We start from the raw sequence: 461,373 nt of genomic DNA, 5'->3' as shown, positions 1-461,373 counted from the left end.
CACCATCGCTGGGTTCACGCCCGCCAGCCCCGCCGGGAGACCACCTTGCAGCGCGGGCAGGACGGCCGCCAGCTGTGGCACACCACCGGCCGCCAGGGCCAGCATGTCGGTCGGCGACACACCGGGAAGACCCGGCAGACCGGTTGCGGCCAGCGACGCCAAGCTCGCCGGCGACACTCCCGGCAGCCCCGGAAGGCTCAGACCCGGGACCCCGCCCGCCGACGCCAGACCGATCAGACCGGCCGGCGAGATGCCCGGGATGCTCGGCAGGCCGGGCAGGCTCAGGGCGGGCAGTCCAGCCGCGGGCAGGCCCAGACCGGGCAGCAGCATGTTGCCGATCGTGCTGGCTGTCCCGTTGGCGGCCGGCAGGATTCCCGATTGCTGCAAAGCGTTGTAGGCCAGGACGACATAGGTGACGGCCAGCGCACTGGTGCTCGCGACGCCGGCGACCGTATTGCCGATGCCCAGAACTCCGTTGACGACCGAGTACGCCGTGTTCACCGCGTTCGCGCCGCTGGCCAGGCTGCCGAGGTCAGGCAGGCCGAGGCCGGGGACGCCCAGACCCGGAACTCCGACGCCGGGGATACCGAGACCGGGGATGCCGACGTCCGGTACACCGGGCGCCGGCGCCAACGCCGCGCTGGGCGGACCGGCCGAACCGGCATTGGGCAGCGCGGCGATTCCGGGGCTGGCCGGCCTGGCGGACCCGGTCGCCGGTGGCAGGACGGCCGCGGCCGGCGCCGCGGGCGGCGGCGCGGGATTGGGCTGCGCGGCAGCCCGAGAGATCTGGTCCGGTCCGATCGCCGGGGCTGTGGAGGCGGGCTTGCCCGCTTGCGTCGGGTTCGGCATCAGAACCGAGGAGAGACGATCGCATTGCTGACCTGCGTTGCAGGTCCCGCCGGCGATCCGGGTAGGGGTAGACACCGTCAACGGCGCAACTGCGAGCGCTCCACCCAATACGGCCGCGGCCGCAGCGCCGGCAACAGCGATTCTCATGACGGATCCCCTTGTATCGATTTGACCCACGAACGACATGGATCGATGGCTGGAGTCTAGGCGTCGCCGACTCGTTATGTCGGCGTTATCGGAAACTCCGCCGACCGCTGCGCTGCGGTCAGTTTGCTGACTAACCCACTCGGGTGGCGGCCGCGGGAACCGGCAATCCGACGATTGGGGCGGCCTTGTGCAGGCATTCTGCCCATTCGGCGGCGGGGTCGGAATCGGCGGTGATGCCGCCACCGACACCCAGCACGGCGTTGCCGGCCGCATCGAATTCGACGCTGCGAATAGCCACATTGAGCTCACAACCGGCGATCGGAGACACCAAACCCACTGTGCCGCAGTATATTCCGCGTCGGTGATGTTCCCATTGCGAAATCAGTTGGCGGGCTCGCAGTTTGGGTGTTCCGGTCACCGATGCCGGGGGAAACGCGGCGTCCAGCAACGCCGACGTCGGTGTTTCGACCGGCACCTGCGCGCACACCGTCGACACCAGATGCCACACGCCCGGAGCGCGCCGCACCACCAGCAGCTCGGGCACCGTCACCGACCCGGTGATCGCCACTCGCCCCAGGTCATTGCGGACCAGGTCGACGATCATGATGTTCTCGGCCACCTCCTTGGGGGAGGCCCGCAGCGCCGACGGCCACGCGTCCAGCGGCAGCGTGCCCTTGATCGGGCTGGAGGTGACCTCGGTCCCGCGGCGGCGCAGGAAAAGCTCCGGGGACAGCGAGGCCACGGCGCCCCACTGCCCGGCGACATAGGCGGCCCGGGCCGGCGCGGTGCGGGCGACGCCTTCGACGAAGAAGTCCAGCGGGGAGCCGGTGAGCGTCCCGGTGAACTGGGTGCACACGCACGCCTGGTACACCTCGCCGGCGCGGATGGCTTCCAGGCAGGCCAGCACCCCGGCGCGGTGGGTCTCCTGGTCGGCGGGGGCCCAGTCGATGTGGCAGGTCGGCGCGGACCGGGTCGCAGGGACCGCGGACACGGCGTCGGCCAGCCAGTCCGTCATGGGCGCATCGGTCAGGCTCTCGTACCACCACTGGCCGTTGCGGTCGCGGCGCAGCACGCAATCGGTCCACCCGCCGGCGGCTTCGGGGATGCGATGGGGCCGCCCGTCGGCGCCGGCGTCGGGGTAGGAGAGGTAACCGACCCAGCCGCCGCCCACCGCGCCGGTGTGGGTCTGGTCGGGGCCGCCCGGCCCGACGGCGAAGGCTGCGTCCGGGTGCACCGGCCGCACGGACACGCTGGGGGCGATCACCGCCAGCGACCCGAACCATTCGCCGGTCAGCGCCGCGGGCGGGGGCAGGCGCAGCCGGCGGGCGGCGCGACCGACGGCGCGCAGCACCTGCGGGGCCGCGCCGAGATCGCCGAGCCGGTCGATTCGCACCGCCCTAGCTTGACAGAACCGCGGGCTTTCGCAGCATGAGCCGGCTCAGCCGCGGCTGATCACCCGCGCGTTGGCCAGCGCCGTCAGCTTGTCCGGGTTGCGCGTGACGTAGAAGTTGGTGATCTTGTCGTCGGCGATCTCGAGGGTGATCACACCCTCGAGGTGCTCGCCGAGGTAGAACAACACCGCCGGGGCGCTGTTGCAGGTCACCATCTGCACGCGCAGGCGCCCTTCGGCTTTGCGCATCAGTCCGGCGATGGCCCGAGCCACCCGCAGCGCACCGACCACGGGCTTACGCGCCGCGCTCGCCTTGCCGCCGCTGTCGGCGGTCCAGGTGGCGTCCGGTGCGAGCATCTCCATCAGCGCGTCCACGTCGCCGCTGGCGGCGGTGGCCAGAAACTGCGCGGTGATCTGCGCGTTGCGTTGCGGATCGACGTCGCCGAACCTCTTGCGCCGCGCCTGGACGTGTTCGCGGGCGCGGTGGGCCACCTGTCGCACCGTCGGCACCGGTTTGCCCACCGCCTCGGCGATCTCGCCGTAGTCGAAGCCGAACACCTCGCGCAGCACGAACACCGCCCGCTCGTCCGGGGTCAGCGTTTCCAGCAGTACCAGCATCGCCATCGACACCGATTCGGCCAGAACAACGTCGGCCGAGGCGTCCTGCTCGTCGAGCAGCAACGGCTCGGGCAGCCACGGTCCGACGTACTCCTCGCGGCGGCGGGCGTCGGCCCGCAGCGCGTTGAGCGCCTGTCGAGTGACCAGCTGCGCGAGATAGGACTTGGTATCGCGCACGCCGGCCAGGTCGACGGCCGCCCACCGCAAGTAGCTGTCTTGCAGCACGTCGTCGGCTTCGGTTGTGGAGCCGAGTATTTCGTAGGCGATGGTGAACAACAGCGGGCGCAGCAGGGTGAAACGCTGCGCGTGTTCCTCGGCGACCGAGGTCATCGCACCGCGACCTGTTCGTCGGCCGCCAGCCGCGCGGACCGGTTGCCGCCCTTGAGCCAGAAGTACGACCCGGGCTTGGCCGCCTCCCGGCGGATCGACCACACGGTGCCCTTGCAGATGGCCTCCTTGAGGTTGGAAATGCTGCGTCCGCCCAGTGCCAGATTGATCGGGCTGTCGTCGGTGTGCGAGAGCTGCAGGGTGGCGCGGGTGCGGCCCAGGCTGATGCACTGCCCGACGAAGGCCTGGCTGAGCACCGCGGGCGCCTCTCCGGCGACGCGGCTGAGCACGGTGTTGGCGGCTTGGGCGCCCAGCGGCCCGGCCGCCTGGCAGCTCATGCGCAGCGGCTGGCCCGACGGCGCGGCCGCGTCACCGGCGGCGACGATCCGGTCGTCACTGAGGCTGGTCAGCGTTTCGTCCGTGAGCAGCCGGCCCAGGGCGTCGGTGCGAAGACCGCTGCGCACCGCCAGGTCCGGCACGCCGAAACCGGCCGTCCATACCGTGGCAGCGCTGGGCAGCACGGTGCCGTCGCTGAGCACCACCGAGTCCCAGCGCACCTCGCGCACCGCCAGGGATTCCAGCACCTGCACGCCCAGCTTGCGCAGCGCCTTGGCCACCGAGCGGCGGCCCCGCTGGCTCAACGACGGACCCAGGACGTCGCCGCAGACCAGGGTGACCCGGCGGCCTTGCTCGGCCAGTTCGGATGCCGCCTCGATGCCGGTGAGGCCGCCGCCGACCACGGTGACCGGCGCGTCGGGGCGTTGATCGGCCAGCAGGTAACGCAGCCGTTTGGTGCTCTCCAGGTCCGCCACGGAGTGGGCGTATTCGGCCGCCCCGGGCACCGAGGGCGCGCCTGCGGTGCTGCCGACCGCGTAGATGAGGTAGTCGTAGGTCAGCTGGGTGCCCGAACTGAGCACCACTTTGCGATCAGCGGCGTCGATGCGCTCGACGGTGTCGACGACCAGTTGCACACCCGCGCCGAGCAGCGTGTCGTAGTCGACGGTGGCGGTACCGGTGCCTGCGGCCAACTGGTGCAGGCGGATGCGTTCCACGAAGACCGGGCGGGAGTTGACCAGGGTGATGTCCACGTCGTCGCGCATCCGCAGGTGATTGGCGGCGACGGTGCCGGCGTACCCACCGCCGACCACGACGACGTGGGGCCGGGAGGTGGCCAGCTCGGAAAGGTCAGACATCGGTGTCTCCTGTTCTTGCGGTTGCCAGTTATGCCCTTCAGACACCGCTGAACTGCCAGGCGTGACAATACGGGTGGCGATTGTGAGCTGTCTCACGCTCAATTGCGCCGCGACCGGTCAAGCGCGGTTCGGCAGGAAGACGAAGTTGTTGACGTACACCCCGCGCGCAGCCCAGTCGTCTTGCGCCCCGGCGATGTTCGCCGGGTCCTGGTGGCGGGCGGCGTCGAACTCCTCGACCGGCCGGCGCTCGTCGCCGATGTCGAAGTAGCCGGCGTAACCCAGGTCGCCCAGCAGTGCGGTGATGTCGGCCACGGCGTTGCGATGGTGGCGCTCTTCGGCTTCCACCACGATGGCAGGCCGGTTACGGGTGAGCGTTTCGGTGGCGCCGCGCAGGACGGCGAGCTCGTGACCTTCCACGTCGATCTTGATCAGCCCCACGCCGTCCAGGCGCAGATCGTCCAGACGCCGCACCGCCACCTCGATGGTGGCGACCGATCCGCCGCCGGCATCGCTGAGCACGTTGTCGTTGTCGATCGTGCTGCGGCCCGGGTCGGATTCGTACACCCGCATCGTCGTCACGCCGGGCTGGTCGGACAGCGCCACCGATTCCACGCGCACCGGCGCGCCGACCGCGGTGAACATTGCCGCCAGGTCCCGGGCCTGGGCGGGGCGCGGCTCGAACGCCACCACCGAACGCGAGGCGGACAGCATCGCGATGGAGAATTCGCCCACGTCGGCGCCGATGTCCACCGAGACCCGGTTGGGATCGCACAGCGATCGCACCAATTGCACGTCCGGGCGTGCCTCGCCCAGACGTTGCAGGATGCGGTATTTGCGCCGCCAGAAGAGCTTTGGCGCGACGGCTCTGGCCGCGGGGGCGAGCATTCGTTTGGCCGAGCGGGCGACTGGCATTTGCTGCGCCTCCTATGCGGTTCTGCGGTGCAATTGCGTGTCGCACCGCCTTGCGGCCCCGGCTGCGCGCACGGGCGCATGTTAGTCTCGTCTAACTATCAGTGCGTGACCTGCGCCGGAGAGAGCGGCTTTTAAGTCTGTTCGCTGACTCGGCCAGGAACCATAATTGGGCCGTTGCCCGCTTTGGACACGTGTACACACCGGAGGTCTCCGTTGCCGCGCAGCCTAGACCTCGTCGTGACCTCGGTAGCCACCCAGCTCATGGAGGCCACGGCGTCTACGGCGACCCAGGTCAGCCAACGGGTTCTCGCGCAACTGGTCGAGCAGTTCGACTTGGACGCCAGCTTCTTGCGACATCACGACCACGACATCCGCGCCTCGGTGCTGGTCGCCGAATGGCCGCCGCGGACCGACGTCCCCGATCCGGACCCCCAGGCCGTTGTCCACTTCACCAGCGCTGACCCGGTTCTCGCGCAGTGCGAACACGGCAGGAAGCCGGTCGTGATCCGGCCCGACCAAGGTGGCGCCCGCGCCCTGCAACGGCTGATCGGCGGCACCAAGCAGGCGGCGTCGCCGTCGGTGGCCGCCGCGCCGCTGGTGTCCGGGGAGATGACCACCGGCGTGCTGGGGTTCGTGAAGTTCGGCGCGCGAAAGTGGAAGCAAGAGCAGATCAATACCCTCGAGGCCGTCGCGGCGCTGTTCGCCCAACTGCAAGCGCGTATCGCCGCCGAGGAGAAACTGCGCTACCTCGCCGAGCACGACGACCTGACGGGGTTGTACAACCGCCGGGCGTTGGTCGCGCACCTGTCCGACCGGCTGTCGGCCGGCAACCCCGGGCCCGTCGCGGTGCTCTACATGGACCTCGACCGGCTCAAGTCCATCAACGACTACATGGGCCACACCGCCGGCGACTGGTTCATCCGCGTGTTCGCTCAGCGGCTGCGGGTGTGTGCGGGCAGCCAGAGCATGATCGCCCGCCTCGGCGGTGACGAGTTCGTCGTGATTCCCGAGCAGACCATGTCGGCCGCTGCCGCAGAAGCTTTCGCGCGTCGGCTCGGCGCCATGCTGCGGGAGCGACTGGCCATCGGCGGTCACCAGATCACTCGCACGGTCAGCATCGGCCTGGCCGTGGGCATGCCGGGGCGCGACAACAGCACCGACCTGCTGCGCCGCGCCGACGAGGCGGTGCTCACCGCCAAGCGGGCCGGCGGCAATCAGGTCGCGCTGTCCACCGACGACATGTCGTTGAAGAGCGCCTTCCGCAACGACATCGAACTGCACCTGCAGGGCGACATCGACAGCGAAGCGCTGTTGCTGCACTACCTGCCCGAGGTCGACTTGTGGACCGGGGCGATCGTGGCGGCCGAGGCGCTAGTCCGGTGGCGCCACCCGATCTGGGGGCTGTTGCTGCCGGACTCCTTCATCGGGGTGGCGGAATCGACGAACCTGGCCGGGGAACTCGGCCGGTGGGTGATGCGCGCGGCCTGTTCGGAGTTCAGCCGTTGGCGCGCCAACGGCGTCGGTCAGAGCGCGATCCTGCGCATCAATGTGTCACCGGTGCAACTGATTACGCGTGGGTTCGTCCGCAGTGTCGCCGACACCATCGAGGAGTTCGGCATCGACGGCGGATCGGTGTGTCTGGAGGTCACCGAGCGCGCAGTGGTGCACGACATCGAGACCACCCGAAAGACGCTGGCCGAGCTGAAGGAGGTGGGGGTTCAGATCGCGATCGACGACTTCGGCACCGGCTACGCCGTGCTGTCGCATCTGAAGTCCCTTCCCGTCGACATGCTCAAGATCGACACCGGATTCGTGCGCGACCTGGGCACCAACGCCGGCGACCTGGCGATCGTGCGGGCCATCATCGGTCTGGCCGAGGCGTTCGGACTGCAACTGGTCGCCGAAGGTGTCGAAACGCCTACCGCCGCACTGACCTTGATGCAACACGGATGTCATCGGGCGCAGGGATTCCTGTTGTCCCGGCCGGTTCCCGGCAACGCCATGGAGGCGCTGCTGTCCGCTCGCTGGATGCCGATGCCGTTCCTCGCCGACCGCGAGGCGCTGACGCTCGGCGCTATCTGACATTTGAGAATGGTTCGAACGATTAAGAAGAAGGCGCTGGTCCTTGTCGCGTGCGTCGCGTGCATCGTGCTGGTGCTCGCCGCATGCCACAGCAGCCACGACACCGCCGGTCCGCTGACCGCGATGGCCAGTCCGGCGATACCGGCGGCGGCGCAGGAAATCGCCAATCCGCTACGCGGCCAATACGAAGACCTGTTGCAGCCGCTGTTCCCACAGGGTCAGCCGGCTCAGCAACGCTATCCGGCCTGGCCCGCCTCCTACGACGCCAGCGTGCGGGTCTCCTGGCGGCAGTTGCAGCCGACCGATCCGGCCACCTTGCCGCCCGACGCGCCCGACGACCGCAAATACGACTTCAGCGCCATCGACGACACACTGGCCAAGTTGGCCGAACGCGGAATGCGCTTGACGTTGCGGATTTACGCCTTCAACTCCTGCTGCAACGCCTCCTATCCCAACAACACCAACATGGCGATCCCGGACTGGGAGCGGGCGCGTCCGGGCACCAGCACCAGCTATCCGGGGCCGGCGAACGGTCCGTCGGCCGGGGTGACCCAAGTGGTGCCGAATTTCAACGACCCGACTTACCTCGACGACTTCTCGCAGCTGCTGGCCGCGTTGGGTCGCCGCTATGACGGCGACGAACGGCTCAGCGTGTTCGAGTTCTCCGGGTACGGCGACTTCAGCGAAAATCACGTCGCCTATCTGCGCGACGCGCTGGGCGCACCGGGCCCCGGTCCCGACGAAAGCACCGCGGCCCTGGGGTATTACAGCCAGTTCCGCGATCAGAACATCACCACCGCCTCCATTCGGCGCTTGGTCGCCGCCAACGTCGACGCGTTCCCGCACACGCAGCTGGTGGTGACGCCCAACAACCCGGAGATCATGCGCGAACTGCTTGCCGACGACGTGACGAAGAAGTCGGTCGCACCGGTCGGCGTCCGCTCGGATTGTCTGGGCGTTTACTCGCCGCTGCCGACCTGGGCCGAGATCAACACGTCTCACTATGTGCAGACCAGGGATCCGCTGATCGCCGCGCTCCGCCAGCGCCTGGCGGTGGCGCCGGTGATCACCGAGTGGTGCGACTTGCCCAGTGGCACAAGCCCGCAGGACTATTACGAAAAGGGACTTCACGACGTCATCCGGTATCACGTGTCGATGACGTCGAGCGTCAACTTTCCGGACGAGTCGGCGACCTCACCGATGGACCCCAAACTGTACGTGCTGTGGGCGCAGGCCAATGCCACTGCCGGATACCGGTATTCGGTCGAGGCGCGGCCGGGCTCGCAAGCGCTGCAAGACCAAGTGGCGACGATTGCTGTCACCTGGACCAACTACGGCTCGGCCGCCGCGACGGAGAAATGGGCGCCGGGCTACCGACTGGTCAATTTCAGCGGACGAATGGTTCGCACCCTGCCTGCCTCGGTGAACCTCAAGACTCTGGTCGCCGACACCAACGGCGACCGCAGCAGTGAGCAGCCGACACCCGCCTCGGCCACCGAAACGGTTCGAGTGGACCTCAAGGGCTTGCCGCCGGGCCATTACACGTTGCGGGCCGGGGTCGACTGGCAACAGCACAAGCCCAACGGCTCACACCCGGTGAACTACCCGCCCATGCAGCTGGCCCGGGACGGCCGCGATGAATCGGGGTTCTATCCGGTTGCCACGCTTGATGTTCCGCGTGACGCGCAGACGGTCGTCAACAACCGCTGACGTCGTCCGGCGCGCTCACCACCGGGTGCGGTCCAAACCCGCGCCAGCCGCTCATACCAACAGGCCAGCCCGAAGTCCGCGGCGCGCGTGCGCGCGGCGGCGCCCAGGCGGGCCCGCAACGGTCCGTCGTCGACCAGTTCGGTGAGCGCCGCGGCTATTCGGTCGGGGCGACCGGGTGGGACCACCAGGCCGGTCACTCGGTCCGTGATCGCCTCGCCGATGCTGCCCACCAGCGTCGTCACCGGCGCCAGGCCGTGGGCCATCGCCTCCAACAGCGCCAGGGGTAGGCCCTCGTCTCGGCTCGGCAGCAGGAAAACGTGTGCGGCGCAGAGCAGTTCGTCCCGAGCCGCCGGGTCCAACCAGCCGGCCACGTGAATGGTCTCCGACAGCCCGGTGGCGGCCACCGCCGCGCGTACCTCGCTGACCTCCCCGTCACCGGCGAGCGTCACCCGCAGCCGGGCCCGAACGCCGGCGTCGAGGGCGGCGACGGCGCTGATCACGTCGTAGCTGCCCTTGCGTGCGCCGAGCCTGCCCAGGGACACGGCATGAACCCGCTGCGCCGGACGCTGCGCCACCGCGGTGTCCGGGATCGCGACGGCGTTGTGCAGCACGTCGACGCTGTTGGCGGGCAACCGCAGTCGGCTCGCATACTCGGTGACGTGACGCTCGCCCAGCACCAACCACTGATCGGCAAGCAACAGCCGTCGGACCACCCGCTGCGCCAGCGGCCGCAGCCGGTCGAACCAGCCGCCGAAGTCATAACTGTGCGCGTGCACCACGGTGTATACCCCGGCCATCCGTGCGGCCGCCATGGGCAGTGCTTTGCGAATCACACTGCCGCCGTGCGCAAGATGGATGTGCAGCACGTCGGTGTGACCGCGCAGCACCAGCCAGGTGGCGCGCAGCATGCCGGTGACGCCGACGGTGAGCCGATACCACAGCGGGCCCTCGATGTAGGTGGGCACCATGGTGAGGCGAAATCGCCGGTCGGGGTGGGCGGCCATCAACGCGATCACCGTCGCCATGCCACCGCGGCTGGCTGCTGCGGCCGGCGCCGGGCCGACCACGGTCACCCGCAACGGATTTCGCTGTCCGGTCACTGGACCGCCCCGACAGGTGACTCCTCGGGGATCGCCTCATGCTCGTCGCGGTCGACGCGCGACAGCTTGGCGAACGCCAGAGCGGCCCCCAGCGCCATGCCCAGTGTCATGGCGTTGGCCGGGTCTTCGGGCAACGGGTCGATGATGCACATGACCAGTAGCCCGGTGCTGACCGCCGCGGCCGTCTTGGCCGGCTTCGACGCGCTGCGCAGCGCCCGCACCAACGGCGTCAGCGCAAATACCGCAAACGCCGCCATGCCGACGGCGCCGGACTTGGCCAGCCACCACAGATAGAAGTTGTGCGCGTAGGTGGTGCCCAGGGTTTCGGTGAACTCGTCGGGATCGTCTCCGAACGGCAGTTGATAGGCGTAGCCAAGTCCGTGGCCGAACACCGGTGCCTGCGCGATGGCGCTGTTGAGGTGGCCGTCTTCGGCCAGGCGGGCCTGCGTCGACGCGTCCGCGGCCAGTGCGCTGCTCGAAACACCGCCCAGGACACGGTGACTGAACCCGGACACCTGACCCGCCAGCCAGTCACCCGCCGACGAGTCGTGCAACAGGAACAGCGCGCCGGGCACCGTCACCGCCAAGATGCCCGCTCCGGTGATCGCCAAGCGGGCGGCCCGGCGCACGGCGGACCACCCCATGCTGGCGAAGAAGGCGACCACGGCCGCAACGCCGACCGAAATGAGCGTGTTCCGGGAGAACGCCAGCACCGAGATGATCAAGGCGGGCAAGCCCAACCACAGGTACGCAGCGGGCGGGACTCGGCCGACTATCTGGGCGGCCACCAACGCGGTCAGCACCGCGATGGCCGGTATCAGGGCTGAGGTGATCACCCGGTTGGCCGAATCGCCGGTATCCGCTTGCAGGCTTTCCAGCCGACCGGCCAACCGGACGCCGCCCGACGAGCTGAGAACCGCCATACCCGCCGAAAACCACAGCGTCACAGCGATCGCGTGGATGGACAGCTTCACGTAGCTGCCGTAGACGATCGTCAGCGCCAGAACGAACCCGGCGACCATCTCCAGCAGAAACGTCGCCTCGCGCAGCGCGGCCGAGACGGCGTGTCCGGCCGAAATGCCCTGGGCGGCAAAGTAAAGCGTGGTGAAGACGAACATGCCCGGCAACAGATAGTCGGCCATGCGCAGCCGAACGGTGGGCAGGACGAAACAGATCGCCAGAATCAGCACCACGTGTGAGGCGTAGATGGACACCGGCCCGACCACCTTGCCGATGTGCAGACCCTGCGGCAACGCCGCGAACCCGACGAACAGCGCCAACCCGATCATCAGCTCCGGCTTGGCCCAGTACATGATCAAGCAGAACGTCGCGCCGATCAGGGCGATGCCCTGGGTGGTGTTGCGCACCGACAGCACACCGAAGATGAAGCAGGCGAACAGAAACGCAGCCAAAACGGCCGCGCCCAGCACGAGGCGGTGGCGGGTGCGCAGGTATCGAGTCACGCCGGTTTGCTGACCTTCGACCGGTAGGTGCGGGTCGCGGCCTTGGCGTGACGGGCGATTCGCGCGTCGGTCAGCACCGTGCCCACCACGTTCGCGCCGGCGGCGCGCAACGCGGTCAACGCGTCGTTGAGTTCGTCTTCGGTGGTGCGGCCTGCGCGCAGGACCAGCACGGTGGCCGGTACCGCCCCGCCCAGCAGGCCGGAGTCGGCCGTGGCGAGCACCGGCGGACCGTCGACGACCGTTCGGTCGAAGGCGTCCGCCAAATCCTGCAACACCTTGTCCAGCACCTCGGGCAGATAGGCGCTGCACGGCAGGGTCTCCCGACGGGCGGCGCGTGCGGCCAGGATGAACAGCTTGGAAATCGGCGTCGGCTTGACCGCTTCGGTGGCGATGTCGGGGTTGGCCAGCGCGTTGGCCAACCCTTCACCAGAGTCGACCTTCAACAAGCCGGCGATCACCGGTCTGCGGGTGTCGCCCTCGACCAGCAGGACATCTTCGCCGAGTTCGGCGAACGCCCGGGACAGATTCAGCGCGGTGGTGGTGGTGCCCTCACCGCCGAACGGCGCCGTCAGCAGGACTCGGCCGCCACCGGGCCCCATGGCGCGCAACAGCCGGGCGCGCAGTCCGCGGACCGCGTCGTCGAAGGAGATGTCGGTTCCGAACCGCGGTGCGTTGCCGCGCTTTCCGGGCAGCTCCGCCAAGGTGGGCAAGCCCGACAAATGCTCGAGCTTCGCGCGATCGCGCACCGTGCGGTCGGCCGCCTCCCGGGTCAACGCCACACCGGTGCCCAGCAGCAGACCCGCGACCAGGCCCATCGCCATGTTGCGCACCGGCACCGGCTTGACCGGGTGGTCGGGCACACCGGGTTGCTCCACGACTGTCGCGCGCGCCACCGGGGTGGCCGGCGAGGACACCGGCGTGACCGGTTGCGGCGCCTCAGCCGGTGCGTTGGTCGCGTCACCGGCCACCGGTTGGGTGGTCGGTTGGTCCCCGTCTTGAGCCGCGGACGGCACGGAGGAGGGGGCCGGGGTCTGCGGCGCCGGTGCGACCGGCGGCTTAGGCGTGACGCCGAGCGTGCCGACCATCACGGTGAACTCGTCGGCGACCGCTTTGGCCAGCGTCGCAGCGCGATTGGGATCGGTGTCGGTGACGGTGATGGTGAACAGGGTCGATTTCGGCGTGAACTGCACCCGGGTCTGATTGGCCAGCGCGTCCGGGCTGACCGGCAAGTGGTACTGGGCGACCGCGCGTTCGGCTACGGCATGACCACCGGCGATCGCGGCGTAGGAAGACAGCCGCTCCTGCGCGGCCTGTGTGCCCTGATACACCTGGGCCAGGTCGGTCTCCCCGGAGAACGAAATCAGCACGGTGGCCGCAGATTCGTAGCTCTTGGTCTGAAACGCGGTCAGCGCTGCCGCCCCGGCCAGACAGGCCAGCAGCGCACCGACAAAAAGCTTCCAGTGGTGCAGGAGCGTCCGGACAAAGGTGCGGAAATCCATCGGAATGTACCTCTCTAGGCGCCGGGCGGGCGCGTTGTGGTGTGGGCGCGGCCTACGCCGCCCAGCATGGAAGGCGTTCGGACCGCGCAGAAGTCGTGCACGTAGCCCGTCGGCATGGCGAAGGGATGGAATTGGCCCGAGGTCACCATGGACATCTGGTCGCGCTCCACGTCGAACTCCGCTATCGGGCGCAACGCCGTCTCGGTGACGTAGAACAGGTGGTAGCCCAGGTCCTGGATCGAATCAAACACCTCTTGGATGGGCCCGTCGAGGTGACGTTGCTCGATTTCGATCAGCATTGCGGGCCGGCAGCGGCGCAATAGTGAAGCGCCGCCGCGCAGGACGGACAACTCGTGACCCTCGACATCGATCTTGACGAAGTCGACGTTGATGTCGGGCCCTAATTCGTCGTCGAGGCGCACGGTGGGAACTTTCACCTGCCGCACGTCAACCCCTTGCCCGTCGAATCCGTGCGCAAGGCTGGCCTGCGCGGTCACCTGCCGGTTGTGGTGTTGCGGTACGGACAGTTCCGCGTATCCGGCGGCGTCGGAGACGGCCGCCTGCCGGAAGCGGACGCCGGCCCGGGCCGCGGCGAGCCGGCGCAGCATCACCGCGTTGTCCGGGTGCGGCTCGAAACTGTAGACGCGGCCCGGCTTTCCGACGCGGCGTGCCAGGTGATAGGTGAACAGGCCCCAGCTCGCGCCGATGTCGACGGCGGTTGCGCCGGTGGGGGTGAAGTGATCGGCCACCGTAAGGGCGAGATCATGGGGGCGTCGGCGCTGCCACAGCAGTTCGGTGGCCGCGGTCATCGCGGGGCGGCCGAAGTAGCGACCGACGTTTCGCACGGTGACGTATCGTGCCGCCCAGTTGGCCGCATCGCTGTGCAGCAGGCGCTGTTTGGTCGACATGGCTCACCTGACTCTCTGCGCGACGGGCTGGGGTGCGAGCGTTCGGTCGATCACGTCCAGGAGTTGGTTCGCGGTACGGTCGACGCCGTAGCGCCGCTCGTAGTGCCGCGCCGCGGCGCTGCCGTGCCGCGCGGCGGTGGCCGGGTCGGCGAGCACGTCGAAAGCTCGCGCCAGCCCGGCGCTGTTGTCGACATCGACCGGCGGAAACTCCGGGGGCTGGTATTCGGGCAGTCCGCCTTCGGCCGACACGATCGGCATCACGCCCAGTTGCATGGACAGCACCTGCACACCGCTTTGTGATGCGCGGCGGTAATGGGCCACCGATCCCTTTGCCGACCAGATGGTTTCGACGACGTCGGCGTAGCGATAGCTGCCGCTGCGCCACTGCACGTGTTTGGGCAGCTCGCGTTCGCCGATCGGGCCGTCGCCGACGAGTATCAGGTCGTCGCCGCGCCAGCCGCTGCCCGCGACATGCACTTGCCAGGCCCGCAGTACGACGTCGATGTTCTTGTAAGGGTTGAGCCGGCCGATCATCACGAAGTCACGGCGATGGTGCGACGCGGCCGGGGCCGCAACCAGACTCGCGTCCAGGTCGCTGGTCAGCGGCACCACGTGCACCGTCGTCCCGGCCACGTCGCGGCGGGCGGCGACGGCGTTCGCGACGTATCGACTGTAGGTCACGGTGGCTCGCGAGCGGGCTCCCCAGCGGTCGAACACAGCGTGCTCGTAGGCCTGGTGCCGTTCGGCGATGTCGTGGGGCCGGTCATCGTGGATCAGCTGTATCCGGGGCGCGGTGCCGGCCAGGGCGATCCAGCGGGGATCCCGGACCAGTTCGGTGATCACCAGGTGCGGTGAGAAGTTGCGCACCCGGCGCCAGACCTCGAAGGTGGGTGGCCAGGTCGCGGCCGTCCGGAACCGCGGATCGAGCACCAGTTCGAAATCGCGCGCGGGCCCGGACTCGGGGTGCTGATCGGAGGTCACCAACAGCACCTCGACGCCGCGGCGGCGCAACGCCTCCACCTGTACCCGCGCCAGGGGCCGCAACCACGGCGAAAGCCACAGGATGCGAAGCGGATTCATAGTCGCGGTCCGTTCGATCCGGGATCGACCCACCAGCGTCCATCCAGCTGCGGGTACTGCCGCAACACCTCGTCGTAGAGGTCGGGAAGGGTCAGCAGTACCCGATCGGGATCGGCGGCCAGCAGTTCTTCCGGGGAGATGATGCCGACGTCGGTGCCAGGGATCCTGCGTCCCTGCTTGGCCGGTGATGCGTCGGCGACGGCTGTCACCAGGTTCGCGTCCACGCCCGCGATGTTGAACAGCGCGGGCACCCGCGAGCCCGCGCCGTACCCGTACACCCGGCGCCCGTTGTCCGCCTGCGTCACAAGCCACTTGCGCAAGTCGTTGACGTGGGCCTCGACCGAGAGCTGCAGGCGGGCCAGGACAGCGGGATCGGTCACACCGAAGTCCGCTTCGCGTTGCAAGATGTCCTTGGCCTGCTCGTCGGGTTCGACGCTGCCGTGCACCGCGGCCACCAAAAAGGTGCCACCGTACAGATCGAACTCCCACGCCGTGGCCACGCTCATGCCGACCGTGTCGAGCAGGGCGGTCAGCGCGGTCAGCGAATAGTAGGCAAAGTGCCCGTGCCGCAACGCGTTCCACTGGCCTTGGCTGACCATCGTCAGCAGCGACGGAAACTGGATCAGCAACACACCATCGGGGTCGGTCACTTTGGCCCGCAGCTGGAAGCCGCCGCGTTGGTCCGGCTCGTGCATGACGCCGAACGAGTCGAGCACGACATCGGCCACTTCGGCTTCGGAGTATCCGCGTTCGGCCAGCAGCGGCAACCAGGTGCCGCCGTGCGGACTGCCGAATTCGCGGACCGTGTCTCCGCGTAACCAGCCCGCGGCGCAAACACGCCGAACGGCGTCGGCGGCCTGGTCCCGCAAGGCCTGCGGTTCGATACCGCGCGGTTCGGCGGTGTGGGTGTCGTCGCTGGCGAGCTGGGCCAGCCCGCAACGCGTGCACAGGTCCATGGCCAGTGCATGCGCTGATTCGTCCGGGCTCACCGGTTGGGTCAGCAACGGGAAGTTGTCGGCCGCAGGCACGGTGCCCAGGTCGAGTACCCGGTGCAAGTCCGTGCTGTCACACCCTCGGCAGGTACTCATGTCATCACCGCAGCGCCGCACTGCGCGAGTGCAGGCCGGTCGCCATGTGCAGGGTCGGGAGTGGGAAGACCAGCTGGGCGCCCCATTCGGCGACATAGCTGAGTTGTTCGGTCAGTTCGGTTTCCAGGTTCCAGGGCAGCACGAGGATCACGTCGGGACGGTCCTTGGCGATGAGGCCCGGGTCATGGATGGGAATCCGGGCACCCGGCGTGAAGTGGCCGTGCTTGTAGGGATTGCGGTCCACGGTGTACTCGAGTAGGTCGGTGCGGATGCCGCAGTAGTTGAGCAGCGTGTTGCCCTTACCGGGTGCGCCGTAACCGACCACCCGCTTGCCCTCGGCGCGGCACTGCAACAGAAATCGCAGCAGGTCATGTCGGATCGCTTCGGTGCGACTGCGCAATTGTAGATATCCCTCGGGGCGGTGTAGGCCCGCGGCTTCTTCGATGGCGAGCACTTTCGCGACCCGCTCGGTCGGCGCTTGGGCGGACTGCACGGGCCGAGCCCAGATGCGTAGGGACCCGCCATGGGTCGGCAGGAGTTCCACATCGACGACCGCCAGGCCCGCTTGGGCGAGGGCATAGGTCGCGGAGAACAGCGTGTAGTACTGGAAGTGCTCGTGGTAGATGGTGTCGAACTGGCCCAGGCACACCAGGTTCAGCGCATGGTGCACCTCGATGCTCAGCCAGCCGTCGTCGGCCAGCAGGTCACGCAACGAGGACGTGAAGCCCCGCAGGTCGGGGATGTGTGCGTAGACGTTGTTGGCGACCACCAGGTTCGCCGGGCGGTGCTCGCTGCGGATGCGGCGTGCCACGTCGCGGTCCAGGAACTCTGAGACCGTCGGTACACCGCGATCGCGGGCCGCGGCGCCGACGTTCAATGACGGCTCGATGCCCAGGCAGGGGATGCCCTTGGTGACCGCATGCTGCAGCAGATACCCGTCGTTGCTGGCAACTTCGACCATGAACGAATCAGGTCCGAGCCGAAGGCGCGCGGCGGCTTTATCCACGAAGTCCTGCGCGTGCTGCACCCACGTGTCCGAATACGAAGAGTAGTAGGCGTATTCGGTGAACGTGTCCTCGGGCGTGATCAGCGCCGGTATCTGCAGCAGCAGGCAGTCCTGGCACAGCCGCAGGTGCAGCGGGAAGGTCTGTTCGGGCAGGTCGAGTTCGTCAGCGGAAAGGATCTTCTCGCACGGGGGGGTGGCGCCCAGATCCAGGACGCTGAGCATGCGTTCCGAGTCGCACAAGCGGCATTTCATCTGACTCTCGATTCTGTTGTGTTCGAACGGATCCCCGACACCGCACCGATCGCGTCGAGGTAGGCGTCGGCCATCGCCTCCACCGTGTAGTGCGTGCACAGCCGCCGGAAGCCCAGCTGCCCGACAGCGGGCAGCGCCGAGGGCTGGGCCAAGATCTTGGCCAGTCGATCGCGCCAGCCGGACACCGACACCGAATCGACCAGGTACCCGGCGGCACCGAAGTCCAGCATCTCCGGCACGGCGCACACCGCCGAGGCGGCAACGGGAACCGCCCGTGCCATCGCTTCGAGGATCACCAGCGGGAACGCTTCGGAGCGGCTGGGTACGCACAGCAGATCGGCGTCGGCCAGCGCGGGCCCCGGGCCGGCTGACCAGCCGCGCCACTGCACTCGGTCCCTCAGCTCCGGCGGGGTGAGCGCCTCCAGCCGTTGCCGATCCGGCCCGTCACCGAAGACCGAGAGCCGCCAGGGCATTTCGGTGAGCCCGGCCAGGGCTTCGATCAGCAGGTGCGGGTTCTTGTGTTCGACGATCCGGGACAGCATCACCAGGTGCGGCGGCTCGCCCGGCGTCCGGGTCCGCTGCGGCGGCGCACCGTTGACGAGAACACCGTTGGGTGCGGTGAACGGCCGTCCGGCCAGCCGATGCTGGGAAGTCAGCATGTCCCAATGACGCTGTGCCAGCACGATGAAGCCGTCTGCGCGGCGCATGGCCGCCGTCAGCGGACGCGAGTAGATCGGGCGATCCGGCTCCGGCGGCACATGCGCAGCGACCAACCAGCGCCGGTCGCGGGCGCCGGCCCGCCACAAGGTGGCGAACCCGGTCTCGGTGTTGGTGTCGCCGCTGATCAGTACCGCAGGGCCGGCGGGCAGGTCCAGCGCGGGCGCCCACCACGGTTGGCGGACCACCCGCACCCGGTGCGGGATCTCCCTGATCAAGGGGCCGAACCGTTGCATGCAGACCAGGGTCACCGAATAGCCCCGGCGGTCCAATTCGGCGGCCAGCAACGCTTTTTGACGTTCCGCACCGCCGTAGACCAGGCGGTTCGTGGTGATCACGATGGACGGCTTGTCGGTGCGGCGGTCGGCGATGGCGCGCTTGCGTGCCTCCCGCTTGGATCGCTGCACCCGCTCCAACAGCGTGGTGCCGGCCAGGTATACGTCGGCGTGGTGGACGCTGTCCCGGCGTTCCAGCAGCAACGCGATGTTGGCCCGCAACAGGTCACGGTTGCGGCGGCGTTCGGGCGAGGAAACCTCGGCACCGTGGGTGGCGCCCGGTTCCGCGGTGGCTTTGGCTGCCGTCGGGTTACCGTGTTCCACTTCGAGTTCGTCGGCCAGCAGCACCCGCCAGCCCGCCGCACTGGCCCGCTCTTGCCAGTCGGTTTCCTCGCCGTAGAGGAAGAACTCTTCGTCGAAGCCGCCGATCTGATTCCACGCCGCACGGTTGATGGCCAGGCAGATCCCGGCCAGATAGCCTTCGATCGGCTGGGATTCGGCCGGCTGGCTGGCGTACAGGTGCGAAACCGGGGTGCCGCGCAGGGCGTCGGAGTAGCCGGCCGCGGCTACCAGCGCCCGGGTCAGCGTCCGGCGGCGCGTGGCGATGTCCCACCGCTGGGGGCCCGGCGCCCCGTCGTCGCGCACCAGCGGGGACACCGCGGCCACATCGGCTTCGCGCAGCAGCTCCCGGGTACGGGTCAACGGCCCCTGCAGCCGTGCGTCGGCGTTCAGCAGCAGCAAGTCCGTGTCGGCGGGGGTGTGCTCCACCAAGGCGTTGAAGGCAGCGCCGAAGCCGAGATTCACCGAACCCAGCACCCAATGCACATACGGGTAGCGGGCGGCCAGCTTCTCGCGGCCGGGATACTCGTCACCACTGTTCTCGTAGACGTACACCGGCAACTCGGGTGCGTGCTCGGCAAGGCTGGCCAGACACTTTTCCACCAGCTCGTGGCTTTTGTAGGTGACGATGAGTGCGGACAGCGGCCGCTCGGACCGCAGCGGCACCGGGCCGCTGGGTCGCTTCAGATAGGCCCGGTCGAGTTCGGATGTCATGCCGTCACCTGCCTGCCGAAAAGAGACGTCAACGTCGACCACTTGACCGGCCCCACCGCCAGATTGGTGATCAGGTAGGCGCAAGCGGCGGCGCCCAAGGTCAAGACCACCTGGTGACCAGGCAGCAGGAGGGTCACCGCGACACTGACTGCCGTGGGCACCAGCGTCCGCACCACGAACTTCACCGGTGTCCGGTAGTCACATTGCTGCCGCAGCCGCCAGCTGGCGAACACCATGCCCAGCAGTTCGGTGCCCACCAAGGTGATACCGGCTCCGACAGCACCGAACTTGCTGTCCAGCAACAGGTTCAGCGCGACGTTGACCCCCAGTGTCACCACGAACAGCTGGAAGAAGAACCGCTGCTGACCACACGCGAACAAGCCCTGCCCCAGGGTTGCGGTGACGAAGCGCAGTGCCGCGGCGACGAACAGCAGACCCAATGTGGGCGCGCCGCGACCGACGAAATCCTGGTCACCGAACAATTCGATCAGCGGGCCGGCCAGCAGTACCCCGATGACGGCGATGGGAACAGCGAGGAAATACATCAGTTCGACGCAGCGGCGCAGGAACGCGACGAAAGCCGTTGTGTCCCGGGAGAACAACGTGGTCGCCGTGGACAAGGTGGACCGGAGGAAGAACACCGACAGCGCCTCGGTGTTGAACGCGATGGTGTAGGCCAAACCGTAGACGCCGACCTCGGAATGGGTGCTCAGCAGGGACAGGATCACTTCGTCTGCCCGCCAGTACAGGATCCCGACCACCGCCGCGCCCGCCAGCGGCAGGCTTTCCCGGAGCAGATCAAGCGCTTCGCGCGGCGCGAATACCGGCCGCAGCGAGATGTGTCGCGCCGCAGCGGTGCCTTGAATCACCAGTTGCAGGGCCGGTGGAATAAGTTGTGCCACCGCGAACCAGATGACGTCGGCTTCCGTTGCTACCAGCCAGCTGATCATGGCCAGCGACCCGACGCGGCCGGCGACGTCGGACACGGCTACCGCGGTGAATCGGACGGTGGACAAGAACACCGGCTCAAACCGCGTCGCCATGGTCAGCATGAGCAGTTGACCCGACAAAACCACCAACATCACCCGAATGTCGGCGTCCCGGTAGACGAGCAGCCCGGAAACCGCGGCGGCGGTCACCAGCGGAACGCAGTACATCAGGGACAGGCCGCTATTGACGCGGACCAGGCGCTCGATCTGCCCCGTCCCGGACGTGACCCGGCGCACGATCACCGAACTCAAACCCAGGTCGGAGAGGCTGGCCCACATTCCGATGAAGGCGGCCGCGATGGACAACTGGCCGTAGCGTCCCGGGCCCAGATAGCGGGCCGTCATCGCGACCGCGACCACCGAGGCGAGCATTCCCACTGCCCGGCAGAGCAATTGCACCGAGAACGCGTGCGCGATGCGGGACTGCGGCACCGACGGCGAGTCGACCGGGCCCGTCGCGGCCGTGGGTTCGGTGATCCCGGTCATCTAATATGCCCCGTCGCTGGCCAAAACCGCCTTCAGCGTGCGGGCGATGATCACCAAATCCCCTGCCATCGACCAGTTGTCGACGTAGGACAGATCGAGCCGCACCGAGTCCTCCCAGGACAGGTCCGAGCGCCCGCTGACTTGCCACAACCCGGTGATGCCCGGCTTCACCAACAACCGCCGCTTCACCTCACCGTCGTAGTTCTCCACTTCCCGCCGCAACGGCGGCCGGGGCCCGACGACGCTCATGTCCCGCTTCAAGACGTTGATGAATTGCGGCAACTCGTCGACGCTGAACCGGCGCAGTATTCTGCCGACGGGTGTCACCCGCGGATCCCGGTGAATCTTGAACAGCATGCCGCCGGCGCCCTGATTGAGCGGCAGCAGCCGGTCGACCTGCTGATCTGCGCCGACCACCATGGTCCGGAACTTGAGCATGGTGAAGGGCTCGCCGTCCAGGCCGATGCGTTCGGCGCGGTAGAACACCGGGCCTTTGCTGGTCAGCTTGATCCACAGGGCGGCGGCCAGCAGCAGCGGGGACGTCAGGACGAGCGCGGCCAGCGCAAAACAGAAGTCGAAGGCCCGCTTCTGAAAGCGTTGCGCCCCTTCGTATTGCGGTTTTTCGACATGCAACAGCGGAAATCCGGCGATGGGGCGCACGGTCAGCCGGGCGCCGGCGACATCCATGACGCCGGGGGACACCACCAGATCGACATCCATCGTCTCGAGCTGCCACATCAGCCCTCGGATGTCCTGCACCCCGAAGTGCTCGCTGCGGGTGACCGCCACGGTGTCGGCGCCACACGCTGCAATCGCGGCTACCGCCGCGTTCTCGTCACCCAGGATGGGGATGTCTTGTCCTGCCACGGTAAGTATTTCGCCGCGAGGCGGGCCGTACCCGGGAATGCAGACGGCGACGACGACGTAGCCGTCCTTCGGGTTGCGGATGAGTTCCTGGGCGAGATTGGAGACTCCGCGCCGGTCACCGACCGCCAACACCATGGTCTGGTATTGGCCGCGAGCACGCATCCGCCACACCTGCTTGCGCCACAAGTGGCGGCTGACCAGCAAACCGCAGGTGCCGACGGGCAGTGCCACCGCCAGATAGCCGCGGGCCAAGTCGATCTTGGCGAGCAGGGTGACCATCGCGATGACCCCGAAGGTGGAAAAGGAGGCGCTGGCGATGCGCCGGTACTCGTCGATGCCGGTGCCGATGATGCGCGTCGATCGGGTGTGGAAAATCGAGATCGACGAAAGCCACAGCAGCGCAAACAGACACGAGAACAGCGTCATGACCGGACCCGGGTATCCCGACGTGGTCGGCTCGTCACCGAATCGGACGTATTGCGCCAGCGTCACCGCAGCACACACGATCACCGAATCGGTGAGCAGTAAGCGCCGCGAGTACCGTTGCTGCCAACGGGAATTGACGTTGAGCTGCGGTATCCCCGGCGGATGCGGGGTAAGCACCATCGGCCCACTCTGCGGGCCCTGCGGTGTACCGTCTTCGGCGCGAAGTGTGGTCGTCATGCCGGCCGCCCCGCAGCACCGGAAGTTTCGAGGTGACCCCGCGCGGTGCCGGCGTAGTAGACGCCCGGATAACAGATCAGTTGGGCGCGACCGGCACGCAAGAATGCCACCGGACCCTGCACCAGGTACCGGCGGGCCAGGCGCCGCGGCTCGTGCGTCAGGCGGTAGAGCCATTCCAGCCCAACGCGCTGCATCCACTGAGGCGCGCGGCGCGTCTTGCCCGCCAGGAAGTCGATCGCGCCGCCACAGGGCAGGAACACCTGCGCGCCCGTCGCGTATCCGTGCTGGTCGACCCACTGCTCCTGGCGTGGCTTGCCGAGACTGACGATGAGGACGTCGGTGTGCGCGGCGCGGATCGCCGAGACGAGGGTATCAGCACGCGATTCCAGGTCCGATGGACTCGGCGCCCACATCCCGGAGACCACCAGCGCGGGAAAGCGGTGTGGCAGTTCGGTACTGAGCAACGCGTGAGTCTCGACGCTGCCGCCCAGGAAACCGACCCGATAACCGCGCTGTTCGGCCAGCGCCAAGACGGCCGGCAGCAGGTCGGCACCGGTGACCCGGGGCCAGGGCTTGGCCGTCAACAGCTGGCCCCGCCAGGCGATGGGCATGCCGTCGGCCAGCAACAGCCACTCCAACTGGCCGTTCGGCGCCGCGCTCACCGACCGGAAATGATGCAGGTGGTCGAGGTTCACCGAACCGACGGCCAATCCGTGCGAAGACTGTGTCGCCAGCCGGGATTCGATGATCGACAGCACTTCGTCGGTTTCGCAGCGTTCGACGATGCTCCCACTGACGACCATGCGCACCGCGCTGGTGGGTACCGTGTGCTGGGTCATTTCGACCTACCCCGTGCGCTTCTCGCGCGGGCGGCTCATGGCTGGGCGCTTTCGGCTGCGGTCAAGCCCGAATCCAACAGCGGCCAGCTGGCGTCCTTCTCCGAGATGACCGTGACCGGTAGCGGCCAGGCGATGCCGAATTCCGGTTCGTTCCAACGGAAGTTCTGCTCACTGTCCGGAACGTAGGGACCGCTGATCTGATACAGCACCTCGGTGTCGTCGGTCAGGGTCTGAAACCCGTGCGCGATGTAGGGAGGGATGAACAATCCGCGGTGGTTCTCCGCACTCAGTTCCACCATCACATGCTTGCCGTAGGTGGGTGACTCCGGGCGGACATCGACGGCGACGTCGGCGATCGCGCCGCGGATGCAGCGCACCAACTTGGCCTCCGCATGCGGCGGAAGTTGCCGGTGTAGACCGCGCACCGTGCCCCGCGTGTGGTTCATGCAGATACTGGTCTGCGACACATCAGAGATCAGTCCGCGCTCGCTGAATTCGTCGGCGCAGAAGATGCGGGAGAAGAAGCCGCGGTGGTCCCGGTGCGGTTCGATGTCGATGATCGTCACGCCGGCGATGTTGGTGGGTGTGTACTTCATACCGATCCTCTCCAGCGGCCCCGCGCGGAGAAGGGGTCAAGCACTGCTTTCTCCAAAACAAATGCCTCGGCGTAGTGGGCGCGGCTTTGCACCCCTCGCACCCGCATCAGGCCGAGGAAAGATTCCTCGTCGAACCAGTCCCGTCCCGCCTGGGAGGGATAGCACTGGCCCAGCAGTCTGGCCTTGCGGTATGCCGCTTCCTTCGAAACCGGCACGTAGACAGAAGTATTGGGTAGGTCGGACTCCCACTTGAGGATTTCGTAACCCAGGACGAGGTGCGCACGGAACTCGGTCGGAATGAGCTCGGCGATCAGGCGGTGATCCTGGTGGTAGTCGTTGCGCTGGGGACCGAGCACCAAACCCGGCTCGCACTCGCGACGGAACGCGGCGAGTCGTTGCTTCACCGCTCCCCAGTGCTCGGGCAGGCGGCTATCAGGCAGGTCGGCGACCGTGAGCCGAACGTCGGTGCGGGGCAGGAACGTGGCGAACGCGTTCTTCTCCTCGGGTTCCCGCTCGCTGCCGGCGCCGGTCAAGACCAGCGCGTGCACAACAAGATTCGGATTGCTCCGGGCCATCTCCATCAACATGGCGCCGGCACCGATGAGGATGTCGTCACAATGGGCACCGATGGCCGCAACCGAATCGATGCGGGACGCGAACTCCATCATGCCGACCGACCCGTGGCTTGAGCCGTCTCCCAGACCGCCCAGGGACGGATGCCCCGGTTGTAGTCGGCGTCGAGTTCGGCGCGTTCCTTGAAGGTGTCGGCCGGTTTCCAGAAGCCGTCGTGTTCGTAGCCCAGCAGGCGCCCGGTTCCGGCCAGCGTCATGCAGGCATCGCCCACCAGGTCACCGTTTTCGGGAATCAGGTCGATGACTTCCTGGCTGAGCACGAAGTAGCCACCGTTCACCCAGATCGGGAACTTGGCGATCGGCGCGATCTCCTTGATGTCACCGCCGGTGCTGACATCGACGCAGTGAAATGACGACTGCGGTGGCACGACGAGCATGGACGCCGCGGCGCCCTGAGCGTGGAACCGCTCGATCATCGTGTCCAGGGGCGCGTCGGTCAGCACGTCGGCATAGTTGGCCAGGAAGTACGGGTCGTCGCCCAGGTGGTTGCGCACCCGCCGCAGCCGTTCGCCGATCGGTGACTCCAAGCCGGTGTCGACGAAAGTGATGGTCCACTCCGACATGTCCGAGTCGAGTAACTCGACGTGACCGCCGCGCATGACGAAGTTGTTCGACTCCGTCTCCCGATAGTTGAGGAAGAAGTCCTTGATCATCCCCTGGCCATAACCCAGGCACAGGATGAACTCGGTGTGCCCGTAGTGGGCGTAGTACCGCATGACGTGCCACAGCAGCGGCCGGGGCCCGACCATTTGCAGCGGCTTGGGCACCAGGTCCCCATCCGCGCTGCGCATTCGCATGCCGTAGCCGCCGCAGAAGAGTACGACCTTCATGACCGGGCACCCCTCGAAGCCCGGGCTGAGCCTGTCGTGCGCAACCCCTCCATAATCGGTTCCCCTTCTATCGGCAATAAAGCGTACTTACTGAATGAATCAAACGTTCTGCTATAACGATTGGTATGTTGCGTCATGCCACGGATCCCCCTTCGTCGCTTCCGGTAGGCGCTTAGAAGTCCCCGTAGCCGGCCGACGGCGGCTGAGCCATCACCGTCGGCACCAGGCCGTACCGCGGACCGGGCGCAGGTCCGGACGCTGCGGCCGTGCGCGGCAGCCCGCCCAGCAGACTTGGCGGCACGGTTCCCACGCCGCCGTTGAGACTGCCGCCGGGCAGCGCCGAGCTGAGGGCGCCGAAGTGCGAGGTCGGGATCACGCTGGTCCAGGTAGCAGGCACGGACAGTGAGCCGAGCCGGGCGGCTTGTCCCAGGCTGCTCAACACCCCGCCGCCGAGTCCTTCGGTCGCGGCTTCGGCGGCTCCGGCCGCGTCTGCGGCCACACCGGCCACGTCTGCCGTCACCTGCTGGGCTGCGGTGCTGGCCATACCCTGCAGGCTCTGGGCGATGCTGAGCAATCCGGACAGCCCATAGATCGGCGTGGTGCTCAACATGATCAGGTTCGCCATGTCGGTGGTGGAGCCGGTGGGCAGCGTGCCCAGCCCGGAGGGCAGCGGGCTGGCGCTGGCGGCCGTCGGCGTAGCCATGTTCTGCAGGGCCGTGGGCACCGAGTTGACCAGCGATGCCAGCGTGGTTTGCGTCGCCCCCGATTCACCCGTCGCTTCGGAGACCGCGGTGGCTTGAGCGGCCACCGCCGCCGGTTCGGTGACCTGCGGCGGAGCCTCGAACGGCGTCAGCGTCGACGCCGCCGAAGAGCTGCCGGCGTAGCCGAACATGGCGGCGGCGTCCTGGGCCCACATCTCGCTGTAATGGGCTTCGGTGGCGGCGATGGCCGGGGAGTTCTGACCGAAGAAGTTGGTTGCGACCAGCAATGACAGCAAGGTCCGGTTGGCCGTGACGACCAGCGGTGGCACGGTCGCGGCGTAGGCGGTCTCGTATGCCGCCACCGCGGCCTTGGCCTGGGCGGCGGCCTGCTCGGCCTGTTCGGCCGTCGCCCTCATCCACGCGGCATACGGCGTGGCCGCCGCCGCTGCGGAGATCGCGGCCGACCCGAGCCAGGGCCCGCTGGTCAAGCTGGCGATCGCCGACGAATACGCCGAGGCCGCTGCGTGCAATTCGGTGGCCAACTCATCCCAGGCCGCCGACGCGGTCAGCAACGGTTCTGCGCCCGCGCCGGTGTACATCCGCGCCGAGTTGATCTCCGGTGGTAACGCCCCAAAATCCATGGTTCCAGCCCCCCGTCGCCTCGGTCGCCGTTACATCGCCCCTGCGGCGTTGGCCGCTTCGGTGGCGGCGTAGGACCCGGCGCTGACCCGCATGACGTCGACGAACATCTGGTGAATCGCCGCTGCTTGGGCGCTCACCGCCGCATACATCTGGCCGTGGGCAGCGAACTGCATGGCGGTCAGTGCGGACACTTCGTCCGCTGCGGCGGGCGCCAGGGCGGTGGTGGGAACTGCCGCGGCGGCGTTTCCCGCCTCGACGTTGCAGCCGATGCCCTGCAAGGTGTTGGCCGAGGCGGCGAGCACCTCCGGTTGTGCAGTCACGAACGACATGTGCTTCCCCCTAGACCCGACAGACGACGATCACGTACAAACTGCCAATCACACGAAGAGGAGTATTACATACTTTTGGCATGTGCACCATGCTGGAAGCTAAACGAGAGTATCGTCACATCCCACTCTTGAGCTTGAGCGTGGAAGTGCTGCACATCGTCTACGGACTGATAACCTCAGAAACGGCGCAAATGCCACCTGAGAAGCGCCGGTGAGGGCTCATGATGTAACGAATTGGCCGCCCTGCTCGAGGAAGGCATCGCGAACGTGACAGCGATCAGCCCGACAAGTCGAAGTGTCGATCTTCGGTTGCGGCAGCCATGAGTCCTTCGGATCCGACCAGCACCGACTCGGCCGACGGCCGAGCCGATACCACCCGGCGGCACATTCTCCGTGCTGCGGCGCACCAGTTCGCCCGCCACGCCTACCACGACGTCGGCCTGGACGACATCTTGGCGGAAGCCCAACTGACCAAGGGCGCGATGTACTTCCACTTCCGTTCCAAGCATGCGTTGGCGGTGGCGATCATCGAGCAACACACCGCCGATGCGGGCGTGGCGGTCAAGGAGCTGCTGGCCAGGCAGCTTTCCGGGCTGGAAACCTTGATCGACTTCTGTTACCTGATCGCCCTGCGGGAAGCGACGCACGACGTGGCCCGGGCCGCGATGCATCTGCTCGGGACGGTCGGCCGCACCGAAGGGCTGCAGCGGACCCTGCTGGACGGGTGGGTCGAGGGGCTGGCGTATGTCGCCCGACGGGCTATCGACGAAGGCGACATCGCCGAACGCTGTGACCCCGAGGACGTCGGGCGCTTGATCGTGTCGATGTACATGGGTCTGCGGCAAACCAGCGAACTGGACAAACCCGAGCAGTTCCTGCTCGATCTGGAGAAGAACTGGGTGCTGGTGCTGGCCGGGATCTTGCAACCCGACCGCATCGATTACTTCCAGCAGTTCATCAGGCGGCGCACGGCACTGGCCATCCGCACCACGTCGACAGCCATCCCGGACTGACCGGGCCCGGCGGGCGACGGTCGCGGGCGTTCCTCCTGCGGCTGTTAGGCTTTACCGGCTGACCAGGAATTATGAGCGCGGGCTGGTCACCTGCGCGGCTCGGAAGCAGTGCGGAGGAACGTAAGCGATGGCGCGCCAGGTCCGATCTGAGGCAACCCGGCGGAAGATCCTGGACGCGGCGGTCGACGTATTCAGCGAAGTCGGCTACGCCGCCGCGGCGTGGGGCACCATCATCGAGCGCACGGGTATGACCAAGGGCGCGCTCTACCATCACTTTGATTCCAAGGAAGCGCTGGCCTCCGACATCATCAACGAAGGCGCCGACGTCATGCTGCGAGCGTTTCGCAACGTGTGTGTGTCGGCCTCGCCCGCGCTCGAGAACATGATTCACGGCACCTTCGCCTTCGCCAGCGTGCTCAACTCGGACAAGACCGTGCGGGCGGCCGAGCAACTGGCCGCTGCGCTGAGCGGCTTCAACGAAGCGGCCGCGCGATCCAGTGTCAGCTGCGTGGGGGAGATGGCAGCCGAGGCCCGCCGGGCGATCGCCGAGGGAGATCTGCGCGACGATGTCGATCCCGAAGTGCTCAGCGAGTCGATCATCGGCGCGTTGTTCGGCACGCGGTTACTGCTGACGGCGATGTCCGGGGCGCCGGGCAGCGAGATCCAGAATCAGGACCTCAGCGGCCGATTACTGCAGTTGTGGACGCTGCTGCTACCCGGCATCGTGACCGAGGCGTCCTTGCCGTACTTCCGGCAATTTCTGGCCCGGGAAGCGATGCGCCACGCCCGGCCGGCCGCGCCGACCGGCTAGGCCTGGGCGATCGCGGCGCTCGGCCGACTGTCCCTGACGATCCGGGCCGGAATGCCCGCGACCTCGACATCGTCGGGAACCGACTTGACCACGATGGCGCCCGCGCGGATCCCGACTCGGCTGCCGACGTCGGCACCGAGCACCATGGCGCCCGGGTAGATATAGACGTCGTCGCCGATGCTCGGATATTGACCGGGGCGTCCTTCCCCGATCGACACATGCTGGTGGATGCGGCAATTGGCGCCGATGCGGGCGCGGTAGTGCACGTGGACGGGGCCGACGTGGGCGATCGACAGCCCCGGTCCGAAGACGTTGCGCGGAATGACATAGCCGAGTCGCTCGCCCAGAAACTTGGTCCGCAGCTGCAGATAACCAGCAACCAGGCGCCCGGCCGGGGTGCGGGCCGCATTCGTCCAATACTCCGACTTGCGCAACAGGCGCTGGAAATACATGGGCCGCTGGGTGACTCGGTAGCGGTGGCGCCAGCGATCCAGCCCCTGGGCTCGCAGGTCCGCCGCCAGATATGCCGCCAGGTCTTCGCGAGTCTTGATCACCAAGCGATCGTACTATTTGTGCGTTATGTGCGCTGAATCGATACTAAAAGTCTGAACTGCTTGAAAGCGCGGATCAGCGTTCGTCTTCCCACAACTGTTCGGTCAGGTCTTGGAAGGCCGCCAGGGCGAAGTTGTCGTCGGCGCGCATTACGGCCGATCTGCTCATCAGCGCCCGCACCACCGAGCCGTCTTTGTGGGACAGCTCCACGACCATGTTCGCCAGCGCATGGACGAAGGACAGCAGCGACGATTCCGAGTCCGGTGTCTGGTGGAAGATTTCCTCGAACCGCAGCGACAACACTTCTTCCGGCTCGCACCCGACCATCTGGGCAAAAGCGGTGTTGGTGAACAAGATGCTGCCGTCGTGCCCGATGGCCAGCACAGGGACCGGGATGCGTTCCAGCACAACCAGTGCCGGCAACTGCTTGAGGGTGGTCATCGGCGATTGGGTCAGTTGCCGGTTCCGTCGTCGGTCCACCAGCCGATTATGTCCTATGGCAGAAGATATGCCAGCTTTGCTGGTCGTTAGCGCCGCTGCGGGGGTGCGCAGCGCGCCGTCGCTGACCTGCGCGGCTGCGGCGGCGCCGGGCGAAGGCGCTTCGAATTCCATTGCCAATTCAGACGATTGAGCTTACTCAGGTACCTGGTACCGCGGGAAAACCCCGGTGGGCGGCGGCAGCGCGGTTCCCGGGGTGAGTCGATGGCCGACCGCCGTAAATGACCGCTGGTCATTTGCTTGGCCGAGCAGGTCGAGCAGCTTGCCTGCCGACTCCGGCATCACCGGTTGCACCAGCAGCGCCGCGATGCGGACCACCTCGCAGGTGACGTACAGCGTGGTGCGGAATCGGACCTGATCGGCTTCGGACTCACTCTTGCGCAGCACCCAGGGCTGCTGAGCGGAGAAGTATTTGTTGGCGTCCCCGAGCATCAACCAGATGGACTCGAGCGCCAGATGCATGGCCTGGGCGTCGAACTGCGCACGCACCCGCTCCAGCAGCCCGTCGGCCGTGGTGAGTAATTCGGTGTCGGCTGCGGTGAAGTCACCGGGCCGCGGCACCACCCCGTCGAGGTTCTTGGCGATCATCGACAACGAGCGCTGGGCCAGGTTGCCCAGTTCGTTGGCCAGGTCGGTATTGATCCGGGTGATGATGCCCTCTTCGCTGTAACTGCCGTCCTGGCCGAACGGGATCTCGCGCAACAGGAAGTAGCGGATCTGGTCGACCCCGAAGGTCTCGACCAGCGCCATTGGGTCGACGGTGTTGCCCACCGACTTGCTCATCTTCTCGCCGCGGTTATGCAGAAAGCCGTGCGCGAACACCCGGCGGGGCAGCTCGACTCCGGCCGACATCAGGAACGCCGGCCAGTACACGGCGTGGAACCGGATGATGTCCTTGCCGATCATGTGCAGGTCGGCCGGCCAGTAGCGGCGGAACAACGCCGAGTCGGTGTCGGGATAGCCGGCCCCGGTCAGATAGTTGGTCAGCGCGTCCACCCAGACATACATGATGTGCTCGGGGTGCCCGGGGACCTGCACGCCCCAGTCGAACGACGTGCGGGAGATGGACAGGTCGTCCAGGCCCCCGGAGACGAAGCTGACGACTTCGTTGCGCCGGGTGTCGGGCGCGATGAAGCCGGGGTTGGCCTGGTAGTGGGCGAGCAGCTTGTCGGCATACGCCGAAAGCCGGAAGAAATACGTCTGCTCTTCGGTCCAGGTCACCGGTGTCTGCGTTTCCACCGCGATCCGGGTGCCGTCCTCGAGCAGCTGGGTCTCCGATTCGACGAAGAACCGTTCGTCGCGCACCGAGTACCAGCCCGCGTAGTTGGCGAGATAAATGTCACCCGCGGCTTCCATGCGGCGCCACAGTTCCTTCGACGCCTCGTGGTGGTCGGAATCGGTGGTGCGGATGAACCGGTCGAAGGAGCTGTTGAGCCGCTCCTGCAGGCGCTGGAAGACATCGGAGTTGCGCCGGGCCAGGTCGGCGGTCGGCACCCCGGCCGCGGTCGCGGCCTGAGCGACCTTCAGCCCGTGCTCATCGGTGCCGGTCAAGAAGCGGACGTCGAAACCGTCGAGTCGCTTGAACCGCGCGATCGCGTCGGTGGCGACGTACTCGTAGGCGTGACCCATGTGCGGCGCGCCGTTGGGATACGCGATCGCCGTGGTGACGTAGTAGGACTGCTGTGGCGTCATCGAGAGACCACCCTAATTGCGGTGCACCTATTGTGTGCGCGTGAGCTCCAGCCGCCCCGGAAAGCGAGAAGCGCCGCCTGCGCCGGAGCCGTTGGCGCCGTTGATCGATGCGCACACGCACTTGGACGCCTGCGGCGCGACCGATGCGGCCGACGTCACTGCCATCGCCGACCGGGCCGCGGCCGTCGGGGTGAGCGCGCTGGTCACCATCGCCGACGACCTGGAGTCGGCGCGCTGGGTGACCAGGGCGGCCGAGTGGGATCCGCGCGTGTACGCCGCGGTGGCGTTGCATCCCACCCGCGCCGACGCGCTGACCGGTGCCGCGCGCGCCGAGATCGAGCAGCTGGCGGCCCACCCGCGCGTGGTGGCGGTCGGGGAAACCGGCATGGACATGTATTGGCCGGGGCGGCTCGAGGGCTGCGCGGCACCGCAGGCCCAGCGTGAGGCTTTCGCCTGGCACATTGACCTGGCCAAGCGCATCGGCAAGCCGCTGATGATTCACAACCGGCAGGCCGATCGGGAGGTGCTCGATGTGCTGCGCGCCGAGGGCCCGCCCGAGACGGTGATCTTTCACTGCTTCTCATCCGACAGCGCGATGGCGCGCAAGTGTGTGGCGGCCGGCTGGATGTTGAGCCTGTCCGGGACGGTGAGCTTCCGTAACGCTCGAGACCTACGCGAAGCCGCCCCGCTGATCCCGATGGAGCAGCTTCTGGTGGAAACCGACGCACCTTTTCTGACCCCGCACCCCTACCGCGGCGCAGCGAACGAACCCTATTGCCTGCCCTACACCGTGCGGGCGCTGGCTAATCTGGTCAATCGCCCGGCCGAGGAATTGGCCGAGGCCACCACGAGCAACGCTCAACGGGTGTACCGGCTGGGGTGATCCGGGGCCGTCTGGTACCCAACGGCGACTAGCAGCGTGACGCCGGAGTTGCTCAGCATTGACCGGTTCGTTACCGTCTTGTGATCGAACGGGTGGGCCTGCGGGCCCAATTCGTCATTCGCAGCTGAGAAGGTCGTTGGGTTTGAGTTGTTGCTTACGTTGGGGATAAACGGACATTGAATCTAGTAGCCAAACTTCATCGAACTGAATCACCGATATTGCGCCTGATTGTTGGCGCCCTGCTCACCGTGCTGGCTTTTGCCGGCAGCTACGCGGTGTCCGCGGTCAAGACCGTGACGCTGGCCATCGACGGCACCGAACTGCGCGTGACGACCATGAAGTCGCGGGTCATCGACATCGTGCAGGAGAACGGCTTCTCCGTCGACGAGCGCGACGACCTGTACCCGGCCGGTGACGTGGTGGTGCACGACGCCGCCAAGATCGTGTTGCGCCGCAGTCGGCCGCTGCAGATTTCGCTCGACGGCCAAAGCGCCAAGCAGGTCTGGACGACGGCTTCCACCGTCGACGAGGCGCTGGCCCAGCTGTCCATGACCGACACCGCCCCCGCGGCGGCCTCGCGCGGCAGCCGGGTGCCCCTGGCCGGGATGGCGCTGCCGGTGGTGAGCGCCAAGACGGTGCAGATCAACGACGGCGGTGTGGTCCGCACGGTGCACCTGGCCGCGCCGAACGTCGCCGGGCTGCTGGTCGCCGCCGGTGCGCCGCTGATGGGCGGTGACCACGTCAATCCCAACGCGACGGCCCCGATCGTCGACGGCATGCAGATCGAGGTCACCCGCAACCGGATTCAGACGGTGACCGAGCGCATGCCGCTGCCGCCGTCCGCGCGCCGCATCGAGGACCCGGACATGAACATGAGCCGCGAGATCGTCGAAGACCCGGGAGCGCCGGGCACCCAGGACGTCACCTTCGCCGTCGCGGAGACCAACGGTGTCGAGACCGGCCGCCTGCCGATCGCCAACGTCGTGGTCGCCCCGGCCCGCGAAGCGGTGGTGCGGGTGGGCACCAAACCCGGCACCGAAGTGCCGCCGGTGAGCGACGGCGCCATCTGGGACGCCATCGCGGGCTGTGAAGCCGGCGGGAACTGGGCGATCAACACCGGAAACGGGTACTACGGCGGTGTGCAATTCGACCAGGGCACCTGGGAGGCCAACGGTGGCCTGCGCTACGCGCCGCGCGCCGACATGGCCACCCGTGAAGAGCAGATCGCGGTTGCCGAAGTGACCCGGTCCCGTCAAGGGTGGGGTGCCTGGCCGGTGTGCAGCGGCCGGGCGGGTGCGAACTGACCATTCGACTGCTCGGACGCACCGAGATCAGGCGACTGGCCAAAGAACTCGATCTCCGGCCACGGAAATCGTTGGGACAGAACTTCGTACACGACGCCAACACCGTCCGCCGAATCGTCACGCTGGCCGGCGTCGGCCGGTCCGATGAGGTCTTGGAGGTCGGACCGGGCCTGGGATCGCTGACCCTGGCGTTGCTGGACCGCGGCGCTGCGGTCAGCGCCGTCGAAATCGACCCGGTGCTGGCCGCGCGGTTGCCCCAGACCGTGGCCGAACACTCGCACAGCGAAGCCCAGCGGCTCACCGTGGTCAACCACGACATCCTGACGCTGCGCCGCAGCGATCTGGCCGCCGAACCGACCGCGGTGGTGGCCAACCTGCCTTACAACGTCGCGGTGCCCGCCCTGCTGCATCTGCTGGCCGAATTCCCGTCCATCCGCGCCGTGACCGTGATGGTGCAGGCCGAGGTCGCCGAACGCCTGGCCGCCGAACCGGGCGGCAAGGAATACGGCGTGCCCAGCGTCAAGGTGCGCTTCTTCGGCCGGGTGCACCGGTGCGGCACGGTGCCGCCGACGGTGTTCTGGCCGATTCCGCGGGTCTACTCCGGGCTGGTGCGCATCGACCGCTATCAGAGTTCGCCGTGGCCCACCGATGATGCGTTCCGCAAGCAGGTGTTCGAGTTGGTGGACATCGCGTTCGCGCAGCGGCGCAAGACCTCGCGCAACGCCTTCGCGGAGTGGGCCGGCTCGGGGAACGCGTCGGCCAATCGCTTGCTCGCGGCCAGCATCGACCCGGCACGTCGCGGCGAGACGCTGTCCATCGAGGACTTCGTCCGGTTGCTGCAGCGGTCCGACGCCGACCTGCCGCCCATGTCAGGACACGCGTCCGCGAGCTGACGATGCTGGGTCCCCGTCGTCGGCAGAGATAGTCTGCTGGGCGTGTCCGCGTCTGAAGGCAACACCGCCGAACTGTGGGTGCCCACCGGTTCGGTGACGGTGCGCGTGCCGGGCAAGGTGAACCTCTACCTGGGCGTGGGGGACCGCCGCGAGGACGGCTACCACGAGCTGACGACGGTGTTCCAGGCTGTGTCACTGGTCGACGAGGTGACCGTGCGCAATGCCGATGTGCTGTCGCTGCAGATCGTCGGGGAGGGCGCCGACGAGCTGCCCACCGACGAACGCAACCTGGCTTGGCGGGCCGCTGAGTTGTTGGCCGACCACGTCGGTCGGGCACCGGATGTGTCGATCCTGATCGACAAGACCATCCCGGTCGCGGGCGGTATGGCGGGCGGCAGCGCCGACGCGGCGGCCGTGCTGGTGGCGATGAACTCGTTGTGGGAACTGAGCCTGCCCCGCCGCGATCTGCGTCTGATGGCCGCGCAGCTGGGCAGCGATGTGCCGTTTGCGCTGCACGGCGGAACCGCGCTGGGCACCGGCCGTGGCGAGGAATTGGCTACGGTCTTGTCCCGCAACACCTTTCATTGGGTGCTGGCCTTCGCCGAGGGTGGGCTGTCGACGCCGGCGGTGTTCAGCGAGTTGGATCGGCTGCGCGACACCGGCGATCCGCCCCGGTTGGCCGAGCCCGGGCCGGTGCTGGCCGCCTTGGCCGCCGGTGACCCGCATCAGCTGGCGCCGCTGCTGGGCAACGAGTTGCAGGCGGCCGCGGTCAGCCTGGACCCATCGCTGCGGCGGGCGCTGCGCGCCGGGGTGGAGGCTGGTGCGCTGGCCGGCATCGTGTCGGGATCGGGACCGACGTGCGCGTTCCTGTGCACTTCGGGGGCGCAGGCGGTCGACGTCGGCACCCAACTGTCCGGGGCGGGCGTGTGCCGCACCGTGCGGGTCGCCAGTGGACCGGTGCCGGGTGCACGGGTGGTACCGGCTCCGATGACGGAAGCATGACGGCTTTGTGAAATTTCCCTCAAATGGCGTGAGCGTTTTGCACTTCTTTAAGAGTTGCTTAAGATAATCCGCGGTGACGAGTAGCGGTGTGCAAGTAGGCGCGGAATTCTCGCCCGGCGCGACGCAGCGTCGGGCCGTTGCCTCATCACCGAAACGAGACCTAATTGCTCCCCAAATGTATGCGCGCGCCTGCTCCACAGTGGCATTCAGCAGGCGGAACATGAAAGTTCGGCCCTTGGGGCCGACATCGAGGAGGTTGCTTTGAGCAGGTTTACCGAGAAGATGTTCCGCAACGCTCGCGAGTCCACCAAGGGCATGGTGACCGGCGAACCGGAGACTCCCGTCCGGCACACCTGGGGTGAGGTGCACGAGCGCGCGCGTCAAATCGCCGGTGGGTTGGCGGCCATCGATGTCGGCCACGGCGACGCGGTCGGCGTGCTGGCCGGCGCGCCGGTCGAAATCGCTCCGACCGCTCAGGGCCTGTGGATGCGCGGCGCCAGCCTGACCATGCTGCACCAGCCCACCCCCCGCACCGACTTGGCCGTGTGGGCCGAAGACACCACCACCGTCATCGACATGATCGAAGCCAAGGCGGTCGTCATCTCTGAGCCGTTCATGGCCGCCGCCCCCGTCCTCGAGGAGCGCGGCGTCAAGGTCGTGACCGTCGAGCAACTGCTGGCTTCGGACCCGATCGACCCCATCGAGGCAGGCGAAGACGACCTGGCCCTGATGCAGTTGACCAGCGGGTCGACCGGCTCCCCGAAGGCCGTCCAGATCACGCACCGCAACCTGTTCGCCAACCTCGAGGCGATGTACATCAGCGCGGAGTACAACGAAGAGACCGACGTCATGGTCAGCTGGCTGCCGCTGTTCCACGACATGGGCATGATCGGCTTCATGACCGTGCCGATGTACTTCGGCGGTGAGCTGGTCAAAGTCACGCCGATGGACTTCATGCGCGACACGCTGTTGTGGGCCAAGCTGATCGACAAGTACCAGGGCACCATGACGGCGGCCCCCAACTTCGCCTACTCGCTGTTCGCCAAGCGGCTGCGCAAGCAAGCCAAGCCGGGCCAATTCGACCTGTCCACGCTGCGCTTCGCGCTGTCGGGCGCCGAGCCCGTCGAGCCGTCCGACGTCGAGGACCTCTGCGACGCGGGCGCGCCGTTCGGATTGAAGCCCGAGGCGATTCTGCCGGCGTACGGGATGGCCGAGATCACGCTCGCCGTGGCCTTCTCCGAATGCGGCGCCGGTCTGGTGGTCGACGAGGTCGACGCCGACTTGATGGCGGCGCTGCGGCGCGCGGTGCCGGCCACCAAGGGCAACACCCGCCGGCTGGCCTCGCTGGGGCCGCTGCTGCAGGGCATCGAAGCACGCATTGTCGACGAGGACGGCAACGTGCTGCCCAAGCGCGGGGTCGGCGTCATCGAGCTGCGCGGTGAATCGGTGAGCCCCGGTTACCTGACCATGGGCGGGTTCATCTCGGCGCAGGACCGGCACGGCTGGTACGACACCGGCGACCTGGGCTACCAGATGGACAACGGCCACATCGTCGTGTGCGGGCGGGTCAAGGACGTCATCATCATGGCCGGACGCAACATCTACCCGACCGACATCGAGCGCGCTGCGGGCCGGGTGAGCGGTGTGCGTCCGGGATGCGCGGTGGCAGTGCGCCTGGATGCCGGGCACACCCGCGAGACCTTCGCCGTCGCGGTGGAGTCCAACGCGCACGAGGACCCGGCCGAGGTGCGTCGCATCGAGCACCAGGTGGCCCACGAGGTGCTCAAGGAGGTCGACGTTCGGCCCCGCAATGTCGTCGTCCTGGGCCCGGGAACCATTCCGAAGACGCCGTCGGGCAAGCTGCGCCGGTCGACGTCGGTCACGCTGGTTACGTAGTCCGGTCTCGCGGCCCGGGTCTGCGCTACCAGGCGTGGACGCGGTTCTGCGCCGCCTCCAACCCGAGCTGGATGAGTAGCTCGGTGGCGTCGGCGGCCTGTTCGCAGATGGTCGGCACCTCGGGACGCTCGGCCGCGGCAAAGTTCTCCAAGACGAACGTCGCGGGGTCCTTGCGGCCCGGTGGCCGGCCGATGCCGATGCGTACCCGCTGAAAGTCCTTGGTGCCCAACGCGGCGGCCACCGAGCGCACGCCGTTGTGGCCGCCTTCGCCGCCGCCGAGCTTGAGCCGGATCCGCCCGAACTCCAGGTCGAGTTCGTCATGGATGACGATGACGTCGCCCGGTGACACCGAGTAGAACTTGGCCAGTGGTCCGACTTGGCGGCCCGACTCGTTCATGTAGCAGCGCGGCTTGGCCAACACCACTGAGTGCCCGGCCAGCCGCCCGGTGACGACTTCGGCGCCGGATCGCTTGTGCGCCTTGAACTTTGCGCCCAGCCGGCCCGCCAGCAGGTCGGCGACCAGGAAGCCGAGGTTGTGCCGGGTGCGGGCGTAGTTCTCCCCGGGGTTGCCCAGGCCGACCACCAGCAGCGGTTCGGCCACGTCGCGATCCGCCTACTCGGTCTCTTCGGGCGCGCCGGCCTCTTCGGCCTCTTCGGTCTCGGCTTCTTCCGCTGCGGCCTCGCCCTCGAGGTCCTCGGCGGTGGGCGCGGTCACCACGTTGACCACCAGCGTCTCCGGGTCGGAGATCAGGGTGACCCCGCGCGGCAGTTCGATCTGGCCGGCGGTGAACTGGGTGCCTTCCTCGGCGCCCTCGATCGATATCGTCAACTGCTCGGGGATCGACAGCGCCTCGGCTTCGATCTCGATGGCGTTCGTCTCCTGGGTGACCAGGGTGCCCGATTGCGGTTCACCCTCGACGACCACGGTCACCTCGACGGTGACCTTCTCGCCCCGGCGCACCACCAACAGGTCGGCGTGCTGGATGGTGCGGCGAATCGGGTGAATCTCCAGCGACTTGGTCAGCGCCAGTTGCTCTTTGCCGGCGATGTTCAGCGTCAGCACCGCGTTGGTGCCCGAGTGGCGCAGCACCGCTGCGAAGTCGTGGGCCGGAAGTTCCAGGTGTTGCGGGTCTGCACCGTGGCCGTAGAGAACGGCGGGGATCTTGCCCTCGCGCCGGGCTCGGCGGGACGCGCCCTTGCCGGTCTCGCTGCGTACCGAGACGCTGAGCTGGTTGCCTGCTTCGGATTTAGCCATTTGTCGCTCCTGTGTGTAGGGCACGGCCAGGATCGCGACAGTGATGCCGGTCTCCGTCGATAACGGTGTCGGCCTGATCAGCCGGCTACCCTCGCCGTGACGCCCGGCCAGGCTAACGCATCTGGGCCGTCGAGGCGAAATCCGGTCGCCGCAGTGGGCACATGCGCCCCAGCGACGGGCTGCCGACTGCCGAGTGTGCAGTCACGGTTTCCACTGAGCGTTCCGGGCGCACTTTCGGCGGAATTGCCGCCCTGCGCGCACAGCCGAAGCCCTACGCGCACAGTCGGCCTCATCGACTACAGCGGGAACTTGGTGCCGGTGAGCTGCTCGGACAGCTCCCACAGCACGGCAGCCGTCTTCTCATCTTTGGCCCGCGGGCTGCGGGCAATCGGCTGCGTGCGGCCCAGGTACCCGAAGCGCGGGCCGACGAACGTGTCGCCCGGCAAATCCTGCGCGACCGCGTACAACGTCTGCCGCGCGCCGTAGTCGGCGTTGGTGGCCACCACCCGGGTGGCCGTCGAGATGACCGCGTCGCTGAACTTGCGGCCCGAGGCGCCCTGCAGGTTGGTGTGGGAGTAGCCCGGGTGTGCCGCCAGGGCGCGCAGCCGCGAACCGGCGGCGTCCAGTCGGCGCTGCAACTCGCTGGTGAACAGCAGGTTGGCCAGTTTCGATTGGCTGTAGGCAAGCCAAGCCGAATAGCGCCGGTGCTGCCAGTTGAGGTCAGCCAGGTCGATGCGGCCGGGCCAGTGCGCCATCGACGAGACGGTGACGACCCGGTCGGTCAGCTTGGGCAGCACCAGGTTGGTCAGCGCGAAATGGCCGAGATGGTTGGTGCCGATCTGGCTTTCGAAGCCGTCGGCGGTCACGGCATATGGGGCGGCCATGATGCCGGCGTTGTTGATCAGAATGTCGGCGTGTTCGACGCCGTCGGCGAACTCCCGCACCGACGAAAGGTCTTGCAGGTCGAGCCGACGCACCTCGACCTCGCCGGGCAGCTCGCGCGCGACCGCCTCGCCCTTGTCCGGATTGCGGACGGCCATCACGATGCGCGCGCCCCTGCCGGCCAGCTCGCGGGCCGTCACCGCGCCGAGGCCGCTGTTGGCTCCGGTGATGATGACGGTGCGCCCGGCGAACGACGGGAGATCTGCGGCGGTCCAGCCAGTCATGGCTTCTAGTTAACGATGTCGAACTCCAGGGGCACGCTGAGGGGTCCGGTTATGCCCGCCATGCTCGGCCATGGACCGGGCCCGACCTGGCGGGCGTTGGGCAGGCGCGCGGTGATGACCCGCAGGGCTTCGATCAGTTCCACCCGGGCCAGATGCGCACCGAGGCAGTAGTGCACGCCGCCGCCGAAGCTGAGGATGGCCGGCGGACCGAGCCGGCCGATGTCGAGCCGATCGGGTTCGTCGTAGACCTCGGGGTCACGGTTGGCCGCGGCGGTGTTGGCCAACACCAGGGTGCCGGCCGGGATGCGCACACCGGCTAGTTCGACATCTTCGGCGGCCTGGCGCGGGACACCGAAAGTGATTGGGTGATAACGCATCAGCTCGTGCACCGCGTCGGCCGCCAACTCAGGATGCTGGGCCAGCGCCGTCCACTGGCAGGGGTGTGCGGCCAACGCCTGCACCGCCGCGGCGAGCTGGTTTCGGGTGGTGTCGGTCCCGGCCCCGAGCAGGGTTGCGGACAGCATCAGCAGTTCGTCATGGGTGAGACGGTCGCCGTCATCTTCGGCGCGGATGAGGTCGGAGATCAAATCGTCGGTGAGACAGGCCCGCCGGCGGGCGATCAGCTCCTCGAGGTAGGCGTCGAGTTCGGCCCACGCCGCCAGTATCAGCGGGGCATCCTCGGCGGCATTGGGCTCGAAGACCTTCTTGATGTCGTCGCTCCACTGGGAGAACAACTTCCAATCCTGCGCAGGTGCGCCCAGGAGCGCGCAAATGATCGGGGTGGGGTAGGAGCGGGCGATATCGGTGACGACGTCGCAGCGCCCAGCGGTGGTGAGCGGTTCGACCAGATCGGTGATGACGTCGACGATCAGGGAGCGCAGTCGTTCGGCGGCGCGGGGCGAGAAGGCCTTCGACACCAGCCGGCGCAGTCGATGGTGGGTGGCGCCGTCCAGACCCAGGATGTTGTTGGCGCCCCGGTCCCACAGCGGACCCGAGGTGACGCCTCTGGCGGCGAGCCCCAGAGCCGGCGCGGTGACGAACCGCGGGTCCCGCAAGACGCAGCGGGCCAGGTCATAAGTCAGCACCTGTGGCCCGTACGGCCCCATGGCGATGGGCGCCTGGGCGCGCGCATCGGCGATGAGCCGGTGCGCTTCGGCGGGATCGGTGAGGTGGTCGTAGTCGATACACGGCAAATCGGCGAGCGTGGTCATGGCGTCGACTATCCGGCGGCCGACCGGCAAGACCATCCGCCGCAACGCGTAGATCTGCGCCATGTGGCGCGTAACTTTCCCGGCCCCCTCGCGGCGATCTGCGCGTCACGGCGGATGTTTTGCTCGATGCGAGCCGCAATGCTGCATAACATGAGCCAACACGCGGAGATCACGGCGCTGACCTGGAGCGAGTTGGGCATGAGTGAGTTGCTGCCAACCGGAACAGTGACGCTGCTATTGGCAGATGTGGAAGGTTCCACGGGGCTGTGGGAAACCGAACCGGACCAGATGAGTACCGCGCTGGCCCAGCTGAACCGGATCGTTAACGACAGCGTCGGCGCCCACGACGGGGTGCGACCGCTCGAGCAGGGCGAGGGCGACAGCTTCGTGGCCGCCTTTGCCCGAGCGAGCGACGCGGTGGCATGCGCGCTGGCTTTGCAGCAGGCCCCGCTCGAGCCGATTCGGTTGCGCATCGGGGTGCATACCGGTGAGATACAGCTGCGCGACGACGCCAATTACGCCGGTCCCACCATCAACCGCACCGCGCGACTGCGAGATCTCGCCCACGGCGGCCAAACCGTGCTGTCGGGCGTGACCGAATCGCTGGTCGCCGACCGGCTCCCCGACGGTGTGTGGTTGATCGAGCTGGGCAGCTATCCGTTACGCGGGGTGGCTCGTCCGGAGCGGGTGGTGCAGCTGTGCCATCCCGGCCTGCGCAACGAGTTCCCGCCGCTGCGGGTCCGCGGTGCCGCCGTCTCGCACAACCTTCCGGTGCAGCTGACGAGTTTTATTGGGCGACAACGCGAGATGGCCGAGCTTTGGGAAGTCATCGCGCCGCACAGGTTGGTGACCCTCACCGGCGCCGGCGGGGCGGGCAAGACGCGGCTCGCCGTCGAGGTTGCCTCCGAACGGTCGGCTGAGTTCGCCGATGGGGTGTGGTGCGTCGACTTGGCGCCAATCACCATTCCCGAGGTGGTACCGGTGACCGTCGCGCGCACGCTGGGCCTGCCCGACCAGCCAGGTCGGTCCACGATGGAACTGCTGACGCGGTTCTTCGGTCAAAAGAAAGCCCTACTGCTGCTGGACAATTGTGAGCACCTGCTCGATGCCTGCGTGTTGCTGGTTGAGGAGCTGCTTCGGCGCTGCCCGCACCTGACGATCATCGCCACGAGCCGAGAGCCGCTGGGGGTGACCGGTGAATTGAGTTGGCGCGTGCCGTCCTTGTCGGTTGCCGATGAGGCAGTCGAGCTGTTCACTGACCGCGCCCGGCGAATCCGTCCGGATTTCGTTGTCACCGAAAGTAATCGGCCGGTGGTCGAAGAGATCTGTAGGCGTCTGGATGGGATGCCGTTGGCGATCGAGCTTGCCGCGGCACGCGTTCGGGCGTTGTCGCTGCACCAGATACTGGAGAGCCTGCACGACCGGTTCCGGTTGCTCACCGGCGGCGCGCGTACCTCGGTGCGCCGGCAACAGACACTGCGAGCCTCGGTGGATTGGTCGCACGCGCTGCTCACCGATCCCGAGCGGGTCTTGTTCCGCCGGTTGGCAGTTTTCGCCGGCGGGTTCGACCTTGCCGCGGCCCAAGCCGTCGGCGCGGGCAGCGAACTCGAAAGTTATCAGCTGCTGGACCAATTGAGCCTGTTGGTCGACAAGTCTCTGGTGGTCGCTTCGGAAACGAGCACCGACACCGGGATGCGATATGGGATGTTGGAGACGGTGCGGCAGTACGCCCAGGAAAAGCTGGGCGAATCCGGCGAAGCCGACGAGGTACGCACCCGCCATCGCGACTACTACGCGGACACGGCCGCCGCGTTGGAAGCTTCGGGACACGCCGCCGACGACGTGCTGTTGCGTTGGGCGCAACGTGAAATGGACAATCTACGGGCGGCATTCGCGTGGAGTAGGGAGAGCGCAGACCTCGAGACAGCCTTGCGGCTCATTTTGTCGTTGCGTCCGTTGTGGATTCGAGGCGGGCGCATCATGGAAGCCTTGGCCGGTCTGGACGCCGTTCTGGCCGACGGAAGCAACTCACAAATCGCGCCGGAGGTATGGGTGGGCGCGGTGGCCTATCGCGGCATCCTTGCCGCATTCGGAACAATCCCCTCAGACATGGGCCGGCAGGAACAGGCGCTGGCCGTCGCTCGTCGGCTCGGTAACACGGACCTCGTCGCACGGGCCCTCATAGCGTGTGGGATGAGCGCGATATACAGCGCCGACTTGGCTGAACCCTATTTCGCGGAGGCCATCGGGTTGGTGCGCGCCAGCGGCGACCAGTGGAGCGAGTGCCAGATCGTCAGCCACCAGGCGACCGCGTATACCTTTGCGGCTGAACCGTTGCCAGCTCGTGCCACTGCCGAACGAGCCCGTGACCTGGCAGATGCCCTCGGCGACCGGTTCTTCTCGCGCAACGCCCGGGCGTGGCTGGGCCTGGCCGTGATGATGCAGGGCCACCTAACAGAAGCTGGTGAGATTGCTTGCGCCGTGGCCCGAGAAGCTGAGGCGGCAAAGGACTTGATGATGATCGTCTACGGCCATGTGGTCCACGGCATCGTTCTCGCTTATCAAGGGAAGGCCTCTGACGCTTATGCGGCAGTCGACTCGGCATTGCGGGCCGTGGACGCGCTTGGTGGGGTCGCCGAGGACACCGCGTTGGCGGTCTTGGCCACCGCGTGCTTGGCCGATGGTGACGGCGGCGCGGGGCTGCGCTTCTGCGAAGCCGCCTGGAAATGCACGAATCCGCTGCGGGAGATGCTGACCCGAAGCGTCAGCCCAATTGCCGAGGCCGCGTTGGCTTGTGGCGATTTGACCACCGCGCGCCGCTGGGCTGACGAGAACGTCGCGATGGTTCCGGGTTGGCAACAGTTGGTTGCGCTCACGGTGCGCGCACACATCGCGATGGCACAAGGTGATCCGGAGCAGGCCGAGCGCGATGCGCATGACGCTCTCGCCGTCGCAGCGAGGACTCAAGGCTATCTACGGGTGCCCGACACGCTGGAATGCTTGGCTCGCCTAGCGGCCCACGCGGGCAATACTTCATACGCGGCCCGACTGTGTGGCGCGGCGGACGCAATGCGTCAACGCACTGGGCAAGTCCGCTTTCCGATGTACCAGCCTGGCTATGACAGCGCTCTTGCGCATATTCGTGACACCGTGGGGCAGGACGCTTTCGAAGCTGCCTGGGCCGAGGGCGCCGCCCTGTCGACCGAAGAAGCGATCGCCTATGCCCAACGTGGCCGCGGCGAGCGCAAGCGGCCTACCACCGGCTGGGCGTCGCTGACACCCATGGAGCGCGACGTGGTTCGTCTGGTCATCGAAGGGTTGAGCAACAAGGAAATCGGCGCACGGCTGTTCATTTCACCGCGTACCGTCCAGAGCCATCTCACCCACGTCTACGCCAAACTCGGTATCGCCTCACGCGTGCAGCTGGTTCAGCAAGCGTCTCGGCTCAGCTGAACGAGTCGTCACTTCTTGGCGACAACGAATCCGCGGATGATCGCTTCCACGTCATCGCTCTGCTTGACGGCTTCGTTGGCCATGCTGGTGATGGTCAACTGCACCATGTAGCGCTGGCTGGTGGGCGGTGAGCCGGTCGCCAGCACGATGCGATTCCAGCTGTGCATACGCCCGGTGCGGGCGTCGTAGCTGCCCTGGATCATCGACGAGGGAAAGCCGTTGAAGTCTGCGTTCGAGGCGTCGAGTTGGTGAAAGCCTTCGGGCAGGTCGGCGTTGGCGTGCTTGATCGCTTCGGCCGGATCGAAGGTCCCGCGCAATTTGAACACCACCAGCATGGCCGCCGGAAGGTTGTCGCCCTTGGCCAGCATCACCGCGTTCGGATGGGCCTTCGGATCGCCATGCGGCGCCCAGCCCGGCGGTGTCGGGATGGACACCGTGAGGTCGGGTAGTCCGGTCGGTGGCACCGGATCACCGGCGACGCCAACGCTTTCCAGATACTGCGACAACGGAACGGCTTTGCCCGTCGTCGTCGCCGCGGCGCTGGTGGTGGTCGTCGTCGGCGCCAGCACCGACGAATAGTCCGTCGTCTTGGGCCCGCACGCCGCCGTCAGGGCGGCCAGCGCAACGGCGGCCGCACAAATCCGGAAAGCCAGCGGCCTCACAAGATCTCACGCACGGAGTCGATGGGCCGAGCCAGCCGGGTGCCCTTCGACGTGACGACGAACGGCCGCTCGATCAGGATCGGATGCTCGGCCATCGCGTCGAGCAATTGGTCGTCGGTGGCGTCGGCGAGGTTGAGTTCGGCGTAGAGCGGTTCGCGTTTACGGACCGCGGTGCGCACGTCGATTCCCGCCTCGCGAATCATGCGCACCAGGTCGTCGCGCGAGGGTGGGGTCTTCAGATACTGCACGATCGTCGGCTCTAACCCGTTGTCGCGCAACAGGTCCAGCGTCTTACGAGAGGTGCTGCACTTGGGGTTGTGGTAGATGACGGCGTCGCCGGTGCCAGAAACCATCTAGGCGTCTCCGTCGAATAGTCCTGTCACGGAACCGTTTTCGAAGACGGCGCGGATGGTGCTGGCTAACAGCGGTGCAATCGACAACACCGTCAGTTGCGGGAAGCGCTTCTCCTCGCCGATCGGCAGAGTGTTGGTGACGATCACCTCGCGCGCGCCGCAGGCGGCCAGTCGTTGGGCGGCCGGGTCGGACAGCACACCGTGAGTGGCCGCGATGATGACGTCCTTGGCGCCGTCGTGATGCAACAACTGCACCGCACCGGCAATGGTGCCGCCGGTGTCGATCATGTCGTCGATCAGGACGCAGGTGCGGCCCTGCACCTCACCGACCACGCGGTTGGAGACCACCTGGTTGGGCACCCGCGGGTCGCGGGTCTTGTGGATGAACGCCAGCGGGACGCCGCCCAGCGAATCGGCCCACTTCTCGGCGATGCGCACCCGCCCGGAGTCGGGGGAGACCACCACCATGTTGCTGTCGGGGTAGTTGTCCCGAATGTAGCCGGTCAGCAGGTTCTGGCCGCGCATGTGGTCCACGGGTCCGTCGAAGAAGCCCTGAATCTGGTCGGTGTGCAGGTCGACGGTGACGATGCGGTCGGCCCCTGCCGTCTTCAGCAGGTCGGCGACCAGCCGGGCCGAGATCGGCTCGCGGCCGCGGTGCTTCTTGTCCTGTCGCGCATAGGGGTAGAACGGCATGACCGCGGTGATCCGCTTGGCGCTGCCGCGCTTGAGCGCATCGATCATGATCAGCTGTTCCATCAGCCAGCGGTTGACCGGTGCGGGCGCGGACTGCAGGACGAAGGCGTCGCAGCCGCGCACCGATTCGTCGAAGCGCACGAAGATCTCGCCGTTGGCGAACTCCCGCGCGGTCTGCGCGGTGACGTGCACGTCGAGTTCTTTGGCTACCTGCTCGGCCAGCTCCGGGTGGGCGCGGCCGCTGAAGAGCATCAGGTTCTTGCGGTTATCGGTCCAGTCGTGGCTCAACGCGCTGCCCTCGCCGTTTCGGGATGGGAATTGGAACGCCCCATGGTAAGCGAAGAGCCTTGCTGTGCTGCCGGGTAGCCGGAAATCGACGTCACGGTTGCTGTTCGGTTTCGCGGGTGCGAGCCTGTTCAGCGGCTTGAGCGGCCGCGGTGCCCGGCCGTTTGCGCTGCACCCATCCTTCGATGTTGCGTTGCGGGCCTGCCGATACGGCCAGCGCTCCGGGTGGGACGTCCTCACGCACCACCGTGCCGGCGCCGGTGTAGGCGCCGTCGCCGACGGTGACCGGGGCGACGAACATGGTGTCCGAGCCGGTGCGCACGTGGGATCCGATGGTGGTGCGGCTTTTGGTCGTGCCGTCGTAGTTGACGAACACGCTGGATGCGCCGATATTGCTGTGCTCGCCGATGTCGGCGTCCCCGACGTAGGTCAGGTGCGGGACCTTGGTGCCGGTGCCGATGACGGCGTTCTTGGTCTCGACGAATGCGCCCAGCTTCCCCTCGACGCCCAGCTCCGTTCCGGGTCGCAGGTAGGTGAACGGGCCGACTGTGGCGCCGGCGCCGATGGACGACGACGCGCCGTGGGTGCGGCAGACCGTGGCGCTGTCGCCGACGGTGACGTCGTTCAGCGTGGTGTCGGGCCCGATGGAGCAGCGCCCGCCGATCTGGGTGCGGCCCAGCAACTGGGTTCCGGGGTGGATGACGGTGTCGCGCCCGATCGTCACGTCGACGTCTATCCAGGTGGAGGCGGGATCGATGACGGTGACCCCGGCCATCTGGTGGGCGGCGACGATGCGGCGGTTGAGCTCGGCACCCAGTTCGGCCAGCTGTACGCGGTTGTTGACGCCGGCGACCAGGGCGCTGTCGTCGATGTGGCGGGCGCTCACGGTCATTCCGTCGCGGCGCAGGATGGCGATGACGTCGGTGAGGTAGAGCTCCTGCTGGGCGTTGTTGGAGCTCAGGCGGCTCAGCGCCGAACGCAGAGCGGCGATGTCGAAGGCGTAGACACCGGTGTTGACTTCCCGGATCTCGCGCTGGGAGGCGGTGGCGTCGGTCTGCTCGACGATCGCCATCACTTCGTTGTCCTGGGTGCGCAGGATGCGGCCGTAGCCGTGCGGGTCGTTCAGCGTGGTGGTCAGCACGGTGACCGCGGCCTTGCCGGTGGGGTGGGTCGCGTTGTGGGTGGCGATCAGGTCGGCCAGCGTGTCGGCATCCAGCAGCGGAGTGTCTCCCGCGGCGACGACCACGATGCCGGCGTAGTCCTCGGGTAGCGCCCGCAGGCCGCACAACACCGCGTCCCCGGTGCCGCGCGGTTGATCTTGCAGCGCGACGTCGATGGTGCGTCCCAAATGGTTGGCCAGTTCGCCGACCAGCGGTTCGATGCGCTGGTGGTCGTGGCCCAGCACGACGACGAGGTGTTGCGGTGCGAGCTTGGTCATCGAGTGCAGCGAGTGCGAGAGCATGCTGCGTCCGCCCAGGGTGTGCAGCACCTTCGGGGTGTCAGACCGCATCCGGGTGCCGGGACCTGCCGCTAAGACCAGGACCGCGGTGTCACCACGAAACGTCATACCTCTCCTCACGGTCTCGTCGGCGAACGTTGTGTCTGCTCGCCGGAGCCGGTGCAATTAGGGCTCCGTCGCCAGGACTCGAACCTGAACTGTCTGAACCAAAATCAGAAGTGCTGCCGATTACACCACGACGGATTGCGTACCAAGGGCGCTGTCGCGCCACCATGTGACTTTAGTCGGCCGACGATGCCGCCCGCTTGCGGGCGGAGGAGGAGGCCGCGCGTGGGGTTGAGTCGGCCGACGATGCCGGCCGCTTGCGGGCGGAGGAGGAGGCCGCGCGTGGGGTTGAGTCGGCCGACGATGCCGGCCGTTGTCGGATGCCAGCTTCGCTGTCACATCCACCACATTGGCCCCTAACCCCAAGGGTGTTCGATTTGCCCGCCTCACAGCGACAACGCGCGGCGCGGCGCTGCCGCCTTCGAGGTTGTCGCTCGATTGTCGCTGTGAGGTGGGCAAAAAGTGTCTCGCCCGGCCGAGAGGCTGATGTGACGGCTGGGGCAGGAGCGGCCCTGGGAGCACGCGCGCTTCACCGAGCGTGAACCTGCGCATCCGAATGTGCGGGGCAGGGCGGAAAACCCGCGATTCTGGCGCCACCACCGCACAGTCGACGCCGTCCACTCCCAGTGGGCCCGACCGGCCGATACCCTTACTGACGTGGCCATACCGGACAAGGAGCCAGAGAAAGAAGTGCGCGCGCCCCGCGCCCGAATGACCGGCAGCGAGCGGCGCCACCAACTGATCGGCATCGCGCGCACCTTGTTCGCCGAACGTGGCTACGACGGAACCTCGATCGAAGAGATCGCCCAACGCGCCAACGTGTCCAAGCCGGTCGTCTACGAGCATTTCGGCGGCAAGGAAGGCCTGTACGCCGTTGTCGTCGACCGGGAAATGTCGGCGCTGCTGGACGGCATCACCTCGTCGCTGACGAACAACCGATCGCGGGTGCGCGTCGAGCGGGTCGCGTTGGCGCTGCTCACCTATGTCGAAGAGCGCACCGACGGCTTCCGCATCATGATCCGCGACTCGCCGGCCTCGATCAGTTCGGGCACCTACTCCAGCCTGCTCAACGACGCCGTCAGTCAGGTGAGCTCCATTCTCGCCGGCGACTTCGCCCGCCGCGGCCTGGACCCCGACCTGGCTCCGCTGTACGCCCAAGCGCTGGTCGGTTCGGTGTCCATGACCGCGCAGTGGTGGCTGAACACCCGCGAACCCAAGAAAGAAGTAGTCGCCGCGCACCTGGTCAACCTGATGTGGAACGGACTGACCCATCTGGAAGCCGATCCACAACTGCAAGACGAATAACCGAATATTGGGATCGGTAGCAACGCGCGCTCGGTCCACTTGTTGACGACCGCCACAACCGTGGCAGCCAGTAACGAAGGAGCGGCCATGAAAGCAGTTATCGCTGGTCTAGCGTCAACTTTGTCGGTGCTGGGAGGCCTGTGGCTTGCCGCACCCGCTCAGGCCGAGCAGGGAAACTGCCCGCGCCTGCAAGCGTGCACCACGTGGTGCCCCGGCGACCCCAATCCGGCGGGCCGGCCGGTCCCGTGGGACGGCGGCGTCTGCCACGACTACTACTGGGACTCCTACGGCGTGCACGACGTCGGCGACGGCGCCTTCTATTCCTGGGCCACCATGCCCTGGTGAGGCCCGCAGTCGCGCGCCAATAGGTCGGCGATGGTCTCCCGCCGCACCAACTGGCGGATCCGGCCGTCTTTGACCGCCACCAGCGGGGGCCGGCCGACCATGTTGTAGTTCGACGCCATGCTGTGGTGGTAGGCGCCGGTGCCCGCCACCGCGAGCAGGTCGCCGGGATGCACGTCGGCCGGCAGTTCGATATCGCGGGCGATCTCATCGCCGGCCTCGCAGTGCCGACCGGCCACCGTCACCCGCTGTCTGGGCCCGGCAGAATGCCGGTTGGCCAGCGCCACCGTGTACCGCGCGCCGTACAGCGACACCCGCGGGTTGTCGCTCATTCCGCCGTCGACCGCGACGAACGTCCGCCCGCCCGGCTGCGACTTGACCGAACACACCCGGTAGAGCGTGACGCCGGCGCGGGCGCTGATGGCCCGGCCGGGTTCTACGACGAGCGCGGGCCGCGGGAAATGCTCGGCCGCGCAGGCCTCGTCGAGTGCGTCTTCGACGGCGGCGGCCAGCGCCGCGACGTCCAGCGAGGCATCGCCCTGGGCGTACGGGACGGCGTGACCGCCGCCGATGTTCAGCTCGGTCAGGATCACGCCGTGGTGGGCGCGGATGTCGGCCATGGCCGCGATCAGCCGGTGAATCGCCTCGGCGTACAGACCCGGGTCGCTGACCTGCGAGCCGATGTGGCAGTGCAGGCCGATCAGGTCGAGGATCGGGTGGGCGAGCACCCGCTTGACCGCATCGGCGGCCTGGTCGTGGGCCAGGGTGAGACCGAACTTCTGGTCGCTGATGCCGGTGGTGACCGCCCGGTGCCCGTGCACATCGATATCCGGGGTGACCCGGACCAGCACCCGTTGGCGCCGGCGCGCCAGGCCGGCCAGGTAGGCGATCTCCATGCAGGAGTCGACGACGATCCGCCCGACACCGACAGTCACCGCAGCGCGCAATTCCTCCGGTGTCTTGGCGTTGCCGTGCAGGATGATGCGGCTGGGGTCCACCCCGCCGGCCAGCGCGGTGGCCAGCTCACCGGGCGAGCACACGTCCACGCCCAGCCCTTCTTCGCGCGCCCAGCGGGCCACCGCGGTGGTCAACAGCGACTTCCCGGCATAGACCACCTCCGCGTCGCGCAGCGGCTTGCGGTACCCCCGGGCGCGACGACGAAAGTCGGTCTCGTCGATCACGTAGGTCGGGGTATGGAACTCGTCGGCGAGGTCAGCCAGCGCCACGCCGCCGACGCACAACCGGCCCTCCTCGTCGGTGCGGGTGGTCATCGGCCAGATCGCCGGGTCGAACCGTCGCGGCGCGACATGGCGGATCGAAGGCAGCATTTCCAGCAGTGTCATGCTTCCAAGCTGCGCCCCGCCGCAACCCTGCGCTGCCTGCCTTAACGAGTCCGTGACGCCGCCGGGCCCATTCTTGACGAACTTCTGCGCCCTAGAATGGCGGCATCATGACCGCACCGGGGACTGCGTGCCCAGATACCCCGATCGCGGGGCTCGTCGAATTGGCGCTGACTGCGCCAACCTTCCAACAGCTCATCGAGCGTGCCTCCGATCGGCCCGAGAACCTGACGCTGGTGGGACCCGCCAGCGCGCGCCTGTTCGTCGCCAGCGCGCTGGCGCAGCAGGGTCCGCTGCTGGTGGTCACCGCCACCGGCCGTGAGGCCGACGACCTGACCGCTGAGCTGCGCGGCGTCTTCGGCGACGCCGTGGCGGCTTTCCCGTCCTGGGAGACGCTGCCGCACGAGCGGCTCTCGCCCGGCGTCGACACCGTCGGCGCCCGCCTGATGGTGCTGCGCCGGCTCGCCCACCCGGACGACGCCCGGCTGGGTGCGCCGTTGCGTGTGGTGGTCACCGCGGTGCGTTCCCTGCTGCAGCCCATGACGCCACGACTGGGCGACGAAGAACCGCTGACGCTGACCATCGGTGACGAGGTGCCGTTCGAAGACGTGGTCACCCGGTTGGTGGAGCTGGCCTACACGCGGGTGGACATGGTCGGCCGGCGCGGCGAATTCGCGGTTCGCGGCGGCATTCTGGACATCTTCCCGCCCACCGCCGAGCACCCGGTGCGGGTGGAGTTCTGGGGGGATGAAGTCAGCGAGATGCGGATGTTCGCGGTCGCCGACCAGCGCTCCATCCCCGAGCTGGACGTCGACGCCCTGGTCGCCGTGGCCTGCCGTGAACTGCTGCTCACCGAGGACGTTCGGGCGCGGGCGGCGCAGTTGGCCGCGCAGCATCCCACCACCGAGAACACGGTCACCGGCACCGTCAGCGACATGCTGGCCAAGCTGGCCGAGGGCATCCCGGTCGACGGCATGGAGGCGTTGTTGCCGGTGCTGCGGCCTGACGATCACGCGCTGCTCACCGATCAGCTGGCCGACGGCACCCCGGTGCTGTTGTGTGACCCGGAGAAGGTCCGCAGACGCGCGGCCGACCTGATCAAGACCGGCCGGGAGTTCCTCGAAGCGTCGTGGTCGGTGGCCGCCCTGGGCACCGACGCGCCCATCGACGTCAATCAGCTCGGGGGCGCCGGGTTCGCCGAACTCGACGACGTGCAGGAGGCGGCCGCGGGTTCGGGTCACCCCTGGTGGACGCTGAGCCAGCTGTCCGACGAGTCGGCGATCGAGCTCGAGGTGCGGGCCGCCCCGTCGGCGCGCGGTCATCAGCACGACATCGACGGCATCTTCGCGATGCTGCGCGCCCACGTCGCGACGGGCGGGTACGCCGCGGTCGTCGCGCCGGGCACCGGGACCGCGCATCGCGTGGTCGAGCGGCTGGCCGAATGCGAAACGCCCGCCGCCATGCTGGAGCCGCCCGACCTCGCCCTCAAGCCGGGCATCGTCGGCGTGCTCAAAGGCCCGCTGCACGACGGTGTCGTCATCCCGGGCGCCAACCTCGTCGTCATCACCGAAACCGACCTGACCGGCAGCCGGGCCACGGCCGTCGAGGGCAAGCGGCTGGCGGCCAAGCGGCGCAACACCGTCGACCCGCTCGCGCTCACCGCCGGTGACCTGGTCGTGCACGACCAGCACGGCATCGGCCGGTTCGTCGAGATGGTGGAACGCACCGTCGGCGGCGCCCGCCGCGAATACCTGGTGCTGGAATACGCGTCCAGCAAGCGCGGACAACAGGCCGACAAGCTGTACGTCCCGATGGATTCACTGGATCAGCTGTCGCGGTATGTCGGCGGGCAGGCGCCCGCGTTGAGCAAATTGGGCGGGAGCGACTGGGCCAACACCAAGACCAAAGCGCGCCGCGCGGTGCGCGAGATCGCCGGTGAGCTGGTGGCGCTCTACGCCAAGCGGCAGGCCAGCCCCGGCCACGCGTTCAGCCCGGACACCCCGTGGCAGGCCGAGATGGAAGACGCGTTCGGGTTCACCGAAACCGTCGACCAGCTGACCGCGATCACCGAGGTCAAGGCCGACATGGAAAAGCCGATCCCGATGGACCGGGTGATCTGCGGCGACGTCGGCTACGGCAAGACCGAGATCGCGGTGCGGGCGGCGTTCAAGGCCGTCCAAGACGGCAAACAGGTTGCGGTGCTGGTGCCCACGACCCTGCTGGCCGACCAGCATCTGCAGACGTTCACCGACCGGATGGCCGGTTTCCCGGTGACCGTCAAGGGTCTGTCCCGCTTCACCGACCCCGCCGAATCCCGCAAGGTCGTCGACGGCATGGCCGACGGATCGGTGGACATCGTCATCGGCACCCATCGGCTGCTGCAGACCGGCGTGCGGTGGAAGGATCTGGGCCTGGTCGTCGTCGACGAGGAGCAGCGCTTCGGCGTCGAGCACAAAGAGCACATCAAGTCGCTGCGCACCCACGTCGACGTGCTGACCATGAGCGCCACCCCGATTCCGCGCACCCTGGAGATGAGCCTGGCCGGCATCCGGGAGATGTCGACCATCCTGACTCCGCCCGAAGAGCGCTACCCGGTGCTGACCTACGTCGGACCATACGAGGACAAGCAGATCGCCGCCGCCCTGCGGCGGGAGTTGCTGCGCGACGGGCAGGCCTTCTACGTGCACAACCGGGTCAGCTCCATCGACCGGGCCGCCGCCCACGTCCGTGAGCTGGTGCCCGAAGCCCGCGTCGTGGTCGCGCACGGGCAGATGCCCGAGGAGCGGCTGGAACGCACCGTTCAGGGGTTCTGGAACCGCGAATACGACATCCTGGTGTGCACCACGATCGTGGAAACCGGCCTGGACATCTCCAACGCCAACACCCTGATCGTCGAGCGTGCCGACACCTTCGGCTTGTCCCAGCTGCACCAGCTGCGCGGCCGGGTCGGCCGCAGCCGGGAACGCGGCTACGCCTACTTCTTGTATCCGCAGAACGCGCCGCTGACCGAGACGGCTTATGACCGGCTCGCGACGATCGCCCAGAACAACGAGCTCGGCGCGGGCATGGCGGTCGCGCTCAAAGACCTAGAGATCCGGGGCGCCGGCAATGTGCTGGGCGTCGAGCAGTCCGGGCATGTCGCCGGGGTCGGATTCGACCTGTATGTGCGGCTGGTGGGTGAGGCGGTCGAGGCGTACCGGGCAGCCGCCGACGGCCAGACCGTGACCACCGCCGAAGAACCCAAGGACGTGCGCATCGATCTGCCGGTCGACGCGCACCTGCCGCCCGACTACATCGCCAGTGACCGGCTGCGGCTGGAGGCATACCGGCGGCTGGCGGCGGCTCCGGACGACGCGGCCGTCGGCTCCGTCGTCGAAGAGCTGATCGACCGCTACGGGCCGCTGCCCGAACCTGCCCTGCGGCTGGTGGCGGTCGCTCGGATGCGGCTGTTGTGCCGGGAGTCGGGCATCACCGAGGTGACGGCCTCATCGGCGGCGACGGTCCGGTTGTCGCCGTTGACGCTGCCCGATTCGGCTCAGGTGCGGCTCAAGCGGATGTATCCCGGTGCCAGTTATCGCGCCACGACGGCCACCGTGCAGGTGCCCATTCCGCGCACCGGCGGGATCGGCGCCTCGCGCATCCGCGACGTCGAGTTGGTGCAGATGGTGGCCGACTTGGTGACCGCACTCGCGGGCAAGCCGCAGCAAGATATTGGTATGACAAGCCCCGACCCGGCCGCGGCCAGCCAGGAGCGGCGCTGATGATTGTCGTCCTGGTCGACCCCCGGCGTCCTTCCCTGGTCCCGGTCGAGGCCATCGAATTGCTCACCGGTGAGGTGCAGTACACCGAGGAGATGCCGGTCGCGGTGCCCTGGTCGCTGCCCGCAGCCCACCCGGTGCACAGCGGTGACGACGCGCCGGTGCTGTTGTCCTCCGACCCCAAGCACCCCGCGGTCACCGCGCGACTGGCCGCCGGAGCGCGGCTGATCTCGGCGCCGGAGCGCCCGCGCGGGGAGCGACTGGTCGACGCGGTGGCGATGATGGACAAATTGCGCACCGCCGGGCCGTGGGAGAGCGAGCAAACCCACGACTCGCTACGCAGGTATTTGCTGGAGGAAACCTACGAACTGCTGGACGCGGTGCACAGCGGCAACGTCGAGCAGGTGCGCGAAGAATTGGGTGACCTGTTGCTGCAGGTGCTCTTTCACGCCCGCATCGCCGAAGACGCGTCGCAGCTTCCGTTCACCATCGACGACGTCGCCGATACGCTGATCCGCAAGCTGGGCAACCGGGTGCCGGGAGTGCTTGCCGGAGAACAGATTTCGTTGGAGGACCAGCTGGCGCAGTGGGAAGAACGCAAAGCGGCCGAAAAGCCCCGCAACTCCGTGCTCGACGACGTGCACACCGGTCAACCCGCATTAGCCTTGGCGCAGAAGGTGATTCAGCGGGTGGAAAAAGCCGGGTTGCCCGCCGAATTGATTCCCGACGACATCACCACCATCACGCTGTCTGCCGAGGTTGACGCCGAAAATTCGCTGCGTGCAGCGGTCTTGGATTTCGTGGACACCGTGCGCGGTGTCGAGAAGGCGATCGCCGCCGCCCGCCGCGGCGCCAGCGTGGCCGACGAGCTCGACGTCGCCCCGCTGGGCACTGTCACCGCAGAGGAATGGCGCGCGCACTGGCCGGCCGGGGAAGTCGACTCGGCGGCCGAACACCCGTTGCTGTAACCGCGATCGAGATTTGCGACGACTCATAGGGCCTACTTGTGGAGAAATCTCCCCCGAGTTTGCACGCCATGCAGTTTGCCTGGCTAGACAGCCAGAACCCCGGTAGCCAACACCAGTGACGGCTAATGGTCACCCGCGGCGACCGGCGACATTTTTGTGTGCTGAGCGCCGGTGCGACAGGGTGGGGCGCACAACACATGGGACGATGGCCTGATTGCGTGGGTACTCCGCACCCGCAAAGAGGGGTACGTACAGGGGAGAGTTGTGACGCCAAGACGCTGGTTGCGCGCGTTCGCCGTGATAGGGGCGACCGCGATGCTGTTGGCGTCCAGCTGCACCTGGCAGCTCAGCCTGTTCATCCCCGAGGGCGTACCGCCGCCGCCCGGCGATCGCGTCCCACCGGTCGACACCTACGCCACCGGACGTCCCGCCGACCAGCTGCGGCAATGGGCCGAGCAGCGCGCGGCGGCGCTGGAGATCCCGGTGATCGCGCTGGAGGCCTACGCCTACGCCGCGCGCGTCGCCGAAGTCGAGAACCCCAAATGTCACATCGCCTGGACCACCCTGGCCGGCATCGGTCAGGTGGAAAGCCACCACGGCACCTACCGCGGCGCCACGATCGCGCCCAACGGCGACGTGACGCCGCCGATCAGGGGTGTCCGGCTCGACGGCACCGGCGGCACGCTGCGCATTGTGGACAACGATTCGGGCAACATGGACGGCGACGGCGGCGTGGAACGGGCGATGGGGCCCATGCAGTTCATCTCCGAGACCTGGCGGTTGTACGGGGTGGACGCCGACAACGACGGCAAAGTCAGCCCGGACAACATCGACGATGCCGCACTGTCGGCGGCGGGCTACTTGTGTTGGCGCGGAAAAGATCTTGCGACGCCCCGCGGCTGGATCACCGCGCTGCGCGCCTACAACAACTCCGGTGTTTACCTGCGTGCCGTGCGCGACTGGGCCACCGCCTACGCGGCGGGTCATCCGCTGTAGAAGGATGGAGCGCTGACCCAGGCTTTACGCTGAAGGCTGCCCGGGGACCTGACAAGTGCGCAAAGGAGAACTCAGTGCCGATTATCGAGCAGGTTGCGGCTCGCGAGATTCTCGACTCCCGCGGCAACCCGACCGTCGAGGTCGAGGTGGCTCTGAGCGACGGGACCTATGCCCGCGCCGCGGTGCCGTCGGGCGCCTCGACCGGTGAGCACGAGGCCGTCGAGCTTCGCGACGGCGGCGAGCGGTACGGCGGCAAGGGCGTCAAGAAGGCGGTACAGGCCGTTCTCGACGAGATCGGGCCGGCCGTCATCGGCATCAACGCCGACGACCAGCGACTGGTCGACCAGGCGCTGGTCGACCTCGACGGCACCCCGGACAAGTCGCGGCTGGGCGGCAACGCCATCCTGGGCGTCTCGTTGGCGGTGGCCAAGGCGGCCGCGGACTCCGCGGAGTTGCCGCTGTTCCGTTATGTCGGCGGGCCCAACGCGCACATCCTGCCGGTGCCGATGATGAACATCCTCAACGGCGGAGCGCACGCCGACACCGCCGTCGACATCCAAGAGTTCATGGTGGCCCCGATCGGCGCTCCCAGCTTCGCCGAAGCGCTGCGCTGGGGGGCGGAGGTCTACCACGCGCTCAAGGCGGTGCTGAAGAAGGAGGGCCTGTCGACCGGGCTCGGTGACGAGGGCGGCTTCGCCCCGGACGTTCCCGGCACCACCGCGGCGCTGGATCTGATCACTCGGGCCATCGAATCGGCCGGCTTCAAGCCCGGGGCCGACGTCGCGCTGGCGCTGGACGCGGCAGCCACCGAGTTCTACACCGACGGCACCGGTTACCGGTTCGAGGGCACCACCCGTACCGCCGAGCAGATGTCGGAGTTCTACGCCGGCCTGCTGGGGGCCTATCCGCTGGTGTCCATCGAAGACCCGCTGTCGGAAGACGATTGGGACGGTTGGGCGGCGCTGACGTCTTCGATCGGAGATCGGGTGCAGATCGTGGGCGACGACGTGTTCGTCACCAACCCCGAGCGCCTCGAAGAGGGCATCGTGCGCGGTGTGGCGAATGCGTTGCTGGTCAAGGTGAATCAGATCGGGACGCTGACCGAGACGCTCGACGCGGTCGCCCTGGCCCACCACAGCGGGTATCGCACCATGATGAGTCACCGCAGCGGCGAGACGGAGGACACCACGATCGCCGATCTGGCGGTGGCGGTGGGCAGCGGACAGATCAAGACGGGCGCGCCGGCTCGCAGCGAACGCGTCGCCAAATACAACCAGCTGCTGCGCATCGAGGACGCCTTGGGCGACGCCGCCCGCTACGCCGGTGACCTGGCCTTCCCGCGCTACACACCGGAGCCGAAATAGGTTGTGCGCCAGGGCCGATCCCAAGCGCCGCTCTCCGGCCTCGCGGCCGGGGAAGGCCGGTGATTCGGCTCGGGGCCGCCGGGCCGCCAAGGCTTCCCGGCCCACCAGTTCGGCCAAGGCCGCACCGACGGCCGCGCAGACCAGAGGCGAGAGCACCCGCTCGCTGCAAGAGCATGTCGTCGAACCGATCCGGCGGTCGTTCGCCGAGTCGGTGGAGCAGCGATCTGACCAGCGGCTGGGTTTCACCGCCCGCCGGGCCGCGGTGCTGGCCGCGGTCATCTGCGTGCTGACGTTGACCATCGCCGGGCCGGTGCGGACCTACTTCGCCCAGCGCACCGAGATGGAACAGCTCACCGCGACCGAGTCCGCGCTGCGCAAGCAGATCGCCGACCTGGAGCAGCGCAAGGGTCAGCTGGGGGACCCGGCTTACATCGCGGCGCAGGCCCGGGAACGCCTGGGCTTCGTCAAGCCCGGCGACATCCCGTTTCAGGTGCAGCTGCCGCCCTCGGCGGCAACGCCGACCCAACCGGGCACTGAGTCGGCGGCGCCGGCGAAGAACGAACCGTGGTACACCTCGCTGTGGCACACCATCGCCGACAATCCACATCTGCCGCCCGCCGCGCCGGCACCCGCGGAGCTCGCACCGCCGGCCACGCCGAACCCGACCACGCCCGGTGGTTGACCCGGCCGACGTCCAAGCCGTGGCACGCCAGCTCGGCCGTGAGCCGCGCGGTGTGCTGGCCATCGCTTACCGTTGTCCCAACGGCGAACCCGGAGTGGTGAAGACGGCACCGAAACTGCCTGACGGAACGCCGTTTCCGACGTTGTACTACCTGACACATCCGCTGCTCACCGCGGCCGCCAGCAGACTGGAGACCACCGGACTCATGCGCGAGATGACCGAGCGGCTGCACCAGGATCCCGAACTGGCCGCCGCGTACCGGCGGGCTCACGAGTCGTATCTGGCCGAGCGCGATGCCATCGAGCCACTGGGCACCACGTTCTCCGGCGGCGGCATGCCGGATCGGGTGAAATGCCTGCACGTGCTGATCGCCCACTCGCTGGCCAAAGGACGCGGGGTGAACCCGTTGGGGGATGAGGCATTGGGACTGCTGGCGGACGAGCCGGCCATGGCGCCGGTATTGGTGGTCGAGCAATGGCGATGAGGGTCGGCGCCATTGATTGCGGTACCAACTCGATTCGGTTGCTCATCGCCGACCCGGCCGGTGCAGAACTGCGCGACGTGCACCGCGAGACGCGGATCGTGCGGTTGGGTCAGGGTGTCGACGCAACGGGCGAATTCGCGCCGGAGGCGATCGCGCGCACGCGCGCGGCGTTGGTCGACTATGCCGATCTGCTGCGCGCACACCAGGTTTCCCGGGTGCGGATGGTGGCGACCTCGGCCGCGCGTGATGTCGCCAACCGCGACGACTTCTTCGCGATGACCGCCGAGGTGCTGGGTGCGGTGATCCCGGGCGCGGTCGCCGAGGTGATCAGCGGCGCGCAGGAGGCTGAGTTGTCATTTCGGGGCGCAGTGTCGGAATTGGACAGTGCCGGCGCCCCTTTCGTCGTTGTCGATTTGGGCGGCGGCTCCACCGAGATAGTGCTCGGCGGGTCGGCCGGGGTGGTGGCCAGTTATTCGGCCGACATCGGCTGTGTCCGCTTGACCGAACGCTGTTTGCACTCCGACCCGCCCACGGCCGAGGAGGTGGCCGACGCCCGCCGGGTGGTACGGGAGCGGTTGGCGCCCGCGCTGCGGGCGGTGCCGGTCGAGCAGGCGCGTACCTGGGTGGGACTGGCCGGGACCATGACCACACTGTCGGCGCTTGCTCACCGAATGACCGCCTATGACGCTGCGGCGATTCACCTTTCGCGGGTGCCGCGCGCTCGGCTGCTGACGGTCTGTGAGGAATTGATCGCAATGCCGCGCCGGCAGCGCGCCGCGTTGCCGCCAATGCACGAAGGCCGCGTCGACGTGATCGGCGGCGGCGCGATCGTGGTCGAGGAACTGGCCCGCGAACTGCACGAGCGCGCCGGCATCGACGAGCTGACCGTCAGCGAACACGACATTCTCGACGGCATCGTGTGGTCGATCGCTGACTGAGTCACATCTGCCACATGCGCCTCTGACCCGGGTGGTGCTCTTTTTGCCCGCCTCACAGCGACTGTGAAGATGGTGGTGGCTGTCTGGCGGGTTGACCCTCACTAGCGACTGACCCCGGTTTTGGGTGTCCTGAAATTGATTTGTCGCCTGTCGGGCACGCCACGCCCTTGGTGCTGGCCGGGCGGGCGGTGACCTCATAGGAGCCTGACCTGAACTCAGGTCCCATCACAGTCTTGTCCGGCCCGACGGTCAAGTCCAGGGACGTGGTGTACGACGTCGTCGTGTGATTCTTCGAGGTAATAGTTCAGGCGGTCAGTGCCGCCGGGCTGCCCTCCTGTTCTGCTGATGGCGTGTGGTCGGCGCGGGATTTGCTGAGGAGCTCTAGGCCGAGGTAGCGGCGCGATTCGGCCCATTCGTCGTGTTGTTCGGCCAGGACAGCACCGACCAGGCGGATGAGGGCGTTGCGGTCGGGAAAGATGCCGACGACGTCGGTGCGGCGGCGGATCTCTTTGTTGAGTCGTTCCTTTATCCGGCCCTCGGGGGCGGGTCAACCCGTCGGGGTGGGATGTTCATCGATCGAGGCGCTGGAGGTGGTCGGTAAGGGCGTGGGCGACGCGGTCGTGGCGGGCGGCTTCGTCGGTCCAGCCGCGGCACTCGGCGTCGGTTCTGAGGGCCTGGACGTCGGCGAGTTGGTCGGTGAGCGTGTCGCGGAATTCGGGGGCGGTGACGTAGTTGTCGCAGGTTTCGCAGATGTTGGCATAAGGGCACGCGCCCGCGGATTCGTGGCGAGCGCAGTATCCGTGTGCAACGCGGGTTTTCAGCATTTCACTGTGCAGCCAGCCGACCTTGTCGGGCAGGATCGGTTTGCCGACCGGGGTGAGGGTGAACTGGCGGCGCATCTTGCCCATCGCTTCGTCGTAGGCCGCGCGCAGGGTGGGCGAGGCCAGGGTGGCGTAGCGGATCGTCATTTGTGGAGTGACGTGCCCGAGTAAGGACATCAAGGCCTGCAGACTCATCCCGGCGTTGGCGAGTTCGGTGGCCCAGGTGTGGCGCAACTGATGTGGAGTGACCATCAGGACGCCGCCGTCGGGACGGTGCAACCCGGCGGATTCAGCGGCGGTGAGCAGCCCGTTGCGCAGCCGGGTGTAGCCCAGGCGGCGTCCGTGCCGGGTGAACAGAAAGTCGGTGAGCACGCCGGTGCGTGGGTGCGGCAGCGGCCGGTGCGTGCCGCGGAGGGCGACCCACTCGTCGAGCGCGGCGAGGGTCGCGGCGGAGAGCGGGACCATGCGTTCGGTGGCGAGCTTGCCCAGTGGCACCTTCAGCCAGGTTCCGGCCGGTCCGTAGTCGATGATGCTGCCCAGTTCGAGGTCGAGCAGTTCCCCCGCCCGCAGGCCGGCACCACGCAGCACGGTCAGGCCGATGCGGGCGAACGGATCCTGCAGGTGGGCAACGGCGTTCATCACTGCCGCGTCCACATCGGGTGCTAGCGCGCGTGGCAACGGCTGGTCGAGTTTGGGGACGTCGGCGGCGAATACCAACCGCCGTGGTGGGGCCTGCGCCCAGCCCCAGGCGGTGATGTCGTCGAGCAGGTTGCGCAGACTGAGCACTGCCGACTGGGCCACCGCGGCCGAGACGGTGCGCCCGGCGCCCGCGGCGGCGCGCTGACCACGCCAGCCCCGGGTGCGATTCCATTTCAGGTAGCCCTCGATGCAGCTCCGGTCGAGTTCACGCAGGCTGATGACGTCGGGATGGTGAGCGGTGAGGTATTCGGCGAAGGGCAGCAGGTCGTTGATCAGCGACTCGACCGATTTGGGCCGCAGCACCGCCGCGCGCACGCCGATGTAGCGCAGCAACGTCTGACGGATCGGGTCGGGCATCTCCACCTCGGTGAAGCGCTGCTCGAGGCTACGGGCCCACCGCCGGCGTTTCGGCGCGGTGTCGATGACCGCGGTCTCGAACAACAGCTGCCGCAGGCTGGCCAGCCGCCCCCTGTATGCCCGCCGCGACGATGGCGGCACCACGGTACGTGACAGCGCGGCGTCGAAGTCGTCGAGCGCGTCGCCGGTCAGGTCGGCGACCATTCCGCCGTGGTGTGCCAGCACTACCGCCAGACATTCGCCGAGGACCGTCTCGACCCAGGAACTCCTCCAGCCCAACCGAATTCCCGCATTCCGCAACGCGGCGAATCCGCTCGGATCCCGGTCCTCCACTGCGCGGCCCAGCCCGGTCAACTGTTTGACCGCGGCCAGCTCGACGTCCAGCCGTAACCGGCCGGTGCCGATCGTGTGACAGATCAGCGGCCACGCCCCGGTGTCCCGTATCTCGGCGATCCGCTCGGCTGCCGGCAGCGTCATCCAGGCGTGCAGGTCGCGGTGGCGTGCGGTGAAGTCGCGAGCGATCCGAATCCGGTCGCGTACCGCCCGCCCGCTCAAACCCAGGGTGGCGACGTGGTCGAGATAATCCGCCACCACCTCGTCGGCGCCTACGGGTTGGCCGACCAACACCGTGGTCACTGCCGGGCTCCGGCCAACGTCGCACGAGCAGCACCGTATTCGGCGGCGAGCTGCTCGATCGACAAATGCACGTAGCGGGCCGTGGTCTCCGGCGAGACATGCCCCATCAACGCCCGCAACGCCAGCAGATCGATTCCGGCCGCCGACAATTCGGTGCCGTAGGTATGCCGTAAACGGTGCGGGCGGACTCTTGTGGCGCCAGAGGTCTCCCGGTGCCGACGGAACAGGCTGCGCAGCCCGGCCTCGCTGACCGGTGCACCGGTCGTCGGGCCGCGCAGCACTACGAAGCACTGCGGCGTCGCCAACCCCGGCGGCCGCTCCCATCGCAGGTAGGCGGCGAGCTCGGTGAAGAACGCCGCATCGACCGGGACATGACGTTCCTTGCCGCCCTTGCCGATCACCCGAAGCCGGCGCCGGCCCATATCGACGTCGGCGAGCAGCAGGCCACGCGCCTCGGCCGAACGCAGCCCTCCGAGTAGCATCACCAGCACCATCGCCCGGTCCCGGTGCGTTGCCAGTGTCGCCAGGAACGCGTCGACATCGTTGGTGGACAACGATTCCGGAAGACGCTGCGGCTGACGCACCAACCTACCGCCACTGCGTGCACGCCCGGGACCCAGATGACCGAGCAACCCCCGCTGCGACTGGCGCAGCCCCTGTCCCCGCCGCGGCGACGGCACCGGATTGTCGGTGCAGACACCGGTCATCACCAGATACTCGAATAACGCGCGCACTGCCGCGACCCGGCGGTTCACCGTCGAAGCTGCCGGCGGGGTCGACGAGCGGTGACCGCCGGTGGGCTGGTCCGTTCGGCGGACGCCTTGCCAGTCGATCCAGTCGAACACCAACGGCGCATCGACCGCGGCGAGCCCGACCGCTTGCTGGACGAGGAACCGGCTCAAATTGGCGACGTCGAATGCGTAGGCCCGCACCGTGGCCGCGCTGAACCCCCGTCCCGCCAAATGGTTGAGAAACGCGTTCACCGCGTCCTGCCCGTCCCAGTCGCCCTCCAGGACATATCCGCTGTCGCTCTTGAGTACCCGCATCGCCGCTCCGCCTTCCCCCACCGAGATGCAGACAGCATCCATCCGTGCTCAGCGCTTGTGCGTGAACCTCACGCTGCAGCCCGAACCGTGTCCCCGGAGAGCCGGTTAACGGATAGGGGATTGTTCGACCAGATCTGGCGCCAGATCTGTTTGGGGAAGGCGGTGAACGCCAACAGGTCCGCGCGGGCGTCCTCCAAGTGCGCGGCAACCTTGGGCATCTTGTCGGCCAGTGCGTCAATAACCCGATCATATTGCGCGGCAACGGAATCAGCGTCAGGCTGATCGAACACCGAGTGCACCAGGGTGCGCACCCACGGCCAGGAGCTCTTCGGGGTGACGGCCATCAGATTGGTCGTGTAATGGGTGCGACACCGCTGCCACGACGCTCCTGGCAAAGTGGCGCCGATCGCATTGACGAGCCCGGCATGAGCATCCGAGGTGACCAGTGCGACCCCGCACAGACCGCGGGCGGTCAGCGAGCGCAGGAACGTCAACCAGCCGGCCCCGTCCTCAGCGGTGGTGACGTCTATACCCAGGATTTCGCGGTAGCCCTCGGCGTTGACCCCGGTAGCGATCAGCGCGTGCACGTTGACCACCCGGCCAGCCTCGCGCACTTTAAGGACCAGGGCGTCAGCAGCCATGAACGTGTACGGGCCGGCGTCCAGCGGTCGGGTCCGGAAGGCTTCCACCGCGGCGTCGAGTTCTTTGGCCATCACCGACACCTGAGACTTCGACAGCGACGTAATACCGAGGGTCTCGACGAGTTTGTCCATCCGTCGCGTCGACACGCCCAATAGATAGCAAGTGGCCACCACCGTGGTCAGTGCCCTCTCGGCGCGTTTGCGGCGTTCCAGCAGCCAGTCCGGGAAGTACGAGCCCTGACGCAGCTTGGGGATCGCCAGATCCAATGTGCCTGCCCGGGTGTCGAACTGGCGCTGCCGATAGCCGTTTCGCTGATTGGACCGCTCGGCGCTGCGCTCCCGGTATCCGGCACCGCACAGAGCATCGGCTTCAGCACCCATCAGGGTATGGATGAATGTGGCCAATAACTCGCGCAGCACGTCGGGGTGGCAGGTGGTGAGTCGTTCGGCCAACACGGTCGGTAGGTCGATATCGTGGGCAGTGGTCATCGCGTTGATTCCTTTGCTCGAGTGACTCTGGACGGTCTCTCGAAGAATCACGCGATGACCTTCATTCACTCGGCTACGACACGCCGGTACCGCTGATCAGCTCCGACTCGTACACCACTCTGCTGGACGCAACCGACCCGACCGGCCAGCGTCGCAACCCTCGCTGAAAGGTCGCAATGACAAGCATGCCAACGATGCCACCGCCGAGTCGAGTCGTGGTCGGTGTCGACACCCATAAAGACGTTCTATGCCGCTGCGGTAGTAGATGTGGGTGGTGCGCTGTTGGCAACGGCCAGCTTTGGCGCCGATCGTGAGGGATACCGGGCGTTAATCGAGTGGGCCGCTCAGTTCGGCACAGTGCTGCGCTTTGGCATCGAGGGCACCGGTTCCTATGGCCGTGGGCTGGCCTCTGCGGTGCGTCGTCATGGCCACGAGGTAATCGAAGTGGCGCGGCCCAACCGCCAAGACCGCCACCGGCGGGGCAAGTCGGACCTATTTGACGCCGAAAACGCCGCCCGCGCGGTGCTGGCCGGCCACGCCGAGGCGATCCCCAAAACCGCCGACGGCGCCGTGGAAATGATTCGGCACCTCAAAGTCGCCAAAGACGCTGCGGTCAAAGCGCGTACCGCGGCGATGCAGTCACTCAAAGCCGTCCTGATCACCGCACCGGCCGAGTTGCGCGAAACGCTGCAGCCCTTGCCCGACACGGCACTGCTACGCCGGTGCGCGGCCCTGCGTCCTGGCCAGCTGACCTCGGTCACCGCGGCCGCCAAATACAGCCTGCGGGCCATCGCCCAACGTTGGCACAACCTGCACGCCGAGATCACCGCACACGAACAACTCCTGGGCCGCCTCGTCGATCAACTTGCCCCCCGGCTGACGGCCACCATCGGCATCGGCCCAGACAATGCCTCCCAACTACTCCTGGCACTCGGCGACAACCCCGCACGACTGCACAGTGAAGCGGCCTTCGCCAAACTCTGTGGCGTCTGCCCCATCCCAGCATCCAGCGGAAAGACCGTGCGCTACCGGCTCAACCGGGCCGGACACCGCCAAGCCAACGCCGCCTTGCACCGCATCGTCATCGTCCGGATGAAATACCACCACCCCACCCGCGCCTACGTCGCCCGACGCACCACCGAAGGCAAAACCAAACCCGAAATCATGCGCTGCCTTAAACGCCACATCGCCCGCGAAGTCTGGACCCACACCAAACACCTACGCCAACAACCCCACGCCCACCCACCAACCACTTGCCATCTATAGGAGCATCAACTTCGCGGCGGCGCGCAGAGCCAACACCCGTTGGTGGATCCGGTATTCGGTGGAACGCGGCATATCCGCCGGCCCGTACCGCCCTCGCCTCAGGCGCCGCACCCGGCCGCGCCCTATCTCCCACCGCAACGCGTCGGACACCGCCTTGGACGGCCTGCCCTCGACACCGAAGCCGTGCCAGGTCAGGACGTCGATCAGTTCGGCGATGCTCGCCGGCCCGTGCACGGCCAGGTGCATTGTGAGCACGTAACGAAGCTCAGTCCCATGCAATTTCTTGGTCATCGCCGAACTGTGGCACGCGGGTCCGACAAGCAGCAGTTGTCGCTGTGAGGCGGGTAAAAAGAACACTGCCCGGAACGCCGAACGCGTGTGACGGCTGTGACTCACGCCTCGAACCGGTAACCCATCCCCGATTCGGTCAGCAGATGTTTCGGATGGGACGGGTCTGCCTCGAGCTTGCGCCGCAGCTGCGCCAAATACACACGTAGGTAATGGGTTTCGGTCGCATAGCTGGGCCCCCACACCTCCTTGAGCAACTCCTCGCGCCCAACCAGCTTGCCGCGGTTGCGCACCAGCACCTCGAGCATGCCCCATTCCGTCGGAGTCAGATGCACTTCCTCGCCGTCCTTGGTGACCTTCTTGGCGGCCAAATCCACGGTGAACGCCTCGGTTTCGATCACCGGCTGATCGACTTCGGAGGCCGCGGCCGTCCGGCGCACCGCCGCACGCAACCGCGCCAGAAATTCGTCCATGCCAAACGGTTTCGTCACGTAGTCGTCGGCACCGGCGTCCAAGGCCTGCACCTTGTCCGAGGAATCCGTGCGTGCCGACAACACGATCACCGGCGCGGACAGCCAGCCGCGCAGACCACCCAGCACGTCGATGCCGGACATGTCTGGCAACCCCAGGTCCAGGATCACCACGTCCGGCGGATGTTCGGCGGCCGCGCGCAACGCACCCGCGCCGCTGGACGCGGTGATCACCTCATAACCGCGCACGGTCAGGTTGATCTTCAACGCGCGCAGGATGTGCGGCTCGTCATCGATCACCAGGACCCGAGTCATGGCGCCGGGAAATCCACTACGACGGTCAGGCCGCCGCCGGGAGTGTCCCCGGCGCTGATGGTCCCGCCCATCGCCTCGACGAAACCGCGCGCCACCGACATCCCGAGGCCCACGCCGGTGGTGTTGTCGTGGTCGCCCAGGCGTTGGAAAGATTCGAAAAGCTGGTCCTCGGTGCCGTGTGGAATCCCGGGGCCCTCGTCGATGACATTGATCAACACCCGGCTACCCACGCGGCCGGCGTTGACCCGCACCACGCAGTCGGGCGCGTAGCGCAGCGCGTTGTCGATCAGGTTGGCCAGCACCCGCTCCAGCAGGCCCGCGTCGGCCAGCACGACGGCATCGCCGACGTCGACCTTGACCCGGTCGATGGCGGATCGGTAGAACCCGGTGGCCCCTTTGCCGATACTGATCAACGCCCGCTGCACCACCTCTTCCAGGTACACCCGGTTCAGTTCGGGGCGGACCACGCCGGCGGCCAGGCGGGAGGAGTCCAGCAGGTTACCCACCAGCGCGGTCAGCTGGTCGATGGATTCTTCGATGGTGGCCAACAATTCGGCGGTGTCTTCGGGGGAGAAGGCGACGTCTGCGGCGCGCAAGCTGGACACCGCGACCTTTGCCGCGGCCAGCGGAGTGCGCAGGTCGTGGCTGACCGCCGACAGCAGCGAGCGCCGCAGTTCGTCGGCGCGCCCGATCGCCTCCGCCCGGCTGGCCTCTTCGGCCAGCTCGCGCTGGCGGATCAAACCGGCCGCCTGCTTGGCCACCGCACCGAGCACCCGCCGGTCGCGCGCCGACAACTGCCGGCCGGCCATCAGCATCCAGAATTCGTCGTCGCCGACTTCGATTGCGGTGTCGGCGGAATCGACGCTGGTGCAGGGCTGTGCGCCCACCGCGGCAACCAGCTCACTGCGCCGGCGGTCGTCGTCGGCGCGTTCGCGCAGCATGCTGACCGTGCGCTGGGCGTAGGTTTCGCGCACCCGCTCCAGCAGCGTCTCGAGATCGGCGCCGCGCAGCACCGAACCGGCGAACAGCGTCAGCAGTTCGGCTTCCTGCGAGGCGAGCCGGGCCTCGCGAGCGCGGTTGGCCGCGCCGTCGACCAGCACCGCGACCGCGACCGCGATCAGCAGCATCACCACCTCGGTGACGGCGGCGTCGGGTTCGGCGATGGTGAACGTGTGGCGCGGCGCGGTCAAGAAGTAATTCAAGAGCAGGCTCGACAGCACGGCCGAAAGTATCGCCGGCGCAACGCCTCCCAGCAGCCCGACGACCAGCACCCCGACGAAGAACAACGCGCTTTCGCCGCCGTTGTCCAGATACCGGTCCAGCACCCCGACCGTGACGGCGCAGATCAGCGACGGGACGATGACGGCGGCCAGCCAGGAAGCGACGCGCCGCTCCCGCGGTGAGACCGCCGCGCCCCGAATGCCGCCCTTGGCTTCCTCGTGCGTCACCATGTGCACGTCGATCTTGCCGGACCGCTCGACAATGGCCGGGCCGATGCCTTCTTCGAAGATGCGCGCCCAGCGGGGCCGGCGTGAGGTGCCGATCACCAGTTGAGTGGCGTTGATCTCCCGGGCGAAATCCAGCAGCGCCCGCGGTACGTCGTCGCCGAGCACGGTGTGCAGCGACGCGTCGAGACTGTTGGCCAATTCGCGCAGCTTGCTCATCCGGTCCTCGGACAGCCCGGCCAGCCCATCCCCGCGTAGCACATGCACGACCATCAACTCGGCGCTGGACTTCGACGCGATGCGTGAAGCCCGTCGCACCAAGGTTTCCGATTCGGGCCCACCGGTGACGGCCACGACGACTCGCTCGCGCGCCTCCCACATATCGGTGATCTTGTTCTCCGCCCGGTATTTGGCCAGCGCGGTATCGACCTGATCGGCCAACCACAGCAACGCCAATTCCCTTAACGCCGTGAGGTTTCCGCGGCGAAAGTAGTTGGACAGCGCGGCGTCGATCTTGTCGGGTGGATAGACGTTGCCATGAGACAGTCTGCGGCGCAACGCCTCCGGGGTGATATCGATGAGCTCGACCTGCGCGGCCTGGCGCACGATGGAGTCGGGAATCGTCTCTTTCTGCTCGATGCCGGTGATCTGGGCGACGACGTCGTTGAGGCTTTCCAGGTGCTGGATGTTGACGGTGGAGATGACGGTGATCCCGGCGTCGAGCAATTCCTCGACGTCCTGCCACCGCTTCGGATTCTTGCTGCCCGGTGTATTGGTGTGCGCCAGTTCGTCGACCAGCACCACCTGCGGATGACGCTGCAGCACCGCCGGCACGTCGAGTTCGGGGAAGCTGCCGCCGCGGTAGTCGACGTAGCGGGGCGCAACCACTTCGATGCCGTCAAGCAATTCAGCGGTTTTCGCTCGGCCGTGGGTTTCGACGACGGCGGCCAAAACGTCGGTGCCGCGGTCTATGCGCCGGTGCGCTTCTCCGAGCATCGCGTAGGTCTTGCCGACGCCTGGTGCCGCACCCAGGTAGATGCGCAGTTCGCCCCGTTTGGGGTTCTGGTCGCCAAGGCTCACGTCAACAATCATCCACCGCTAGGCGGTGGCCGGGTACCTGCGGTCAAGTGCCAGGTTGAGTTGCACGACGTTGACCGTCGGCTCACCGAAGATCCCTAGCGCGCGCCCGGCGCGGTATTGGCGCACCACGTCTTGTATCTGCCCGGGCGTCACGTGCCGCGCCGCGGCCACTCGAGCTACCTGGAGGTCGGCATAGGCGGCAGAAATGTCGGGGTCCAAGCCGCTGCCGCTGGCCGTGACCGCGTCGGCCGGCACCCGCGGATCGGCCGGGGCGGCCCCGCGAACGGGCACGATCAGACCGTTGGAGTAGTCCTCGCCGAACACCGCGCATTCGACGCGAACGCCTTGGTAGAAGTCCAGAAACGGCTGCTTGATGCTCTGACACGGCTCGTTGACGCTGACCACCCGGCTGGGTCGCACGACGGTGCCGCGCGCATCGCGCGGGCCGATCACCGAAAGCACCGCGCCGACGCCACCGCCGGTGCAGAACGGCCGCGACCCGTCACCCAAGCCCTCGAATCGCGCGACCGCCGCACTGCGCGAGCACACCAAAGTCAGCAGGCTGGGCTTGAACCCGGCGTCGGTGGCGCTGGCGCCGGCGGCCAGTTTGGCCGGATCGGCGGGAGTGTCGACGACGCTTTCCGGCCCCAAGTTGCTGCCGCCGCTCGACAACGGGTCATAGCCGGCGCCCGCCGCCGACGGTCGGGGCTGGAAATACCGCGGCAACGGGTCACCCGCGGCATCGCTGAACAGTTGGCCGATCAGCTTGCTGCCGACCGGCTTACCACCCGCGGTGAGGATCGAGCCTTCCGCCTTGTCGTGTAGCCCGGGAATCCAGGCCACCAGCCAAATCAGCAGGGGATAGCCCAGACCCAGCAGCACGGTGAAGACCAGCAACGCGCGCAGCGCTGCCCAATGCTGACGCAGGGTGTTCGCAATGTTCATCTCAGGCCATCCCGGGAAGTAGTTGCACCAGCAGGTCGATGAGCTTGATGCCGACGAAGGGCGCGACGATCCCGCCCAATCCGTACCGATATAGGTTGCGGCTCAACAACTTCGAGGCTCGGTTGGGGGTGTATCGAACACCGCGCAGCGCCAACGGAATCAGCGCGACGATGACTACGGCGTTGAAGATGACCGCTGACAGGATCGCCGATTGCGGGCTGTGCAGCCGCATGACGTTGAGCAGGTCCAGCCCAGGGAACAGCGTCACGAACATCGCCGGGATGATCGCGAAGTACTTGGCGATGTCATTGGCAATCGAGAAGGTCGTCAACGCTCCGCGGGTGATCAGCAACTGCTTGCCGATCTCGACGATCTCGATGAGTTTGGTGGGGTCGGAGTCTAGATCCACCATGTTGCCGGCCTCTTTGGCTGCGGCGGTGCCCGTGTTCATCGCCACGCCGACGTCGGCCTGGGCCAGCGCGGGCGCGTCATTGGTGCCGTCGCCGGTCATCGCGACCAGCCGCCCGCCCTGCTGTTCGCGCTTGATCAGCATCAGCTTGTCTTCGGGTGTGGCTTCGGCGAGAAAGTCGTCGACTCCGGCTTCTTCGGCAATGGCCTTGGCGGTCAACGGATTATCGCCGGTGATCATCACGGTGCGGATGCCCATCACGCGCATGGCGTCGAATCGGTCCCGCATGCCCTGTTTGACCACGTCTTTGAGGTGGATGACACCCAACACTTGGGAGTCGCCGGCGCCGGCGATCTGCCCGACGACCAGCGGTGTACCGCCGGCGGCCGAGATGCCGTCGACGATCTGGCCCAGTTCGGCCGGGACGTCGCCGCCGTGACTGCGGACCCACTCGGCCACCGAACTGGCCGCGCCCTTGCGCAGCTGCCGATCCTCGACGTCAACGCCGGACATCCGCGTCGTCGCACTGAATTCCACCCAGGAGGCGTTGGCCAGTTCACCAGGGGTTCGCCCGCGCAGTCCGAACGCGTCCTTGGCGTAGACGACGACGGACCGGCCTTCGGGGGTTTCGTCGGCCAGGCTGGACAGCTGGGCGGCGTCGGCGAGGTCTTCGATGGTGGTGCCGCGGACCGGAATGAACTCGGAGGCTTGACGATTGCCCAGTGTGATGGTCCCGGTCTTGTCCAACAGCAACGTGTTGACGTCACCGGCGGCCTCGACCGCGCGCCCGGACATGGCCAGCACGTTGCGTTGCACCAGCCGGTCCATGCCGGCGATGCCGATCGCCGAGAGTAACGCGCCGATCGTGGTGGGAATCAAACAGACCAGCAGCGCGACCAAGACGATGCCGCTGATGCCGTCGCCGTTCAGGGCCGGGGTGTCCGGCACCCCGGGATTGTCGGCCTTGGCATAGATGGCCAGCGGCTGCAAGGTGGCGACCGCGAAGACGAAGATAATGGTCAGCGCGGCGAGCAGGATGTTGAGCGCGATCTCGTTGGGCGTCTTTTGCCGGTTGGCGCCCTCGACCAACGCGATCATCCGGTCCACGAAGCTCTCACCGGGTTTCTGGGTGATCTTGACGACGATGCGATCCGACAGCACGGTGGTGCCGCCGGTCACCGACGAACGGTCGCCGCCGGATTCGCGGATCACCGGGGCAGATTCGCCCGTGATGGCCGACTCGTCAACCGAGGCAATGCCTTCCACCACGTCACCGTCACCGGGAATGACTTCACCGGCGCTGACCACCACGATGTCACCCTGTTGCAATAGCGGCGCCGCGACGTCTTCGGCATCATCGGAGCTACCGGGCGCCCAGTTTCTCAGCCGGTGGGCGACGGTGTCGGCCTTCGACTTGCGCAGCGTATCGGCCTGCGCCTTACCGCGGCCTTCGGCGACCGCTTCGGCCAGGTTGGCGAAAAGCACTGTCAGCCAAAGCCAGAACACCGTCAGCCAGCTGAACCAGGTGTGGTCGCCGACGGCCAGCACCGTCGACCACACGGCGCCGACTTCGACGATGAACATCACCGGGTTGCGCCACAAGGTGCGCGGGTCGAGTTTGCGCAGCGCGTCGGGCAATGACTTGACCAGCATCGTGGGATCCAGCAGGCCGGCCCGCAACGGCTCGTGCGGCCGGCGGCTGGTGTGCTGCGCGGCGGCGGGTTCGGTTGTCGTCAACACTGTTCAGTGGATCCCTTCCGCGAGCGGCCCGAGCGCCAGCGCGGGCAAAAAGGTGAGGGCGACGAGAATCACCGTGACCCCGACGACCAGGCCGACGAACTGCGGCCGGTGGGTGGGCAGGGTGCCGCTGGACTCGGGCGTGGCGCCCTGGCGCGCCAGGCAACCGGCCAGCGCGAGCACCAGAATCATCGGCAGGAAGCGGCCGAACAACATCGCCAAGCCCAGCGCGGTGTTATACCAAACGGTGTTGGCCGACAAGCCGGCGAACGCCGATCCGTTGTTGTTGGCCGCGGAGGTGAAGGCGTAGAGCACCTCCGACAGGCCGTGCGGCCCGGTGTTCGCCATGCCGGCCCGCTCGCCCTGCAGCGCGATGGCCGAAGCGGTGCCCACCAACACGATGAGCGGTGTCACCAGGAAATAGCTTGCGGCAAGCTTCATTTCACGCGGGGTGATCTTCTTGCCCAGGTACTCCGGAGTCCGCCCGACCATCAACCCGGCGACGAACACCGTAATGACCGCCAGGATCAAAATCCCGTACAGCCCCGAACCCGTACCACCCGGCGCGATTTCACCGAGCTGCATGTTGAACATCGTCACCAGGCCCCCGAGGCTGGTGTAGGAGTCGTGCGTGGAATCGACCGCGCCCGTCGACGTCAGGGTCGTCGCGTCGGCGAAGACGGCCGACTCACCCACGCCGAAGCGCTGCTCGACGCCTTCGGCGGCGCTGCCCACCGCGGTCGGGACGGTGCCGTGGTGCTGTAACTGGACCAGCATCATCACCGCGAGGCTGGCGGCGGCCAGGATGCTGACGACCGCGGCGATCGCGTAGCCCTGCTTGCGGCTACCCACCATGCGGCCGAACGTGCGCGGCAGGGAGAACCCGATCATCAGGATGAGAAAGATCTCGACCCAGTTGGTCCACGCCGTCGGGTTCTCGAACGGGTGCGCGGAGTTGGCGTTGTAGAAGCCGCCGCCGTTGGTGCCCAACAGTTTGATCGCCTCCTGGCTGGCGACCGGACCACCGGGGATGGTCTGCGGTGTACCGGCCAGCGTGGTCACGACCTGGTCGTTGAGGTGGAAGTTCTGGATGACGCCGCCGGCGAGCAGCACGATCGCGGCGAGCACCGAGATGGGCAGCAGGATCCGCAGCGTGCCGCGGGTCAGATCCACCCAGAAATTGCCGAGCTCTCCGGTGCGGTGGCGGGCGAACCCGCGCACCAGCGCGACGGCCACGGCCATGCCCACCGCGGCGGAGACGAAGTTCTGCACCGCCAGCCCGGCCATCTGCACCAAATGGCCCTGAGCCGATTCACCGGAATAGGCCTGCCAGTTGGTGTTGGTGACGAAGCTGACGGCGGTGTTCCACGCCAGGGCGGGGGTCATAGGCGTTGCCGGCTCGGCCAGGTGCAGCGGTAGCTTGCCCTGCACCAGCTGCAAGCCGAACAACGCGAGCACGCTGACCATGGAGAACGCCAGCACACTGCGCGCATACGCTGCCCAGGTCTGCTCGGCGCCGGGGTCGGCGCCGATCAGCCGGTAAATGAAACGCTCTGAGCGGCTATGCTTTTCGGCGCTGTACACGCGATACATGTAGTCGCCCAGCGGTACGTGTACCGCCGCCAGTGCGGCGACGAGCAGCCCCACGAACAGCAAGGTCGCCGTCGTCGAGCTCATCAGAACTTCTCCGGACGGAGCAGGGCGGCCGCCAGCAACAAAGCGATGAGGACGGCCAGGCCCAGCCCGACACTGTTGGCCGCGCTCACAATTCCCACTTCAGCAAGGCGCCCAGCGCGGCGAAGCTCGCCACGGTCAGCGCCAGATAGGCCACCACGGACATCCCTGAACTCCGTTCCCGCGCAACGTCACGTCTGGCCCGTGTGGAGGGCCAGAGCGAGCTAAGCGCGGTCAAAGCAGCAGGGCCAGGAGCCTTTACGCTTTCTTTACGGCTGCTGTCGCGATCTTTGCGGTGCGGAAAACCGGTGCTAGGCGACCGGCTGGGCGATCATCGGCAGCCGCACCCGAAACACCGTGCGGCCGTCGGCCGATTCGGCGGTGACCGTACCGTGGTGCGCTTTGACGATCGAGCTGACGATGGCCAGGCCCAGCCCGTGACCGGACCCGTTGGACGGCGCCTTGCTGGCCCGGACGAACCGCTCGAACAGGTGGGGCAGCACGTCGGGGTCGATGTCGGGCCCGTCGTCGGCCACCGTCAATTCGACATAGGGCTCCTCGCCGTCGCGGTGGTGGCAGGTGATGCCGGTGGTCACCGTGACGCCGGGCGGGGTGTGCACGCAGGCGTTGGTCAGCAGGTTGCTCAGCAGTTGATGCAGGCGCGCGTGGTCGCCGTTGACCCACACCGGACCTTCGGGTAGTTCCTTGACCCATTGGTGGGTGGGCGCCGCGACGGCGGCGTCGTTGACCGCGTTGATGACCAGGTCGGTCAGGTCGAGATCCTCGGTTTGCAGGTCCTCGCCCTCGCCCAGGCGGGACAGCAGCAGGAGTTCGTCGACCAGCGACGCCATCCGGCGGGTTTCGGACTCGATGCGGGCCAGCGCGTACTCGGTGGTGGGGGGAAGGTCAGAACTGTCTTGTCGGGTCAGTTCGGCGTAGCCCTGAATCGCCGCCAACGGTGTGCGCAACTCGTGGCTGGCGTCGGTGATGAATTGCCGCATCCGCATGTCGGATTCGACGCGGTGTGCCAGCGCGCTGTCGACGTTGTCCAGCAACCGGTTCAGGGTGTGCCCGACGATCCCGACTTCGTTGTCCGGGTCGGTGTCTTCGGGCCGCACACGCACACTGATCTGGTGGTCGTCGCCGGTAAGTGGCATCGCGGCGACTTCGGCGGCGGTGGCGGCCACCCGGCGCAGCGGACGAAGCGCGAGCCCGACCACCCAGATGGTGAGTGCTCGGTAATCACCAGTGCGGTGGCCACCAGCGCTGTGGTGGTGATTTGTTTGCGGGCGATGATCTGATCGGCCAGCGTGAGCGAAACGCCGACGATCAGCCGGTCGGATCCGGCGGCGCGGCTGTCCACCTGGTGCGGTCCCAGGCTGCCCAGCGTCTCGATGCGCGAGGGCCCGTCGGTCCACGACTGGGCCTCGATCGCGCGGATGACGTCGGGTGGCGCGGGCTGCGGTTCGTCCTCGGAGAAGACGGCCGAGCCGATCACCACGCCGTCGCGCAGCACCGCGATCAGGTTGCCCGGCGTCTGGCCGGTGAACTCCAGCAAGGCTTGAGCCACCGGGGGATCGCCCGGATGCAGCGACGTGTGCTCGCCGTTGCGGTATCTGGCATAGGCATGGCTGAACGCATGCATGGATTCGGCGACCTCGGCGTCATTCATCGCCGTCACGTAACCGCGCAGACTGAGCACGGAGACCGCACCCACGGCTACCAGTACGACGGTGACCACGGCTAACACGCCGATGAGCAACTGCTGGCGTAGCGAGCGGGGCAGCCACCTCGGGGTGTTTCGGTCCCCTGTCACGCCAAGCTCATTCCGGTGGTCGAAGCATGTACCCAATCCCGCGAACCGTGTGGATCATCGGCTCCCGGTCGGCGTCGATTTTCTTCCTCAAGTAAGAAATGTACAAGTCAACGATGCTGGTGCGGCCGGCGAAGTCGTAGTTCCAGACGCGGTCGAGGATCTCGGTGCGGCTCAGCGCGCGCCGCGGGTTGCGCATCAGGAAGCGCAGCAGTTCGAACTCCGTCGACGACAGCGAGATGGGTGTGCCGCCGCGGGTGACTTCCCGGCTGGCGGCGTCGAGCTTGAGATCTCCGACTTTCAGCGATTCGTCGGCGGGTGGGGCCAGGTGGCTGGAGCGGCGCAGCAGCCCGCGCAGCCGGGCCACCAGTTCCTCGAGGCTGAACGGCTTGGTCATGTAGTCGTCGGCGCCCGCGGTCAGACCGGTCACCCGGTCCATCACGGAGTCGCGGGCGGTCAGGAACAGCGTGGGCGTGTAGGCGTCGGCCTCCCGGACCCGCTGCAGAATCTGTAACCCGTCGACGTCGGGCAGCATGATGTCGAGTACCAGCACGTCGGGGTTGATCCGGTCGAACTTGGCGATGGCCTCGCGGCCGTTGTGGGCGATCTCGACGTCCCAGCCTTCGTAGTGCAGCGCCATCTTGACCAGATTGGTCAGTGCAGGCTCGTCATCGACTAGCAATACCCGGATTGGCGACCCGTCAGCGCGGTTGATGCGGGGCAGCTGCCCCAAAATGGCCTGGCGGGGACGTTGGCTGCGCGCATATCCCGACAATGCAGTCATGGTCACTGATTCTTTCAACCGCATATGCGGTCGTCACGTACCTCATAGGAATCTCAAATGCCAGTCGGCTCCACGACTGGCGACGAACGGCGTGCGCTATGGACTTCATATGCATTCTATCGGCGCGGCGTGTCAATCGAGCAAAGCCGATCCACGCGAGGTCGGGTGGGCCGCACCAGCAAACCGACGCCGGCAACGACCGGTGTCCGCGGCAAACAAAAGGGCCGCACACCGGTCGGTGTGCGGCCCCTCTGCGTTTTAAGTGTCAGGCCCAGCTGGAGCCGACGGCGCTGTCGGTCTGCGCCATGTTGCTGCCGGCGGACTGAACCTTCTGGCCGTGGGAGTTGGCCTGCTCGTAGATCACCTGGAAGTTGCGACCCAACTGGGTGATGAACTCCTGGCAAGCCACCGAACCGGCGCCGCCCCAGAAGTCACCGGCAGCCAGCACATCGCGAACGATGGCCTGGTGCTCGGCCTCCAGGTTGGCGGCCTGCGCGCGAATGAGAGCACCGTGGGCGTCCACATCGCCGAACTGGTAGTTGATTGTCATTGTCTTGTCCTCCTGAATAGGTAGCTGTTAGGCAGCTGCGGTTGTCGGGGCTAGCTGCTGAGGATTTGCTGGGAGGCCTGCTCTTGCTGCTCGTAGTTGTTGGCGTCCCGGATCAGTCCGTCGCGCACTCCGTGCAGCATGTTGACAATGTTGCGGAAGGCCTGGTTCATCTGGCCCATGGTGTCCAGCGAGGTCGCCTCGGCCTGGCCGCTCCAGCCTGCGCCGGAGATGTTCTGCGAGGACGCCCACATGCGGCGGGCCTCGTCCTCGACGGTCTGGGCGTGCGTCTCAAAACGGCCCGCCATGTCCCGCATCGCGTACGGGTCGGTCATAAAGCGTCCGGCCATGCTTCCTATCTCCTTATCTTGGGTCTGCTGTTGTAAATGTTCTAGCAGTTGATTCACTACGGTGGTAGCCGTATCGCGGATACATTACGGCGCGGTGGTTAATTGCTGGCCTCAAACGAGTGACATGTCCCCCCTTTTTTCTTCCGCTGCCGGGGTCACACGACGACCTGTTTGGGCATGACGGTCGGCTTGAAGCCGTAGCGGGGTCCGGCGGACGCGCCGGCGCCCTTGGCGGCGGCGGCCATGCCAGGCATGCCACCCATGACTCCCGACGACGCCGCTTCCTCCGGGACGGTCCAGCCGCTGCCGGCAAGTGCCGTGCCGACGTTTGCTGCTGCGGGCGCAGCCGCAGACCAGCTGGCAGGGACCGATAAGCTGCCCACCAGGGACGCTTCGCCCAGGCTGGCGGCGGTACCCGCGGCCCCGACCTGGCTGGCGAGGCCGGCGGCTGCGCCTTCGGCCGCCACTGCCGCGGGAGCCGCTGCCCCTGCCGCCTCCGCCGCCGCCGCGATGTTGGCGTCGATGGTGTGGGCGGCGAAGATCCCGTTGGGGATGGCGGCGAACATGAACCACGACGCCGTCACACCCACCTGCTGAATGCCGTTAAAAATCAGCGGTGTTCCAAGGAAGCCGTCGATGCCGGTCAGCAGGTCCTGCACGGGCACCGGCAGCGAGTTGAACAGCCCGGTACCGATGGACGATGTCCCGAGCCCCAGGTTGCTCAGCTCGCTTTGCAAGCCCGAGATGATGTCGCCCAACCCGGCCGCGGGCTGGACCGCCGCGGCCGCGCTCACCGCGGCGGCTTGAGCACCGGCACCGCCGGGGTTGGTGGTCGGCGCGGCGGGGGTCAACGGTTCGAGCACCGCGGCGACCGCCGAAGAAGCTTGGTAATTAGTCATCGCGATGACGTCTTGGACCCACATTTCGGCGTACTGGGCCTCGGTGGCCATGATCGCCGGAGTGTTGATACCGAGGAAGTTGGTCGCGACGAGCGCCGCCAGCAAAGACCGGTTAGCGGCGATCACCGCGGGCGGGACGGTGGCGGTGAAGGCCGCCTCGTACGCGGCCGCCGATGCCGTGGCCTGGGCCGCTGCCTGCTCGGCAGCCGCCGCGGTATTGCTCAGCCACGCCACGTAGGGCTGCGCCGCGGACGCGGCTGCGGTCGAGCCGGCGCCGGTCCACTGTTCGGTGGTCAGCGAGGTGATGATCGACTCGTATTGCGCGGCGGTCGTGCTCAACTCGGAGGCCAGATTGCTCCATGCCGTCGCCGCGGCCATGAGCGGTCCCGCGCCCGCACCGGCGTACATGAGCGCGGAGTTGATTTCGGGAGGGAATCCTGCGAAAGACATTTCTATCCCTTTTCTGTTGGCTTTGTTTTGTTATTTGCTGTCAAAGTGCGGGGGTTAGACGCTCACCGGCTTCGGCATGACGATGGGCTTGACGCCGTAGCGCGGCGCACCGAAACCGGCGCTGTTGCGCGCGGCCGAGGCCATGCCCGGCATGCCGGGGTAGAACGCTCCGGGCGCGGCCGTCGGCGCTGCGGCGGTCCAACCGGCCCCGGACAGCGCGCTGGGTGTGGTGGCCGACACCAGCGTGGCCGGGGTGGCCCAGCTGGGCGGCACGGCCAGCCCGCCGACCAGCGTCGCCTCGCCGACGCCGGCCGCAACCGGTGCAGCGGCCCCACCGACGCCGGCAACCGCACCGGCCTCCGTCGCTGCGCCGCCTCCGGCGGCAGCCGCCGCTTCGGCCAGGTCTTCGGGCACGCCGAAACCATCGGGGAACAGGCCACCGCTGGTCAGACCCAGCAGGTTCGAGGAGGCGGAAGCGAAGTTACCGATCTCGTAGTTCGCGATGTTGGCCATGTTGCCGGACAGGCTGAACGGTTGGCCGCCGATGCTGGTCACCGGACCGCCGAGCAATGTGCTGATCTGGTTCATGAAGTCTTCGACCGGGTTGGCGGCGGCGGTGGCGGCCGCGGACGTCGCGTTCGACGTCAACGTGGTGGCAGCCGCGTTGGCCGCCTCGCTGGACTCATAGGTCCCGCTGCTCATACCCAGGGTTTGCACGAACTGCTCTTGAATCGCCTGAGCTTCGGCCGCGATCTGCTGATAGAGAGCGCCGTATGCGGTGAAGATGCCGGACTGGATGATCGAGACCTGGTCGGCGGCTGCGGGGGCGATAGCGGTAGTCGGGGCGGCGGCGCCTGCGTTCTGCGCTGCCAGTGCACTCCCGATCGCTCCGAGTTGCGCTGCCGCGGCGGCCAACTCTGCCGGCACTGCTGTCAGGAATGACATTCATTGCTCCTTGTGTGTGGAAACATGTCGACCAGTCCCCGGGTCGACTCTGAGTGTTTGCATAACGGCCCCTGTGCGTTGGCGTAACGCTAACTACCCATGGCTCCACAGTCCTGGCGGAAAGCAGTAGGGTGACGGACGTTTACGGTCTCTTAACGGAGGCGACCGTTCTTTTAACAAGCCTCTGGCGGGCGATATAGATGTGTCATATGTCCGACGGCGGGGCTGCACAGTATTCACCCGCGCGGCGCGCGATCCTACTCAATGACCGGCCGTCGCGCACCTTAGTGTTTTCGCGGGACACCGCGTCATCGGCCCGGCAATCGCACGCTAGATTCGCCGCCGAGCCCCCATAGCCCAATTGGCAGAGGCAGCGGACTTAAAATCCGTCAAGTGTCGGTTCGAGTCCGACTGGGGGCACCAAGAATCTACTGGTGAAGCCATAAAACGCATACGACTATCGGACGACACGCGAAGTCTAGTCCGCAGTCAGTCCGCACGAGTATCGTCAATGCGATGAAGCGTGGAATACGCGGAGGAGTAGAGGATCGGTGGCATCGCTCCGCACGACGCGGTGAGCAGGTGCCTTGGCCCGCTGACACACCGGGTGCGAGTTCTTGGTGTACAGATCCCAGGCATGGGGAAGTTGGCACTTTGGTCGCGACCGAGCGGCACGGGCAGGGCAAGCGGTGGATGGCGCGATGGGTCGGCGGGGACTGTCATGAACGCGCGAAGTCGTTCGATCGTAAGGCGCAAGCTCAGGCGCACATCAGTCAGGTGTCCGCCGACATCAACAGGGGGACGTATGCCGATCCAACGCGCACCGCGATCACCTTCGGCGTAGTGGCGGAGGAGTGGTTCCGGAACCGATCGGGTGCAAACAAGCTCAAGCCGAAGACAATCGCGGGCTACCGAAGTCTGCTGGATGTAATCGTCCTGCCGAGGTGGGCGGAGACGAAGCTGCGTGACCTTCAGCACGCAGATATCCAAGCTTGGGTGACTTGGCTAGCCACGGATCCGGCTGCTCGCCACCGTGCCGTAGGTAGTGCCGGAGAGGGCGGTCTGTCGCCCGGGCGAGTCATTCAGGCGTTTCAGGTGGTTGACCAGGTGCTGGGGTATGCCGTGCGTGCTCGATACATGGCAGTTAACCCTGCCGATGGTATCGAGTTACCACGGAAGCGGACACGAGAGGACATAGCACTTAGCCACGAAGAGGTCTCTCGGCTTGCAGAGGCAGTTCCGGAGATCCGTCCGGCAATCCTGCTACTTGCATACGGCGGCATGCGGTTTGGCGAGATGGCGGCTCTGCGCGTCCGTGATGTTGATCTGACACGCCGGCGTATTCGCGTCGCACGCTCCGTCACTCGGGTGGCTCGGATGGGTCATGTTGAGGGCGACACGAAGACACATCAAGTGCGGATAGTGCCAATCCTGACCCAGACTCTGGCCGACGCTCTCATCGAGGTGGTCGGGAACCGCGAGGGCTCCGAGTATCTGTTTCCTGGCCGCGATGGCGGGCCATTGACCCTCGGTTGGTTCCGGTGGCGATTCGATCAGGCGGCAGTTGCGGCGGGACTGACAGGAATTACCCCAAAGACGTTGCGGTACACAGCGGGATCGTTGGCGCTGGCATCGGGAGCTTCCATAGTCACGGTGTCAAAGCTACTGGGGCACAGAAACGTTACGACCACCATGAACGTCTACTCGCACATGCTGCCAGATGACTTCGACAACTTGGCCACTGCGATGGACACCGCAGCCCGTGCCGCAGCAGTGATTTGAGCGCATAGTCGCAGGTCAGGCGTAGAAATGATCGGGGTTACACTAGAGTTCCGTACATTTACGGGACCTAATGACGCCCCCTAAAACCCTTTATGGGCACCGGGAAGACTCGGTTGTCAGCGAATTTCTATCGGCTCACAGACGAAGATTTGAGGCGTAGACACATGAGTCATACTGAACTACTTGGCATCCCCGAAGCTTCGGAGCTGCTCGGCCTTCCGAAGGGCACACTTCGGTGGTATCGGGCGTCTGGCATCGGTCCTAAGAGCTTCAAAGTTGGTCGCCGCGTGCGGTATCGGCGTACGGATTGCCTCGATTGGCTGGCGACGCAAGAGTCCAAGACAGCTGTGGGCGGTGTCCAGTGAGCGCCGAGTACCGGAGCCTTGAGGAATCGTTCGCGCAATCTAAGGCCGTTTTCGTCTATTTTGGCGGGCACTTCGACATCGACGGCGGGCATGGCTACGTCGCCGTAGATCTGGCAGGCAACGTCAACTTCATTCATAACGACGACTGGGCGGCGCTCAGCCCGACCGAGGCAATCGCCCTGGGACAAAGCATCATCGACGCCGCCGAATACGCCGCGACAACCAGCGGGTTCTGAAGCTATGGGCGTTATATCGGAAGCCTTCAGGATGAGAGGTCGAGGCCCTGATGCTGAACGGACGAAGAAAAGGGACTTGCTCGCAGTGCGGACTCAAACGGTCCGGAACCGGCGCCGGGGGGAATTTCTCGGCGGTGGCTTCCATGTTTTCGACGACCTTGACGACCTACAGAACAGGGTCGCCGAACGGAAGGCCAAGACGGCACGCGGTGGTATCGCATGAGCCTCTCCGGATTAGTAACAGGCGACCAACTCGATGCCGAAACACTCTCGCCGTTGGAGTGGTCCGTTCCTGGCATCTTGCCTGAAGGATTGGGAATTCTTGCGGCGCCGCCGAAAGCGGGTAAGAGCTGGCTTGTCCTCGCTATTGGCTTGGCCGTCGCCGATGGCGGGGAAGTGCTAGGCGTACCAGTCAACCAGCGACCTGTGCTGTATCTCGCGTTGGAAGACGGTTGGCGGCGTCTGCAGAGTCGGTGCCGGCAGTTACTGGGTGACTAACCGATACCTGGCGGGATCACCTTCTGGATTGAGCCTGATTGCGCGCTGCAGCAGGCCGAACAATTCGTTGACGCTCACGTCGGCGCGAATCCACTTGTAATACTGGACGCGCTTGTGACCGTCAAGCCACAACGCAGAGCAAGAGACGAAGCGTACACAGCCGATTACAGTTTTACGCGCAAGTTGAAATCTCTTGCAGCGCCGGGAAGTACGGTACTTGCGGTACACCGCACCCGTAAAGCAGAAGCAGTTGACTTCCTCGACGCTATCTCTGGTACGCAAGGAATTGCCGGTGCCGCAGACTTCGTGATGGTTCTCGACCGACAGCGTGGAGGTCGCACAGCCACACTTCAAGTTACAGGCCGAGAAGTACCCGAAGCTCGTTACGCGTTGCTGTTCGATGACGGCAAGTGGAGCGCAGACGGCAACGGCCTAGAGGCCGCACAACGAGCGAACGAGAGCCAGCATGGGCCCACCAAGCGTCTTGTGCTGCGTTTCGTCAACTCGCGTCCGCTGACTAGAACGGCGGATGTTGTTGAGAAGCTGAACATTAAGCCAGATGCAGCACGCCAAACGCTGTGCCGACTAGCTCAGGAGGGTCTAATCGAACGACTGTCTCCTGGTGTGTTTGTCCCTGTCACGCAGTCACAGTCCTATGAAACGGCCACTTCAGGCCTGTTAACGAGGCGTGTGTCGGCTCCGGTCGAAAAGTGAGCAGGTAGTTCCGGTCGAAAAGTGAGCACCCTTCTGATTGGAGAGTGATCACTGTGGAGGATTGGGCGGAGATTCGCCGGCTGTATCGGTCGGAGAAGCTGTCGCAGGCTGCGATCGCGCGGCGGCTGGGTCTGTCGCGGAACACCGTGGCCAAGGCGCTGCGCTCGGAGGCGCCACCGCGCTATGAACGCAAGCCGGCGGTGATGTCGGGGTGGGCCCAGGTCGAGATGGCGGTGCGGGTGCTGTTGGGGCAGTTTCCGACGATGCCGACGACGGTGATCGCGCAGCGGGTGGGTTGGACTGGCGGGCACTCGTGGTTCGCCGAGAACGTTGCGCGGATCCGCCCGGAGTACACCCCGGTCGATCCGTGCGATCGGCTGGTGCATCTGCCCGGTGAGCAGGTGCAGTGCGATCTGTGGTTTCCTGGCCAGCTGGTTCCCGATCACGCTGGGGTATTGCGGTCGTTTCCGGTGCTGGTGATGGTCGCTGCGTACTCGCGGTTCATCGCCGCGATGATGATCCCGTCACGGGTGACCGGGGATCTGTTGGCCGGGATGTGGCAGTTGATCGCCGGGAACATCGGTGGTGTGCCACGGACTCTGTTGTGGGACAACGAGGCCGGTATCGGTCGGCGCGGCCGTTTGGCTGAGGGGGTGGCCGGGTTCTGTGGTGTGCTGGGCACCCGCTTGATTCAGGCCCGGCCCTATGATCCGGAGACCAAGGGTCTGGTCGAGCGGGTCAACGGTTACCTTGAGACGTCGTTTCTGCCGGGCAGGATGTTCACCTGCGCAGCCGATTTCAACGCCCAATTGTGGGACTGGTTGATCTCGATCGCCAACCGCCGCGTGCACGCCAGCACCCGGCTGGTCCCTGCCGAGGCCTTGGCGGCGGACCGGGCGGCGATGGCCATACTTCCGCCGGTGGCTCCGGCGGTCGGGACGACGATCACGACGCGGTTGGGTCGCGACTACTACGTCGGCGTCGGCGGCAACGCCTACTCGGTGAACCCGGAGGTGATCGGGCGGATGATCACGGTGGCCGCCGGCCTGGATCGGATCACCGTCCGCTGTGGTGACCGGCTGGTCGCTGATCATGAACGGCTCTGGGGCACAGCCGGATTGGTCACCGATCCGCAGCATCTGGCGGCTGCGGCGGTGCTGCGCGAGCAGTTCCGGACCCGGCCAGCCAAGGGAGCTCACCTGCAGGTAGATGTCGAGATCGCCGACCTGAGTGCTTATGACGCACACTTCGGGACCGGGGAGGTCGCCTGATGGCCACCACGAAACGCAGCCCCTCGGCGCCGGGTGAGGCCGACAAGCTGATCGCCCACCAAGCTCGTCTGCTCAAGGCGCCGCGGATCGCCGCGCACTACCACCGGCTAGCTGAACAAGGCCGTGAAGCGAACTGGTCGCTGGAGGACTACCTCGGCGCCGTCTTGGCAGTGGAGTCCAATGCCCGTGCTGAATCCGGTGCCCGTCAACGCATCCGGTATGCCGGATTCCCAGCGATCAAGACGATCACCGACTTCGACTTCACCGCCCAACCCGGCATCGACCGCGCCCAGATCGCCCGCCTGGAAGCCGGCGGCTGGCTGGCCGAAGCCCGCAACATCGTGCTGCTCGGCCCGCCGGGCACCGGTAAAACGCATCTGGCCACGGCCCTGGCAATCGCGGCCGCCCACACCGGGCACCGGGTTGCGTTCGCCCCGGCCACCGGCTGGATCACCCGCCTGGCCGAAGCGCACCGCACCAACCGCCTCGACGCCGAGTTGCGCAAAATCTCCCGCTACGGGCTCATCGTCATCGACGAGGTCGGCTACATCCCCTTCGACACCGAAGCGGCCAACCTGTTCTTCCAACTGGTCTCCACCCGATACGAGAAATCGTCGATCATCCTGACCTCCAACCTGCCGTTCTCCCGATGGGGACAGGTCTTCGGCGAAGCCACCATCGCCTCAGCCATGATCGATCGGATCGTGCACCACGCCGACGTCATCGCCCTCAAAGGCGCCAGCTACCGCATCAAACACACCGCGATCGAATCCCTACCCTCCGTGGAAGCCGATCGTCAGGCAGACTCAACCCCGTAAACCTGCTCACTTTTCAACCGGAGCAGGCTGCTCAGAATTCAACCGGAGCCGACAGGCGTGACAACTCGCAATTCGACTGTCATACCGTCACAGCACCGGAAGACAATGTGACAATGCAATCCGAACTATCACAACGTATGTCACAGTCTGAATCACCTCGTCGCCAGGGCGAACACGGCGACCGTGACACTGTGATAAGGAATATAGAACCCGTGCAGAATCGGCACTCAACTTCACAGCCGGGAACTAAGTTCGGTGACATCCCCGATGTACGACAGGATGTCCCTTCCTCCCCTCTAGGCCCGCCGAAGGCGGAACATAGATCGACCGGCGCACTCGAGGCGAGGTATTGCGAGGTATCGGGCTGCGACCAAAAAGCCTATGGCTTTTGGTATTACGGTGACATCCATCGCTGTGCTGAGCACGCCCTAGAGTGGATCGCGGAACAGAAAAAGCTATGAACGGAAACTACTGTGCGGACAGTGCGTCACGATCCCCGTTCCTGAGCCCTCGAATCGCTCTATGGACACGGGTTACTGAACTACGCCACCCGTCCCGAGCTGCTTCTGAGGTGACTCCCCGGTCCTCCGCCATGGTCGACGTAAACACAGCTCGTGGCTGAGGGTTGTCATGGCCACACGAGCTGCTTGGCGGAACAGGCGCTGCACAGAGGCCCATGTCACCCCTAATGATGCAGTCAGGCTTTGCCTGGGGGAGTACCCCTGAGGTTGTGACTCGGACACTCAGGCAACAGCGCCGCATCCCCCTAGCAAGAATAATCAGTCCGGTGGATGCGTTTTGCGCTATGAGCTGGGAAATGCCGATCGCGGCTACTCTATGCATACTGCACGGGCTCGATCACAGCTGTCGACAGCCGATGCAAGCCTCAGAATCTTGGACGATGTTCGGGTTCTTGCTGTGTGGGTGACATGCGGCGGCCGAAGCGATCGACTACGGGCTGCACCCCGCGTCTTGAATGATATTCTCGCTGGTCAAGGGCATGACATGGGGTTTCGGCCGGGTGCCAGTGCTTATCTTGATTACAGTCCAAAATTGGCAAGCATGGTGAAGATCGAATGCGCACACTGCGACAAGGTTCATACGACAACGCAGTACATCGGTATTGGCATGCGGGGCGTCCTATCTCTCTGTAAGCCCAAAGACCCTGCGGCGTTTTATCGCTGATCAACAGCTCGTCGCCTATCGAGTGGGCCGCCAGTGGCGAGTCCCGATCGTCGACCTTGATCAGGTTGCGAAGGGCACCGACAGGTATTGGTGAACGAAATGCAGCGACAAGAAAGCTTCCAGCTATTAGCAGTTCGTGCCGCCAGGGGTCAACATGCGGCGCCGCACGTTAATCAGCGATGAACCTCGCGTTAGAAGAAGTGCTGTAGTCGTTCGAGTTCGACGCCTACCTGATCTGCGATCTCTGTCACCGTCGGAGGCGGAGTCTTCAGTGGAAACGATTGACCCCGAACGGGTTCATCATTGAGCTGCGAAGAGGGAGAGCTTGAGGCGAACGACAATCGAAAGACCTTCCAGCATCGGTTTTCGGCGAGAGCGAATGTCTGCCCGTCGCGGAGAACCGCGCACTTCCCTCGATCTGTCTCAACGAAGATTGCGCACCTTGTTGAAAACTCGCCGAGGACCGTCGCAATCCTGCCAGCCACGACTCGCGGAGCAGCTCGTCGCGCTGATACCCGCCAACAGCCGTCGTCGAGGTGTGCCTGCCAACCCTTTTCGGCTGCGAAGTCGCCGACCGCTCCTCGGACTCCTGTGGTTGGATCCTCAACATCGTCGCGTGCCCGGGTAATCATCACCTCGACACCGGCAAGGCCCGCCACTCGGCTGTAACCCTGCGCAGGCTGATAGAGGTACTGCTCGCTTAGGTCAGGTTCGGCCAGTGCCGCATGCAAAGAAATGGCGTCCCATGCACGGCGAAAGGTCATATCGTGCTCACGGCCCCCGTAAAAAGATGCATCCTGGCCCAACAAAGCAAGCCCGACCGCCGCGAGAGAGCCCATAAAGTCAAGAGCGCGGCCGGGTACCGCCTCATCGTTGCTTGGCGGAAGCGCGGCGAGAGCGTCAGCCAAGGGCGTCCTCCACGTTTCGTCACCGGGTCCCCATACGCCCGCGGCAAGTAGGTCCAAGATGAGTTGAACGACAAGCATCCGGAGTTCGAGACTGGGACGCGGCTGCTCCCGCGACTTCTTCGCAAGCTTGATCGCAAAGCTGCGCATCTTTGAGTGCATTGAAGGAGGAACGACCGGAGCCGGGCGCCCCGCTAGGCCATCTCCGTCGGCTTCTGGCTCGAACTCTTCCGGGTCCTCGTCTTCGGGAATGTCTTCAGTTGCGCCACCCAAGTCGACGTCCCATTGTTGCAGTCGTGCAGGCGCAGGAGACTTCGTTAGGGATGTGAAGGGAAACAGTGAGGCCGTGAAGTTCGGGCCAATAGTTGCTTCTGCGCCCTGTAACCACAAGGTCCATCGGTCGCTTCCGGAAGTGGGCACTGGCTGCCGACGCGCGGCGGGAGATGATGGCGCCTTGGTGCGGTGGGCCGCGTTTTCGGCGAGAAGCCGGAGAAGATCTGTTTCAAAGCGCTTTTGCAGCTTCTCGTCACTAAAGACGTCGCCGAACTGCTGGCGAAGCCGTGGTGCGGACGAATCAACCTGTCGTGGAAGACATCGCGTCGTGTCCGTAAGGAACACCGCCGGGGTGATGAATCGCCCCGAGTCGTCATCGACGGCCGCACGCACGGCAGCGCCCATCTGCTCGGGCACCTGAAATTGAGCAGTTAGAACTTCGTGTGGATCATGCGTGCTCGGTCGGAAGACGTGACATTGTTGCCACGTCCCCGGACCTCCGTTCGGAGATGTTTCGATCACGATGGCGGCGACCGAACCCGCGAGCAGCTCGACAGTGATGCCGAGCGCTTCGCGTCGGGCACCCAGCAGGGTTACTGGCGGCGTCGCACGGGATTGCGGCTCCGTCGGTATGGTCGAGCGCGAACGAAGGGCTTCTAGCGCAACATTTGTGCCCTCAGGCAAGAGCGATTGGTCGACGGGGAAGACGGCTGCGAGTTCGCAGTTACCACCTCGGGCGGTAGCGGCCAGCAGCGCCGCATAGCTCAGGTTGGGACTTCCCACCATCGCTGTCGCCTTTCCGTCGACAGTCCACTCCACTAACTTGCCGTGGCTCAAACGGCTGTCGGTCTCTGGCAGGTCGCGGAACTCGGTGCGCGCCACCCGCGCTGTAGCCTCGGCCAAGCTAGGTCCCGAATAGCTGCTCAAGGTGGGCTGGAGGCCGACGATCAATTCATCGGGATCGAACCGAGCGACGAGTTCGCCGACTGCGGCCGAGGCTCGGTCGAAGAACGGCGCAGTCAACGTAAGCGAGTTCACCCGCCCGGACGGCACCTGGTCGATGAGGGGGCGATCGAGGTTGCCAATTATTCGCAACGCGGGCAGAGAATCGTCAGTGACTTCCGGTGCAATCATATCCGCAACTTCTGAGACTGTTGACGCGATCCAAGATGGCATCGCGACGTAGAGATGCAGAGCGCGAAGCCACTCAGCCAGCTCATTCAGTGCGGCAGGTCCGCTGTGACGACTCGATCGCAGCACTAACCAAAGCTCGTCATTGTGGCCCCAGCCGGAGGTAGTCGGATTCCCCGATCCAATCGCAATCCATACGTCGTCCTCGCCAACCAGGACAGCAAGTTTCGGATGGAATGCGCTACGGCAGCTGACATTTGCGTGCTGGTAAGAAGTACCGGCGAGACGGACGTCGGCGGGGTCATGAATTGCCTCGTGGGCATCAGCCAAGACCGTGATGCGCGCGCCGAGTCCGCGCGCCATTGATACGCAGCGCTTCTCGAAGAAAACAAGGTCCAGCGTGTACCCGGTGATAAGGACTTCGAGTAGCCTGGCGCCATCGGCACGCTGCTGCCATTGACGGATCAATGCTAGGGGTGATTGAAAGTCGAAGCGGACGTGCGTCATTTGGGCAGCCCTAAGAATTTTCGGCCGGCGGCACTCACTGAGGGATGGCCATCCGACTCAGCGAACATGCCGAGTTGTTCGCAGATTTGACCCACTTGATCCGCTCGCACGCCGATGTTCCCCGCGCCTTCTGCGCCTTCGGCGAACCAGCGACCCTCTCGCTCGTGAAGTTTTGTCGGCAGTATCATTTGGCCGTTGCTTTCAATCCGCATCTTGCGTAGCGCCACTCGATGCGACTGAGCGAGCATGTCGTCAACAAGCGCGCACGCGAAGTCGCCGAGTGAGCGAGACCGGTACTCAGTGTATTGCCCGTAGACCCAGTGGGGATCTAGATAGACCCGACGATGCGCAGAGCCGCCTAGAAACGCGGATAAGACTTCGCCGTCGAGGTACTCGAGGCGCAACGCCCCAAGGAGGAGCACACCGATCCAGGCCTCGACACCGGTGTAGGCCGCGCTGACCTGGTCCTCGGCGGGAGTCGGATGACCAGCGGCTTGGACCGGGGGCAGTCCATCGACGAAATCCGAAAGGCTGCTAGAGCCGACCTGATCCCGTACCCAGTCGTGAAGCTCATCGCGACTCACGGGCTCGGCTGCCCGCAGCACTTCTGCGACTAGCGCAGACCAGAAGCGACGCCAAGCTCCAACGGAATGACGCCGAAGTAGCATCCCTCGCCATGCTTCCGCTTGTCGTCGCTCTTGCACGAACACTGAGTCGTTATATAGGCGATGCCATCCGCCAGCGTGAATTGCCATCCCCTCGGATTGGGGCTGACCTGAGCCGATCGCGCGAGGATCCGCAGGGTAGACCTGCGCATGACATCCGACGGCAGCCAGTGATTGGGGTCGTGAACGCCATGGACCGTCGCACTCAGCAATTCGCGAAGCGGCTCGACGTCGGGAGATGCTTCGCTCATGTCTGTGAGAGCTATGTAGTTGGCGATGTCGTGGGCGTCTGGAGGTCGCTGGGCACATTGGTGTAGTAGCTGCTCGTACATCTGCTTGATTGCCGATGGGCACGCGCGCGCACCGGGTCTAATCGCATTGCCCTCGGTCGCGGCGATCTTGAGCACCACGCTGGATCCGCCATACTGTGACCAAAATCCCCACGCCCGATCCGAGTAGGAGCCGGCTCCGACTTTGGCGAGGTGTTCGGCACGGCCCTGTTTAAGGAGGCGAATGACGGCGTCAGCGCCGTGCATCCTTGCAGCTCCGGTCAGATTGCCCGAGTCAGGATCCAACGCGGATGCCCAGGCCAGCGCAACTTCAGCATTTCTCACGAGCTCGCGGCACGCTGATGGATCTAATTCGCGCGGCCCTGCAAACTCAGCTAACGCCCAATAGAACGAGTAGTAGCGCGCGATGGTGGTCACAGACGTCACCCCTGGCACTAGCAAGCTGACTCTGTTGAGCACCGGCTGCTCTACAGCCAACGGGTACACACCGCGGCGCGTAGCTAACCCAGGCGCGCACCACGCCGGCCCCTCCACAATTACGCGCTGCACTTCGACTCCCTCTATCCGGAGGTCACTTCTTGTCGGCTGTTGCGATGCCCAGTAAGTCCTCACCGGAGGCGACGAGCGCCCGCAATTCGGCTACCAGCCTTTCGAGCCCCTCCCTCAGCGCGATGCGTTCGGCGGTGGCCTCAATGATCGCCTGCCGCGCCGCATCCGCGATGGGCGTGAACTCCTGTAAAGCGATACTTGCAGTGTGTTCTCCCACGCGGTCGAGCTCAGCTGCAAGGCTGCGTCGCTGTCGATCGGCATCCTGGGCGTTGGCTCTGTCCCTGTAGAAGCGTTCAGCGATCGAGGCGAGCTCAGTGACGACCGGCATGACGGCCGTCGCGACCGCGACTTTCCGACTGGCGCCTAATGCCGAAACCGCTGGGGATCCGGACGGCTTCTTGAGCGCTGCGAACTTTTCGTATTCCCTGAGGGCTGTCAGCGAAGCCTCAGACACGCGCTTGACCGACGGTGTGATGACCTCGGGCCGCTCGGTTTGCGACGGCTTCTGGGTGGTCTCGCCCCTGATCGACTCGGCAAGTTCTTCCAGCTTCTGCCATGACGGGCGCTGGCGCTCCAGAGCGATGGTGTCGTCGACACTTCGCAGCAACTTCTCGACAGCGCGCTCTTGCAGTCCGTACCAGACGTCGACGGTGCTCTTCAATGCCCGTTGGAAGGAGGCGGCGTCGCGCTCGTCATCGACTGCTTGCCCGACTGTCTCTGAGATCCGTCCCCGCAAGTAGGCCTCGGCCGATTGCTCCAGCGCATCGAGTTGTGCCAACCATGACTCGCGCAACCGACGACCCTCATCCGAGAAGTGCTCGTGGTCCAGGTATTTCACGACTTCTGCCCGCAGAGCCTCAACAGCGTGTGTGACTTCCTGCCGCCAAAAACGCTGTGCGGCAGCATCACGAAGCGACGACGCATTCCCCCATCCGACCGCGTCAAGCGCTGCGCTTAACTCGCTGATCCCGTCCCATTCTCTGGACTCGTCCCATAGCGCCGGGTCAGGGTTACGTTCCGAGCCCGCCATCTGCGCGAAATCTTGGGACACGACGAAGACGGGAACAGTGTGGTCCAATCCGAGCGCGCGCCGCAGCTCGTGGGTCTTTCGTTCTGCGAGCTCGCGATAACCGTCGGGGTCGGATTCGGGGTCGACGCCGGCTTCGTCGAATCGGGAGATGACAAACCACAGTGAGCCTGGAGCCCAGCCGCGGCACACGAGCTCTTGCAGAGCGGGGAACTCCGCCGTCGCCAATTGTGGGGTGACGGCGATGATGGCCACGTCGGTCAAATCGACAGCAGCATTAGCCAATTGCGTGTTCATGTCACCGCGAGCATCGCTTGCTCCGGTAACGAACCCGGGGGTATCGCGGAGCAGACATCCCGCTGCTTGTACTTCGTTGACTTCAAATGTCTCGTGACGAGCGCTGATGGTCAGCCATTCGGGCACGACAGCCCCCGAGTCGACAATCAATCGGCGCAACAGCGAGCTCTTGCCGGTGTCGTAGGATCCGTACACCGTGACGACGGGTACCCCAATGCTCACGAACCGCTGCCATTGACGGTCGGCCTCGGCGCCGAGTTGACTGCCTGGGATTGCATCGAGCCAGGACCTGGCCGCTGCTGCGTCGATCGAGCTCACAATCACAGGTCGTCCTTTCGTAGGTCGTCAAACGCATTCACTAGCAACATGATGGAGTCGAGTCGTTGCGCCGCGCGCACTACTTTCTCCTCGGCCTGCTTCTGTTCCGCGATGTGGTCGTCACGGAGCGCCCCGAGCTCCTGGCGCCGACCAAAGAGATAACCAACAGGACCGTCGTCGCCATAGAGCCACTCCTCGGCCTGCTTCGCACCGGCTTCTTCCACTTGCTTGACGGCGGAATCCAGGGTGTCGTCCCACGACGATCGCTTCTGCTCGGTTCGTATCCAACTGGCGGCGTCCCACGCGACCGCCGCGAATTGGAGTACAACTCCTGCCCGGCCTACCGCTTTTCCCGCCTTGACGGCGCCCCACGGTTTGAACTTGTGGCCGAAGGTCTTTCCGACTTTGTAAGCGACATCGCGGGTGCCTGCCGCGGCGACGAGCTTCTGTGCACCGTCGGTAATGGCGCCGCCTGTCCTCGTCATAGTCGCAATGGTGTCCTGAGGCGCGTCGCCGTCGGGCATCGGCATGTCCAGGTGTCCATCGAAGTTCATAGCGGCCAGTTCCCGGTTGATTGCCGATTTGTGAGTCGCTGTCCATTCGTCGATGTCGTCGGCGGCGGCTGAGATGAACTGTTCCACGTCGGCCTGGAGCTCCTCGCTCTTCCACGATTCGATCGCCTTGCTCAGGCCGACCTCGTCTTCTCGGTGGACTTGTCGAATACGTGCGGCGGCCTTGGCGGTGTGCCGGGACACCTTCTCAGTCAGGGTGTGTTCGAGCGTGTGCGAGAGGTACTTGGCGTCGTCGAGGCACTCGTTGAGTGCTCTTATCAGAAGTGACTGTCGGTCGGCGTCGGCGCGGTGTCCTTCCGACTCGATGCTGGTATCCGAGCGCAGGCGCAGAAGCTGGGCGACCGCGTTGTCGAGCGTCGCCAGGGTATTGGCGTGCGCGAGGTCGTCCGGTGACAACGAACGCAGTGCCTCGACAAGTACGTCGATTCCGTCCCAGGCGCGGTTGTCGTCGTAGTTGGCCCGAGTTGTCGGCAAGTGATCTCCGACCGTGCCAAACGGGTCCGCCGCCACACCGTGGATGTGATGTGTGTCGATGTCAATTCCTCGCGCCTGCAGCGCCGCGCAGAGCTCGCTCGCCTTGCGATCCCGCCTGTTGAAGAACTCGTCGATCGAGTGCAGTGGGTCGACGCCGAGTTCGTCGCATCGGTTGATGAGGAATAACATGCGTGGCCACTTGCCCGGCGCCGAATCGGTGCCTTTCACGATGCCTTCGAGCCGTGCTGTGTCGCCGATCAACAGGTTCACGTGGAGGAGCACGATCACAAGCGCGGCCCGGGTCGTGGCCGAGATGGCTTTGTCGTCGTGTCCGGTTCGACCGCTTTGGAAGCCGGGGGTGTCGATGAGGTCGACATGACCAAGCGCATAACGATGGGTGTCGTTGGTCGTGGGGTCGGCGCGGATGTGAAGCGCTTCGGGTACATTGCCACCGAACTCGACGAGCAAGCGCTTGATGAAGGACGACTTTCCCGAGCTGAAGTCGCCGGCGACCGCTATGGCGGCCCCGGTCTGGGGGTCGGCGGAGGCAGCCAACACTGCGGACTTCAGGGATTCGTCGTTGTCGGCAAAGTCAGTAAGTTGCTGCTTCCAGCTGGCGATACGTGATGTATCCGAAATTGCCAGTGCGCCGGTGAGCGCACCGCGTAATCGGACGACGTCGGCGTCGTGCCGCGCATGGCATGTGGAGGCAAAAGCACTCGATCGGTGCTGCGGATGTCATCAGGTGCCGTCGCGGCCTCAAACCAGTCCTCGCCCAACAGGAGTCGCTCGGCATCACGCTTGTCGCCACGGTTGGCCCCTTGGGAAATCAGCAGCGCTCGCTCCGCGGCGTCGAGGAGATCGACCGCTGGTGATACCGAAATGCTCTCGGCCTTGGCGTCTAGCTGGGTAACGATTGTCGCGGCTTGTTGCCGAAGCCGCGAGATTACGGTCACTTCACGCAACAGCGCCTTGACGTTGGGGGCTGCCGCACGCCAAGCCACGGCGCGGGTTTGCCGCGCGAACTCCTTCTCGATGGCATCGAATGTGTTCTGGATCGCGGTCTTCCCGGCATAGCCAGCCTTCGAACGCGCTTCTGCGCGCTGCTTTTCGGCAGTCTCGCCGTGATGGCCACCGATCATTCCCAGCAACGATCCCGCGACTCCGACACCAGCGACTACGATCCCAGTCGCCCACCCAATGGGGTTCCACGCATTTGCCAGGGCGACCGTTCCACCGATGGCAATGATGCCGGACAGCAACCCGCCAGCGCGAAAAGCGGTCTCGAAGTGACTCGCTGCGGACCCTGCGCTCCCAGTCAGATCGGCTAGTTCGCGCTCGCTCGCAATCTGGTGATGGTGCAATTCTGATGCAGCCATGGATAATTCGCGCTCTAGGAAGCTCGCCGAGGCGGTCCAAACGCTTTCAACGGCCAAATCGATCTCAGCCTCATCGAATACCTCAGCGGCAAAGGTCTCCTAATCGATGTCCTTGCGCTCATTGAAGGAATTGTGCTCCAGGTCCTTGAACCGTCGGATCGCGGTGCTGCGAGGAACGGACAACTGCGGCTTTAGCAGCGATCGGACGTACCGGCTGAAAGCTCCATCCGCCGGAGATCGGTACGGCGCACGTCGGGCAGTCTCGGCCATGCTGAGCAGATCGCCGGACCATTGGTCATCCTGGAGGTAGGTGCCGCGTTCGTCGGGCTCAAGGTAGCCGAGTACGTCGAGGTGCCGGGACACAGCCCTATCGACTTCGGCGAACCGCTCATCGAGTCGCGCCACGAGAGCCTCGAGCGACCTGGCTTCGTCGTGGAGGATTGCGCGCATGCCCTCTCGCAGCAACGTGAGGCGCAGCTGAGCTCCTCCTGCGGCGATTCCGGCGGTGAGGAGTGCCTCGAGGATGCCGAAGTTGGACCAGTGCGCGAGGTAATCGACACCGTACTGCTCGCGCTCGTGGTCGAAATCCCGTTCGGCGGGACCGTGATACGGAGTACTCGCCCTGGCGAAAAGGGCTCGCCTGCTGTGAATTGCCACGACTGGGGTATCCGGTAGGCCGATCCCAGCCAGTTCGGTGCGGATATTGTCGGCGTGCTGTCTGACAGGGACCGAGATGTTCTGGCGGGCCGTTCGATTCGCCACTCTTGCTGGATGCCGCCAACGAAGGTTCCGAATGTTGAGCACTGCGATGGTCGGTTTTCCAAAGTGACGGACCCAGTCGGCGACCTTGGAGAACTCGCTGGCTTGCTGGCTTTGGCTGTCAAAGCACAGCAGCACGACGTCGGAGATCTCGACGGCACGGCGCGCAGTGGCTTCGAGCTCACTTCTGCTCTTGCGGCCACCCCAACCATTGATGCCTGGTGTGTCGTATAGGCGGCATCCCCGCCACGAGATCGACTGCACTTCGGTTGTCCAGTCGCTATCGCCTGGCGAGACACCACTTCCGTCCAGCTGGCCGAAGGCCGACAGTAGCGTGCTCTTTCCGGCGCCAGTGCGCCCGAAGAATGCCACGTTGAAAGTCGATAGCACTTCGCGCTGTTCCGCGAGATGAGCACGAATCCTTTTGGCGAAGCCGTCCGTCGCCCTCGATATCTCTTGCTGCACCTGACCCACGCCGTCGGCCATCAGAGGCGTGATGGTGTACGAGCTGATCGCTTCCTCACCCAGCTCGTCGAGCCGCCTCAACTCGTCGCGGCCCGACGCCAGTGCATCCGCAATCGCTCGATCGAAATCGGTGTGCTCAGGACACGTTGACAACGCACACCCTCCTGTCCAAGCGACCTTCCAGCGGTGCTGCAAGGTCGGACGTGAACGGATGTCTCTGACAGACGAATAGCCGTGACCGCATCAGAAAGGGGGCTCGTCCTCCCACGTGAAATCTGTGTCGGACTCCCAACCGTCGTCATCTTTGTCGGGCGGAGGCAACGGCTTCAACCACTCGGTTGTAACCGACATGGTCCGACTGTTCGGCTCAAACGCCGCCGGAAGCTCCGCGACCTTTACTACGACGGGAACCTGCGCTGACACCCCGGAGAGCACGCATACCCCGGTCGGCAGGATTGGAAGCGATTCGAACGAAACCCGATCGAGGAAGGCAACAGCTTTCTTGATCGCGTCGATGTCGAGGTCATTGACCAGACGATGCAGGAAGTAGTTGTGAAGCTGGGAGATAATCGTCGGCGAGATGTCGTGCGGCCGCTGGCTTGCCAGAGTCAAGAAGACCCCGAACTTTCGACCTTCCTTGACGATCTCCTCGAACGTTTCGAGCCTGTAGTCCCTCCAGGCCTCGCTCTCGCGTGAGGACTCCAAGGACAGGATGTTGTGAGCCTCGTCGATGATCAGATTGAGATACTGCTGGTTCCTCGGATCCGTTTCCTTCTTGCGGTCGTAGAGGTGCTTGCAAAGCAGCATCGGGATGATTTTGCGCATTGCCAGGTTCACGTCACGCAGGGACACGACGATCAGCGGCTCGTCGAACGGCTCATCGTCGGTAGCGATGATGAGTTTCTTGATGTCGGGCACGCGAGTCTCAAGCCGCTTGATCAGCGGAGCAAGGTGCTCGCGGTTCGAGAAGCCGCTGATGATGTCGCTGTAATACTGGAGGACGATCTTGAATCGGATCAGGTCGATTCCCGGCTCGATCGTTGCGAAGTCGATCGGAAGGGCAATGACTTTTCCCTTAGTGAGCGACTCCCACGTCGGGTGATCAGGATCGATGTAATTGGTCCACTCGCCCCAGTAGAACTTTCGCATCGTCGCGTTGTAGTGCAGGTTCTGCTGGAAGTCGTCAATCAGGTCTGTCAACTCCTGGGCAGATGCCGCACCCAGGCACGTTTGTATCTCTGTGAGTAGATTGAGAACCGTCTGCCGATCCAGCGAGGTATCATTGCTTTTGGTGGCGCGCAACACCATTTCGCCGATCGCACCGAGCAAGTCGTCTGGCTCAGCCAGCGTCCGTTCCCAGTAATCGCTCGTCAAAACACGCGCCAGGAAAGGCGCCTGGGTCTTCTCGGTTGCATTAAGAAGCACCGTCCAGAAGCTGATGTCCTCCACAGCAACGGAAGGAAGCGGTAGCCGCGCGCCCGTGGAAATTCGAGTGCTCAGGGCGTATTCCCGCTTGTTGAGTGATCCAGTCACGACGGAAGATGAGCGAGAATCACCGCCGTCCTCATTGCGGTCGAGATACTCGCCGTTGAAGTCGATGAGGACGAACTTGGACCGCTGTCTGAAAGTTTCGTATTGGGAATACGTTTCGAAGAGTTCGTGGTACAGCTTCGCCAGCGTGTACGACTTTCCGCTGCCGGTGTTTCCAAAGATCCCGATGTGGCTCGCGAAGATGGCATTCACTCCGACGGATACGGATTGAGTGGGCTCCATCGCAAGGATCCCGATCTCGATTGGTGTGTCAGCGTCGCCCACGAAGGTGTGGATCCGGCCGAATTCCTTCTCCGTGAGGATGAAGCACTCGTTGTCGAGAAGCGGCATCTCGCGGACACCGCGCGTGAACCGTCGGCCTTCGATGTAGCCGATGAGACTCACGTCGAGCTGACGTGACATAGGTTCCACGCCCCGTCGGTAGACCGTCGATGCGGCTCGGTCCTCGCTAATGACCTCGCCGTCGACCTTGGCGATCAGCTCGGAGAAGCCTTTGACAATTTTGAGGTAACTGCCGACACCGACGTTCCGGACGATGCCACCCTGGAATAGCAGGTGGGAGCTGTTCTTGAGCTTGTCGACGGCTACACGAACCCGCCGCCCTTCGACCGACACGACTCTGCCCACACGGAAGACCGTGTCTTGCTCCAGTAGCTCACGCTCAAACACCGTTCCACTCTTCGTTGGGGAGGCGGATGTCGAGTTCGATTCGCTGATCGGGCTCGGGGAACTTGTCGGCGACGATGGGTGCGAAGTAGTCGTCGGTGACCACATCCAAAGAAGCCTTGCGCTCGTCCCCATCCGCCGGCTCTGAAGGTGCCACGAACTGTATGTTGCCGTTCTTGATGTCATGCTCGGGAATGAGCTCCTGGTAGTCTTCTAGGCCGTTGCGTGAGTAGCAGAAGACGATCACAAGAAGCGTCGGGTTTGCCCGGGCTGCCCTGACTACCACGTCCCGAAGATGCTCGTCACGAAACGAGAATCCATGGACGAAGAGGACACTATTCTCCTTCTCCAATTCATTCGCAAAACGGCGGATTAGTTCGTAGTAGGTCTCGTTGAGCACAGTCGTGGCGAACTTTTGCTTGTCTGGATTGACGATGCCAAGCCTGTCGTACGCCGCCCTGAAAGCCGTGATGGAGTTGGGCGCTGCACCGTCAGGGACTCTCGCGAGCAGTGCGGGCGCGTCGACTGAATCGGCTCTAGCGATCGGAATCAGGTCGTCCCTCGCGGCGACAAGCGCGGTCTGAACCTCAGACACGAGACTCAGGCCGTGATCGAACAGGATTTCCACCTTTGTCGGTGACCGTTGCTCCTGCAGCCAGCCCGCCGAGCCATGGAGCTTCACAAGGTTGAAGACCGGAACTTCGGACCGCTGCTCGAACCGGCTGGCCATCCGGAACCGCAAAGTGCTGAAGTCTCCTAGATCGAAGCGGGGGCGTATCTTCCCGCTGAAACCGTCGCTGAAGTCAATCCCCAGCTGCTCGAAGGCGACCTCGAACAGCATGTCGACGTTCGTGGTGAAGATGTTGGCCTGCTTGGCAAGGACCGAGCTGTGGCGCTTGAGAAGAATCCGGTTGATGGTCCTCAGGAAGCGTGCGTATGAAGTCAGGACCGTCTCGGTTTCAGCTGTGCGCTCAATTACCTTGAGGTTCGGGGCCAAGACCTCCTCGAAGAAGTAGGCCTGGATCGACGCGCGAACGACCTCCTTGGCTTCAGCACTGGCATCGGCGTCTACAAGGTCAGTGAGTGCCTCTTCGATGTTGCCAAGGAGCCCGAAAAAGGGGCAGGGGGTACCAGCGCCGATCAGGAAGTTGAGGTGTGAGTCCTGGACGATTGTGCGCAGCCGGTCTGTCGTGGGGCCGTCCGCCTGACTGCCGAGCACTGGCCTGTGGCGAACGCCGTTGACGCGTAGGTCCGTCATGACAAAACCAGTGAGGCGTCGCGGATGTAGGTGACCCCGAAAGCGACGACCTGCCTGAACTCCTGCCGGCGGGCGCCGATGTCGAACTGGCTACCGGATCCCTTTTGGAAGATGTCCAGGCCTCGTCCCAGCAGGATCTTCCAACCGGTGTCAGTGCGGATAGAACGGTCGTGAATGCTGCTGTCCCACTGGACGCTGAACTTAATCCCAACCGATGCCGCGCCGTCTTGAATGGCCTTGAGCATCAACAGTTGCTGTTGTTCGTACTCGGGTTTGTCTTCCTTGGTTATCAACGTCACCGAGATCTCTTCGGCGGGGTCTTTCGCTGAGGCCAGCAGCGCGAGCAGGTCGACGAGGTTGCGCCCCTGGTGCGGGGCGCGGATGTAGGGGTCGACGATGGTGATCTCGCTTGCACCACGGAGGTACGGGAGCAGCAGCGCCTCGTAGGAAACGCCGCGCTGATTCTCCTGGAACTCACGATGCCCTTCATAGAGCGGAGCTGGCCCTGAAGGCGCCGTGGCCGTGGAGATCTCGGGCTTGGTCGTTTCATCTGCCGAGGAATCGTCGGTAGTCGTGTCCTCAGACTGGTGAGGGTGGTAATAAGCGGGGTACTCGTCCTCTTCGAGCGTGGTAACTGCATGCCATTCGCCGCCTTCGTCGAGGTAGCCGAACTTCACGTCCGCCATCGTGGTGTCGATGCGCAAGATCTGGTCCTTAACGCGCTTGCGGCCCTCGATCGCGAACCGGAGGATCTCCTCGATCTCCTCTTTCGTCGCTTCCCCTGCTGGGTAGAGAATCTTCATCAGGCCGGAGAACGTCTTGTGGATGCCGTCGCGGTCACGGGTGGAGATGTCGGAACCAAGAGTGAAGTGCTGCTGATAGCGGTCGGAGTAGTCCGTGTTGCGCATGGACTTGAGGACTTCGGCGATGTAGTCCACTACGAATCCGTAACCGTTGGAGAACATCTCGCCGCGGATGGTGTCGACTTCCCATCCGGGGATGTAGAAGTGCAGTCTATCGAGGTAGGCCGAGTCGTGGTAGCTCTCGGGCAGCTCGTCGAAAAGGTCGGAGTGCTTGAGCATGAACGGGACGTTGTGAGAAGTGTTGCCGACGAACACCATTGATGCTTCGGCGCCGAGAGTCTCAACACCGCGGGAGAACGTCTTGTTCGCCATGTAGTTCTTCATGATGTCCACGAGCGCCTTGTCGGCGCGCTTCTTTTTGCCCGCGAACTCGTCGAAGGCAACAACGTCCCAGTAGCCGACTAGTCCGATGCGGCCGTTGGAGTTGTTGACGAAAAGCTTGGGAACAGTGACTTCTCCGCCGGAGATGAGCATGCCGTGAGGCGAGAACTCCGAGAAGATGTGAGACTTGCCGGTGCCCTTCGGCCCGAGCTCGACGAGGTTGTAGTTGCGCTCGACGAAAGGAATGAGGCGAACAAGCTGGATAAGCTTCGCGCGACGGCCGAACAACTCTGGGTTGAACCCGATCGACTGGATCAGCAGATCGATCCATTCGTCAGTCGAAAACTCTTTGCGCGCAGCGACGTAGCCTGCGAAGTCGAAGTTGGACAGCTGAATTGGCTTGATCGAACCGAGGATCCACGGCACGGTGCGTGGGTTGTCGGTGTGGAAGTACTCGATATCGCAGATGCACCACACGCCGCCGACGAGGAGCTTCGGGTGGGCCGTGATCGTGGCTGGATCGACGACAACCTGTTTGATGCCGAGGTTGGCAAACGTGGCCTCATAAACGTCGTCCTTGTCATTGAGGGTGACGGTGACCTTGTCGATGATCTTGTGGCGGCCCCGCTCGCGGATCGTTGATTTCACCAGCTCGGACTGATTCCGATGAACGTAGTGATCAGCCAGGATTTGGCGGACTGCGTCGATGCCCGCCTGGATGGTGGCTTCGTCGTCGGAGGCGGCGTACTGACCAAGCAGGTACTCCAACACGTACGTGGGCACGATAGCGTTACCCTTGACCGCCTTGACTAAGTCTTTGCGGACGACCACGCCTGCGAAGTGCTGGTTGATCTTATGGTCGAGTGCCGTCGGAGTCGGCGGCATATCGCGACCCGCTTCATCGGTCACCACTTCGCTGATCTCACTGACTTCGCCCATTACTGCACTCCTTTAGAAGTCGAAGTCCGTGGCGAAGGAACGCTTGAGCGTGTACATCGCCTTGGCGTAGATGCGCCACTGGTTGGTGTTGGGGATGCGCTCTTCCAGCCGGAACTCGACCGCGCGGTTGTTGTAGTCGTTGGCGTCCTGGCTCAGCAGCATGTGAGCGCTCTGGTAGCGATCACGCTTGTCGGACGACATCTGGTCGAAGGTCATCTCGATCTGGTTGGAGATCAATGCCTCGCCAGCGTAGAGGCCCGCACGAACCCTACGCGGCTGTACCTTCTCACTCACCGGCTCGGACTGGAACAAGCGAACAACAACCTGCCCTGTGGTGATCTTGTCGGACTCCGGCCACACCTCGACGTTGACGAGACGAGTGTCGCTCCTGCGCTTCTTGTTGACAGCGAGAACCGGCACGACGATTTCCTGAAGTGTGGCGCCACCGTGGACGAATCGCGAGCCACCGCCGGCGAGGCGGAGACGATGGATTGACTTAGGGATCTGTACCTCCAGATCACTGTCGAGCCCAAGCTGCACGGAGTTGAACGTAGTGAAGGCAGTATCGACCTTCAGGCCGTGCCCGAGCACGAAGCGACGGTTGATGGCCTTGATGTCATCGCCGTGGGGCTGTGTCGAGAGAAAGAACGAGTCAGCGAGGGCTTCGTCTTGGAACAGGAATCCATGGTCGGCCGTGATGAAGATGTTTGTGGCGTTGGCGCTGGCGAGCTTTTTCACGAGGTCGACAATGTCGCGCAGCGTGTCCTCGACCGACTCAAAGACCTGACGCTCCGTGCCCGGCTTGTCTCCGGTGGCGTCGATGCGGTTGTGGTAGACGTATAGGACCCGATTGGCCTTGTAAAGTTCCCGGCGCTCGTCTGCGCTCAGGGCCTTGAAGTCCTCGGCCTGGATCGCTGAACCGCCCACGCTTTCAAGGATTTTGCGGCGGAAGGCGGTTCCATTCGTGGGCTGGTCATCCACCAGGACCGCCTTCGCATCTGGTGCGTGCTTCAACGTCGAATGCGGAAGCAGCGCTGCCATTCCGAGTTGCGTGTAGCTCGGCAGCACGCCCAAGACCGCGTCAAGTGAGGCGTCGAAACGATCCTCCTTACGGATGCGTGAGCGGAGTTCCTCGGCCGCTTCGTACCGAAGCGCATCGGAGACGATGACAACGGCCTTCTTGTCGCCATCGCGCACCAATGGCTCGATGTAGTCGGCATAGAAGGAGGTCTGCGGACGCAGTACGGCTGAGGTCCACTTGTCCGCTGCGTCAACCTGCTGTTGCCAGGCGTTGCCGAGTTCGTAGACGAACTTGTTGGTGTATCTCTTCTCGACCTGCTCGCGCAATGGTCCAAGCGGGTGAGGGCCTTCATAATTTCGGTAGGCGAACGTGAACTGGCGGTAGAGTTGGTCGATGCGGAACCACTCCCGTCGGTAGCGTTCAAGCGCATCGTCGAACGACGGCGCCGTGAGGTCGAGAGACGCCAGGTCGGTCAGCAACTCTGATGCACTCGCGATCGCGATATACAGCTGGCGATAGCCGTCGATCCATACGCTGCTCTGCCGTGCCCGTACAACTTCCGCGACATCGCGCGCCGAAATGGTCTGCTCGGCCACCGCGCGAGCCAGATCACTGATGATCTTCTGATCGGTCTCCTCGAAGATGTCGATAGATACGAGGTCGCGGAAGCTGACATCTTCAATAGACGAGGCATAGTCGAGGTCTCGGGCCGCACGTTTGGCTAGGGTGACGAAAGCTTCCTGGCTGCGCCTGTTGTTCCGGAGGCTGTCAAAGTCAAGCTGAATGTTTTGGAGGCCGCCGGGTCGATCCGATTTGAATCCCTCAGCCGCCTTACGGAAGATCCACAGCACAAAGTCATCGACACTTGGTGACGAAGACTGGTAACCGTAGATGGAAGCAACACCACGCCAGTAGAATTCGTCCAACCCGTAGTCGACGAGTGCGTCGTACTTGGTTCGCTGCCCCTTGGCGTTCTCAATCAGCAATGCGCGAGTGATCTCTAGAAGACTGTGCTCACGCTGCCCGAGCACCACGGCGGTGATCTTCGCTCGAAGCTTGTCCGCATCGTCCTCGGGGGTCAGGAGCGCCTTTAAACTCTGGACTCGCTTGGTGGCGTTGAAGAACTTGTCGTGGGATCGGACGACCTCGTCGATGCCCTCGGCGGTGAGCCCGAGATCTTGAGCGACCAACGACGTGCGGTCTGCTGTGAAGACTCCGTAAGCCAATTCCAGATCCAACAACCAGTTCCCTACGCCGGCAGGAATCAGTCCCGAGCGATAGACGAGGAACTTGCTCGTGGGCTCATCGTGCAGTAAGCGGTTCTTGACGCCGTATTCATTGTTGGCAACTCGGATCGTCTGCACGCCCGACAGCTCAAGATTGTCTAGGTCCCCTGCGTATTGACCCTTGGGGTCGTGCCAGAACACGACGCGGTAGTCCTCGAAGCGGCGCTCCAGATGCGGTCGGACTGTACCGATTTCGCTCATTCGCTTGCTTCCAGGCCGGGAATCTTCTTCAGAGCAGCGCCGAACTTCGGATAGTTCACCTTCACACCGTCGTCCAGATCGATCGAAATCTGCTGCGACGCCAACGGGTAAAGAACGTCGTGCTCGTACTCATCAAGCTCCAGCAGTACCTTGCGCAGCCGATCCGCTTCCTTCTGCGCCGCCGCCTGTTGACGAGAAGTGCCACCGCCCGCAGCAAGGCGCTCCTGATGCTGGAGGCTGGATTCCAGCTTGGCGTTGAACTCGCGCAGGTACTCGTTTAGAACCGTCGAGACCGTCGATGGCGTGTAGCGGTGCATGTAGATGAGCGCGTTGAAAGAACCCTTGGGGCTTGAGAAGAGCCAGTAGATGGGGCGCTTCTTGTAGCGCTGGACGTGGTCCTTGTAAAAGGACTTGAGGAAGTAGTCGCGTATGTCCTTCACCCCGAGCGAGTCGGCGACGAACCGAAGATTTTCCTCGAAGTGCTGCTCCCCGAAAGCAACTCGGAGGAAGCGGCGGAATCCCGCGACGATGTCGTCCTCAAACCAGTCGCCGTCCACGACGGGTAAGACGTTGTCCGCGTCCGGTGTGAAGGTAGGCGCCGGCACCTTAGTGAGGTAGTCCTGCAACGTCGTGCTCCGGTCAGCGAGGATCAGCCCGGGCTCGTCGAGGCTGTAGCGGCCGAACATGCAACCCACGGCGTAGGAGATCAGTTCCTTGATCAGTTCACACGTTGACCGTTTTGAACACTCTCCTTCGGATAGCCCGGGGCCGTATATGAACGCGGCGTTTCGTCCAAGCGAGACTCGATCCAACGTCACTTCTGTATCAATCTCACCCATCACTCCATAGAGAGCAGCGACTAGCTCGTTGCTCTTACTTTCAAGCGCTTGCTGCTTACGAGAGAATTGCTCCCACCTACGCAGATGCTCAGCTACCAACGCGCTAAGCGCCGCCTCGCGCACACCGCACACAAGCGGGAATGCTTTAAAGTTCCAGGAAGTTTCGAAGGAGTCCCAGTCGGAGCGAGACACTTCAACGAGGGTATTAGTCAAGTCAGTAAAGGTATCCGCCTGTCGCGCGGGCAGGATGGCTACATCGCCAACTTGCGTGCTCATCGTGGGAGCTATCGCCGATAGCAGTTCGGCCGCGAGGGGTGAGTTTAGATAAGCCAACAGCGACGCAGTAATCCGAGCATCTGCCGAAAAGACCGACGGCCCCTTATTGTCATGAATAAAGCCTTGTGGGTATGAACGGAAGGCCAGTCCTCCAACGTCAGACCAAGAGATGGAAGGGGAGAAATAGTAGGATGGGTTGCGAATCGCTGAGCGAGGCGTGCCGCCGGCTTCTGTCCCAAATTCCCTAATTTCCAAACCATTGTGCGCCCAGTTCACAACGAACAAGTGATTTCCATACCACTTTCTAGAATCTCCACCCTTGTTATACGGGAACCATTTAGCCCCACTTTCTTCCGCAGATTTGAGATCAGTTCGATCGTAGCTCGAGTGCTGAGATCCAACTTCCCACCAATAGCGAATAAAGCGGTCGTTGTTACCAGTATCGAGCCCTTTACGCGGGTCCGCGATTTCCCGAAGTGCCTTGCATTTGACAAATAAGTCTCTCAAGGACTTGGGGAGCCAGTAAGCGATGATGCTTCCCGGGAAGTGGTCGAAATCGATGCCGGACAAGTAATGCACCCGCGGGCTCGCCGATCTGAGGCCAATCGCATGCTTCGCTCCGTCACTCTTAGTCAACTGTGAGCTCAGGTCCACTAGCCGAACAAAAACTCCACGATTATGATTCGGGCCCTTGCTTATTGTGAACGTGGTGGTGGAAACAACCTCGCCACCGATAGTTTGAAATGCCCTCGCGCCTAAGTGAAGCATCGAAGAGATGCGTCCGCTAGACAGTATATGTCGTCGGAGATTCTCATAACTCTTTAGGAACATCCATGATTGCATCGTGATCATGGCCAGAACGCCGCCCGAGTCGAGTAAGTCCAGACCGCGAAAAATAAACGCGGCGTAGAGATCGGACTTCCCGTCAGGATACGCCTTTTCAAGCTCGAGCTTTAATGAAGCCTGCATGTTCCGAGATCCCATGTAGGGAGGATTCGCAACCATTACAGAATAGCGCCGCGTAAGGTACTCAGCCTGGGCGAGGACCCGCTTGGCCCGCTCGATCACGTCTGCCTTGAGCAGGTCTCCGCCGTCGTGGAGCGTCTCCAGGTGGCGCGCGAGGCGCGCGGTCACGGCGTCATTGGGGCGAATAAGCGAGCCGAGCGTCTCAGCCTTCGTGAACTGATTCCAGAAGACGACTTCAGCAAGGCCGTCGCCGCCGGGTGTCACCAAGAAATCAAGCTCATCGGGACGGAACGAAATCGGCTCGATTGCGCAGATGTTGGGTTCGACCCGCTTGCTGAAGAACGTCCGCTGCTTTGCACGGGCCTTCATGGTCACGGCGAAGGCGGCCAGCGCGCCGGCTCGCGGGTCGATCTCGGTGCCGTAGAGGTTATTGGTCAGAATCAGTCCGGGGATCTCCGACGGCGAGTAGCCCTCTTCCTCATACATCGCGTAGAGCAGATCGAAGGCATATGTAAGCATGTGCCCGGATCCACAAGCCGGGTCGATGACCGTGAGTTCCTCGGGGCTGGTGATTCTGAGGAAGTCGGTCTCCTCATCGACGGGTTCGATGTAGTACTCCATCTGGTCGACAAGCCGAGACGTAGGGCGGTTGAGCATCCATAGCCGCCCGAGTGAGTTCTCCACCAGGTAGCGCACTATCCAGTGTGGCGTAAAAAGTTCTGTGGCAGCGGGAATTCCGGATGCGTCGACCTTCCTCCCCTTCTTGATGCCAGCGAAGACTTCGGCTTTTCGCTCCGAGATGTAGAACTGGTAAAGCCAGCCAATCACCTCGACGTCCTGGCACACGTCCTTTGTCAGAACGTGCACCGCTCGGTTCAGCACTGAGTCGTCTGCGAGCAGGTTGGCCGGGATGAGCAACTCGGTGAAGTCGCCCTCGCGCTCGAACATGAAAGGCATAGCGCGGTTCCAGCGGCGGCAGTACTCGGTGAGCAACAGCGCGTAGGCCTCGCCCTGTGGGTCGTCGCTGCGGCGGGTTCCGTTGAGCAGCCCCGTGATTGCGTCGCGCGTCTTCTGACTGACCACCTCAGAATCAATGTTGCCGCGCTTGGCCTCGGCTAGGATCTCCGGCTGGCCAGCGCCAACCCCCACTGGGGGTGAGACGACTCCAATTCCGGTGCACCCGTTGGAATCCATGAACCGCAGAGCGATGATCCGGTTAAACCAGGTGTAGGCGACCCGATCTGCCACCGCCGAACGGCCCTTGTCGCCACCGCCGGCCGTGTTGACCGCCTGCTCCAGGGCTGCAACAGCTTTGGGCTGCTCGACTCTCTCCGGTGACGCCGGTCCGAGCACTACGGCGATGCGCGCGGTGACTTCGCGAATAAGAGCGGTGCGCGCCCATGTGGCGAAGGACTTTAGCGGTGCGGTTTCCATTAGAGCGAAATCCTGTTGTCCTTCAGGATCTGGAGCAACGTAGCGCGAAGGGCCTTGAGGTAGTTCTCCACGTCAGTGGGCGTTTCGAGAACTCCAGGAGCTCCAGACACAGTCACGGTTCTTATAGAAATTGTTTGCTTTCGCGGCGTATCACCACCGCCCTGCTGGGAGTCAGCAAGCTGGTCGAGTAGCGACGGGTAGACCTTGTCTTCAAACTCCGCGCCGATCTGCAGGATGAGGGCCACCTGGCCCTCTTCGCCGACTCGGGATAGCACTTGGTCGATCTTCTGGACAACGCCATGTTGAGTTTCTGCCGTGGCCTTCTCGTAGAAGGCGCTGGCGATAAGTTCAGTCTTGCGGTCCTCGATTGCGGTGATGACAGTCGCCCTGTTGGCTTTGACGATTTCGTCGATCTGGCGGCGCAGTTGATCGGTGGCCTGCTTGAGCTGTGCCATCCTGTTGCCCCGGAAGGCATTCGGGTCGGCGAGTGCGTTCTGAACGGCCTCGTCACTGCGGTTCGGCAGGTAGCCCAGGTTGCTGCCGTGCATGGCGAGTAGTGCCACGGCCTCGTCGTAGATCGTTCGTTGCGCGCCGTTGAGGAACGACTGGATAGGGTCGATGACGCTTTCCTTGGCGTCGAGTAGGTCGTCGCCAATGTTGAAGTCGGTGAGATACCAGTCGTCGGTCTTGCCCTCCGTCTGTTCGAGCAGACTGATGGGGCCGTTGAGCTGCTCAACAAACGGGTACTTCGAGCCAGCGACGGTGGCCTTGAGTTCATCAAGCTTGCCCTTGAGCTTGTCGGCGCCGTGGCGGGCGAGCTCCAGCGGATCTTTGGGTGCGGTGGCTTCATCGAAGAAGTCGGTGCAGAACTTCCGGAATGCTGTGACTTTGCGGTCGTCGAATGTTTTTTGCGGAGCGACGACAGCGTGCGAGTGCTTTTGTGTATTACGCAGCGCGCCAGCGACCTCGCTTCGTTTGAGGATGTTGCCGTCCACTGTCAGCGTCACCTTTGAGGCGCCGATCAGGTAGGCCACGAACACTTCGATGGAGGCAAGGTCCCAGCCGTAGGGCTTTGTCTGGAAGTTGTCGACAATCGTCTTGACGGTGACCTGTTCGCCCAGTGTTTGCTTGCGCAGAATGAACGACAGCACTTCATCGCCCGGGGTGGAGAGCTTCGTCCATCCCTCGGCGGCGAAGAGACCACTGTCGGGGGTGGCAGCCCCGGCCACCTGCTGCTCGCTGTAGGTGACATCGCCGAGCAGCTTGAGCTGGGTGTAGGTGCGGCTGACCAAATCCTGGAAACCATCAGACACTCGGGCGAGCGCGTCCTGCGAGCTCGAAGACACGTCCGTGGCGTTGATGACCAGTGCAGCCTTGCCTACGGCGCGGCCGACGCGCTCGATAAGTTCTTTCTCGCGGGCGACGTTTTGTGCGGCCTTCGACCGAAGGATCTGATCCTCGATCGCCGTGAGCGATGTGGTCTGTTTGCGCTTCGTGTACTTCTCGGTCTTGATGAGCAGGCGCAGATCCGACAGCACGCGCTCGTCTGGTTCGAGGATGACGCGCAGCTCGTCCTTCCCGGCGCTGTGCATGCGGATTTCGTCCGGCGTATATGGGTACTCCGGGGTGATGAAGTGAATCGAGAGTTCGCGTTGGGCTCCGTGGACCTGGTCGTCGAGCTTGAAGCCGAATGGGAAGTCTTGGCCGTTCTTGGCGTAGCGGAATCTGTTGGTTTTGATGACGTCGGCGGACAGGATCTTGAACAGTCGTGCGCTCACTTCGGAGGCGTCGATGTCGACGTTCTTGATCTCTTCTTCTATGACTTGCTCTTCGTTGGTCAGGTACTCGTAGATGTTGCCGTTGCGCTGGATGTAGGTCTGCGTCTCCAGCAGGATCAGCGCTTCCTTGACAGCCACGGACAACGCCGGCAGGTCAAGGCCGAAGCGGTCGTACACAAGCACAGTGAGGTTGCGCGGCGTGGCCTTGAAGCTCTCGACGTACTTGACGAGAAAAAGCGCCTTGAGCAACCGGATGGCCAATGGGTTGTCGAGGTTGCGCTCGGCGACGTCGATGGAGCGCTGGGCGGCGGACTTCAGCGATGCCCGGATGCCGGCAAACATGTGGTCGAAGGTCGCCAGGCGTCCGACCTCTACGTCACCGATGTCCTTGGCGACCTGCTGTACCACGCCGAGCATCGACCGCTCGCCGACCGAGCGGTTGCGGCCCTCAAAGACGTTGTGGTCGGAGATGCCTTCAATTGCTGCTTGGAATAGCGGAAACTGGTAGCTGACAAAGGGATAGGTGCCGACGAAGTGAGCTTCGTCGGTGTAGTTGCGGTAAGTCTTGGCGCCGTCGACGAAGTCGAACAGCGTCTTGAAGTTCGCCGACTCCTCGGCGAAGATCGCACTGAGGGCAGCAGCCCCGGTCTCGTTCTTCTCCAGCAGACGCTTCCGGATGACTTCCTCGACGTCTGCGCTAGTCAGCTTCACGCGGGTCGCGAAGCGGGCCTGGATCTTAGAGAAATCGTTGCCTTGCTGCCTGGTGCGGTCTCCGACGACCTTGTCCATGTCCTCCTGCGAGGTCACGAACACCCACGAGCGGCCCTGGCACTTGCTGTTGAGGCTCTCGGCGATCGTCTGGAGGTTGAGCATCAAGTGCGTGTTCGAGCCGATGAACTGGCCGACCTCGTCGACGAAGAAGTTGAGCCGAAAATCCTTGGGCTGCTTGTCCAGCCAAGCCTTGACCTCGTCGGCGAAGTCCTCGATGGAGACGGAATATTCGTTGCGGTACTTGGTGAGGATGTTGGTAGGCGAGCCTTGCGTTTGACCGGTGATATCGGCGTAGGCCTTGGCCACGTTGGGTTCTTCGAGCACGCCCTCCTCGCGGCCTTGGGTCCAGTCGCGGCCCGAGATCTGTTTGTATGTCTGCTTGAACGCTTCGTACTGGCCGCGGTTGTCGAGGTCACGCTCGAAGCGCGCGATGTGGCCTTGGTTGCCGTAGTAGCCACGGCTCTCGTCGAAGACCTTGACGAACACTTTCAGCAAGGCGTCGGTCTGGTCTTTGGTGATCAGCGTCGCCTTCTGGTCGATGTTGAACAGCAGGCTCTTGGCTGGGATGCGTTCGGCTTTCGTCAGCAGGGCGGGCAGGAAGGCGCCAGTTGCCTTGGCGCGGAAGCTTTCCGCGACCTCTGCACGGTCGAACTCCTGGCCTTCGACGTCGCCGAGGAGATGGGCGAGCATCTTCAACAGGTGCGACTTACCGGATCCGAAGAATCCGGAGATCCACACACCGTTGGCGTTGGTGTAGTTCGTGTAAGCCTCAAGAAGCAGTTCAAGGCCTTTGGCCGCCTCATTGGTCAGGACGTACTCGGCCACCTCGGTGCCCAGGTGCGCGGCGTCGTCGGCCTTGATGACGCCCTCGATGGGGCGTTGCACGTCCTTCGCGAAGATCTCGTTGAGCAGCATCGGATTCACGCTTCCTGTTCCAAAATGTTCTTGGCTCGGTAGTACTGGTCGTCCTTGAGCCGCCCGAACAGAACGAGTGAGGATCCGAGGGTGTCGGACTGCTCGTAGCGGCCAGGGAAGAACATGAGCATGGGCTTGCCGGTCACGACGCTCTGCAGGTTGTTCAACACGTTGTGTGACCGGATGTATGGGAATACCTCGCCGATCCCGGTGAGGAAGAAGATGTCGAACTCACCGTCGGCGATCTTGGAGCGGATCGCCGACGCGATGTGAAGCTGCGGATCCAGCATGCCCTGGAGGAGCTCGCGGAAGTCTTCCTTATCCTGGTCGGGCTCCGCGGCCAGGACGCGCTCCCAAACGCCGCGCTCCATGAGGATCTCGACAGATAGGTCGTAGAGGTTGACCTCGCGAACGCTGATTCCCTTCTGACTCAGCCTGTTCCTGATCCGCTTCTTGGCCTGCGCGACCGCGAGGGCGTCCTCCGGCGCGTACGGGTAGATAAAGAACGGAACCTCGTTGCTGAGGCCCTCCATCTGCAGGAACCGCTTCCCGCTGAGCACCGCGAATAGGTGCTCTTCTTGCTTGGTCAGGTCGTTACGGTTCACAGCATCCCACCTCCCGTCGGGAAGAAGCGGATGTCGCTCGGCGTGCAGGCGGATAACGCGTCGGCGACACGGGTCGACAGCACTGCCTGCAGGATGCGGCCGTCTTCGGTCAGCAGGCCCGCCTCGACGAGCATGCGAAAGACGTTGGAGCGCAGCTTGCGCCGGGTGGAGCCCTTCAGACCGGCGACTTCCTCGTGCCAGAGCGTCTTGCTCCGGATGAAGCTGTCGAAGTCGTCGTGATCGAGCGTGGGAGTCAGCAGGAGGAAGCGCTCGCGAAGCACCTCCTCGGCGAACTCGCCGATCAGGTCATAGCGCCGGCAAGCGGCGGCCCACAATAAGTGACCGCGCTCCGATGTCGTCGAGTCGACAAGCAGCTCAAGTTCGCTCTCGGTCAGGACGGCGAGGCGCTGGGCCACCTCGCGTGCGCGTCTGTGCCCGGTAGACACTGTGCGGGCCTGAAGGAGGTTGTCCTCTTCGATGAGCTGGCGGACCTTGGCCCAGTCGTGCTCGCGGAGGTAGATCGGGGCGGCGATGAGAGCTTCTCGCATGAGGAGGGCACCGCTGGTGAACGACAGCGCGTAGCGCGATGCGGCGGGCGTATCCGCCATCGTGTGCACCTCCTTCAGTTCGTGAATAAAGTCGATCAGGGTATCGCCAGCGTCTGACATTCCGTTTACCCGCGATCAGCAGCCCGTCTTACTCGGTCGGGAGCGGCTCGTCAGATATGGCTGCTCCGCCGTTGCGGACCCACCCGTCGACCTCGCTCGCCTGGAACTTCCAGAGACGCCCAACCTTGTGGGCGGGCATCGCCTTGTCGGAGATCCATGAATAGACCGTGTCCTTCGTGACGCCCAGGTGGGTGGCGATGTCGTCGGCAGATAACCATGGCTCAGGCATACGGCAACTCTGATCCTCCGCTCTAGCGGAACCCGATATAACTGGAATTGACCGAGCCTATAGGAGGATGATGCCGGTTTTGTTGTTTCCTCAACCTAGTATCGTGAACTTCCCAGCAACTGTGCGGTGACTAGGCAGGCGAGAACGGGGAACGCATCGAGGACCTGAGGGCCGAGCTCCGCTGCAGGGTGGCGCGACCGGCGCTTGAAGAGCCCTTTTGGCAGCAACAGCTGGGACATCATCGGCAGTGATTCGGTCCGGGTGATCGTCGACGGGGCCTCTTTGCGCAGGAGCGACGGAAACCGCGCGACACCCGGACGTGGCTGTTCGACAGAAGCGAGTTTCTCCGAGTCAGGATGTTGACCCTCCCGTAGCTCATCGCCGAAACTTCACGACGGCATGGCGGTGCCGTTGCTGATTACGAATCAGACAAGCAGCGCTCTTCGGCTGAACGAATTCAGCAGCGCCAGCGTCGAGCGAGATGGAGGGGAGCCAACCAATTGACTGTGGACTTTCGTTGCCTTAGGAGACCGTAGCGGTGAGCGTGCACGTCGGTGAAGCGGGCGCAGCCAACGCCGGAACGTATATGACGCAAGCTCAGGCCGTGCTCGCGAATTATCCGCAGCTTGACGCGTTCGCTCTGCAGCTCGAAGAGGCTCTGCCGAGCACCAACGTCGACGCCGAAAAGGTGCTGTGCTTCGACGACACGCAGGCAATCCTGGATAGACGTGCACTCTTCATCGCTCAAGCCGGTGGTGACACGGCGGCGGGACTCGCAGCGTTCGAGGCTCAGCCCTGGTCGCCTCGCCGGCAGGCCTTCGAGGATCTCTGGCAGGACGGTCGACGGTTTGTGTACTGCGCGCCCAACCCCGGGACATTGGGCGCTGAAAGATACGGCGACTACTGCTTGATCGTCGACGCTGCGACGCTAGCGCAGGACGACACCGCTGTGTTTCCATCCGACACGGCGCAGACTTATACCGACGACATGGCGATCGTCGACGCGACTCGGGCTTATCAGGAGGTCGGCGGGTGGCCAGCCCGGTCTGAGGTGGCGTTAGCCCATCATGGTGACCGCGCCCTGGGCCTCTCGCAAGAGGAACGAGCAGAACTGGTCTGCGGCGCTCTCACCTATATGGAGGTCGTCACGGTTGGCCCCCTCGCGCTCAACCAGCTCGCGATGCTTCGCGTCAGTAAGGACTTATGGGAGGAGCACGACGAACTGTGGTGGCAGTGGAAGGACGATCTGCTGACCGATCCCACTGACCTAGCCAAAGCGAAGGCCTATGACGCCTTGCTGGCGTGGGAGGACCGTGGCATGGACATAATTGAATACGATGGACCATAACGGCGATGTCTACACTCTGCTGGCGATGACGCCGGCAGGGGAATCTGTGCTTGTTGAAGACCATGACCGCATCTCGCTCATCAGGTTTACGACGCGAGGCCGTCAACGCGAAGACGCAACCCCCGACGACGTGGATGTAGCGGTCCGCCGCCATGGCTGGTATCCAGTCGACCGCCGATTTGCGGACTGGGATGCATTGGATCGCTATAGGGTGCAAGCTGCCGAGCAGACCTTGCGGAGGTTTCCCGACACCGACGTCGCCAATTACGACAGACGCGCCGTTGAGGTGATCTTGAAGCAGGTAGCGAGGGCTGGCCCCGCCCGGCGTTTGGTCGCAGAAAAGTTGCTGACCGATCTGTTGGTGCGTTGCCGGCTCGTCAACCAGGACGACGAGCTTCGCGCGAGGATCGGGGACCAACTCGAAAGTCTGCGCGCTAGCTCGCCGGCTCCCGATTCCTCCGTCATACCCCCTGATAAGGAGCGCGCGCAGCTTGCTCGCCTCGACCTGAGCTTCGGCCTCGACGCGGCGTAGATGACACGCACCGTCAGCTTTTACTCATACAAGGGAGGAACTGGCCGCACCCTGCTAGTCGCAAATGTCGGCGTTCTGTTGGCGCGACTAGGTCTACGAGTTGTGCTGGTCGACCTCGATCTGGAGGCGCCCGGACTGCCCTATAAGTTTCCGTCGGAAACTCTCAGCGGTCCAGGGGTAATCGAGTGGATGACTTCGCCGCAGCGACCGGCAATTGACTCCCTAATGCAGCCAATCACGCTCGACTCCCCATTCGTGCCCGGGGGATCGCTCGACCTCATTGCCGCGAGTGAGAAGCCGTCCCGCCGGTATCTGCAAGCGATGCGCCAAATTCAGGAGGGCCCGTTGAGTGGAAAAGCTAACGGGGCGGCGGCGGCGCTACTGGAGTTGAAAGAAGCGATCTCCGAGAGCGTCGCGCCTGACCTCCTCTTGATTGATTCGCGAACCGGTATTACGACAACAAACGCCATAACGACCAGGGTTCTAGCTGAGGACATAGTCGTCTTGACACTAAAGACTGATGAACAACTTGATGGCACACGAGAGGTGCTGCGGTCGCTGGCACCGCTGAATCGGCCTCTCGATGAGCAGACGCCGTTGGGTCTATACGTTCTCATCAGCCGAGTGAGCAGGTCAGCCGACGCGGCGGAGCACATCTACACCGAAGCAGAGAAACATACTGTGCGCACTGTGGAACGATTCCTAACCGAGCCGGCCGTCCCCTTAAGGACAACCGTCAAGAATCCGCGAATCTCGCTGCTGCACAATGACGCCGAGATCGCGGAGCGCGAGGAACTACTGATGTCGCGTGACGATGCGTTGAGCTCCAGACAATTGCACCTCGACTATCTTGCATTCTGCCGCCAGTTAGTCGGAAGCACTGTGGACGAGCGCATCGACACCGCGCTCAGTGCCGCCACCTCCGATAACCAATATGCAGAATGGATGCGCTTTTTTGGACGTGCTGAGCCCGTCGGCGAATGGGGCGCGCCGATTCTGGTGCCCGAAACCTTGTTCGCGGAGCATGAACCTGTGCGGCCCATTGCGGTCACGGTAGCCGAATTGCGGCGCACCCCCGCGCAATCTTCAGGACAGCAAATTTCTTTGGCCCGGGCGCTGCACGAGTACGGCAAGGCGCTCCTTGAGGCTGGCAAGCTCGAAGAGGCAAGAGCTGAGCTCCTTGAGGCCGCAGATCTCTACCGCGCGGCACTAGTCGACCAGCGTGCGCTGCCTGCCGGGTCGTCGATTCGAGAAGCAGCTGTGATTGGCCATGCGCTTGCTCTCGTGACTTTGTCCGACGTCGAGAAGTCCCGGCAGGACCCGCGCGGCGCGAGAGCCGCGCTACGGGAAGCCCTGAAGGTATTGACCGCCGTATCGAATCCTTCGGCGAGCGTGCGAGAGCTCGAGGCCCAAATCTCTTCTATGCAGGCGATTCTTCTGACGCAAGCCGGCGATCTCAAAGCTGCTGCGCTGGAAGTAGAGCATAGTTTGTCTACATTGATGCCGCGCTGGCGTCCCCACCTACGACTTGACGTGTGGTACCAGCCGGAGCGCGATCCGCACCGCCGAGGCGGTCAGGGTGTGGCGACGATGCTTGATTTGCTAGCGCATATCTATATGCAGTCTGGTGACGTGACCCGCGCGGTTCGAGCAGCGCAGGACTCGACTACGGTCTGGCGTTCCTATGTCAAAAACGATGCGAATCGCCGCAACAATGTGGGACTGGCGAAGTCGTTAAACAATCTGGGAAATCACCTCCGCGTTGCACATCGGCAGGACGACGCCGAGACGTTGCTCAAAGAAGCGGTGGACATTCTGCGGCCGCATGCCGCCGATGATCCGGCAGATTTGCCCGCCCTTGCCACAGCTCTTGAAAGCTTGGCCGCGGTGTACGGGGAGCTCGGACGATCAAACATCGCCCTCTCGACCGCCGAAGATGCTCTGCATTATAGGCGTGACGTCGTTGATCTTGACGGTGAGCCGGGCTCCCAATTGGCACTCGCCTCAGCACTTAACAACGCCAGCGCCCAGTACGGTGCCCTTGAGATGCACGAACAAGCAGCACAGCGTGCAGGCGAGGCGGCCGACTTGCTTAGCGACCTTCCTGAATCACCAAAACAAGCGGAGCTACTCGCCGCGGCGTTGAATAACCTGGCGCTCAGTAGCTTTCGGGCGGGTGAAATTGACACCGCTCTACAGTCAGCACAGGCTGCCGTCGCAGCTCACGTTCGTCTTGAGGGAGGCTCACCCGAGTGGCGGCGCTCTCATTCTGCGCGAGCCCTGCTAAATCTTAGCCTGATACTTAGAGGGGCCGAGCGTCATCCGGAGTCGGCTGAGGCAGCACAGAAAGCGGTTGATATTGCACGCCTCGTCTCATCAACAGACCCCGACTTATACGCAAATTGCCTGGGCGTCCTCAGTTCTCGACTCGTGGCGATTGGAGAGTTCGGACGAGCTGTGGATTCCGCGCGTCTAGCGGTGAGCGAATATCGCAAACTTGTGGCGAAAGACGATCAATACGTGACCACTCTTGCGGCGACCCTGGACGTGCTTGCATCAGCGTTGAGAGAGATGGGCGATGACAGCGCTGCCGCTGAAGCCTCAGCAGAAGCGCACCGCATTTTCAGGACAGCGTTGCGCGAGTTCCCCCCCGACCATTAAGAGCTCAAAACAAGCGGTTGTAATCTCTCATGCGAGAGGCCAAACGAGGGGAGACCGGCAAACTGATTGGGTGAGGTAGCGCAGTGCCGGAACCGGTCGTGCGGCTTTTCTCGGGTCAGGCGGGCAGCTTGAGTTCTGCGATTCCACGGTTGAGAATTAACCGCCCATTACCTCAGGGCCGAAGACTAGCCACACGCTAAGTACTCGAATTTCGGAGTTTCCGGAGTCGCCAAGCGGCCGAGGTTCTACGAATAAGGCATCGCTGAACAAGCCTCTCTGCGCCCAGGTACGCAAGCATTCCAGTCCGCAGACAGTCCGCAGACCACTCGACGGCAGCCAACAACAACCAATCTCAATCGTCACTCTCTGCGCAGCTCGAGGCGCATTTTTCAAGCAAAGCCATCGCCGACCGCTAACTACAAATCACCAGGTAGAGCACTAAATCCGTCAAGTGTCGGTTCGAGTCCGACTGGGGGCACAGACGCTCGGCGCGGCTACAGTTCGGCGATGATCTGCTGACGCTTGCTTTCGTACTCAGCCTGGGTGACCAGCCCGCCGGCGCGAAGTGTCTCAAGCTCCTGTAACCGTTGAGCGGCAGAAGATGTGGCCGCAGGCGACGCGGCCAAGTCCTGGATCCGCTGGCCGCCAATTCTCACGTTTGCGCCAGGGGCGATTCGAATCTTGGCGTTGTTGCCGATAGTGACTTTCGGGTGATCCTGTGACGACCCGATCACCGTCGCCCCGAGTGCATCAACGACGCGCCGGCTAGGTCCGTCTTTCGCTAGGACGAAGCTGTGTGGCACGCCAGGAGCCCGCTGACCCGCCGCGGCCCGTTGCTGGGCGACCCGGCTGCGCAATCTCGCTGCTGGCTGCGTCTATGGGCAACCAGAGCATGAGTAACTGCCGGTCGCCGGGCGGCCCAGCGCCCATGCCGGCATTGCCCAGTTGAGCGCGAAAGCCATTGCGCTCCCAACTTTTCAGCACAGCACCACCGACCAGCTCACCACGACGCTGCTTGTCTTCCAGCGCGTGAACATGATCCCGGGTCACAGCGAGGATGAAGCGCTTCGGCAAACCGGTCCCATTCGACACACGTCGGGAGTACACCTCGCCGCCGCCAGAGGGATACATCTGGATCGATGTCGTCGACTGCTGCTCGCAGCGTGCGGCCGCCTCGACCGGAAGGTTGAGCACACTGGCGGCCACCGCCCCAGCTTGCTCGTTCAATCGCAGGTCTTGGGCGGTCAAGGGCTTGAATTTCATCACCACTCCTTAACGACAACGCACATGGACGAGAACGCACCCCGCCACCAGGTCGCGGGCGCAGCTCGTCCCAATTCACGATCATCACACACGTGCCCGAACCGGCCCGCTAAGATTTGTGGCGGCTGGCTGCGCTTCGAGCACGTCGGCCGGCGTCAGCGTCGGTTCACCGGCGCCTTCCCGCACCAGCGGTCGAGCGCCGGCCAGACGTCGTTCGCCGCACCGGCCCACGCGACGTAGCCGTCCGGCCTGACCAGCACCGCTGGGGGAAGTGTTGGGTCGGCATGCACCGCCACCGTGACGCCGTCGCGGCCCGGATCGAGGTGTCGGTCGGTCGTCGCCAAGACGAAGCCGCCGCCGCGCATCAACTCGTAGAGCCGACCACTTGAACACGGCACGTCGGGCATCCGCTGACCCGTCAGCGGATGGGCGCCGCGCGGGCGCCGGTAACCGATGCCGATACCGCTTATCCGGCCCAGCACGAACCGGCGGGAAACCGCGAATTTCAGCAGCAGCGTGATGGCGACGCGCCGAATTCCCCGGCGCAACGGGCTGCGGCCCAGCACCAGCTGGTTGAAAGCGTCGGTCAGCTTCAGCACGTGCGCGCCGACGCGATGCCGCTCGCTTTGGTAGCTGTCGAGCAGCCAGTCCGGGGCCGTTCCGTTGATCGCCGCCGCAAGCTTCCAGCCCAGATTCATCGCATCCTGGATGCCGGTGTTCATGCCCTGCGCGCCCAGCGGCGAATGCACGTGTGCCGCGTCCCCCGCGATGAACACCCGTCCCACGCGGTAGCGCCTGGCCTGCCGCCGCTCGGAGAGAAAGCGCGAACTCCATCGCAGCTCGGTCATGCCGAAATCGGTTTTCGCGATCCGCAGGAACGCGCCCTTGATCTCGGCGAGGGTGACGGGCTCGGAGAGCGGCACGTGTTCGCGCGTCCGGTCCCATGCGATCGCACGGAACCAGCCGTCGCCGAACGGCACCATGAGCACCACGCCGTCGGCGCTGTTTTCCGCGGAGAGCCCGCCGGCCGGGGGCTGCGCCAGCCGTACGTCGGCCAGCAAGATGTGGGTCTCGTACTGTTTGCCGGTGAAGTCGATCCCGGTTAGTTCGCGCACGGCGCTGTGTGCGCCGTCGCAGCCGACGACGTAGCGCGCGCGGCGTTGGGTGCCGTCGGCTAATTGGACCGCGACGCCGTCGTCGTCCTGCTCTAATCCGACAACCTTTGCGCCATAGTTGATTTGGACGCCGAGTTCTGCCGCGCGAGCGCTCAACACCTGTTCGGTGAGGCTCTGCGGTGCCATCAGCACCATCCGATAGCGAGTCGGGAGCTCGCGGAGATCGAGCACCGCGCCGGGGGCAGGTGCCACCTGGTCCACCGGAAGGCCACGGGCCAGTAGCGCATCGGCCAGCCCTCGTGCGTCGAGCAGTTCCAGCGTGCGGGCATGCACGCCGAACGCTCGCGTGATGTTCGGTATCCCGCTGCGCTCGTCGAGCAGTTGCACGTCGATACCGCGCATCGCGAGTTCGCACGCCAGCATGAAACCGGTCGGTCCGGCACCCACCACGATTACGTCTGCGGTAAACATCCGAGCCCGCCTCCCATAAATCATCGCTTGCTGAATTACTGCCAGCGTAGCAGGAAATCATCGTCTGATGAATAAGTTCGCCAGATGTCGCACGGCTTTGGGCGCGGCCGCTCGACATCGAAGGTGCGGTGGTGGCGTCGAGTGTGTACGTAGGGCGGCATTTCCGGTGATCGGCCGCCGTGGGTGCACGCCGGAAGCCCTGGACGCACGCTCGACCGCCGACCGCTCCATGAGCGCACACTCGGCGTCGAGGGTGCGGTGGTGGCGTCGAGTGTGTACGTAGGGCGCGTATCCCGGTGATCAGCCGCCGTGGCCGCACACTCGACGCCCTGGACGCACGCCCGACCGCCGACCGCTCCATGAGCGCACACTCGGCGTCGAGCGTGTGGTGGTGGCGTCGAGTGTGCACACAGAGCGCGTACCCCGGTGACCAGCCGCCCTGGACGCACACTCGGTGCAGCACCGGGCGGCCCAACCCCCCCAACCGTTACACATACATCCGCTGACGTAACGCCACCCGCCCGGTCATAGACTGACCCCTCGTGGGCATGCTCTTTGGTTTCGCGCCGTGGATCGTCTATTGGATATTGGTCGGAAACGTCCCGTTCGCCACCGCCGTGGGGATTGCGCTGCTGATCTCCCTGGCGGCGTTCGCGGTCGGGCGCGCCACCGGCAAGCCGGGCAGAACGCTCGAAATCGGCGGCGTCGCAACGTTTGTGGTGCTGACGGTGCTGACCTTCGCGCTCAGCGAATCGTTCATGGAACGCTGGATACAGCCGCTGAGCAACCTGGGGATCTTCCTGGTCGCCTTCGTCGGCGTCTTGATCGACAAGCCATTCGTGCGCGAGTTCGCCGCCGCCGAGCATCCACCCGACATCGTCAAGACGGCGCTCTTCCAGCGCGTGACCAAGACCTTGACCTGGGTCTGGGTCGCTGCGTTCGCCGGCATGACGGTGTCATCGGCGATCCCGCCGCTCGTTCAGGGCGACGCCACGATCCTGGACACCAAGACCCCACTGTCGTTCGTCTGCTACTGGGTCATCCCGTTCACGCTGCTGGGCCTGGCTGCCCTGGCGTCGCGGTACCTGCCCGACCGGATGCTGGTGGGCATCGACGACCTGGAACGGGAGACCTCCTTCGTCGCCTACGACGAGGCCACCATCGACGAGCTGTACTACCTCGCCCAGGAGCACGCCAACCGCGAAGTCGGCCCAGGCAAGGAGGCCTACAATGTCAAAGTCGGGGGGATGGGGACTCCCCTGACCGGCGACGAATCGCGGAAATCCTGGCCCTCGACGTACAAGGTGCGCGATAAGCGCCGATAAACGTTGCGAGCACGGGTTTTTCGCTGGCTGCCGTACACCAGCGTGACAACTTCGCTTGCTAAACGATGCGTATGACACACAGATGGTGGGTCGCGGCCGTCGCGGCTCTGGTGGTTTCGGGCTGCTCGTCGAGCAGCACGTCCGGACCTCAGGCCGCATATTCGGGCACCCTGGCGCTGCGGACGGCGTCCGGGGCGGCGCTGACGGTCGGGCCGGCGCAGTTGCTGGCCGCGACGGGCGGTGTAACACCGGTTGCCTTCGGTAAACCTGCGCACGGCCGCATCACGTACGGACCCAACGGTGCGGTGGTCTACACCCCCGACGCCGGGTTCACCGGAACCGATCAACTTCCGGTCACCCTCAGCCGGGCCGTCAAGCTCTACGCCGAAAACCAACTGCCCCTGACCACCATCGGCAGCGTCGCCGTCAAGGCCGCCGCGCACGGTTCGGGGATCGCCGCGGTGCCCGGCAGCAGCGACGAGATCTACGGCTTGACCGATCGGGGACCCAACGTCGACGGGCGCACCCCCAACGAAAAGGTGTTGCCGGTACCGGACTTTCATCCGCAGATCGCCAAACTCAAGCTCTCCGACGGCGTCGCGACGGTGGAACGGACCATCACGCTGCACGGCCCCGACGGTTCACCGTTGGTGGGGCTGGTCGAAGGGCGCGGCACCACCGGCGAGGCGCTCGTCGACCTCACCGGGGCGCCGCTGCCGTCCTCGGACTACGGCGTAGACCCCGAAGGCCTGGTCGCCAGGCCCGACGGCACCTTCTGGGTCGCCGACGAATACGGTCCCTACATCATTCACTTCGACGCCAACGGTCAAGAGCTGGAACGACTTTCGCCGTTCGACGGGACGCTGCCGCGCGAGCTGTCGCTGCGCATCCCCAACCGCGGTCTGGAGGGGCTGACGGTCACCCCGGATGGCACCACGCTGGTGGGCATCATGCAGTCGGCGCTGCAAACCCCGGGACTCAATGGCCCGGCGACGAACGTCCCCGTCGTGCGCATCGTGACCGTCAGCCTGGTCAACCGGGACAACGTGCACGAATACCTGTATCCGCTGGCCAATCCGCAGGAATCCAACGTGTCGGTATCGGACATCACCGCGTTGAACGCCACCACGTTTCTGGTCGACGAGCGCGACAACAAGTTTGCACCGGGCGGCAACAAGAAGGTCTACCTCGCCGACGTCAGCTCGGCCACCGACATCGGTCCCCGCGCGACCGTGCCGAACGCGTCCTACCAGGCCGAAGGCGGCGGGCTGCTCATCAACGGCGCCCCGATCGAAACATTGGTCGGCGGCAGCACCGATGCCGACGCCGTCGTCAAACTGAAGATCATCGGGGTCACCGCGGCCGCCAAGACGCTCAAATTGGACGTCGGCGCTCTGCTGCGTTCGCTGTCGGGCGACGGTGACTTCTTCGGGCACGACAAGATCGAAGGCATGATCACCCCCGACGGCGGTGACACGTTAATCCTCGCCAACGACAGCGATTTCGGGCTCGCGGGACTGGCATCGGACACCCCGCCGTTTTCCCTCAAGCCCAAAGTGCTGCCCAACGGCAGCCAGGACAATGGCGAGTTCCTGGTCATCGACACCACCAAGCTGCCGGCCAAGACGGAATCGGCGACCATCCCGATCAAAGTCGGCTAGGCACGCGGTTTCGCCGAGGTGGGGCGCAGCAGAAAGACCCTGATCTCCCGGGGCGCGCAGCTGGCGCGGTAGCGCTCATAGCCGGCGTAGTAGTCGACGGCGGTGTCCCACGCGGCGGCGCGCCGCTGGCCGGTGAGCAGCTCGGCCCGGTACCGCTGCGGCGGACCCTTGAACTCCACGGTGCAGTCGGGGTGGGCAAGCAGGTTGGCGCTCCACGCCGGATGTTGAGGCCGCCCATAGTTGGATCCGATCGCCAGCAGGCCCTCGGGCACCTCGATCAATGCCAGCGGTTGACTGCGCGGCTGGCCCGATTTGGCCCCGGTCGAGGTAACTAGGCCGACTTTGTCGAGACCGGCGCAGCTCAGCCGCCCCCTGGTCCGAGGGATCACTGCTTTGTCGATGCGCGGCGCAAGGTGCAGCAGGAATTGATACCCGACCGGGGTCATCAGGCCACGCTCGAGGAGCGCTTCATCCAGCCGTAGTTTGCGACCGCGGATAGGGCTGTCCCGTCGAAGCGCCACGGGTCGAAGGCTACTCGGTTTGCTGGCCCACCACAGCACCCTGTTTCGGATACTTTGGTTCCCGATGGGTCGGCCCGAACCAGCCCTCGGGCGCCCGCGAAACGAGGAGCATCGCGATGACCGCAATCAGCCCAGACGCCATTCGCGCAGAAACCATCACCATCACCGGCCATGGCAGCGACGAGATCGAGGCCTACCGAGCCATCCCGCTGGCGGAGGGGTCTCGCGGCGGGATCGTCTGGATCCACCACATGCCCGGATATGACCGGGAGACAAAGGAATTCGTCCGGCGCCTGGCCGACAGCGGCTATCACGTGCTGGCCCCCAACCTCTACTCCCGGGAGGCCCCGGGCGCTGATCCCGACGACGCGGCGGCCGCGGCGCGGGCGGCCGGTGGAGTACCCGACGAACGACTGGTCGGCGACGTCGCCGGCGCGGTGGAACACCTGCGATCGTTGCCCGGCGCAACTGGGAAATTCGGCGTCATCGGGCACTGTTCGGGCGGGCGACACGCCTTCCTGGCCGCCTGCTCGTTGCCATTCGATGCCGCGGTGGACTGCTACGGCGGCTTCGTCGTCGAGGACCCACCCGAACGAGTGCCCCGCGCCATCAAACCGATCCTGCATCTGGCGCCCGATTTGAGCTGCCCGCTGCTCGGGCTCTTCGGTGTCGACGACCCGTTCCCCGCGCCGCCCGCGGTGGCCACCTTGGCCGAGGAATTGACCAGGCTGGGTAAGGCGCACGAATTCAAGTCTTACGAGGGCGCCGGCCATGCCTTCTTCTCCGTCGACCGTCCGGCGTACCGCCCCGAGGCGGCGGTGGACGGCTGGCGCCGCATCGACGAATTCTTCGCGACCCATCTGAAAGGCTAGGAACTCCCAACCCATGTGCACTCATCTGTCCGAACACCTCTCGATCGACGGCAGCGGCAAAGGCGCCACCGGATGGTTCGACGCCAACCGCGCGACCGTGTACGTCGACCATGCGGTCCACGCCCCGTACACCCACACCGTCAACATCGACGTCATCAACCCCGAGCTGGGCCCGTCCGCGCGCGTCGCGCTGGAATTGACCGAGGAGAGCGCCCTGGCGCTGGCCGACGCGATCCGCAAAGCGATCTCACACGCGCCCGCCGGTCTGGCCTCGAAGAACCAGTAGTCCGACCATGACAACGGACTACCCGCAGGCCGCCGCCACTCGCGGCCGCATCGAGCCCGCGCCCCGCCGGGTGCGTGGTTACCTGGACACGACCTGGTATTCGACACCACCGGGGCCCGATATGTATGGGAAATCCCTTACTATCCAGCCTATTACGTACCGCTGGCCGATGTACGCACGGAATTCCTGCACGACGAGAACCACTTCCAGCGAGTGCAGTTCGGCCCGTCCCGGCTGTATTCCCTGGTCGGCCCCCGACAGACACACCCATCGGCGGCAAGGGTTTTCGACGCCGACAGTGACAGCCCCCTGGCCGCAACGGTGCGATTCGACTGGAACCCGTTGCGGTGGTTCGAAGAAGACGAACAGATCTACGGTCATCCCCGCAACCCGTACTCGCGGGTCGACGCGCTGCGCTCGCATCGGCACGTGCGAGTGGAACTCGATGGTGTCGTGCTCGCCGACACCCATTCGCCGGTTCTGCTGTTCGAAACCGGTCTTCCGACAAGGTATTACATCGATCCAGCGGACGTCGCCTTCGAACACCTGGAAGCGAGCTCGACGCAAACGCTGTGCCCGTACAAAGGTGTGACGTCGAGCTACTGGTCAGTGCGGGCAGGAACGACGCTGCATGCGGACCTGGCCTGGAGCTACCACTACCCGCTGCCCGCGGTCGCCCCCATCGCCGGGCTGGTGGCCTTCTACAACGAGAAGCTGGACATCATGGTCGACGGCGCCGCGCTGCCGCGGCCGCACACCCAGTTCAGCTGATCAGCGCAGCGGGATGTCGTGGTCCGGGCCGCGCTCGGTGTCGGGACGCGGGCCGAAATACCGGCGCTCGGATTCGTCGATGCGGACGTCGTTGATGCTGGCCTCCCGCCGCCGCATCAATCCGTTGTCGTCGAACTCCCACAACTCGTTGCCGTAACTGCGCCAGCACTGGCCGGTGGCGTCGTGGCACTCGTATTGGAACCGCACGGCGATGCGGTTGCCATGGAAGTCCCACAAGCTCTTGCGCAGCGCATAGTCGAGTTCTCGTTCCCATTTGGCAGTGAGGAATTCGACGATCCGCTCGCGACCGGTGACGAAGGTGTCACGATTGCGCCACACGCTGTCGCTGGTGTAGGCGAGGCTGACCTTGTGCGGGTCCCTGGTGTTCCACGCGTCTTCGGCCGCCTGCACCTTCTGCAGGGCGGTCTGCAGGTCATACGGGGGGAACGGCGGGCGCGGGTCGTCCATGTGGGTCCTTCCGGTGGGGGATTCCCCTGGCGGGCTTGGTGAATATGTCATCGTTGCCGGTGCGGCGCAGCCGCCGACACGCCTTCCAGGTCGAATGTGACAATCTTCTCTTTCGGCAGAACTTTATAAGAGACTCTTATTTTAATTCTGCCTCGGCCGGCCCGCCGAAGAATCCGGACGAACGAGGAATGCGCTGCTCAGCGCACCTGCTGCTGTTGCCGCGGCGAGGTTGAGACGGGGACTTCAAAGTTCTGACCTGAGCATTGGTTAAGGGGCGCAAGTGACCTACGCAACAACCAGAAAATTGGCGTCATTTGCTGCCGAATTCGGCCACTAAACTCGCCTAAACGCGCGTCCAAGACGCTAATTCGACCGAAATCCGGTCCCGATAAACAGCAGAGGCGGTGCCAACATGAGCGATGTGAACGGCCACAATGTCCAGGTCGTGGGCTTCGACGACGCACCCGACCTGCCGATCGCCGTGCAGATCTCGGTGGGCCGCGGTCCGATCAGCGGTATTGCGCTCAGTGCCGATGGCCGCCGAGTGCTCGTCACCAACTACCGCGACGACACCATCTCGATCATCGACTCCGACACCGGCCGCGTGGTCGACACCGTCGGGGCGGTCACCGAACCGCGGGCGCTCGCGCTGGCGGCCGCAGCGGCCGACCGCGCCTTCGTGAGTTGCGCGTCGCCGGCATACGACTCCATTCAGGTCGTCGACCTGATGACCAACACCGTCACCAAGACGCATCCGCTGGCGCTCAACGTCCGCGACTTTGCCGTGAGTCCCGACGGCAACCACGTCTACGTCACGCGCAATGGTGCTCGCGGCGCGGATGTCGCCGTCGTGAACACCATGACCGGCGCCGTCCAGAGCCTCGACCTGGCCTCGGCGCCCGACGTCACCGCGGAGTGCGTGCGCGTCAGCCCCGACGGTGCGCGCCTCTATGTCGGTGCCAACGGGCCCTTCGGTGGGCGGATCATCGTCATCAACACCGGCGTCGCAGACGGGCATTCGCGTTGGCGCCGGCGGCGCCAGGCGCCCCCGGCCTTGCGCGTGCTCGCCACCATCGACATCGGTCTGCTGGTGCGCGACATTGCGATCAGCCCCAACGGCGGGACCGCCTATGTGGCCAGCTGCGGACCCGACTTCGGCGCAGTCCTCGACGTCGTCGACACCCGCACCAACAAGGTCCTCAACACCTGCAAATACTCCGAGATCGGGGGGGTGCTCACCGGCCTGAGCCTCAGCCAGGACGGGACCCGTGCCTACCTGATCACCGACGACAGCCTGACCATGCTGTCCACCCTGACCCAGGACATCATCGGCGCCGTTACGGTGGCCGCGCAGCCGTCCTGCGTGGCGGAAAGCCCGGACGGCCGGTACTTGTACGTCGCCGACTACACCGGAACCGTCACCATCGCGCCGGTGGCCGACATCGCTGGCGCTGCCCAGCCGGCGCTACCGGCCGGCAGATCGGCCGACCTCTTCTCGCCTGAGCTGGTGCAACACCAGCCCGCCTTCGCCTGAGAAGAAGCGGACATAGACTGGCGTGGGCCCGGTTCGGTCCGGGTTCCCACGACTTGGCGCGGCGAAAGCATTCGCCCCACTCCCAGGGTGAGGTGGTGCTGCGCGGTGAACCCACAAAGGCGGTACGTCGATGTACAGCACGATGCAGGACTACCCGTTGACGGTGGCGGCGATCATGCGGCATGGCTGTGGTGTGCACGGGGCTCGCACGGTCACCACGGCCACCGGTGACGGTTACCGGCACAGCACCTACCGCGAGATCGGCGCACAGGCCGCTCAGCTGGCAAATGGGTTGCGGCGTCTGGGGATAACCGGTGACGAGCGCGTAGCCACCTTCATGTGGAACAACGCCGAGCACCTGACGGCCTACCTCGCCGCGCCGTCGATGGGTGCGGTGCTGCACACCCTCAACATCCGGTTGTTTCCCGAACAGATCGCCTATGTCGCCGGCGAGGCCGAGGACCGCGTTCTGCTCGTCGATGTTTCGCTGGCGCAACTGCTTGCGCCGGTGCTGGGCAAGCTGGACACCGTCCATACCGTGATCGCGGTGGGGGAGGGCGACACCGCGGCGCTGGAGGAATCGGGTAAGACCGTGCTGCGCTACGCCGAGGTGCTCGACGGTGAGCCGACCGAATTCGACTGGCCGGTGATCGACGAGAAGTCCGCGGCCGCCATGTGTTACACCAGCGGCACCACCGGCAACCCCAAAGGGGTTGTCTACAGCCACCGTTCGAGCTTCCTGCACACGATGGCGGCTTGCACCACCAACGGCATCGGCATCGGTGCCAGCGATCGGGTGCTGCCCATCGTGCCGATGTTCCACGCCAACGCCTGGGGCCTGCCGTACGCGGCGCTGATGGCGGGAGCGGATCTGGTACTGCCCGACCGCCACCTGGACGCCCGGTCGCTGATCGACATGGTGGAATCCCTGCGCCCGACGGTGGCCGGTGCGGTGCCCACCATCTGGAACGACGTCCTGCACCACCTGGACAAGGACCCCGACCACGACATGTCCTCACTGCGCCTGGTCGCCTGCGGTGGATCGGCCGTGCCGGTGTCCTTGATGCGCGCCTTCGAAGACAACCACGGCGTTCAGATCCGACAGCTGTGGGGCATGACCGAGACATCGCCGTTGGCGACCATGGCCTGGCCGCCGCTGGGCAGCCCGGAAGACAAACACTGGGCCTTCCGCGGCACCCAGGGCCAACCGGTGTGCGGCGTGGAGATGCGCATCGTCGACGACCAGGGTCAGGTGCTGCCCAACGACGGCGAGGCGGTCGGCGAGGTGGAGGTCCGCGGCCCATGGATCGCCGCCTCGTACTACCGCGGGCATGACGAATCCAAATTCGACGCCGGATGGTTGCGCACCGGCGATGTCGGACGCATCGACGAACACGGCTTCGTCACGCTGACCGACCGCGCCAAAGACGTCATCAAATCCGGCGGCGAATGGATCTCGTCGGTGGAGTTGGAGAACAGCCTCATCGCGCATCCGGACGTGGTCGAAGCCGCAGTCGTAGGGGTGCCCGACGAACGCTGGCAGGAGCGCCCACTGGCCGTCGTCGTGCTCGCCGAGAACGCGTCGATCAGTGCCAGCGACCTGCGGAAGTTTCTGTCGGACAAGGTGGTTCGCTGGTGGCTACCGGAACGGTGGGCGTTCACCGACGAGATCCCGCGCACCAGCGTCGGCAAGTACGACAAGAAGACGATCCGCGCCCGCTACGCCGACGACGTGTACGAAGTGATCGAGGTCCGCGACTAGAGCTAACGTCGAGCCCATGTGTCGACTCTTTGGCCTGCACGCCGGCGCCGACGTCATCACCGCGACCTTCTGGCTGCTTGACGCTCCCGACAGCCTGGCCCAACAAAGCCGGCGCAACCCCGACGGCACGGGACTGGGGGTGTTCGACGAACACGGCAAACCCCAGCTGCACAAGGAACCGATAGCGGCCTGGCGCGACGCGGACTTCGCCACCGAGGCCCACCAGCTCACCGGCACCACGTTCATCGCCCATGTGCGTTACGCGACGACGGGTGCCCTCGACGTCCACAACACCCACCCATTCCTGCAGGACGCCCGGATCTTCGCGCACAACGGTGTCGTCGAGGGACTGGACGTGCTCGATGCCCGGTTGCGTGAGCTCGGCACCGATGATCTGGTGTTGGGCCAAACCGATTCCGAGCGGGTCTTCGCTTTGATCACCGGTTCGATCCGGGCACGTGACGGTGACCAGACCGCCGGCTTCGTCGATGCGGCCAAATGGCTCGCCGACAACGTTGCGGTGTACGCGGTCAACATCCTGCTCAGCACGGCCACCGACATGTGGGCGCTGCGCTATCCCGAGGCCAACAAGCTCTACCTCCTGGATCAACGCGAGCAAACGGCACCCGAGTTTCATCTGCGCACCAAGCGGATTCGTGCGCAGTCACAGCACCTGTGCGCGCGGCCCTCGGTCGTGTTCGCTACCGAACCGATGAACGACGACCCGCGCTGGACGTTGCTCGAGCCCGGTGAGCTCGTCCACGTCGACGCCCAGCTGCACCTCACCCGCGACCTGGTACTGCCTGACCCGCCGCGCCATCAGCTCCGCCGAGCCGATCTGAGCACTCCGGTGCACGAGGCGCAGCACCCGGCGGCGACCGCCTGACACCGGCTGGCAGAGTAAGAGACCGTGGCAACCAGACGTGCGCTTGTGCTGGCCGGCGGCGGAATCGCCGGAATAGCCTGGGAGACAGGGGTTCTGCGCGGCATCGCCGACGAATCACCAGCGGCGGCGAGGTTGCTGCTGGAATCCGAGGTGCTGGTGGGAACGTCGGCCGGTTCGGCGGTGGCGGCGCAGATCAGCAGCGGCTGTTCGCTCGGCGAGCTTTTCGACCGGCAACTGGCCGAGACGTCGGCCGAAATCGACCCCGGGGTCGACATAGACGCCATCACCGACCTGTTCCTGACGGCGTTGCACACCGCGCCGGGTGAGACGCGGGACAAGGCCACGCAACTGCAACGCATCGGGGCGGTGGCACTGGCGACCGAGACAGTTTCCGAGGCCCTGCGCCGCGACGTGATCGCCCAGCGCCTGCCGTCGCACGACTGGCCGCAGCGGGTCCTGCGCATCACCGCGATCGACACCGCCACCGGGGAATTCGTTGTGTTCGACCGGGATTCGGGTGTTCCTCTGGTCGATGCGGTCGCGGCCAGCTGCGCGGTCCCCGGGGCCTGGCCGCCGGTGACCATCGCCCACCGCCGCTACATGGACGGCGGTGTCAACAGCTCGGTCAACCTCGGTGTTGCCGACGACTGCGACCAGGCGGTGCTGCTGGTGCCCGGCGCAGCCGATGCGCCATCGCCGTTCGGCCCCGGGCCCGCAGGCGAGATCGCCGCGTTCGGCGGCGCCACCTTCGCCGTCTTCGCCGACGAGGACTCGTTGGCCGCATTCGGCTCCAACCCCCTGGACCCCCGCTGCCGCATCGGTTCGGCAACGGCGGGCCGCGCGCAAGGCCGGCGCGAAGCAGCCGCCCTGGCAACGTTTTTGGGCGTCTGAGTCAGGCGCCTTCGATCGCCGTCTGGCCGGGCTCGTCGGGCGCGCCGCTCTCGAACGCGTCCAACGCCCGGGCGGCCAGTTCACGGCCTGCTTCGATGACCTCCACGGCCCGGTGGAATTCCAGGCTGCGGCAAGTGGTGCGCGGCACCTCGATCAGCAGGTCGGGCGGATAGGTCGCCAGCGTGTGGCGCGCCAGCGCCGACTGGGCGATGTCGATCGTGCGATTCATGACGTCGAAGCTGCCCAGCTTGGGCAGTTCGGGAGCCTCCTCCTCGGAGACGACCGCGTCCTGGGAGTCCTCGATGTCTGCCGAATCGTCCTCTGACTCGTCCTCCGGCACGGTCGCGCCGAACCGGCTCAGCAACGCCCGTGCCGTCGGCCGGTCCAGCAGTGCCTTGGCGGCGTTGGTGTCGAACAACGCTGTGGTGCTGCGCATCATGCGGCTGAGCCACTCGGCGGTCACACCGGCTTCCGCGTCGCGGGTGGCCCCGGCTTCGCTGCCGTTCAGGCTCACCGCGATGGTCAGGTCGGCGTTGGCCGCCGCGATCGGTGCCATCGGTAGCGGATCCAGAATGCCGCCGTCGGCCAGCAGCCGTCCGTCCACCTCGGTGGGCGCGATGACGCCGGGTATGGCGATGGACGCGCGGATCGCCACGTCGAGGGGACCGCGCTGAAACCACACCGATTTACCGGCCAGCAGGTCGGTGGCCACTGCCGTGTATGGGATCGGCAATTCCTCGATGGTGACCGGCCCCAGAATGTCGCGCACGGCGTCCAGAATCTTCTCGGCCCGCAACACTCCCGCCGCCGTCAACGAGGGATCCAGCAGCCGCAAGATGGTCCGCTGCGTCAGCGACGTCGCCCACTCGGCGAGCTCCACGAGCCGACCGGCGGCTTGCACCCCGCCGACCAGCGCTCCCATCGACGACCCGGCGATCCCGACGATGTCGTAGCCGCGCTCCTGCAGCGTTTGGATGACGCCGATGTGGGCGTACCCGCGGGCCCCGCCGCTGCCGAGCGCCAGTGCCACCCGAGTCCCCGACGCCCCTCGCGGGCGCAGGGGTACCGCTACCGACATCTCCTCATTGTGCTTGCCCGCAGCACCGCCCACCGCACTGGTCGACACTTTTGTGCAGCCCTGATCGCAATTGCTGGCGCCCTACCCGCATTCGCCGTTGGCCGCCGCCGACGCCGCCACAATGACCGCGGACTGCCGGGCCGGGCTCAAATCCGACCACCGGACGTTCCAGGTGCCGGCAACGCCGGACGGGGACGCCTGCACCATCCCCAGGTAGGGCTCGATCACCCCTTGGCCGGAGCCCGGCTGGCCGTCCATCCACACCTTGGCGGCATGGCAGGCCTGGAAATACTCTTCTTCGGTCGAGTCGGCGGGAACGTCCACTTTCGTCGTCACACCGGTGGGGGAGACGCCGATCGCACCGGGCGGCAGCGAACCCGCCGCTCCTGCCGATCGGCTCGGCGACGCCGACGAGGAGTTCGGCTTGCCGCCTCCGCCGCCGTGACCGCACGCGGACAAACAAGCAACGACCAACAACAAGCCCCACCACACGGGGCGACGACGACACCGGCGCACCCCTCCCAATCTATGCAAGACTGGCGAGCGTGATGGAGCGCTTCGGATTTTGCGAGTGTTGTCGGCCCTGACGCGCCGCCGCTTGCCCCATCCGTTTCCACACCTTGGAGTTCTTCCATGGCCATGCCCATCTCCGTGGCGCCACGATCGGTCGCGCTGCGCCCACTGAGCCCACTGAGCAGTCCCTCCTCCGGACCCACTCGCCTGCGCGTGCCCGATCTGCTGCACGCCACCGACCAGGCCGCCGACGACGTGCTCAGCGGGCGGTGCGACCACCTGTTGCCCCCGGGCGGTGTCCCCGAGACGCAGCGCTGGTTCACCCGCATCCACGGTGACGACGAGCTGGACATCTGGCTGATCAGCTGGGTGCCGGGCCACTCCACCGAGTTGCACGACCATGGCGGCTCGATCGGCGCGCTGACCGTGTTGTCCGGGTCGCTCAACGAATACCGTTGGGACGGTAGGCGGTTGCGGCGCCGCAGGCTCGACGCCGGCGACCAGGCCGGGTTCCCGCTCGGGTGGGTGCACGACGTGGTGTGGGCCCCCCGGCCGATCGAGGAACCGGCCACGGCGGCCGCGCCGGTGGTGGAGCCGACGCTGAGCGTGCACGCCTATTCCCCGCCGCTGACCGCGATGTCGTACTACGAGGTCACCGCGCGCGCCACGTTGCGCCGACAGCGCACCGAACTGACCAACCAACCCGAAGGGCCGTGATGAGCCGCATTGACCGGGTGCTCGACGCCGCCCGCAGCCGCTATCGCCGCCTGCCCGCCGCAGACCTGCCCGAAGCGCTGCGCCGCGGCGCGCTGTTGGTCGACATCCGGCCGCAAGCCCAGCGCGCCCGCGAGGGAGAGGTGCCCGGCGCCCTGGTCATCGAACGCAACGTCTTGGAGTGGCGCTGCGACCCGACCAGTGACGCCCGCCTGCCACAGGCCGTCGGGGACGACGTCGAGTGGGTGATCCTGTGTTCGGAGGGCTACACCTCCAGCCTCGCGGCGGCCGCGTTGCTCGATCTGGGCCTACACCGCGCCACCGACGTGATCGGCGGCTATCACGCGCTGGTCGCCACCGGCGTGCTGGCTGAACTGAGCCTCAGCTCAGCCGCTGTCACCCGGTGAGCCGAGCGGCTTCTCGTCGGAATGCAGCAGCGGCCGCAACCGCTCGGTCTTTTCGTGTGTCCACCCCTGCGGGGACAACACCGCGGCCCAGCCGTCGGCCACATCCGCGACGTAGTGGTGCCCGTGTCCGGCGGGCACGTCCACGGCCACGGCCATGTCGGCCGAAACCTGTAGGAACGTCACCACCGGGATCCAATGTGTCTGCGGCAGAACGTCATAACCCCGCTTCTCGCGCAGCCAATCCGGTTCGCTGAACAACAGGTCCGGGGTCCACCAGGCGATCGGGTCCGAGGCGTGTTGCAGATACACCACCCGCGGCGCGCTCCATGCTGGGCCGCCCCGGTCCAAATCCTCAGGGCGCGCGGCGAACCGGACGTTGCGGCCGTCCTGATAGATCGGCAGCCACTGCGGTGAACCGGCATCGCGGGTGGAGGTCAGGTCGGTCCAGATGGTGTTGTTGAACGTCGGCCCGCTGAACAACGCGCCGTCGGTGCGGGCTAGGACATTGTTCAGGCTCATGAACGGCGCCTCACCGCCGAAGGAGCCCAAGCTTTCCCCGAACACCACCAGCTTGGGCCGCTTGAACTCCGGCATCTGGCGGATCAGCGCGTCGACCGCTTCGAAGAGGGCCTGACCGGCGTGCCGCGCGTTCTCCTTGTCCACCAGAAACGACAACCAGCTCGGCAGGAACGAGTACTGCATGCTCACGATCGCGGTGTCGCCGTTGTACATGTACTCCAGTGCCGAGGCTTCGGCCTCGTTGATCCAGCCGGTGCCGGTGGTCGTCGCCACCGCCACGACCGCACGGTTGAGCCCGCCGGTGCGCTGAAGTTCGCGCGCGGCCAGTTCGGCGGTGGCGGTGATGCTGGTCGCCGAGTCCAGGCCGGCGTAGGCGCGGATGGGTTGGGTGGCCGGGCTTCCGTTGAACTTGGTGAGTTGAGCGACGCTGGGGCCGCTTTCGACGAAGATGCGGCCCTGATGCCCCAGTGACTCCCAGGACACCAGCGACTGCGGGCCACCGGAGCGCAGCGGGGTTTTGGGTGGTGCGCTGTCGGGATCCATCTCTTCGTTGACCGACGCGAAGGTGCTGTTCATCGAGTGCATCGCGAACTTGAGCACCACCCCGTTGAGCAGCGTGATCGTCAGCGTCACCAGCAGGATGAAGACGATCGCCGCGGAGACGCGAAAGGGCGCGACTCGGTCCACCTGGCGCACCAGGAATCCGAACAGCCACCGAATGGCCTGGCCGATTTCCACCAGCGTGAACAGGATGAGGAACGACACGATGGCGGCCAACGGGTAGTCGTACCAGTGCAGGTGCTCGACGCCCATCAGGTCGCGCACCTGGTCTTGCCAGAGGTGGAACCAGATCGCCATCAGCACCTGGCCGATGACGCCGACCACGATCAGCGGCACCCATACCCAGCGCGGCGGCGGGGGACTGCAATTCTGCGAGCGCATGTAGCGCACCAGCCACACGCTGAACACACCCAGGCCGTAGCCGATGGCGCCGGAGCAGCCGCTGACCAGTCCCTGGTACAGCGGGCCGCGCGGCAGCAGCGACGGGGTCAGCGACAGCCACACGAAGACCAGCGCGGTCGCGGTGCCGAAGAAGGTGTAGTGACGCACCCACCAGGGGCTGCGCGCCCGCCGCTGTTCGATCGACAAGCCGGCGGTGCCTTCCGGTGCCGCCGCAGCGGATCCGCGGTCGGTCTGCAGGGCGGTCGCCGAAGCGGAATCGCTCATCGGTGGGTGAAGTTGGGCGGGCGTTTCTCGACGAACGCCGCCATCCCTTCGGATTGGTCGTCGGTCGCGAATGTCGATTGGAACAGCCGTCGTTCGTAGAGCAGGCCTTCGGCCAGGGTCGATTCGAAAGCCCGATTGACGGCTTCTTTGGCCATCCGGGCCGCCGAACGCGACATCTGCGAAATGGTGGTGGCGACGGCTTTTGCCTCGCTGAGCAGGTCCTCGGCCGGCACCACGCGGGAGACCAGACCGCTTCGTTCGGCCTCGGCGGCATCGATGGTGCGCCCGGTCAGGATCAGGTCCATGGCCTTGGCCTTGCCGATCGCCCGCGTCAGGCGCTGCGAGCCGCCCATGCCCGGCAGCACGCCCAGTTTGATCTCGGGCTGCCCGAACTTCGCGGTGTCGGCGGCGATGATCAGGTCGCACATCATGGCCACCTCGCAGCCGCCGCCCAGCGCGTACCCGGCCACCGCGGCGATGGTCGGGGTGCGCACCGCGGCCAGCTTGCCCCAGGTGGCGAAGAAGTCGGCGCCGTACGCGTCGGCGAACGTCAGCGCGGACATCTCCTTGATGTCGGCTCCGGCGGCGAACGCCTTCTCCGATCCGGTCAGCACGATCGCGCCGATGCCCGCGTCCTCGTCCAATTCCGTTGCCGCGCTTGTTACTTCGACCATCACCTGACTGTTGAGCGCGTTCAGTGCCTTGGGCCGGTTCAAGGTGATGATGCCGACCCGCTCGTCGCGCTCGACCAGAATGGTCTCGTAGCTCATGGCCTACCTTCCTAGAACGTCAGGTCGTCGTCGACCGGCGCGAAGTACTCCGCGACGTCGGCCACGGTGACCTGGGTGAGCGCCGCCGGTTTCCACTTGGGTTTGCGGTCTTTGTCGATGAGCTGCGCGCGGATGCCCTCGACCAGGTCGTGGGAGCGCAGTGACGCCGACGACACCCGGTAGTCCTGCACCAGAACGTCTTCCAGCGTTTGCAAGTCGGCTGCGCGTCGTAGCGCCTCGAACGTCACCGACACGGCGATGGGGGAGCGGGTGGCAATCAGGTTCGCCGCGTCGTTGGCCTCTTGCGAGTCGTGTCCGCGCAGCGCGGCGACGACGTCGATCACGGTCTCACCCGAGTAACACTCGTCGATCCATTCCCGTTGCGTCGCAAGCTCACTGGGCGGCGGTTCGACGGCGTGGTGAGCCAACGCGCCTTCCACGCCGTCGGAAGCGATCGCCGCGGCGAAGGCATCGAGGTCGCTGTGCGGCACGTAGTGGTCGGCGAATCCCAGCGCGATCGCGTCGGCGCCGGAGAACGGGGCACCGGTCAGCGCGGCGTGCAGGCCGAGCTTGCCCGGCGCCCGCGACAGCAGGTAGACGCCACCCACATCGGGGATGAACCCGATGCCGACCTCGGGCATGGCGATCTTGGAGGTGTCGGTGACCACTCGGGTGTTCGCGTGCGCGCTGACACCCACTCCGCCGCCCATCACGATGCCGTCCATCAACGCCACATACGGCTTGGTGAACCGGCCGATGAGCCCGTTGAGCAGATACTCGTCCCGCCAGAACCGACGCGCCTCGACCCCGTCTTTGCGCGCGCTGTGGTAGACCGCCACCACGTCTCCGCCCGCGCACAGTCCGCGTTCCCCAGCGCCGGAGAGCACCACCGCGCGTACGGCGTCGTCGCGCTCCCACCGGATCAGCACGGTGCTCAACGTGTCGACCATGGTCTGGTTCAGCGAGTTGATCGCCTTGGGGCGGTTGAGCGTCACGTAGCCGACGTCTCCGTCGACGCGGGTCAGGACCTCGTCGGATTCCCCAGTCACCGCTTCAGTCACGCGCTAGCTCCCCTCGCCGGAATCCGTCGTCAAGCCGGGTCATGAGTTTGACCTGCAATCTAGATCGTTACTCGCTCAGCGGTGCCCGCGGGGCTAAGGTTTATCGTGATCCAGACGACGGTATAAGACTCCTGAGAAGCCCGAAGACACCAGCTCGGCTGGGAACCATAGGCGGGCGGCTGATCGTTAAGTAATTAGTTCGCACACCTCGAACCACATTCCCCAGAGAGGATCCGACGGTGCGGGAGACAAGCAACCCGGTATTTCGGTCACTGCCTAAGCAGCAGGGCGGATATGCCCAATTCGGCGCGGGACCGGCCCAGATGCAGGGCTACAACCCCTATGCGCCCTATCAGGAGGCCAAGGCCTCGCGGCCTCTGACCATCGACGACGTGGTCACCAAGACCGGCGTGACGCTGGCCGCGTTGACGGCGACCGCGATCGTGTCGTACTTCCTGGTCGCCCAAAACATCGGCCTGGCCATGCCGCTGACCCTGGTCGGCGCGCTGGGCGGGCTGGTTCTGGTGCTGATCGCCACGTTCGGTCGCAAGCAGGACAACCCGGTGATCGTGCTGAGCTACGCCGGCCTGGAAGGCCTGTTCCTCGGCGCGGTGTCCTTCGTCCTGGCCAACTTCACGGTCGGCTCGGCCAATGCCGGCGCCCTGATCGGCGAGGCCGTCCTGGGCACGCTGGGCGTCTTCTTCGGCATGCTCGTCGTCTACAAGACCGGAGCCATCCGGGTCACCCCGCGGTTCACCCGCATGCTGGTGGCGGCCATGTTCGGCGTGCTGGTGCTGATGCTCGGCAACTTCGTGCTTGCCATGTTCCACGTCGGCGGCGGTGAAGGCCTCGGCCTGCGCAGCCCCGGCCCGCTGGGCATCATCTTCTCGCTGGTCTGCATCGGCATCGCCGCGTTCAGCTTCCTGATCGACTTCGACGCGGCCGACCAGATGATCCGCGCGGGCGCGCCGGAGAAGGCCGCTTGGGGTATCGCGCTGGGCCTGACCGTGACCCTGGTCTGGCTCTACCTCGAGATCCTGCGGCTGCTCAGCTACCTACAGAACGACTAGCGCGACTCCTAACGGGCAAAGCCGGCACGCTGATCAGCGTGCCGGCTTTCTCTATGCCTGCTGCCCGTGCGTCGAGTGTGCGCTGGCGGCGGCCCTGCTCGGCGGGTCGCCGTCCTGGGCGCTCACTGAGCGCCCAGGACGCACACTGAGCGCCCCGGTTAGCTGAGCCGCTCGATGATCATCGCCATGCCCTGGCCGCCGCCGACACACATGGTCTCCAGACCGAACGTCTTGTCGTGGGTCTGCAGGTTGTTCAGCAGCGTGGTCAGGATGCGGGCACCGGTCATCCCGAACGGGTGGCCCAGCGCAATCGCGCCGCCGGACACGTTCAGCTTGTCCTCGTCAATGCCCAGCTCGCGCGCCGAGCCCAGCACCTGCACCGCGAACGCCTCGTTGATCTCGAACAGGTCGATGTCACCGACCGACATGCCGGCTCGTTCCAGCGCCTTCTTGGACGCCTCGATCGGGCCCAACCCCATGATCTCCGGCGACAAGCCGCTGACCCCGGTGGACACGATGCGCGCCAGCGGGGTCAGGCCCAGCTCCTTGGCCTTGGTGTCGCTGGTGATGACCACCGCGGCGGCACCGTCGTTGAGCGGACAGGCGTTGCCCGCGGTGACCGTCCCGTTGGGCCGGAACACCGGCTTGAGGTCGGCGATCTTCTCGTAAGTGGTGCCCGCGCGCGGGCCGTCGTCGGTGCTGACGGTGTTGCCGTCGGGCAGCGTGACCGGGGTGATCTCGCGCTCGAAGAAGCCGTTCTTGATCGCCTCTTCGGCCCGGTTCTGGCTGCGCACGCCCCAGTGGTCCTGGTCTTCGCGGCTGATGCCGGTCAGCAGGGCGACGTTCTCGGCGGTCTGGCCCATCGCGATGTACACGTCGGGGAGGTTGCCGTCGGCGCGCGGGTCGTGCCATTCGTCGGCGCCGGCCGACGCGGAGGTCGAGCGTTCCTGCGCCTCGTCGAACAGCTGGTTCTTGGTGTCCGGCCAGGAGTCGGCGGTGCCCTTACCGAACCGCGACACCGTTTCCACCCCCGCGGAGATGAACGCGTCGCCTTCGCCGGCCTTGATCGCGTGGAACGCCATGCGCGTGGTCTGCAGCGACGACGAGCAGTACCGGTTGACGGTGGTGCCGGGCAGGAAGTCGTAACCGAGTTCGACGGCGACCACGCGGGCCAGGTTGAAACCGGACTCACCACCCGGTTGGCCGCAGCCCAGAATGAGGTCGTCGATCTGATGCGGGTTCAGCGCGGGCACCTTGTCCAGGGCGGCGCGCACCATCTGGGTGGCCAGGTCGTCCGGGCGCATGTTGACCAGCGACCCCTTCATGGCGCGGCCGATCGGTGAGCGGGCAGTCGAGACGATGACGGCTTCGGGCATGAGGGGCTCCTAGGTTGCGATGCGGGCTCGCCTCAGAACTGGATCACCGGGGCCCGGCTTGGACTAGACGCTGATAAATCTAGTCTTCACCCAACCGCTGGTGCCGCGACGGGTGCGGGCATCGGGTGCGCGGGGCGCCGCCACAGCCGCGGAACCGCAATGCGCCAAGTGTGCCCGCCGTCGAGCGCAGCCGCGCTAGGCCGAATGATGTTCTCCTGCATAGAGATTCCGAGCTTCTCACGCAGCGCGTCGCGCAGCGCGGGCAGCAGCTCCTCGGCCGCCAAAGCGTAGGCCGCAGCCGAGGGGTGGTACTGGTCGGCGGAGAACATCACCTCGGGCATGGCCCGGAACTTGGGCGCCAGCAGATGTCCCAGCGGTACCGGTACCCCGCCGGCGGCCCGGACGGCGGCCGTCTGGGCCCGGGCCAGCTGTGCGCCCCGGGTGTGCGCGAGCGACCGCAGCGGCTGGGGAATCACCGGGATCACGCCCAGATCTGGGCAGGTGCCGACCACGACCACCGCGCCGTGCGTGCGCAGCCTGCGCACCACCGAGCCCAGCCGCTGCGCCGAGGGGCCGATACCGTTGAGCGCGGTGATGTCGTTGGCGCCGATCATGATCACCGCCGCGTCCGGCGGCGGCCCGGCCACGAACATCGCATCGACTTGCCCGACAACGCCTTTGGATGTGGCACCCACGATGGCTTTGGTGCTCAGCCGGACCCGGATGCCGGCTTGCTCGGCGAGCGCGCGGGCGAGCAACACCCCGGGCACTTCCTCGGCACTCATGCATCCGTATCCGGTGGCCGTCGAGTCGCCGAAGACCATCAGGTGCAAGTCGAACGGCAGTCCCCGCAGCCACCGCTGAACTGGGCCGCCGCCGGGGCAGTACACGCCGTCGGCGCGGGGCGGAACATCCCAGGCCTTCGGGATGACGGTGCGCGTGTGCGTCGCCTGACCCACCAGCAGGTTGCGTGCGCCCAGATAGGCCGTCCCCGTCGAGGCGAGCGCACCCGCGGTGGCCAGGGCGATCGTCGAACGCCGTGGCACGCGCATGCTCACAGAAAACAGTTTAGGACGGTTGTTCCCATTTCGTGGGTAGCTGAGAAACAAAGGAGTTACGGTGTGGATCAAATGTGGTATCGAAACGGATTCTGCGAACGTTGAAACGCAATAGGACTGTCAAGCTAAGTTCGCGAGGCGGCTGAACACTTCGGTGTGACGGGTGAACTGAACGCTCAGCCACTTCGTCACATGCTGTATCGGACTACAAAGGCGTAGGAAGTGTTGAGCATGACTGCACCCAGTAAGGTATCCGGCTCGCCCAGAGTTGCCATTCGTCCGCGCGATGCGCTCAAGGCTCGTAGACTTGAGTCACGCAGATTCGCCATCAGTGACGGCGCCCCAGTCGAGGTCGTCGAGTCTGGGCCCAGCGTTGCTGCGCGGTTAGCTACGCTGGCTTCGCGATTCACCATACGACCGGTTCTTTCGGTCGGCAGCTACGTCCCGCACCTGCCCTATCCGTGGGGTCTGATCGATCACGCCGCCAAAGTCCTGCTGCCCGCCACCACCGGCGTGCGAGCCACCGTCAAGCTGCCGCACGCAGCGGCGCAGTTGGTGCGCGCGGCTGGTGTACTGCCCGCGGACGGCACCCGGCGAGTGGTTCTCTACCTGCACGGCGGTGCGTTCCTGACCTGTGGAGCAAACTCGCACGGTCGACTGGTCGAGTTGCTCTCGAAGTTTGCTGACGCGCCGGTATTGGTAGTCAACTACCGGTTGATGCCCAAGCATTCGATCGGCATGGCTTTGGACGACTGCCACGACGGCTACCGCTGGCTGCGGGAGCTGGGTTATGACCCAGAGCAAATTGTGTTGGCGGGTGACTCCGCCGGCGGATATCTCGCATTGGCGCTGGCGCAGCGGTTACAGGACCAAGGTGAAGAGCCGGCCGCATTGGTGGCAATCTCGCCCTTGCTGCAACTGGCAAAGGAAGACAAGCAAGCCCATCCCAACATAAAAAGCGACGCGATGTTTTCTGCCCGGGCGTTCGACGCTCTGGGTGAGTTGGTTGCTAGCGCCGCCGCAAAAAATAAGGTGAACGGCGAACCGGAAAAGATTTACGAGCCGTTGGAGCACATCCGGCCGGGGCTGCCGCGGACGCTGATCCACGTGTCGGGTTCGGAGGTCCTGTTGCACGACGCGCAGTTGGCCGCTCGCCGACTGGCCGCAGCCGGGGTACCGGCCGAGGTGCGCGTCTGGCCCGGACAGGTGCACGACTTCCAGGTCGCCGCGCCGATGCTGCCCGAGGCCATCCGTTCGCTGCGTCAGATCGGTGAGTACATCCGCGAGGCCACCGGTTAGTCCTGAGCGGGGTGTGCGCGGCTTGGTAGCGCCTGAGACGATGAATGCATGCGGATCGCCCAGCACATCAGTGACCTCATCGGCGGCACGCCCCTGGTTCGGCTGACCTCCGTCGTCCCCGAGGGGGCGGGCATCGTCGCCGCGAAAGTCGAGTACCTCAACCCGGGTGGCAGCTCCAAGGACCGCATCGCCGAGCGGATGATCGAAGCCGCCGAGGCCAGCGGCCAATTGCGCCCCGGTGGCACCATCGTCGAGCCCACCTCCGGCAACACCGGCGTCGGCTTGGCGCTGGTCGCCCAGCGCCGCGGCTACAAGTGCGTGTTCGTCTGCCCGGACAAGGTCAGCGAGGACAAACGAAATGTGTTGCGCGCCTATGGCGCGGAGGTAGTGGTGTGCCCGACGGCGGTACCGCCCAGCGATCCGGACAGTTACTACAGCGTGTCCGACCGGCTGGTCACCGAGATCGACGGGGCTTGGAAGCCTGACCAGTACGCCAACCCGCAGGGCCCGGCCAGCCACTACGCCAGCACCGGCCCGGAGATCTGGGCCGACACCGACGGCAAGATCACCCACTTCGTCGCCGGCATCGGCACCGGCGGCACCATCACCGGCGCGGGCCGCTACCTCAAAGAGGTTTCCGGCGGAGCCGTACGCATCATCGGCGCCGACCCGGAAGGTTCGGTGTACTCGGGCGGCACCGGCCGCCCCTATCTGGTGGAAGGGGTCGGTGAAGACTTCTGGCCGGCGGCCTACGACCCGTCGGTACCCGACGAGATCATCGCGGTGTCCGATTCCGACTCGTTCGAGATGACCCGACGACTGGCCCGCGAGGAAGCCATGCTGGTCGGCGGGTCGTGCGGAATGGCCGTGGTCGCCGCGATCAAGGTGGCCGAGGAAGCCGGGCCTGACGCGGTGGTCGTCGTACTGCTACCCGACGGCGGGCGCGGCTACATGTCCAAGATCTTCAACGACGCCTGGATGTCGTCCTACGGATTCTTGCGCACCCGACTCGACGGCTCCACCGAGGAATCCAGCGTCGGAGATGTGTTGCGGCGCAAGTCCGGAGCTCTGCCGGATCTGGTGCACACCCATCCCGCGGAGACCGTGCGCGACGCCATCGGCATCCTGCGCGAATACGGGGTGTCGCAGATGCCGGTGGTCGGCGCGGAGCCGCCGGTAATGGCCGGTGAGGTCGCCGGCAGCGTGTCGGAACGCGAGTTGCTCTCCGCGGTCTTCGAAGGTCGCGCCAAATTGGCCGACGCCGTATCACAACACATGAGCCCGCCGCTGCCGATGATCGGCGCCGGAGAACTGGTCAGCGCGGCCGGAAAGGCGCTGCGCGACTGGGACGCGTTGATGGTCGTCGAAGAGGGCAAACCGGTCGGCGTCATCACCCGCTACGACCTGTTGGGATTCCTGTCCGAGGCGCCGCGACGACGGTAATCGGGACACGTGACGCGCTCGGCAGGCCTTCGGTACTGTAATGCGGCCTAGTTCAGCTAACCCTGATTGAAAGGTTGTCGATGACCGATCAGCCGCCGCCCGGCGGGTCCTACCCCCCGCCGCCCCAGCCGCCGTCCGGTGCAAGCGGATCCCCCTCCTTTCCGCCCAGCGGCGGTGCGGTCCCGCCGCCGCCTCCGCCGCCCGGCGGCTCCTACCCGCCGCCCCCGCCGTCCTCGGGCGGATACGCGCCCCCACCGCCCGGACCGGCGATCCGCAGCCTGCCGACGGAGTCCTACACGCCGTGGCTCACCCGGGTGCTGGCGGCCCTGATCGACTGGGCCCCGTATGCCGCCCTGATCGGCATCGGCTACGGGATCATGCTGGCCACACAGGTTTCGAACTGCGTGACCTCCGTCGGCCCGTACGAAGTCAGCCAGTACTGCAGCCCTCAACCGTCGGTGATCGGGCAGCTGGCGCAGTGGCTGCTGACCCTGCTCGGCATCGCCTATCTGGTCTGGAACTTCGGCTACCGGCAGGGCACCACCGGGTCGAGCATCGGCAAGTCGGTGCTGAAGTTCAAAGTGGTCAGCGAAACCACCGGCGAGCCGCTGGGATTCGGCATGTCCGTCGTGCGCCAGCTGGCCCACGTCGTCGACGCGATCATCTGCTACATCGGATTCCTGTTTCCGCTCTGGGACGCCAAACGGCAAACCTTGGCGGACAAGATCATGACGACGGTCTGCTTGCCGCTCTGACTCAGCAAAGCGCCGCCCCGGCCGTGCACTCGGCCGGGGCGGCGTTCGCTATTAGGCTGGCTGTCGATGAGCGCGTCAGACCCCACCGAGCAATTCACCGGACTCGCCACCCGAGCCATCCACGCCGGTTTTCGCCCCGACCCGGCCACCGGCGCGGTCAACGCGCCGATCTATGCCAGCAGCACCTTCGCCCAAGACGGCGTCGGAGGGTTGCGCGGCGGCTACGAATACGCGCGCACCGGCAACCCCACCCGTGCCGCCTTGGAGACCGCGCTGGCCGCGGTCGAGGAGGGCAGGTACGGACGCGCCTTCAGTTCCGGCATGGGCGCCACCGACTGTGCGTTGCGGGCCATCTTGCGGCCCGGCGATCACGTGGTCATTCCCGACGACGCCTACGGCGGCACCTTCCGGTTGATCGACAAGGTCTTCACCGGGTGGGGTGTGGACTACACCGCGGTGTCGCTCGCCGACCTGGATGCGGTGCGGGCCGCCATCACGCCGAGCACCCGGCTGATCTGGGTCGAAACCCCGACCAACCCGCTGCTGTCCATCGCCGACATCGCGGGTATCGCGCAGCTGGGCGCCGATACCTCGGCAAAGGTGTTGGTGGACAACACGTTTGCATCCCCTGCGGCGCAGCAGCCGCTGACCTTGGGCGCCGACATCGTGCTGCACTCCACCACCAAGTACATCGGCGGTCACTCCGACGTGGTGGGCGGTGCGCTGATCACCAACGACGAAGAGTTGGACCAGGCGTTCGCGTTCCTGCAGAACGGGGCTGGCGCGGTGCCCGGGCCGTTCGACGCATACCTGACGCTGCGCGGCCTGAAGACGCTGGTGCTGCGGATGCAGCGGCACAGCGAAAACGCCGCTGCGGTAGCCGAATTCCTGGACGGACACGCGGCGGTGAGCACGGTGCTGTATCCGGGTCTGCCCGCGCACCCCGGCCATGACGTCGCCGCGCGGCAGATGAGCAGCTTCGGCGGCATGGTCTCGGTGCGGATGCGCGGCGGCCGCAGCGCCGCCGAAAAGCTTTGCGCCAGAACGCAACTGTTCATCCTGGCCGAATCGCTGGGTGGGGTGGAATCGCTGATCGAGCATCCCAGCGCCATGACGCACTTGTCGACCGCCGGTTCCCAGCTCGAGGTGCCCGAGGACCTGGTGCGGCTGTCGGTCGGCATCGAGGATGTCGCCGACCTGCTCGCCGACCTGGAACAGGCGCTGGCTTAGCCGCGCCCTCCCCGACCGTGCATCAGCCGACGGGACACGCCGTCGTCAGCTTCCCAGTCGCGGCCCGGGAGGATTACGGGTGATACGGCTCGGCGCTGACCAGGGTCACCGAAACGGTGTTGCCGCTGGGCACCGTGTAGCTGCGCGTCTCGCCCACCTTGGCGTCGATCAAAGCGCCGCCCAGCGGTGAGTTGGGGGAGTAGACCTCGAGCTTGCCGTCGTTCACGCCCTCTTGGCGGGTCGCGATCAGGAACGTCTCGGTGTCGGACTCGTCGCCGTTGTAGTAGACCTTCACCACCGAACCGGGCAGCGCGACCCCGGACTGCTTGGGCGCCTCGCCGACCTTGGCGTTGTTGAGCAGATCCTGCAGCTGGCGGATCCGGGCTTCCTGCTGGCCTTGCTCCTCGCGGGCGGCGTGGTAGCCACCGTTTTCCCGCAGGTCGCCTTCTTCGCGGCGGTCGTTGATTTCGGCGGCGATGACCGGACGATTGGCGATCAGCTGGTCGAGCTCGGCCTTGAGCCGGTCATGTGACTCCTGTGTCAACCAGGTCACCTGAGTATCCGTCATCTCGTCGTGCTCCTTGTTCTGTTGGTGTCGCGGATTCGCGCAAGTATGTGATCCCGTTGTCGGGAATATGTGGGCCCCCACCCTCAGGTGCTGCCACTTCGTCCTGCTCACGGCCTCTAATGCAGCAATACACGGTCCCGATCAGGACCGTGCATTCATCTATGTTACCACCGCGCAAACTCGGGATGACAGCATATCCCCTGCTCGGCGTTTGTTAGCGGGCTCAGGGGGAGCGCAGGTAGCCAGGAACGTCCGTGCCGCAGCCATAGATGTCCGCCACCGCAGGCGGCTTGCTGGATTTCACCGTCGTCGTCACCTGAACGGTGCGCTGACTCGCCGGCGCCACCAGCACCTCCCGGCGACCGGTCTCGCTGCCGTCTTTGGACCGCACCCGCACGATGCAGGCCACCGGGCGCGACGGATCCGAGCGGGTCACCGTGATGGTCACCGACGCCGTCTCGTCGTCGATCAGCTGGTAACCGGCCAGCGTGCCCGAGACCGGCTCGGTGGCGGTCCGCTGATAGCCGACGACGGCCACCAGAAGAGCGCCGCCGACGATCAGTACCCCGAGCACGATGAGGACGCCGCGCCGCGAAGCAGCCGACATCCGCGTGCGCCCGTAGCGGGCCTCGGGCCGCTCGAGGGGACTGTGCGTCATGTCTTCTGTCATGCCTGGGTAATTGCGGGGTATCTGAGAACTGGAATTATAGGGGCGACCCATAGGCTCGGGGACGGCAGCAAAACAGACAAAGGGAGCACGTGAGCAAACTGCGGTTGATGGCGGTGCATGCCCACCCCGATGACGAGTCCAGCAAGGGGGCTGCGACCCTGGCGCGGTACGCCGACGAGGGTCATCGCGTCATGGTGGTGACGCTGACCGGCGGCGAACGCGGGGACATCCTCAACCCGGCGATGGACCTGCCCGACGTCTTGGAGCACATGGCGGAGATCCGCCGCGACGAGATGGCCAAGGCGGCCGAGATCCTCGGCGTCGAGCACACCTGGCTGGGATTCGTCGACTCCGGATTGCCCAAGGGCGACCCGCCACCGCCCCTCCCGGAAGGGTGTTTCGCGCTGGTGCCGCTGGAAGAGTCCAGCGAGGCGCTGGTGCGCGTGGTCCGCGAGTTTCAGCCGCACGTGATGATCACTTACGACGAGAACGGCGGGTATCCACACCCCGACCACATCCGCTGCCACGAGGTTTCGGTCGCCGCCTACGAAGCGGCCGGCGACTACCGCCGCTTCCCGGACGCCGGTGCCCCGTGGACCGTGTCCAAGCTCTACTACGTCCACGGCTTCCTGCGGGCACGGATGCAGTTGCTGCAGGACGAATTCGCCAAGCACGGCCAGGAGGGCCCGTTCGGCAAGTGGCTCGAGCGCTGGCCTCCCGACCACGACTTCTTCGAGCGGCGCGTCACCACGCGCGTCGAGTGCTCGGCGTACTTCAGCCAACGCGACGACGCGCTGCGCGCGCACGCCACCCAGATCGACCCGAACGCCGAATTCTTCGCCGCACCGCTGTCCTGGCAGGAGCGGCTGTGGCCCACCGAGGAATTCGAGCTGGCTCGTTCCCGCGTGCCGATCCAACTGCCCGAAACCGACCTGTTCGCCGGGATCGAGCCCGGCCAATGAACCACCTTCTGCTCAGCGTGATTGCTGACGAACCGCGTAACACCGGCCCGGATTTCGGCAAGGCCAGTCCGCTGGGGCTGCTGGTAGTCATCGTGTTGGTGATCGCGACGCTGCTTCTGCTGCGCTCGATGAACCGCCAACTCAAGAAGGTGCCGGAATCGTTCGATCGCCAGCACCCCGAACCCGACCAGGCCGCCGACGAAGGCACCGACGTCGTCGACCCCGAAGATGAGGGTCCCGGCTCCGGCCGCAGCGGACCGGCTCGACCCCCCGGACGCGCCGATGAGCCCGGCTGACGCCGCCGGCAGCAACACCCTCGGACTGGCCACCAGCCCGTATCTTCGCCAGCACGCCGACAACCCGGTGCATTGGCAGCAGTGGACACCCCAGGCGTTGGCCGACGCGGCCGCGCGGGATCTGCCGATCCTGCTGTCCATCGGGTACGCGGCATGCCACTGGTGTCACGTCATGGCCCACGAATCGTTCGCCGACGACGAGGTCGCCGCGGCCATGAACGCGGGGTTCGTCTGCATCAAGGTGGACCGCGAGGAGAGGCCGGACATCGATTCGGTGTACATGAACGCCACCGTCGCGCTCACCGGGCACGGCGGTTGGCCGATGACATGCTTCCTCACCCCCGACGGCCGCCCCTTCTACTGCGGCACCTACTACCCCAAAGAGCAATTCTTGCAACTACTCTCGGCGGTCTCCGACACCTGGCTGCAGCGCCGCGAGGAAGTTGAGGAAGCCTCGGACCACATCGCCGGCGAATTGCGCTCGATGGCCGCCGGACTGCCCGGCGGCGGCCCCGAGGTGGCGGCAGAACTATGCGACCACGCCGTCGCCGCCGTGCTGCGCGACCAAGACACCGCCCGCGGCGGATTCGGCACGGCGCCCAAGTTTCCCCCGTCGGCGTTGCTCGAGGCGCTGTTGCGCCACTACGAGCGCACCGGTTCGCCAGCGGCGCTCGACGCGGTCACCCGCACCGGCGCCGCCATGGCCCGCGGCGGCATCTACGACCAACTCGCCGGCGGCTTCGCCCGCTACAGCGTCGACAATGCTTGGGTGGTACCGCATTTCGAGAAGATGCTGTACGACAACGCCCTGCTGCTGCGCGCCTACGCGCATTGGGCCCGGCGCACCACAGATGCGCTGGCGCGGCGGGTCACCGCACAGACCGCCCAATTCCTGCTCGACGAACTGGCCGACGGCGACCTGTTCACCTCATCGCTGGACGCCGATGCCGCCGGTCGCGAGGGCTCGACATATGTGTGGACGCCGGCGCAATTGAGCGAAGTGCTCGGTGTCGATGACGGACGTTGGGCGGCAACGGTTTTCAACGTCACCCGGACCGGCACCTTCGAACACGGGACGTCGGTGCTGCAGTTGCTCACCGAGCCCGACGACCCGGCTCGCCTGGAGCGCGTCCGCGCGCAGCTGCTGGCCGCCCGGCGCACCCGCGTTCAGCCCGGACGCGACGACAAGGTCGTCACGGCGTGGAACGGGTTGGCGATCACCGCGCTCGCCGAGGCCGGCGTGGCCCTGGGTGAGCCGGGGCTGGCTGTGGCCGCGCAGCGGTGTGCCGGCGCGCTGCTGGACGCGCATGTCGTCGACGGCCGGCTGCGGCGGGCCAGCCTGGGCGGAGTGGTCGGGGACAGCGCCGCCATCCTCGAGGACCACGCGATGCTGGCCACCGGGCTGTTGACGCTCTATCAGCTCACCGCCGACGCGGGCTGGCTCGATGCGGCAACCGGGTTGCTGGACACCGCGGTGCAGCATTTCGGCGACGCCGACAACCCGGGCCGCTGGTTCGACACCGCCGACGACGCCGAGCAGTTGGTGCTGCGGCCCGCCGATCCGATGGACGGGGCGACGCCGTCGGGTGCCTCGTCGATCGCCGAAGCCTTGCTGACGGCCGCCCACCTGGTCGACGAGGACCGCGCCGAGCGCTATCTGCGGCTGGCCGGGGAGACGTTGCACGCGCATTCGGTGCTGCTGGCCCGCGCGCCGCGCTCGGCCGGACACTGGCTGGCCGTCGCCGAAGCCGCGGTGCGTGGACCGCTGCAGATCGCGGTGGCCGGTGACGCGTCGCAGTCGCCGTTGTTGGCCGCCGCGCGCCGGCTGGCGCCGGGTGGGGCGATCGTGGTGGGCGGCGAGCTCGACTCGTCGACGCTGCTGGCCGGGAGGGACCGGGTGGCCGGGGCCGATGCCGCCTACGTCTGCCGGGGCAGGGTCTGCGACCTGCCGGTGACCACCGCGGAGCAACTCGCGACCGCCCTGGACGTGCCCGCGTAGTAGCGTGCGTCACATGCCGAATGCCGCCGCGAGGACCCAAGCGATCACCGACACGGTTCACCGCTACATCGACGCGGTGACCAACGGCAGCCCGGACGAATTGGCCGCCTTCTACGCCGAGGACGCCACGCTGGAGGATCCCGTCGGGGGAGAGGTGCACATCGGCAGCCGCGCCATCGCCGGCTTCTACTCCGCGGTCACCGGCGTCGAGCGCAAGTGCGAGTTGGTGACGCTGCGGGTCTCCGGCAACGAGGCGGCTTTTCACTTCCGGCTGACGATCACCGCCGGCGATCACAAGATGCGGATCGAACCCATCGAGACCATGGTCTTCGACGACCAGGGCAAGGTCACCGCGATGAAGGCCTATTGGTCACAGACCGACGTCACGCAACTGTAGGGGGCTCTTCCGTCACATCCGTCACAGCGGTCCCTGGAGATGACGGTGCTTTGTGTGCCCGCCTATCAGCGACAAGGTCGGTTGTCGCTCAGAGGTGGGCACTTCAGAAGCCTCCCGGCGGAGAGGCTGATGGGGCCGGTGTGACGAGCCGTCAGAACACCACGAACCACATGGCGATGTAGTGGCAGATCGCCGCTACCGCCGTGCAGGCGTGGAAGAACTCGTGGTAACCGAAGGTCGTCGGCCACGGGTCGGGCCAGCGCAAGGCATAGAGGATGCCGCCGATGCTGTAGAGCGCGCCGCCGACGAACAGCAGCACCATCGCGGTCACCCCGGCGTTGTGCAGGATCGTGCTGGTGTACCACACCGCCACCCAACCCAGCAGGATGTAGAGCGGCACCCCGACCCAGCGCGGCGCCGACGGCCACAGCATCTTGAGCAGGATGCCTGCCGCCGCCCCGCCCCAGACGACCGACAACACCACGTGCCCGTCGTGGCCGGGCAGCGCCAGCAACGCGAACGGCGTGTAGCTGCCGGCGATGAACACGAAGATCATCGAGTGATCCGCCCGCTTCATCCACTTGCGCGCGGTCTCGGACTTCCAATTGACCCGGTGGTAGGTCGCGCTGACCGTGAACATGATGATCGTGGCGAAGGTGTACAGCAGCGTCCCGAGTCCGGCCTTGGTGGAGTCCAGGGCCCAGGACACCGCGACCAGCGAGGCACCTGCGGCCACCGCGGCGGCGGCGGAGTAGACGTGAATCCACCCGCGGAACCGCGGCTTCGTCAGGACGCGGGCGACGCCCTCGGCGATCTGATGGGCAGCGTTCGACGGTGCGGATCCGTCCGACTCGGCCGGTGCGCTGCTAAGCGTGCTGGTCTGGCTGCTCATTAACTGGTGCCTCCGGATGCAACGGGTTGGGTTGCGGGCTGATTTCTAGTGCCCAAGATTAGCGGGAATGGCTGTGTGCAAGCTGATGGACATGGCGTGATATTGCCCAAATTTCGGCCGGGAAACCGGGCGTGGATCACAGTAGGGTGAATGGTCGTGGAGATAATCCCGCCGCGGCTCAAAGAACCGTTGTATCGGCTTTACGAGCTGCGGCTGCGGCAGGGGTTAGCCGCCTCCAAGTCCGAACTTCCCCGCCACATTGCGGTGTTGTGCGACGGCAACCGGCGCTGGGCGCGCAGCGCGGGATACGACGACGTCAGCTACGGCTACCGCATGGGGGCGGCCAAGATCGCCGAAATGCTGCGCTGGTGCCAGGAAGCCGGCATCGAAATGACAACCGTCTACCTGCTTTCCACCGAGAACCTGCAACGCGATCCCGACGAGTTGTCCGCGCTGATCGAGATCATCACCGACGTCGTCGAGGAAATCTGCGCCCCCGCCAACCGGTGGAGCGTGCGCACCGTAGGAGACCTGGAACTGCTCGGCGACGAACCGGCCCGCCGGTTGCGCGGCGCCGTCGACTCCACCCCGCAGAACGCGTCATTCCACGTCAACGTCGCGGTCGGCTACGGCGGCCGCCAAGAGATCGTCGGCGCGGTGCGCGCGCTACTGGGCAAGGCGCTGGCCGACGGCGCCACGGCCGAGGAACTCATCGACGCGGTCACCGTCGAAGGCATTTCGGAGAACCTGTACACCTCCGGACAACCCGACCCCGACCTGGTGATCCGCACGTCGGGCGAGCAACGCCTGTCGGGCTTCCTGTTGTGGCAGAGCGCGTACTCGGAGATGTGGTTCACCGAGGCGCACTGGCCGGCCTTCCGGCATGTCGACTTCCTGCGGGCGCTGCGCGACTACAGCATGCGCCATCGCCGATACGGCAAGTAAGCTCCGTCGGCCAAGTGACACACTGGAACCATGGCTGCGCTGTCGGCGGTGGTGTTCACGCTCAGCGGTTGGCTCGGGCTGTATCTGCTGGCCCGCGACCCGCGTAAGCCGGTGCTGGTCTTGGCGGCGATCGGGCTGTCCGGCTTCGCCCTGGTGGTCGCGCTGGACGCCGTGCGGACCACCAGCGCGGCGCATGCCCAGTTACTCAGCCAGGTCGAGATCTACCTGGTCACCATCCCCAGCGTTGCCTGGTTCGCCGTGCTCGTCGAGCTGTCCCGCCCCTGCGACAGCGCCCGGGCGCGCACCCACCAGCTGGTGTTCGTGGCGGGCGTCGCGGCGTTGACCGTGTTCGGTGCGCACCTGGCAGGCAGTGTCGACGGGCCGTTGCGCGCCGGCCACCTGCTGATGTTCGCGGTCATCTCGGTCTCCACGCTCGCCGCGATGGTCGCGGCGTTGTTGCGGCCCGCGCAGCCCAGGCCCGTCATCGGCGTCGTCGTGGTGGCCACGCTGTTCTTCGCGTTGGGCAACGCCATCCTGATCATTCCGCTGGGGCTGGTGCCCAGCTGGCTCGCCCTGGCCTCGACGGGAGTCGACGTGCTGCTGCTGGGCGTGGCGGTGGCGTTGTGGGATGCGTTCGACGAGGGTCAGGCGTTGCGGGCCGACATGCTGCGCTCCTTCGCCGGGTCGGCCGCGGTCGCGCTGCTGTTCGGTGGTCAGGCGCTGGTCGGTCTGGCGGTCACCCGCGACGAGCCGTCCGCGCAGACGGCGCTGACCGTACTGCTGTTCACCAGCCTGGCCGTCGCGATCGCGGTGCAGGTGCTGGCCGACCCGCTGGCCGGGATCCTGGACCGGTTGGCGTTCTCGCGCTCACCTGCGCTGCGCGCCGACCGGGCGGCCCTGCGCAATACCGGGGCCGCCCTGCCGCTGCGGTCGGTCAACCCGCTCGAAGACGTCGACGACGAGGATTTCGTCCGGCTCACGCGCCGGGCGCTGGGCCACTACGGCGACTTGACCAAGCTGGTCGCCAGCCCGCTGACCGCGCTGCCCGTCATCGACGAGCGGCTGGCGGCGCGGGGCGCGCCCGATCACCCGCTGGAGCGGGCCAACGAACTCAAGGCCGTCCTCGCCGACGGCATCGCCCGCCTCAAGCCTCGCGACTGCGGTGACTTCGGCACCACCGAACAGTGGCGCTACTACAACTCCTTGTACTTCCCCTACGTGGTCGGTGTACGCGCCTACGCCCAGAACGCCACCGCGGCCGGTCTGGACCCGACAGCGCGGCAGGCCTGGCAGTGGTTGGTCACCGAGGTGCCGCAGCGTTCGCTGCACAACTGGCAGAATGCCGCCGCCCGGTTGATCGCCGCCGATCTGCGCGGCCGGGTGCGGGTCCCCAGCGAATAGTTGCAGACGCTGCGCGCGGAATCGGCGCAACGAGGAGCCGGGCCGTCGGGCCATCCGACTAAGCTCACCACCCTATGGCTGCCAAGGTTCCGCCCGCCAAAGTTGTGCGGGCACTAGAGATTGCCCGACACCACCTCGCCCGCCTCCATCGCCGCACGGTGCCGCCTCCGCTTGCCGTGATGGAGATGATGATCGAATCCTGGGCCGCCCAGGCGATCGCCGTGGCGACCGAACTCGGCATCGCCGATGCCCTGGCCAACGGGCCGTTGTCCGCCGACGAGCTGGCCGCCGCCGTCAACGCCGACGCCGGTGCGTTGCGGCGGCTACTTCGGGCGTTGATCAGCCGGGGCTTCTTCCGTCAACGCCGCGATGGCCGCTACGACCTCACACCACTCGCGGACACGCTGCGCCGCGACGCGGAGGTATCGGTTGCCGGGTGGGCCCGCTGGCTGGGTTCGCCGCAGCACCGCGAGCACTGGAGCCACCTGGCCGACGCGATCCGTTCCGGCCGGCCCGTCATTCCAGAACTGCGGGGACAGCCGCTCTTCGATTACCTGGCGTCCGAGCGCGAACTCGGCGAGATATTCAACGAGGCGATGACGAGCGGATCCGAAATTTCGATCGGACCGGTCGTCGCCGCCTACGACTTCAGCCCCTACTCGAAAATCGTCGATGTCGGCGGCGGGCACGGTCGGCTGCTCAGCGCCATCCTGGCCGCGACCCCGGGGGCGCGCGGCATCTTGTTCGACCAACCCCAGGTGGTGGCCGGGGCGCCAGCCGTCCTTGCCGAGCAGGGGGTGCAGGACCGAACCGAAATCGCCGAGGGTTCCTTCTTCGAATCGGTTCCTGCGGGTGGGGACGCGTACGTGCTCAAGCACGTGATTCACGACTGGGCCGACGACGACGCCATGCGGATCTTGAACAACGTCCGTCGCGCGGCCACGGTGGGCAGCCACGTGCTGCTCGTCGAATTCGTGGTGCCCAAACACAACCGGGATTACGTCGGCAACTGGCTCGATCTGGAGATGCTGCTCGCTCTGGACGCACGTGAGCGCACCGCCGCCGAGTACGGGCAACTGCTGTCCCGCGCCGGATTCCGCATGACGCGGGTGGTCCCGACGGCATGTCCGCTCAGCATTGTCGAGGCCGTCGCGGTCTAGTCCAGCGCTCGCGCTTGGGAATAGCGGGCTGAACCCGCTGGTCTTAGCTCTCGTGGCAGTAACTGGCAGTGCCACGCGTCGATCTGGCAGTGCTTTGACGGCACGCTCAAAGCTGATCGACAACCGCCACCGTGAGGAGCATGACATGACCGCTATCCCAGGCTCAGCTACCCGGCCGCTCTACGACTCGACGGATTCGCTGTTGCGTCTGGCCATGCGGGCCGACGCGACTTTGACGGGCCTGATGGGCCTGCTCGTCGCCGTCGCCGCCGACCCGATTTCGTCGCTGACCGGTTTGACGTCCGGTCAGGAGTACAGCATGGGCGCCTTCTTCGTCCTTTACGGCTTGGTGGTGTTCGGGTTGGCCGCGTTGCCGAACCTGCGCCGCGCCGGGATCGGCGTCGTGGTGGCCAACATCGTCTACACGCTGGCCGCCATCGTCGCCGCCGAGGTGGTGCCCATGACCGCGACCGGGGTGGCGGCCACCCTGGCCACCGGCGTCTACACAGCGGTGTTCGCCGGCCTGCAATACCTGGGAGTGCGCCGCCTGGCGGCGTGACTCCTTTCCCGCCGGTGCGGGGCGCCACCGCTTTACCTAGCGGTGTGCTGCCCCGCATTGGCCTGTTGCGGCCAGTTACAACTTGCGCAGGCGTAACCGGTTGATGGAGTGGTCGGCGTCCTTGCGTAACACCAGGGTGGCCCGGGGCCGGGTGGGCAGGATGTTCTCGACCAGGTTCGGCCGGTTGATGGACCGCCAGATCTCTCGCGCCGCGGCGACGGCTTTGGTGTCGTTGAGGGCCGAGTAGTGGTGGAAGTGCGATTCCGGATCGGCGAAGGCGGTCGAACGCATGGCCAGAAACCTCGACACGTACCACTGCTCGATGTCCTCGATGCGCGCGTCGACGTAGAGCGAGAAGTCGAACAGGTCCGACACCATCAAGGTGGGACCGGTCTGCAGGACGTTGAGCCCCTCCAAGATGAGGATGTCGGGGTGACGGACCACATGCTTGGCGCCGGGAATGATGTCGTAGTGCAGGTGCGAGTACACCGGCGCGCAGGCGTACTCGGACCCGGATTTCACCGAGGTGACGAACCGCAGTAGCGCCCTGCGGTTGTAGCTTTCGGGGAAACCCTTGCGGTGCATCAGGTTTCGCTGTTCCAGGTCGGCGTTGGGATACAGGAACCCGTCGGTGGTGACCAAGTCGACTCGGGGGTGGTGATCCCAGCGGGCCAACAGCGCTTGCAGCACCCGGGCGGTGGTCGATTTGCCGACCGCGACGCTGCCGGCCACGCCGATGATGAACGGCACCGGCCGGTCCGGGTTTTGTTGCGGCTCCCCGAGGAATTCTGCGGTGGCGGCGAACAGCCCCTGACGGGCGGCGACCTGCAAGTGAATGAGCCGGGCCAGCGGCAAGTAGACCTCTTCGACCTCCAGCAGGTCGATCTGCTCGCCCAGACCACGCAGCCCGACCAGTTCCTCCTCGGTGAGGGCCAGTGGGGTGGACATGCGCAGCGCGCGCCACTGCTTTCGGTCGAACTCGACATACGGGCTCGGCTCGCTAAGCCGGGGCATGGTGCCCAGTCTTACAGCAATACCTGCCGGCGTGGCGGTGGGGCCGACGAAATGGCGCCGCCGAACGCGGCCCGGCCGGGAAAGTGCCCCTGTTGATGTGCCAGGTGACGCGGTTTGCGCGCCTTGTCGCTGGTTGTCGCGCCGAGGTGGGCGAAATCACAGATGCCCCGAGAGGGGGCCGCTGTGACCGCTGAGGCACCAGAGGCGCGCCGGCTTGTTTCTGCTACGCAGCGGCGGCAATCCGCTGCCGCACGGCCGATAAACTGGCCTTCGTGACTGCCGCACCTGACGCCCGCACTTCTGCCACCGCAACGGCTTCCGTGATGTCCGCCCCGCTCGCCGAGGTCGACCCCGACATCGCCGAACTGCTGGGCAAGGAGCTCGGCCGCCAACGCGACACCCTCGAGATGATCGCTTCGGAGAACTTCGTCCCCCGCTCGGTGCTGCAGGCCCAGGGCAGCGTGCTGACCAACAAGTACGCCGAGGGGCTACCCGGGCGGCGCTATTACGGCGGCTGCGAATACGTCGACGTGGTGGAGAACATCGCCCGGGACCGGGCCAAGGCGTTGTTCGGCGCGGACTTCGCCAACGTGCAGCCGCATTCGGGCGCCCAGGCCAACGCGGCGGTGCTGCACGCGCTGATGTCGCCGGGCGAGCGGCTGCTGGGCCTGGACCTGGCCAACGGCGGTCACCTGACCCACGGCATGCGGCTGAACTTCTCCGGCAAGCTGTACGAGACCGGCTTCTACGGCGTCGACCCGACGACGCATCTGGTCGACATGGATGCAGTGCGGGCCCAAGCACTCGAATTCCGTCCCAAGGTGCTCATCGCCGGCTGGTCGGCTTATCCGCGCATCCTGGACTTCGCCGCGTTCCGGTCCATCGCCGACGAGGTGAACGCCAAATTGTGGGTGGACATGGCCCATTTCGCCGGCTTGGTCGCCGCCGGTTTGCACCCGTCGCCGGTGCCCCACGCCGATGTCGTGTCCACCACGATCCACAAAACGCTCGGCGGCGGTCGTTCCGGAATGATCCTGGGTAAGCAGGAGTACGCCAAGGCGATCAACTCGGCGGTGTTCCCCGGTCAGCAGGGCGGGCCGCTGATGCACATCATCGCCGGCAAGGCCGTCGCGCTGAAGATCGCCGGCACACCGGAATTTGCCGATCGACAGCAACGCACCCTGTCCGGTGCACGCATCATCGCCGACCGCCTGCTGGCCGACGACGTCGCGAAGGCCGGGGTGTCAGTGGTCAGCGGTGGCACCGACGTGCACCTGGTGCTGGTCGACCTGCGCAACTCCCCGCTGGACGGCCAGGCCGCCGAGGATCTGCTGCACGAGGTCGGCATCACGGTCAACCGCAACGCGGTCCCCAACGACCCGCGACCGCCGATGGTCACCTCTGGCCTGCGGATCGGGACACCTGCCCTGGCCACCCGCGGCTTCAGTGACGCGGAATTCAGCGAGGTCGCCGACGTCATCGCCACCGCGCTGGCCGCCGGACAGTCCGCGGACATCGCCGGTCTGCGGGAGCGGGTCACCCGGCTGGCGAGGGAGTTTCCGCTCTATGAGGGCCTCGAGGACTGGAGCCTCGTCGGCCGCTGATTTAGTCGCGACACGGACCGCGTGCCGATTTCATTTAACCTGTGTACGCGGGTTACAGTTACTTCATGGCACAGAAACCTGTACCTAACGCGCTGATCCTCGAACTCGAACCCGTGGTGGAGGAGAACTGGCACCGCCACCTCGGCACCGAAGACCTCTGGTTCGCCCATGACTACGTCCCGTTCGACCGCGGTGAGAACTTCGCGTTCCTCGGCGGACGCGACTGGGACCCGTCCCAGGCCACACTGCCCAGGGTCATCACCGACGCCTGCGAAATCCTGCTGATCCTCAAGGACAACCTCGCCGGACGTCACCGGGAACTGGTCGAGCACTTCATCCTCGAGGAGTACTGGGGCCGCTGGCTGGGCCGGTGGACCGCCGAGGAGCACCTGCACGCCATCGCGCTGCGCGAGTACCTGGTGGTGACCCGCGAGGTCGACCCGGTGGCCAATGAAGACGTCCGCGTGCAGCACGTGATCAAGGGCTACCGCGCCGACACCTACTCTCAGGTCGAGACGCTGGTGTACATGGCGCTCTACGAGCGCTCCATGGCCGTGTTCTGCCAGAACCTCGCCGCGCAGATCGAAGAGCCGATTCTGGCCGGATTGATCGACCGGATCGCCCGGGACGAGGCGCGCCATGAGTTGTTCTTCGCCAACCTCGTCGCGTACTGCCTGCGCTACACCCGCGACGAGACGATCGCGGCGATCGCCGCCCGCGCGGCCGATCTCGAGGTGGTGGGCGCCGACATCGACGCCTACGCCGACAAGGTGGAAAACGTGGCAGCGGCTGGGATTTTCGGCCCGGAGCACCTGCAACAGGTGATCACCGACCGGATCGCCGGGTGGGGCCTGACCGACGAACCGCAACTCAAGCAGTTCCTGGCGACCTAGCTGCCGAAGTCCACGGCGCGCCTGCGCTGCGGGGGTGTTGTCACCGGAGTAGCGTCGCATTCGATGGCCAGCGACAAGCTCAGCCAGGGCGGCACCTTCCGTCATACCAACGGCAGGACCGGCCCCGGTCCTGGTGCTGCATCTCCCGCCGACATGCTCGTGTGGGTCCGCCCGAGCGCCGTGAGCTCGAGGAGCGCCCCTTGACCGATATCCGGACGTATGTGCTCGACACCTCCGTACTGCTGTCCGACCCTTGGGCCTGCAGCCGGTTCGCTGAGCACGAGGTGGTGGTTCCGCTGGTGGTGATCAGCGAACTCGAAGCCAAGCGCCACCACCACGAGTTGGGCTGGTTCGCCCGTCAGGCGTTGCGGTTGTTCGACGACCTCCGGCTGGAGCACGGACGGTTGGATCAACCCATTCCGGTTGGCACCCAGGGTGGTTCGATGCACGTCGAGCTCAACCACACCGACCCGTCGGTCCTGCCTGCCGGCTTCCGCACCGACAGCAACGACTCGCGGATTCTCAGCTGCGCGGCCAACCTGGCCGCCGAGGGCAAACGAGTCACGTTGGTCAGCAAGGACATTCCGCTGCGGGTCAAGGCGGCGGCCGTCGGCCTGGCCGCCGATGAGTACCACGCCCAGGACGTCGTCGCCTCGGGCTGGTCGGGCATGCAGGAGATCGAGACGGCCGCCGAGGACATCGACGCGCTGTTCGCCGACGGGGAGATCGACCTGGCCGAAGCCCGGGATCTGCCCTGCCACACCGGGATTCGCTTACTCGGCGGCAGCTCGCACGCGCTGGGCCGGGTGACTCCGCACAAGCGGGTGCAGCTGGTGCGCGGGGACCGTGAGGTGTTCGGGCTGCGGGGCCGGTCGGCCGAACAGCGGGTCGCCCTGGAACTGCTGCTCGACGAATCGGTGGGCATCGTGTCGCTGGGCGGCAAAGCCGGCACCGGCAAGTCGGCGTTGGCCCTGTGCGCCGGACTGGAAGCGGTGCTGGAACGCCGCACCCAGCGCAAGGTTGTGGTCTTCCGCCCCCTGTACGCCGTCGGCGGCCAGGAACTCGGCTACCTGCCCGGCAGCGAGAGCGACAAGATGGGCCCGTGGGCCCAGGCGGTGTTCGACACGCTCGAGGGTCTGGCCAGCCCGGCCGTGCTCGACGAGGTGCTGTCGCGGGGGATGCTCGAGGTGCTGCCGTTGACCCACATCCGGGGCCGCTCGCTGCACGACTCATTCGTGATCGTCGACGAGGCGCAATCGCTGGAGCGCAACGTGCTGCTCACCGTGCTGTCGCGGCTGGGCACCGGGTCGCGGGTGGTGCTGACCCACGACATCGCCCAGCGCGACAACCTGCGCGTCGGCCGGCACGACGGGGTGGCCGCGGTGATCGAAAAGCTCAAGGGCCACCCGCTGTTCGCCCACATCACCTTGTTGCGCAGCGAACGTTCACCCATCGCGGCGCTGGTCACCGAGATGCTGGAAGAGATCACCGGGCCGCACTGAGCGGCCCCGCTTGAGCGTCCCGCGCCGAGCGTGCGTCGGCGGCGTCGAGTGGGTGTCGTGGGCGGAAATATCGACCGATCCCCGCCGTGACCGCACACTCGAGTGCCTGAGCGCGCACTGGCCGCCGGGTAAGCTTCGGTGGTGCCGAAACACCCCGACAACCAAGCCTGGCGCTACTGGCGCACGGTCTTCGGTGTCGTGGCAGCCGGCGCGGTGCTGGTGATCGGCGGCTTGACCGGGCACGTCACCCGCGCCGACAACCTCGACTGTTCGATGGTCAAGTGCGTTGCGCTGACCTTCGACGACGGGCCTGGTCCCTTCACCGACCGGCTACTGCAAATACTCAAGGACAACGACGCCAAGGCGACGTTCTTCCTCATCGGCAACAAGGTGGCGGCGAACCCCGCGGGCGCCAAGCGCATCGCCGAGGCGGGCATGGAAATCGGCAGCCATACCTGGGAACACCCGAACATGACCACGATCCCTGCCCAAGACATCGCCGGTCAGTTCTCCCGGGCCAACGACGCGATCACCGCGGCCACCGGCCAGACACCCAAGCTGTACCGCCCGGCCGGCGGTCTGTCCAACGACGCCGTGCACCAGACCGCCGCGAAGTTCGGCCAAGCCGAAATACTCTGGGACGTCATCCCTTTCGACTGGGCCAACGACTCCAACACCGCGGCCACCCGGCAGGTGCTGATGGCCCAGATCAAACCGGGCTCGGTGGTGTTGTTCCACGACACCTACAGCAGCACCGTCGACCTGGTCTACCAGTTCATCCCGGTGCTCAAAGCCAACGGCTACCGCCTGGTGACGGTGACCGAACTGCTCGGCCAACGCGCACCCGGCAGCAGCTACGGCAGCCGGGAGAACGGTCCACCGGTCAACCAACTGCACGACATCGCACCCAGCGACATCCCGCGGCTGCCCAACACGCCCTCGCCCAAGCCGATGCCCAATTTCCCCATCACCGACATTCCCGGGCAAAACTCGGGTGGACCGAATAACGGCGCCTGACACAGCAGTTACCTTGTTAGCGTGAGCAAGGCAGGCCTGTCTCGTAACGAGCAGCCTAAGTCGGCCGTGAAATTGTCGATTCAGTACGGTGTCGACCTGGCCGTGGGTTATCTGCTCGCTGTCATCGAGGCCTCCGCCATCCTCATTCCGCTGCGCGGTCAGACGTCCGCGGCCGCCAATGTCGACTTCGCCGAAGAGAACACCACCTTGTTGGTGGTACTGGTGCTGGCGGGAACATTGTTCGTGGCGGTGGCCGGAGTGCTGAGCCTGGCGCCGACGCTGCGTTGGTACGTGGCCGGAGAAGAGCCGAGCGTCGAACAACGCGACGCGGCAATCAAATTGGCCGGTCGCCAATCGATCATCCTGTCCGGGGCGTGGGCGATCTGCGGGGCCATCCTGCTGCTGACCAGTCTCTACCGCGGCGCCGCGCTGCTGATCCCCGTCCTGTTGGGTGTGGTGCTCGGCGGTGCCGCCGCCGCCGGAACGGGCTTGCTGCTCGCCCAGCGCACCCTGCGGCCGATCATGACCGTCGCCACCCGTGGGTGCGAGCCGCGCCTGGCGGTGCCGGGTGTGTTCGCGCGGCTCGTGCTGATGTGGTTTCTGTGCAGCGCGCTGCCCATCGGTGTGATCGTCATCTTCGTCGTGCTGCGTTCTTACGGTTGGATTTTCGACAAGTCGACATCGCTGGATGTACCGGTTCTGGTGGTGTCCATGGCAGCGCTGGTACTGGGCCTACCGATGATGATCTTGACGTCGCGCTCCATTTCCGACCCGGTCGGTGACGTGGCGGACGCGATGGCCGAGGTGGAGCACGGGCACATCGGCACCTATGTCGGGGTCTACGAGCGGTCCCAAATCGGCCGCCTGCAAACGGGATTCAACCGCATGGTCGCCGGGCTTGCCGAGCGCGACCGGCTGCGCGACCTGTTCGGTCGCCACGTCGGTGCCGATGTGGCTCGCCGCGCCGTGGAAGAGGGTGCCACGCTGTCCGGCGACGTGGTGGAGGCGGCGGTCCTGTTCATAGATCTGGTCGGCTCCACCCAACTGGCGGAAAGCCGCCCGCCTCAAGAGGTTGCCGACGTGCTCAACGACTTCTTCTGCATCGTGGTGGAGACCGTTGACGAATACCAGGGCCTGATCAACAAATTCGAAGGTGACGCCGCGTTGGTCGTCTTCGGCGCGCCGCTGCGCGCTGACCAACCGGCGTCGGCGGCGCTGGCAACCGCACGGGCGCTGCGGATGAAGCTGAGCCGGCTTCCCGTCGTCGACTTCGGCATCGGCGTCTCGGCGGGACGCGTCTTCGCCGGCAACATCGGAGCCGAAAACCGTTACGAGTACACGGTGATCGGCAACGCGGTCAACGAGGCCGCCCGCCTGGCCGACCTCGCCAAGACCTCCGACCAACGCATCCTGTGCGCGGCCGCTGCCATCGACTGCGCCGACGACGCCGAACGTGAGCGTTGGGCCGAGTGCTATTCCACGGTGCTGCGCGGGCGTTCGGAGCCTACGCACGTCCTGACGCCGGCCGGCGTCGACTGAGCACCTACTTGGCTACCTTCAGCCCCGCGATCACCTGGTTGACAATGCCCTGCGAGGCGGCGTCGCCGATGGGCGTCGCGCCCAAGAACACCGTCACCGGCTTGGTGGCCACCGCGATGATGGTCACCGAGTCACCGCGGACCCCGCGTGCGGTGTCCCCGATCGCGATGTCGGCGTCCACCCGGGCGGCCTTGACGCCGTCGACGGTCAGCGACGACGTCTTGGCGGGGCCCAAGCTGGGCTGTGACTGCGAGTAACCGGGTCCGTTGGCCACGCACTGGATCAACTTGGACGCTTGGGCGCCGATGTCCATGCTGGTGACGAAATTCGTCACCGCGACCTCGACCTGCATCATCCACTGGTTGGCGCCGGGCACCTCGGCGCCCACGCCCACGGCCCCGATCAGGTTGGGGTTCTGGTCGTCGGAGAACGGCGCCCAACCGGGTGCCGCGCTGGCCGGAAACGACAGCTTGCCGGCGGTGATCGTGGCGCCGGTCGGCTTGTCACCGCCGGACACGTTGGGCGTGCAGTCGGTGGCGGTCTGCTGGGTGCCACCGGGCTCGGATGTCGGCGCGCTGGTCGTCTCCGAGGTAGTGGCGTTGTTGGAGTTGTTGTCGCCACTCAACGCGATCGCCAGCACCACCACCAGCGCGATCACGCCGACGATCGCGATACCGGCGACGATCAGCCACGGCGTCTTGTTGCTCGGCGGCTTCGGGGGCTGCCCGGGTCCGTACGGGCCGCCCGGCCAGCCCGGGGGAGGCTGCTGTCCGGGTGGGCCGTACTGCTGGGGTGGGTAACCGCCCGTCGCGTAGGGATCCATGCCGCCCTGCGGGTTCGGGTACGGGCCACTTTGCGGGTACTGGGGGTAGGGGCCGCTTGGCGGTTGACCACCCCAATAAGGTTGCTGCCCATACGGATTGGCTCCGTAGGGATCCTGGCCGTACGGGCCGCCGGGGGGAACCGTCATTGCTGAACTAACCTCGCTTCTGGCTTAATCCTGGGCCACTCGTGCCATGGCCAGCACGTCGAGGCGTTTGTCCAACTCCTCGATCGACAGCTTGTCGCCGATCAATCCGCGATCGATCACGGCTTGGCGGATGGTCTTTCGTTCCTTGAGCGCCTGTTTGGCCACCGCGGCGGCCTCTTCGTAACCGATCGCCGAGTTCAGCGGCGTCACGATGGACGGCGACGATTCGGCCAGCTCGCGCAGCCGGTCCACATTGGCCACCAACCCGACGATGCAGCGTTCGGCGAAGAGCCGGGACACGTTGGTCAGCAGCTTGAACGACTCCAAGATGTTGCGCGCCATCATCGGGATGTAGACATTGAGCTCGAACGCGCCGCTGGCGCCGCCCCACGCGACCGCCGCATCGTTACCGATCACCTGGGCTGCTACCTGGGTAACCGCTTCGGGCAGAACGGGGTTCACCTTGCCCGGCATGATCGAGCTGCCCGGTTGCAGGTCCGGCAGCTGGATCTCGGCCAGGCCGGTGAGCGGTCCGGATCCCATCCAGCGGACGTCGTTGGCGATCTTGGTCAGCGACACCGCGATGGTGCGCAACGCACCGGATGCCTCGACCAATCCGTCGCGCGCCGCCTGGGCTTCGAAAGAGTTTGCCGCCGTGCGCAATTCCGACAGGCCGGTCCGGTCGACCAGCACCGAGACCACCTTGACGCCGAAGTTCTCCGGGGCGTTGAGTCCGGTGCCCACCGCGGTGCCGCCGATGGCCAGCTCGCCCAGCCGGGGCAGGCAACCGCGCACGCGCTCGATGCCGGCCTCCACCTGGCGGGCATAGCCGCTGAATTCCTGACCGAGGGTCACCGGTACGGCATCCATCAGGTGGGTGCGGCCCGACTTCACCACCGTCTGCCACTCCAGCGCCTTGTCCGACAACGCTTCGTGCAGCTGCTCGAGAGCCGGAATCAGGTGCACCACCGCGGCTTCGGTGGCCGCGATGTGGGTGGCGGTGGGAAAGGTGTCGTTGGACGACTGCGACATGTTGACGTCGTCGTTGGGGTGCACCTTGACCCCGTTGCGGGCGGCGATGGACGCGATCACCTCGTTGGTGTTCATGTTGGAACTGGTGCCCGAGCCGGTCTGAAACACGTCGATGGGGAATTGGTCGTCGTGTTGCCCGTCGGCGATTTCAGCCGCTGCGGCCATGATCGCGTCGGCCTTCTCCGCGTCCAGCAACCCGAGGTCCTTGTTGACTTGTGCGCAAGCACCTTTGAGCAGTCCCAGCGCACGGATCTGAGTGCGCTCCAAGCCGCGGCCGGAAATCGGGAAGTTCTCCACCGCACGCTGAGTCTGGGCGCGCCACAAGGCTTTTGCCGGCACCCGGACCTCGCCCATGGTGTCGTGCTCGATGCGGTATTCGGTGTCGTTCTCGCCGGCGTCAGCGGCCATCGGTGAGTTCCTTGCTATGTGGTGTTGTCAGGGCAGGGGATAGGCGGCAGTGCTGTCGCCGGTGAAGTCGATGGCGGAGTACTCGGTGAGCTTCGAAAGCCGGTGGTAGGCCTCGATCATCCGGACGGTGCCCGACTTGGAACGCATGACGATCGATTGGGTGGTGCAGCCGCCGGGTTGGTAACGAACGCCTTTGAGCAAGTCGCCGTCGGTGACTCCGGTGGCGCAGAAGAAGACGTTCTCGCCGGACACCAGGTCCTCGGTGGTCAGCACCCGGTCGACGTCGTGGCCGGCGTCGAGGGCCTTGCGGCGTTCGGCCTCGTCCTTGGGTGCGAGCTGGGCCTGGATGGCGCCACCCATGCAGCGGATCGCCGCCGCGGTGATGATGCCTTCCGGGGTGCCGCCGATACCGGCCAGCATGTCGGTGCCCGAGCCCGGCCGGCAGGCCGAGATGGCACCGGCGACGTCACCGTCGGTGATCAGCCGGATGCGGGCGCCGGTGGCCCGGACGTCCTCGATGAGCTGGGCGTGCCGCGGCCGGTCCAGGATGCACACCGTCATGTCCCGCACCGACAACTCCTTGACGCGGGCGACCGCCCGCACGTTTTCGGCGATCGGGGCGGTGATGTCCAGGACGTGCGCGGCGTCGGGTCCGACGACGATCTTGTTCATGTAGAACACCGCCGACGGGTCGAACATCGAGCCGCGATCGGCCACCGCCAGCACCGAGATGGCGTTGGGCATGCCCTTGCTCATCAGCGTGGTGCCGTCGATCGGGTCGACGGCGAAGTCGCATTCCGGGCCGTCGCCGTTGCCGACTTCTTCGCCGTTGTACAGCATCGGCGCGTCGTCTTTCTCGCCCTCGCCGATCACCACCACGCCTCGCATCGACACCGAATTGACCAGCTCACGGATGGCGTCGACCGCCGCGCCGTCACCGCCCTCCTTGTCGCCGCGGCCGACCCAGCGGCCCGCGGCCATGGCACCGGCCTCGGTGACCCGCACCAGCTCCAAGGCCAGGTTGCGGTCAGGCGCTTCCTTTCGGGGTGGCCGACCCTCAGCAGTCATGGTGGGGATTCTCCCAGAAGCGAAACCCTCGACTGGAGCTGGGATACTTGGGGAGTGACCGCAGAGCCGCAGCCGACGCCCAAGCCGGCCAAACCACGGTTGCTGCAGGACGGTCGGGACATGTTCTGGTCGCTGGGACCGCTGGTGATCGGGTGCATCCTGCTGGCGGGCCTGGTGGGAATGTGTTCCTTGCAGCCGGGTGGCACCAACCGAGGCACCATCCCGTCCTACGACGCGGCGACGGCGTTGCGGGCCGATGCGGCCTCACTCGGGTTCCCGATCCGGTTACCCAAACTTCCCGCCGGCTGGCAGCCCAACTCCGGCAGTCGCGGCAACATCGAAAACGGTCGCACCGACAGCGCGGCCGGTCAGCGGCTCAACGCCGTCACCTCGGTGGTGGGCTACATCAGCCCCACGGGCATGTATCTGAGCCTGACCCAGAGCAACGCCGACGAGGACAAGTTGGTCGGTTCGATCCATCCCGGCATGTTCCCCAGCGGCACCGTGGACGTGTCCGGCACCAACTGGGTGGTCTATGAAGGCTCCGACGACAAGGGCGCGGTCGAACCGGTGTGGACCACGAGGCTGGCCAGCCCGGCCGGGCCCACTCAGATCGCGATCACCGGCGCCGGCAGCACCGATCAGTTTCGTACGCTGGCGGCGGCGACCCAATCCCAGCCGCCGCTACCTAGCCGATAGAAGGAACGCAAGCGTGAGCGGACCCGAAGCAGATCTGACCGGTTGGACCGCAACACCCTTCACCGCGGCCGGATACACCCACGACGTTTACCGCAACGGTTCGGGCCCCGGGGTGGTGCTCATCCCGGAACTGCCCGGCATCCACCCGGGTGTGCTCGGTCTGGGTAATCACCTCGTCGACAACGGGTTCACCGTGGCCATTCCGTCGCTGTTCGGCGAGCCGGGCCGGCCCGTGTCCGTCGGCTACACCGTGGCCGAGATCACCCGCGTGTGTGTGGCACGAGAATTCGCCGCACTGGCCACCGACAAGCAGCGGCCTGTCGCGGCTTACCTGCGCGCGTTGGCCCGCGACCTCAACGCCTCCACTCCGGGCAAGGGCGTCGGCGTCATCGGCCAGTGCTTCACCGGCGGGTTCGCACTGGCCGCCGCGGTCGACGACAGCGTGCTGGCGCCGGTGCTCAGCCAACCGTCGGTTCCGTTCCCTTTCACCCCGGCGCAGCGCCGCGACCCGGGCATGAGCGAAGTGGAGCTCAACGTCGTCGTCGACCGGTGCGCCAACGATGGCTTGTGCGCGTTGGGATTACGGTTCAGCGCGGACAAGTTGGCGCCGGCCGAACGGTTCGCCACGCTCAAGCGCCGCCTCGGAGATGCGTTCGAAGTCATCGAGATCGACTCCAACCCGGGCAACGAGCACGGGTTCGGCCGGATGGCCCACTCGGTGCTCACCGACGAAGTGCGAGAGGTCGACGGCCAGCCCGCCTACGAAGCCCGCAAGCGGGTCGTCGAGTTCCTCACTGAGCGGTTGGCTGACTCTCCTTAGCTTGAGTCTTTTTGCGCGAGAACCAGTTTCGACGCACCGGCACGTCCTCTATGGGTTTGAGCTCGACGCCCTTGTACACCGCCAGGTAGACGTCCAGGGTGGTGACGATCAGGATCATCAACACCGGACCGATGATGATGCCCCACGGGCCGAACATGGCGATGCCGGCGAACACCGAGAGCAACATCAGCGCCGAGTTCAACCTGGCGTCGCGCGCCACCAGGATGGGGCGCAGGAAGTTGTCGATGTTGGTGACCACCACCAGATGCCAGGCCACGACGAAGATGCCGCCGGCGATGTTGCCGAAGAAGATCATCCCGATGCCGAACGGGATGGTCACGATCCCGCCGCCCAACGGAATGATCGACAACGCGGTCAGCACGATGGCGAAGATGAAGAAGCCGTGGTGAAAGCCCGCGATATAGATCGACGCGGCGCCGGCGACACCTTGGCAGAACGCGATGACGAACTGGCCGTTCACCGTGCCGCGCACCATCGAACCCATCTTGCGCAGGTACAGGTCGGTGACTTCCTCACCGAGCGGGTTCAGTTGGCCGAGCAGGGTGCGCAACTTCTCCCGGTTGGTCAGCAGCGCGACGAAGACGTACAGGAAGATGATCGCCGAGGTGATGACGCCCGCCAGGCTTCCCGCGGTGTGCTGCAGCACACCCAGTAACCAGTGACCGGCCGTCTGCGCAGCGGTGACCATCGCCTTGCGCAGCGTGTCGGCGGTCACCGTGACATGCACGAACGGCACCCGGGCCAGCAGGTCGTTGACGAGTTGCAGAGCCTTGTCGCCGATGCCGTTGGGACCGGTGGATTTGACCCATCCAGCGACGGAGTCGACCATCCGGGCGATCTGGAATATCGCCAACGTGATGACCAGTGCGACCGGGATGGCGACGATCGTCAGCGCCGACACCACCGTGCAGGCCGCCGACCAGCCGGTATTGAGGCGCTTGTGGAACCAGTCGAACAGCGGCGTGAACAGATACGCCCCGACCGCGGCCACCACGATGAGAACGAAGTAGTCGCGCAGGAAGTAGGCGCCGAACGCCACCGCGAAGAGCGTGGCGATCGCCAGCGCGCGTTTCTGGGTGAGCGTGAATTCGGTGTTCATGCCGGAACCGAGACCGTCCTCCGCGTCGGTGTGAAGCGCGCTCCGTAACCTTAGCTGTTAACAGGTGCCCTTGGGTTCATGCGCGAGCGGGGAGTGCCACCGCTTCGCAGGAGGAAAAGTATGACTGTGGTCGAAACGACCTACGGACCCGTCCGCGGTTGCCAGGACGGCTCTGTGAAGGTCTGGAAAGGCATTCGGTTCGCGGCCGCACCCGTCGGCGACCTGCGGTTTCGGGCGCCGGAGCCACCGGAGCGGTCGGCTGAGGTCGTCGACGCCACCGAGTTCGGGCCGGCCTGCCCCCAGGCAGTGGTGCCCAGGATGCCGCTCGAACTGGGGGCCCCGCTGGGCGAGGACTGTTTGCGGCTGAACGTCTGGGCGCCGGCCGGCGTCGAGCCCGGTGCGGGCAAGCCGGTGATGGTCTGGCTGCACGGGGGCGCCTACGTGCTGGGGTCGGCCAGTCAACCGCTCTACGACGCCCGCGCGTTGGTGAGCAACGGAGACGTCATCGTCGTCACGCTCAACTACCGCATCGGCGCGCTGGGTTTTCTGGACCTGTCGTCGTTCAGCACCTGGCAGCGGCCGTTCGACTCCAACATCGGGCTGCGCGACGTGTTGGCGGGGTTGGCGTGGGTCCGCGACAACATCGCGGCATTCGGCGGTAATCCGGCCAATGTCACCGTATTCGGGGAATCCGCCGGTGCCGGGCTGGTCACCACGCTGCTCGCCTGCCCTGCGGCCGAAGGACTGTTCGTGCGCGCGATCGCCCAAAGCTCACCGGCCACGTCGGTGTACGACCGGGACCGGGGGCGCCGGGTCACCTTGGCCGTGCTGGACAAGTTGGGAATCGGTGCCGCCGAGGCGCGGAAAGTGGCGGAGGTGCCGACGGCGGCGCTCGTCGCCGCGACCAACGAGGTCTTCAACGAGGTGCCCGTCAGCAACCCGGGCACTTTGGCTTTCGTCCCCATCGTCGACGGAGACCTGCTGCACGGCCAGCCCGTCAAGCTGGCGCAGGAAGGCCGGCTCCTGCCGATCCCGCTGATCATCGGCACCAACAAGCACGAGGCGGCGCTCTTCCGGTTGATGCGATCACCGCTGATGCCGATCACCCCAAACGCCATCACGTCGATGTTCGACCAGATCGGCGCCGAACAACCGGATCTGCAGTTGCCCAGCGTGCAGGAGATCGGGTCGGCATATTCGGGCCGGCAGAAGTCGCGCACAGTCAGCATGGCCACCGACATCGGTTTCCGGTTGCCCTCGGTGTGGCTGGCCGACGGTCACAGCGCGGTGGCGCCGGTGTACATGTACCGGTTCGACTATGCGACGCCGTTGTTCAAACTGCTGCTGGTCGGGGCCGCACATGCCACCGAATTGCCTTATGTGTGGGGCAATCTCGGTGGGCCCCACGATGTGACGTTGAAGCTGGGTGGTGCCAAGACCGCGATGGCGGTGTCCGCGCGGATGCAAACGCGGTGGATCAACTTCGCGGTACACGGTGAGCCCGAGGGCCCACCCGGTGAACCGCGCTGGCCGCGATACGCCGCAGCCGACCGTGCCTGCCTGGTCATCGACAAACGCGACACCATCAAGCACGACGTCGACGCCCGCATCCGCGGCGCCTGGGGCGATGAGATGGTGAGTTTCCGCTGAGGGCTTGCTATTTCGTGCCGCTGGCGGCCTTGCCAGTGTCAGTGGCGCGCTTGCCCGCCCGCTTGGCCGCCTGCGCTTCGTTCTTCATCCGGTGGAACAGGTCGACGTAGTAGGGCAGACATTCCTTCATCGCCTGCTCGGTGGTGAACAACGGTTCGTAACCGAGATCCCGGCGCGCCTTATCCACCGAGAAGTAGTTGTCCAGATACAAGCGCTCGACAGCCAGCGGTTCCAGCAGCGGCGCCGGGAACCCGAACCGAAAGTGCAGCCGCTGCCAGCCCGTCATCACCCAGTGCACCGCCGGTCCGGAAACCCTTATCCGCGGCCATTTTTCGCCGCAAGCCTCTACCACGGGGCGGGCGAACTCGAACATGTTGATCGGGTCGGCGTCGTTGATGAAGTAGGCCTCACCGGGTGCGGTTCCCCCGGGGACCAGGTGTTGGCCGGCCAGGATGAAACCGTGAATGAGGTTGTGCACGTAAGAGTTGTCCAGTTTGGCGGACTTGGGGCCGACCAGCACCTTGACGTGGCCCTTGATCACGCTTTCGAACAGCTTGCGGAACATGGTCTGGTCGCCGGTGCCCCAGATGCCGCTGGGCCGGATGGCGCAGGTGAGCATGCCGTCAACCCCGTTCTGCGACAGCACGAATCGCTCGGCGGTGACCTTGGTCTCGGTGTAGAGGTCGTTGAAGCGGTCGGTATAGGGCAATGTCTCATCGCCGCCGAAAATGTTCTTCCCGCCCATCACCACGCTGTTGGACGAGGTGTAGACGAACCTCTTGACGCCGGCCTGCCGGCCCGCGTGCACCAAGTTCTCGGTCCCGCCGACGTTGACGGCGAAGCTGCGCTGCCGGTACTCCTGGGTCACCGCCGCGCCGCCCATCAATTCGATGATGGCGGCGGTGTGGATGATCGTGTCGATGCCGTCCACGGCGGCGGCGCATACACCCTTGTCGGTGATGTCGCCCTCGAGCACTTGCAACCTCGGATGCTGGGGCAGGGGAGACGGGGCTCGGTCGAAGGACCGGACCTGGTGTCCGCGGTCGAGCAAGGTGGTCACCAGGTTCGCGCCGACGAAGCCTGAGCCGCCGGTGACCAGGACGTTGCCAAGGTCGGTTGTCAGTGCTGCATCACCCATGCCGGGGAGCATAACTGAAACGTGTTCCAGTTTGGAATACAAGTCACCGTCTGGAATCGGTCAAGAACGGGGTGCGTCAGTCCGGCGCGGCCTCTCCGGCGGCCAACGCGTCGGTCACTCGCTGCCGGGCCCCAGCTAAGTGTTGTTCGCACCTTTTGGCGAGTTGCTCGCCTCTTTCCCATAACTTCAGCGACGCATCGAGGTCCAATCCGCCCTGTTCCAGCAGCCGCACGACTTCGATCAGTTCGTCTCGGCATTGTTCGTAGCCGAGCTGACTAATAGGTGTAGTCGAACCACTCTTGTCGTTGTCGCTGCGGTCATCTCGAGCCATCGGTACGTCCTTCGCTGAGTGCTGCCACGGCACCGTCGGCGACCCGCACCCGCAACCGGGTGCCGGCCGGCGCATCCTGGATCGATCGCAACACCTGCGCTTGGCCGTCCTCGGAGACCGTTTGCACGACGGCATACCCGCGGGCCAGGGTGGCCGCCGGGCCCAGGGTCGCCAGCCGCGCGGCCAGGTGGCCGACGCGATCGGTCTCCACGGTGATCAGCCGGGTGATGTCGCGGCGCAGGGCCAGGCGGGCCCGTCCGACCTCTTCTGCGCGTGTGCTCACCATTGTCATCGGATCGGCCAACACCGGGCGGCTGCGCAGCGCCGTCAGTGCCCGTTCTTCGCGGGCGACCCAGTGCCGCAGCGCCTGGGCGCTGCGTCGCCGCAAGTCGTCGATCAGCCGCTGCTCGGCGGCGGTGTCGGGGACCAGCTTCTTGGCCGCGTCGGTGGGGGTGGCCGCTCGCAGGTCGGCCACCAGATCACACAGTGGGTTGTCCGGTTCGTGGCCGACCGCGCTGATCACCGGTGTGCGGCAGGCCGAGATGGCCCGGCACAGCGTCTCGTCGGAGAACGGCAGCAGGTCCTCGACGCTGCCGCCGCCGCGGGCGATGACGATCACGTCGACCTCGGGGTCGCGGTCGAGTTCACGCAGGGCCTCGACGATTTGGGGGACCGCGTTGGGTCCCTGCACGGCGGTGTTGCGCAGGGCGAACCGCGCGGCGGGCCAGCGGGCCGCGACCACCGTCGTCACGTCTCGCTCGGCGGCACTGGCTCGTCCGGTGATCAAGCCAATGGTGTTGGGCAGGAAAGGGATTGGGCGCTTGAGGCGTGCGTCGAACAGGCCCTCGGCGTCGAGTAACCGGCGCAACCGGTCGATCCTGGCCAGCAGCTCACCGACACCCACGGCGCGGATCTGGCTGAGCCGCAACGAAAATGTGCCGCGCCCGGTGTAGAAGGACGGTTTGCCGCAGACCACTACCTGCACGCCCTCGGCCAATTTGACCGGCGCAGCCAACAGCAGATCCCGCGAACACGTCACGGTCAGCGACATGTCGGCGGCGGGGTCGCGCAGCACCATGAACACCGTCTTGGCGTCCGGGCGGGTGGAAATCTGGGCCAATTGCCCTTCTACCCAGACCGTGCCCAGCTTCTCGATCCAGCCCGCGACGCGGATGGCGACCGCGCGGACCGGGAAGGGATTCTCGGCCGAATTCGGTTCAGAACCTCGGGTCACTTCGCGGTCGCGCGGGTGATCCTGTTGGCGATCAGCGTCTGGAACGGGGCGCGCGCCTTGGTGGCCTGCTCGTAGGCCAGCAGGGCTTCGAGTTCGGCGACATCCAGCGACTGCAACCGGGCGCGCAGCTGGGCCAGGGTCAACGTCCCGTAATCCAATTCGCTCACCACGGCCGGCGCCGGCACCGTCGACTGGTCCTCGCCCGATGACGGCGTGGTGGACCGATCGGCCGGATCGAAGCCGGCCGGGTCGGCGACCGAGTACAACGCGAAGCGTCCCTCGGTGCGGCGCTCGCTATCCGGGCTGTCGCCGGGGACGTCGCCGGGGCCGGTCGCAACGCCTTCGATGTCCTCGTCGAAGGTTGCCCACTCGGGCTGCTCGTCCTTGGGCGGGAACAGCGACTCGAGCGTGCTGTCGCCCTTGATCACCAGCTCGGCAAGGTTCTGCTGGAACCGCATCACAATGTGCGCTGCCGTACTGGCCACGGTCATCGGATACATCAGGATGGAACGCGGTAGCTTCATCGTCTCCTCGACGGCGACTGTCGCCGCGCCGACCAGCAGCCGAACCCCATACGGTGCAGTAGCCATGCGACCAAGACTGCCTCAACCGGCGGCTAACTCCAAGCTGACCATCCCGGAATGGCGCCCGGACAGCCGCGAAATGGCAGACCGGCGTCGGCAGAACGTACCCTGAATGCCATGGGGCCGACTATCGACATGGGGATTCCGGGTGCGTCCAGCTCGGTTGCCGATCTCCCCGCCGGCAAACGAGTGCTGCTGGCCGAGCCGCGCGGCTACTGCGCGGGCGTGGACCGGGCCGTCGAGACCGTCGAGCGCGCTCTGGAAAAGCACGGCGCCCCGGTTTACGTGCGTCACGAGATCGTGCACAACCGCCACGTGGTGGACACCCTGGCGCAGGCCGGTGCGGTGTTCGTCGAGGAGACCGATGAGGTGCCCGAGGGAGCCATCGTGGTGTTCTCCGCGCATGGCGTCGCGCCGACCGTGCACGCCGCGGCCGCCGCGCGCAACCTCAAGACCATCGACGCCACCTGCCCGCTGGTCACCAAGGTGCACAACGAGGCACGTCGCTTCGCCCGGGCCGATTACGACATCTTGCTGATCGGTCATGAGGGCCATGAGGAAGTGGTGGGCACGGCCGGAGAGGCTCCCGAGCACGTGCAGTTGGTCGACGGTGTTGCAGCCGTCGACCAGGTGACGGTCCGGGATGAGAACAAGGTGATCTGGCTGTCGCAGACCACGCTGTCCGTCGACGAGACCATGGAAATCGTCGAGCGGCTGCGCCAACGCTTCCCGAAGCTCAAAGATCCGCCCAGCGACGACATCTGCTACGCGACGCAGAACCGGCAGGTCGCCGTCAAGGCGATGGCGCCGGAGTGTGAGCTGGTGATCGTGGTCGGATCCCGCAACTCGTCGAACTCGGTGCGGCTGGTCGAGGTGGCGCTGGGCGCCGGATCGCGTGCCGCGCACCTGGTCGACTGGGCCGACGACATCGACCCGGCGTGGCTCGAGGGGGTCACCACGGTGGGCGTCACTTCGGGCGCATCGGTGCCGGAGGTGCTGGTCCGTGGCGTGCTGGAGCGCCTGGCCGACTATGGCTACGACGTGGTGCAACCGGTGACGACGGCGAACGAGACGCTGGTCTTCGCGCTGCCTCGCGAAATTCGGCGCTGAACGTCCTAGATGTCGTACTCCCAGGACTCGGCCTGGGGTCTGCGGGGTGCTCGCGACCGACTCCGCCGCTCAGCGCGCGGCTCGTCGCGCGGTTCGCCTCGCGTTTCGCTTCGCGGCTCGGTGCGGCCTGCGCCGGCACGGTAACGGACCTGCGAAATCGGATGATGCGTCGAGCCGTTGGTGCCCGAGCCATTCGTGCTTGAGCCATTCGTGCCCGAGCCGTTGGGTGTGGGACGCCGGCGCCGGGGCGGGTAGGCCTCGTGCGGCTCATAGGGCTCGTAACCGCCGCGTCGGCGCTCGTAGCGGTTGTAAGACTCCGAGCGGCCCGCCGGCTCCGGCGCATCGTAGGAGTCGTACGGGTCGAAGCGGCTGCTGCGCGGAGCGGGCCGTTCGTAGGCGCCGCGGCGCGCGTAGGGGTCGCGGCGCGTCTCTCGCGGCGGCTGGGCGCGCAGGTCCGGTTCCCCCTGCGGGCGGGGCCGGCGCCGCGGCCGCGCCGCGCGTTGCGGTGCGTCATTGGGGTCGAATTCGGGCCGGTCGAAGTCGCCGGCCGCCGTCCTGCGGCTGGTGCGCCGCGGCCGCTCGGGCGACGGTTCGCGCTCGTCGTCCAGCGGCGGGCGGCCGTGCCGGGACCGGGTGCGGCTGGAGCGTTGTGTAGAGCGATTGCTGCGCGCCGTCCGACTGGTGCGCGCCGAGCGGTTGCGCGAGTGGGCGGGTTGGGTGCCGCTGCCGGGGTCGGCTTCCTCCCCGTCGACCTCGGTGGCCAGCACCGAGCGGATTTTGGCGATCAGTCCGGTCAGGAACGGCGTGCGCTCGGCGCGGCCGGTCCGGGCGTCCTTGGCGGTCTCCTCCTCGGCCGCTGGGGACCGCCGGTGCGACATACCGAAGTACCACCGGACCAGGCCGATCAGCAGAACGACGCCTGCGGTACCCAGCATCAGCGGGAACCGTTCGATCAGTGGATAGCCGCAGTTGATCAGCAGGTCTTTGAATTTGTCGACCTTGCCGCCGTGGAACAGCCAATAAGCGCCGGGCACCGTGCAGAACAGGATCAGCGGCGGCTGGATGACGGCGGTGAAGACGCCGGCCTGCCGTACCGCCAGCACCGCGGCCACACAGCCGGCGATGTAGCAGCCGGCGAAGACGTGGGTCAATTCCTTGTGACCGGCGTCGATTCCATAGCCGATGGCCGTCCCGGTGACGGCAATCAGGACAGCCGTCCACCACGGCACACCTGCGATATTCGGGATGATCGAGCGGTGGCTTGGTTCCACCGCTGAGCCCGCCCGCTGCGCTGACACATGTTGACCGTACCGGCTGTCGGCCTAAAGGCCCGTATATAGCTGGACATCCTCGGTGGGCGCGCCTGAAATAAACTTGATTCCTCGTGAGCCTGAGCCTGGGAATCGTCGGTCTGCCCAACGTCGGTAAGTCGACTCTGTTCAACGCGCTGACCCGGAACAATGTGGTGGCGGCCAACTATCCGTTCGCGACGATCGAGCCGAACGAGGGTGTGGTCTCGTTGCCCGATCCGCGGCTGGACAAGCTGGCCGAGATGTTCTCCTCGGCACGAGTCGTCCCGGCCCCGGTGACGTTCGTCGACATCGCGGGCCTCGTGCAGGGCGCCTCCGAAGGGGCCGGGCTGGGCAACAAGTTCCTGGCCCACATCCGGGAGTGCGACGCGATCTGCCAGGTGGTGCGGGTCTTCGCCGACGACGACGTCACGCATGTGGCCGGACGGGTCGACCCCGGCTCCGACATCGAGGTCGTCGAAACGGAGTTGATCCTGGCCGACCTGCAGACGCTGGAGCGGGCCATTCCCCGGCTGGAGAAAGAAGCGCGCAACAACAAGGAACGGAGGCCGCTGTACGACGCGGCCGTGGCTGCCCAGGACGTGCTCGACAGCGGCAAGACGCTGTTCGGGGCGGGGGTGGACGCCGCACTGCTCCGGGAATTGAATCTGCTGACCACCAAACCCTTCCTGTACGTGTTCAACGCCGACGAGTCGGTGCTCACCGACCCCACCCGCATCACCGAGTTGCGTGCGCTGGTCGCGCCGGCCGACGCGGTGTTCCTGGACGCCGCGATCGAGTCGGAACTGATCGAACTCGACGACGAATCGGCCGCCGAGCTACTGGAGTCGATCGGGCAGACCGAGCGCGGACTCGACGCGCTGGCCCGGGCCGGCTTCCACACCCTCAAACTGCAGACGTTCCTCACCGCGGGCCCCAAGGAGGCGCGGGCCTGGACCATTCACCAGGGTGACACCGCCCCCAAGGCCGCCGGGGTGATCCATACCGACTTCGAAAAGGGCTTCATCAAGGCCGAGATCGTGTCGTATGACGACCTGATCGCCGCCGGATCCATGGCGGCGGCCAAGGCGGCCGGCAAGGTGCGGATGGAGGGCAAGGACTACGTGATGGCCGACGGGGACGTGGTCGAGTTCCGCTTCAACGTCTGAGGCAACCGAAGAAGGGAGGTCGTGACCAGCCGATGCGCGCCCATCAGCATGCCGGAGAGAGCGCGGCGGCGTAGGGTTCTAGCAGGGCGAGGCAAGTCAGCCGTTTCTAAAGCCGTCCGGAGAGAGCCTGTCATGGCATCGGACGCCGGGTATGAATCTTCTATTCGAACGGCCATGGCCGAGTTGGCGCGCAACATCATCGCCGACACCGAGATCGACAGCACTCTTGCCAGGGTTACTGCCTCGGCCGTTGCGCTCATCCGCGGTGTTGACTACGCCGATGTGATGTTGGTGGACGGCAAGGGTTTTCGTTCGGTGGCTCCCACCGATGGCGTGGTCACGAAACTCGACGCGACGCAGATGCGACTGGGCGAAGGACCCTGCTTGATCGCGGCTGTCCAAGACTCCGTCGTTCGATGCGCGGACCTCCGCACCGAAGAGCGGTGGCCTGCGTTCGCGGCCGCCTCGATTGAGGCAGGCGTTCTGGGCGTCATGTCATTCCAGCTCTTCAGTCACAGAGGTGGCGCTGGGGCGCTCAACCTGTGCAGTCGCGTGGCGAATGCCGTCGATCCCGAGGGTCAAGCGCTCGGAGCGATCCTGGCCACCCACGCCGCAACCGCCTTGGCGGCGGCCAGCAGGACGAACGAGTTTCGATCTGCGCTCGCCAGCCGCGACCTCATCGGTCAGGCCAAGGGCATCATCATGAATCAGTTCTCGTTGAACGCGGTGCGCGCTTTCGAGCTGATGGTCAGGCAGTCCCAGGACAGCAATACGCCGGTCAGAGTCGTGGCTCAGCAGATAATCGACTCCTACACAGGCGCGAGCACGGCTGACTGACGGGGACGTGGTGGAGTTCCGGTTCAACGTGTACGCGGGGGTAGTCGCGACCGAGAGTCGCACTTACATTGGCACTGTGAGCGAGGATTGGCGCCTTCATCGAGTCGATGAGATCCGGTCGTTGATCAAGCAAGCCGAACCCGACGTCGTCGAGGAGATCAAGTGGCGCACGCCGTCCAACCCTGATGGCGTGCCGGCGTTCTCACTGGACGGCCTAATTTGCACGCTGGAGATGTACAAGGGCAAGGTCAAGGTCAACTTCGCGAAGGGCGCGCGGGTAGACGACCCGGACGGTCTGTTCAATGCCAGCCTCGAGGCGCCAGTCGGACGTTCCATTGATCTGCGCGAGGATGACGAGTTGGATGCGGACGCGTTCAAGGCGTTGATCCGAGAGGCCGTCCGGGTCAACCGCAGTTGACGCACGTGGTGGAGTTTCGGTTCCACGTCTAGGAAAAGCCGTCGGGCACTGACTGGCTGAAGCTTTCGCCTGATTCACCAGTTGTGAAACGCCGCGACCGCCCAGCAGCCTGGCTCTAAAATCAGCCGATGGAGCGGCGGGACACAATCCAAGGAATCAAGCGGGTTGATCTGCAGAGTCGTGGGCAGTGGCGACGACGAATGTGGTGGTGGCTAGGTGGTCCCATCGTCCTGAGCAAGGCTGCGATGACTCACGTCTGGCCGAAGATCAACCGCTTCGAGGCGCCGTTGATCGAAGCCACTAGGGGGCGGTTGAAGTTGAGCGCTAATTTGCCGATGGTGGTGTTGACGTCGGTGGGTGCTCGTAGCGGGGAACATCGAGAAGTTCCACTTGCCTACTTCACCGACGGTGATGACGTGATACTCATTGCGTCGAACTACGGAGGTACCCGCCATCCCGCGTGGTATCACAACCTGCGCGCTCACCCCGAGTGTCAGTTGCACATCGGACCTCGGGGCGGTTCGTTCCTCGCAAGAGAAGCCGTCGGCGCCGACCGAGACCGCCTGTACGAGCTCGCCACTGATCGGCTCAGCAACGTTTTCGCGTTGCACGACAGGCGAAGTGGTGAGGCGCGGACGATCCCCGTAATGCGATTGACGCCTCTAGACGAAGCACGGTAGCGCTCGCGGTCGGATCCGGACTGGGGTGACGGCGACGTGGTGGAGTTCCGCTTCAACGTCTAGCCAACCGGCACGGTCGTTCTCGTCGCTGCGGTGTTGTCGGAGGGGATGCCTAGCATCGCCTGACTATGAAATTCGTATCCACCCGGATCATCACCGCAGATGTCCATCGGCTCGTCGCCTTCTACGAGATGGTCACCGAAATCTCGGCACTATGGGGCAACGAACTGTTCGCCGAGATCCCCACGCCGGTGGGAACACTGGCCATCGGCAGCGACAAGACCGTGCCGCTGTTCGGAGCGGGATCCGCCCAGCCGGCCGCCAACCGGAGCGCCATCGTGGAGTTCATCGTCGCGGACGTGGACGCCGAATACCAGCGGCTCCGCGGACGCCTGGCCGAGGTCGTGACCGAGCCGACGACGATGCCGTGGGGTAACCGTGCCCTGCTGTTTCGCGACCCGGATGGAAACCTGGTCAACCTCTTCACGCCGATGACTGCGGAGGCACGCGCCAAATTCGGTGCGTGAGCCGCTGAGTTGGCGACATCGACCGGCTCAGCGCTGCTGGTAAGCCGCTGACTGCACCGATGGTGTCGTCGGTGGTGCCGGGACGCTGGGTGACGTCGGGGCACCAGGACCTCTGCTGGGCAACGAGGGCGGCGTGAGCGAGCCGTACTGCGGGCAGTAGGCCTGGATGGCGGCGCCGGTGAAGTAGGCGGCATTCTTCGGCGGCCAGCTGGTGGCGTCGGTGACCTTGGTGATCAGGTCCGCGTTGCTGGTGTTGGGGTTGGTGCTGAGCGTGCCGCAGACCACCGTTTTCGCGACCTGAATCGCCTTGTCGGGTGCGCCGTAATTCATGCCCGAGGTGTTGAGGTTGGTGATGAAGGCGTCGTCGGTGGAGTCGGCAGAGGCCGGCGCGGCCAACCCGATGAGAAGGGCCAGCAACGCTATGGCTTTCACCACCATGACATCCCCCTGCACGTCGCGACGAGACTCCTCGGATTCTAACTAGCACTCGACGCGCATGGTCGGGTTCGGCCGCACAGCCTGGCACCCCGAGCGCTCGTGTACTACTTTCCGTAGTAGGAATCGCGAGGAGGCAAAGATGCGCTGGCGCGGAGTGAGTCACGTCGAGTTCGCGGTCATGGACTACGACGAGTCCATCGCGTTCTACGACGCGTTGTTCGGCTGGCTGGGCTACAGCAGCTTCTCGTCGCTGAACATGGAGTACCAGTCGATCTACTACATGACGCGAAATGTCAATCCGCACAGTTACATTGGCATCCAACCAGCCCGCGCCGGTGGGAAGCTGACACACCGCGACCAGGCGGTCGGCATCAATCACATTGCGCTTTGGGCCCGCAGTCGCACCGAAGTCGACCGCTTTCATCGCGATTTCCTGATCCGGTGTGGTGTCCCCGTCACCGATGAACCGGCGGACTATCCGCAGTACTGGCCCGGCTACTACGCGGTGTTCTTCGACGATCCCGTCAACGGGATTCACTGGGAGTTGGCATGGGTGCCCAAAGTCCCGACCCCACGCCAGGTTTGGTCGTTCATTCGGGCGATCCGCCGCTTCGCCAGAAGTCGTCCGGATCTGGCGAACACCGTCCCCGGCGTCTTGTGGCAGGCGCGACGCACCCTGCCCGCTGGCTGAATCAGCCGTTTGCTGATGGATAGGTGCCGAATTCGTATTCGAGCAGATGCCGTCGCGTTATTAGACTGACGTACTAAGACGTCAGCCATTTGCTGTGCGAAGCGTGAGAAACGCCACAAATTTTGATTCGCTACATATGTTCTGGGTAGCGTCCGTGCCCATGATCGTTCTTGCAACACTGTTAACGCTGGTTAATCAAGTCTCCGGAACGCCGTATATTCCGGGTGGCAATTCTCCCGCTGGTACGGATTGCTCGGGACTGGTTTCCTGGGTCGCGAATGCGGCAAGTGACCGTCCCGTCTTTGGTAGCAGGTTCGACACGGGCAACGAAGAGTCTGCATTGGCCGCGCGCGGCTTTCGACCGGGAACCGCGCCCAACGCCCTGGTAATCGGTTGGAACGGTGGTCACACCGCGGCAACCTTGCCCGACGGCACTCCCGTCTCCAGCGGTGAAGGCGGCGGCGTGCACATTGGCGGTGGCGGTGCCTACCAGCCGCAATTCACCCATCACATGTATCTGCCGATGGAGCCTGAACAGGTGGACGGCGACGTGCCCGCGCCCGACGCACCCGTCGTTCTGGCCGATGCGGTGGAACCGCCGCCGCCGGCCCCCGCGCCCGAACCCGACCCGGCCGGTGATCCCGCTTAACCATTTCCCCAAAACAAAACCGACATCTGATCTCAGAAAGCGATATCAATGGCGATATCGCTTTCTGTCTTTCTGCAACGGGTGATGCGTGGTGCCGGCTTCTAGCTATGAGTAATTAGCCGAATTGATGTTTGCCGAGTACGTCACAATCGCGATCGCCAATGACCGCGATCACGTCCTGCAATTGATGTGGGATAGCTCATAAATGCCAGGTGCACCTTCGGTTCACGCTGAGCAAGAGGGTCGCTCAGCGCCTCCGCGGCTCCCTACCCTCGCCACGAGGGAACACGAGGGAAGGAGACAGGCCGTGACCACCTCGACCACCCACCTCGGCAGCGTCATCGCCGCCAACCGCAACGCCATCAGCGCCGACCGTGCCAACGCCCGCGTCGTCTTCACAGCCTCCGCCGCCGCGCACGACGCGGTGGCCAGCACCGCCAGCCTCGGCCAATACCGCGTCGAGGTCGACGAACCGCCCGCCCTCGGCGGAGCAGGCAAAGCTCCCAATCCCGTCGAGTACTACCTGGCCTCGCTGTTGTCGTGCCAGATCGTGACCTGGCGGGTCTGGGCAGAGAAGCTCGGCATCGCGGTCGACGAGCTCAGCGGGTACGCCGAAGGTGATCTGGATGTGCAAGGCTTCTTCGGATTCGACGACGCGGTGCGCGCCGGCTTCCAGGAGGTGCGCGTCGTGGTCAAGGTGCGCGGGCCGGAGACGCCGGAACGCTACCGGCAATTGCAAGAGGCGGTCGATGCGCACTGCCCGATTCTCGATCTGACGCGCAATCCGACTCCCGTCACCACGCGAGTGGAGATCGGCTGACTAGGCGAGCTCACTCACCGACACCTCGATCTCACCGCCCAATTGGTAGCCCGGCGCCAACGGCAGTGTGTCGCCGCTCCAAAACTTGCCTGGGTCAAACCAATTCGCGTCTTTGTCGGTGACGAGTAGGCCCATCTCCTCGTAACTGATCGCCACCGTTTCGGCGCAGTATGCCGTTTCCAGGCCCATCTTGCGTTGTTGCTCTCGGCGCTGCTGGGTGCGTTGGTGCACCTTCTTGTCGACCCACGGCAGTCCGCGGGTCCAGTCGCTGATCGTCGGCAACCGGCCGCGCAGCCACCGGCCGGTCAACCGCACGCTGGTGGGAAACGCCGTCCCGTTCATCCGCGCGATCACCCGCAGTAGCTCGTCTTCTTGTTCCCGAGTGGCATACGGGGTCAGCTGGCGCAGCCAGCAACGCTGGTGATAACGCTGCGTCCACCGCAGCACCGCTTCGCGCAGATCGTTGAGCTGCACGCCGCGATGGTTGGTGCCGGTCCACAGGTCCACCAGCTTGTCCCCGAGTTCGGCATGCCAGATCAGGGGTGGCAAGTCGTCGATCGCCACCGTCATCCCGACGTGATTGACGGGGGCGTTGGTCAGCGTCTGGATGGCCCGGTCGGGTCCAGAACCGCCGCGAAACAGCCAGAGATCACCGGTCCTGGTTTCGTTCAGCGCTTGGTCGAGGGTCAACATGGTCGCTAACCGTGCCACATTTCACGGGCGCAGCGCGCAGCTACTCCGTCAGCCCAGCTGGGTCGGGCTTAGCCTGTGGTCATGGGCAGCATCTGGAAATGGGTCGGGTTGGCCGGTGCGGCCGGCGTTGTCGCCGGTGGCGCGCTGGTGGTGCGCGACCAACGCAAACGCCGCGCCTACACCGCCGACGACATTCGGGCCCGACTGCATCAACGGCTGGCCGAGGCGGGTGATCAGTCCGGGTCGGGCCCGACGTCGACCGCGAACAACCGGTAGCTGCCGGAGAAGCCCTTCAACTCCACTTCGCGTCCGTCATCGAATCCGATGTCGTCGCAGTCGCGCACGGCGTCGCGCACCGTTTCGCTGACCAGAATCTCCCCGCCGCCGGCTTGGCCGGCCACCCGCGCGGCCATCGCGACGTTGCGGCCGAACAAGTCGTCGCCGCGGCGCACCGAGCGGCCCATGTGAATACCGATCCGCACCCGAATCTCCTGGTGCCGCTTACGTTTTCCGTCCTGGAAGATCGCATGCTGCATTTCGATGCCGCATCGGACAGCTTCCTCGGCGCGCGAGAAGGCGATCATGAACCCGTCGCCCTGGCTTTTCACCACGTGCCCGGAGCGCTCTTGAGCCAGTTTGTGTACCAGCTTGTCGTGTGCGGCGATCAGTTTCACCCAAGCCCGGTCACCGATGCGCTCGTTGAGAGCCGTCGACTCCTCGATGTCGGAGAACAGAATCACCACCCGGCCATCCGGGGTCACCTTGGCCAAGTCCGGCCGCTCGACCTCCGCCCAATCGGCAAGGTCTTCGATCGAACTGCGCACCACCGCGCCGAAGCCTTCTTTGCGGACCAGGTTGGCGGTGTTCCACACCGTCTTGACCGCTTCACGCCCGCCGGAGAGCAGCCGGTTGCGGGTGTCGGATCGCTGCCGCAGTTCCTCGACCTCTTGACGGGCGCCGACGAGGAGCCGCCACAGCACCACCAGTCCACCGGCCTCGACGACAGCAAGCCCGGCCAGGACGTAAACGGTGATGTGCATGGCGTCTCCCATGGCAGACATCCTGTCAATACGGCGCTGGCCTGCCCTTGTCGGGCCGATGGGCGATGTTTAGGGTTGAATTCGGCCGCCGCGGGGAAGCAAATCTATAAGCGCCGATTTGGTGACTGTCGTGTAGACCGTCCTGGAGGTGGGGTTTGGCCGACGGCGAGCGTAACGCCTCAGATGTATTTGTCATCTTCGGAATCATCGGAGATCTCGCCCGCAAGATGACATTTCGAGCGTTGTACCGGCTGGAAAGCCGCAAGCTGCTGGACTGCCCGATCGTAGGCGTAGCTAGCGATGACCTGTCCGTCGAGCAGGTCGTCGAGCTGGGTCGGGAGGCCATTGCCGAGGCTGAAGAGACGATCGACGACGCGACCTTCGACCGCCTCGCCGGTCGGTTTTCCTACCTGTCGGGCGACGTCACCGACAGTGAGCTTTACGAGCGGTTGGCCAAACAGATCGGCTCCTGCGACCGGCCGCTGTACTACCTCGAGATGCCACCGGCCTTGTTCGCCCCGATCGTGGAAAGCCTCGACAAGGCCGGGCTGCTGGAGGGCTCGCGGGTCGCGGTGGAGAAGCCGTTCGGCCACGATCTAGAGTCCGCCCGCGAACTCAAGGCCCGGATGCGTGCGGTACTCAGCGAAGACCAGATCCTGCTGGTGGATCATTTCCTGGGCAAGCAGCCCGTCATCGAGATGGAATACCTGCGGTTCGCCAACCGGGCTCTGGCCAAATTGTGGGATCGCGACACCATTTCGGCCATCCACATCACCATGGCGGAGAACTTCGGTGTGGACGACCGGGGCAAGTTCTACGACGCGGTCGGGACCCTGCGCGACGTCGTCCAGAACCATCTGCTTCAAGTGCTGGCCCTGGTTGCCATGGAGCCGCCGGTCGGACCCAGCGCCGACGATCTCAACGACAAGAAGACCGAAGTCTTCCGCTCCATGCCGGCGCTGCACCCCAAGCACTGCGTGCGCGGCCAGTACCGCGGCTACACCGACGTCGAAGGGGTGGCAAAGGATTCTCAGACGGAGACCTTCGTCGCGTTGCGAGCCGAGATCGACAACTGGCGTTGGGCCGGGGTGCCGATTTACCTCCGGGCGGGCAAGGCATTACCCGAGAAGGTCACCGAGGTGCGCCTCTTCCTGCATCGCGTACCGGCCTTGTCCTTCCTGCCCGAGCGGCGACCGGCCAGCCCAAACCAAATCGTCATCCGCATCGACCCCGACCCGGGGATGCGTCTGCAGATGTCGGCCCAGCTCGGCGACTCGTGGGAAGACATCCACCTGGATTCCTGCTTCGCCGAGGACCTCGGTGAGCCGTTGCGGCCCTATGAACAACTTTTCCACGCCGGGTTAACCGGCGATCACCAGCTTTTCGCCCGAGAAGACAGCGTCGAGCAGACCTGGCGAATACTGCAGCCGCTACTTGACGAGCCCAGTGAGATTCACCCATACGACCGGGGCACGTGGGGGCCGGAAGCCGCAAAGGAGCTGCTGCCGAGTCACCTCTGTTGGCAAGAACCGTGGATGCCGCGGACCGCGAAAAAGACTGACTGAAGGAGCCGGGAGTATGCAGCTAGGGATGATCGGGCTGGGCCGGATGGGCGCGAACATCGCGCGCCGCGTGGTCGACGACGGACATGAGTGCGTCGTCTACGACCACAATCCGGACGCGATCAAGGCGATGGAGGGCGAACAGAACATCACCGGCGCGCACTCGCTGGAAGAGCTGCGGGACAAGCTCAGTGCCCCACGGGTGGTCTGGGTGATGGTGCCGGCGGGGACCATCACCACCGGGGTGATCGACGAACTGGCCAAGACGCTGGAGTCCGGCGACATCGTCATCGACGGCGGCAACACCTACTACCGCGACGACATCAAGCACGCAAAGACTCTGTCGGACAACGGAATTCACCTTCTTGACTGCGGCACCAGCGGCGGCGTGTGGGGCCGGGAGCGCGGCTACTGCCTGATGATCGGCGGGGACGCCGAAGCGGTGGCCCAGGCCGAGCCCATCTTCGCCTCGGTGGCGCCCGGCGTGGACGCGGCACCGCGGACACCCGGCCGGGACGGCGAAGTGTCGCAGGCGGAGAAGGGGTACTTGCACTGCGGACAGTCCGGGGCGGGTCACTTCGTCAAGATGATTCACAACGGCATCGAGTACGGCATGATGGCCTCGCTGGCGGAGGGACTGAATATCCTGCGCAACGCCGACATCGGCACCCGCATCCAACAGGGCGACGCCGAAACCGCGCCGCTGACCTACCCCGAGTGCTACCAGTACAACTTCGACATTCCCGACGTCGCCGAGGTGTGGCGCCGCGGCAGCGTCATCGGTTCCTGGTTGCTGGATCTGACCGCCAGCGCGCTGCACGAATCCCCGGACCTGAAGGAGTTCTCCGGGCGGGTCTCCGACTCCGGCGAGGGCCGGTGGACCTCCATCGCGGCGATCGACGAGGGCGTGCCGTCGCCGGTGCTCACCACCGCGTTGCAGTCCCGTTTTGCCTCACGAGACCTCGACGACTTCGCCAACAAGGCGTTGTCGGCGATGCGTAAGCAGTTCGGCGGACACGCGGAGAAGCCCGCTAACTGATCCGTCTGACGAAGTCCACGACGACGTCGCTGAACGCATCGTTGTCGTCACCGGCCGCGGTATGCCCGGCGTTGGACAACTCGGCGAATTCCGCGCCGGGCACCTTGGCCAGGAAGTCCTGCACGCCTTCGGGGCTGACTACGTCGGACAGCTTGCCGCGGATCAGCAGGATGGGAATCTTCAGGTTGACAGCGGCCTGCTCGAATCTTTCCGTGCGCAGGTCGGGATCGTCGTCGGGCTTGCTCATCATCGCCGGGTCCCAGTGCCAGTACCAGCGTCCGTCGCGCAGGCGCAGATTCTTCTTCAAGCCCTCGGGGCTGCGCGGCTTGGTGCGGTGCGGCAAGTACGCGGCGACGGCGTCGGCGGCCTCTTCCAGCGAGCCGAATCCGTGCAGACCGCTGAACATGAAGTCACGGATGCGCGCGCTGCCGTCCTTTTCGTAGCGGGGTACCACGTCGACCAGCACCAGGCCGGTGACCCGCTGTGGGCCGGCGCTTTCGGCGGCCAGGATGCCGGTCAGTCCACCCATGCTGGCGCCGATCAGCACGACCGGACGACCGATCGCCTCCTGGACGTGCAACACGTCGTCGGTCAACTTCTCGATGGCGTAGTCCGCGTTGGGTGCGCGGTCGCTGTCGCCGTGGCCGCGGGTGTCGAGCGCGACGACGTGGTAGCCGCCGTCGGCGAGGATCTGCCCGGTGGCCTTCCAGGAGAATCGATTCTGGCCGCCGCCGTGCAGCATCAAGATGGTCGGCCCGGTTCCGGTGCCGCGGTTCCACTCGTCGGCGACCAGCGTGAGGGCGTCGGCACCGGAAAACTCGACCGTCTGGGGGCTGCTGCTCACGGTGCTCACGCGCGTCTCCTCGGCTGACTCCCAACCGACGTTACCTAGGTCGGCTATCGACTTGCGCGGTGGGTCCGATGAGTTCTGGCAAGCACGGAGGTCTATCCCTGCGAGACCCTGTTGACCAACGTTTAGGAGACGGCCATGCCATCGATCACGCCCTCGCTGTGGTTCGACGACAACTTGGAGCAAGCGGCGGAGTTCTACACGTCGGTGTTTCCCAACTCGAAGATCGAGAATCTCGCCCGTGCCACCGAAGCGGGGCCGGGCGAGCCCGGTGCGGTGCTGTTTGGCACCTTTGTGCTGGACGGCACCCGCTTCATCGGGATCAACGGCGGGCCGGTGTTCTCCTTCGATGAGGCGGTGTCTTTCACGGTGCACTGCAAAGACCAGGAAGAAGTGGACTACTACTGGGACCGGTTGACCGCCGACGGCGGTGAAGAGTCGCAGTGCGGCTGGTTGAAGGACCGGTTCGGCCTGAGTTGGCAGATCGTGCCCGACCGGCTCTATGAGTTGGTCGGCGACCCGGACCCGGCCCGGGCCGCGGCGGCCACCCAGGCGATGCACGGCATGCGCAAGATCGTCATCGCCGACCTGGAGAAGGCGGCCGCCAACGCCTGATCAGGCGATCGCTTCGGGCAACACCCGCAGCGGGCGGAATTCCACCCGGGAATCCGATGTGGTGATGCCCCGCGCCTCCATTTGACCCAGCGGCAACCCGCCGAGCAAGCCCGGATTCGCTGCCGAGCCCAGGGTGTCGGCGGCGACGGCGCTCACGGCAGTACCGGACAGCGGCGCCGCGGCGGCGGTCGTCATGGCCGGGGCGGCGCCGGCCCAGGCTTGCGGCACGGACAGCGTTCCGACCGACGCCGCCTTGCCCAGGCCCGCCGAAACCGCGCCGGCGACACTGGCAGGGGCGCTCAGCGCGTGGGCGGCGGCCTGCCCCGCGGCGGCGGCGGCCTGGCTGGCGACCGCGGCGGCCGCAGGGAACAGGCCCTTGATGGTCGACATCATCGACATGCCCAACCCGGCCAGCGATGTGGAGGCGAAGAACGGGGTGCCGAAGATGCTCATCACGGTGTTCAAGTCCTGGATCCAGGCCGGAAGCACGGACTGGGTGATCGGGTCGACGATGCCGGCCAGCGCGCCGGGCACCGCGGAGGTGAGCTGGTTGAGCGCGTTGATGATCTCGGTCGCCGCGCAATTGCCGGCGGTTTGGGCCAGCGTCGCGGCCTGGGTGAGCAAGCCGGCCGGGCTGACCGGTGGGGGTGGCTCGGTGAACGGGGTCAATGCGGTGGCGGCCGCGGAGCTGGCCGCGTAGCCGTACATCGCTGTGGCGTCCTGGGCCCACATCTCGCCGTATTGCGCTTCGGTGGCCGCGATCGCCGGGGTGTTCTGGCCCAGCACGTTTGTCGCGACCAGCGCGCCCAGCTGGGTGCGGTTGGCCGCGACCAGGGCCGGGGGAACGGTCATCGCGTAGGCCGCCTCGTAAGCCGAGGCGGCCGCCTTGGCCTGGCCGGCCGCCTGCTCGGCCTGCTCGGCGGTAGCGCTCAGCCATGCGGCGTAGGGGAGTGCGGCGGCTGTCATCGCCGCCGCGGACGGTCCCAGCCACGGGCCGGCGATCAGCCCGGAGATGACCGAATGAAAGGAGAGGGCGGTGGAGTTGAGGTCGACGGCCAGCGCGTCCCACGCGGCCGCGGCGGTCAGCATCGAGCCGGCGCCGGGGCCGGCGTACATGCGTGCGGAGTTGACTTCTGGTGGCATCGCCGCAAAACTCATCGTCCCTGGTCCTCCCTTTAATGTCCCTGGGAAATAGTTTGGGGCGGCGACGGATGGAAGTCTGTCGACCGAGCGGCTACACCGGCGGATGAATGACGTGTCCCCCGATCGACGGTCTTCTTGTCCCCCGATCCGACGGTTACGTTGGATTTGGCGGACCCGAGGCGGTAGAAGGAGTGAAGATGTCGCAACCAGGCTGGATCGACGTGAAGGGCCCGAACGGGGATCTGAAGGCCCTCACCTGGGGTCCCGCCGATGCGCCAATTGCGTTGTGTCTGCACGGTTTTCCCGACACCGCATATGGGTGGCGCAAGGTCGCGCCGCGGCTGGTCGACGCCGGTTGGCGGGTGGTAGCGCCGTTCATGCGCGGGTATGCGCCGTCGGCGATCCCGGTCGACGGCAGCTATCACATCGGGGCACTGATGGACGACGCCCTGCGGGTGCGCGCGGCCGCCGGAGGCACCGAGCAGGACGTGGTGATCGGTCACGACTGGGGAGCCATCTCCGGTACCGGTCTGGCGGCCATGCCGGACAGCCCGTTCGCCAGGGCGGTCATCATGTCGGTGCCACCGGCGGCGGCCTTCCGGCCGCTGGGCCGGGTGCCGGACCGGGGCCGGCTGGCCCGTGAGCTACCGCGTCAGATGGTGCGAAGCTGGTACATCAGCTACTTCCAGTTGCCTTGGCTGCCGGAGCGGTCCGCGGCGTGGGTGGTACCGCGGTTGTGGCGGCAGTGGTCGCCGGGCTATCACGCCGACGAAGATCTGCGCCACGTCGATGCGGCGATCGGCACCGCCGAGAGTTGGCGGGCGGCGTTGGGCCCGTATCGCGCGACGATCCGCAACACCCGTCCGCCGCAGCAGTACGCCGAACTGCACCGGATGTGGACCGAGGCGCCCAAGCTGCCCACCCTCTACCTGCATGGGTACGACGATGGTTGCGCCACACCGGCATTCACTCACTGGACGCAGCGGGTACTGCCCGCCGGCAGCGAGGTGGCCATAGTCTCCCAAGCCGGGCACTTCCTGCAGCTGGAACAGCCGGACCGGGTCGCCGATCTGGTGCTGGAGTTCATCGGATCGCCCGGCTAGCGCGTGGCGATGACTTGCGGGCGCCCGATGGCTGCCGTCGATGCGCAGTTCTTCTGGATGTCGGCCAAGATCCCCAACGACCAATTCCTGCTGTACGCCTTCGACGGGCAACCGTCCGACCTCGACGCGGCTCTGCACCGGACCTGCCAGCGGGCCTGGGCGTGCCCGGAACTGAATATGCGGGTCGACGACGGGTGCGGGTGGACCTATCCGCGGTGGGTGCCGGCGGCGGCGCATCGCGGGCAGATCCTTCGCCATGAGTTGGCGGACGCCAGTTGGCAGGGTTGTCTGGCGGCTGTGGTCACCCTGGCCGATCACCAGCTCGACCTCCGCGAAATCCCTTGGCAATTGCATGTATTCACTCCGGTATATGGGATTGCGGGCGTCGACGGACCGGGCACGGTGGCCGTGCTGCAACTTCCGCATGCGCTGGGTGACGGCGCGCGGGCCTCGGCCATGGCGGCTTGGCTTTTCGGTCGGGAGGCGGGTGTGCCGCGGGTGAGGCGGCGATCGGGTTTCCTGCCGACGCGTGCCATTGCCGCGGCCCATGCCCATCGGCAATTGGTCCGCGACATCGACGCCGGCGTGCTCGCGACTGGAGTGGGGGCGCGGCCGCTACTGGCGATCAATTCCCGGCCCGAAGGTGTGCGATCGGTGCGGACCCTGGTGCGGCGGCGCTCCGAGCTGCCGGGCCCAACGGTGACGGTCGGGGCCCTGGCGGCGGTGTCCACCGCGTTGTGGCGGCTGCTCGGTGCCGGCGCCGAAACGTTGGGTGCCGAGGTGCCGATGGCCAAACCTGGTGTGCCGGAAGCGCATAACCACTTCGGCAACGTCGCCGTCGGACTGTATCCACGGCTGAACTTCGCCGAAAGGGTGCAGCGCATCACCGCCGACCTTGCCAACGGGCGTCGGCGTATGGCCCATCGCGCCGCGCGCTGCGGTGATCGAGCATTCGCAGCGGTGCCCGCGCCGTTGCTGCGTTGGGGCGTGGGGAAGTTCGATCCGGGCGTCCGGCCCACGCAGGTGGCCGGTAACACCGTGGTGTCCAGTGTCAACCGCGGAGCGGCCGATCTGCGTTTCGACGGTGCGCCGGTAGTGCTGACAGCGGGCTACCCCGCGCTGTCGCCGGTGATGGGCCTGACCCACGGCGTGCATGGCATCGGCGATACCGTCGCGATCAGCGTGCACGCGGCGGCATCGGCCGTCAGCGATATCGACACCTACATCGATCTGTTGGACGCCGCGCTCAACGAATGTTAGTGCCCCTCACCGGCTCTCGCCGCCTCTTCACGCGTCAGTCCGATCGCCAGGATCAGCTCCTCGTGCAGTTCGAACCACACGGTGTGATAGGAGTCGATCAACGGTCTGGTGAGCCACGCGAGATCACCGGCGTTCACTTTCTCTAGTGCCGCATCGAGTTTCGTCGCGTATCCGCCCAGGCGCGGCAGTTCGACAGCCCCGGACGCCACCAGGGGTAACACGCGCCGGTGCACGTCGTCCAGTCGCGCCAGGACTGCGGCGTCGTACTCGGCGTCGTCGTGGGTGTTGGGCTGCCCGCCCGGGCCGCCCTTGAGTTGCCAGTCGGTGATCAGCGCCTTGAAATCCTGATTGACTGCACTGAAGCGGTGGTAGACATCGGTCATCACGGTCGCGTCGATGCCCGCACGCTCCGCTGCGAGCAATGCGTTGAGCCGGGCGCGACCGTCCGGGCTGATCCGCAACATGTTGTCTCCGACCAGCAGGCCGGTCGCGGTGAGCTCTTGGACCGCCTGGCGTACCTCGGCCTCCGGTGCCCCGGAGGGCGCCAACGTCTGCGCCAGGTCTGCGAGGCCCACCCGGCCTTTCAGCCGAACTGCCTGCAGTACGCTCAGCTCTGTCACGGAACCGATTGCAGCCGAAGCGCATTGAGCATGCTGATCAGGGGAGCGGCCGACACGACGTCGGTGTGGCCGGCCTTCATGGCCGCGGTCACCGCGGCGTCGGAGGGATCTTCCAGCTTGGGGTAGTCGCCGTCGGGGTGGGCCCGCAAAGGGCTGATGCGCAATGCGATGTCGGCCAGTTCTTGCAGTTCGGGCGTGTCGCTCTCCGACCAGGCGCACGGCGTCAAATCGCCTTGGCGCACTTCGCCTTCGTAGCCGTCGACGGTGATGAGCTTTCCGGCCAGGTCGGCCGCAACTCCGTGCCCACAACCGACCACGGCCACCCGCCCGAGTTCCCGGCTCACTACCGCCGCGTGGCTGGCCGCGCCGCCGACCTCGGTGACGATGCCCTGTGCGGCCAGCATGCCCAGCACGTCTTCAGGTCGGGTGTGGTCGCGCACCAGGATGACCCGTTCTCCCCGATCAACGGCGGCCAGCGCTTCGTCGACATCGGTGTAGGCGGTTCCGGTTGCCACCCCGGGACAGGCCGGCATCCCCCGGGCCAACAACGGTGCGGCCAAACGTTTTTCGGGCTGCAAGCAGGGCTGGAGGACGGCTTCGACGTGTGTTGGGCTTACGCGGCGCAGCGTTTCGGCGTCGTCGATCAGGCCTTCGCGGCGCAGTTGTAGCGCCAAGCGCACCGCGGCTTGCGCCGACCGCTCGGCCGCCCGGGTCTGCAACAGCCAGAGTCGGCCGTCTTCGACGGTGAACTCGATCTCCTGGACGTCGCCGACGAGTCGTTCGAGGCTGCGGGCGGCGTCCATCAGTTCGTCGTAGACTCCCGGCTGCTCATCGCGCAGCGCGGTGATCGGCTCCACGTCGACCAAGCCCGAAACCACGTCGTCGCCCTGGCCTCCGGGCAGCCACTCACCGAACGGTTCGTCAGCACCCGAGATCGGGTTGCGCGAAGACAGCACGCCCGCGCCGGACTTCTCGGTGTGGTTGCCGAACACCATGGCCTGCACCACGACCGCCGTGCCGCCCCGATCGTCGAGCCCGTAATGAGCGCGGTAAGCGACCGCGCGGGGCGAATTCCACGAGGAGAACACCGCCTCGATCGCCGAGCGCAGTTGGTCGTACGGCTCAGCGGGCACTGGTCCGCCGACGATCCGCTGGTACATGCGGATGAACCGTTGCCTGGTGTCCCGGGCGAAGTCGCCGGGGTGGGTCTCGGCCAGCGCCTGTTCGACGGCGTCGTTGATACCGAGGTCAAGGATGGTGTCCATCATGCCGGGCATCGACTGGGTCGCGCCGGAACGGACGCTGACGAGCAGGGGGCGGGGCCCGTGACCGAAGGTGCGTGATGTTTGGTCTTCCAGCCAGCTCAACCGGTCTCGTACGTCGTTCCAGATCGCGTCGATCGTCTCGCCGGGATCGGCGAGGTAGCGGCCGCCCACGTCGGTGGTGATGCAAAATGCGGGTGGCACCGGCAGATTGTGTCTGCGCATCATGTCGATGCCGTGGCCCTTGTTGCCGAGGATCTCGCGCGGCAGCTGTACCTGGCCGTCCAGCAACACGACGGTGTCATGCGGGAAGTTTGGGAGGGACGCGCGGCCTCGCGCGGTGCGAGCCATTTGCACCCCCTCTGAGTTGAGCAGTCCTGATGCTGGTCGGGCAAACGCAGAACGCCGCAATGTTCCCATACGGATCAGCGGAGTCAGCGGCTCGCCGGTCCTGTTTTGAGCGGTACCCAATGATCTAGTTTTGAACGTATGACTCCGTATGACGTCGCATTGCTGATCCTGCGGCTGGTGCTGGGCCTGACACTCGCCGCGCATGGCCTCAACAAATTCTTCGGCGGCGGTCGGATACCGGGGACCGCGCGCTGGTTCGAAAGCATCGGGATGAAGCCGGGCAAGTTCCACGCCGCCGTCGCCGCGACCACCGAAACCGCTGCGGGGTTGGGGCTGGCGGCCGGGCTGCTCACCCCGATTCCGGCCGCGGGTTTCGTCTCCCTCATGCTGGTCGCCGCCTGGACCGTGCACCGCGCCAACGGATTCTTCATCGTCAAAGAGGGTTGGGAGTACAACCTCGTGCTGGCGGTGACCGCCGTCGTGGTGGCCACGCTGGGACCCGGCAAGCTCAGCCTGGATTATCTGATCTTCGGGAGAGACCTCTGGCTCAAAGACTGGGAGGGTCTGCTCCTCTCAGTGGGCCTCGGTCTGGCCGGCGCCCTGGGTCAGTTGCTCATCTTCTACCGCCCGCCCGCCAAACAAGCGAGCTAGCTGCTCGGCCCTATGGGTCATCTTCTGCCACCAGAAGTCTCTCGGGGTGGCGCCTCTCTGTGTCAATGGTGTGGTGGTTCGGTTATATGGTGGTTGTTAGCTGGCCCGGTTGAGTGACTTAGTCCGAAGCGTCGGTGTTGGGGTTTTAGCCGGCCGCGCGGGACTTCTGAGCCGCCCCCATGTGTCCCGCCGGGTCAGCCCTGAATCTGGGAGCTTCGCGCTGTAATTGGCGGTAGACAACGTCAGATAGGCGCCGTTTGAGGCAGCGCATGGCTTCTTTGCGGCTTTTTCCTTCCGAACGTTTGCGCAGGTAGTAGGTCTTGCCTGGGGATGGGCGCCGGATCTGGGTCAACGCCATGACGTGCAGGCAGTAGTTGAGCTGGCGGTCGCCTGCCCGGGATAGCCGGTGGCGGACCACATCGCCGGAGGAGGCTTCGATGGGAGCGGTGCCGGTGTAGCTGGCGAAGGCGGCCGCCGAGCGGAAACGGGTAATGTCTCCAACCCGCGCGAGGATTTTGCCTGCGGTGAGGGCTCCGATGCCTGCTAGTTGAGTCAGGTTGGTGCCGGTGGCGGTGACTGCGCCATCAATGTCATTGGTGGCTTTGGTGATCCGGCGATCGAGCTGACGCACCTCGCTGATCAGATCGAGCGCCAGGTTACGCAACGCTTTCGAGGCGGGGTGGCGAGGTCGAGCAGCGCGCAGGAGTCCAGCAGCCTGGTCTGCGGTCAGGTTGCGCCCGGCGCCGGCGAGAACCAGCTTTGTCAGTACGACGTGGAGTCGGTTGATGGTCTGAGTGCGAACCTTGACCAGGTCATCGCGATGCTCGACGATCGCACGCAGTGCCGTGGTCTCCGCGGTGTTCTGGGCGCTGTTGAGCGCGTGCGATGTGAGCGCCGCGATACCCACTGATAGTGCGTCGGCATTGTCATTTTTGCGGCCGTGGCCGCTCGACAGCAGCCGGACCCGTGCAGCGAGCTTGGCTGGCACGTCAAGGACCTCGATGCCCTCTGCGTGCAGCCGCGTGGTCAGCGGCGCCCCGAGACCAGGGGCTCCTTCGATAGCCCAGTCTGCGTGGGGCCATCGACGAGCAAAACGCCGCAGCGTCCGGTAACCATCGCGGCTAACTGGGACGCGAATGGTGGCCAAAGGAACCAAAGCGGCATCGACAGCGGCAGCGGTCCATGACCCCTTGTGAGGATCAACGGCAATCACTACCCGGCGGAGGTGAGTATTTGTCGTCACCGAAAGAGCACCAACCCTTCTTCATGAACTCAATTTGGAAGCAAGGAGGGCACACCAACTTTCGGCTACGCAGGCCTCTCTTCAGCCACTCCTTGCCTGAGGCGGTGGTGACCGGCCGGCAAGCCACCCCGGAGTCAGCCAGCAGGCGACAGTGGAAGGTCGAGCCTTGACCGGTCATCACCTAGGAATCATGGCTGCAGACCTGATTCCCTGCACGCATTAGACAAGTTGGTGGTAGGTGTTGGTGCGGGGTTGGCCGTGGTCCAGGTGTGGTGGGGGGATCCATTCGGTGTCGGCTCGGGTGTTGGTGCGGGTGGTGTAGCCCTGTTCGGCGAGGGGGTGGTGGCCGCCGCAGGCCAGGGTGAGTTGGTTGATGTCGGTGGTGCGGGTCTGCGCGTAGGGGATGACGTGGTGGACTTCGCAGTAGTAGCCGGTGACGTCGCAGCCTGGTGCGGTGCAGCCGCGGTCTTTGGCGTACAGCACGATGCGTTGGGCGGGGGAGGCGAGGCGTTTGGTGTGGTACAGCGCTAGGGCGTTGCCGCGGTCGAAGATGGCTAGGTAGTGGTGGGCGTGGCGGGACAGCCGGATGACGTCGGACATGGGCAGCAGGGTGCCCCCGCCGGTCAACGCTTTCCCCGCGGCTGCCTCTAACTCGCGCAGGGTGGTGGTGACGATGATGGAGGCCGGTAGTCCGTTGTGCTGGCCGAGATCGCCGCTGCACAGCAGCGCCCGACACGCCGCCAGCATCCCGTCGTGGTTGCGCTGGGCCGTCGAGCGCAGATCGTGCCGAACCGCCTCTTCCGACGGCGCCACCGCCACACACGGGGTGTCGTCGTCGGGGTTGCACATGCCCGGGGCGGCCAGCTTGGCCAGTACCGCTTCTAGGGTGGCGCGCGCTTCAGGGGTCAAATAGCCCGTCAGCCGCGACATGCCATCGACGTCCTGCTTACCCAGCGTGACCCCGCGCCGGCGGGCGCGGTCGTCGTCGGTGTAGTCGCCGTCCGGATGTAGGCAGTCCATCAGCCGTTCGGCGAGTTTGGCCAACTGGTCGGGCCGGTACTGACCGGCCAGCCGCGCCAGATGTTCCTCGGCCTTCTCTTGCGTCTCCACGTCCACGTGGGCGGGCAGGTGCTTGACGAAATCCCGGATCACCCGCACATGACCCTCACCAATCAGGCCGGCGCGCTGCCCGTGGGCGGTGGCGGTCAGCTGCGGCGCCAACGGTTCACCGGTCAAGGCGCGCCGTTCGCCCAGTTCTGCGGCCTCGGCCACGCGTCTGCTGGCTTCTCCGGGGGTAATACGTAGCCGCGCCGCCAACGCCTTGGGTAATCGGCCGCCCAGTTCTGCCTCGCTGGCCTGCTCGGCGAGCTGGTTGATCAACTGATGCCGCGCGGCCGGCAACCGGCGCACCACCTCTTCCTGCCGGGCCAGATACGTCAGCCGCTCCGGGGTCGTCAGCACGTCATACGTCAGGTCGAGCACACCAGTGACCGCCTCGCGCAACGCCTCATAGGCGGCGGCGATCTCCTCCCGCGTACTCGAACGCATGTTCGAATAGTATCGCCGACCACCGACAGGCAAGCCGCAGCTCCACCGAGCGATTCCTGTCGAATTCCTGGGTGAAACCTGGGAGTTTTACATAGCAAAGCAATCCAAGCCGTGATTGGTTTTACGATCCGCCCGTGATGTGCGTGACCGGCGGATTACGCCGGGCCGTTCGAGTGCTCAGAGCCGTTAGCGCGGCGGGATTGGAATGCCCATGATCATGGACTTCTCGTGGTTACCACCTGAGATCAACTCGGCGCGGATCTTCGGTGGCGCAGGCTCGAGTCCGTTGTTGCTGGCGGCTGCGGCGTGGGAAGGCCTGGCCCAGGACTTGCAAGCCTCGGCGTCGTCGTTCGACTCGGTGATCACGGGGCTGACCGGCGGTTCGTGGACCGGTCCGGCATCGACGGCGATGGCGGCCACCGCCGTCCCGTACGTGGGGTGGTTGAGCGCGGCGGCGAGCCAGGCGCAGTCGGCGGCCAGTCAGGCGCGAGCCGCGGCTATGGCTTTCGAAACCGCGTTGGCCGGCACGGTGCACCCCGCGGCGGTCACGGCCAACAGGATGTCGCTGGTGTCGCTCGTCGCGACCAACTTCCTGGGCCAGAACGCTCCGGCCATCGCCGCCAACGAATTCGACTACGTCGAGATGTGGGCGCAGGATGTGGCCGCGATGGTGGGCTATCACTCCGGCGCGACATCGGTTGCCGCGGCGCTGACGCCGTTCAGCGCGCCGCCGTTGAGTCTGTCGGGGTTGGCTACGGCGGTCTCCGGCGCGGTGAGCCCAGCCATTCAGAGCGTGACTTCGGTAGCTCCGGCCCTGGTATCACAGGTGCAGTCGCTGGCGTCGGCGGTGCCGGTGCAGTCGTTGGCGTCGGTCGCGCAGGTCGCGGCTTACCCGGCCAGCATGTTGATCTCGCCGTTGACCTCGTTGGCGCAGACCGCCAATGCGGGTACCGCGGGCCTGGCCAATGCGGGCGTGGCCGCCGCCGCGGACGTGCCGAACTTGGTGGGGCAGACCGCTCCTGCGGTGAACGGGATCGGCGGGGCCGGTGGCCTGGGTGGCATGTCGGCCGGACTCGGGCAGGCTCGGCTGGTGGGTGCGATGTCGGTGCCCCCTACCTGGGAGGGTTCCGTGCCCAAGGGAACGGCCAGTGTGGCCATGCAGGGACTGGGCGCCACGCCCACTCCCGTGGCACCAGCCGCGGCCCCGGCAGGCGGCATGCCAATGATGCCGATGCCGACGGGAATGGGCGGCGCCGGTGGCGGCATGCCCGGCGGAATGATGGGCCGCGGCGGTGGCGGCTCACACGTGGTGCAACAGCGGCCGAGCGTAATTCCGCGAACTGGGGTCGGTTAGGGGGTCACAGCGTGGAGGTGATGAGTCGAAGTATTCACGTTCTGGCACAACGAATTTGAAGTCTTTTGAAAGGAATCAGTAATGGCACGGTTTATGACCGACCCCCACGCGATGCGCGCAATGGCGGGTCGTTTCGAGACGCACGCGCAGACCGTTGAGGATGAGGCGCGTCGGATGTGGGCGTCGTCGCAGAACATTTCGGGTGCTGGCTGGAGTGGTCAGGCCTCGGCGACGTCGTTGGACACGATGGGGCAGATGAATCAGGCGTTTCGCAACATCGTGAACATGCTGCACGGGGTGCGCGACGGACTGGTCCGGGATGCGAACAACTATGAGCAGCAAGAGCAGGCCTCTCAGCAGATCTTGAGCAGCTAGAAGGGACAGCAGCGATGACGATCAATTACCAGTTCGGTGATGTCGATGCCCATGGCGCGTTGATTCGCGCGCAGGCGGCCAATCTGGAGGCCGAGCACCAGGCCATCGTTCGCGATGTGCTGGCTGCCGGTGATTTCTGGGGTGGCGCCGGTTCGGTGGCGTGCCAGGAGTTCATCACCCAGTTGGGTCGCAACTTCCAGGTGATCTACGAGCAGGCCAACTCCCACGGCCAGAAGGTCCAGTCCGCCGGCAGCAACATGGCGCAGACCGACAGCGCCGTCGGCTCCAGCTGGGCCTAGCTCAACGCGGCCTGGGTGAACCCTGCGGTGGAGCGGGCCGCCAGCACTTCGGCGGCGGCCCGCTCTCCGGAGCGGATGGCCCCGTCAATCCACCCACACATGGTGGTCGAGGTCTCGGTGCCGGCCCAGTGGATCCGTCCGCAGGGCGGCCGCAGCGACGGACCGTACTCGGTCAGCACACCGGTCGAGGCGTGACTGATCATCCCGCCGCCTGAGTAGCGTTCGATGGTCCAATTCTGCTCGTGATACTCCACGACCGCGTTCGCCTTTTCCCCGAAGCGGTCGACCAGTTCGCCGACGACGATCGCCTTTCTCGCGGCTTCGTCGAGTTTCGTCAGTTCCCGCGCGGCGGGTCCTTCGGTGATGGCACACATGATTCCGGGGTCTGCGGTGTCGGTACAGGCGTCGATCGTGATGGTGACCGGCGTGCCCGCCGCGGCGGACTGACCGGACAGCCCGTCGGCACGCCAGAAAGGCTCGTCGTAGACCACCGAGGTCTTGATCACCGCACCGCCGGGCATGCGTTGGTGCAGCAGTGACCGATCCGCCGGCAGCAAGGGTTGGTAGTCGATGGAGCCGGCGATGGCCATCGGGATGGCCACGATCACCCGCTCGGCGCGCACCGTCATGCCCTCGGACGCAACGGTGACGCCGTCAGCGTCTTGCGTGATGCGTCGGACCGGCTGCTGCAAATGCAGTGCCGCACCGAGTTGCGCGGCCATGGGACGGTAGATCGCACCCATGCCGCCGACCGGGCGGGCATCCTGTGACCCGCCTTTGCCGGTGATGCAGAAGCCGGGACCTCCGCCGGAGGCCATCTGCAAAAGCGCCCACAGCAACGACACTTCGGAGGCAGCGCAGGTGTACAGGCCACCCAGCGCCATGTCCAGCATGTCGCGGGCCGGCTTGGACATCACGTTGCCCTCTATCCACGCACCGAGACTGATCCGGTCCCACTCGGCGGCATCGGCTGCCTCCCAGGGGTTTTCGCGTGGAATGGTTTTGCACATCTTCTCGACGGCCAGCAGCGCGAGGCCCAGATTCGCGACCGCCCATGGACTCATCGTCCACGGCAGTTTCCCGCCGTAGCGATGTTTCTTGCCGTCCACGATCATCATCGCGTCGCCGTCGTTGTGCTGCTTGTATTCCGGCACGCCGAACTCGTGCATCAAGGCATAGATCCGATCCTGTCCGGGACCTATCCACGCGCCGCCACGGTCGATCCAGGCACCGTCGTCGCGGGTCAGGGTGTACGTGCGACCGCCGACTCTGTCGCGAGCTTCGAGGAGGGCCACCGAGCGGCCCGCTTGTTTGAGACGCAGTGCGGCGGTCAAGCCGGCGAATCCCGCTCCGACCACGCAGTAATCGACATCGGACACGCGTTGCTCCTCGTCTGACCCCGTGCTGCCCCAGCAGCAAGCTACACCTGTCGCGCGGTGTGCAGCATCCGGTTGGGTGATTTGATCGTTTGTTCAATCCGGTTGATTGGCGGGTCAATACAATTAGGGCGGTAGGTGCCGTGTGATGCCCAGATGAATCACCGCCCAAGCGTTATGGCGACTGCACCGAGTTAAACTCGGCCCGATTCGAGCCACCGACCTGCCGTCTCGCGGTCGGCCCCGGTGCACGTCTCGATCGTCGTGCAGCACATCAGCGCTGGTTGGCGAGCCCCTCAAGTCATTCGCGTCGGCTGGAATTCCGACGACCCGTTGCGTCGCTTGGCTCGCCGCAACCGAACAGCGCGACCACGCTGTTTAGACGGACAGTCGGTCAGGAAACCAAAACCGTAGGGACGCTGAGGAGGAGTATCCGGTGATCTTCACACAGCATTATCTGAGCTGCTTGTCACAGGCTTCCTACCTGATCGGCGACGAAAGCACCGGTCGCGCGGTCGTGGTTGACCCCCGCCGAGATATCGACATCTATCTGCAAGAAGCAGCAGAACACGGGCTGCGCATCGAACGGGTCATCGAGACCCACATTCACGCCGACTTCCTCAGCGGTCATCTGGAACTGGCGGAAGCCACCGACGCGGTGATCTCGTTCGGCGCAGACGCCGATGTCGAATTCGCGATCGAGCCGTTGCACGATGGTCAGCGAATCTCGTTGGGCGAAGTGACGTTCGAGATCTTGTCGACGCCGGGGCACACTCCCGAGTCGATCTGCATCGTGGTCTACGAGCATCCTGGCGACGAAGTTCCCTACGGAGTTCTCACCGGTGACACACTGTTCGTCGGTGACGTCGGACGCCCTGACCTCTGCTCCTCATCGGGCATATCGGCTGACGAGCTGGCTCGATCGCTGTATCACTCGTTGCATGACAAGTTGCTGAAATTGCCTGATGCAACACGGGTTTTCCCCGCGCATGGCGCCGGCTCTTCCTGCGGCAAGCAATTGTCGAGCGAGACCAGTTCGACCGTTGGTGAGCAGAGGGAGAAGAATTACGCGTTGCAGAAGTCAGACGTCGACGCATTCGTTGCCGCGGTGACCGAAGGCCAATCGGTGCAGCCGCCGTACTTCGAATACGCATCGACGCGCAACACGGAGGCGCACCCACTCCTCGACGACGATGCCCCGCCCTTACTCGACGTCGATGACGTGTTGCAGCGCGCCGAGGAAGGCGCCGTACTGCTGGACACTCGGGGACCGGGAGACTACGCCTACGGCCATCTGCGGGGTGCGGTCAACACCAGCTTGCAAGGACGCTTCGCCGAATGGGCCGGCAATGTGCTCGAACCGGACCGCGACATCGTCCTGGTCGGTGACCCGGTGTCCGCCCGCGAGTCCAAGATCCGGCTGTCCCGGGTCGGCTTCGACCGCGTCGTCGGACAACTGCGGAACCTGGCAGACGTTGTGGTGCAGAGGAAAGACCTCGTACAGACCGCTTCCCGGTTGAGCGTTCATCAGTTGGCCGGCCTACGGGACGTCGAACCTCGGCTGCAGATCGTCGATGTGCGCGGACTCGGGGAGGTGGAGGACGGCGTGATACCCGGTGCGCGGACCATCCCGTTACCGGCCCTGACGCAGTCGCTCTCCGATATCGACGCGGCGGCTCCTGTTGTCGTCTACTGCGCCAGCGGTACCCGTTCTATGGTCGCCGCCAGCGTCTTACGAGCGTCTGGGTTCGAAGACGTCTCCGACCTGCTGGGCGGCTATGGCGCCTGGGAGGACGCCAAGCTGCCGACAACAGGTGGCGAACAAGCACAACACCTCGCCGAGACAGAAGGTCATCCGATCGACTAAGCTTCCGGAGCCGGGTGAACGGTGTCCACCTCGGAAATGCGGAAAGCGTTGCCGGTCACAATGATTGGATCAGGTAAAGGGCTGCTGTGGCGATCGCACTGACACCCAGCAGCGTCCGCAGTGCGCGCTCGGGTAGTCGCGGCTGCAAAGACGCACCCACGTAGCCGCCGAGCAAACCCCCGACACCCGCGGCGACTCCGATGGTCCAGTCCGGCGCAATGTCGAGTGTGGGGTTCGCCGCGATCAGCGCGGTGTAAGTCGCGGCACCGGCCACCGAGGTAACGAAAGTCGATGTCAAGGCGGCCGGCGCCACCAGGCGCACGTCCATGCCCCTGCCGACCAGGATCGGACTCAGCAGTGAGCCGCCGCCGATTCCATAGATGCCGCCTATCAGCCCGACGCCGAGAGCGAGTAAGCCGATTGCTTCCCTTGACAATGGCTGGGCGTGAGACAGCCCGCCGGACAGGGGTTTCCATCCGCGCCGGCAGAGCCAAAGCCCCAACGGCAGCAGTAGTGCGGCGGCGAACAGGCGAAACACCCGAGGCCCCGGTAACAGCAGCACGCGAACCAGCGCGCCGACCACGACGCCTGGCACCGTGCCGGCCAGCAGCAGCCCGGTCAACGGGCTACGAAGCGGTGCGCGACGCCGATAGCGGGCCAACGCGCCGGGCACGGACAAGACGTTGAACAGCAGGTTCGTCGGAGTCACCGAGGGGCTGGGCACCTGCAGAACACTGAACTGAATAGGCAGCAGAAAGACGGCCCCCGAGACGCCGACCGGTGCCGTGATGACCGCTACGGCCAATCCACTGATGAGACTAACGACGACAGGCGCAACACCGGACACCAAAGGCACTATCGAGCAGTGGGTGGTCGACCGCCACCCTTTCGCTCAAGCGGTTCATGCGTACAGTGCGGCTGCGTAGTCTGCGGCTTATGCGCATCCACGAAGTACGAGCACGGCGCAGCGCCGACGACTTTCCGCGCACTGAACACCTGGCATGGAAGATCGCCGAGGTCGCCGCCGATCCGGTGCCGGTGCCGCCCGAGACCGAGTCGATGATCATCAACCGCATCATCGACGACGCCGCGGTTGCCGCGGCCGCCGTCCTGCGCCGCCCGGTAGCCGTCGCGCGTGCGCAGGCGCTTGCCCACCCCTACGGCAATCGGGGTGCCACGGTGTTCGGTGTCTCCGGCGACTACGCACCGGAATGGGCGGCGTGGGCCAACGGCGTCGCGGTACGCGAGTTGGATTTCCACGACACCTTCCTGGCCGCCGACTATTCCCACCCCGGCGACAACATCCCCCCTCTGGTGGCCGTTGCCCAGCACCTCGGTGTGAGCGGCGCGGACCTGATCCGAGGCCTGGCAACCGCTTACGAAATACAGATCGACTTGGTCAAGGGAATCTGCTTGCACGAGCACAGAATTGACCACATCGCCCACCTAGGTCCGGCGGTGGCGGCCGGCCTGGGTGCCATGCTGCGACTGGGCCAGGAGACGATCTATTCGGCGATCGGTCAGGCGCTGCACCTGACGACGGCCACCCGGCAGTCCCGCAAGGGGCTAATCTCCAGCTGGAAGGCGTTCGCGCCCGCCTGGGCCGGCAAGGTCGCCATCGAGGCGGTCGATCGTGCCATGCGCGGTGAAGGTGCGCCCGCGCCCATCTGGGAAGGCGAGGACGGAGTGATCGCCTGGCTGCTGGCCGGCCCCGGCCACACCTACCGCGTGCCGTTGCCCGAACCGGGCGAACCCAAACGCGCCATCCTGGACAGCTACACCAAGGAGCATTCGGCGGAATACCAGAGCCAGGCCCTTATCGACCTGGCCCGACGGATGCGCGAGCGGATCGGTGACCTGAACCAGATCGAAACGATCGTGCTGCACACCAGCCATCACACGCACTACGTCATCGGCACCGGATCCAACGATCCGCAGAAGTTCGACCCCGACGCATCCCGAGAGACGCTGGACCACTCGGTGATGTACATCTTCGCGGTCGCGCTGCAGGACGGCTGCTGGCACCACGAACGCTCTTACACCGCCGAGCGGGCACATCGCCCCGACACAGTCGCGTTGTGGCACAACATCTCAACCCGGGAAGACCCCGAGTGGACCCGGCGCTACCACTCCAGCGATCCCGCCGAGAAGGCGTTCGGCGCCCGCGCGGAGGTCACCCTGAAAGGGGGTGCGGTGATCGTCGACGAGCTGGCAGTGGCCGATGCTCACCCGTTGGGCGCCAAGCCTTTTCGGCGCGAGCAGTACCTGGCCAAGTTCGCCGAACTGGCCGACGGTGTGCTCGGCGACACCGAACAGCGGCGATTTCTGTCGGTGGTTGAGGGCCTCGCGGGCATGGCTGCGGGCACACTGGGCGCGTTGAACCCGATCGTCGATCCGCTGGTGCTCGCCAAGTCGCCGCCGATTCCGCGCGGTATCTTCCGGTGAGGGAAGATACGGTGAGTCAACGGGTTTCGGGCGGATCGGCGTCCCAGGTGCTCGGCATCATCGGCATGTGGGGTCCGTCGTCGAACCCGTTGCCGGTCAATGTCTTCAGGCCCGACGCGGTGCCAGTCTTTCGCGAGACGCCGACGAAGCCCGAAGAAACATGGTCCCCGTCGTCGTCCGAGTCTGGCTCCAGGTCTGCGTACTCGTAGCCGCGACCGAGTTTGTTGGCCTTGGCCTTTCGGCGCCGATCGACTCGCGGCTGCTCGCGGGGCGTCGCTGCAACCGCCGGCACCTCCGCAGTGTCGGGCTCCGGTGCTTTCTTGCGGGCGTCGGTTCCCGCGGCGCTCTTGGCGGTCAGATCCAAGTCGCCGACCAGGTAGCCGAAGCTCTCCATCCCCACCGGCAATCCGGAGCCGGTGACCGGCGGCGGTGCGGCGGTCGGCGGCGGGGGCGGTGCGGGCGCCGGTGCGGAAGCGCTCGCCGGGGCGGGAGCGGGTGCCGGTGCCGTCGTCGTCGGGATACCGGGGGCAAGGGCGACGAGGGGCGGCGCGGCGGGCGGCGGGGCGGGGAATGGCGCTGGCGGCATGGGCGCCAGCATTGCCAGGCCCTTGATGCCGATCGGCGCCAGCACCACACCGGCCGCCAATGGCACCAGGGGGGAAGTCAGCAGGGGAACCAGCACCGTGAGTAGCACCGCGGTCTGCTCGAGCAACGTCTTCAGCAGCGCAATGGTGTCGGTGATGACCGTGCCGATGACTTCGACCGTGGTGAACAAAATGGTGAGACCGATGGTCGCAGGATCGCCCGAAGCAAACGCCGCGGTGAGATCCAAAGCGACGAAAGCGAACATCTGCGACAGCAGGGCGGCATAGGTGCCGAAGTCCATCGGATAGCCCAGAGCGAAGGCGATGTTGAATGGACTCAGGTAACTCAGCGGATTACCGAGGATCACCAAGTAGGGGTCGAATCCAGAAAACAGCGCTTGGAAATACGGCAGCTCGGAAAGCGCATTGATCAACGGCTGAATGTAGTTGTCGTAGAAGTCCAGATAGCCCAGATCCTGCAGCCATTGCAGGAATTCGTTCTGCCGGTCGGGAGGTAACTCCGTCGCCTCGGCGGCGGCGACCTGCTGCGCATTGGCTTTCACGATTTCCGGCGCCGGGAAGGTCTGCGGCGAGGAGGCCAGGGCCGCGGTCGAGACCGCCTGATACGTGCTCATCACGGTGGCGGCCTGAATCCACATCCGCACATAGTCGGCCTCGTTGAGCGCGATGGGGATGGTGTTGATGCCGAAGAAGTTGGTCGCGACCAACACCGCGTGCGTGGCGTGATTGGCGGCCAACTCCGCCAGCGTCGGCATCGCGGCCAGGGCAGTGGTGTAGGCGGCGGCCGTAACCTCCTGCTGCGCGGCCATCGCCGCGCTGTCAGCACTGGCTTGGGTCAGCCACGCCAGGTACGGCGTGTGGGCGGCGACGTATGCCGTCGCGGTCGGACCGGCCCACGTGCCGGCCTGCACCGCGGCCAACACCGCGGTCAATTCGTGCGCGGTCTCGGCATACTCAACGCTGAGCGAATGCCACGCCGCCGCGGCGGCCAGCAACGGACCCGGACCGGCCCCGCTGCTCAGCAACGCTGAGTGCACTTCCGGTGGTGATGCGATCCAAAAAGGGGTGGCGGCGGGGCCGCTCGATACGACAGGCAGCGTCATGGCGGACTAGCTCTCTCGGGGTGCACCGCCCCGGGGTAGCAGGACGCTATGACGCGAGTCTCCTGGCTCTCGGATCGCCGCTCGCCTCGCCTTCCAGCCAAATGGCCGTGGCTTATGAGGGTCGCTCCCCGAATACAGTGGCGGGACCGCGCCGGCTTTGCACCGGCTTCCTACGTCGTCATAGCCTTACGGGCCATATTGTCGCACGCCCGCCGCCAAGAAATGGCGTTAAAGCAGCCCCGGTCTTAACTGCGGATCCGGCACACCAGCAAAGCGTGGAAATGGGCGGCTATTCCGGCCCGCCGTATTGCCACACCAAGGTGTGCTCACCGGTCATCGTCGGGTTGCACCACATCGTCCGGCCGTGGGCATCCTCGGTGGTTGCATGGAACACCGTGCAGGAATCGCCTGCCGCCGGGGGGTCGGCCGCCGCGACACCGCTGCCCAAGACCAGGCCGATGAGCAAAGTGACCGTGACCAGAACGCCGGATCGAAGTTTGTTCACGATGGTGATCTCCCTACGTCCACCCGGCCACGACGCCGACTGATCTTCACGGTAGCCCCGGGGGCGGCGCCTGACAAAAATGCCCATACCGCGCGGCTAGAACACGTTCTAATCTGTCAAACCATGGGATTTCTGAAGCAGGAGACTCCGGAGATCGACTTCGAGGAGTGGAACAAGGGCACCCGCGCCGAGAAGATCATCCCGATGGCCCGGCATTGGGCGGAGGTGGGCTTCGGCACACCGGTGCTGCTGCACCTGTTCTACGTCATCAAGATCCTCCTCTACATCCTCGTCGCGTGGTTGATCGCGCTGACTACCAAGGGAATCGACGGCTTCACCAACGTCGCGCACTGGTACGCCGAGCCGATCGTGTTCGAGAAGGTGGTGCTGTACACCATGCTGTTCGAGGTCGTTGGCCTCGGCTGCGGGTTCGGGCCACTGAACAACCGGTTCTTCCCGCCGATGGGCTCGATCCTGTACTGGCTGCGGCCGGGGACCATTCGGCTGCCGCCGTGGCCGAATCGGATACCGCTGACGCAGGGCGACGCGCGGACCCCGGTCGACGCGCTGCTGTACGGCGCACTTCTGGTGCTGCTGACGATCGCCATTTTCTCCGACGGCACGGGCCCGGTCCCGGCGTTGGGGACGACGGTCGGGGTGCTGCCGGCCTGGCAGATCTGGGCGGTGCTCGGGGTGCTGGCGGTACTGGGTCTGCGCGACAAGGTCATCTTTCTGGCCGCCCGCGGTGAGGTGTACGCGTCGTTCACCGTCGCCTTCTTGTTCACCGGTTACGGGGTGGACATGATCATCGGAGCGAAATTGGTGTGCCTGGTGATCTGGTTGGGCGCGGCCACCTCCAAGCTCAACAAGCACTTCCCGTTCGTCATCTCCACGATGATGAGCAACAACCCGGTGCTGCGACCCCGGTTCATCAAGCGGGCGTTCTTCGAGCATTTCCCCGACGACCTGCGGCCCGGACGGCCATCGCGGGTGCTGGCGCACTTCAGCACGGCCATCGAGGGATTGGTGCCGCTGGTGTTGTTCTTCAGTCACGGCGGCTGGCCCACCGCGATCGCGGCCTTCGTGATGCTGTGCTTCCACTTCGGCATCCTGTCGGCCATCCCGATGGGCGTGCCGCTGGAATGGAATGTGTTCATGATGTTCAGCGTGCTGGCGCTGTTCGTCGGCCAAGCCAACGTCGGGCTGAGTAACTTGACCACACCACTGCCCCTCGTGCTGCTCGCCGTCGTGGCCGGAACCGTCGCGATCGGAAACCTCTTCCCGCGCAAGGTTTCCTTCCTGCCCGGCATGCGCTACTACGCGGGCAACTGGGACACCTCGCTGTGGTGCATCAAGCCGTCCGCCGACGCCAAGATCGCCAACGGGATCGTCGCGATCGCGAGCATGCCCGCCGCGCAACTCGAGAAGTTCTACGGCAGCAAGGAGAAAGCGCAGATCCCGATGTACATGGGATATGCGTTCCGCTCCTTCAACACTCACGGCCGTGCGCTGTTCACGCTGGCGCACCGCGCAATGGCAGGTCACGACGAGGACGAGTACGTCCTGACCGACGGAGAACGCATCTGCAGCACCGCGATCGGCTGGAACTTCGGTGACGGGCACATGACCAACGAGCAGTTGGTCGCCGCCCTGCAGAAGCGCTGTCACTTCGAACCCGGCGAGGTGCGCATCGTGATGCTCGACGCGCAGCCGATCCACAAGCAGACCCAGCAGTATCGTCTGGTGGACGCGGCGACCGGCGAATTCGAGCGCGGCGTGGTCAAAGTCGCCGACATGGTGACCCGGCAGCCCTGGGCCGACGACGTGCCGGTGCAGGTGCTGTCGAGTGACGAGGCCCGCCGAACCTGAGCCCGGCCGCTTTGGCGTCGAGTGTGCGTCCTGGGCTTCGGTTGGGTAGCCAGGGCGGCGTTTCGACGAAACCCCCGCCCTGACCGCTCGCTGGAGGCCGTGGACGCACACTCGACGCCCGGCTAGATGTACTGCTCAGGCAGGTTGGTCAACCGTGTGATGGGTGGGGTCTTGCCGATTGCGGAGTGTGGACGGTTCTCTTGGGCTCGCGGCCTGAGTCGCGGTAGTGTCCCGGTGTTTCCGCAGTTCGCGCGGCTGGCTGCTGAAGAATATGGTGCGCAACAGGTGTGGTGCAAGGACTCATTTGTCAGCCGGTCGGCTGGGAGAGGTTGAGCTGGGCCATAAGTTCGCGGTTGGCGGCGCGGGCGGCGGTGAGGTCTTGGTCGCGTTCTTCGAGTTGCAGCCGTAGCTCGACGATTTGTTGTTCGAGCGTGACGATGCGTTGCTGAAGTTGCTCGATGTCGGTTGGCGCGCCGAGTCCGCTTGCGCGCCATGCTTGTTCGCCGAGCAGTTCAGACAGACGGATCTCGAGTTGTTGGGTGCGTGCGGCCATGCGGGTGCAGCGGTGCTGGGCGGCGAGCAAGTCGGCCTGCAGTGAGGCACGGGTGACCTGGTGACCGATCTCGGATTTGTCTGGTGGCTGGGTTGCAGCGGCGTGGATGCGTTCGAGCAGGTCGCGGTGGCGGTATAGGAAGGTGCGGTCGACTCCGGCGCGTTGAGCGATGCTGGTGGCGCTGAGTTCTGCGCCGTCTTTGATGGCGACCTCGAGGGCGGAAAGGACGCGTTGGCGGCGTCTGGTGGAGTCGGCTCGTCGTCCGTCGATCATCGCGTCGAGGGCATGGGTGGTGTTGGTGGTCATGGGGTTCTCTCTGGGCGCAGGTCGGGCAGGATTTGGCGGGTGCGAGGCATGCCGAGCATGACGCTGCGGTGTCGGCGCACGACGGTGACGGCTTGTTGAAGTTGTTGTCGCTGTTCGGGTTCGAGTTCGCCGAGCCCGTTTCTGATCTGGTCGATCAGGCGGCGGATGCGGCGGATTTCCTCCTCGGAGGGCATCGCCTCGACGCGGGCCCAGTCATCGAGGTCGGTGGTGGCGAGCAGGCGTTCCCGGGTGCGCAGCAGGTCGTCGAGGTAGGCGCGCAGGTCGGGCAGATAGGAGACGTCGGTGCGGAAGTGGTCGCATCCAGCGCAGCGGAACCGGAACGGACAGGCACCGCCGCCGGCCTTGACGTTGGACGGTTCGGCGCAGACACCGAATGGAACCGCGACCTCGCCGACGGCGCGACGGGCGTGTTCGGAGTCCAACAATGCTTGGGCTTGCCGCCAGATGCGGTTGCCATGCCGGTCGAACTGCATCGCGGTGACGCGATCGACGGCTTCACGGCGGCGGGTTTCGCCGATGCGGTAGTAGCAGCTGGTGGTGTCGAGTTTGCGGTGCGACATCAGCTCACGCAACACCTCGATGGGGACGCCGGCGTCAGCGTGGCGTTGGGCGTAACTGTGCCGGTAGGCGTAGAGCACCACCTTGCTCTTGTCATATTCGACACCATCGGCGTTGCGCAGCACCGGCAGTCGGTCGACCCAGGTGCGGTGGGCGAACGCGAGAGAAAAGCCGGTGATCGCGCGGCGTCCGCCGGGGTTGCGCCGGTCGGTGGGCAGCAGCTTGAGCTCGCCGATCGGAGTGTTTGGGTAGCGGTTCCGGACTTGTTGCTGCTGGGCGAGTATTACGGCGGCGGTCTGCTCGCTGATCGGCAGGCGTCGTGCGAGCCGGTTGGCCTTATGGTTGTCGTAGATCAGCACGGGCTGTCCGTCGTCGTCTCGGGTCAGGCAGTCGAAGTCCAGCTCGCAGATCTCTTCGGGACGGCGGCCGGTGTCGATGGCCAACTCGACCGCGGTGCGCATCTCTGATGAGGTCAGTTCATCCAGGTGTTCGCATAACTGCTTCATGATTTCCGGCGGCAGGTCCCGGTTGGGTTCGCCCGGTTCGGGTTCGACAGGCACGTCCGCCTGCCCAATCACAAAGTCCTCGCCCAGCCCGGCGGCGATGCCGCCGGGCCGCGTCAGCCCCATCGCCCGGATGCGGGTGAGCACGGCACGAACCTCGCGGCAGGCCCGGATCCGGGCATCGCCACTGATCTGACCGACCGATTCAAGGTAGGCCAGCCGGTGCAGGAACGCCTCCATATCGGTGCGTCCCAACGCCGCTGGGTGTTCGCCGCGGTCCTCGCGCATGCGCAGCGACTCTGACAACCGCACCAGGCAGCCGATGTAGTGGCGCACGGCCAGGCCGGCGCTGGTGCGCCGCCCGGCTCGGACACGTCGTTTCGGCAGGTCATCGGCGGCCCACCGCTTGGCGGCCTCCCGCAGCCAGGACTGGCTGATGCCGGTAAACGACACCGTGCCGTGATGCCCAAACACCGCCAGGTCCCATTCGTCCTGGGCGACTTCGGTTTCCGGGCTCGACAAGGCGCGCCGAGCATGACCGATCAGGCAGTTGACCAGCCCGGTGAACTCCAGGCCCCGGCCGTCACCGATGACATAGTCGGCGATCGACCCCACCTGCTGGCCCAGCAAGTCGTTACAGAACGCGCGCAGCACGGCCTCGTCGGTCTTGACCGCGTTGATCCGGCAGCGCTGCTGCAAGCCCACCAGCAATTCAGCGACCACCAGCGGCGTCAGGCCCCGCAGACTAACCTCGCCGCCGCGACCGATCGCTGGTTCGGTTGCCCGCCAGACGATTTCATCTAAATGTGGGTCACGTGCGCGGACGGTGCGCAGCCGCTGCTGGTGCGCCTCACAGTACAGACCGTCGGGATGGCGCCGCTGGCGAGTGCAGGCGGCCACCGCGCACGGCGGACACGGCGGAAGCGGCCTGGTTTGCCGGTGAGCACGGAACTCGTCGACATCGGCAACCGGCAAGGCGCGCAGCTGTTCTGCGTGGGCGTGACACAGCCCGGAACTCGCCGATTCCCACTCGCGTCGACAACCGTCGACGACACAAGCATCCGGCCCGCGCCCCATTCGTTCGCGACCCCGCGGCGGAAGCGAGGCGATCTCGTCGTCACCGAGCCCGTGTTCGGCAAGCCGACGCCGGCACGAGGCGCAGATCCGCGTCGCTGCCGGCGCGGATGTCAAACAGCCCGACGCGCGGCAGACCGGGCGTCCCAGCAGCGGATGCTCCGGTGCGAACGACAGCACCTTTCGCGCCGCGTCCCAGCCGGCTTCGGCGAGGAACGCGGGATCGATCACCACGGTGATCGACGCAGCGTGCCGGTCGATTCCTGCTGGATCGGCGAACACGTGCACTCTGCCGGCGACGATCGCAGCCGTCGGCATCGTCACGGCGCTCACCCGTCCGTCCCGGCAAGCTCGCGGGGACTGCGGACCCGGTCGACGGCCTCACGCAACCGGGCCGGGTCGGGATGCAGATAGACCTGCGACGAACTCATCGCCGCATGCCCCAGCAGGGCGGCGATCTCGTCCAGACCGGCACCGGCGTCGGCAAGGTTACTGCCGAACGCATGCCGCAGCCGATGCGGCGTCATATGCTCGATTCTGGCCCGCCGCGCGCAGGCGGTGATCAATTCATTAATCGTATCCGGGCGCATCGGTGCGCCGATCGGCTCGCGAAACAGGTTGACCAACAACAAATCCGACTCAGCCGCCCGCGGCACCGCAAACCGCTCGAACTCGTAGACATCGAACAGCTGAACCGCCAGAAAATCCAGCGGCACCACGCGTTGGCGACGCGATTTGGCCCACGCGCCGTTCGGATTCTCCCGCCGCACCACATGCAGGTGCGCTCGCGGGATTTCACAGCCCAGCAGACGTGAGTCGGCCAACAGGTGAACGTCCGAGCGCCGTAGGCCACACAACTCGCCGCGCCGCAGCCCGGCCCTGGCCATCAACAGCACGATCAGCCTGTCCCGCGCCGACTGGCAGGCCCGCAGCAGCGCCACGATCTCGGCATCGCTGGCCCGGTCCACCATCGCCTCTGGCTCGTGCAACCGATGCCGCGCCCGCATCCGCCAGGCCATCCGATGTTCCTCACCGCGGGCCTGCGCGGGCAGGTCACGCTCGTCGGCCAGCTCATAGATCAACGGCATCAGCTCGCCAGGCGCCTGACCGGATGCCACCGCGTGAGCGACGAAGCCCCGCACCGCGGTCAGCACACCGTTGATCCGCCGCGCCCCACGCACCGGCTCAACGCCCGGACCAGCCAGCACCTGCCCACCCGCCACGACCTCGACACCGCTGGACTGCGGCCCCGCGTGACGCAGCCAGGTGATGAACAGCCCCAGCGCCGCCACCCCGTCATGCCAATGCCGGCCGGTGCGAACACACCAGCGCAGAAACAATGCGATGGCGCCCGCATATGACCTTGTGGTCAACTCCGAACCGTCACGGCCGAATCGGACATGCCGCAAGAACGCATCCGCTTCGGCCACCACCGCCAAATCCTCATCCAGCACCGTCCAGTACCTCGCCCCGGACGGCAACCTCACCAGAAACGCCCGCACCCTGATCTCCTCTCGCAGCAGGCAGCTTTACCACTACCAGCCACGAGCACCACACCCCGGGAGATCTGTTGCAGAACCGGGCCGTGTCGCCGGTTTACGCAACGTCACACAACAGGGCAGCTAACCCCAGAAAATGCCGGTGGTGATTGTAGGTGTGTAGCCACGCCGGTAGAGCTGAGCGGCGGGTGCGTTCGTTGGGGTAGTGACGGGCGAAGGCCCATTCGGCGGTCATGGTGCGGTGAAAGCGCTCGATTTTGCCGTTGGTCTGAGGCCGGTAGGGGCGGGTCCGTTTAGGCACGATGTGCAGCTCAGCACAGGCGTGGCGCCAGGCATGGGAGCGGTAGCACGAGCCATTGTCGGAGAGCACACGTTGCACCGTCACTCCGCGCACGGCGAACCAGCCCACAGCGCGGCGCAACACCGCGATCGCGGTGGCCGCAGTTTCGTCGTCGTGGATTTCGGCGTAGGCCACCCGCGAGTGGTCATCGATTACGGTGTGCACGAAGCCATGCCCCATCAATTCGTTGCGGTAACGACTGCGTTTGGTGTCGGGCATCGAACGTCGGTTCTGCCATCCTTGCGCTCGTCCCACAAATCGCCAGCCGCCGCCGTCGGGGATGTTGCCCAATTTCTTCACATCGACGTGGAGGAGCGCACCGGGGCGATCGTGTTCATAGCGACGAATGACCTCTCCAGTGCGAAGATCGATGTACGACAGGCGATTCAGTCGGCACCGCACCAGAACGGCGTGCACTGTGGAGGCCGGCATCGACAACCGCGACGCGATCGCCAGCGGTGAGAGGCGATGTCGCCACCGCAGCTCCACGATGCGGCGCACGACCGGCGGCGGTGTGCGGTTAGGGCTGTGATGGGGTCGGCTAGAGCGATCGGTCATCCCGGCCTCGCCCATCGCCGCATACCGCACCGCCCAACGTTTAGCGGTCGGCCACGACACATGGAAATGTTCAGCGGCCCGCACGATCGGCCATCCCTCATCAACGACACGACGAGCCAGCATCAACCGACCCCGAGGCGTCAAAACAGCGTTAGCGTGGACCACGAAGGTCTCCTGTTCGTTGTGGGTGCAGTGGTAGCAGCTCCACTCCACGACAGGAGACCTTCACCCATCAACGACCGCTACAGCGTGTCGTCACATCTCAACCAACGACCCTGGGCACTACAGCTAGACCTGCGCCCGGACCTCCTGCGCGGCGGCCACCATGTTCTTCAACGACGCGATCACCTCGTCGACGTTGCGGGTCTTCAGGCCACAGTCGGGGTTGACCCAAAGCCGTTCCTGCGGAACGGCTCTCAACGCCGCCCGCAGCGACTCGGCCATCTCGCCGGTACTGGGCACCCGCGGCGAGTGGATGTCGTAGACGCCCGGGCCCACGCTGTTGGCGAAGCCGACGGCATTCAGGTCGTCGAGCACCTCCATGTGCGACCGGGCCGCCTCGATGGAGGTGACGTCGGCGTCGAGATCAGCGATGGCGCCGATCACCTCACCGAATTCGGAGTAACACAGGTGGGTGTGGATCTGCGTCGAATCGGCGACGCCAGAGGTCGCCAGCCGAAACGCGCCGACGGCCCACCGCAAGTAGTCTTCCTGGTCGGCGCGACGCAGCGGCAGCAGCTCACGCAACGCGGGTTCGTCGACCTGAATCACCGCGATGCCCGCGGACTGCAGATCCACGGTTTCGTCGCGAATGGCCAACGCCACCTGGTTGGCGGTGTCGGCCAACGGCTGGTCGTCGCGCACGAATGACCACGCCAGGATGGTGACCGGTCCGGTGAGCATGCCCTTGACCGGCTTGTCGGTCAGCGACTGCGCGTATTTGATCCAGTCGACGGTCATGGGGTGAGTGCGAACCACGTCGCCGTAGAGGATGGGCGGACGCACGCACCGGCTGCCGTAGGACTGCACCCAGCCGTTCTGGGTGGCGAAGAAGCCCTGCAATTGCTCGGCGAAGTACTGCACCATGTCGTTGCGCTCCGGCTCGCCGTGCACCAGCACGTCCAGGCCGAGCTCTTCCTGCAACTTGATGACGTCGGCGATCTCGGCCTTCATCCGCCGCTCGTATTCCGCCTCGTCGATCTCACCGGCCCGAAAAGCCGCGCGCGCCTTGCGGATTGCCGATGTCTGCGGGTACGAGCCGATTGTCGTGGTGGGCAACGGCGGCAGGTGCAGCCGCGCCTCCTGGCTGGCGCGGCGCTTCGCCGAGTCGCCGCGGTGGGCGCCGGAAGCGGCGATGGAGGCGATGCGAGCCCGGACCTGGCCGTTGTGCAGGCGTGGGTCGCGCTTGCGGGAGGCCACGGCCGCATTGGACGCCGCGATCTCGTCGGCGACCGCATCGCGGCCATCCCGTAGTGCCCGCGCCAGGGTCACCACCTCGGTCACCTTCTCGGCGCCGAAAGCCAGCCAGCTGCGCAGGTTGTCATCCAACTCGGTTTCCGGCTCGAGTGAATACGGGACGTGCAGCGTCGAGCACGATGTCGACACGGCGACGTTGGCCGCCGAACCGAGCAGCGTCGCGAGCTTGCCCAGAGCCGCCTCCAAATCCGTCCGCCAGATGTTGCGTCCGTCGACGATGCCGGCGACCAGCGTCTTACTGGCCAATTCGGGAACCCCTGCGATCGCGGTATCGGCGCCGGCCACCAGGTCGACCCCGATTGCCTCCACCGGTGTGCGGGCCAGCGCGGCCAGGCCCGCGCCCGGGTCGCCGAAGTAGGTGGCCACATACAGGGCCGGCCGGTTGCGCAGCGATCCCAGCGCGGTGTACATCCGCTCGGCCAACGCGGGTGCATCGGCGGAGATGTCGGTGACCAGCGCCGGTTCGTCGAGCTGGACCCATGCCGCGCCGCTGTCGGCGAGCAGGGACAGCAGTTCGGCATAGATCGGCAGCAGTTCTTCCAAGCGGTCGATGGGGGCAGCACCGCCTTCCACCGCCTTGCTCAGCAGCAGGAAGGTGACCGGCCCGATGAGCACCGGGCGGGCGGGAATTCCCTGTTCCTGCGCCTCTTTGAGTTCCGACAGCACCTTGTCGGGGTGCAGTGCGAACTTGGTCGAGGGCCCGATCTCGGGAACCAGATAGTGGTAGTTGGTGTCGAACCATTTCGTCATCTCCAGCGGGGAGATCTCGCTGGTGCCGCGCGCGGCCGCGAAGTAGCGGTCCAGTTCGTCGGGGACCTGGTTGACCCGGGCCGGCAGGGCGCCGAGCATGACGGCGGTGTCGAGCATCTGGTCGTAGTAGGAGAAGGTGTTGATCGGCACCGAGTCCAATCCGGCGGCGGCCAGGTCTGACCAGCTGTCGCGGCGCAAAGTGGCGGCGACGGACTCCAGGTCGGATCGGCTGGTGCGCCCGGCCCAGTAGCCCTCGGTTGCGCGTTTGAGTTCGCGGCGCGGGCCGATGCGGGGAGAGCCGGTGATGGTGGCGGAAAATGGTTTTGCGGTCACGAGGCGTTCATCCTTGATTCGACGGGGTGGTCACCGCCCGCGGACGCGCAGCCGAGCCTGCTGCGGTGGCCCCTGACATGCCAGCGCAACAACTACGGCCAAACGCCCATTCCACGAGGCGATGAGCCGCCGGACGCGGCGCGCCCGGCACAGCCGGCAGGTCTTCGGACTCGCAGGCGCGCACCGGGTGGTGCTCCTAATGGCCGTCGCTTCCCAGTCGTGCGACCAGTGCTTTAAGACGGCGGTCGTTCCTGCACACCGCTGCGGGACAGTCCCGGAGTTTCACCGGGTTCCCTCTTGCGAGGCATGGTTGGCATGCTTCGCTCGATGCTGACGCCGTGCGGCGACAGCAGACCAGCTGCGTCGAACAGATTACTCCGCGGCCCGGCCGGTCGGCACCGGGCCATGGTGCTGCGATGTGGCGCCGGAGTTCTCGGAGTCGTTGCCCTGATTGCCCCGCCACTGCAACGCTTTGATCGCGACGGCAACCTCGACGAGCGTTTGTTCGAGGGGCCGGGGAAGCAGCCGTTGCGCGGTCTCCAGCCGATTCAACAGCGTGTTGCGGTGGGTGTAGAGCAGCTTGGCCGCGCGCGAGGCGTTGCATTCGGCGTTGATGTAGGTCAGCACCGTGGTGTGCAGTGTCGGGCTGGCGGACTCGAAGTCGCCGAGCGTGGTCTTGATGAAATCGTCGGCGCCGTCTTGGTTTTCGGTGAGCAGCGCGACCATCCGCACGTCAGCGAAGAAGGCGACCCGCTGCGGGGACTGGAGCCGAGTCACCATGCGTTGGGTGGTCAGCGCATCGAGATGGCTGCGCCGGAACCCTTCGATGCCCCGCGCGGTGGGGCCGATCGCAACACGCGCGTCGGCGGCTTTGCCGAGCACCTCGCTGAGCTGCTGGACATCAAGAGCGGCAATGTCTTTCACCCATACCCAACGAGTCGCGGCACTCGGGACCACCTTGAGCGGCCGTGCGCAGCCAACCGCTTCGGTGAACGCTTCGACGGCGCGGTCCAGGCGGCTTGGGTCTTCGTCGGGTTGGTCACACCAGACGATGGCGGCGGTGTGCAACCGATCCAGCGCGTAGTCCAGTCGTGCTTCGGCGTGATCGCGACTGATCGGTGCGCCCGCGACGAGCAGTTCGACTATCTTGCGCCGTTCGGCGGCGATGTCCTGGGCGAGTTCGGCATGCTCGCTTTGCATGTGGGCGGAGATGCCGGTAAGGGTGCGGTCGAGGAACTCGCCGGCCGACTGGAAAGGCACCGCGAGCAGTGCGCGCAATTCTTCGGGGTCGGAGGTCAGGTCGAAGGCGATCTCGGTCCAGCGCTGCATTGCGCCGGGGTTGCGCAGCATGGTCGAGGCGAAGTCGACCAACTTCTCGCGATGGGTACGGGCCGCCGCCGCCGCCAGGGTGGCGTCCGCGGCGATCGATTGGCCGGCGGCCAGCGTGACGCGATCAATCTCGCCAACCCATTCCGAGTTGGCGTTGAGCGCCATCAGGGCACCCTTGCGGATCAGCTCCTGGATCCGCGGAGAAGGTGCTCGCCATACCACGCGCCGATTCTATGGCCAAGGTGCAGATCGCACGGTGTATTCGCACCTGTTCATGTAATCGGCCGGACCGGGCGGTGATCTCGGCCGGTCAGTGCGGAAGGCACAGCAACGCGTTTCGCTCCGGAAGGGGCCTGCGTCGCTATCTGCCAGCAACCCCCCAACGAGTTGCGTGTGAACTAGGACCCGGTCCTACCCATGCCCGACGAGCAGGTGCGCGTCACCCGAACCGCTTCCGACTCGACCGGCGCGGACAACACTGGCAGGGCAGGCCATGTCGGCGCGGTGGGAGCGGAGGTGGCATCGGCGCAAGGGGTGAGCCAACAGCCGTTTCGGGGCGGGCAGGATGGTGTCGAAGTGGGGTTCGGCACCGGCATTTGCCCAAGGCCGCTCCGTTGTCGTGCCAGCTAGGTAACATCCCACAAGTGCTGCTAGCCAATCATCAGAGATCCGCCCAGGTACAGGATGTGCGCCGGTTGGGATCGGGCGGGATGGGGGATGTGTATCTGGCCCGGCACCCGCGATTGCCACGCAACGATGCGCTCACGGTCCGGTGGTCTGCACCCGTAGCAAGTCCCGAAAATCGCTAGCGCGGTCGGCGAAGCACTCGATTGTGCACACGATCTCGGACTTCTACACCATGACGTAACAACCCGCCATCATCATGAGTACAGGTCACCGCTGTGCACCAGTTCGGCCATTGCGTGCCTGTCTCTCGGCAATGTGCGCCGCTTCGGCTTATTCGGAAGGTCGGAGCGGTTTGGAGAAATCGTACTAATTGGTTCGACCTCAACGGACATAACCAAAAAGCCTGCTTGGCTTGCGAGCCGCTAGTCCAACAAGTCGCCGAGTGAAGCAGCCTGACCCCTATCGAAAGGTCCGCAATCATATGGTATTCAAGTTCCAGTCGCTACGAAGTATTGCGGTTGTCGTGGCTGCGTGCCTCTTTCTGGGGCTCGGAACGATGGCCTGTACGACCCAAAAGCACACGACGGCTACGTCTCCATCGAGTAATGCTTCATCGGGCGGTCTTCCTCCGCGATCAGCAGCTCCTACATCGCCTGCGGTCCCAAAAACCATTCGCGTTCCCAAAGGCAGCAGGCTTGGCCCTGGGACGACCTACAGCGGGTGCGGTGGTGCGTACACCGCTGGCGACGACCTGAAATTCGATAAGACCGGCGAGATCCTCAATCCAAAAACTGGGCAATATATACCAGTCCCGTTGCCGACTATATCGGCCGGACAAAAGTTGGTCGGGTATGGGTGCACGGTCGGCGGCGATCAGGATCATATTCGTGTGTTCTATGTGATGACGGTGTCGACACCGTCGAACGGGTTAACCCCGGAACGGCGATCGAGCTCGATTGTCGCCTTCGACCCTTTTGCGTCGGCGCCGCCGCAGCTAGCGCCGTGGCCGCCAGAGGTATCGGTGCAACAGCTTGCTCCTTCTAATTACGGGTTCTACGCAAAGACATCTAATGGCTTAATTGGCTTTGACGGCACCACACTGCAGTCGACATTCACGTGCACTGATAACAACCGCGCCGGCAACTGCTGGCATAACTTCGCCGGATTTGGCAAGTTCCGAGAAGACGGCTCGGGCGGTGAGGTGTTTTTCAGAGCTAGAGACGGCGGTCAAGTCGGCGAGAACGTCGGCAGCACCATGAGTGGTGGTGTCCCGATGTCTACCGACGGGATGGTGGTGACCGTCGGGAACACGTTCCCCTACAGGTACGGTTACTTCGACTTTCGCGACGCCAAGATTAAAGAGATAGCAAGCGAGTTCAACTTAGCGTTGTGGGATAACGACCTCATGGAATGGGGTACGGATTACATTAGAGTTCTCGATTTGACAAATAACCGTGTTCTATTCGAACGTACCGGCGACGACGTGAAGAACTTGCACATCAAGCAAGTGCATTTCGCCGGAAAGTATCTCTACATCGATAACGATTCGGACAGGCCGGTTATCGACATCACTACCTGGCAAAAGGTCTCATCCGGATGGAAGGTGATGCCAATCCAGCGCGTCAGCCGTGATTGGATCCTGATTGACCCTAAGAATCCGAATCGGGATCAATCATGCTTCAGCAAAGAAGGACAGTTCTGTTATGTAGGCCAAGACTCCCAATTGGTCTTCGCTCCGAGTGGGGACTACGTCGGACCTTGGTTCTGATTCGATTGCCCTCGCCGGCGGCGTGCTCTGCTGCGGGTGTGATCTCGGCCGGTCAGCGCGCCAACGCGGTCGCGATCGGGACGTCACCGCCGTTGAAGTCGATGGTTCGACCGATGGTGGAGTCGTCGGCCAAGGCGGCGGCCACGACGAGCGCGACGTCTGCCCGCGAGACATCGCCTTTGGCCTTGCCGACGGCGATACGCCCGGTCGCCGGTTCCAGCGTCAACCGGCCGGGACCGAGAATGGTCCAAGCCAGGTCGCTGGCCCGCAGATGGGCATCCGCAGCCGCCTTGGCCTCGGCATAGGCGTAGAACGGATCGTCTTTGGGCACGCCATGGTCGGGGCCGGCGCCGAAGTAGGAAACCATGACGAAGCGGCGGACACCGGCCTGGGCTGCGGCATCGATCACCCGGATCGCGGCGTCCCGGTCGACGGCGTAGGTGCGCGCCGGGTTGCCCCCGCCCGCGCCGGCCGAGAAGACCACCGCATCGTGGCCGTGCAGCAACTCGGCCAAGGCGTCGGTGCCAAGAGTCTCGACGTCGGCTGGTACGGGCTTGGCGCCGGTGGCGGCAACATCGTCGGCGTGGTCGGGGTTGCGGAAGACCGAACTCACCTGGTCTCCGCGGCCAGTCAATATCCGGGCCAACTGCAGCGCGACCTTGCCGTGGCCGCCAATGATGATGATGTGCGCCATGCTTCGACGCTACGCGCCGCGGACCGCGACTCCGCGCAACACCGTGTCGCGGGTGAGCACCAACGATTGTCGCGTTCCGACGGCGCGCAGAATGTTCTCCGGTACCCACTGCATACCGATGATGCACCGGGCCAACATTGCGGTGGACGGGGTGTCGATGCTGATCTCGCCGGACTTGATCCCTTCGGAGAGCAGCGATTTCATCTGACGCAGCCGGGTCGTGTACAACCACCCGGGGTTTGCGGTGTTGGGCGGCGACTGCCGCATCCAGGCGAGCTGGATACGGAACTCGTCGGAGAATTGGTCCAGCGCATTGGCATTCACCCAGCTCAGGGCGTCCAATTTCTCGACAGGGGAGGCGGTCGAGCGCAGCACCGCGATCCATCCCGCTTCGACCTTCTGGCCGAACGACCGCATGATCGAAGCAAGTAGCTGGTCTTTGGAACCGATCACCCGATACACCGTCCCGGTTCCCAGGCCGGCGGCAGACGCGATATCGCGAATGGTCGTGACCTCGTATCCCTTGCGGCCGAACTCGGTTCGGGCCACCGCCCGCAAGTGGGCGGCTTTGTCGCTGGGGTTGGCCTCGCTGTCGTCGGCCCATGAGGCGATGACCTCGCTGGCGGCGGCCAGCGCGTCCGACGCGTCCAGCGCGGCGTCAGTAGGTGGATCAGATGTTAAGCCCTGCAACGTGATCCGGCACATCAACGCCGCAACCTGATCGGCCGACGAGTTGTGCCGGATGACGTCGAGCCCCACCTGCAGCATGGTCTGACAGATGCGGTCGGCCAAGGTAGGAAGGTCGAGCTCGGGTTTGACGTAGCCACTCCACCTGGCGGCGCGCAGCGTTTGCAGCATCGCTTCGTAAATCGCCGTGGGCCGCTGCTGGGTCAGGTTCATCAACTCGGGGTCGGCGCTGGGACCCTCGTAGAACGACATCTGCAAGGCGGCCCGGTGTCGCACGGCGCAGTTGGCGATAGCCGCCCCCAACTCGGCGATCTGGTCGGCTGTCGGTCGCGAGTCCGGTTCATCCAGTCTGGCTTGAGCGTTCAACCCGATGCGATTCAAGTCAGCCTGGTACCGGCGGATCAGCTCGACCAGGATCGCTTCTTTGGACTCGAAATGGTGATAGAGGCTGCCCGGCAGAATGCCTGCGGCGTCGGCGATCTCCTGCAACGAGGTCCGCAGGCCCGACGAAGCGATCAGCGACGCCGCTGTCTCGAGAATCTCGGTTCGGCGCGTTCCGGCTTCGGTCGCGCTCTCAGTCATAGCACCTGGCGGACTGCAGTGTGGGCGCCATGCGAATCCGTCCTGTGGATGAACCAAACCTTTGGTGAAGGTTATCAAACCGTCCGGGGCGAATGCGCTGCTAGAAAGCGTGGTGGAGCCAATTGTAGAGCGGCAGTGACCGGGCCGGTGAAATCGATCACCGGTCAACCACTTTGGTTTGTGCCAGCAGTGCACCGAGTTCGACGAGGTAGGAATCCGATCCGCCCAGATAGGTGCTCCAGCTCAACAGGCGCTTGAGGTAGAGATGAGCGTCGTGCTCCCAGGTGTAGCCGATGCCGCCGAACACCTGGATCGCGGTATCACCGACGGTGGCCAGCTGTCCGGCGAAAGCCTTGACGCGCACCGCCGCCAGGTGCCGCTCCTCGGCGTCGGCGGCGCAGTCGGCGGCCCACAGCGCGTGAATGACGCCGCTGCGGGCCAACTCGACCGTCTCGTACATGTCGACACACAGGTGCTGCACCGCTTGAAACGAGCCGATGACCTGTCCGAATTGCTTACGCATCTTGGCGTAGTCGAGGGCGAGGTGCATGACGGCCTGCGCCGCGCCGAGCGCGTCGGCGGCCATCGCGACCAGGATGTCGTCGACAACGGCCCGCACCGCATCCGGCGACGGGGTGGCCAGCCGCTGCGCCGGGACATCGGCCAACTCCACACGAAACCGCTTGCGGGTCGGATCGATTCCGCGTTCGGGTCGCACCACGACGCCGGGGGCGTCGGTAGGTACCGCGAAGAGTCCAGCGCCGTCGCGGTCTTCGGCAAGGAGCAAGAGCACATTGGCCGCTGCCGCATCGGGCACCACGGGAAGCTCACCTTTGAGCACGACGTCACCGTTTCGCGGCACCGCCGACACGCTGTGGCCGGCGTCGGGGGCGAAGCTCGCGATGGTGGTGCCTTCGGCGATGCCGGTGAGCAGCTCAGCCCCCGCATCGTGGGCGCCGAGCCGGGTCAACGCCCGCACCGCGGCGACGGCGCAGGACAACCACGGCCCGGGATGCAGCGCGACACCGAGTTCTTCGGCGACAACGCCGGCTTCCACCATCGTCATGCCGGCGCCCCCGAATTCGGCCGGCACCAACAGCCCGGTCGCGCCCAGGTCGGCCAGGCCACGCCAAATTGCCTCGGTGGTGCCGGTCGGATCGTCGAGCAGGGGCCGCACGTGCGCCGAGATCGATGCTCGTTCGGCAAGGAAGCGGCGTACCGTGTCGCGCAGCGCCAGTTGTTCGTCGGTGAGTTCCAGGTTCATTGGCGCGGCAGTCCCAACACTCGCTGGGCGGTGATGTTCTTGTTGATCTGGGTAGTGCCACCGGCGATCGTCAGGGATCGGGAGGTCAGGCGGTAATCGGCCCACCGGCGGTCCGTCCCGCCGGTACCCAGCACGTCGAAGGCCAGCGCCGCCAGGCTCTGTCCCACCTCACCCCAAACCGTCTTGGCCAGGCTCGCCGAGCCCAGCGCGTCACCACCGTGCAGTGTCGCCGAAATCGAGCGCTGACACAGAACTTCCAGATATTTGATGCGCAGCCCGATTTCGCCCAGGCGCCGTAGGGTCAGGGGATCATCGAGCGCATTCGCGTCGGCGAAGTCGGCGACCAGTTCTTCCAACCGCACCTGCATTTCGGCATACAGCCGAGCGGCACCGGCGCGCTCATGGCTCAACGTGGTGGTGGCGACCTGCCAGCCTTTGTTGAGCGGGCCGAGCAGGGCGTCGGCCGGGACATGCACATCGTGGAAGAACACCTCGGCGAAATCGGCCTCGCCGTTGAGCGTGACCAGCGGCCGCACCTCGATGCCCGGCAAGCGCATGTCGACGATCAGACAAGAGATGCCTTTGTGCTTGGGGGCGTCCGGATCGGTGCGCACATAGAGCTGGCACCAATGCGCCCGGTGCCCCAGTGAGGTCCAGATCTTCTGCCCGTTGATGACGAAGTCACCGTTGTCACGCACCGCGCGTGTCCGCAATGCGGCGAGATCGGACCCGGCTTCCGGCTCGGACATGCCTTGGCACCAGATGTCGTCGGCGCGCATCATGCGCGGCAGCAGGGTAGTCTTCTGCTCTTCGGTGCCGTACTGCATGATCGCGGGAGCGATGTTGTTCATACCAATTACGTTGAGCGGCAGGGGTGCCCGAGCACGCGTCGTTTCCTCGGTGTAGACGAGCTGTTCGAGGACCGTGGCTCCGCGTCCGCCGTACTCCCTAGGCCAGGACACGGCCGCCCAGCCGGCATCGGCCATCGTCGCGTTCCACGCCCGCAGCCGTTCGAACACTTCGTCACTGCGGCCGGCCGGCCGGCGCGCGGCAATCAACTCTTCGGTGAGATTGGCCGCCAACCACGCACGCAGTTCATCGCGGAATTGTTCCACTTCCGCCGGGTAGGAGAAATCCACGTTTCCTGCTCGACTCGATTGACTGCGGCCATGGCGAACTTTACGTTGGAACAGATTTTTGGTCAAACAGTGGCCAGGAGATCGCCGGTGGTATCGGAGGTCGACAGTGGGAACCGACGCTCTTGGCGAACAGTCCCTCGGCATGCTTGCTTGCGCACTGGCGGGCCGGCCGGTGGCGGTCGCCGAACTCAGCCCGGGGGAGCCGGCTTGGACCGACGGGCACACCATCTATGTCGATGCTTCCAACGGCTTGTACACCACACTCGAGGCGGTCGTAGTCCAGGCGTCGTTGATTGCGGCCGGCAGCCTGGAGGCAGATATCGTGCGCCGGCTGGTCCACCGTCGTCGGTTGGCCAGCCGCTATCTGGCGGCCGAAGGACACCGCGCGTTGGTGGCCAACCGCGATCTGCTGCCGCCGGTCTTGGCAGAGTTGGGCAATCGCGAGATCGCAAGGCGCAGCGACTCGCCTGCCGCGTCGCTGATGATCGCCAGCAGAACTGCGGTGATCGACGATCCGCCAAGGGCATTCGGGGTCATCCGAGCGGCGAAAGTCCTGGCCGCGTGCGCCCAAGTCGCCGAAGCCAACGATCCAGCGCATCCGCAACACCTCCCCCGCAGCGCCGGGAAGCGGGAGCTGGAGGAGCTCGACGACGGCGAGGTGGACGAGTCCGACGACCCTGATGTGTTCACCAGCCCGGTTGGGGGCGGCGGATTCATCGGCAAGTTGTTGCAGAAGATGTTGTCTGCGGCGCGTAAGACGGGCAGCGGCGGGGGACCGCCGGGCGCCGACAGCCCGACGCATCGAGTCGAATCCACGGCGCGCGGTCCGCACGTCGTGTCGTCACTAGCCTCGAGATCCGCCGAGGACATCGACGATCACCGAGCCCAACCCGATGGCGTGCGGTACCCGGAATGGGACGTGGCCGCCAAGCGCTATCGGCCGCAGTGGTGCACCGTGCGCGAACTCGAGCCGACCATCACCGCGACGGCAAATCCGGCGATCGATGCCGCTATCGGGCTGCGGCGTCCGCTGTCGCGGCTGGGCATGGGATTGCACCGGCGTCGCCGTCAGTCGCAGGGCGACGACGTCGACATCGACGCGGCGGTGCAGGCCCGCGTGGAGGTGCGGGCCGGTTGCGTGCCCGATGAGGCGGTGTACCTGGACAGCTTGCGGCGTCGGCGCGATCTGTCGGTGCTGCTCCTCCTCGATGTGTCCGGCTCGACGGCGCAGCCCGGAACACTGGGCTGCACGGTGCACCAACAACAGCGCGTTGCTGTGGCCAATCTTCTTGTCGGGCTGCATGATCTAGGAGACCGGGTGGCGCTCTACGGCTATTATTCCCAAGGCCGCAAAGCGGTGAGCCTGGTGGCGGTCAAGCGGTTCCACGATCCCCTCGACGCGCGAGTCATGAGGCGGCTGAACAGTTTGGAACCCGGCGCCTATTCCCGCCTCGGCGCCGCGATCCGGCACGGGTCGGCAGTCCTGCAAGCCCGCGGTGGCACTTCGCGGCGGCTGATGGTGGTGCTGTCCGACGGCCTTGCCTACGACCACGGATACGAGCGTGGTTACGGCGCGGCGGACACGCGCCGGGCACTGACCGAGGCCCGGCGCCGGGGCACCGGGTGCGTGTGCCTGACGATCGGCGCGGGAACCGACGTAGCCGCGCTGCGGAAAGTGTTCGGCAGCACCGCCCATGCGACTGTCGCGCGCCCCGATCAACTGGCCGGTGTGATCGGACCGCTGTTCCGGTCGGCGTTGCGCTCAGCCGAAGTCCGCCGGAAGGCGTCGGCGCCTGGTGGTCGAGTGCTTGAAACAAACATCTGTTCCGGTTAGGCTCCGGGCAACCGTGGCAGAAGGGACGTTATGGCCAACGAGCCCGGGTTGGTTGGACACAACGGCGTGACCGCTGAGGTGGAGCCGACGCGGCCCTACTACCAATCGGTGGGTAATGAAGAGGCCGTGTTCAAGGCGGCCTTCCGCCAAGGCCTGGCCCTCGTGCTCAAGGGGCCGACGGGTTGCGGCAAGACCCGCTTCGTCGAGGCGATGGCACATGACCTCGGCCGGCCCCTGATCACCGTCGCCTGCCATGACGACCTCACCACAGCGGACCTGGTCGGTCGGTATCTCCTGCGCGGCGACGAGACGGTATGGGTCGACGGCCCCCTGACCCGGGCGGTACGGGACGGCGCGATCTGTTATCTCGACGAAGTGGTGGAAGCTCGGCAGGACACCACCGTGGTTCTGCACCCGCTGGCCGACCACCGGCGTCAGTTGCCCATCGAGCGTCTGGGCGTCACGCTGGCTGCCGCACCCGGATTCGGGCTGGTGGTGTCCTATAACCCCGGCTATCAAAGCGTGCTCAAGGACCTCAAGGATTCGACCCGCCAGCGGATGGTTGCCATCGAATTCGGTTTTCCCCCAGCCGATGTCGAGCAGGGGATCGTGGCGCACGAGGCGGGCGTCACGGCTGCCATCGCATCCCGGCTGGTGCGGCTGGGGCAGGCCATCCGCCGTTTGGAGACCGGTGGACTGCGCGAGGTCGCATCGACTCGCGTGCTGATCGCCGCGGGCAGGCTGGTCGCCGAGGGCTTGAGCATCGCGGATGCGGCCAGGGCCGCCATCGCCGGACCGCTCACCGACGATGTGGCGGTGAGCCGGGGCCTCAACGAGATGATCGGCATCTATCTGGCCGAGACGGAGGATCGGGATGAATGACGCCGAGAAAAGAATAACTAGCGCTACGAACAAATCTTAGGTTTGGAAGGCCGAATGTCATACGAAAGCACCGCGGCGCCGATCAAGGTCGGCTACCTGATGGATTTCACACTGCCACCGGCTTTTCCAGCCGAGATGCGCGCCGACTTCGCCCAATGCTTCGACCTGGTCTTCGCCGAAGCCGTCGAGCGGGGCGTCATCGATCGCCCGGTAGAGATGATCTACCGCGAGGTGGAGGGACTGCCCAAGGGATCGGTCAAGGCAGTCATCGACGCGTTCGGCGAACTCGTCGAGGAGGGCTGTCTGGTCATCTTCGGCCCGCACATCACCGACAACTGTGTGCCCACCCGCGAGGCCATCGAAGAGCGGTTCAAGGTACCGGCCATCAGCGTCACCGGCACCGACGACTGGTTGGGCGAATGGACATTCGCCTTCCCGCAAGGATCGATGACCGACGAGCCGATCTTCATCGCCGACTTGATGGCCAAACGGGGGCTCACCCAGATCGGAGTTCTCGTCGAGCAGAACCTGATCGGCGAGAGCTACCTGAAGCATCTGCGAACGGCGTGCCGCCACAAGGACATTCGCATCGTCGCCGAAGCGGCCATTGCGCAGACCGCGCAAGACATCAACGACGCGGTGCAGACCCTGCACGAGGCGAAGGCCGAGGCAATCGTGCACCTGGGTTTCGGATTCGGCATCGTGTTCATCAACCCGGCGTTGCAGGCTGTCGATTGGGACCCGCCGCGATTCACCACCACGGCCTTCCAGAACGCGTGGGTCAACCCGATCATGTGGAACGCGTTTCTGGGCTGGATCGGAGTCGATCAGTACGACGAGTCCAATCGAGTCGGGCAGGACTTCCTGGACCGGTACGCGAAGAAGTACGGCGGGCGCCGTCCCGAATACTGTGTGCCCCCGGTCAACCATGACGTCGCCGCAACACTGGTGCGCGCGTTCAGCGATGCGCATCCGCTGAGCCCGCGCGGAGTCAAAGAGGCTTTGGAGCGGGTCAAGATGATGCCCGCCGCGGCGGGCGCGCCGGGCACTCGAGTGTCGTTCGGCAAGTGGACCCGACGGGCCTGGATGGGCGCCGGATACCTGGTGGCGCGCAGGCTGGATCCCGACGGCGTCAACTCCGATCTGGTCGATCGCTTCGGAGAGGACGGCCTGTGACAACCGAAACGTCGCTGCCCGCTGACGAGCCGCGTCGGGCCGGCACGCGCGGTCAACGCAGCTGGGGCGGCTGGATCGCCGGTGCCGCGTTGGCCGCGTTCGCGCTGTTCTTCATCGCCAACTGCCGCACCGCCCTCGACCCGCGCGTCGCCAACCCGAATGTGCAGGGCCGCCCGCGTCCGGTGAAGTTCACGTTCGGGCTGGACTACATCACCTTCCTGGATGCCGCCACGGTCGTGGCGCTGATCGTGCTGTTGATCGTCTTCATCAGGGGCTGGCGCCGTAATCCCGGCAGCCCGGTCATGCTGATGTTCTTGTGCACCACGCTGATCGTGTGGCAGGACCCGATCATGAACTGGGCCCCGTTCGCGGTGTACAACCCCGACCTGATCCACTGGCCGGAGTCGTGGCCCTTGGTGTCGCTGTCGCCGACGGTGGAACCGTTTGTCGTATTCGGTTATGTGATGTTCTATTTCGGCCCGTATTTCCCGGCGATCTGGATTCTGCGCAAGCTGCAGGCCAAGCACGGACCGCAGCATTTCGTGTCGCGGCATCCGCTGCTCAGCCTGGGCGTACTGACCTGTGCGATCGGCTTCGTCTTCGATGCCATGCTGGAAAATATCCTGATCCACTGGGGCATGTACATCTATTCCCAGGTGATCCCGTGGGGATCGGTGTTCACCGGCACCACCTTCCAGTTCCCGCTCATCTGGGAGTCGTTCTCGGTGACGTTCGTGATGGTTCCCGCCGCGATCCTGTGCTACCGCGACGACACCGGCAAGTCGGTGGCCGAAAAGCTGGCCGCGAAGGCCAGAGTCTTCCCGAGCCGGCCGGTGCTCGGCACCTTCCTGGTGATGTTCGCCATCATCAACGTGTCCTACTTCGCTTACGGCGCTTGGTTCGCTGCGATCAAGGCCATTAAGGCCGCGACCTCGGTGGCCTGCCCATGGCCCTACCTGGAAGCCAAAGTCTATGACCCGCAGGGCTTTTACGAAGCGGCCGGCGCCCAAGGCCCGTATTCGGTCGGCATCTGGTCGACGTGGATGAGCGGGCAGCCCGACGGGCGGCCGCACATCGACCCGCCGCCCCCGGGTCAAGGGCCTTGTGCCATCAAGGATCACGACGCGGACACGCATGGTTGAGTTACGCACCGCGGTCATCACCGGCGCGTCGCGCGGACTGGGGTTCGCCTCGACCGTGCGCCTGTATCGCGAAGGATGGCGGGTGGTCGCGGCCATGCGGACCCCCGAACCCGCGCTGGCACTGCTACGCCAGGCGACCGGGGCAGGCGAGGACAGTGACCGCCTGATCCCGGTGCAACTCGACCTCACCGATGCGCCGTCGATCTCGTCAGCCGCCAAGACGATCGAAGATGCCGTCGGCGCGCCGTACGCGCTGGTGCACAACGCGGGGATCTCGGCTGCCGGCATGGTGGAAGAAGCCGATATGGCCTTGTGGCAGAAGATGTTCACCACTCACGTTTTGGGCCCCGTCGCGCTTACCCAGGCGCTCTTACCGTCGATGCGGGCCGCGGGCCGGGGCCGCATCGTGCTGATCTCCAGCGCGGCCGGGGTGCGTGGTCAACCGGCCACGGCGCCGTACTCGGCGGCCAAGGGAGCCCTGGAGCGGTGGGGTGAGTCCATGGCATGCGAGATCGCGCCCTTCGGTCTGGGCGTCACGGTGCTGGTGACCGGCACATACGACACCGACATCATCACCGACGCCGGCACCACCGACGACCGCGACTTCGACGGCCCGTACGCCCGACTGCACCGCACCATGAACACCCGCGGGCGGTTCGCGATGAAACTCGCCCGCCCGCCCGAGCGGTTTCCCGACAGTCTGCTCAAGGCGCTCGACGACGGCAAGCCGTTCCGCCGACGAACTGCGGGTCCGGATGCCGCAATGTTACTGGCCTGCAACAGGATTCTTCCTGCCGCGGCCATGCATCACATGTCTCGAATCGTGTTGGGGATACCGAGGCAGGGCGCGTTGCGGTTCGCGCCAAAGACCGAAGGGGACTGAAATATGGCACAACTTTTCGACGATCTGGCGGACTTCGGCGCCTTCGACGATGCGGTATCCGGCGACGTTCGCGACCCGTACACCGAACTGGCCCGGCTGCGCCGCGAAGAGCCCATTCAACGCCTCGACGTCTCCGGCATGCCGCACGAGGAATCCAAACCGGTGTTCATCGTGTACCGCCACGAGGAAGCCCAGCAGATGCTGCGCGACAACGAGACGTTCTCGTCGGCGGCCGTCATCGCCGCGTTCGGGCCGGTGCTGGGTGAACGCGTGATGCTCGGCATGGACGAACCCGTGCACGGCCGGCTGCGGTCACTGGTGTCGAAAGCCTTCTCGCAGAAAGCCTTGGCGCGTTGGGAGACGGAGCTGGTCGGCCGGGTGGGCAATGCCCTCATCGACCGGTTCGCCGCCACCGGCAAAGCCGACCTGGTCAAGGAGTTCACCTTCGACTACCCCAGCCAGATCATCGCCGGCCTGCTGGGGCTGCCGGAACAGGACTACCCGCAGTTCCAGCGCTGGTCGATATCATTGCTGAGTTGGATCCTCAATCCCGAGCGCGGCCTGGCGGCCTCGGCCGCCCTCTGCGCATACTTCGCCCCCATCCTCGCCGCGCGCCGCGAGGAGCCGAGGGAGGACTTGATCAGCGCGTTGGCCGAAGCCGAAATCGACGGACACCAACTCGAGGACGAGGAGATCTACTCGTTTCTTCGCTTGCTGCTGCCCGCCGGGGTGGAGACGACGTACCGCTCGCTCGGGAGTCTGCTGCTGGCACTGCTGTCCAATCCCGCGCAACTGGATGCCGTCCGCGCGGATAGGTCGCTGCTGCCGCAGGCCATCGAAGAGGGCGTGCGGTGGGAACCGCCGTTGCTCACCATCACCCGGGTTGCCACTCGGGACACCGAACTGGGCGGGGTGCCGATACCGGCGGGTTCGACGGTGATGCCGATGCTGGGAGCCGCCAACCGGCAGGAGGACCGGTACCCCGATCCGGACCGCTTCGACATCTTCCGGACGCCCAGAGCGCACCTGGGTTGGGGGCATGGCGTGCACGTCTGCTTGGGCATGCATCTGGCCCGGCTGGAAATGCGCACCGCCGTCAACTTGCTGCTCGACCGGCTGCCCAACCTGCGGCTGGATCCCGACGGCGACGACCCGCACATCCGCGGTCAGGTCTTCCGGTCACCGACGTCGGTACCGGTCCTTTTCGACCCTCAATAGGCGCGCCGGTGAAGTTGCACCTTGCCAATCGGCTAGTTTCCAGTAAGGCTCACTACAGGGTGGCCCGCCTGGGGGTGTCATTTCCCGTCCCGGCGCTCTAACCAGCGCTTCGTCGAAAGAGAGCTGAACAGATATGACTAACACTGTAAAGGTCCGGTTCGAGCCGAAGATGATGATCGACGGCAAGCTCGTCGACGGCCAGGCCGGCACCTTCACCAACATCAACCCCGCGACCGAGGAATCGCTCGGGGAGGTGGCCGACGCTTCCAAGGAGGACATGCACCGGGCCATCGACGCGGCCCGACGGGCCTTCGACGAGACCGACTGGTCGACCAACAAGGAGCTACGCAAGCGCTGTTTGCTGCAGCTGCACGACGCTATCGAGGAGGAGAAGGAGGAGCTGCGCGAGGAGCTCATCCTCGAGGTCGGCTCGCCGCGCGCCATCACCTTCGGGCCGCAGCTGGATGCCCCGCTGCAAGACGGGCTGAAGTACCCGGCGAGACTGATCGACGAGTACGCCTGGGAAACCGACCTCGGCGACCGGGTCATCAGCCTCACCGGGGCCAACACCACCATCAAGGTCTGGCGGGAGCCCGTCGGCGTGGTCGGTGCGATCGTGCCGTGGAACTTCCCCTTCGAAGTCACCATCAACAAGCTTGGCCAGGCATTGGGGACCGGCAACACCGTGGTGCTCAAGCCCGCGCCCAACACGCCGTTCAACGCCACCCGGCTGGGCCGGCTGATCGCCGAGAAGACCGACATCCCCGCCGGCGTGGTCAACGTCGTCACCGCATCGGATCACTTCGTCGGCGAAGAGCTCACGCTGTCACCGAAAGTCGACCTCATCTCCTTCACCGGCTCGACGGTGGTCGGCAAGCGGATCATGGAAAAGGGCGCGGCGACCATGAAACGGCTGTTCCTGGAGCTGGGCGGCAAATCGGCCACCATCGTCTTGGAGGACGCCGACTTCGGGTTGGCCTGCGCGATCGGCATCGCGCCGTGCATGCATGCTGGGCAGGGCTGCGCGAACCCGACGCGGATGCTGCTACCGCGGTCGCGTTACGACGAGGGGGTGGCGATCCTCAAGAGCATCTACGAGAACGTCACCTGTGGTGACCCGCAGGATCCCGGAACCCTCTGCGGCCCAGTGATTTCGGAGAAGCAGCGAGACCGGGTGATGGGCTACATCCGCAAGGGCGTCGAAGAGGGTGCCACGGCGCTGGTGGGCGGACCTGATGCCGAAACCGGTTTCGACAAAGGATTCTTCGTCAGACCAACGCTTTTCACCGACGTCGACAACTCCATGACCATCGCCCAGGAGGAGATCTTCGGCCCGGTGCTCTCGGTCATCCCGTTCGACGACGAGGAAGACGCCATTCGCATCGCCAACGACAGCAAATACGGATTGGCCGGCAACGTCATGTCGGGTTCGCTGGAGCACTCCCTGGCGGTGGCCCGCCGAATCAAGGCCGGCTTCATCGGCGTCAACGGCGGCGCTCCGTACGGCGCGGACACCCCGTTCGGCGGATACAAGGACAGCGGCGTGGGGCGGCAGAACGGTGTCGCGGGATTCGACCAGTACACCGAGATCAAGTCGGTGGGTTATCCTGCGGGATAACGACATTCAGAGCGTCGGCACGGTGCCGCCGTCGACGACGATGTCGGCACCGACCACCGCGGCCGCGGCATCCGAGACCAGAAAGCCGACGACCTCAGCGACCTCGGCGGGCCGGGCGGGCCGACCCAGCGGGATGCCGCCCAGCGCGGACATCAGTGACTGCAGGGCGGCGTCGCGGTCGCCGTCGCCGGCGGCGGCGATCCGGTCGATGAGGTCTTCGGCGGCGTCGGTCTGAATGAACCCCGGCGACACCGAGTTGACTCGAACGCCTTTGGGCGCAAGCTCGTTGGACAAGCCCTTGCTGTACGCGCGCAGCGCGGCCTTGGCCGCGGCATAGCCCAGGGTTCCGTCGAACAGCGGCATCCGGCTCTGGATCGAGCCGATGTGCACGACCGCCCCCGAACCCGCCTCGATCATCATCGGTAGCAGCGCACGGTCCAAGCGAACCGCGGCCAGCAGGTTGAGGTTGAGCTCGTCGGCCCAGTCTTGTTCGTCGAGCGCGGCGAAGCCGCCCGAGGGCGCGCCGGATCCGCCCGCGACATGCACCAGGATGTCCAGTCCGCCACGGTCATGGATTGCAGCGGCCACCTGCTGCACTCCAGCCGGCGAGGCGAGGTCCGCGGCGATGAATTCGTCTGCCTCCGAACCGCGATGACGGGCCACCGCGGTGACGTGTGCTCCTCGGGACCGCAGCAGGGCTGTCACCGCGGCGCCGGTCCCTTTGGTGCCGCCCGTGACGACCGCGCGCCGGCCCTGCAGCGTGTTCACGCGTCGGCCCGAAAGATCGGCCAGCACAGGGTGGTGACCCAATGCGTGGAATCCGCTGTGTCCCAGAAGAACCGGTCGTAATACTCGCGCAGCGGAGCGTCGATGCTGATCTGGTGACCGGTCGCGTACTCGCCGAGTGCGCTGTAGTCGAGGTCGACGTCGTCGTGCGGACCGCGGTGAGTGATGACGGCTAATTCCGCCGCCGGGACGATGATCGGCACCACCCGTCCGGTCGGCCGCACCTCGCCGTTCACCGGGATGAAAACGGTGCTGCCGCCCCGGTCGGCGGCGAAGATGTCGAAGTCGAACAACGCACCGAGCGGCCCGGTCGGCGTCAGCTGACGGTCGGCCTGCACCGTGGCTCGCAATTCTTCGACCGCCCCTTCCCACCAGGACAGCAGATCGTCGCGATCGACGGTGGCGGTGATCGCGGCGGCCGGCGCGTCGGCGACGGTGCGGTGTTCGATGCGCGAGTGGGGGCCGGGGGAGCAAGGATCGCCCGCAGCGATTCCACGGCGCTACGCGTTGCGGCCAGTTGGTTCTCGAGTCGTTCCAGGTGGGCGCTGATCAGTGCGTTGCGGTCGGCCGGGGCGCAGACCAGCACGGCGCGCACGTCAGCCACCGGCATACCCAGGTCGCGTAGCCGCCGTATGACCTGAGCGGTCGGAACCTGATCGGAGGCGTAGTACCGGTAGCCGGTAACCGGGTCGACGCGATGGGGCTGCAGCAGTCCCACGTCGTGGTAGTGGCGCAGGGTCTTGACGGACAACTGCGTCATCCGGGAGAAGTCGCCGATCGACAATGCCGTAGTCACCGGCTCATTCTGAGATTTCCGGTAAGGGGAGAGTCAAGCGCGAACGGCGCCCTGGCCTCGCTAGGCCGGCCCCACGCTCGGCGAGCCCGCCGGCGCGGCAGAACCATAGGTTTCATAGCTAAGTCCCACCCCGCCCCTGCGGCCCGCGACGTGTTGGTTGACAATCGAATGACTTACACGTGTCAAAGGAGACAAGTCATGGCTGAAGCCGTCATCGTCGAGGCAGTGCGTTCCCCGATCGGTAAGCGCAACGGAGGGTTATCCGGAGTCCACCCGGCTGAGCTGTCGGCGCAGGTGCTCAACGGATTGGCCCAGCGGGCCGGCATCGACCCCGAGATCGTCGACGACGTCATCTGGGGTTGCGTCATGCAGGCCGGCGAGCAGGCCCTCGACATCGGCCGCACCGCGCTGCTGGCCGCCGGGTGGCCCGAGACCGTGCCGGGCGTGACCGTCGACCGTCAGTGCGGATCCAGCCAGCAGTCGGTGCACTTCGCCGCCGCGGGTGTGATCGCCGGGCACTACGACGTGGTCGTCGCCGGTGGAGTGGAGTCGATGTCGCGCACGCCCATGGGCGCCTCGCTGGCCAATGGCGGGCGGCCCTATCCCGAGACGTTCCTGAGCCGGTATGAGGGCAAGATCCCCAACCAGGGCCTGGGCGCGGAGATGATCGCCGAGCGGTGGGGATTCGATCGCGTCGCACTGGACGAGTTCTCCCTGGGCTCGCACGAAAAAGCAGGCGCGGCACAGGATTCCGGGGCTTTCGACGACCAGATCGTCGGTATCAAGGACTCCGACGGCAACGTCGTGCTCAAGGACGAGGGCATTCGCCGGGGCACCCCGATGGAGAAGATGGCGTCGCTGAAGCCGGCGTTCAAGGAGGACGGCGTGATCCACGCCGGCAATTCCTCGCAGATTTCCGACGGGTCGGCCGCGCTGCTGTTCATGTCGGACGAGAAGGCGAAGTCGCTGGGGATGAAGCCGATCGCCAAGGTGCACACCGCGACGCTGGCCGGGGCCGACCCGGTGATCATGCTGACCGCGCCCATCCCGGCAACGCAGAAAGTGCTCAAGCGCTCTGGTCTGTCCATCGACGACATCGGCGCCTACGAGGTCAACGAGGCGTTCGCACCGGTGCCGCTGGCGTGGCTGCGCGACATCGGCGCCGACGAGAAGAAGCTGAACCCCAACGGCGGTGCGATCGCGCTCGGCCACCCGCTCGGCGGGTCGGGGGCGCGGCTGATGACCACGTTGCTGTACCACATGCGGGACAAGGGAATTCGTTACGGCCTGCAGACCATGTGCGAGGGTGGTGGTCAGGCCAACGCCACCATTTTGGAACTGCTGTGACAGACGTTGACGACGGCGCTCAACCGGCAGCGCTGGTCGAGCGCCGCGGCAACGTCATGGTCATCACCATCAACCGGCCGCAGGCCCGTAACGCCGTCAACGGCGCCGTCAGCATCGGCGTCGGGGACGCGCTGGAAGAAGCCCAGCACGACCCCGATGTGCGCGCGGTCGTCCTCACCGGCGCCGGCGACAAGTCGTTCTGCGCGGGTGCGGACCTCAAGGCGATCTCGCGGCGGGAGAACATCTACCATCCCGAACGCCCGCAGTGGGGTTTCGCCGGATACGTGCACCACTTCATCGACAAGCCGACCATCTCCGCCGTCAACGGCACCGCGCTGGGCGGCGGCACCGAGTTGGCGCTGGCCAGCGATTTGGTGGTGGCCCACGAGCGGGCCCAGTTCGGCTTGCCGGAGGTCAAGCGCGGGTTGATCGCGGCCGCCGGTGGCGTGTTCCGGATCGTCAACCAGTTGCCGCGCAAGGTGGCGATGGAACTGTTGCTGACCGGCGAGCCGCTGACTGCCGCCGATGCGTGGGAATGGGGCCTGGTCAACCAGGTGGTCAAGGAAGGCTCGGTGCTGGACGCCGCGCTGGGCCTGGCCGCGCGGATCACGGTGAACGCGCCGTTGTCGGTGCAGGCCAGCAAACGAATCGCGTACGGAGTCGACGGGGGCGTCATCGCCGACGAAGAAGTGAGTTGGCAGCGCACCATGCGCGAGATGAGCACCCTGATGCGGTCCGAGGACGCCAAAGAGGGGCCGTTGGCGTTCGCCGAGAAGCGTGAGCCGGTTTGGAAGGCCCGCTAGCGCGTCAGCTGGCCAGGATGTTGACGCCCCAGCGGAACACGGGGGGCAGCAGCGTGGCGGCCGGGACGATGGCCCGCCGGGTCGCGCGCGGCGTGCTGGCCAACACCAGGCCTCGGGTGAGCAGCCGGTAATCCCGGGTGACCCGATGCCAGGCCGCCTCGTAGGACTGCGGTGCGTCGTCGACGATGGCCCGGACGGCCGCCGCGGCCTGCTTGACGGCCAGGCTGATCCCTTCGCCGGTCAGCGCGTCCTCATACCCGGCGGAGTCGCCCACCAACAGCACTCGCCCGGCGACGCGCCGCGAAACCACTTGGCGCAGTGGGCCGCAACCGCGCGCCGGTCCCCGCTGCCCGCCGCGCAGGTGGGGGGCCAAGGTGGGGAACCAGTCCAGGGCTGGTCGCCGATTCGACAGGATCGCCACCCCGACCAGATCCGGCTCTACCGGCGTCACGTATGCCTCGCCCCACCGGGACCAATGCACTTCGACGAACTTCGACCACGCCGGCACCCGGTAATGCCAGCGCAGGCCATGGCGGCGCGGGGTGCCGGCGGTGGCTTTGATGCCCACTGCGCGCCGGACCGGCGAGTGCAGGCCGTCGGCGCCCACCAGCCAGCGCGCCCGCACCCCTCCAGCCGTCACCCCGTGCGCGTCTTGGTCGACCGCGGTGACCCGGGTTCGGATCCATTCGGTGTCCTGCTCTTTGGCCCGCGCCGCCAGCGCGGCGTGCAGCGTGGTTCGTCGCACCCCGCGGCCCGGGCCGGTGCGGAATCGCGCTTCGGCCCGACGGTGTCCGCTGACGTAGGCGATGCCGCGAAACGGCATTCCCGCCGGGTCCACGCCCAGCGACGTCAGCTCGGACAGCCCGCCGGGCATCAAGCCTTCACCGCACGCCTTGTCCGGGTTCTCCCGAGGCTCGGCGATCACCACCGACAAGCCGTGGCGGCGCGCGTGCAACGCGGTGGCCAGGCCACCGGGTCCACCGCCGACGATCAGCAGGCGGTGTCAAAGGTGCTCATGTGTAACCGAGGACCGAATTCTCCACCCGTAGACGCACACTGAGCAGGATCGCATTGGCCACCGTGAACGTGACGGCCGTCAGCCACGCGGTGTGCACCATCGGCAGCGCGAACCCTTCGACCACCACTGCAACATAGTTCGGGTGGTGCATGAAGCGGTAGGGCCCGCGGACCACCAGCGGCGCGTGCGGCAACACGATCACCCGGGTGTTCCAGCGCTTGCCCAGCGACGTGATGCACCACCAACGCAGTCCCTGGCACAGCGCCAACAGCGCCACCATCGGCCAACCCAGCCACGGGATGAACGGGCGATGCAACGCCCATGGTTCGACGGCGCAGCCCACCAGCAGCGCGGAGTGCAGAACCACCATGACGCCGTAGTGGCGCCGGCCGAATTCTTTGCCACCTTGCCGGAACGACCAGCGCGCGTTGCGCTGGGCTACCACCAGCTCGGCGAGGCGCTCGACGGCGACCGCCAGGATCAGCAGGTAATACATAAACCTCGCCCTACCACCTCAGGAGCGCTCCGGATCGGAAGTTCGAACATAATCCGGGTCACGGCCGCGGCGCCGGATCGGTTCAACCGCTTCGTTGCAATCCCCAGCGGGCGGGGTACCTAACCCGAGAGACGGTCGCAGGCGCGCTTTCGGCCGTGCAAGTGCCCGAAGCGTCGACGGATAGGTTCACAACATGCGGATTCTGGTGACAGGTGCCACCGGTTATGTCGGTTCTCGCCTGGTCACGGCCCTGTTAGCAGACGGACACGAGGTACTGGCCGCGACCCGGACCCCGGCCCGCCTCAAACGGTTCGGCTGGTCGAAGGACGTGGTAGCGGTCAAGCTGGACGCCTCGGACCCGGAGTCGGTGCGTGCGGCCCTGGCCGACGGATCGATCGACGTCATCTATTACCTGGTGCACGGGATCGGGCAGGCCGACTTCCGCGAGTCCGACAACAAGTCGGCCACCAACGTGGCCATCGCGGCGCGCGACGCCGGCGTGCGGCGCATCGTCTACCTCGGCGGCTTCGTCCCCGAGGACGAGGCGCTGTCCGAGCACCTGGCCAGCCGGGCCGAGGTGGCCCAGGCCCTGACCATCGAGAACGGCCCCGAGCTGGTGTGGCTGGGGGCGGCGATCATCATCGGCGCGGGGTCGACGTCCTTCGAGATGCTGCGTTACGTCGGTGACCGGTTCCCGCTCATTCCCGCCCCGAACTGGATGGACAACCCGCTCGACCCGATCTCCATCCGCGACGTGCTGCACTACCTCGTCGCCGCGGCCGACCCCGACCAAGTACCCGCGGGTGCTTACGACATCGCCGGGCCCGAGACGACGTCCTACCGCGACCTGATCAAGGCGTATGCCCGCATCTCGGGCCGGTGGCGGGCGGCGTTGCCGGTGGTGGGGATCGACACCTCACTGGCGTCATGCATCACCGGACTGATCCTGCCGGTGCCCCAGGGCCTGGCCGAGGACCTGGTCGAGTCGCTCGATCATCCGATGGTCGCCTCGGCCAGCCGGTTACGCGACTTGGTGCCCGACCCGCCGGGCGGGCTGGTCAGGACCGACGACGCCATCCGGTTGGCGCTGAAGGGCACCCGCCAGGGCGCACGGCCGGTCAACGCCCTGCCCGATCCGCATTACCTGGCCGACACCGATCCGGACTGGGCCGGGGGCGACGCGTTGCGCATCCGGCGGCTGGCCCGAACGGTGGTGCCGCGCATCGCTCGGCCGACGCTGGGCTTGGTCAATCTGGTTCCGGGCCCGGTCGCCGGTGCGCTGCGAACCGGCCTGGATATTCTTGTCACGTTGACTCCGAAAGTTCGGCCTGCATGAGCCAGACGACCACCCCGCAGCGCACCAGTGCACTGCAGGAAATTCGTCGTGCGCTCGTCAACGTGGCTGTGCCGCATCACGAACCACCGGGGGTGGTGCGCCGGCGGCGCGTGGTGGTGACGATCACGCTGGTGGTCGGAGCCGCGATCTTGGGTCTGTCGCTGCGGCAACGTCCCGGCGACCCGATTTTCTACTGGCTGACCCTGGCGCTGGCGGGCGTCTGGGTCATCGGCTCGGTCGTGTCGGGACCACTGCATCTGGGCGGCATCTGCTGGCGCGGCCGCAACCAACGCCCGGTCATCACCGGCACCGGGGTCGGTCTGCTGCTCGGCGGCGCTTTCGTCGTAGGCGGCCTGATCGTCCGGGAGATCCCGCCCATCGCCGCCCTGATCACCCGCGTGCTGCAATACGAACACCACGGATCGTTCCTGGGGATCGTCGCCATCACGCTGATCAACGGCATCGCCGAGGAGATGTTCTTCCGCGGCGCCCTCTATACCGCGCTGGGCCGCCACTACCCAGTGGCCATCTCGACCGTGCTGTATGTCGGAGCGACCCTGGCCAGCGGTAACCCCATGCTGGGCTTCGCCGGCATCATCCTGGGTGCGGTGTGCGCGCTGGAGCGCCGGGCCACCGGCGGAGTGCTCGCGCCGATGCTGACCCACTTCGTGTGGGGCCTGATCATGGTGCTGGTCCTGCCGCCGATTTTCGGCGTCTAGTTATCCGGTCCGGCAACCTTGCGCGCCAGCGCCCGTAGCGCGGCGGCATGCACCGGGCGTAGCGCGTACCAGTACATCCGGCCGCCGATCCCGCGCGGGAAGACGATGGCCCGCTGGTGGTAGGTGCTGCCGCCGCCCTGGCGCGGTTCGACGCTGATGTCCAGCCAAGCCTGTACGGGGGCGCGAGTCTCTGACTGCAGCCGTAGCCTGGTCCCCGGTTCCTGGTGGACGATGCTCCACTTGCGGCCGCGGCGGCCCGGGCCGAAGGGGAACGAGAACCACCGGCCATCGACGGCCGCCGCCGTTTTTTGCACGTCATCGGGATCGGTATCGGACACCGCGGTTTGCGTATCGGTGTAGACGACTTCACCCGCCCAGTCCGGATCGCTGGGCAATGCTTCGGCCGGCTCCTTATCCAACGGTTCCCACGTCGTGTCGGCGACACCGTCGCGGGCCCGGTGTAAGGCCAGTTCGACGGCGCGCCGATAGGGAGTCAATCCGTCCGGCGGCGGCTTGATGATGGTGTCGATGTCGGAGTTGTGCATCACCGCGTCGACCTCCAGCGATTCGACCAGCGGCCGGGCCAAACCGCCCGGGATGGGCGTCACGTTGCCCACCCAGAGGCTCGCGATGGTCGGGGTGAGCAACGGGAGCACCAGCATGCGACGTCTGCGCAGACCCGCTACCTCGGCGTAAACGCGCATCATGTCGCCGTATTGCAGCACGTCCGGGCCGCCGATATCCCACGTCCGCGACGACGGCACCTCAGCGGTCGCCGCCGCGACCAGGTAGTACAGCACGTCGCGCACCGCGATCGGCTGAATCTTGTTGTGCACCCACTTCGGTGTGGTCATCACCGGCAAGCGGTCGGTGAGGTGGCGGATCATCTCGAACGATGCCGACCCCGATCCGACCACCACACCGGCCTGCAACACCACCGTCTCGATGCCGGATTCGATCAACACGTCGCCGACTGCCGTCCGCGACTTGAGATGCTCGGAGAGTTCGGTGTCTTCTGGATGCAATCCGCTGAGGTAGACGATGCGGCGCACCCCGGTGCGCTGCGCGGCCGTCACCACATTGCGGGCGGTCTTCTCCTCCTCGGTGACGAAATCTTTCGACCCGCCCATCGAATGCACCAAGTAGTAGACGACGTCGACGCCGTCGAACGCCGACACCAGCGACCCGACATCGGTCAGGTCAGCTTTGGCCACCTCGACCCGCGGGCGCCACGGCACATCGTCCAACTTCTCCGGCGTCCGTGCCAAAGCGCGCACCGCGTGTCCCGCATCCAGCAGGCGCGGCACCAGCCGGCCGCCGATGTAGCCGGTTGCCCCGGTCACCGCGCACCGCAGCTGTCCGTCCGAATCGGGTCCTGATTGTTCCTCGCTCGTCACGAGATACAGGATTGCCGCTTTGGCGCGGATGAAAAGTAGTGGGCTTTACGAATCGGTGAAGGCGGGGGAGCGGCGCTCCTGAAAAGCCCTGGCGCCTTCGCGGAAGTCGTGGGCGGCCAACAACGCGGACTGTCCGTCGAACTCACGCTCCAGCGTGGCTTCCAGCTCGGTGAGCGTCGCGGCGTTGATCGCGGCTTTGGTCTTGGCGAACGCCACCGCCGGCCCGCCCAGCAAGCGGGCAATGACCCGGTCGACCTCGGCCTCGAACTCCGCGGCGGGGTACACCGCACTGACCAAACCCCAGGACAGGGCTTCAGCGGCGGGCAACCGCTCGGGTAACAGCGCCATCTGCATCGCCCGGATGCGCCCGACCGCCGCTGCCACCAACGTCGACGCCCCGCCGTCGGGCATCAACCCGATCTTGGTGAACGCCAGCATGAAAAACGCGTTCTCCGAAGCCAATACGAGGTCACACGCCAGCGCCAGCGAAACGCCGACACCGGCCGTCGCGCCCTGCACCACCGCGACCACCGGGTGCGGCAGCGCGGTGATGGCCCGCACCGTCCGGTTGATCTCGGTGATGGTGGCCGTCCGGGGCCCGCCCCGGGCGATGTCGTCGGCGCTCATGCCCGCCCCGGAGCTGAAGCCGCGGCCCGCGCCGCCCAGCCGCACCAGCTTGACGCCGGGATCGGTTGCCGCCCACTCCATCGCGTCGGCGATTCCGGCCAGCACCTCCGTCGTCAACGAATTGAGGCTCTCGGGGCGGTCGATCGTCACCGACAGCACACCGTCGGCCAACTCGACGCGAAGACCGGCAACCGCTGCGAGGGTGTCGATCCCAGAATCCGGCATGAGCTTCACCCTAAGCCAGAGGGCGGTGCGCGGGCTTCGGCGGCGGCTGCGAAGATGCCAACGACGTCAAAGCAGACGAAAGGTCATACACCATGGCGGGACCGCTGAACGGATTACGTGTTGTCGAACTGGCCGGCATCGGGCCGGGCCCGCACGCGGCAATGATCTTGGGAGATCTGGGCGCCGACGTGGTGCGCATCGATCGGCCCTCCACCGGTCCGGGCGGTGTGGCCAAGGACGCCATGCTGCGCAACCGGCGCATTCTGACCGTCGACCTCAAGTCCGAAGAGGGCCGCGACACGGTACTCCGGCTGGTTGCCAAAGCCGACGTGCTGATCGAAGGCTTTCGTCCCGGCGTCACCGAACGCTTGGGCTTGGGACCCGAGGACTGCGCGAAGGTCAACGAACGGCTGGTGTACGCCCGGATGACTGGGTGGGGCCAGACCGGGCCGCGCAGCCAGCAAGCCGGACACGACATCAACTACATCTCGCTCAACGGCATCCTGCACTCCATCGGCCGGGCCAACGAACGGCCCGTCCCACCGCTGAACCTGGTCGGTGATTTCGGGGGCGGCTCGATGTTCCTGCTGCTCGGCATCCTGTCCGCGCTGTGGGAGCGGCAGAGTTCGGGCCAGGGACAGGTGGTGGACGCCGCGATGATCGACGGATCCAGCGTGCTGGTCCAGATGATGTGGGCGATGCGGGCATCGGGCATCTGGACCGACGTGCGCGGCACCAACATGCTCGACGGCGGCGCCCCGTACTACGACACCTACGAATGCGCCGACGGGCGCTACGTGGCGGTCGGCGCCATCGAGCCCCAGTTCTATGCGGCCATGCTGACCGGGCTGGGCTTGGACGGCGCCGACCTGCCGCCGCAGAACGACCTCACTCGCTGGCCGGAACTGCGCGCGGTGCTGACCGAGACATTCGCCAAACACGACCGCGACCACTGGGTGAAGGTGTTCGCCGACTCCGATGCCTGCGTCACGCCGATTCTGGCGTTCGGCGAGGTGGAGAACGAGCCGCACATCACCGAACGAAACACGTTCTACGAGGTGAACGGTGGGCTGCAGCCCATGCCCGCGCCGCGGTTCTCCCGCACGGCACCCGGCGAGCCGCGGCCGCCGGCGGCGCCGCTGACTGATGCGCAGGCCGTCCTGGACGACTGGGTATAGTCCCCAACCAACCAGTAGGTCGGGCTCATTGTCGAGGGAAGGATTGGCATGGAAATCAGGGACGCGGTAGCGGTCGTCACCGGAGGGGCTTCGGGCCTGGGGCTGGCCACGACGAAGCGGCTATTGGACGCGGGCGCTCAGGTCGTCGTACTGGACCTGCGCGGTGAAGAGGCGGTTGCGCAGTTGGGGGAGCGCGCGCACTTCGCGCAGACCAACGTTACCGACGAGGCTGCCGTCGCCAAGGCGCTGGACACCGCGGAGGCGCTGGGTCCGGTGCGCATCAACGTCAACTGCGCCGGTATCGGCAACGCCATCAAGACGCTGTCCAAGGACGGCCCGTTCCCGCTGGACGGGTTCAAGAAGGTCATCGAGGTCAACCTGATCGGCACGTTCAACGTGCTGCGGCTGGCGGCCGAGCGGATTGCCAAGACCGAACCGCTGGGTGAAGAGCGCGGCGTGATCATCAACACCGCGTCGGTCGCCGCGTTCGACGGTCAGATCGGACAGGCCGCCTACTCGGCGTCCAAGGGCGGCGTCGTGGGCATGACGCTTCCGATTGCCCGCGACCTGTCGCGCGAACTCATCCGTGTGGTGACCATTGCGCCGGGATTGTTCAAGACCCCGCTGCTGGGATCGCTGCCCGAGGAGGCGCAGAAGTCGTTGGGCAAGCAGGTTCCGCACCCGGCGCGGCTGGGAGATCCGGACGAGTACGGCGCGCTGGCGGTGCACATCATCGAAAACCCGATGCTCAACGGTGAAGTGATCCGGCTGGACGGCGCCATTCGGATGGCCCCACGCTGAATTAGCCCCGGAAAACGGAAAGCCCCCCGCAATTGCGGGGGGCTGACACCGGGAGGAAACCTCTAATTATCGACGGAACCATCGGGTGATGTCCGGTTCGGCCATGAGGAGCCGCGCTAACACGCCCATGATTTACCTCAGCTTGCTGTCTGGAGCGGTTGCCAGTCTTCGAACTGCTCGGAGGTCTCACCTTCCACCAGCATGTCGCCGTGGTAGAGAGCCTCGAAGTCAGCCTTGATGACGTCGGCACTTGAGTCGTCGATCCACATGACATTGAGCCTAAGAGCCACCATTAAGGATTCGGTGAGCCGCGGTTCGCAATTTGGTGGCAATTCTTACCGGTCAGTAGGTTGCCTCGCGGTCGCGCAAGGTTACCCATTTCGGCCGCTGTTGAACCATCGCTGACGGGGGTCCGTGTCTAGGCCAGGCGTTGTTTGACACCTGTAAGTTAGCGCTGATAAGTTACCGCGGATATGGTGCCGGTCCGGGACCCGGCGCCTGCGGGTGGAGGGACGCACCATGCTGCAACGGATCGCTCGACTGGCCATCGCGGCGCCGCGGCGAATCATCGGCATAGCCCTCCTGGTCTTCATCGCCGCCGCCATTTTCGGCATCCCGGTCGCCAACAGTCTGTCTCCCGGCGGATTTCAAGATCCCGACTCCGAGTCGGCGCACGCGATCAGCCTGCTGACCGACAAGTTCGGCCAAAGCGGTCAGCAGATGCTGATCCTGGTCACCTCGCCGGCGGGCGCCAACAGCGAACAGTCCCGCAAGGTGGGCACCGACATCGTGGACCAACTGCAACGGTCGCCGTTGGTGTACAACGTCGCCTCGCCCTGGACCGCGCAGCCGCAGGCGGCGGCAGGTTTGGTCAGCACCGACGGCAAGTCGGGATTGATAATCGCCAATCTCAAGGGTGGCGAGAACGACGCGCAAAAGAACGCCAAGACGCTGGCCGACGCGTTTGTCCACGACCGCGACGGCGTCACCGTCCGAGCCGGCGGCTCGGCAATGGAGTATGCGCAGATCAACAAGCAGAACCAGGAAGACCTGCTGGTCATGGAGATGATCGCGATCCCGCTGAGCTTCCTGGTGTTGGTGTGGGTGTTCGGCGGCCTGCTGGCGGCGGCCTTGCCGATGGCCCTGGGCGCGCTGGCCGTCGTCGGTTCCATGTCGGTGTTACGGCTGGTCACCTTCACCACCGAAGTGTCGATCTTCGCGCTCAATCTGAGTACCGCGCTGGGCCTGGCCCTGGCCATCGACTACACGCTGCTGATCGTCAGTCGCTATCGCGACGAACTTGCCGAGGGCGCCGACCGCGACGAGGCCTTGGTCCGGACCATGGCGACCTCCGGTCGCACCGTGCTGTTCTCCGCGGTCACCGTCGCGCTGTCGATGTCGGCGACCGCGTTGTTCCCCATGTACTTCCTCAAGTCCTTCGCTTACGCCGGTGTGGCGACCGTGGCGTTCGTCGCCACCGCCTCCATCGTCATCACCCCGGCCGCCATCGTGCTGCTCGGCCGCCGGCTGGACTCGCTGGACGTGCGCCGATTGGTGCGGCGGATATTGCGGCGCAGCGAGCCGATGCACAAGCCGGTCGAGGAACTGTTCTGGTATCGCTCGACCAAGTACGTGATGCGGCACTGGTTCCCGGTGGGGGTGGCCGTGGTGGCGCTCCTACTGCTGCTCGGGTTGCCGTTCTTAAGGGTGAAGTGGGGCTTCCCGGACGACCGCGTGCTGCCGAAAACGGCGTCGGCGCATCAGGTCGGTGACCAGCTGCGCACCAACTTCGCCAACGATTCCGCGACGGCTATTCCGGTGGTCATTCCCGACGCCCGCGGCCTCAACCCGCCCGACCTGGACAACTACGCCGAAGACTTGTCCCGGCTGCCTGACGTGTCCTCGGTAGCGGCCCCCGGCGGGACGTTCAAGGACGGACACCTGATGGGTCCGCCGGCGGCGGCCACCGGAATGGCTGACGGGAGTGCATTTCTCACCGTGAGCAGCACCGCGCCGCTGTTCTCCAAGGCCTCGGACGCCCAACTCAAGCGGCTGCACGAGGTGGCGGGGCCGGCCGGCCGGTCCGTCGAGTTGGCCGGCGTCGCGCAGATCAACCGCGACAGTGTCGACGCGGTGACCAACCGGCTGCCGCTGGTACTGGGACTGATGGCCGGCATCACGTTCGTGCTGCTGTTCCTGCTGACCGGCAGCGTAGTGCTACCGGTCAAGGCGCTGGTGTGCAACGTGCTGTCGTTGACGGCGGCCTTCGGCGCGCTGGTGTGGATCTTCCAGGACGGTCATTGGGGCGCGCTGGGCACGACGCCGAGCGGCACGCTGGTCGCCAACATGCCGGTGCTGCTGTTCTGCATCGCGTTCGGCTTGTCCATGGACTACGAAGTGTTCCTGGTCTCCCGGATCCGCGAGTACTGGTTGTCCTCGGGCGCCGCCCGGCCCGCCAAGCCGCGCGCGGCGGCGGCCCACGCCGCCAACGACGAAAGCGTGGCGCTCGGCCTGGCCCGCACCGGCCGCGTCATCACCGCCGCCGCGCTGGTGATGTCCATGTCGTTCGCCGCCCTGATCGCCGCGCACGTCTCCTTCATGCGGATGTTCGGCCTGGGCCTGACGCTTGCGGTGTTCGCCGACGCGACCCTGGTCCGCATGGTGTTGGTGCCGGCGTTCATGCACGTGATGGGCCGCTGGAACTGGTGGGCCCCCAAGCCGCTGGTTTGGTTGCACGAGCGATTCGGGATCAGTGAGGCGGGCGCCTTCGAGGACCGTCGCGCCGGGCCGGATCGCTATCCGGGCGATGAGGCCGAGACCGTGCGGCTGGAGGGTGTGCGCGATCAGCGGGAGCTGCCGGCCCGGGTGACGCGCGATGGTTGACGTGTCGGTGGGCGGCCTGCGCCGCCAGCGTGCCCCGCGTGGCTCGGGGGATCGGCTCCGACACGAGATCCTGGACGCCGCGATGGAGTTGCTGCTGGAGACCGGCCAGGTGCGGGCGGTGTCCATCCGCTCGGTGGCCCAGCGCGTCGGTGTCACCTCGCCGTCGATCTACCTGCATTTCCAGGACAAAGACGCGTTGCTCGATGCCGTGTGCGCGCGGTATCTGAGCCGGCTCGATCAAGAGATGGAACAGGCCGCCATGGGGCAGTCCTCGACGGTGGACGTGCTGCGCGCACAGGGCCTGGCCTACGTGCGGTTCGCGCTGCAGACTCCGGAACTGTACCGGCTGGCGACCATGGGGGAGCTGCGGCCGGGCAGCAATGTCGATATGGCCCTGGACAGCTCGGCGTTCCGGCACATGTGCGCGTCGGTGCGGACGTTGATGGACGAAGGTAGGTACCGCAGCGACGACCCGACCACCATTGCGCTGGAGTTGTGGACCGCCGCGCACGGTGTGGCGGCCTTGTTGATCGCCAAGCCGCACCTGCCCTTCGGCGACGTGGAGGCCTTCGCCGACCGCGTGCTGGGCGCGGTGTTGTGTGGCCATATGGTCGCGGGCCTGGTCGGTTCGGACGCGACCTCCGCGCAGCTGGTGGACTGGGTGGTGCGGCGGGCTTCCGGGGAACCGGGACTATGACGACGGCGTGCACCGTCGACCACCCGTTTTTCGCCCGGATCTGGCCGCTGGTCGCGGCCCACGAAGCCCAGGCCATCCGGAAGCTGCGGCGAGAGAACCTGACCGGCTTGTCGGGCCGGGTGCTGGAAGTCGGCGCCGGCACCGGCACCAACTTCGCCCTCTATCCCCCCACGGTTCAGGAGGTCGTGGCCGTGGAGCCCGAGCCGCGGCTGGCTGCCCGCGCCCAGGCGGCAGCCGCGGAGGCTCCGGTCCCCATCGAAGTGGTGGGTCAGACGGCCGAGCAGTTCGGTGACCGCGAACCCTTCGACGCGGTGGTGTGCTCGCTGGTGTTGTGCTCGGTCGGCGAGCCCGATGCGGTGTTGCGGCGCCTGTATTCCCTGCTGCGCCCGGGTGGGCAGCTGCACTACCTCGAGCATGTGGCCAGCCCCGGTGCGGCGGGCGGGCTGCAACGGTTCGTCGACGCGACGTTTTGGCCGAGGTTGTTCGGTAACTGCCACACCCACCGCGAGACCGAGCAGGCGATCGTCGAGGCCGGGTTCTCGGTGCAGACGTCGCGGCGCGAGCTGACGATGCCCGGTTGGCTGCCGTGGCCGGTGTCGGAGTTGGTGCTCGGGCGGGCGCGCCGAGTTAGCTCTGGCGCAGCTACTTGAGCAGCGCGGGCAGCCGCTCGAGCAGCCCCGGCAACGCGATGCTCGCCGACTCGCGGATGCTGAGCGTGACACTGCTGGTCAGCGGTGTCGGCTCCGGGTTGACCTCGATCACCGCCGTGCCCGATGCCAAGGCCAGCTCCGGAAGCCCGGCCGCCGGATAGACGATCGCCGACGTCCCGACCACGACCATCACATCGGCGGCCTGCGTCGCCTCAACCGCCTGGCCCCACGGCCCCTGCGGCAGCGCCTCGCCGAACCAGACGATGTCCGGGCGGATCAGGCCGCCGCACCGGCAGACCGGCGGGTCCACTTCGATCGCGGGCTCGGTCATCACCGGCAGCGGATCGGTGTAGGAGACACCGCAACGCGCACAACGGAATTCGAACAGGTTGCCATGCAGGTGATGCACCGGATAACTGCCCGCGCGTTCGTGCAGATCGTCCACATTCTGGGTGATGACGGTGACGTCGGCCTCGTCCTGCCAGTCCGCGATCGCCCGGTGACCGGCGTTCGGTTGGACGTCGCCGACCAGGTAGTGGCGCCACAGGTACCAGCCCCAGACGCGCTCGGGATTGCGCTCCCACCCTTGGGTGCTGGACAGCTCGTAGGGGTCGAAGCGGGCCCACAATCCGTTCTTGTCGTCGCGGAAGGTGGGTACGCCGCTTTCCGCGGAGATTCCCGCGCCGCTGAGCACCGCCACGCGCATCCCACAAACATAGCCGGGCTTGGGCAATACTGGTTGTGTGGAGCTGCGCGATTTATTGAAGGTCGACGTCAAGGCGGGCAAACCGCTGTTCGACCAGCTCAGAACGCAGGTGATCGACGGAGTGCGGGCCGGCTCGCTGCCGCCGGGCACGCGCCTGCCGACGGTGCGGGAACTGGCTGGTCAGCTCGGCGTGGCCGCCAACACCGTGGCCCGCGCCTACCGCGAGCTCGAGTCAGCGGCCGTCGTGGAGACCCGGGGCCGCTTCGGCACCTTCATCTCCCGCTTCGATCCCACCGACGCCGCGATGGCGGCCGCGGCGAAGGAGTACGTGGATGTCGCCAAAGCGCTGGGCCTGACCAAGTCCGACGCGATGCGCTACCTCACGAACGTTCCGGACGACTGAACTCCAGCAGCGTCAAGCACGGCCGCAGCGGGTCCAACACCGGCAGCCGATAAACGGTTGAGAGGGCGGCGTTGACCAACCGGCCGCGGGCCGGCGGCAGATGGACGTCGCGGACCGCGCTGACGCCGGGCACCGTGTTGACCAGATCGGCGGCCTGCGCGACGGACAGGCTGAACGGCATGGTCGGCACCTTGTAGCGCAGCGAGGTCCGCATCATGCCGAGCCGGCTCCAGGCGCTGAACCAGCGTGGCGGCAGATCGAAGAGCATCCGCCCGCCGGGGAACCGCTGCGCGCACGCGGCGATCAGGCCCAGCGCCTGCTCGGGCTGCAGGTACATCAGCAGTCCCTCGGCGCTGACGAACACTCCCTGCGCCGGGTCCACGCAGTCCATCCAGGTGTAGTCCAACGCCGACTGCGCGCACACCGACACCCGTGGTGACGTCGGCAGCAACCGGCTGCGGATATCGATGATCGGCGGCAAATCCACTGTCAGCCAACGGAATTCGCTACCCGGGAGTGCGGCCTGCAGCCGCCAGAAGCTGGTTTGCAGGCCTTCGGCCAGCGCCACGACGGTGGCCTTGGGATGGGTCACCAGGTACGCCTGGGTTTGGGCGTCGAAGGCCCGCGCCCGCAGCGCGATGTCCTGGTGGGTGGGCCCGAACTTGGCGAAGTCGAAGTCGATCGAGTCGACCAGGGCGACCGCCAGCGGATCGTCGAGCACCGAGTCCGGGCGGCGGGCCTCGGTGGCGCGGGCGTTGAGCGTCAGCAGCGCCGTCTCCGAGACGCCGGTGAGGCTGACCCGCTGTCGCGCGGAATCGCCGTCGGGGGTCATTTCAGCACCTTGGCCAGGGTGCGCAGGTTCCGGGTGGTGGTCGACGACTTGTACCGCTTCTTTCCCATGGTCTGGCCGATGGTGCTGTCCAGCGTGCTGCCCTTGGGGACCTGCCAGTAGATGACGCCCTGGCCACGGCCGATCTTCTCGTCGGGCCCTCCGGTCAGTGCGGCAAGCTCGTCGAGCACCGCTTCGTCGGAGACGAAGGTGACGTAGGACTGGTAGCCGTCGACTTCGCGGTCGAAGGGGTAGGCGGCGTCGATGTCCCGAACGGTGTCCAGGTCGTAGGCCAGCACCCAGGCGTCGTAGCCGAACCTGTCCCGCAACGCGGCCTCGGCTTTCTTGCGCACCGCCGTGACACTAGACGACGACTCGAGGACGACGTTGCCGGTGGCCAGGACGGTGCGCACGGCGGCAAAGCCGGCGTCGGTCAAAGCAGCGGCCACCTCGGCCATCTTGAGATTGACCCCCCCGACATTGACGCCGCGCAGAAACACCGCGTACTTCGTCATGGTGCTGATTCCATCAGGCCACCGGAGAATGCCGCAACGGCGACGTAGGCTTTCGACATGGGCCGCCACGTCTTCGACGACAAACTGCTAGCCGTCATCAGTTGCAACTCGCTGGGAGTGCTGGCCACCATTAAGCGGGATGGCCGCCCCCAGTTGTCGAACGTGTCGTATTACTTCGACCCGCAGAAGGTGCAGCTGCAAGTTTCGATTACCGAACCGCGCGCCAAGACCCGCAACCTGCGGCGCGACCCGCGCGCGTCGATCTTGGTCGACGCCGACGACGGCTGGTCCTACGCCGTAGCCGAGGGAACCGCCGAACTCACGCCTCCCGCGGCCGCGCCCGACGACGACACCGTCGAGGCGTTGATTGCCTTGTACCGCAACATCGCTGGCGAACATCCGGACTGGGACGAATACCGGCAGGCGATGGTCACCGATCGGCGCGTGGTGCTGACGCTGCCGATCTCGCACGTGTACGGCCTGCCGCCGGGTAAGCGTTAGGCTGCTGGTATGGCCGAATCGAAGTCCCCGGAAGACGCCGCACCAGAGGACGACACCAAACGCAAGTTCCGGGAGGCGCTGGAACGCAAGACGGCCAACTCGTCGGGGAAATCTGAGCACAAGGCCGGTGGCGGCAAGCAGTCGCGGGCCCACGGTCCAGTGGAGAACCGCCGGGAGTTTCGCCGCAAGAGCGGCTAGTCCAAACGGCTTGGCACACAGGGCATTAGCCGTGTGCCGCGGTGAAAAAGCTGACCGAAGGGTCGGCCTGGCCCGGTCTGCCGCGCAGGCTCCCGCGGGTGCTGGGGTGTGCGAAGCTCACCTGCGACGGGTCGTTCTGGTATGCCCAATCGGCCACGATGGTGCGGTTCCGGAACTTCCACTGGCCGTCGTGCCGGGTGTACTCGTCGAGGTACCGGCCGCCGATGATGACGTCGACGTCGTGTTCGGCACCGGCGAAGGTGTGGAACACCAGGCAGTAGATTTCGCCGCGGGCGGTGTCGGTGTCGATCACGAAGTTCGTCGTGGTGATGTTGTGTTGGGAGACACGCACATAGGGTTCTGCGGCCTGGAGTTGGGCGATGAACTCTTCGACGCCACCGGTCGAGAATGAGCCGTGCGAATCGACCGCATCGGGGTGATACAGGCGGCGCAGTGCTGCATAGTCAGCGCGGTCGACGGCCCGACAATAGGCGGTGACGAGTTGATGCAGTTCATCGCGGGCCAGCAGCTGCGCCAATCTGGCCTCGTTCACCACCTGGCCACGATAACTGTGGGTGGCGTCCCATCGAACGGTAAGCGGTTCTAGGGTATGGAGCGGAAGGTGAAGAAAGGTCGTTGACATTGAAGCTGTGGCTAGCTCAAGAATCTGAGGCCGACAGGCTCCTGGCCGAAAATCCCTTCGCCCTGCTTGTCGGGATGGTGCTTGATCAGCAGATTCCCTTGGAGAAGGCGTTTCGCGGACCGAAGGTGATCGAAGAGCGCATGAGCCTGGCCGGGCCGAAGAAGATCGCCGACCGGATGGGCGGCTTCGACGCCGCCGACATCGCCGACTACGACCCGGACAAGTTCGCCGCGTTGTGCTCGGAAAGGCCTGCGATACATCGCTTTCCAGCCGCCATGGCCAAGCGGATCCAGGCGCTCGCACAGATCATCGTCGACCGCTACAACGGCGATGCGGCCGCCATTTGGACCGCTGGAGAGCCGGACGGCAAGGAGTTGCTGCGTCGCCTCAAAGGCTTGCCCGGCTTCGGCGAGCAGAAGGCCCGCATCTTCCTGGCACTGCTGGGCAAGCAGTACGGGGTGACGCCGTCGGGCTGGCAGGAGGCCGCCGGTGAGTTCGGCAAGCCCGGCACGCACCTGTCCGTCGCCGACATCGTCGACGCGCAATCCCTGGGGAAAGTGCGGTCGTACAAGAAGCAGATGAAAGAAGCGGCCAAGAAAGTGCCCGAGAAAGTGCAAAGAAAGGCGGCAACGTGAAGACCCACATCACGTGTCCGTGCGGGGAAGCCATCACCGGCAAGGACGAGGACGAGTTGGTCGAGTTGACCCAGGCCCACCTCGCCGACGCTCATCCGGGCTTGGAGTACGACCGCGACGCCATCCTGTTCATGGCGTACTAGTCCCCGTCCTGCCGCGAGCGTGCGTGTCTGCACAGCGACACGCCGCAACACGCGTACAACCGCGCACGCTCGCGCCGGAAGAACTCAGGGCACCACCGTCGAGCCGATGGTCGGCATGAACTGGCACTGCCGGTCTTTGGTGGTGACTTGGCCGAAGATGGTCGACATGATGCTGCCCGAACCCGTGTCCACGATGGCGGTCAACGTCGTCGGTCCCTCGCCGTTGATGTCGGTGCGCGGTTTGAGCGTGGCAGTGCCGGACTTACCGGTGGTCAGGTTGACCCAGGTGACGTTGAGCGGCAACTTCTGCACCTCGGCCGGTCCGGGCGTGCCGACCGCGGTGAAGACATAAGCGGTCTGCCCGGGCCCGGGCCCCGGGGTCGGGATGGTGGCCGGCCCGGCCACTGACAGGGCGGTGGCCAGTGCGCTCGCGCCGTCGGCAAGGCAGTTAGTGCCGATCGAGGGGTACATGAAGTCCTGGGTGGGCGGCGCGTCGGGGCCGAAGCCGGGGGCCGCTGCGGGTGCGGGAGCCGGCGCGGCTTCGGGTCCCGGGGCGGCCTGCGGTGCCGGGGCAGGCGCTGGGGCCGGTGCGGCTTGTGGTGCCGGGGCAGGCGCCGGGGCCGGTGCGGCTTGCGGTGCGGCTGGCGGTGCGGCCGGGGCCGGCGCCGAAACGGGTTCGGCGGCGGGTGCCGGCGGCGGGGCGACCGGTGGCACAGCTTGCGGCTCGGTGACCGGTCCTGGACCCGCGGCATGCACCGGGTCGACTCCGGTCGGTATGTGGGCCAGCGTGCCGGGCTCCACGCCGGCCGGCGGGAGGTGCGGAACGGCCCCTGCGTCCGGCGGTGTCGCCGCGGCCGGCGGCGGGCCGGGCCGGTGTGCTGTGGGGTTGGCCGGATCGGCCACGAAGTGGTTCACCGACGAAGCAACGTTCTTGGCCTCGGTGGGCGCCGTCGGGTTGTGGGTGAAGGCTTGCGCCGCGGCCATCAGCAACTGGGTCGCCTGACCGGGGTTGCTGGCCGCTTGCTGGATGATCGGGCTCAATTCGGTCAACGCTGGCAGTCCCGGCAGTTGTTGGGCGGGGTTGGGCGGCGGCGTCGCCGGGTCGGCTGCCGCGCCCGGGCACAGCCCGAACGCGGCAGCCGCTGTGACGACGACTGCGGCCAAACCTTTGGACGGACTCCAAGCGTTTGCCACGGTGAATTCTCCCGGTTTCAGTAGTTGTCAGCGTTGGTTAGCGAGCTCAGGGAATGGCGGCGAGCAGCGTCTGCGGTTGCGACGGAGCAGCCGGTGCGGCCGGTGCGGCCGGTGCGGCAGCGGCCGGCACGCCCGGAATGGCGCCGGAAAGCCCCGGCAGACCAGCCTGAGCCAGCCCAGGAATCGCCGACGCCAACCCCGGAAGCGAGGCCGCCGGAGCCGCCGGAGCGGCCGGAGCCGCGGGCGCGGCCAGTCCCGGAATCGCCGACGCCAACCCCGGAAGCGAGGCCGCCGGAGCCGCCGGTGCGGCCGGAGCCGCGGGAGCCGCCGGTGCGGTGATCCCCGGGATGGGTGTGGTGACCCCAGGAATGGCGGGGTTCACGGCCGGGGCGGGGGTGGCAGGTGCGGCCGCCGCCGGTGTGAGGCCTGGGATCGGGGTGTTGACGCCCGGAATGGACGGCACCGACGCCGGAGCGGGAGCCGTCGCGGCCGGTGCGGCCGGGGTCAGTCCGGGCAGGGACAGCCCACCGAGAGAGGCGGGGGCGGGGTCCGGCGCCCGCTGCGCCCCGCTGAGCGGGGGCGTGGCGCCCAGCGCGGTGGCGAGGTTCTGCAGGATCTGCGGCGCGTTGGCCGCCGAGGCGATCAACTGCTGAGGAATGTCGGTTCCCGGTGGCGCGGGCGCCGGGTCGGCGTGCGCGATACCGCCGGTGAGTAGTGCGGCGGACGAACCGACCAATACAGCGGCGGCTCGAACGTAAGTCCAAATGGTTGGCATGACTCTCCCTGGTTGTCGATGACAGGCCCCCCACAGGACCTGAGTGCCGAAGCTATCGCGGTACAGGAGTGACTCAAGTGACACGTGTGGCATTTATGTGATCGTTATTGATACGAGCGACGGCGGTGACCGGCCACCTGGGATTCGTGTCCGGACCGTGATCGAAGCTCGGCGCGCGCGGTGCTCGCTAAAGTCGGGCAGATAGACACGACTTCAGCCGCCCCGGCGGCACGCCCGACCCAGGCTTGGCGGACGGCCGCAGCGCTACTGTTGCTGGCCAGCATCGCGGCGCGGTTGGCCTGGACATACCTGACGCCGCACGGCGCCAACTTCGTCGACCTGCACGTCTATGTCGGAGGCGCGGCGGCTTTGGACCATCCCGGCACGCTCTACGACTACGTCTACGCCGACCAGACGCCGGACTTTCCGCTGCCCTTCACCTATCCGCCGTTTGCGGCCGTCGTCTTCTACCCGCTGCACCTACTGCCCTTCGGCCTACTGGCCTTCCTGTGGCAGCTGGTCACGATGGCCGCGCTGTACGCATCCGTGCGCTTCAGCCAGCGGTTGCTGGGCGTACCCGCCGGGTCCGGACAGCGCAGCGCCATGGTCTGGACGGCCGTCGCTATTTGGATCGAGCCGATGCGCAGCACGTTCGACTACGGACAGGTCAACGTGCTGCTGATGCTGGCGGTGTTGTGGGCGGTCTACACGATGCGGTGGTGGGTCTCGGGTTTTCTCGTCGGCGTGGCGGCCGGCATCAAACTGACGCCGGCGATCGCCGCGGTCTATTTCGCCGGAGCGCGCCGCTGGGCGGCCGCCGCGTTCAGTGCCGCCGTCTTCGTAGCGACCATCGGCGTGTCGTGGCTGGTCGTCGGCGACCAGGCCCGCCACTACTTCACCGACCTGCTCGGCGATGCGCACCGCGTCGGGCCGATCGCCACGTCGTTCAATCAGTCTTGGCGAGGCGCGATTTCGCGGATCCTGGGTCACGACGCGGGCTTGGGCCCGCTGGTGGTGGCGGCAATCGCGGTGACGGCGGTATTGGCCGTGGCGGCCTGGCGGGCGCTGGACGGAACTGACGTGCTGGGTCGGCTGCTGGTGGTGGAACTCTTCGGCCTGTTGCTGTCGCCCATTTCGTGGACGCACCACTGGGTCTGGTTGATACCGCTGATGATCTGGTTGCTGCACGGGCCGCTGCGCGAACAACTCGGCGCGCGCGTCCTGGGCTGGGGCTGGCTGGCGCTGACCCTCATCGGCGTGCCCTGGTTGCTCAGTTTCGCCCAGCCGACGATCTGGCAGATCAGCCGGCCGTGGTACCTGGCCTGGGCCGGTCTGGTCTATGTGGTGGCGACGCTGGCGACGCTGGGTTGGATCGCCACGACGCGGCGGGTGGCGCGCTAGCCGCCGACGATCCCGTCGATATCGCGTGCCATGTCGACGTCTTTTTGCGTGATGCCGCCCTCGGAATGCGTCACCAGCGCGAAAATGACTGTGCGCCAGCGGATATCGATATCGGGATGGTGATCTTTGGCTTCCGCATGCTCACCGATGCGGCGCACGGCGTCGATGCCGGCCAAAAACGTCGGAAACTTGACCGATCGGCGCAGGGCGCCGTCGGCACGCTCCCAGCCATCGAGGTCGGGCAGTGCGGCGTCTACTTGCTCGTCCGTTAACACAGCCATGGTTGCAACCGTACCGCCACCGGCCGGCGAATATTCGCAAACTGACCCGGGCAGCAGGTCTGGTCGGTTAGCCTTCCCGACTGGGGGTCCGGCTGATCAGCTGGACAATACGAATGAAGTGCTGGGGGACTTGATGTTTCGGTCTTGGATCATCGCTGTGGTGGCCGCCGGCGGCCTCGCCGTGGGCGCACCCGCTGCTGCTGTCGCAGCACCCGGGCCCGGGAGCATAGCTACCACCTCGGCGTGCCCGTCGGGCAGCTACGAAAACTCCAGCGGCACCTGCGTCCCACGGCCGAACAACTCTGACACCGACGTTTCGGCCGTCTGCCAGGACGGCTCCCATTCGCACAGCCAGCACCGCAGCGGGACCTGCTCGGGTCACGGCGGGGTGGGCCAGTGGTGCCCCTGCTCGTTCGCCTCCGGTCAGCCCAGTACCGGCCGTTCGCCCGAAGCCGACTTCTAGGGGTCTTGTAGCGTCACGGGCCATGGCCACCCAGATCGTCGTAGCCGGGGCCATCATCGCCGGTGCCAAGGTCTTGGTGGCGCAGCGGCTCGCGCCCCCGGAGCTGGCCGGCCGTTGGGAACTGCCCGGCGGCAAGGTCACCCCGGGGGAGACCGAACCGGCCGCGCTGGCCCGTGAGTTGGCCGAGGAATTGGACCTCCACGCCACCGACGTGGCAGTGGGCGAGCGCCTGGGCGAGGACGTCGTACTGAACGACTCCATGACGTTGCGCGCCTACCACGTTCGGCTGCTGCGCGGTGAGCCCCGCCCACGCGACCACCAGGCGCTGCGCTGGGTCACCGCCGCCCAACTGCATGACGTCGACTGGGTGCCGGCGGACCGCGGCTGGCTACCCGACCTGGCCCGAGCGCTCTAAGCGATCGCCGGGCCGAAACCACAGCCCATTTGCAGAAAACCTCCAGGGCCACTGAAGGTAGCAGGCGTCAACTGTTGACGTATGGCAATTAATTTGTCGAGACCTACGCGCGGGGTGCCTGAACCCGATCTCGAGGCATGCCGTTAACACGTAGGAGGACCACATCTTGACTCTCACCCCACATGTCGGCGGACACCTCGAGGAACTGCTGGAGCGCAGCGGTCGCTTCTTCACTCCCGGGGAGATGTCGGCCGACCTGCGCACGGTGACCCGGCGCGGCGGGCGCGAAGGCGACGTCTTCTACCGCGACCGGTGGAGCCACGACAAGGTGGTCCGGTCCACGCACGGCGTCAACTGCACCGGATCGTGCTCGTGGAAGATCTACGTCAAAGACGGCATCATCACCTGGGAAACGCAGCAGACCGATTACCCGAGTGTCGGCCCGGACCGGCCCGAATACGAGCCGCGCGGCTGTCCCCGCGGCGCGTCGTTCTCCTGGTACAGCTATTCGCCCACCCGCGTGCGCTACCCGTATGCGCGCGGTGTCCTGGTGGAGATGTACCGCGAGGCCAAGGAGCGCCTGGGTGATCCGGTGTTGGCGTGGGCGGACATTCAGGCCGACCCGCAGCGGCGGCGCCGCTACCAGCAGGCCCGCGGCAAGGGCGGGCTGGTCCGGGTGAGTTGGGCCGAGGCCACCGAACTCATCGCGGCCGCACACGTGCACACCATCAAGACCTACGGCCCCGACCGCGTCGCCGGATTCTCCCCGATCCCGGCGATGTCGATGGTGTCCTATGCCGCCGGGTCGCGGTTCTTCGAGCTCATCGGCGGTGCCATGACGTCGTTCTACGACTGGTACGCCGACCTTCCGGTGGCCTCGCCGCAGGTGTTCGGCGACCAAACCGATGTCCCGGAATCCGGAGACTGGTGGGACGCAGCGTATCTGATGATGTGGGGCTCCAACGTCCCGATCACCCGCACCCCCGACGCGCATTGGATGGCCGAGGCTCGCTACCGCGGCACCAAAGTGGTGACCGTCAGCCCCGACTACGCCGACAACACCAAGTTCGCCGACGAGTGGATGCCGTGTGCCGCCGGGACCGACGGGGCGCTGGCCATGGCGATGGGCCACGTCATCCTCACCGAATGCTATGTGCGCAAACAAGTTCCGTTCTTTGTCGACTTCGCGCGCCGCTACACCGACCTGCCGTTTCTGATCAAGCTCGAGCAGCGCGGTGACTTGCTGGTGCCGGGGAAGAACCTCACCGCGGCCGACATCGGCGAAGCGGTCGAGAACGCGGCTGTCAAGCCTGCCATCTGGGACGAAGCGACGAATGCCGTTGTGGTGCCGCACGGTTCGCTGGGCTTCCGCTACGGCGAGGACGGCCTGGGGAAGTGGAACCTTGATCTGGGCAACCTGGTGCCGGCCCTGAGCATGATGTCCGCGCACGCCACGAACGGCGACCGGAGCACCGCACTGGTCGCACTACCCAGCTTCGACACGCTCAACGGCGAGGGCGCCACCGTGCTGCGCGGCGTCCCGGTGCGTCGGGTCGGCGAGCACCTGGTGTGCACCGTGTTCGACTTGTTGCTGGCCCAATACGCGGTGGCTCGGCCGGGGTTACCCGGTGATTGGCCCACCGGTTACGACGATCCGACCCAGCAGAACACCCCGGCGTGGCAAGAGCCGATCACTGGCGTGTCGGCGGGCCAGACGATCCGGGTCGCCAGGGAATTCGCCCGTAGCGCAGAAGAATCCGGCGGCCGGTCGATGATCATCATGGGCAGTGGAATCTGTCAGTGGTTTCACGGCGATGCCATCTACCGCGCCGTGCTGGCGCTGCTGATGTTGACCGGGTCGATGGGACGCAACGGCGGTGGCTGGGCACACTACGTCGGCCAGGAAAAAGTTCGTCCGCTCACCGGGTTTCAGACGATGGCGATGGCCACCGACTGGGTGCGCCCGCCCCGGCAGGTGCCCGGCGCCTCCTACTGGTACGCCCACACCGACCAGTGGCGCTACGACGGGTACGGCGCGGATAAACTGGCCAGCCCGATCGGCCGCGGCAGGTTCGCGGGCAAGCACACGATGGACGTGCTGGCCTCTGCCACCGCCATGGGCTGGAGCCCGTTCTATCCGCAGTTCGACCGGTCCAGCCTGGACGTGGCCGACGAGGCGCGGGCCGCGGGCCGCGATGTCGCGGAGTATGTCGCCGAGCAACTCGGCGCGCGCAAACTCAAGCTTTCGGTCACCGATCCCGACAACCCCGTCAACTGGCCCCGGGTGCTCACGGTATGGCGTGCCAACCTGATCGGCTCGTCGGGCAAGGGCGGTGAGTACTTCCTGCGCCACCTGCTGGGCACCGATGCCAACATCCAGGCGCAGCCGGCGCACGGCGGCGACATCCCCGAAGGCAAGCTCGATTTGATGATGTCGATCGACTTCCGGATGACCTCGACGACATTGGTGTCCGATGTCGTGCTGCCGGCGGCGACCTGGTATGAGAAGGCCGACATCTCCAGCACCGACATGCACCCGTACGTCCACGCGTTCAGCGCCGCCACCGACCCGCCTTGGGAAACCCGGTCGGATTTCGACGCGTTCGGTGCCATTGCCCGTGCCTTCAGCGCAATGGCCAAGCGCCACTTGGGTACTCGCAGCGACGTCGTGCTCACCGCCCTGCAGCACGACACCGCCGATGCGATGGCCTATCCCGACGGGACCGAGCAGGACTGGTTGAGCACCGGTGCTACGCCGGTACCGGGGCGCACGATGGGCACGTTGACCGTCGTGGAGCGCGATTACGGCGCGGTCTACGACAAGTGGCGGAGCCTGGGACCGCTGGTCGACCGGTTCGGGATCACCACCAAAGGCATCACGGTGCATCCGTTCCGCGAGGTCGAGGAGCTGTCTGCGAAGTTCGGGGTGATGAGTTCCGGTGTGGCAGCGGGACGTCCGGCCGTCACCACCGCCCAGCGGATGGCTGACGTCTTGCTGCTGTTGTCCGGCACCACCAACGGCCGCCTCGCCGTCGAGGGCTTCCGCGAGCTGGAAAAACGCACCGGTCAGCGGTTGGCGCACCTGGCCGAGGGCAGTGAAGATCGCCGCATCGACTACGCCGACACCCAGGCGCGGCCCGTACCGGTGATCACCAGCCCGGAATGGTCGGGCAGCGAAACCGGCGGCCGCCGCTACGCGCCGTTCACCATCAACATCGAGAACCTCAAGCCGTTTCACACGCTGACCGGGCGCATGCACTTCTACCTGGCCCACGACTGGGTGGAGGAGTTGGGCGAGCACCTGCCGGTGTTCCGCCCGCCACTGGACATGACGCGGCTGTTCGGGCAGCCAGAACTCGGGTCCCGATCGGAAGACGGAATAGGGCTTACCGTGCGGTATTTGACGCCGCACTCCAAGTGGTCCTTCCACTCCACGTATCAGGACAACCTGTACATGTTGTCGCTGTCCCGCGGCGGTCCGACCATGTGGATGAGCCCGGGAGATGCGGCGAAAATCGGTGTGCGCGACAACGATTGGGTGGAAGCGGTCAACACCAACGGCATCTACGTCTGCCGGGCGATCGTCTCGCACCGGATGCCCGACGGTGTGGTGTTCGTCTACCACGTGCAGGAGCGCACGGTGGACACGCCGCGCACGGAGACCAACGGCAAGCGCGGCGGCAACCACAACGCGCTGACCCGGGTGCGCATCAAGCCCAGTCACTTGGCCGGTGGCTACGCGCAGCACGCATTCGCGTTCAACTACCTGGGCCCCACCGGCAACCAGCGCGACGAGGTGACCGTGGTGCGTCGCCGCAGCCAGGAAGTGCGGTACTGACCGATGAAGGTAATGGCTCAGTTGGCGATGGTGATGAACCTCGACAAATGCATCGGCTGCCACACCTGCTCGGTCACCTGCAAGCAGGCGTGGACCAACCGCGCGGGCACCGAATACGTCTGGTTCAACAACGTCGAAACCCGTCCCGGGCAAGGATATCCGCGCACGTACGAGGACCAGGACCGATGGCGCGGCGGGTGGATCCGCGACGCCAAAGGCAGACTGCGGTTGCGCGACGGCGGCCGGTTCGCCAAGTTGCTGCGCATCTTCGCCAACCCGAAGCTACCCACGATCGACCAGTACTACGAGCCGTGGACCTACGACTACGAGAACTTAACGACCGCACCGGCCGGTGACACCTTCCCGACGGCCGCACCGCGAAGCCTGATCAGCGGCAAGCCGATGAAGGTGTCCTGGGGACCGAACTGGGACGACAACCTCGCCGGATCACCGGAGATCCTGGCCGAGGACCCGATCCTGAAAAAAGTGAGTGACGAGGTCGTCCTGCGACTCGAAGAGACGTTCATGTTCTACCTGCCGCGGATCTGCGAGCACTGCCTCAACCCGTCGTGCGTGGCGTCGTGCCCGTCCGGAGCGATGTACAAGCGCAGCGAGGACGGCATCGTGCTGGTCGACCAGGACCGGTGCCGCGGGTGGCGCATGTGCGTGTCGGGATGCCCCTACAAGAAGGTGTATTTCAACCACAAGACCGGCAAGGCCGAGAAGTGCACCCTGTGTTATCCGCGCATGGAGATCGGGCTGCCGACCATCTGCTCGGAGACCTGCGTCGGGCGGTTGCGCTATCTGGGCCTGGTGCTCTACGACGCCGACCGGGTGCTCGAGGCGGCGTCGGTGGAACGCGACACCGACCTCTACGAGGCTCAGCGTCGAATCCTGTTGGATCCCAACGATCCTGAGGTGATCGCCGCGGCCCGCGCCGAAGGCATCTCCGATGACTGGATCGAGGCCGCGCAGCGCTCACCGGTGTATGCCCTGATCAACACCTACCGGGTGGCGCTCCCGCTGCATCCGGAGTACCGCACCATGCCGATGGTCTGGTACATCCCGCCGCTGTCGCCGGTGGTCGACGCGGTCAGTCGCGACGGCCACGACGGGGAAGATGTCGGCAACCTGTTCGGCGCCCTCGAGGCGCTGCGGATTCCGTTGAAGTACCTGGCCGAATTGTTCACCGCGGGGGACACCGAGGTGGTCGCCGGTGTGTTACGGCGCCTGGCCGCCATGCGCTCTTACATGCGCGATATGAACCTGGGTCGGGAGACCCAGCCGCACATCCCGCATGCCGTCGGCATGACCGAGCAGGACATCTACGACATGTACCGGCTACTTGCCATCGCCAAATACGAAGAGCGGTATGTCATTCCGACCGCGTTCGGGGCCCAGGCCCGTGATCTGGAAGAGATGGGCTGCTCACTGTCCGGTGACGGCGGTCCGGGCATGTACGAAGACGCCCCGGTGCCGGTCGCGGTGGAGACGTTTCACGCGGTCAAACGAACCGAGCAGCCGCGCAACGGTTCCCGGGTGAATCTGCTGAACTGGGACGGCCGCCAAGTGGCCGCCGGGATGTTCCCCGAAGAGCAGAAGCAATGAAGTTGCTCTCCCGTGCCAGGCAACGCACGATGCACGACCGGCTGGTGTGGCAGTGCGCATCCTTACTGCTCGCCTATCCCGACGAGGGTCTGACGCACCGATTGGATACCGTCGACGCCCTGCTGGCGAACCTGAACGGCACCTCGGCCGCGCTGCTCGATCAGACGGCCGCGACGCTGCGCGCGCTGCACCCGATGGCCGCGGCGACGCAGTACGTCGAGACGTTCGACCTGCGCCGGCGCACCACCATGTACCTGACGTACTGGACGGCCGGCGACACGCGCAACCGGGGCCGGGAGATGCTCACGTTTGCCACCGCTTATCGCGACGCGGGGGTCGAGCCGCCGCGCGGCGAGGCGCCCGATCATCTGGCTGTCGTGCTCGAATTCGCCGCCACCGTCGACCCCGAGTCGGGCCGCCGGTTGCTCGCCGAGCATCGGGTTCCCATCGACGTGCTGCGGGCGGCCCTGGCCGAGACCAATTCGCCCTACCAGCACACCGTCGCTGCGGTCTGCCAAACCCTGCCCAGCGCAACCGATCAGGAGGCACGTCGCGCACAACGCCTGGCCGAGGCCGGCCCCCCAGCAGAATCCGTTGGGCTGCAACCTTTCACGTTGACCGTGCCGCCCAGGCGCACCCAGGGAGGCTGACATGAATCTGGTCGAGATCTTCTGGGACGACGCACCCTATGTCGTGTTGGCGATCGCGGTGGTCGGCACCTGGTGGCGCTACCGGTACGACAAATTCGGCTGGACCACCCGCTCTTCGCAGCTCTATGAATCCCGGCTGCTGTCCATCGGCAGCCCACTGTTCCACTTCGGCAGCCTGATGGTCATCATGGGCCACGTCATCGGTCTGCTCATCCCGGAGCCGTGGACTCGGGCGCTGGGCATGAGCGATCACCTCTATCACCTGCAGGCGCTGCTGCTGGGGGTGCCGGCCGGCGCGGCCACCATCGCCGGCATCGGGCTGTTGATCTATCGCCGGCGCACCACCGCGCCGGTGCTGCGGGCCACCACCGGCAACGACAAGCTGATGTACCCGGTGCTGGTCTGTGCCCTGGTGGCCGGGATGTGCTGCACGCTGATGGGCGCCACGCACTTCGGCGAATTGCACGACTACCGGCAGAAGGTGTCGGTCTGGTTCCGCTCGATCTGGATTCTCGATCCGCGCGGGGATCTGATGGCTCAGGCGGCGGAGTACTACCAGATCCACGTCTTCATCGCGCTGCTGTTGTTCGCCCTGTGGCCGTTCACCCGGCTGGTGCACGCGTTCAGCGCGCCCATCGCCTACCTGTTCCGGCCCTACATCGTCTACCGCAGCCGGGATGTGGCGGACAACAACCAATTGGTCGGCTCGGCGCCGCGCCGCCGCGGCTGGTGAGACGCACCCGCTGAGCTGCCCAGTTCGCCATCTGCAGCGCCCGCTGCCACAATCACCGACGTGCAATTCCGGAATGTAGCCATCGTCGCCCACGTCGACCACGGCAAGACGACGCTGGTGGACGCGATGCTGCGGCAGTCCGGTGCGCTGCACGAACGCGGTGACCTGCAGGACCGCGTGATGGACAGCGGGGACCTGGAGCGGGAAAAAGGCATCACCATCCTGGCCAAGAACACCGCCGTGCACCGCCATCACCCGGACGGCTCCGTCACTGTTATCAATGTCATAGACACCCCCGGCCACGCCGACTTCGGCGGCGAGGTGGAGCGCGGCCTGTCCATGGTCGACGGGGTGCTGCTGTTGGTCGACGCGTCCGAAGGCCCGTTGCCGCAGACCCGGTTCGTGCTGCGCAAGGCACTGGCCGCGCATCTGCCGGTGATCCTGGTGGTCAACAAGACCGACCGGCCCGACGCCCGCATCGCCGAAGTGGTCGAGGCCAGCCACGACCTGCTGCTCGACGTGGCCTCCGACCTCGACGACGAGGCCGCCGCGGCGGCCGAACACGCGCTGGGACTGCCCACCCTGTACGCCTCCGGGCGGGCGGGCATCGCCAGCACCGAGGCACCCGCCGACGGCGAGGTTCCCGACGGCACCAACCTGGACCCCCTGTTCGAAGTGCTGCTCGAGCACGTACCGGCGCCCAAGGGCGACCCGGAGGCGCCGCTGCAGGCGCTGGTCACCAACCTCGACGCATCGGCGTTCCTGGGCCGGCTGGCGCTCATCCGCATCTACAACGGCCGCATCCGCAAGGGCCAGCAGGTCGCCTGGATGCGTGAGGTGGACGGGCTGCCGGTTATTACCAGCGCCAAGATCACCGAGCTGCTGGCCACCGAGGGCGTCGAGCGCAGCCCCACCGACCAGGCGATCGCCGGCGACATCGTCGCCGTCGCCGGCCTGCCCGAGATCATGATCGGCGACACGCTGGCCGATCCCGACCATGCCCATGCGCTGCCGCGCATCACCGTCGACGAGCCGGCCATCGCGGTGACCATCGGCACCAACACCTCCCCGCTGGCCGGAAAGGTGTCCGGGCACAAGTTGACCGCCCGCATGGTCCGCAACCGGCTCGATCAGGAGCTGGTCGGCAACGTCTCCATCCGGGTGGTCGACATCGGGCGCCCCGACGCCTGGGAGGTTCAGGGCCGGGGTGAGCTGGCGCTGGCCGTGCTCGTCGAGCAGATGCGCCGCGAGGGTTTCGAGCTGACCGTCGGGAAGCCGCAGGTGGTCACCAAGACCATCGACGGCAAGCTGCATGAGCCGTTCGAGGCGTTGACGATCGACTGCCCGGAGGAGTTCGTCGGCGCCATCACCCAGCTCATGGCCGCTCGTAAGGGACGCATGGAGGAGATGACCAACCACGCGGCGGGCTGGGTGCGGATGGACTTCATCGTGCCCAGCCGCGGGCTGATCGGGTTCCGCACCGACTTCCTCACGCTGACCCGCGGCACCGGCATCGCCAACGCGGTGTTCGACGGCTACCGCCCGTGGGCGGGGGAGATCCGGGCCCGCCACACCGGGTCGCTGGTGTCCGACCGCAGCGGCAGCGTCACACCGTTCGCGATGATCCAGCTGGCCGATCGCGGCCAGTTCTTCGTCGAGCCCGGGCAGGACACCTACGAGGGGCAGGTCGTCGGCATCAACCCGCGGGCCGAGGATCTCGACGTCAACGTCACCCGCGAGAAGAAGCTGACCAACATGCGGTCATCGACCGCCGACGTCATGGAGACGCTGGCGCGCCCGTTGGTCCTGGACCTCGAGCAGGCGATGGAGTTCTGCGCCGAGGACGAATGCGTCGAGGTGACCCCGGAGATCGTGCGCGTTCGCAAGGTCGAACTGGACGCCACTTCGCGTGCCCGCAGCCGGGCGCGCGCCAAGGCCCGGGGATAACGTGCCGCTGGCGCGCGAGCGTCCCCTCGTTAACCTGATCCTCGTGCTGCACCAAGCCCGTCACATCCTGGTGACGGTCGGCGTGCTGATCGCACTGGTCGGGCTGGCGCTGTCGGCCTGCACCGTCAGTCCGCCCCCGGCGCCGCAGAGCACCGACACGCCCCACAGCACGCTGCCGCCGCCGCAGCACCCGACCCAGATCATCATGGGTATCGACTCGATCGGCGCCGGATTCAACCCGCACCTGCTTTCGGATCTGTCGCCGGTGAACGCCGCGATCAGCGCTCTGGTGTTGCCCAGCGCTTTCCGCCCGGTGCCAGACCCGAACTCGTCGACCGGCTCGCGGTGGGAAATGGACCCGACACTGCTGGTGTCGGCCGACGTGACCAGTGAAAACCCGTTCACGGTGACCTACAAGATCCGGCCCGAGGCGCAGTGGACCGACAACGCCCCCATCGCGGCCGACGACTTCTGGTACCTGTGGCGCCAGATGGTCAGCCAGCCCGGGGTCGTGGATCCGGCCGGTTATGACCTGATCACCGGCGTCCAGTCGCTTGAAGGCGGCAAGCATGCCGTCGTCACCTTCTCCCAGCCGTACCCGGCCTGGCGGGAGCTGTTCAGCGACATCCTGCCCGCCCACATCGTCAAAGACGTGCCGGGCGGGTTCGCCGCCGGGTTGGCCCGCGCGCTGCCCGTCACCGGCGGCCAGTTCCGGGTGGAGAACATCGATCCCCAGCGCGACGAGATCCTGATCGCCCGCAACGATCGTTACTGGGGTCCGCCGGCCAAACCCGCGCTCATCCAGTTCCGTCGCGCCGGAGCGCCTGCGGCACTTGCTGATTCGGTCCGCAACGGCGACACCCAGGTGGCCCAGGTACACGGCGGTTCGGCCGCCTTCGCGCAGCTTTCCGCGATCCCCGACGTCCGCACCGCCCGGATCGTCACGCCGCGGGTCATGCAGCTCACGCTGCGGGCCAACGAGCCCAAATTGGCGGATTCCCAAGTGCGCAAGGCGATTTTGGGCCTGCTCGATGTCGATCTGCTCGCCGCCGTCGGCGCAGGCAGCGACAACACCGTCACCCTGGACCAGGCACAAATCCGCTCACCCAGCGACCCCGGCTACGTGCCGACCGCGCCGCCGGCGATGAGCACCACGGCCGCACTGGCTCTGCTCGCCGGCGCCGGTTTCCAAGTGGAGAGCAGCACGTCGGCCTCCCCGACGTCGCCTGGTTCGACGACCACACCGATCAACACCGGGCCACCGGAAGTGCGCGGCCGGATCAGCAAGGACGGCAAGCAGCTGGCGCTGGTGATCGGCGTGGCCGCCAACGATCCGACCGCGGTGGCGGTCGCCAACACCGCCGCCGACCAGCTGCGCAACGTCGGAATCGCCGCCAGTGTGCTGGCGCTGGACCCCGTCGTGCTCTTCCGCGACGCACTGAACAACCATCAGGTCGACGCGCTGGTGGGGTGGCACCAAGCCGGCGGCAATCTGGCGACGTCGTTGTCGTCGCGGTTCAGCTGTCCGGCGTTGCAGGCCACCGAGGTGCCGCCGCCCGGTGCCCCGACGACGCAGAGCTCCGGTCCCACCGGGCTGACGCCCTCGGCCGGACCCGATACCCCGACGCCGACCGCCCCGAGCCGGCCGCCCGACCCGAATGCGCTGGTCAAGGCGCCGTCAAACCTCACCGGCATCTGTGATCGCAGCATCCAGTCGAACATCGACGCCGCGCTCAACGGCACCAAGAACATCAACGACGTCATCACCGCCGTGGAACCGCGGCTGTGGAACATGTCCACGGTGCTGCCGATCCTGCAGGACACCACGATCGTCGCGGCCGGCCCGAGCGTGCAGAACGTCAGTCTGTCCGGCGCCGTACCGGTCGGCATTGTCGGTGACGCGGGCCAGTGGGTCAAGACAGGACCATGATGCAAACCTAAACATAACAATCCAGGGTTACAACCGACCAAACTGATTGTCCCTGTGGCGAATTGTTACCGACGGATTGTGTCAAAAACCCCATACGAAATGCAGAAACTTCGATACGCTCCGCTCAAGCGTCCGATCGGGCTGGGGACGGTACACAAAAGTGGCGGGGAGGGCACAGATGTCCTTTTTATTTGCAGACACGCCGTTCGTTGCGGCGGCCGCAACTGATTTGGCGGGCATCGGCACGTCGATCAGTTCGGCCAGTAATGCGATTGCCACCGCGACGACCGCGGTGATCCCCGCTGGCCTCGACGAGGTGTCGGCGAGCATCGCCGCGCTGTTCGGGGCCCATGGTCAGGCATATCAGGCGCTCAGCGCGCAGGCGGCCCTGTTCCATGAGGAGTTCGTACAGGCGATGAGCGCCGGCGCGCAGGCTTATGCCAGTGCCGAGGCCCTCAACGTGCAGGCCGCGCTGGCAAGTGGACCGGTGGGGGCCGCGCTGGACGTCTTCGGGCAGGCGGGCGCGAACTTCGCCACCAACGTGGTCAATGCCGAGCTTGCGTTCAACGGCGCTCTGGTGGGTGGCCAGAACGCCTTGGTGCAGGCCGCAGGCGGCATCAACAGTGCGGTGGGCAGCGTTCTCACCGGCGGCTTCAACGCCGCCAATCTGGTGGTCGGCACCGGTGAGCAGGTCATCAACACCGTCATCGGCGCGCAGGTTCCGACGAGCTTCGCCAGCAGCCTGGTGGTGGGCGGCCCAGGCGCGGGGCTGCAGCTCAGTGCGGCCCTCAACGGCTTGGCGGGTAACTTCAACGCCGCTCTGTCCGGGCTCGGTAGCCAGCTGAGCACCGTCTTGTCGGGAAGCCTTGCGCTGCCCGACTTCTCCAGCCTGGCTGCGAATCTGAACGGCGCCTTGTCGGGCAGCTTCGCCGGCGGGCTGCCCAACCTGTCCGGGCTGGTGCAAACCGGTCAGTCCCTGGCCGCCGGCTTCAACGCGGCGGTGAACAACCTCGGCGCCCAGGTGAGCGGTGCGCTCGCCGGTCTGCCCGACGTGTCCGGACTGATTCAGACCGGAGCCGCGCTGACCGGCAACTTCGGCGCCACCCTCAACGGCTTGGGTGCCCAGCTCTCCGCCGCCCTGGGTGGCGGCTTACCGGCACTCGCGGCCTTGGCGGGCAACTTCGGTGCCAGCCTCAACGGCTTGGGCGCCCAGCTGTCCGCCGCCTTGTCCGGTGCGTTCGGTGGTGGCCTGCCCGGCCTCGCCGGCCTGGCGGGCAACGTCACTGCCGCCCTCAACGGGCTCGGCGGGCAGCTCAGTGCCGCCCTGTCCGGTGGCTTACCGAACCTCGCCGCACTCCTGCCGACCGGCGGAACGCTGATCGGGAACTTCAACGCCGCGCTCAACGGTCTGGGCGGACAGCTCAGCGCGGCTTTGACGGGCGGCTTGCCCGGCATCCCCGGCCTGGCCCTGGGCGTCGACCTGCCCGGCCTGGTCGCCAGCTTCACCGGGGCCCTGCCCGGCTTCGGTGCGCAGGTCAACACGGCTCTGACGGCTGCATTAGCCGGCAACTTCGGCCCGTTCTCCGCGTTGGTCAACACCGTGGCGGCGATACCGACCAACGGCGTCGCGCAGTTGAACGTGCTGCAGAACGGCATCCTGGGCGGGCTGGCCACCAACGAGCTCGCGCTCAGTTCCGCTCTGGTCGCCAACGAGCAAGCCTTGGTATCCGCGCTGCTCGGGCCCGCCGCGCTGACGGGCGCTGGGGGCTACGCGATCAACGCCGCGAACCTGTTGCTCGGCACGCCCGTGAATGTGCTCAACGGCGCGCTGGGCCTCAACGTTCCCGGCCTGACCACCAGCTTGCTGTTCAACCCGGCGTTCGCGGGCGGCATCACGGGCGGCGGGCTGCTGGGCGCGGCCGAGCAGCTGTTGTCGCTCAACGCCGCCGTGGGCGGGCTCCCCGGTCTGGACGCGTCGCTGTTGACGCAGCTGGGTCTGGGACCGGCCGGCTTGGACGCGCTGGTGAACAGCCAGCTGGCGTTCAACGGCAACCTGGTGGCCAACGAAGAAGCGCTGCGCGCGGCGCTGGTCGGTGTGGTCGGTCCGCTCAACGGGGCGATCGACAACGCGATCGGCATGGTGAACGGCGTCGTGGGCGGGGTCCAGGGCGTGGCCGACGGTCTGCTCGGCGCTTCCTTGACCGGTTTCACGACGCCGCTGAAAGCGATCACCGAAAGCCTGATCGTCCCGCCCCTCGAGGGAGACCTGTTCGGGGCGATCACCGCCGGTGGCTTCCTGGGCGCCCTGGAGAACAAGTTCCTGATGGACGCGTCGTTCATCAGCAACTTCCTGGTCCCCATCCAGCTGACGCTCAACGGCGGGCTGCCCGCCTACCTCACTCAGCTGGGCGCCAACATCAATGCCAATCTCAACGCCGTGTTGACCGGGAGCGTCAACATCGGCCCGGGCGGCATCACGGTCGGTGGCGGCACTGGCGGCACCGTCGACACCGTCGGGACGCTCTAGTCAGCGCCTAGATCAGCTCTGTTGCAGTCGTTTCGGTGGAATGACCGTGTCGACGATGAGCGCGATCTCCTTGCGGCTCGGTGGTGTGCCGAACAGCATGAAGTGCTGATTGATCAGCGCCGGACCGATCAGCGGGCTCAGCGGGGTGAGCGTCGCCGCATCCAGGTCGCCGTCGCGCACCGCGGCTTGCAGGATCGATTCGACGATCTTGAGCCGCGGGCACACCACGGCGTCGGCGAAGATGGCGCGCAGTTCGGGCTCGTGAATGACCTGGCCGATGATCTCCAGGCCGGGAAAGTCCGTCTTGCCCGCCAGCACATCCCGGTGCGTGGTGAACACCGCCAGCAGGTTCTCCCGCGCCGAACGACCGGGCCGCGGCTCGGGTAGCGGCGGCACCGCATGATGCAGCGCCGCCAGCACCAGATCATGTTTGCTGGCCCAGCGCCGGTATAAGGCGGCTTTGCCGGTCTGCGCGCGGGCTGCGATGCCCTCCATCGTCAGACCGCCGTAGCCGACCTTCGCCAGTTCGGCCAGGGTAGCGGCGAAAAGGGCCCGTTCGAGCACTTCGCCGCGCCGACGGCTCCTGGCCGTGTTCTGGGTGAGCTGCGTCATTTTTCGATAGTAGCCGTCGCCGTTCCTATCTTGGCTTTCCGCGCAGTATTGCGCGGCGGGTAGGGTGCGTCCATGCCTGAGACGCCGCGGCTGCTGTTCGTCCATGCGCACCCCGACGACGAGAGTCTGAGCAACGGCGCCACCATCGCGCACTACACCGCGCGCGGAGCGCAGGTGCAGGTGGTGACCTGCACGCTGGGGGAGGAGGGCGAGGTCATCGGCGAACGGTGGGCCCAGCTCGCCGTCGATCAGGCCGATCAGCTCGGCGGCTACCGCATCAGCGAGCTCACTACCGCGCTGCACGCGCTCGGCATCACCGGTGGCCCCACCTATCTGGGCGGCGCAGGCCGCTGGCGTGACTCCGGAATGGCCGGCACCCCGCGGCGCGGCCGGACCAGGTTCATCGACGCCGAGGAATCGGAGACCGTCGGTGCGCTGGCCGACATCATTCGTCAGCTGCGCCCACATGTGGTGGTGACCTACGACCCCAACGGGGGATACGGGCATCCCGATCACGTGCACACCCACATCGTTACCACCGCTGCGGTGGCTGCAGCGGCAGGCGGTGCTTACCCGGGTGAACCGTGGGAGGTGCCCAAGTTCTATTGGACGGTTCTCGGCCTGAGTTCACTGGTGTCCGCCGGGCAACGGCTGACCGCGGCAGACCTGCGACCCGAGTGGGTGCTGCTGCCGGCGGAGGAAGTCTCCTTCGCCTACCCCGATGACCGCATCAACGCCGTCATCGGCGCCGACGCCCACGCACACGCCGCCAAGGTCGCCGCCCTACGCGCGCACGCCACCCAAGTGGTGGTCGGGCCGACCGGCCGGGCGGGCGCGCTGTCCAACAACGTCGCGCTGCCGATCCTGGCCGAGGAGCACTACGTTCTGGTCGAGGGCGCCCCGGGCGAACGCGACGAGCGGGGCTGGGAAACCGATCTGCTGGCCGGTCTGGGCTTCGCCGAGTTCGGCACGTAGGCTGCCAAATAGGCCGTCACGGAAGGAATTCGCATGGACCCCGACCTGGACCCCAACCTGCAGCACTGGCAAGACCGTCTCGACAGCTTCCAGTGGGTGATCGGCTCTATTCTCTCCCAAGTCGACAGCGTCCCAACCTGACCGACACTCAATCCCGTGTCGTCTCCGTCGACGACACCGACGCGACGCAGCCCGCACTTCGGTTCGTTGTCCTGGCTCTGTTGGTCGTCGACGGAGTTCTTTCTGCGCTAGCGGGGGCGTTGTTGTTGCCCGCTTACATCGGGTCGGTGCCCTTCCCGGTGAGCGCATTGATCAGCGGCCTGGTCAACGCCGCCCTGGTCTGGGCCGCCCAGGGGTGGACCAAGTCACCGCGGATATCGGCGTTGCCGTTGTGGGCGTGGCTGTTGACCGTGGCGGTGATGAGCCTGGGTGGTCCCGGCGACGATGTCATCCTGGGCGGCCAAGGACTGATGGCTTACGGAGCGTTGCTCTTGCTGGTCCTCGGTGTGGCGCCGCCGGCCTGGGTGCTCTGGCTGCGCAGGAGCGGCGGCTGACTGCTGTTAAAGCGGCGGCAGCGGTGGCAGCGGCGGCAAGAAGCCGCGTATCCAGTACCACTCGTTGTAGATGAACTGGTTGACCGACGCTGAGGTGGCCGACCAGAAATTGTTCAGCCCCTGCGCGAAGCTGATGGTGCCGTCCAGCCAGTCCAGCGTGTTGAACAGGGCGCTCTGCACCATCGGTTCGAACAGGTAGTAGAAGAAGTTGATCTGCGGCGCCAGTATGCCCACCCAGGGCAGCCAGCCCGCGGCGTACGAGGCGAGATTGAAGCCGTACTGCACATACGGCTCGACGGCCAGGTATGCCTCCTCGATGGCGGTGGCCACCGACACCGGTATGACGGCCGCCGGTGCCGCCACCGCCGCAGCGGCCGCCGACAGCGCGCTCGACGCGGCCCGGCCGATGTTTCCGCCGGTGGCCGCCAGGCTCAGCGCGCTGGTGGCTGCAGCCGCGGGAGCCCCGGTCACGTTGGTGCCGAACACGCCGGCCACGGCACTTTGCACGCGGCCCACCGCGTCGGACACGACGGCGCCCCCACCGAGCAGGGGACCTTCCAGCAGTTGGTGAGCGGGCCCGTTCGCCGCGCTCGCCAAGGTTTGTGCGGCACTGGCCTCCGCTGCGGCGTAGGCGTTGGCGGACGTCCGCAGGGCCTCGGTGAACTGCGTATGGAAGGTCGCCAGTTGCGAGCTGAGCTGCTGATAGCCCTGGCCGAACTTGGAGAACAGGGCGGCGACTTGGGTGGAGACGTCGTCCGCGGCCGCCGCGGCGATGCCGGTGGTGGGCATCGCCGCTGCCGCGCTGGCCGCGTTGATGTCCGATCCGATGCCGGCTACGTCCGCCGCCGCCGCCACCAGCGCCTGCGGCGCCGCCAGCAAGTTCGACATGCGAGGTTCCTTCCGCGAAAACACACCAACTTGCAAGGGATGGTAGCGGGATCGGTGCCTCGAGGCGGCCGTCTCGAGCAATCACATGCCGGGCGAACCTCGACCGCGTGCTTGCACCCGCCTGGGGCTACTGTTGCGCGTATGGCACCGAAGTTCTGCGGTTTCACATGGTGGGACGTGCGGATGAAATTCGCGTGTGGGGAAGTTAAACGAACGTGCCTTTAACACCGGAGCAGACGCCGGAGCCACCGGGCCAGCAGCCCACGACTCTGCCCAGCCCCGTCGTTCCGACACGGACCAGCGCATCGGCGTTACGGCGGGTGCTGCGGCGGGCGCGCGATGGTGTCGTACTCAACGTCGACGAGGCGGCCATCGCGTTGACCGCCCGCGGCGCCGATCTGACTGACCTGTGCGCCAGCGCAGCCCGGGTGCGCGACGCCGGCCTGGAATCCGCCGGGGTCCGCGGGCCGCAGGGCCGACTACCGATCACCTATTCGCGCAAGGTCTTCATCCCGGTCACCCACCTGTGCCGCGACAACTGCCATTACTGCACCTTCGTCACCGTGCCGGGCAAGCTGCGCGCCCAGGGGTCCGGCATGTACCTGGAGCCCGACGAAATCCTCGACATCGCCCGTCGCGGTGCCGAACTCGGTTGCAAGGAAGCGCTGTTCACGCTCGGAGATCGTCCCGAGGACCGCTGGCCCGAGGCGCGCGAGTGGCTCGGTGAGCGCGGATACGACTCCACGTTGTCCTATGTGCGGGCCATGGCGATTCGCGTGCTGGAAGAGACGGGGTTGTTGCCGCACTTGAATCCCGGGGTGATGAGCTGGGCGGAGATGTCGCGGCTCAAGCCGGTGGCGCCGTCGATGGGCATGATGCTCGAGACGACGTCACGGCGGCTGTTCGAAACCAAGGGGCTGGCGCACTACGGCAGCCCGGACAAAGACCCCGCCGTGCGGCTGCGCACCCTCACCGACGCCGGCCGGTTGTCCATTCCGTTCACCACTGGCCTGCTGGTCGGCATCGGCGAGACACTGGTCGAACGAGCCGAGACATTGCACGCAATCCGCAAGGTGCACAAAGAGTTCGGGCACATCCAGGAAGTGATCGTGCAGAACTTTCGGGCCAAACAGCACACCGCCATGGCCGCCGTGCCCGACGCTGGGATCGAGGACTACCTCGCCACGGTGGCCGTCGCCCGCCTGGTCCTGGGCCCGGCTATGCGCATTCAGGCGCCGCCGAACCTGGTCTCTCGTGACGAGTGCCTGGCCCTGCTGCGCGCCGGTGTCGACGACTGGGGTGGCGTATCACCGCTGACCCCCGACCATGTCAATCCGGAACGGCCTTGGCCGGCGCTGGACGACCTGGCCGCGGTCACCGCCGAAGCCGGCTACGAGTTGGTGCAGCGGCTGACCGCCCAGCCCAAGTACGTCCAGGCCGGTGCGGCGTGGATCGATCCGCGGGTGCGGGGACACGTTGTCGCGCTGGCCGATCCGGCCACCGGCTTGGCCCGCGACGTCAATCCGGTGGGCATGCCCTGGCAGGAGCCCGACGACGTGTCATCGCTGGGCCGAGTGGACCTCAATGCCGCGATCGACACCGAGGGTCGCAACACCGGTGCCCGCAGCGATCTCGACAGCGCGTTCGGCGACTGGGATTCCATCCGGTCGCACGTGCACGAACTGGCGCGCCGCGCTCCTGAACGCATCGACACCGACGTGCTGGCCGCGCTGCGGTCAGCCGAACGGGACCCGGCCGCCTGCACCGACGACGAATACCTGGCGTTGGCCACCGCCGACGGTCCCGCCCTGGAAGCGGTTGCTGCGCTTGCGGATTCGCTGCGCCGGGAAGTGGTCGGCGACGACGTGACCTTCGTGGTCAACCGCAACATCAACTTCACCAACATCTGCTACACCGGCTGCCGGTTCTGCGCCTTCGCTCAGCGCAAAGGCGACGCCGACGCCTATTCGCTGTCGACCGCCGAGGTAGCCGAACGGGCATGGGAAGCCCACGTCGCCGGTGCCACCGAAGTATGTATGCAAGGCGGCATCGACCCGGAGTTGCCGGTCACCGGCTACGCCGATCTGGTCCGCGCGGTCAAGGCCCGGGTGCCGTCGATGCATGTGCATGCGTTCTCCCCGATGGAGATCGCCAACGGTGTCACCAAGAGCGGGTTGAGCATTCGCGAGTGGTTGATCGGCCTGCGCGAGGCCGGCCTGGACACCATTCCGGGCACCGCCGCGGAGATCCTCGACGACGAGGTGCGTTGGGTGCTCACCAAGGGCAAGTTGCCGACATCGCTGTGGATCGAAATCGTCACCACCGCCCACGAAGTGGGGCTCCGTTCGTCATCGACGATGATGTACGGCCACGTCGACAGCCCGCGGCATTGGGTAGCCCATCTCAACGTGTTGCGCGAGATTCAGGACCGCACCGGCGGATTCACCGAGTTCGTGCCGCTGCCGTTCGTGCACCACAATTCACCGTTGTATCTGGCCGGTGCCGCGCGGCCCGGGCCCACGCACCGCGACAACCGCGCGGTGCACGCCTTGGCGCGAATCATGCTGCACGGCAGGATCTCTCACATCCAGACCAGCTGGGTGAAGCTTGGCGTGGAGCGCACGCAGGTCATGCTCAACGGCGGCGCCAACGATTTGGGCGGCACGCTGATGGAGGAGACGATCTCGCGGATGGCCGGCTCCGAGCATGGATCGGCCAAAACGGCGGCCGAACTGGCCGCCATCGCCGAAGGCATCGGCCGCCCGGCCCGGCAGCGCACCACCACCTACGCCCCGCTCGCGGCCTGACTTCTCTGCAGAAACGCCGACACTCCGGGCCGAAGCTCGGCCCGGAGTGTCGGGACTAATCAGCTGCTTACTGAGCGGACTCAGTACTGGTTGCAGACACCGGCGACGGACTCAACCACGCCGATGTACTGCGAAGCGCCCGGCATCGCCTGCAGCTGCGCCGCCATCTGCGCGCGCTGCGGCGGCGGCGACGCCAGGAACCGCTGCAGGTAGTTCTGCGCGATCGGCGACCCATTGAACTGCGCCGCAGCTCCCGGGTTCGTCGCGTTGAGCGCGGCAATCACCTGCGGGTAACTGCAGTTCGTGTTAATGACCGCGTCCAGCGGATCTGCGGACGCGATACCGGTCGCAGCGGTCAACGCCACGCCCAAACCGCCAACAGCGGCGGCGAATTTTGCCAACGACAGCCTTGCCATGAGTGGACACCTTCCCCAACTAATGCACCGACCGAAAGGACGGCGACGACATCTGCCCAGCGGTTGCCGTCTGCGACTCAGGCTACCAGGCCCCCCGGGCTTCCTTCTATCGCAATGGATATCGCAATACCCCCCTGCAGCGTAACTCTTCGCAGGTCAGAGCGCTTTTTTGGCGGTTTCACCGATACCGAAATAGGACACCGGAGCTCGACGGTGAATTCCTGGAGCCGGCCGCACCGGCCGCACCGGCCGCAGCGACCGCGGTCCCGGGCGTGCCTGATGGTTGACGTGTATGTGCTACGTCTAGTATCAGTAACCGAACGCGTCATCTACCGGGGCTCCGGAAGCCCTTGTGACGCACCAGCAGCCCACAGTGAGCAGTACCCAGAGGACACGTTGAGGAGACGTCCGTGACGTACACGATCGCGCAGCCTTGCGTCGACATCAAGGACAAGGCATGCATTGAGGAGTGCCCGGTCGACTGCATCTACGAGGGTGCCCGGATGCTCTACATCCACCCCGATGAGTGCGTGGACTGCGGCGCTTGCGAACCGGTGTGCCCGGTCGAAGCGATCTACTACGAAGACGACGTGCCCGAGCAGTGGAGCCAGTACACGCAGATCAACGCCGACTTCTTCGAGGAGCTCGGATCGCCGGGCGGTGCGGCCAAGGTGGGGATGACCGAGAACGACCCGCAAGTGGTCAAGGACCTGCCCCCGCAGGGCGAAGAAGACTGAGCGGGCCCCAGCACCCTCGGCGGCGCCGGCCGGTGTCGGCGTCCCTGCCGGTTTTCCCGTGGGACACCCTCGCCGACGCCAAAGCGGTGGCCGGTGCCCACCCGGACGGCATCGTCGACCTGTCCGTCGGCACGCCCGCCGATCCGGTCGCGCCGGTCATCCAGGAGGCGCTGGCCGCCGCCAGTGCTGCACCCGGCTATCCCGCCACCGCCGGGACCCTGCAGCTGCGGGAATCGGCGGTCGCCGCGCTGGCCCGCCGCTACGGGATCACCGGGTTGGCCGAAGCGGCGGTGTTGCCCGTCATCGGCACCAAGGAGCTCATCGCCTGGCTGCCGACACTGCTGGGCATCGGGCCCGCCGACGCGGTCGTGGTGCCCGAATTGGCGTACCCGACCTACGACGTCGGTGCGCGGCTGGCCGGCGCCACCGTGCTGCAAGCCGACTCGTTGACCCAGCTGGGACCGCGGACCCCGGCCTTGGTGTATCTCAACTCGCCGAGCAACCCGACCGGGCGGGTGTTGGGCCTGGACCATCTGCGCAAGGTCGTCGACTGGGCGCGCGACCGGGGCGTGCTGGTGGCCTCCGACGAGTGCTACCTCGGTTTGGCGTGGGACGCGCAGCCGTACTCGGTGCTCCACCCGTCGGTGTGCGGCGGCGACCACACCGGACTGCTGGCGGTGCATTCGCTGTCCAAGACTTCGTCGCTGGCCGGCTACCGAGCCGGCTTCGTCACCGGCGACGCGGGCCTGGTTGCTGAATTGCTGGCGGTGCGTAAGCACGCCGGCATGATGGTGCCCACTCCGGTGCAGGCCGCCATGGTCGCCGCCCTGGACGACGACGACCACGAGAAGATGCAGCGCGAGCGGTACGCGCGGCGGCGGGCCGCGCTGTTGCCTGCCCTGCGCTCGGCGGGTTTCACCGTCGACCATTCCGAGGCCGGGCTCTACCTCTGGGCCAGCCGCGGCCAGGGCTGCCACGACACGGTCGCCTGGTTCGCCGAACGCGGCATTTTGGTCGCTCCGGGCGACTTCTACGGCCCGCGTGGCGGTCGGCATGTACGGGTGGCGCTGACGGCCACCGACGAACGCATCGACGCCGCGGCGCGCCGGCTCAGCTAACACCCGACGCTCGCTGGCCCGGCTACCCGCCGGCGGCCAGGGTCGACCGGCACAATGTGTGGTCGTGACCACTTCGGCGGGCAAGCCGCGTATCCCCCTGACCCTGGGCGACATCCTCAAGCGAGTGTTTCTGGGCAAGCCGCTGATCACCGAGGACCTGGCGGCCGAGCGACTGTCCAATCCGGTTGCGCTGGGCGCGCTTTCACCCGACGCCATCTCGTCGACCGCGTATGGTCCCGAACAGATCCTGATCGAGCTACTGCCCCATGCCGGGCTGGCGGCCTTCGCGTTGCTGCTGCCCATCACCGGGGTGATCTTGCTGATCCTGGTGTTGGTCGCCGCGTCCTATCGGCAGGTGGTGATGGCATACACCCGTGCCGGCGGTTCCTACATCGTCGCCCGGGACAACTTCGGCCCCAAAGTCGCACAGATCGCCGCCGCGGCACTGCTGATCGACTATGTGGTGACCGTGGCGGTGCAGTCGGCGGCCGGGACGGTCGCGGTGGTGTCGGCGATTCCGCGGTTGGGCCCGTTCAGCCTGGAAATCACCGTCGGCGTGGTGGTCGTCATCTGCTACTTGAACCTGCGCGGGCTGAAGGAAGCCGGGAAGCCGTTCGCGGCGGCCACCTACCTCTTCGTGATCATGGTCGGCCTGACCATCGTCGTCGGGGTTGTCCGCCACCTGGTGTGGGGATTGCCCACCTACGATGCGCAGCATCTGGCCGGAACCGTGCCCGTACATCAGGGCAACGGGCTGGTGATGGGTGCGACGATCCTGGTGTTACTGCGCGCTTTCGCCAACGGTGGCTCGTCGTTGACCGGCGTGGAGGCGATCTCCAACACCGTCGACGTCTTCCGGAAACCGGAGGGCCGCAACGCCAGTCGCGTGCTCACCGCGATGGCCTGCACTCTGGGCTTTTTGTTGGCCGGGGTGGCCTACCTGGCCTACGCCACCCACGCCACCCCCTACCTGTCCGAATATCCCTCGGTGCTCTCCCAGATCGGCCGGGCGGTCTTCGGCGGCGGGCTGACCGGGGACATCTTCTTCTTCCTCGTTCAAGCCGCTACTGCGGCAATCTTGTTCACCGGCGCCAACACCAGCTTCAACGGCTTCCCGGCGCTGGCCAGTTTCGTCGCCGAGGACCGCTTCTTGCCGCGGCAGCTGATGAAGCGGGGGCATCGGCTGGTGTTCTCCAACGGCATCATCGCGCTCACCGCGCTGTCGGTCGCGCTGGTGATCACCACCGGCGGCTCGGTCAATGCGCTGGTCCCGTTCTACGCCATCGGCGTATTCACCGGATTCTCCATGGCCGGCTACGGGATGACCAAACACCATCTGACACACCGGGAGCCGGGCTGGCGACACCGGCTCGCCATCAACCTGTCCGCCGGGATTCTTTCGACGGTCGTGGTGGGCATCTTCGCGGTGGCCAAGTTCACCGAAGGCGCGTGGCTGGTCGTCGTGGTCTTCCCGCTGCTGGTCCTCATGCTGATGCGGCTCAACCGCGAATACCGCGCGGAGGCGGCCATTCTCGAGATGTTCCGCACCGACCGTCCGGAGTTGGTGAAATACGCGCGGCACCGGGTGTACATCTTCGTGAACTCGGTGGACCTCGCGGTGATCGAGGCGTTGCGCTACGGGAAAGGATTGCGGGCCGACGAGCTGATCGCGGTGCACTTCATGGTCGACGCCATCCATGCCGCGCAGATCCGAAAGCGCTGGGACCACTTCGGACTCGAGACGCCGCTGCGGGTAGTGGACTGCCCGGATCGACGCGTCACCCGGTCGGCCCAGGTGCTGGTCGCGACGGCGGCGAAAGAACACCCCGACACCAACGTGACGGTGCTGCTGCCGCGTCGCACCTACGCGCCGCTGCTGGGACGACTCCTGCACGACCGCACGGCCGACAAGATCGCGCGGGCGGTCAGCCTGATACCGGACGCCGCGGCGACGATCGTGCCCTACGACGTGCAGTCGCGGATCAAAGAGGCTTATCCGGAACGCTTCGAGCAGCGGATCGCCCGAGAACTGGACAAGCTCGAAGATTGGGTGACGCAGTCAGAAGACCGCGACGTCGACGCCTACGAGCATCCCGAGCGGCCGCCATCGGTGATCACCGTGGCCAGCCTCATCCCCGGCCACCGCGCCACCGTGGAAGGGCGGGTCAACCAGATCGAGGACGTCACCAAAGGCGGGCGCACGTCGCGTTGGGTCGTCGTCGGCGACGACAGCGGCGACCTGGAGATCACCTTCCACCCCGGCCGGGGCGGGTCAGACATCGCGCCGGGCCAGCGGGTACGCGTCACCGGTAAAGCCCGCCAGAACCACGACGGGCCGGTGGCCATGGTCAACCCGGCCTACCAGGTCCTCGAGGAGCCACAGGAAACCCGCGACGCCGGAGGCGCGGGAGAAGCCGGCGAAACCGGCTGACGGCCCCGGTCTTCAAGTGCCCACCGACTAAGAAGTTAGATTCATTGACAGTCAGGGACGGGAAGGACAGCTGTGAAGCGAATAGCGGCCGTGTTGGGGTCCGTGTTGGGTTTGGCGTTCACCGCCAACGGTTACCGCCCGCTTTCCAAGAGTGGCTACGGGTCGCTGTACGCCTTCGCTTACGGCCTGTTCGCCTCCGAGCTGCCGATGCAGACCCTCGGCGCCCAGTTCGCGGCGCTGGTTGCGGTGTCTCGGCGGTTGTCGCCGCGGGTGCTGCGCGTGTCCTGGCTGGTGTCGGCGGTGTCTTGGGTGGGGTTGCTGGGGTTGCGGCACATCGGTCGGTCGGCCGACGGGCCACTGACCGCGGCGCTGGACGCCGGGTTGGGGCCGGATCGCCGCAAAGACGGTGGTGAGCTGTGGAAGCGGCCGGCGCCCGAGGGCGCAACCGCCAAGAAGCCGGGCGTGGCGCGCATGCTGCGCATCTATCGCGATTACGCGCACGACGGGGACATCAGTTACGGGGAGTGCGGTTCGCGCAACGAGCTCGACATCTGGCGCCGCCCCGACCTTGATCGCGGCGGCCGGGCTCCGGTGCTGCTGCAGGTCCCTGGTGGGGCGTGGATGGTCGGGAACAAGCGTGGCCAGGCGCATCCCCTGATGAGCCATCTGGCCGAGCTGGGCTGGGTTTGTGTGGCCATCAACTACCGCCTCAGCCCGCGGTCCACCTGGCCCGACCACATCGTCGACGTCAAACGCGCGATCGCCTGGACCAAAGAACACATCGCCGAATACGGCGGCGACCCGGACTGGATCGCGATCACCGGCGGCTCGGCCGGCGGACACTTGTCCTCGCTGGCCGCGCTGACTCCCAACGACCCGCAGTTTCAGCCGGGCTTCGAAGAAGCCGACACCCGCGTCCAGGCCGCCGTGCCCTTCTACGGTGTCTACGACTTCACCCGCAACGACAGCTCCATGCATCCGTTGCTGGGTGCGGTGCTGGCCAAGAACGTCTTCAAGTTGCGGCGTGCGGAGACCGCGGAGCCGTTCCGCAACGCCTCACCGATCACCCACATCTCCGAAGACGCGCCGCCGTTCTTCGTGCTGCACGGCACCAACGACTCGTTGATTCCCGTCGAGCAGGCCCGCAGCTTCACCGCGCGCCTGCGGCAGGTGAGCCGGCAGCCCGTCGTCTACGCCGAACTGCCCTACGCCCAGCACGCTTTCGACATCTTCGGGTCGGCCCGCGCGGCGCACGCCGCGGTGGCCGTCGAGCAATTCCTGGCCCAGATCTACGCGTCGCGTCCGGTGGCCGCCGCCCAGCGCCTGGCGTAGCGGGTCAGCACAAGCCGGCCAGCCCCACGGCAAGCAGCACGGCGCCCACGCCGGCGAGCAAGGTGGCGACCTCGATCCGGCGTCGCGACCGGATCCAGTCGTTCAGCGCTTGCACAGCGGTATGGGTCTTGTTGGGGGCGAACAGGTATGCCAGCAGCGGGATTTCGAGCAGCGCGAAGGCTGCCACATTGAACAGCACCAGCGCCGCCACTTGTTTCGTCGCCGTGGCGCCCGAAGCCAGGATGACGGCCAACGCGGCCAGGTAATCCACCGACGGCAGCGCGATGCCCAGACCGGCTACCGCGGCAACCCACAGCGAACCGCCTTGCACCAGCTGCTGGGCCCATCTGGCCACCTTGGGCGGCTGCGTTCGGCGCTCCTCGTCAGACGGTGAATGGCGGCCCAGGACGGTCCGCAGCGCCAGGACGGCGGCGACCAGCACCGCCAGCCCGCCGATCAGTATCTGCACCCGGGGTAACGACAACTGATGGGTATCGAGCGGCCCCTTGTCCAGCCACTGCCGGAAGACGAACAGAATCGCCAGACCCACGCCGATACCCATCGCGAAGCCCCCGCACAGGAAGGCCAGCAGCTGCAACATCGGGCGGGGCCTGTTCAGCAGCAACGCCGTCATGCCGATCCGGAAGGGTTCGAGGCTGACAGCGACGGCCATCACCAGGATGGTGATCCACATAGAAGGTCGGTTGCCTACTGGCCGGTCCGGATAGGCATGCGCGCTAGGTTACCGGCGGCTGTCCCGCTCACCCGGCCGGTGGTCGGGCGGCGACCGCCTACTTGGCGTGCGCTCCGATGCCCCAGTGCAGTCCGCGTGAGGTGAGCAGGACAACCCCCAGCGACACCAACGCCACGACGGTCAGTCCGATGACGGCGACGACCAGCGGGCGCCAACCAGTGCGGGCGATCTGCCGGATGTCGGTGTTGAGTCCGACACCGGCGAAGGTGAGCAGGAACGCCCATTTGGAGACGTTGGCCAGATTGGCGATTTGGCCCTTGCTCAACCAGCCGGCGGTGGCGATCGCCGAGACAGCCAGGAATCCCAGGACGAACTTGGGGAACTTGGCCCAGATGAAAGCGGCCTTGGCCGGCACACCGGGCGCAACCTCGTCGGCCTGCCCGCGCGCGGCCCAGTACAACGCGAAACCGAGTACCACGAAACCGATCAACGCGTTGCGGACCGACTTGACCAGCACCGCGACCTTCCCGGCGTGATCGGAGAACAGATAGCCCGTCGCCGTGGTTTCGGCGGTGTTGTCGACCGACAACCCGGCCCACAACCCGAATTCGTTGTCCGAGAGACCGATTGCGTGACCCAGCGGCGGCAGTGCGAACAGCGCTACCGCGCCCAGCGCCAGGATTGCCGCGATGGCATAGCTGACATCGGAGTTACGGGCCCGGATGGCGCCCTTTGCGGCGACGATGGCCGACACGCCGCAGATGGAAGTGCCGATCGCCAGCAGCGAGCCCAGCTTGCCCGACAGGCCGAAGGCGCGTGCGGCGACCAAGATGATGGCTCCCGCGACCGTCATGTCGATGAGGATCTGAATCAGGCTGATGCCGCCCAATTTGGCGACATCGCCGAGCACGAAGCGGGACCCGAGCACGACGATGCCGGCCTTGAGCCAGAATTCGTAAGTCGCCACCCCGGGCCGGAAGATCGAGTGCAGGCCGATCGTGTTGGTGATGAGCAGCCCGATCAGGATCGCCCACAACACGTACTCGATGTCGGGCACCGTCCAGTGTTGGTGGCGGGCCAGGGCGTTCCACCAGATCTGGGCGTACTTGCCCAGCAACCCGACGGCGATCAGCAGCAGGATGCCCGGCACGTACTGAAGTGGCCGGGTGCTGGCGAAGGCGCCTTGGCTCTCCGTTTCGTCGCTGCCGGCGTGCACTGTGGTCACGGCCATCACCACGGTATCCGGGGCAGGACGTCGGCGACCGCCAGCGCGGTGATGACGCCGGCCGCCAGGGTCGCCCACCAATCGACCGACACCGAGGTGACCCGCGAGCGCAGATTGCGCCGCTGCGGCCCAACACTATTCATGCACAGAATTGTCGCGGCCCACGCCGCCACGCCAAGTGATTAGATCGCCCTGAATCTAGGGCTCCTGGGCAGGGCGCGGGCTGCGTTCGTCGAGCAGATCGATCACCTGGGCGACGAGTTCGTCGATGTTGGCGTCGGTGGTGTCGAGCACCAGGTCGGGGTTTTCCGGGGGCTCATAGGGCGCGTCGACTCCGGTCAACCCGGTCAGCTCGCCCTTGCGGGCGCGCGCGTAAAGGCCCTTGGGGTCGCGCCTTTCACACTCTTGCAGCGACGTGGCGACGTGGACCTCGATGAACGGCAGTTTGGCGGCGTCATTGAGCGCACGGGCGGTTTCGCGGTCGGACTTCAGCGGTGACACCAGCGACGCCAGCGCGACCACTCCGGCGTCGGCCAGCAGGCGCGTCAAATGCCCTACTCGGCGGATGTTTTCGGTGCGGTCACCGGGGGAGAAGCCCAAGTCGTCGGACAGCCCGTGCCGCAGATTGTCACCGTCGAGCAGGTAGGCGACCCTGCCGGATTCCACCAATGCCCGTTCCACCGCGACCGCGACGGTCGATTTGCCGGATGCGGGCAGGCCGGTGAACCAGATCGTCGCGCCGGCTTGCCCGGTGGCCCGCCACCGGTGGTTGCGATCCAAAGCCGATGGGTGCCAACGGATGTCGGTGCGGGCGTGCGTGCCCGGCTTGACTTCGCGCCCCTCGATGATGGTGCCAGCGCCGACGGTGTCGTTGGTGGTCTCGTCGATCAGGATGAACGCGCCGCTGTCGCGGTTGTCGACATAGGGATCGGCGACGACGACCGAACTGGTCCGCAGTGTGACGGTGCCGATGTCGTTGAGCGACAACTCGACTGGCTGGTCCACCTCGTCGAGGGTTTCGGGGTCGAGCCGCGAGTGCAGCTCCTGTACGGTCGCGCGGACGGTCTTGGTGGTCTGCTTGAGTGCCAGCCGGTCACCGGCGCGCAGTGGTGCGTCGACGAACCAGCAGACGTTGGCGTGGATCTCGCGGGCCAGCACCGGCGCGACGGCGTCCTCGGCCCCGCTGATCAGCACGTCACCGCGGCCCACGTCGATGTCGTCGGCCAATTCAATCGAAACCGACAGCGGCGCAACGGCTGTCGTACGCTCCTCGTCGAGGGTGTCCAGCGCGGTGACCGTCGACCGGGTGCCGGCCGGCAACGACACCACCGGGTCACCGACACTGAGCGTGCCCGCCGCCAGCCGTCCCGTGTAGCGACGGCGCACCTCGGCGGTCGGGCGCGACACCCACTGCACCGGCAGCCGCAGCCGCGACGCCTCGGCTTGGGGTGCGGCCAATTCCACGTTCTCCAGGTACTCCAGCAAGGTAGGGCCGTCATACCAGGGGGTGCGCTCGGAGCGGTGCACAACGTTGTCCCCGTGCTTGGCCGCGATCGGGATCACCGTGACCTTCACGATGCCCAGGCGGTCCGCCATCTGCTGCAGCTGGTCTTCCACGTCGCGGAAGGTGGCTTCGTCGAAGTCCACCAGGTCGATCTTGTTGACCGTCGCGACGTAATGTTTCGCGACGTAATGTTTGATGCCCAGCAGCTTGGCGATCCGCGCGTGCCTGCGGGTCTGGCGCAGCACGCCGGCGCGGGCGTCGACCAGCAGGATCGCCACATGCGCGTTGGACGCGCCGGTGAACATGTTGCGGGTGTAGCGCTCGTGACCGGGGGTGTCGGCGAGGATGTAGCTGCGCGTGGCGGTGGAAAAGAAGCGGTAGGCGACGTCGATGGTGATGCCCTGCTCGCGTTCGGCGCGCAGGCCGTCAGACAGCGCGGCCAGGTCGGCCACGCCTTCTTCGTCGGTGACGGCTTCCAGATGGTCCAGCGGCAGGCTGTCGGTGTCGTGCAGGAGTCGACCGATCAACGTGCTCTTGCCGTCGTCCACCGAGCCGGCGGTGGTGATGCGCAGCAGTTGTCGCGTGATGCCCTTGGCCGGCTGGAAGTTCTCGGTTGCCTCTGAGTTTTCGGTAGTGGTCATCAGAAGTAGCCCTCTCGCTTGCGGTCTTCCATCGCAGCGGCCGACGTGCGGTCATCGGCGCGGGTCTCCCCGCGCTCGGACACCGTCGCCGCGGAGATCTCGGTGATGACGCCGGTGATATCGGTCGCTTTGGACCGCACGGCGCCGGTGATGGTCAGGTCGCCGACGGTGCGGTACCGCACCCATTCCACGGCCGCGGTCTCCCCGTCGGTCGGGCTGGCGTAGTCGGAGACGGCGAGCAGGATGCCGTCTCGTTCGAACACCTCACGCTCATGCGCGTAGTAAATCGACGGTATTTCAAGGTCTTCCAGTTCGATGTAGCGCCAGACGTCGAGCTCGGTCCAGTTGCTCAGCGGGAACACGCGGACCTGCTCGCCCCGCTTGATGCGGCCGTTGTACAGCGACCACGGTTCCGGTCGCTGCGCGCGTGGATCCCACTGCCCGAACTCGTCGCGGAAGCTCAGAATCCGTTCCTTGGCTCGCGCGCGCTCCTCGTCGCGGCGGGCGCCGCCGAAGGCCGCGTCGAATCCGCCTTCCTCCAGCGCGTCGAGCAGGGTGCGGGTCTGGGCGCGGTTGCGAGAGGCGTTGGGGCCGGGGTCGGGAACCCGGCCTTTGTCGATGGATTCCTGCACCGACGCGACGATGAGCTTGTGTCCCTCACCGGTGACGCGGCGGTCACGGAACTCGATCACCTCGGGGAAGTTGTGGCCGGTGTCGACGTGCATCACTGGGAACGGCAGTGGCATCGGCCGAAATGCCTTCTCCGCCAAGCGAAGCAGGACGATGGAGTCTTTGCCGGCGGAGAACAGCAGCACCGGCCGTTCCAGCTCGGCGACGACCTCGCGGATGATGTGGACCGCTTCGGCTTCCAGCAGCCGCAGCTCGTCGACGTGCAGCGCCTCGGTTGTCGTCATGTCGGTAGTCCCTCTCTTTCGGCGTCCACTCGATAGCGGTCTACCCATTCGTCGGAGCGTTGATCGGCCTGGCGCTGCAGCACCGGCTCCGGTGCCAGTCGCCGGTCGAGCCCCAGCTGCTCGAGAATGTCGCCTACCACCTCAGTCAGGTTGCGCCACAACACCGGATAGGAGATTTCGATCGGCTTGACGTTTTCTTCGGCGAACCAGTTCTGCCAGCCGCGCTCCTGGTCCCGCAGCATGTTGACGACATGGGCGATCGCACCGGCGTGATAGACGGCACGGGCGTCGCGCACCGGATCGGGCCGGCCTCGCCACACGCGGGTCTGCACCGCGCGCCAAAAAGACACCGCCTGCGACACGACGTCGGGCCGGTGAATGTGAATGAGCAGCGGGTCTTCGCCCACCACATCACGGATCGCCGACAGCAGGCCGTCGCCGGATCGATCCGGCAGTTGAGCCGCGCGGTTCAGCAGCAGGGGAGTCTGGTTCCACATCAGCTTGCCGCCCCACACGCCGTTGGGTGTCCGACCGACCGTGCGGATGTAGTCGCGCCAGATCTCGGCCGGGGCCAGGTCCGGCTTACCTTCGTCCAACGGGTCCAGCAGCTCGAGGATCGACTCGTCGTCGACGTCGGCGAACCACTCCCGCGGCTGCGGGGATTGGCTGGTGGTCGGCAGGTACTGGAAGAACTCTTGAGGCTCGCCCGCCACGCCGGTGGCACGCAGCGATTCGACCAGCAACGTGCTGCCGCTGCGCTGGGAGGCCAGCACCAAGTACGACGACGGAGTATCTGCCACCCAGGAAGCCTAACCGGCGGCAAAACCGCTGCAACACTTCCGGTTACCTTCACCCTGAGCCAAACTCTTGCCGCGCGGCCGGTGCGCTGCACGCCGCATCGCGGTGCGATGAGACTCGTTGCGGCTCAACGGCAGGCGATCAGTCCCAACCGGGGCGGCTGTTCGACGACGGTGTGGCTGATGGTGCGGTGATCGGTGCGGTGGCGCCGGTGTTGGCGGTGCTGGTCGTCGTTGGCCGCCAGGATGACGCTGACGATCAAGAGCACCGCAAACAACGCGATGAGCACGCCGCTGATCACGATGCCGGCGATGGCCAGCCCACGCCCGGCTTGACCGGTTTGCCGGATCTGATTCAGCGAGATGATGCCGAAGATCAACCCGAGAAGCGGTCCGATGCCCAGGCACAGCAGCCCCGCCACCGAGGACACCAGGGAGGCGATGGCCAGGGGATTCGTGCCCTGCGAATAGCTCGGTGGGTAGGCGTAACCGCCCGGTGGGGGATAACCGTAGCCACTGGGCGGTGGCGGCGGCGATGGCGGCAGATAGCCATAACCGCCAGGTGGCGGTGGATAGTTAGGCGGTTGCTCCGTCATCAACACCTCCCACGCGCGATCGAGTGGCAAACACCTTACCGGCGCCCGACGGGGGCGGTGGCGTAGCGGCTAGGTTGCCCTCAGCCCGAGCGAAAACAGCAGCCGCACATCGGGATCGCTCAGCGACGTCGACAATAGTTTCTCGATGCGTCGTACCCGGTACCGCACGGTATTGGGATGCACCTGCAGCCCGTGCGCGGCGGCGGCGATATCGCCGAAGCTGTCCAGGTAGACCCGCAGGGTCTCGGCCAGCTGCGGATCCGACTCACGCAGGTCGCGGATGCGTGGATCCACCAGTCGCGGGTCGGCGCCGATCCGGCTGACGATCTCATCCAGCAACACCGTGGTCCGCGCTTCGGTCAGCGAGGCGACCGGCCCGAGCGAGTCGGGGTGGCGTGCGGCGCTGTCCAGGACCCGGTCCACCTCGGCGCGTGCGGCAGCCACACCGGCCAGGCCCGCGACGGGCGCGGCCACGACCGCGCGCAGTTGCACGTCCAACTCCGCGCGCAAGGCGCTGATGGTGCCCCGCGCCCAGGAGGTGACCGACCGGGTCGTCGCGATCTGCGGCAGCAACACATAGATGCGTGTCCCACCCGCCGCGACTTGCGCGTCGCGACGAAACGCATTGGCGCCCAGGGCGATAACATCGGCAAGCCGGACGTTTCGGTCGCTGGGAAGGACCGACTCCCAGCCGATCACCGCGGCGTCCCCGCCGGCGGGCAGGCCGAGTTCGCGGGCGAGGACGCTCACTTCTGTGTGGTCACCGTCGATCAGGCCCAGCAGCTGCTGCACCCGGCGGGCCTGGCCGGACGGGCGCGCGGAAAGCCGTGACATGATCCGTTCGGCCAGCACCGCCGCACCCCGCAACATGTCCTCGGCGTCCTGGGCCAGCGGCTGCGAACCCTCCTGCACCCAGATGGTGCCGACGAACACCGGCGGACGGCGGGCCCCGGCGGGCGGCTGGTGGATTCCGATCGCCAGGCGCGGGCGCAAGCCCAGCTCGGGGCGCTCGGCGACGCGTACCACCTGGCTACCGGCGCGCAGCGCGTCGAAGATGCCCCATTGGCCGATCCAGGCCAGGTGCTCGGGCGGGCCGGCGCGGCCCAGGATGGACAGCCGCCGCAGGTCGTCGGCTTCTTCGTTGGACGCCGAATAGGCCAGCACGTGGCTTTGGGCGTCTTCGATGCTGACCATGCCATGGATGCGCTCGGCGAGCGATTGCGCGAGGCCGAACAGGTCGGTGCCCGCGTCGTCGGCGGCGGGGTCGACGTGGTGCTCCAAGACGTGGTCGACCAGCCGGTAGACGCGCTCCCAACGGGCCCGTGGCTCCACGGCCACCACCGCCGAGCCGGCCGCAACCGCCCGGTCCACCAGGTTCGACGTGGGTTCCTTGACGAAGATGGCGACCGGCGGGTCGGCCTGTTCGCCCAGCCAGCGCAGTGCCTGATCGTCGGTGATGCCCAGCAGGAAGAACACATCGGCTGAGTTGGCCGCAGTCGCCAGCCCGAGGCGCACGTCGTCGGAATCGATCAGCGCGGCCGAGGCTACCGGCAGGTCCAGGCCCCGCGGCGCCGCCCGCACGCTGACCATCGTCGCGTCCAGTGCGAGCAACAGCTGACCCAGTTCCACCGCAGCCGCTCGCATTGTTCGATCTTACTAGCACTCCGGGGTGATGTTGTCCGATTGGCTAATACCCGGGGGGCCGTCGCCGGGGATCCTGAGCTGCATGGATGCCGTCACTCAAGTTCCACTGCCGGCCAACGAGCCGGTCCAGGACTACGCACCCGGATCCCCGGAGCGCCGCCGATTGCAAGCGCAACTTCGTGCGCTGGCCAACGAACCGATCGACCTGCCGCATGTCATCGCCGGGCGCCATCGCATGGGGGAGGGCGAGCGCATCGATGTCGTGCAACCGCACCGGCACGCCGCCACGCTGGGCACGCTGACCAATGCGCTGCAGGCCGATGCCGTGGCCGCGATCGAGGCCGCCATGGCCGCCAAGAGGGATTGGGCGGCAATGCCTTTCGACGAACGCGCGGCGGTGTTCTTGCGGGCCGCCGATCTGCTGGCCGGGCCGTGGCGAGAGAAGATCGCCGCCGCGTCGATGCTGGGGCAATCGAAATCGGTGTACCAGGCCGAGATCGACGCACCTTGTGAGTTGATCGATTTCTGGCGGTTCAACGTCGCGTTCGCCCGTCAGCTGTTGGCGCAGCAGCCGATCAGTGGACCGGGGGAGTGGAACCGTACCGACTACCGGCCGCTGGACGGCTTCGTCTACGCGATCACGCCGTTCAACTTCACCTCGATCGCCGGCAACCTGCCCACCGCACCGGCGCTGCTGGGCAACACCGTGGTGTGGAAGCCGTCCATCACCCAGACGCTGGCGGCCTACCTGACCATGCAGTTACTCGAGGCGGCCGGTCTGCCACCGGGAGTGATCAACCTGGTTACCGGCAACGGTTTCGCGGTGTCCGAAGTAGCACTGGCCGATCCGCGGCTTGCCGGCATCCACTTCACCGGGTCAACGGCAACCTTCCAACACTTGTGGCAGCAGGTCGGCGCGAATATCGGCCGCTACCACAGTTACCCGCGGCTGGTCGGTGAGACCGGCGGCAAAGACTTCGTGGTCGCGCATACCTCTGCGTGCCCGGATGTGTTGACTGCTGCGTTGATTCGAGGCGCGTTCGACTACCAGGGCCAGAAGTGCTCGGCGGCGTCGCGGGCATTCATCCCGCATTCGGTGTGGCAACGCATGGGTGACGAATTCTTGGGCGCCACAGCCGAGTTGACCTACGGCGACGTGGCCGACCTGACCAACTTCGGCGGCGCCCTGATCGACCGACGGGCCTTCACCAAAAATGTTGACGCCATCGAGCGGGCCAAGAGTACGGCCGGGGTGACCATCGCGGTCGGTGGTGAATATGACGACAGCGAAGGCTATTTCGTGCGCCCGACCGTGCTGTTGTCCGACGACCCGACCGACGAAGCGTTCGCCACCGAATACTTCGGGCCGCTGCTGGCGGTACACGTCTATCCCGACGCCGACTACGAGCGGATCCTCGACGTCATCGACACCGGATCCCGCTATGCGCTGACCGGGGCGGTGATCGCCGACGACCGCGAAGCGGTGCTGACTGCGCAGCATAGGTTGCGGTTCGCGGCGGGCAACTTCTACGTCAACGACAAGCCGACCGGAGCCGTCGTCGGGCGCCAACCGTTCGGTGGCTCCCGCGGGTCGGGCACCAACGACAGAGCCGGATCGCCGCTGAACCTGTTGCGGTGGACGTCGGCGCGCACCATCAAGGAGACGTTCGTGCCGGCCACCGACCACGCCTACCCGCACATGGCGGCCGACTGATGAGCGGGTTGTTCGGACACACCGTGCGCCCGGCGCTGCTGGCGGCCAGCCGGTCGGAGACGTTGCGGCGCGGGGTCCAGCGATCCCGGGTGACCGGTCGGGTGGTGCGCAGGTTCGTGCCCGGGGAGACGGTGGACGACGTCCTGAACGTTGTTGCGCTGCTGCGGGATTCGGGGCGCTACATCAGCATCGACTATCTCGGTGAGAACGTCACCGACGCCGACGGCGCGGCGGCAACCATGGCGGCCTACCTGCGACTGCTCGATGCTTTGGGCCGCCGGGCCGACGCAGCGGGCGACGGGGTGCGGCCGCTGGAGGTGTCGCTGAAGCTTTCCGCCCTGGGACAGGCGCTGGAACGCGACGGCGACAAGGTCGCGCTGGACCACGCTCGGACGATCTGTGAACGGGCTCAGCGGGTCGGGGTGTGGGTGACCGTGGACGCCGAGGACCACACCACTACCGAGTCGACGCTGTCGATCTCGGGTGATCTGCGGGTCGACTTTCCCTGGCTGGGCAGCGTCGTGCAGGCCTATCTGCGTCGCACGCTGGGTGACTGCCAGGACTTGGCGGCGGCGGGAGCACGGGTGCGGCTGTGTAAGGGCGCTTACGAGGAACCGGAAGCCGTGGCCTACCAGGACCGCGCCGAGGTCACCGAGTCGTACCTGCGGTGTCTGCGGGTGCTGATGTCCGGCGACGGCTACCCGATGGTGGCGTCGCACGACCCCGTCGTGATCGATGCCGTCGCGCCGTCGGCGCGTGAAGCAGGGCGCTCGACTGAGCATTTCGAGTACCAGATGCTCTATGGCATCCGTGACGACGAGCAGCGGCGGTTGGCCGCGGCCGGCAACCAGGTGCGGGTGTATGTGCCGTTCGGGACGCAGTGGTACGGCTACTTCATGCGGCGGTTGGCCGAGCGTCCGGCCAACTTGGGCTTCTTCCTGCGCGCGCTGTCTCGTCGAGGGTGAACTCCTGGCGTCGAGTGTGAAGCTGTGGCGGGGAATCGGCCGTTGACGCGCCGTCAGTGCACACTCGAAGCCGTGGCCGCACACTCGGCGCCCTCAGCGCACGCTGGACGCCGAGGGCGCACCCTCGACGCCGAGCGTGAATTCCTGGCGTCGAGTGTGAAGCTGTGGCGGGAAATCGGCCGTTGACGCGCCGTCACTGCACACTCGACGCCGTTGCCGCACGCTCGGCGCCCTCAGCGCACGCTCGACGCCGAGGGTGAACTCCTGGCGTCGAGTGTGAAGCTGTGGCGGGGAATCGGCCGATAACCCGCCCTCACCGCACACTCGAAGCCCTCACCGCACACTCGACGCCGTCAGCGCACCTTCGACACCCCGCGGGTAGGCCGCTCGGCGGCGAACCCCCGCACCACATGCGCCCGCACAAAGTCGGCCACTACTTCAGGGTCGTCCATGTTCATCGACGACGACGGTGTGCTGAACAACGAGAACAAGATTCGCGCGAACCACTCACCGGCGGCCTCGATGTTGAGATCCTTGCGGACCTCGCCGGTCAGCTTGGCCGCCGACAGGTAGGGCGCGAAGAAGTCGACACATTCTCGCAGCAGCACGGCGGCGTCTTTGGTCAGCAACAAGCTGATCGCCTCTTCGTCGAAGTACTTCTCCGAAGCTATGGCCCGCCGCGCCTGGGTGACGAAAACCGCTGCACGCGCCAGCTTTTCCTCCAGCGAGCCGCCGCGATCCATCGCCTTGGACATCTCTCGGTAGAACTGCTCGGACGCATGCTCGGCGCAGGCCTCCAGGACCGACGCCTTGTCCCGGAAGTATTCGTAGACGGTACTGCGGGAAACGTTGGCCATCTTGGCGATGTCGACAATCGTCGTCTTCTGCAACCCGTGCTTGCGGAAGCATGCGTAGGCCGAGGAGATGATGAGTTCGCGGGTGTCGGTGACAGTGGCTTGAGTCATCAGGGCACCAGCGCTCCTCGGGGCACCAGTCCGGCCCCCGCCGAGGCGAAGGCGTCGTTGACGTCGGCCAGATGAAACGGCTCGGGCATCAGCCGGTGAAACGGGAATTCGGTGTGCTGCAGAAACTTCAACCCAATCGCCAAGGTGACCGGGTCGTAGAGCATGACACCGCGGATCGACTTGTTCCCGTAGACCAGGATGCTGGGATCGAGTTCGAAGGTACGGCCCATCCCGACGTTCCCGACCTCTAGCAGGGTGCCACCGTTGTTCAGCAATCCGAGCCCGTCGGGAATGACGCCGGGAATACCGACCACTTCGAGGACCCAGTCGGCGCCGATTCCGTCGGTGCGGGCGCGGACCGACTCGGCGACCTCGGCGGCCGAAAGGCCACTGGCGTCAATGCAATGGGTGGCACCGAAGTCCGCGGCGACGTCGAGCCGCGCGGCGATCTTGTCGATGACGATGACCTCGGCGGCTCCGGCAGTGCGTGCCACGGCGGCGGCATTGATGCCCAACCCACCCGCGCCCTGGATCACCACCGTGTCACCGAGCCGAACATCGCGTAAGGCGAACAATACCTGGGCCAGTGCGCAATTGAGTGGAGTGACCGCTTCGTCGGACAGGTCGTCGGGCACTTTGTACAGCGGCTGGCGGCGGGTGGTGTAGTAATACTCGCCGTACGCGGCGACGAAGTGCGGTGGCTGGTCCTGGGTGCGGAATTCACCGGCCATCAGGTTCTGGCAGGCATGAGACCTGCCCCGCGCACACGCGTGACATTGGCCGCAGGTCCAAAAGTACGGCGTGACAACCCGGTCACCGACCGCCAGGGGCGCGCCGGTCGCGTCGGTAGTCAAACCTTCGCCGAGTTCGGCTATCTCGCCGACCATTTCGTGGCCCATGGCGTACGGACACGGTAACGGCAGCTCGCCGCGGAAGATGTGTAGGTCCGAGCCGCAGATTCCGGCCATGCGCAGTTTGAGCGCCGCCGTCCCGGGCGCAGTTTGGGTCAGCGGGAATTCGGCCAACTCGATGGGTCCGCCGTAAGCGGTCAGCAGCGCAAGCTTTGGCATGGCGGTCCTCGCTATCCGGCCGGCGCCAGGATCAGCCCGCTGGTGGGCACACCGGTACCCGAGGTGACCAGCACATGCTCGACGTTGTCCACCTGGTTGTATGAGGTGCCCCGCACCTGCCGGACGCCCTCGGTGATGCCGTTCATGCCGTGGATGTAAGCCTCACCGAGCAACCCGCCGTTGGTGTTGATCGGCAATTCGCCGCCGAGTGAAAGCCGTTCCACCGTGGCGAAGTCCTTGGCCTCGCCGCGACCACAGAAGCCCAACTCCTCGAGCTGAGTGAAGACGAACGGCGTGAAATGGTCGTAGATGAACGCGGTTTGGATATCGGAAGGTTTGAGGCCCGAGTCGCGCCACAACCGGTCGGCAACCACACCCATCTCGGGCAGCCCGGTGATGTCCTCGCGGTAGTAGCTGGTCATCATCTCGCCCTCGGAGGCCGCGCCTTGTGCGGCCGCGGTGATCATGGCCGGAGGCTGGCGAAGGTCACGGGCGCGTTCGGCGCTGGTGACCACCAGCGCCACCCCGCCGTCACTTTCCTGGCAGCAGTCCAGCAGGCGCAGCACGGGTTCGATGATCCAGCGGGAGTTCTGGTGATCTTCCAGTGTGATGGGACGCTGGTAGAACCAGGCGTCGGGATTGCGGGCCGCATGCGCCCGGTCGACCACGGCGATCCGGCCGAAGTCTTCATTGGTGACTCCGTAGGTAGACATGTAGCGCTGGGCATGCAACGCCACCCAGGCGGCCGGTGTGAGCAAACCGAAGGGTGCGTAATGCGCCATGAACAACGGGGTTTCGCTGCTGGTGCGCCCGCTCCCGCCGAACCGCATCCCGGAGCGTTCGTTAAACGCGCGATAGCACACCACCACGTCGGCCACCCCGGTCGCGACGGCCATGGCGGCGTGCACGACGGTGCCGGCCGCCGCGCCGCCGCCGTGCGGGACCCGGCTGAAGAAGTTCAGGTCGCCGATGCCGACGTTGCGCGCGACGTCGATTTCGTCGCTGGAGTCCATGGTGAAGGTCACCATGCCGTCGATCTCGCCGGGCGCCACGCCGGCATCATCGAGCGCGGAACTGACCGCTTCACAGGCCAATTGCAATTCGCTGCGGCCGGATTCCTTGGAGAATTCGGTTTGACCGATACCCACGATGGCGGTGGCGCCGGGCAGCGTGGACGTCATGCGCCGGATCCGTCCAGCAGACTGAGCACCGCGGTGCCCGACACGTGATCACCGAGGCTGTTGGTGGCCTTGAAGGCGACTTCGACGAAGTTCTCTCCTTCGCTGCCTTCGGATTTGCCGGTGACGCTGCCGGTGAAGCGCAGCGGATCGTCCGGAAAGCTGGGTACGCCCAGGCGAATCGAAAGCTTCTTGACCATCGCCTCCGGACCCGCCCAGTCGGTGAGGAACCGCGTGCACAGTCCATTGGTGGTCAAGATGTTCATGAACAAGTTGGGTGAGCCCTGCTTGTTGGCGTAGTCGCGGTCGTGGTGCACCGGCATGAAGTCACGCGAGGCGATGGCACCGGCCACGATCACCGTGGTGGTGACCGGAATCTCCAGGGCGCTCACCTCGTCGCCGACGTCGATGTCACTCCACTTCAACGTGGTGGCGCGGGCCGCGGTCGTCGTCATTGGAGTCCTTCCGGGTAGGTGCTGCCGAGCCGGGCAAGCTGGAGAGTGGCGGGGCCCAGGGTGAGTTCGTTGTGCTTGGCCCACAGGAAATAGCGGTGCAGCGGATAGGTGATGTCTATCCCGATGCCGCCGTGCACATGTTGTGCGGTGGCGGCGACGCGAGCACCGGCCTCGGCGGCCCAGAACTTGGCGATCCGGGCGGCTCGGTCGGCGGGCCGGCCTTGCGCGGCCAGCCACGCCGCATGCCAGGTGGTCCAGCGGATGGCTTCGACGTCGATGAAGGCGTCGGCCATCCGCTGTTGCACCGCCTGAAAGCTGCCGATCGGGCGGCCGAACTGTTCGCGCCCGGTGGTGTAGTCGGCCGCGATGTGCAGGGCGCGGTCGGCAACGCCAAGTTGGATGGCGCACAAGCCGATCAACGCCCGGGTGTAGAGGGAGGCGACATCACCCGCGAGCCGGTCCTGGCTGGAAACGGTTGCGCCGTCGAGGAACACGTCGGCGTGCGGTTCGCGGTTGGTGGTGTCGACCGGGCGGACTTCGACGCCGGGGTTGTCCAGCTCCAGCAAGAACAGCCCGACGGTGCCGTCGTCGGTGACGGCCGGAATGAGCGCGGTGTCGGCCAGTTGCGCCGCGGGTACCAGCTCCTTGGCTCCGTCGAGGCGCCAGTGCGCGCCGTCGCGCCGGGCGGTGGTCGCCGGTGCGACGGGGTCGGAGCGGCCGGGTTCGGTCAGGCCAGCGGTCAGGATACGTTGTCCGGCAACCACATCGGGCAGGAAACGCTGCTGCTGCTCTGGGGTCCCGTGCCGTGCGATCGGATCGGCGCCCAACACCAGCGTCGCGTAGGCCGGTACCGGCGCGACGCTCCAGCCGACCTCGGCCAGCAGCACGGCCAGTTCCACGAAACCGCCACCGCTACCGCCCACCGACTCCGGTAAGGCGGTGCCCAACAAGTCCATGGCGGCGAGCTCGTGCCACAGTGCCGCGTCGTAGCGCAGATCGGCTTCCAGTTCAGCCAGATGTTGCGGGGTGGCGCGCCGCTCGAAGACGTCGCGGGCCAGCTTGGCGATGGTCTCCTGCTCTTCGGTGAATGTGAAGTCCATCGCGCCTCACCCAGTCGCCGGCCGGAATTGGTGCAGCACCAGGTCGTTGTCGAAGTCCTGGTAGAAAACCTCGACCGGCATGCCCACCGTGACGTCGGCCGGGTCGACGTCGCACAGGTTCGACACCAACCGCACACCTTCCTCCAGCTCCACCAGGGCCACGATGTAGGGGTAGTCGAAGAAGGGGAAGCGCGGCTGGTGCGGCACCACGTAGCTGTAGACCGATCCCCGGCCTGACGATTCGATGGTCTCCCAGTTCAGGGAGCGGCAGTTGGGGCACATCGGCCGCGGCGGGTTGCGCAGGGCGCCGCATCCGCTGCAGCGCTGGATCAGCAGCTTGTGCTCGCGCAGCCCGTTCCAGAAGAACTCGGTGTCCGGGCTGATCGCCGGCGCCAGCCGGGTGGCCATCAGTTGCCCGGCCTGAATCGCAGCACGCGGAACCGTTGCCGTCCCAACACTTCTCCGTGCTGATCGACGTAGGTGGTCAGCCAGGTCAGGAAGAAGCCCGTCCCCAGCGCCGTCGTCTTCTCCTCCGACACCGATTCGTAGACCGTGGTCGCGCTGATGACATCGCCCAGCCGGGGATAGCGCTCGATCTCGAACTCGGAGTTGGTGGCCACCGTGCTGGTGTAACCGGCATCGTCGAGGAACGCCGTGGGATTGGATTTGATCTCGATCGGCGCGCCGCCGCGTTCCCCGATGCCTTCCAGCCTGGGCGCGGGCATCGTCCAGGTCTGCAACATCACCGGCGGTGACACGATGCCGCCGAACCGTGAGGTGGCCGCGAAGTCGGGGTCGAGGTAGACCGGATTCATGTCGTCCAGCGCGTGCGCCCAGTGCCGGATCATCGGTTGATTGACCGGATCGGGTGCCACCGAGGGCTTTCCGGTGCCGCCGGTAGGTTGTCCGACGAGCGCTTGCACTTTGGCGTGGACCTCTGAGTCGGTCACTTGGGTTGTCCTCCTTGTTCTGTCGCCGTGGCAAGCAGGTCGCGCGGCGCCCTGGGCATGAGCAGACCGGCCATGGCGATGATGTCGCGCTGTATCTCGTTGGCGCCGCCACCGAAGGTGTTGATCACCGCTTGTCGATAGGCCGTTTCCAGCGCGCCGCGCAGGGGAGCGTCGGCGCCGCGGCGAATCCCGTTGCCGTCCAGGACTTCCAGCAGCTCGCGCGCCACTTGCTGGGTCAACTCGGTGCCGAAGACCTTGGCCGCCGACGCTTCGCCCATGTTCAGCACGCCTTTGGTCATCGCCGCGTTCACCCGCAGATTGATCAGCTTGTACGCGGCCACCTGCGCCTCGACGCGGGCCAGCGCCAGTTGCACCCAGGGCTGGTCGATGACGCGGCCGCCGTCGCGTTCGGTGGTCGCCGCCCACTGCACTGTCTTCTCGAACAGCGGCTCGAGCGCGCCGAGATTCCCCAGGGCCGCGCGTTCGAAGTTGAGCTGGGTGGTGATCAGTTGCCAGCCTTGGTTCTCTTCACCGACCAGCGCGCTGGCCGGGACCCGCACGTTGTCGTAGAAGGTGTAGAAGGTGGAAATGCCCGGCATGGTGTGCAGCGGCTGCCAGGAGAACCCCGGCGAGGTGGTGGGCACGATGAAGATGGAAATGCCCTTGTGCTTTTTGGCGTTGGGGTCGGTACGCGCGGCCAGCCAGATGTAGTCGGCGTAAGCGGCGCCGCTGGTGAACATCTTCTGGCCGTTGATCAGATAGCCGTCGCCGTCGCGGACCGCAGTGGTGCGCAGGGACGCCAAGTCGCTGCCCGCGCCGGGCTCGGAATACCCGATCGCGAATTCGACGCTGCCGTCCAAGATCGCGGGCAGGAATTGCTGCTTTTGCTCCTCGCTGCCGCACTGCATCAGGGTGGGCCCGACGGTGTTGAGGGTCACCAGTGGTACCGGCGCGTTGGCCCGGCGCGCTTCTTCGGCGAAGATGAATTGCTCGATCGCGGAAAACCCGCGTCCGCCGAACTCTTTGGGCCAGCCGACGCCAAGCAGATTGGCCGCGGCCAAGGCGCGCACGCACTCACGCACCGCCGGTCCGCCTTCGATCTGGTCGCCGATCGCCGCCGTGCGTTCCGGCGTCATGACTTGTGCGAGGGTGGCGCGCATTTCGGCGCGCAGCCGTTCCTGCTCGGGGGTGTATTCCAGGTGCATGTCTAGACGCCCAGCCGTACCGGCATCCGCTTGACACCGGGCACCATGGTGGCGCGCATCCGGCTCACCTCGCCCACGAGTTCGATTCTGGGGAAGCGGCGCAACAGCTCGTCGAACAGCAGGCCGGCTTCCAGCCGTGCCAGTTGCGCACCCAGGCAGGAATGTTCACCGCACCCAAAGGCGATGTGCGGGTTGGGATGACGGGTGATGTCGAATTCCTCGGCGTCGCTGCCGAAGACGTCCTCGTCGCGGTTGGCCGACCCGTACAGCATGACCACCACCTCACCGGCGCGGATGCGTTTTCCGCGGATTTCCACGTCGGCGGTCGCGGTGCGCGCCATGTGCACCACCGGACTGTTCCAGCGCAGCATCTCTTCTACCGCACCGGGAATCAGTGCCGGGTCGTCGATCAACATGCGCAGTTGGTCGGGGTGTTCGATCAACGCGAGCGTGCCGAGCGCAATCAGATTGCGGGTGGTCTCGTTGCCGGCGACGAGGAGCAGAAACGCGAAGTTGACCAATTCTTCGTCGCTGAGGCGCAATCCGTCGATCTCGGCGTTGACCAGAATCGAGAGCATGTCGTCGCGGGCTTGCGCGCGCCGGTCGGAGATCAGCTGGTGGAAGTACTCGTAGAGTTGGCCGGCGGCCACCAGCGTGTCGAGTTCGATCTCGGGATCGGCCGAACCGGTCATGGCATCCGACCAGGCCCGGAACTGCTCCCAGTCATCGGGCGGCGCGCCCAGCAGTTGGGCGATGATGCGGGTGGGCAGCGGGGCGGCGATCTCTTCGGCGAACTCGTGGACGGTACCGGGCTCGATGTCGGCCAGGATGCCGCGCACGATGTCGCGGATCTTGGGCTCCAGAATGGCGACGTGCCGGCGGGTGAAGCCCGAGTTGATGAGCTTGCGCAGTTGGCGGTGTCGCGGCGGGTCGGTGAAGATCAAACCGCCCTCCTGCACCGGATTCGGTAGCTGGGGGTCGGGAATGGTGATGCCCTGGGTGGAAGAGAACAAGGCGGGGTTGCTCGACACGAACCGGACGTCCTCGTACTTCAGCAGCGCCCAGAAGTTGGTCACGTCGTTCCAGCAGACCGGTGAGGTGGCACGCAATTCGCGGTAGGCCGGGTAGGGATCGCCCGCATAGAAGTCGGGGGAGTGCAGCGGAAAGGTGGTGCGCACGGCTCGCCTCCCTCGATCCGACACATTGGCCTGATGTGTCTTGTGAAGAGTGTCTACTCCTGTGCGTACAGCTATGTCAATGGCCGCAATTGCTGGCGGCGATGATTGACGCCTGGGTCCAACGGGTGTACACCAAGTGACTAGATGACCGACGTTCGGGTGAGGAAGCAGATGGCCGAGCCGCAGCCCACAAAACTGATCGACACCAACGGGCTCTACATCGACGGGCGCTGGGTGGAGCCGGAGGACGGTCGCTACGACGACATCTCCCCGGCCACCGAACAGACCATCGCCACCGCACCGGACGCGAGCGTCGGCCAGGTCAGCGAGGCCATCGGCGCCGCGCGGCGGGCCTTCGACGAGGGGCCATGGCGCGCCATGACCGGCGCACAACGAGGGGAGTGTCTCAACCAGCTCGGCGCGGCACTGCTCGAACACAACGACGAGTTTTTCGCGCTGTCGCAGGCGGAGTGGGGCTGCATCGCCAACGAGCGCGTGATGCAAGTCGACGGCGCCGGCTACATGTCCATGCACGCGGCCCAGTTGGCCGCGAAACTTTCCGACAAGCCGGTCACCGGAATCGGCGCCGGCACCACGCTGCTGCGCCACGAACCCCTTGGTGTGGTGTCGATCCTGACGCCGTGGAACTTCCCGCACACCCTCAACGTCATGAAGGTCAACAACGCGTTGGCCGCCGGCAACACCGTCGTCCTCAAGCCATCACCGTTGACGCCGGTGGCCGGGTTGGCTCTGGCGCGAATCATCGACGAGCACACCGACATTCCGCCTGGAGTGGTCAACGTCGTCACACCGTCGGGCCTGGCAGCGGCCAAGTTGCTGACCACCGATCCGCGCATCGACATGGTCAGCTTCACCGGCAGCTCCGCCGTCGGATGTCAGGTCATGTCGGCGGCCGGCCAAAGCATGAAGCGAATCTTGCTGGAATGCGGCGGAAAATCCGCGCGCATCCTGCTCGACGACACCACGGTGACCGACGACCTGCTGCAGCAGATGCTGTTCGACTGCTGCTCGCTGCATGCCGGGCAAGCCTGCATCCTGCACAGCCGGCTGCTGCTGCCCGACAGTCTGCACGACGACGTGGTGGAGCGACTGGTGGCGCTGGCCCGTGAGGTGAAGGTCGGCGACCCCGCCGACCCCGACGTGCAGATGGGCCCGCTGATCAGTGCGGCGCAGCTGGAGCGGGTGCAGCGGCTCGTCGCCACGGCGGTGCACGACGGCGCCCAGCTGGCGACCGGAGGCGACCGCCGTGGCGATGTCGGATTCTATTTCGAGCCAACGATTCTCACCGACGTCGATCCGGACTCCGCGATCGCTCAAGAGGAAGTGTTCGGACCCGTCCTGACGGTGCTGCGCTATCGGGACGACGACGAGGCGGTGGCCATCGCGAACAACTCCCGCTACGGCCTGTCCGGGGCGGTGTGGGGGACCGACGTGGACCGGGCCGTCGGGGTGGCCCGGCGCATCCGGACCGGACAGGTCGCGGTCAACGGCACCAGCCCCGGTGACGCGCCGTTCGGCGGCTTCAAGCTCAGTGGATTCGGCCGGGAAGGTGGCGGGATCGCCGGCGTGCACCAGTACATGGAGCCTCAGGCCATCGGGATCCCCTGATGCCGGAACCCCTCGCAGGGATCCGCGTCGTCGAACTGGCCACCGAGATTTCCGGCCCCTATGCGACGAAGCTTTTCGTCGACCTCGGCGCCACCGTCACCAAAGTCGAACCGCCCGGCGGGGATCCGCTGCGCCGCTGGGGCCCGTTCCCGGGCGACGAGAGCGACCCGGGGCACAGCGGATTGTTCGAGTACCTCAACGCCGGAAAGCACGTCATCACAGCCGATCTCACCCAGCCGGATGGCATAGCGGCGGCCCGCGAGGTCATCGCTCACGCGGATCTGCTGGTGGAAGATCGGGCGCCGGGCACCTTGGAGGGCTGGGGGCTGGGTGTCGATGCGTTGGCGCGGCTGAACCCAAACCTGGTGCTGCTGAGGATCTCTGCGTTCGGACAGTCCGGGCCGTGGCGGGACCGGCACGCAACCCCGCTGACCCTGCAAGCGGTGTCGGGCTGGGTCAGCCTGCGCGACCCGCAGCGCCCGCCCGTGCAAGCCGGTGCCCGCATCGCCGAGTACGTCGCGGGGGCTTACGGCGCGCTGGGCGCGCTGACCGCGGTGCGACAACAGCCGACCGGCCGCGTCATCTCGGTCGACGTCTCCGAGTTCGAGACGCTGCTGTCAACCCTGCCCTATCCGATGCTGATGTCCGAACGCATGCGCAGTCTGGGCTTTCCGCCCAACGTGCGCTCATCACCGATGCTGGGCGTGGTGCGCGCCGCCGACGGCTGGGTCGGCATCAACTGCCTGACCGGTCAGCACTGGCTCGACGTCTGCGCCATGCTCGGCCTGACCGAATACGGCGACAAACAGATCGACATCATGATGGGCGGCCCGCAACGCGCGGAGTTCTTCGCCCGAGCCGAGCCGGTACTCGCCGAGCGGACCGTCGCGGAGATCGTCGAGCTCAGCCAGGCGATGCGCATCCCGGCCGCGCCGGTCAACGACGGCGCCAGTGTGCTGGACTGCCCGCAATACGCCAAACGAGGCTTCTTCACCGAAGCTCGCGGATTCCGGCAACCCGGCAAGCCGTATCGGTTCTCCGATCCGCCCGCAGCACCGCCCACTTCGCCGGCAACCGGCGAAAACGATTCTGGCGCACTGCCATTCGCCGGTCTGCGCGTGCTCGACCTCAGCACCTTCTGGGCCGGGGCGTATCTCACCTGCTACCTCGGCGCCTTCGGCGCCGACATCATCAAGGTGGAGTCCATCCAACGCCCCGACGGGCACCGCTACTCCGGCGCGTTCCCGTTCGAGGGCGACGACTGGTACGAGCGCAGCGCCATCTGGCAGGCCACCAACCTCAACAAGCGCGACCTCACGCTGGACTTGACCTCCCCGCACGGCCGCCAGATCGCCCACCGGCTCGCCGCCCGGGCCGACGTGGTGGTGGAGAACTTCTCGCCGCGAGTGGTCGAACACTTCGAGTTGGGCTATGAGTCGCTGGTGGCGCTCAACCCGGGCGTGATCATGGTTCGCATGCCCGGCTTCGGCCTCGAGGGCCCGTGGCGCGACTACGTGGGCTGGGCGCTCAACATCGAGCAGACCTCCGGCATGTCCGCGGTCACCGGCTACCCGGACGGCCCGCCGTGCAACCTGCAGGGGCCCGCCGACCCCATCGTCGGCGTACACGCCGGCGTCGCGTTGCTGGCCGCGCTCGAGCAGCGGCGGCGCACCGGCGAAGGCCGGCTGATCGAGGTCGCCCAGATCGAGGTCGCCGCCTGCGTGACCGCCGAACCGGTGATCGAGTACACCATGAACGGGGTGGTGCGGCCCCGGGAAGGCAACCGCCGTCGCGGCTACCTGCAGGGCGTGTACCCGACCAGCATCGACGACGCCTGGGTGGCGGTGTCCGTCCCGGACAACGGCATGCTGGATCACGACATGTTCGACGAACTCGTCACCGCCTGGACCCGCACGGGGACTCCCGACCACATCGTGACAACGCTACGCGCACAAGGGATTCCGGCCGAGAAATTGATGACCGGTGACCAGATGTACGACATCACCCAACTCGACGCCCGGGGATTCTACGAGCTGTTCGACCATCCGGTCACCGGGCCGCGCCGCTACCCGGGCTGGCCGTTTCGCATCAGTGCGGGGCCGCAACGGCACCACCGCACGCCACCACCCACGCTGGGCCAGCACAACGACGAGATCTTGCGCGGCCTGGGCCTTTCCGGGCAGGAAATCGCAGCACTGCGAGACCAACGCGTCATCGGCGAGCGGGTGCTGAACACCTGACCCGATGGGTTTACCGACGCGTTGCCACATGGAAGGCTGCACGGCATGGTCGCTGCGATCGCCCGCCCCAAGCTCGAAGGAAACATCGCCGTCGGAGAAGACCGGCAGATCGGCTTCGCCGAGTTCGGCGCTCCGCAAGGCCGGCCGGTGTTCTGGTTGCACGGCACCCCCGGCGCGCGCCGGCAGATTCCGACCGAAGCCCGCGTCTACGCCGAGGAACACAACGTCCGCCTGATCGGCATCGACCGTCCCGGTATCGGCTCGTCCACCCCACACCGATACGAAACGATCGCGGCGTTCGCCGAGGACCTGCGCACCATCGCCGACACGCTGGGCATCGAGAAGATGGCCGTGGTCGGCTTGTCCGGGGGCGGGCCCTACGCCCTGGCCTGCGCCGCCGGCCTGCCCGATCGCGTGGTGGCCGTCGCCGTGCTGGGCGGGGTGGCGCCGACGCAGGGTCCCGACGCGATCAGCGGGGGCGCAATGAGACTGGGCCTGCTGGTGGCGCCGTTGCTGCGATTCGGCGGTAATCCACTGCGCATCGGCGCCAGCCTGCTGGTGCAATCGATCCGGCCGGTCGCCTCCCCCGCCCTGTACGCCTATGCCGCCGTCTCGCCCCAAGCCGACCGCCACCTGCTGACCCGCCCCGAATTCAAAGCCATGTTCCTCGACGACCTGCTCAACGGCAGCCGCAAGCAACTGGCGGCGCCGTTCAACGACATCATGCTCTTCGCCCGGGACTGGGGATTTCGTCTCGACGAGGTGGAAGTGCCGGTGCGGTGGTGGCACGGGGACCACGACCACATCATCCCGTTCGCCCACGGCGAGCACGTGGTATCCCGGCTGCCGGACGCCCAACTGTTCCACCTCCCCGAGGAGAGCCATCTGGCCGGACTGGGGCGCGGTGAAGAAATCCTGGCCACGCTGATGAAGATCTGGGACGAGCAGTACCCTCGCTGACGTGCTGCTGGCTTCCCTGAATCCCTCGGCCGTTACCGCCACCGACATTCCCGACGCGGTCCGCATCGACGGCGCCGTGCTCAGCCGCAGCGACCTGGTGGGCGCCGCCACCTCGGTGGCCGAGCGGGTCGGCGGTGCACAGCGGGTCGCCGTGCTGGCCACCCCGACCGCGGCCACCGTGCTGGCCGTCACCGGCTGTCTGATCGCCGGGGTGCCGGTTGTCCCGGTGCCGGCCGACGTCGGGGTCGCCGAACGACGGCACATGCTCGCCGACTCGGGGGCACAGGCCTGGCTCGGGGCAGCGCCCCCCGAGAACGAGTCCGAGGGCCTGCCCCACATCCCGGTGCGGCTACACGCCCGGTCCTGGCATCACTATCCCGAGCCGTCACCCGATGCGCTGGCCATGATCGTGTACACCTCGGGCACCACTGGACCGCCCAAGGGGGTGCAGGTCAGCCGGCGCGCGATCGCCGCCGACCTGGATGCGCTGGCCGAGGCCTGGCAGTGGACGGCCGACGACGTCCTGGTGCACGGCCTGCCCCTGTATCACATCCACGGCCTGGTGCTGGGCCTGCTCGGGTCGCTGCGGGTGGGCAATCGCTTTGTGCACACCGGCAAACCCACACCCGCCGGCTATGCGGCCGCGAACGGCACGCTGTACTTCGGGGTGCCCACCGTGTGGTCACGCGTGGTCGCTGATCAGGCTGCCGCCGAGGCGCTGCGCCCGGCACGCCTGCTGGTGTCGGGAAGCGCGGCGCTGCCGGTACCGGTCTTCGACGGGCTCACCCGACTCACCGGGCACCGGCCCATCGAACGCTACGGTGCCTCGGAATCTTTGATCACCTTGTCCACTCGGGCCGACGGCGAACGCCGCCCCGGCTGGGTGGGTCTGCCGCTGACGGGTGTGCAAACCCGGCTGGTCGACGACGACGGGCATGCGGTCCCGGCGGACGGGGAGACCGTCGGCAAACTGCAGGTGCGTGGCCCCACCTTGTTCGACGGCTACTTGAACCGGCCGGACGCCACCGCTGAGGCCTTCGACCCCGACGGCTGGTACCGCACCGGCGACGTCGCCGTCGTCGACAGCGGCGGCATGCACCGCATCGTCGGACGAGAGTCGGTCGACTTGATCAAGTCCGGCGGATATCGCATCGGGGCAGGGGAAATCGAGACCGTGCTGTTGGGACATCCCGAGGTGGCGGAGGCCGCCGTCGTCGGCGTGCCCGACGAGGACCTGGGGCAGCGCATCGTCGCGTACGTCGTCGGTTCACCGGCTGTTAACCCACAGGACTTGATCAACTTTGTTGCGCAACAACTTTCGGTCCACAAGCGGCCACGCGAGGTGCGCATCGTCGATTCGCTGCCGCGCAACGCGCTGGGCAAGGTGCTCAAGAAGCAGTTGCTGTCGCAAGGGTGAACCCGCGCCGGCGAGAAATCGGTAACACCGTGCACCACAATGCAACTGCGCTGAGACCGTTTCGTTATCGATGATCGCCTGCGCGGCGCAGTTCAGCGACACGCAGGAAATTGCCAGGCGTTTCGACGTGAAAGGCCCTGGAATTTCACATACCGTCGTCGCTGTGCAAGTGCAGGGGAAACAGCGCCACCACGTGGCTGCCACCGTCAAGGACGCCCCCGCCACCCCGATGAAGCGGATCGCGGCCGCGTGTCTGGTCGGCTCGGCGATCGAGTACTACGACTTCCTCATCTACGGGACCGCCGCCGCGCTGGTGTTTCCGTTCGTGTTCTTCCCGCATCTGAGCCCGGCCGTGGCGACCATCGCCTCGATGGGGACGTTCGCCACGGCGTTTTTGTCCCGTCCGCTCGGTGCCGCCGTCTTCGGCTACTTCGGCGATCGGCTCGGACGCAAGAAGACTTTGGTGGCCACGCTGCTCATCATGGCCGTGTCGACGGTCACCGTGGGTCTGGTCCCCAGTACGGCGGTCATCGGCATGGCGGCCCCGCTGATCCTGGTGGCGCTGCGCCTGCTGCAGGGATTCGCCGTGGGCGGGGAATGGGCCGGGTCGGCGCTGCTGAGTGCCGAGTACGCCCCGGCCGGCAAACGCGGCCGCTACGGCATGTTCACCTTGCTCGGTGGCGGCACCGCGGCCGTGTTGAGCAGTCTGACCTTCCTCGGCGTCAGCTCCACGATCGGGGAGAACAGCCCGGCGTTCCTGCAGTGGGGCTGGCGCATCCCGTTCTTGATCAGCGCGGCCCTGATCGCGATCGCGTTGTACGTGCGGCTCAACATCAACGAGACGCCGGTTTTCGCCCAGGAGAAAGCTCGCGACCTGATACCGAAGACGCCGATTGCCGAGGTGCTTCGGCTACAGCGCCGGGAGATCGTCCTGGCCGGCGGCAGCATCCTGGGCGGGTTCGGGTTCGCGTACACCTCCAGCACGTTCCTGGCCATCTACGCCCACTCGCACCTGGGCTACTCGCGTGGCTTCATCTGGACCGTCTCCGCGCTGGGCGGATTGGCCAGCATCACCTGCGTTGCGCTTTCGGCCACGCTGAGTGATCGAGTGGGGCGCCGACGGATGATGCTGGTGGGTTGGCTGGGCTGCCTGCCGTGGTCGTTCGTGGTGATCCCGTTGATGGACACCGGCGAGCCCGCCCTGTACGCGGTGGCCATCGTCGGCATGTCGTCGCTAGCAGGCATCGGCTCGGGGCCGACGGCAGCGTTCATCCCGGAGCTCTTCGCGACCCGCTACCGGTACAGCGGCTCGGCGCTGGCGCTCAACACCGCCGGGGTGTTGGGCGGCGCAGTTCCCCCGCTGATCGCCGGCACGCTGCTGGTCACCTACGGCAGCTGGGCCATCGGGGTGATGCTGGCCGCCTTGGGCTTGATCAGCCTGGTGTGCACGTATCTACTGCCGGAGACCAACGGGACCGCACTGTCCGCGGACGCTTGATCGGGCTAGTTGTGGGCGTGCAGGTCCTCGTTGAGGGCGATGCCCTGGCCGGCGCGTGACACCACCTCGACCGCCCCGCTGACCGAGTTGCGGCGAAACAGCAGGTTACTGCTGCCCGAGAGGTCGCGGGCCTTGACCGAGCCGCCGTCGGGCGTGGTGACCTTGGTGCCGGCGGTGACGTACAAGCCCGCCTCGACCACGCAGTCGTCACCCAGCGAGATGCCGATTCCGGCGTTGGCGCCGAGCAGACAGCGCTTGCCGATCGAGATGACCTGCTCGCCCCCGCCGGACAGGGTGCCCATGATCGAAGCACCGCCGCCGACGTCGGAGCCGTCGCCCACCACGACGCCGGCCGAGATGCGGCCCTCGACCATCGAGGCGCCCAGGGTGCCGGCATTGAAGTTGACGAAGCCCTCGTGCATCACGGTGGTGCCGGGCGCCAGGTGGGCGCCGAGGCGCACCCGGTCCGCGTCGGCGATGCGGACCCCGGAGGGCACGACGTAGTCGACCATCCGGGGAAACTTGTCGACGCCGTACACCGTCACCGGCCCATGGCGGCGCAGCTTGGCGCGCACCGCTTCGAAGCCGTCGACGGCGCACGGTCCGCGGTCGGTCCACACCACATTGGTCAATATTCCGAAAAAGCCGCCGGCGTTCAGCCCGTGCGGGGCCACCAGGCGGTGCGAGAGCAGGTGCAGCCGGAGGTAGGCGTCGTACGCGTCGGCGGCCGCATCGTCCAGCGATCCGATCACCGTGCGGACCACGACGGTCTCGGTGTTGCGGTCGTCGTCGCGGCCCACCAGGGCGGCAAGTTCGCCCGGGACGTCGTCTCCGGAGAGGCGGGTGGTCGCACTGGTGCCCGACTCGGTCAGTTCCGGTGCGGGAAACCAGGTGTCGAGAACCGATCCGTCCGCGGCGAGGGTCGCCAGGCCGATGCCTGCAGCTCCAGTCACGGTCGACAAGGTTACTGTGGCCGCCGAGCAGACGCAGAATCGCATCGGCAAGGGTGCGCACGTGCGATTCTGTGTCTGCTCGTGACCGGGAGATACCCTGATCCGGTGCTGGACTTACGCGGGGATCCCATCGAGTTGACCGCGGCACTGGTCGACATCCCCAGCGAGTCGCGAGACGAGGCCCGTATCGCCGACGAGGTCGCCGCGGCACTGCGCGCGCAGACCTCCGGCTTCGAGATCATCCGCAACGGCAACGCGGTGCTGGCCCGCACCCACCGCAACCGGCCGACGCGGGTGTTGCTGGCCGGGCATCTGGACACCGTCCCGGTGGCCGACAACCTGCCCAGCCGCCTCGAGGGCGGCGAACTGCACGGCTGCGGCACCGCCGACATGAAAGCCGGTGACGCCGTCTTTCTGCACCTGGCCGCCACCGTGGCCGAACCGGCACACGATCTGACCCTGGTGTTCTACGACTGCGAGGAAATCGATTCGGCGGCAAACGGATTGGGCCGCATCGAGCGGGAATTGCCCGATTGGCTGGCCGCCGACGTGGCGATTCTGGGTGAACCCACCGCGGGCTGGATCGAAGCCGGCTGCCAGGGCACGCTGCGGCTGGTAGTCAGCACGACCGGAACACGGGCGCATTCGGCGCGATCCTGGTTGGGCGACAACGCCATTCACAAGCTGGGCGCCGTGCTGGACCGGCTGGCGAGCTACCAGGCGCGCAGCGTCGACATCGACGGCTGTGTGTACCGCGAGGGTCTGTCGGCGGTACGCGTCGACGGCGGCGTGGCGGGCAACGTGATTCCCGACGCGGCGTCGGTGACGGTCAACTACCGCTTCGCGCCCGATCGTTCGCTGACCGAGGCCCTACAACACGTGCACGACGTGCTGGACGGACTCGACGTGCACATCGAACAGGTCGATGCCGCTGCCGGGGCGCTGCCCGGCCTGTCCCAACCCGCCGCCAAGGCGCTGGTGGAAGCCACCGGCGGGCAGTTCCGGGCGAAGTACGGCTGGACCGACGTGTCGCGCTTTGCGGCCCTGGGCATTCCGGCGGTCAACTACGGTCCCGGCGATCCGAATCTCGCACACCGGCGCGACGAGCGGGTCCCGGTGGAGCGGATCACCGCGGCGGCGGACATGCTGCGCCGCTACCTGAGCAGCTAGCGCAATTCCTGGGCGGCGCGGGCCGCGTCGGCCGCCGCGGCCGCCATCCCGGCCGCCGCGAGTTGCTCGGCGACCGTCGCCAAGGCGTCGGCGTCCGCGTCGGCCAGTGCTTGGGCATGGCGGAGGGCCAACTGGCCAGTGGCGCAATGAATCTGGCTCACCAGCTGGCTGATCGGCAGCACCGCGCGGACGTCACCGAGCCGGACGGCGTCGTGGTGGGCGCGCAGCGCAACTCCTAACTGTCCCGCGCGTTCGGCGGCGCGCGCCGCCTCGCGTGCGGCAGTAATGGCAGCCGTCTTGTCGCGCGCCGCCGCCTTGGTCCAGGCCCGCGCCAATCCCAGCTCTGGTGCGAACAAGCCCGACTTGGTGCCATGACGAGTTTCCGCGCGCCGCAACGCTTTTGCCGAGCCGGGAATGTCACCCTGCTGGGCCCGTGCGGTGGCCAACAACATCAACGACAGCGGACCCCACGAGTATCCGGTGCGCTCCAGCGTCGCCGCGGCCGGCTCCAAAAGCTGCGCGGCGGCGGAGAACTCGCCCTTGACGAGCAACACATCGGCTAACAGCACCTCACCGATCGCTCGGCCGGGCTGTTGGGATTCGGCGAAATCGGTGAACCGCTGGGCCAGCGCCTGGGCCGCCTCGACGTCACCGGACATCAGCAACGCGGTGATCTGACCCAAGCCCACCGTGAAGCGCAGCAACCCGGGATGCTCGGTAGCCGCCGCTCGCTCGGCCAGCCGGTCGACATCCGACCAGCGGCCCATCCGCGCCGAGCACAACGCGGCCGCACTGGCCGCCCAGGGCGTGCCCATCCCGGAATCCGACGGGTCGGAAAGCACTTCGGTGGCCAACGCGACGGCGCGCTGCAGGTTGCCCGAGTTCATCGCAAAGGTCGCGGTCAACGCGTCCAACGCGCTGCGTGCCGTCGGATCGGAGATGCGGTTCCGGGTGGTCTGCAGGAACGCGGTGGCCCGCTCAGGCTCGTCGAGCATCCAGAACTGGTTGGCGGCCCGCGGCACCGCCCAGGCCATCAACTCGGTCTCGGACAACTCGGCGGGGTCCACTTCGGCCAGCACCGCGCCGGCTTCCCGGCCCCGGCCCTGCCAGCCCAGGGCGTGGGCCAACGGCAGCCGCGCCGCCAGTGCTCCCGAGCGGTCCAGCGCGGCCCGCGCCAACCGCTCGGCAAGGGGCAGGTCACCCAGCCGCAGCGCCTCCTCGGCCGCCGCCACCGCAACCTCCACCGGCTCGGGATTGTCGCTGTCGACGGCCAGCACCGACAGGCGCAGCCGGTCACTGACGTGGTCGCCACGGTGCTTGGAAAGCTGGGTGACCACCGCGGTGCGCAGCACCCGCGCCCCCTCGGGCGTCAGTGCAGCCCGGGCCCGCTCGGTGTAGAGCGGGTGAGCGGCGAAGAGGTCGTCCTGGTAGCCCGGACGCACCGCGCCGCTGACCTCCGCGTCGGACACGGCCTGCTCACCGGCCAGGGCCGAAAGGTCGGCGCGGGCCAGCGGTTCGGTGATGGCCAGGTAATCGAGCACCACGCGCGCCGGCGCAGGCAACCCGCTCAGGTAGTCGTCGATGACGCCCGCAAGAGGCAGGGCGTTCTGGTGCTTGAGCCCGCCTTCGCTGACCAGGTGCCGCAGATACAGCGGGTTGCCCTGGCTGCGCCCGAACACTTCGTCGGCCACCGCCAGATCCAGCGATGCGCCCAGCGCGGTCTCCACCAGCGCCACCGTCGGTCCGCGATCCAGCGGCACCACGTCGACCGGGACCAGCAGATCGTCAGAGCGCAACGCGGCGACGGCGTCGGGCAATGTTGCCGTCGACCCGGCGATGACCAGCAACCGCGCCGCGCGCGTCAGCGCCAACTGGTACACCAGCGCCGCGGAAAGGCCGTCCAAGTTGTGTGCGTCGTCGACCACCAACAGCAAATCGGGCTCGTCGCGGGTCAGCGAATCGCGCGCCGCGCGCAACAACGCCGCGGGCCGCCCGATGTCAGTGACGTCGACCAGGTGGCGGAATGCGCCGAACGGGACGAATCGTTGCGCCGGCGTGCCGGTGACCCAGCGGACCGTCTTGTCCGTCTGGGCGCACAGGGTCTGGGCCAGCGCGGTCTTGCCGACTCCGTCGGACCCGACGAGCAGCGCCCCGCAGCGCTCGGTGTCTGCCAGCGCGGCCTGCGCCTGCCGAAGGACGGATTCTTCCGGCGTAATCACCCAGCGCACGGCCGGATCATATTGCGGCGTCCACCCCGGCGGGCGCTAACCCCGAACGTCGCCCGGGGGTGCGGGGTTGGTTTACCTTTCGGTGTATGCCTGAGCGAAGCGCTGCGCCCGGCAAGTGGGCGGTTGCGGTGTATTGCGCGGCCGGACCGACGCACCCGGAGCTGCTGGAGGTCGCCGCAGCGGTGGGCGAGGCGATCGCCGAGCGCGGCTGGACGCTGGTGTGGGGCGGTGGCCACGTGTCGGCGATGGGGGCGGTGGCCTCGGCGGCGCGGGCGCGCGGCGGCTGGACCGTCGGCGTCATTCCCAAAATGTTGCTGCACCGGGAACTGGCCGACCACGAGGCCGACGAGCTGATCGTCACCGACGCCATGTGGGAGCGCAAGCAGGTCATGGAAGACCGCGCCGACGCATTCCTGACGCTGCCAGGCGGGATCGGCACCCTCGACGAACTGCTCAACGTGTGGACCGAGGGCTATCTGGGGGTCCATGAGAAGCCCATTGTGTTGCTTGATCCCTGGGGCCACTACGACGGCCTGCGCGCTTGGGTTTACGGATTGGTCGATAGCGGCTACATCACGCAGGCCGCGGTCGATCGACTGGTGGTGGTCGATAAGGTCGCCGAGGCGCTACAACAGTGCGCACCCGCTTAGCCGTCGACGGCTCGGGTCAGAACGAATCGAGGGGTCACGTGGCCGATCACGGCGGCACGCGCGTCAAGCTCACTCACCTGGCAGCACAAGTACCGGGCCTGCTGGCCGATACACCGACGATCGCCCGGGGGCTGCTGACCGGGTTGTTGCCCCGGCCCAGCTCGAAGACGTCGATCGGCACGGTGTTCCAGGAGCGCGCGGCCCGCTACGCCGACCGGGTCTTCCTCAAGTTCGGCGACCAGCAGATCACCTACCGCGACGCCAACGCGACGGCCAACCGGTACGCGGCGGTGCTGGCCGCGCGCGGCGTGGGCCCCGGCGACGTCGTCGGGGTCATGCTGCGCAACTCCCCGCATGCGGTGTTGACGATGCTGGCCGTCGTCAAGTGCGGGGCCATCGCCGGCATGCTCAACTACCACCAGCGCGGCGACGTCTTGGCCCACAGCCTGGGCCTGCTGAATGCCAAGGTGCTGGTCGCCGAGTCCGACCTGGTCAGCGCGGTCAGCGAATCCGGCGGCTCGGCCGGTGAAGTGCTGACCATTGAAGATTTGGAGCGCTTTGCCGCCACCGCGCCGGCCACCAACCCGGCCGCCGCGTCTCAGGTGCGGGCCAAGGACACCGCGTTCTACATCTTCACCTCCGGCACCACCGGATATCCCAAGGCGAGCGTGATGACGCACTACCGGTGGCTGAAGGCCCTCGGCGCCTTCGGCGGGCTGGGATTGCGGCTGAACAGCAACGACACGCTCTACTGCTGCCTGCCGTTGTACCACAACAACGCGCTGACGGTTGCGGTGTCGTCGGTGGTCAACTCCGGGGCCACGCTGGCGCTGGGCAAGTCCTTCTCGGCGTCGCGGTTCTGGGACGAGGTGATCGCCTACCAGGCCACCGCGTTCATCTACATCGGTGAAGTCTGCCGGTATCTGCTCAACCAGCCGCCCAAGCCGACCGACCGCGCCCACAAGATCCGCGTGATCGCCGGCAACGGGCTGCGGCCCGAGATCTGGAATGAGTTCACCGAGCGGTTCAATATTCCGCGGGTCTGTGAGTTCTACGCCGCGAGCGAAGGCACCACCGCGTTCATCAACGTCTTCAACGTGCCGCGCAGCACCGGCATCTCGCCGATGCCGCTGGCGTACGTGGCCTATGACCCCGACACCGGCGAACCGCTGCGTGACGAGTCCGGTCGGGTGCAGCGGGTGCCTTCCGGCCAGCCCGGCCTGTTGCTCAGCCCGGTCAACCGGCTGCAGCCGTTCGACGGCTACACCGACAAGGAAGCCACCGAAAAGAAGTTGGTGCGCAACGCTTTCAAGGACGGTGACACCTGGTTCAACACCGGCGACGTGATGAGCCCGCAGGGGTTGTTCCACGCCGCGTTCGTCGACCGGCTCGGCGACACCTTCCGCTGGAAGGGTGAGAACGTGGCCACCACGCAGGTGGAAGCGGCCGTGGCGTCGGACCGCAATGTCGAGGAATGCACCGTCTACGGCGTCGAGGTGCCGAACACGGGCGGGCGCGCCGGCATGGCCGCGATCAAGCTGCGCGAGGGCGCGGAGTTCGACGGCAAGTCCCTGGCCAAGGCGGTGTATCAGGAGCTGCCCTCCTACGCGCTGCCGCTGTTCGTGCGGGTGGTCGAGACGTTGGAACACACGTCGACGTTCAAGAGCCGCAAGGTCGAGCTGCGTGAGCAGGCCTACGGGCCCGACGTAAAGGACCCGCTGTACGTGCTGGCCGGGCGCAAGGAGGGCTACGTGCCCTTCTACGACGAGTACCCCGACGAAGTGTCGGCGGGCAAGCGGCCGCAGGGCTAGCGTCTGGCCGCTTCATTGGCCGCGAGCGGAACCACAGCGAGAACTCAAGCCGAAAATCGCAGTGGCGTTCCACTCGCGGTGACGGGCGTCGCCGACGACCAGGCACTATGGAGGCGTGCAGTCAATGCTGTGCGGCCGCCCGGTAGCAGCCGATCGCGCGCTGATCATGGCGATCGTCAACCGCACCCCGGACTCGTTCTTCGACAAGGGTGCGACCTTCACCGACCAGGCCGCCCGCGACGCCGCCCACCAGGCGATCGCCGATGGCGCCGACGTGATCGACGTCGGCGGCGTCAAGGCCGGTCCCGGTGACACCGTGGACGCCAAGACCGAGATCGCCCGGCTGGTGCCGTTCATCGCATGGCTGCGCGACGCCTATCCCGACCAGCTGATCAGCGTGGACACCTGGCGCTCGGAGGTTGCCCGCGTCGCGTGCGCGGCCGGGGCGGACCTGATCAACGACACCTGGGGCGGCATCGACCCGGCGATCGCCGAGGTGGCCGCCGAATGCGGCGCGGGCCTGGTGTGCGCCCACACCGGCGGTGCGCTGCCGCGCACCCGCCCCTTCCGGGTGAGTTACGGTACGACTACCCGCGCCGTGGTGGACGACGTGATCGAGCAGGTCACCGCCGCCGCCGAGCGGGCCGTCGCGGCCGGAGTAGCCCGCGATCGGGTGCTGATCGACCCGGCCCACGACTTCGGCAAGAACACCTTCCACGGCCTGCAGCTGTTGCGCCATGTGGACGAACTCGTCGAGACCGGCTGGCCGGTGCTGATGGCGTTGAGCAACAAGGACTTCGTCGGGGAGACTCTGGGAGTGGAGCTGACCGAACGGCTGGAGGGGACTCTGGCGGCCACCGCTTTGGCGGCCGCCGCCGGTGCCCGCATGTTCCGCGTGCACCAGGTGTTGCCGACCCGACGGGTGCTGGAGATGGTCGCCTCGATACAGGGAACGCGGCCGCCGGCGCGCACGGTGAGGGGACTGGCATGACCGATCTCGTCGCCGGCGAGCTCGCGGCCCGGCCCGGGGACACCCGGTGGTCCGACCGCACCTGGAGTCGTCCCCGGTGGACCACCGAGGAATTGATCGCCGCCAAGGCCGGCCGCACCATCTCGGTCGTACTACCGGCCCTCAACGAAGAAGAAACCATCGAGTCGGTCATCGACAGCATCTCCCCGCTGGTCGACAACCTGGTCGACGAACTGATCGTGCTGGACTCCGGTTCCACCGATGACACCGAGATCCGCGCCATCGCCGCCGGCGCCCGCGTCGTCAGCCGGGAGCAAGCCGTGCCCGACCTGCCGGTTCGCCCGGGCAAGGGCGAGGCACTATGGCGTTCCCTGGCGGCGACCAGCGGCGACATCGTGGTTTTCGTGGACTCAGATCTGATCGACCCGCATCCGATGTTCGTGCCGTGGCTGGTCGGCCCGCTGCTCACCGGCGAGGGCGTGCACCTGGTCAAGAGCTTCTATCGCCGACCGCTCAACGTCAGCGATGTCAGTGGCGGGGCAGGGGACACCGGCGGGGGACGAGTCACCGAACTGGTCGCGCGGCCGCTGTTAGCGGCGCTGCGGCCAGAGCTGGGTTGTGTGCTGCAGCCGCTGGGGGGCGAGTACGCGGCCACCCGAGAGCTGCTGACGTCGCTGCCGTTCGCACCGGGTTACGGCGTGGAAATCGGCTTGCTGGTCGATACCTTCGACCGCCTGGGGCTGGAGGCGATTGCGCAGGTCAACCTTGGTGTTCGGGCGCACCGCAACCGTCCCCTGGCCGAGCTGGGCGCCATGAGCCGCCAGGTCATCGCCACCCTGCTGTCGCGGTGCGGAATCCCGGACTCCGGCGTCGGGCTCACCCAGTTCTTTCCCGCCGGTGATAGCTACACCCAACACACGTCGCCGGTGTCGTTGGCGGACCGCCCACCGATGAACGTGGTGCGCCCACGCTGATCGTTGTCGGCGGCATAGGGCAATATCGATCGCGTGGCGTTGGTATTGCTCTACCTGGTGGTGCTGATCCTGGTGGCGATCGTGCTGTTCGGCGTGGCCAGCCTGCTGTTCGGCCGCGGTGAGCAACTGCCGCCGCTGCCCCGGGCAACCACCGCGACGGTTTTGCCGGCCTACGGGGTCACCGGCGCCGACGTCGACGCGGTCAAGTTCACCCAGGTGCTGCGGGGTTACAAGACCAGCGAAGTGGACTGGGTGCTGGATCGACTGGGCCGCGAGATCGAGACGCTGCGCGGCCAGCTGGCCGCCATCCAGGCCTCCTCGTCGCCGGGCTCCCCGGAGGATGCCGACGAGTTAGAGGCCGTCCCGGACGCTGAGGCGGTTGCCCAAGAGCGATCCGGTCCCACGTGAGCGAGGACGGCCTGGTCCGGTGCGGCTGGGCAGAGGTTCGACCCGGGCCCGACGCCGACCTGTACCGCAACTACCACGACCACGAGTGGGGCCAACCCGTGCACGACGGGGTGGCGTTGTTCGAGCGGATGAGCCTGGAAGCCTTCCAGAGCGGGCTGTCGTGGCTGATCATCTTGCGCAAGCGGGAGAACTTCCGCCGCGCCTTCTCCGGGTTCGACGTGGAGAAGATCGCCCGCTACACCGACGCCGACGTGCAACGGCTGCTGGCTGACGACGGGATCGTGCGCAACCGCGCCAAGATCGAAGCCACCATCGCCAACGCGCGAGCCGCCGAAGAGCTCGGCTCGCCCGACGACCTGTCCCAGCTGCTGTGGTCGTTCGCCCCGCCGCCGCGCCCGCGCTACCCGGACTTGTCCCAAATCCCCTCGGCGACTGACGAATCCAAGGCGATGGCCCGTGAATTGAAACGTCGCGGATTCCGTTTCGTCGGTCCCACCACGGCCTACGCGCTGATGCAGGCGACCGGAATGGTCGACGACCACGTCGAGACGTGCTGGGTGCCCTCCGTGCGGCCGTGACGGGCCGCAATGAGTCGTCGTCATTGCCCCGCCACACCTCAGTAAGGCTCGTGAACCGGGTCTTGTGCACCTAGCGGCCCGGATAGGGAACAATAGAGGGGTGATTTGGCAGTTCAATGTCGGGTATGGCTGGAAATCCACTGGCGGGGCATGCTCGGCGCCGGCCAGGTCCGTGACCGCGGGCCAGCTCGAATTTGGAGGGAGCACTCGATGGCGGCGATGAAGCCCCGGACCGGCGACGGTCCACTGGAAGCAACCAAGGAGGGGCGTGGCATCGTAATGCGAGTACCACTCGAGGGCGGCGGTCGCCTCGTGGTCGAGCTGACCCCCGACGAAGCCGCCGCTCTGGGCGACGAGCTGAAGGGCGTCACCAGCTAGGGCGTTACGCGCACACCTTGCGATAGATGTCGAGCGTCTGCTCGGCGATGTGCGTCCAGTTGAATTCTTCGATACAACGCCGGCGTCCAGCCTGGCCGTAGCGCTGCGCCTGCGCGGGGTCGGCGATCAAGGCGTTGACGGCCTGTGCCAACCCGGCTTGATAGCCGGCCGGGTCGTGCGCGTCGTAGTGCACCACTGTGCCGGTGACCGAGTCGGCAACGACCTCCGGTATGCCGCCGACGTCGGAGGCCACCACCGCCGTTCCGCACGCCATTGCCTCCAAGTTCACGATGCCCAGCGGCTCATATATCGATGGACACACGAAAACCGATGCCGCTGAGAGTATTTCGCGTAGTTCATCGGTCGGCAGCATCTCCCTGACCCAGAACACGCCGGTGCGGATTCGGGACAGTTCGGCGACCGCGGCCTCGACTTCGGCGGCGATCTCGGGGGTGTCGGGTGCGCCGGCGCACAGCACCAGTTGCGCGTCCGGGTCGAAGTGGTGGGCAGCGGCCAGCAAGTGCGGGACGCCTTTTTGCCGGGTGATCCGACCGACGAACGCCACGATGGGCCGGTCTGGATCGACGCCCAACTCGGCCAAGATGGAACCGGTGCTGGCCGGGCCGGCCGGATGCCATACGTCGGTGTCGATGCCGTTGCGGATCACGTGAACCGCGCTGGGATCCAGCTCCGGGTACACGCGCAAGATGTCGTCGCGCATGCCGGAACTGACCGCGATGACGGCATCGGCGGCCAGCACCGCCGTGCGCTCCACCCAGGTCGATATCCGGTATCCGCCGCCGAGCTGCTCGGCCTTCCACGGCCGCCTGGGCTCCAGGGAGTGCGCGGTCAGCACATGGGGGATGCCGTGCAACAGCGAGGCGAGATGGCCGGCCATGCCGGTGTACCAGGTGTGGGAATGCACCACGGTGGCCCCGCTCGCGGCGTTGGCCATCAGGAGATCTGAGGACAGGGTGGACAGCGCCGGGTTGGCGTTATGCAGCCGGGGGTCGGGCTTGTAGGTGAATGCGCCAGGACGCGGCGCACCCATGCAATGCACGTCCACGGTGCACAGACGGCGCAGCTGCGACACCAGTTCGGTGACGTGTACCCCGGCTCCGCCGTAGACCTCAGGTGGGTACTCCCGGGTCATCATCGCCACGCGCATACCCGCACGCTAGTTCGGCGACGATGCGCCCCGCGCCGCGGGGCGATGAGGAGCCGAACAATCGAATCTGTCGGCGACGATGCGCCCCGCGCCGCGGGGCGATGAGGAGCCGAACAATCGAATCTGTCGGTGACGATGCGCCCCGCTCCGCGGGGCGATGCGGGGGTCCCCCCGCTTGCGGGGGAGAGCCGAACAATCGAATCTGTCGGTGACGATGCGCCCCGCTCCGCGGGGCGATGCGGGGGCCCCCCGCTTGCGGGGGAGAGCCGAACGATCGACATAGTCCCGTCGCAATCCAGCCCCGCACCGGGGGGCGCGCGCCGGCCGGTCAGAGGCGGGACAATAATGAATCCCGTCGAGTCGTCGAATTAAGCCAAATTCGTTGACAGACACCCCGTCAGAACGGCGCAACAGGGGTTTCCCCTGGCAGCAGTTCTCAGCGGCCGATAGGTTTGAAGCCATGAGGGAAGCGCCACACGTGCTGGGCATTGTCTTGGCCGGCGGCGAGGGTAAACGGCTCTATCCGCTGACCGCGGACCGGGCCAAACCCGCCGTTCCCTTCGGCGGCGCCTATCGCCTCATCGACTTCGTGCTGTCGAATCTGGTCAATGCCCGTTACCTGCGGATCTGCGTTCTGACGCAATACAAGTCGCATTCACTCGACCGCCACATTTCGCAGAATTGGCGGTTGTCGGGCCTGGCCGGGGAGTACATCACCCCGGTCCCCGCCCAGCAGCGCCTCGGTCCGCGCTGGTACACCGGCTCCGCGGACGCGATCTATCAGTCGCTGAACCTCATTTACGACGAAGACCCTGACTACATAGTCGTTTTCGGCGCCGATCACGTGTACCGGATGGATCCCGAGCAAATGGTCCGGTTCCACATCGACAGCGGCGCCGGCGCCACCGTGGCCGGGATCCGGGTGCCGCGTAGCGAAGCCAGCGCCTTCGGATGCATCGACGCCGATCCCTCCGGGCGGATCCGCGCGTTCGTCGAGAAGCCGAGGAATCCGCCGGGAACCCCCGATGACCCCGATTCCACGTTCGTCTCGATGGGCAACTACATCTTCACCACCAAGGTGCTGATCGACGCCATCCGCGCCGACGCCGACGACGACCATTCCGACCACGACATGGGCGGTGACATCATCCCGCGGTTGGTGTCCGACGGGATGGCCGCGGTGTACGACTTCAACGACAACGAAGTGCCCGGTGCCACCGACCGCGACCGGGCCTACTGGCGTGACGTCGGGACCCTGGACGCCTTCTACGACGCCCACATGGATCTGGTGTCGGTGCATCCGGTGTTCAACCTGTACAACAAGCGCTGGCCCATCCGCGGTGAGTCGGAAAACCTGGCACCGGCGAAATTCGTCAACGGCGGCTCCGCGCAGGAATCGGTGGTGGGCGCCGGCAGCATCATCTCGGCGGCGTCGGTGCGCAATTCGGTGCTGTCGTCCAACGTCGTGGTCGACGACGGCGCCATCGTGGAAGGCAGTGTCATCATGCCCGGCGCCCGGGTCGGTCGCGGTGCGGTGGTCCGGCACGCGATTCTGGACAAGAACGTCGTCGTCGGGCCCGGTGAGATGGTCGGCGTCGACCTGGAGAAGGACCGGGAACGCTTCGCGATCAGCACGGGCGGGGTCGTCGCGGTCGGCAAGGGCGTCTGGATTTAGCCGGCCGACCGCCACCTACTCGGGGATCTGCGGCACCAGCAGGTGCGCGTCGTAGCGCGGACCCCAGCGCAGCGTCACCAACCCCCGCGGTGAGTCGGCGTAGGCCGCCGGGAACTGGCCGTAGAGGGGGTTGCGGGGCGCGAGCCAACGTCCGGCCACCACCAGCCGCAGCTGCTCGCCGGCGCGAAACAGCGTCGCCGACGGGCCCAGTGCAACATCGACCGCGGTCACCTCACCCGGGGTGGCCGGTCGGCGACGGTCACACGTCGGCACCGGCTCGAAGGGCTGGGAGAGCTCAGGGTCCAACGCGCGCAGCGAGACCCGTTGCCAGCCGGTGGTCACTCGGTCCCGGCCGTAGCCGTAGGAGCCCTCGAACTCCACGTGGCGGCCGTCGCGCCACTTCTCCACGCCGACGAACAGGTTCGCGTCGTCGCACCCGTCGAGTTGCACCCACAGCCGCGCCGCCATGGGTCCGGTCAGCTCGACGTCTTCGGTGCAGGTCCAGCTGAATGTCGCTGCACGCGAATGGGTTTCGAATGTGATGCTGCCGGCTCGGGTAGCGGGATCGGGCGACAGAACGCCGGCCCCGGCCACATACATTGGGCGCCACCGGGTCCGGGCAAGCGGCCATTCGCTTTCTTCGCGCACCGCGACGACCGTGTCGCGGTCTTCTCGCACCTCCAGGCGTACGCTGCGATGTTGCGCCACGCCGTCGAGCACGCCGCGGAAGAACTTCAGTTGCTCGGCCAGCGCGGCGCCGGAGTAGAACGTCTCCCATTTGCCGCCGCGATGCGTATAGAGCCGGGCGTAGTCCGAGCCGCCATGGGTGAACGCGCGGATGGAGCCGCGGCTGTGCAGGTTGTTGTCCGAGAAGCTGCCACAGACCAACATGGGCACCTTGATGGCCGAAAGGTCGGGCACCAGCGAGCGCCAGAAGCCGTCGCGCAGCGGGTGGGCATCCTGCATCGGGCCCAGGGCGTAGCTCTGCCGGGTGGCGCGAGATACGTTGCGCGACCACAGCTTAGTGAACCCGTTCTCCCGGATACCACCGGGAAACGTCAGATCGCGGTAGGCATCGGTGAACCCTTCCCACGGGCAGATCGCCCGCAGCGCCGGCGGCTGCAACGCAGCAACCGCGTACTGGCTGATGGCTAGATACGACACCCCGAGCATGACGATGCGGCCGTCGCTGTACGGCTGCTCGGCCAGCCACTGCACCAGGTCGTAGGTGTCCTGCGCCTCCTGCAGCGAGAGCAGGTTGCCGGTGCCGTCGGAGTGGCCGCAGCCGCGTGCGTCGGCATTGACCACAACGAAGCCCTGCGCGGACCACCACGCCGGGTCGGGTGCCTCCCAGCTCGTATAAGCCGAAAAGCTCACCGGTCTGGGCTGACGCAGCATCCGATATTGCGGCGAGAACGTCCACTTCTTGCGCCGACGAGTTGGCAGATTGTCCTTGCCGTAAGGATGGATACTGAGAACAACTGGTCGAGCAGCACTGTCCTGTGGCCGAAACACGTTGATGCGCAACAGTGTTCCGTCACGCGTGGGCACCTCGACGTCGCGGTCCACCAGCAGGTCCGCCGGCGGGTCGGTGACGGTGACGGGCGGCTTGACGGCCCGCCGCACCCGGTCGGCCGCATAGCGAAGTCGGCCCCGACGCCGCCACGGCCGGTCGAGGACGGGTGCGGGATCTCGCGCCACGCCGCTACCTTAGAACGTGCCGGCCGCGCGCTACCAGACGTAAGGCACCAATCGATAGCGCACCCGCTGTGTGTAGTCGCGGTAGCCGGGTAGGTCTTGGGTGAGCAACTTCTCCTCGTCGAGAATCCGGATCACCATGGCGAGCACTCCCGGGACCAGTAGCACCAAACCCCAGTAGGAACCCAGCGCCAGCGGTATGCCACACATCAGGATGACGTTGCCGACGTACATGGGATGCCTGACGAACCGGTAGAAGCCGCTGGAGACGACCTGTTGTCCCGACTCCACCGTGACGGTGGCCGCAGCATAGGCGTTCTGGATGACCACCAGCATGGCCGCGCCGAGTCCGACCGCCACCAGAACATCACCGACCACACACACCGGAGCCGGAACCGATGACCAACCGAACCGATAATCCAGCGCGCTGAGCACCATCTGCGCGAAGAAGGAAGCCATCGCGACGACGATGATGATTTTCTGCACCGTCCGGCCTTCGGCCACCGGCCCGGCGCGCATGCGCCGCTGCAGGGCGGCCGGGTTGGTGCGGGCCAGATACAGGCTCGGCACGATCGTCACCACGGTGAACACCACGATGAAGACCCACCCCTGCCAGTAGTGCGTCGTGCCCGCCGGATAGAACAACAGCAGTCCGAGCACCACGAGCCCGAACACCGTCGATACCAACGTCCGCAGGCCGGTGTTCATGACCGCAGGTCCCGTCGTTGAAAAGCCAACAGGCCCAAGCCGATCAACAGCGCATCGACGACCGAGAGCCACAGCAGCGGCACCATGGTGAAGTCATCGGCGCCGACGCGGGGCGTATGCGCGAACGGCTCGAGATCAAGCAGCCACTGCGGGAACCCAGACAGGGAGCCCAGCAAGTACAAGGCGATGAACCCGACCAGCAGGCCCCAGGCTATCGGGGTGAATCTCGGGACCAGCCCGAACAAGGCGAGCGTCACCGCCGACAACAGCCATACGGCCGGCAGCTGTACCGCCGCGGTGGCCAGCACGGTTGCCAACTTGCCGCCGACGTCACCGTCGGCCACACCGTAGGCCAGCCCGGCCGCGAACCCCGACAGCAGGATCGCCGCCGCGGACCCGGTCAGTGCCATCAGCAAATGACTTGCCAGCCAACGGGTTCGGGAGACCGCTCCGGCCAGCAGCGTCTCGGCTCGCAGGCCGGTCTCCTCCTGGTGCAGTCGCAGCGTCAAGGAAACCGCGAACGCGGCCGCAACCATGCCCAGCATGGTGAAGCCCACCGTGATGAACCCCTGCTCCATGGCGCCGGTGCCACCCAGCCGCGCCACGATGTCGCGCGCACCCGGCCCGGTGCCCAGCTCCGCACCGATGCCGTGTGCCACGCTGCCGATCAACAACCCGTACAGACTCAAGCCAACCGTCCACACCACCAGCGCGCCGCGATCCAGCCGCCATGCCAGACCGAACACGTTGCTCAACGCCGGCCCGGCGGTGCCCCGTCCGGATCGTTCGGCGATGAGCCCAGCGCCGACGTCGCGGCCGGCGAGCAATCGGTAGGCCACCGCGGTGACCACGAGGGTGGTCGCCAAATGCAGCAGTAATACCCACCAATGATCACCGGCATACGGCCGCACCTGCAGTGACCAGCCCAGCGGAGACAACCAGGACAGTGCCCCGGCGCCGGCGTCACCGACGGCGCGCAGGGTGAACGCTGTGCCCAGCACCGCGAAGGCGAAGCCCCGCGCGAACCGGGCGCTCGGCGACAACTGTGCGGCGACTGCGGCTACCGCGGTGAAGACCAGGCCGGAGGCGGTCAGCGCTGCGCCGAAAGCCAGTGAGCCCGAACGCGGTACATCGGTCGTGAGTAGTCCGGCCGCTCCGATCACTCCCGTCGCGACCGATGCGGCGAAGGACAGTAGCAGCGCGGCGGTGAGGCTGGCGTACCTGCCGACCACCGTCGAGTCGATCAGTTCGGCGCGACCGGATTCCTCATCCGCCCGGGTGTGGCGAATGACGGTCAAGATGACGGCGACCGCGATGAGCAGGTGAAACATGCCGGCTTTCCAGATGCCGACGGCGCCGAGGCTGTCGTTGTACACCTGGCCGTAGAGCGCACGTTGGGCGGGACTGGCCATGATCGAGGCGGCGAATCCAGCCCGAGCCGCCTGGGTGGGGTAGACCTTGTCGATGCTGCCGATGTAGACCGTCGCCAGTGGCACCGACAGCAGCAGCACCCACAGCGGCAACACCACCCGGTCCCGGCGTAGGTAGAGTCGCAGCAGACCAAGGGTGCCAACGAAATTCGATGCCCGGCGCGGCGGTGCCGCGTGGCCGGGGCGCTCCAGCAGTGCGGTGCTCATAGGGTCGACACCTCCTTGGCGTTGTGCCCGGCCGAGCCCTTGGTGCTGTAGTGCCGCAGGAAGAGTTCTTCCAGCGACGGAGGCTGGCTGACCAAGCTACTAACTCCCGCGTCGCCGAGAACCCGAATCAGTTCCCCGAGGCTTTCGCTGTCGACCTGGGCGCGCAGTGTGCTGCCCTCGACACTGACGTCCTCGACGCCTTTGATGCGGGTGACGTCGCCGGGATCGCCGATCAGTTCGGCTTTGATCGAGGTCCGGCTGAGATGGCGCATGGACTCCAGCGACCCGCTCTCGACGGTTCTGCCGGCCTGGATGATGGTCACCCGCTCACACAGCGCCTCGGTTTCGGCCAGGATATGGCTGGACAGCAGGACGGTGACGCCACGGTCGCGTGCTTCGGCGACGCACTGCTGAAACACGTTCTCCATCAAGGGGTCCAAGCCGCTGCTCGGTTCGTCCAGCAACAGCAGGCGGGCCTGCGACGAGAACGCGGACACCAGAGATACCTTCTGCCGGTTGCCTTTTGAATAGGTGCGCACCTTCTTGTGCGGGTCGAGCTCGAACCGCTCGATCAGCTCCGCCCGGCGCTTGTTGTCGATCCCACCGCGCATGCGGGCCAGCAGGTCAATGGTTTCACCGCCGGTCAGCGACGGCCAGAGCGTCACATCTCCTGGCACGTAAGCGATCTGGCGGTGCAGCTCCACCGCGTGAGTCCAAGGGTCTGCGCCCAGTAACCGGACGGTTCCGCCGTCGGCCTTCACCACGCCCAGCAGGATGCGGATGGTGGTCGACTTGCCCGCGCCGTTGGGCCCGAGGAACCCGTGCACCTCTCCCTCGCGTACCGTCATGTCAAGTCCGTTCAGCGCCCGGGCCGCGCCGAAACGCTTTGTCAGCCCGTCGATTTCGATGGGCGTAACATTGTCAACTGGCATGGGATCCTCCTTGATCGTCGGCGGCCAGGAATGCGTCGTACATGGTGCGATCGACCATCAGTCCTTCGGTGTAGATCTCCAGCGCGGGCAGCACCATCTCGCGGGCGTAATCACGTAGCACCGCCCGAAGGTCGGTTGGTGTTTCATGCATCTGCAGATAGAGCAGGAAGCCCCCGCCGCCGGTGATGCCGAGATAGCGTGCCCGAGCGCGCGGGTCGCGGCTGGGCTTTACCGTGCCCGCGCGCACGCCCTCGTCCAGGTATTCTTCGGTGTTGTCAATCATCCGGCGCCACAACATGTTCGCTAGCTCGCCACCGGTCACCATGCTGCGAACCAGGTACGCCATCATCGGCGCATACGACTCGATTTCCGCCAATTGGGCGAACCAGGTGGCCGGGTCGTTGGATTTGATCGTTTCGGTCTTGGTGGTGCGGATCTCCTCGGCGATGTAATCGTCGCAGGCTTTGCGCAAACCGTCCTTGGAGCCGAAGTGGTGGATCACCAGGGCCGCGCTCACGCCGGCCGCTTCGGCGATGGCGCGCAGGCCGATGCCGAACCCGTGCTGGCCGAACTGGTCGATGGCCGCATCCCGGATGCGGGCCACCGCGGTCATGTCGGCTGAACGCATGTTCAGTACACTAAACACCCGTTCAGTCGTGCGTCAAGGGGTGCGCCGGATGCCACGCCCGGCGAGCGTGCGGCCAGCCGCACCGTGGGCGCCCAGCGTGAAGCCAGCCGCACACTCGCCGAAAAAGGGGGAGAGAACAGGGGGAGAGAAGGAGAGCTAGTCGCGCACCGCGGCCAGCACGCCGTCACCCAACGGCACCAGAGCCGGGGTGAGGCGTTCGTCTTCGGCGATGAGCCGGGCGGCCTCGCGGACCGCGGTCACCTCGGGGTCGCGGGCGGACGGATCACCGGCGCGGCCCCCGAGTCCGGCGCGATGCACCACGATGACTCCGCCGGAGCGCAACAGGCGCACGCCCTCAACGACGTATTCGGGCTGATCGATCGGGTCGGCGTCGATGAACACCAGGTCATAAGAGTCGTCGGCCAGCCGCGTCAACACCTCTTGGGCGCGGCCGCTGATCAGCCTGGTACGCGACGGCCCTACGCCCGCCTCGGAGAACGCCTGCTTGGCGAGGCGCACGTGCTCGGGCTCGATGTCGATAGTGGTGAGCACCCCGTCGTCGCTCATACCGGACAACAACCACAGGCCGCTGACGCCGACGCCGGTTCCCACCTCGGCGACGGCCTTGCCGCCGCTGAGCTTGGCCAGCAAGCTGAGCAGGGCGCCCACCGCGGGAGTGATCGCGCCGGCGCCGATGTCCGCGGCCCGCTCCCGGGCGCTCGCCAGGATGGCGTCCTCGGATATCGACCCCTCGGCGTGCGCGGAGAGGGACTCGGCCGGGGTGCGGGTGTCCTGGCCCGGGGTGTCGTCGCTGCTGGACATGTCCGCAGCGTATGTCGAATCGGCGGCGCGGGCGGGCAGGCGCGCGAAACTGGCCGTGGGCGCCCGGCGGCGCCATGGAGACACGCCCGCCGCAGGGCGAGGCGACGAACGTCACGTCACCGCCATATCCGCTGGATAACCCAGGTAACGATCCGGTTTCTCAGCCAAACCTCAGTTTGTTCCTATACCGCCCATACGCCGGTGCGCGACGGTAGCCACATGGAACGCGGTGGACGCTGGGCTGGGAATACCGAATGGCAGCTTCGCGTTGCCGTCACTGACGAACTGCCGACGCTTGACGGCAGGGGAATTGTGGAGGATCCGACGAGTACAACCTTGAGCCCGAGCACCATGTCTCATCCCCAGCAGGTCCGCGACGACGAGTGGGCCGAGTCCACCGACGAGTTGCTCGGTACCGCGGTATTCGATGCGACCGGGGACAAGGCAGCCATGCCGTCGTGGGACGAGCTGGTGCGTCAGCACGCCGACCGGGTGTACCGGCTGGCCTACCGACTTTCCGGCAACCAGCACGACGCCGAGGACCTGACCCAGGAAACCTTCATCAGGGTCTTCCGGTCGGTACAGAATTACCAGCCCGGCACGTTCGAGGGCTGGTTGCACCGCATCACCACCAACCTGTTCCTCGACATGGTCCGCCGCCGGGCCCGTATCCGGATGGAAGCGTTGCCCGAGGACTACGACCGAGTGCCCGCCGACGACCCGAACCCCGAGCAGATCTACCACGACTCGCGCCTCGGGCCGGACCTGCAGGCCGCCTTGGACTCACTGCCGCCGGAATTTCGCGCCGCGGTTGTCCTGTGTGACATCGAAGGCCTGTCATATGAGGAAATCGGCGCCACGCTGGGCGTCAAGCTGGGCACCGTGCGCAGCCGCATCCACCGGGGACGCCAGGCGCTGCGCGACTATCTGGCCGCACACCCCGAGCACGCCGAAGGCTCGCTGCACTCCGGGTCGGTCAAGTAAGGCCCATCGGTTTGGCCACTGTGTGGTTGCCAACCGGTTCCAAATCCACGGGATTCAGTGCCTGAACATGGTTATCGGCCCCGTCACCGCGCTACATTCGAGATTATCGAGGCAGCGAGAGGAGCTGATGATGTCCGACCGGGGAGATGTGTTTCGGCGCGCGTTCTCCTGGCTCCCGGCTCAATTCGCCTCCCAGAGTGACGCACCGGTCGGCGCACCGCGCCAGTTCGCGTCCACCGAGCACCTGTCCACCGAGGCCATCGCCGCCTTCGTCGACGGCGAGTTGCGGATGAATGCCCACCTGCGCGCGGCGCATCACCTTTCGCTGTGCCCGCAGTGCGCGGCCGAGGTCGACGACCACAGCCGCGCGCGGGCCGCGCTGCGAGACTCACAGCCCATTCGCATTCCCAGCGACCTGCTCGGGTTGCTCTCCGAGATACCGCACTTTCCGCCCGATGACGCTGCCTCGCGATCCGGGCGCGATGCCCGTGATCAGCGGAAGCGCCGCTAGGGTTTCTGCCGAGTCACTGCGATCCGTGGATACTAGGGTGAACACGGACGTGCGTTGTTAGGGTCGCGCCGGTATTTCGCTGCACATATGGCCCCGTCTCGAACGCTTAGCCAGAGGATTCAGAAGAGGGTGACGTGAGCTCCGACCAAGGCAATAACAGCGGCCAAGACGGCGGCCAGCGGCTGGCGCCGCGCCCCATCTCCCGGCCACCGGTGGACCCCGCAGCGCGTCAGGCGTTCGGCCGACCCTCCGGCCTGCAGGGATCCTTCGTGGCCGAGCGCGTGCGCCCGCGGAAATACCAGGAGCAGGTCGAATACCAGCCCCACACGCAGCCGGCCGACCCGGTGCTCGAGGAGGCTTTCGGGCGTCCGTTCGACGGCACGGAGTCGCTGCAGCGCCATCCCATCGATGCCGGCGCGTTGGCCGCCGAGAAAGAGAACGGCCAGCCCGACGACGGCGACGACCCATGGCGCGACCCCGGGGCCGCGGCAGCGCTGGGCAAGCCGGCAGTCGCCGCCCCGCCGCCGCAGACCGCGCTGGGCCACAGCGGCAAGCTCGGTGTGCGCGACGTGTTGTTCGGCGGCAAAGTCTCCTACGTCGCCCTGGGCATCCTGCTGGTCACCGCATTGCTGATCGGTGCCATCGGCGGGCTCATCGGACGCAAAACCGCCGAAGTCGTCGAGGCGTTCACCACCTCGAAGGTGACGCTGTCCACCAACGGCAACGGTGAGGGTCCGGCGGGCCGGTTCACCAAGGTGGCCTCGGCGATCGCCGACTCCGTGGTGACCATCGAGTCCAAGAGCGACCAAGAGGGCATGCAGGGATCCGGGGTCATCATCGACGGCCGCGGCTACATCGTCACCAACAACCACGTCATCTCCGAAGCCGCCAACAACCCCAGCCAATTCAAGACGACCGTCGTCTTCAACGACGGCAAGGAAGTGCCGGCCAGCCTGGTGGGTCGCGACCCCAAGACCGACCTGGCGGTGCTCAAGGTCGACAACGTCAACAACCTGACCGTGGCCCGCCTGGGTGACTCCGACAAGGTGCGGGTCGGCGACGAGGTGCTCGCGGCGGGTGCGCCGCTGGGTCTGCGCAGTACGGTGACCCACGGCATCGTGAGCGCAATGCACCGCCCGGTGCCGCTGTCCGGGGAGGGTTCGGACACCGACACCGTCATCGACGGCATTCAGACCGACGCCTCGATCAACCACGGCAACTCCGGTGGTCCGCTCATCGACATGGACTCTCAGGTCATCGGCATCAACACCGCCGGTAAATCGCTGTCCGACAGCGCCAGCGGCCTGGGCTTCGCGATCCCGGTCAACGAGATGAAGTTCGTCGCGCAGACCCTGATCAAGGACGGCAAGATCGTGCACCCGACGCTGGGCATCAGCACCCGCTCGGTGAGCAACGCGATCGCCTCGGGCGCTCAAGTCGCCAACGTCAAGGCCGGCAGCCCCGCGCAGAAGGGCGGCATCCTGGAGAACGACGTGATCGTCAAGGTCGGCAACCGCGGCGTCGCCGACTCCGACGAGTTCGTCGTCGCCGTGCGTCAGTTGCCCATCGGGCAGGACGCGCCCGTCGAGGTGGTCCGCGACGGCCGGCACGTCACGCTGACGGTCAAACCCGACCCCGACACCAGCTCGTGATGATCGCAAGCGCGGCGCAGCCGGGCGCAGCGGGTCATCACCATAGGACCGTGATGATCGCAAGCGCGGCGCAGCCGGGCGCAGCGGGTCATCACCGTAGGACCTGATGTTCGCCAATATCGGCTGGGGGGAGATGCTCGTCCTCGTCGTGGTCGGGCTGGTGGTGCTCGGCCCGGAGCGGCTGCCCGGGGCCATTCGCTGGACCGCGAGCGCCTTGCGGCAGGCGCGCGACTACCTCAGCGGTGTGAGCAGCCAGCTGCGCGAAGACATGGGACCAGAATTCGACGAGCTGCGCGGGCAGCTCGGCGAGCTGCAGAAGCTGCGCGGCATGACACCGCGCGCGGCGCTGACCAAGCACCTACTCGACGGCGACGACTCCATCTTCACCGGCAACTTCGACCGGCCCGCAGCCAACGGGACAACCCCTGCCCCGGAGCCGCCACCGCAGGCCGCCGAGCCGACTCAGCCGCCCGCGGTGCAGGAACGGACCCCGTTCGACTCCGACGCGACCTGAGCGCCAGTTCTGATCGTGGCGACCCGCTGAGCTAGCGCCGCGACGGGTCGAGGCCCAGCGACATGCCCGCCAGCCCCCGGCGCCGCGCCGACAAGGCGTCGGCCACGCTGCGCAACTCCTTGCCCACCGCCGAGTCGGGGGCGCTGAGGACCAGCGGCACACCGGTATCCCCGGCCGCCACCAGTGCCGGATCCAGCGGAATCTGACCCAGCAGCGGCACATCGGCGCCGACCGCCCGGGACAGCCGCTCGGCGACCTGCTTGCCACCGCCCTCACCGAACACCTGCATGGTGCTGCCGTCGGGCAGGATCAGGCCCGACATGTTCTCGACCACGCCAACGATGCGCTGGCGGGTCTGCAGCGCGATGCTGCCGGCCCGCTCGGCCACCTCGGCGGCGGCCAGCTGCGGGGTGGTCACCACCAAGATCTCGGCGTTCGGGATCAGCTGGGCCACCGAGATGGCGATGTCGCCGGTTCCCGGCGGCAGGTCGAGCAGCAGCACGTCCAGGTCACCCCAGTAGACGTCGGCCAAGAACTGCTGCAAGGCCCGGTGCAGCATGGGTCCGCGCCACACCACCGGGGTGTTGCCCTGGGTGAACTGGGCGATCGAGATGACCTTCACCTCGTGGGCGATGGGCGGCAGGATCATCGACTCGACCTGGGTGGGCCGGTCGGTGGTGCCCATCATGCGCGGGATGGAGTGGCCGTGGATGTCGGCGTCGAGCACCCCGACGGACAGGCCGCGGGCGGCCATCGCCGCGGCCAGGTTGACGGTCACGGTGGACTTGCCGACACCGCCCTTACCCGAGGCGACCGCGTACACCCGAGTCAGCGAGCTGGGCTGGGCGAACGGGATGACGGGTTCGGCGGCATCTCCCCGCAACTGCTTGCGCAGCTCGGTGCGTTGCTCGTCGTTCATCACGTCCAGGCTCACCTGGACGGCTCCCGTGCCGGGTACATCGGTGACCGCTTGGGTGACCCGTTCGCTGATCTCCGTCTTCTTCGGACACGCGGCGGTGGTCAGGTAGACCCCGACGTGCACGCTGCCGTCGGGATTGACATCAATGCTTTTGACCATGCCGAGCTCGGTGATGGGCCGCCGCAGTTCGGGGTCGATCACTTTCGCCAGCGCGGCACGAATAGCCGCGATCAGGTCTTGTTGAGTTCCGGACATCACCGCCGAGTGTAGGCGGTTCCCGGCGGGTCAGCTGACGGGTGTGAACACCGGCTCATTGCCCTGCGGCGGCTTGGGCGCCGGGCTTTGCGGCGGTCCGGCCGGCTTGGGCGCTGGCGAGGCGTTGGGCCCTGCCGCAGGGTTGGCTGCTGCGGGACCGGCTGGCGGCACCGGCAGGGCAGGCGCGGCCGGCGCCGGAGCGACGGGCGGGGCCAGCGGATCCGACGGCGGTGGCGCCGCGGGAGCCGGTGGGGCGATGACGATTCCGCCTGCGGGGACGGGTCCGACACCTGGCGGCGCGGATTCCGGCGCGTTCTGCGCGCCGATGCAGATCAGCGTGCAGCCTGGCGTCGCCACCGGTGCGGGCGCCTGCAGTGCGGGTGCGGGCGCCATCCACGGCCACATGGGTTGCTGCCACGCCGGTGTCTGACTGATCAGCTGCGGGGGCCCGAAGTCGATCAACGGAATGTGGGTCATCGGGTCGTTGCTGCCGAGTCCGTTGACGTTCATCGGCAAGCCGGGGCCCAGGCCCTCCGGATGCTCGAGGTGGGCGTCGCCGATCGGTGGCGGCGGACCGGTGATCGGCGGCAGGTCGACCGGGACCACACCGGTGGCATACGCGGCGGCCCAGCCCAGCACGTTCTGGGCGTAGGGCATGGAGTTGTTGTAGCGCAGGATCGCCGCCGTCACCTGTGCCGGGTCGCGCAGGTTGAGCCCGCCGCTGCACAGGTAGCGGGCGGCCGCCAGCGTGGAGTCGAACAGGTTCTGCGGGTCGGGCACACCGTCGCCGTCACCGTCGACCGCGTAGCGCGCCCAGGTGCCGGGCAGGAACTGCATGGGTCCCATGGCGCGGGCGTAGGTGACGCGGTTGCCGACATTGCCCTGGACGATCACTTCGTTGCCGGGCAGCGTCCCGTCCAGTGACGGACCGTAGATCGGGTTGACCGCGGTGCCGCGCGCATCGACCGCTCCGCCGCCGGCGTGACCCGACTCGATGCGGCCGATGCCGGCCAACAGGTTCCAGCTGACGCCGCAGCCCGGTTCGGCGGCGGCCATCTTCTGCTCGGCGTTGCGGTAGGCCGACAGGGCCATGATCGGGATTCCAAGTGCGCCAGGGGCATTGACGATCATCGGGGGCGGCGGCGCCGAACTGCTCGCGGCCGCGACGTGGAAGCTGGTGGGCGGACGCTCGGTGGAGATGACCACCGGCCCGGACAGGTCGGTGTGCGGCGACGGGGCCACCGCGGCTACCGGGGTGATCGCGGTGCGCACCGGAGTTTTCCCGGGGAAAGCCGGCGGTGCCCCGCCGACCGCGCCGGCGAAAATCAACGGAGTGATGACGGCTACGCCAAAGACCGGTGTCCGTGCCGCGTACGCACGCTGCCGCACCTTCGCGACGGCCGGGTGAGCACCCCAGCGTCCCCCTATGCGCACTCGACCGTCCTCAATATGAGCCGTCAGGAAACGACGTTGTCTCAGTTTGGTGAACTAGATCACCATACATAACTCGCGTCACGGCAGTAGCGCAATGGCGGAACTCTAATTCTCAGCTTGACCGCTTGGCGCGCCGCTCGGCTGCTTCGCTCACCCGCAGTGGCGTGGACTCTGCTGTCTTGGGCTGCGGTTCGGCCAGCAGCTGCCGCAAGCTGTCCAGTTCGTGGCGCAGGTAGTCCCGGGTGGGCACCTCACCGATGGCCAGCCGCAAGGCGGCCAACTCGCGCGCCAGGTACTCGGTGTCGGCCTTGGTTTGCGCGGCCCGGCGGCGATCCTCTTCCAGCGCGACGCGGTCGCGGTTCTCCTGGCGGTTCTGGGCGAGCAGGATCAGCGGCGCGGCATAAGCGGCCTGGGTGGAAAAAGCCAGGTTGAGCAGAATGAACGGGTACGGGTCCCAACGCCATTGCACCGCAAAGAGATTCACCGCGATCCAAGCCAGCACCACCATGGTCTGCAGCAACAGGTACCGGCCGGTGCCGAAGAACCGCGCGATGGATTCGGTGAACTGCCCGACGGTGTCGGGATCCAACCGCAGGGAGAAGCCGCGTGAGGTCCGCGGGGTGTACAGCCGCCGCGGAGTGGGGGAGCTGCTCACGAAGTTCCTCCGGTCCGGGCGGGCCTGCCGGCCGGGTCGAGCTGTTGGACGTCGGCGCGCCAGTCATGCGGCAACAGATGATCGAGCAGGTCGTCCACGGTTACCGCTCCCAACAGATGGTTCTGGTCGTCGACCACCGGCCCGCACACCAGGTTGTAGGCGGCGAAGTAGCGGGTCACGGCGCCCAGCGGAGTCTCCGGCGTCAAGGTGAACAGATCGGTATCGACGATGCCGCCGACCAGTTCGGCCGGCGGCTCGCGCAGCAACCGCTGCAGCTGCACGCACCCAAGGTAATGCCCGGTGGGCGTGGCCGTCGGCGGACGCGCGACGAACACCATCGAGGACAGCGCCGGAGTCAGGTCCGGGTCGCGCACCCGGGCCAGCGCCTCGGCCACCGCGGTGTCGGGGGTGAGCACCACCGGGTTGGAGGTCATCAGCCCGCCCGCGGTGTCAGGGGAGTGCTTGAGCAGCCGTCGCACCGGGTCGGAGTCGTCAGGGTCCATCTCGGTCAGCAGCATCTCGGCGTCGGTCGGGTTCAGCACGCCGAGCAGGTCGGCCGCGTCGTCGGGATCCATCTCCTCGAGCACGTCGGCGGCACGTTCGGTGCCCAGCTGCGACAGCGCTTCGGCCTGGTCGACCTCGGGCAGCTCCTGCAAGATGTCGGCGAGCCGTTCGTCGTCGAGGGCCTTGAACACCTCGAGGCGGCGCTTGGACGGTAGTCCGCGGATGGCATCGGCGACGTCGACGGCCCGGCGCCCTTCGAACTGGTCCAGCAGCTGCGCCACCGCTTGCCCCGGCATCGCCAGGGCGGAAGGTGTCAGCCCGTGCACGTTGTGCCAGTCCACGATGTGCACCGGACCGCGCCGGCCCAGGCGGCGATGAGTGCGCACGGCCACCCTGGTCACGATCCAGTCGCGGGTGCGGGTTTGTTCGATGCCCAGGTCGGTGATCACCACCTCGACGTTGGCCAGTTCGGGCAGCGCGGGGTCGGTCACTTTCACCGGGGTGTCCAGCACCTGCCCCAGCGCCAGCACTTCACCCGGGCGCTGTTCGAAGTGGCGCAGGGACACGTTGCCGGTCTTCAGTGTCACCGCCTTGGGTTCGATCGCGGCGACCCGCAGGATCGGGATGAAGATGCTGCGACGGGTTGCCAAGTCGACGACCAGCCCAAGCACGCGGGGTTGCTGCCGGACGATGCTGATGCTGATGACCACGTCGCGCACCCGCCCGAAGGATTCTCCCAGTGGGCCGAGCACCATCATCCGCGACAGGCGCGCGACGTACACCCTGTTGACCGATCCCATGAGTGAGAGCCTAGGCAGCCGGCACTGGGTTGGCAGCGGGGCCAGGTTCACCCGTCAGATACGTCAGGTGCTAACTGGACGCCACGTTGATGATCCCGATCACCATGATCAACAGCAGCCCGGCGGCACCGATCGCGATGCCCGCCACCGCCATGCCGTAGCCGCTTTCGCGGGTCTGCTTGATCTGGTTGAGCGCCATGACGCCGAGCACGATGGCCGCGATGGAACCGATGATGCAGCAGAAGAAGCCGGCGAACGACGTGACCAGCGACGCGATGGCCAGGTTGTTGGTGCCGGGTTGGGCCGCGCCGTACGCGGTCGAGTAATCCGGCGGCGGCGGATAGCCGGCGCCGGGGTAGCCGCCCGGATACCCGCTCGGATACGAGGGCGCGCCGTAGCCACCCGGGGAGCTCCCGTACGGCGGCGGCATGGGGGGATAGGGCTGGTAGCCCGGAGTCGGCTGCGGGCCCGGTGGCGGGTAGCCGACTCCGGGGCTGGGCGGCGGGTAGCCGGCGCCGTAGTCGGGGGAATAGCCGGGCGGATAGGCCGGCGGGTAGTCGGCGGCCGGCTCGGCTGCGGGAGTGCCCGACGGTGCAGCCCACGGCGCCTGCTGGGTCGGCTCGTTGGATCCGGCCGAGTAAGCCGGGCCGTCGTGGGGGGCCTTCGCGCCTTCGCCGGAGGGCTCGCCGGGAGCTGTCATGGTGATCAACCTAGCGTGCTTCACCCCTGTTTCGGCTACCTCGCGGGCCGGCGTTATGTGCGCGGACTTGCCATAGATGAAACGATGGCACCGGCAAGAGGAGAATGAAGACCGATGACTAGCCCATTTCAGCCCGGCCAGGTGCCCGGCGCGACGCCCCCTTCCGCAGGCGCGGGCCGGCGCAATGTGCCACCCGGATTGCCGACCCCGCCCAAAGGCTGGCCGGTCGGGTCGTATCCCACCTATGCAGAGGCGCAACGCGCCGTCGACTACCTCTCTGACCAGGAGTTCCCGGTCCAGCAGGTGACCATCGTCGGCGTCGACCTCATGCAGGTCGAACGCGTCACCGGCCGGCTCACCTGGGCCAAGGTGCTGGGCGGCGGTGTGCTCAGCGGCGCGTGGCTGGGGTTGTTCATCGGGTTGGTGCTCGGCTTCTTCAGTCCCAATCTTTGGGGCGCGTTGATCACCGGCCTGGTCGCCGGAGTTTTCTTCGGTCTCATCACGTCTGCCGTCCCGTATGCGATGGCCCGCGGCACTCGCGATTTCAGTTCCACCCTGCAACTGGTGGCCGGCCGCTACGACGTTCTGTGCGACCCGCAAAACGCGGAGAAGGCGCGGGATCTGCTGGCGCGCCTGGCTATCTGAGGCCGACACCAGGTTGGTCAGACGCGCTCGCATACGGCACATGACAGCGGCCGTTGTGGCCATGACCGTCATTGCCTCCGGCGTTTCGGCGTGCGGGTCGGCCAACACCGGCATGATGCTCAGCTTCTACACCCCGGCCACCGATGGCTCGACCTTCACCGCCGTGGCGCAGCGTTGCACCGAGCAGGCCGGCGGGCGCTACGCCATCCAGCACGTCAGTCTGCCCCGCTCACCCGATCAACAGCGACTGCAGCTGGCCCGGCGGCTGACCGCTCACGATCGCAACCTGGACCTGATGGGCATCGACGTGGTGTGGACCGCGGAGTTCGCTCAGGCCGGGTGGGTGCTGCCGCTGTCGGATGATCCCGCGGGGCTGGCCGAGTCCGACGCCACCAACGACACACTGCCCGGTCCACTGAAGACGGCCACCTGGGCAGGCAAGGTGTTCGCCGCGCCGGTCACGACGAATACCCAATTGCTCTGGTATCGGCCGGATCTGGTGCCGCAGCCGCCGGACAATTGGGACGCGATGGTGGCCGAGGCGGCCAAACTGCACGCCGCCGGTCAGCCCAGCTGGATCGCCGCGCAGGCCAACCAGGGCGAGGGTCTGGTGGTGTGGTTCAACACCGTACTGAGCAGCGTCGGCGGACAGGTCCTTTCCGACGATGGCAAGCAGGTGACCTTGACCGACACCCCGGCGCACCGGGCCGCCACCGTCACCGCGTTGCGGGTGCTCAAATCGGTGGCCACCGCCCCCGGCGCCGATCCGTCGATGTCGCGCGCCGAAGAGGGAACCGCCCGGTTGGCGTTCGAACAGGGCAAGGCCGCTCTGGAAGTCAACTGGCCCTACGTGTTTGCCTCCATGCTGGAGAACGCGGTGAAGGGCGGCGTGCCGTTTCTGCCGCTGAACCGGCTGCCGGAGTTGGCCGGCAGCGTCAACAGCGTCGGCACCTTCGTCCCCAGCGACGAGCAGTTCCGCATCGCCTATCAAGCCAGCCGGCAGGTGTTCGGTTTCGCGCGTTATCCGGCGGTGGTGCCGGGGCGCTCGGCCAAGGTGACGATCGGCGGGTTGAACCTGGCGGTGGCCAGCACCACCCGGCACCGAGCGGAGGCGTTCGACGCGGTCAGGTGCCTGCGTAGCCTGCAGAACCAGAAGTACGTGTCGATCGAGGGAGGTCTGCCGTCCGTGCGGGCCTCGCTGTACTCCGACTCGCAATTCCAGGCGAAGTATCCGATGTACAACATCATTCGTCAGCAATTGACCGACGCCGCGGTGCGGCCGGCGACTCCGGCCTATCAGGCGGTGTCCCTGCGGTTGTCGGCAGCGCTGAGTCCGGTCACCGGCATCGACCCCGACCGCACCGCTGACGAGCTTGCCGTCCAGGTGCAGAAGGCAATCGACGGCAAGGGCCTGCTGCCGTGACCTCGGTTGCCGAACGACGGCTGGCGTTGCTGTTGGTTGCGCCGGCCGCGTCCTTGATGCTCGCGGTGACCGCCTATCCCATCGGATATGCGGTGTGGCTGAGCCTGCAGCGCAGCAGCCTGGCCACCCCGGACGACACCGCCTTCGTCGGCCTGGGTAATTACGCGACGATTCTGACCGACCGGTACTGGTGGACAGCGCTTTTGGTGACCCTGTCCATCACGGTGGTGTCGGTGACGATCGAGTTCGTGGTGGGCCTGGCGCTGGCGCTGGTGATGCACCGCACGGTGCTCGGCCGGGGGCTGGTGCGAACCGCGGTGCTGATCCCCTACGGGATTGTCACGGTCGCCGCGTCCTACAGCTGGTACTACGCCTGGACGCCGGGGACCGGGTACCTGGCCAACCTGCTGCCGCACGCCTCATTTCTCACCCAGGCGCCGCTGACCCAACAGATTCCGTCGTTGGGTGTTGTGGTGCTGGCCGAAGTGTGGAAGACGACACCGTTCATGTCGCTGCTGCTGTTGGCCGGACTGGCCCTGGTGCCCGAGGATCTGCTGAAGGCCGCGCAGATGGACGGCGCGGGTGCCTGGCGTCGGCTGACCAAGGTCATCCTGCCGATCATCAAGCCCGCGGTGGTGGTGGCGTTGCTGTTTCGCACGCTCGACGCGTTCCGCATCTTCGACAACATCTACGTGCTGACCGCGGGGGAGAACAACACCGATTCGGTGTCGATCCTGGGCTACAACAACCTGTTCAAGGGCTTCAACCTGGGCCTCGGGTCGGCGATCAGCGTGCTGATCTTCGGCTGTGTGGCGCTGATCGCGGTGGTCTTCATCAAGCTGTTCGGGGCGGCGGCGCCCGGCGGAGCACTCGATGGCCGCTGATCCGCTAGGCGCGCGGCGCGCCGCCATATGGACCGTCATCGACGTGCTGGTCGTCGCGTATGCGTTGTTGCCGGTGCTGTGGATCCTGAGCCTGTCGCTCAAACCGTCGTCAATGGTCAAGGACGGCAAGCTGATTCCCGCGACGGTAACCTTGGACAACTACCGCGGCATCTTTCGCAGCGACGTGTTCGGCTCCGCGCTGGTCAACTCCATCGGTATCGGATTGACCACCACCCTGATCGCGGTGGTGATCGGTGCGATGGCCGCCTACGCCGTTGCCCGCCTGGAATTTCCGGGCAAGCGGGTGCTGATCGGGGCCACCCTGCTGATCTCCATGTTCCCGGCGATCTCCCTGGTAACCCCGCTGTTCAACATCGAACGCGCTGTCGGCCTCTTCGACACCTGGCCGGGGCTCATCCTGCCCTACATCACTTTCGCACTGCCGCTTGCCATCTACACCTTGTCGGCGTTCTTCCGGGAGATCCCGTGGGACCTGGAGAAGGCGGCCAAGATGGACGGCGCCACCCCGGGCCAAGCCTTCCGGAAGGTGATCGTTCCGCTGGCCGCGCCCGGAGTGGTGACCGCTGCGATTCTGGTGTTCATCTTCGCGTGGAACGACCTGCTGCTCGCCCTGTCGCTGACCGCGACGAAGGCGGCGATCACCGCGCCGGTGGCGATCGCGAACTTCACCGGCACTTCTCAATTCGAGGAACCCACCGGTTCGATCGCGGCCGGTGCGGTGGTGATCACCATCCCCATCATCATCTTTGTGCTGATATTTCAACGACGTATCGTCGCCGGTTTGACCTCGGGTGCGGTGAAGGGATAGCGATGGCCGAAATTGTGCTGGAGCATGTCACGAAGAGTTACCCCGACGGCGCGACTGCGGTAAGGGACCTCAACATCACCCTCGCCGACGGTGAGTTCCTGATCCTGGTGGGGCCTTCGGGCTGCGGCAAGACCACCACGCTGAACATGATTGCCGGACTGGAAGACATCTCGTCGGGAGAATTGCGCATCGGCGGTGAGCGGGTCAACGACAAGGCGCCCAAAGATCGTGACATCGCGATGGTGTTCCAGTCTTACGCGCTGTATCCGCACATGACGGTGCGGCAGAACATCGCCTTCCCGTTGACCCTGGCGAAGATGAAGAAGGCCGACATCGCGCAGAAGGTGGCGGAGACCGCGAAGATACTGGACCTGTCGGAATTGTTGGACCGCAAACCATCCCAGCTGTCCGGTGGGCAGCGACAGCGGGTGGCCATGGGCCGGGCCATCGTGCGTCAACCCAAGGCTTTCCTCATGGACGAGCCGCTGTCCAACCTGGATGCCAAACTGCGGGTGCAGATGCGCGGCGAAATCGCCCGGCTACAGCGCAGATTGGGCACCACGACCGTCTACGTCACCCACGACCAGACCGAGGCAATGACGCTGGGCGACCGGGTGGTGGTGATGCACGGCGGGGTGGCCCAACAGATCGGCACGCCCCAGGAGCTCTACGAACACCCGGCGAATCTGTTCGTCGCGGGCTTCATCGGTTCGCCGGCGATGAACTTCTTTCCCGCGACGTTGACGTCGATGGGGCTGGCGCTGCCGTTCGGGGAGGTGACGCTGACCCCGCAGCTGCAGGACCTCATCGCCCGGCACCCCAAACCGCACAATGTCATCGTCGGGGTGCGGCCCGAACACATCCAAGACGCCACGTTGATCGACGGCTACCAGCGCATCAGAGCGCTGACGTTCGAGGTCAGCGTCGACATGGTGGAGTCGCTGGGTTCGGATAAGTACGTGTACTTCACCACGTCGGGCCCGGCCGTGCACGCCGCGCAACTCGACGAGTTGGAGGCCCAAGGGGAGGTCACCGAAAACCAGTTCGTGGCAAGGGTGCTCGCCGAATCCAAGGCGGCTATCGGTCAGACGATCGAATTGGCTTGCGACACCACCAAACTGGCTGTCTTCGACGCCGACTCCGGCGCCAACCTCACCGTGCCGTCGTGACCGTGGACCGGGTGCGCGCCCACCTGCGCGAGCACTTCGATGCCGAGCCGGACTCGGCCAGCGTGACGTTTCTGGGTACCGAGACCATCGATGTGCTGCGCTTTCGGTCCGGCGGATTGGTGCACTACGCGTCGCTGGGGTGTTCGCGTCATCCGATGCTCGATCCGACCGAGATGGTGACCGAGGGACTTCGGGGGCCGCGGGCTGAGGTGGTGCTCTCGCTGCGTGATCCCGGGCCGGTCACCGGGCTGGCGCGCAGCTTGGCTGTGCTGGCCGCAACGCCGGCGGTCGAAGGGGTGGTGTTGGTGGCCGAAGCGCTGATCGACCTCGGGTCCCCATTGTGGGCGGGCGCGCCGTTCACCGCCGTTCTGTTGGGCGCCAGCGACATTCCCGAGTTGCCGTTGGAGCCGCCGCGCGATCCGGTGCGTTTCCTGACCGCCACGCCCATCACCGCCACCGAGGCGGCGTGGGTGCGGCTCAAAGGCGCCGATGCCATGCGGCAAGCCTGGGCCAACGACGGCGTCGACGTGCTGGACCCCAATCGCCCTGCCGCGCAACCAAAATGACCGTCGCGTCGAGTGTGCATCCGCGGCGCCCGGGTTGCGGTCACGTCGGTCAAACGGCCGCAATGCCGCCCTGGGTTCACACCGGAAGCCGCGGATTCACAGCCAATTCTGGCGGCGGAACATGCCATACAGGAGCAGGCACACGATGACCATCGCGGCGATCACCGTCGGGTAGCCCCACTTCGACTCCAGTTCGGGCATGTAACGGAAGTTCATGCCGTAGATTCCGGCGATCATGGTGGGGACGGCGATGATACCGGCCCAGGCCGAGATCTTGCGCATGTCCATGTTCTGCTGCATGCCGACGCGGGCCAGCGCGGCCTGCACCAGCGAGTTGAGCATGTCGTCGTAGCTGGCGATCTGTTCAGCGGCCTGGGTCTGGTGGTCGGCCACGTCGCGCAGATAACGCCGGACTTCCTTCGAGATCAGGTCCTTGCTCTCGGTCTGCATGCGCTGGAACGCACCCGACAGCGGCGCCACGCACCGGCGTAGCTCGACGACCTCGCGCTTGAGCATGTAGATCGGTTCGACGTCGATCTTGCGGCCCGGCGCGAACGCAACCTCTTCGATGTTGTCGATGTCGGATTCCATCAGGGTGGTGACGCCGAGGTAGTGGTCCACCACATCGTCGGCGATGGCGTGCATCACCGCGTACGGGCCCAGTCGCAGGTGCTCGGGGTTGGCGTCCATCCGCTTGCGCACCTCGGACAGGCCGCCGTGTTCGCCGTGGCGCACGGTGACGACGAAGTCGCTGCCGACGAAGATCATGATCTCGCCGGTCTCGACGATCTCTCGGGCCAGCACCACCGAGTCGTGCGGCACATAATTGACCGTCTTGAGCACCAAGAACAATGTCTCGTCGTAGCGTTCCACTTTCGGCCGCTGGTGTGCTTGCACCGCGTCCTCAACGGCCAGCGGGTGCAGCCCGAAATCGTCGGCCACATGCTGCATCTGGCTTTCGTCGGGTTCGTGCAGCCCGATCCACACAAACGCCTGCTGGCCGCTCTGCGCTACTTCGCGAACCTTCTTCAGTGCGTCGGTGTGACTGAACTTGCCGGGCAGCCGATGGCCGTCGACATAAACACCGCAGTCGACCATGGTCTGAATGGGCGGATTCGGAACGGGATGAACATGCTGCGGACGCGACCGGGCAACGGGCCGCAAGGCTTCCGGCAACGCATCGAATCCTGGGAACATGTTCACCTCCGATCGCAGGCGCAGGTCAGACCGGCGGGGGTCCATGCTACGCGTCTTGTCGCGACAGAGACGAACGGAAGCGGCCCGTCATCAGCTAATTCCCAGCAACGGGCAGACCAACGGCCGGGGTAGTGGACCGGCGCACGTCCGCCTACGCCGGTGCGCTAGTTTCGACCCCGAACCTCATACCGCATGACCTCCTTAGGAGCACCCCGACGTGAGCGCTAGTCCACTCAAGGTCGCCGTCACCGGCGCCGCCGGCCAGATCGGCTACAGCCTGTTGTTCCGCCTGGCCAGCGGTTCGTTGCTGGGCCCCGACCGTCCGATCGAGCTGCGTCTGCTCGAAATCGAGCCGGCGCTCAAGGCGCTCGAGGGTGTCGTCATGGAACTCGACGACTGCGCCTTCCCGCTGTTGGCCGGCGTGGAGATCGGCGCGGACGCCAACAAGATCTTCGACGGGGTGAACCTGGCGCTGCTGGTCGGTGCCCGCCCGCGCAGCAAGGGCATGGAACGCGGTGACCTGCTGGAAGCCAACGGCGCCATCTTCACCGCTCAGGGCAAGGCGCTCAACGAGGTGGCCGCCGACGACGTGCGCATCGGCGTGACCGGCAACCCGGCCAACACCAACGCGCTGATCGCGCTGAGCAATGCTCCCGACATCCCCAAGGAGCGGTTCTCCGCACTGACCCGCCTGGACCACAACCGGGCCATCTCCCAGCTGGCCAAGAAGACCGGCGCCGCCGTCACCGACATCAAGAAGGTGACCATCTGGGGCAACCACTCGGCCACCCAGTACCCCGACATCTTCCACGCCGAAATCGGCGGCAAGAACGCGGCCGAGGTGGTCAACGACCAGAACTGGATCGAGAACGACTTCATCCCCACCGTGGCCAAGCGTGGCGCGGCCATCATCGACGCGCGCGGTGCCTCCTCGGCGGCCTCGGCAGCGTCGGCGACCGTCGACGCGGCCCGCGACTGGCTGCTGGGAAGCCCGGACGGCAACTGGGTGTCGATGGCGGTGTTCTCCGACGGTTCCTACGGCGTGCCGGAGGGGATCGTGTCCTCCTTCCCGGTCACCACCAAGGACGGCAACTGGTCGATCGTGCAGGGGCTGGAGATCGACGAGTTCTCCCGCGGCCGCATCGACGCGTCCACGGCCGAGTTGGCCGACGAGCGCAAGGCAGTCAAAGAACTAGGCCTGATCTAGGCCGTCGACTTCGGGGTGAGACACACCAGGCTGAGCGCGCTGCTGCTGGCGGTTGTGCTGGCGCTGGCGGGTTGCGGCAGCCACTCCGGCGGCCACCCGCAGTTGGTGGTGGGCTCGGGTTCGAAAACTGAGTCGAGACTGCTGGCCGGACTGTACGTCGCCGCGCTGCGCTCCTACGGTTTTGCCGCGCACGCCGAATCGGCCGCGGACCCGATGGCCAAGCTGGACTCGGGCGCCTTCACCGTCGTCCCCGCGTTCACGGGCCGGGTGTTGCGCAGGCTGCAGCCCGGTGCCACCGCGTTGTCGGATAAAGACGTCTACCGCGCGATGAACGCGGCCCTGCCTGAAGGCATTGCTGCCGGCGATTACACCACCGCGGCCGAGGACAAGCCGGCCCTGGCGATTACCCATGCCACCGCCAAGGCATGGGGCGGCAGCGATCTCAGCCTGCTACCGGGTCACTGCGGCGGGCTGGTGGTGGGCGTGGTCAGCGGCTTGCACCCGCCCGCGGCGGTCGGTTCCTGCCGGCCGCCCGCCCCGCGCGAATTCCCGGATGCTGCAGCCCTTTTCGCAGCGTTACGGGCGGGCGAGGTCACCGCGGCGTGGTCGACGACGGCCGATCCCGACGTACCCGCCGACGTGCAGGTGCTGGCTGACGGCAAACCGGCGCTGATCCAAGCCGAGAACGTGGTGCCGCTGTATCGGCGCAACGCGCTGACCGATCGGCAGCTGCTGGCCATCAACGAAGTCGCCGGCGTGCTCGACACTGCTGCGCTGGTGGAGATGCGGCGCAAGGTGGCCGGTGGTGCCGACCCGCAAGCGGTAGCGGGCGCCTGGCTGGCCGAACATCCGCTGGGCCGCTAGCACCTACCGGTGCGGGGCGGGGATCAGTTGGCTGAGGACCGGCATGAACAGGCGTTGGTAACCCGATCCGGTGAGCCGCACGACGATGTCGAGGACCTTGGCGTCCGGCCCGACCAGCACCCGAGCCTTGTTCTTGCGCACCGCATTCAGGATGACCTTGGCGGCCTTTTCCGGGCTGGTGTGCGCGGCTCGCTTGTCGAACAGCTTGGCCAGTTGCTCGGCGTCCAGGCCCTCGGCGGCGGTGGCGTTGCGGGCAATGGCGGTCTTGATACCCCCGGGGTGCACTGTGGTGACCCCGACCGGGTGGCCGGCCATGATCATCTCCTGGCGCAGCGCCTCGGTGAGGCCGCGAACGGCGAACTTCGCGGCGTTGTAGGCCGCCTGGCCGGAGCAGGAGAACAGCCCGAACACGCTGGAGATGTTGATGACGTGGCCGTCCCCGGAAGCGATGATGTAGGGCAGAAACGCTTTGGTGCCGTTGAGCACGCCGCCGAAGTCGACGTCCATCACCCGGTCCATGTCCTTGAACTCGCAGATCTCGATGTCGCCGGTGTGCCCGATGCCGGCGTTGTTGTAGATCTGGTTGACCTTGCCGAAGTGCGCGTTGACCGCGTCGGCGTAGGCGAGGAAGGCCTCGCGTTCGGTGACGTCGAGGCGGTCGGCCTTGACCTCCGCGCCGATCGCCTTGAGTTTGGCCTCAGTTTCGGCGAGTCCGTCCATGTTGACGTCGCTGATCGCCAGCTTTGCGCCCGATCGGCCCAGCTCGAGAGCCAGCGCCTGTCCGATACCTGATCCGGCGCCGGTGATGACGGCTACCTTTCCGGCGAACCCCTGCATGAACGTTCTCCCTTGTGTCAGCTCAGGGTCGAGGCTAGCCGGTACCGGTGGTTACCAGTACCGGCGGGTGGCTGGTTTCAGGACGACCCGTGCCTAGCCGGCGAGCGTGCGCAGATTGCCACCCCACGCGGCGTGTCGTCGTACAGACACGCACGCTCGCGGCAAAAAGGGGGAGCTAGGCGAAAGCCGTGTCGAGGATCTCCTGCTGCTCGACGGCGTGCACCTTCGACGATCCCGACGACGGCGCAGACATCGCCCGCCGCGAGATCCGCTTGATCCCGCTCAGCTTGTCGGGCAGCAGCTCGGGCAGCTCCAGGCCGAACCGCGGCCATGCCCCCTGGTTGGCCGGCTCTTCCTGCACCCAGAAAAACTGCTTGGCGTTCTCGTATCGGTCCAGGGTGTCCTGGAGCCGACGCCGGGGCAGCGGAGCCAGCTGCTCGATGCGCACGATGGCGATGTCGTTGCGCTTCTCCTTGGCTTTGCGGGCCGCCAGCTCGTAGTAGATCTTGCCGGCGGTCAGCAGAATCCGAGTCACGTTGCTGCGGTCTCCGTCGCCGTCCTCATACGTCGGCTCCTCCAGCACCGACCGGAACTTCAGCTCGGTGAAGTCCCTGATGTCGCTGACCGCGGCCTTGTTGCGCAGCATCGACTTCGGGGTGAACACGATCAGCGGGCGCTGCACGCCGTCGAGGGCGTGGCGGCGCAACAGGTGGAAGTAGTTCGAGGGGGTCGACGGCATCGAGATCGTCATCGATCCTTCGGCCCACAGCTGCAGGAACCGCTCGATGCGGCCCGACGTGTGGTCGGGGCCCTGGCCTTCATGCCCGTGCGGCAACAACAACACCACCGAGGACAACTGGCCCCACTTGGCCTCACCGGAGCTGATGAATTCGTCGATGATCGACTGCGCGCCGTTGACGAAGTCACCGAACTGCGCCTCCCACAGCACCAACGCGTCCGGGTTGCCCACGGTGTAGCCGTACTCGAAACCGACGGCGGCGTACTCCGACAGCGGTGAGTCGTAGACCAGGAACCGGCCGCCGGTCGGGCTGCCGTCCTTGTTGGTCGCCAGCAGCTGCAGCGGGGTGAATTCCTGGCCGGTGCTGCGGTCGATGATCACCGAATGCCGTTGCGAGAAGGTGCCGCGGCGGGTGTCTTGACCCGATAGCCGCACCAGTTTGCCCTCGGCGACCAGCGAGCCCAGCGCCAGCAGCTCGGCGAACGCCCAGTCGATCTTGCCCTCGTAGGCCATCTCGCGGCGCTTCTCCAGCACCGGCTGGACGCGCGGGTGCGCGGTGAAGCCTTCGGGGAGGGACAGGAACGCATCGCCGATGCGGGCGAGCAGTTGTTTGTCGACCGCGGTGGCCAGCCCGGCGGGAACGATCTGGTCGGCCTCCACCGATTCGCTGGGCTGCACACCGTGTTTTTCCAGGTCGCGGACCTCGTTGAACACCCGCTCCAGCTGGCCCTGGTAGTCGCGCAGCGCGTCTTCGGCTTCCTTGATCGAGATGTCGCCACGACCGATCAGGGCTTCGGTGTAGCTCTTGCGCACGCCGCGCTTGACGTCGACGACGTCGTACATGGCGGGGTTGGTCATCGACGGGTCGTCGCCTTCGTTGTGACCGCGGCGCCGGTAGCACAGCATGTCGATGATGACGTCCTTCTTGAACTTCTGCCGGAAGTCCACGGCCAGCCGCGCCACCCACTCGCAGGCTTCCGGGTCGTCGCCGTTGACGTGGAAGATGGGCGCGCCGACCATTTTGGCCACGTCGGTGCAGTATTCGCTGGATCGCGAGTATTCCGGGGCGGTGGTGAAGCCGATCTGGTTGTTGACGATGAGGTGGATGGTGCCGCCGACGCGGTAACCGGGCAGCAGCGCCAGGTTCAGCGTCTCGGCCACCACACCCTGCCCGGCGAACGCGGCGTCACCGTGCAGCATCATCGGCACCACCGAGAAGGGCCGTTCGTCGTCGCCGTCGCCCTCGCTGTCGGCCAGTTCCAACAGGTCCTGCTTGGCGCGGACCAGGCCTTCGAGCACCGGGTCGACCGCTTCCAGGTGCGACGGGTTGGCCGTCAGCGACACCTTGATGTCGTTGTCGCCGAACATCTGTAGGTACACCCCGGTGGCGCCCAGGTGGTATTTGACGTCGCCGGAGCCGTGCGCCTGCGACGGGTTCAGGTTGCCCTCGAACTCGCTGAAGATCTGCGAGTAGGGCTTGCCGACGATGTTGGCCAGCACGTTGAGCCGGCCGCGGTGCGGCATGCCGATCACCACTTCGTCCAGGCCGTGTTCGGCGCACTGGTCGATCGCGGCGTCCATCATCGGGATGACGCTCTCCGCACCTTCCAGTGAAAAGCGTTTCTGCCCAACGTATTTCGTCTGCAGGAACGTCTCGAACGCCTCGGCGGCGTTGAGCTTGCTCAGGATGTACTTCTGTTGGGCCACAGTCGGTTTGACGTGCTTGGTCTCAATCCGCTGCTGCAGCCACTGCTGCTGTTCGGGCTCGAGGATGTGGGTGTACTCCACCCCGATGTGGCGGCAGTAGGCGTCGCGCAGCAAACCCAGCACGTCGCGCAACTTCTTGTACTCCGCACCGGCGAAGCCGCTGACCTTGAACACCCGGTCCAAGTCCCACAGCGTGAGCCCGTGGGTGAGCACCTCGAGGTCCGGGTGGCTGCGGAACCGGGTGCCGTCCAGACGCAGCGGGTCGATGTCGGCCATCAGGTGACCGCGGTTGCGGTAGGCCGCGATCAACTCCATGACCCGGGCGTTCTTGTCGACGATCGAGTCCGGGTTGTCGGTGCTCCAGCGCACCGGCAGGTACGGGATGCTCAGCTCGCGGAAGATCTCGTCCCAGAACTCGTCGGCCAGCAGCATCTCGTGGACGGTGCGCAGGAAGTCACCGGATTCCGCGCCCTGAATGATGCGGTGGTCATATGTGGATGTCAGGGTGATCAATTTGCCGATGCCCAGCTCGGCGATGCGCTCTTCGCTGGCGCCCTGGAATTCGGCGGGGTATTCCATGGCGCCGACGCCGATGATGGCGCCCTGGCCGGCCATCAGCCGCGGCACCGAGTGCACGGTGCCGATGGTGCCGGGGTTGGTCAGCGAGATCGTGACGCCGGAGAAGTCCTCGGCGGTCAGCTTTCCGTCGCGCGCCCGGCGGACGATGTCTTCGTAGGCTGAAACGAATTCGGCGAACCGCATGGTTTCGCAGCGCTTGATGCCGGCCACCACCAGGGACCGCTTGCCGTCTTTGCCCTGCAGGTCGATGGCCAGGCCCAGGTTGGTGTGGGCTGGGGTGACCGCGGTGGGCTTGCCGTCCACCTCGGCGTAGTGGCGGTTCATGTTCGGGAACTTCTTGACCGCCTGCACCAGCGCATAGCCGAGCAAGTGGGTGAAGGAGATCTTGCCGCCGCGGTTGCGCTTGAGCTGGTTGTTGATGACGATCCGGTTGTCGATCAGCAGCTTGGCCGGGATGGCTCGCACGCTGGTGGCCGTCGGCACATCCAGCGACGCGGACATGTTCTTGACGACCGCGGCGGCGGCGCCGCGCAGCACCTGCACGTCGTCTCCCTCGGCCGGCGGGGGAGTCGGGGCCTTCGGGGCCGCGGCGGCCGATCCATTGGCGGCGGCGGCCTTGGCGGGCTCGGCCTTCGCGGCCGGCTTGGCGGCGGGTATCTGGGCGGGCGGCGCGGCCGGCTTGGTCGCGGGCTGCGCGGACCCGTCGCCACTGGCCGCTGGGGCCGGCTTGGGGGCCGCCTTGGCGGCCGGTGCTGTGGCGGGCTCGGAGGCCGGCTCGGGGTTGTAGTCAACCAGGAACTCGTGCCAGCTGGGGTCGACCGACGAGGGGTCGTCGCGGAACTTGCGATACATCTCCTCGACCAGCCATTCGTTTTGCCCGAATGGTGAACTTATGTTGGCCACGGCCGCTGTTCGCCTCGATTCCTTTGTCCAGCAAGCGCATCCGCGACGCCTGCGACTTCATACACCCCGCTCGGCGAGGTTCTTGACCATTCCGGCAGGCCGGTGGGCTTCCGACCGTCGCCCCATAAAGGCTATCGCTTTGCCAGCGATACGCCAGCGAGTCGCAAGACCCCTAGCTAGCGTCCTGAATGGGCGGCAGCAGGTGCAGGGTCACGGGCCAGCGCGCCGGCGGGGGGCCGAACGCCGAACGGGCGTTGCGGACAAGCCTCTTGCCCACCATCCGGTTGCCGATCGCTCCGATGATCGCGCCGATGCCGACTGGCATCAGCTTGCCGAACATCAGCGCGCCGCGCTTGAGGGCGAATCGCTTGACGAAGTACTTGAGCATCCGCTGGTTGAACTTCGACAGCGCCGGCAGCGGCAGCGATGCCATGCTTTCCGACACCCAGCCGCCCTTGGTGCGGCCGGACCCGACCAGTTCGGCGACCGCACCCTTACTGTTGTCGCCGACCAGGACCGCCAGCACCAGGGCGCGACGGCGTTCCCGGTTGTCCAGCGGGATGCCGTACACCGACGCCAGCGCCAACACGAACACCGCGGTGGCTTCCAGGAAGACGGCGGTCTCCCCGGCGGCGGCGGACAACGCGGCCAGCGTGCCGATGCCGGGCAACGTCGCGGTGGCCCCGACGGCCGCGCCGCTGACCGTCACCGCGTGCACGAAGCGTTTCTCGAGCTTGGCCGCGATCTGCGCCGGACTGGCTTCCGGCTGCGAGCGACGCAGCCGCGTCACGTAAGCCTCCGCGGCCGGTCCCTGAATATGCGAACTTCGCTCCAGGACCTGGGCCAGCGCCCGGCTGGACAACTTGCCCCGGCCGGTGCCCTCCATTGGCTGCTGATCCAGCTGCTTCTTGCGTCGCCAAGCGCTCATGGTGCCCCTTCTCGCCGATGGCGTTCTTTCAGGCTAGCGTCCGCCCGGCCGGAGGCGGACGGGACGCGAACCCCCACGTTGGGTATCCCGTACCCGTTCCGCGGGCATCCCCTCGCGTCAGTGCCGATTATGTGCACGGGGAATAATGGCGAGCTGGATTCCTGCGCAACCCAAAGCCTGCTCGGGAGCAGAAACGGGGTGTAGATGACTACGGCGACGAACCCGCTGACCGGCGACAGATACCTGGGCAACCCGTGGCACGCGCTGTGGGCGATGATCGTCGGCTTCTTCATGATCATGGTCGACTCGACCATCGTCGCGATCGCCAACCCGACCATCATGGCCGAAATGCACATCGGCTACGCCACGGTGGTGTGGGTGACCAGCGCATACCTGCTTGGTTTTGCGGTCGTGCTGTTGGTTGCCGGCCGGCTTGGCGACCGGTACGGGCCCAAGAACCTGTACCTGGTGGGCCTCGTCCTGTTCACCGCCGCATCGGTGTGGTGCGGTCTGTCCGGCAGCGCCGCCATGCTGATCGCCGCGCGGGTGGTGCAAGGGGTGGGCGCCGGGGTGCTGACTCCGCAGACGTTGTCGATGATCACCCGGATCTTTCCCGCCCGGCGCCGGGGGACGGCGTTGAGCATGTGGGGCGCCACCGCGGGCGTCGCGAGCCTGGTGGCGCCGCTGGCCGGCGGTGTGCTGGTCGACACGTTGGGCTGGCAGTGGATCTTCTTTGTCAATGTTCCGGTGGGGGTCATCGGGCTGGTGGTAGCGGTCTGGCTGCTGCCGGTCCTGCCCGTGCACGCACACCGCTTCGACCTGATCGGCGTCGCGCTGTCGGGGATCGGCATGTTCGGGATCGTGTTCGCGTTGCAGGAAGGCCAGTCGGCTGAGTGGGCGCCGTGGATCTGGGCGGTGTTGGTGGCGGGCGTCGGGTTCATGTCGGCGTTCGTCTACTGGCAGTCGATCAACCGCGACGAGCCGTTGATCCCGCTGCGGATCTTTCGTGACCCGGATTTCAGCCTGTCCAGCATCGGTGTGGCCATCACCGCGTTCGCGACCACGGCGATGATGTTGCCGCTGATCTTCTACATCCAGGCCGTGTGCGGATTGTCGCCCACCCGCTCCGCGGTGCTGATCGCGCCGATGGCCATCACCAGTGGTGTGCTGGCCCCCTTCGTCGGCCGGATCGTCGACCGGGCGCATCCGGTGCCGGTGATCGGGTTCGGCTTTTCCATGCTGGCGATCTCGATGACGTGGATGTCGATCGAGCTGGACCCCGACACCCCGATCTGGCGGCTGGTGTTGCCGTTGATGGCCTCGGGGGTGGGCATGGCGTTCGTGTGGTCGCCGCTTGCGGCCACCGCGACCCGGCACCTGCCGCCGGAGCTGGCCGGGGCCAGCTCGGGTGTCTTCAACGCCACCCGCCAGCTGGGGGCGGTGTTGGGCAGCGCGGGTATGGCCGCGTTCATGACGGCGCAGATCAGCGACGAGATGCCGCCGACGCCGAGCAATGCCGCCGACTCCGACTTCAGCGGCGCCGTGCGACTGCCTGGCTTCCTGCGCGAGCCGTTCTCGACGGCGATGTCGCAATCGATGTTGCTCCCGGCGTTCATCTCGTTACTGGGGATCGTCACCGCGCTGTTCATGCTCAGCGTCGTGCGCTCGCTCTTCGTCCGCCGGGGTGGCTACGACGACGACCTCGATTACGCCGGCGACGACTTCGACGAGGACGACTACGACGACTACGACGACGAAGGCTATGACGACGATGCCTACGTCGAGTACGTGCTGCGCCCCGAGCCGCAGGTAGCCGCGCCGCCGATGACCCACGGCCGGCCGCCGCGGGGGACCCAGCAGTGGCGCGGCGAGCCTGCTGACCGGTGGGCGCCCGTCGGCGCGGGCTACAACGGCTCGCATCTCGACGGTCGCCGTGCGCGGCCCGTCGCCGACCACTCCCGCCGACCCGGCCCCGACCGCCCGGCCAGCTACGGTCGCCACTCCGAATAGGTCAGCGACAGGAAGGTGCCCAGCTCCACCAACCCGGCGGGCGTGGTGGGCAGGTACTGGGTGAGCACCTCCGAGCGCACGATGATCGCCGCGTACTGCGCTCGGCTGATCGCGACATTGAGCCGGTTCCTGTTGAGCAGGAACGACATTCCGCGTGGCACTTCCTCGACCGACGAAGCGGTCATGGAGATGAAGACGACCGGCGCCTGCGCGCCCTGGAATTTGTCGACGGTGCCCACTCGGACTCCGCCCAGCTTCGCCGAGCCCAGTCGCTGACGAAGCAGCGCCACCTGGGCGTTGTAGGGCGCCAACACCAGCACATCGGCGGCGCGCAACGGGCGCGCGCCGTGTTCGTCGGTCCACGTCCGGCCCAGCAATCGCGTGATTTCGGCGACTATCGCGTCGGCCTCTTCCGGGCTTTCCACCGAATTGCCTTGGTGGCGCACATTGAGCAGCCGCACCCCGGGCTCGTAACCGGCCAGACCACGCGCGGTGGTGCGCTCGACGTGGGATTGCAGCCTGCCTTCATAGGACAACGCCGATACGGCCGTGCACACCGCAGGATGCATGCGATAGGAGCGGTCCAGGAAGTAGCCGCGCGTATCGGGCAGCGTGCGTTGGCCGTCGACCAGCCAGTCCAGCGCCGAAGTGTCGACCGGTTCGGGGTGCGTGCCCTGACTGACCTGCGGCAGTTGCTGGGGGTCTCCGAGCAGCATCAGGTTCGCCGCCGCCGGCGCGACGGCGATCGTGTTGGCCAACGAGAATTGGCCCGCCTCGTCGATGACCAGCAGATCCAAGCTGCCCGGCGGCACCCGGTTGCCGTTTGCGAAATCCCAAGCCGTGCCACCGATCACGCACCCCGCCGTATTGGCGATGAAGGCTGGGTATTCGTTGCTGTCGATCTGCTGCCAACGTGGCCCATGGTGGGCATACGGTTTCTTGGCCACCCGCGCCGGGTCCACGCCGGCGTCGATCACACAGTCCAACAGGTTTTCCACCGTGGCGTGTGATTGCGCGACCACGCCGATGCGCCAGTGCTGCTCGCTGACCAATCGGTGCATCACCCGGGCGGCCGTGTAGGTCTTCCCGGTTCCCGGTGGCCCGTGCACCGCCAGATAAGACGAATCCAAATCCAGTGTGGCCGAGGTGATGTCGGCGACGCAGTCACCGCCATGGGGAAGTCCTGTGCCACTGCGGGTGCGCGGCGAGCGTCGCAGCAGCACGTCGACGACGGCGGTGCGCGGCAGTTGCGGCAGTCCGCCGGCCACCGCGGCGGCGGTGGCTTCGATGGAAGCGCGCAACGCCGTCGTCGCCACCGGCGGCCCGGGAGTCAGCGCGAACGGCAGCTGCTCGAATTCGTTGCCGTCACTGCCGGTTCGCTCCACGATCACGACTTCGGTCGGCAGGCTGGGGTCGTTGACGTCGACGATCTGCGCGCGAGCGGCCGCGCGCCGATCCGGATCGTCGGTCATGCCCGGCGGCGCCGGTGGATCGTAGAGCGCGAAAACGTCCGTCTTGAGGTCACCCCGGGCCAGCTCACCGGTCAGCCGCACCTGCCGGCGCGGCTTGCGCGCACGCGGGGGCGTATGCCAGTCAACGTCGACGCAAGCCTCACTGGCGATGAAAACGTCGGTGGTGTCCGACCATTCGTCGACCGGATAGTTCAGCCGGTCAAAGTGCGTCCACCAGAACGGTTTGTCCTCGCGCCGGTGGAACCCGCGGGCAGCGGCGATCAAGGCAACGGCGGTCTGCTCGGCGCTGCGCGTGTCGGCGGCGCCATCACCGGTGAACGCCGACAATGTCGCAGCCACCTGGTCGTCGTCCTCGATGGTGTCGCCCTCGGGAACCGGTTGGAAGCCAACCGGTGTCACGCCGGCTTCCCAGGCCCGGATCAACAACCAGTCGCGCAGTTTGCGGGTCGACAGACAGTCGTAGTGGTTGTAGTCCTCGATCTCCTTGAGCACGGTCTCGGCTTCGTCGGCGCGGCCGTCGGCGCGCAGCTCGCAGTACCGGGCGTAGGAGTTGATCGAGTCCGCGGCGGTGGTGACGTCTCCCGAGCGCAGCTGGCTGCCCATGTACAACGGCTCCAGCGCCTTCAGGCTGAACGACTCCGCGCCCACCCGAATGCTCTTGCGCACCAACGGGTACAGGTCGACCAGCACACCGTTGCGCAGCAAATCGTCGACCTCGTCCTCACCCACGCCGTAGCGTCCGGCCAGCCGCAGCAGCGTCGACCTCTCGTAGGGCGCATAGTGGTAGATGTGCATGTTGGGGTGGCGCTTTCGGCGCTTGGCCACCAGGGTCAGGAAATCGGCGAGCGCCTTGCGTTCCTCGACCCGGTCATGCGCCCACAGTGGGCGGAAGCGTCCGGCCGGCCCCGCCTCGAGCACGCCGAATAGGTATTCCAGCCCCCAGTGTTTCCCGTCGGCGGTCCACAGCGGGTCGCCTTCGAAGTCGAAGAACAGGTCGCCGGGGTTCGGCTCCGGTAACAAGGCCAGCGGCTGGGGGTTGGCGATCTCAAACTGGGGAGTGCCGGTCTGCCGTTGTCGCACTTGCAGTCTGGCCTGCGCGGTCAGCTTGACCAGCGTGCCCGACGGCAGATCCGGATCCGAGCCGCGAAACTCGGCCAGCGCGCCGATCGTGGTGATGCCGGCCTCGATCAGCTTGTCGCGCTGCTGAACTCGCAGCCCGGCGACCAGCAGCAGGTCGTCGGCGGCGCGCAGTTGCTCGGTGCACAGCGGGCAGTGAAAGCAGGCCTGCACGTGTTCGTCGTCCCAGCGCACCGCCGCACCCGAGGCATAGTGCTCGTCGAGCAACCGCTGCAGCAGCACCCGCTGCGACCGGTAGACCGGGATGAGATCGTCGACGCGGTAGCGCATCACCGTGCCGTCGCCGAGTTCCAGCTCGGCCTCGTCGGCAACGGGCACGTCGGCGGCCGCCAGCGCGTCGGCATAGGCCGCCAGTTGCAGCAGCGCGGTCACCTTGGCCGAGCGGGCGAGCTTGGTGTCGGTCACCCGGTACCGCGCGCCGTCGCGGACCAGGAAGTCGGCGAACCCGACGAAGCGGCCATCGAACATCGCGGCCTGATACACCACCGGCGCGCCGTCGGCGATGGCCCGCTGCGTGGCCGCGGCGGCGGCCGTCAAGCCCGCCAGGGTGTACGCCGGGCGACCGATGACCACGACACCGTCGCCGTACTGCTCGCGCAATCGGTCCAGCCGGCGCCGCTCATGCTCGGTGCCGAGCCGAGCTGTTCGCACCAGTAGCGCGTCGTCGCCGACGACGGCGGAACCCCGGCCCAGCTTGGCGTCGAAATCCCTGAGCAGCGCGTACTCGCAGCGGGCCGCGGCGGCGAGATCCGATGCGCTGTAAACGATGCAGTCGTCGGTGACGAACACAGCAGCAACTGTAGGGGAGGGGTCCGACAGATCAGACCGGGTTTCAGCGACCCGAGCCGTTACTGATCAGCTCGACCGCGCTGCCGTTCCACCGGAACTTCACCACGCTGCCCAAGCCGCGCAGCCCGCTGGAGTAGGTCAGCGCGACCGTGTCCCCGGTGCACTGCGTGGTGTCGATGCCGTTGAACCCGTACGTGTCGGGCACGCCCTGTGGGATGTACTGGCCGAGGTGGAACATCACCGCGCGGGTGGTCGGGTTGTCACCGTTGGTGTTGGCCTTGATTACGACGGCCGACAGCTGGGCGCACTGGTTGTAGTTTCCGGCCAGCGGCTCGGGGTTCCACGGCTGGGAACTACGCGGATCGCGCGGCAGTTCCGACACGGCGCGCGCGATCGCCGGCGAGGCGAGGTTGACCGCACAGGGGTCGGCGGGCGCAGCGCTGCTGGGTGGCGGGCCGGCGGCTTGAGGTGGCGGGTTGGCGGCGTCTGGTGCGCTGGGCGCTGGCGGCGTGGTGCGCGTGGTGGCCTGCGGCGTCTTGGCGACGGTGGAGTCACCGGAGCCGCAGGCCGCTGACGTCGCGGCCACCAGAACAGCAGCGGCCACGCCGGTCAGAGGCGCCAAACGGCGGGGAAGCGACCACACATCGCAGCACCGTACCGTTATCCGTTGCGCCGGTGTGGCAGGCGCGCCCGCCCCACCCGCCGTGCGTCCCACTACTAAGCTCAACGTCAAATGGCCCATCCCGAGACACCCCCTACCACCTTCGCCGACCTGCAGATTCATCCGAAGGTTCTGCAGGCGATCGGCGACGTCGGCTACGAATCGCCGACGGGTATCCAAGCCGCCACCATCCCGGCGCTGATGGCAGGCACCGACGTGGTCGGGCTGGCCCAGACCGGAACCGGCAAGACGGCGGCGTTCGCGATCCCGATCCTGTCCAAGCTCGACACCTCGAGCAAGGCGACCCAGGCCCTGATCCTGGCGCCCACCCGGGAGCTGGCATTGCAGGTCGCCGAGGCGTTCAGCCGCTATGGGGCCCACCTGCGCCAGCTCAACGTGCTGCCGATCTACGGCGGATCGTCGTACGCCGTGCAACTGGCCGGACTGCGCCGCGGCGCCCAGGTGGTGGTCGGGACGCCCGGGCGCGTCATCGACCACCTCGAACGCGGAACGCTGGACCTGTCGCGAGTCGACTATCTCGTGCTCGACGAGGCCGACGAAATGCTCACCATGGGCTTCGCCGAAGACGTCGAGCGGATCCTGGCCGACACCCCGGAATACAAACAGGTGGCGCTGTTCTCGGCGACCATGCCCGCGGCCATCCGCAAGCTGACCACCAAGTATCTGCACGATCCGCTCGAGGTCACCTCCAAAGCGAAAACCGCGACCGCGGACAACATTTCACAGCGCTACATCCAAGTCGCGGGTCCCCGCAAGATGGACGCGCTCACCCGGATACTGGAAACCGAACCGTTCGAGGCGATGATCATCTTCGTGCGGACCAAACAGGCCACCGAGGAAGTCGCCGAAAGACTGCGCGCCCGAGGGTTTTCCGCCGCAGCCATCAACGGTGACATTCCACAGGCGCAGCGGGAGCGGACCATCACCGCGCTGCGCGACGGCGGCGCCAAAGGCATCGACATCCTGGTCGCCACCGATGTCGCCGCCCGAGGACTCGACGTCGAACGCATCTCGCATGTGCTCAACTACGACATCCCGCACGACACCGAGTCCTACGTGCACCGCATCGGGCGCACCGGCCGGGCCGGGCGATCGGGCACGGCGTTGTTGTTCGTCTCACCGCGCGAACGCCACCTGCTCAAGGCGATCGAAAAGGCCACCCGGCAGACCCTCACCGAGACCGAACTGCCTACCGTCGAAGACGTCAACGCGCAGCGGGTCGCCAAGTTCGCCGACTCCATCACCGACGCGCTGGGCCGACCGGGTATCGATCTTTTCCGCAAGCTGGTGCAAGACTACGAACGCGAACACGATGTGCCGTTGGCCGATATCGCCGCGGCGCTGGCGCTGCAGTCCCGCGACGGCGAGGCGTTTCTCCTTTCGCCCGAACCGCCGCCGGAGCGGCGCGCGGAACGCAGCCGCGAGGATCGTCGGGACCGTCACGACAAGCCAAGGACCAGAACCGATCTCAGCACCTATCGGATCGCCGTCGGGAAACGGCACAAGATCGGGCCCGGCGCCATCGTCGGCGCCATCGCCAACGAGGGCGGACTGCACCGCAGCGACTTCGGTCACATCACCATCGGGCCGGACTTCTCGCTGGTCGAACTGCCGGCCAAGCTTCCCCGTGCAACCATGAAAAAGCTTGAACACACCCGAATCTCGGGTGTGCTGATCGATCTGCAACTAGACCGCAGATCCGACAAGACCCGTGGCCGCGACAGCGGCAAGTCCCGCCGGAAACACGCCGGATGACGCTGTCGGAGGAACAGGACGCCCAAGGGGGACTCGAACAGACCTCCCACGTGGATCGGGTCGCCGCACTGACCGGTGTTCGCGCCGTGGCCGCCCTGCTGGTGGTCGGCACCCATGCCGCCTACACCACCGGCAAGTACACCCACGGCTACTGGGGACTGGTGGGCGCCCGGATGGAGATCGGTGTGCCGATCTTCTTCGTCCTGTCCGGATTCCTGCTCTTCCGCCCCTGGGTGAAATCGGCCGCCACCGGGGCGCCGCCGCCGTCGTTGAGTCGCTATGCGCGGCACCGGGTTCGGCGCATCATGCCCGCCTATGTCGTCACCGTGCTGTTCGCCTACGTGCTGTACCACTTCCGCGAAGCTGGCCCCAATCCCGGCCACAGCTGGTTGGGGCTGGTTCGCAACCTGACCCTGACGCAGATCTACACCGACGGCTATCTCGGGAAATATCTGCACCAAGGCCTCACCCAGATGTGGAGCCTGGCGGTGGAGGCCTCGTTCTATGTGATCCTGCCGTTGTTGGCCTACCTGCTGCTGGTGTTGCTGTCCCGGCGGCAATGGCAGCCGCGGTTGGTGGTCGCTGCGCTGGCCGCGATGACGCTGATCAGCCCGGGCTGGTTGGTCCTGGTGCACACCGACCATCTGTTCCCCGACGGCGCGCGGCTGTGGCTGCCGACCTATCTGGCCTGGTTTCTCGGCGGCATGCTGCTGACCGTGCTGCAGGCGATGGGAGTGCGCTGCTATGCGTTCGTGGCCATACCGCTGGCGGTGATCAGCTACTTCATCGCCGCCACCCCGATAGCCGGGGCGCCCACCACGTCGCCGGCGTCCATGATGGAAGCGCTGGTCAAGACCTGCTTCTATGCCGTGATCGCCACCCTGGCGGTGGCACCGCTGGCCTTGGACGGCGGCACCACGCCCCAAGGGTGGTATGCGCGGGCGCTGGCCAGTCGGCCCATGGTGTGGCTGGGTGAGATCTCCTACGAGATCTTCCTGATCCATCTGGTGACGATGGAGTTCGCCATGGTTTACGTGGTCCGGGCGCACGTGTACACCGGCCCCATGCTGTACCTGTTCATCGCCACCGTGGTGATCACCATTCCCCTGGCCTGGTTGTTGCACCGCTTCACCCGGGTCCGGACCGACTAGGTGATCTCCACGACTCGGGCCGGTCAGCTACATCCGCGCCTGACGCTGACCGCGGTATGCCTGGCGGTGTTCATGTTGCTGCTGGACATGACGATCGTCTCGGCCGCGCTGGCCAATATCCAGGCCTCACTGGACGCCGAACTCAGCGGGCTGCAATGGGTGGTCGACGCGTACGCGCTGCCTATGGCGGCGCTGTTGCTGACCGCCGCGACGTTGGGCGACCGACTCGGCCGGCGGCGTCTGTACCTGATCGGGATCACCGTCTTCACCTTGGCCTCGGCGGGCTGCGCGCTGGCCGGCAGCATCGAAATGCTGAACGCGTCGCGGGCCCTGCAAGGTGCTGGCGGCTCCATCTTGCTGGGCGTATCGCTGCCCATGGTGGCCGCGGCGTTCCCCGAGCAGCGCAGCAGGGGAGTCGCGATTGCGATCTACGGCGCGGTCATGGGAGCCGGCGCCGCCGTCGGACCGCTGCTCGGCGGTGCCCTGGTCGGCGCCTTCGGCTGGGAGTCCATCTTCTTGATCAACGTGCCGACCGGGATCGCTGCCCTGGCCATCGTCGTGGGGTTCGTCACCGAATCGCATGCGCCGCAGAACCGCCCGCTCGACCTGGTCGGCACCGCCGTATTGTCGGCCACGCTGTTCGCAGGTGTGTTCGTCCTCATCGAAGGCAACCATCTGGGGTGGACCAGCACGACGATTCTGACGCTCAGCGCGTTCTGTGTCGCGGCCGCGGTGCTGTTCGTGTGGTGGGAATCGCGGGTCGAGGCGCCCATGCTCGACCTGCGGGTGGTGCGCAGACCGGGGTTCGCCGGAGTGTCGCTGGCGGCGTTCGCGGCCGCGGGGACGTTGATCGCCTCCACCAACTACCTGGCGCTGTACTTCATGAACACGCTGGGATATAGCCCATTCCAGTCCGGGGTGCGGGCGTTGCCGTTGACCGTCGCGTGCGTGCTCGGCGCCCCGTTGGCCATGATCGGGTCGCGTTACTTCCCGGCGTGGATGTCGATTCCCGGTGGGGTCGGTCTGATCGCAGCCGGGCTGTGGCTGCTGACCGGTGTCACCGAGCACACCGGTTGGACGCACTTCATCGGTGGCTGCGTGGTAGCGGGCCTGGGGTTGGGCGGCCTGTTCGCGCTGACGTCCGATGTTGCCCTGCAGTTCGTTCCGGTCACCGACGCCGGGATGGCGACGGGCGCGGTGAGCACAGCTCGTCAGGTCGGCATCCTGGCCGGTGTCGCCGGCCTTGGCGCACTGTTCAGCCGACACGCGGCCGGCAGCGCCGCCCACGGGTTGGCCGCCCTGCCTGGTGGCGACCCACGACCGATACAGCAACTCATCGACCGGCTCTCCGCCGGTGCGGGGTTACGGGTCCTCGAGTTCCTGCCCGGGGATTTGCGGCCCGCGCTGCCGGCGATTGCCCGGGTGGCCCGTCAAGCCAGCGCCGACGGTATGCAGGCCGCGCTGCTGGCAGCGGCGATCGCCGCCAGCGTCGCCGCGGTGGGTACGGCGGTGTTGATCGCGGTCGGAGCCAGGCGCACCTCGCCCGAGGCCTGAAATCGGATTTGCTGATGTCGGCGCTGGGTAACCTCGGCAATACCATGCTTGGCGATGCGATGCTGATTCCCGCGACCGACACCGGCCGTTATAGCGTCCTGATCTCCACCGACCCGGCAGATATCGAGGCTGCTCAGCGGTTGCGTTACCTGACTTTCGCCGAGGAGATGGGAGCAGCGCTGCCACAAGCGATCCGCGGGCCGCTGACCGGGCAGATGATCGACGTCGACCAGTTCGACCCGCACAGCGAGCACCTGCTGGCCCGCGACGAGACCAGCGGACAGATCGTCGGTTGCTACCGGCTGCTACCACCCGAAGGTGCTCGCGCCGCCGGCGGGATATTCGCCGACACCATCTTCGACATCGGCGGCTTGAACGAGTTGCGGCCCAGCCTGGTTGAGCTGGGACGGGCCAGCGTGCACCCCGAACACCGCAATGGCGCGGTGATGGGCCTGCTCTGGGCGGGCATTCTTCGCTATCAGGAATTGACGGGCTACGAATGGGGAGCCGGGTGCCTGTCGGTGCGGATGGAAGCGGGCGAATTCCGGGGAGCCCTGGTGCGACGGGTTCTCGACGTGGCCTTCGGTGCGCACGCTGCGCCACCGCAATACCGGGTGGTGCCCCGTAACCCGGTGCGGGTCAACGGGTTGAGCCTGACGGAGTTGCCCGACCCCGGTCGGATACGCATCCCGCCGATGGTGCAGGGATCGCTGTGGATCGGCGGGGTGATCTGTGGCGAACCCTCCTACGATCCCGACTTCGACATGGCCGACTTCGTCGTGTTGATTAACCGAACCATGGTGCGCGAGGGCTATCTCGGGCGGTTGACGCGTGCTTATGTCACTTCCTGAACACACCGACCTGCTCGGTATCGGGTTTGGGCCCTCCAACCTCGCGCTGGCGATTGCGCTGGCCGAACAGGACGCGCCGGCCGTCTTCGTCGAAGCCCAATCGGAGTTCGGCTGGCACCGGGGAATGCTGTTGCCGGGCGCCCGCATGCAGGTGCCCTTCCTCAAAGACCTGGTGACGTTGCGAAACGCCAACAGCGACTTCACGTTTGTCAACTATCTCAGCGAACGGGGGCGGCTGGTCGAGTTCATCGGTCGCCACACGCTGTTTCCCAGCAGGGTGGAGTTTCACGACTACCTCGAGTGGGCCGCCAAGCGAGTCGCCGCCGACGTTCGCTACGGCCGCCGTGTCGTCCAGATCTCCTCCGACGACCAGGGGTTCGTGGTCCACACCGAACCCGGGCCCGAAATCCGAGCGGCGGCAATCGTGTTGGGTACCGGCCTGCACTGCGTGCTGCCCGACGGCGTGACCGAAACCACCCGTCAGTGGCACAGCTGCTCGCTACTGGGCAGCCTCGCCGCGCTCAACCCTGCGTCCCCACAACGGTTCGCGGTGGTCGGGGCCGGTCAAAGCGCGGCGGAAGTGGCCGCTTATCTGCACCGCACTTATCCGCACGCCGAGGTGCATGCGGTGTATGCCCGGTACGGATACAGCGTGGCCGACGACAGCCCTTATGCAAACCGGATTTTCGACCCGGCGGCGGTGGACGACTTCTACACCGCTGACGCGCCGCTGCGCCAGCGGCTGCTGGACTACCACCGGTCAACCAACTACTCGGCGGTCGATGCGCACCTGATCGACGACCTGCATGCGCGCGAGTATGCCGAACGCGTGTCCGGGCAGCGGCGGCTGTTCATGCACAACGCCTCCGAAGTCGTTGCGGCCGAAGAAGATAACGACGGGGTGCGCCTGACGGTCGCCCACCTGATCGATCAGTCGCGCAGCACTCTGCACTGCGATGCGGTGGTGTACGCGACGGGCTACGCACCGCTGGACGTTCGGCACTTCCTCGGCGACCTGGCCGACTACTACGAGTTCGGCGGCGACGGGCGACCCGCCGTCACGCGGGATTACCGGTTGGTCGCCAAGCCGCAGGCACCCGGAGACATCTATCTCAACGGCGCGGTCGAACACACACACGGGCTGGCGTCCTCGTTGCTGTCCAACGTGGCGGTGCGCGCGGGGGAGATCGCCGCGGCCGCCGCGGTACCGTCGTCCGCCTACCGGCGAGCCGCGGCAGGAGTCACGATGGGAACGACGAACTCCTCGAGCATCGCGCGCTCGTCGGCTTCATCCTGACCCGGAAACATCAACAGCGACGCGATGATTCGCACCACCCACCGCGCCCGGCGCTCGACGGTGTTCGGATCGTCGGAGCCCAGCGAGTCCAGGAAGGCGGCGGCCAACGCGGCGATCACTTCGGACTGCCCGGCCATCTGGCCACCGATGGGGGGTCGGGTGGTGTCGAACCACGACGCCAAGGCGGGCGTCTGCCGGACGATCCGCAGCGTGGTGGTGATGCTGAGGATGAGGCGCTCCCGCGGATCGCTGACGCCCGACACTTGCTGCTTGAGGGCGTCGCTGAGCCGGTAGGTCTCGCGGTGCACGTAGGCGGTGCGCAGCGCCTCGCGATTCTCGAAGTAGCGGTACAGCGTCGCCCGGGAACACCCTGCGGCGCTGGCGATCTCGTTCATGCCGATGGAAGCCGGGTCGCGCTCGGTGTAGAGCCGTTCGGCGGCGTCGAGGATCCGGTCGGCGGCTACCTCGATGCGCCGCGCGCCCAGCCAGTCGCCGGCCATCAGGATTTCACGCGGAACGGCACCGACAACGGGCGCCGGACGTAGCTGCCGCCCGACCAGACGATGCCGGCCTCGTCGATCTCGAAGTCGGGGCAGCGGGCGAACAACTCGGTCAATGCCACGCGGGACTGCATTCGCGCGGCCGCCGCGCCCAGGCAGTGGTGCGCGCCGTGGCTGAAGGTCAAGATGTTGCGGGGGCGGCGGGTCACATTCAGTTCGGCTGCGTCCGAGCCGTATTGGCGTTCGTCGCGGTTGGCCGATCCATACAGCAGCAGCACCTTGCGCCCGGCCGGAATGGTGGTGTCGCCGATCGTCACGTCGCGGGTGGTGGTGCGGGCCAGGCCTTGCACCGGCGAGGTGAGCCGCAACAGTTCGTCGACCGCGTCCCGGATCAATCCCGGGTCGTCGGCCAGGAGCCGGCGCTGATCGGGGCGCTGGTGCAGCAACGGCATGGAGCCGCCGAGCATGCCGGTGGTGGTGTCGTTGCCGCCGGTGACCATGGTGAAGGTGAACGCCAGCACTGACAGTGTTCCGGCGATGTCACCGTCGACGCCGACGCCGGCGGCGACCAGATGGGAGATGGTGTCGTCTTCGGGTTCGCTGCGCCGGCGCTCGATCAGGCTGGTGAAGTAGCCCATCATCGATCCGACCGCGTCCCCGACGGTTTCCAGCGCGCCCGCGATGCCGCCGTCGCCGGTGTTGGCCGCCACGATCGCGTCGGTCCACCCGTCGAACTGGGCACGGTCTTCCTCGGGGACACCGAGATAGTGCGCGACCACCATCGACGGCAGGGGTTTGAACAACTCGGTGACGATGTCGCCGCCGCCGTTGGCGCGCAGCCTTTCCAGTCGGTCGACGACGAAAGCCCGCACCTTGGGCTCGACCGCTTCGACCTGGCGGGGGGTGAATCCGCGGGCCACCAGCTTGCGGAACTCGGTGTGCACTGGCGGGTCCTGCATCACCATCGGCGGATTGTCTTGCAGGCCGATCATTTCCAGGTCGCCGTAGTTGACCGTCAGGCCCTGGGCGGAGGAGAACGTCTCGTGGTCACGCGCTGCGGCCCAGATGTCGGCATGCCGAGACAGCACGTAGTAGTCCTGGTCGGGACGGCCCGGCGGCACGACATGGTGCACCGGGTCGTGGTCCCGCAGCGCCCGGTACATCGGCCACGGGTTGGGCCACGTCTCGGCGGTGGCGAGTTGGAATTCGACCGGCTGAGACAATGTCACTGACATGTCTCATTGGTACGACAGTTGGCGCTGAGTGTCAACCGGGTGACTGCTTCGAGTGTGCGTTGAGGGCGCCGAGAGTGCACAAGCGGCGACGAACACGCCGAAATCGCGCCCTGGACGCTCACTGGAAGCCCTCAGCGCACAGTCGGCGCAAAAGGTCGAGAGCAGCAGGACCGGCGAACAACCGCAGCAGCAGAACTCAGATACCCGCGCCCGGGTTCAGAATTCCCAACGGGTCCAGCGCCTGCTTGATCCGCCGGTTGAGGTCCATCACCTCGGGCCCCAGATAGCCGGGCAGCCAGGGCCGCTTCAACCGCCCCACCCCGTGCTCACCGGTGATCGTCCCGCCCAGTCCGACCGCCAAGTCCATGATCTCGCCGTACGCCAATTGGGCGCGTTCGGCCATCGCGGCGTCGGCGGGGTCGAAGACCAGCAACGGGTGGGTGTTTCCGTCGCCGGCGTGGGCGATCACCGAGATCATCAGGTCCCGCTCGGCGGCGATGCGCGCGATCCCGGTGACCAGTTGACCCAACGCGGGCAGCGGCACCCCGACGTCTTCGAGCAACAGCGATCCCTTGCTCTCCACGGCCGGAATGCAGAACCGGCGCGCGGCCACGAATGCTTCGCCCTCGTCGGGATCGTCGGTCGAAAAGACTTCAGTTGCACCGTTTTCGGCGAATACGGCCGCCATTACCTCGGCGTCCTGGGTGCCCGCCGGCCCACGTTCGTCGGAGCCGGCCACCAGCATCGCGGCCGCGGACCGGTCCAGGTCCATGCGCAGGGTGTCTTCGACGGCGTTGATCGCCACCGAGTCCATGAACTCCAGCATCGCCGGGCGCAGCCGCGCGGTGACCCCGAGTACCGCGTCGATCGCCGAGGAGACCGAACTGAAGCTCGCGACCACGACACTCAACGCGTTCTGGGCGGGCATCAGCCGCAGCGTGACTTCGGTGACGACGCCCAGCGTGCCCTCGCTGCCGACGAACAGCTTGGTCAGGCTGAGCCCGGCGACGTCCTTGATGCGCGGGCCGCCCAGCCGTACCGCGGTGCCGTCGGCCAACACCACCTGCATGCCCAGCACGTAATCGGTGGTGACGCCGTACTTCACACAGCACAGTCCGCCGGCGTTGGTCGCGATGTTGCCGCCGATGCTGCAGATCTCGTAGGACGACGGATCGGGCGGATACCACAGCCCGTATTCGGCCGCGGCTTTCTTGACTTCGGCGTTGAACAGCCCGGGCTGACAGACCGCGGTGCGGGTGACCGGGTCGATGGTGATGTCGCGCATCTTCTCCGTGGACAGCACGATTCCGTTGTCAACGGCGGTCGCCCCGCCCGACAAGCCGCTGCCGGCGCCGCGGGTCACCACCGGCACCCGGTGGGCGGCCGCCCAGCGCAGCACGGTCTGCACCTCTTCGGTGCACCGAGGTCGCACCACGGCCAGTGGTTTGCCCGCCGACGGGTCGAGTGCGCGGTCTTGGCGATAACCCTCGGTCACCGCGGGATCGGTGACGACCGTTCCCTCGGGCAGCTCGGCAATCAGCGCCGCCAGCACCCCATCGCTCACGGGCCGATCTTACGGCCCGGCTTCGGCGGCGAACTCCGGCTCGCGGTCCAACTCCCGTAGCGACGGCAGCCGCACGCAGACCAGCCCGGCCAGCAGAATCGGCAGCGCCAGCGCGAAGAACGTCGCCTTCAGCCCCGCGGCTTCGGTCAGCGGACCGGCCAGCAGCAATCCCAGCGGTCCGGCGGCATACGCCAGCGACGTCATCACGCCCACCACCCGGCCGCGCAGATAATGCGGCGCCCGGGTCTGCATGACGTAGTTGTAGATCGGCTGGATGGGCCCGTACACCAACCCGATCAGCGCGCACAGCAGCAAAATGATCGGCAGCGGGGGCAGCAGCGCGATCACCGTGGTCGCCGCCCCCAGGGTGAGCACCGCGGTCAGCATGATCGTGCGCCGGGCCAAGAACTTCGCCACCATCGCGTAGCCCAGCGCGCCGATCAGCCCGCCGATGGACAGGGCCATCAGCACCGAGCCCAGCTGAGCCGGTTGGTGACGGTCGGTGAAGTACTTGGGAAACAACACGCTTTCCATGGGCAGATACAGCGCGGTGACGCAGAGGTCGGTCAGCGCCAGCACCCGCAGCACCCGCAGGCTCCACACGAAGCGCAGGCCCTCGGTGACACCGGACACCAAGCCCTCGGGCCGAGTCGTGCGGTGCGGCTTGCCCACTCCCTCGAGACGCAGCGCGGCGATCGCCAGGATGGACAGTCCGAACGCCGACGCGGTGAGCCACATCGTGGTGATCCCGCCGACCGTGGCGATCATCAAGCCGCCGATGCCCGGACCCACCACAAATCCCAAATTGAGGATCGCCTCGTAGCTGCTGTTGACCGAGTCCAGTGACCAGCCGGCCCGGGCCGCCGCTTCGGGCAGCATCGATTGCCGAGCGGTGATGCCCGCCGGGTCGAAAGCGGCCGAGCAGGCGCCCAACGCGGCCAGCACCGCGACGTTCACGGCGTCGGCGCCCCACGTCCACGCCACCAGCGGAACGGCCGCAACCGCCGTCCCGGAGAGCGCGTCGGCGACCATGGACACCCGGCGACGACCGAAGTAGTCGACCGCCGTGCCGGCGACCAGTGTGGAAAACAACAGCGGCAGCGTCGTCGCGCCGGCCACGATCGACGCCTGCCCCGCGCTGCCCTGGCGCTGCAACACCAGCCACGGGAACGCGACTATCGAGATGCCGTCGCCCGCGCACGCCATCAGGGTGGCGAAAAGGACCAGAAACGCCGGGCCGCGGCTGCTGTTGCTCATGGGGATCGCGGCTGAATCTAACGCCAAACCGGCAACCCGAACCACCGAATTTTCCCCGGCGGGCAGGATGTTGCTGTGCTCAAGCATCCCGCCACCGGTCAGGAGTTCGGTTCGCCGGTTGCGCCCGGCACCGGGTGGCCGGGTGATCTGGCGACGCCGCAGACACCGGTGGCCGCCGACGCGGCCGCAGTCACGGCGCTGGCCGGCGCGGTCGGCTCGATCCCGGAACTCGACGCGGCGGTCAGCGTCTGCCGGGCCTGCCCGCGGCTGGTCACCTGGCGCGAGGAGGTCGCGGTGGTCAAACGCCGTGCCTTCCTCGACCAACCGTATTGGGGACGGCCGGTGCCAGGCTGGGGATCGGACCGGCCGCGACTGTTGATCGTCGGCCTGGCTCCCGCCGCGCACGGCGCCAACCGCACCGGGCGCATGTTCACCGGGGACCGCTCGGGCGATCAGCTCTATGCGGCACTGCATCGCGCCGGGCTGGTCAACCAGCCCACCAGCGTGCACGCTGCCGATGGTTTGCGGGCCAATCAGGTTCGGATCACCGCACCGGTGCGCTGCGCCCCGCCGGCCAACGCGCCGACACCGCAGGAGCGGGTCACGTGCTCGCCCTGGCTCGAGGCCGAGTGGGGCCTGATCGCCGAACACGTGCGGGTGATCGTCGCCCTGGGCGGATTCGGCTGGCAGGTGGCGCTACGGCTGCCGCCGGCGGCCGGGCTGCCCAAGCCGCGGTTCGGCCACGGAGTCGTCGCCCCGCTCGCCTCCGGGGTGCGTTTGCTGGGCTGCTACCACCCGAGCCAACAGAATATGTTCACCGGTAGGTTGACTCCGGTAATGCTCGACGACGTTTTCAGTAACGCGAAGAAGCTGGCAGGGATCAAGTGAGAGACGTTTTGGTGTCCGGCGCCAGCGTCGCCGGTACGGCGCTGGCGTATTGGCTTGGCCGGCATGGCTATTCGGTCACAGTGGTGGAGCGTCACCCGGGGCTGCGGCCCGGTGGTCAGGCGATCGACGTGCGCGGGCCGGCGCTGACGGTGCTGGACCGCATGGGCTTACTGGCTGCCGCGCAGGAGCGCAGGACCGGCATCCGCGGGGCCTCGGTCGTCGACCGTGACGGCAACGAGCTGTCACGCGACACCGAATCCACGCCGACGGGCGGTCCGATCGACAGCCCCGACATCGAGTTGCTGCGCGACGATCTCGTCGAATTGCTCTACGGCGCAACCCAAACCAACACCCAATTCCTCTTCGACGACAGCATCGCCACGTTGACCAACCGAGGGCCCGCCGTCGACGTGACGTTCCAGAACGCGCCGCCGCGCAGCTTCGACTTGGTGATCGGCGCCGACGGCCTGCACTCCAATGTGCGCAGCCTGGTGTTCGGGCCCGAGGAGCGCTTCGTCAAGAGACTGGGCACCTACGCGGCCATCTTCACCGTTCCCAACTTCCTGCATCTGGACCACTGGCAGATGTGGCACTACGGGGACTACAGCATGGCCGGTGTCTACAGTGCCCGCGACAACACCGAAGCCCGCGCCATGCTGGGCTTCATGGACCCCGATTTGCGGATCGACTACCGCGACACCGAGGCCCAGTTCGCCGAAGTGGAACGGCGGATGGCCGACGACGGCTGGGTGCGTCCGGAGTTGCTGCGTTACATGCGATCTGCGCCGGATTTCTATTTCGACGAGATGTCACAGATCGTGATGGACCACTGGTCGATCGGGCGGGTGGCGCTGGTGGGCGACGCGGCGTACTGCTGTTCGCCGCTGGCCGGGCAAGGCACCAGCGTCGCGCTGCTCGGTGCGTACGTCCTCGCCGGCGAACTCAAGATCGCCGGTGACGACCACGGACTCGGGTTCGCGAACTACTTCAAGCGGTTCCACGCCTACACCGAGCGCACTCAATTCCTGGCTACCGACAACATCCCGGGCGGTGCGCCGATCTCCCAGGAGCAGTTCGAGTTGATCGTCAACTCGATCACGCCGATGAACTACTGACGAAGCCCGAAGGCCGCCCGGGAACGTTCGCCCGGCCAGATGCGTTGACGCCAACGTGCGACTTTCCGTTCTTGATCTGGTGCCCGTGCGCAGCGACCAGTCGACCAGCGATGCACTGGCGGCCACGGTGGCGCTGGCGCAGACCGCCGACCGCCTGGGCTTCACCCGGTACTGGGTCGCCGAACACCACAACATGCCATCGGTGGGAGCTACCAGCCCGCCGGTGCTGATCGCTTACCTGGCCGCGCAGACCTCCCAGGTGCGCCTGGGTTCGGGTGGGGTCATGCTGCCCAACCATGCCCCGCTGGCGGTGGCCGAACAATTCGCCCTGCTGGAGGCGGCCGCACCGGGCCGCATTGACCTGGGCATCGGCCGCGCGCCCGGTTCGGACCCGGTGACGTCCTATGCGCTGCGCGGCGGCCGCGACGACCGCGACATCGAGCACTTCCCGGAATACCTCGACGACGTGGCGGCCCTGATGGGTGCCCGCGGCGTGCGGGTACCGCTGCGCTCGGGGAATTACACCTTGAAAGCCACGCCGGCGGCGAGCAGCGAGCCGCGACTGTGGCTGCTCGGTTCCTCGATGTATTCGGCGCATCTGGCCGCGGCCAAGGGGTTGCCCTATGTATTCGCTCATCACTTCTCCGGCCGGGGCACCGAAGAGGCGCTCGCGGTGTACCGATCGGAATTTCAGCCGAGCAAGCTGGCCGCCGAGCCGGTGACCTTCTTGACGGTGAACGCCGCCGTGGCCGAAACACGAGAAGAGGCAACGGCGTTGATGCTGCCCAACCTGCACATGATGGCGCGGTTGCGCACCGGACAACCGCTGGGGCCGGTGCAGCTGGTGGAGGAGGTCGACGGTGACCAGCTGACCCCGGAGCAGCAGCGCATCGTCGAGGGCGGTCTGCGGCGCGCCGTCGTCGGCTCACCCGCCGAGGCCGCCGAACAGCTGCACGAGCTGGCCGCAAGGTTCGGCGTCGACGAGGTCATGGTGCATCCGGTGGCCTCGGCGCACCGCGGCGCCGACCCCGCGACCGCGCCCGCGCGCATTGCCACGCTCGAGTTGCTGGCCAAGGAGCTGTTCTGAGCCGCCCTCACTCGGACACCGCCTGCGGTGCCTGACGCCCGGGGGCCGGCGCGCAACGGTTGGCGACCCATTCGCGTAAGTCCTTGGCCGGCAGCGGCGGGCTGTGCACGAAGCCTTGGGTGATGGTGCAGCCGTACTGTCGCAGCTTGCTCAACGTCACCTCGTCTTCGACGCCTTCGGCCACCAGGTCGGCGCCCAGGCTGCGCGCCAGCGCCACCGTGGACCGCACGATCGCGACCGAGCGGGGGTCTCGAGCCAGCCGTCCGACGAATATGCGGTCGAGTTTGAGTTCGTCGACCGAAACATCCTGCAGGCGCGCCAGCGACGACCAGCCGGTGCCGTAGTCGTCGAGCGAAATGCGAACTCCCAAGCGCTGCAACGCCGCCACGGTGTTGCGCGAGCGCACCGAGTCGACCAACGTGCTCTCGGTGATCTCGATGATCAGCGTATTGGCGGGCAGGCCGTGGTCGCGCAGCAACCGCTCGATGGTGCCGACCAGATCGAGGTCGAGCAGATTCGTCGTCGACAGGTTCACCGCCACCGTCAGCGGCATGCCGTCAGCTCGCCATGATTCGGCTTCGGCCAGCACCAGGCTCATCGTGCGGTAGGCGACCTTGCGCATGAGTCCGGCGCGTTCGGCGGCAGGCAGGAATTCCTCGGGCAGCAGCAAGCCGCGGGTGGGGTGGTGCCAGCGCAACAGCGCCTCGACGCTGTGCACGCTGCCGTCGCGCGCGTTGATCTTGGGCTGGTAGTGACACGTCAGCTCATCACCGCTGGACAGCGCGGCGCGCAGTTCCTCGATGAGGTTGGGGTCGTTGTCGCGGTACAACTCGAAGGTCGAGTCGTACACCGCGATCTTGCTGCTCACCGACTTGGCATGGGGCAACGCGGTTTCGGCCCGACTCAGTAACTCCTGCGGGTGATCGCAGTGGTCGGGGCACAACGCGATGGCGATGCGCGCATCGACCTGCACGGTGATCGGGTCCAGGGCGAACGGTTCACTCAGCGCCTCGAGGAGTCGCCCGGCCTGCGCGCGTGCGGCGACCAGGTCGGCCCCTTCGGTCAGCACTATCGCGAACGCGTCATCACCTGGGCGCGCCAGGAAATCTTCGCGACGGACGTTGTCGGACAGCCGTTTTGCGATATGACACAACAATTCGTCGCTGTAGTGGTGGCCTATCGAGTCGCTGATCTCCTGGAATTCGTACAGCTCCAGCAGCAACAGCGCCCGCCGCGATGGTGTTCGGGAAGACAACGACGGCCCCACCGGCGCATTGCTGGTCGCTGCTGTCAGTGCGGTGGCCAGCGAGCGCCGATTGGGCAGCGCGGTCAACTCGTCGGTCATGGCGTGTTTGTGGCTTTCGGCCAAGACGCTGACGTCGCGGAAGGTCACCGAAAAGCGTGCCGCAACGGCGATCAGGCTCAACGCCGCCAGCGTGCCGGCCAGCCGGGAGCTCGGGCCCACGACCGTGACGCCAAGCGCTACCACGGTGCACGCGACCGGCGTGGCGTACGCGCCGAGCCCTCGTTTGGTGGGCTGGGCAATCGCGGACCGCGGCGCCCAGCTGGCCATCGCCACCAGCAGTGCGGACAGCGGCCACCCGACATCGAGTAGGGTCCCGGCCCGATAGTCACCGGCGGATGTCTCGAACAGATACCGTGCGTCGGCGACCGCGACCAAGATGAACGCGAAAGACAGTACGCCCCACCGCAGTTCGTGGCGCCAGCCCAGGATGGGCAGCATCCCCGCGGCCAGCGCCAGCAGCACCAGATCGCCCCAGGGGTAGACCAGACCCACCAGAACTGTTGCCGGTGCCCGCATTGCCGCCGCGTGCACCGGTCCGGCCGCCACGGCGGCGGCCACCGCCGCCATCGTCAACCCGCACACCAGCGAATCGAGCTGGATCGGGGCGGGCACCCCGTGCAGGCGCGCCCGCATCAGCAGCAGCAAGCCGACGTAGGCCAATGGGTAGAACGCCAGATACAGCGGGTCGGCCGCGGACGGTGACTGGCCGTCCGGCACCCACAGGGTGTAGACGACGTCACCCAGCGCCGAAATGGCCAGCGCGGCCGCGATGACGCTCCACGCCAACCGGTCGGCGGCAACGCGGCCGGCGCGAACGGCCACCAGTGCGGCCGCCGCTGCGTTCAAGATCGGGTAGAGGATGTCGACGAAAAACCCTTCATACCGGGCATGGTCGTTGAGGACGCTCGACGCGGTGAAGGCCAGGACGCCGAGGCCCAGCGCGGCGATCGCCAGCCGGATCGTCATCGGGGGCCACCGCACGCCGGCGGCCGGTTCGGTCGTTCTCCCACCGGCGGACGTGGTCACCCCCGCCAGGGGGGCTAGGGTTCGGGTGAGCGCCGCCGCGGTGTGAGAACCGCTGACCGGCAGCAGGTTACCGCTCAGAGTCGTCGCCCCGCCGGCCGGCTGCGGCAAGGCATACGGGAACGGCGCATCCGGCACGAAGCTACGAATGCATTGTCCCCCTTCGCGTTTGGCGGCGTACATGGCCAGGTCGGCGTGCCGCAGCAGCTCGTCGACCGTGCAGCCCGACGCGACGGCGGCCACGGTGAAGCCGATGCTGGGGCGGATGTTGAGCGGCACCCCATCGATGACGATCGCGGCGGTGAAGGCGTCGAGCACCCGGTGGGCGGCGGCTTGTGATTGCTCGACGGAACCTTGCAGCAGCACGGCGAATTCGTCACCGCCGAGGCGGGCGACGATGCCGGTGTCACCGACCGCGGCGGTGAGACGTCCGGCGACCCTGATGAGAAGTTCGTCGCCGGCGGGATGCCCCAAAGCGTCGTTGACCGACTTGAAATTGTCCAAATCCAGACACAACACCGCGATCGGCGCGGTGTTCTGGCGTTGCTCGGCGACGGCCTCTTCCAGTCGATGCAGGAAGTGAGCGCGATTGGCCAGACCGGTCAAGCTGTCCCGGAAGGCTTCTCGCGCGACTTCGCTCAACAGCTCCTGATTCTCGACGAGCACGACGAACTGTCGGGCCAGCACTGCTGCCGCCATGATGCCCAGCGCGGCCGGCAACGGGCCGTGCAGCGTGTGACCGACCGCCTGGCCCAGCCCGACGGCACAGGCCAGCACCAGCGGCAAGTAGGGCAGCCAGAGGCGGCTGCGGAACACGATGTGTTCCCAGGAGGACCGGGTGGGCGACTCGTGGACGCTGGACAGCGCGGCCAGCGCGAACATGCCCAGGCCCGCCACTCGGCCGGAGTCGGCGAAATCGCCGAGGTGATAGCTGCCCACACCGGTCTGGAACACCAGCACGATGTCGGCGACGGCGACGGCGGTGACTCCCCCGGAAACCAGGCTTCGGCTCGGCAGGTCGCCCGGACGTACCCGCGACAACATCAGAATCGCCGTCGTCAACAACACCACGTCGGCGAACACCTGGACCAGCGTCGCGGGTTGTGCACCGCTGTCTTCGCGCAGTTGTTTGTCCAAGACGAACACCCACGACACCACGAACAGCGACGTCGCGACGATCAGCCCGTCCAGTACCACCCGACGAGGACTGTGCCGAGACAAGTTGGACAACAACACCAGCGCCGCCATCGCGCCGACCGGGTAGAGCAGCAGCACCACTTCGCCGGCCGCCGGGTGCCTGGCGTGATCCATTTCAGGGCGCACGTCATAGACCGCCCAGATGACCTCGCCGGCCGCCCAGCCCAGCAGCGCCGTCAGCAATGCCAGCCAGCCGAGCTGCCGGCGCCGGTCGACCGCACAGCGAGCCGCATAACCGGCACATGCCGCGGCGAAGAGCAAGCCGAGCACCGTGACCACTTCGTCGACGGGCCGCCGTCCATCCGCACCGCAGAAGATCGGTGCGGCGGCCACCACGAGCAACCCGGCACCGTACAGCCCGGCGACCAGCCAACCGACGGGCGCGCGCAGCCCGAAGCGTTGCCAGGGATTTCCCGTCCAGGGTGTCAAGGTTGCTCCAGCGGTTGGCGCGCTGCGGTGCTGCACCGCGCGGTAGCAGGATAAGCTGCGCGCGCCCGTCGTGGCTGGCTTACCGAGGCGTCAACGCAAAGATCGGGATGGGCCGCGACGTCCGGCGCTGATAGTTGCTGTAGCGGTCGAAGTTGTTCTTGTTGACGACCTGCCAAAGGCGCGCGTAGTCGGCATCCTCTGCGGTGACGCGCCGGGCACGGACCGCCAGGCGCTGCGGGCCGACGTTGATCTCGCAGTCCGGATGCTTGCGCAGGTTGTGGTACCAGCCCGGGTAGCGGTCATCCCCGCCGTTGGACGCGACGATCAGGTAGGCGTCGCCGTCGCGGGCGTAGGTCAGCGAAGTGGTGCGAGGCTGGCCGGTTTTGGCGCCGACGGTATGTAGCAGCAGGCTGGGCGGCACGCCGGGAAATTTGTGCCCGACGCGGCCATTGGTCTTCTGATACAGCGTGTCGTGCAGCCGCAACAGCGGGATACCGACCCATTGCTCGAACCGATTCAGATTGCTCATCCACTCAGTCTTACGGATTGGCGTCGATGCGGGCCAGCGCGTCGCGCAGCAACTGGCCGGTGGCTTCCCGGTCCGGATCCCGGCGCACCAGCAGGCCCTTGGCGACCGTCAGCTTGTCGCCGTTGCGCCGGGGCAGCACGTGCAAGTGAATGTGGTTGACCGTCTGAAAGGCCGCGCGGCCGTCGTTGATGCCGATGTTGGTGGCGTCGGCCAGTTCCGTCGAGCGGGCCGCGCGCGCGACACGTTGGCCGATGGTGATCATGTCGGCCAGCGTCTGCGCCGGTGTGTCGGTGAGGTCCACGGTGTGCCGTTTCGGTATCACCAGCGTGTGGCCCCGGGTGAACGGGCGGATGTCGAGGATCGCCAGATAGCCGTCGTCTTCGAAGACCCGGATGGCCGGTGCCGCACCGGCGGCGATCGCACAGAACACGCAGGACATAGCGTCACGGTAGCCGAGCCCGGACCCGATACGCTGCGGCGGTGGACGCTAGCGAGCTGGCCTTCGTCGGTGCCGCCGCACAGGCGGAACTGCTGGCCGAGGGCGAAATCACCGCACCGATGTTGCTCGAGGTCTATCTGGAACGCATCGAGCGGTTGGACAGCGAGCTGCGCGCCTACCGCGTCGTGCTCTACGACGGCGCCCGCCAACAGGCCGAGGAGGCCCAGCAGCGCCTCGACGCCGGTGAGCGCCGGCCGCTGCTCGGCGTCCCGATCGCCATCAAGGACGACGTCGACATCGCCGGCGAGGTGACGACCTACGGCAGCGGCGGGCATGGTCCGGCCGTCACGGCCGACGCCGCGGTGGTCCGCCGGTTGCGCGCGGCCGGTGCGGTCATCATCGGCAAAACCAATGTGCCCGAGCTGATGATGATGCCCTACACCGAGTCGCTGACGTTCGGCGCGACCCGTAATCCGTGGCATCCGGGCCGCACCCCGGGCGGCAGTAGCGGCGGTAGCGCTGCCGCGGTCGCGGCGGGGTTGGCGGCCCTGGCGTTGGGGTCCGACGGTGGCGGCTCCATCCGCATTCCGTCAGCCTGGTGTGGGCTGTTCGGGCTGAAGCCGCAACGGGATCGGGTTTCGTTGGAGCCGCACGACGATGCCTGGTACGGGCTGAGCGTCAACGGGCCGATCGCGCGGTCGGTGGTGGATGCCGCGCTCTTCCTCGATGCGACTACGACGCTGCCCGGAGCGGAGGGAGAGTTCGTCGCGGCGGCCCAACGCGATCCGGGGCGGCTGCGAATCGCGTTGAGCACCAAGACCCCGACACCGTTTCCCATCAAGTGCGGCAATGCTCAATTGACGGCCGTGCACCAGGCCGGCGCGCTACTGCGCGAACTCGGTCACGAGGTCGTCGTGCGCGATCCGCAGTACCCGACCGCGCAGATCTATGCCAACTTCCTGCCGCGCTATCTGCGCGGCATCAGCGACGAGGCGGACGGGCAGGCCCACCCGGAACGCCTGGAACCCCGCACCCGCAACATGGCCCGCATGGGTTCGGTCTTCTCCGATCGGCGCATGGCGGCCGTGCGTGCCGCCGAGCCCGCCGTGAGCGCCCGGATCCAATCGATCTTCGACGACGTCGACGTCGTCATCACCCCGGCCACGGCGGCCGGGCCGTCCCGCATCGGCGCCTACCAGCGCTGCGGCGCCCTGTCGACGTTGCTGTTGGTCGGTCAGCGCGTGCCGTATCTGCAGGTGTGGAACATGACCGGACAACCCGCCGCGGTCGTGCCGTGGGACTTCGACGACGACGGGTTGCCCATGGCGGTGCAACTCGTCGGCCGGCCCTACGACGAGGCGACGCTGCTGTCCCTGTCCGCGCAGATCGAGCAGGCCAGGCCGTGGGCGCATCGCCGGCCGCCGGTGTCCTGAACCGGGCCATCAACCCAACGTAATTGCCCGGCAAGCTGTTTGGTTCCATCGCCGCGCGGGCACGGCCGGTGTGCGAACCTGGACCACGTGGACGGGACGGCCGACATCGACGGGTTACTCGACGGACTGGACGGCAACGCGCGCGCCGAGCGAGCCGAACTCGTGAGGTGGCTGCTCGAGCAGGGCATCACCGCTGAGGAGATCCGCGCCACCAATCCGCCGCTGCTGTTGGCTACGCGCCATTTGATCGGCGATGACGGCACGTATGTCTCGACCCGCGAGATCAGCGAACGCCACGGCGTCGACCTCGAACTGCTGCAGCGCGTGCAGCGCGCCATCGGGCTGGTCCGGGTAGAGGACCCGGACGCCGCCGTCCACATGCGCGCCGATGGTGAGACCGCCGCGCGCGCACAGCATTTCGTCGACGCGGGGCTGGACGCCGACCAGGTGGTGCAGGTGGTGCGCACCTTGGCCGAGGGCTTGGCGAAGGCGGCCGAGGTCATGCGTTACACCGCGTTGTCGGCGATCATGCGTCCCGGACTGACCGAGCTGCAGATCGCCAGGCATCCAAGGCGCTGGTCAGCGAGATCGCGCCGCTGCTCGGCCCGATGATCCAAGACATGCTGATGCTGCAGCTGCGGCACATGATGGAAACCGAAGCGGTCAATGCCGGCGAGCGAGCCGCCGGAAAGCCACTGCCGGGAGCGCGTCAGGTCAGTGTCGCGTTCGCCGACCTGGTCGGTTTCACGAAGCTGGGTGAGCTGGTGTCGCCCGAAGAACTCGGCCAGCTCGCCAATCGGCTGGCCGATCTCGCCCGCGATTTGACCGACCCGCCGGTGCGATTCATCAAGACGATCGGGGACGCGGTGATGCTGGTCAGTCCGGACCCGGTGGCGTTGCTGGACACCGTGCTCAAGTTGGTCGAAGTCGTCGACACCGACAACGACTTCCCCCGGCTTCGCGCCGGAGTGGCCTGCGGCATGGCGGTCTGTCGAGCCGGCGACTGGTTCGGCAGTCCGGTGAACGTCGCGAGCCGGGTCACCGCGGTGGCACGACCGGGCACCGTGCTCGCAGCGGATTCGGTGTGGGAGCACGTGGGCGATGGCGCCGGCTACGGCTGGTCCTTCGCCGGCGGCCGGCGGTTCAAAGGCATCAAGGGTGAGACCAAAGTCTTCCGCGTTCGGCGCGGTGAAGGCACTTCGCAAGGGCGGCAAGCGACATAGGGCAGGCCCGGAGGACTCTGAGGGGGCGTACTGACTCCGTCAGATGCGGGTCGACGCGGCCGGCTCTCACCCCGTTCCCCGGCACTTCGATTTGGTCACTTCCGGGCCTGCTTCGCTAACAAAATACAACGCCACCAGTATGCGAGCAACGGTTTTGGCAATCCCCGGGAGCCTTGCCGATCCGGTCACCATTTCACCCACAGTGAACGGTCTTTTGTTAGGCGTGTAACGGTGTAATCATGTAATCATGACACGCCAGCACATGCATGGACGCCGGTACGGCCGCTCGGGAGGGTGGCAGCAGGCGCAGCAACCCGATGCCAGCGGCGCGGCCGAATGGTTCGCCGGACGCCTCCCGGACGAGTGGTTCGACGGTGATCCCGCCGTCATCGTCGACCGGGAGGAAATCACCGTCATCGGCAAGTTGCCCGACTCGGACGCCGCGGGAGAAGCAAGCTCCGCCCACGCCGAAGGCAGAGCCTCACGGTTCCGCGAAGAGACGCGCAGCGAGCGGATGAACATCGCTGACGAAGCGCAAGCCCGCTACGGCCGCACCGTTTCCTGGGGCGTCGACGTTCCGTCCGAAGGCGGCGTCAAGCGAATCCTGTTCACCCACATCGCCGTTCCGGTCATGACGCGGTTAAAGCAACCGGAACGCCAGGTCCTGGACACCCTCGTCGATGCCGGCGTCGCGCGTTCGCGCGCCGATGCCCTGGCCTGGTCGGTCAAGCTGGTGGGCGAGCACGCCGAGGAATGGCTGGCCAAATTGCGCGGCGCCATGTCAGCGGTCGACGACCTGCGTGCGCAAGGGCCCGATCTGCAAAGCTGACCGCCGGGTCTAGCCGGTCAGCCCTTGTTGACCTTGGCGACGATCTTGTCGGCGATCTGTGAACCCTGGTCGATGACGTGATAGCCGCACGCATTGACGTCCACGATGACATTGTTGGCCACACTCATCGCCCGCTGACACTCCCAGCCGTCGGCGCCCTCCTGGGTGTCCACCACGGTGATCTTGGGCGGACTGCCTTTGACGTCAGCAAAGCTCCACCGATAGGTCTTGCCCTTGTTGGTGACGGTGACCGTCTTGCCGGCGCAGTTCTTCCACCGGGACGCCGAGGTCTGCAGGTACGCGCGGGCCTTGTCGGCTGAGGGGAAGGCGACCGCGGCTTGATTGACCCAGTGGTCGTAGTTGTCGCCCGGTTCGGAGGACACCAGCCCACTGATGCCGGTGTAACCCGACCCGGCGTAGGCCGGAGTCTGGCTGGTGTACAGCACGCCCTGGCAGTCGGGCAAGGACACTGTGACGGTCGAGGCATCCATCGACGTAATCGGTTTGCCGGGTTGCATGTTCGACGAACCCATCACCGAGTTCACTTCCGGCGGCGACAACAGCAGCGAACTCAACCGGTCCTCGGCGATGGGCTTGGGCGGCGGCTTCGGGTCGGGCCGGGTGACCAGCCAGATACCGACCCCGCCCACGATTAGTACCAACACGATGACGACGGCCGCGACTGCCGGCCACGGGTTGCGCTTGCGGGCCGGTGGCAGCGGATGCCCTTGGCCCCAATGCGGGGGACCGCCGGGTTGCTGTGGCGGCGTACCACCCCAGCCGGGTCCCTGGTAGTACGGCGGAGCACCGATGGGTTGGCCAGGCATGGGGACGGGGCCGCTCGGCGGGGTCCACCCCGGCTGGCCACCGGGCGCGGGCGGCTGCTGCGGAATCGGCCCCGACGGCCCGGCCGGGCCGGAGCGCCCGGAACCGACCGCGCCGGCAAACGGCGGTTGCTGCACCCGCGGCGCCGGCGGCGGGGTGATCGGAGTTTGTCGCGGGGGAGGCGCCAGCGCAGTGGCCGGCAGGGTGGCGTTGGGACCATCGGTTGGGGGCTGGTTGACCGTCGCCTCCTGGCTGCGGCGCAGGATGTCGGCCGCGTGATCCTGGTCGGGATCGCTGAGCGCCTCGTGGGCGGCCAGGGCCAGATCACCGGCGCTGGCGTAGCGGTCCTCGGGCTTCTTGGCCATGGCGCGGGCGATGACGGCGTCGAAAGCTTTGGGAATGCCGGCGCGCGCCGCGCTGGGGCGCGGAATCGGGTCCATCAGGTGCGCGGTGACCAGCGTTCCAGCGCTGTCCGCGCGGTATGGCGGAGCTCCGGTCAAGCACTCGTGCAGCACGCAGCCCAACGCATAGATGTCGGCGCGGTAGGTGACTTCGTCGTTCGAAAACCGTTCTGGCGCCATGTATTTCCACGTGCCGACCGCGGTGCCCAACTGCGTCAGCTTCTCGTCGGTGGTGGCGCTGGCGATGCCGAAGTCCACCAGATACGCGAAATCCTCGCGGGTGACCAGAATGTTCTGCGGTTTGACGTCGCGGTGCATCACCCCGGCGGCGTGGGCGGCGTCCAACGCCGAGGCGATCTGGGTGACGATGGCAACCGCGCGCGGTGGCGTCAGCGGACCGAACCGCTTGAGCACGCTGTCCAGGTCGGTGCCCTCGACCAATCGCATCTCCAGGAACAGTTGGCCGTCGAATTCGCCGTAGTCGTGGATCGGTACCACGTGAGGTTCTTGCAGCCGACCGGCGATGCGAGCCTCGCGCTTCATCCGCTCCCGGAAGATCGGGTCCTTGCTGAACTCGGTGGACATCAGTTTGAGCGCCACGGTCCACTCTTTGACGGTGTGCTCGGCCTCGTAGACCTCGCCCATGCCGCCGCGACCCAGCAACCGTGTCAGGCGGTAGGGCCCGAACGTCGACCCCACGCGCGAGGTTTGCGCGTCGCTCATCGCTGATCCTCCCAATCAACCCGCAGTGCCGCCGACACTATCAACAACATTCAGCAATTCCCGCGACGTTTCGGTCGTCGCTGATGACGCCGAACCTCAGATACGCGCTTTGCGTTGCGGGTCGAGCTGGCGCAGGCGCAGCGCGATCAGCAGCATCAGAACCAGCGCCTGCACCGCACATGCCACCGCGGCCCACACCCAGCTGCTGACCTTGTAGTCCCACAACGGATCTTGTTCTCCGCCCGGGATGGTCCTGCGTAAGTCGTTGAGGTCGACGGTGGACGCGCTCATCGCAAACGCCCACCGCGACGGGGACAACCACGCCAGCTGCTCGAGCGGAATGCGGCCCCTGACCCCGAACATGCCGCCGCACAGCACGAGCTCGGCCATGACCACCAGCACCAGCAGTGGCATGCCGCGGTCGGCATTGCCGATCCAGGCCGAGATCAGCAGTCCGATGATCATCGAGACGACGGTGACCGCGACCACGGCGACGGCTATTTCGAGGGTCGGCCAGGGCACTACCACCGACTGGTCGGGAGGAGGCAGAAAGGCCGGGCCGAGGAAACCGAGGATCAGTCCCTGGCCGGTGGTCAGCACGGTGAGGACCACCAGTTTGGAAGCCAGATAAGCGCCGCCGGACAGGCCGATGCCGTGTTCGCGGCGATAGATCGCCTGTTCCTTGACGATTTCGCGGATGGATGCCGCACAGCCCATCAGGGCACCACCGATGATCAGCAGCACCAACAATTGCGAAGGTTGTGTCGACTGCTGCTCGATCGCCTTGGTCAGCGATAGCCCCGCCTTACCAGGAACCGCATGGGCGAACAGGCTGAGCAGCAGCGGCAGCACCAGCAAGAACACCGAGTATTGCCGGTCGGCGGCGATGACCGCCAGATACCGCCGGGACAAGATGGCGAATTGGGCGAATGCGCTCTGCTGTGCCACCGGTTTGGTCGCCGGTCCCGGACCTTGTTGCGCGGGACGCTCCTTCAGGCGGGCAGTGCTGGCCGCGCGCAGCGGTGAGGCGTTGAACTTTGCGGTCCAGTCGGTGGTCGTGTCATGTTCGAGAAGAATGAACAAATCGGCGAAGTCGCCGCAGTTGAGGTAACTGAGCGCCTGCTGCGGCGGACCGAAATAAGCCAACCGGCCGCCGGGAGCCAGGATGAGCAAGCGGTCGCACATGTTCAGGTGGGCGACGTTGTGGGTCACCACCACCACCGAGCGGCCGTCATCGGCCAGGGTGCGCAAGGTCTGCATCACCGACTTCTCATAGCCGGGGTCCAGCCCGGAGGTGGGTTCGTCCAAGAACAACAGCGAGGGCTTGGTCAGTAACTCGAGCGCGACGCTGGTGCGCTTGCGCTGTCCGCCGGACAAACTGTCGATGCGCTGATCGGCCTGGGTGGCTAGCCCGAGTTCGGTGAGCACTTCCTCGATGCGCTGCTTGCGTTCACTGGCCGAGACGTCCTGCGGAAAGCGCAGACGCGCAGCATAATTGAGCGCCCGGCGCACGGTCAGCGGGGCATGCAGGATGTCGTCCTGCGGCACGAACCCGATCCGGTGCCGCAACTCGGCGTAGTTGTCGTAGAGGTCGCGGTCGTCGTAGCGCACGGTGCCGCTGCCGGCCGGCCGGAAGCCGGTCAACGCGCCTAGCAGGGTCGACTTGCCCGCACCGCTGGGGCCCACCACTGCCAACAAACTGCGTTGCGGCAGAACGAAACTCACGTCGGAGAGCAGCACGCGGCCGGTTTTCGAGACCACCCGCAGGTTGGCCGCCTCGTAGGACACATCGCCGGTGTCGACGTATTCGACGAGCCGGTCGCCGGACAGGTGCAGCAGTTGGTGGCCGATGCCGACAATGTCGTGCGGTCCGATGACCGCCCGGCTGATCCGGTTGCCGTTGACATAGGTGCCGTTGGCGCTGTGGTTGTCGACGAGTTCCCACTGGTCGTCCCGGCGCCGCAGGATGGCGTGCCGGCGCGACACCAGCAGGTCGTTGAGCACCACATGGTTGTCGGGTGCGCGACCGATCATGACCACCACCTGGTCGATGGCGTGCACCGCCGACGGCGAGCGCGAGGCCGTCGTCTCGACCTGCCCGTCGGGTGAGGGCGCCGGTGTCACCGAGTCGCCGACCGGGATTATCTCGACCACCTGCCCCGACGACACCGAACCCAGCAGCACCTGGATCGGACCGCGGATGGGTAGACGCTCCACCCGCTGGCCGTCGACGAACATGCCGTTGCTGCTGCGATTGACCAGCGTCCACCCGTCCGGGGACGGCTCGAGCACCGCGTGGTTGCGCGACACTCTCGGGTTGTCCAGACAGGTGTCGGATTGGCTGGCCCGGCCGATGGTCCAAGCGCGGTTGGCGGTGGGGCGCCAGGACCGGCCGTCAGCGCGCAACTCCAGCCGCACCGGATCGGTCGGGTCGTCGGTGCTCACGAATGCTTAGCCCACCATTTATAGAGCTGATCGAGGGTCGGTCCCTGTGGGCTTCCTGCGACCAGGGCGTACACCAGCGTCTGCTCGTTGCTCCACATCACTTGCGGCTCATCGCCTTTGTAGGTTCCGCACGCAAGCTGGCCCAGAACCGTGTTCGGATCTTGGGTGTGCCACCAGGTACCCGGTGACGCCTTCCCGCCCGGGCAGCCGGCGAGGGTGAAGGTGCCGGTGAAGTTCGCGAACGCCTTTTTCAGCGCCGGCACATCGGCGTACAAGCCGTAGGCCGAAACGCGGGGACCGTTGACCTCGGTGTTCTGCCCGCAGGAGATCGAGGTCAGCGCGCCGGGCATGGTGCGGGTGTCGGGTTTGCAGCTGCCGGCGGGGTAGCCCGACGGCACCATGCTCAGCAGCCGAGCTTGGGCGGCCGACGCGGCCGACGTGGGCAGCGTCGTGGTCGTGGTGGTGGTCGACCTGGTCGTCGGTCTCGTCGTCGTGGTGGTGCTCTTGCGACCGCTCGCGGTGGTGCTGCCGTCGTCCTTGGTGACCGCCCAGATTCCGATCGCTCCGAGGATGAGCACCAGCACCAGCGCGGCAACGACGGTGACGATCAGCCATGGGTTCCGCGATCGCGGCGGTGGGGTAAAGCCCTGGTTCCAGGCCGGTGGCCCGCCGAAGTGCGGTGGTGACGGCGGGCCGGACGGCACACCGGGATAGCCCGGTGGCGAGGACACCGGTCCAGACCGAAAGGGTGGTGCCGCGCTTGGTGGGGTGCCCTGCGGGGGGCGCGGGTGTTGCAGGGTGGCCGGTTCGGCGGGCGGGGGCGGCAGGACGGCTTCTTGACTGCGCCGCAGGATCTTCGCGGCCTGGTTGCGGTCCGGATCGCTGAGTGCCTGATGCGCCGCGCGCGCCAGGTCCCCGGCGCTGGCATAGCGATCCGCGGGGCGTTTGGCCATCCCGCGCGCAACCACCTCATCCAATCCGGTGGGGATCCCCGAGCGGGCGCTGCTAGGCCGCGGGATGGGATTCATCATATGCGCGCTGATTAGGACGCCCGCGCTTTCCGACGGATATGGCGGGGATCCGGTCAAGCACTCGTACAAAACGCAGGCCAACGAGTAGATGTCAGCCCGGAAGGTCACCTCGTCGTTCGAAAACCGTTCGGGCGCCATGTATTTCCAGGTGCCGACCGCGGTGCCCAGCTGGGTCAGTCTTTCATCGGCGGTGGCGCTGGCGATGCCGAAATCGACCAGGTAAGCGAAGTCGTCGCGGGTGACGAGAATGTTGGGAGGTTTGACGTCGCGATGCATCACGCCGGCGGCGTGTGCGGCGTCCAGCGCCGACGCGATCTGGCTGAGGATTGCCACCGCGCGCGGCGCGCTCAGCGGACCGGATCGCTTGAGCGTGTTGTCCAGGTCGGTGCCCTCGACCAGGCGCATCTCCAAGAACATCTGTCCGTCGATTTCGCCGTAGTCGTGGATGGGCACCACATGCGGTTCTTGCAGCCGACCGGCGATGCGGGCCTCGCGCTTCATCCGTTCCCGGAATACCGGGTCGTTGCTGAACTCTCGGGACATCAGTTTGACCGCGACCGTCCAGCCCTTGACGGTGTGTTCGGCCTCGTAGACCTCGCCCATGCCGCCGCGGCCCAGCGGTCGCTTGAGGAGATATGGGCCGAACATCGACCCCACCCGCGAGTCGCGTGCCTCGCTCACCGCTAACCCTCCCCAGATAGCCGCATCACCAACGGTTGGCCATCCGCATCGCCGGGATCGGCACCGTCTGGCACGGTCTCAATTGCCGAGCGTGCCAAGTGATTTCACTGTGTGTGACGCCGCGAGATCAGCCGTACTTACCCCACCAGGTGTGCAGGTCTTCCAAGGTGACGGGGTCACCGAAGGTGTCGCTGAGCGTCAGCTTGGTCTCGTTGCTCCAGATCACGTTCGGGTGACCTTTGTATGTGCCGCAGGCGAGTTGGCCGACGGTGACGGTGGGTTGTTTGTCGTAGTGCCAGCCCTGCGGGGATTTTCCGCTGCCCGGACAGTCCAGCAGGTCGACGGCGGCGATGTCGTCCTTGAAGGCTTGCCGCAACGTGTCGACGTCGGGGAACAGTCCGTACACCGCACGGGTCGGGCCGCCCTGATTCGTGTTCTGCCCGCAGTCCAGCATCGCCAACGCACCGGTCCAGACGCTGTCGGGTTTGGGGGTGGTGGGTTTGCAGGTGCCGGCGGGGTAGCCCGCCGGCAGGCTGCTGAGCAGGCGGCTCTGCGGGTCACCGGCAGGAGTCGTGGAGGACGGCGTGCTGGATGTGGTCGAACTCGGCGTGGGCACCGGGGTGGTGGTGTCCTTGCCGTCGTTGTCGCCACCGCCGCCTTTGGTGGCCAGCCAGATGCCGATGCCGGCGGCGACCAGCACGATGACCAGCGCCGCCGCGCCGGCCACGATGGGCCAGGGGTTGCGCTTGGGAGCGGGTTGGTTGCCCTGGTTCCACCCGGGCGGGCCGCCCGGCGGCGGGCCACCCCAGCCGCTGCCTTGATAGAACTGCGGGGTCTGCGTCGGCTGACTCGGTACGGGGCCGCTGGCCCACGCCGGCTGACCCGCCGGTGCCTGACGCTGGAGCGGACCGGAACTGAGCGGGTCGCCGCCGTAACCCGGTTGCGGAGGTGATGGCCCGGCAGGGGGCGGGGTGCCGCCTGAATGGGCCAGTTGCGGCGGGGCGGCCACAGCGGTTCCGGGCAGGGTGGATTCCTGGCTGCGGCGCAGGATGTCCTCGGCGTGATCCTGGTCCGGGTCGCTGAGCGCTTTATGGGCGGCCCGCGCGAAGTCGCCGGCGCTGGCGAAGCGCTCTTCGGGTTTCTTCGCCATGCCCCGAGCGATGACCCCGTCGAACGCCTTGGGGATGCCCGCCCGGGCCGCGCTGACTTGTGGGACGGGGTCCATCAGGTGCGCGGTGACCAACGTCGTTGCGCTGTCGGCGCGGAAGGGCGGGCTGCCGGTCAGGCACTCGTACAGCACGCAGGCCAACGCGTAGATGTCGGCCCGGTAGGTCACCTCGTCGTTCGAAAAGCGTTCGGGCGCCATGTATTTCCACGTTCCGACCGCAGTGCCCAATTGGGTCAGCTTCTCGTCGGTGGTGGCGCTGGCGATCCCGAAGTCCACCAGGTACGCGAAGTCGTCGCGGGTGACCAGGACGTTGGGTGGCTTGACGTCGCGGTGCATGACGCCGGCGGCGTGTGCGGCGTCCAACGCCGACGCGATCTGGGTGATGATGGCGACCGCGCGGGGCGGGGTGAGCGGGCCGTACCGCTTGAGGACGCTGTCGAGGTCGGTGCCCTCGACCAGGCGCATCTCGAGGTACATCTGTCCGTCGATTTCGCCGTAGTCGTGGATCGGCACCACGTGCGGCTCCTGCAGGCGGCCAGCAATGCGCGCCTCGCGCTTCATCCGCTCCCGAAACACCGGGTCCTTGCTGAACTCCGCGGTCATCAGCTTGACCGCGACGGTCCACTCCTTGACGGTGTGTTCGGCCTCGTAGACCTCGCCCATCCCGCCGCGACCCAGGAGCCGTTTGAGGTGGTAAGGGCCAAACATCGACCCCACTCGCGAGTCCGGCCCCTCACTCATCGTTGACCCTCCTCATACCAACCCGAATCCGCCGACACTATCAATCGCCGCAAACTATCGCATCGAAGGCAACGACCGGGTCCAGCAACCATGACCGTAACCGTGACGGTAAGCGCTTGCCAATATGGCCGCACCATATTCGCCGGATCCGGTCCCGCACAGCAACCGACTGAGTCGACCGCGCGCCGTCGGCTGAGCAGTACCGCAGCCGCACCGTCGGGTGGCTGAATTGCGGTGCGTCGCTTGGGTGCCGGATCAGCCTTGCGCCTCGGCGGTGATCCGAAAAGTGAATTCGTGGTCACAGATGCGGATATGGTCGCCGTCGTTGAGGGTGGCCGCCGCGCGGATGCGCTGATGCTGCACATGGACACCGTTGGAAGAGCGGAGGTCGTTGATGATGTAGTTGGTCCCGGTGTCGACGATGACGGCGTGGTGGCGGCTGACGTTGGGGCTGTCCAGGACGATGTCGTTGTCACTGAGGCGCCCGATGCGCGTCGACGCCTGCGCCAGCGCGTAGCCCCTGCCGGTGGCGATGTCATGCAGGTAGGCGACGACCTTCTGGCCGGGCGCCATGGTGCGCAGGTCTAGTGCGGTGACCGTTCCGACGGCGGTGACTTTCGCGTTGTGCTTGGCATCCAACGGTTCCTGCCGCAAGATCCGTTCGTTCAGAGTGCGCAACGTGGGGCCGGGATCGATGCCCAGGTCTTCGGCCAGCGTGGTCTTGACGCGCCGATAGGCGTTCAACGCGTCGGACTGGCGGTCGGTGAGGTAGTAGGCGGTGATCAACTGCGCCCACAACGGTTCGCGGTAGGGGTGCTCGACGGTCAGCGCTTCTAGTTCGGTGATGACGCCGGACGCTCGTCCGCAGGCGATCTCGGCTTCGGCTTTGGCGGTGTGGACCAGGATCTTGTCCTCGACGAGGGCGGTGGCGAAAGAGTTGACGAATTGAAAATCGCGCAGATCATCCAGTACCGGGCCGCGCCATTCCCGCAGCGCTGCCGACAGGTGCCTGCTGGCTTCGTCGAACCGGCCGGCGGCGGCCGCGTGCGTGCCCGCATTCTTGGCCGCGATGAACCGGCCGAGGTCGCACGTTTCGTCGGCGATGCTGAGCCGGTATCCCGGCGGCGCGGCAGCCAGCACGACGCGGGGGTCAATTCCCCCGCCGCCGAGCAGCTTACGGAGATTGGACACGTAGGAGTGGATGCTGGCTCGTGCGCCCGCCGGCGGCCATTCCTCCCATAGCGCGGTGATGAGCGCATCGACCCCGACCGGTCGATTGCGGTTGATGACCAGCATGGCCAGCACCGCCCGCTGTTTGGGGGTGCCCAGGGGCACGAAGTGTCCGTCGATGGTCATTTCCAGCGGTCCGAGCAGTCCGAATTGCAGACGTTTGTCCACCATCGCGCTACTAGACATTCGGGTCCTCCGCGGCGTCGGGTGCCCAGGTGCCAGCAAAGCGTCGGCTTTGGTGCCCTGTGGTCTTTGCCATTGTCGATCATTGTGGGGGCAACCGCGCGAATTGGGTAGCAACCGTGCGGGCGGGCGTCAGTTGACGCGACTCTCAGTTGCACGCCCAGGTGTCGATGTAACCGCCACTGAGCTTGCTCAACGCGTCCTTCATGGCGGCGCTCAGGTCGGCGCCGGTGCCGCCCTTGTAGTCGTGATCTTTGGCCGCGACGGCGCCACACGCGGTGAAGGTGGTCAGCACTTTGCAGTCGGAGTACCCGCACGACTTGACGGCAGTTGCTTCGGCGGCCGCCCGGGTCGGGTAGGCGTAGGACCGGCCCCAGGATCCGTTGCCCGAGTAGGCGATTGCGCCATAGTTGTCCGCGGCATGGGCCGCGGGAGCCGGCGCGACGGCAAGCACGGTGACGCAGGCCAGGCGGGCGACGGACATCGCCAAGCGCCGGCGGGTCGTCATCGTCGTCATTGGTAAGTCCTTTCCGTGTGCCAGCTAGACCGGTTTGGTGGCGGTGACCTGCTTGCCCCAATCGGACATCGTCAGCGTCACCGAAGTGTCTGCGCTGGGGACGATCTGGATCTGGACAAGGTGCGAGGAACCGTCCGAAGCGGTCCATATGGTGGTGGGCACCGTGGTGACGCTCTGGTCGGTCAGGCGCGAACCGGCGAGCGTCGCAATGTCGTCAGCGGACGAGTCTCCGGTGATCTTGGTGGTGGCGACGCCGTTCACCTGCTGGCTGCCCGCCACGGATCCGTTCTTGAGGTTGGTGAGCAGGTTGGCCAGTCCCTTGTTGGGGTCGAGCAGGACGGACACGTTGTAAATGGAGGCGCCGTTGCCGAAGTCGGTGTAGGAGCCGGGTTGTCCGAGATCGGAGTAGAGATGGCCGTCGACGAAGACGAATTTCGCGTCCTCGCTCTTGCTGCCGACGAGCACCGTCGCGACGCCGGTGGCAACGGTCTGCGGTGTGCTGGAGATGTCGCCGTCGAGTTTGGTCACCCGAAGGTTGGCGACGTCGCCCTGCACAGTGAGGCTGACGTGCATTCCGGTGACCTTGCGCATGACGTCGGCGGCCTGCTTGAGCAACGTCGCCGCCTCGCCGCTGGTGGCGCTGGTGGTGGCGCCGGACGACTTGGTGGCCGTCGGCCCGGGGGTGCCGCAACCGCCGACGGCGACAACCACAGCAAAGGCGGCGGCCAGGCTGGTGAGGAGGGTTCGAAGCTTCATCGACATCTCCTTAGGTTGGTCGACGAATCCCGAGCTTAGTGAGCCCTCCGGTGTCGATCGGGGGCACTCCGCGACGCAATGCGGGGATCCCGATATCGGGATCCCCGCACGCTTGGTGGGATGGTCAGGTCAGCTGGCTGGCGTACTCCGGGCAGTACGCGTTGGTCGCGTTGACCACCAGGTAGGCGGCCTGCTTGGAGGTCAGATCGGTCTGGTTGAGCACCTCCGTGGCGACCTGGGTTCCGGACTTGCCGCTGGCCAATTCGCTGCAGACGTGGCGGCCATCGCGGGCGGCGGCCTCGGTTGAGGAGAACGTGACGCCGACGGCCTTCATCCGGGCGATGAACGCGTCGTCGGTGGTGCTGGCCCCAGCAGAACCGGCGGACGCGACGGCAAGGCCGATGGCGGCCGCGCCGAGTGCGGTGGTGATGGTTGCGGTGATGCGGGGAGAGAACATTGCCCTGATCCTTTGTTTTGTCGCTTGTCGGTGGACAAGCTCAGGTTCGGGCGGTTCCCTTGAACGATCCTTGAAGGATTCTTGGTGCCTGGTCCGGCGCGCTAGGCACGGGTCATCTCGTAGTAGGCGCCGCGACGGGCCAGCAGCTCGGTGTGGCTGCCCTGCTCGACGATTCTGCCGGCCTGCACCACCAGGATGCGGTCGGCCTCGTGGATTGTTGAAAGCCGGTGCGCGATAATGAAACTCGTCCGGTCCCGGCGCAATTCGCACATCGCACGCTGAATCAGTGCCTCGGTGCGGGTGTCGACCGAACTGGTGGCTTCATCGAGGATCAGCAACTGCGGGCGAGCCAGGAATGCCCGCGCGATCGTGATGAGTTGCTTCTCCCCGGCGCTGACGTTGCCGCCGTCGCCGCTGATCCGCGTCTGATACCCGGCGGGCAGGCTGTGCACGAATCGGTCGACATAGGCGGCCTTGGCGGCTTGCACGATCTCGTCGTGACTGGCGTCGGGTCGTCCGTAGGCGATGTTCTCTTCGATGGTGCCGTCGAACAGCCAAGTGTCTTGCAGCACCATGCCGATTCGGGAGCGCACCGCGTGTCTGCTCAGCGATGCGATATCGACGCCGTCGAGCAGGATGCGGCCGGAGTCGACGTCGTAGAACCGCATGAGCAGATTGACCAGCGTCGTCTTTCCCGCGCCGGTCGGGCCCACGATCGCCACCGTGCTGCCCGGTTCGGCCACCAGGGACAGGTCATGGATGACCGGGTGGTCGCGGTGATATCCGAAAGTCACGTGCACGAACTCGACGCGCCCGGCAGTCTCTCGGTCTTGCTGTGGAGCCGGCGGGGGGTCCGGTGACTCTTCGGGCTCGTCGAGCAGATCGAAGACCCGCTCGGCACTGGCCACTCCGGACTGCAAGGTGTTGTACATCCCGGCGACCTGACCCAGCGGCGTATTGAACTGGCGAACGTACTGGATGAACGCCTGGATGCTGCCGAGGGTGATCTGCCCGGTGGCCACTTGCAGTCCGCCCAGCACGGCCACCGCGACGTAGCCGAGGTTGCCGATGAACGACGTCGCCGGCGCCACCAGGCCGGAGAAGAACTGCGCGCCGAAGCTGGCGTGGTAGACGTCGTCGTTGAGTTCGCGGAACTGATCTCGCGCGGCCGCCTGGTGGCCGAAAGTCTTGACCACGGTGAAACCGCTGTACGTCTCTTCGATGTGGGCGTTGAGCCGACCGGTGCTGGCCCAGTGCGCGGCGAACAGCGGCTGGGAGCGGCGCGTGATCGCGCGCGTCACCAGCAGCGACAGCGGCACCGTCAGCACGGTGATCAGGGCGAGCAGCGGCGAGATCCACAGCATCATGGCCAGTACGGAGAACACGGTGAGAACCGCGGTGACGAGTTGGCTGATCGTCATCGACAGCGACGACTGCATGTTGTCGATGTCATTGGTGACCCGGCTGAGCAGCTCACCGCGTTGGCGCCGGTCGAACGACGACAGCGGAAGCCGGTGCAGCTTGTCCTCGACGTCGGCACGCAGCGCGGTGATGGTTCTCTGCACGGTGAGGTTGAGTAGCCGCGCCTGCGCCCAAATAAGACCTGCCGCAACGACATACAGCAGCAGCGCCAGAGCCAGCGTCCGCAGCACCCCGTCGAAGTCCACACCGCGGCCGGGCACCACATTCATCCCGGACAACAAGTCGGCGAAGGCGTTGTCGCCGCGGGCGCGAGCGGCCGCGACGGCTTGTGCCTTGGTGATGCCGGCCGGTAATTGACGGCCGACCACGCCGTTGAACAACAGGTCGGTGGCGTGGCCGAGTATCCGCGGCACGACCACCCCGATCGCGGTGCCGGTGACGCCGAGGGTGATGACGGCCAAGCTCAACCGGCGTTGCGGCGCAAGCCGTTTGACGAGCCTGGCCGCCGAACCCCGGAAATCGCGTGACCGCATGTGCGGCGGCGCCGGAGCCGCCCCGCGGGCCCGGGCGTTCATGGGGGCGCTCACCGGGCGCCTCCGACGCCTACGCCCACCGATTGTGAGGCGGCGAACTCGGCGTAGGTCGGGCACTCGGCGAGCAGCGTTTCGTGAGTGCCCGCACCGACGAGTTCGCCGTTGTCGACGACGATCACCTGATCGGCTTGCGCGGCGGTCGAAACACGTTGCGTGACAACCACGACGGTGGCGTCCCTGGCGACAGCGCGCAACGAGGCGCGCACCCGGGCGTCGGTGTGCACATCCAGCGCCGAGAACGCGTCGTCGAACAGATAGATGGGCGGCCGCCGGATGACGGCGCGGGCGATCGCCAGGCGCTGGCGCTGGCCGCCGGAGACGTTGACGCCGCCCTGGGCAATGCGCATCTGCAACCCGTGGGCCCGCACGAAGTCGTCGGCCGCAGCCACCGCCAACGCTTCCCACATCTCCTCGTCGGTGGCGTCGGGCTTGCCGTAGCGCAGGTTGTCGGCCACAGTGCCGGAGAACAAGAAGCCGCGCTGGGGGATGAGCCCGATCGCCGACCACAGCCGCTCGGTGTGGTAGTCACGGACGTCGATGCCGTCGATCAGGACGGCGCCGTCGGTGGCGTCGTAGAGGCGGCAGATCAGTGACACCAGTGTCGACTTGCCCGAGCCGGTGCTGCCCACGACCGCCGTTGTGGTGCCCGGTCGCGCAGTGAAGGAAATGTTCTGTAGCACCGGGGAATCGGCGCCGGGATAGGTGAACGTCACCGCGTGCAACTCGATGACGCCGTTGAGTCCGCCGGGGGGAAATCTTGGTTCGGCCGGGCTGGTGACCGCGGCGGGCGTGTGCAGCACTTCGGTGATGCGGTCGGCGCAGACGGAGGCGCGGGGCAGCACCACCAGCGTCATGGTCGCCATCAGCACCGCCATCAGGATCTGGGCGAAGTAGGACAGGAAGGCGATCAACGAGCCCACCTGCATCTGGCCGCGATCGATGCGCAGCCCGCCGAACCAGATCAGCGCCACGCTGGAGACGTTGATGGTCAGGGTGGTCACCGGCAGCATCAGCGCTTGCCAGTTGCCGGCGGCCAGGGCGGTGTTCGACAGCGCGGTGTTGGCGTTGGCGAACTTCTCCTGCTCGAACCGTTCCCGGGTGAAGGCGCGGACCACGCGGACACCGGAGAGTTGGTCGCGCAGCACCCGGTTGATGCCGTCGATCAGCCGCTGCATGTTGCGGAACAGGGGCAGCATGTGCGACATGACCCAGTAGTTGGCCAAGCCCATGACGGGCACGCTGACCAGCAGCAGCCAGGTGAGCGCCGCTTCTTGGTGGATGGCCATGACGACCCCGCCGACGCACATGATGGGCGCGGTGACCAAGACCGTGGCCGTCGTCTGCACCAGGAACACGATCTGGCGGACGTCGTTGGTGGTCCGGGTCAGCAAGGTCGGCGCGCCGAAGCGGGCGGTCTCCTGTTCGGAGAAGGTGATGACGTGTTCGAACATGGCGGCGCGCAGGTCGCGGCCGAAGCCGGTGCCGGTGCGCGCGCCGAAGTAGGTGGCGCCCACGGCGCAGAGCACCTGTAGTCCGGTGACCGCGAGCATCAGCACACCCAGGCGGGTGATGGTCTGGGTGTCGCCCTTGGCGACGCCTTGGTCGATGATCGCCGCGTTGACCGTGGGCAGGTAGAGCGACGCCAAGGTACTGATGAGCTGCAGCACCAACAGCACCGCGACCAGCCATCGGTATGGCCGGATGTACTGGCGCAGCAGGGCCAGGAGCATTGGGTAACTGTCGCACACCGCGGCCGGGTCAGTCGCCGGTAGCTCGGCAGGCGCGCCGGGTAGGTCCGCATGCCTGAAATGCCTGCTCAGGTGGCGTGTCGGTGGTTGAGGGGGAAGGCTGCCGCTACAGTGCATCGTGTGACCAGCAATGGAAGAGGTAGCGGTGCGGCGTAGTGTGACGACGCTGGCTGTGGCGGTGTCGGCGTTGGTGGCGTTCAGCCCGGCCGTCGCAGGGTGCTCCAATTCCGGCGACAACAAGCCCGGGGCGACTGCTTCGTCGACGGCTGGCGGCTCAGAGGGCCGGCACGGGCCGATGTTCCCGCAGTGCGGTGGTGTCAGCGACGAGACGGTCACGCAGCTGACCAGGATCACCGGGCTGATCAATACGGCCAAGAACTCGGTCGGTTGCCAGTGGCTGGCCGGCGGGGGCATCTTGGGCCCGCACTTCTCCTTCTCTTGGTATCGCGGCAGTCCGATAGGCCGCGAACGTAAGACCGAGGAGCTGTCGCGGGCGAGTGTCGAGGACATCAACATCAACGGTCATGGTGGTTTCATCGCCGTCGGCAACGAGCCCACCTTGGGTGATTCGCTGTGTGAGGTCGGGATTCAGTTGCAGGACGACTTCATTGAATGGTCGATCAGCTTCAGTCAGAAGCCGTTCCCGCCGCCGTGCGATATCGCCAAAGAATTGGCCCGTCAATCGATTGCGAATTCAAAATGAGGCGCGAAACAGGGCGGCCCGTTCTGGTCGCGATCGCCGCATTGATGGCAGTGCTGGTGATGTTGACCGGTTGTTCGAGGTCGGTTTCCGGCACCGCGGTCAAGGCCGGTGGGGGCGGTGTCCCGCGCAATGACAATTCCGAGAAGCAGTATCCCAACCTGCTCAAGGAATGTGAGGTGTTGACCACCGACGTGCTGGCCAAGACCGTCGGCGCCGACCCGCAGGACATTCAAAGCACCTTCGTCGGCGCGATTTGCCGGTGGCAAGCGGCGAACCCGGCCGGTCTGATCGACATCAGCCGGTTCTGGTTCGAACAGGGCAGCCTCGGCAACGAGCGCAAGGTGGCTGAGAACCTGAAGTATCAGGTGGAGAACCGCCAGATTCAGGGCATCGACTCGATCGTGATGCGGCCGAACGATCCCAACGGGTCCTGCGGCGTCGCCAGCGATGCGGCGGGCGTGGTCGGCTGGTGGGTCAACCCTCAGGCGCCCGGTATCGACGCGTGTGGGCAGGCGATCAAGTTGATGGAATTGACGCTGGCCACCAACGCCTAGCGCGGCACGTGAAAGTCGATGAGCGCCGCACCGTCGGGCTCAACGTCTTGCCAGCGCCCCGGCACGCGTAACACCGCAAGGCCCGATGTCGGGAACTTCTGCGATATCCGTTCTGCCGCTTCCAGGTTCGACCCGTCGCGGCCGCACAGGATGAGCGCCAGGGAGGATGTGGTCGGCTCGTGTCCGACGACGAGCAATGTTGACACGTCGTCGGCGACTTGGTTGATCTCTTCGATCACGAGACCAGGGGTCGCGCCGTAGAGTCGGTCGGTATAGCGCACCGGAGCCTGAATGCCGGTGCGCGCCAGCGTCTCCCGGGTGCGGGTGGCGGTGGAGCACAGCACGCCGTCGATCGGCGGCAGGTTGACGCGCAGCCACTCGCCGGCCAGGCCGGCCTCCCGGATCCCTCGCCCTGCCAACGGTCGGGCATGGTCCCCAACGCCGTCCGGGTATGCCGACTTGGCATGCCTCATCAGCACGAGAGTCCGGTGCTCTTCCATCGGCCCCACGTTAATCCACGGTGCAACCGCGGCCGTTATGTCGCATCCTCATCGTCGTCTCCGTCCATCAAGAGTTTCTCGGGGTGGCGCCTCTCTGTGTCAATGGTGTGGTGGTTCGGTTATATGGTGGTTGTTAGCTGGCCCGGTTGAGTGACTTAGTCCGAAGCGTCGGTGTTGGGGTTTTAGCCGGCCGCGCGGGACTTCTGAGCCGCCCCCATGTGTCCCGCCGGGTCAGCCCTGAATCTGGGAGCTTCGCGCTGTAATTGGCGGTAGACAACGTCAGATAGGCGCCGTTTGAGGCAGCGCATGGCTTCTTTGCGGCTTTTTCCTTCCGAACGTTTGCGCAGGTAGTAGGTCTTGCCTGGGGATGGGCGCCGGATCTGGGTCAACGCCATGACGTGCAGGCAGTAGTTGAGCTGGCGGTCGCCTGCCCGGGATAGCCGGTGGCGGACCACATCGCCGGAGGAGGCTTCGATGGGAGCGGTGCCGGTGTAGCTGGCGAAGGCGGCCGCCGAGCGGAAACGGGTAATGTCTCCAACCCGCGCGAGGATTTTGCCTGCGGTGAGGGCTCCGATGCCTGCTAGTTGAGTCAGGTTGGTGCCGGTGGCGGTGACTGCGCCATCAATGTCATTGGTGGCTTTGGTGATCCGGCGATCGAGCTGACGCACCTCGCTGATCAGATCGAGCGCCAGGTTACGCAACGCTTTCGAGGCGGGGTGGCGAGGTCGAGCAGCGCGCAGGAGTCCAGCAGCCTGGTCTGCGGTCAGGTTGCGCCCGGCGCCGGCGAGAACCAGCTTTGTCAGTACGACGTGGAGTCGGTTGATGGTCTGAGTGCGAACCTTGACCAGGTCATCGCGATGCTCGACGATCGCACGCAGTGCCGTGGTCTCCGCGGTGTTCTGGGCGCTGTTGAGCGCGTGCGATGTGAGCGCCGCGATACCCACTGATAGTGCGTCGGCATTGTCATTTTTGCGGCCGTGGCCGCTCGACAGCAGCCGGACCCGTGCAGCGAGCTTGGCTGGCACGTCAAGGACCTCGATGCCCTCTGCGTGCAGCCGCGTGGTCAGCGGCGCCCCGAGACCAGGGGCTCCTTCGATAGCCCAGTCTGCGTGGGGCCATCGACGAGCAAAACGCCGCAGCGTCCGGTAACCATCGCGGCTAACTGGGACGCGAATGGTGGCCAAAGGAACCAAAGCGGCATCGACAGCGGCAGCGGTCCATGACCCCTTGTGAGGATCAACGGCAATCACTACCCGGCGGAGGTGAGTATTTGTCGTCACCGAAAGAGCACCAACCCTTCTTCATGAACTCAATTTGGAAGCAAGGAGGGCACACCAACTTTCGGCTACGCAGGCCTCTCTTCAGCCACTCCTTGCCTGAGGCGGTGGTGACCGGCCGGCAAGCCACCCCGGAGTCAGCCAGCAGGCGACAGTGGAAGGTCGAGCCTTGACCGGTCATCACCTAGGAATCATGGCTGCAGACCTGATTCCCTGCACGCATTAGACAAGTTGGTGGTAGGTGTTGGTGCGGGGTTGGCCGTGGTCCAGGTGTGGTGGGGGGATCCATTCGGTGTCGCCTTGGGTGTTGGTGCGGGTGGTGTAGCCCTGTTCGGCGAGGGGGTGGTGGCCGCCGCAGGCCAGGGTGAGTTGGTTGATGTCGGTGGTGCGGGTCTGGGCGTAGGGGATGACGTGGTGGACTTCGCAGTAGTAGCCGGTGACGTCGCAGCCGGGTGCGGTGCAGCCGCGGTCTTTGGCGTACAGCACGATGCGCTGGGCGGGGGAGGCTAGGCGTTTGGTGTGATACAGCGCCAGGGCGTTGCCGCGGTCGAAGATGGCCAGGTAGTGATGGGCGTGGCGGGACATCCGGATGACGTCGGACATGGGCAGCAGGGTGCCCCCGCCGGTCAAGCCTTTGCCCGCGGCGGCTTCGAGGTCTTTCAGGGTGGTGGTGACGATGATGGAGGCGGGTAGGCCGTTGTGCTGGCCGAGCTCACCGCTGCACAGCAGCGCCCGGCACGCCGCCAGCATCCCGTCGTGGTTGCGTTGGGCGGCCGAGCGCAGATCGTGGCGGACCGCGTCTTCCGACGGCGTCCCCCCGACACACGGGGTGTCGTCGTCGGGGTTGCACATGCCCGGTGCGGCCAGCTTGGCCAGTACCGCTTCTAGGGTGGCGCGGGCTTCGGGGGTCAGGTAGCCGGTCAGCCGCGACATGCCGTCGACGTCCTGCTTACCTAGGCTCAGCCCGCGCCGGCGGGCGCGGTCGTCGTCGGTGTAATTCCCGTCGGGATGTAGGCAGTCCATCAACCGCTCGGCGAGTTTGGCCAACTGGTCTGGCCGATACTGGGCCGCCAACTTCGCGAGATGTTCTTCGGCTTTCTCCTGGGTCTCGATGTCCACGTGGGCGGGCAGGTGTTTGACGAAGTCGCGGATGACCCGCACGTGTCCGTCGCCGATGTGGCCGGCGCGTTGGGCTTGGGCGGTGGCGCTGAGGTAGGGCGCCAGGGTTTGTCCGGTCAGGGTGTGGCGCTCGCCGAGGTCGGCGGCTTCTGCCAGGCGGCGGTTGGCTTCGGCGCGGGTGAGGTGCAGTCGGTTGGCCAAGACCGAGGGCAGTCGGCCGCCCAGCTGGGCTGGATCGGCTTGTTCGGCAAGCAGATTGAGCACCGCGTGCTGTGCTGCGGGCAGTCGGCGCGCGACTCGCTCCAGGCGCAGCGCCACCCGCATCAACTCCGGAATCGTCAGCTCCGCACACGACAGGTCCAGCAGGTCGTCGGTGACAGCATCGAGCCGGTCCAGCACCCCGACCACACTCTCCCGATCCGAACGCATGTTCGAACCATACGTCGCACCACCGACAAAATACGCCGCCTTGAGGCCAGAGTGATCGCTGTTTCAAAGGTGACTTAAGGGATTGTCCCACTCGTAGACGTGCCGGGTCAGGTCCCCGGAGTTGTCGGTGCCCCCTTTTATGCTCGCGTTGCCTTGAAAGACACGACGTTTCGGAAAGGGGGTCACCGGCGTGAAATTCCTGCATACCGCCGATTGGCAACTGGGCATGACCCGACACTTCCTTGCCGGTGACGCCCAGCCTCGCTATTCGGCGGCTCGCCGTGACGCAGTCGCAGCGTTGGGAGCGGTGGCAGCAGAGGTGGGCGCGGAATTCGTCGTCGTCTCGGGCGACGTGTTCGAGCACAACCAGCTCGCGCCGCAGGTCATCGGTCAGTCGCTAGAAGCCATGCGCGCCATCGGCATACCGGTATATCTGTTGCCCGGCAACCATGACCCGCTGGACGCTTCGTCGGTCTACACCTGCCCTTTGTTCACAGCCGAGCGCCCCGACAACGTTGTGGTGCTCGACCGCGCCGGCATACACGAGGTTCGGCCGGGACTGGAAATCGTCGCGGCGCCGTGGCGGTCCAAGGCGCCCACCGCCGATCTGGTCGCCGAAGTATTGAAAGACCTGGGCGCAGACGATGTCACTCGAGTGCTCGTCGCGCACGGTGGCGTCGATGTGCTCGACCCAGACCCGGACAAGCCGTCGCTCATCGGCCTGGCATCCGTCGACGCGGCCATAGCAGCCGGTGCGATTCACTATGTAGCGCTAGGAGATAAGCACTCACTCACCCAGGTCGGAAACAGCGGCCGCATCTGGTATGCCGGCTCGCCGGAAGTCACCAATTTCGACGACATCGAGTCCGATCCGGGTCACGTCCTGGTGGTCGACATCGACGAGAGCGACCCCCGGCGCCCAACAACCGTCGAAGCCCGCCATATCGGCCGCTGGCGCTTCCTCACCCTGCACCGGCACGTGGAAACCAACCGTGAAATCGCCGACCTGGACATGAATCTGGATCAACTGACGGATAAAGAACGCACCGTCGTGCGGCTCGCGCTGACCGGTACCTTGACGGTCACCGACCGCGCCGCTCTCGACGCGTGCCTGGACAGGTACGCGCGACTATTCGCCTGGCTCGGCATCTGGGAGCGCCACACCGACTTGGCGGTCATGCCCGCGGACGGCGAATTCAGCGACCTCGGCCTGGGTGGCTTCGCCGCCGCCGCGGTCGACGAATTGGTCGAAACGGCGCGTACCGGCGACGCCGAGTCGGCGCTCAACGCGCAAGCCGCGCTGGCTCTTCTGCTGCGACTCTCCGATCGGGGCGTGGCATGAAACTGCACCGGCTCACCCTGAGCAATTACCGCGGCGTCGCACACCGGGATATCCAGTTCCCCGAACAAGGCGTAGTCGTTGTGTGCGGCGCCAACGAGATCGGCAAGTCGTCCATGATCGAGGCTCTAGACCTCCTGCTGGAATTCAAGGACCGGTCGACCAAGAAGGAAGTCAAGCAGGTCAAGCCGACCAACGCCGATGCCGGCTCCGAAGTAACCGCCGAAATCAGCACCGGCCCTTATCGTTTCCTCTATCGCAAGCGTTTCCACAAGAAGTGTGAGACGGCGTTGACGGTGCTGGCTCCGCGCCGTGAGCAGTTGACCGGCGACGAAGCCCACGAACGGGTCCGCGCGATGCTCGCCGAGACGGTGGACGCCGAACTGTGGCGCGCTCAACGGGTACTGCAGGCGGCGTCCACCGCCGCCGTCGACCTTTCCTGCTGCGATGCCTTGTCACGAGCACTCGACATCGCTGCCGGTGACAATGCCACGCTCTCGGGCACCGAGCCGTTGCTCATCGAGCGCATCGACGGTGAGTACGCGCGCTACTTCACGGCCACTGGGCGCCCGACAGGGGAATGGGCCGCCGCGATCAACCGACTGACCGCCGCCGAAAAGGCGGTGGCCGAGTGCGCGGCGGCCGTCGCTGAAGTCGACGATCGCATTGGTCGGCACGCCGATCTCACCCAGCAGGTGGCCAGCCTGTCCCAGCAACTGCGTGAGGCCACTCCGCGGCTTGCCGCCGCACAAGCAGCGGCAGCCCACATCGACGCACTCAACAAGCAACTGCACGAAGCGAAACTCATCGCTGCCGCCGCGGCCGCAACCAGTGCCACCTCGCAGACCGCAATGTCCACGCGCGAAGCGTTACGCACCGAAATCCACGCCGGCGCAACCACTCTCGCCGCCGTGGAGCAAGAAGCCCAACAAGCCGCGGCCGAACTGGCCACCGCAAGGACCGAAGCCCAAGCATGCGAGGCCGCCGTCGAGCAAGCCGAGCGTCGCTTGACCGTCGCCCAACAGTGCGCCGAATCAGCCCGGCGCATTCTGGACCAGGTGGCCGCCCGCGACGAAGCTGGCCGATTGAGCACCCGGCTAGCCAGAATCGACGAGATCCAGCGACGCCGCGAAGAAGTGGACGCAGAACTATCCGCCAACTCCCTCACCGACGACCTGCTCCGTCGCATTGAAGACGCCGCCGCTGCCGTGGATCGCACCGGCTGCCAGCTTCAGTTGCTTTCCGCGGTAGTGGAGTTCACCGCTGAAGCTGACCTCGAACTGGCCGTTGGCGACGACTGCGTATCGGTGCCGGCCGGGCAAACCTGGTCCGCCCCGGCTACCGGTCCCACCGAGGTGCGAATCCCCGGCATCCTGACTGCCCGCATCACACCAGGCGCCACGGCGCTCGACATCCAAACCGAACACGTTGCCGCACAAGAACAACTGCAGCGCGTTCTCATGGCCGCCGCCGTTGCGAATCTCCCCGCAGCGCGATCGCTGAATCAGCGGCGCCGGGAATTAACAAGCACTCGTGACCAGCTGGCCGCCACCCTGGCGGGCGTATGCGGCGACGAGCAAGTCGGCCAACTCAAAGCCAAACTCGCGCAACTACAGGCCGCACACTCCACGGAATCGATCACCACCGACGCTGCCACCGCCCGCGCCGAACTCGATGCGGCCGAGACGGCTCGCAAAGCCGCACAGACAAATTGCGAGACCACGCGGCACAGCGCGGCGGCGGCCAGTCAGCGACTTGCCGAAACAACAACCAAGTCAACGGTTCTGCAGAACACAGTACTTACGCAGCGCACCGCGGTGGAGGCGGCGAAAGCGCGATTAGCTCAAGAACAGGCCGCGCTCAGCGACGAGGAGCTGGCACGCAAGGCCGACGCCGAATTACAGGCGGTGCAGCACGCCGAACGCCGGGTAGCAGAACTGACCGCAGCCCTGAACGCCCGAGAACCCCAGGCGATAACAGCCGAACTCACCGAAGCGACCAAAGTGGCTCAGGCGCTGGGCGATCGACACGACGCCGCCGTGCGCGCGCTGCGCGAGGTCAGTATCGAACTGTCGGTGATCGGCAGCGAAGGCCGCAAAGGCAAACTCGACGCCGCCGAAACCGAACGCGAACACGCGCTCAGCCACCACGCCAGCGTCGGGCGCAGAGCGCACGCCGCCCAATTGCTGCGAACGGTGATGGGGCGCCACCGCGACACCACACGTCAGCGTTACGTCGAGCCCTACCGCGCCGAACTGCAACGGCTCGGCCGCCCGGTGTTCGGGCCCACCTTCGAAATCGACGTCGACAGCGACCTACGCATCTGCAGCCGCACCATAGACAACGTCACGGTGCCATACGAATCCCTGTCCGGTGGAGCCAAAGAACAACTGGGCATTCTGGCGCGACTGGCTTGCGCGGCCCTCGTCGCCAAGGAGGACACCGTGCCGGTGCTGGTCGACGACGCACTGGGCTTCACCGACCCTGACCGGTTGGCCAAGATGGGTGAAGTGTTCGACACCATTGCGGCACATGGGCAGGTGATTGTGCTGACCTGCAGTCCGTCCCGCTACGACGGTGTGAAGGGGGCGCAGCGAATCGACTTGACCTCCTAAACAACACCGCGTCACCCACCGAGGGTGCCGGCGCGAAACCGCCTGGGCAGAATGGACCTATGGCGGACCCACAGCGATGACCATGAACGTGATGCGGCGGCCAACGCAGCAGAGATTGGCCAAGCTGCCGGGGGTTCGAGCGGTGCGTCGCCCGGTATCGCCGGATAGCAACGAGGAATTCGACGTCTACTACGTGCGCACCGGCCGCAAGTCCGCGCACCCGCTGGTCATCATCCCCGGCGGACCGGGAATGGCCTCGATACTCGCCTACAGGGCATTTCGCCGGCGAGCCGCTGCCGCCGGCCTCGACGTCATCATGGTCGAACACCGCGGCGTGGGAATGTCGCGGCACGATGACTCGGGCGCCGACCTGCCACCCGAGGCCATCACCATCAACCAGGCGGTCGACGACATCGCCGCGGTCCTGGCCGACGCCCATGTCGACTCGGCCATCATCTACGGCATCTCCTACGGCACCTACCTGGCGGCCGTCCTCGGCGTCCGCCACCCCCACCTGGTGCACGCCATGATCCTCGATGGGCCCGTGCTGTCTCGCCACGACATCGCGCTCGTGCGCGACGCCATTCGCGCGGCATTGCTCAAGGGGGACAGCGCCGAAACCGCCAGGCTGGCTCCCAAGGTCCGGCACCTGGTCGAGATAGGGATGATGACCCCGTCGGACGGCCAGGTCGCCGCGACGGTCTACGGCTATGGCGGCCCAGAACTACTCGAGCGCCATCTCGATCTGCTGCTCGCCGGCCGGACGCTGCTGTGGCGTGCGCTGTCCAAAGTCAGCTACATCGTCACCCGCACGGTGCCGTACCGCCACGAGCCCGACCTGGTCAACCGCATCGCAATCCGCGAGCTTGACTATGCCGCCGAACCCGACGGTCTGCCCCTCGACCCCGCCGTCGCCATGAGCGAAACCCTCGATGCGACTGACCAATTCGAGGCCGAACCGTACGACCTGGTGCACGAGCTCCCAAAATTCGGATGGCCCACGGTGGTGGTGGCCGGTGGCCGCGACCTCGTCACACCCCCGGCAGTGGCCGAGCGGGTGGCGTCGTTGGTCCCGGGTGCGACGCTGCTGATCCTGCCCACCATGGCGCACAGTGCGCTCGACTTCCGCGAGCCCGCCGCGCTGCAGATCGCCGCTGCCGTCTCCCGCGGCGATATCGACGCGCTCCCTGAGAAAGTAACCGAACTCGATGCGCTGGCACCACCACTGACCATTCGCCTGCTCTGGAATGCGCTCGACGTACTGGCGCGAGCCGAACACGCGCTGCCGAGATTACCGGTGCTGTGGCGTCGCCCACTCCCGCGGTGGTGCCCAGTCCTGCGGCGGCGCGCGATCAATCGCGCATGAACCCGATAGCGGTGTAATCCAAGTCAGCCAGGCCGCGCGCGCCGAAATTGGCCAACGTGCTGCGCACAGCGGTGGTGCCGGGGGACTGGGTCAGCGGCAGGCTGAATCCCTGCGCCCACAACAGTTTGTCGACCTCGTTGGCCAGGTCTCGGGCCTTCCCGGGGTCGAGTTCTTCCAGAGTCCGCTGAATAGCGGCGTCTATCTCCGGGCTGCCGATCTTGCCGAAGTTGCTTTCACCGTCCGATGCGTAGATCTGGGTGAGCCCGGACAGCGGGAACGCGTCACCTTGCCAGCTGAACAGTGCGATATCGAACGCGCCGACGTTGACGTAGTTGCTGAAAAAGCCACTGCCAGAACGTGCTTGCAGGTCGAGTTTGACCCCGATCTCGGCCAGGCTGTGTTGCGCGATCTGCGTGAACACCTTGGCGTTCGGTGATTCGTAGAACAGCAGGCGGACGACGAGTTGCTGACCGTTGCGCTCCCGGAACTCGCCGTTGCGCCGCCAACCCAACCGGTCGAGCTCGCGATTGGCCCGCTCGGGGTCGTAGGGGGTGCTGTTGTCCTGGTATCCCTTTTGTCCGGCGACGTAGACATGGTTGTTCAACGGCGCCGGGTCACCGGTGAGACCGTGCAGCGCTACTTTGGCGATGGTTCGTCGGTCGATCCCCGCGCAGACCGCCAGCCGCAGTTGCGGGTCGGCCAGAATCGAACCGTTGGCGCCGTTCATGGTGAAGTGAGTCCAGGTCGGCGCCGGCGCCCGCCGGATGGAGATGCCCTTGGTGCGCTCGGCGATGATCAGTTGGTCGAGGGAACCGACACCGGTGGCGTCGATCGCGTTGTTCTGCAATGCCGGCAACGACGCCGCGGGGTCGAGCACCAGGAAGGTGATCGAGTCCAGTCGAGGGCGCTTACCCCACCAGTCCGGGTTGCGGTGCAACGTGATTCGCTGCGTTGCCCGGTCCAGTTTGGTCACGATGAACGGCCCGGCCGATGCGCCCGGCCCGTTCAGCCACCCGGTGTTGAACGCCTCGGGTGTGGCGGTCACGCTGGCGGGCAGCAGCATGCCGTTTCCGGCGAACATGCCGCGCCATTCGGCGTAGGGCTTGGCGAAGGTCATGACGGCCTGCCGATCGTCGACACCCCGGGTCACCGACGCCACGCGCTCGGCGCCGTTGCTGGCCGCGATCTCGAAGGCCTTGTCGGCGCCACTGGTGGCATGGATCTGACTGGCGATGTCGCGCCAGGTGATCGGCGTTCCGTCCGACCACGTCGCTTTCGGGTTGATCGTGTAGGTGATGACCTGCGGGTTGGTGCCGGTGAGTTCCACGCTGGTGAAGTAGTCGGTGTTCACCGTCGTGGAACCGTCCGCGCCGATGATGAATGCGCTCGGCAAGGTCGCTTTGAGCATCGCCGAGGTTTCCGCGCTGTTGCCGTCGATGTGCAGAATGTTGAAGTTGGACGGGAATTCGCTGAGCGCAAGCCGCAGGTTGCCGCCGTCCTGCAGGGTGGCGGGGTTGCGCGGGTTGATGTCACTGCTGGTGCCGATCTCACCGGTACCCGTGGACGGGGCGATCTGGCTACCGGCCGAGCACCCCGACAGCATCAGGACGGCAACCAGCACACCCAGGACGGCGCGGGCGCGGCTAGCCACGAAGTCCCGCCTCGGGTTGTGGCACCGCACCCAGCAACCGGCGCGTGTACTCATGTTGCGGATTGCTGAACACCTGCTGGCTGTCGCCCTGCTCGACCACCGTTCCGCGCAGCATCACCACCACCCGGTGGGCGAGATGCTTGACCACCGAAAGGTCATGTGAGACAAACAGATACGACAGCGAGAAACGCTCCTGCAGGTCGAGCAGCAGGTTGATGATGCCTGCCTGGATGGAAACGTCCAACGCCGACACCGGCTCGTCCAGCGCCAGAATCTTGGGTTGCAGCGCCAGTGCCCGCGCGATACCGATGCGTTGCTTCTGCCCGCCGGAGAATTCGGCCGGGTACCGGCTGGCATCGGCGCGGCGCAACCCTACGATGCCCAACAGTTCGCCCACCCGCGCCTGGATATCGCTCTTGCTGAATCCGTTGGCCTGCAACGGCTCGGCGACCAGGTCGAAAACGGGCAGTCGCGGGTCCAGGGACGCCACCGGATCCTGGAACACGACCTGGATATCGCGCCGCAATGCGCGTCGGCTCGCCTTGGTCAGATCCGTCACGTCAGTGCCGAGCACTTCGATCGAACCCGATTGTGGCGCAGCAAGCTCCAGAATCTGATGCAACGTTGTCGACTTACCCGATCCGGATTCACCGACGATCCCCAAGGTGCGGCCCTGCTGCAGTTCGAAGCTGATACCGTCGACCGCTCGCACCTCACCGATGTTGCGGCGCAGGACAACGCCTTTGGTCAGTGGGTAAGTCTTGACCAGATCGCGCACTCGCACGACGACGGAGCCGTCGCTGGGTGCCGACTCATTCGTCTCGGTATTCACGCCATAGATGTCGGCGGCGCTGCGGCCCACGACGTGCTCGGTGCGGATGCAGGCGGCTCGGTGTCCCACGCCGACCTCCAGCAACGCCGGTTCGTCGGCGCGGCATTCGTCGATCGCCAGCGGACAGCGTGGAGCGAACGGGCATTCCGGTTTCAGTCCCGTCAACGCCGGCGGCGCACCGGGGATGGGAACCAGCCGGGTGCCCTGCGCGGCGTCCAAGCGGGGAACCGAGCCCAACAGCCCTACCGTGTAGGGCATTTGCCGGTCGCGGTAAAGATCGTGCACGCCTGCCGATTCGACCACCCGGCCGGCATACATCACCAGCGCCCGGTCGGCGAACTCGGCGACCACGCCCAGATCGTGGGTGATGATCAGCACCCCGGCGCCGGTGACATCGCGTGCGGTCTTGAGCACGTCGAGGATCTGCGCCTGTACGGTCACATCCAGGGCGGTGGTGGGTTCGTCGCAGATCAACAGGTCGGGATCGTTGGCGATCGCGATGGCGATCACCACGCGTTGCCGTTCCCCGCCGGAGAGCTCATGCGGAAACGCCCGCGCGCGTCGCTCCGGCTGCGAAATGCCCACCAGGTCAAGCAGTTCCACCGCGCGGGCACGGGCCGCCTTCTTGCCGACCCGGGGCTGGTGCACTTCGATCGCCTCGGCGATCTGGTCGCCGACGGTGTAGACCGGGGTGAGTGCGGACATCGGGTCCTGAAACACCGTGCCGATCGCCTTGCCGCGAAAACGCGACAGCGCGCCGTCGGCCAGCCCGACCAGTTCGGTCCCGTGCAGCCGCACCGATCCGCGCACCTGCGCATACTCGGGCAACAGGCCCACCACCGCCATCGCCGCCGCGGACTTGCCCGAACCCGACTCGCCCACCATCGCCACCACTTCACCGGGATTCACCTGGTAGCTGATGCCGCGGACCGCCGTCACCGGCTCGGCGTCGGTCGGGAAGGTGACGGCCAGATCGGTCACCTCGAGCAACGCACTCATCGATCACCCCGCCGCAAAGTCCGGCTGCCGGGGTCCAGCGCGTCGCGCAAGCCGTCACCGGTCAGGTTCGCGCACACCAGAATCAGCACCAACACCCCGGCCGGGAACAAGAACACCCAGGGGAAGGTGGTGGCGGACTGGGTGCCGTCGGCGATCAAAGTCCCCAACGACACGTCTGGGGGTTGGACGCCGAAACCCAGGAAGCCCAGGCCCGTTTCGGCCAGGATGGCGGACGCGATGTTCAGCGCGGCGTCGATGATGAGGATCGATGCCACATTGGGCACCACGTGGCCGACGATGATCCGTCGGCTGGACACACCCATGAACCGTGCCGCGCGAATGAATTCGCGTTCCCGAAGGCTCATTGTCATGCCGCGCACCATCCGCGAGCTGATCATCCAACCAAAGCCGGCCAACAGCAGCACCAATGACAAGATGTTCGACGAATTCTTGGTGCGCGGCGTGACGATGGCGATCAAGATGAACGACGGCACCACCAGCAGCAGATCCACCAGCCACATCAGCGCCCGGTCCCGCCAACCCCCGAAGTATCCGGCGACGGACCCGACCGTGGCGGCGATGCCGGTGGAGACGAACGCGACGCACACACCGATCAACATCGACTTCTGCATGCCGCGCAGGATCTGCGCCAACAGGTCCTGGCCCAATGCGTTGGTGCCCAACCAGTGTCGGGTGTTCGGCGGCTGCAGCAGCGCATCGAAGTCCAGGTCCTGATAGGAATACGGCAACAGCCCGGGCAGCGCGTAACAGCCGATGAACAACAGCACCAGGGCCGCCAAGGCGGCCACCGCCAAGCGGTTGCGCGCGAACCGCCGCAACACCAGGGTGCGTCGCGAGGCGAATTCTGCTGTGTCGGAGGGCGTCACGGCGGTCATGTCACCCGCACCCGCGGATCGAGGGCGGCGTAGATGACATCGGAGAGCAGGCCGGCCAGCAAGACGACCGCTCCGGAGAACAGGGTGATTGCCGCGACGATGTTGGTGTCCTGAGTCGCGATGCCCCGCACCGCCCATTCACCCATGCCGTGCCAGCCGAAGATCTTCTCCACGAAGACCGCTCCGGTGACCAGCCCGGCCACGCTGTAGGCGAACAACGTGGCCATGGGGATCAGCGCGGTGCGCAACCCGTGCTTGATCAGGGCGCGTCGTCGGGTCAGTCCCTTTGCCCGGGCGGTACGAATGAAGTCCTGGCCCAAGACATCGAGCATCGCGTTGCGCTGATACCGGCTGAACCCGGCGGCGGCGGCGAGCGCCAAGGTGAGCGAGGGCAAGACCAGATGCTGCAGGCGGTCGCCCAGGTTGTCCCACGTTCCGCCGGTCACGCCCGGCGAGGTCTCGCCGGTGTAGTCGAAGAGCTGAACGCCCAGGGTCCAATTGACCCGCAGGGCGCTCAGGATCAACAGGTTAGCGATGACGAAGGTGGGCGTGCTGAGCAGGAGCAACGCCAGCACGGTGACGACGCGGTCACTGAGTCGGTACTGACGGATGGCGCCCCACGCGCCGAGCGCCACGCCCAGCACCGTGCCGACCACCGACCCGATGACCAGCAGCCGCAGGCTCACCCCGATGCGGCGGCCCAGCTCTGTACCGACCGGCTGGCCGGTGATGGTCTTGCCGAAGTCACCGCGGACGGCGTGGGAAACCCAGTTGGCGTAGCGGATCGGAATGGGCTTGTCCAAGCCCAGATCGTGCGCCTTGGCGTCGATCGCGGCCTGCGGAGGGCGCGGGCTGCGCTGCATCAGGCTTTCCAGCGGCGAGAATGCGACCGAGGTCAGCAGGTAGGTCAAGAATGAGGCGAGCGCCAACAAGATGAGGTAGTTGAGCAACCGGCGCGCCAGAAAGCGAGTCATGCCCGCCCACCACATCGCACTTGGACAGGGTAGCGAGCCACCGGCGGCAACGACGTACTTCCTCCCCGGCCGTTGCTCTCGGGCTGATTTTGACCAGTGATATCGAACCGTTCGATTGCTAGGATCCACCGCGACGTCAGTCTGCCCAGCAAATCCCATACCCGAGGAGGCTTGCGTGACGGTTACCGACGACTACCTGGCCAACAACGCCAAGTACGCAAGCGCCTTCAACGGTCCGCTACCCCTGCCGCCCAGCAAGCACGTCGCGGTGGTGGCGTGCATGGACGCGCGGCTGGACGTCTACCGGGTGCTGGGTATCAACGAAGGCGAAGCCCACGTCATCCGCAACGCGGGTGGGGTGGTCACCGATGACGTGATTCGGTCGCTGGCCATCAGTCAGCGGCTGCTTGGGACCGAAGAGATCATTCTGATCCATCACACCGACTGCGGCATGCTCACCTTCACCGACGACGACTTCAAGCGCGACATCCAGCGGGAAACCGGCGTCAAGCCACCCTGGGCGGCCGAAGCCTTCCCCGATCTGGAGGAAGACGTCCGGCAATCGTTGCGGCGTATCGAGAACAGCCCGTTTGTGACCAAGCATGTGTCGTTGCGCGGCTTCATCTTCGACGTCGCCAGCGGCCAACTGAACGAGGTCTCGCCGTAGCGGGGTCTCAGCCGACCTTGTAGGTCGCCAGGGCCTTGGCGAGCAGGGTGCCTTCGGCATCAAAGATCTCGGCTTCGCAGTTGACCAACGAGCGGCCGCGCCGCAGCGCCCGGCCGACGGCGATCACGTCGGTGGCCCGGGCCGGTGCCATGAAGTCGAGCGCCAACGACACCGTCACCCCGCGCAATTGCGGCGGAGCCTCTCGGCCGCACCAAGCCGCCGCCATGACGGCCAGATCGGCCAGCGTCGCAATCGCCCCGCCGTGCACCATGTCCGCGACGGTGGCGTTCGTCGGATCCCACGGCAGCCGCAGCCGAACTTCCTCGTCGCCCAATTGCTCGACCACGACACCCAATTTGGTGACGAACGGGGACTGCGGGAGGAACGCCGCGATGACGTCGCGGCCGCTGGCTGATTCGGGTTGAGTCGACATCCGCTCATGGTTTCGCACCGGCCGCAGCGCCGGAAGGCCGGCCGCCGAATCCGATCCGGAACCGTTGACATCGGCAGAACCGGCTGGTTTCATACTTGGTAAATCAAACAAACTTGATCATTTCTACCAACTTAAGTAGGAAGTCGACGATGACGAACGCTGTGAAGGCGGCCCCCGCCGCCGGCCAGTACGAATTGAGCCATTTGCGCTCGCTGGAGGCGGAGGCGATCCACATCATCCGCGAGGTCGCCGCCGAATTCGAGCGGCCGGTGCTGCTGTTCTCCGGCGGCAAGGACTCGATCGTCATGTTGCACCTGGCGCTGAAGGCGTTTCGCCCCGGCCGGTTGCCGTTCCCCGTGATGCATGTCGACACCGGCCACAACTTCGACGAGGTCATCGCGACCCGTGATCAACTCGTCGCCGAGCACGGGGTGCGGTTGGTGGTGGCGTCGGTGCAAGACGACATCGACGCCGGCCGAGTGGTCGAGACCATTCCCTCGCGTAATCCGATCCAGACGGTGACGCTGCTGCGGGCCATCCGGGAGAACAAGTTCGACGCGGCGTTCGGCGGAGCCCGTCGCGACGAGGAGAAGGCGCGGGCCAAGGAGCGGGTGTTCAGCTTCCGCGACGAGTTCGGGCAGTGGGATCCCAAGGCGCAACGTCCCGAGCTGTGGAACCTGTACAACGGGCGGCACCACAAGGGCGAGCACATCAGGGTCTTCCCGTTGTCCAATTGGACCGAGTTCGACATCTGGTCCTACATCGGGGCGGAGAAGGTCACCCTGCCCTCGATCTATTTCGCGCACCGGCGCAAGGTTTTTCAGCGCGACGGCATGCTGCTCGCGGTGCACCGGTACCTGCAGCCGCGCGCCGACGAGCGCGTGTTCGAGACTTCTGTTAGGTTCCGCACCGTCGGTGACGTCACCTGCACCGGCTGTGTCGAATCGGAGGCCGCCACCGTGTCGGAGGTGATCGCCGAGACCGCGGTGTCCCGGCTGACCGAACGCGGCGCCACCCGCGCCGACGACCGGATCTCCGAAGCCGGTATGGAAGACCGCAAACGGCAGGGTTACTTCTGATGTCCACCCCCACCACGCTGCTGCGCATCGCCACGGCCGGTTCGGTCGACGACGGCAAGTCCACGCTGATCGGGCGCCTGCTCTACGACTCCAAGGCGGTCATGGAGGACCAGTGGGCCTCGGTGGAACGCACGTCCAAGGAACGCGGCCACGACTACACCGACCTGGCGTTGGTCACCGACGGCCTGCGCGCCGAACGCGAACAAGGCATCACCATCGATGTCGCGTACCGCTACTTCGCTACGCCCAAGCGGAAATTCATCATCGCCGACACCCCGGGCCACATCCAGTACACCCGCAACATGGTCACCGGGGCCTCCACCGCCCAACTGGTGATCGTGCTGGTCGACGCGCGCCACGGCCTGCTCGAGCAGTCCCGTCGGCACGCCTTCCTCGCCTCCCTGTTGGGCATCCGGCATCTGGTGCTCGCGGTCAATAAGATGGACCTCATCGATTGGGATCAAGAGAAGTTCGAATTGATCCGCGACGAGTTCCACGCGTTCGCCGCGCGTCTTGACGTGCAGGACGTGACCTCCATTCCGATCTCCGCCCTCAACGGCGACAACGTCGTCACCAAATCCGACCGAGCGCCGTGGTACGAGGGGCCCGCGCTGTTGTCGCATCTGGAAGAGGTCTACATCGCCGGTGACCGCAACCTGGTCGACGTGCGCTTCCCGGTGCAGTACGTCATCCGGCCGCACACCCTGGATCACCAGGACCACCGTTCCTACGCCGGCACCGTGGCCAGCGGGGTCATGCGGCCCGGCGACGAGGTGGTGGTGCTGCCGGTCGGCAAGACCACGCGGATCACCGCGATCGAGGGCCCCAATGGGCCTGTGACGGAAGCGTTTCCGCCGATGGCCGTCTCGATAAGTCTGGCCGACCAGATCGACATCTCGCGCGGTGACATGATCGCTCGCGCCAACAACCAACCCCGTATCGCGCAGGAGTTCGACGCGACGGTGTGCTGGATGGCGGATGCCTCGGCGCTGGAGCCCGGGCGCGACTACGTCATCAAGCACACCACGCGGACCACCCGGGCGCGGGTCACCGCGCTGGACTACCGCCTCGACGTGAACACCTTGCACCGCGACAAGACGGCAACCGCACTGAAGCTCAACGAGCTTGGCCGGATCTCCCTGCGCACTCAGGTGCCGCTGCTGCTCGACGAGTACACCCGCAACGCCAGCACCGGGTCGTTCATCCTGATCGACCCCAACACCAACAACACGGTGGCGGCCGGCATGGTGTTGCGTGACGGGTCGGCCCGCACGGCGAGTCCGAACACGGTGCGCCACAAGTCCTTGGTCACCGCGCAGGACCGGGCCTGCCGGGGGAGAACGGTATGGCTGACCGGGCTTTCGGGCGCCGGCAAGTCGTCGGTGGCCATGCTGGTCGAGCAGAAGCTGCTGCAAAGCGGCACCCCTGCTTACGTTCTCGACGGTGACAACCTGCGGCATGGCCTGAACGCGGATCTGGGGTTCAGCATGGCCGACCGCGCCGAGAACCTGCGCCGACTGGCGCACGTCGCCACGTTGCTCGCCGACTCCGGGCAGATCGTGCTGGTACCGGCCATCAGCCCGCTGGCCGAACACCGCGAGATGGCGCGGAAAGTGCACGCCGACGCGGGATTTGAGTTTTTCGAGGTGTTCTGCGACACCCCGCTGGTGGAGTGCGAGCGGCGTGACCCCAAGGGCTTGTACGCCAAAGCGCGAGCGGGCGAGATCACCCACTTCACCGGAATCGACAGCCCGTATCAGCGCCCGAAGAACCCGGATTTGCGGATCACCCCGGAACGCAGCCTCGACGAGCAGGCGCAGGCCATCATCGACCTGCTGGGCTCGCGGCACTAGCGGCGACCCGGCGACTCCGCAGGGACGGGTGGCACAATCGGTGAACATGCGGATGTCGGCCAAGGCGGAGTATGCCGTGCGGGCCATGATCCAGCTGGCCGCGGTCGACAGCGGCGCTTTGGTCAAGACCGACGACTTGGCCCAGGCCCAGGGCATACCGCCGCAATTTCTCGTCGACATCCTGAGCAATCTGCGCGCCGACCGGCTGGTGCGCAGTCACCGCGGCCGCGACGGCGGATATGAACTGGCGCGTCCCGCAACCGAAATCAGCATCGCCGACGTGCTGCGCAGCATCGACGGCCCGCTGGCCAGCGTGCGGGACATCGGACTTGGCGACCTGCCCTACTCCGGGCCGACGGTGTCCTTGACCGACGTCTGGCGGGCATTGCGGGCCAGCATGCGCTCGGTGTTGGAAGAAACCACGCTGGCCGATGTCGCCACCGGCTCTTTGCCCCGGCATGTCGCCCGACTGGCCGACGACTACCGGGATCAGGAGAGCAAGCGGCACGGCGCCGCGCGCAGCTAACCGCCCGATCCGTACGGTCGCGTCAGTATCTCGAGGTAATGCCCGGCCGGGTCTTGGAAATACACGCCGCGCCCGCCGTCCCTTTGGTTGATCTCGCCGGGTCGCTGACCGCGTGGGTCGGCCCAGTGTGGCAAGCCGCGCGAACCGTAGATGGCGTCGAAGTCCTCCTCGGAGACCAGGAACGCGTAATGCTGGGGCCGGATCTCCTCACCTTCGGGCACCTCGGCGTAATCGAGCGAGGCGCCGTGCTCGAGCGCGACAACCATGAACGGACCGAACTCCGTCGGGCTGGGCAGGCCGAACAATTCGGTGAGAAACTCCGCTGCTTGCCGTTTGTCGTGGGACGCGACGATGGTGTGGTTGAAACTGATCGTCATGGCTTCCTTCCTCTCCCGCGAGCGTGCGTGTCGGTACGCCGACACGCCGCCACACCGGTCATTCTGCGCACCCTCGCCGACACGTCACTTCGGCGCGGTGAGCTCCAGAGCAATATTGTCCGGGTCGCGAAACTCCAATATGTAAGACGGCCCAATGTCTTTGACCGGCTCGTGCCGGATGCCAAGTTCGTCCAGATGTGCTGCCGCCGAGTCTAGTTCGGCCCTATTGGTCAGGCGGAAGGCGATGTGGTCCAGGCCGGTGCGATTCTCGTCGAACCTGTCGTTGGCGACCGGCCGCAGACCCAGCAAGGCGCCCCCGAGGTCGTACACGACGCCGCCGAACAAGAACGCCAGTTGGCTGCGCGTCGCTTCATTCGCGTTTTCGGGGATCTCGAACAGCACCGGCCAGCCGAACACGCTCTCGTAGAACTGCCGGGACCTCTCGATGTCGGTCACGGTCAACCGGACGTGCGCGATGGACGTGTTGGTTAAGGCCACTTAGCCATGCTGCCAGAATCGCCTACGTGCAAATAGGGATGACGATGCCGGTGATGGAACCCGATCTCGATGCGACGGTGCTCAGGGACTGGGCGCAGGCGATCGACGAAGGCCCGTTCTCGTCGCTGTGCTGGGGGGAGCGGATCGCGTTCGACAATCCGGACAGCCTGACGTTGCTCGGCGCGCTGGCCGCGTGGACGGAGCGGGTTCGGCTGGTGACCACGGTGCTGGTCCCGCAACTGCACGATCCGGTCATGCTGGCGAAGGCTCTGGCCAGCGGAGACATGCTGTGTCAGGGGCGTCTGACGGTCGGTGTCGGGGTGGGCGGCAGGCACGAGGACTATCAAGCCGTCGGTGCGGATCCCGAAAGCCAGACGATGCGTGGCATGGCCGACCGGGTCGCGGTGATGAAGCGGGTGTGGGCAGGGGAGAAGGTCACCGATTCCGTGCGGCCGGTCGGGCCCGCGCCGGTGCAAGCCGGTGGACCGCCCTTACTGGTCGGCACGATCGGGCCCAAGACCGTCCGCAGCGCCGCCGGGTGGGCCGAGGGGCTGGCCGGCACCACGCTGGACTTGGACGTGGCCAAGCAGAACGAGTTGTTCGACGTGGCGCGCAGCGCGTGGGCACAGGCCGGCAAGTCCGCGCCCCATCTCGCGACATCGTTCTGGTTCGCGTTGTCATCGGAGGACGCCCGGGCGCAGGTGCACCGGCACTTGCGGCGCTACATGAACTGGATTCCGGCCGAGTATGTCGACGCGATGGCGCCGACGACCGGCTGGGCCGGCAGTCAGGAAGAACTCGCCGCGGTGTTGCGGAAGTTCGCCGAAATCGGCACCGACGAGGTGCAGCTGATTCCCACGTCGTCGGACATCGAACAGTTGCGGCGAGCGGCCGAGGTGGCCGCCGACTTCTGACGGCAACCCGTCGCGAGGCGGTATCGGTGCTACGTCGGTCTCGGGCCGGTCTGTCTCGGCATGCCGGTCGGTTGCGGGACGCCGGTCGGCTTCGGTGGGGCCGTAGGTTGCGGGACGGCGGTGGGTTGCGCGGCGCCGGTGGGCCTCGGCGCACCGGTGGGTTGCGGGGCGCCGGTGGGCTTGGGCACGCCCGTGGGTTGCGGTACGCCGGTGGGTTCCGGCACACCCGTGGGTTCTGGCGTCCCGGTGGGCTCCGGGACGCCCGTCGGCCAAGGCGTGCCGGTCGGCATCGGTGTGCCGGTCGGCATAGGGGTTCCGGTTGGCCAGGTCGTGCCGGTCGGCATCGGGGTTCCGGTCGGCCAAGGCGTGCCGGTCGGTGCCGGTGTTCCCGTGGGACGGGGTCTTCCCGTGGGCCACGGCTCGCCCGTCGGTTGGGGAGTCGCGGTCGGCAGCGGCGTTGCAGTCGGTAACGGGGTGGCCGTCGGCAGCGGCCGACCGGTCGGCGGGGAGCCGCTCGTCGGCTTGGGCTGTGCTCTGGTCGGCAAGGGCGCAAGGGGTAGCGAGCCCTTGGGCGGTGGGGGAGCCGTTCTGGTGGACTGAACGGGGACCGTTTGGCCCACGACGATGTCGGGCTGGAACGGATCGGCCGCAGACTCTCCGACCGGCACCACGGTGAGCAGCTGCATCTGCTTGGCGGGTGCTGGCGCGGGCTGCACGGCAACCACTGACTCCTGCGAGAACGTCTTCCACGCCTTGCCGGTGAAGGCGGGAGCAACGTCGCGCTCCGGCTCGCTCAGGGGGCTGCCCGAGGTGCCTCGCACGCGCGGAACGCCCCTGTCGTCTACCAGAACTGGCGTGCCGGCCTGCAATACCGATTGGAACCGCGTCGCGGCGCCGTTTTGGTAATAGGAGTCGGTCACCCGCGTGTCGTGGAGCAGAACCACCGGTGTCAGGGAGTGCACATACCCGTCGACGTCTGAGGTTCCGGCCGCGCTGCGCCACGCGGCGGCCATCGGCGGGTCCCCGTCGAGGTCCGACAACAACCGGTCCCGATCCAAAACCTGGGTGCCGGGCACGCCGCCGTAGAGCTCCGGCTGCGTGCCGGTCACATCGAGGGGAGTCTCATCGCCAGTCGACGGCGCAACCACTCCGGTTGCCTCTTCGGTGGGCAGGGTGACGGTGGTGAGGTCACTGGTCCACGGGTGCGCGCCCGGTGCATTCGCGGACTGCAACACCACCTCGCGCTGCACCGCTTTCTTCTCACTCGAGCAGCTAGCGGAGCCGAATAACACGGACGTAACTGCAAGAGCCAGTACCAGCGCCACCAGAGTTTGCTGCACAGTTGGGCGCTCAGGTCGGACGCCATGTCTTGGTAGTGGTCGTCGGGCAATCACCGGAAAAGCGCGCTGAGATGTCATCGCTGCAGCCCGTTGCCCATCAATTGCTCCCCGAGAGCTGTCACCCGATTGCTGCGAAATAACGTAGCAAACTCACACGCGCGCCGCTCGGGGTCAATGACTCGCGAACAGGCTGATCACGCGCCGCGGCCCATCGGCGAAGCGACTCACCACCCGCGCAGTCGGAAACCCGATCCAGCGGGCGTACGCCGCCTCGGCCGGTCCGCCGCAGGTGAGAACCGTGCTGTGGAAGAACAACGGGTCGCAGGTGACAACGAGAAAATCCGCCGTCGCCGGCGGGGCGATCGGAACCCATTGCCGGCGCAGTGGCAATTCGATTGCAGCGCCGGACTTTTCGACCCCTGTCACGGCGATCGAGTGATCACCGGTAAGGGCGCGGATGCGGGTGGCCGTTTCGGCGGCGCGAGGCCACCCTCCGTCGGGCGATGCCAGTGGTGGCAGGCAGGTGACCGTCAAGGCAACGCAGCCGCCGACGAGTACACCACCGGCGGCTTTGCGAGTCAGCGCCATGCCTGGCGCGCAGAGGCGCCCACCGGCAACGCCGATGGCCGCGAACAGGATTGGGTCCAACCAGGTGTGATACTGGTCGGTCGGCAGTCCGACGAAGGGGATGGCAAGGGTGGGCGCGATGACACTCAACGCCAGCACCGCCCATATTGCCGTCGCGGTTGTCCACCAGCCGAATTGCCGCGTGGTTCCGGGCCCGGCGAAACATGCGAAGCCCAACGCCAGCACGGTGAGCAAGGCCGCCGCCACGGACTGCACTGTCGGCTTCTCCGCGAAACCGGTCAGCGGCCAGGCCAACACCCGAAGACCGATGATGCGCAGCCGAGTCAGCATCGCCGGTCCACCGTGCTCCTCGGCGCTGAAATAAGCGGCGATACCACCGAACTCGTGACTCAAGGCGGACAGGTATCCGACCGCCATGATCACCGTCGCACCCAGTATCGGCACCAGCATCCGCACCCGCTGCGCGCGATCGCGCCGCAGCACATCGGCGACGAGCAACACCACGAACGACGGCACCGCGAGCGCCGCCAGCAGATGTCCGTTGAGCGTTACCACCGCGCCGGCCGCCGACAGCAGCCACCAGCGGGCGTGCTGGGTCCGCCACGCATGCCACGCGGCGGCGGCTGCCAGCGCCGCTCCAGGCGCAACGATGTTGGCGTTCCAGACGAAAGTCGACGCGGTGATCGCCGACGGGCTGAGCGCCATCAGCAGCGCGGCGAGGTGACCGGCGAGGGGGCCGCCGACGGTAGCGCCGAGCCACCACACCGCTGCGACCCCGGCGATGCCCAAGAGCGCCAGGGTGACAGCGGCTGCCACCGGGTGGGCGTCGGTGAGAAATGCCGCCGGCGCCAGGATCCAGTAGAAGCCGACACCGTGATGGACCGTGAGGGTCGAGCTCACCGGCCCCAGCGCTGGGATCTGGCCGTCGCGAACCCACGACAGCATCGCCAGCATCTCGATGCCCTGATCGTCGTCCCATTCCCCGCGTCCCGGCAGACCGATCAGCCGGAGCGTTGCCGCGAGCACCAGAAGCGCAACCAAGACCAGCTTGTCGCGCCGAGCCGGTGTCATGCCCTAGTCCGCCGCCAGCACGCAGAACTCGTTGCCCTCCGGATCGGCCAGCACCACCCAACTCTGCTCACCCTGCCCGATATCGACGTGACGCGCGCCCAACTGCAGCAACCGCTCGACTTCGGCGTCCTGGTCGTCGGGGCGGAAGTCAAAGTGTATGCGATTCTTGACTATTCGCTCGTCATCGACTTGGAGGAAAAGCCAGTTCGGCCCTGCCCCGGCAGGTGCGGTCAGCCGAACGTCACCGTCGGCGTCGACGTCGTGCGGCCAACCCAGCGCACGGGACCACCACTGCCCCAGGGCGCTCGGATCGCCCGCATCGATACAGATCTCGTCGAACCTCAGCGTCATGTCTTGAGCTCCTTTCCCACCTCATCGTCGCCTTCCGGGTCGCCGCATCGATACTGTCGGCGTGCCCTTCATCGAACCCGTCGCGTCCCGTGAGGTCTATCGAAACCCGTGGATGGTGCTCCGAGAAGACGACATCCGACGACCCGACGGCAGCCCCGGCATCTATGCCGTCGTGGACAAGCCGACATATGCGCTGGTAATGCCCTACGACGGTCGGCGTTTCCGGCTGGTCGAGCAGTTCCGGTATCCCGTCGGCGCGCGGCGCTGGGAGTTCCCGCAAGGCACGGCTCCGGATCTGGCGGACGCCGAACCAGTCGAGCTGGCGCGGCGCGAGCTGCGCGAGGAAACCGGACTGCGGGCGACGACGTTCGAGGCGCTCGGTCAGCTCGACGTGGCGCCGGGCATGAGCAGCCAGCGCGGATGGGTGTTTCTGGCCACCGGGATTTCCGAGGGCGACTCCGAGCATGAACACGAGGAGCAGGACATGCGCAGCGACTGGTTCTCTCGCGATGAGGTCGAGCAGATGATGCGTTCTGGGGTGATCGCCGACGCCCAATCCATCGCCGCCTACGCCTTGTTCCTTCTGGACGGGCGATAGCTTCTGCGCTCGGCAGCAGGCACCACGTGTCACGGGCGCAGGAAGTTCGTGATGGAGCCGAGACCGGCTCGCGTCGTGGGTCTCCCACCATGGTGGTGGTGCGACCATCTTTCACCGTTGCTGTAGCCGGACTGGTTGCTGCCCTGCTCGCAACACCCGCTGGGACGGGACACGCGGTGACGCCGGCGTGGAACGGCAAATACTCGCTGGTGAGATACGCCGTCGACAAGACGGGCACCAGTAAGGCCGCCGGCCAAGCCGAACCCACGTTCAGCGCCGACTACGTCTTCACGACGACGTGCGCGTCGAGCCAATGCATAGCCACTGCCACCAACGGACCGACGCCCGAGAACCCGACGTTGCCGCAGCCCTCACACTATGTATGGGACGGGTCGAAATGGGTGGAACACTTCGACTTTCAGTGGGACTGCTTCATGGGCGACGGAGTCCCAAAAGCCTGGGCACCCGCCCAGTCCTGGGCCTTCTATACGCCGCAGGCCGACGGGACCTTGCGCGGCACCTGGCACACCGACATCCTTAGCGGCCCCTGTCGCGGCAGTGTGGAAATGCCCGTGGCGGCGTTGCGCCTATAACACCGGCAATGTCAGCGGCAGCGTGATCCCCGGTAGTACCGCGAGCAGCGGCGGGATCAGCGGCGGGGCGCCAATGGCCTGCGCCAGCTGCTGAGGCAGGTAGAGCAGCATTCCGGGCAGTATCCCGCCAGTCGGCGTACCGCCGAGCGGAACGGCCAGTAGCTGCGGGAACACTTGTACGCCGCCCAAAACGACTGGTCCGACGTTGATGGTGGGGCTGGATAGTGGCGTCAGGATTCCGCCGAACGGGACGTTGGCCGACAGGGGCACCGTGATGGACCCGAGCGTGCCGAGGACGGGCAGATTGATCGGGGGCACCGACAGGGCGAGCGTCACCTGCCCGTTCAAGAACCCGTTGGCGACGACGGCAGGAGCGGTGAGGGCCGCAACCGCAGCCCCGAACCCGTCCCCGTGCTGCACGGCACTCATGAACGCCGCCGCGCTGGAAGCCATGGCGTTCGCAGTGGTGATCGGCGAACCGATCGCGTCGATACCCAACGCTATGGGTAGGCCGAAGAATGCCGGCCCGATGCTCACCGCGCCATTCGCCGTACTGACGCCAACCGAGTAGGAGAAGTCGGTCAGTGTCCGGAACACGTTGAGTGCGTTCTGCCCGATTCGGCCGGGGATGGAGAAGATGGGCAGCAGGTCGTTGACGGCGCCGGTCGCGGCGAATTGCGAGAAGGAGGAGGCGATTATCTGCCCATAGCCGCTCTGGTTGCTGATGAACTGATGCAAGAACGGGAACGGATTCGCCGCAAAGGCGTTGCCCAGGTTCTGCAGATTGGCGATCGTGTTGTTGAACAGTGCTTGATACGGCGCGGCGACGGCGGCGAAGAAGTCCGGTGGGGCGCCGGTGCCGAACAAACCGGGCAGGAGACCTTGCAACGCAGGCAGCAGGTTGGTGCCACCCAGCAGACCTTGCAAGCCGGCGCCAAGCTGCCCGAGTTGACTGGTCAGCCCGGAAAGCGCACTGCCGTTCGTCAAGCCGCCAAGAATGCCGCCCAGGGCGCCGGTGTCGAGCAATCCGCCGCCGGTGCCGCCCAGCAACCCGCCGAGCAATCCGCCGCCAGTGCCGCCCAGCAATCCGCCGCCGGTCCCCAACACGCCGCCGCCGCCCCCGAGCAGGCCGTCCAAAACGGAAGCCGCCGGCGCGACACTCGCTGCCGGCGGCGCGAAGGCGTTCGCGAGAGCCTGTTCGGCGTTGGCGATCTCGGTTTGCACGTAGGCGCCCACACCCGAATTCAGTACTTTGACGAACTCGGCGTGGAACGCCTGCGCCTGGGCGCTGAGCACTTGGAATTCCTGACCCAGCCCGCCGAACATGGCGGCGATGGCTTCGGAGATTTCGTCCGCGGCCGCCGGAGCTACAGCGGTGGTCGAAGCCGCAATGGATTGCGAGGCTTCGAGTATCGCCGAACGGATGCCCGCCAAATCCGTGGCCGCAGCCTGTACCACCTCTGGCGCAATGACAAATGACATAGCTATCTCCCTCGACCCCATGCCAAACGACCAAGCGGCAATCGCTCATTCAAAGATAGGCTAAAGACACCGACTATTAAACATGCGATTAACCGAATATTTTCCACCGATGCTGCGGATGAGGTCGGCGGTTCTGGCCGGCTTTTCGATCATGACGAAATGCCCGGCGGGAGCGATGGTGATGTGTTCGGCACCGAGTGCGTGGGCCAGTCGGATCTGCTCGGTGCGCCAGCGACGGGTGCGCCAACCCGTGTGAGCGGTGGCCACCATGCGTGGCACCGGCGGTAGCGGGTGCACCGCCCGCAGCTCGCACAATTCGGCAGCCAGTTCGTGGTAACCGGCGTATTCGGTGAGCAGCGCGCTCACCAATCCGGGTTCGGCCGCGCTGGCGCGGATTTCAACGCGCATCCTGGCGTCGAGCCCACCGGGACGTCGGCGCTGGATCAGCGCCAGCCCGGCGCGGCCCAATGGAGTCTGCAGGTGCAGCTTGTCGACCAGTGTGGCGGCCGCCGCGGCCGCGGTGAGCTTGGCTCGCGTCGGCAGTGCGGGGAGCCGCCGGTGGTCGGGAGCGATGCTCGAATCGAGGAGCAGCAGCGCGCGGGTGCGGTGTGGGTAGAGGCGGGCGAATCCTTCGGCGTAGAAGCCGCCCACCGAATGCCCCACCACCACCGCATCCGGCCGGTGCACGGCGTCCAGCACGGCGGCGATCCGGTCCGCCTCACCTCGGACCGTGCGACCGGCCGATGCTCGGTTGGTGGACGTCGGCCTGCCCGGCCGGTCGAATCGCACGACGATGTGGTCATGGGCAAGGGCGGCAACCGTGTCACTCCAGTGCACCGCCCGCCCCCCTAGTCCGCTGCACAACACCACGACGGGACCGCTGTTCCCGTCGACGAGGATGTGCACCCGATATCCGCCGATCTCGACATCGAGGCGGTCAGTCATGGGTTGGCGTCGACTCGGACGCGCGCGGTGCGCAGCGCAACATAGACCAGCCAACCGGCGAACGCGGCCAACTCCGCGCGCTGGGCGACTCCCACCACGCCGATGACGTCGGCGCTGTCGATGATGATCGCCACGCCGGTCAATATCGCTGTTGTGATCAGCGCCGCCAACATGAAGAGCCCGACGCGTTGCACCCGGGCCGGGGCGCCCTCACGTACGTCGGCTATGACGAAAGCAAGCAACGACGCGACGGCGGCTACCAGGACGATTCCACTGCTGAACCAATGCAGCTGGTGGCCTATCGGCACAGCTCCGGAGGACTCGCGGGCCGCACAGGCGGGATTCGAACTAGGCGCGCACACCAACTTCCACACCGTGTTGTCCAAGACCGTGGCCCCGGCGAATACCCCGACTGCCCACCATCCCCTGCTACTCCACTGGCTACCCCGCACGCCCACCAGGGCAGCGGCGGCCGCGACGACAAGGACACCCGCCGCACCCAGATCACCGGCCCGGAACCACTCGCCGTACGGCTGGTCCGCAGCGGCGAGCTCACTGATGTAGTGGTCTGGGTCGGGCAACGTGCGGGTGAAAACGATCTCGAGGACCCAGTTGGAATAGAGGATGGCACCGGCTGCGGCACCTACCACCGCGACCCAGCGCAGCACCGGATATAGCGACCTGGGCTTCCCGGCAGTGGCCGGCACCAAGTCAGGGCGCTGCGGGACGGCCATGAGGACATAATGCCGTGCCCGTTGGCCCCGGGAGGCTGTTCCTGATAGTTGCGCGCGTCACCGATCCCACGTCATCCACTAAGCAAGGTCGCTGTCGGCCGCCGCATCGTCCAAGTACTGACGCTCGCCGGTCTGCAGCGCCGTCCGCACCATCTGCGGGTCGTACTCATACGGTTCGGTCGAGTCGATGAATTGGTGCACGATCTGCACGAAGCGGTCCGGGTGATCGCCGTGCGGCATGTGCCCGGAATTCTCCAGGATCTCCAAACGCGAACCGGGAATCTGCTCGTGGGCCAGCCGAGCGTGGCTCACCGGGATGATCAGGTCGTCCTCGCCCCAGATGATCTGCACCGGAAGGCCGTGCATCAGGTAGCTGCGATCGAGCATCGTGACGAACTGGCCGTGGGTGTCGACCACGCCGCGCAGCGTGCGTGCGAAGGCGGCCACGGCGCCGGGCTTGCTCAACCCGCGGACCAGACGCGGCAAGCTGGCCACATCGCGGGTGAACCGGGTGGAGCCGACGACGTTTCCGACGGCGCGGCTGGCGAGATCCAGTGCCGAGACGGCGCCCGGTACCCGCAACATTGACAGCGCCTCGGCGCCCAACGGCATCGCCGCCAGGCGCAGTGCGATGCTGACGTCCTTGGTCACCCCGCCGGCGCTCACCAGCACGACGCGCTCAACGAATTCCGGGTACTGGTAGGCGAATTGAGCCGCCACACCGCCGCCCAGAGAATGCCCGACCAAGGTGACGCGGTCGATCTCCAGCACGGTGAGCAGGTCGCGCAGGCCGTTGGCGAACGACGCCAAGGAGTAGTCGGCGCGCGGCTTGTCCGACTCACCGTGGCCCAGCAGGTCGGGAGCGATGACGGTGAATCGCTGAGCGAGCTTGGCATGCACGGGCTGCCAGGTCGTGGAGTTGTCACCGACGCCGTGCAGCAGCACCACGACCGGGCCAGTCCCCGCGATACGGAAGGCGCGGCGGTGGCCGTGGATCGTGCGGAATTGCAGCTTCGGTGCGGTGACATCCCGTACGGGCCGCAGGTGGCGGTGTGGACGGTTCGGCATGGCAGTCCCTCCCTGGTATGCGTCTCCTCCCGCCGAAGCGGGGTGTTGCAGAGAAGCTTGGGGGGACGACCTTGAAAGTTTCTTGGAGACTCCTTGAACCACCACCGTGATTGGTCGCGATCAGTCCACGAGCCTTCTTTGCAGTTCCTTGGTGATGTCGAACTGGTTCTGCACGGTTGCCAGGTCGGCCTCGAGAGCGGACGTGTCCGGCCCGGTCGCCGCGGTCGCATACCGCGCGACGGCAGCTTCGATGGCGTCGACGGTTGCCGTGATCGATCCGAGCAATTCCCCTTTGTGCACTGGTGACAGCTGGGAAATCGCGACCAGGTGGTCATCGACCTCGAACGCGGTCTGTTCCAGATCGGCCCGAAGCACAACGGTTGAGCCCGTATCGAGGGCGTCCACGGCGTGTAGGGCCCTCAACGCATCGCGTAACCGGCGGTGCAGCCGAGCTTCCGGGTCGTGCGATCGGGCCCAGGCACGCGGAGCACGGGTCGGGCGGCCGGGGATCAGCTGATTGTCCCGAGTGATGGCTCGCTGCTGAGTGTGATGGACCATCGCGATGACGGCGACCGTCAGACCGACCACGAAAGCGAGCACGAGGACGACCCCGAGGACGATTTCCACGGCTACTTCCTATGAATGTTGCGGTGCGGCGATCTAGTCGAATGATGCCCGTGGGAATGGAAGTAGAAGTAGATCGAGATGGCCGCGATCACGACCAGCAGTGCAATGGCGATCGCGATCGCCAACTTCACCTTGCTCCAGGGCCGCTCGCCGGCCACCTCGCCGGTGAGGCCGTTGATACAGACCTGGAACGGCCGGTTGCTGTAGAGCACGGTCAGTAGCCAGATCGGCAGCAGGATGTGCTTGAAACCGAGGTAATTCCACGACGTCCGCAGGCTGTGGACCCGCTGGCGGTCCCCACCGATGTCGGAACGCACCGTCCGTTCGACGGCGCTCTCCATCTCCTGTTTGGCTTCGGGCAGCGCCTGCTCGGCGTCTTTGTCGTAGGTGCGACACAGGTGACCGGCTACGAATTCCGGCGAATAGGTCCTGGCCTGCTCGACCGGCCAGGGCTCGAGTGTCTTGATCCGCTTGCGATTGAGGTTTTCGCTGTCATTGGCCAGGACCGGCAGGTCGGCGAAGTCGTTGCTGACCTGACCCGACACCCGGTACCAACGTGTTTGAGTTTCGTATATTGCGTTGCCGTCATTGTCGGTACCGACTCGAACGCGGTGATCTTCGCCGCGTTCACCGTCGTAGACCGTTTGGGTGTTGGCGTCATAGGTGAAGTACGCGGTGTACAGGCTGGAGAAGGCGCCGATCTCGCGGTACTTCTTGAAGTCGGTGGGTGCGAACCAGCGCTTGGTGATCCACTTCTCGATGAGCTGACGAGCTTGTTTCTCATCGATGCGAAAAGGCACCAGTCCGTCCACCGGCAGCCGAGCCGGCGCGTTGTGCACGTCGTCGCGTTGGATGGGGGTGGCGCAGTAGGGGCATTTGGTGGCTGTCAGACTGCCGACGAATTCGGTTGTGCCGCCGCAGTTTTGACATGCAACCTCGCGCATGCCGGTGACGTTCGGCCCGGCCTGGCGTTGTTGTAGCTCTCGCAGTTGCCGCATGGCGCTGTGTAATTCGCGCGAACGGACCGGGGTATTCGGCGCGGTGATGTCGTAGTAATTCCCACAACTGGGGCAGCGCAATTTCTGGCTGGCGATGTCGAAGTTGAGCTGTCCGCCGCATGATGTGCACGGGTAGGTGCGGGTGCGCTCGGTCTGGTGAAACATCGCGGGCGCGCTCGGCGGTTCCGCGTAGGGACGCAGCGGGGGAGGCGGGGCAGCCGATGGGGGACCCGCCTGCGCTCGGGGCAGCGGCGGTGGGCCGGGCGGTCGGGGTAACGGTGGCGGACCTGGTTGCCGTCGCGGCAGGGGCGGCGGGCCGGCTGGCGGCCGAGGCAGCGGCGGTGGGCCGGTCGGGCGGGGAGGCAACGGCGGAGGCTGGGAACGCCCCGGGCCCCATCCGGGATCCCCTGGCGGGTAGCTCATTGCTGCGGCGGGAGCGGCGGCGGCGTGCCCGGCAACGGGGGCGGCGCGCTGAACAACGGTTGCAGCGCGGGCACGGTCGACGCGGGGGCCCAGTTGGGCATCCCCTCGGTCCACACCACGGTGTCGCGAGTCAATTGACCGCTGGAAACGAATTGCCGCAGTGCATTGACCGGGTAAGGACCGGCGGGCTGGCCGGCCTGCTCGAAATGGAACAGTTGCTGCGGCGGCAACGGAGGTGGCGCCCCTTGCATCGGCGGCTGCTGGTTGCCGAATTGCTGAGGTTGGCCGTAACCGCCCTGGGCCGCGTTGGCCATCTGACTGCCCAGTGCCACACCCAGGCCGGCCTGGATCGCCGATCCGGCGGCACCCCCGCCCTCGTTCTGCGCCGCGGCCAACATCGCGTCGGCTCGTCGTGCTTGGGTGTAGCGGTCGAGGTCGCCGACGTTATTGAGAAAGCTGCTCTCCTCGAGGCCACGCGCCACACCGCGGGTCATCGCCTGCTGGATCTCTTCGGGCAGCGAGATCGTCATGGTGACGGCGTCGATCCCCAGACCGAACGCCTGTACACGCTGGGCGACGAACTCGCGCAGCTTGTCCGACAACTCGACCTGGCGGCCCTGCAGATCGATCGCGCCGAGGCCGCTGCCCATCACCATGTCGTTGAACGCCAGGGCGATGTTGCGCCGGATCAACTCGGTGATCTGCTCCATGTCGACGACGCTTTGGGTGCCGAGGACCTGACGCAGGAACGCGGTGGGGTCGGTGACTCTGACGACTGTGGTGCCGTTGGCCCGGACTTGCACCATCTTGAAATCTGGGTCCCGAACGGTGACGGGTTGCGGTGTGCCCCAACGCAAATCGGGATAGGGACGGGTGTTGACGTAGTACACCTCGGACCGGAAGGGGCTGTTGAATCCGTACTTCCAACCTTGCAGCGTGCCCAAGATCGGCATGTTCTCACTGGTCAGCGTGTAGTGACCGGGGTTGAACTGATCGGCCAACTGGCCGCGATAGACAAACATGGCGCGCTGGCCTTCGCGGACGATCAGCTGCGCGCCGTTTTTGATCTCGTTGTCGTAGCGCGGGAACCGCCACGCCAAGGTCGTGTTCGTATCGTCGAGCCATTCGATGATGTCGACGAACTCGCCCCGGATCATGTCCCGCATGCCCATGGTGTGCAGTCCCCTCCTCGGCGGTGCGGTGCCTTGCCACAACGTCGTCGCTCAGCAAAGATCGATCTTGCAGATTTCTGGCGAATCTTACGCGGGGATTGCTGCTATTGAGAGGGTTCGTGCTGGCGAAGCCGGCAATGTCCTAGGCGGCCGCCTTCCTCAGACGTGCAGACGCACGCTGCAAAGGTCTCGAGGTGGCTCGTTAGCCGATTCTGGAGAGCCTGAAGGTGTCATGCAGGTCGGCGATACTGCACGGCGCTGAGCTCTGCAGGTAGTTGACGTCGCCGGTCAGCGTCTGCGGACTCCACGATTGGTCGATGGTGGCCGGATAGGTGCCGCCGCCCCATAGCGAGTCGGCGAATGCGTACAGCGGACACTTCACCCCCTGCGGAACGGTCCGTGTGACGGTGTGCCGGCCGTTGATCAGGGGCGCGGCAAAACTCTGCCCGGGCCCGGTCGTCACATGGGCGACGCACTGCGGCGCGCACGTGGTTCTGATCGTCCAGGTCCCTTGGGTGCCGTCGTCATCTGTATAGGTGAACACCCCGTCCGCGGGGTGGACCTCGGCGTTGGCTAGCGGTGCTCCAGCGATGAAAAGGGCGAATGATAGCGCAAGAGTCAAGCAGAGTGCGTACGGCTTCATGGTTCCCCCTCAAGGGACGGGATTAGTTGCGTATCCGCAACAACGCACAGCCTAACTTGCGTAATCCCAGATCAATGCCCTTTTCCAGCTCGCTCATAGGCAACTCTCAGACGCAGCGACGCGAAGTGGCAGCCGTGGCTGTCGTTTCAACTCACATTGCGTCTAATTCACGAGCTAGGCACCCCGTCGGTTCAAAGCGCGGTGATGTGGTGGTCGGGCGCAGCGCAGCGCGGGGCGTTGGGAGTGATTTCGCGGCCACGAAAACGAAGAAGGGTCGCCGTCACACCTCCGATGAAGCGGGCGAACCAGGAAGACGGTCACGGCTGGGACTGCGTGGACAGCCGTGTCGCCGGCGACGATCCTGGGGCTGACTGTGAGCCCATCCCAGACTTCGCGTTGGGCGTCGGGCGAAGAAAGGCCTGGCGCTGCCGCCTTATCTTGAACGGTCCTTCTTACCGACGAGCCGCGCGATTCCTTCAACAACTCGACGCACAGGTGTAGGGCGGGGCAGCGTGAGGGTTGGCCTAAGCGTCCTTCTCATCCATCCGAATCGATCCGTCACAGATCAACCAGCCGCCTGGTATTTCAAGGTGTATGAAATTGACTGGGGCGCAATTTGATTCACGGTGGCCCGACCGAGTCACAGGGAATCAGCGAAACGTCGGCCAACCCTTTTGGCTGATAAAGGCGTTTGGCCTTGGTTCTATGAGCCGCGGCAGCTGGCGGCCGAAGTGCAATTGCCAACACTTGATGGCCAACACATGTTGGTCTACATTTGTTGGCATGAGCACTTCAGCGAGGATGAAACCCACACTCAAACCGGCTCGGCGGCCGGCGGCGGTGGTGACAGGCACCTCCAGCGGGATAGGCCGAGCATGCGCCTTGCGCCTGGCAGGCGAGGGTTATCACGTCTTCGCCGGCGTACGGCGCAGACAACATGGACAGGCTCTCGTGCAGGAAGCCAGCCGAAACGGCGGCCAATTGACACCGGTGATCCTGGACGTCACCGATGAGGCGTCGATCCGCACGGCGGCCGCCGAGGTGGCCGACTCAGTAGGCGACGCCGGAGTGGCCGTGCTAGTCAATAACGCCGGCATCGGGATGACCTGGCCGGTCGAAGCCGTACCCCTCGCGGACCTGCGCCACATCTACGAGGTGAATGTGTTTGGGCAAGTCGCGGTCACCCAGGCGTTCTTGCCTCTGATCCGCGCGTGCGCGGGCCGCGTGGTGAATGTCGGATCGATTGGTGACCGGCTCAGCTTGCCCTTTGGCGCACCGTTGGTCTCATCGAAGTGGGCCTTCGCGTCGATCACCGAATCGCTGCGGATGGAGTTGCGGCCGTGGGGAATTCATGTCGTCCTCATTGAGCCGGCCACGATCCAAACGGACGCGGTGAAGAAAGTCAAGGAGGACGCAGAACGGGTGATGAGCAAGATGACCCCCGCCGACCTCGAGTTGTACGGCGAGACCTACCAAGCGATGACCCGAAAGGCGATCGAGCGCGCGAGTTCGGGCAGCGATCCCGATGTCGTCGCCCGGGCGGTGCTGCACGCAGCGAGAAAGAAGCGGCCACGCACGCGCTACGTCGTCGGCAAGGATGGCCGACTGCTGGCCTTCTTGGCCGGATGGGCCCCCGACCGACTCTTCGATGCCATGCGTGTTCGCCTGTTCGGCCTGCCGAAGAAGTTCGGTGCGGCCGCCCAACCAGTTAACGGAGTTGCTCGATGAAACTGACCAATCAAGACGCCGTCGCCGACCTCGACGCCGACTTCGCGACGATGGCCGTCGAAGTCGGCCAACACGCCTGGGGGCTGCCAGAACTCACGATGCGAGAGAAGGCATTCGTCTTCCTCGCCGCCGACCTGTGCACGCACTGCCTCGGCTTCCCGCTGCAGACCCATGCGCAGATGGCCGTGTCTCAAGGGGTCGACATGCCCGCGCTGCGCGAGGCAGTCCGGCATCTTGCTCCCTACGTGGGATACCCGACCGCGGCTGAGGCGCTGATGGCGCTCGCCAACATTGAGCAGCCGCAGGGATCCGCTTCGTCGTCGCCGGCTGAAAACTCACCGGTCGAGCTCGACGAAGACACCGTCCTGGCGATCGCCCATCTCGATGACCGCTTCGCCACGTTCTACCGCGACCAGTTCAACTCCCGGTGGGGGCGTTCGGAACTCACTGTGCGAGAGCGGGCATTGGCAACCATCGCCACCGACGTGCTCAACAGCACCCTGGAGGACTCGCTGCGCCTACATGTGCGCCTCGCGTTGAACAACGGTGCAGGAGAAGAACAGATTCGTGCGGTCGTTTTGCAGGTATCGGAATTCGCTATCGACAAGGCGTGGCGCGCTTTCAACGCGTTGAACGAAATCCTGGCTGCCTCGGCCGCATAGAGCTATCGGCGGAACCGGCAACAATGCCAACGGTGTTGGCCTACATTTGTTCGCATGGCTTTCACACAACGGTCTGAGAACACGCGAACCGCGATCCTCACCGCAGCGCGACAGATGCTGGCCAGCCGCGGGTATGAAGCCACGACCATCAGAGCCGTGGCCGCGGCGGCCGGCATCGACCCATCGATGGTGATGCGCTACTACGGAAATAAGCAAGGGCTATTCGCCGCCGCGGTCGACGTCGACCTGCAACTACCCGATCCGTCGGCACTACCGGCCGACAACATCGGCAACGTTCTGGCCCATCACGTCATCTCGCGCTGGGAAGGTGCACTATCTGATGAGTTCATCACCTTGCTGCTGCGTTCGGCCGGAACGAATAGTGCTGCAGCAGAGCAGTTTCGGCTGATTTTCGAACGTCAGCTGCTCAAGTTCGTCCAAGGGATCGCCGGCCGGGGACAGTTGGCCCGCCGGCGCGCCGCGATGGTCAGCTCGCAGGTCCTGGGCGTGGCTTACTGCCGGTACATACTAGAGCTGCCCGCGGTCACCGAACTCGACGGCGAGACACTGGCCAACACTTTGGGTCCAGTGCTGCAGCACTACCTCACCGGAGACCTCTCGGGACCGGTGGACGCGACCGCCGCTAAACGCGGCAAGGCATCAACGGCAGGGCGTTCCCGGTGAGGACTCCGACCGGCTGAGCACTTTCCCGAGCACGCCGACTTGAAGGCCGGCACACGTTGGCTACGTTGTAGGTATTCGGCGCTGATGCTCGGTGGAAGCGATCAAAGCTCGCGGCGTAGGACTTCCCCTTGTGTGCGATCCGCGCGGAGTTTTCACTACGTGAAGGAGTTGAGGGTGGAAGATTCACCGGAGTCGGTCATTCGTAAGTTCATCGATACTTGGCCCCGGTCCGATGTCGACGAGATGATCGCGTTTTTCAGCGACGACGCCGTGTATACCGATGGTCCGCGCGGGACGTTCAGGGGCAAAGAGGCAATCGAGACCGAGATGAGGTCGTTGATGGACCTAGTGCCTACCACGACGGCCGATGTAAAACACTTCCTGGTTAGTGGTGGCGTCGTGATGGTGGAGCGGGTTGACGTGTTTGAGATGGCGGGCGAGACGTTCGACGTTGAAATGTCCGCAGTCTTTGAAGTCAATGGAGATGGATTGATTTCGCGCTGGCGCGACTACTACGACCTTCGGTCGCTCGAAGAGCGTGTGGCTGAGCGGCTGGGAGCCGCCGGCAGTGGTTGATTGCAGTGGTGGAGTGGATTCAGTAGGCAGCAACGCTACGTCGCGTATTACTCCTCGTTTTTTGACGAGCATGGGTAGCGGATAGATAGACCGCTTTGGATGGCCGAAGTAGCAATCTTCAAAAGCACCGTCTAGCAGGTCGTTCGTGTCTGCTAGTTACAGTGCCCCCGGCAGGATTCGAACCTGCGGCCTTCTGCTCCGGAGGCAGACGCTCTATCCCCTGAGCTACGGGGGCGCACTCAAAACACGTTGCGCCGTGGGGCTTGAACAAGCACGGACAGACTAACGCATCCCGGTGAGTCCGTTGTCACCGCGATGGATTCGGGGCGCAAGCGCCTTAGCCAATAGGATGGACGCTCGTGACCCCCGCCGACCTGGCCGAGCTGCTCAGGACCGCCGCCGCCGCGGTGCTGGCCGAGCACGGCCTTGACGTGTCCGCGTTGCCGCAGACCGTCGTGGTCGAACGGCCCCGTAACCCCGAACATGGCGACTATGCCAGCAACCTGGCACTGCAATTGGGCAAGAAGGTCGGTGCCAACCCGCGTGAATTGGCCGGATGGCTGGCCGATGCCCTGGCCCAGGCCGACGGCATCGCCTCGGCGGAGGTGGCCGGTCCCGGCTTCATCAATCTGCGCCTCGAGGCGTCAGCGCAGGCCAAGATCGTCACTAACGTCATCGACGCCGGCAACGGCTATGGCCACTCGCAGCTGCTGGCGGGCCAGAAGATCAATCTGGAATTCGTCTCGGCCAACCCGACCGGACCCATCCACATCGGCGGCACGCGGTGGGCCGCCGTCGGCGACGCCCTGGGGCGACTGCTGTCCACGCAGGGCGCCGACGTGGTGCGGGAGTACTACTTCAACGACCACGGCGCCCAGATTGACCGGTTCGCCATGTCACTGGTCGCTGCGGCCAAGGGAAAGCCCACGCCGGAAGACGGCTACGCGGGCACTTACATCAACGACATCGCCGCTCAGGTGTTGCAGAAGTCACCTGACGCCCTGAGCCTGCCCGACGACGAAATGCGCGAGACCTTCCGCGAAATCGGCGTCGACCTCATGTTCAGCCACATCAAAGAGTCGTTGCACGAGTTCGGCACCGACTTCGACGTCTACACCCACGAAGACTCGATGCATACCAGCGGCCGCGTCGACGAGGCCATCAGCAGGTTGCGTGAAACCGGCAACATCTACGAGAAGGACGGCGCAACCTGGTTGCGTACCAGTGCATTTGGTGACGACAAAGACCGCGTCGTCGTCAAGAGCGACGGCAAGCCGGCCTATATCGCCGGTGACCTCGCCTACTACCTGGACAAGCGTCAGCGCGGCTTCGACCTCTGCATCTACATGCTCGGCGCGGACCATCACGGCTATATCGCCAGGCTCAAGGCCGCGGCGGCGGCATTCGGCGAGGACCCGGCCACCGTGGAGGTCCTGATCGGTCAGATGGTGCACCTGGTGCGCGACGGCCAGCCGATCAAGATGAGCAAGCGGGCGGGCACCGTCATCACCTTGGACGACCTGGTCGAGGCGATCGGTGTCGACGCGGCGCGTTACAGCCTCATCCGGTCGTCGGTGGACACCGCGATCGACATCGACCTGGCGCTGTGGTCGTCGGCGTCGAATGAGAATCCCGTCTACTACGTGCAGTACGCCCACGCCCGACTCTCGGCGCTCGCCCGCAACGCCGCCGAACTGGGACTCATCGCCGACACCACTCACCTCGAACTGCTCAGCCACGACAAAGAAGGCACGTTGCTGCGTAGCATTGGGGAATTCCCGCGGGTGCTCAAGACGGCGGCAACGCTGCGGGAACCGCACCGCGTCTGCCGCTACCTGGAAGATCTGGCCGGTGACTACCATCGGTTCTACGACTCGTGCCGGGTACTGCCCCAAGGTGACGAGCAGCCGACCGACCTGCACACCGCGCGCCTGGCGCTATGCCAAGCCGCCCGCCAAGTGATCGCCAATGGGCTGGCAATACTCGGCGTCACCGCCCCGGAGAGAATGTGAACGTCCACCCCGCCGGTCCCCGGCACGCCGAAGAGACCCGGCATCCCAGTAGTCCGCCTCGTCCGCAGTCCCCCGAAGAGCTGCTGCGGTTGGCGCCGAACGTGTGGCCGCGCAACGTGGTTCGCGACGAAACCGGAGTTGCGGCGATCGCCGGGGTGCCGCTGACCTACCTCGCCCAGGAGTACGGCACCCCGCTGTTCGTCATCGACGAAGACGACTTCCGCTCCCGTTGCCAAGAGACCGCGGCGGCGTTCGGCGGTGGGGCCAACGTCCACTACGCGGCCAAGGCCTTCCTCTGCAGTGAGGTGGCGCGCTGGATCGACGAGGAGGGTCTTTCGCTGGATGTGTGCAGCGGCGGTGAGCTCGCGGTGGCGCTGCACGCCAAGTTCCCGCCAGAGCGAATCGCGTTGCACGGCAACAACAAATCGGTGGCCGAGCTGACCGCGGCGGTGAAAGCCGGCATCAGCCACATCGTTGTGGATTCCATGACCGAGATCGAGCGACTCGACACCATCGCCGGCGAGGCCGGAGTGGTCCAGGATGTCTACGTTCGCCTGACCGTGGGCGTCGAGGCGCACACCCACGAATTCATCTCCACCGCGCACGAAGACCAGAAATTCGGACTCTCGGTGGCCAGCGGCGCGGCAATGGCCGCGGTCCGGCGTGTTTTTGCCACCGACAACTTGCGACTGGTCGGGTTGCACAGCCACATCGGCTCCCAGATCTTCGACGTGGCCGGGTTCGAGATCGCCGCACACCGCGTCATCGGTCTGCTGCAACAGATCGTCGAAGAGTTCGGTGTCGACAAGACAGCGCAGATCTCCACGGTCGATCTCGGCGGTGGCTTGGGCATCTCATACCTGGCCGCCGACGACCCTCCACCGATGAACGAACTGGCCGCCAAGCTCAGCGCCATCGTGCATCACGAATCGGCCGCCGCCGGGCTGCCCACGCCCAGGCTGGTGGTCGAGCCCGGCCGCGCCATCGCCGGGCCCGGCACCATCACGTTGTATGAAGTCGGCACCGTCAAGGACGTCGACGTCAGCGCTTCGGCGAATCGCCGCTACGTCAGCGTCGACGGTGGCATGAGTGACAACATCCGCACCGCACTCTATGCCGCGCAATACGACGTGCGGCTGGTCTCACGAGTCAGCGACGCCCCGGCGACGCAGGCCCGACTGGTCGGAAAGCATTGTGAGAGCGGTGATGTCATCGTGCGTGACGCATGGGTCCCTGACGACATCGAGCCGGGCGACCTGGTCGCGGTGGCCGCGACCGGAGCCTACTGCTACTCGCTTTCCAGCCGTTACAACATGATCGGCCGTCCCGCCGTGGTAGCGGTGCGCGCGGGCAAGGCCCGTCTGGTGCTGCGTCGCGAGACGGTCGACGACCTGCTGAGTTTGGAAGTGAGGTGACCCATGTCCGATGACGAAAAGCCCATCGGCGTAGCGGTACTCGGCTTGGGCAACGTCGGCAGCGAAGTTGTCCGGATCATCGAGGAAAGTGCCGAGGACCTCGCCGGCCGCATCGGTGCTCCACTGGTGCTGCGCGGCGTCGCGGTGCGGCGGGTGGCCGCTGACCGTGGTGTGCCCATCGAGTTGCTCACCGACAACGTCGATGAACTCGTCTCGCGCGACGACGTCGACATCGTCGTCGAGCTCATGGGGCCGGTAGAACCGGCCCGCAAAGCGATCCTCACCGCGATCGAGCACGGCAAGTCCGTCGTCACCGCCAACAAGGCTCTGCTCTCTATTTCCACCGGCGAATTGGCCCAGGCCGCTGAAAACGCCGTCGTGGACCTGTATTTCGAGGCGGCCGTGGCCGGTGCCATCCCGGTGATCCGGCCGCTGACCCAGTCCCTGGCCGGGGACACGGTGCTGCGGGTGGCCGGCATCGTCAACGGCACCACCAACTACATCCTCTCCGCGATGGACAGCACCGGCGCCGACTATCACAGCGCCCTGGCCGACGCCAGCGCCCTGGGCTATGCCGAAGCCGACCCGACCGCCGACGTCGAGGGCTACGACGCGGCGGCCAAGGCCGCGATCCTGGCGTCCATCGCCTTCCATACCCGCGTCACCGCCGACGACGTGTACCGCGAAGGGATCACCAAGATCACCCCGGCCGACTTCGAGTCGGCGCGTGCCTTGGGTTGCACCATCAAGCTGCTGTCCATCTGTGAGCGCATCACCACTGACGAAGGCCAGCAACGGGTTTCGGCGCGCGTCTATCCTGCCCTGGTCCCACTGACCCATCCGCTGGCGACGGTCAACGGCGCTTTCAACGCCGTAGTGGTCGAGGCGCAGGCCGCCGGTCGGTTGATGTTCTACGGACAGGGCGCCGGCGGTGCGCCCACTGCGTCCGCGGTGACCGGGGACCTGGTGATGGCCGCGCGTAACCGGGTGCTGGGCAGCCGGGGCCCGCGCGAGTCCAAGTACGCTCAACTCCCAGTGGCGTCAATGGGTTTCATTGCCACCCGCTACTACGTCAGCATGAACGTCGCGGACAAGCCCGGTGTGTTGTCTGCTGTGGCAGCAGAGTTCGGCAAGCGTGAGGTGAGCATCGCCGAGGTCCGCCAGGAAGGCGTGGCCGACGAAGGCGGGCGGCGGATCGGTGCCCGCATCGTCGTCGTCACCCACTCGGCGACCGATGCCGCGCTCTCCGAAACCGTTGAGGCGCTCGCTGACCTGGACGTCGTCCAGGGCGTGACCAGCGTGCTCCGACTGGAAGGAACCGGTTTATGACCACCCCGCGAACGGCCACTCACCGTCCGTGGCCGGGTTTGATCGCGGCATACCGGGACCGGCTGCCGGTAGGTGACGACTGGACCCCGGTCACCCTGCTAGAAGGCGGCACCCCGCTCATCCCGGCGCCGAGACTGTCCGAACAGACCGGGTGCACAATCCATCTAAAGGTCGAAGGGCTCAACCCCACCGGCTCCTTCAAGGACCGGGGCATGACCATGGCGGTTACCGATGCCGTGGCGCGCGGCCAACAGGCGGTGCTGTGCGCGTCGACCGGCAACACCTCGGCCTCGGCGGCGGCGTACGCCGCGCGCGCCGGCATCACCTGCGCCGTGCTGATCCCGCAAGGCAAAATAGCGATGGGCAAACTGGCGCAGGCGGTGATGCACGGCGCCAGAATCATTCAGATCGACGGCAACTTCGACGACTGCCTGGAATTGGCCCGCAAGATGACCGCCGACTTCCCGACCATCTCGCTGGTCAACTCGGTCAACCCGGTGCGGATCGAAGGGCAGAAGACCGCGGCGTTCGAGATCGTCGACGCGCTGGGGACCGCCCCGGACGTGCACGCCCTGCCAGTCGGCAACGCCGGCAACATCACTGCCTATTGGAAGGGCTACACCGAGTACCGCGACGACGGCTTGATCGACCAGCTGCCCCGCATGTTGGGCACCCAAGCCGCCGGTGCGGCGCCCCTGGTCCACGGTGAGCCGGTGCGCAACCCGGAGACGATCGCCACCGCGATCCGCATCGGCGCACCCGCGTCCTGGACCGCGGCGGTCGCGGCCCAACAACAATCCAACGGGCGCTTCCTGGCCGCCACCGACGAGGAGATCCTGGCCGCATACCACTTGGTGGCCAGCACCGAAGGCGTCTTCGTCGAGCCCGCATCCGCGGCCAGCATCGCCGGCCTGCTCAAGGCCATCGACGACGGCTGGGTGGCGCGCGGCTCGACCGTGGTGTGCACGGTCACCGGCAACGGCCTCAAGGATCCCGACACCGCACTCAAGGACATGCCGACGGTGTCGCCGGTCCCGGTTGACCCCGTCCTGGTCGTGGAGAAGTTGGGACTGGCTTAGTGGTCGCCAGCGCGGCGGAGCCGGATGCCGTGACGCGCCAGTCATCGGTTCCCGTCCTGCCGCCCGGACTGGTCGCCCATGCCGTGGTGGAGGCGTCCAGTGCCAATCTCGGGCCGGGCTTTGACAGCATCGGGCTGGCATTCCACCTGTGTGACGAAATCATCGTCGAGACAATCGATTCCGGTCTTGTCGTGGTGGTGGACGGGGAGGGCGCCGACGAAGTGTCGCTGGGCCCCGAGCACCTGGTGGTGCGCGCGGTCCAGCGGGGTTTGCAGGCGGTCGGCGTCAGCGCCGCGGGCCTGGCGGTGCGCTGCCGTAACGCCATACCGCACTCGCGCGGTCTTGGCTCCTCGGCAGCGGCCGTAGTGGGCGGTATAGCGGCGGTGAATGGTCTTGTCGCACAAACGGATTTCGCACCGTTGAGTATCCCCGCGATGATCCAGTTGGCGAGCGAATTCGAGGGACACCCGGACAATGCGGCGGCGGCCGTGCTGGGCGGCGCCGTCGTCTCCTGGACCGACCACAGCGCGGGGCGCCCGGGCTACTTCGCGGCGCCGCTGCGCCTGCATCCCGACATCCGTCTGTTCTCGGCGATTCCGCAGGAGCGTTCGTCGACCGCGGAGACCCGGGTGCTGCTGCCTACCGAGGTCAGCCATGAAGACGCGCGGTTCAACCTCAGCCGGGCCGCCCTGCTGGTGGTCGCCCTCACCGAGCGGCCCGACCTGTTGATGGCAGCGACCGAAGATGTGCTTCATCAGCCCCAACGCGCCCCGGCCATGCCGGCGTCGGCGGAATATTTGCGGCTACTACGGCGTCATAACATTGCGGCAACGCTTTCCGGGGCAGGTCCCTCGCTCATCGCACTGACAACAGAGCCGGAATTGCCCGCTGAAGCGCTGCATTACGGGGCCACACAAGGTTTCACGATCACCGCGATGACCGCAGGCGAAGGAGTTCGCTGGGGCCCCGGAGCCACACCCAACAGTTGATGCACGGCGCCGCGGGAGCGTTGCTTGCTTCCGGCCAGGAAGCGGGCTATCCTCGGACCCGTCCAGCAATTGCAGCATCTGCATCTGCATCCATACTGCCTTGCCGCTAGGACAACCACCAATTCTTCTCGTGGACGAGGTTCCCCGTCTCCGGTGACGATCCGGGCGATCACCGTCGCAGAGTCGACTATTGGGTGCACTCACCAATTTGGCTGATTGCAACGAACCCCCCGCATGACCTGATCAGCAGGGGAAGAAAGGAAATCCGTGACTGATACGGACCTCTTCACGGCTGGCGAAAGCACCGACGCAGACAAGCAGTCGGACTCCGTGATCACAGACACCCCAGTCGTCAAAACCGGTGCGCCGACAGGATCACTGGCCGCCATGGTGCTGCCCGAACTTCGGGCGCTGGCTAGCCAGTCCGGCGTAAAGGGCACCTCTGGTATGCGCAAGAACGAACTCATCGCCGCGATCAAGGAGATCAGGGGACAGGCCAACGGCACGTCCACCGCCCAGACCGCGACTGCTCCACTCCAAGACACCGCGGCCCCGCCCGCCGCCAACGGGACCCAAATTCCCGACAACGGGGTGGCCCAAGAAACCCAGAAAGCTGACGCTTCGGTAAACGCCGACGCGCCGGCCAAGGCGGAGCAGGAGACCGAGGCACCGGCCGAACCGCGACGCCGCGAACGCCGGGGCGCCGCCCGCGAGGCGGGATCGGCAAGCCCCACCACCAGCGACAGCCCAGCCTCGAACGGGACCGCTGACGGCTCGAAGGCCCAGTCAGACACCAAGACGGAGGAACGTCCGGCAGAGGCGGGCGGCGACCAAAACGGTGACCAGCAAGGCGGGGGCCAGCAGAACCGCGGTGGCGACGACGACGGTGACGGACGTCAGGGCCGGCGCGGTCGCCGCTTCCGCGACCGGCGCCGGCGCGGCGAACGCACCGGTGAAGGCGGCGGCGAAAGCGAACTGCGCGAGGACGATGTCGTCCAGCCGGTAGCGGGCATCCTCGACGTTCTGGACAACTACGCATTCGTGCGCACCTCCGGCTACCTGGCCGGCCCGCACGACGTCTACGTGTCGATGAACATGGTGCGCAAGAACGGTCTGCGCCGCGGCGACGCGGTGACCGGTGCCGTCCGCGTGCCCCGAGAAGGAGAAACAGGCGACAAGAACCCGCGGCAGAAGTTCAACCCGCTGGTTCGCCTGGACAGCATCAACGGCGGATCCATCGAAGACGCCAAGAAGCGGCCCGAATTCGGCAAGCTGACTCCGCTGTACCCCAACCAGCGGCTGCGTCTGGAAACCACCCCGGACCGGTTGACCACGCGGGTCATCGACCTGATCATGCCGATCGGTAAGGGTCAGCGCGCGCTGATCGTGTCGCCGCCCAAGGCCGGTAAGACGACGATCCTGCAGGACATCGCCAACGCGATCACCAGGAACAACCCGGAATGCCACCTCATGGTCGTGCTCGTCGACGAGCGGCCGGAAGAGGTCACCGACATGCAGCGCTCGGTCAAGGGTGAGGTCATCTCGTCCACGTTCGACCGGCCGCCGTCAGACCACACCCAGGCCGCCGAGCTGGCCATCGAGCGCGCCAAGCGGCTCGTGGAGCAGGGCAAGGACGTCGTGGTGCTGCTGGACTCGATCACCCGACTGGGCCGCGCGTACAACAACGCGTCGCCGGCATCGGGCCGCATCCTGTCCGGTGGTGTCGATTCGACCGCGCTGTACCCGCCCAAGCGCTTCCTGGGCGCCGCCCGCAACATCGAAGAAGGCGGATCGCTGACCATCATCGCCACCGCGATGGTGGAGACCGGTTCCACCGGTGACACGGTGATCTTCGAAGAGTTCAAGGGCACCGGTAACGCAGAGCTCAAGCTGGACCGCAAGATCGCCGAGCGTCGGGTCTTTCCCGCCGTCGACGTCAACCCGTCCGGAACCCGCAAGGACGAGCTGCTGCTCTCGCCCGACGAATTCGGAATCGTGCACAAACTGCGCCGGGTGCTGTCCGGCCTGGATTCGCATCAGGCCATCGATCTGCTCATGTCGCAGCTGCGCAAGACCAAGACCAACTACGAATTCCTGGTGCAGGTGTCCAAGACGACACCGGGATCGATGGACAACGACTAACCGTCGTCACATCCGCCACAGCGGTCTCTGTCCGGGCATGTGTGCTTGTGCCCACCTCACAGCGACAACTGCGGTTGTCGCGCGGAGGTGGGCAAAAAGCCAGGTGGGTCCGAGCAGAGCCGGCAGTGACAGCTGAGACCTATGGCCGGCGGGAATGCCAGCGCACATCACGGTGTTTGGGTAGAAGGTGGTTGACCTGGCATAATCGAGGCTCGACCACCCCAGAACCCACCCAGGTTCTCGGTTCAGGCCTGACCGCCGCATCGCATACCGGGGGCACGAGCGGCCAACGATCGAAGAGGACAGCATGAAATCTGACATTCATCCCGCCTACGAGGAGACCACCGTGGTCTGTGGGTGCGGGAACTCCTTCCAGACGCGCAGCACCAAGCCGGGCGGCCGCATTGTGGTCGAGGTTTGCTCGCAGTGCCACCCGTTCTACACCGGCAAGCAGAAGATCCTGGACAGCGGCGGCCGGGTGGCCCGTTTCGAAAAGCGTTACGGCAAGCGCAAGGTCGGCGCCGACAAGGCTGAAGCGGCCGAGAAGTAGCTGGTTTACCGACGCCCGAACTGTGCGCCAAGTGCACAGGCCGGGCGTCGGTTCATGTTTGCGGTAGAAATTCGCGGTAGGTGGCAGGAGGTGGGACATGACGCAGCCGGTGCAGACGATTGACGTCCTGCTCGCCGAACACGCCGCGCTGGAGCGGGCGTTGGCCGATCCCGAACTGCACAGCAAGCCCGACGAGGCCCGTAAAGCCGGTCGCCGGTTCGCCCGGCTGGCGCCGATCGTCGCCACGTATCGCAAATTGGTTGCCGCCCGCGAGGATCTGGAGACCGCCCGCGAGTTCGCCCACGACGACGACTCGTTCGCCGAAGAGGTGACCGAGTTGGAGGGCCGGGTCGCCGAACTCGACACCCAACTCACCGACATGCTCGCGCCCCGCGACCCGCACGACGCCGACGACATCGTGCTCGAGGTCAAATCCGGCGAGGGTGGTGAGGAGTCCGCGTTGTTCGCCGCGGACCTGGCCCGCATGTACATCCGCTACGCCGAGCGTCATGGCTGGTCGGTGACCGTTCTGGACGAGACCATCTCGGACCTGGGCGGCTATAAGGATGCGACGCTGACCATCGCCAGCAAGGGCGATTCCGCCGAGGGCGTGTGGTCGCGAATGAAATTCGAAGGCGGGGTACACCGCGTGCAACGCGTCCCGGTGACGGAATCCCAAGGGCGCGTGCACACTTCGGCGGCGGGCGTGCTCGTCTACCCCGAACCCGAGGAAGTAGGGGAGGTGCAGATCGACGAATCCGATCTGCGGATCGACGTCTACCGGTCGTCCGGCAAAGGCGGCCAGGGCGTCAACACTACCGACTCCGCGGTGCGCATCACCCACCTGCCCACCGGAATCGTCGTCACCTGCCAAAACGAGCGGTCCCAGCTGCAAAACAAGACCCGGGCACTGCAGGTCCTGGCCGCCCGCCTGCAGGCCTTGGCCGAGGAGCAGGCGTCGGCCGACGCGTCCGCGGACCGGGCCAGCCAAATCCGCACCGTGGACCGCAGCGAACGCATCCGCACGTACAACTTCCCGGAGAACCGCATCACCGACCACCGGATCGGTTTTAAGGCCCACAACCTCGATCAGGTCCTCGACGGCGACCTCGATGCGCTGTTCGACGCCCTGAGCGCCGCTGACAAGCAGTCCCGGCTCCAACACTCATGACCACCCTGCGGCGCGCCATCGATACCGCGACAACGGTGCTCGCCGAGGCTGGAATCGATTCCGCGCGTTTCGATGCCGAGGAACTGGCCGCTTTTCTGGCCGGCACCGACCGCGGCCGGCTGTCCTTGCTCGACTCTCCCGATGACGAATTCTTCGCTCAGTACCACGATGTGGTCACCGCACGGTCGCAGCGGATCCCCTTGCAGCATCTGATCGGAAGCGCGGCGTTCGGGCCAGTGGTCCTGGAGGTGGGCCCGGGGGTGTTCGTCCCGCGTCCGGAGACGGAGGCGATGCTGGAGTGGGCCATCGGGCAGCGCCTTGCGCCCCAACCCGTGATCGTCGACCTGTGCACCGGCTCAGGCGCGTTGGCCATCGCCCTGGCCCAGCACTTTCGCGCGGCGCGCATTCTCGGCGTCGACGACTCCGATGCCGCGTTGCGGTACGCGCGGCGCAACGCCGCGAGCAGCCGCGTCGAGCTGATACGCGCCGACGTCACTCAACCGGACCTGCTGGCAGAACTGGACGGCGGTGTGGACCTGGTCGTTGCCAATCCGCCCTACGTTCCCGACGATGCTGCGCTGGAAGCCGAAGTCGCGCAACATGATCCACCGCATGCCGTGTTCGGCGGGCCGGACGGTATGACGGTGATACCCGCGGTTGTCGGTCTCGCCGGACGCCTGCTGCGTCCGGGTGGTCTGTTCGCCGTCGAGCATGACGACTCCACGTCGGCGGCGACGGTTGAATGCGTTACCGGCACAGGCCTTTTCGATGACGTCGTGGCGCGCAAAGATCTGACCGGACGGCCACGCTTCGTCACCGCACGCAGGTTAAGTGATGAGGAGGAGCGGCGCCAATGACCCGCGCCGGTGACGATGCAGAGCGAAGCGATGAGGAGGAGCGGCGCCAATGACCCGCGCCGGTGACGATGCAGAGCGAAGCGATGAGGAGGAGCGGCGCCAATGAGCACTGAAACCTTCGACTGCGCCGACTCCGAGCAGCGTGCGCGAGGCATCGCCGCCGCGGCGCAAGCCGTCAAGAGCGGTCGCCTGGTCGTCATGCCGACCGACACGGTCTACGGCATCGGCGCTGACGCCTTCGACAGCACCGCGGTGGGGGAGTTGCTGGCGGCCAAGGGGCGTGGCCGCGACATGCCGGTGGGCGTGCTGGTGGGTTCCTGGCACACGATCGAGGGGCTGGTCTACGCGATGCCCGACGGGGCGCGCGACCTCATCCGGGCGTTCTGGCCCGGCGCACTGAGCCTGGTTGTGGTGCAGGCGCCGTCGCTGCAGTGGGATCTGGGCAACGCCCACGGCACCGTGATGCTGCGGATGCCCTTGCATCCCGTTGCCATCGAACTGCTGCGTGAGGTCGGCCCCATGGCCGTCTCCAGCGCCAACGTCTCCGGCCAGCCGCCCGCGGTCGATGCCGACGAGGCCCGACGCCAACTCGGCGATCGCGTCGAGGTCTACCTCGACGCGGGACCGTCCGCGCAGCAGGCCGCATCCACCATCGTCGACCTCACCGGAGCCGCCCCTCGCATCCTGCGCGAGGGTCCCGTCCCGGTCGACCGGATCGCGGCCGTCCTCGGCGTGGACCCCGTGAGCTTGAGCGCCTGAACGCCAGCTCAGGTTGGTGCAGTACGGTCTCGTGGTGTCCAGCGACATAACCAGCCTTGCCGGTGGTTTGCTCGCGCTTTCCTATCGCAGCGCCGGTGTCCCTCTGCGCGAGCTCGCGCTCGTCGGGCTGACCGCCGCCATCATCACCTACTTCGCGACCGGTCCGGTGCGCATTCTGGCGACCCGGTTGGGAGCTGTGGCGTATCCACGGGAACGCGACGTCCACATCACGCCGACGCCCCGAATGGGCGGCCTGGCCATGTTCCTCGGGGTCGGGTCCGCGATATTCCTGGCTTCGCAGCTGCCCGCTCTCAACCGCGGGTTCGTCTACTCCACCGGAATGCCCGCGGTGCTCGTGGCGGGTGCGGTGATCATGGGCATCGGCTTGATCGACGACCGGTGGGGCCTGGATGCGTTGACGAAATTCGCCGGTCAGATCACCGCAGCCAGCGTGCTGGTCACCATGGGGGTCGCGTGGAGCGTTCTCTACATCCCGGTGGGCGGGGTGGGCACCATCGTTTTGGATCAGGCCTCGTCGATCCTGCTGACGCTGGCGCTGACGGTCTCGATCGTCAACGCGATGAATTTCGTCGACGGCCTCGACGGGCTGGCCGCGGGGCTGGGCCTGATCACCGCTTTGGCCATCTGCATGTTCTCGGTCGGCCTACTGCGCGACCACGGCGGTGACGTCCTGTACTACCCGCCGGCGCTGATCTCGGTGGTGCTCGCGGGCGCCTGCTTGGGCTTTCTGCCGCACAACTTCCACCGGGCCAAGATCTTCATGGGCGACTCCGGCTCCATGCTGATCGGTTTGATGCTGGCCGCCGCGTCCACCACCGCCGCCGGCCCCATCTCGCAGAACGCCTACGGCGCCCGAGATGTGTTTGCTCTGCTATCGCCGTTCCTGCTGGTGGTCGCGGTGATGTTTGTGCCGATGCTCGATTTGCTGCTGGCAATCGTGCGACGCACCCGCGCGGGCCGCAGCGCGTTTAGTCCCGACAAAATGCATCTGCATCATCGGCTGCTGCAAATCGGGCACTCCCACCGCCGAGTCGTATTGATCATCTATTTGTGGGTCGGCATTGTCGCGTTCGGCGCAGCGAGCACCATCTTCTTCGATCCGCGCCACACCGCGGCCGTGATGCTGGCGGCCATCTTGATTGCGGGCGTCACGACGGTGATCCCGCTGCTGCGCCGCCGCGACGACTACTTCGACCCCGACTAAAAACGGTCTACGACAGCCAGTAGTAGTAGCGCTGACCTTGTGGTACGGTGCAGGTAGAACCCCGAAATGAACCACGCGGGTTGCCGGCCAGCCGGCCCGTCGGAAGGGTTTCCGACCGAGCCGATCGACGACCGACACAGGGAGCTACCCCTTGGGTAAGTCCATCGCGACCTTGCGATACGCTCGGCGGACCACCGATCAGTCGGTCGGCTGGTTCCCGCTCCATCAACCTGGGATTGAGGTGCTGCGGTGACGACACCAGCGCAGGATGCGCCGTTGGTGTTTCCCTCTGTTGCTTTCCGCCCGGTTCGCCTCTTTGTCATCTGCCTTGCACTGACCGCAGCGGCGATGCTTGTCGCCGGCTTCGCCGGTCACGTGATGGTCGGGGTGTTTTTCGGTATCGGATTACTTTTAGGTTTGCTAAACGCTCTCTTGGTGCGGCGTTCGGTGGAGTCGATTACGGCGAAAGAACACCCGCTGAAGAGGTCGATGGCGCTTAACTCGGCGTCGCGGGTCGCGATGATCACCATCATCGCGCTGATCATCGCGTTCATATTCCGGCCCGCAGGTTTGGGCGTGGTGTTTGGTTTGGCGCTCTTTCAGGTATTGCTCGTTGCGTCGACCGCATTACCGGTGTGGAAGAAGTTGCGCACCGGGGAGCCGGCGGGCGTGGGGGACAGCGCAGTACTGACGGGATCTGAGGGGACGGAAGGTAGGAGCACCAGCGATGACTGAGTCATTCCTGGCAGCCCAGATCGAGGTTGGCCAGCACAACACCGCCAAGTGGCTCGGTCTGACCGTCAACACCGACACGGTGCTCTCGACGGCGATCGCCGGGTTGATCGTGATCGCGATGGCCTTCTACCTGCGCTCGAAGGTCACCTCCAGAGATGTGCCCGGCGGCGTCCAACTGTTCTTCGAGGCGATCACCATCCAGATGCGCAACCAGGTCGAAAGCGCCATCGGGATGCGGATCGCCCCATTCGTGTTGCCGCTGGCAGTAACCATCTTCGTGTTCATCCTGATCTCGAATTGGCTGTCGGTTCTGCCGCTGCAGTACACCGACAAGGAGGGGCAGACCACCGAGCTGCTCAAGTCGGCGGCGGCCGACATCAACTACGTGCTCGCGCTGGCCCTCTTCGTGTTCGTCTGCTACCACGTGGCCGGAATATGGCGCCGCGGCATCCTCGGACACCCCTACCGGGTGCTCAAGGGTCACGTCGCGATTCTGGCGCCGATCAACATCGTCGAAGAGCTTGCCAAGCCGATCTCGTTGTCACTGCGTCTATTCGGCAACATCTTCGCCGGCGGCATCCTGGTCGCCCTGATCGCGCTGTTCCCGCCGTACATCATGTGGTTGCCCAACGCGATCTGGAAGTCTTTCGACTTGTTCGTCGGCGCGATCCAGGCCTTCATCTTCGCGCTGCTGACCATCCTGTACTTCAGTCAGTCCATGGAGTTAGAGGACGAGCACCACTAAAGGACCCACCCGTACCGCGACCGAATCCTGGTAAACCGTTACCAGAGTTATCAAGGAGGATAAGAAAAATGGACCCCACTATCGCTGCCGGCGCCCTCATCGGCGGTGGACTGATCATGGCGGGTGGCGCGATCGGCGCTGGTATCGGTGACGGTGTCGCCGGTAACGCGCTTATCGCCGGTGTCGCCCGTCAGCCCGAGGCGCAGGGACGGCTTTTCACACCGTTCTTCATCACCGTCGGTCTGGTCGAGGCGGCCTACTTCATCAACCTGGCGTTTATGGCGCTGTTCGTATTCGCTACGCCGGTCAAGTAATTCGCCGTGATGGGTGACCCGGGCTTGCTTGTTCTGGCTGCCAATCAGGCGGCGGGGGAAGGCGGCAACAACTTCCTCGTTCCCAACGGCACGTTCTTCTTCGTGCTGGCCATCTTCCTGGTGGTACTTGGCGTTATCGGCACGTGGGTGGTGCCGCCGATCATGCGGGTGTTGCGGGAACGCGATGCCATGGTCGCCAAAACGCAGTCCGACAACAAGAAGTCGGCCGAGCAGTTCGCCGCCGCCCAGGCAGATTACGAAGAAGCCATGAAAGAGGCCCGGGTGCAAGCGGGCTCCTATCGCGACAACGCCCGGACAGAGGGTCGTAAGGCGATCGAGGAAGCCCGCGCCCGTGCCGAGCAGCAGGTGGCAGCGATATTGCAGACGGCCAACGAACAATTGAAGCGGGAGCGCGACGCCGTGGAGATGGACCTGCGTGCCAACGTCGGGAACCTGTCGTCAACGCTGGCCAGTCGCATCCTCGGCGTTGATGTCACCACCTCCGCTGTGACGAGGTAGCGCACAATGTCGACATTTATCGGACAGCTGGTGGGGTTCGCGGCCATCGTGTTTCTGGTCTGGCGCTACGTCGTACCGCCGGTGCGCCGGATGATGGCCGATCGCCAAGAGACGGTCCGCAAGGAACTGGAAGAGTCCCAGCAGGCTGCCAAGCGGCTCGAGCAGTCGACCACCGCGCACAGCCAGGCGGTGGAGCAGGCCAAGAAGGAAGCCGAGCGCGTCGTCGAAGAGGCCAAGGCCGATGCCGAACGCATTGCCGAGCAGATGCAGACCCAGGCCGAAGCCGACGCGCAACGCATCCAACAGCAGGGATCGCGCCAGGTCGAGCTGTTGCGGGTGCAGCTGATCCGTCAGCTGCGCTTGGAGCTCGGCCACGAATCGGTCCGTCAGGCAAGGGAATTGATCACCAACTACGTAGCCGACGAGGAGCAGCGGTCGGCCACCGTTGATCGCTTCCTCGACGAGCTTGACGAGATGGCGCCCGAGGCGGTGCAAGTCGAGTATCCGGTGCTGGCCAAGATGCGTTCGGCCAGTCGGCTGGCATTGGGCGAATTGGTCGATCGATTCGACACCATAGCCAAGGATCTCGATGACGACGGCCTGACCAAACTCGCCGATGAGCTGGTGTCGGTGGCCAAAATCCTGGACCGTGAAGTCGTTGTAACCCGTTATCTCACCGTCCCTTCCGAAGATTCGGGACCACGGGTCAAGTTGCTCGAGCGGTTGGTATCCGACAAGGTCGCTGACCCCACGCTCGAGGTGCTGCGGGCAGCCGTTTCGCAGCGCTGGTCGGCCAACTCCGACCTGGTCGACGCGATCGAACATGTGTCGCGCCAAGCGCTGCTGGAGGTCGCCTCACGCAACGACAAGGTCGACGAGGTCGAGGACCAGCTTTTCCGGTTCTCCCGCATTGTTGACTCCCAGCCGCGGCTTGCCATCCTGCTGGGGGATCACTCGACGCCGGCCGAGGGTCGAGTGAGCTTGCTGCACAACGTCCTCGAAAATGCCGGCGACAGCGTCAACCCGGTTACGCGTGCGCTGTTGTCTCAAACGATCGAGCTGTTGAGAGGTCAGCAGCCCGCCGACGAAGCCGTGCAGTTCTTGGCCGAAGTAGCTGTGGCACGACGCGGGGAAGTCGTCGCGCAAGTCACGGCCGCGGCTGAACTCAGCGATGCCCAGCGCGATCGGGTTAGTGAGGTGCTGAGCCGCATCTACGGACACCCGGTGGCCGTGCAACTCCAGATCAATCCAGACCTGCTCGGTGGGCTGATGATTTCGGTGGGTGACGAGGTGATCGACGGCTCGCTCTCATCTCGATTGGCCGCTGCCGAGGCTCAACTGCCCGACTAACACAATCTGATCAGCACAAAACGAAGTAGGAAGACGAAAAGCTATGGCTGAGTTGACAATCTCCGCTGACGACATTCAGAGCGCGATCGAAGAGTACGTAGATTCCTTCACGTCTGACTCCGCCCGGGAGGAAGTCGGCACCATCGTCGACGCGGGTGACGGTATTGCGCACGTCGAGGGATTGCCCTCGGTGATGACCCAGGAGCTGCTCGAGTTCACCGGCGGTGTCCTCGGTGTCGCCCTCAACCTCGACGAACACAGCATCGGCGCCGTCATTCTGGGTGATTTCGAGCAACTCGAAGAGGGCCAGCAAGTGAAGCGCACCGGCGAGGTGCTCTCGGTTCCGGTCGGTGACGGCTACCTGGGCCGGGTGGTCGACCCCCTGGGCCACCCCATCGACGGCGGCGGTGACATCGAAACCGGCAGCCGCCGTGCCCTGGAGCTGCAGGCCCCGTCAGTGGTGCAGCGCCAAGGCGTGAAGGAACCGCTGCAGACCGGCATCAAGGCCGTCGACGCCATGACCCCTATCGGCCGGGGGCAGCGCCAGCTCATCATCGGTGACCGCAAGACCGGCAAGACCGCGGTGTGCGTCGACACGATCCTCAACCAGCGGCAGAACTGGGAGAGCGGCGACGAGAAAAAGCAGGTGCGCTGCGTATACGTGGCCATCGGGCAGAAGGGCACCACGATCGCCGCCGTGCGCCAGGCGCTCGAAGAGGGCGGCGCGATGGACTACACCACCATCGTCGCAGCCCCCGCTTCGGATTCCGCGGGCTTCAAATGGCTTGCGCCGTACACCGGTTCGGCGATTGCCCAGCACTGGATGTACGAGGGCAAGCACGTCCTGATCGTCTTCGACGACCTGACCAAGCACGCCGACGCCTACCGCGCCATCTCGCTGCTGCTGCGCCGCCCGCCCGGCCGTGAGGCGTTCCCGGGCGATGTGTTCTACCTGCACTCCCGGCTGTTGGAGCGCTGCGCGAAGCTTTCCGACGATCTGGGTGGCGGTTCGCTGACCGGCCTGCCGGTCATCGAGACCAAAGCGAACGACATCTCGGCGTACATTCCGACCAACGTCATCTCGATCACCGACGGGCAGTGCTTCCTGGAGAGCGACCTGTTCAACCAGGGTGTGCGGCCGGCCATCAACGTGGGTGCCTCGGTGTCGCGAGTCGGCGGTGCGGCGCAGATCAAGGCCATGAAGGAAGTGGCAGGTTCCCTGCGTCTGGATCTGTCCCAATATCGCGAGCTGGAGTCGTTCGCCGCCTTCGCTTCCGACCTGGACGAGACATCCAAGAAGCAGTTGGCTCGCGGTGAGCGTCTGGTGGAGTTGCTCAAGCAGCCGCAGTATCAGCCGCTGCCGGTGGAGGAGCAGGTCGTCTCGATCTTCCTCGGCACCGGCGGTCACCTGGACTCCGTCCCCGTCGAAGACGTCCGGCGTTTCGAGTCCGAACTGCTCGACCACATCCGGGCCTCGAAGGAGAAGCTGCTCCAGGAGATCGGCAAGAGCGGAAAGCTGAGCGAGGAGAACGAAAAACAACTCGTCGAGACCATCCAGCACTTCAAGGAAGGCTTCGCCTCTTCCAGTGGTGAGTCCGTCGTGCCCGACGAGCATGTCGAGGCCATGGACGAAGAAGATCTCGAGAAAGAGTCGGTGCAAGTCAAGAAGGACAAGCCCAAGGACCAGCAGGAGTCCAGCGAAAAGAAGGACAAGAAAGACAACAAGAAGGACAAGAAGTAGCTAACGATGGCTGCCACACTTCGTGAACTGCGCGGTCGCATCCGTTCGGCCGGATCGATCAAAAAGATCACCAAGGCGCAGGAGCTGATTGCGACGTCGCGCATCGGAAAGGCGCAGGCTCGGCTGGAAGCCGCACGGCCGTACGCCTTTCAGATCACCGCGATGCTCACTACGTTGTCCGCCGAAGCCGCGTTGGACCACCCGTTGCTCGTCGAGCGGAGCAATCCCCAGCGGGCCGGCGTCCTGGTGGTCTCCTCCGATCGTGGCTTGTGCGGCGCGTACAACTCCAGCATGTTCCGGCGTGCCGAGGAGCTGTTCTCCCTGCTGAGGGAGGAAGGCAAAGAGCCGGTGTTGTTCACGGTGGGCCGCAAAGCGCAGAACTACTTCTCGTTCCGCAACTGGGACATCGTGGAGTCGTGGTCGGGTTTCTCCGAACAACCCAAGTACGAGAACGCCTCGGAAATCGGGTCGACGTTGGTCGACGCCTTCATGAAGGGCGCCGGTGACGATGACGACGAGCAGTCGGATAGCGATGTACAGGGCGTCGACGAACTGCACATCGTCTATTCCGAGTTCAAGTCGATGATGTCGCAGTCTGCGGTGGCACACCGGATCGCTCCGCTCGTGGTGGAGTACGTCGAGGAGGAGGACACCGACGTACACACGTTGTACTCATTCGAGCCGGGTGCGACGGCGCTGTTCGAGGCGCTGCTGCCGCGGTATCTGACCACCCGCGTATACGCCGCGCTGCTCGAGTCGGCGGCCTCGGAATTGGCCTCGCGCCAACGTGCGATGAAGTCGGCCACCGACAATGCCGACGACCTCATCAAGGACCTGACCCTGCAGGCAAACCGGGAGCGGCAGGCCCAGATCACCCAAGAGATCAGCGAGATCGTCGGTGGCGCAAACGCGCTCGCGGACGCCGCTCAGTAGACCTACGAGGAAGCGAAAGAAATGACTGCAACAGACGAAAAGACGGAAAACTCGACCAAGAAGTCCGACACCAACGGGCGCGTGGTTCGCATCACCGGTCCGGTCGTCGACGTGGAGTTCCCACGGGGTTCGATCCCCGAGTTGTTCAACGCCTGCCACGCCAAGATCGGCTTCGAGTCGCTCGCCAAGACCCTCACCTTGGAGGTGGCTCAGCACCTGGGTGACAACCTGGTGCGGACCATCTCCATGCAGCCCACCGACGGTCTGGTGCGCGGCGTAGAGGTCATCGATACCGGCGAGTCGATCGCGGTGCCGGTGGGCGAGGGCGTCAAGGGTCACGTGTTCAACGCCTTGGGTCATTGCCTGGACAAAGAGGGCTACGGGGATGACTTCGACCACTGGTCGATTCACCGTAAGCCGCCGTCCTTCGAAGACCTGGAGCCCCGGACCGAGATGCTCGAGACCGGGCTCAAGGTGGTCGACTTGCTGACGCCGTACGTGCGTGGCGGCAAGATCGCCCTGTTCGGTGGCGCCGGCGTGGGCAAGACGGTGTTGATTCAGGAGATGATCAACCGTATCGCCCGCAACTTCGGTGGTACTTCGGTTTTCGCCGGTGTGGGTGAGCGCACCCGTGAGGGCAACGACCTGTGGGTCGAACTGCAGGAAGCCGACGTGCTCAAGGACACCGCGCTGGTGTTCGGTCAGATGGATGAGCCGCCCGGCACCCGTATGCGGGTCGCGCTGTCGGCGCTGACCATGGCCGAGTGGTTCCGTGACGAGGCGGGCCAGGACGTGTTGTTGTTCATCGACAACATCTTCCGGTTCACCCAGGCCGGCTCGGAGGTGTCGACGCTGCTGGGTCGGATGCCCTCGGCCGTGGGTTACCAGCCCACGCTGGCCGACGAGATGGGTGAACTGCAGGAGCGCATCACCTCCACCCGAGGCAAGTCGATTACCTCGATGCAGGCTGTCTACGTGCCCGCCGACGACTACACCGACCCGGCACCGGCCACCACGTTCGCGCACCTCGACGCGACCACGGAACTGTCCCGAAACGTGTTCTCCAAGGGCATCTTTCCCGCCGTGGATCCGCTGGCGTCCAGCTCGACCATCCTCGACCCCGGCGTCGTGGGCGACGAGCACTACGCAGTGGCCCAGGAGGTCATCCGAATCCTGCAGCGCTACAAGGACCTCCAGGACATCATCGCCATTCTTGGTATCGATGAGTTGTCCGAAGAGGACAAGCAGCTCGTGCAGCGGGCCCGCCGCATCGAGCGGTTCCTGTCGCAGAACATGATGGCGGCCGAGCAGTTCACCGGTCAGCCGGGATCGACGGTGCCGTTGAAGGAGACCATCGAGGCCTTCGATCGGTTGACCAAGGGCGAGTTCGACCACGTGCCCGAGCAGGCGTTCTTCCTGATCGGTGGTCTGGACGACTTGGCCAAGAAGGCCGAGAGCCTCGGCGCGAAGCTGTAGGCGTCTTGCGCAGTCGAAAGGTGGTGTGACATGGCGGATATGAACGTCGAGATTGTTGCCGTCGACCGCAAGATCTGGTCGGGCGAGGCGACATTCGTCTTCACCCGCACCACCGCCGGCGAAATCGGCGTACTGCCCCACCACATTCCGCTGGTAGCGCAGTTGGTGGATGACGCCATGGTCCGCGTGGAGCGAGAAGGTGACGACACGCTGCGCGTCGCGATCGAGGGCGGCTTCATGTCGGTGACCGAGGAGGGTGTCATCATCCTCGCGGAAGCCGCCGAGTTCGAGTCGGAGATCGACGAGAGCGCCGCCCGGCAGGATTCCGAGTCCGACGACCCCAAAGTTGCCGCCCGGGGGCGCGGCAGATTGCGCGCCGTCGGCGCGATCGACTGACTCCGTCGATGAGCGCGCCCGTGGTCGGCATGGCCGTGCTCATCGTCGTGTTGGGGATGGCCGTCCTCGCCCTGAGCTATCGATTGTGGAAACTGCGTCAGGGCGGAACGGCGGCGATCATGCGGGACTTGCCCGCCGTCGGCGGTCACGGTTGGCGCCACGGCGTCATCCGGTATCGCGGCGGCGAGGCGGCGTTTTATCGGCTGTCGAGTCTGCGGCTATGGCCGGATCGACGGCTCAGCAGACGAGGTGCAGAGGTCGTCGCCAAGCGCGCGCCGCGGGGTGACGAGTTTGACATCATGACCGACGAGATCGTCGTGCTGGAACTTCGTGATTCGACGCAGGAACGCCGGTCGGGCTACGAAATCGCTTTGGACCGAGGCGCTTTGACGGCCTTCCAGTCCTGGTTGGAGTCACGCCCGTCGCCGCGCGCCCGTCGCCGCAGCGTCTAGCGGCCGCCGCCGGGTCGCCAGAGCACATCGCCCTGCGGATTGGCGACCCGTGTCAGGATGAACAGTAGATCCGACAGCCGGTTCAAGTATTTCGCCGGCAGCACGCTCACTGATTCTGGATGGCTCTCGACCGCGGCCCACGCCGACCGCTCGGCGCGCCGGACCACGGTGCGGGCGACATGCAGCAGCGCGGAAAGCGGCGAACCACCCGGCAACACAAACGATTTCAGTGCGGGCAGGTCCTCGTTGAAGAAATCACACCAACCTTCGAGCCGGTCGATATAAGGCTGAGTGATCCGCAGTGGAGGATGCGGAGGGTTTTCCACCAGCGGTGTGGAGAGATCGGCGCCGGCGTCGAACAAGTCGTTTTGAATCTGCCGCAACACCTCGGCCACATTCTCGGCGGGCTGCCCGACGGCGACGGCCACCCCGATGGCGGCATTGGCTTCGTCACAATCTGCGTAGGCCACCAGGCGGGCATCGGTCTTCGACACCCGTGAGAAATCGCTCAATCCCGTGCTGCCGTCGTCGCCGGTGCGGGTATAGATGCGGGTCAGGTGGATCGCCATGAGGAAACGGTACCGGCGCAGGTGGTCTCGTTGGGCGTTGGCTGACTGACAACCCCAACCGGCTTCACTAGACTGACGCAGGTGGCGGAGCGTTTCGTGGTGACCGGTGGCAACCGGTTGTCGGGCGAAGTCGCTGTTGGGGGCGCCAAAAACAGCGTGCTGAAACTGATGGCCGCGACCTTATTGGCCGAAGGCACCAGCACCATCACCAACTGCCCCGACATCCTGGATGTGCCGCTGATGGCGGAGGTGCTCCGCGGTTTGGGCGCCACCGTCGAACTCGACGGTGATGTCGCACGCATCACCTCGCCGGACGAACCCAAGTACGACGCCGATTTCGCCGCCGTGCGACAGTTCCGCGCATCGGTCTGCGTGCTGGGGCCTCTGGTGGGCCGGTGCAAACGGGCCAAGGTCGCGCTTCCCGGCGGAGACGCCATCGGATCGCGGCCACTGGACATGCACCAAGCGGGGCTGCGTCAGCTGGGTGCGCAATGCAACATCGAGCACGGCTGTGTGGTCGCTCAAGCAGAGACCTTGCGGGGCGCGGAGATTCAGCTGGAGTTTCCGTCCGTGGGGGCCACAGAGAACATCTTGATGGCAGCCGTGGTGGCCGAGGGCGTCACCACCATCCACAACGCCGCGCGAGAGCCCGACGTCGTCGACCTCTGCACGATGCTCAACCAGATGGGCGCCCAAGTCGAAGGTGCGGGTTCGCCGACGATGACCATCACCGGTGTGCCGCGGCTGCATCCGACCGAACACCGCGTCATCGGCGACCGGATCGTGGCCGCCACCTGGGGTATCGCCGCCGCGATGACCCGCGGGGACATCACGGTGACCGGCGTGGACCCGGCGCATCTGCAACTGGTCCTGCACAAGTTGCACGACGCGGGCGCCACCGTGACGCAGACCGACACCAGCTTCCGAGTGGCCCAGTACGAACGGCCGAAGGCCGTCAACGTGGCCACACTGCCGTTCCCGGGCTTCCCGACCGACCTGCAGCCGATGGCCATCGCCCTGGCGTCCATCGCCGACGGTATGTCGATGATCACCGAGAACGTGTTCGAGGCACGCTTCCGGTTTGTCGAAGAGATGATCCGCCTCGGGGCCGACGCGCGCACCGACGGTCACCACGCCGTGGTGCGGGGCCTTCCTCAGCTGTCGAGCGCTCCCGTGTGGTGCTCGGACATCCGGGCCGGCGCCGGTTTGGTCCTGGCGGGACTGGTCGCCGATGGTGACACCGAAGTGCACGACGTCTTTCACATCGATCGCGGTTATCCGTTGTTCGTGGAGAACCTGGCCAGCCTCGGCGCTGAGATCGAAAGAGTCAGCTAGCAGCCCAGGCCCGCGCACCGGGAACAAGCCGCGCGAGCATGCCGTTGAGTAGCTTGTCGTCGCTGTTCTCGGCGGCGCGCCGAACCCGCTACGGGTTCTGCGAATCGGGTCTGCTACCTCTCCCACCTGGCACGCTTCTCCGGAAGCCGGATCAAGTTGGGCCACAAGGGTTTGAGAGTGTATGTTGGTGTCAACGCCCGACAGGCGCGGTCACCCCGCAAGGGAGACCGAAAACCGGGGCTTGACTCCCACGCCGGTTTCATATTAAGCTGGCAGGGTTGCCCCAAAGCGGGGCGAAACAAAAGCAAGCGTGTTGTTTGAGAACTCAATAGTGTGTTTGGTGTTTTGTTTGTTGTTGTTTTTTTGACTACATCTCACACCCCCCGTGTGTGGGTGTAGTCGCAATTTATTGAGATGCCAGTTTTGGTGTCTTTTGTTAGGTCAGATTTTCTCTGATTGTAAATTCACCTCGTTATCGAGGGGTTTTTGTTTGGAGAGTTTGATCCTGGCTCAGGACGAACGCTGGCGGCGTGCTTAACACATGCAAGTCGAACGGAAAGGCCCCTTCGGGGGTACTCGAGTGGCGAACGGGTGAGTAACACGTGGGTGATCTACCCTGCACTTCGGGATAAGCCTGGGAAACTGGGTCTAATACCGGATAGGACCATGAGATGCATGTCTTATGGTGGAAAGCTTTTGCGGTGTGGGATGGGCCCGCGGCCTATCAGCTTGTTGGTGGGGTGACGGCCTACCAAGGCGACGACGGGTAGCCGGCCTGAGAGGGTGTCCGGCCACACTGGGACTGAGATACGGCCCAGACTCCTACGGGAGGCAGCAGTGGGGAATATTGCACAATGGGCGCAAGCCTGATGCAGCGACGCCGCGTGGGGGATGACGGCCTTCGGGTTGTAAACCTCTTTCAGCAGGGACGAAGCGCAAGTGACGGTACCTGCAGAAGAAGCACCGGCCAACTACGTGCCAGCAGCCGCGGTAATACGTAGGGTGCGAGCGTTGTCCGGAATTACTGGGCGTAAAGAGCTCGTAGGTGGTTTGTCGCGTTGTTCGTGAA

402 protein-coding genes, 3 tRNA genes, 1 rRNA gene, 9 pseudogenes and 2 riboswitches (2 of these 417 running past the window's edge) are annotated in these 461,373 nt (G+C 66.2%); of the genes and pseudogenes, 205 read left to right on the top strand and 210 right to left on the bottom strand.

Annotated features, from left to right (window positions below; all coding sequences use genetic code 11):
• The 5 genes from I2456_RS21360 to I2456_RS21340 form a co-directional block, all read right to left on the bottom strand.
• Positions 1 to 996, bottom strand: the 5' portion of a protein-coding gene (locus I2456_RS21360) for a hypothetical protein (protein ID WP_241007782.1). It extends 354 nt beyond the left edge of the window; the window shows 996 of its 1,350 coding nt (coding positions 1-996); the start codon lies at positions 994 to 996; its stop codon lies beyond the left edge, outside the window.
• Positions 997 to 1,126: 130 nt separating this feature from the next.
• On the bottom strand, positions 1,127 to 2,389 hold the full coding sequence (locus I2456_RS21355) for an aminodeoxychorismate synthase component I (protein WP_085075128.1): 1,263 nt from the start codon (positions 2,387 to 2,389) through the stop codon (positions 1,127 to 1,129).
• 45 nt (positions 2,390 to 2,434) lie between these two features.
• Positions 2,435 to 3,334: an RNA polymerase sigma-70 factor gene (locus tag I2456_RS21350; protein WP_068028567.1), complete on the bottom strand. Its 900-nt coding sequence runs from the start codon at positions 3,332 to 3,334 to the stop codon at positions 2,435 to 2,437.
• Complete coding sequence (locus I2456_RS21345) at positions 3,331 to 4,524, bottom strand: NAD(P)/FAD-dependent oxidoreductase (RefSeq protein ID WP_085075129.1); 1,194 nt, start codon at positions 4,522 to 4,524, stop codon at positions 3,331 to 3,333. The genes I2456_RS21350 and I2456_RS21345 overlap by 4 nt, the downstream gene beginning before the upstream one ends.
• Positions 4,525 to 4,641: 117 nt before the next feature.
• Positions 4,642 to 5,436 carry an FkbM family methyltransferase gene (locus I2456_RS21340; protein ID WP_085075130.1) on the bottom strand — a complete coding sequence of 265 codons (795 nt, stop codon included), beginning with the start codon at positions 5,434 to 5,436 and terminating at the stop codon, positions 4,642 to 4,644.
• 213 nt (positions 5,437 to 5,649) lie between these two features.
• Here I2456_RS21340 and I2456_RS21335 point away from each other — a divergent pair, with 213 nt between their 5' ends.
• Both I2456_RS21335 and I2456_RS21330 read left to right on the top strand, forming a co-directional pair.
• Complete coding sequence (locus tag I2456_RS21335) at positions 5,650 to 7,518, top strand: putative bifunctional diguanylate cyclase/phosphodiesterase (RefSeq protein WP_085075131.1); 1,869 nt, start codon at positions 5,650 to 5,652, stop codon at positions 7,516 to 7,518.
• Between the two features lie 9 nt (positions 7,519 to 7,527).
• The gene (locus tag I2456_RS21330; RefSeq protein WP_085075132.1) at positions 7,528 to 9,228 is read left to right on the top strand and encodes a hypothetical protein; all 1,701 of its coding nucleotides are present in this window, start codon (positions 7,528 to 7,530) and stop codon (positions 9,226 to 9,228) included.
• On the opposite strand, the gene I2456_RS21325 is transcribed toward I2456_RS21330, so the two are convergent.
• The 16 genes from I2456_RS21325 to I2456_RS21250 form a co-directional block, all read right to left on the bottom strand.
• Positions 9,168 to 10,328: a glycosyltransferase family 4 protein gene (locus I2456_RS21325; RefSeq protein ID WP_241007781.1), complete on the bottom strand. Its 1,161-nt coding sequence runs from the start codon at positions 10,326 to 10,328 to the stop codon at positions 9,168 to 9,170. The genes I2456_RS21330 and I2456_RS21325 overlap by 61 nt on opposite strands.
• Positions 10,325 to 11,791: an O-antigen ligase family protein gene (locus tag I2456_RS21320; RefSeq protein ID WP_085075133.1), complete on the bottom strand. Its 1,467-nt coding sequence runs from the start codon at positions 11,789 to 11,791 to the stop codon at positions 10,325 to 10,327. Before I2456_RS21320 ends, I2456_RS21325 begins: the two co-directional genes overlap by 4 nt.
• On the bottom strand, positions 11,788 to 13,290 hold the full coding sequence (locus I2456_RS21315; RefSeq protein ID WP_085075134.1) for a tyrosine-protein kinase domain-containing protein: 1,503 nt from the start codon (positions 13,288 to 13,290) through the stop codon (positions 11,788 to 11,790). Before I2456_RS21315 ends, I2456_RS21320 begins: the two co-directional genes overlap by 4 nt.
• Before the next feature lie 14 nt (positions 13,291 to 13,304).
• Entirely contained in the window at positions 13,305 to 14,198 is an 894-nt protein-coding gene (locus tag I2456_RS21310) for an FkbM family methyltransferase (RefSeq protein ID WP_085075135.1), read from the bottom strand.
• Positions 14,199 to 14,201: 3 nt separating this feature from the next.
• Entirely contained in the window at positions 14,202 to 15,278 is a 1,077-nt protein-coding gene (locus I2456_RS21305; RefSeq protein ID WP_085075136.1) for a glycosyltransferase family 4 protein, read from the bottom strand.
• A complete protein-coding gene (locus tag I2456_RS21300) occupies positions 15,275 to 16,366 on the bottom strand; it encodes a methyltransferase domain-containing protein (RefSeq protein WP_085075161.1) in 1,092 nt (363 codons plus the stop codon). Before I2456_RS21300 ends, I2456_RS21305 begins: the two co-directional genes overlap by 4 nt.
• Before the next feature lie 4 nt (positions 16,367 to 16,370).
• Positions 16,371 to 17,624: a class I SAM-dependent methyltransferase gene (locus I2456_RS21295; RefSeq protein ID WP_085075137.1), complete on the bottom strand. Its 1,254-nt coding sequence runs from the start codon at positions 17,622 to 17,624 to the stop codon at positions 16,371 to 16,373.
• Positions 17,621 to 19,669, bottom strand: a complete 2,049-nt coding sequence (locus I2456_RS21290) for a glycosyltransferase (RefSeq protein ID WP_085075138.1) — start codon at positions 19,667 to 19,669, stop codon at positions 17,621 to 17,623. The genes I2456_RS21295 and I2456_RS21290 overlap by 4 nt, the downstream gene beginning before the upstream one ends.
• Entirely contained in the window at positions 19,666 to 21,135 is a 1,470-nt protein-coding gene (locus I2456_RS21285) for a flippase (RefSeq protein ID WP_085075162.1), read from the bottom strand. The genes I2456_RS21290 and I2456_RS21285 overlap by 4 nt, the downstream gene beginning before the upstream one ends.
• Before the next feature lie 9 nt (positions 21,136 to 21,144).
• Positions 21,145 to 22,617, bottom strand: a complete 1,473-nt coding sequence (locus I2456_RS21280) for a sugar transferase (RefSeq protein WP_241008019.1) — start codon at positions 22,615 to 22,617, stop codon at positions 21,145 to 21,147.
• A 53-nt stretch (positions 22,618 to 22,670) separates the two neighbouring features.
• Entirely contained in the window at positions 22,671 to 23,513 is an 843-nt protein-coding gene (locus I2456_RS21275) for a WecB/TagA/CpsF family glycosyltransferase (protein WP_085075140.1), read from the bottom strand.
• 35 nt (positions 23,514 to 23,548) lie between these two features.
• Positions 23,549 to 24,109, bottom strand: coding sequence for a dTDP-4-dehydrorhamnose 3,5-epimerase (gene rfbC, locus I2456_RS21270; protein ID WP_068028529.1), 561 nt, complete (start codon positions 24,107 to 24,109; stop codon positions 23,549 to 23,551).
• Positions 24,106 to 24,777 carry a PIG-L deacetylase family protein gene (locus I2456_RS21265; RefSeq protein WP_085075141.1) on the bottom strand — a complete coding sequence of 224 codons (672 nt, stop codon included), beginning with the start codon at positions 24,775 to 24,777 and terminating at the stop codon, positions 24,106 to 24,108. The genes rfbC and I2456_RS21265 overlap by 4 nt, the downstream gene beginning before the upstream one ends.
• Entirely contained in the window at positions 24,774 to 25,571 is a 798-nt protein-coding gene (locus I2456_RS21260) for a glycosyltransferase family protein (RefSeq protein ID WP_085075142.1), read from the bottom strand. Before I2456_RS21260 ends, I2456_RS21265 begins: the two co-directional genes overlap by 4 nt.
• 172 nt (positions 25,572 to 25,743) lie before the next feature.
• Positions 25,744 to 26,913: a PPE family protein gene (locus tag I2456_RS21255; protein ID WP_068028520.1), complete on the bottom strand. Its 1,170-nt coding sequence runs from the start codon at positions 26,911 to 26,913 to the stop codon at positions 25,744 to 25,746.
• A 30-nt stretch (positions 26,914 to 26,943) separates the two neighbouring features.
• Positions 26,944 to 27,243: a PE family protein gene (locus I2456_RS21250; protein WP_068028517.1), complete on the bottom strand. Its 300-nt coding sequence runs from the start codon at positions 27,241 to 27,243 to the stop codon at positions 26,944 to 26,946.
• A 320-nt stretch (positions 27,244 to 27,563) separates the two neighbouring features.
• On the opposite strand from I2456_RS21250, the gene I2456_RS21245 reads away from it, so the two are divergent.
• Together I2456_RS21245 and I2456_RS21240 are read left to right on the top strand one after the other, a co-directional pair.
• Positions 27,564 to 28,256, top strand: a complete 693-nt coding sequence (locus I2456_RS21245) for a TetR/AcrR family transcriptional regulator (RefSeq protein WP_068028514.1) — start codon at positions 27,564 to 27,566, stop codon at positions 28,254 to 28,256.
• Between the two features lie 127 nt (positions 28,257 to 28,383).
• On the top strand, positions 28,384 to 29,067 hold the full coding sequence (locus I2456_RS21240) for a TetR/AcrR family transcriptional regulator (protein ID WP_085075143.1): 684 nt from the start codon (positions 28,384 to 28,386) through the stop codon (positions 29,065 to 29,067).
• Here I2456_RS21240 and I2456_RS21235 read toward each other — a convergent pair.
• The 3 genes from I2456_RS21235 to metG form a co-directional block, all read right to left on the bottom strand.
• Positions 29,064 to 29,621 carry an LbetaH domain-containing protein gene (locus tag I2456_RS21235; protein WP_068028887.1) on the bottom strand — a complete coding sequence of 186 codons (558 nt, stop codon included), beginning with the start codon at positions 29,619 to 29,621 and terminating at the stop codon, positions 29,064 to 29,066. The two genes, I2456_RS21240 and I2456_RS21235, sit on opposite strands and share 4 nt — an antisense overlap.
• A gap of 73 nt (positions 29,622 to 29,694) precedes the next feature.
• Positions 29,695 to 30,060, bottom strand: a complete 366-nt coding sequence (locus I2456_RS21230; protein WP_082952155.1) for a PAS domain S-box protein — start codon at positions 30,058 to 30,060, stop codon at positions 29,695 to 29,697.
• 192 nt (positions 30,061 to 30,252) lie between these two features.
• Positions 30,253 to 31,809 carry a methionine--tRNA ligase gene (gene metG / locus I2456_RS21225; protein WP_085075144.1) on the bottom strand — a complete coding sequence of 519 codons (1,557 nt, stop codon included), beginning with the start codon at positions 31,807 to 31,809 and terminating at the stop codon, positions 30,253 to 30,255.
• Between the two features lie 34 nt (positions 31,810 to 31,843).
• On the opposite strand from metG, the gene I2456_RS21220 reads away from it, so the two are divergent.
• The 5 genes from I2456_RS21220 (at position 31,844) to I2456_RS21200 (ending at position 37,787) form a co-directional block, all read left to right on the top strand.
• Complete coding sequence (locus I2456_RS21220) at positions 31,844 to 32,692, top strand: TatD family hydrolase (RefSeq protein WP_085075145.1); 849 nt, start codon at positions 31,844 to 31,846, stop codon at positions 32,690 to 32,692.
• Between the two features lie 176 nt (positions 32,693 to 32,868).
• The gene (locus I2456_RS21215; protein WP_205880184.1) at positions 32,869 to 33,996 is read left to right on the top strand and encodes a resuscitation-promoting factor; all 1,128 of its coding nucleotides are present in this window, start codon (positions 32,869 to 32,871) and stop codon (positions 33,994 to 33,996) included.
• Positions 33,960 to 34,889: a 16S rRNA (adenine(1518)-N(6)/adenine(1519)-N(6))-dimethyltransferase RsmA gene (rsmA, locus tag I2456_RS21210; protein ID WP_085075163.1), complete on the top strand. Its 930-nt coding sequence runs from the start codon at positions 33,960 to 33,962 to the stop codon at positions 34,887 to 34,889. The genes I2456_RS21215 and rsmA overlap by 37 nt, the downstream gene beginning before the upstream one ends.
• Before the next feature lie 42 nt (positions 34,890 to 34,931).
• Complete coding sequence (locus tag I2456_RS21205) at positions 34,932 to 35,891, top strand: 4-(cytidine 5'-diphospho)-2-C-methyl-D-erythritol kinase (RefSeq protein WP_068028500.1); 960 nt, start codon at positions 34,932 to 34,934, stop codon at positions 35,889 to 35,891.
• Positions 35,892 to 36,152: 261 nt separating this feature from the next.
• Positions 36,153 to 37,787 carry a fatty acyl-AMP ligase gene (locus I2456_RS21200; RefSeq protein WP_085075146.1) on the top strand — a complete coding sequence of 545 codons (1,635 nt, stop codon included), beginning with the start codon at positions 36,153 to 36,155 and terminating at the stop codon, positions 37,785 to 37,787.
• A 25-nt stretch (positions 37,788 to 37,812) separates the two neighbouring features.
• Here I2456_RS21200 and pth read toward each other — a convergent pair whose 3' ends face one another.
• From pth to I2456_RS21180, 4 genes are all read right to left on the bottom strand, one after another.
• The gene (pth, locus tag I2456_RS21195; protein WP_085075147.1) at positions 37,813 to 38,388 is read right to left on the bottom strand and encodes an aminoacyl-tRNA hydrolase; all 576 of its coding nucleotides are present in this window, start codon (positions 38,386 to 38,388) and stop codon (positions 37,813 to 37,815) included.
• Between the two features lie 12 nt (positions 38,389 to 38,400).
• Positions 38,401 to 39,042 carry a 50S ribosomal protein L25/general stress protein Ctc gene (locus I2456_RS21190; RefSeq protein ID WP_085075165.1) on the bottom strand — a complete coding sequence of 214 codons (642 nt, stop codon included), beginning with the start codon at positions 39,040 to 39,042 and terminating at the stop codon, positions 38,401 to 38,403.
• Between the two features lie 296 nt (positions 39,043 to 39,338).
• On the bottom strand, positions 39,339 to 40,208 hold the full coding sequence (locus I2456_RS21185; protein ID WP_085075148.1) for an oxidoreductase: 870 nt from the start codon (positions 40,206 to 40,208) through the stop codon (positions 39,339 to 39,341).
• A gap of 5 nt (positions 40,209 to 40,213) precedes the next feature.
• The gene (locus tag I2456_RS21180) at positions 40,214 to 41,419 is read right to left on the bottom strand and encodes a cytochrome P450 (protein ID WP_085075166.1); all 1,206 of its coding nucleotides are present in this window, start codon (positions 41,417 to 41,419) and stop codon (positions 40,214 to 40,216) included.
• Between the two features lie 138 nt (positions 41,420 to 41,557).
• On the opposite strand from I2456_RS21180, the gene I2456_RS21175 reads away from it, so the two are divergent.
• Positions 41,558 to 44,872 carry a LuxR family transcriptional regulator gene (locus I2456_RS21175; protein ID WP_174814253.1) on the top strand — a complete coding sequence of 1,105 codons (3,315 nt, stop codon included), beginning with the start codon at positions 41,558 to 41,560 and terminating at the stop codon, positions 44,870 to 44,872.
• An 8-nt stretch (positions 44,873 to 44,880) separates the two neighbouring features.
• On the opposite strand, the gene I2456_RS21170 is transcribed toward I2456_RS21175, so the two are convergent.
• The 5 genes from I2456_RS21170 to I2456_RS21150 form a co-directional block, all read right to left on the bottom strand.
• Positions 44,881 to 45,534 carry an LpqN/LpqT family lipoprotein gene (locus I2456_RS21170; RefSeq protein ID WP_085075149.1) on the bottom strand — a complete coding sequence of 218 codons (654 nt, stop codon included), beginning with the start codon at positions 45,532 to 45,534 and terminating at the stop codon, positions 44,881 to 44,883.
• Positions 45,531 to 45,887, bottom strand: a complete 357-nt coding sequence (gene arsC, locus I2456_RS21165; RefSeq protein WP_068164837.1) for an arsenate reductase (glutaredoxin) — start codon at positions 45,885 to 45,887, stop codon at positions 45,531 to 45,533. The genes I2456_RS21170 and arsC overlap by 4 nt, the downstream gene beginning before the upstream one ends.
• Positions 45,888 to 46,868 (bottom strand): ribose-phosphate diphosphokinase, encoded by a 981-nt coding sequence (locus tag I2456_RS21160; protein ID WP_085075150.1) that lies wholly within the window; start codon positions 46,866 to 46,868, stop codon positions 45,888 to 45,890.
• Positions 46,869 to 46,959: 91 nt separating this feature from the next.
• Positions 46,960 to 48,432 carry a bifunctional UDP-N-acetylglucosamine diphosphorylase/glucosamine-1-phosphate N-acetyltransferase GlmU gene (gene glmU, locus I2456_RS21155; protein ID WP_085075151.1) on the bottom strand — a complete coding sequence of 491 codons (1,473 nt, stop codon included), beginning with the start codon at positions 48,430 to 48,432 and terminating at the stop codon, positions 46,960 to 46,962.
• Positions 48,433 to 48,495: 63 nt separating this feature from the next.
• Positions 48,496 to 48,567 (bottom strand) — tRNA-Gln (locus I2456_RS21150).
• A gap of 573 nt (positions 48,568 to 49,140) precedes the next feature.
• Here I2456_RS21150 and I2456_RS21145 point away from each other — a divergent pair.
• Together I2456_RS21145 and I2456_RS21140 are read left to right on the top strand one after the other, a co-directional pair.
• Positions 49,141 to 49,734, top strand: a complete 594-nt coding sequence (locus I2456_RS21145) for a TetR/AcrR family transcriptional regulator (protein ID WP_131811289.1) — start codon at positions 49,141 to 49,143, stop codon at positions 49,732 to 49,734.
• Between the two features lie 87 nt (positions 49,735 to 49,821).
• A complete protein-coding gene (locus I2456_RS21140; RefSeq protein WP_139823280.1) occupies positions 49,822 to 50,079 on the top strand; it encodes a hypothetical protein in 258 nt (85 codons plus the stop codon).
• Here the strand turns inward: I2456_RS21140 and lysA (I2456_RS21135) are convergent.
• Complete coding sequence (lysA, locus tag I2456_RS21135) at positions 50,052 to 51,419, bottom strand: diaminopimelate decarboxylase (RefSeq protein ID WP_085075152.1); 1,368 nt, start codon at positions 51,417 to 51,419, stop codon at positions 50,052 to 50,054. The two genes, I2456_RS21140 and lysA (I2456_RS21135), sit on opposite strands and share 28 nt — an antisense overlap.
• Positions 51,420 to 51,526: 107 nt before the next feature.
• On the opposite strand from lysA (I2456_RS21135), the gene mfd reads away from it, so the two are divergent.
• From mfd to I2456_RS21100, 7 genes are all read left to right on the top strand, one after another.
• Entirely contained in the window at positions 51,527 to 55,177 is a 3,651-nt protein-coding gene (gene mfd, locus I2456_RS21130) for a transcription-repair coupling factor (RefSeq protein ID WP_085075153.1), read from the top strand.
• Positions 55,177 to 56,142, top strand: a complete 966-nt coding sequence (locus I2456_RS21125) for a nucleoside triphosphate pyrophosphohydrolase (RefSeq protein ID WP_085075154.1) — start codon at positions 55,177 to 55,179, stop codon at positions 56,140 to 56,142. Before mfd ends, I2456_RS21125 begins: the two co-directional genes overlap by 1 nt.
• A 264-nt stretch (positions 56,143 to 56,406) precedes the next feature.
• The gene (locus I2456_RS21120; RefSeq protein ID WP_068028466.1) at positions 56,407 to 57,138 is read left to right on the top strand and encodes a lytic transglycosylase domain-containing protein; all 732 of its coding nucleotides are present in this window, start codon (positions 56,407 to 56,409) and stop codon (positions 57,136 to 57,138) included.
• Between the two features lie 74 nt (positions 57,139 to 57,212).
• Positions 57,213 to 58,502, top strand: a complete 1,290-nt coding sequence (gene eno, locus I2456_RS21115) for a phosphopyruvate hydratase (protein WP_068028463.1) — start codon at positions 57,213 to 57,215, stop codon at positions 58,500 to 58,502.
• Between the two features lies 1 nt (position 58,503).
• Entirely contained in the window at positions 58,504 to 59,184 is a 681-nt protein-coding gene (locus I2456_RS21110; RefSeq protein ID WP_085075155.1) for an FtsB family cell division protein, read from the top strand.
• Positions 59,177 to 59,668, top strand: coding sequence for a DUF501 domain-containing protein (locus I2456_RS21105; RefSeq protein WP_085075156.1), 492 nt, complete (start codon positions 59,177 to 59,179; stop codon positions 59,666 to 59,668). The genes I2456_RS21110 and I2456_RS21105 overlap by 8 nt, the downstream gene beginning before the upstream one ends.
• Positions 59,659 to 60,606 (top strand): Ppx/GppA phosphatase family protein, encoded by a 948-nt coding sequence (locus I2456_RS21100; protein WP_068164813.1) that lies wholly within the window; start codon positions 59,659 to 59,661, stop codon positions 60,604 to 60,606. Before I2456_RS21105 ends, I2456_RS21100 begins: the two co-directional genes overlap by 10 nt.
• Positions 60,607 to 60,910: 304 nt before the next feature.
• Here I2456_RS21100 and I2456_RS21095 read toward each other — a convergent pair.
• The 4 genes and pseudogenes from I2456_RS21095 to I2456_RS21080 all read right to left on the bottom strand — a co-directional run.
• Positions 60,911 to 61,129 (bottom strand): annotated as a pseudogene (locus I2456_RS21095) (transposase); the annotation flags it as partial.
• A gap of 46 nt (positions 61,130 to 61,175) precedes the next feature.
• Entirely contained in the window at positions 61,176 to 63,119 is a 1,944-nt protein-coding gene (locus I2456_RS21090) for a tyrosine-type recombinase/integrase (RefSeq protein ID WP_007172497.1), read from the bottom strand.
• Positions 63,116 to 64,165, bottom strand: coding sequence for a tyrosine-type recombinase/integrase (locus I2456_RS21085; RefSeq protein ID WP_007172498.1), 1,050 nt, complete (start codon positions 64,163 to 64,165; stop codon positions 63,116 to 63,118). The genes I2456_RS21090 and I2456_RS21085 overlap by 4 nt, the downstream gene beginning before the upstream one ends.
• A 116-nt stretch (positions 64,166 to 64,281) precedes the next feature.
• Positions 64,282 to 65,295, bottom strand: a pseudogene (locus tag I2456_RS21080) (IS256 family transposase); the annotation flags it as partial.
• 185 nt (positions 65,296 to 65,480) lie between these two features.
• Here I2456_RS21080 and I2456_RS21075 point away from each other — a divergent pair.
• Positions 65,481 to 66,561, top strand: a pseudogene (locus tag I2456_RS21075) (IS110 family RNA-guided transposase).
• Here the strand turns inward: I2456_RS21075 and I2456_RS21070 are convergent.
• From I2456_RS21070 to I2456_RS21010, 13 genes and pseudogenes are all read right to left on the bottom strand, one after another.
• Positions 66,556 to 66,852: a hypothetical protein gene (locus I2456_RS21070; RefSeq protein WP_085073252.1), complete on the bottom strand. Its 297-nt coding sequence runs from the start codon at positions 66,850 to 66,852 to the stop codon at positions 66,556 to 66,558. The pseudogene I2456_RS21075 and the gene I2456_RS21070 sit on opposite strands and share 6 nt — an antisense overlap.
• Before the next feature lie 101 nt (positions 66,853 to 66,953).
• Positions 66,954 to 67,634 carry a response regulator gene (locus tag I2456_RS21065; RefSeq protein ID WP_085073251.1) on the bottom strand — a complete coding sequence of 227 codons (681 nt, stop codon included), beginning with the start codon at positions 67,632 to 67,634 and terminating at the stop codon, positions 66,954 to 66,956.
• A complete protein-coding gene (locus tag I2456_RS21060) occupies positions 67,631 to 70,171 on the bottom strand; it encodes a sensor histidine kinase (RefSeq protein WP_085073250.1) in 2,541 nt (846 codons plus the stop codon). Before I2456_RS21060 ends, I2456_RS21065 begins: the two co-directional genes overlap by 4 nt.
• A gap of 6 nt (positions 70,172 to 70,177) precedes the next feature.
• A complete protein-coding gene (locus I2456_RS21055) occupies positions 70,178 to 71,104 on the bottom strand; it encodes a potassium-transporting ATPase subunit C (RefSeq protein WP_085073249.1) in 927 nt (308 codons plus the stop codon).
• Between the two features lies 1 nt (position 71,105).
• Positions 71,106 to 73,166 carry a potassium-transporting ATPase subunit KdpB gene (gene kdpB, locus I2456_RS21050; RefSeq protein WP_241008018.1) on the bottom strand — a complete coding sequence of 687 codons (2,061 nt, stop codon included), beginning with the start codon at positions 73,164 to 73,166 and terminating at the stop codon, positions 71,106 to 71,108.
• Positions 73,167 to 73,256: 90 nt separating this feature from the next.
• The gene (kdpA, locus tag I2456_RS21045) at positions 73,257 to 74,927 is read right to left on the bottom strand and encodes a potassium-transporting ATPase subunit KdpA (protein WP_085073247.1); all 1,671 of its coding nucleotides are present in this window, start codon (positions 74,925 to 74,927) and stop codon (positions 73,257 to 73,259) included.
• Positions 74,927 to 75,016, bottom strand: a complete 90-nt coding sequence (locus I2456_RS21040; protein ID WP_139823060.1) for a potassium-transporting ATPase subunit F — start codon at positions 75,014 to 75,016, stop codon at positions 74,927 to 74,929. The genes kdpA and I2456_RS21040 overlap by 1 nt, the downstream gene beginning before the upstream one ends.
• A 219-nt stretch (positions 75,017 to 75,235) precedes the next feature.
• A pseudogene (locus I2456_RS21035) lies at positions 75,236 to 76,740 on the bottom strand (sensor histidine kinase).
• Positions 76,741 to 76,747: 7 nt separating this feature from the next.
• Entirely contained in the window at positions 76,748 to 77,521 is a 774-nt protein-coding gene (locus I2456_RS21030; RefSeq protein WP_068158529.1) for a response regulator transcription factor, read from the bottom strand.
• A gap of 265 nt (positions 77,522 to 77,786) precedes the next feature.
• Positions 77,787 to 78,071 (bottom strand): WXG100 family type VII secretion target, encoded by a 285-nt coding sequence (locus tag I2456_RS21025; protein ID WP_068027678.1) that lies wholly within the window; start codon positions 78,069 to 78,071, stop codon positions 77,787 to 77,789.
• Between the two features lie 50 nt (positions 78,072 to 78,121).
• Positions 78,122 to 78,418 (bottom strand): WXG100 family type VII secretion target, encoded by a 297-nt coding sequence (locus tag I2456_RS21020; RefSeq protein WP_163703836.1) that lies wholly within the window; start codon positions 78,416 to 78,418, stop codon positions 78,122 to 78,124.
• Between the two features lie 155 nt (positions 78,419 to 78,573).
• Positions 78,574 to 79,767, bottom strand: coding sequence for a PPE family protein (locus tag I2456_RS21015; protein WP_068021901.1), 1,194 nt, complete (start codon positions 79,765 to 79,767; stop codon positions 78,574 to 78,576).
• 54 nt (positions 79,768 to 79,821) lie between these two features.
• The gene (locus I2456_RS21010; RefSeq protein WP_085072895.1) at positions 79,822 to 80,712 is read right to left on the bottom strand and encodes a PPE family protein, SVP subgroup; all 891 of its coding nucleotides are present in this window, start codon (positions 80,710 to 80,712) and stop codon (positions 79,822 to 79,824) included.
• A 346-nt stretch (positions 80,713 to 81,058) separates the two neighbouring features.
• Here I2456_RS21010 and I2456_RS21005 point away from each other — a divergent pair.
• The 9 genes from I2456_RS21005 to I2456_RS20965 all read left to right on the top strand — a co-directional run bounded on the left by I2456_RS21005 (position 81,059) and on the right by I2456_RS20965 (position 87,675).
• Positions 81,059 to 81,135: transfer RNA gene (locus I2456_RS21005), tRNA-Leu, on the top strand.
• Positions 81,136 to 81,366: 231 nt separating this feature from the next.
• A complete protein-coding gene (locus I2456_RS21000) occupies positions 81,367 to 82,494 on the top strand; it encodes a tyrosine-type recombinase/integrase (RefSeq protein ID WP_241007779.1) in 1,128 nt (375 codons plus the stop codon).
• 92 nt (positions 82,495 to 82,586) lie between these two features.
• Positions 82,587 to 82,859 (top strand): helix-turn-helix transcriptional regulator, encoded by a 273-nt coding sequence (locus tag I2456_RS20995; RefSeq protein ID WP_313957963.1) that lies wholly within the window; start codon positions 82,587 to 82,589, stop codon positions 82,857 to 82,859.
• Entirely contained in the window at positions 82,856 to 83,095 is a 240-nt protein-coding gene (locus I2456_RS20990; protein WP_085072893.1) for a hypothetical protein, read from the top strand. The genes I2456_RS20995 and I2456_RS20990 overlap by 4 nt, the downstream gene beginning before the upstream one ends.
• Positions 83,096 to 83,314: 219 nt before the next feature.
• The gene (locus tag I2456_RS29215) at positions 83,315 to 83,593 is read left to right on the top strand and encodes an AAA family ATPase (RefSeq protein WP_085072892.1); all 279 of its coding nucleotides are present in this window, start codon (positions 83,315 to 83,317) and stop codon (positions 83,591 to 83,593) included.
• 114 nt (positions 83,594 to 83,707) lie between these two features.
• A complete protein-coding gene (locus I2456_RS20980; RefSeq protein WP_139823007.1) occupies positions 83,708 to 84,307 on the top strand; it encodes a P-loop NTPase family protein in 600 nt (199 codons plus the stop codon).
• A 53-nt stretch (positions 84,308 to 84,360) separates the two neighbouring features.
• Entirely contained in the window at positions 84,361 to 85,578 is a 1,218-nt protein-coding gene (gene istA / locus I2456_RS20975; protein WP_085073774.1) for an IS21 family transposase, read from the top strand.
• Positions 85,578 to 86,396, top strand: a complete 819-nt coding sequence (gene istB, locus I2456_RS20970; RefSeq protein WP_085073773.1) for an IS21-like element ISMyma9 family helper ATPase IstB — start codon at positions 85,578 to 85,580, stop codon at positions 86,394 to 86,396. Before istA ends, istB begins: the two co-directional genes overlap by 1 nt.
• A gap of 1,123 nt (positions 86,397 to 87,519) precedes the next feature.
• On the top strand, positions 87,520 to 87,675 hold the full coding sequence (locus I2456_RS20965; protein WP_241007778.1) for a helix-turn-helix domain-containing protein: 156 nt from the start codon (positions 87,520 to 87,522) through the stop codon (positions 87,673 to 87,675).
• Between the two features lie 97 nt (positions 87,676 to 87,772).
• Here the strand turns inward: I2456_RS20965 and I2456_RS20960 are convergent, their stop codons facing one another.
• From I2456_RS20960 to I2456_RS20885, 16 genes are all read right to left on the bottom strand, one after another.
• Positions 87,773 to 90,397: a phospholipase D-like domain-containing protein gene (locus I2456_RS20960; protein ID WP_085074013.1), complete on the bottom strand. Its 2,625-nt coding sequence runs from the start codon at positions 90,395 to 90,397 to the stop codon at positions 87,773 to 87,775.
• Positions 90,394 to 90,981: a hypothetical protein gene (locus tag I2456_RS20955; protein WP_139823132.1), complete on the bottom strand. Its 588-nt coding sequence runs from the start codon at positions 90,979 to 90,981 to the stop codon at positions 90,394 to 90,396. Before I2456_RS20955 ends, I2456_RS20960 begins: the two co-directional genes overlap by 4 nt.
• A 29-nt stretch (positions 90,982 to 91,010) precedes the next feature.
• Positions 91,011 to 91,769: a hypothetical protein gene (locus I2456_RS20950; RefSeq protein ID WP_139823131.1), complete on the bottom strand. Its 759-nt coding sequence runs from the start codon at positions 91,767 to 91,769 to the stop codon at positions 91,011 to 91,013.
• A 154-nt stretch (positions 91,770 to 91,923) separates the two neighbouring features.
• On the bottom strand, positions 91,924 to 93,543 hold the full coding sequence (locus I2456_RS20945; RefSeq protein WP_085074010.1) for a GTPase domain-containing protein: 1,620 nt from the start codon (positions 93,541 to 93,543) through the stop codon (positions 91,924 to 91,926).
• A gap of 2 nt (positions 93,544 to 93,545) precedes the next feature.
• The gene (locus I2456_RS20940; protein WP_163703908.1) at positions 93,546 to 95,147 is read right to left on the bottom strand and encodes a LeoA/HP0731 family dynamin-like GTPase; all 1,602 of its coding nucleotides are present in this window, start codon (positions 95,145 to 95,147) and stop codon (positions 93,546 to 93,548) included.
• Positions 95,148 to 95,155: 8 nt separating this feature from the next.
• On the bottom strand, positions 95,156 to 95,968 hold the full coding sequence (locus tag I2456_RS20935) for a hypothetical protein (RefSeq protein WP_186246570.1): 813 nt from the start codon (positions 95,966 to 95,968) through the stop codon (positions 95,156 to 95,158).
• 99 nt (positions 95,969 to 96,067) lie between these two features.
• Complete coding sequence (locus I2456_RS20930; protein WP_163703909.1) at positions 96,068 to 97,387, bottom strand: GTPase; 1,320 nt, start codon at positions 97,385 to 97,387, stop codon at positions 96,068 to 96,070.
• Positions 97,388 to 97,435: 48 nt separating this feature from the next.
• Positions 97,436 to 99,412 (bottom strand): ATP-binding protein, encoded by a 1,977-nt coding sequence (locus I2456_RS20925; RefSeq protein ID WP_163703910.1) that lies wholly within the window; start codon positions 99,410 to 99,412, stop codon positions 97,436 to 97,438.
• Positions 99,405 to 100,667 (bottom strand): SIR2 family protein, encoded by a 1,263-nt coding sequence (locus I2456_RS20920; RefSeq protein ID WP_139823128.1) that lies wholly within the window; start codon positions 100,665 to 100,667, stop codon positions 99,405 to 99,407. Before I2456_RS20920 ends, I2456_RS20925 begins: the two co-directional genes overlap by 8 nt.
• A complete protein-coding gene (brxL, locus tag I2456_RS20915) occupies positions 100,664 to 102,790 on the bottom strand; it encodes a BREX system Lon protease-like protein BrxL (RefSeq protein ID WP_085074005.1) in 2,127 nt (708 codons plus the stop codon). The genes I2456_RS20920 and brxL overlap by 4 nt, the downstream gene beginning before the upstream one ends.
• A gap of 12 nt (positions 102,791 to 102,802) precedes the next feature.
• On the bottom strand, positions 102,803 to 105,298 hold the full coding sequence (gene pglZ / locus I2456_RS20910) for a BREX-1 system phosphatase PglZ type A (RefSeq protein WP_085074004.1): 2,496 nt from the start codon (positions 105,296 to 105,298) through the stop codon (positions 102,803 to 102,805).
• A complete protein-coding gene (gene pglX, locus I2456_RS20905) occupies positions 105,295 to 108,813 on the bottom strand; it encodes a BREX-1 system adenine-specific DNA-methyltransferase PglX (protein WP_085074003.1) in 3,519 nt (1,172 codons plus the stop codon). Before pglX ends, pglZ begins: the two co-directional genes overlap by 4 nt.
• A complete protein-coding gene (brxC, locus tag I2456_RS20900) occupies positions 108,813 to 112,277 on the bottom strand; it encodes a BREX system P-loop protein BrxC (RefSeq protein ID WP_085074024.1) in 3,465 nt (1,154 codons plus the stop codon). Before brxC ends, pglX begins: the two co-directional genes overlap by 1 nt.
• 5 nt (positions 112,278 to 112,282) lie before the next feature.
• Positions 112,283 to 112,882: a DUF1788 domain-containing protein gene (locus I2456_RS20895; protein WP_174814228.1), complete on the bottom strand. Its 600-nt coding sequence runs from the start codon at positions 112,880 to 112,882 to the stop codon at positions 112,283 to 112,285.
• The gene (locus I2456_RS20890; RefSeq protein ID WP_241007777.1) at positions 112,879 to 113,550 is read right to left on the bottom strand and encodes a DUF1819 family protein; all 672 of its coding nucleotides are present in this window, start codon (positions 113,548 to 113,550) and stop codon (positions 112,879 to 112,881) included. Before I2456_RS20890 ends, I2456_RS20895 begins: the two co-directional genes overlap by 4 nt.
• Positions 113,551 to 113,578: 28 nt before the next feature.
• Entirely contained in the window at positions 113,579 to 113,779 is a 201-nt protein-coding gene (locus tag I2456_RS20885; protein WP_085074002.1) for a helix-turn-helix domain-containing protein, read from the bottom strand.
• Positions 113,780 to 114,317: 538 nt separating this feature from the next.
• Between I2456_RS20885 and I2456_RS20880 the strand changes: the two genes are divergently transcribed.
• Genes I2456_RS20880 through I2456_RS20870 form a run of 3 tightly spaced genes read left to right on the top strand, consistent with a single transcriptional unit; the run spans position 114,318 to position 118,320 of the window.
• On the top strand, positions 114,318 to 115,127 hold the full coding sequence (locus tag I2456_RS20880; protein ID WP_085074001.1) for a hypothetical protein: 810 nt from the start codon (positions 114,318 to 114,320) through the stop codon (positions 115,125 to 115,127).
• The gene (locus tag I2456_RS20875) at positions 115,117 to 115,659 is read left to right on the top strand and encodes a hypothetical protein (protein WP_085074000.1); all 543 of its coding nucleotides are present in this window, start codon (positions 115,117 to 115,119) and stop codon (positions 115,657 to 115,659) included. The genes I2456_RS20880 and I2456_RS20875 overlap by 11 nt, the downstream gene beginning before the upstream one ends.
• Positions 115,660 to 118,320: a KGGVGR-motif variant AAA ATPase gene (locus I2456_RS20870; RefSeq protein ID WP_085073999.1), complete on the top strand. Its 2,661-nt coding sequence runs from the start codon at positions 115,660 to 115,662 to the stop codon at positions 118,318 to 118,320.
• A 494-nt stretch (positions 118,321 to 118,814) separates the two neighbouring features.
• Here I2456_RS20870 and I2456_RS29210 read toward each other — a convergent pair whose 3' ends face one another.
• From I2456_RS29210 to I2456_RS20855, 3 genes are all read right to left on the bottom strand, one after another.
• Complete coding sequence (locus I2456_RS29210) at positions 118,815 to 119,054, bottom strand: SHOCT domain-containing protein (RefSeq protein WP_085073998.1); 240 nt, start codon at positions 119,052 to 119,054, stop codon at positions 118,815 to 118,817.
• Positions 119,055 to 119,085: 31 nt separating this feature from the next.
• The gene (locus I2456_RS20860; RefSeq protein ID WP_085073997.1) at positions 119,086 to 119,583 is read right to left on the bottom strand and encodes a hypothetical protein; all 498 of its coding nucleotides are present in this window, start codon (positions 119,581 to 119,583) and stop codon (positions 119,086 to 119,088) included.
• Between the two features lie 155 nt (positions 119,584 to 119,738).
• A complete protein-coding gene (locus I2456_RS20855) occupies positions 119,739 to 121,169 on the bottom strand; it encodes an FAD-dependent monooxygenase (RefSeq protein ID WP_085073996.1) in 1,431 nt (476 codons plus the stop codon).
• Positions 121,170 to 121,711: 542 nt separating this feature from the next.
• Between I2456_RS20855 and I2456_RS20850 the strand changes: the two genes are divergently transcribed.
• On the top strand, positions 121,712 to 122,494 hold the full coding sequence (locus tag I2456_RS20850) for a hypothetical protein (protein ID WP_085073995.1): 783 nt from the start codon (positions 121,712 to 121,714) through the stop codon (positions 122,492 to 122,494).
• A gap of 71 nt (positions 122,495 to 122,565) precedes the next feature.
• Positions 122,566 to 124,155, top strand: coding sequence for an esterase-like activity of phytase family protein (locus I2456_RS20845; protein ID WP_139823127.1), 1,590 nt, complete (start codon positions 122,566 to 122,568; stop codon positions 124,153 to 124,155).
• On the opposite strand, the gene I2456_RS20840 is transcribed toward I2456_RS20845, so the two are convergent.
• Positions 124,152 to 124,676: a nitroreductase family deazaflavin-dependent oxidoreductase gene (locus I2456_RS20840; protein WP_241007776.1), complete on the bottom strand. Its 525-nt coding sequence runs from the start codon at positions 124,674 to 124,676 to the stop codon at positions 124,152 to 124,154. The genes I2456_RS20845 and I2456_RS20840 overlap by 4 nt on opposite strands.
• A 116-nt stretch (positions 124,677 to 124,792) precedes the next feature.
• Between I2456_RS20840 and I2456_RS20835 the strand changes: the two genes are divergently transcribed.
• The 3 genes and pseudogenes from I2456_RS20835 to I2456_RS20825 all read left to right on the top strand — a co-directional run bounded on the left by I2456_RS20835 (position 124,793) and on the right by I2456_RS20825 (position 126,605).
• Positions 124,793 to 125,548: a dienelactone hydrolase family protein gene (locus I2456_RS20835; protein ID WP_085073993.1), complete on the top strand. Its 756-nt coding sequence runs from the start codon at positions 124,793 to 124,795 to the stop codon at positions 125,546 to 125,548.
• Positions 125,549 to 125,561: 13 nt separating this feature from the next.
• Positions 125,562 to 125,834, top strand: coding sequence for a DUF6295 family protein (locus I2456_RS20830; protein WP_068021871.1), 273 nt, complete (start codon positions 125,562 to 125,564; stop codon positions 125,832 to 125,834).
• 7 nt (positions 125,835 to 125,841) lie between these two features.
• A pseudogene (locus I2456_RS20825) lies at positions 125,842 to 126,605 on the top strand (DUF427 domain-containing protein).
• On the opposite strand, the gene I2456_RS20820 reads toward I2456_RS20825, so the two are convergent.
• Positions 126,606 to 127,073 (bottom strand): nuclear transport factor 2 family protein, encoded by a 468-nt coding sequence (locus I2456_RS20820; RefSeq protein WP_085073992.1) that lies wholly within the window; start codon positions 127,071 to 127,073, stop codon positions 126,606 to 126,608.
• A gap of 412 nt (positions 127,074 to 127,485) precedes the next feature.
• Between I2456_RS20820 and I2456_RS20815 the strand changes: the two genes are divergently transcribed.
• From I2456_RS20815 to I2456_RS20800, 4 genes are all read left to right on the top strand, one after another.
• The gene (locus I2456_RS20815; RefSeq protein WP_085073991.1) at positions 127,486 to 128,607 is read left to right on the top strand and encodes a YncE family protein; all 1,122 of its coding nucleotides are present in this window, start codon (positions 127,486 to 127,488) and stop codon (positions 128,605 to 128,607) included.
• Between the two features lie 130 nt (positions 128,608 to 128,737).
• Positions 128,738 to 130,369: a long-chain fatty acid--CoA ligase gene (locus I2456_RS20810; RefSeq protein ID WP_085073990.1), complete on the top strand. Its 1,632-nt coding sequence runs from the start codon at positions 128,738 to 128,740 to the stop codon at positions 130,367 to 130,369.
• 16 nt (positions 130,370 to 130,385) lie between these two features.
• Positions 130,386 to 131,255, top strand: coding sequence for a class II glutamine amidotransferase (locus tag I2456_RS20805; protein WP_085073989.1), 870 nt, complete (start codon positions 130,386 to 130,388; stop codon positions 131,253 to 131,255).
• 24 nt (positions 131,256 to 131,279) lie between these two features.
• A complete protein-coding gene (locus tag I2456_RS20800) occupies positions 131,280 to 132,146 on the top strand; it encodes a patatin-like phospholipase family protein (RefSeq protein WP_085073988.1) in 867 nt (288 codons plus the stop codon).
• A 1-nt stretch (position 132,147) separates the two neighbouring features.
• Here I2456_RS20800 and I2456_RS20795 read toward each other — a convergent pair whose 3' ends face one another.
• Positions 132,148 to 133,224, bottom strand: coding sequence for a patatin-like phospholipase family protein (locus I2456_RS20795; protein WP_085074020.1), 1,077 nt, complete (start codon positions 133,222 to 133,224; stop codon positions 132,148 to 132,150).
• An 81-nt stretch (positions 133,225 to 133,305) separates the two neighbouring features.
• Positions 133,306 to 133,740 (bottom strand): lipoprotein LpqV, encoded by a 435-nt coding sequence (locus I2456_RS20790; protein WP_139823136.1) that lies wholly within the window; start codon positions 133,738 to 133,740, stop codon positions 133,306 to 133,308.
• Positions 133,741 to 133,863: 123 nt separating this feature from the next.
• On the opposite strand from I2456_RS20790, the gene I2456_RS20785 reads away from it, so the two are divergent.
• Together I2456_RS20785 and I2456_RS20780 are read left to right on the top strand one after the other, a co-directional pair.
• Positions 133,864 to 134,454, top strand: coding sequence for a cysteine dioxygenase (locus tag I2456_RS20785; RefSeq protein ID WP_371869972.1), 591 nt, complete (start codon positions 133,864 to 133,866; stop codon positions 134,452 to 134,454).
• Entirely contained in the window at positions 134,454 to 134,858 is a 405-nt protein-coding gene (locus I2456_RS20780; protein WP_085073986.1) for a rhodanese-like domain-containing protein, read from the top strand. Before I2456_RS20785 ends, I2456_RS20780 begins: the two co-directional genes overlap by 1 nt.
• On the opposite strand, the gene I2456_RS20775 is transcribed toward I2456_RS20780, so the two are convergent.
• The 3 genes from I2456_RS20775 to I2456_RS20765 are packed head-to-tail and all read right to left on the bottom strand — an operon-like array spanning position 134,838 to position 138,423.
• The gene (locus tag I2456_RS20775) at positions 134,838 to 136,604 is read right to left on the bottom strand and encodes an alpha/beta hydrolase (protein ID WP_085073985.1); all 1,767 of its coding nucleotides are present in this window, start codon (positions 136,602 to 136,604) and stop codon (positions 134,838 to 134,840) included. The two genes, I2456_RS20780 and I2456_RS20775, sit on opposite strands and share 21 nt — an antisense overlap.
• Complete coding sequence (locus I2456_RS20770) at positions 136,601 to 137,374, bottom strand: enoyl-CoA hydratase (protein ID WP_085073984.1); 774 nt, start codon at positions 137,372 to 137,374, stop codon at positions 136,601 to 136,603. The genes I2456_RS20775 and I2456_RS20770 overlap by 4 nt, the downstream gene beginning before the upstream one ends.
• A gap of 11 nt (positions 137,375 to 137,385) precedes the next feature.
• Positions 137,386 to 138,423: an enoyl-CoA hydratase/isomerase family protein gene (locus I2456_RS20765; protein ID WP_085074018.1), complete on the bottom strand. Its 1,038-nt coding sequence runs from the start codon at positions 138,421 to 138,423 to the stop codon at positions 137,386 to 137,388.
• A gap of 251 nt (positions 138,424 to 138,674) precedes the next feature.
• Here I2456_RS20765 and I2456_RS20760 point away from each other — a divergent pair, with 251 nt between their 5' ends.
• Positions 138,675 to 139,505, top strand: a complete 831-nt coding sequence (locus I2456_RS20760) for a Bax inhibitor-1/YccA family protein (RefSeq protein ID WP_085073983.1) — start codon at positions 138,675 to 138,677, stop codon at positions 139,503 to 139,505.
• Between the two features lie 158 nt (positions 139,506 to 139,663).
• Here I2456_RS20760 and I2456_RS20755 read toward each other — a convergent pair whose 3' ends face one another.
• Together I2456_RS20755 and I2456_RS20750 are read right to left on the bottom strand one after the other, a co-directional pair.
• The gene (locus I2456_RS20755) at positions 139,664 to 140,881 is read right to left on the bottom strand and encodes an acetyl-CoA C-acetyltransferase (protein WP_068021832.1); all 1,218 of its coding nucleotides are present in this window, start codon (positions 140,879 to 140,881) and stop codon (positions 139,664 to 139,666) included.
• A gap of 86 nt (positions 140,882 to 140,967) precedes the next feature.
• A complete protein-coding gene (locus I2456_RS20750; protein ID WP_139823135.1) occupies positions 140,968 to 141,927 on the bottom strand; it encodes an SGNH/GDSL hydrolase family protein in 960 nt (319 codons plus the stop codon).
• A gap of 243 nt (positions 141,928 to 142,170) precedes the next feature.
• On the opposite strand from I2456_RS20750, the gene I2456_RS20745 reads away from it, so the two are divergent.
• From I2456_RS20745 to I2456_RS20730, 4 genes are all read left to right on the top strand, one after another.
• Entirely contained in the window at positions 142,171 to 143,238 is a 1,068-nt protein-coding gene (locus I2456_RS20745; RefSeq protein WP_085074017.1) for an alpha/beta hydrolase, read from the top strand.
• Between the two features lie 48 nt (positions 143,239 to 143,286).
• Positions 143,287 to 144,681 carry a cystathionine beta-synthase gene (locus I2456_RS20740; RefSeq protein ID WP_068021819.1) on the top strand — a complete coding sequence of 465 codons (1,395 nt, stop codon included), beginning with the start codon at positions 143,287 to 143,289 and terminating at the stop codon, positions 144,679 to 144,681.
• 80 nt (positions 144,682 to 144,761) lie between these two features.
• The gene (locus I2456_RS20735) at positions 144,762 to 145,436 is read left to right on the top strand and encodes an RDD family protein (RefSeq protein WP_085073981.1); all 675 of its coding nucleotides are present in this window, start codon (positions 144,762 to 144,764) and stop codon (positions 145,434 to 145,436) included.
• 66 nt (positions 145,437 to 145,502) lie between these two features.
• Complete coding sequence (locus I2456_RS20730; protein WP_085073980.1) at positions 145,503 to 146,666, top strand: cystathionine gamma-synthase; 1,164 nt, start codon at positions 145,503 to 145,505, stop codon at positions 146,664 to 146,666.
• A gap of 73 nt (positions 146,667 to 146,739) precedes the next feature.
• Here the strand turns inward: I2456_RS20730 and greA are convergent, their stop codons facing one another.
• Together greA and I2456_RS20720 are read right to left on the bottom strand one after the other, a co-directional pair.
• Positions 146,740 to 147,234, bottom strand: coding sequence for a transcription elongation factor GreA (greA, locus tag I2456_RS20725; protein ID WP_068027545.1), 495 nt, complete (start codon positions 147,232 to 147,234; stop codon positions 146,740 to 146,742).
• A gap of 223 nt (positions 147,235 to 147,457) precedes the next feature.
• Positions 147,458 to 147,892 (bottom strand): DUF4307 domain-containing protein, encoded by a 435-nt coding sequence (locus I2456_RS20720; protein WP_085074016.1) that lies wholly within the window; start codon positions 147,890 to 147,892, stop codon positions 147,458 to 147,460.
• Between the two features lie 101 nt (positions 147,893 to 147,993).
• On the opposite strand from I2456_RS20720, the gene mca reads away from it, so the two are divergent.
• Genes mca through I2456_RS20700 form a run of 4 tightly spaced genes read left to right on the top strand, consistent with a single transcriptional unit; the run spans position 147,994 to position 151,558 of the window.
• Positions 147,994 to 148,866, top strand: a complete 873-nt coding sequence (mca, locus tag I2456_RS20715; RefSeq protein WP_085073979.1) for a mycothiol conjugate amidase Mca — start codon at positions 147,994 to 147,996, stop codon at positions 148,864 to 148,866.
• Entirely contained in the window at positions 148,863 to 149,162 is a 300-nt protein-coding gene (locus I2456_RS20710; RefSeq protein ID WP_085073978.1) for a hypothetical protein, read from the top strand. Before mca ends, I2456_RS20710 begins: the two co-directional genes overlap by 4 nt.
• Positions 149,149 to 151,161: a thioredoxin domain-containing protein gene (locus tag I2456_RS20705; RefSeq protein WP_085073977.1), complete on the top strand. Its 2,013-nt coding sequence runs from the start codon at positions 149,149 to 149,151 to the stop codon at positions 151,159 to 151,161. The genes I2456_RS20710 and I2456_RS20705 overlap by 14 nt, the downstream gene beginning before the upstream one ends.
• Before the next feature lie 13 nt (positions 151,162 to 151,174).
• Positions 151,175 to 151,558, top strand: a complete 384-nt coding sequence (locus I2456_RS20700) for a nuclear transport factor 2 family protein (protein ID WP_085073976.1) — start codon at positions 151,175 to 151,177, stop codon at positions 151,556 to 151,558.
• A 151-nt stretch (positions 151,559 to 151,709) separates the two neighbouring features.
• On the opposite strand, the gene trhA is transcribed toward I2456_RS20700, so the two are convergent.
• Positions 151,710 to 152,450 carry a PAQR family membrane homeostasis protein TrhA gene (gene trhA / locus I2456_RS20695; RefSeq protein WP_068027560.1) on the bottom strand — a complete coding sequence of 247 codons (741 nt, stop codon included), beginning with the start codon at positions 152,448 to 152,450 and terminating at the stop codon, positions 151,710 to 151,712.
• Between the two features lie 156 nt (positions 152,451 to 152,606).
• Here trhA and I2456_RS20690 point away from each other — a divergent pair, with 156 nt between their 5' ends.
• The 4 genes from I2456_RS20690 to I2456_RS20675 all read left to right on the top strand — a co-directional run bounded on the left by I2456_RS20690 (position 152,607) and on the right by I2456_RS20675 (position 156,515).
• Positions 152,607 to 153,395: a (2Z,6E)-farnesyl diphosphate synthase gene (locus I2456_RS20690; protein ID WP_068028204.1), complete on the top strand. Its 789-nt coding sequence runs from the start codon at positions 152,607 to 152,609 to the stop codon at positions 153,393 to 153,395.
• Between the two features lie 30 nt (positions 153,396 to 153,425).
• On the top strand, positions 153,426 to 154,796 hold the full coding sequence (locus I2456_RS20685; protein WP_085073975.1) for a hypothetical protein: 1,371 nt from the start codon (positions 153,426 to 153,428) through the stop codon (positions 154,794 to 154,796).
• 74 nt (positions 154,797 to 154,870) lie between these two features.
• On the top strand, positions 154,871 to 155,956 hold the full coding sequence (locus tag I2456_RS20680; RefSeq protein WP_085073974.1) for a methyltransferase: 1,086 nt from the start codon (positions 154,871 to 154,873) through the stop codon (positions 155,954 to 155,956).
• A gap of 145 nt (positions 155,957 to 156,101) precedes the next feature.
• Positions 156,102 to 156,515, top strand: a complete 414-nt coding sequence (locus I2456_RS20675) for a hypothetical protein (protein ID WP_068028206.1) — start codon at positions 156,102 to 156,104, stop codon at positions 156,513 to 156,515.
• Between the two features lie 75 nt (positions 156,516 to 156,590).
• Here the strand turns inward: I2456_RS20675 and coaA are convergent, their stop codons facing one another.
• Positions 156,591 to 157,529 carry a type I pantothenate kinase gene (gene coaA, locus I2456_RS20670; protein ID WP_068027569.1) on the bottom strand — a complete coding sequence of 313 codons (939 nt, stop codon included), beginning with the start codon at positions 157,527 to 157,529 and terminating at the stop codon, positions 156,591 to 156,593.
• 323 nt (positions 157,530 to 157,852) lie between these two features.
• On the opposite strand from coaA, the gene glyA reads away from it, so the two are divergent.
• The 5 genes from glyA to I2456_RS20645 all read left to right on the top strand — a co-directional run bounded on the left by glyA (position 157,853) and on the right by I2456_RS20645 (position 164,084).
• A complete protein-coding gene (gene glyA, locus I2456_RS20665) occupies positions 157,853 to 159,133 on the top strand; it encodes a serine hydroxymethyltransferase (RefSeq protein ID WP_085073973.1) in 1,281 nt (426 codons plus the stop codon).
• A 65-nt stretch (positions 159,134 to 159,198) separates the two neighbouring features.
• Positions 159,199 to 160,026 (top strand): acyl-ACP desaturase, encoded by an 828-nt coding sequence (locus tag I2456_RS20660; RefSeq protein WP_068161062.1) that lies wholly within the window; start codon positions 159,199 to 159,201, stop codon positions 160,024 to 160,026.
• 200 nt (positions 160,027 to 160,226) lie between these two features.
• Entirely contained in the window at positions 160,227 to 161,528 is a 1,302-nt protein-coding gene (locus I2456_RS20655; RefSeq protein WP_068161064.1) for a PhoH family protein, read from the top strand.
• 141 nt (positions 161,529 to 161,669) lie between these two features.
• Positions 161,670 to 162,545 (top strand): polysaccharide deacetylase family protein, encoded by an 876-nt coding sequence (locus I2456_RS20650; RefSeq protein ID WP_085073972.1) that lies wholly within the window; start codon positions 161,670 to 161,672, stop codon positions 162,543 to 162,545.
• A 72-nt stretch (positions 162,546 to 162,617) separates the two neighbouring features.
• Entirely contained in the window at positions 162,618 to 164,084 is a 1,467-nt protein-coding gene (locus I2456_RS20645; protein WP_371869973.1) for an adenylate/guanylate cyclase domain-containing protein, read from the top strand.
• Positions 164,085 to 164,088: 4 nt separating this feature from the next.
• Here I2456_RS20645 and I2456_RS20640 read toward each other — a convergent pair whose 3' ends face one another.
• From I2456_RS20640 to glpX, 3 genes are read right to left on the bottom strand one after another with little or no spacing between them, the layout of a single operon-like run.
• On the bottom strand, positions 164,089 to 165,054 hold the full coding sequence (locus tag I2456_RS20640; protein WP_085073971.1) for a hypothetical protein: 966 nt from the start codon (positions 165,052 to 165,054) through the stop codon (positions 164,089 to 164,091).
• Positions 165,055 to 165,078: 24 nt separating this feature from the next.
• A complete protein-coding gene (locus tag I2456_RS20635; RefSeq protein WP_068027582.1) occupies positions 165,079 to 166,494 on the bottom strand; it encodes a class II fumarate hydratase in 1,416 nt (471 codons plus the stop codon).
• Positions 166,495 to 166,521: 27 nt separating this feature from the next.
• Positions 166,522 to 167,562 (bottom strand): class II fructose-bisphosphatase, encoded by a 1,041-nt coding sequence (gene glpX, locus I2456_RS20630; RefSeq protein ID WP_085073970.1) that lies wholly within the window; start codon positions 167,560 to 167,562, stop codon positions 166,522 to 166,524.
• Between the two features lie 54 nt (positions 167,563 to 167,616).
• On the opposite strand from glpX, the gene I2456_RS20625 reads away from it, so the two are divergent.
• Together I2456_RS20625 and I2456_RS20620 are read left to right on the top strand one after the other, a co-directional pair.
• Entirely contained in the window at positions 167,617 to 168,261 is a 645-nt protein-coding gene (locus tag I2456_RS20625; protein ID WP_085073969.1) for a DUF4245 domain-containing protein, read from the top strand.
• Between the two features lie 13 nt (positions 168,262 to 168,274).
• Positions 168,275 to 169,081, top strand: coding sequence for a dienelactone hydrolase family protein (locus I2456_RS20620; RefSeq protein ID WP_068027591.1), 807 nt, complete (start codon positions 168,275 to 168,277; stop codon positions 169,079 to 169,081).
• Here I2456_RS20620 and I2456_RS20615 read toward each other — a convergent pair.
• A complete protein-coding gene (locus I2456_RS20615; protein WP_085073968.1) occupies positions 169,053 to 170,201 on the bottom strand; it encodes an AI-2E family transporter in 1,149 nt (382 codons plus the stop codon). The two genes, I2456_RS20620 and I2456_RS20615, sit on opposite strands and share 29 nt — an antisense overlap.
• A gap of 120 nt (positions 170,202 to 170,321) precedes the next feature.
• On the opposite strand from I2456_RS20615, the gene I2456_RS20610 reads away from it, so the two are divergent.
• Positions 170,322 to 171,851 (top strand): carboxylesterase/lipase family protein, encoded by a 1,530-nt coding sequence (locus I2456_RS20610; RefSeq protein WP_085073967.1) that lies wholly within the window; start codon positions 170,322 to 170,324, stop codon positions 171,849 to 171,851.
• A 7-nt stretch (positions 171,852 to 171,858) separates the two neighbouring features.
• Here the strand turns inward: I2456_RS20610 and I2456_RS20605 are convergent, their stop codons facing one another.
• From I2456_RS20605 to I2456_RS20590, 4 genes are all read right to left on the bottom strand, one after another.
• Positions 171,859 to 173,001, bottom strand: coding sequence for a 3-beta-hydroxysteroid dehydrogenase (locus tag I2456_RS20605; protein ID WP_085073966.1), 1,143 nt, complete (start codon positions 172,999 to 173,001; stop codon positions 171,859 to 171,861).
• 64 nt (positions 173,002 to 173,065) lie between these two features.
• The gene (locus I2456_RS20600; RefSeq protein ID WP_068027604.1) at positions 173,066 to 173,320 is read right to left on the bottom strand and encodes an exodeoxyribonuclease VII small subunit; all 255 of its coding nucleotides are present in this window, start codon (positions 173,318 to 173,320) and stop codon (positions 173,066 to 173,068) included.
• Positions 173,307 to 174,554, bottom strand: a complete 1,248-nt coding sequence (xseA, locus tag I2456_RS20595) for an exodeoxyribonuclease VII large subunit (protein WP_085073965.1) — start codon at positions 174,552 to 174,554, stop codon at positions 173,307 to 173,309. Before xseA ends, I2456_RS20600 begins: the two co-directional genes overlap by 14 nt.
• On the bottom strand, positions 174,551 to 175,144 hold the full coding sequence (locus I2456_RS20590; RefSeq protein WP_085073964.1) for a lipid droplet-associated protein: 594 nt from the start codon (positions 175,142 to 175,144) through the stop codon (positions 174,551 to 174,553). Before I2456_RS20590 ends, xseA begins: the two co-directional genes overlap by 4 nt.
• Positions 175,145 to 175,255: 111 nt before the next feature.
• On the opposite strand from I2456_RS20590, the gene I2456_RS20585 reads away from it, so the two are divergent.
• Positions 175,256 to 176,248 (top strand): 4-hydroxy-3-methylbut-2-enyl diphosphate reductase, encoded by a 993-nt coding sequence (locus I2456_RS20585; protein ID WP_085073963.1) that lies wholly within the window; start codon positions 175,256 to 175,258, stop codon positions 176,246 to 176,248.
• A gap of 5 nt (positions 176,249 to 176,253) precedes the next feature.
• On the opposite strand, the gene I2456_RS20580 is transcribed toward I2456_RS20585, so the two are convergent.
• Entirely contained in the window at positions 176,254 to 177,546 is a 1,293-nt protein-coding gene (locus tag I2456_RS20580; RefSeq protein WP_186246569.1) for a DUF6542 domain-containing protein, read from the bottom strand.
• A gap of 86 nt (positions 177,547 to 177,632) precedes the next feature.
• Between I2456_RS20580 and ychF the strand changes: the two genes are divergently transcribed.
• The 5 genes from ychF to I2456_RS20555 all read left to right on the top strand — a co-directional run bounded on the left by ychF (position 177,633) and on the right by I2456_RS20555 (position 181,168).
• On the top strand, positions 177,633 to 178,706 hold the full coding sequence (gene ychF, locus I2456_RS20575; protein WP_085073961.1) for a redox-regulated ATPase YchF: 1,074 nt from the start codon (positions 177,633 to 177,635) through the stop codon (positions 178,704 to 178,706).
• A 21-nt stretch (positions 178,707 to 178,727) separates the two neighbouring features.
• A complete protein-coding gene (locus I2456_RS20570; protein ID WP_241007775.1) occupies positions 178,728 to 179,543 on the top strand; it encodes an ANTAR domain-containing protein in 816 nt (271 codons plus the stop codon).
• Between the two features lie 76 nt (positions 179,544 to 179,619).
• Entirely contained in the window at positions 179,620 to 179,961 is a 342-nt protein-coding gene (locus I2456_RS20565) for a DUF1801 domain-containing protein (RefSeq protein WP_068028218.1), read from the top strand.
• Between the two features lie 128 nt (positions 179,962 to 180,089).
• Positions 180,090 to 180,641, top strand: a complete 552-nt coding sequence (locus I2456_RS20560; RefSeq protein ID WP_085073959.1) for a nitroreductase/quinone reductase family protein — start codon at positions 180,090 to 180,092, stop codon at positions 180,639 to 180,641.
• Between the two features lie 128 nt (positions 180,642 to 180,769).
• Positions 180,770 to 181,168, top strand: coding sequence for a VOC family protein (locus I2456_RS20555; RefSeq protein ID WP_085073958.1), 399 nt, complete (start codon positions 180,770 to 180,772; stop codon positions 181,166 to 181,168).
• 27 nt (positions 181,169 to 181,195) lie between these two features.
• On the opposite strand, the gene I2456_RS20550 is transcribed toward I2456_RS20555, so the two are convergent.
• Entirely contained in the window at positions 181,196 to 181,621 is a 426-nt protein-coding gene (locus tag I2456_RS20550; RefSeq protein WP_241007774.1) for a DUF732 domain-containing protein, read from the bottom strand.
• 124 nt (positions 181,622 to 181,745) lie between these two features.
• On the opposite strand from I2456_RS20550, the gene I2456_RS20545 reads away from it, so the two are divergent.
• The 3 genes from I2456_RS20545 (at position 181,746) to I2456_RS20535 (ending at position 183,766) form a co-directional block, all read left to right on the top strand.
• Positions 181,746 to 182,297, top strand: coding sequence for a VOC family protein (locus tag I2456_RS20545; protein WP_085073957.1), 552 nt, complete (start codon positions 181,746 to 181,748; stop codon positions 182,295 to 182,297).
• A 160-nt stretch (positions 182,298 to 182,457) separates the two neighbouring features.
• Positions 182,458 to 182,946 carry a peptidoglycan endopeptidase gene (locus tag I2456_RS20540; protein WP_186246568.1) on the top strand — a complete coding sequence of 163 codons (489 nt, stop codon included), beginning with the start codon at positions 182,458 to 182,460 and terminating at the stop codon, positions 182,944 to 182,946.
• A gap of 307 nt (positions 182,947 to 183,253) precedes the next feature.
• Positions 183,254 to 183,766: an OsmC family protein gene (locus tag I2456_RS20535; RefSeq protein WP_241007773.1), complete on the top strand. Its 513-nt coding sequence runs from the start codon at positions 183,254 to 183,256 to the stop codon at positions 183,764 to 183,766.
• Here the strand turns inward: I2456_RS20535 and I2456_RS20530 are convergent, their stop codons facing one another.
• Complete coding sequence (locus I2456_RS20530; RefSeq protein ID WP_085073954.1) at positions 183,767 to 184,459, bottom strand: guanylate cyclase; 693 nt, start codon at positions 184,457 to 184,459, stop codon at positions 183,767 to 183,769.
• An 81-nt stretch (positions 184,460 to 184,540) separates the two neighbouring features.
• Here I2456_RS20530 and I2456_RS20525 point away from each other — a divergent pair, with 81 nt between their 5' ends.
• Positions 184,541 to 184,735, top strand: a complete 195-nt coding sequence (locus tag I2456_RS20525; RefSeq protein ID WP_068027641.1) for a hypothetical protein — start codon at positions 184,541 to 184,543, stop codon at positions 184,733 to 184,735.
• Here the strand turns inward: I2456_RS20525 and I2456_RS20520 are convergent.
• Positions 184,693 to 185,520: an adenylate/guanylate cyclase domain-containing protein gene (locus tag I2456_RS20520; protein WP_068027644.1), complete on the bottom strand. Its 828-nt coding sequence runs from the start codon at positions 185,518 to 185,520 to the stop codon at positions 184,693 to 184,695. The genes I2456_RS20525 and I2456_RS20520 overlap by 43 nt on opposite strands.
• Before the next feature lie 134 nt (positions 185,521 to 185,654).
• Here I2456_RS20520 and I2456_RS20515 point away from each other — a divergent pair, with 134 nt between their 5' ends.
• Both I2456_RS20515 and gnd read left to right on the top strand, forming a co-directional pair.
• Positions 185,655 to 187,064, top strand: a complete 1,410-nt coding sequence (locus I2456_RS20515) for a glucose-6-phosphate dehydrogenase (protein ID WP_085073953.1) — start codon at positions 185,655 to 185,657, stop codon at positions 187,062 to 187,064.
• Positions 187,065 to 187,077: 13 nt separating this feature from the next.
• On the top strand, positions 187,078 to 188,100 hold the full coding sequence (gene gnd, locus I2456_RS20510) for a phosphogluconate dehydrogenase (NAD(+)-dependent, decarboxylating) (RefSeq protein WP_068027649.1): 1,023 nt from the start codon (positions 187,078 to 187,080) through the stop codon (positions 188,098 to 188,100).
• Here the strand turns inward: gnd and I2456_RS20505 are convergent.
• The gene (locus I2456_RS20505; protein WP_068161043.1) at positions 188,093 to 188,953 is read right to left on the bottom strand and encodes an alpha/beta fold hydrolase; all 861 of its coding nucleotides are present in this window, start codon (positions 188,951 to 188,953) and stop codon (positions 188,093 to 188,095) included. The genes gnd and I2456_RS20505 overlap by 8 nt on opposite strands.
• A 135-nt stretch (positions 188,954 to 189,088) precedes the next feature.
• On the opposite strand from I2456_RS20505, the gene I2456_RS20500 reads away from it, so the two are divergent.
• Positions 189,089 to 189,565: a VOC family protein gene (locus I2456_RS20500; RefSeq protein WP_068027655.1), complete on the top strand. Its 477-nt coding sequence runs from the start codon at positions 189,089 to 189,091 to the stop codon at positions 189,563 to 189,565.
• On the opposite strand, the gene I2456_RS20495 is transcribed toward I2456_RS20500, so the two are convergent.
• Positions 189,566 to 190,723, bottom strand: coding sequence for a PPE family protein (locus I2456_RS20495; protein WP_068027658.1), 1,158 nt, complete (start codon positions 190,721 to 190,723; stop codon positions 189,566 to 189,568). It abuts the gene before it with no gap.
• Positions 190,724 to 190,905: 182 nt separating this feature from the next.
• Here I2456_RS20495 and I2456_RS20490 point away from each other — a divergent pair, with 182 nt between their 5' ends.
• Both I2456_RS20490 and I2456_RS20485 read left to right on the top strand, forming a co-directional pair.
• The gene (locus I2456_RS20490; protein ID WP_068161079.1) at positions 190,906 to 191,811 is read left to right on the top strand and encodes an alpha/beta fold hydrolase; all 906 of its coding nucleotides are present in this window, start codon (positions 190,906 to 190,908) and stop codon (positions 191,809 to 191,811) included.
• Between the two features lie 9 nt (positions 191,812 to 191,820).
• Positions 191,821 to 193,071 carry a WS/DGAT domain-containing protein gene (locus I2456_RS20485; protein WP_241007772.1) on the top strand — a complete coding sequence of 417 codons (1,251 nt, stop codon included), beginning with the start codon at positions 191,821 to 191,823 and terminating at the stop codon, positions 193,069 to 193,071.
• Here I2456_RS20485 and I2456_RS20480 read toward each other — a convergent pair.
• Together I2456_RS20480 and I2456_RS20475 are read right to left on the bottom strand one after the other, a co-directional pair.
• On the bottom strand, positions 193,068 to 193,691 hold the full coding sequence (locus tag I2456_RS20480) for a MarR family transcriptional regulator (RefSeq protein WP_085073951.1): 624 nt from the start codon (positions 193,689 to 193,691) through the stop codon (positions 193,068 to 193,070). The genes I2456_RS20485 and I2456_RS20480 overlap by 4 nt on opposite strands.
• Positions 193,688 to 195,304 (bottom strand): pyruvate, phosphate dikinase, encoded by a 1,617-nt coding sequence (locus tag I2456_RS20475; protein WP_085073950.1) that lies wholly within the window; start codon positions 195,302 to 195,304, stop codon positions 193,688 to 193,690. Before I2456_RS20475 ends, I2456_RS20480 begins: the two co-directional genes overlap by 4 nt.
• A 138-nt stretch (positions 195,305 to 195,442) precedes the next feature.
• Between I2456_RS20475 and I2456_RS20470 the strand changes: the two genes are divergently transcribed.
• The gene (locus tag I2456_RS20470; protein WP_068027666.1) at positions 195,443 to 195,955 is read left to right on the top strand and encodes a DoxX family protein; all 513 of its coding nucleotides are present in this window, start codon (positions 195,443 to 195,445) and stop codon (positions 195,953 to 195,955) included.
• A gap of 145 nt (positions 195,956 to 196,100) precedes the next feature.
• Here I2456_RS20470 and I2456_RS20465 read toward each other — a convergent pair whose 3' ends face one another.
• Positions 196,101 to 197,168 (bottom strand): IS110 family RNA-guided transposase, encoded by a 1,068-nt coding sequence (locus I2456_RS20465; RefSeq protein ID WP_241007953.1) that lies wholly within the window; start codon positions 197,166 to 197,168, stop codon positions 196,101 to 196,103.
• Positions 197,169 to 197,417: 249 nt separating this feature from the next.
• Positions 197,418 to 198,746, bottom strand: a complete 1,329-nt coding sequence (locus I2456_RS20460; protein WP_163703911.1) for an HNH endonuclease signature motif containing protein — start codon at positions 198,744 to 198,746, stop codon at positions 197,418 to 197,420.
• Between the two features lie 211 nt (positions 198,747 to 198,957).
• On the opposite strand from I2456_RS20460, the gene I2456_RS20455 reads away from it, so the two are divergent.
• The 3 genes from I2456_RS20455 to I2456_RS20445 all read left to right on the top strand — a co-directional run bounded on the left by I2456_RS20455 (position 198,958) and on the right by I2456_RS20445 (position 200,774).
• On the top strand, positions 198,958 to 200,100 hold the full coding sequence (locus tag I2456_RS20455) for a PPE family protein (RefSeq protein ID WP_085072957.1): 1,143 nt from the start codon (positions 198,958 to 198,960) through the stop codon (positions 200,098 to 200,100).
• A gap of 81 nt (positions 200,101 to 200,181) precedes the next feature.
• Positions 200,182 to 200,475 (top strand): WXG100 family type VII secretion target, encoded by a 294-nt coding sequence (locus tag I2456_RS20450; RefSeq protein ID WP_068027671.1) that lies wholly within the window; start codon positions 200,182 to 200,184, stop codon positions 200,473 to 200,475.
• 14 nt (positions 200,476 to 200,489) lie between these two features.
• Positions 200,490 to 200,774 carry a WXG100 family type VII secretion target gene (locus I2456_RS20445; protein ID WP_068027678.1) on the top strand — a complete coding sequence of 95 codons (285 nt, stop codon included), beginning with the start codon at positions 200,490 to 200,492 and terminating at the stop codon, positions 200,772 to 200,774.
• On the opposite strand, the gene I2456_RS20440 is transcribed toward I2456_RS20445, so the two are convergent.
• On the bottom strand, positions 200,771 to 202,153 hold the full coding sequence (locus I2456_RS20440; protein WP_085072952.1) for a flavin monoamine oxidase family protein: 1,383 nt from the start codon (positions 202,151 to 202,153) through the stop codon (positions 200,771 to 200,773). The two genes, I2456_RS20445 and I2456_RS20440, sit on opposite strands and share 4 nt — an antisense overlap.
• A gap of 433 nt (positions 202,154 to 202,586) precedes the next feature.
• Here I2456_RS20440 and I2456_RS20435 point away from each other — a divergent pair, with 433 nt between their 5' ends.
• Positions 202,587 to 204,017 (top strand): MBL fold metallo-hydrolase, encoded by a 1,431-nt coding sequence (locus tag I2456_RS20435; protein WP_085072953.1) that lies wholly within the window; start codon positions 202,587 to 202,589, stop codon positions 204,015 to 204,017.
• 55 nt (positions 204,018 to 204,072) lie between these two features.
• Here the strand turns inward: I2456_RS20435 and I2456_RS20430 are convergent, their stop codons facing one another.
• Entirely contained in the window at positions 204,073 to 204,864 is a 792-nt protein-coding gene (locus I2456_RS20430) for a sulfite exporter TauE/SafE family protein (RefSeq protein WP_085072954.1), read from the bottom strand.
• A gap of 89 nt (positions 204,865 to 204,953) precedes the next feature.
• Here I2456_RS20430 and prpD point away from each other — a divergent pair, with 89 nt between their 5' ends.
• A complete protein-coding gene (gene prpD, locus I2456_RS20425) occupies positions 204,954 to 206,462 on the top strand; it encodes a 2-methylcitrate dehydratase PrpD (RefSeq protein WP_085072955.1) in 1,509 nt (502 codons plus the stop codon).
• Between the two features lie 16 nt (positions 206,463 to 206,478).
• On the opposite strand, the gene I2456_RS20420 is transcribed toward prpD, so the two are convergent.
• Positions 206,479 to 208,170, bottom strand: a complete 1,692-nt coding sequence (locus tag I2456_RS20420; protein WP_085072956.1) for a PPE family protein — start codon at positions 208,168 to 208,170, stop codon at positions 206,479 to 206,481.
• Between the two features lie 35 nt (positions 208,171 to 208,205).
• Positions 208,206 to 208,381: riboswitch (cobalamin riboswitch) on the bottom strand.
• Positions 208,382 to 208,459: 78 nt separating this feature from the next.
• Entirely contained in the window at positions 208,460 to 208,675 is a 216-nt protein-coding gene (locus I2456_RS20415; RefSeq protein ID WP_116645927.1) for a hypothetical protein, read from the bottom strand.
• A 123-nt stretch (positions 208,676 to 208,798) separates the two neighbouring features.
• Here I2456_RS20415 and I2456_RS20410 point away from each other — a divergent pair, with 123 nt between their 5' ends.
• A complete protein-coding gene (locus I2456_RS20410) occupies positions 208,799 to 210,544 on the top strand; it encodes a DUF3556 domain-containing protein (RefSeq protein ID WP_068165801.1) in 1,746 nt (581 codons plus the stop codon).
• Between the two features lie 307 nt (positions 210,545 to 210,851).
• Here I2456_RS20410 and I2456_RS20405 read toward each other — a convergent pair whose 3' ends face one another.
• The 6 genes from I2456_RS20405 to I2456_RS20380 form a co-directional block, all read right to left on the bottom strand.
• On the bottom strand, positions 210,852 to 211,403 hold the full coding sequence (locus I2456_RS20405; RefSeq protein WP_080711234.1) for a DUF6262 family protein: 552 nt from the start codon (positions 211,401 to 211,403) through the stop codon (positions 210,852 to 210,854).
• On the bottom strand, positions 211,400 to 213,892 hold the full coding sequence (locus I2456_RS20400; RefSeq protein ID WP_141244865.1) for a tyrosine-type recombinase/integrase: 2,493 nt from the start codon (positions 213,890 to 213,892) through the stop codon (positions 211,400 to 211,402). Before I2456_RS20400 ends, I2456_RS20405 begins: the two co-directional genes overlap by 4 nt.
• The gene (locus I2456_RS20395; RefSeq protein ID WP_033710464.1) at positions 213,889 to 215,061 is read right to left on the bottom strand and encodes a tyrosine-type recombinase/integrase; all 1,173 of its coding nucleotides are present in this window, start codon (positions 215,059 to 215,061) and stop codon (positions 213,889 to 213,891) included. Before I2456_RS20395 ends, I2456_RS20400 begins: the two co-directional genes overlap by 4 nt.
• A 94-nt stretch (positions 215,062 to 215,155) precedes the next feature.
• Positions 215,156 to 216,121, bottom strand: coding sequence for an IS481 family transposase (locus I2456_RS20390; RefSeq protein ID WP_163703754.1), 966 nt, complete (start codon positions 216,119 to 216,121; stop codon positions 215,156 to 215,158).
• Between the two features lie 123 nt (positions 216,122 to 216,244).
• Complete coding sequence (metE, locus tag I2456_RS20385) at positions 216,245 to 218,515, bottom strand: 5-methyltetrahydropteroyltriglutamate--homocysteine S-methyltransferase (RefSeq protein ID WP_085073533.1); 2,271 nt, start codon at positions 218,513 to 218,515, stop codon at positions 216,245 to 216,247.
• Positions 218,516 to 218,653: 138 nt separating this feature from the next.
• Positions 218,654 to 218,889: riboswitch (cobalamin riboswitch) on the bottom strand.
• Positions 218,888 to 220,066 carry a PucR family transcriptional regulator gene (locus tag I2456_RS20380; RefSeq protein WP_241007771.1) on the bottom strand — a complete coding sequence of 393 codons (1,179 nt, stop codon included), beginning with the start codon at positions 220,064 to 220,066 and terminating at the stop codon, positions 218,888 to 218,890. It overlaps the preceding riboswitch by 2 nt.
• A gap of 422 nt (positions 220,067 to 220,488) precedes the next feature.
• Between I2456_RS20380 and I2456_RS28660 the strand changes: the two are divergent.
• Positions 220,489 to 220,614 (top strand): annotated as a pseudogene (locus tag I2456_RS28660) (hypothetical protein); the annotation flags it as partial.
• A 746-nt stretch (positions 220,615 to 221,360) separates the two neighbouring features.
• Entirely contained in the window at positions 221,361 to 222,239 is an 879-nt protein-coding gene (locus I2456_RS20375; RefSeq protein ID WP_139823088.1) for a hypothetical protein, read from the top strand.
• Between the two features lie 52 nt (positions 222,240 to 222,291).
• On the opposite strand, the gene I2456_RS20370 is transcribed toward I2456_RS20375, so the two are convergent.
• From I2456_RS20370 to I2456_RS20355, 4 genes are all read right to left on the bottom strand, one after another.
• The gene (locus I2456_RS20370; RefSeq protein WP_085073536.1) at positions 222,292 to 222,933 is read right to left on the bottom strand and encodes an NAD(P)H-binding protein; all 642 of its coding nucleotides are present in this window, start codon (positions 222,931 to 222,933) and stop codon (positions 222,292 to 222,294) included.
• 9 nt (positions 222,934 to 222,942) lie between these two features.
• The gene (locus I2456_RS20365) at positions 222,943 to 224,202 is read right to left on the bottom strand and encodes a TetR/AcrR family transcriptional regulator (RefSeq protein WP_085073537.1); all 1,260 of its coding nucleotides are present in this window, start codon (positions 224,200 to 224,202) and stop codon (positions 222,943 to 222,945) included.
• Positions 224,203 to 224,359: 157 nt separating this feature from the next.
• Positions 224,360 to 225,466 (bottom strand): acyl-CoA dehydrogenase family protein, encoded by a 1,107-nt coding sequence (locus I2456_RS20360; protein WP_085073538.1) that lies wholly within the window; start codon positions 225,464 to 225,466, stop codon positions 224,360 to 224,362.
• A complete protein-coding gene (locus I2456_RS20355) occupies positions 225,463 to 226,605 on the bottom strand; it encodes an acyl-CoA dehydrogenase family protein (protein WP_085073539.1) in 1,143 nt (380 codons plus the stop codon). The genes I2456_RS20360 and I2456_RS20355 overlap by 4 nt, the downstream gene beginning before the upstream one ends.
• A gap of 142 nt (positions 226,606 to 226,747) precedes the next feature.
• Here I2456_RS20355 and I2456_RS20350 point away from each other — a divergent pair, with 142 nt between their 5' ends.
• From I2456_RS20350 to I2456_RS20320, 7 genes and pseudogenes are all read left to right on the top strand, one after another.
• Positions 226,748 to 228,439: a nitric oxide reductase activation protein NorD gene (locus tag I2456_RS20350; protein ID WP_085073633.1), complete on the top strand. Its 1,692-nt coding sequence runs from the start codon at positions 226,748 to 226,750 to the stop codon at positions 228,437 to 228,439.
• Positions 228,440 to 228,469: 30 nt separating this feature from the next.
• Positions 228,470 to 229,321, top strand: coding sequence for a CbbQ/NirQ/NorQ/GpvN family protein (locus I2456_RS20345; protein ID WP_085073540.1), 852 nt, complete (start codon positions 228,470 to 228,472; stop codon positions 229,319 to 229,321).
• 54 nt (positions 229,322 to 229,375) lie between these two features.
• Entirely contained in the window at positions 229,376 to 230,497 is a 1,122-nt protein-coding gene (locus I2456_RS20340) for an ABC transporter substrate-binding protein (protein ID WP_085073541.1), read from the top strand.
• Positions 230,494 to 231,639 carry a spirocyclase AveC family protein gene (locus I2456_RS20335; RefSeq protein WP_085073542.1) on the top strand — a complete coding sequence of 382 codons (1,146 nt, stop codon included), beginning with the start codon at positions 230,494 to 230,496 and terminating at the stop codon, positions 231,637 to 231,639. Before I2456_RS20340 ends, I2456_RS20335 begins: the two co-directional genes overlap by 4 nt.
• Positions 231,632 to 232,495: pseudogene (locus I2456_RS20330) on the top strand (SDR family oxidoreductase); the annotation flags it as partial. The gene I2456_RS20335 and the pseudogene I2456_RS20330, both read left to right, overlap by 8 nt.
• Before the next feature lie 30 nt (positions 232,496 to 232,525).
• Positions 232,526 to 233,740 carry a cytochrome P450 gene (locus I2456_RS20325; RefSeq protein WP_085073544.1) on the top strand — a complete coding sequence of 405 codons (1,215 nt, stop codon included), beginning with the start codon at positions 232,526 to 232,528 and terminating at the stop codon, positions 233,738 to 233,740.
• A 133-nt stretch (positions 233,741 to 233,873) separates the two neighbouring features.
• Positions 233,874 to 235,358 (top strand): aldehyde dehydrogenase family protein, encoded by a 1,485-nt coding sequence (locus tag I2456_RS20320; RefSeq protein WP_068164930.1) that lies wholly within the window; start codon positions 233,874 to 233,876, stop codon positions 235,356 to 235,358.
• 6 nt (positions 235,359 to 235,364) lie between these two features.
• Here the strand turns inward: I2456_RS20320 and I2456_RS20315 are convergent, their stop codons facing one another.
• Genes I2456_RS20315 through I2456_RS28650 form a run of 3 tightly spaced genes read right to left on the bottom strand, consistent with a single transcriptional unit; the run spans position 235,365 to position 236,940 of the window.
• Positions 235,365 to 236,126: an SDR family oxidoreductase gene (locus tag I2456_RS20315; RefSeq protein WP_241007770.1), complete on the bottom strand. Its 762-nt coding sequence runs from the start codon at positions 236,124 to 236,126 to the stop codon at positions 235,365 to 235,367.
• Positions 236,123 to 236,482 (bottom strand): GyrI-like domain-containing protein, encoded by a 360-nt coding sequence (locus I2456_RS28655; protein ID WP_241007769.1) that lies wholly within the window; start codon positions 236,480 to 236,482, stop codon positions 236,123 to 236,125. The genes I2456_RS20315 and I2456_RS28655 overlap by 4 nt, the downstream gene beginning before the upstream one ends.
• On the bottom strand, positions 236,461 to 236,940 hold the full coding sequence (locus I2456_RS28650) for a MerR family transcriptional regulator (protein ID WP_241007768.1): 480 nt from the start codon (positions 236,938 to 236,940) through the stop codon (positions 236,461 to 236,463). Before I2456_RS28650 ends, I2456_RS28655 begins: the two co-directional genes overlap by 22 nt.
• Before the next feature lie 198 nt (positions 236,941 to 237,138).
• Between I2456_RS28650 and I2456_RS20305 the strand changes: the two genes are divergently transcribed.
• Both I2456_RS20305 and I2456_RS20300 read left to right on the top strand, forming a co-directional pair.
• On the top strand, positions 237,139 to 238,287 hold the full coding sequence (locus I2456_RS20305) for a thiolase family protein (RefSeq protein WP_085073545.1): 1,149 nt from the start codon (positions 237,139 to 237,141) through the stop codon (positions 238,285 to 238,287).
• A 56-nt stretch (positions 238,288 to 238,343) separates the two neighbouring features.
• Entirely contained in the window at positions 238,344 to 239,090 is a 747-nt protein-coding gene (locus I2456_RS20300) for a crotonase/enoyl-CoA hydratase family protein (protein ID WP_241008016.1), read from the top strand.
• Positions 239,091 to 239,094: 4 nt separating this feature from the next.
• Here the strand turns inward: I2456_RS20300 and I2456_RS20295 are convergent.
• Both I2456_RS20295 and I2456_RS20290 read right to left on the bottom strand, forming a co-directional pair.
• Positions 239,095 to 240,107: pseudogene (locus I2456_RS20295) on the bottom strand (NAD(P)/FAD-dependent oxidoreductase).
• Positions 240,104 to 240,604 (bottom strand): isoprenylcysteine carboxyl methyltransferase family protein, encoded by a 501-nt coding sequence (locus I2456_RS20290; RefSeq protein WP_068027746.1) that lies wholly within the window; start codon positions 240,602 to 240,604, stop codon positions 240,104 to 240,106. The pseudogene I2456_RS20295 and the gene I2456_RS20290 overlap by 4 nt, the downstream one beginning before the upstream one ends.
• Before the next feature lie 193 nt (positions 240,605 to 240,797).
• Here I2456_RS20290 and I2456_RS20285 point away from each other — a divergent pair, with 193 nt between their 5' ends.
• On the top strand, positions 240,798 to 241,940 hold the full coding sequence (locus I2456_RS20285; RefSeq protein WP_085073547.1) for an NAD(P)H-binding protein: 1,143 nt from the start codon (positions 240,798 to 240,800) through the stop codon (positions 241,938 to 241,940).
• Complete coding sequence (locus tag I2456_RS20280) at positions 241,937 to 242,659, top strand: CPBP family intramembrane glutamic endopeptidase (RefSeq protein ID WP_068027753.1); 723 nt, start codon at positions 241,937 to 241,939, stop codon at positions 242,657 to 242,659. The genes I2456_RS20285 and I2456_RS20280 overlap by 4 nt, the downstream gene beginning before the upstream one ends.
• On the opposite strand, the gene I2456_RS20275 is transcribed toward I2456_RS20280, so the two are convergent.
• Both I2456_RS20275 and I2456_RS20270 read right to left on the bottom strand, forming a co-directional pair.
• Complete coding sequence (locus I2456_RS20275; RefSeq protein ID WP_085073548.1) at positions 242,656 to 244,056, bottom strand: DUF2867 domain-containing protein; 1,401 nt, start codon at positions 244,054 to 244,056, stop codon at positions 242,656 to 242,658. The genes I2456_RS20280 and I2456_RS20275 overlap by 4 nt on opposite strands.
• Positions 244,057 to 244,101: 45 nt before the next feature.
• Positions 244,102 to 244,908 carry an enoyl-CoA hydratase gene (locus I2456_RS20270; RefSeq protein WP_085073635.1) on the bottom strand — a complete coding sequence of 269 codons (807 nt, stop codon included), beginning with the start codon at positions 244,906 to 244,908 and terminating at the stop codon, positions 244,102 to 244,104.
• Between the two features lie 92 nt (positions 244,909 to 245,000).
• On the opposite strand from I2456_RS20270, the gene I2456_RS20265 reads away from it, so the two are divergent.
• On the top strand, positions 245,001 to 246,086 hold the full coding sequence (locus I2456_RS20265; RefSeq protein ID WP_085073549.1) for a CaiB/BaiF CoA transferase family protein: 1,086 nt from the start codon (positions 245,001 to 245,003) through the stop codon (positions 246,084 to 246,086).
• A gap of 48 nt (positions 246,087 to 246,134) precedes the next feature.
• Complete coding sequence (locus tag I2456_RS20260) at positions 246,135 to 246,887, top strand: 3-hydroxyacyl-CoA dehydrogenase (RefSeq protein ID WP_085073550.1); 753 nt, start codon at positions 246,135 to 246,137, stop codon at positions 246,885 to 246,887.
• A gap of 137 nt (positions 246,888 to 247,024) precedes the next feature.
• Here I2456_RS20260 and I2456_RS28935 read toward each other — a convergent pair whose 3' ends face one another.
• A complete protein-coding gene (locus tag I2456_RS28935; RefSeq protein WP_116645888.1) occupies positions 247,025 to 247,156 on the bottom strand; it encodes a hypothetical protein in 132 nt (43 codons plus the stop codon).
• Between the two features lie 250 nt (positions 247,157 to 247,406).
• On the opposite strand from I2456_RS28935, the gene I2456_RS20255 reads away from it, so the two are divergent.
• Genes I2456_RS20255 through I2456_RS20245 form a run of 3 tightly spaced genes read left to right on the top strand, consistent with a single transcriptional unit; the run spans position 247,407 to position 251,117 of the window.
• Positions 247,407 to 249,770 carry an MMPL family transporter gene (locus I2456_RS20255; RefSeq protein WP_085073636.1) on the top strand — a complete coding sequence of 788 codons (2,364 nt, stop codon included), beginning with the start codon at positions 247,407 to 247,409 and terminating at the stop codon, positions 249,768 to 249,770.
• The gene (locus tag I2456_RS20250) at positions 249,763 to 250,467 is read left to right on the top strand and encodes a TetR/AcrR family transcriptional regulator (protein ID WP_174814230.1); all 705 of its coding nucleotides are present in this window, start codon (positions 249,763 to 249,765) and stop codon (positions 250,465 to 250,467) included. Before I2456_RS20255 ends, I2456_RS20250 begins: the two co-directional genes overlap by 8 nt.
• Entirely contained in the window at positions 250,464 to 251,117 is a 654-nt protein-coding gene (locus I2456_RS20245) for a class I SAM-dependent methyltransferase (RefSeq protein WP_085073551.1), read from the top strand. Before I2456_RS20250 ends, I2456_RS20245 begins: the two co-directional genes overlap by 4 nt.
• On the opposite strand, the gene I2456_RS20240 is transcribed toward I2456_RS20245, so the two are convergent.
• The gene (locus tag I2456_RS20240) at positions 251,110 to 251,823 is read right to left on the bottom strand and encodes an NAD-dependent deacylase (protein ID WP_085073552.1); all 714 of its coding nucleotides are present in this window, start codon (positions 251,821 to 251,823) and stop codon (positions 251,110 to 251,112) included. The genes I2456_RS20245 and I2456_RS20240 overlap by 8 nt on opposite strands.
• A gap of 37 nt (positions 251,824 to 251,860) precedes the next feature.
• Between I2456_RS20240 and I2456_RS20235 the strand changes: the two genes are divergently transcribed.
• Positions 251,861 to 252,226 carry an Rv1152 family transcriptional regulator gene (locus I2456_RS20235; protein ID WP_068027784.1) on the top strand — a complete coding sequence of 122 codons (366 nt, stop codon included), beginning with the start codon at positions 251,861 to 251,863 and terminating at the stop codon, positions 252,224 to 252,226.
• Here the strand turns inward: I2456_RS20235 and I2456_RS20230 are convergent.
• On the bottom strand, positions 252,204 to 253,058 hold the full coding sequence (locus I2456_RS20230; RefSeq protein WP_085073553.1) for a class I SAM-dependent methyltransferase: 855 nt from the start codon (positions 253,056 to 253,058) through the stop codon (positions 252,204 to 252,206). The genes I2456_RS20235 and I2456_RS20230 overlap by 23 nt on opposite strands.
• Entirely contained in the window at positions 253,055 to 253,570 is a 516-nt protein-coding gene (locus tag I2456_RS20225) for a DUF1697 domain-containing protein (RefSeq protein ID WP_085073554.1), read from the bottom strand. The genes I2456_RS20230 and I2456_RS20225 overlap by 4 nt, the downstream gene beginning before the upstream one ends.
• A gap of 57 nt (positions 253,571 to 253,627) precedes the next feature.
• Between I2456_RS20225 and I2456_RS20220 the strand changes: the two genes are divergently transcribed.
• Both I2456_RS20220 and I2456_RS20215 read left to right on the top strand, forming a co-directional pair.
• Positions 253,628 to 254,071 (top strand): PPOX class F420-dependent oxidoreductase, encoded by a 444-nt coding sequence (locus I2456_RS20220; RefSeq protein WP_068027812.1) that lies wholly within the window; start codon positions 253,628 to 253,630, stop codon positions 254,069 to 254,071.
• A 9-nt stretch (positions 254,072 to 254,080) separates the two neighbouring features.
• The gene (locus I2456_RS20215; RefSeq protein ID WP_085073555.1) at positions 254,081 to 254,269 is read left to right on the top strand and encodes a DUF5302 domain-containing protein; all 189 of its coding nucleotides are present in this window, start codon (positions 254,081 to 254,083) and stop codon (positions 254,267 to 254,269) included.
• Between the two features lie 25 nt (positions 254,270 to 254,294).
• On the opposite strand, the gene I2456_RS20210 is transcribed toward I2456_RS20215, so the two are convergent.
• Positions 254,295 to 254,825 (bottom strand): nuclear transport factor 2 family protein, encoded by a 531-nt coding sequence (locus tag I2456_RS20210; RefSeq protein ID WP_241007767.1) that lies wholly within the window; start codon positions 254,823 to 254,825, stop codon positions 254,295 to 254,297.
• An 86-nt stretch (positions 254,826 to 254,911) separates the two neighbouring features.
• On the opposite strand from I2456_RS20210, the gene I2456_RS20205 reads away from it, so the two are divergent.
• Entirely contained in the window at positions 254,912 to 255,547 is a 636-nt protein-coding gene (locus I2456_RS20205; protein WP_085073557.1) for an HhH-GPD-type base excision DNA repair protein, read from the top strand.
• A complete protein-coding gene (locus tag I2456_RS20200; protein WP_068027820.1) occupies positions 255,544 to 255,690 on the top strand; it encodes a DUF1059 domain-containing protein in 147 nt (48 codons plus the stop codon). The genes I2456_RS20205 and I2456_RS20200 overlap by 4 nt, the downstream gene beginning before the upstream one ends.
• An 84-nt stretch (positions 255,691 to 255,774) precedes the next feature.
• Here the strand turns inward: I2456_RS20200 and I2456_RS20195 are convergent, their stop codons facing one another.
• Together I2456_RS20195 and I2456_RS20190 are read right to left on the bottom strand one after the other, a co-directional pair.
• Positions 255,775 to 256,905, bottom strand: coding sequence for an Rv1157c family protein (locus I2456_RS20195; protein ID WP_276052627.1), 1,131 nt, complete (start codon positions 256,903 to 256,905; stop codon positions 255,775 to 255,777).
• Between the two features lie 25 nt (positions 256,906 to 256,930).
• Positions 256,931 to 257,659: a hypothetical protein gene (locus tag I2456_RS20190; RefSeq protein WP_068160197.1), complete on the bottom strand. Its 729-nt coding sequence runs from the start codon at positions 257,657 to 257,659 to the stop codon at positions 256,931 to 256,933.
• 180 nt (positions 257,660 to 257,839) lie between these two features.
• On the opposite strand from I2456_RS20190, the gene I2456_RS20185 reads away from it, so the two are divergent.
• Entirely contained in the window at positions 257,840 to 259,060 is a 1,221-nt protein-coding gene (locus I2456_RS20185; protein ID WP_085073559.1) for a mannosyltransferase, read from the top strand.
• Here the strand turns inward: I2456_RS20185 and I2456_RS20180 are convergent.
• Positions 259,057 to 259,341, bottom strand: coding sequence for a 4a-hydroxytetrahydrobiopterin dehydratase (locus I2456_RS20180; protein ID WP_085073560.1), 285 nt, complete (start codon positions 259,339 to 259,341; stop codon positions 259,057 to 259,059). The genes I2456_RS20185 and I2456_RS20180 overlap by 4 nt on opposite strands.
• Between I2456_RS20180 and I2456_RS29015 the strand changes: the two genes are divergently transcribed.
• The 9 genes from I2456_RS29015 (at position 259,226) to I2456_RS20135 (ending at position 273,452) form a co-directional block, all read left to right on the top strand.
• The gene (locus I2456_RS29015; protein ID WP_308203675.1) at positions 259,226 to 259,804 is read left to right on the top strand and encodes a DUF3761 domain-containing protein; all 579 of its coding nucleotides are present in this window, start codon (positions 259,226 to 259,228) and stop codon (positions 259,802 to 259,804) included. The two genes, I2456_RS20180 and I2456_RS29015, sit on opposite strands and share 116 nt — an antisense overlap.
• A gap of 22 nt (positions 259,805 to 259,826) precedes the next feature.
• Complete coding sequence (locus I2456_RS20170; protein ID WP_085073561.1) at positions 259,827 to 260,219, top strand: (deoxy)nucleoside triphosphate pyrophosphohydrolase; 393 nt, start codon at positions 259,827 to 259,829, stop codon at positions 260,217 to 260,219.
• A 166-nt stretch (positions 260,220 to 260,385) separates the two neighbouring features.
• Positions 260,386 to 264,057, top strand: a complete 3,672-nt coding sequence (locus tag I2456_RS20165; RefSeq protein WP_085073562.1) for a nitrate reductase subunit alpha — start codon at positions 260,386 to 260,388, stop codon at positions 264,055 to 264,057.
• A gap of 3 nt (positions 264,058 to 264,060) precedes the next feature.
• Entirely contained in the window at positions 264,061 to 265,665 is a 1,605-nt protein-coding gene (gene narH / locus I2456_RS20160) for a nitrate reductase subunit beta (RefSeq protein WP_085073563.1), read from the top strand.
• Positions 265,662 to 266,315, top strand: a complete 654-nt coding sequence (gene narJ, locus I2456_RS20155) for a nitrate reductase molybdenum cofactor assembly chaperone (RefSeq protein WP_085073564.1) — start codon at positions 265,662 to 265,664, stop codon at positions 266,313 to 266,315. Before narH ends, narJ begins: the two co-directional genes overlap by 4 nt.
• A 1-nt stretch (position 266,316) precedes the next feature.
• Entirely contained in the window at positions 266,317 to 267,048 is a 732-nt protein-coding gene (gene narI / locus I2456_RS20150) for a respiratory nitrate reductase subunit gamma (protein WP_085073565.1), read from the top strand.
• A gap of 60 nt (positions 267,049 to 267,108) precedes the next feature.
• Positions 267,109 to 268,995, top strand: a complete 1,887-nt coding sequence (typA, locus tag I2456_RS20145; RefSeq protein WP_068027846.1) for a translational GTPase TypA — start codon at positions 267,109 to 267,111, stop codon at positions 268,993 to 268,995.
• Between the two features lie 37 nt (positions 268,996 to 269,032).
• A complete protein-coding gene (locus tag I2456_RS20140) occupies positions 269,033 to 270,925 on the top strand; it encodes an ABC transporter family substrate-binding protein (protein WP_139823096.1) in 1,893 nt (630 codons plus the stop codon).
• A gap of 178 nt (positions 270,926 to 271,103) precedes the next feature.
• The gene (locus I2456_RS20135; RefSeq protein WP_085073566.1) at positions 271,104 to 273,452 is read left to right on the top strand and encodes a PE family protein; all 2,349 of its coding nucleotides are present in this window, start codon (positions 271,104 to 271,106) and stop codon (positions 273,450 to 273,452) included.
• Positions 273,453 to 273,464: 12 nt separating this feature from the next.
• Here I2456_RS20135 and I2456_RS20130 read toward each other — a convergent pair whose 3' ends face one another.
• Positions 273,465 to 274,064 (bottom strand): TetR/AcrR family transcriptional regulator, encoded by a 600-nt coding sequence (locus tag I2456_RS20130; RefSeq protein ID WP_085073567.1) that lies wholly within the window; start codon positions 274,062 to 274,064, stop codon positions 273,465 to 273,467.
• 72 nt (positions 274,065 to 274,136) lie between these two features.
• Here I2456_RS20130 and mshB point away from each other — a divergent pair, with 72 nt between their 5' ends.
• Together mshB and I2456_RS20120 are read left to right on the top strand one after the other, a co-directional pair.
• A complete protein-coding gene (mshB, locus tag I2456_RS20125) occupies positions 274,137 to 275,039 on the top strand; it encodes an N-acetyl-1-D-myo-inositol-2-amino-2-deoxy-alpha-D-glucopyranoside deacetylase (RefSeq protein ID WP_085073568.1) in 903 nt (300 codons plus the stop codon).
• A 92-nt stretch (positions 275,040 to 275,131) separates the two neighbouring features.
• Entirely contained in the window at positions 275,132 to 275,593 is a 462-nt protein-coding gene (locus I2456_RS20120; protein ID WP_085073569.1) for a hypothetical protein, read from the top strand.
• Between the two features lie 6 nt (positions 275,594 to 275,599).
• Here I2456_RS20120 and I2456_RS20115 read toward each other — a convergent pair whose 3' ends face one another.
• Positions 275,600 to 276,481, bottom strand: a complete 882-nt coding sequence (locus I2456_RS20115; RefSeq protein WP_085073570.1) for a PE family protein — start codon at positions 276,479 to 276,481, stop codon at positions 275,600 to 275,602.
• Between the two features lie 215 nt (positions 276,482 to 276,696).
• Between I2456_RS20115 and I2456_RS20110 the strand changes: the two genes are divergently transcribed.
• Positions 276,697 to 279,288, top strand: a complete 2,592-nt coding sequence (locus I2456_RS20110) for a bifunctional FO biosynthesis protein CofGH (RefSeq protein WP_085073571.1) — start codon at positions 276,697 to 276,699, stop codon at positions 279,286 to 279,288.
• A gap of 80 nt (positions 279,289 to 279,368) precedes the next feature.
• Here the strand turns inward: I2456_RS20110 and I2456_RS20105 are convergent, their stop codons facing one another.
• Entirely contained in the window at positions 279,369 to 279,704 is a 336-nt protein-coding gene (locus I2456_RS20105; RefSeq protein ID WP_068027870.1) for a hemophore-related protein, read from the bottom strand.
• A gap of 410 nt (positions 279,705 to 280,114) precedes the next feature.
• Here I2456_RS20105 and fdxA point away from each other — a divergent pair, with 410 nt between their 5' ends.
• The 4 genes from fdxA (at position 280,115) to I2456_RS20085 (ending at position 285,322) form a co-directional block, all read left to right on the top strand.
• Positions 280,115 to 280,441, top strand: coding sequence for a ferredoxin (gene fdxA / locus I2456_RS20100; RefSeq protein ID WP_068027872.1), 327 nt, complete (start codon positions 280,115 to 280,117; stop codon positions 280,439 to 280,441).
• 32 nt (positions 280,442 to 280,473) lie between these two features.
• Positions 280,474 to 281,559, top strand: a complete 1,086-nt coding sequence (gene dapC, locus I2456_RS20095; protein ID WP_085073572.1) for a succinyldiaminopimelate transaminase — start codon at positions 280,474 to 280,476, stop codon at positions 281,557 to 281,559.
• A gap of 64 nt (positions 281,560 to 281,623) precedes the next feature.
• The gene (locus I2456_RS20090; protein WP_085073639.1) at positions 281,624 to 283,990 is read left to right on the top strand and encodes an APC family permease; all 2,367 of its coding nucleotides are present in this window, start codon (positions 281,624 to 281,626) and stop codon (positions 283,988 to 283,990) included.
• A 72-nt stretch (positions 283,991 to 284,062) separates the two neighbouring features.
• Positions 284,063 to 285,322, top strand: a complete 1,260-nt coding sequence (locus tag I2456_RS20085) for an alpha/beta hydrolase (RefSeq protein WP_085073573.1) — start codon at positions 284,063 to 284,065, stop codon at positions 285,320 to 285,322.
• Between the two features lie 4 nt (positions 285,323 to 285,326).
• Here the strand turns inward: I2456_RS20085 and I2456_RS20080 are convergent, their stop codons facing one another.
• The 8 genes from I2456_RS20080 to I2456_RS20045 all read right to left on the bottom strand — a co-directional run bounded on the left by I2456_RS20080 (position 285,327) and on the right by I2456_RS20045 (position 293,337).
• On the bottom strand, positions 285,327 to 286,016 hold the full coding sequence (locus I2456_RS20080) for a GAP family protein (RefSeq protein WP_085073574.1): 690 nt from the start codon (positions 286,014 to 286,016) through the stop codon (positions 285,327 to 285,329).
• 97 nt (positions 286,017 to 286,113) lie between these two features.
• A complete protein-coding gene (locus tag I2456_RS20075) occupies positions 286,114 to 287,247 on the bottom strand; it encodes a YeiH family protein (RefSeq protein ID WP_085073640.1) in 1,134 nt (377 codons plus the stop codon).
• The gene (locus tag I2456_RS20070; protein WP_169717189.1) at positions 287,247 to 287,384 is read right to left on the bottom strand and encodes a hypothetical protein; all 138 of its coding nucleotides are present in this window, start codon (positions 287,382 to 287,384) and stop codon (positions 287,247 to 287,249) included. The genes I2456_RS20075 and I2456_RS20070 overlap by 1 nt, the downstream gene beginning before the upstream one ends.
• A gap of 55 nt (positions 287,385 to 287,439) precedes the next feature.
• The gene (cysC, locus tag I2456_RS20065) at positions 287,440 to 289,386 is read right to left on the bottom strand and encodes an adenylyl-sulfate kinase (RefSeq protein WP_085073575.1); all 1,947 of its coding nucleotides are present in this window, start codon (positions 289,384 to 289,386) and stop codon (positions 287,440 to 287,442) included.
• Positions 289,386 to 290,300: a sulfate adenylyltransferase subunit CysD gene (cysD, locus tag I2456_RS20060; protein WP_085073576.1), complete on the bottom strand. Its 915-nt coding sequence runs from the start codon at positions 290,298 to 290,300 to the stop codon at positions 289,386 to 289,388. The genes cysC (I2456_RS20065) and cysD (I2456_RS20060) overlap by 1 nt, the downstream gene beginning before the upstream one ends.
• Positions 290,297 to 291,100, bottom strand: coding sequence for a trehalose 2-sulfotransferase (gene stf0 / locus I2456_RS20055; protein ID WP_068027890.1), 804 nt, complete (start codon positions 291,098 to 291,100; stop codon positions 290,297 to 290,299). The genes cysD (I2456_RS20060) and stf0 overlap by 4 nt, the downstream gene beginning before the upstream one ends.
• Positions 291,101 to 291,225: 125 nt before the next feature.
• Positions 291,226 to 291,693 carry a DUF4190 domain-containing protein gene (locus I2456_RS20050; protein ID WP_116645740.1) on the bottom strand — a complete coding sequence of 156 codons (468 nt, stop codon included), beginning with the start codon at positions 291,691 to 291,693 and terminating at the stop codon, positions 291,226 to 291,228.
• Between the two features lie 69 nt (positions 291,694 to 291,762).
• Complete coding sequence (locus I2456_RS20045; RefSeq protein WP_085073577.1) at positions 291,763 to 293,337, bottom strand: PucR family transcriptional regulator; 1,575 nt, start codon at positions 293,335 to 293,337, stop codon at positions 291,763 to 291,765.
• 82 nt (positions 293,338 to 293,419) lie between these two features.
• Between I2456_RS20045 and pruA the strand changes: the two genes are divergently transcribed.
• Both pruA and I2456_RS20035 read left to right on the top strand, forming a co-directional pair.
• Complete coding sequence (gene pruA, locus I2456_RS20040) at positions 293,420 to 295,051, top strand: L-glutamate gamma-semialdehyde dehydrogenase (RefSeq protein WP_085073578.1); 1,632 nt, start codon at positions 293,420 to 293,422, stop codon at positions 295,049 to 295,051.
• Positions 295,051 to 296,016 carry a proline dehydrogenase family protein gene (locus tag I2456_RS20035; protein ID WP_085073579.1) on the top strand — a complete coding sequence of 322 codons (966 nt, stop codon included), beginning with the start codon at positions 295,051 to 295,053 and terminating at the stop codon, positions 296,014 to 296,016. Before pruA ends, I2456_RS20035 begins: the two co-directional genes overlap by 1 nt.
• Before the next feature lie 353 nt (positions 296,017 to 296,369).
• Here I2456_RS20035 and I2456_RS20030 read toward each other — a convergent pair whose 3' ends face one another.
• The 9 genes from I2456_RS20030 to I2456_RS19990 are packed head-to-tail and all read right to left on the bottom strand — an operon-like array spanning position 296,370 to position 304,117.
• Entirely contained in the window at positions 296,370 to 296,984 is a 615-nt protein-coding gene (locus tag I2456_RS20030; RefSeq protein ID WP_085073580.1) for a TetR/AcrR family transcriptional regulator, read from the bottom strand.
• Positions 296,981 to 298,051 carry a zinc-binding dehydrogenase gene (locus I2456_RS20025; protein WP_085073581.1) on the bottom strand — a complete coding sequence of 357 codons (1,071 nt, stop codon included), beginning with the start codon at positions 298,049 to 298,051 and terminating at the stop codon, positions 296,981 to 296,983. The genes I2456_RS20030 and I2456_RS20025 overlap by 4 nt, the downstream gene beginning before the upstream one ends.
• 11 nt (positions 298,052 to 298,062) lie before the next feature.
• A complete protein-coding gene (locus I2456_RS20020; RefSeq protein WP_085073582.1) occupies positions 298,063 to 299,232 on the bottom strand; it encodes a lipid-transfer protein in 1,170 nt (389 codons plus the stop codon).
• On the bottom strand, positions 299,229 to 299,684 hold the full coding sequence (locus I2456_RS20015) for a MaoC family dehydratase (protein WP_085073583.1): 456 nt from the start codon (positions 299,682 to 299,684) through the stop codon (positions 299,229 to 299,231). Before I2456_RS20015 ends, I2456_RS20020 begins: the two co-directional genes overlap by 4 nt.
• Positions 299,681 to 300,784 (bottom strand): acyl-CoA dehydrogenase family protein, encoded by a 1,104-nt coding sequence (locus I2456_RS20010; protein WP_085073584.1) that lies wholly within the window; start codon positions 300,782 to 300,784, stop codon positions 299,681 to 299,683. Before I2456_RS20010 ends, I2456_RS20015 begins: the two co-directional genes overlap by 4 nt.
• Before the next feature lie 6 nt (positions 300,785 to 300,790).
• Positions 300,791 to 301,192, bottom strand: coding sequence for a Zn-ribbon domain-containing OB-fold protein (locus I2456_RS20005; protein ID WP_085073585.1), 402 nt, complete (start codon positions 301,190 to 301,192; stop codon positions 300,791 to 300,793).
• Entirely contained in the window at positions 301,192 to 301,734 is a 543-nt protein-coding gene (locus I2456_RS20000) for an FAS1-like dehydratase domain-containing protein (RefSeq protein ID WP_085073586.1), read from the bottom strand. The genes I2456_RS20005 and I2456_RS20000 overlap by 1 nt, the downstream gene beginning before the upstream one ends.
• Complete coding sequence (locus I2456_RS19995) at positions 301,731 to 302,939, bottom strand: acyl-CoA dehydrogenase family protein (protein ID WP_085073587.1); 1,209 nt, start codon at positions 302,937 to 302,939, stop codon at positions 301,731 to 301,733. Before I2456_RS19995 ends, I2456_RS20000 begins: the two co-directional genes overlap by 4 nt.
• Positions 302,940 to 302,941: 2 nt before the next feature.
• Positions 302,942 to 304,117 carry a cytochrome P450 gene (locus tag I2456_RS19990; protein WP_085073588.1) on the bottom strand — a complete coding sequence of 392 codons (1,176 nt, stop codon included), beginning with the start codon at positions 304,115 to 304,117 and terminating at the stop codon, positions 302,942 to 302,944.
• Between the two features lie 171 nt (positions 304,118 to 304,288).
• Here I2456_RS19990 and I2456_RS19985 point away from each other — a divergent pair, with 171 nt between their 5' ends.
• The 5 genes from I2456_RS19985 to I2456_RS19965 all read left to right on the top strand — a co-directional run bounded on the left by I2456_RS19985 (position 304,289) and on the right by I2456_RS19965 (position 311,861).
• Positions 304,289 to 305,746, top strand: coding sequence for an aldehyde dehydrogenase family protein (locus I2456_RS19985; RefSeq protein WP_085073641.1), 1,458 nt, complete (start codon positions 304,289 to 304,291; stop codon positions 305,744 to 305,746).
• Entirely contained in the window at positions 305,746 to 307,986 is a 2,241-nt protein-coding gene (locus tag I2456_RS19980; protein WP_085073589.1) for a CaiB/BaiF CoA transferase family protein, read from the top strand. Before I2456_RS19985 ends, I2456_RS19980 begins: the two co-directional genes overlap by 1 nt.
• A 45-nt stretch (positions 307,987 to 308,031) precedes the next feature.
• On the top strand, positions 308,032 to 308,946 hold the full coding sequence (locus tag I2456_RS19975) for an alpha/beta fold hydrolase (RefSeq protein ID WP_085073590.1): 915 nt from the start codon (positions 308,032 to 308,034) through the stop codon (positions 308,944 to 308,946).
• A gap of 1 nt (position 308,947) precedes the next feature.
• Complete coding sequence (locus tag I2456_RS19970; protein WP_085073591.1) at positions 308,948 to 310,363, top strand: acyl-CoA synthetase; 1,416 nt, start codon at positions 308,948 to 308,950, stop codon at positions 310,361 to 310,363.
• 229 nt (positions 310,364 to 310,592) lie between these two features.
• Positions 310,593 to 311,861: an MFS transporter gene (locus I2456_RS19965; protein ID WP_085073642.1), complete on the top strand. Its 1,269-nt coding sequence runs from the start codon at positions 310,593 to 310,595 to the stop codon at positions 311,859 to 311,861.
• A 5-nt stretch (positions 311,862 to 311,866) separates the two neighbouring features.
• Here the strand turns inward: I2456_RS19965 and dapD are convergent, their stop codons facing one another.
• Positions 311,867 to 312,823 (bottom strand): 2,3,4,5-tetrahydropyridine-2,6-dicarboxylate N-succinyltransferase, encoded by a 957-nt coding sequence (gene dapD, locus I2456_RS19960; protein ID WP_139823091.1) that lies wholly within the window; start codon positions 312,821 to 312,823, stop codon positions 311,867 to 311,869.
• A gap of 96 nt (positions 312,824 to 312,919) precedes the next feature.
• Between dapD and dapE the strand changes: the two genes are divergently transcribed.
• Positions 312,920 to 313,984, top strand: a complete 1,065-nt coding sequence (gene dapE / locus I2456_RS19955) for a succinyl-diaminopimelate desuccinylase (RefSeq protein WP_085073643.1) — start codon at positions 312,920 to 312,922, stop codon at positions 313,982 to 313,984.
• On the opposite strand, the gene I2456_RS19950 is transcribed toward dapE, so the two are convergent.
• A complete protein-coding gene (locus tag I2456_RS19950; protein ID WP_085073593.1) occupies positions 313,981 to 316,212 on the bottom strand; it encodes an ATP-binding protein in 2,232 nt (743 codons plus the stop codon). The two genes, dapE and I2456_RS19950, sit on opposite strands and share 4 nt — an antisense overlap.
• Before the next feature lie 86 nt (positions 316,213 to 316,298).
• Between I2456_RS19950 and I2456_RS19945 the strand changes: the two genes are divergently transcribed.
• The 7 genes from I2456_RS19945 (at position 316,299) to I2456_RS19915 (ending at position 321,981) form a co-directional block, all read left to right on the top strand.
• A complete protein-coding gene (locus tag I2456_RS19945) occupies positions 316,299 to 316,862 on the top strand; it encodes a TIGR00730 family Rossman fold protein (RefSeq protein ID WP_085073594.1) in 564 nt (187 codons plus the stop codon).
• 38 nt (positions 316,863 to 316,900) lie between these two features.
• A complete protein-coding gene (gene fadD6, locus I2456_RS19940) occupies positions 316,901 to 318,673 on the top strand; it encodes a long-chain-acyl-CoA synthetase FadD6 (RefSeq protein WP_085073644.1) in 1,773 nt (590 codons plus the stop codon).
• Positions 318,674 to 318,797: 124 nt separating this feature from the next.
• On the top strand, positions 318,798 to 319,664 hold the full coding sequence (gene folP, locus I2456_RS19935) for a dihydropteroate synthase (RefSeq protein WP_139823098.1): 867 nt from the start codon (positions 318,798 to 318,800) through the stop codon (positions 319,662 to 319,664).
• A complete protein-coding gene (locus I2456_RS19930) occupies positions 319,661 to 320,617 on the top strand; it encodes a glucosyl-3-phosphoglycerate synthase (RefSeq protein WP_085073596.1) in 957 nt (318 codons plus the stop codon). Before folP ends, I2456_RS19930 begins: the two co-directional genes overlap by 4 nt.
• Before the next feature lie 33 nt (positions 320,618 to 320,650).
• On the top strand, positions 320,651 to 321,025 hold the full coding sequence (locus I2456_RS19925; RefSeq protein WP_085073597.1) for a DivIVA domain-containing protein: 375 nt from the start codon (positions 320,651 to 320,653) through the stop codon (positions 321,023 to 321,025).
• A complete protein-coding gene (locus I2456_RS19920; RefSeq protein WP_085073598.1) occupies positions 321,022 to 321,603 on the top strand; it encodes a DNA-3-methyladenine glycosylase I in 582 nt (193 codons plus the stop codon). The genes I2456_RS19925 and I2456_RS19920 overlap by 4 nt, the downstream gene beginning before the upstream one ends.
• A 210-nt stretch (positions 321,604 to 321,813) precedes the next feature.
• Positions 321,814 to 321,981, top strand: a complete 168-nt coding sequence (locus I2456_RS19915; RefSeq protein ID WP_003406247.1) for a DUF3117 domain-containing protein — start codon at positions 321,814 to 321,816, stop codon at positions 321,979 to 321,981.
• 4 nt (positions 321,982 to 321,985) lie between these two features.
• Here I2456_RS19915 and glgA read toward each other — a convergent pair whose 3' ends face one another.
• Positions 321,986 to 323,149, bottom strand: coding sequence for a glycogen synthase (gene glgA, locus I2456_RS19910; protein ID WP_085073599.1), 1,164 nt, complete (start codon positions 323,147 to 323,149; stop codon positions 321,986 to 321,988).
• Between the two features lie 460 nt (positions 323,150 to 323,609).
• On the opposite strand from glgA, the gene glgC reads away from it, so the two are divergent.
• Complete coding sequence (gene glgC / locus I2456_RS19905; RefSeq protein ID WP_068027971.1) at positions 323,610 to 324,824, top strand: glucose-1-phosphate adenylyltransferase; 1,215 nt, start codon at positions 323,610 to 323,612, stop codon at positions 324,822 to 324,824.
• 15 nt (positions 324,825 to 324,839) lie between these two features.
• On the opposite strand, the gene I2456_RS19900 is transcribed toward glgC, so the two are convergent.
• From I2456_RS19900 to I2456_RS19875, 6 genes are all read right to left on the bottom strand, one after another.
• Positions 324,840 to 326,525 (bottom strand): CocE/NonD family hydrolase, encoded by a 1,686-nt coding sequence (locus tag I2456_RS19900; RefSeq protein ID WP_085073600.1) that lies wholly within the window; start codon positions 326,523 to 326,525, stop codon positions 324,840 to 324,842.
• A 30-nt stretch (positions 326,526 to 326,555) separates the two neighbouring features.
• Positions 326,556 to 327,230: a methyltransferase family protein gene (locus I2456_RS19895; RefSeq protein ID WP_085073601.1), complete on the bottom strand. Its 675-nt coding sequence runs from the start codon at positions 327,228 to 327,230 to the stop codon at positions 326,556 to 326,558.
• Positions 327,227 to 328,867 carry an ABC transporter permease gene (locus I2456_RS19890; RefSeq protein WP_139823092.1) on the bottom strand — a complete coding sequence of 547 codons (1,641 nt, stop codon included), beginning with the start codon at positions 328,865 to 328,867 and terminating at the stop codon, positions 327,227 to 327,229. The genes I2456_RS19895 and I2456_RS19890 overlap by 4 nt, the downstream gene beginning before the upstream one ends.
• A complete protein-coding gene (locus I2456_RS19885) occupies positions 328,864 to 329,799 on the bottom strand; it encodes an ABC transporter ATP-binding protein (RefSeq protein WP_085073602.1) in 936 nt (311 codons plus the stop codon). Before I2456_RS19885 ends, I2456_RS19890 begins: the two co-directional genes overlap by 4 nt.
• On the bottom strand, positions 329,789 to 330,427 hold the full coding sequence (locus tag I2456_RS19880; RefSeq protein ID WP_068027982.1) for a TetR/AcrR family transcriptional regulator: 639 nt from the start codon (positions 330,425 to 330,427) through the stop codon (positions 329,789 to 329,791). The genes I2456_RS19885 and I2456_RS19880 overlap by 11 nt, the downstream gene beginning before the upstream one ends.
• A gap of 156 nt (positions 330,428 to 330,583) precedes the next feature.
• Positions 330,584 to 331,249, bottom strand: a complete 666-nt coding sequence (locus I2456_RS19875; RefSeq protein ID WP_068027985.1) for an O-methyltransferase — start codon at positions 331,247 to 331,249, stop codon at positions 330,584 to 330,586.
• Between the two features lie 219 nt (positions 331,250 to 331,468).
• On the opposite strand from I2456_RS19875, the gene sigE reads away from it, so the two are divergent.
• From sigE to tatB, 4 genes are all read left to right on the top strand, one after another.
• Positions 331,469 to 332,233, top strand: coding sequence for an RNA polymerase sigma factor SigE (gene sigE / locus I2456_RS19870; RefSeq protein ID WP_068160518.1), 765 nt, complete (start codon positions 331,469 to 331,471; stop codon positions 332,231 to 332,233).
• A 127-nt stretch (positions 332,234 to 332,360) separates the two neighbouring features.
• A complete protein-coding gene (rseA, locus tag I2456_RS19865; RefSeq protein WP_371869953.1) occupies positions 332,361 to 332,744 on the top strand; it encodes an anti-sigma E factor RseA in 384 nt (127 codons plus the stop codon).
• 134 nt (positions 332,745 to 332,878) lie between these two features.
• On the top strand, positions 332,879 to 334,396 hold the full coding sequence (gene htrA, locus I2456_RS19860) for a serine protease HtrA (RefSeq protein ID WP_068027988.1): 1,518 nt from the start codon (positions 332,879 to 332,881) through the stop codon (positions 334,394 to 334,396).
• Between the two features lie 106 nt (positions 334,397 to 334,502).
• Positions 334,503 to 334,910 carry a Sec-independent protein translocase protein TatB gene (tatB, locus tag I2456_RS19855; protein WP_085073603.1) on the top strand — a complete coding sequence of 136 codons (408 nt, stop codon included), beginning with the start codon at positions 334,503 to 334,505 and terminating at the stop codon, positions 334,908 to 334,910.
• 31 nt (positions 334,911 to 334,941) lie between these two features.
• Here tatB and I2456_RS19850 read toward each other — a convergent pair whose 3' ends face one another.
• The 5 genes from I2456_RS19850 to I2456_RS19830 form a co-directional block, all read right to left on the bottom strand.
• A complete protein-coding gene (locus tag I2456_RS19850; protein WP_068028000.1) occupies positions 334,942 to 336,084 on the bottom strand; it encodes an Mrp/NBP35 family ATP-binding protein in 1,143 nt (380 codons plus the stop codon).
• Positions 336,085 to 336,114: 30 nt separating this feature from the next.
• A complete protein-coding gene (locus tag I2456_RS19845; RefSeq protein WP_085073604.1) occupies positions 336,115 to 337,518 on the bottom strand; it encodes a lytic transglycosylase domain-containing protein in 1,404 nt (467 codons plus the stop codon).
• 112 nt (positions 337,519 to 337,630) lie between these two features.
• A complete protein-coding gene (locus tag I2456_RS19840) occupies positions 337,631 to 338,173 on the bottom strand; it encodes a DUF1003 domain-containing protein (RefSeq protein ID WP_068028002.1) in 543 nt (180 codons plus the stop codon).
• Entirely contained in the window at positions 338,170 to 339,477 is a 1,308-nt protein-coding gene (locus I2456_RS19835) for a magnesium transporter MgtE N-terminal domain-containing protein (protein WP_085073605.1), read from the bottom strand. Before I2456_RS19835 ends, I2456_RS19840 begins: the two co-directional genes overlap by 4 nt.
• Positions 339,478 to 339,547: 70 nt before the next feature.
• Complete coding sequence (locus I2456_RS19830; protein WP_085073606.1) at positions 339,548 to 340,177, bottom strand: DUF4190 domain-containing protein; 630 nt, start codon at positions 340,175 to 340,177, stop codon at positions 339,548 to 339,550.
• A 114-nt stretch (positions 340,178 to 340,291) separates the two neighbouring features.
• On the opposite strand from I2456_RS19830, the gene I2456_RS19825 reads away from it, so the two are divergent.
• From I2456_RS19825 to I2456_RS19800, 6 genes are read left to right on the top strand one after another with little or no spacing between them, the layout of a single operon-like run.
• Entirely contained in the window at positions 340,292 to 340,822 is a 531-nt protein-coding gene (locus I2456_RS19825; protein ID WP_085073607.1) for a YflT domain-containing protein, read from the top strand.
• Between the two features lie 40 nt (positions 340,823 to 340,862).
• Positions 340,863 to 342,245: an extracellular solute-binding protein gene (locus I2456_RS19820; protein ID WP_085073608.1), complete on the top strand. Its 1,383-nt coding sequence runs from the start codon at positions 340,863 to 340,865 to the stop codon at positions 342,243 to 342,245.
• Positions 342,242 to 343,129: a carbohydrate ABC transporter permease gene (locus I2456_RS19815; protein ID WP_116645734.1), complete on the top strand. Its 888-nt coding sequence runs from the start codon at positions 342,242 to 342,244 to the stop codon at positions 343,127 to 343,129. The genes I2456_RS19820 and I2456_RS19815 overlap by 4 nt, the downstream gene beginning before the upstream one ends.
• On the top strand, positions 343,119 to 343,958 hold the full coding sequence (locus I2456_RS19810; protein ID WP_085073609.1) for a carbohydrate ABC transporter permease: 840 nt from the start codon (positions 343,119 to 343,121) through the stop codon (positions 343,956 to 343,958). The genes I2456_RS19815 and I2456_RS19810 overlap by 11 nt, the downstream gene beginning before the upstream one ends.
• A 2-nt stretch (positions 343,959 to 343,960) precedes the next feature.
• On the top strand, positions 343,961 to 345,127 hold the full coding sequence (locus tag I2456_RS19805; protein WP_085073610.1) for an ABC transporter ATP-binding protein: 1,167 nt from the start codon (positions 343,961 to 343,963) through the stop codon (positions 345,125 to 345,127).
• A gap of 2 nt (positions 345,128 to 345,129) precedes the next feature.
• A complete protein-coding gene (locus I2456_RS19800) occupies positions 345,130 to 345,693 on the top strand; it encodes a suppressor of fused domain protein (RefSeq protein WP_085073646.1) in 564 nt (187 codons plus the stop codon).
• A gap of 96 nt (positions 345,694 to 345,789) precedes the next feature.
• Here the strand turns inward: I2456_RS19800 and corA are convergent, their stop codons facing one another.
• A complete protein-coding gene (gene corA / locus I2456_RS19795) occupies positions 345,790 to 346,890 on the bottom strand; it encodes a magnesium/cobalt transporter CorA (RefSeq protein WP_085073647.1) in 1,101 nt (366 codons plus the stop codon).
• Between the two features lie 217 nt (positions 346,891 to 347,107).
• On the opposite strand from corA, the gene I2456_RS19790 reads away from it, so the two are divergent.
• Both I2456_RS19790 and I2456_RS19785 read left to right on the top strand, forming a co-directional pair.
• Complete coding sequence (locus tag I2456_RS19790) at positions 347,108 to 348,097, top strand: malate dehydrogenase (RefSeq protein WP_068028020.1); 990 nt, start codon at positions 347,108 to 347,110, stop codon at positions 348,095 to 348,097.
• Positions 348,098 to 348,112: 15 nt separating this feature from the next.
• Positions 348,113 to 348,961, top strand: a complete 849-nt coding sequence (locus I2456_RS19785) for a glycine betaine ABC transporter substrate-binding protein (protein WP_085073611.1) — start codon at positions 348,113 to 348,115, stop codon at positions 348,959 to 348,961.
• Positions 348,962 to 348,964: 3 nt separating this feature from the next.
• Here I2456_RS19785 and I2456_RS19780 read toward each other — a convergent pair whose 3' ends face one another.
• The 3 genes from I2456_RS19780 to I2456_RS19770 all read right to left on the bottom strand — a co-directional run bounded on the left by I2456_RS19780 (position 348,965) and on the right by I2456_RS19770 (position 354,654).
• Positions 348,965 to 349,798, bottom strand: a complete 834-nt coding sequence (locus tag I2456_RS19780) for an SDR family NAD(P)-dependent oxidoreductase (RefSeq protein WP_068028026.1) — start codon at positions 349,796 to 349,798, stop codon at positions 348,965 to 348,967.
• Between the two features lie 175 nt (positions 349,799 to 349,973).
• Entirely contained in the window at positions 349,974 to 353,726 is a 3,753-nt protein-coding gene (locus tag I2456_RS19775) for a multifunctional oxoglutarate decarboxylase/oxoglutarate dehydrogenase thiamine pyrophosphate-binding subunit/dihydrolipoyllysine-residue succinyltransferase subunit (RefSeq protein WP_085073612.1), read from the bottom strand.
• A gap of 172 nt (positions 353,727 to 353,898) precedes the next feature.
• Positions 353,899 to 354,654, bottom strand: a complete 756-nt coding sequence (locus tag I2456_RS19770; protein ID WP_068028034.1) for a hypothetical protein — start codon at positions 354,652 to 354,654, stop codon at positions 353,899 to 353,901.
• 204 nt (positions 354,655 to 354,858) lie between these two features.
• On the opposite strand from I2456_RS19770, the gene I2456_RS19765 reads away from it, so the two are divergent.
• Positions 354,859 to 356,664 (top strand): MFS transporter, encoded by a 1,806-nt coding sequence (locus I2456_RS19765; RefSeq protein ID WP_085073613.1) that lies wholly within the window; start codon positions 354,859 to 354,861, stop codon positions 356,662 to 356,664.
• On the opposite strand, the gene I2456_RS19760 is transcribed toward I2456_RS19765, so the two are convergent.
• Together I2456_RS19760 and I2456_RS19755 are read right to left on the bottom strand one after the other, a co-directional pair.
• Positions 356,643 to 360,062: a TM0106 family RecB-like putative nuclease gene (locus I2456_RS19760; protein WP_085073614.1), complete on the bottom strand. Its 3,420-nt coding sequence runs from the start codon at positions 360,060 to 360,062 to the stop codon at positions 356,643 to 356,645. The genes I2456_RS19765 and I2456_RS19760 overlap by 22 nt on opposite strands.
• Before the next feature lie 43 nt (positions 360,063 to 360,105).
• Positions 360,106 to 360,705 carry an LppP/LprE family lipoprotein gene (locus tag I2456_RS19755; protein ID WP_068028042.1) on the bottom strand — a complete coding sequence of 200 codons (600 nt, stop codon included), beginning with the start codon at positions 360,703 to 360,705 and terminating at the stop codon, positions 360,106 to 360,108.
• Between the two features lie 90 nt (positions 360,706 to 360,795).
• Between I2456_RS19755 and I2456_RS19750 the strand changes: the two genes are divergently transcribed.
• From I2456_RS19750 to I2456_RS19730, 5 genes are read left to right on the top strand one after another with little or no spacing between them, the layout of a single operon-like run.
• On the top strand, positions 360,796 to 362,499 hold the full coding sequence (locus tag I2456_RS19750) for a DEAD/DEAH box helicase (protein WP_085073615.1): 1,704 nt from the start codon (positions 360,796 to 360,798) through the stop codon (positions 362,497 to 362,499).
• On the top strand, positions 362,496 to 363,650 hold the full coding sequence (locus tag I2456_RS19745; RefSeq protein WP_085073616.1) for an acyltransferase family protein: 1,155 nt from the start codon (positions 362,496 to 362,498) through the stop codon (positions 363,648 to 363,650). Before I2456_RS19750 ends, I2456_RS19745 begins: the two co-directional genes overlap by 4 nt.
• Before the next feature lie 39 nt (positions 363,651 to 363,689).
• Complete coding sequence (locus tag I2456_RS19740; RefSeq protein WP_085073649.1) at positions 363,690 to 365,204, top strand: DHA2 family efflux MFS transporter permease subunit; 1,515 nt, start codon at positions 363,690 to 363,692, stop codon at positions 365,202 to 365,204.
• 44 nt (positions 365,205 to 365,248) lie between these two features.
• Entirely contained in the window at positions 365,249 to 366,055 is an 807-nt protein-coding gene (locus I2456_RS19735) for a GNAT family N-acetyltransferase (RefSeq protein ID WP_139823100.1), read from the top strand.
• Positions 366,042 to 367,352: a lysine N(6)-hydroxylase/L-ornithine N(5)-oxygenase family protein gene (locus tag I2456_RS19730; protein WP_443093903.1), complete on the top strand. Its 1,311-nt coding sequence runs from the start codon at positions 366,042 to 366,044 to the stop codon at positions 367,350 to 367,352. Before I2456_RS19735 ends, I2456_RS19730 begins: the two co-directional genes overlap by 14 nt.
• Here I2456_RS19730 and I2456_RS19725 read toward each other — a convergent pair.
• From I2456_RS19725 to tap, 4 genes are all read right to left on the bottom strand, one after another.
• Positions 367,274 to 367,852 (bottom strand): TetR/AcrR family transcriptional regulator, encoded by a 579-nt coding sequence (locus I2456_RS19725; protein WP_068028057.1) that lies wholly within the window; start codon positions 367,850 to 367,852, stop codon positions 367,274 to 367,276. The genes I2456_RS19730 and I2456_RS19725 overlap by 79 nt on opposite strands.
• The gene (locus tag I2456_RS19720) at positions 367,852 to 369,087 is read right to left on the bottom strand and encodes a cytochrome P450 (RefSeq protein WP_085073617.1); all 1,236 of its coding nucleotides are present in this window, start codon (positions 369,085 to 369,087) and stop codon (positions 367,852 to 367,854) included. Before I2456_RS19720 ends, I2456_RS19725 begins: the two co-directional genes overlap by 1 nt.
• A gap of 196 nt (positions 369,088 to 369,283) precedes the next feature.
• The gene (locus tag I2456_RS19715; RefSeq protein ID WP_085073618.1) at positions 369,284 to 370,651 is read right to left on the bottom strand and encodes an FAD-binding oxidoreductase; all 1,368 of its coding nucleotides are present in this window, start codon (positions 370,649 to 370,651) and stop codon (positions 369,284 to 369,286) included.
• A gap of 9 nt (positions 370,652 to 370,660) precedes the next feature.
• Positions 370,661 to 371,908, bottom strand: a complete 1,248-nt coding sequence (tap, locus tag I2456_RS19710) for a multidrug efflux MFS transporter Tap (RefSeq protein WP_085073619.1) — start codon at positions 371,906 to 371,908, stop codon at positions 370,661 to 370,663.
• A gap of 75 nt (positions 371,909 to 371,983) precedes the next feature.
• On the opposite strand from tap, the gene I2456_RS19705 reads away from it, so the two are divergent.
• Genes I2456_RS19705 through I2456_RS19695 form a run of 3 tightly spaced genes read left to right on the top strand, consistent with a single transcriptional unit; the run spans position 371,984 to position 374,998 of the window.
• Positions 371,984 to 372,796, top strand: a complete 813-nt coding sequence (locus I2456_RS19705) for a uracil-DNA glycosylase (protein WP_085073620.1) — start codon at positions 371,984 to 371,986, stop codon at positions 372,794 to 372,796.
• The gene (locus I2456_RS19700; protein ID WP_085073621.1) at positions 372,793 to 373,911 is read left to right on the top strand and encodes an FAD-binding protein; all 1,119 of its coding nucleotides are present in this window, start codon (positions 372,793 to 372,795) and stop codon (positions 373,909 to 373,911) included. Before I2456_RS19705 ends, I2456_RS19700 begins: the two co-directional genes overlap by 4 nt.
• A 55-nt stretch (positions 373,912 to 373,966) precedes the next feature.
• Positions 373,967 to 374,998, top strand: a complete 1,032-nt coding sequence (locus tag I2456_RS19695) for an LLM class flavin-dependent oxidoreductase (RefSeq protein ID WP_085073622.1) — start codon at positions 373,967 to 373,969, stop codon at positions 374,996 to 374,998.
• Between the two features lie 7 nt (positions 374,999 to 375,005).
• Here I2456_RS19695 and I2456_RS19690 read toward each other — a convergent pair whose 3' ends face one another.
• The 3 genes from I2456_RS19690 to I2456_RS19680 all read right to left on the bottom strand — a co-directional run bounded on the left by I2456_RS19690 (position 375,006) and on the right by I2456_RS19680 (position 379,921).
• Positions 375,006 to 378,881, bottom strand: a complete 3,876-nt coding sequence (locus I2456_RS19690; protein WP_085073651.1) for a diguanylate cyclase domain-containing protein — start codon at positions 378,879 to 378,881, stop codon at positions 375,006 to 375,008.
• A 151-nt stretch (positions 378,882 to 379,032) separates the two neighbouring features.
• A complete protein-coding gene (locus tag I2456_RS19685; protein WP_068028077.1) occupies positions 379,033 to 379,482 on the bottom strand; it encodes a nitroreductase family deazaflavin-dependent oxidoreductase in 450 nt (149 codons plus the stop codon).
• Between the two features lie 10 nt (positions 379,483 to 379,492).
• Entirely contained in the window at positions 379,493 to 379,921 is a 429-nt protein-coding gene (locus I2456_RS19680) for an HIT domain-containing protein (protein ID WP_085073623.1), read from the bottom strand.
• Positions 379,922 to 379,962: 41 nt separating this feature from the next.
• Here I2456_RS19680 and I2456_RS19675 point away from each other — a divergent pair, with 41 nt between their 5' ends.
• The 3 genes and pseudogenes from I2456_RS19675 (at position 379,963) to I2456_RS19665 (ending at position 383,406) form a co-directional block, all read left to right on the top strand.
• On the top strand, positions 379,963 to 381,354 hold the full coding sequence (locus I2456_RS19675) for an amidase (protein WP_085073624.1): 1,392 nt from the start codon (positions 379,963 to 379,965) through the stop codon (positions 381,352 to 381,354).
• Between the two features lie 78 nt (positions 381,355 to 381,432).
• Positions 381,433 to 382,577, top strand: a pseudogene (locus I2456_RS19670) (adenylate cyclase regulatory domain-containing protein).
• Positions 382,578 to 382,824: 247 nt separating this feature from the next.
• The gene (locus I2456_RS19665; RefSeq protein ID WP_085073625.1) at positions 382,825 to 383,406 is read left to right on the top strand and encodes a hypothetical protein; all 582 of its coding nucleotides are present in this window, start codon (positions 382,825 to 382,827) and stop codon (positions 383,404 to 383,406) included.
• A gap of 17 nt (positions 383,407 to 383,423) precedes the next feature.
• Here the strand turns inward: I2456_RS19665 and I2456_RS19660 are convergent, their stop codons facing one another.
• The 10 genes from I2456_RS19660 to I2456_RS19615 all read right to left on the bottom strand — a co-directional run bounded on the left by I2456_RS19660 (position 383,424) and on the right by I2456_RS19615 (position 398,309).
• On the bottom strand, positions 383,424 to 385,355 hold the full coding sequence (locus I2456_RS19660) for a serine/threonine-protein kinase PknH/PknJ (RefSeq protein WP_068159332.1): 1,932 nt from the start codon (positions 385,353 to 385,355) through the stop codon (positions 383,424 to 383,426).
• 96 nt (positions 385,356 to 385,451) lie between these two features.
• Positions 385,452 to 387,800 (bottom strand): FHA domain-containing protein, encoded by a 2,349-nt coding sequence (locus tag I2456_RS19655; protein WP_085073626.1) that lies wholly within the window; start codon positions 387,798 to 387,800, stop codon positions 385,452 to 385,454.
• Positions 387,797 to 389,512, bottom strand: a complete 1,716-nt coding sequence (locus I2456_RS19650) for a serine/threonine-protein kinase (protein WP_085073627.1) — start codon at positions 389,510 to 389,512, stop codon at positions 387,797 to 387,799. The genes I2456_RS19655 and I2456_RS19650 overlap by 4 nt, the downstream gene beginning before the upstream one ends.
• 127 nt (positions 389,513 to 389,639) lie before the next feature.
• Positions 389,640 to 391,421: a serine/threonine-protein kinase gene (locus I2456_RS19645; RefSeq protein WP_085073628.1), complete on the bottom strand. Its 1,782-nt coding sequence runs from the start codon at positions 391,419 to 391,421 to the stop codon at positions 389,640 to 389,642.
• A 255-nt stretch (positions 391,422 to 391,676) separates the two neighbouring features.
• Entirely contained in the window at positions 391,677 to 392,837 is a 1,161-nt protein-coding gene (gene embR / locus I2456_RS19640) for an ATPase/transcriptional regulator EmbR (RefSeq protein ID WP_068028116.1), read from the bottom strand.
• A gap of 145 nt (positions 392,838 to 392,982) precedes the next feature.
• Positions 392,983 to 393,351 carry a DUF4189 domain-containing protein gene (locus I2456_RS19635; protein ID WP_068028120.1) on the bottom strand — a complete coding sequence of 123 codons (369 nt, stop codon included), beginning with the start codon at positions 393,349 to 393,351 and terminating at the stop codon, positions 392,983 to 392,985.
• Positions 393,352 to 393,375: 24 nt separating this feature from the next.
• The gene (locus I2456_RS19630) at positions 393,376 to 394,107 is read right to left on the bottom strand and encodes an LppX_LprAFG lipoprotein (protein ID WP_241007764.1); all 732 of its coding nucleotides are present in this window, start codon (positions 394,105 to 394,107) and stop codon (positions 393,376 to 393,378) included.
• A 124-nt stretch (positions 394,108 to 394,231) separates the two neighbouring features.
• Positions 394,232 to 394,564 (bottom strand): DUF732 domain-containing protein, encoded by a 333-nt coding sequence (locus I2456_RS19625; protein WP_068028124.1) that lies wholly within the window; start codon positions 394,562 to 394,564, stop codon positions 394,232 to 394,234.
• Positions 394,565 to 394,665: 101 nt separating this feature from the next.
• On the bottom strand, positions 394,666 to 396,573 hold the full coding sequence (locus I2456_RS19620; RefSeq protein ID WP_085073629.1) for an ABC transporter ATP-binding protein: 1,908 nt from the start codon (positions 396,571 to 396,573) through the stop codon (positions 394,666 to 394,668).
• Entirely contained in the window at positions 396,570 to 398,309 is a 1,740-nt protein-coding gene (locus tag I2456_RS19615) for an ABC transporter ATP-binding protein (protein WP_085073630.1), read from the bottom strand. Before I2456_RS19615 ends, I2456_RS19620 begins: the two co-directional genes overlap by 4 nt.
• A gap of 148 nt (positions 398,310 to 398,457) precedes the next feature.
• Between I2456_RS19615 and I2456_RS19610 the strand changes: the two genes are divergently transcribed.
• Positions 398,458 to 399,030 carry a DUF3558 domain-containing protein gene (locus I2456_RS19610; RefSeq protein WP_276052598.1) on the top strand — a complete coding sequence of 191 codons (573 nt, stop codon included), beginning with the start codon at positions 398,458 to 398,460 and terminating at the stop codon, positions 399,028 to 399,030.
• Positions 399,027 to 399,584, top strand: a complete 558-nt coding sequence (locus tag I2456_RS19605; protein WP_085073631.1) for a DUF3558 domain-containing protein — start codon at positions 399,027 to 399,029, stop codon at positions 399,582 to 399,584. The genes I2456_RS19610 and I2456_RS19605 overlap by 4 nt, the downstream gene beginning before the upstream one ends.
• Here the strand turns inward: I2456_RS19605 and I2456_RS19600 are convergent.
• The 3 genes from I2456_RS19600 to I2456_RS19590 all read right to left on the bottom strand — a co-directional run bounded on the left by I2456_RS19600 (position 399,581) and on the right by I2456_RS19590 (position 402,909).
• Positions 399,581 to 400,084, bottom strand: a complete 504-nt coding sequence (locus I2456_RS19600) for a SixA phosphatase family protein (protein WP_085073632.1) — start codon at positions 400,082 to 400,084, stop codon at positions 399,581 to 399,583. The genes I2456_RS19605 and I2456_RS19600 overlap by 4 nt on opposite strands.
• A gap of 182 nt (positions 400,085 to 400,266) precedes the next feature.
• Positions 400,267 to 401,334 carry an IS110 family RNA-guided transposase gene (locus tag I2456_RS19595; protein ID WP_241007953.1) on the bottom strand — a complete coding sequence of 356 codons (1,068 nt, stop codon included), beginning with the start codon at positions 401,332 to 401,334 and terminating at the stop codon, positions 400,267 to 400,269.
• Between the two features lie 249 nt (positions 401,335 to 401,583).
• Complete coding sequence (locus I2456_RS19590) at positions 401,584 to 402,909, bottom strand: HNH endonuclease signature motif containing protein (protein WP_085074878.1); 1,326 nt, start codon at positions 402,907 to 402,909, stop codon at positions 401,584 to 401,586.
• Between the two features lie 190 nt (positions 402,910 to 403,099).
• On the opposite strand from I2456_RS19590, the gene I2456_RS19585 reads away from it, so the two are divergent.
• The 3 genes from I2456_RS19585 (at position 403,100) to I2456_RS19575 (ending at position 408,229) form a co-directional block, all read left to right on the top strand.
• On the top strand, positions 403,100 to 404,251 hold the full coding sequence (locus tag I2456_RS19585) for a metallophosphoesterase family protein (protein WP_085074877.1): 1,152 nt from the start codon (positions 403,100 to 403,102) through the stop codon (positions 404,249 to 404,251).
• Positions 404,248 to 406,863 (top strand): AAA family ATPase, encoded by a 2,616-nt coding sequence (locus I2456_RS19580; protein WP_085074876.1) that lies wholly within the window; start codon positions 404,248 to 404,250, stop codon positions 406,861 to 406,863. The genes I2456_RS19585 and I2456_RS19580 overlap by 4 nt, the downstream gene beginning before the upstream one ends.
• Before the next feature lie 76 nt (positions 406,864 to 406,939).
• Complete coding sequence (locus tag I2456_RS19575; protein WP_085074875.1) at positions 406,940 to 408,229, top strand: alpha/beta hydrolase; 1,290 nt, start codon at positions 406,940 to 406,942, stop codon at positions 408,227 to 408,229.
• Here I2456_RS19575 and I2456_RS19570 read toward each other — a convergent pair.
• From I2456_RS19570 to I2456_RS19555, 4 genes are read right to left on the bottom strand one after another with little or no spacing between them, the layout of a single operon-like run.
• Entirely contained in the window at positions 408,216 to 409,832 is a 1,617-nt protein-coding gene (locus I2456_RS19570; RefSeq protein WP_241008014.1) for an ABC transporter family substrate-binding protein, read from the bottom strand. The genes I2456_RS19575 and I2456_RS19570 overlap by 14 nt on opposite strands.
• A 40-nt stretch (positions 409,833 to 409,872) precedes the next feature.
• On the bottom strand, positions 409,873 to 411,711 hold the full coding sequence (locus I2456_RS19565) for a dipeptide ABC transporter ATP-binding protein (protein WP_085074873.1): 1,839 nt from the start codon (positions 411,709 to 411,711) through the stop codon (positions 409,873 to 409,875).
• Positions 411,708 to 412,607, bottom strand: a complete 900-nt coding sequence (locus I2456_RS19560) for an ABC transporter permease (RefSeq protein WP_085074872.1) — start codon at positions 412,605 to 412,607, stop codon at positions 411,708 to 411,710. Before I2456_RS19560 ends, I2456_RS19565 begins: the two co-directional genes overlap by 4 nt.
• Positions 412,604 to 413,581, bottom strand: a complete 978-nt coding sequence (locus I2456_RS19555; protein ID WP_068028311.1) for an ABC transporter permease — start codon at positions 413,579 to 413,581, stop codon at positions 412,604 to 412,606. Before I2456_RS19555 ends, I2456_RS19560 begins: the two co-directional genes overlap by 4 nt.
• Positions 413,582 to 413,756: 175 nt before the next feature.
• Here I2456_RS19555 and I2456_RS19550 point away from each other — a divergent pair, with 175 nt between their 5' ends.
• The gene (locus I2456_RS19550; protein ID WP_085074871.1) at positions 413,757 to 414,248 is read left to right on the top strand and encodes a beta-class carbonic anhydrase; all 492 of its coding nucleotides are present in this window, start codon (positions 413,757 to 413,759) and stop codon (positions 414,246 to 414,248) included.
• Positions 414,249 to 414,255: 7 nt separating this feature from the next.
• On the opposite strand, the gene I2456_RS19545 is transcribed toward I2456_RS19550, so the two are convergent.
• The gene (locus I2456_RS19545; RefSeq protein WP_085074894.1) at positions 414,256 to 414,681 is read right to left on the bottom strand and encodes a PaaI family thioesterase; all 426 of its coding nucleotides are present in this window, start codon (positions 414,679 to 414,681) and stop codon (positions 414,256 to 414,258) included.
• Positions 414,682 to 414,830: 149 nt separating this feature from the next.
• On the opposite strand from I2456_RS19545, the gene cysD (I2456_RS19540) reads away from it, so the two are divergent.
• The 3 genes from cysD (I2456_RS19540) to I2456_RS19530 are packed head-to-tail and all read left to right on the top strand — an operon-like array spanning position 414,831 to position 418,139.
• Positions 414,831 to 415,760, top strand: coding sequence for a sulfate adenylyltransferase subunit CysD (gene cysD, locus I2456_RS19540; RefSeq protein ID WP_068028160.1), 930 nt, complete (start codon positions 414,831 to 414,833; stop codon positions 415,758 to 415,760).
• Positions 415,760 to 417,613, top strand: a complete 1,854-nt coding sequence (cysC, locus tag I2456_RS19535) for an adenylyl-sulfate kinase (protein ID WP_068028161.1) — start codon at positions 415,760 to 415,762, stop codon at positions 417,611 to 417,613. Before cysD (I2456_RS19540) ends, cysC (I2456_RS19535) begins: the two co-directional genes overlap by 1 nt.
• A 46-nt stretch (positions 417,614 to 417,659) precedes the next feature.
• Positions 417,660 to 418,139 (top strand): Rrf2 family transcriptional regulator, encoded by a 480-nt coding sequence (locus I2456_RS19530; RefSeq protein WP_068028162.1) that lies wholly within the window; start codon positions 417,660 to 417,662, stop codon positions 418,137 to 418,139.
• Here the strand turns inward: I2456_RS19530 and I2456_RS19525 are convergent.
• Together I2456_RS19525 and I2456_RS19520 are read right to left on the bottom strand one after the other, a co-directional pair.
• A complete protein-coding gene (locus I2456_RS19525) occupies positions 418,136 to 418,516 on the bottom strand; it encodes a VOC family protein (RefSeq protein WP_085074870.1) in 381 nt (126 codons plus the stop codon). The genes I2456_RS19530 and I2456_RS19525 overlap by 4 nt on opposite strands.
• Before the next feature lie 84 nt (positions 418,517 to 418,600).
• Positions 418,601 to 419,014 carry a VOC family protein gene (locus I2456_RS19520; protein ID WP_068028164.1) on the bottom strand — a complete coding sequence of 138 codons (414 nt, stop codon included), beginning with the start codon at positions 419,012 to 419,014 and terminating at the stop codon, positions 418,601 to 418,603.
• 38 nt (positions 419,015 to 419,052) lie between these two features.
• On the opposite strand from I2456_RS19520, the gene I2456_RS19515 reads away from it, so the two are divergent.
• On the top strand, positions 419,053 to 419,928 hold the full coding sequence (locus I2456_RS19515) for an LLM class flavin-dependent oxidoreductase (protein WP_085074869.1): 876 nt from the start codon (positions 419,053 to 419,055) through the stop codon (positions 419,926 to 419,928).
• Positions 419,929 to 419,957: 29 nt separating this feature from the next.
• Here I2456_RS19515 and I2456_RS19510 read toward each other — a convergent pair whose 3' ends face one another.
• From I2456_RS19510 to I2456_RS19500, 3 genes are all read right to left on the bottom strand, one after another.
• Positions 419,958 to 421,178 (bottom strand): DUF6777 domain-containing protein, encoded by a 1,221-nt coding sequence (locus I2456_RS19510; RefSeq protein WP_085074868.1) that lies wholly within the window; start codon positions 421,176 to 421,178, stop codon positions 419,958 to 419,960.
• Between the two features lie 261 nt (positions 421,179 to 421,439).
• Positions 421,440 to 422,927 (bottom strand): ArnT family glycosyltransferase, encoded by a 1,488-nt coding sequence (locus I2456_RS19505; protein ID WP_085074867.1) that lies wholly within the window; start codon positions 422,925 to 422,927, stop codon positions 421,440 to 421,442.
• Positions 422,928 to 422,930: 3 nt separating this feature from the next.
• Positions 422,931 to 423,278 carry a VOC family protein gene (locus I2456_RS19500; protein ID WP_068028178.1) on the bottom strand — a complete coding sequence of 116 codons (348 nt, stop codon included), beginning with the start codon at positions 423,276 to 423,278 and terminating at the stop codon, positions 422,931 to 422,933.
• 112 nt (positions 423,279 to 423,390) lie between these two features.
• Between I2456_RS19500 and I2456_RS19495 the strand changes: the two genes are divergently transcribed.
• Positions 423,391 to 423,876, top strand: a complete 486-nt coding sequence (locus I2456_RS19495; protein WP_174814256.1) for an NUDIX domain-containing protein — start codon at positions 423,391 to 423,393, stop codon at positions 423,874 to 423,876.
• Between the two features lie 89 nt (positions 423,877 to 423,965).
• On the top strand, positions 423,966 to 424,469 hold the full coding sequence (locus I2456_RS19490; protein ID WP_455639004.1) for an Rv2253 family sensor-like surface protein: 504 nt from the start codon (positions 423,966 to 423,968) through the stop codon (positions 424,467 to 424,469).
• Here the strand turns inward: I2456_RS19490 and I2456_RS19485 are convergent.
• The 8 genes from I2456_RS19485 to I2456_RS19450 form a co-directional block, all read right to left on the bottom strand.
• Positions 424,464 to 425,951: a PE family protein gene (locus tag I2456_RS19485; protein WP_163703914.1), complete on the bottom strand. Its 1,488-nt coding sequence runs from the start codon at positions 425,949 to 425,951 to the stop codon at positions 424,464 to 424,466. The genes I2456_RS19490 and I2456_RS19485 overlap by 6 nt on opposite strands.
• Positions 425,952 to 426,011: 60 nt before the next feature.
• On the bottom strand, positions 426,012 to 426,896 hold the full coding sequence (locus I2456_RS19480) for an alpha/beta hydrolase (protein ID WP_085074865.1): 885 nt from the start codon (positions 426,894 to 426,896) through the stop codon (positions 426,012 to 426,014).
• Entirely contained in the window at positions 426,893 to 427,630 is a 738-nt protein-coding gene (locus I2456_RS19475; RefSeq protein ID WP_085074864.1) for a DUF998 domain-containing protein, read from the bottom strand. The genes I2456_RS19480 and I2456_RS19475 overlap by 4 nt, the downstream gene beginning before the upstream one ends.
• A gap of 78 nt (positions 427,631 to 427,708) precedes the next feature.
• Entirely contained in the window at positions 427,709 to 428,698 is a 990-nt protein-coding gene (locus I2456_RS19470; RefSeq protein ID WP_068165000.1) for an alpha/beta fold hydrolase, read from the bottom strand.
• Between the two features lie 120 nt (positions 428,699 to 428,818).
• A complete protein-coding gene (locus I2456_RS19465; protein WP_085074863.1) occupies positions 428,819 to 429,325 on the bottom strand; it encodes a hypothetical protein in 507 nt (168 codons plus the stop codon).
• A 2-nt stretch (positions 429,326 to 429,327) separates the two neighbouring features.
• Complete coding sequence (locus I2456_RS19460) at positions 429,328 to 430,488, bottom strand: TFIIB-type zinc ribbon-containing protein (RefSeq protein WP_174814231.1); 1,161 nt, start codon at positions 430,486 to 430,488, stop codon at positions 429,328 to 429,330.
• A gap of 254 nt (positions 430,489 to 430,742) precedes the next feature.
• A complete protein-coding gene (locus I2456_RS19455) occupies positions 430,743 to 431,912 on the bottom strand; it encodes an SPFH domain-containing protein (RefSeq protein WP_241007763.1) in 1,170 nt (389 codons plus the stop codon).
• Positions 431,913 to 432,120: 208 nt separating this feature from the next.
• Positions 432,121 to 432,540, bottom strand: a complete 420-nt coding sequence (locus tag I2456_RS19450; RefSeq protein ID WP_139823240.1) for a hypothetical protein — start codon at positions 432,538 to 432,540, stop codon at positions 432,121 to 432,123.
• A gap of 804 nt (positions 432,541 to 433,344) precedes the next feature.
• On the opposite strand from I2456_RS19450, the gene I2456_RS19445 reads away from it, so the two are divergent.
• The 4 genes from I2456_RS19445 to I2456_RS19430 all read left to right on the top strand — a co-directional run bounded on the left by I2456_RS19445 (position 433,345) and on the right by I2456_RS19430 (position 436,211).
• Positions 433,345 to 434,289, top strand: coding sequence for an SDR family oxidoreductase (locus I2456_RS19445; protein ID WP_241007762.1), 945 nt, complete (start codon positions 433,345 to 433,347; stop codon positions 434,287 to 434,289).
• Positions 434,286 to 434,951, top strand: coding sequence for a carboxymuconolactone decarboxylase family protein (locus I2456_RS19440; protein ID WP_085074860.1), 666 nt, complete (start codon positions 434,286 to 434,288; stop codon positions 434,949 to 434,951). Before I2456_RS19445 ends, I2456_RS19440 begins: the two co-directional genes overlap by 4 nt.
• Before the next feature lie 54 nt (positions 434,952 to 435,005).
• Complete coding sequence (locus I2456_RS19435) at positions 435,006 to 435,635, top strand: TetR/AcrR family transcriptional regulator (RefSeq protein ID WP_085074859.1); 630 nt, start codon at positions 435,006 to 435,008, stop codon at positions 435,633 to 435,635.
• A 174-nt stretch (positions 435,636 to 435,809) separates the two neighbouring features.
• A complete protein-coding gene (locus I2456_RS19430) occupies positions 435,810 to 436,211 on the top strand; it encodes a nuclear transport factor 2 family protein (RefSeq protein WP_163703915.1) in 402 nt (133 codons plus the stop codon).
• A gap of 162 nt (positions 436,212 to 436,373) precedes the next feature.
• Here the strand turns inward: I2456_RS19430 and I2456_RS19425 are convergent.
• Positions 436,374 to 436,446: transfer RNA gene (locus I2456_RS19425), tRNA-Arg, on the bottom strand.
• Between the two features lie 124 nt (positions 436,447 to 436,570).
• Here I2456_RS19425 and argS point away from each other — a divergent pair.
• The 21 genes from argS to I2456_RS19320 all read left to right on the top strand — a co-directional run bounded on the left by argS (position 436,571) and on the right by I2456_RS19320 (position 458,400).
• Positions 436,571 to 438,223 (top strand): arginine--tRNA ligase, encoded by a 1,653-nt coding sequence (gene argS / locus I2456_RS19420; RefSeq protein ID WP_085074857.1) that lies wholly within the window; start codon positions 436,571 to 436,573, stop codon positions 438,221 to 438,223.
• Complete coding sequence (gene lysA / locus I2456_RS19415; RefSeq protein ID WP_085074856.1) at positions 438,220 to 439,638, top strand: diaminopimelate decarboxylase; 1,419 nt, start codon at positions 438,220 to 438,222, stop codon at positions 439,636 to 439,638. The genes argS and lysA (I2456_RS19415) overlap by 4 nt, the downstream gene beginning before the upstream one ends.
• 3 nt (positions 439,639 to 439,641) lie before the next feature.
• On the top strand, positions 439,642 to 440,967 hold the full coding sequence (locus I2456_RS19410; RefSeq protein WP_068032887.1) for a homoserine dehydrogenase: 1,326 nt from the start codon (positions 439,642 to 439,644) through the stop codon (positions 440,965 to 440,967).
• A complete protein-coding gene (gene thrC / locus I2456_RS19405) occupies positions 440,964 to 442,046 on the top strand; it encodes a threonine synthase (protein ID WP_068032885.1) in 1,083 nt (360 codons plus the stop codon). Before I2456_RS19410 ends, thrC begins: the two co-directional genes overlap by 4 nt.
• 29 nt (positions 442,047 to 442,075) lie before the next feature.
• Positions 442,076 to 443,035, top strand: a complete 960-nt coding sequence (gene thrB / locus I2456_RS19400; RefSeq protein ID WP_068032957.1) for a homoserine kinase — start codon at positions 442,076 to 442,078, stop codon at positions 443,033 to 443,035.
• A gap of 267 nt (positions 443,036 to 443,302) precedes the next feature.
• Positions 443,303 to 445,177 carry a transcription termination factor Rho gene (rho, locus tag I2456_RS19395; protein ID WP_068032883.1) on the top strand — a complete coding sequence of 625 codons (1,875 nt, stop codon included), beginning with the start codon at positions 443,303 to 443,305 and terminating at the stop codon, positions 445,175 to 445,177.
• Between the two features lie 307 nt (positions 445,178 to 445,484).
• Positions 445,485 to 445,727: a 50S ribosomal protein L31 gene (gene rpmE, locus I2456_RS19390; RefSeq protein ID WP_068032881.1), complete on the top strand. Its 243-nt coding sequence runs from the start codon at positions 445,485 to 445,487 to the stop codon at positions 445,725 to 445,727.
• 97 nt (positions 445,728 to 445,824) lie between these two features.
• Positions 445,825 to 446,898, top strand: a complete 1,074-nt coding sequence (gene prfA, locus I2456_RS19385) for a peptide chain release factor 1 (protein ID WP_068032878.1) — start codon at positions 445,825 to 445,827, stop codon at positions 446,896 to 446,898.
• Positions 446,895 to 447,755, top strand: a complete 861-nt coding sequence (prmC, locus tag I2456_RS19380; protein ID WP_085074855.1) for a peptide chain release factor N(5)-glutamine methyltransferase — start codon at positions 446,895 to 446,897, stop codon at positions 447,753 to 447,755. The genes prfA and prmC overlap by 4 nt, the downstream gene beginning before the upstream one ends.
• Positions 447,756 to 447,857: 102 nt before the next feature.
• Entirely contained in the window at positions 447,858 to 448,514 is a 657-nt protein-coding gene (locus I2456_RS19375; RefSeq protein ID WP_085074854.1) for an L-threonylcarbamoyladenylate synthase, read from the top strand.
• A 16-nt stretch (positions 448,515 to 448,530) separates the two neighbouring features.
• Positions 448,531 to 449,739: a glycosyltransferase family 4 protein gene (locus tag I2456_RS19370; RefSeq protein WP_068032872.1), complete on the top strand. Its 1,209-nt coding sequence runs from the start codon at positions 448,531 to 448,533 to the stop codon at positions 449,737 to 449,739.
• Positions 449,740 to 449,988: 249 nt separating this feature from the next.
• A complete protein-coding gene (locus I2456_RS19365) occupies positions 449,989 to 450,474 on the top strand; it encodes an ATP synthase subunit I (protein ID WP_068032870.1) in 486 nt (161 codons plus the stop codon).
• Complete coding sequence (gene atpB / locus I2456_RS19360; RefSeq protein WP_068032868.1) at positions 450,467 to 451,219, top strand: F0F1 ATP synthase subunit A; 753 nt, start codon at positions 450,467 to 450,469, stop codon at positions 451,217 to 451,219. The genes I2456_RS19365 and atpB overlap by 8 nt, the downstream gene beginning before the upstream one ends.
• Before the next feature lie 68 nt (positions 451,220 to 451,287).
• On the top strand, positions 451,288 to 451,533 hold the full coding sequence (locus I2456_RS19355; RefSeq protein ID WP_036357873.1) for a F0F1 ATP synthase subunit C: 246 nt from the start codon (positions 451,288 to 451,290) through the stop codon (positions 451,531 to 451,533).
• A 9-nt stretch (positions 451,534 to 451,542) separates the two neighbouring features.
• On the top strand, positions 451,543 to 452,052 hold the full coding sequence (locus I2456_RS19350) for a F0F1 ATP synthase subunit B (protein WP_068032866.1): 510 nt from the start codon (positions 451,543 to 451,545) through the stop codon (positions 452,050 to 452,052).
• A gap of 6 nt (positions 452,053 to 452,058) precedes the next feature.
• Positions 452,059 to 453,402: a F0F1 ATP synthase subunit B/delta gene (locus I2456_RS19345; protein WP_085074853.1), complete on the top strand. Its 1,344-nt coding sequence runs from the start codon at positions 452,059 to 452,061 to the stop codon at positions 453,400 to 453,402.
• Between the two features lie 43 nt (positions 453,403 to 453,445).
• Positions 453,446 to 455,143 carry a F0F1 ATP synthase subunit alpha gene (gene atpA, locus I2456_RS19340; protein WP_068032861.1) on the top strand — a complete coding sequence of 566 codons (1,698 nt, stop codon included), beginning with the start codon at positions 453,446 to 453,448 and terminating at the stop codon, positions 455,141 to 455,143.
• Positions 455,144 to 455,149: 6 nt separating this feature from the next.
• Positions 455,150 to 456,076: a F0F1 ATP synthase subunit gamma gene (locus I2456_RS19335; protein WP_068032859.1), complete on the top strand. Its 927-nt coding sequence runs from the start codon at positions 455,150 to 455,152 to the stop codon at positions 456,074 to 456,076.
• A 21-nt stretch (positions 456,077 to 456,097) separates the two neighbouring features.
• Positions 456,098 to 457,552 (top strand): F0F1 ATP synthase subunit beta, encoded by a 1,455-nt coding sequence (atpD, locus tag I2456_RS19330; protein ID WP_068032857.1) that lies wholly within the window; start codon positions 456,098 to 456,100, stop codon positions 457,550 to 457,552.
• Positions 457,553 to 457,582: 30 nt separating this feature from the next.
• Positions 457,583 to 457,948 carry a F0F1 ATP synthase subunit epsilon gene (locus I2456_RS19325; protein WP_068032855.1) on the top strand — a complete coding sequence of 122 codons (366 nt, stop codon included), beginning with the start codon at positions 457,583 to 457,585 and terminating at the stop codon, positions 457,946 to 457,948.
• An 8-nt stretch (positions 457,949 to 457,956) separates the two neighbouring features.
• Positions 457,957 to 458,400 carry a DUF2550 domain-containing protein gene (locus I2456_RS19320; RefSeq protein ID WP_068032853.1) on the top strand — a complete coding sequence of 148 codons (444 nt, stop codon included), beginning with the start codon at positions 457,957 to 457,959 and terminating at the stop codon, positions 458,398 to 458,400.
• Here I2456_RS19320 and I2456_RS19315 read toward each other — a convergent pair.
• The gene (locus tag I2456_RS19315; protein WP_085074852.1) at positions 458,397 to 458,969 is read right to left on the bottom strand and encodes a cob(I)yrinic acid a,c-diamide adenosyltransferase; all 573 of its coding nucleotides are present in this window, start codon (positions 458,967 to 458,969) and stop codon (positions 458,397 to 458,399) included. The two genes, I2456_RS19320 and I2456_RS19315, sit on opposite strands and share 4 nt — an antisense overlap.
• Before the next feature lie 81 nt (positions 458,970 to 459,050).
• On the opposite strand from I2456_RS19315, the gene murA reads away from it, so the two are divergent.
• A complete protein-coding gene (murA, locus tag I2456_RS19310; protein WP_068032848.1) occupies positions 459,051 to 460,304 on the top strand; it encodes a UDP-N-acetylglucosamine 1-carboxyvinyltransferase in 1,254 nt (417 codons plus the stop codon).
• Between the two features lie 487 nt (positions 460,305 to 460,791).
• Positions 460,792 to 461,373, top strand: a 16S ribosomal RNA gene (locus I2456_RS19305) (it continues 938 nt past the right edge of the window).

Source organism: Mycobacterium kubicae (genome assembly GCF_015689175.1).
Taxonomy (GTDB): domain Bacteria; phylum Actinomycetota; class Actinomycetes; order Mycobacteriales; family Mycobacteriaceae; genus Mycobacterium; species Mycobacterium kubicae.
Note: the sequence above shows the minus strand (reverse complement) of the source record. Positions and strands in the feature narration are given on the sequence as shown.

What these genes read in the sequence shown, in the direction of transcription:
- I2456_RS21350 (WP_068028567.1), bottom strand. Translation starts at nt 3,334, where the DNA reads ATGACCTCGGTCGCCGAGGAACACGCGCAGCGTTTCACCCTGCTGCGC.
- I2456_RS21345 (WP_085075129.1), bottom strand. Translation starts at nt 4,524, where the DNA reads ATGTCTGACCTTTCCGAGCTGGCCACCTCCCGGCCCCACGTCGTCGTG.
- I2456_RS21340 (WP_085075130.1), bottom strand. Translation starts at nt 5,436, where the DNA reads ATGCCAGTCGCCCGCTCGGCCAAACGAATGCTCGCCCCCGCGGCCAGA.
- I2456_RS21330 (WP_085075132.1), top strand. Translation starts at nt 7,528, where the DNA reads ATGGTTCGAACGATTAAGAAGAAGGCGCTGGTCCTTGTCGCGTGCGTC.
- I2456_RS21315 (WP_085075134.1), bottom strand. Translation starts at nt 13,290, where the DNA reads ATGGATTTCCGCACCTTTGTCCGGACGCTCCTGCACCACTGGAAGCTT.
- I2456_RS21310 (WP_085075135.1), bottom strand. Translation starts at nt 14,198, where the DNA reads ATGTCGACCAAACAGCGCCTGCTGCACAGCGATGCGGCCAACTGGGCG.
- I2456_RS21305 (WP_085075136.1), bottom strand. Translation starts at nt 15,278, where the DNA reads ATGAATCCGCTTCGCATCCTGTGGCTTTCGCCGTGGTTGCGGCCCCTG.
- I2456_RS21300 (WP_085075161.1), bottom strand. Translation starts at nt 16,366, where the DNA reads ATGAGTACCTGCCGAGGGTGTGACAGCACGGACTTGCACCGGGTACTC.
- I2456_RS21295 (WP_085075137.1), bottom strand. Translation starts at nt 17,624, where the DNA reads ATGAAATGCCGCTTGTGCGACTCGGAACGCATGCTCAGCGTCCTGGAT.
- I2456_RS21290 (WP_085075138.1), bottom strand. Translation starts at nt 19,669, where the DNA reads ATGACATCCGAACTCGACCGGGCCTATCTGAAGCGACCCAGCGGCCCG.
- I2456_RS21280 (WP_241008019.1), bottom strand. Translation starts at nt 22,617, where the DNA reads ATGGTGCTTACCCCGCATCCGCCGGGGATACCGCAGCTCAACGTCAAT.
- I2456_RS21275 (WP_085075140.1), bottom strand. Translation starts at nt 23,513, where the DNA reads ATGACCCAGCACACGGTACCCACCAGCGCGGTGCGCATGGTCGTCAGT.
- rfbC (WP_068028529.1), bottom strand. Translation starts at nt 24,109, where the DNA reads ATGAAGTACACACCCACCAACATCGCCGGCGTGACGATCATCGACATC.
- I2456_RS21265 (WP_085075141.1), bottom strand. Translation starts at nt 24,777, where the DNA reads ATGATGGAGTTCGCGTCCCGCATCGATTCGGTTGCGGCCATCGGTGCC.
- I2456_RS21260 (WP_085075142.1), bottom strand. Translation starts at nt 25,571, where the DNA reads ATGAAGGTCGTACTCTTCTGCGGCGGCTACGGCATGCGAATGCGCAGC.
- I2456_RS21255 (WP_068028520.1), bottom strand. Translation starts at nt 26,913, where the DNA reads ATGGATTTTGGGGCGTTACCACCGGAGATCAACTCGGCGCGGATGTAC.
- I2456_RS21250 (WP_068028517.1), bottom strand. Translation starts at nt 27,243, where the DNA reads ATGTCGTTCGTGACTGCACAACCGGAGGTGCTCGCCGCCTCGGCCAAC.
- I2456_RS21245 (WP_068028514.1), top strand. Translation starts at nt 27,564, where the DNA reads ATGAGTCCTTCGGATCCGACCAGCACCGACTCGGCCGACGGCCGAGCC.
- I2456_RS21240 (WP_085075143.1), top strand. Translation starts at nt 28,384, where the DNA reads ATGGCGCGCCAGGTCCGATCTGAGGCAACCCGGCGGAAGATCCTGGAC.
- I2456_RS21230 (WP_082952155.1), bottom strand. Translation starts at nt 30,060, where the DNA reads ATGACCACCCTCAAGCAGTTGCCGGCACTGGTTGTGCTGGAACGCATC.
- metG (WP_085075144.1), bottom strand. Translation starts at nt 31,809, where the DNA reads ATGACGCCACAGCAGTCCTACTACGTCACCACGGCGATCGCGTATCCC.
- I2456_RS21190 (WP_085075165.1), bottom strand. Translation starts at nt 39,042, where the DNA reads ATGGCTAAATCCGAAGCAGGCAACCAGCTCAGCGTCTCGGTACGCAGC.
- I2456_RS21185 (WP_085075148.1), bottom strand. Translation starts at nt 40,208, where the DNA reads ATGACTGGCTGGACCGCCGCAGATCTCCCGTCGTTCGCCGGGCGCACC.
- I2456_RS21180 (WP_085075166.1), bottom strand. Translation starts at nt 41,419, where the DNA reads ATGACCACGCTCGCCGATTTGCCGTGTATCGACTACGACCACCTCACC.
- I2456_RS21175 (WP_174814253.1), top strand. Translation starts at nt 41,558, where the DNA reads ATGCTGCATAACATGAGCCAACACGCGGAGATCACGGCGCTGACCTGG.
- arsC (WP_068164837.1), bottom strand. Translation starts at nt 45,887, where the DNA reads ATGGTTTCTGGCACCGGCGACGCCGTCATCTACCACAACCCCAAGTGC.
- glmU (WP_085075151.1), bottom strand. Translation starts at nt 48,432, where the DNA reads ATGACGTTTCGTGGTGACACCGCGGTCCTGGTCTTAGCGGCAGGTCCC.
- I2456_RS21145 (WP_131811289.1), top strand. Translation starts at nt 49,141, where the DNA reads ATGACCGGCAGCGAGCGGCGCCACCAACTGATCGGCATCGCGCGCACC.
- I2456_RS21140 (WP_139823280.1), top strand. Translation starts at nt 49,822, where the DNA reads ATGAAAGCAGTTATCGCTGGTCTAGCGTCAACTTTGTCGGTGCTGGGA.
- lysA (WP_085075152.1), bottom strand. Translation starts at nt 51,419, where the DNA reads ATGACACTGCTGGAAATGCTGCCTTCGATCCGCCATGTCGCGCCGCGA.
- mfd (WP_085075153.1), top strand. Translation starts at nt 51,527, where the DNA reads ATGACCGCACCGGGGACTGCGTGCCCAGATACCCCGATCGCGGGGCTC.
- I2456_RS21125 (WP_085075154.1), top strand. Translation starts at nt 55,177, where the DNA reads ATGATTGTCGTCCTGGTCGACCCCCGGCGTCCTTCCCTGGTCCCGGTC.
- I2456_RS21100 (WP_068164813.1), top strand. Translation starts at nt 59,659, where the DNA reads ATGGCGATGAGGGTCGGCGCCATTGATTGCGGTACCAACTCGATTCGG.
- I2456_RS21085 (WP_007172498.1), bottom strand. Translation starts at nt 64,165, where the DNA reads ATGCGGGTACTCAAGAGCGACAGCGGATATGTCCTGGAGGGCGACTGG.
- I2456_RS21070 (WP_085073252.1), bottom strand. Translation starts at nt 66,852, where the DNA reads ATGACCAAGAAATTGCATGGGACTGAGCTTCGTTACGTGCTCACAATG.
- I2456_RS21065 (WP_085073251.1), bottom strand. Translation starts at nt 67,634, where the DNA reads ATGACTCGGGTCCTGGTGATCGATGACGAGCCGCACATCCTGCGCGCG.
- I2456_RS21060 (WP_085073250.1), bottom strand. Translation starts at nt 70,171, where the DNA reads ATGATTGTTGACGTGAGCCTTGGCGACCAGAACCCCAAACGGGGCGAA.
- I2456_RS21055 (WP_085073249.1), bottom strand. Translation starts at nt 71,104, where the DNA reads ATGAACATTGCGAACACCCTGCGTCAGCATTGGGCAGCGCTGCGCGCG.
- kdpB (WP_241008018.1), bottom strand. Translation starts at nt 73,166, where the DNA reads ATGCTGGTCAAGTCATTGCCCGACGCGCTGCGCAAACTCGACCCGCGC.
- kdpA (WP_085073247.1), bottom strand. Translation starts at nt 74,927, where the DNA reads ATGAGCTCGACGACGGCGACCTTGCTGTTCGTGGGGCTGCTCGTCGCC.
- I2456_RS21030 (WP_068158529.1), bottom strand. Translation starts at nt 77,521, where the DNA reads ATGACTGCATTGTCGGGATATGCGCGCAGCCAACGTCCCCGCCAGGCC.
- I2456_RS21025 (WP_068027678.1), bottom strand. Translation starts at nt 78,071, where the DNA reads ATGACAATCAACTACCAGTTCGGCGATGTGGACGCCCACGGTGCTCTC.
- I2456_RS21020 (WP_163703836.1), bottom strand. Translation starts at nt 78,418, where the DNA reads ATGGCCGGACGCTTTATGACCGACCCGTACGCGATGCGGGACATGGCG.
- I2456_RS21015 (WP_068021901.1), bottom strand. Translation starts at nt 79,767, where the DNA reads ATGTCTTTCGCAGGATTCCCTCCCGAAATCAACTCCGCGCTCATGTAC.
- I2456_RS21010 (WP_085072895.1), bottom strand. Translation starts at nt 80,712, where the DNA reads ATGTCATTCCTGACAGCAGTGCCGGCAGAGTTGGCCGCCGCGGCAGCG.
- I2456_RS20995 (WP_313957963.1), top strand. Translation starts at nt 82,587, where the DNA reads ATGGGCACCGGGAAGACTCGGTTGTCAGCGAATTTCTATCGGCTCACA.
- I2456_RS29215 (WP_085072892.1), top strand. Translation starts at nt 83,315, where the DNA reads ATGAGCCTCTCCGGATTAGTAACAGGCGACCAACTCGATGCCGAAACA.
- istB (WP_085073773.1), top strand. Translation starts at nt 85,578, where the DNA reads ATGGCCACCACGAAACGCAGCCCCTCGGCGCCGGGTGAGGCCGACAAG.
- I2456_RS20960 (WP_085074013.1), bottom strand. Translation starts at nt 90,397, where the DNA reads ATGACGCACGTCCGCTTCGACTTTCAATCACCCCTAGCATTGATCCGT.
- I2456_RS20935 (WP_186246570.1), bottom strand. Translation starts at nt 95,968, where the DNA reads ATGGCTGCATCAGAATTGCACCATCACCAGATTGCGAGCGAGCGCGAA.
- I2456_RS20920 (WP_139823128.1), bottom strand. Translation starts at nt 100,667, where the DNA reads ATGACGGACCTACGCGTCAACGGCGTTCGCCACAGGCCAGTGCTCGGC.
- brxL (WP_085074005.1), bottom strand. Translation starts at nt 102,790, where the DNA reads ATGGGCGAAGTCAGTGAGATCAGCGAAGTGGTGACCGATGAAGCGGGT.
- pglZ (WP_085074004.1), bottom strand. Translation starts at nt 105,298, where the DNA reads ATGAGCGAAATCGGTACAGTCCGACCGCATCTGGAGCGCCGCTTCGAG.
- pglX (WP_085074003.1), bottom strand. Translation starts at nt 108,813, where the DNA reads ATGGAAACCGCACCGCTAAAGTCCTTCGCCACATGGGCGCGCACCGCT.
- brxC (WP_085074024.1), bottom strand. Translation starts at nt 112,277, where the DNA reads ATGCTGCTCAACGAGATCTTCGCGAAGGACGTGCAACGCCCCATCGAG.
- I2456_RS20890 (WP_241007777.1), bottom strand. Translation starts at nt 113,550, where the DNA reads ATGTCAGACGCTGGCGATACCCTGATCGACTTTATTCACGAACTGAAG.
- I2456_RS20885 (WP_085074002.1), bottom strand. Translation starts at nt 113,779, where the DNA reads ATGCCTGAGCCATGGTTATCTGCCGACGACATCGCCACCCACCTGGGC.
- I2456_RS20875 (WP_085074000.1), top strand. Translation starts at nt 115,117, where the DNA reads ATGGACCATAACGGCGATGTCTACACTCTGCTGGCGATGACGCCGGCA.
- I2456_RS20870 (WP_085073999.1), top strand. Translation starts at nt 115,660, where the DNA reads ATGACACGCACCGTCAGCTTTTACTCATACAAGGGAGGAACTGGCCGC.
- I2456_RS20860 (WP_085073997.1), bottom strand. Translation starts at nt 119,583, where the DNA reads ATGAAATTCAAGCCCTTGACCGCCCAAGACCTGCGATTGAACGAGCAA.
- I2456_RS20855 (WP_085073996.1), bottom strand. Translation starts at nt 121,169, where the DNA reads ATGTTTACCGCAGACGTAATCGTGGTGGGTGCCGGACCGACCGGTTTC.
- I2456_RS20845 (WP_139823127.1), top strand. Translation starts at nt 122,566, where the DNA reads ATGACACACAGATGGTGGGTCGCGGCCGTCGCGGCTCTGGTGGTTTCG.
- I2456_RS20835 (WP_085073993.1), top strand. Translation starts at nt 124,793, where the DNA reads ATGACCGCAATCAGCCCAGACGCCATTCGCGCAGAAACCATCACCATC.
- I2456_RS20830 (WP_068021871.1), top strand. Translation starts at nt 125,562, where the DNA reads ATGTGCACTCATCTGTCCGAACACCTCTCGATCGACGGCAGCGGCAAA.
- I2456_RS20820 (WP_085073992.1), bottom strand. Translation starts at nt 127,073, where the DNA reads ATGGACGACCCGCGCCCGCCGTTCCCCCCGTATGACCTGCAGACCGCC.
- I2456_RS20815 (WP_085073991.1), top strand. Translation starts at nt 127,486, where the DNA reads ATGAGCGATGTGAACGGCCACAATGTCCAGGTCGTGGGCTTCGACGAC.
- I2456_RS20810 (WP_085073990.1), top strand. Translation starts at nt 128,738, where the DNA reads ATGTACAGCACGATGCAGGACTACCCGTTGACGGTGGCGGCGATCATG.
- I2456_RS20805 (WP_085073989.1), top strand. Translation starts at nt 130,386, where the DNA reads ATGTGTCGACTCTTTGGCCTGCACGCCGGCGCCGACGTCATCACCGCG.
- I2456_RS20795 (WP_085074020.1), bottom strand. Translation starts at nt 133,224, where the DNA reads ATGTCGGTAGCGGTACCCCTGCGCCCGCGAGGGGCGTCGGGGACTCGG.
- I2456_RS20785 (WP_371869972.1), top strand. Translation starts at nt 133,864, where the DNA reads ATGCCCATCTCCGTGGCGCCACGATCGGTCGCGCTGCGCCCACTGAGC.
- I2456_RS20780 (WP_085073986.1), top strand. Translation starts at nt 134,454, where the DNA reads ATGAGCCGCATTGACCGGGTGCTCGACGCCGCCCGCAGCCGCTATCGC.
- I2456_RS20775 (WP_085073985.1), bottom strand. Translation starts at nt 136,604, where the DNA reads ATGAGCGATTCCGCTTCGGCGACCGCCCTGCAGACCGACCGCGGATCC.
- I2456_RS20770 (WP_085073984.1), bottom strand. Translation starts at nt 137,374, where the DNA reads ATGAGCTACGAGACCATTCTGGTCGAGCGCGACGAGCGGGTCGGCATC.
- I2456_RS20755 (WP_068021832.1), bottom strand. Translation starts at nt 140,881, where the DNA reads ATGCCCGAAGCCGTCATCGTCTCGACTGCCCGCTCACCGATCGGCCGC.
- I2456_RS20745 (WP_085074017.1), top strand. Translation starts at nt 142,171, where the DNA reads ATGACTGCACCCAGTAAGGTATCCGGCTCGCCCAGAGTTGCCATTCGT.
- I2456_RS20740 (WP_068021819.1), top strand. Translation starts at nt 143,287, where the DNA reads ATGCGGATCGCCCAGCACATCAGTGACCTCATCGGCGGCACGCCCCTG.
- I2456_RS20735 (WP_085073981.1), top strand. Translation starts at nt 144,762, where the DNA reads ATGACCGATCAGCCGCCGCCCGGCGGGTCCTACCCCCCGCCGCCCCAG.
- I2456_RS20730 (WP_085073980.1), top strand. Translation starts at nt 145,503, where the DNA reads ATGAGCGCGTCAGACCCCACCGAGCAATTCACCGGACTCGCCACCCGA.
- greA (WP_068027545.1), bottom strand. Translation starts at nt 147,234, where the DNA reads ATGACGGATACTCAGGTGACCTGGTTGACACAGGAGTCACATGACCGG.
- I2456_RS20720 (WP_085074016.1), bottom strand. Translation starts at nt 147,892, where the DNA reads ATGACGCACAGTCCCCTCGAGCGGCCCGAGGCCCGCTACGGGCGCACG.
- I2456_RS20710 (WP_085073978.1), top strand. Translation starts at nt 148,863, where the DNA reads ATGAACCACCTTCTGCTCAGCGTGATTGCTGACGAACCGCGTAACACC.
- I2456_RS20705 (WP_085073977.1), top strand. Translation starts at nt 149,149, where the DNA reads ATGAGCCCGGCTGACGCCGCCGGCAGCAACACCCTCGGACTGGCCACC.
- I2456_RS20700 (WP_085073976.1), top strand. Translation starts at nt 151,175, where the DNA reads ATGCCGAATGCCGCCGCGAGGACCCAAGCGATCACCGACACGGTTCAC.
- trhA (WP_068027560.1), bottom strand. Translation starts at nt 152,450, where the DNA reads ATGAGCAGCCAGACCAGCACGCTTAGCAGCGCACCGGCCGAGTCGGAC.
- I2456_RS20685 (WP_085073975.1), top strand. Translation starts at nt 153,426, where the DNA reads ATGGCTGCGCTGTCGGCGGTGGTGTTCACGCTCAGCGGTTGGCTCGGG.
- I2456_RS20680 (WP_085073974.1), top strand. Translation starts at nt 154,871, where the DNA reads ATGGCTGCCAAGGTTCCGCCCGCCAAAGTTGTGCGGGCACTAGAGATT.
- I2456_RS20675 (WP_068028206.1), top strand. Translation starts at nt 156,102, where the DNA reads ATGACCGCTATCCCAGGCTCAGCTACCCGGCCGCTCTACGACTCGACG.
- coaA (WP_068027569.1), bottom strand. Translation starts at nt 157,529, where the DNA reads ATGCCCCGGCTTAGCGAGCCGAGCCCGTATGTCGAGTTCGACCGAAAG.
- glyA (WP_085073973.1), top strand. Translation starts at nt 157,853, where the DNA reads ATGTCCGCCCCGCTCGCCGAGGTCGACCCCGACATCGCCGAACTGCTG.
- I2456_RS20660 (WP_068161062.1), top strand. Translation starts at nt 159,199, where the DNA reads ATGGCACAGAAACCTGTACCTAACGCGCTGATCCTCGAACTCGAACCC.
- I2456_RS20640 (WP_085073971.1), bottom strand. Translation starts at nt 165,054, where the DNA reads ATGACGGTTCCCCCCGGCGGCCCGTACGGCCAGGATCCCTACGGAGCC.
- I2456_RS20635 (WP_068027582.1), bottom strand. Translation starts at nt 166,494, where the DNA reads ATGGCCGCTGACGCCGGCGAGAACGACACCGAATACCGCATCGAGCAC.
- glpX (WP_085073970.1), bottom strand. Translation starts at nt 167,562, where the DNA reads ATGACTGCTGAGGGTCGGCCACCCCGAAAGGAAGCGCCTGACCGCAAC.
- I2456_RS20615 (WP_085073968.1), bottom strand. Translation starts at nt 170,201, where the DNA reads ATGAACACCGAATTCACGCTCACCCAGAAACGCGCGCTGGCGATCGCC.
- I2456_RS20610 (WP_085073967.1), top strand. Translation starts at nt 170,322, where the DNA reads ATGACTGTGGTCGAAACGACCTACGGACCCGTCCGCGGTTGCCAGGAC.
- I2456_RS20605 (WP_085073966.1), bottom strand. Translation starts at nt 173,001, where the DNA reads ATGCTCCCCGGCATGGGTGATGCAGCACTGACAACCGACCTTGGCAAC.
- I2456_RS20600 (WP_068027604.1), bottom strand. Translation starts at nt 173,320, where the DNA reads ATGGCTCGAGATGACCGCAGCGACAACGACAAGAGTGGTTCGACTACA.
- I2456_RS20590 (WP_085073964.1), bottom strand. Translation starts at nt 175,144, where the DNA reads ATGGCTACTGCACCGTATGGGGTTCGGCTGCTGGTCGGCGCGGCGACA.
- I2456_RS20585 (WP_085073963.1), top strand. Translation starts at nt 175,256, where the DNA reads ATGGGGCCGACTATCGACATGGGGATTCCGGGTGCGTCCAGCTCGGTT.
- I2456_RS20560 (WP_085073959.1), top strand. Translation starts at nt 180,090, where the DNA reads ATGGAGCGGCGGGACACAATCCAAGGAATCAAGCGGGTTGATCTGCAG.
- I2456_RS20555 (WP_085073958.1), top strand. Translation starts at nt 180,770, where the DNA reads ATGAAATTCGTATCCACCCGGATCATCACCGCAGATGTCCATCGGCTC.
- I2456_RS20545 (WP_085073957.1), top strand. Translation starts at nt 181,746, where the DNA reads ATGCGCTGGCGCGGAGTGAGTCACGTCGAGTTCGCGGTCATGGACTAC.
- I2456_RS20540 (WP_186246568.1), top strand. Translation starts at nt 182,458, where the DNA reads ATGATCGTTCTTGCAACACTGTTAACGCTGGTTAATCAAGTCTCCGGA.
- I2456_RS20530 (WP_085073954.1), bottom strand. Translation starts at nt 184,459, where the DNA reads ATGTTGACCCTCGACCAAGCGCTGAACGAAACCAGGACCGGTGATCTC.
- I2456_RS20525 (WP_068027641.1), top strand. Translation starts at nt 184,541, where the DNA reads ATGGGCAGCATCTGGAAATGGGTCGGGTTGGCCGGTGCGGCCGGCGTT.
- I2456_RS20520 (WP_068027644.1), bottom strand. Translation starts at nt 185,520, where the DNA reads ATGTCTGCCATGGGAGACGCCATGCACATCACCGTTTACGTCCTGGCC.
- gnd (WP_068027649.1), top strand. Translation starts at nt 187,078, where the DNA reads ATGCAGCTAGGGATGATCGGGCTGGGCCGGATGGGCGCGAACATCGCG.
- I2456_RS20500 (WP_068027655.1), top strand. Translation starts at nt 189,089, where the DNA reads ATGCCATCGATCACGCCCTCGCTGTGGTTCGACGACAACTTGGAGCAA.
- I2456_RS20495 (WP_068027658.1), bottom strand. Translation starts at nt 190,723, where the DNA reads ATGAGTTTTGCGGCGATGCCACCAGAAGTCAACTCCGCACGCATGTAC.
- I2456_RS20490 (WP_068161079.1), top strand. Translation starts at nt 190,906, where the DNA reads ATGTCGCAACCAGGCTGGATCGACGTGAAGGGCCCGAACGGGGATCTG.
- I2456_RS20485 (WP_241007772.1), top strand. Translation starts at nt 191,821, where the DNA reads ATGACTTGCGGGCGCCCGATGGCTGCCGTCGATGCGCAGTTCTTCTGG.
- I2456_RS20475 (WP_085073950.1), bottom strand. Translation starts at nt 195,304, where the DNA reads ATGGCTCGCACCGCGCGAGGCCGCGCGTCCCTCCCAAACTTCCCGCAT.
- I2456_RS20470 (WP_068027666.1), top strand. Translation starts at nt 195,443, where the DNA reads ATGACTCCGTATGACGTCGCATTGCTGATCCTGCGGCTGGTGCTGGGC.
- I2456_RS20460 (WP_163703911.1), bottom strand. Translation starts at nt 198,746, where the DNA reads ATGCGTTCGAGTACGCGGGAGGAGATCGCCGCCGCCTATGAGGCGTTG.
- I2456_RS20455 (WP_085072957.1), top strand. Translation starts at nt 198,958, where the DNA reads ATGATCATGGACTTCTCGTGGTTACCACCTGAGATCAACTCGGCGCGG.
- I2456_RS20450 (WP_068027671.1), top strand. Translation starts at nt 200,182, where the DNA reads ATGGCACGGTTTATGACCGACCCCCACGCGATGCGCGCAATGGCGGGT.
- I2456_RS20445 (WP_068027678.1), top strand. Translation starts at nt 200,490, where the DNA reads ATGACGATCAATTACCAGTTCGGTGATGTCGATGCCCATGGCGCGTTG.
- prpD (WP_085072955.1), top strand. Translation starts at nt 204,954, where the DNA reads ATGCGCATCCACGAAGTACGAGCACGGCGCAGCGCCGACGACTTTCCG.
- I2456_RS20420 (WP_085072956.1), bottom strand. Translation starts at nt 208,170, where the DNA reads ATGACGCTGCCTGTCGTATCGAGCGGCCCCGCCGCCACCCCTTTTTGG.
- I2456_RS20410 (WP_068165801.1), top strand. Translation starts at nt 208,799, where the DNA reads ATGGGATTTCTGAAGCAGGAGACTCCGGAGATCGACTTCGAGGAGTGG.
- I2456_RS20405 (WP_080711234.1), bottom strand. Translation starts at nt 211,403, where the DNA reads ATGACCACCAACACCACCCATGCCCTCGACGCGATGATCGACGGACGA.
- I2456_RS20370 (WP_085073536.1), bottom strand. Translation starts at nt 222,933, where the DNA reads ATGGCGCACATCATCATCATTGGCGGCCACGGCAAGGTCGCGCTGCAG.
- I2456_RS20365 (WP_085073537.1), bottom strand. Translation starts at nt 224,202, where the DNA reads ATGACTGAGAGCGCGACCGAAGCCGGAACGCGCCGAACCGAGATTCTC.
- I2456_RS20360 (WP_085073538.1), bottom strand. Translation starts at nt 225,466, where the DNA reads ATGAACCTGGAACTCACCGACGAACAACTGGCGCTGCGCGACACGGTA.
- I2456_RS20350 (WP_085073633.1), top strand. Translation starts at nt 226,748, where the DNA reads ATGCTTGCTTGCGCACTGGCGGGCCGGCCGGTGGCGGTCGCCGAACTC.
- I2456_RS20345 (WP_085073540.1), top strand. Translation starts at nt 228,470, where the DNA reads ATGGCCAACGAGCCCGGGTTGGTTGGACACAACGGCGTGACCGCTGAG.
- I2456_RS20340 (WP_085073541.1), top strand. Translation starts at nt 229,376, where the DNA reads ATGTCATACGAAAGCACCGCGGCGCCGATCAAGGTCGGCTACCTGATG.
- I2456_RS20325 (WP_085073544.1), top strand. Translation starts at nt 232,526, where the DNA reads ATGGCACAACTTTTCGACGATCTGGCGGACTTCGGCGCCTTCGACGAT.
- I2456_RS20320 (WP_068164930.1), top strand. Translation starts at nt 233,874, where the DNA reads ATGACTAACACTGTAAAGGTCCGGTTCGAGCCGAAGATGATGATCGAC.
- I2456_RS20305 (WP_085073545.1), top strand. Translation starts at nt 237,139, where the DNA reads ATGGCTGAAGCCGTCATCGTCGAGGCAGTGCGTTCCCCGATCGGTAAG.
- I2456_RS20300 (WP_241008016.1), top strand. Translation starts at nt 238,344, where the DNA reads ATGGTCATCACCATCAACCGGCCGCAGGCCCGTAACGCCGTCAACGGC.
- I2456_RS20290 (WP_068027746.1), bottom strand. Translation starts at nt 240,604, where the DNA reads ATGTATTACCTGCTGATCCTGGCGGTCGCCGTCGAGCGCCTCGCCGAG.
- I2456_RS20285 (WP_085073547.1), top strand. Translation starts at nt 240,798, where the DNA reads ATGCGGATTCTGGTGACAGGTGCCACCGGTTATGTCGGTTCTCGCCTG.
- I2456_RS20280 (WP_068027753.1), top strand. Translation starts at nt 241,937, where the DNA reads ATGAGCCAGACGACCACCCCGCAGCGCACCAGTGCACTGCAGGAAATT.
- I2456_RS20270 (WP_085073635.1), bottom strand. Translation starts at nt 244,908, where the DNA reads ATGCCGGATTCTGGGATCGACACCCTCGCAGCGGTTGCCGGTCTTCGC.
- I2456_RS20265 (WP_085073549.1), top strand. Translation starts at nt 245,001, where the DNA reads ATGGCGGGACCGCTGAACGGATTACGTGTTGTCGAACTGGCCGGCATC.
- I2456_RS20260 (WP_085073550.1), top strand. Translation starts at nt 246,135, where the DNA reads ATGGAAATCAGGGACGCGGTAGCGGTCGTCACCGGAGGGGCTTCGGGC.
- I2456_RS28935 (WP_116645888.1), bottom strand. Translation starts at nt 247,156, where the DNA reads ATGTGGATCGACGACTCAAGTGCCGACGTCATCAAGGCTGACTTCGAG.
- I2456_RS20255 (WP_085073636.1), top strand. Translation starts at nt 247,407, where the DNA reads ATGCTGCAACGGATCGCTCGACTGGCCATCGCGGCGCCGCGGCGAATC.
- I2456_RS20250 (WP_174814230.1), top strand. Translation starts at nt 249,763, where the DNA reads ATGGTTGACGTGTCGGTGGGCGGCCTGCGCCGCCAGCGTGCCCCGCGT.
- I2456_RS20245 (WP_085073551.1), top strand. Translation starts at nt 250,464, where the DNA reads ATGACGACGGCGTGCACCGTCGACCACCCGTTTTTCGCCCGGATCTGG.
- I2456_RS20240 (WP_085073552.1), bottom strand. Translation starts at nt 251,823, where the DNA reads ATGCGCGTGGCGGTGCTCAGCGGCGCGGGAATCTCCGCGGAAAGCGGC.
- I2456_RS20230 (WP_085073553.1), bottom strand. Translation starts at nt 253,058, where the DNA reads ATGACCCCCGACGGCGATTCCGCGCGACAGCGGGTCAGCCTCACCGGC.
- I2456_RS20225 (WP_085073554.1), bottom strand. Translation starts at nt 253,570, where the DNA reads ATGACGAAGTACGCGGTGTTTCTGCGCGGCGTCAATGTCGGGGGGGTC.
- I2456_RS20220 (WP_068027812.1), top strand. Translation starts at nt 253,628, where the DNA reads ATGGGCCGCCACGTCTTCGACGACAAACTGCTAGCCGTCATCAGTTGC.
- I2456_RS20215 (WP_085073555.1), top strand. Translation starts at nt 254,081, where the DNA reads ATGGCCGAATCGAAGTCCCCGGAAGACGCCGCACCAGAGGACGACACC.
- I2456_RS20190 (WP_068160197.1), bottom strand. Translation starts at nt 257,659, where the DNA reads ATGCCAACCATTTGGACTTACGTTCGAGCCGCCGCTGTATTGGTCGGT.
- I2456_RS29015 (WP_308203675.1), top strand. Translation starts at nt 259,226, where the DNA reads ATGCCGGCCAAAAACGTCGGAAACTTGACCGATCGGCGCAGGGCGCCG.
- I2456_RS20180 (WP_085073560.1), bottom strand. Translation starts at nt 259,341, where the DNA reads ATGGCTGTGTTAACGGACGAGCAAGTAGACGCCGCACTGCCCGACCTC.
- I2456_RS20170 (WP_085073561.1), top strand. Translation starts at nt 259,827, where the DNA reads ATGGCCACCCAGATCGTCGTAGCCGGGGCCATCATCGCCGGTGCCAAG.
- narH (WP_085073563.1), top strand. Translation starts at nt 264,061, where the DNA reads ATGAAGGTAATGGCTCAGTTGGCGATGGTGATGAACCTCGACAAATGC.
- narJ (WP_085073564.1), top strand. Translation starts at nt 265,662, where the DNA reads ATGAAGTTGCTCTCCCGTGCCAGGCAACGCACGATGCACGACCGGCTG.
- narI (WP_085073565.1), top strand. Translation starts at nt 266,317, where the DNA reads ATGAATCTGGTCGAGATCTTCTGGGACGACGCACCCTATGTCGTGTTG.
- I2456_RS20135 (WP_085073566.1), top strand. Translation starts at nt 271,104, where the DNA reads ATGTCCTTTTTATTTGCAGACACGCCGTTCGTTGCGGCGGCCGCAACT.
- I2456_RS20130 (WP_085073567.1), bottom strand. Translation starts at nt 274,064, where the DNA reads ATGACGCAGCTCACCCAGAACACGGCCAGGAGCCGTCGGCGCGGCGAA.
- mshB (WP_085073568.1), top strand. Translation starts at nt 274,137, where the DNA reads ATGCCTGAGACGCCGCGGCTGCTGTTCGTCCATGCGCACCCCGACGAC.
- I2456_RS20115 (WP_085073570.1), bottom strand. Translation starts at nt 276,481, where the DNA reads ATGTCGAACTTGCTGGCGGCGCCGCAGGCGCTGGTGGCGGCGGCGGCG.
- I2456_RS20105 (WP_068027870.1), bottom strand. Translation starts at nt 279,704, where the DNA reads ATGGCAAGGCTGTCGTTGGCAAAATTCGCCGCCGCTGTTGGCGGTTTG.
- I2456_RS20080 (WP_085073574.1), bottom strand. Translation starts at nt 286,016, where the DNA reads ATGTGGATCACCATCCTGGTGATGGCCGTCGCTGTCAGCCTCGAACCC.
- I2456_RS20075 (WP_085073640.1), bottom strand. Translation starts at nt 287,247, where the DNA reads ATGGCCGTGACCACAGTGCACGCCGGCAGCGACGAAACGGAGAGCCAA.
- I2456_RS20070 (WP_169717189.1), bottom strand. Translation starts at nt 287,384, where the DNA reads ATGAATAGTGTTGGGCCGCAGCGGCGCAATCTGCGCTCGCGGGTCACC.
- cysC (WP_085073575.1), bottom strand. Translation starts at nt 289,386, where the DNA reads ATGACCACTACCGAAAACTCAGAGGCAACCGAGAACTTCCAGCCGGCC.
- cysD (WP_085073576.1), bottom strand. Translation starts at nt 290,300, where the DNA reads ATGACGACAACCGAGGCGCTGCACGTCGACGAGCTGCGGCTGCTGGAA.
- I2456_RS20050 (WP_116645740.1), bottom strand. Translation starts at nt 291,693, where the DNA reads ATGACGGAGCAACCGCCTAACTATCCACCGCCACCTGGCGGTTATGGC.
- I2456_RS20045 (WP_085073577.1), bottom strand. Translation starts at nt 293,337, where the DNA reads ATGCGAGCGGCTGCGGTGGAACTGGGTCAGCTGTTGCTCGCACTGGAC.
- pruA (WP_085073578.1), top strand. Translation starts at nt 293,420, where the DNA reads ATGGATGCCGTCACTCAAGTTCCACTGCCGGCCAACGAGCCGGTCCAG.
- I2456_RS20035 (WP_085073579.1), top strand. Translation starts at nt 295,051, where the DNA reads ATGAGCGGGTTGTTCGGACACACCGTGCGCCCGGCGCTGCTGGCGGCC.
- I2456_RS20025 (WP_085073581.1), bottom strand. Translation starts at nt 298,051, where the DNA reads ATGCCAAAGCTTGCGCTGCTGACCGCTTACGGCGGACCCATCGAGTTG.
- I2456_RS20020 (WP_085073582.1), bottom strand. Translation starts at nt 299,232, where the DNA reads ATGACGTCCACGCTGCCCGGCGCCACCGCCATCGTGGGTATCGGTCAA.
- I2456_RS20015 (WP_085073583.1), bottom strand. Translation starts at nt 299,684, where the DNA reads ATGACGACGACCGCGGCCCGCGCCACCACGTTGAAGTGGAGTGACATC.
- I2456_RS20010 (WP_085073584.1), bottom strand. Translation starts at nt 300,784, where the DNA reads ATGGACTTCACATTCACCGAAGAGCAGGAGACCATCGCCAAGCTGGCC.
- I2456_RS20005 (WP_085073585.1), bottom strand. Translation starts at nt 301,192, where the DNA reads ATGGCCACCCGGCTGGCGCCGGCGATCAGCCCGGACACCGAGTTCTTC.
- I2456_RS19995 (WP_085073587.1), bottom strand. Translation starts at nt 302,939, where the DNA reads ATGCACCTGGAATACACCCCCGAGCAGGAACGGCTGCGCGCCGAAATG.
- I2456_RS19985 (WP_085073641.1), top strand. Translation starts at nt 304,289, where the DNA reads ATGGCCGAGCCGCAGCCCACAAAACTGATCGACACCAACGGGCTCTAC.
- I2456_RS19980 (WP_085073589.1), top strand. Translation starts at nt 305,746, where the DNA reads ATGCCGGAACCCCTCGCAGGGATCCGCGTCGTCGAACTGGCCACCGAG.
- I2456_RS19975 (WP_085073590.1), top strand. Translation starts at nt 308,032, where the DNA reads ATGGTCGCTGCGATCGCCCGCCCCAAGCTCGAAGGAAACATCGCCGTC.
- I2456_RS19965 (WP_085073642.1), top strand. Translation starts at nt 310,593, where the DNA reads ATGAAGCGGATCGCGGCCGCGTGTCTGGTCGGCTCGGCGATCGAGTAC.
- I2456_RS19945 (WP_085073594.1), top strand. Translation starts at nt 316,299, where the DNA reads ATGCCTGAGCGAAGCGCTGCGCCCGGCAAGTGGGCGGTTGCGGTGTAT.
- folP (WP_139823098.1), top strand. Translation starts at nt 318,798, where the DNA reads ATGCTGTGCGGCCGCCCGGTAGCAGCCGATCGCGCGCTGATCATGGCG.
- I2456_RS19930 (WP_085073596.1), top strand. Translation starts at nt 319,661, where the DNA reads ATGACCGATCTCGTCGCCGGCGAGCTCGCGGCCCGGCCCGGGGACACC.
- I2456_RS19915 (WP_003406247.1), top strand. Translation starts at nt 321,814, where the DNA reads ATGGCGGCGATGAAGCCCCGGACCGGCGACGGTCCACTGGAAGCAACC.
- glgA (WP_085073599.1), bottom strand. Translation starts at nt 323,149, where the DNA reads ATGCGCGTGGCGATGATGACCCGGGAGTACCCACCTGAGGTCTACGGC.
- glgC (WP_068027971.1), top strand. Translation starts at nt 323,610, where the DNA reads ATGAGGGAAGCGCCACACGTGCTGGGCATTGTCTTGGCCGGCGGCGAG.
- I2456_RS19895 (WP_085073601.1), bottom strand. Translation starts at nt 327,230, where the DNA reads ATGAACACCGGCCTGCGGACGTTGGTATCGACGGTGTTCGGGCTCGTG.
- I2456_RS19890 (WP_139823092.1), bottom strand. Translation starts at nt 328,867, where the DNA reads ATGAGCACCGCACTGCTGGAGCGCCCCGGCCACGCGGCACCGCCGCGC.
- I2456_RS19885 (WP_085073602.1), bottom strand. Translation starts at nt 329,799, where the DNA reads ATGCCAGTTGACAATGTTACGCCCATCGAAATCGACGGGCTGACAAAG.
- I2456_RS19880 (WP_068027982.1), bottom strand. Translation starts at nt 330,427, where the DNA reads ATGCGTTCAGCCGACATGACCGCGGTGGCCCGCATCCGGGATGCGGCC.
- I2456_RS19875 (WP_068027985.1), bottom strand. Translation starts at nt 331,249, where the DNA reads ATGTCCAGCAGCGACGACACCCCGGGCCAGGACACCCGCACCCCGGCC.
- sigE (WP_068160518.1), top strand. Translation starts at nt 331,469, where the DNA reads ATGGAACGCGGTGGACGCTGGGCTGGGAATACCGAATGGCAGCTTCGC.
- rseA (WP_371869953.1), top strand. Translation starts at nt 332,361, where the DNA reads ATGATGTCCGACCGGGGAGATGTGTTTCGGCGCGCGTTCTCCTGGCTC.
- tatB (WP_085073603.1), top strand. Translation starts at nt 334,503, where the DNA reads ATGTTCGCCAATATCGGCTGGGGGGAGATGCTCGTCCTCGTCGTGGTC.
- I2456_RS19850 (WP_068028000.1), bottom strand. Translation starts at nt 336,084, where the DNA reads ATGTCCGGAACTCAACAAGACCTGATCGCGGCTATTCGTGCCGCGCTG.
- I2456_RS19835 (WP_085073605.1), bottom strand. Translation starts at nt 339,477, where the DNA reads ATGGGATCGGTCAACAGGGTGTACGTCGCGCGCCTGTCGCGGATGATG.
- I2456_RS19830 (WP_085073606.1), bottom strand. Translation starts at nt 340,177, where the DNA reads ATGACAGCTCCCGGCGAGCCCTCCGGCGAAGGCGCGAAGGCCCCCCAC.
- I2456_RS19825 (WP_085073607.1), top strand. Translation starts at nt 340,292, where the DNA reads ATGACTAGCCCATTTCAGCCCGGCCAGGTGCCCGGCGCGACGCCCCCT.
- I2456_RS19820 (WP_085073608.1), top strand. Translation starts at nt 340,863, where the DNA reads ATGACAGCGGCCGTTGTGGCCATGACCGTCATTGCCTCCGGCGTTTCG.
- I2456_RS19810 (WP_085073609.1), top strand. Translation starts at nt 343,119, where the DNA reads ATGGCCGCTGATCCGCTAGGCGCGCGGCGCGCCGCCATATGGACCGTC.
- I2456_RS19805 (WP_085073610.1), top strand. Translation starts at nt 343,961, where the DNA reads ATGGCCGAAATTGTGCTGGAGCATGTCACGAAGAGTTACCCCGACGGC.
- corA (WP_085073647.1), bottom strand. Translation starts at nt 346,890, where the DNA reads ATGTTCCCAGGATTCGATGCGTTGCCGGAAGCCTTGCGGCCCGTTGCC.
- I2456_RS19780 (WP_068028026.1), bottom strand. Translation starts at nt 349,798, where the DNA reads ATGCAGGGGTTCGCCGGAAAGGTAGCCGTCATCACCGGCGCCGGATCA.
- I2456_RS19770 (WP_068028034.1), bottom strand. Translation starts at nt 354,654, where the DNA reads ATGAGCGCTTGGCGACGCAAGAAGCAGCTGGATCAGCAGCCAATGGAG.
- I2456_RS19765 (WP_085073613.1), top strand. Translation starts at nt 354,859, where the DNA reads ATGACTACGGCGACGAACCCGCTGACCGGCGACAGATACCTGGGCAAC.
- I2456_RS19750 (WP_085073615.1), top strand. Translation starts at nt 360,796, where the DNA reads ATGGCCCATCCCGAGACACCCCCTACCACCTTCGCCGACCTGCAGATT.
- I2456_RS19745 (WP_085073616.1), top strand. Translation starts at nt 362,496, where the DNA reads ATGACGCTGTCGGAGGAACAGGACGCCCAAGGGGGACTCGAACAGACC.
- I2456_RS19735 (WP_139823100.1), top strand. Translation starts at nt 365,249, where the DNA reads ATGCTTGGCGATGCGATGCTGATTCCCGCGACCGACACCGGCCGTTAT.
- I2456_RS19730 (WP_443093903.1), top strand. Translation starts at nt 366,042, where the DNA reads ATGTCACTTCCTGAACACACCGACCTGCTCGGTATCGGGTTTGGGCCC.
- I2456_RS19725 (WP_068028057.1), bottom strand. Translation starts at nt 367,852, where the DNA reads ATGGCCGGCGACTGGCTGGGCGCGCGGCGCATCGAGGTAGCCGCCGAC.
- I2456_RS19720 (WP_085073617.1), bottom strand. Translation starts at nt 369,087, where the DNA reads ATGTCAGTGACATTGTCTCAGCCGGTCGAATTCCAACTCGCCACCGCC.
- tap (WP_085073619.1), bottom strand. Translation starts at nt 371,908, where the DNA reads ATGAGCAACAGCAGCCGCGGCCCGGCGTTTCTGGTCCTTTTCGCCACC.
- I2456_RS19685 (WP_068028077.1), bottom strand. Translation starts at nt 379,482, where the DNA reads ATGAGCAATCTGAATCGGTTCGAGCAATGGGTCGGTATCCCGCTGTTG.
- I2456_RS19680 (WP_085073623.1), bottom strand. Translation starts at nt 379,921, where the DNA reads ATGTCCTGCGTGTTCTGTGCGATCGCCGCCGGTGCGGCACCGGCCATC.
- I2456_RS19665 (WP_085073625.1), top strand. Translation starts at nt 382,825, where the DNA reads ATGACACGCCAGCACATGCATGGACGCCGGTACGGCCGCTCGGGAGGG.
- I2456_RS19660 (WP_068159332.1), bottom strand. Translation starts at nt 385,355, where the DNA reads ATGAGCGACGCGCAAACCTCGCGCGTGGGGTCGACGTTCGGGCCCTAC.
- I2456_RS19645 (WP_085073628.1), bottom strand. Translation starts at nt 391,421, where the DNA reads ATGAGTGAGGGGCCGGACTCGCGAGTGGGGTCGATGTTTGGCCCTTAC.
- embR (WP_068028116.1), bottom strand. Translation starts at nt 392,837, where the DNA reads ATGTCTAGTAGCGCGATGGTGGACAAACGTCTGCAATTCGGACTGCTC.
- I2456_RS19635 (WP_068028120.1), bottom strand. Translation starts at nt 393,351, where the DNA reads ATGACGACGATGACGACCCGCCGGCGCTTGGCGATGTCCGTCGCCCGC.
- I2456_RS19630 (WP_241007764.1), bottom strand. Translation starts at nt 394,107, where the DNA reads ATGAAGCTTCGAACCCTCCTCACCAGCCTGGCCGCCGCCTTTGCTGTG.
- I2456_RS19625 (WP_068028124.1), bottom strand. Translation starts at nt 394,564, where the DNA reads ATGTTCTCTCCCCGCATCACCGCAACCATCACCACCGCACTCGGCGCG.
- I2456_RS19615 (WP_085073630.1), bottom strand. Translation starts at nt 398,309, where the DNA reads ATGCTCCTGGCCCTGCTGCGCCAGTACATCCGGCCATACCGATGGCTG.
- I2456_RS19610 (WP_276052598.1), top strand. Translation starts at nt 398,458, where the DNA reads ATGGAAGAGGTAGCGGTGCGGCGTAGTGTGACGACGCTGGCTGTGGCG.
- I2456_RS19605 (WP_085073631.1), top strand. Translation starts at nt 399,027, where the DNA reads ATGAGGCGCGAAACAGGGCGGCCCGTTCTGGTCGCGATCGCCGCATTG.
- I2456_RS19600 (WP_085073632.1), bottom strand. Translation starts at nt 400,084, where the DNA reads ATGGAAGAGCACCGGACTCTCGTGCTGATGAGGCATGCCAAGTCGGCA.
- I2456_RS19590 (WP_085074878.1), bottom strand. Translation starts at nt 402,909, where the DNA reads ATGCGTTCGGATCGGGAGAGTGTGGTCGGGGTGCTGGACCGGCTCGAT.
- I2456_RS19580 (WP_085074876.1), top strand. Translation starts at nt 404,248, where the DNA reads ATGAAACTGCACCGGCTCACCCTGAGCAATTACCGCGGCGTCGCACAC.
- I2456_RS19575 (WP_085074875.1), top strand. Translation starts at nt 406,940, where the DNA reads ATGACCATGAACGTGATGCGGCGGCCAACGCAGCAGAGATTGGCCAAG.
- I2456_RS19570 (WP_241008014.1), bottom strand. Translation starts at nt 409,832, where the DNA reads ATGCTGTCGGGGTGCTCGGCCGGTAGCCAGATCGCCCCGTCCACGGGT.
- I2456_RS19565 (WP_085074873.1), bottom strand. Translation starts at nt 411,711, where the DNA reads ATGAGTGCGTTGCTCGAGGTGACCGATCTGGCCGTCACCTTCCCGACC.
- I2456_RS19560 (WP_085074872.1), bottom strand. Translation starts at nt 412,607, where the DNA reads ATGACCGCCGTGACGCCCTCCGACACAGCAGAATTCGCCTCGCGACGC.
- I2456_RS19555 (WP_068028311.1), bottom strand. Translation starts at nt 413,581, where the DNA reads ATGACTCGCTTTCTGGCGCGCCGGTTGCTCAACTACCTCATCTTGTTG.
- I2456_RS19545 (WP_085074894.1), bottom strand. Translation starts at nt 414,681, where the DNA reads ATGTCGACTCAACCCGAATCAGCCAGCGGCCGCGACGTCATCGCGGCG.
- cysD (WP_068028160.1), top strand. Translation starts at nt 414,831, where the DNA reads ATGACGAACGCTGTGAAGGCGGCCCCCGCCGCCGGCCAGTACGAATTG.
- cysC (WP_068028161.1), top strand. Translation starts at nt 415,760, where the DNA reads ATGTCCACCCCCACCACGCTGCTGCGCATCGCCACGGCCGGTTCGGTC.
- I2456_RS19530 (WP_068028162.1), top strand. Translation starts at nt 417,660, where the DNA reads ATGCGGATGTCGGCCAAGGCGGAGTATGCCGTGCGGGCCATGATCCAG.
- I2456_RS19525 (WP_085074870.1), bottom strand. Translation starts at nt 418,516, where the DNA reads ATGACGATCAGTTTCAACCACACCATCGTCGCGTCCCACGACAAACGG.
- I2456_RS19515 (WP_085074869.1), top strand. Translation starts at nt 419,053, where the DNA reads ATGACGATGCCGGTGATGGAACCCGATCTCGATGCGACGGTGCTCAGG.
- I2456_RS19505 (WP_085074867.1), bottom strand. Translation starts at nt 422,927, where the DNA reads ATGACACCGGCTCGGCGCGACAAGCTGGTCTTGGTTGCGCTTCTGGTG.
- I2456_RS19500 (WP_068028178.1), bottom strand. Translation starts at nt 423,278, where the DNA reads ATGACGCTGAGGTTCGACGAGATCTGTATCGATGCGGGCGATCCGAGC.
- I2456_RS19495 (WP_174814256.1), top strand. Translation starts at nt 423,391, where the DNA reads ATGGTGCTCCGAGAAGACGACATCCGACGACCCGACGGCAGCCCCGGC.
- I2456_RS19490 (WP_455639004.1), top strand. Translation starts at nt 423,966, where the DNA reads ATGGTGGTGGTGCGACCATCTTTCACCGTTGCTGTAGCCGGACTGGTT.
- I2456_RS19485 (WP_163703914.1), bottom strand. Translation starts at nt 425,951, where the DNA reads ATGTCATTTGTCATTGCGCCAGAGGTGGTACAGGCTGCGGCCACGGAT.
- I2456_RS19480 (WP_085074865.1), bottom strand. Translation starts at nt 426,896, where the DNA reads ATGACTGACCGCCTCGATGTCGAGATCGGCGGATATCGGGTGCACATC.
- I2456_RS19475 (WP_085074864.1), bottom strand. Translation starts at nt 427,630, where the DNA reads ATGGCCGTCCCGCAGCGCCCTGACTTGGTGCCGGCCACTGCCGGGAAG.
- I2456_RS19470 (WP_068165000.1), bottom strand. Translation starts at nt 428,698, where the DNA reads ATGCCGAACCGTCCACACCGCCACCTGCGGCCCGTACGGGATGTCACC.
- I2456_RS19460 (WP_174814231.1), bottom strand. Translation starts at nt 430,488, where the DNA reads ATGTTTCACCAGACCGAGCGCACCCGCACCTACCCGTGCACATCATGC.
- I2456_RS19455 (WP_241007763.1), bottom strand. Translation starts at nt 431,912, where the DNA reads ATGCGGGACATGATCCGGGGCGAGTTCGTCGACATCATCGAATGGCTC.
- I2456_RS19445 (WP_241007762.1), top strand. Translation starts at nt 433,345, where the DNA reads ATGAGCACTTCAGCGAGGATGAAACCCACACTCAAACCGGCTCGGCGG.
- I2456_RS19440 (WP_085074860.1), top strand. Translation starts at nt 434,286, where the DNA reads ATGAAACTGACCAATCAAGACGCCGTCGCCGACCTCGACGCCGACTTC.
- I2456_RS19435 (WP_085074859.1), top strand. Translation starts at nt 435,006, where the DNA reads ATGGCTTTCACACAACGGTCTGAGAACACGCGAACCGCGATCCTCACC.
- I2456_RS19410 (WP_068032887.1), top strand. Translation starts at nt 439,642, where the DNA reads ATGTCCGATGACGAAAAGCCCATCGGCGTAGCGGTACTCGGCTTGGGC.
- thrC (WP_068032885.1), top strand. Translation starts at nt 440,964, where the DNA reads ATGACCACCCCGCGAACGGCCACTCACCGTCCGTGGCCGGGTTTGATC.
- rpmE (WP_068032881.1), top strand. Translation starts at nt 445,485, where the DNA reads ATGAAATCTGACATTCATCCCGCCTACGAGGAGACCACCGTGGTCTGT.
- prfA (WP_068032878.1), top strand. Translation starts at nt 445,825, where the DNA reads ATGACGCAGCCGGTGCAGACGATTGACGTCCTGCTCGCCGAACACGCC.
- prmC (WP_085074855.1), top strand. Translation starts at nt 446,895, where the DNA reads ATGACCACCCTGCGGCGCGCCATCGATACCGCGACAACGGTGCTCGCC.
- I2456_RS19375 (WP_085074854.1), top strand. Translation starts at nt 447,858, where the DNA reads ATGAGCACTGAAACCTTCGACTGCGCCGACTCCGAGCAGCGTGCGCGA.
- atpB (WP_068032868.1), top strand. Translation starts at nt 450,467, where the DNA reads ATGACTGAGTCATTCCTGGCAGCCCAGATCGAGGTTGGCCAGCACAAC.
- I2456_RS19355 (WP_036357873.1), top strand. Translation starts at nt 451,288, where the DNA reads ATGGACCCCACTATCGCTGCCGGCGCCCTCATCGGCGGTGGACTGATC.
- I2456_RS19350 (WP_068032866.1), top strand. Translation starts at nt 451,543, where the DNA reads ATGGGTGACCCGGGCTTGCTTGTTCTGGCTGCCAATCAGGCGGCGGGG.
- I2456_RS19345 (WP_085074853.1), top strand. Translation starts at nt 452,059, where the DNA reads ATGTCGACATTTATCGGACAGCTGGTGGGGTTCGCGGCCATCGTGTTT.
- atpA (WP_068032861.1), top strand. Translation starts at nt 453,446, where the DNA reads ATGGCTGAGTTGACAATCTCCGCTGACGACATTCAGAGCGCGATCGAA.
- I2456_RS19335 (WP_068032859.1), top strand. Translation starts at nt 455,150, where the DNA reads ATGGCTGCCACACTTCGTGAACTGCGCGGTCGCATCCGTTCGGCCGGA.
- atpD (WP_068032857.1), top strand. Translation starts at nt 456,098, where the DNA reads ATGACTGCAACAGACGAAAAGACGGAAAACTCGACCAAGAAGTCCGAC.
- I2456_RS19325 (WP_068032855.1), top strand. Translation starts at nt 457,583, where the DNA reads ATGGCGGATATGAACGTCGAGATTGTTGCCGTCGACCGCAAGATCTGG.
- I2456_RS19320 (WP_068032853.1), top strand. Translation starts at nt 457,957, where the DNA reads ATGAGCGCGCCCGTGGTCGGCATGGCCGTGCTCATCGTCGTGTTGGGG.
- I2456_RS19315 (WP_085074852.1), bottom strand. Translation starts at nt 458,969, where the DNA reads ATGGCGATCCACCTGACCCGCATCTATACCCGCACCGGCGACGACGGC.